Source organism: Carnobacterium sp. CP1, assembly GCF_001483965.1.
Taxonomy (GTDB): Bacteria; Bacillota; Bacilli; order Lactobacillales; family Carnobacteriaceae; genus Carnobacterium_A; species Carnobacterium_A antarcticum.
The window spans coordinates 632056-1093428 of sequence record NZ_CP010796.1 but is presented as its reverse complement, the minus strand read 5'-3'; the positions used below and the strand labels follow the sequence as shown (position 1 = coordinate 1093428).

The window sequence follows — 461373 nt, the reverse complement described above, 5'->3', positions numbered from 1 at the left end:
ATTTTAGACACTTTATCAAGTCGTATTGGTGATTCTTAGGGGGTGGAATTTCCTCCGGAACTTACGTGTTTGCTTGTGGAAAGCCATGGGAACTCTTGGAGCCTTATGGTCTTCAGGTTTTCAAGCCTCTTCATGGCTATAAGCAACTACTATTCCTCCAAAAATTTCAAGATTATAGCATACAGTCATTTTCTTTACCAACATCAAAAATGATAGAACGCTTTATTCTAACGGAAAATTTCGTCTGTCATTATTTTGCTCATCAACACTAAATATTATAGACTCGAATTTTAAAGAAGGTTGATCAAGTGAAAAAAGCGAAACTACAAAAAACCAATGCCATTCGGTTAGTGGATAAAATGAAAATCAGCTATCAACTTCATGAATATCCTTGGGATGAAGATCATTTAGGCGCCGAAGCCGTTTTCGAAACACTGACAGCACCGAAAGAATGGATTTTTAAGACCATTGTAACGACAGGTGACAAAACTGGCATAGTCGTTGCCTGCATTCCGGGAGACAGTGAAATTGATTTGAAAAAATTAGCTAAAGCCAGCGGTAATAAACGCATAGCGCTATTGCCGTTAAGCGAATTAGAGAAAACGACCGGTTATATTCGCGGCGGGTGTTCTCCGATCGGAATGAAAAAGCTGTACCCTACTTATTTTTCAAAACGTGCTGAACAAATGGAACGTATCATTGTTTCAGCAGGCAAGCGGGGTTTACAAATCGAATTGGATCCACTCGATTTACAAAAAGTTACTTCAGCTACATTTGCAGAAATCGAAAGTCCACACAACTGAAAAAATCCGTTGTTCCTAAAAAAGGAACAGCGGATTTTTGGTTATTCGTGATTTTCCAAAGCTTGAGCAGCAGCGTGCATGCCGGCGATACGACCGGTAATGAATGCCCCAGTGATGTTGTAACCACCAGTGTATCCATTGTAATCCAAAATTTCACCGGAAAAATATAAACCGCTGGTAAATTTGCTTTCCATCGTTTTGGGATTGACTTCCTTTGTATTGATGCCGCCTCCGGTGACGAACGCTTTTTCGATCGGAAGCGTACCATTGGCTGTAAACCGGAAATCTTTCAAAAACTCGATGAATTTCTCAAGTTGATCGGGTGTCATTTGTTTCAAAGGCGCATTTTCATCGACACCTAATCGTTCCAAAGCAAACAATAAATACCGTTCAGGCACTAAGCCTTTTAAAGCATTTTTTGTACTTTTTTCTCCTTCATTTTTCATTAAACCTTGCAGCTGTTGAGTAACTGCGCCTTTTGATAATTCAGGCAATGCATCTAATGAAAATGTGACGAAATCTGTTTTATCGCGTTGCATGGTTTGGTGAACAAACATGGAACAACGCAAAACTGCTGGGCCTGAAATACCAAAGTGGGTGAAAATCATATCCATTTGATGGGTAATGACTTTTTTTCCTTTTTTATTTAAGACACTAAGAGCCACATCCCGTAAAGAAAGACCTTGAAGGGTTTTATCTTGAATAAAAGCTTCATCAGACAAAACGGGTACTTCTGTCGGGTAAAGAGGTTTTAAACTATGACCGGCTTTTTTAGCCCATTTGTAACCGTCACCGGTTGAACCCGTTCTTGGCATGGCTCGTCCGCCAGTTGACAGAACGATGCTTTTGGCCGACAACTCTCGTTCATCTTGCAATCGCAAGCCTGCAACTTTATTGTCTTCAAACAGTAATGTATCAACCGGAGCATCGGTATAAACGGTAATGGCTAATCGCTCCATGATCTCGATCAAAGCTTCTAAAACAGTCCGAGCCTTATCCGTTATCGGAAACATCCGACCATGGTCTTCTTCTTTTAAAGCGACTCCGTTCGAACGGAAAAAGGCCATAATATCATAATTATCGTATTGATGGAAAGCACTGTATAAAAAACGTCCATTTCCTGGGATATGGGCGATGATTTCTTCTTTATCGCGGTTGTTGGTTACGTTGCAACGTCCGCCGCCGGTCACCAGTAATTTACGGCCGAGCGTTTTGTTTTTTTCGACAACGGCAACTTTTGCACCATGTTCAGCAGCAGAGATAGCAGCCATCATACCGCTAGTTCCACCGCCAACTACGATGACATCGTAATCTGTCATGCGGATTCCTCATTTCTGTTGGTCAAATTGTTAAAATTTCTTCACTTACCTTAGCACATTCCAGTCATTAGTTCCATCTCCTCGTGAAAGAATTTATATTGGAACCAGTTACATGTTGTAGTTCAACTCTTATCCTTGTTATGATGTGAGTATTAATAAATTGAATCATTAAGGAAGAGGTTGAATATGGAAATTTTAATTGCATTGTTGCCAGCTATTGCTTGGGGAAGTATTGGGTTAGTTAGTGGAAAATTAGGCGGAAATGCTTATCAGCAAACGGTCGGAATGACCGTGGGAGCGTTTATCTTTTCAATAGGAGTGTATGTTGTTTATCAACCTGCCATTGATATGAAAATTATTTTAGCAGGTTTGGTATCTGGGATATTTTGGTCTTTAGGGCAAATGAAACAGTTTCAAAGTATGCAGCTGATCGGTGTTTCTAATACGCTGCCCATTTCAACAGGTCTGCAACTGATCGTCAATACGTTGGCAGGCGTGCTGTTGTTTAGAGAATGGACCAGTACAAGAGACATAGTATTAGGAATTATAGCGATTGTTATTTTGATTATCGGTGTGCGTTTGACGACTGTAACCGATAAGTCTGAACAAACAACGGATACTAAATCTGCTTCAGCCAAAAAGAATGGTGCGATGGCCTTGCTGCTCTCAACAGCTGGTTATGGTTTATACACGATCACGATCAACGCTACCGGAGTGGATGCTTTAGCCGTTATTTTGCCGCAAGCGGTTGGGATGATGATTGGTGCTTTCTTGTTTTCTTTCCGACAAGAGATAAAAAGCAAGTACACGATGCGCAACATCGGGACTGGTTTGTTGTGGGCAACAGGGAATATATTTATGCTGATTTCCATGAAGAATGTTGGTTTAGCTATTAGTTTCTCACTGTCTCAAACAGGAATCATCATTTCAACTTTAGGCGGCATCTGGTTTCTTGGAGAAACAAAATCGAAAAGAGAGTTCCGCTACGTTTTGCTGGGCTGTCTTGGAGTGATCGCCGGCGGCATTTTGATCGGCTACATCAAAGCTTAAAAAACCGGAACTAAGAAAGGTTAGGATGGATCAGAATGAATTATTTTAGAAAAAAACCGATGCCGCTAATAGGAGAAAAAACATCGGAATTGAAAAAAGACCTAAAAACAATGGATTTGATTTTACTTGGATTAGGAGCCATTGTTGGAACAGGCATCTTTGTGATCACAGGAACAGCAGCAGCAAATACAGCAGGACCGGCTTTGATCGTATCGTTTGTGATCGCTGCTTTTTCTTGCGTGTTATCTGCCCTTTGCTACGCTGAATTTGCTTCACGCGTTCCAGTTGCCGGAGGAGCCTACTCTTACGTTTACACCATTTTTGGAGAATTGGCGGGCTGGTTAGTCGGTTGGCTGATGATTTGCCAATATCTATTGGCTAATGCATCCGTTGCTTCTGGCTGGTCGGGCTATGTAAATGGCTTTTTAGATGGGATCGGACTAGGATTGCCGATGGCTTTACGCGCTTCCTATAATGCAGCAACCGGTTCTTATATCGATTTGATCGCGGTTTTAGTTACCTTAGGAGTATCGTATTTAGTGGTTCAAGGGGCTAAAAAAGCGCTCAGGTTAAACAACTTAATGGTCATTGTGAAGTTTTCATTGATTGCTTTGTTTGTGATCGTCGGCGTCTTTTATGTCAAACCTGAAAATTGGACGCCTTTTGCGCCTTTTGGAATGAAAGGGGTCGTTTCGGGTGCAGCATTTGTCTTTTTTGCTTTTCTGGGTTTTGATTCCGTCAGTACAGCTGCGGAAGAAACCAAGAACCCGCAACGCGATGTGCCTCGAGGCATTATCGGTTCTTTAGGGATCGCCACCTTATTGTACATAGGGGTGACTCTAGTGCTTACGGGGTTGGTTCCTTTTGCACAATTAAATGTAAAAGACCCAGTAGCTTTTGCTATGCGCTTTATCGGTCAAGATGTGATCGCCGGTATGATTTCGGTAGGCGCCATTTTGACATTGTTGACAGTATTGATTTCGATGACTTACGGATTAGCTCGTTTGATTTACGCCATTAGTCGTGATGGCCTGCTGCCGGAAAAACTAAGCGAAGTAGATGAGAAATCGCATAGTCCTAAAAATGCTACCGCTACGGCGGGAGTCATTTCGGCCGTTTTAGCAGGATTTGTTCCTCTCGAACGATTAGCCGAATTAACCAATATTGTCACGTTGATGGTTTTTATCATCATTGCGGCCGGTATTATTCAATTGCGTAAAGAGTTTGGTCAACCCGATGAAAAAGAATTTAAAGTTCCGTTAGTGCCATTCTTGCCGGTATTGTCTATTGCCGTCTGTCTGTACCTCATGATTCAGTTGTCTTTATCTGTCTGGTTGGCTTTTGGAGCCTGGTTGATCGTTGGCTTTGTTTTCTATGTGGCTTATGGGCACAACCACAGCAAATTAAATCTTTAAAAAGCTTCAGAAGTCTTTTTACTTCTAATTGTTGATGGATCTATCCTATAATAGCCATATAAACGAAGAGGGGAAACGGAAAATACAAAACCGCTGACCGCTCGTTTGTAAGTGAATTCAAATTCTATATAGAAGGAGAAGGATAATATGAAAACAGGTATGAGCAAAAAAGCTTTGATTGGTGCAACAACTTTAGCAACTTCTTTAGTTTTAGCAGCATGCAGCAGCGGAAATCAAGAGGACACGACAACTACGCCAAGCGAAGCTTCTTCAGAGATGATGATGTCAAGCGATCAAATTGACAGTTCCAGCATGATGTCATCGGACTCCAGTTCTTCAATGAGCTCTAGTTCCAGCACTGCAGATTCTAGTTCTTCTAGCTCTAGTAATACGGATACCTCATCTAAAGGCATCGAAAACAAAACGTTTGATGTCAGTATGGAAGATGCTGTGAATAAATTTAAAGATGAATACTCAGATGCGGAAATCACATCTGTCAGCATAGATGAGGATTCAAACAATTATGTTTATAAAGTTGAAGGTTATAATGCAACGAACGAGGTAGAATTAGAAGTTGACGCTACCACCGGAGAAGTGATGAATAAAGACACAGACGATAAAGATAATGTCGATGATGATGAAGTCTTAGACTTAGCCGGACTGGTTTCACCGCAAGAAGCGATGAAAGCGGCATTGGATAAAGTCGGCAGCGGATACGCCAAAGAATGGGGTATCGATAGCAAGAATGGAACAATCTATTATGAAATAGACGTCGAAGGCAGCGACAGTGCGAATGATGATGTTCATATCGATGCTAAAACAGGAGAGTTTCTTGAATTTGACTAGAAAATAACTAGGTTAGCCGTGGGGCAGCCTTAACGATTAAATAAGTCGTAAGAAGCAGCTTTTACTGCTTCTTACGACTTATTTTGTGTTATACTGTTTTACATTGTTTTAAATTAAAAACTAAAAAAGAAAATGTAGAAATGTAGGGATACTGATGGCTTTCGTAGAAATAATAAATGAATACAAACGCTATCAAATGGGGGAAACTACTATTTCCGCCAATGATGGCATATCTTTCGAGATTGAAAAAGGTGAATTTGCTGTGATCGTTGGACCGAGTGGTGCCGGAAAATCGACTGTTTTGAATATTTTGGGCGGAATGGATGTTGCGGACGAAGGGCAAATCATTGTCGATGGAAAAGACATTGCTGATTACTCCAAAAAACAATTGACCGGCTATCGTCGCGATGATGTGGGCTTTGTTTTTCAATTTTATAATTTAGTACCAAATTTGACAGCCAAAGAGAACGTAGAATTAGCTGGGGAGATTTCGCCACATGCGTTAGACGCTGAAAAGGTATTACAAGATGTCGGTTTGGGCCACCGATTGAATAATTTTCCTGCTCAATTATCGGGAGGAGAACAACAAAGGGTGGCCATTGCCAGAGCGTTGGCCAAACAACCAAAATTATTGTTGTGCGACGAACCAACTGGAGCACTAGATTATGAAACCGGAAAACAAGTCTTAAAATTGTTGCAAGATACTTGTAAAAATACAGGTACGACCGTGATCGTTATTACACATAACCAAGCAATTGCTCCTATGGCGGATCGGATGATTGAAATCAACAATGCTAAAGTTCGTGAAGTTACATTAAACCCCAACCCGACATCCGTTGCGGATATTGAGTGGTGAGGGGGTATAAAATGAAAAAGAAAGCGTTATGGAAAGATATCTTTAAAGAAATGTGGAAATCAAAAGCTCGATTCTTATCGATTTTTGCCATTATTACATTAGGCGTTGCTTTTTTTGCCGGGATCAAAGCAACCGGCCCAGATATGATTGATACAGCTGACCATTATTATCAAGATAAAAATTTAATGGATTTGAAAGTCGTATCTACTTACGGGCTGGAGCAAGAGGACTTGGAGTTGCTGGAAACCGTTAAAGGTGCTACTGTTCGAGGCACTTATAGCCAAGACGTGATTCTGCAGGATAGCAGATTAGTCACAAAAATCATGGGGTATCCAAAAGATGCAGGACAAGCATCCAATCAATATGCCGTTGAATCCGGACGGATGCCTGAAAAATCCGGTGAGATCGCTTTGGATGCTAATTTAACTTATACAGATGAGTATCAATTAGGCGATACGGTGACGTTGACAACAGATGATCAAGAAACCCCGTTGTCGGATACATTAGCTGTGGAAACGTATCAAGTCGTCGGATTTGTCCACAATCCTCAATACATTGAAAACTATGCCAGAGGCAGCAGTACCGTTGGAAAAGGAACATTGGACGGCTTTGCTGTGGTTTTAGATACCGACTTCGATAGCGATTATTTTACAGAGGCTTATCTGACCTTTTCTGATACAGCTTCGCTTGAAGCCTATTCAAAAGAATACGAAGACAAAGTTGAAGTGCACACGAAAGAAATCGAAGAACTTGTAAAAGAACAACCGCAAGAACGTTTAGACACCATCCAAAGCGAAGCACAAAAAGAAATCGACGAAGGCCAAGCTGAAATCGATGAAGCTAAAGAAAAATTAGCAGATGGCCAAAAGCAACTGGATGATGCCAAACAAACAATAGCGGCAGGTTGGGAAGATTACCAAGCGGGTCAGGAAAAGCTAACGACAGAAACAACCAAAGCCCAGGCGGAAATAGATGCCAATATCCAAAAATTAGCAGACGGCAAAGCCGAACTAGCTACGAAACGAGCTGAACTTGAAGCTGGACAAACGGAGTTAAATCAAGCTAAAGAAACGTTTGAGAATAAAAAAGCAGCAGCACAAGCTCAATTGAGTGCTGGGGCAAATGAACTGGATGCCAACCAGCAAAAAATCGATGAAGGATTGCAGGCGATCCAAGCAGCCGAAGCTGAATTGGAAGACGGCAAAGCAGCCATCGCTAGCGGCCTAGCTGAACTAGACACCAAAGCTCAAGAAATCCAAACGGGCGAAGCCGCACTTGCAAATCAAAAAGCTGAATTGCAAGCCGGACAAAAAGAGCTGGATGCGGCTAAGCGAACTTTTGAGACGCAAAAAAATCAAGTTCAAGACTTCTCAGCTACGGTCCGTCAACTAATAAATACTCCCATTGCCTCCGTTCCGGCTGAAACGCAGGCAACACTGATTGCAGCAGCTGGAGACGTCGATTCTTCCATGGGAGAGCTGCTAAGAGGTTATTTCAGCGGACAGCTGCCAGCCTCCGATGTTACTGCAGCTCTTGATTCCGTTCAGAATTCGTTGACAGCCGGCGAAGCAGAATTAGTTGCGAAACAGCAAGAAATCGACCAAGGCCAGCAAGCGATCCAAGCCGCTGAAACCGAACTAGCTGAAGGAAAAGCTGCAGTGAAAGCAGGTCAAGCTGAATTAACAACCAATCAGCAAAAAATACAAAGCGGCGAGCCTGAGTTAGCAGCTAAACGAGCTGAACTTGAAGCCGCCCAAACTCAATTAAACGAAGCCAAAGAAACATTTGAAGCCCAAAAAGCAGACGGAAAAGCTCAATTGGCCGCTGGTGAAGCTGAAATTGCTGCTAATCAGCAGCAAATCGATGCCGGTTTTCAGGCGATCCAAGCAGCCGAAACCGAATTAGCAGATGGCGAAGCTCAGCTGACTGAGGGGCAAGCAAAATTAGCTCAAGAAAAAGCAAATGGGGAAGCCGAATTGGCAGCGGCTAAACAACAGCTTGAAGCAGGACAAGCTGATTATGATACTGCTTTAGCAGAATTTGAAACAAAGAAAAAAGAAGCAGATAAAGAGATTTCCGAAGGTGAAGCCGAACTAGCGGACGCTAAAAAAGAGTTGGCAGCATTGACAGTCCCTGAATATTTTGTCTTTGATCGCAGTGTCAATCCGGGCTATGCTGAATTCAGTGATAATGCAGAACGAATTTCAGCCATCGCACAAGTTTTCCCGGTTTTCTTTTTCTTGATTGCCGCATTGGTGTGTTTAACAACTATGACCCGAATGGTGGACGAACAACGGTTGCAAATCGGAACGCTCAAAGCATTAGGCTATTCCAACTGGGATATTTCTAAAAAGTTTTTAGTTTATGCTTCGCTTGCCAGTATAGTAGGAACGGTCATTGGTTTAGTCATCGGTTACGAAGTTTTCCCGGCCGTTATTTTCAATGCCTATGGTTCTCTCTATAACTTGCCGAGTGTGCGAATCACTTATTACCTCAGTTATGCGTTGATTTCATTTGCTATTGCGATTCTTTGTACGGTTGCTTCTGCCTATGTAGCTACGCGTGTTGAATTAAACAGCAATGCTGCTGAGTTGATGCGTCCGAAAGCACCGAAAATCGGCAAGCGCATTATGTTGGAACGTATCCCATTCATTTGGAACCGAATGGGCTTCATTCAGAAAGTAACCGCTCGTAACTTATTCCGCTACAAACAGCGCATGCTGATGACGGTCTTAGGTGTTGCCGGATGTACGGCCTTGATTTTAACCGGTTTTGGTTTATCCGATTCGATTGCGGATATGGCTGATTTGCAATACGGGAAAGTGATGAAATACGATGCATTAGTTGCTTATAACACAGACACAACTGAAGAAGAAGATAAAGAGTACCAAGATTTTATTGGGTCACAAACGGATATTACAGGCCGCTTGGACGTGCTTCAAGAAACATACAGTGTTTCTGAAAAAGGCGTCAATACACAAGATGTAACAATTTTTGTACCTGAAGAAACGACTCAGCTAGCGGATTATGTGCTGCTAAACGATCGAAGTTCAGGAGAGAACTATTCGTTGTCCGATGATGGAGCGATCATTACTGAGAAATTAGCCAAGCTCTTTGATGTGAAAATTGGCGATTCTTTAACGCTGACCGATACAGATAACGATCAGGTGAACGTAACCGTAAATCAAATTGTTGAAAATTATACTGGTCATTACGTTTTTGTGACAAAAGACTATTATGAAGCAGCTGTTGATCAACAACCTGATTACAATACTCAGTTGTTGAACTACGATAAAACAAAAAGTTGGGAAGACAAGCTGGGAAGCGAGTTAACGAATCAACCAAAAGTTGCTGCGGTCAATTTCGTTAGACAAATCAGCGGCGCTTTTGGCGACACAATGGCTAGTTTAGCGATCGTGACACTCGTCTTGATTGTTTCAGCAGGACTACTGGCATTTGTTGTGTTGTATAACTTGACGAACATCAATGTATCGGAACGGATCAGAGAACTTTCAACTATTAAAGTGCTAGGATTTTACGATAAAGAAGTCACCATGTATATTTATCGTGAAAACATTATTTTAACCTTGATGGGAGTGGTAGCGGGGTCCTTCCTCGGTATGCTATTGCATCGGTTTGTATTGTCTACTGCTGAAGTTGATATGATGATGTTCAGTCCCGATATTCAACCTTTGAGTTTCTTGTATTCAGGGTTGCTGACTATTTTGTTCTCGGGAATCGTAATGATTGCCATGCACATTAAATTAAAAGACATTGATATGATTGAAGCACTTAAATCAGTCGATTAAATATAAAAGCATTCAAAAAAAGCTGATTTTATCTATATAAGATAAAATCAGCTTTTTTGATGAACAATTAACTGAGAGGGGTTTCAGTGGTGCGAAAATTAAAATATTGTTATATTTTTTAGTAGAGTTGAATTACATCTAACGATTGGGACGAGGAGAGGTTAGTAAAAAGATTATTGAGCTGTTATGCGAGTGATTTTGAAAAAATGACGCCGCAAGAATTGAAGCAATCTATTTTGGCGAGTGAAGGCAGAACGGTACTTTCTGAAAATATGGTCACAGCAGGTCCAACTGCAGGGGATGTGACCAATAGCGAATTGGCAAGAGCTTTTGGAGCTGATTTAATCCTATTGAATGTTTTAGATGCTTTTAATCCAGAAACCAATGGATTGCCTGCTTCAGATGAACCCATTAAATTGCTTAAAAAAATGTTGGGACGCCCGGTTGGAGTCAAACTAGAACCTGTAGACCCAAATGCAGATATGCAAGAAGAGGGACTGAAGATCACTAAAGTCCGTCAAAGCAATCAAGCAACATTAGAAAAAGCTAATGAACTTGGTTTTGATTTTATCTGTTTAATGGGAAACCCTGGAACAGGTGTAACCAATAAAGAAATTGGTGCAGCAGTTAAATTAGCGAAAGAGACCTTTCATGGGTTGATCATAGCTGGTAAGATGCATGGAGCCGGTGTAAATGAACCGGTAGCTAACTTAACCGCTATTGATGAGTTTATTGACAACGGAGCTGATATTATTTTAGTTCCAGTTGTTGGGACCGTACCTGGCTTTACACAAGCCGAATTGATTCAAGCGGTGAAAAAAATTAAAGCCAAAGGAGCATTGGCAATGTCTGCGATCGGTACCAGTCAAGAAAGTTCCCCTCCTAGCACGATTCGCGACATTGCGCTGATGAATAGAATTGCAGGAGTAGACATTCAACACACCGGCGATGCCGGTTACGGCGGTATTGTTCCTTATGAAAATATATTAGAAATATCATATGAACGCTAGACGAAAAACTCTTTCATGTACTGTGAAAGAGTTTTTTGTTCCTTAAGAACGCTCTTTAAAAAAGCGGTGAATAAAATACGACGAAAAAATAATGTTCACTAAAATAGCGATAGCACTGCCAATGACGGTATCGAAGACGCGGTTAAGCGCATAAAGATGTGTTGCTCCAGCAGGAATCGTAAAATAAGTAATCATATAAGTTGCCGTCCCGCCAATGATACCTTCATGATAATTTAAACGATCGCAGATAATGATCACGAGCATTTGACCAATGGCTACGCCGAATAGTTCCACAATAAAAGAATAGCCTGTAAATTGTTGGATCAAAACAAGAAGAGTCGCAATCAAGGCACCAACAGCATTTCCGAAAATCCGTGTCTTTCCGAAATCAAAGCTGGTTCTCCAGTTTTCTCTTAAAGAAAAAACAGCTGCTAATGCGGCCAAAGCAGGAGTTCCACGATTCGTATAATGGAAAAGCAGCATACAAAGAGCTACTGCAATACCCGTTTTGATCGTACGCATACCAATTTTATAATTTTTAAACACTTGCTTCACTCTTTCTTCCGTTGAGTTGCTTCGCTAATGGCTTAGAATCAACTCTGATACTTTCTATCATACACGAAAAACTGTCTCGTGTGCATAAGTGGGCTATTTTTTAGCAGATTTTTTAGGAAAAGCCGGAACGAGCCGGTTGACACCGATGGCGATAAACGTTCCAATAAATGTATCAAAGAGCCGTTGTACGGCATAAAGGACAGCATTATCTAGAGGAATCGTATAGTAAATAATGAGAAAAGCAGCAGTAGCACCGATGATACCAGGGTTGTTCCCGATACGATCACATAAAACAATAATAAAGATGACCGCAAGCGGCACACCGATCAGCTCAAACCAAAATGTCTCTCCTAAAAAATGCTGTATCAGTACAAAGGCCGTAGCGGTCAAAGCTCCGATCGAATTGCCCAAAATGCGTGTTTTTCCAAAGGCATAGCTGGTTTTCCAGTTTTCTCTTAAAGCATAGATAGCAGATAAGCAGGCAATCATAGGCGCTCCGCGATCAAAAAAATGAAATACTAAAATACAAATAGCAACAGCCAGAGCTGTTTTGATCGTTCGTATCCCTAGACGGTAATTTCCAATAGTTGACATCGTTTCATCTCTTTCTGTCTTTTGTTGAATCAAATGAGTTCTTTCGTTTATAGTAATACAAAAACCGATTGAACAAAACTAATATCCAAGAACGCCTGTCTTTTCATAGAGTTTTTCCTGGAAATGAGCTATTCTTGAAGAAGCGGAAGGAGACTATGCAATCATGACGATTAGTTTAAGAACCATAAAAATTACGCTGGCCACTGTGCTTGCGATTCTTTTAGCAGAAATGTTGCAGTTAGATTATACGGTATCTGCAGGAATCATTGCTATTTTAAGTGTGTTAGATACCAAAATATCTTCTTTAAAGACAGCTGGGCAAAGAATTGTTTCCACTATTGTAGCACTAACCATCGCAGCGGTTTTATTTCAATTAGTTGGTTTTACTACGTTTGTTTTTGGGCTGTATCTTCTGATTTATGTACCCATTGCTTATAAATTAAATGTACAAGCGGGGATCGCGCCTTGTTCCGTTTTGGTAAGCCACCTTTTATTAGAGCAAAGTACTTCTTTTAGCTGGCTTATGAATGAATTTCTTTTAATGGTGATAGGCGCAAGTTTAGCCGTTTTATTCAACCTATATATGCCCTCAAAAGAGACTCAAATTCAAGAGATGCAGCATACCGTTGATGAGAAAATTAAAGGAATATTGCTTTATTTTGATCAAACATTGCGAGAAGGATTTTCAGGAAATGACGATTACCAGCTGATTCAAGAACTAGAAACGACTTTAGATGACGCTATTCGGATTGCGTATACAGAATTTGATAATCAATTAATGAAACCTCAATTCTATGAGATCCATTATTTTGAAATGCGAAAAGTACAGGCATCGATCCTAAAACAGATGGCTACTAATTTACGATTTTGTCATTTGCCAACGAAGCAAAATAAAATATTGGCTGGCTTGTTTTATTTAACCGCCCAGCAATTACATGAAAGCAATCCTGGTACTTTTTTAATGCAGGATATTCAAGAATTATTAAATTACTTTCGAACGAGTCCGCTGCCGCAATCTCGTGAAGAATTTGAAAATCGAGCAGTCTTATTTCAATTATTAAATGAGTTCACCCGTTTTATTGAAACAAAACAACTTTTTTATGAAAAGTATGCTCCAGAAACCAAATAGACAATTTTGCGGACGGTCAATAAAATCCAAAGGAGCGGCTCTTTATATCAAGTAGTGTTGGCGACTCTCTGGAATTTACGTGTTTGCTTGTAGAAAGCCATGAGCCCTTGGGTCTCCAGGTTTTCAAGGCTACAAACAGCCCCTATTCCTCCAAAAATTTCAAGATTGTAGCATATAGCCATTTCACTTACAAAAACCCAAAATAATAGAACCAAAAAAGCTTTTTTAAATGATGAAAAATTTTTCCACATTGAATGTGGTGCATAATAAGATTGTTTAATAAAAAAAGGTGGAATTTATACAATGATTAAATTGATTATTACAGATATGGATGGGACTTTTTTAAACAGCAAAGGCGATTTTGATCGGCTGCTATTTAAGCAAACAAATGATGTAATGAAAGAACAAGGCGTTTTCTTCGCACCTTGTACAGGGAAGCAATGTGAACGTGTAGAAGAATTGTTTGAAGAAGATGCAGCAGATTTGTGGATTCTGGGAGATAGTGCAACTCGAATCAAACACAATGGACAGTTTATTTATGAGTCGTTGATTCCTAATGCATTAGGACTGCAAGCTATTGAAGCCTTAGAAGAAATTAGTCTAGAACATACCATCATTGCTTGTACTCAAAACGGAGCAGTGGTCAAAAAAGATATACCTGAAACTGAACTTCATTATGTTAAAGGCTCTTATGCAGAAGTGGTCGAAGTAGAAGATTTCCATGATATCTCAGATGATTTTTTAAAGATCACACTCCATGATCCTTTAGGACAATGTGTGGCTACAAAAGAGAAAATGAGTAACTTTGAAGACCGTTTGTACATAGTGGCTTCTGAAGATACTTGGATCGATATTGCAGATTTTGATGTTCATAAAGGGACAACCATTAAAAAACTTCAATCTATTTTAAATGTTAGCCCAGCAGAAACAATGGTATTTGGAGATGGCCGTAATGATGTTGAACTAATGGCTAGTGGTGAATATAGTTTCGCAGTACGCAATGCTTGTCAAGAGATTTTGGATGCAGCCAATTTTGTGACCAAATCAAATGAAGAGAGTGGCGTTTTGTATGCCATCAACCAACTGTTAAACTTGCAACAGCCTTATGTACTAAGTGATTTATAAGGTAAAGGGCACATTCCATATTCGAATGAAGGGATTTAACGGCTAAGAGCCTATTTTGAGTTTCCTCAAAATAGGCTCTTTCAAGTTGTACTGCCAACTCTGTTCTTTGAGATGATTGCCGATGGGTTTTCTTATCTCCATGTCCCATTAATGATTTCCGGGACTTAACGCAACCCATGTGCTGGGATTTTGACACCTAGAACACAAAAAGCACCGCGTATATAGGTTTCAAAGAATTTTATCTCATACTCGGTTAGTGAAAATACCGTTTTAAAGTCTTTATGGCACTCAAAAATGGGATTTGCGTGCCTTAAGTACAGAGGTTTGAACTCCTTGCGGTACTCAAAAGGGATTTGCGTGCCTTAAGTACAGAGATTAAAACTCTTTGCGGTGCTTAAAAGGGATTTGCGTACCTTAAGTACAGAGATTTGAGTTCCTTACGGTACTCAAAAGGAATTGGTACCTGTTTATAAAAATCGATTTGGAGGAATAGAAGATGAAAAAGACGTTTCTTATTTTAGGATTAGCTGCACTGTTTTCTTTTGGGGCTCAGGAAGTACAAGCAGAAGCAGAACAAACAGTTGGGGACCAGGGAAAAATAGTCTATGATTTAGAACAAGGAGGCACACAGTCATTTGTTGTTGTCACACCTGCAGGAGAAAATATGTTTATTGAAGTTGAAGAACGCCCAAATTTTTTAAGAACCGTAAAAAATGGGAATTATAAAATTTCAGCTGCTACACCCGGTCAATGGAAAGCAGAATACCAAATCACGATCAGCGGCAATAAAATCACAAAAGCGTATTCGCCGTCCATGGTGGCTTACACAGGAAGTTTTACGAGCGCTAAACTAAGCGTCGACAACACCAAACAAGCGACTTACTATCTGAAAAGAAAGGTCTCGCTGATCACGACATCAATAAATTTACGGGCAAAGCTGTTAACGAATAGTATTTCGATTAGTTATTGATTAGCCGAGGTACTCGACAGTAGTCGTTCCCCATCCAAAAATATCGCTTAGAACGCCGTAACCAATAAATAAATTGAAAAGAATACAGCAAACACACGAGAGATAAAGCAATTTATAGAGTGTGTTTGTTTTTTTGTTCCTTTTTATAACGATTGGCGCCACAATAAGTCCAAAAGGAGCAATCAAAAAACTAACAAAAGAGAGAATCAGCAAGATAAGTCCTTCATCTTTATCTGAAGAGCCTCTGATGAAATCCAACTTTCGATAAGAGTCCTCGATTTTAATTTCGTTCTCTTCAATTCTTTTTTTTAGGTCTTGATTTTCTTTTAATAGTTCATCGATTGATATTTCATAATAGTTGCTTAACTTTACAAGATTATCTAAATCAGGGTAACTGTTTCCGTTTTCCCATTTAGAAATAGACTGACGAGAAATTTGTAAATGATCCGCGACGTCTCCTTGTGTAAATCCTTTATTGATTCTGCTCTCTTTTAATCGTTCTGCTAAAGCCAACCCGTTTCCTCCTTTGTATTTTGTCATTTTCTATCATACCGAAAGCAGATGGGTTTGACCATCCGTTAATCGAAATTTTTTCTTGTTTAGTGGTTCGCACATCTAAAAACTGCTTTAAACCAACGATGTAAACCATTGGTTGCTAAGATGTAAACTGTTGCGTGCTTTCTATTTGGGACGAGCTGCTGGATAATTAAGGCATTGAAAGAAGAAAAAAAGATATCAAGCCAGACAGGAGCAACTGCTTTTCTATAACCATTTTTAGTCAGCAGGACAAATCAAAGGCGCGTCATTTTTTGGAGGGAAGCAGATGAAAAAGAAAAAAGGGTATTTGGTTTTTCAACTATTATCAGGTATTGTTTTTGGTTTAGCAATTATCGGATTATTCAATCAACAGATTGGAATCGGATACGGTTTATTAGCTTTAGGGTATATCTTGCTTAGAAGAGCAGACAAAATTGAATGATTTTATTCGTTCACAAGGAGATTAGAACATGTATGAAAAAATAAAAAAAATGATCCTCTTTAGCGTTTTTTTCTTATTATGTCTTTTTTTTGGATTTGCTTCGATTGGAATAGTAACATGGATTTTAAATTAAAAAGGATTGTAGAGTACGAAGATTAGGGCAAGCCGTTTTTTGAGATGATAATTTCACAATATTAGAAAACGCTTTCTGTTGATGGTATAATAAACTATATAGAATAGAAAGCGGGGGGATACAATATGAAAAAGTTCGGTTTCCTTTTTAGTTTATTCTTTTTAGCTCTTATCCTATCTTCTTGCCGTTTTTTTAATCAGGGTGAGCCAGACAGCGATTCTTCCATCAGTCAGTCAAGTTCTGAAGAAAGCAGGGTGAGTTCCAGTTCTGCAGAAAGCTCAGCAACGAGTTCGAGCCAAGAAGCTGCTTCTAGTTCTAGTTCAACAGCTGAAGAGCCGGAAAGTCTGACATTAGCTGCTTATTTTCCAGATACAGCCAATAAGCATTACATCTACGAAGGCGAAGGCAATGAATTTGCCAGTTACGATGTTTACACCGATTATGCTAAAGACAATCGGAAACAAATCAGAAAAAATAATGGCGGAACAGAAGAAGTAATGGTTATTGAATTAGAAAAAGACCAAATAAAGACTCGCTTGTCCCGCGGCGAAGCTTATTCGCGAGAAAATTGGCTTGACCAAGAACCGGGAGAAGAAGAGGGAACTGAAGTCCTGCTTAAAGCACCTTTAAAAGAAGGAACGACTTGGCCAGCAATAGGGGAACGGACACGGACGATCACGGGAATCAATGTTTCCGTTGAGACACCGATGGGGACTTATGAAACGGTAGAAGTGACCACTGAAGGAAGCGAAGACAAAGTAGTCGATTACTATGCACCGGATATAGGGCTGGTAAAAACCGTGTTTACGTCAGACGATTACAATGTGACATCCACATTGAGTCAGATTGAAACCGATGTGCCATTGATTCAAACGGTACGTTTCTATTATCCTAATGCTGATGGAGAGATGCTATCTTATGTGGATAAAGAATTAGCTTTCAAAACCAACGATGTTACTAAAAAAGCTATTGAATTGGCTTATAAAGAATCGCCGAATGAATCTGTTGGAAAAGTTCTATCAGACAATACCACCATTTTGAGTTTGTATTTGAATACCGACGGAAGAGTGTATGTCGACTTCTCTAAAGAATTGATTTCAGAAATGAATGCAGGATCTGCTTATGAAACGTTGATTTTGCAAAGCATCGTCAATACTATTGGCGGGTATTATTATATGAATGAAGTGTATCTAACGGTTGAAGGACAACCTTACAGCACAGGACATATTCAAAAAGAAGAAGGCGAATCCTTTACAGTAAATACCGAAAACAGCAGTGAATTGCAGTAAACGCAAACGAGAAGATGCAGCAGGGGAATTTACCTCATTTGCTGCATCTTTTTTTGCTGAAAAACAAATGAAATAAAGAAAACAGCTGCTATAAAAAAAAGATTCGGATTTCTATTGCTTAAATTGTCAGAATATTCTATACTATGAAGCACTAAGCTAATTCTTATCTTATTCTAATAAATGTATCATCCGTTATTAAGGATTGGAAAAGCGAAAAATAGGGGGAAATAAAAATGAAAAAATTAGTTGTTGGGCTAGCAGCGCTAGCAGTATTTGCCACAGCATGTGGTGCTCAAGGAAGTGCGGATGATTCAGATACCATTAAAATCGGCGGTAATTTTGAATTGACCGGTCCGGTTTCTGCTTATGGAACTGCAGAATCGAATGGAGCTAAGTTGGCGATCAAAGAAATCAATGAAGCCGGCGGTGTTTTGGATAAGCAATTAGACTATATTGAACTAGATAATAAATCAGATACAACAGAGTCGGCTAGTATCGCAACAAAATTAGCTACACAAGAAAAAGTCTCTGTTATCGTTGGACCGGCCACAAGTGGTACGACCAAAGCAGCAACACCAGCAGTAACCAGAGCGAAAGTGGCGATGATCACGCCTTCTGGTACAGATGATGGTTTGACATTAGACGATAATGGAAACGTTCAGCCTTATGTTTTCCGGACAGGTTTCCAAGACTCATTCCAAGGAGTAGCGTTAGCAGAATTTGCTACGACTCACTTAGATTCTAAAAAAGCTGTGATTATCGGAGACAGCTCAAGCGACTATGCAATCGGATTAACCAAATCGTTTAAAAATTCTTATACAGGCGAGATTGTGGCTGATGAAAATTTCACAGCTGATGATACAGACTTTAACGCGATTTTAACTCGAATCAAGGACAAAGATTTTGATGTTATCTATATGCCAGCCTATTATGAACAAGCCGGTTTGATCATTAAACAAGCCCGTGAAATGGGAATTGAACAGCCGATTTTAGGAGCAGATGGTTTTAGCAACCAAGCGCTGCTTGACTTAGCAGGCGAAGAGAATGTGTCAAACGTCTACTATTCAGCTCATTTCTCTTTGAATAACGAAGAAAAAAATATTCAAGACTTTATTAAAGCTTACACAGACGAATACAAAACAGCTCCAGATGCTTTTTCGGCGCTAGCTTATGATTCGGTCTACCTAGCGAAACAAGGAATTGAAGAAGCAGACAGCAGCGACCCAGAAGAAGTGGTCAAAGCTCTTGAAGCTATTACCGATTTCCAAGGGGTTACAGGTAATTTTGCCATTGATGAAAACCACAATCCGGTAAAATCAGTTTTCGTTATTGAATTACAAGATGGAAAAGAAGTTGGCGGAACGGAAGTAGCGCCTAAATAATAAATGAGTGTAAGAGAGGTGTGAAGCTGATCGTAGCGTTGCACCTCTTGAATTTGTCAGAAAAGGGGAGCCTTATGGAAAATTTTATTCAACAACTCATTAACGGCCTTTCATTAGGCAGCATTTATGCGTTGATCGCACTGGGGTATACGATGGTTTATGGCATCATCAAGCTGATCAACTTCGCCCATGGAGAAATTTATATGGTAGGGGCCTTTGTCGGTTATGCAACGATCAATATTCTCCACTTAGGATTGATTCCTTCGTTGATTATTTCGATGGTTGTTTGTGCAATATTAGGAGCCATCATTGAAAGGGTCGCTTACAAACCTTTACGGAAGGCAACGCGAGTAGCGGCCTTGATCACTGCTATCGGTGTTTCGTTTTTAGTGCAAAACAGCATGATTTACCTAGTAGGTCCGCAAGTCAGAGCCTTTCCGCAAGTAATCACTAAAAAAGTTTACAATTTAGGTTCGATTCAAGTCAATCAAACACAAATCACTATTTTTGCGACGACGATCGTTTTGATGCTGGCCCTTCAGTTTATTGTTAAACAAACGAAGATGGGAAAAGCGATGCGAGCAGTTAGTACAGACGCTGACGCTGCTCGCTTGATGGGGATAAATGTAGACAATGTCATTTCATTTACGTTTATTCTTGGATCAGCACTGGCTGGCGCAGCGGGCGTATTAGTCGGAATGTATTACAATTCGATCGATCCTATGATGGGCGTTGTTCCTGGACTGAAAGCTTTTATCGCAGCTGTTTTAGGCGGTATCGGCATTATTCCAGGTGCACTGCTTGGTGGATTTACGATCGGGATCATCGAAACGTTGATCAGCGGCTATGGCAGCTCGCTAGTTAAAGATGCTGTTGTGTATTTGATTTTGATTATTATTTTGATTGTAAAACCAACTGGATTATTAGGTAAGAATACGAAAGAGAAAGTGTAGGTGATAAAAATGAAGCAATTTAATAAAACAAATCTTGGCTGGCTCATTTTTATTGCAGTCGCCTTCCTTTTGATTCAATTTGGCGTTTCATTTGGCTTGATCGATGCTTTTTATGAGATCACCTTAATGACGATTTTGATCAATATCATTTTGGCAGCCGGATTAAACTTGATTATTGGATTCTCAGGTCAATTTTCGTTAGGGCATGCTGGGTTTATGGCGATCGGCGCTTATTGTACCGGCATTATGACGATCAAATTGCCAACACTTGTTGGGTTGTTTGCTGGTCTGTTATTGGGAATCATAGTGGCAAGTCTTGTAGCCTTAGTTGTTGGGATCCCAACACTTCGCTTAAAAGGAGATTATTTAGCTATTGCAACATTAGGGGTAGCGGAGATCATCCGTATCGCGATTTTGAATATGGGCAGTTTGACAAATGGAGCTGCTGGGTTAAGCGGGATTCCGTATTTGACCACTTGGCAACTGGCTTTCATTTTTGTGGTCGTGACGTTGGTCATCATCGTAAACTACATTAAAAGCAGTGCCGGACGTGCAACAGTTGCCATTCGCGAAGATGAGATTGCCGCGGAATCGATGGGGATCAACACAACAAAATTCAAAACCATTGCTTTTGTGATCGGTGCAGCAACAGCAGCTGTCGGTGGTGGACTGCACGCTTCTTATTTTAGTGTGATCCGTCCTGCCGACTTTACCTTTATGAAATCCATCGATATTTTGATCATCGTTGTATTTGGCGGATTGGGCAGTGTGACAGGGAGTGTCGTTGCCGCAATCGTTCTGGGAATCATTAATGTCTTTTTACAACCTTTTGGACAATTGCGTATGATTCTTTACTCGGTTGCCTTGATTGCGATCATGATTTTTAAGCCATCTGGTTTATTTGGAACAAAAGAATTTACCATTTCTGGCTTATTGAACCGCAAAAAGAAAGCATCTCCTAAGCAAAAGGAGGAACCAAAATGAGTTTATTGGAAGTAAAAAAATTAACTAAAAATTTTGGCGGATTAGCAGCAGTTTCAATGGTCTCTATGGAACTAGGGGACAATGAGTTAGTTGGCTTGATTGGACCAAATGGAGCAGGCAAGACGACCTTATTTAATTTATTGACGGGGGTCTATGAGCCGACTGAAGGCAGTATTGATTTAGCCATTAACGACAAACAAGAATCGTTGGTGGGCAAAAAAACGTATACCATTACCGATATGGGATTGGGAAGAACGTTTCAAAATATTCGGTTGTTTAAGGATTTGACCGTGTTGGACAATGTCTTGATCGCGATGCACGCTAAAAACAAAGTTGGAACAGTCGCTGCTTTATTTCGAACACCTGCTTTTTATGCTTCAGAACAAACCCTGAAAGCAGAAGCGATCAAGTTGTTGAAGATTTTCAACTTAGATACAAAAGTAAGCGAGTTGGCAAAAAACTTGCCTTACGGGGAACAAAGACGATTGGAGATCGTCAGAGCGTTGGCCACGAAACCGAAAATCTTGTTTTTAGATGAACCGGCTGCCGGAATGAACCCGCAAGAAACAGCTGACTTAACAGCTTTGATTCGTCAAATACAAAAAGATTTTAAGATCACCATTTTGTTGATTGAACACGATATGTCTTTAGTGATGAATGTGTGTGAACGAATTTACGTTTTGGAATATGGGCGGATGATCGCTCATGGAACTCCCAAAGAAATCAAAAATAATAAAGCGGTTATCAAAGCTTATTTAGGTGGTGATTAGGCATGTTGCAAGTAAAAAAACTGACAGTTCATTATGGAGTCATCCAAGCCACTAAAGAAGTGAGTTTTGAAGTCAACGAAGGGGAGATCGTTTCGTTGATCGGAGCTAATGGAGCTGGCAAATCAACGATTCTTAAAGCCCTTTCTGGATTGCATCGCCCAACTTCAGGAGAAATTCTTTATAAAGGACAACCGATCCAAAAAGAAACCACTAAAAAAATCGTTGAATTGGGTATTTCCCAAGTTCCCGAAGGCCGGCATGTTTTTGGCGGAATGAGTGTCTTAGAAAATTTGGAGATGGGCGCGTATTTGCGTAAAGATAAAAGCGAGATCCAGAAAGATTTGAAAATGGTGTTTGACCGTTTCCCGGTTTTAGGAGAACGCAAAAAGCAGGATACAGCTACTTTGTCAGGCGGCGAACAGCAAATGGTAGCGATGGGGCGTGCATTGATGTCGCGTCCGAAATTATTGCTGCTGGATGAGCCTTCAATGGGTTTGGCGCCGATTTTCATCAAAGAAATTTTTAACATCATTAAAATGATCAATGAACAAGGAACAACGATTTTGCTAATTGAACAAAATGCTAAAGTAGCCTTGGAAATAGCCCATAAAGGCTATGTTTTAGAAACTGGAAAAGTCGTTCAATCGGGTACTGGACAAGAGTTGTTAGCCAGTGATGAGGTTCAAAAAGCGTACTTAGGAGGGTAAAAAGGATGGATGTACAAAATTATATGACTTCGGAAGTGGTAACAGTTCCTGAAGATATGAAAGTTCTTGAAGCACTCGATATTATGAAAGAGCACAATTTTCATCGCTTGCCGGTTGTCAGAGATGGCCGGATGGTTGGATTGGTGACGGAAGAGATCGTTCAAGAAAACTCTCCATCAACAGCGACCAGCTTAAGCATTCATGAGATGAACTATCTGCTGACAAAAACGACTGTTGGCGACATCATGCAGACCAAAGTAACCACGATCGGAGCGGCTGATTTGCTTGAAGAAGCCGCAGAGAAGATGTTGGAAGAAGAAGTCGGAGTTTTGCCAGTTGTGGAAGACAAAGATAAGATCATCGGAATCATCACCGACAAGGACCTTTTTAGAGCCTTTATCGACGTCATGGGGTACAACAATAAAGGCAGCCGGATCGTCATTGATATTCCGGAAGACCACCCTGGTATCCTGGAAGACATTACCAATATTTTGGCCGAAGCAAAAGTCAGCATCAATCAAATCGCTGTTTACCGCAACGAGGATGTTACGCAAATCGTCTTGCAGATGGACAGCTCTAATACATCAGAGATCAAAGAAGTTTTAACGCGAGAAGGCTATACGGTCAGTTCAGCAACTTCTAAAGAACGAAAAGAATAGCAGGCAGATAGCCGGATACTTTCATTTTAATTAAGCATGAAATGAATGTATTCGGTTATTTTGTTAATACCTCTTATCATATCAGCCAAAGTCTGCTATGATGAATCTACATAGCACTTATTTAAAACGTATTTATCTGGGCAGCTTAAGAAGTAGAGGGCTTTTCAGTCTTTGTCGTTTTGCACATACCCAATTGGGCTAGTATTTATCAGAAATCAATGAACCACTCATTGGTTTTTGATACATGCTATAGCATAATAATTTACTACATAATGGAGGTATTCAAATGTTAGAAACGATTTATACAGAAAATGCACCAAAACCTATTGGTCCATACGCACAAGCCATTAAAGTCGGAGAGTTTGTTTATCCTGCAGGCCAAATCGGTGCAGATCCAGCAACAGGTCAACTAGTGGAAGGCAGTATTAAAGAGCAAGCAAAACAAGCTTTGTTAAACTTGTCTGCGGTATTAGAAGAAGCGGGTTCATCGTTAGATCAAGTGGTCAAGACAACTTGTTATTTGTCTACAATGGAAAATTTCCAAGAATTTAACGAAGCTTTCGGCGAACAATTTGCTGGCCACGAACCAGCTCGAACTTGTTTTGCGGTCCAAGAACTTCCTTTAAAAGCTCTTTGCGAAATCGAAGTTGTTGCTGTTGTAAAAAAATAACGGAGTGTGTAAAAAAGCGTTTAGACCCGAATCTTCTACCTCGCATACCGTATCCCTAAGCAGCTAAAGCTGCAAGGGCTAAGGCAACTGGAACGAATAAGCGCAGTATGGTCGTAGACCATCGAGCATTATATAGGAGCACTGTAGGCTAGCGCCTAAGTGTATCATGTCTGTACGTAGCTAAAGCTACAACAGCCATGACAAAGTGGACGTCGTGTCTGCTTTTTGAAGCACGTTCAAAAGTAAAAAAAGATTTTCTCTTAAAGAGAAAATCTTTTTTTGTTTAGTTGGCGATTAGTTGTTCCATTTTTCTCTCAGCGTATCCATGATTTCCATCACGTCATGTGTTAATTCAATAGAACTGTTATCTGTTTTTGTGCGAATCATTTCATTCATATGAGCAATCTCATAATTCAATGCTTGCAGCGTATCGCCCGCTTGAATTTTTTCGACAGTGCCGTCTGGATGAGTCAAAGTAGCTTCATCTGCTCTTGGGAAGTCAAGAACTGTTAGATAGCCATTTTCAAAAGCGACGATGCCTTGTTTTGGCATTTTAGCCCGGAAAGTAAAGGCTACAGTCGCTAATTCATCGTCAGCATTTTTCATGATAACATTCGCTTGTTCATCTACGCCTGTTTCAAAAAAATTCATTGTGGTTAAAATTTCTTTCGGCTGGCTTGATAAGAAGAAACGTGCGAAAGATAAAGCGTACGTTCCGATATCCAATAAAGCACCACCCGCTATTTCTTTATTGAAGAAACGATTTGTTGGATCAGCTTCTTTTAAACTGCCGAATGACACTTGGATCATTTTTAATTTGCCAAGTGAACCGGAAGCCATGATGTTTTTAAGTTTTTTGTACAACGGCATATGATAAATGGTCATCGCCTCTGCTAAAATCAATCCTTTTTCTTTGGCCAAAGCCATACCCGCTTCTAATTCGTGGTTATCTACCGTAATGGCTTTCTCACAAAGAACGTGCTTGCCGTGTTCCAAACTTTTTAGAATAAGATCTGCGTGATGGCTGTGAGGGGTTGCGATGTACACTACATCTACCTCTGGATCAGCAATCAATTCATCATAGCTGCCATAAGCTTTTTCAATACCGTGTTTTTCAGCAAATTCAGCGGCTTTCTCGATAGATCTTGAACCAGCTGCATAAAGTTTGGCATCTTCTGATGCGAACGTTGTCGCAAAACTAGAAGCGATATTTCCTAGACCTAAAATACCCCAGTTTAATGGTTTCATAATTTTCCTCCTCAATAAATTGCGTTTGTTTGGTAACTAAACCTTTCCTACTCCACTATTGTAGCAATGCCTTACTGTGAACACAATGGAAACCCTCGCAAGGTACCAAAACCGTTAAGGCTTTCTGGGAATTTGTAGTGCTAGGTTATAATTGGATGGGAAAAACGAAAGGGATTGCGTATATTATTTAGTACATAAGAAAGCAATAAAATTGCCTCTTATATAAAGTTACCGAGAGTAGTTAGTCATAAAATGTTAAGGCTTACAGTTGGCGTTTACACGTAAAGAGTGTAAAATAGAAGTAGCACTTATTCTTTTTATTATTCAATAGCAGAAAGGAGTTTTTATGATGCATGATGCACTTGTCCAAATCGTTTTGTATGCCATCAAAGAACAATATGTCAGTGAAAAAGCCTTTTATTCAACCCAATTGGAAATCACGCCGCAGAGTTGGGACCGTTGGAAAAAAGACGAGCAAGGTTTGAAACCTAAGAATATGCAAATCATTGCTAATCTATTTACCGATTATGAGTGGATGTTGGTTCAAAAAGTGATGAGAAACGCAACGTTTTTCCCAGAAGTTGAAGCCAATCCCGTTGCGGAGTATTTGAATATCAAATTTCATGTGGCTAAAAAATGGGTGAATAGTGGGTCAGCTGAATTAGCTTTCCAGAATGAAAATGCTGAAGAACGGGAAGATTACCACCGGAAATCGACGAGCACAGTGTTGCGTATTGAGATGAATTATGATTTCTGGAGTTACAAAGACCGGATCGAACTTCGTTTGCCAGGTATTATCCAGCAGCAAATAAAAACCGAAAAACAAGATCTGCTCGAATGGTTCAAAGAAAATATCGAAGAAACGTATAAAGTAGAATAAATCAAAAACGCTATCTAGAAGGAATTCTTAGATAGCGTTTTTTAAGTTAAAGGATTATTTTTAAATCACCGGGTTTTAAGACGCCCAGCTGAATCAATAAAGGTTTGCACAACAGGCTCAATAAAGCGGGAACAAGCAACACGACCAACAGATACAATAGGGTAGCGGTGAATCCTTGTGAAGCCGCAATAGCAAACGGTGCAACCAAAGCACATAAACCCATGCCGGCTATCTCTGCGGAAGCGGTCAAGCCAAAAACCAACACGCCGATTGGTGCTAAAATAGTGCCCATTAGTAAAGGAAACAGGGCGACTTTAGGGTTTCGGATCACATTAGCGGTTTGTAATTTCGGTGTGATGATGAGTTGGCCTAAGAAATTGCCCGCATCATTTTCTTTCAAACTTAAAAAAGCAAAAACCGTAAATTGGACGCTGCACCCGATCAACGCGGCTGCACCTGCTGCGCCGTCTAATTGTAAGGCTAAAGCAATGGCTGCTGAAGAAGCTGGCGATAAAATCAAAATTCCGAAAATTAAGCCCAATACCATAGAAGACAATAGAGGGAAACCATCTACCGAAGAAGTAATCAGCAGGGAAACTTGGGTCAACAAGTAACTGATCGGCTGCGCCAATAGGTACCCAATCAATCCTCCAATCAAGACACTGCAAAATGGGATAAGGACCATATTAAATGGTGTCTTATTAAATAAAAATTTGCCCACTAGCAAAGCAGCGCCGATCGCGACCAAAGCCCCTACAGGTTCGCCGCTTTTTAATGAAACAGCTCCGTCGACGATCGTATAAGCTCGTCCGCCAATGACACCTGCTGCAACAGCACTTAGCATAGACAAGATATCCACTTTCAAATAATACGCAATTCCGATACCCAATCCAGGTATCATCAATGTTTTCGTGACAGCCCCGATCGTTACAAGAGCGATTGATCCTGTTAGTTCTCCAATGGTTTGAAGCAGCAGCCCAATACCTAAAGTCACGACGATGGCGGCGGCAATTCCTTGAGAAACTTTGTACAAGTTCTCCGTAATATTCTTTCTTTTCACTTTTTGTCCCTCCAAATGAAACAATTTTTTGTGACCATGATAGTTATTAATGGTATTATAGGTTATGGAAAATAAAAGTGCACACTTTTCTAAAAAGCCAAGGCTCTTTTTTCGCAAACTTTGAACAGATTGGGGCTTTACAACATGTATAAAAAACTTTCAGTGTTTCTTGTATCTTTAGGTTTATTAGGAGGATGCAGTGTAGCCAATGGCATTGTAACAGACACCACTCAAAAAATCACCACTACCCTATCGGCTTCCAGATCATCTTCTGAAAAGACACTAACACCTGAAGAAGAGCAGCAACTAAAAGAAGAAAAAGAACATCAGGCGATGCTGGATGAGCTGCCAGAAGTTTCAACAACTGACTGGAATTTAGATTTAGTGAATAACTGGACGCCAATCGACCAAGATATCACTATTCCACTAACCACATTGCCAAACGGATATATGATCGATGAACGAATGAAAGACGCTTATGACGATTGGATGTCGGCCGCTTCTGAAGCCGGTTCTGAAATCGTGTTGGTTTCCAGCTTTCGCTCAGTAGACTTGCAGCAAACGAATTACGACAGCAGCATTCAACGGTATATTGACCAAGGTCATTCTGCAGAAGAAGCTAAAAAAATGACTGAAGATTATATTGCCATTCCTGGAGGCAGCGAACACCATACAGGTCTAGCAATCGATATTGTAGACGCTGATTGGTTGAGTACGGGTAAAGGTTTGATTCCTGAATACGATACTCAAGAGTCGCAACACTGGTTAGTCGATACAATGGCTGATTATGGTTTTGTTTTGCGGTTTCCACAAGGAAAAGAAGATGAAACCGGTATTGAATACGAATCTTGGCATTTTCGCTATGTAGGCGTTGATAATGCCCGCTATATGGAAAAATATCAATTGACACTCGAAGAATACATTCATTTATTAGAAGAAGCAGGCAAATAACTTTAGTTAAATAAGGAATGAAAGCAAGAGGACTAGAAAGGCGGAGTAATGTGGCATCAAAAAAACAAAAAAAGCAGTACCCGAAGAAATATCCGATGAAGAAAAATGTTAAAAAACCGTTTCAATTGTCGCCTAGTTATATTCTGTTCAGCCTATTCTTGATTGTGTTCATTTTTTTCGGCACGCTGGTTTTTTTAAGCGCCCGTAACTCATCTTCTTCCACTAATGGTTCTTCTGATTCCGGTAGCGAGAAACAACAGTTCATTGTACAAACAGCAGAATACGCTCAAACATTAAAAGAAGAATATGGGGTTTTGCCAAGCATCAGTGTAGCACAAGCGATTCTGGAATCGGATTGGGGCAGAAGCGAGTTGTCTGTAAAAAACAATAATTTTTATGGCATCAAGGGCAGCAACCCAGACCAGACAGTGATGATGAATACCAAAGAATTTGTAGACGGCAAGTGGATCGAGATCGAAGCTCCATTTAGAAAATACGCTAGCTGGCAAGAATCCATGGACGATCACGCTAAATTATTTGCTAATGGAACAACTTGGAATCCAGATCAATACGCTAGTGTTTTAGCTGCTGCTGATTATAAAGAAGCTGCTTACGCTTTAGAAACAAGCGGATATGCAACCGATCCGGATTATCCTGTAAAGCTGATTCGGCTAATTGAAGAGTTTGATTTACATCAGTATGATTGACCAATCATACTGATTTATTTTTGTTCAAAGCCTAGCTAAGCTTACGAAAATTCGGTAAACTATCACTAGAGGAATTCAAATCACAAGGGGGCAAGAAAATGAGCGAATCAACCAAAAAAAATATACCTAAAATCACAACGGATTTAAGAAGAGATTATGTGGCTGTACCAGAAGTGATCCGAAAAGCGAGTGGAATCGTCATTAATGGAAAGCGGTTTAGATCTCTGATATTTACAACAGATATCGCGATTATTATGAACAATGATGCAGATGCAGTTATTGCGGTATACCCGTTTACACCACATCCAGCAATCATCAACGGCATTACGACTGTTGCCAGCATGCCCGTTTTAGCAGGTGTGGGCGGAGGGTTGACGCATGGTCACCGTTCTTCCAATATCGCGTTATTCGCAGAAGCTCATGGGTGTATTGGGGTTGTATTGAATGCTCCTACGCCGGTTGATACCATTAGAGAAGTCAATGAAACGGTCGATGTTCCTATCATTTGGACAGTGGTTTCAGAGTTCACAGATATTCAAGAAAAATTAGACGCAGGGGTCGATATCATAAATATCAGCGGAGCAGCCAATACCGCTCATATTGTCCGAGAAATTCGAAAACATTACCCCGAGCTGCCCATTATTGCGACTGGCGGACCAACGGAAGAGAGCATTCTTGAAACGATTGAAGCAGGTGCAAATGCGATTACATATACACCACCAAGCAACGGTCAATTATTTAGTAAAAAAATGAAAAAATACCGCCATCAAGAAGAAGATGCTTACGACGAAGAACACAAAGGCAAGTAGCAGACCAATTGTTTAAGCATCTTGATTCATATCACCGTAACCAACATAAGTCAGCAGCTGAAAAAAACGGTTTACCGTCTATTCAGCTGCTGAGTAAATTTGTTTCATTAAAAGGAGGACTAACATGAACACGAACACCGCAAAACGCAATCAGAAGAATACTCGATTTTGGGTAATCATCATCGCTGTCGTACTTGTTGCAGCCGTAATTGGCGGAGGGACTGGTTATTATTTCTGGGCTAAAAACCGTGATGAAAAAGCTGCACAAGCGACAGTCGCTGCTTACGTTGCTGCTGTAGAAAAGCAAGACTATTCGGCAGTGAGTCAAATGGTTTCAGAATCTTCTCTAAAAGACATCAATTACACTAAAGAAGCTATGGTAGAACGTTACGAAACGGTCTATGGAGGAGTCGGAGCAGCGAATTTGACGGTAAAAGACTTGAAAGTAGCTTTAAATGATGCCAAAGACCAGTATGCTATTTCTTATACGGTTCAAATGGAAACGTCATTGGGACAATTAGACGATCAGGATTTTGCCACGACTATGAGCAAAGTAGAGGGAGACTATCAATTAGATTGGACCACGCAATTGATTTTTCCAGATTTGGAACCCAATGACAAAATACGCTTAACAACTTCAGCTGGCGAACGAGGCGATATTTTAGCCGCAGATGGTACACCGCTTGCCACAGAAGGACAAGTATGGGAAGCCGGCATGCATCCTGTAGCTTTAGGAGAAGGCGAAGAAAAAACAGCTCAGTTGAAAAAAATCAGTGAAACATTCGATGTGCCAGTCGAACAGCTGGAAACCAGTTTGGCTGCAGAATGGGTGACCACAGATAGTTTTGTGCCGTTCAAAGTAATCAGCGACAATGACACGCCTGAACTTGCAGGAGTTCTTTACCAAGAAAAATCGATGCGGAATTACCCGCTAAATGAAGCAACAGCACACTTGATCGGCTATGTTGGCGCGGTTTCGGCAGAAGATATTGAAAAAGATCAGACCCTTCAAGAAGGCGATACGGTCGGAAAATCAGGATTGGAAGCTACTTTCGATAAACGATTGCGTGGCCAAAAAGGCGGACGAATCGTGATCAATGATGAAAGCGATACGCTGAAAAAAGTTATGCAGGAATCCGAAGTAGAGAATGGGGAAGACATCACGTTAACGCTGAATGCAGACCTCCAACAAGCGGCGTTTGATCAATTAGAGGGAGAAAGCGGCTCAGCTGTTTTTCTCGACCCAATAGATGGCAGTCTATTAGCGCTCGTGAGCACTCCTTCTTATGATGCTAACTTGATGACGGCTGGTATCAGTTCTGAAGAATACCAAGCCTATGCTGACGATCCGGCTAGTCCTTTCTTAGCCCGTTATGCAGCTGGATATGCACCTGGCTCTACCTTTAAAGTCATCACCGGCGCCATTGGTTTAGATGCTGGCATCACTATGCCAGAAAAAACACATGAAATCGATGGGCTGCAATGGCAAAAAGATTCGTCTTGGGGCGATCATTTCGTAACGCGCGTTAGTGCTACACCAGTAGTGAACTTAGAAGATGCGCTGGTTTATTCCGACAATATTTATTTTGCCCAAGAAGCATTGGAAATGGGACAGAAAACGTATGAAGCCGGCTTAGCGAAATTTATTTTTGGCGAAGAGCTGAACTTGCCGATCGCTATGAATGAAGCGCAAATATCTAATGACGGCAAATTGGCATCAGATGTTTTATTAGCAGACACTGCTTATGGACAAGGACAATTGTTAATGAATCCGATCCAACAAGCCGTTTCGTATACGCCTTTTGCAAATGAAGGAAAACTGGTTTACCCTAAATTAACGGCTGATCAATCAACGGCCGAACCTAAAGAAGCGATAACCGCTGAAGCTGCTCAAATCATTAAAGACGATTTGATCCAAGTAGTGGAAAATGCGAATGGAACAGCCCACAGTTTAGCTTCTATCAACCAGAGCATTGCAGCTAAAACAGGTACTGCCGAAACAATAGAAGGCCAAACAGCAGAAGATGAAGCAGAGACCAATGGCTTCTTATTGACTTTTGATGCAGAAAACAGCAGCTATTTAATGGTCGCGATGATCGAAGGAAAATCCAGCGGAGACGTTACTAAAGCAATGAAACCAGTTTTAGAACAAATGGACACATTGCTTCCTTAAATATCCCTATTACAAGACGACAAGATGGGCAGATTGCTATCGGATTCAAATTATGGTATCTTTTATTAATTGAAAAACACACTATTTAGAAGGAGACAACGCTTTATGAATTCAGACCCCGACAGTCAGTCGATGTTAGGACAGATTTTACTCATAGTTGCTTTAACAGCAATCAACGCATTTTTCGCATCTGCAGAAATGGCTTTTGTATCTTTAAACCAAGGGAAAGTAAGAGAAAAAGCCGCACAAGGCGACAAAAAATCCATTAATATTTTGAATCTGCTATCTGATTCGGATAATTTTTTAGCAACGATTCAAGTAGCCATCACGTTAGCTGGATTTATTTCAAGTGCCTCGGCCGCTACTAGTTTTGCTACTCGTTTAGAACCTTATTTAACAGCCGTACCAGGGGGAAAACAGTTAGCTGTGGTAGTCGTAACTATCATTTTGTCTTACATTACTTTGGTATTTGGCGAGTTGTATCCTAAACAAATCGCTTTGCAAAAAGCGGAAGAAGTAGCAGGCTTTACTGCTGGTACGATTCGAGTCGTTCAAGTAATTGCGACCCCTTTTGTAAAGCTGCTTTCATTATCGACTAATTTATTGAAAAAAATAACACCGATCGATTTCTCGAAAAAAGAAGAAAAAATGACTCGTGACGAATTCCGTTCGTATTTGGAAAACAGTCAAAAAGAAGGAGCCATTGATATTGAACAATTTTCGATGTTAAAAGGTGTTTTGTCGATGGATACAAAAATGGCTAGAGAGATCATGGTGCCTCGAACAGATACGTATATGATCGACTATGAGGATGGGAATGAACGAAACATCCCTTTACTATTGGATTGCACATATTCGCGTGTGCCCGTTTATAAATCAGATAAAGACAATATCATTGGAATCATCCATGTAAAGAACCTATTGAAAGCTTCCAGACATACAGCATTAGCTGAGATCGACCTCAAAGAGTTGTTGAATCCTCCGCTCTATGTGCCGGAAACGATTTTTATGGATGATCTGCTGTATGAATTAAAACGGACGCGCAATCAAATGGCGATTTTGAATGATGAGTATGGCGGTGTAGTCGGAGTGGCTACGCTTGAAGACTTATTGGAAGAAATCGTTGGCGATATTGATGATGAATACGATGAAACCTATAATATGATTGAACAGCTCACCGAAGATCGTTACTTGGTGGACGGTTCTACACCTCTTTCAAAATTCAACGAGTTTTTTGAAACAGAAATCGAATCCAATGACGTAGACTCGATTGCCGGCTTTTTCATTATGGAATACGGCAGTATCCCTAACGTAGCAGAAAAAGCAGTGGTTAATTATGCAGATTATATTTTTACTTCAAATCAAATTGAAGGTTCCAGATTGGTGAACCTTTTCGTTGAACGGATCAATAAAGACGAAACCATCGAAGCTTAAATTTAAAATGATCTGGCAAAAAAAACTGATACAGTTCTTTTTTGCCAGATTTTTTAGATTCTATCATTTTTTAGTACTTTTCAGAAGAAATAAAGAATTAGAACGTTCCGATTCTATTATAGGGTTTTGCGTACCTTAAGTCGAGTCTTACCGTGCAGTTAAGGCCCGCATTCTGGTTTTGCGTACCTTAAGCTCAGTCTCATTGTACAGTTAAGGTCCGTATCCTAGTTTTGCGTACCTTAAGACTGCTTTTCCATCCTTCATATGGCACACAACCGTGTTTAGTACTAACCTGATCGGACCTTTTCGGCCGCAGCCGAAAAGACCCTTTTTAAAAGATGCTCATCTATAGATAGGATCAGTTTATTCGTTTTTAACGCAATCCTAGTAAATAAAATGAATATATTCTATGATCTTGAATTTTTTTGCTAAAAGCGAACATTGCATCATTTAATAATATTAAAGTTCATGTTACTTAAGAATTAGATTAGAATTCGATGAAGATGATTGACGATTTCAAAGGAAAAGCGTATATTCTTAATTACAACAACTTATATAATGCCAAAATATGGTTGGCAAGTTTCTACCCAGTACCGTAAATGCTGGACTATAAGTAGGGAAAACAAACAATTTGAATGTCTTTTATTCAATGGTCTTTTTTTCTTTGCTTAGGAACGGATAAGCGAAGAAAAAAGACCATTTTTCTTTTGCTGTGAAGTTCCGAGAAAATATAAAGAATGCTGAAAAAGGAAGGTTGGATAAAATGAAATTATTGGAAGAACGTATTTTAAAAGATGGAACTGTCTTAGGAAAAGATGTATTAAAAGTAGACAACTTTTTAAACCACCAAATCGATCCGGTATTGATGCAAGAACTGGGCAATGCTTTTGCTGATTATTTTGCAGATCGAAACATCACCAAAATTTTAACGGTGGAAACATCTGGAATTGCTCCAGCCGTTTTTGCTGGTCTGGCTTTAGGAGTGCCGGTCGTTTTTGCGCGTAAGCACAAAAGTTTGACACTGACAGACAATTTATATTGTGCCAGCGTTTATTCTTTTACTAAAAACACAACAAATGAAATTGCGATTTCAAAAAACTTTTTATCTTCTGAAGACCACGTTCTTTTGATCGATGATTTCTTAGCTAATGGGCAAGCAGCTACAGGCTTGATCGATATTTGCCAACAAGCCGAAGCTTCGATCGCCGGTATCGGCATCGTGATTGAAAAATCTTTCCAAAGAGGGCGTCAAGAACTCGAAGCTCAAGGATTTGATATTCTTTCTTTAGCACGAATACGTGCTTTTGAAAATGGAATTGTTCAATTTGTCGAAGAAGAGGGGAGCCGTTAAGATGTTAACAAATGGGAAAGCCGCAGCTTTAGGCTTACAGCATGTATTGGCAATGTATGCAGGTGCCGTTTTAGTGCCGCTGTTGATTGGTGGAGCTCTAGGATTCAACTCTGAACAAATGACGTATTTGGTTTCAATTGATATCTTTATGTGTGGTGTGGCTACGTTGCTGCAATTATTTGTTAACCGTTACTTTGGCATTGGCTTACCCGTTGTTTTAGGGTGTGCTATGCAAGCTGTATCGCCATTGATTTTGATAGGTTCCACTGATGGCATTGGCGCGATGTACGGCTCCATCATTGCTTCAGGAATCTTCATTCTTTTATTCGCAGGTGTCTTTTCTAAAATCAAACGCTTCTTTCCGCCAGTTGTGACAGGTACTGTCATCACGGTGATCGGGTTGACTTTGATCCCAGTTGGAATTGAAAAAATGGGCGGAGGCTCCAGATTAGCCGCTGACTTTGGGTCGATGCGTTATTTATTTTTAGCTTTTCTGACGATCGCTATCATTCTGGGAGTGCAATTGTTTGCTAAAGGCTTTATTCGCTCTTTAGCGATCATTGTCGGCTTGATCAGCGGAACAGCTGTTGCTGCTATCATGGGAATGGTCAGCCTTTCTCCTGTTGCTGCCGCTTCTTGGTTTCATGTACCGCAACCCTTTTATTTTGGAGCACCTGTTTTTGAATGGTCTTCTATTTTAACAATGATTTTGATTGCCCTAGTCAGCATGGTTGAGTCGACCGGTGTTTATTTTGCGCTAGGAGAGGTAACCGATAAAAAAATCGAAGAAGACGATTTAAAGCGCGGGTATCGTGCAGAAGGATTGGCGATCATTTTAGGCGGTATATTCAATACTTTCCCTTACACTGCTTTTTCACAGAACGTCGGCTTAGTGCAAATGTCAGGAATCCGGACACGTAAACCGATTTACTATGCGGCTGGTTTTTTGATGGTACTCGGGTTGGTACCTAAAATCGGCGCTTTCGCTACCATTATTCCTGAGCCTGTGTTAGGAGGCGCCATGATGGTTCTTTTCGGAATGGTAGCCACTCAAGGAATGAAAATGTTAGGCCGTGTTGATTTAAACCAAGATGGAAACTTGATGATCGTAGCTGTCTCGCTTGGTCTAGGATTAGGCGTTACGGTTATACCAGAATTGTTTTCCGCTCTGCCGGCAGCAGTTCAAACCTTTACTGGAAACGGAGTGGTGGTTGCCAGTCTCACAGCCATTATCTTAAATATTGTTGTTCACCGCGGACATGAAGAAACTGTCGCTGAACTTCAAAAAGCTCCAACGAAAACGAATGTGCAAGAAGCTCTCTAAACGAGTTTAAGCGGAAGAAGCCAGGACCGGTTCATGAAATGGTCCTGGCTTTTTTTGTTTAATCAACAGTCAGAATATTGAGCAAGGTTTTTCTTGCTATTTGCATAAAGTTTGTTAGGCTTATAGGGAAATAAATTATTCACTACACTCAACACTGAAGGGGTCTTTTTATAAATGGAAACGAATATAGGGTTTTTAGCGTTAATTTTTGTCATCAATTTAGCTTATGTTGCACTGAACACGATTCGTTTTATGTTGACTATGAAGGGGTATCGACTGGTGGCTCCGCTTGTTTCGATGGTTGAGATCACGATTTATGTGGTGGGTCTAGGCTTAGTGCTTGATCGTTTGGACAACTTTTGGAATATTGCTGCTTACGCTATAGGATATGGCGTAGGAATCGCGGTCGGAATTCGAATCGAAGAATACTTAGCACTCGGCTACATTATGGTGACGGCAATTGTACCGGATATCAAAAGCGATATTCCTGAAAAATTGCGTCATCTTGGATATGGAGTCACCACAAGTTTTGCTTTTGGCCGAGAAGGCGACCGGTTAGTCTTAGAGATTTTGACCACTCGGAAATCAGAACGCAAATTATACAAACAAATCAATGAAATCGAACCAAAGACATTTGTTATTTCGTATGAACCGAAGTACATCAATGGCGGATTTTGGACCAAAAAAGTAAAAAAACGAAAAATTGCTTTAAAAAAATGGAGCGAAGCACAAAACACAGCAGAAAGCGAAAAAGAATAGGAAGGCTGGACCATGACAGATACCGCATTTACTGCTAAACTAGAATGAAGAAGAGAAAAAATAAATCGTATTAGAAAGTAGTGATGATCTTGCCTCATTTAATCGTTCCTGGAAAAACTATCGGTATTATTGGCGGCGGACAATTAGGCCGCATGATGACTCTGGCAGCCAAGCAGCTGGGGTATCGCGTCGGTGTGCTAGATCCTGAAGCGGATTGTCCGACAGCACAAGTAGCGGATTGGCAAATTGTCGCCAAGTACGATGATCAAGAAGCACTGATGGATTTAGCCATGAAGTGTGATGTCTTAACTTATGAGTTTGAAAACGTAGATGCAGATATGATCGATAATATAGAAAAAACAGTCTCAGTCCCTCAAGGCAGCGAACTGTTATCGATCACTCAAGATCGTTTATTAGAAAAAGCTTACTTAGAAATGAACAACATTAATTTAGCTCCTTATGCTACGATCATCAGTTTGCAAGATATCGAAGAAGCCGTTGCTTCGATCGGTTTTCCATGCGTCTTGAAATCGATCCGCGGCAGTTCTGAAGGAAAAGGCCAGTACGTTCTTTATAGCGAAGACAATATAGCAGAATGCGAAGAGCTATTGAGATTTGGAACCTGTGTCTTAGAGGCTTGGATTCCTTTTGAACGAGAATTGTCGGTCATGATCATCCGAAACGAAGCGGGAGAAGTAGCTACATTTCCAGTAACTGAAAACATTTACCGCCGAAATATCTTGCATCAAAGTATCGTACCGGCCCGCATTCAAGATGAAGTAGCGGAAGAAGCCGTTCGGATCGCTGCAACGATTGCTGAGAGCCTGAATTTAGTGGGTTCATTAGGAGTGGAATTGTTTTTGACTTCGTCAGGAGCACTATACGTCAATGAGCTAGTGCCTAGACCGAACAATGCAGGACTCTACAGCATTGAAGCTTGTTCTATATCGCAATTCGAAGCTCATATCCGAACCATTTGCGGATGGCCTTTGCCAGAAATTGAATTGCATTCTAAAGCAGTGATAACCAATATTTTAGGTGAACACTTAGAAGGTGCAAAATTGCAGATTCAACTAAAACCTGATTGGCATTTTCATTATTATGGTAAAAAAGGAACCGTTAAGGGCCAAAAAATGGGACATATCACAGTTTTGACGGATGATATTGAAAAAACTTTAGCCACTATCAATGATACCGGCGTATGGGGATAGAAAGAGGGAAAAGAGCATGATCGAACGGTATACGAGACCTGAAATGGGAAAACTATGGACAGATGAAAATCGTTACAACACCTGGTTAGAAGTCGAGATTTTAGCTGCCGAAGCGTGGGCTGAGTTAGGCGAGATCCCAAAAGAAGAAGCAAAGAAAATTCGTGACCATGCAAGCTTTGATACCAAACGTATTTTAGAAATCGAAGCAGAAACGAGACACGATGTCGTAGCGTTTACGCGGGCTGTCTCTGAATCTCTGGGCGAAGAACGCAAATGGGTCCACTATGGATTGACCAGTACCGATGTTGTTGATACGGCATATGGGTATCAATTAAAACAAGTCAATGAAGTGCTGCGGCGGGATTTAACGAACTTTTTGGATATTCTGGGGGAAAAAGCTAAAGCTTACAAGTACACGGTAATGATGGGAAGAACGCATGGTGTACATGCTGAGCCGACCACATTTGGGCTCAAACTAGCTCTTTGGTATTCAGAAATGAAACGCAACATCGAACGTTTTGAACATGCGGCTGAAGGAATTGAAGCCGGGAAAATCAGTGGAGCGGTTGGAACGTTCGCCAACATACCGCCTTTTGTCGAAAAATACGTTTGTGAACAATTAGGAATTCGACCGCAGGAGATCTCAACCCAAATCTTGCCGCGCGATTTACATGCTGAATACGTCGCGACTCTGGCTTTGATTGCCACAAGCATTGAAAAATTTGCGACTGAGATCCGCAGCCTGCAAAAATCAGAAACTCGGGAAGTCGAAGAGTATTTTGCAAAAGGTCAAAAAGGCTCTTCAGCTATGCCGCACAAACGCAATCCCATTGGCTCGGAAAATGTGACCGGACTAGCACGGGTGATTCGCGGGCACATGCTGACAGCGTATGACAATGTCGTCTTATGGCACGAACGCGATATTTCGCATTCTTCAGCTGAACGAATCATTTTGCCGGACACAACGATTTTATTGGATTACATCTTGAATCGTTTTGGTCAGTTGATTCAGAATCTAACGGTGTTTCCTGAAAATATGAGACGCAATATGGATGCGACTTACGGCTTGATCTACAGCCAACGTGTGCTGTTGAAACTGATCGATAAAGGATTGAGCCGTGAACAAGCGTATGACTTGGTGCAGCCTAAAACCGCTGTTTCATGGGAAAGCCATATCCCGTTTCGTGATTTGTTAGAAGGCGACAGCGAAATCATGTCTAAATTAACGTTGGAAGATTTAGACGATGCATTCGATTACCGCTACCATTTAAAAAACGTGGATGAATTATTTGAACGAGTAGGACTTTAAAAAAATGCAACCGATGGCGTAGGGACCCACCCATAAGGGAACCTATGCCATTTTCTTCTATCAAAAATCAAGGGGGCTTTAAGGATGGGGAAAGCAAAATTAAAAGTGATAGCAGCCATGCTGATATTTGGAACAATCAGTTTATTCGTTAAAAATATCGCATTGGCATCGAGTGAAATAGCCTTGTATCGGGGGATACTGGGAAGTTTATTTTTATTGATGGTTTTGCTGATCAAGCGAGACAAAGTACCTTGGCCGCGTTTAAAGGAAAACAGAGTTCCGTTGCTGCTTTCTGGAGCAGCTATTGGTTTTAATTGGATATTGTTGTTTGAAGCGTATAAATACACTACCGTTTCCAACGCTACTTTAAGCTATTATTTCGCGCCGGTATTCGTTATGCTGGCTTCGCCTTTTATCTTCAAAGAAAAACTGACCGCAGTAAGAGTCGGCTGTATCCTGCTGGCTATGGTTGGGATGTATTTGATCGTCGGCAGAGGCACGGTAGGCGGAGAAGGGTTCAAGCATCCGCTTGGTATTTTGTATGGCATCGGAGCAGCGGCTTTTTATGCCTGTGTAGTGATTCTGAACAAGTTTTTGAAAGGTCTATCCGGCTTGGAAAGTACGATGTTCCAATTAATGATCGCTTCTTTAGTTTTAGCACCGTACATATTTATAACCGAAGGCTTTGATGTACTGGCTATTCCAAAAGTTTCTTTGCCCTATCTTTTGGTTTTAGGAGTCGTCCATACTGGTGTAGCTTATGTATTGTATTTTTCAGCCATGCAAGAACTGAAAAGCCAGACGATTGCAACGTTAAGCTATATTGATCCAATTTCAGCTGTCTTGGTTTCAGCATTATTCTTAAATGAAAACCTAACTCCTATTCAGCTGATTGGCGGGATCTTTATTTTAGGGTCTACTTTTATCAGTGAAAGCGGTCTGTTAGAACGAGACGGCATTAAAGTAAACCGTAAAGTAAAAAGCGAATGAGTCTAATAAGCATCCATTGAAAAATGGATTTCTTTTTTTTATTTTCAATCGATTGTTAGAAAACATAGTTTGGTAATAAAGACAAAAAAATTGAATTAGGCGTTTAAAACAAAAGTAAATATCGGTTAAAACGAACTATTGTTAGTTAGTAAAGTAAATATGTTCGTTTTTAGGGTTGACAGAAAGACAACTACTTGATAGAATAAGAGCGTATTGATAGGGGAGTAAACGGAACAAAGTCCGTAATTTCAACTTCAGCGACGTTTTGGATTTTGGGAAGTTCGAGGCGGGGTTAAGCAGGTTCAAACTTGAAGAAGGCTTGCAAAGAATCTATAATCAAATAGAGCCAAAAAAGTTCAAAAATGTGAACAAAAGGTCTTAATGAAAAAAAGTGGGTGAAAAAATGCCGAAACCAAAAAATTTAGAGGAAACAGCGTATCGTTACATAAAAAACCAAATCCATGCAAGACAATGGCTGCCGCAAACACATATTACCGAACAAAAATTATCCAAAGAATTAGCCATCAGCCGTACGCCTGTCCGGTATGCTTTTCAACGCTTGCAAGCAGAGGGGTATTTAGAGATCGAGCCGCATAAAGGCGCACGGATCAAAGAACAACCAATCGATTCACGGGGCATCCAAGAACGGTTAGAATTTATTGAATTGTTTTTAGTAAATTATTTTCATTATTTACAAATCAAAGAACTAAGTATCCAAAATAACGGAATCGAAGAAATCTTAGCTGAGTTGTTGGCTGTTGCAGATGGGACGGAAAAAGAGTACATAAAACAAGAAACCCGCTTTATCCATCAATTGCTGACGTTGAGCAAAAATCGATTCTCTGCATCGCTTGTGATGGACACCATCCGAGAATTGCAGCTGCAAGAAGACCATGATTACCGGGATTTAATGTACAAAAACCGAGAAGTTAAAAATAGACTATACCAAAAGATCGTGCTTTATTTAACAGCAGGAGAGTACGCATTAGCTAGAAAAGAAACACGGATCCTAATCAATCAATTAACGTTAAGTGTTATTCACGGCATGCAATAAACCAAGCGACTATCAGATGAAAAGAGGCTATTAAACAATGAAGAAAAAAGTTTATTTAAATCATGACGGCGGAGTAGACGATTTGGTATCGCTCTTCTTGCTTTTGCAAATGAAAGAGGTTGAGTTGATCGGTGTAGGCGTTATACCGGCAGATTGCTATTTAGAACCGGCTGTCTCAGCTAGCCGAAAAATCATCGACCGCTTTGGACACGGCGTCGCTATCGAAGTGGCGTCATCCAATTCACGCGGGAAAAATCCTTTTCCAAAAGAGTGGCGGATGCACGCATTTACCGTAGACGCTTTGCCGCTTTTAAACGAATTTGGTCCAGCAAAAACCAAAGAAGCGTCGCTTCCAGCACATGAACACCTGATTGAAACATTGCGTTCAAGTGAGGAACTTGTGACCTTAGTGTTTATTGGCCCATTAACCGATTTAGCACGAGCATTGGAATTGGCGCCAGATATCGAAGGGAAAATCGAAAAACTAGCTTGGATGGGCGGCACATTCTTAGACAAAGGCAACGTTGAGGAACCTGAGCACGATGGAACAGCGGAATGGAACGCTTTTTGGGATCCCGAAGCTGCTAAGACGGTTTGGGACAGCAACATTGAAATCGATTTGGTAGCTTTAGAAAGCACAAATATGGTGCCGTTGACAATTGACACGCGGGAAACGTGGGCGCGTCAAAGAACCAATATTGGAGTCGATTTTTTAGGACAAAGCTATGCCATTGTGCCGCCGTTAGTCCATGTTCATACCAATTCAACTTATTTCTTGTGGGACGTATTGACCACTGCTACTGTTGGAAAAGCGGATTTGGTCAAGCACAAAGTTGTCAAATCAATCGTTCATTCATCTGGTGTCAGCCAAGGAAAAACAGAAGAATCTGAACACGGACGTCCGGTCAATCTGGTTTATGAAGTCGATCGTAATGCCTTTTTCGATTACATCACCGATTTAGCTAAACAGCACTAAATGAGTATTATTAAAAGAATGAGTTTAAGAGTGATAGTGATAGCGTAAAAGGTACGCAAAGTTACATTTAAAACATTCATGTATCTTTTATAAGAATAGAGGAAAATAAAAAATGCAGTATAAAAAAAGCATAATTGTGCTCTTATTAGTGAGTGTTTTTGTCTTGACAGCTTGTCAGTCAACAGCGGTAAATAAAGGACAAATTAAAGAAAAAGAAACAGTAACGGAAACTAAAGAAGTAAAAAAGACATCTGAAATTAAAAAAGAAGAAGTAAAAAAAGATGAAGCGAAAGAGACAGGAGAAAAATTAGAGGAACGTATTTCTAATATGTCAATTGAAGAAAAAGTAGGACAACTATTTTTAGTACGTGTTCCTGATGTGCAAGAAATTGAAGATGTTTCAAAATATAAACTAGGTGGGTATATATTATTTGGTAAAGACTTTACTGGACAAAACCAAGAGAGTGTTACAAAAACGCTTAAGGGTTATCAAGAAGTTGCAAAAATCCCATTACTAATTGGAGTAGATCAGGAAGGCGGAACGGTTTCTCGTTTAAGTACAGAAGGATTTATAGATAGAAAATTCCCTTCTCCGCAAGAAGCTTTTAACTTGGGTGGAATATCAGCAGTTATCAAGGAAACAAATGAAGTGTCGCAATTATTGCTGTCTATGGGAATCAATTTGAATTTTGCGCCTGTGGCAGATGTTGCAACGAGTGAGACCAGTTTTATTGCTGATCGTACGCTTGGACAAGACTCAAAGGTGACGGCAGATTATATTAAGCAAGTAACAGAAACAATGAACAAAAATAACATTGGATCTGTATTGAAACACTTTCCGGGTTATGGGGATGTAGAAGATACACATGTGGGAATTGCATATGACAATCGCCCATCTGAAACATTCGAAAAAAATGATTTTATTCCATTTGAAGCGGGAATAAGAGCAGGAGCTTCAATGGTGTTGGTGTCTCATAATATTGTTAAGAGCATTGATCCGGAACATCCAGCTTCACTATCACCAAAGGTTATTGCAATTTTAAGAGAACAATTGGACTATAAAGGAATTATTATTACAGATGACCTAGATATGGGCGGTATACAAGATTTTATTGATTCTGATGCAGCTGCAGTAAAAGCAATTGTTGCTGGAAATGACATCGTTGTTACTTCCCAATATCAAACACAAATACCAGCCGTTGTAAATGCTGTCTCCAATGGAACTATATCTGTGGAAAGATTGGATGAGTCGTTGATGCGTGTGCTGGAATTAAAACAAAAGCTATCTTTGTTGGACTAACCATTTCAATTTTAATAATGAAAAAAGCAGGACCTAGTCAATCGTGGCTCGTCAGGAAAGTAGCTAATGGTTGTAGGATGTTCCATCCATACAGAAGGTTAAATAGAGTAGCGCCAGTAAACCTTGTGCAAATTTAGCAGAAAAGCATTGTGAGTGAAGCTCAAGAGTGGACATGAGTGTGTTTTTCCCTTTCTTACACAAAAAAATAAACCCGCAGATCTGCATTTTTATGCAAGTCTACGGGTTTTTAATTTTAAAGTGGAGGCTTATTTCCTAGTTCGTTTGTACCCCATGATTCTTAAATGAATGATTTAGATTAATAATCTTCTACGGACACATTATCTGCTCCACCATCATTGACAAGTTTTAAATCTCCGTCTTCATCTTGAAATAGAGTAACTTTTGAATAATGGAGGGTTTGGTAGACTGTATCTTTTTCGTAATCGCTATAATTAGTTGTATAGTCAACAGAGTAAGAAATTTCGTACGTGTTTTCCGCTGTCATTACAAGGCTATCGATAGTGTCAAAGCTAACCGTTTGATATAAAGAATCTTTTGCTTTGTAAGTTTTAACATAGTCGGCAAAATCTTGATACATTGCGCTACTGGTTCCGTCTTTAAAGAATTCTGAAAAACTGACCTTATCAAAAGACTGAGTTTCTTCACTATAGCGCATTTCATAGCTCATTGAAAGATAAAAATCATTCATAAAAGATTCGGCTTCATCAGAAGTTAAAATATCAAAGTCAAGGTTGCGAATGTTTATTGAATCATCGCTATAGTCAAAGTAATGAGCTAGCAAGACTTCTTCAGTAGTGAGTACTTCGTCGCCGACTGGATATTTTATTTGTAACCTCATCCCGTCATTATAAGCTAACTCATCAATATTAAATTCACTAGCTTTATCAATATCGCCAATTTTTTCACCATCAATATAAACTTCTCCTGAATTTACATTTGTGGACAAGTGTAAACCTACTACCTGGATATCAAGTGAAACTAAGTTATCTAAGTCTTCATTATATAAAGAAAGGTCTTTTGTCTGTTTGATAGAAACTGGCTTTTTATTGATTGTAGCAGCACCTTCGAATTCATATTCCCCAGGTACTAAAGGTCCGATTTCCATGTTAGTGTCTGCTTCAGCTTTTTCGATGATGACTTCTGAATTCATTTTAATAACTGCATCATCTTGATTGGTAGTTATGTCAACATAAAGAGGCACCAAGTTAAATTCATATTTATCAAAAAACAAGAAATATGAACCTTTTTTTTCTACTATGATATCCGCAGATTGATTTGAAGTTTTCAACTCATTTGCGACAGTAGATATGTATTTTTTGTGAGATTTTAGATACTCGACATATGGCACTATATTATCTTCTGTTATTTTGAAGTTTGGTTCAGCACTTGAAACGGCATTCTGGATAGGTTTTACTTTTTCAGTTGAGAGAGCGGCAATAAAGCGATCTATTTGGTTCTCTTTACTATAATAATTCTTCCCGAATGAAAATGTTGCCGCAAAAAGAATAACAAGAAGGCATCCAGTAAGTATAAGGATTTTATTCTTTTTTGTTAAGGGTTTTGAGTAATGAGGTTCATTTGTATTGAAAGTATTTTCTGTAGATGTATTAGTATCAGAAGGTTCTTCTTGGTTTAATGGCTGCACTTCAGGATTTAAAGGAGTTCCGCATTCCTCACAAAAAGAGGCGTTTTCTTCATTAATATGTTGGCAATTCATACATTTATTCATTTTATAGCTCCTATTTTTTTATTTTTTACAATATGTTATTTAATTATACTATATAACTTGTGTTTTTCATATGTTTATCAAAAAAGCTTAAATATAAATCAGCTTCTAATCGCTTTGCAACTCTACAGGCCGTTACTGTTAGAAAGCAATTAGCAGTAATATAACAGAAAAGCAGTAGTGAATTTCTTAATAAATATAGACTTCTTATTTTTATGTGCTAAAATTACAGTAGATATTTTTATATCAAAAAAATAATTGGAGGAAATAAAATGAAAATTTGTTCGAATTGCGGCTCTGAAATTAAAGAAGATGCGAAATTTTGTACAGAGTGCGGCAGTTTAGCCGAGAAGCAAGAAAAAAAGGATGTACATACTCAGCAACAACAAGCACCACAGCAAGCATCACAGCACTATACCGCACAAGGACAAAATGAAGCTCCTGAACCTCAGGCAGTACAAATGAACATTAATCAAGAAAAGGTAAACAAATTAACGCAAAATTATTTTAGTTATTTTAAAAGAACGGTAAAAAATCCATCATTAAGTTTTACAGAAGTAAATCCTGTTAATGGATATATTCAATTTGGTTTATTATCTCTTCTTTTTTCTATTATGATGATTTTCTTAGCCAATTGGTATAGCTATAGTTCAGTTGGTTTTATTGATTTTATCCGTTCGTTTGCAATTCAATGTGCAGTGTATTTGATTATGGTTGGAGTGACTTATTTCTTGAAAAAAGTCGTATATAAAACCAATGAATCATTTGGAGTGGTTACCACTCAACTAGGAGGATTATTTTCAGCAGCTGTTCTTTTGCAATTGATCATGTTAATTTTTAGTGTTTTGTCTCCAGGCGGTTCAGTAACGCTGATAGCAACCTTATCTTTATTAACCTTACTTATCTCATTTATCGCATTTAATATTTATTTATTTCAAAGTACCTCAAATTCAAAACTAGACAAATTTTATATTGCTTTGATTGGTAATCTATTAATAGTATTTATTTATATAGCTATCATTCGTTTCGGAGTTACTACATTTATGGAAAATTATGAATACATTTTTAATAGTGTTCTTTAAAAGTCTTCTTTTTATAGAAAAGATTGAATGATAAAGGCAGGTGCGTAATGGAGGAGAAAAAAACTTTTTGTACACGTTGTGGCAAACAAGTTGAAGCAGCAGAAAAATTTTGTTCCGATTGTGGAAATGTGGTCAATAAAAAAAGAACAAGTGGAGTGCCTTTAAACGAAGAAACGGTGACTAAGGGAGATACAAGCACTAATCAATATTCAGGTTATAAAAAAAGAAAACCTAATAATCTCATCCTTTTAGTTGGCGCAGCAGTCATAGCCATTGCGTTATACCTAGTATTTTTTAATACGGAATTTAGAGAGATATCTGGAAATTGGATTCCTTCAGATTTCGATAATGAAGAAAGCGTAAATATAGCAATTGAAAAAAATGGTAAAGCTAAGATAACCGTATCTTATATAGACGGGGATAGTCCTTTAAATAATGGGGAAATATCTATAGATATTCAGTTAGAAAAGTTATCAAAAGAGGCTTCAATATATAGAGTAAACGATATCCAAAGTGTCCAGTTTGCAATGGATAATACTCTATATGAATTATTTGAAAGCGAAGTATTGAAAGCTTTTGATGATGAAGGAGTCAGTGACATAGAAACTAAGAAAAGCGGTAAAAAAATGATCGTAACTTTTAATTCTCCAAGAGAATGGTTGAATTACACTGGTGAAGATTTTGATTTTGTAATAAATGCCATTAATGAAAATACGCTGGTCATAGATGACGAATACTTTTATAGACAATAGATTCGCTAGATAATAGAAGTTAGAGTGTATTATTAAGCATCATTCAAATGAAATAAAACTCATTAAAAACATGAACAGAAATGTTCATGTTTTTTTGTCTTGAATGGCTCTAAATTTTTTACTGAACAATCTTTCAGTAAGGTTCTCGATTTCGCTAAATCTATGGTAAAATGGCAAATGAAAACTTATACAAAAGTTTAAACCTATTTGATAGAATAGGAAGAGTAAAAAGCAGAAGGAATAGTTATTAACTGGTTTGATATAAAGAGAGGATGTACACATTTTGGTATTACGAAAAAATTTATTAGATGGCATGAATCCGGGACAAAAAGAAGCCGTGGCTCATACAGAAGGTCCTCTTTTAATTATGGCAGGAGCCGGCAGTGGGAAGACGCGTGTGTTAACGCATCGCATTGCTTATTTGATTGAAGAAAAAGGCGTGAATCCTTGGAATATTTTAGCAATTACATTTACTAATAAAGCAGCAAAAGAAATGAAAGAACGGGTGGGGCGTCTATTAGAAGGCGGAAACGATGTCTGGGTTTCAACTTTCCACTCGATGTGTGTTCGGATGCTGCGTCGAGATGTCGACCGAATCGGGTACAATCGAGCTTTTACGATCAGTGACCCTGGCGACCAGCAAACACTGATGAAGCGTATTTTAAAAGAACGCGATATCGATCCGAAAAAATACAATCCACGGGCGATCTTATCTGAAATCAGCAATGCTAAAAATGAACTGATGACGGCTGAAGATTACCGTAAAATAGCGAACAGTTTTTTTGAAAAAATGGTGGCTGATTGCTACGACGATTACCAAAAAGAATTGCGTCGTAATCAATCGGTCGATTTTGATGATTTGATCATGCTGACGATTCGCTTATTTGAAGAAAGTCCTGAGACATTGGATTATTATCAAAATAAATTCCACTACATTCATGTGGATGAGTACCAAGATACCAATACAGCTCAATACACGTTGGTCAATATGATGGCGAAACGCTTCAAAAACCTTTGTGTCGTTGGAGATGCAGACCAAAGTATTTACGGTTGGCGCGGTGCCAATATGAACAATATTTTAGATTTTGAAAAAGACTATCCAGATACTAAATTGGTGATGTTGGAACAAAATTATCGTTCCACGAAGTTTATTTTGAAAGCAGCCAATGACGTGATTGCCAATAACACTAAACGCAAAGTAAAAAAATTATGGACCGATAACGATGATGGCGAAAAGCTGACGTATTACCGGGGGCAATCAGAAGGCGATGAATCCCGCTACGTTGTTGCTAAAATGCTGGAAGAAATGAAAGAAAATAATTACAATTACGGGGATTTTGCCGTATTGTACCGAACCAATGCCCAATCACGGGTAATTGAAGAAAGTCTATTGAAATCCAATATTCCGTATAAAATGGTCGGCGGACATAAGTTCTACGACCGTAAAGAGATTCGTGATGTCTTAGCTTACTTGCGGTTGATCGCCAATCCTGAAGACAACATGAGTTTTGAACGGACCGTCAATACACCTAAACGAGGCATTGGTCCAGGAACGATTGAGAAGTTGAGAACTTTTGCGAACCAATACGAATGGTCTTTACTGGAAACGGCGTTGAATGTTTCGATCACTTCGATCACAGGTAAAGCGGCTAAAGAACTAGAGGGTTTTGCTTTCATGCTGCGCGACTTGCGTAAGATGCAAGAATACCTGCCCGTTACGAAATTAGTCGAAGAAGTCCTAGAACGCAGCGGCTATTTGAAATCGCTGGAAATGGAACGTACCTTAGAATCTGAAACTCGAGTAGAGAACATCAAGGAATTCTTGACGGTTACTCAACAATTTGAAAAAGACAGCAGTGAAGATAAAAGCTTGCTGACTTTCTTGACCGACTTAGCATTGATTTCTGATTTGGATAACATTGAAGAAGAGCCGCAAAGCGAAGTCACTTTGATGACTTTGCACGCTGCTAAAGGATTGGAATTCCCAGTGGTTTTCCTGATTGGCTTGGAAGAAGGTATTTTCCCGTTGTCGCGTTCGATGATGGAAGAAGACGATTTGGAAGAAGAACGGCGCTTAGCTTATGTGGGGATCACACGTGCAGAGCAAAAATTGTACATCACCAATGCTTATTCACGAGTATTGTATGGTCGTGTCCAAAGCAACCAAGCTTCACGCTTTATTAGAGAAATCACGGATGAAGTGATGGAGTCCGGCAATATACAATCAGCAGGTACAGGTTCATTTAACCGTCCAGCAACGGCTAATACTCCGTTTCGCAGCAATCAAGCGGCACGTGCAAACAGCACGCCTTATCAAGCGCCTGTCAATAACAAGACCGAAAGCGGCGCGGATAAATTAGGCTGGTCTGTCGGCGATAAAGCCGTGCATAAAAAATGGGGAGTTGGAACGGTAGTGAAAGTTACCGGAGATGCCAATAACCTTCAATTGGATATTGCTTTTAAAGAACAAGGCATCAAGCGGTTGTTAGCCGCCTTTGCACCGATCGAGAAAGCAACACCTTAAGTAGAAAGGGGCTTGTCAGATGACAACACAACATACTTTTGAAGAAGCTAAAATTCGCGTCAGCGAACTAAGAGACCTATTAGATAAATACAGTTACCAGTATTATGTCCAGGACAACCCAACCATCAGTGATGCAGATTACGACAAACTGTATCATGAACTGGTTGAATGGGAAGAGGAATTTCCCGACATCATTACAAACGATTCGCCTACTCAACGAGTAGGCGGTACGATTTTACCGGGATTTGAAAAAGTGATCCATGAGATTCCGATGCTGAGTTTAGGCAATGCGTTCAATGAAACCGATCTGCTTGAATTTGATAAACGCATCAGGAAATTGACGGACAAAAAAATCCATTACATCTGTGAATTGAAAATTGACGGGTTGGCTATCTCTTTAAAATACGAACAAGGAAAACTTGTTTTGGCAGCCACCCGCGGCAATGGAACGGTGGGGGAAAACGTTACGCAAAACATTCGTACCATCAAATCTGTGCCGCTGCGTTTAAAAAAACCGTATTCGATTGAAGTCCGCGGCGAATGTTACATGCCAAAAGCTTCTTTTGTGGCCTTAAATGAAGCCCGTGAAGAAAATGGCGAAGCTGTCTTTGCCAATCCGCGCAATGCAGCTGCAGGCGGTTTACGCAATTTAGATGCTAAAGAAACCGCTAAACGCAATCTAAACACGTTTCTGTATACTGTTGCTGATTTTGGCGAAATGTCGGCTACGAGCCAAGAAGAAGCCCTCAACCAATTGGATGAGTTAGGTATTCGGACCAATCATGAACGGCAAGTTTTCGATACGATTGAAGAAGTTTGGGAATATGTGCAGCTTTTCGATGATAAACGAGCAGCTTTACCGTATGAGATCGACGGAATCGTGATCAAAGTCAACGAATTTGACACACAAGCAGATATCGGCTTTACCGTCAAAGCACCGCGTTGGGCGATCGCTTATAAATTTCCGGCAGAAGAAGGGCATACGGTCGTGCGCAATATTGAATGGACTGTAGGACGGACAGGCGTGGTCACGCCAACGGCTATCATGGATCCTGTTCAGTTAGCCGGAACGACAGTGCAGCGCGCGAGTCTGCACAACGTTGATTTGATTCAGGAACGGGATATTCGCTTGCAGGATACCGTCGTGGTACATAAAGCTGGCGATATCATCCCAGAAGTGACCCGTGTTTTATTGGACGAAAGACCGGCTGACAGCCAGCCTTATCAGATTCCCAAACATTGCCCAGCTTGCGAGAGCGAACTGGTCCATTTAGAAGAAGAAGTGGCTTTGCGCTGCATCAATCCTAAATGCCCTGCACAAATCACAGAAGGTTTGGCTCATTTTGCTTCGCGGAATGCGATGAATATTGACGGAATGGGTCCAAAAGTGATCATTCAGCTGTTTGAAAAAAATCTGGTTCATGATGTAGCGGATTTGTACAAGTTAACGTATGACCAATTCGTGTCCTTAGATAAAATCAAAGACAAAGCCGCGACCAATTTATTAGGAGCTATTGACGCCAGTCGAGCCAATTCGCTTGAACGCTTGATTTTTGGTCTAGGCATCCGACATGTCGGGGCAAAAGCAGCTAAATTGATCGCCGAACAGTTTGAAACTATTGAAGGCATCCAGCAAGCCAAAGCAGAAGACATTATCGCGATCGAAGGCATTGGAGAAATCATTGCGGAAAGCGTTGAAACGTATTTTGCTTTGCCGGAAGTAGCTGAACTGATTGCTGAATTGCGCGAGTGCCAAGTCAATTTAACCTATCTTGGCAAGAAAAAAACAGAGGTTGCAACGATCGATTCTTATTTCAACGGGAAAACCATTGTGTTAACGGGGAAATTAACTCACTTTACGCGTGAAGAAGCCAAGGAACGCATTGAAAATCTAGGCGGAAAAGTGACCGGCAGTGTTTCCAAGAAAACGGATTTAGTCGTGGCTGGCGAAGAAGCTGGCAGTAAATTGGATAAAGCCCAAAAACTTGATGTGACCGTCTGGGATGAAGATCAGTTGTTAGCAACATTAGAAGGAGAAGAAGCATGAACAAAAAAATCATTGCATTAACAGCATCTCTTGTCTTTTTGCTCAGCGCATGCGGCAATCCGACAGGGGAAGATGGCGCTAGTACACCTGCCGAAACTCCAGGCAAGTCTGGCAAAACGACCGCTACGAGCCATCAGCTATCGACCGAATATTACAAAGCTGTTGTGACAGACGGCGGTTACCAAACGAGCCAATCACGGGGGATCACTTTAGGGTTGAATTCAAATTTCAACCTAAAAGCTTTTGAAGTGGGGTTGATGAGTTTATCGCAAGATCATTATGCGACGGATACCCATTACTTCCAAGAAGGACAGTACCTTGATTCTGCATCAGTTGCCAAATGGCTGGGCCGTGTCAGCGAAGAAAATCCGGATGGCTTAAATCCAGAAGACAATGGCAGCAAAGAACCAAACGAGCGGAATCCCTACTTTTTGGCTTCCATTTTAGAACAAGACTACATGGTCGAGACCAAAGACGGATTTGCAGTAGACGGCATCAGCATCGGGTTAGCGATGAATACCGTTGACTACTACCAAAAAGTTCAATTTGGTTCAGAATTTGAAACGAAAATCAGCCGCGAAGAGCTCCTGAAACAAGGAAAAGCAATGGCCGATAAAATTGTTCAACGTCTACGTGAAATCGAAGGCGTGGGAGATATCCCTATCGTAGTAGGTATTTTTGAACAAACAACGAAAGATGATTTATCTGGCGGATCGTATATTGCTCAAGCAACGAGTGAAAACGGCAATACCAAAGTTGGATCTTGGAGCGCTATCAATGAAACGAAAGTTATTTTCCCATTAGCTGGCGAGACCAGCAATGAGCTGACGAGTTTTGAAAACTTTAAAGCGGAAGTTGAAAACTTTTTCCCTAACTTAAGCGGTGTAACTGCTGAAGCGTATTATACCGAAAATCAACTAGTCAAAATGAAAGTGACCGTCACCACTCAATTTTATGGGGAAAGCGAAATGATTAGTTTTACTCAGCATGTAGCCGATAAAGCTGCCAGCTTCTTGCCACCCAATATTCCAATCGAAGTCACCATTGATTCCATTAACGGAACAGAAGCCTTCTTGGCTCGTAAAGCGGGAGAAACCTCTTTTTACAGTCATGTGTTCGATTAATAATAAGAGCCCTATCTTTTTTGATAGTGGTAAGTAAGATGTCTGTAAGCTATAATCTTGGAATTTTTGGAGGAACAGTGGCTGCTTGTAGCCAGGAAGAGGATCGAAAATCTGGAGACCACAAGGGCTCTAGGAAGTCCCATGGATTTTTACAAGCGAACACGTAAGTTCCGGAGGGAATTTCAACCTCTAAAAATCTCTAACGCGATTTAATAAAGAGCTGCAATAAGCAAACTCCCTTTCGTTTAACCATAGAGCCGAAGGGGAGTTTGTGGTAGAATAGGAAAAGAAGTTTGAAACAAGAATGATGGATAGAAAGAGAGTGAAGCAGAGATGATGATCAACGAAGAAAATGTTAAACACGTTGCGTTATTAGCAAAGTTAGAATTTCAAGACGAAGAAATTACCCGCTTTACCCAACAAATAGACGACATTATTAACATGGTGGAACAATTGGAAGAGTTGGACACGACAGATGTGCCTGTAACCACTCACGGCTTACAAACGTACAGCGTGATGCGGAAAGACGTTGCAGTTCCAGGAACAGATCGCGAAAAATTATTCGAGAACGTTAAATCAGCAAAAGATGGTTTAATCAAAGTTCCTGCAATGATAGACAATGGGGAGGCAGGGGCATAAGATGACACTATTAGATCATACGTTAGAAGAATTGCACCAATTATTGGTTGCTAAAGAAACAACAGCCGAAGCAATCATGAAAGCCGTTTACGCGAGAATTGCTGAAACGGAAGACAAAGTCGGCGCATTCATTACCTTGACAGAAGAAGAAGCGTTAGAACAAGCTCGTCAAATGGATGCTGAAGGCATCGACCCGGCTAATATCTTGTCTGGTTTGCCGATCGGCATCAAAGACAACATCGTTACTGAAGGAACGCTGACGACTGCTGCAAGTAAAATGCTGGAAGACTTCGTACCGATTTACGATGCAACAGTAATGGAAAAAGTGAAAAAAGCCGGCATGATCTCAGTCGGAAAATTGAACATGGACGAATTTGCTATGGGAGGAAGTACGGAAAGATCGTATTTCAAAGTAACCCATAACCCTTGGAATCTTGCTAAAGTTCCAGGCGGATCTTCAGGCGGATCAGCTGCTGCTGTAGCTGCCGGACAAGTTCCGATGACACTAGGCACCGATACAGGCGGATCGATTCGTCAACCGGCAGCTTTCAATGGAGTCGTTGGAATGAAACCGACTTACGGACGTGTGTCTCGTTTTGGTTTGATTGCCTTTGCTTCAAGTTTAGACCAAATCGGACCGCTTACTCGAAACGTTAAAGACAATGCGTTGGTCTTAAATGCGATCAGCGGCTATGATGAAAAAGACTCGATGAGCTACACGAAAGAAGTGCCTGACTTTACTGCTGGAATTGAAGATGGCGTAAAAGGCATGAAAATCGGTGTGCCAAAAGAATACTTACAAGAAGGCTTGGAAGCCGGCGTAAAAGAAGCTGTCCTTAAAGCGATTGAAACCTTTAAAGAATTAGGCGCTATTGTAGAAGAAGTAAGCTTGCCGCATTCAAAATACGGTGTACCAGCTTACTATATCATTGCTTCTTCAGAAGCTTCTTCCAATTTACAACGGTTTGACGGCATCCGTTACGGGTACCGTTCGCCAGAAGCGAAAACTCTGGAAGAAGTGTATGTGAAATCTCGTTCTGAAGGATTTGGCATGGAAGTGAAACGCCGTATGATGTTAGGGACTTTCTCTTTAAGTTCTGGCTTCTATGACGCTCACTTTAAAAAAGCCGGACAAACACGGACATTGATCCGTCAAGACTTTGAAAATGTTTTTGCAGAATACGATTTGATCTTAGGACCTACGACCACAACAACGGCTTTTGATATCGGCGGCCAAGTACATGACCCTGTAGCGATGTACCTAAGCGACATCTTAACGGTTCCAGTGAACCTGGCAGGCGTACCAGCGATTTCAATTCCTTGTGGTTTCTCTGAAGGATTGCCAGTCGGCTTGCAATTGATTGCCAACCACTTCGATGAACAAACTATTTATCAAGCGGCTTATGCTTTTGAGCAAGCAACTGAATTCCATAAAGAAAAACCAAACTTGTAGGAGGCGGGAATAAAAATGAATTTTGAAACAGTGATCGGACTTGAAGTCCACGTAGAATTAAAAACAGAATCAAAAATGTTCTCACCAGCTCCAGCACATTTTGGTGCAGAACCGAATACCAATACCAATGTGATCGACTGGGGTTACCCAGGCGTTTTACCGGTCATCAATGAACAAGCGGTGGAATTTGCGATGAAAGCAGCAATGGCTTTGAATTGTGAGATTTCAACCGATACCAAATTTGACCGTAAAAATTACTTTTACCCAGACAACCCAAAAGCGTACCAAATTTCTCAATTTGACCAACCGATTGGGCACGATGGCTGGATCGACATTGAAGTCGAAGGCAAAACCAAAAGAATCCGCATCGAACGGGTCCATTTAGAAGAAGACGCTGGGAAAAACAATCACGGCACAGACGGCTATTCTTATGTCGACTTAAACCGTCAAGGAACACCGTTGATCGAAATCGTTTCGGAAGCTGATATGCGTTCTCCAGAAGAGGCTTATGCGTATCTTGAAGCGGTCAAACAAGTGATTCAATATACCGGCGTCAGCGATGTGAAAATGGAAGAAGGTTCAATGCGTTGCGACGCGAACGTTTCATTGCGTCCAATTGGTCAAACTGCTTTTGGAACGAAAGCAGAATTGAAAAACTTGAACTCATTCAACTTTGTCCGCCGTGGTTTGGCGTTTGAAGAAACCCGTCAAGAAAAAGTATTGCTCTCAGGAGGCGTTATCGGACAAGAAACTCGTCGTTACGATGAAGCGACCGGTGAGACGATTTTGATGCGTGTTAAAGAAGGGGCTGATGACTACCGTTACTTCCCAGAGCCTGATTTGCCGAATTTGGTCATTGACGATGCTTGGATCGAACGCGTTAAAGCCAGCATTCCTGAAATGCCGCATATGCGTCGCGAGCGTTACATTACTGAACTTGGGTTATCGGATTACGATGCTATGGTAATGACAGCTACCAAAGAAATGTCTGATTTCTTTGAAGCAGCTTTAGCGAATGGAGCAGATGCAAAACAAGCTTCCAACTGGTTGATGGGCGAAGTTTCGGCTTATCTAAACAGTGAAAAGATAGAACTTCACGATACTCAGCTAACGCCGAAAAATTTAACGGGCATGATCAACTTGATTGCTGATGGAACCATCAGTTCAAAAATGGCCAAAAAAGTCTTCCAAGAATTGATCACTAAAGGCGGCGATGCACAAGAAGTCGTTGAGAAAAATGGATGGGTTCAATTAAGCGATCCAGCAAAATTGATTCCAATGGTCAATGAAGTACTTGATAATAATGCTCAGTCGATCGAAGATTTCAAAAATGGGAAAGATCGGGCTATCGGGTTCTTGGTTGGACAAATCATGAAAGCTACCAAAGGACAGGCGAATCCTGGGATCGTAAACAAACTATTGAACGAAGAGTTAGCTAAACGCTAATTCTTTGAACAGTAGTAAAGGAGTGTTTCTATGCGTGCGAGAATTATTTATAATCCTACTTCCGGGCGCGAGCTGATCAAACGGAATTTAGTTGAGATTCTTCAAATTTACGAAGAAGCTGGTTATGAAACTAGCGCTTTTGCAACAACAGCGAATCCCCATTCTGCTCATGATGAAGCAAAACGGGTTGCTGAAGCTGGCTTTGATCTGATCATAGCTGCTGGCGGGGATGGAACGATCAATGAAGTCGTGAACGGCATTGCGGGATTAAGCAATCGGCCTAAAATGGCCATCATTCCGGCTGGAACGACGAATGACTACGCACGTGCGTTGCATATTCCACGAAATAATTTGCTGGAAGCTGCTAAATTGGTCCAAAACCAGCAAACGATCAAGATGGATATTGGGAAAGCGACAATGAATGATGAAGAAACATACTTCATCAATATCGGCGGCGGCGGTCTGATGACTGAATTGACCTATGATGTTCCCTCTAGTTTGAAATCGATTTTTGGCTACTTAGCTTATTTCGCCAAAGGAGCAGAAATGCTGCCGCGGATCAAGCCGATCCCGATGCACATTGAATACGATGATGGTGTTTATGAAGGAACAGCTTCAATGTTTTTTGTGGCGGTGACGAATTCAGTCGGCGGTTTTGAACAAATCGCTCCTGATGCTCTGTTAGATGATGGAAAATTCACATTGATCATCGTGAAAACAGCTAATCAAATTGAAATCTTGCATTTGATTGCTTTGCTGTTAAACGGCGGCAAACACATTGATCATCCAAACATTCTTTATGCGAAAACCAGCAAGATCCATGCGCGACCTGCAAATGATTCGCGGATGATGATCAATTTGGACGGAGAATATGGGGGAGATGCCCCGGTAACCTTTACTAATTTGCACCAGCATATTGAAATGTTTGCAAATGTCGATGAAATTACCGGAGCCGTTACTAACCCAATCGACCATACAGAAGATGTAGAAGAAGCGTTCATCAAAGAAGTTGAAGGATTGACCAACGAGGACATCAATGAAGACGGCATTATTTCTTCAGGCAAAGAATCGGAAGAAAAACAAAAATGAAGAATAAAAAAATAATAAAGTAAACTTTGAGTTTGCTGCTCTTTTGTGTCATAATGAAGAGTAGCAAACTTTTTTAGGATACAAAGCGGACAAAGGATAAGCCGCTGCCACTCCTAAAACTCATGGCATTAGATAGATAGGATTATTTTATCCCTCATCCAGTAAACCGGTCGAGTCAGGAACACTCCCTGTTCAATATGGATGAAAGAAGTAAAGGATATCTGAAAGTATCACGCTGGCATAAGATAAGACATACAACTCAAATCCATAGACATCAACCAAAATACGCGTTAACGAATGAAGGGAGCTTTTTATTCAATGAAAGCAGATAAAACAGTACCAGTACAAAAAAATGAAAAACACACCGTAAAAATCGAGGACCTAACTCATGAAGGTATGGGCGTCGCAAAAATCAAAGGGTATCCATTGTTTATTGAAGATGCTTTACCAGGTGAAGAAATGGAAGTCAAAATTCATAAAACCGGAAAATCTTTCGGTTATGCAAAATCGATGAATCGTTTAACTTCTAGTCAAAACCGAGTGGAAATCAAAGACGCTAACTTTACTCGCGCCGGTATCACTCCATTGCAACACATGCATTACCCAGCTCAATTAGCATTTAAAAAAGAACAAGTAAAAAAAGTAATCAAACGTATCGCTAAACTGCCCGATGTTAAAATATTTGATACGATCGGAATGGCTGAGCCTTGGGGCTACCGCAACAAAGCTCAAGTTCCAGTACGTAAAGTCGGCGAAAAATTAATGACTGGTTTCTTCCGCAGAAACAGCCATGACTTGATCCCAATGGAAGACTTTTACATTCAAGATCCTAAAATCGACGAAGCGATCCTTAAAGTGCGTGATATCATGCGGACTTATAACGTCAAACCGTACAACGAAAAAGAAAATACTGGGAACTTGCGTCATATCATCGTTCGCCGTGGGTATTACACAGGTGAAATGATGATCGTTCTAGTCACTAGAACCGCTAAATTATTCCCGGTCAGCAAAATTATTCCGGATATTTTAGAAGCTTTGCCAGAAGTTGTCAGCATTGTTCAAAATGTCAATCCGACACGGACCAACACGATTTTAGGCGAAGACGCAATTGTATTGCACGGCGAAGACAAATACACGGACACATTGCTTGGGAAAACATATGAAATTTCTCACCGTTCATTCTACCAAGTGAACCCGACACAAACTGAGAAATTGTACAATGTTGTGTTAGACTATGCAGCATTGACAGGGGAAGAAACCGTGATTGATGCGTATAGCGGAATCGGAACAATCACATTATCGTTAGCTGATAAAGCGAAACACGTTTATGGCATTGAATCCGTTGAACCAGCTGTTGAAAATGCTAAAGCAAATGCTGCATTGAACCATGTAGACAATGTTACTTTTGAAGCTGGTTTAGCTGAAGAAGTTATGGTGGAATGGAGCAAAGAAGGCCGTAAAGCAGATTTACTGGTCGTTGACCCGCCACGTAAAGGATTAGAAGGACAATTCATTGATGCTGTTTTAGAAATGAAACCGACTAAAATGATTTATGTGAGCTGCAACCCAGCAACATTAGCACGCGACTTAGCGTTGCTTGCTGAAGGTGGCTACACTGTAGAAAAGATCCAACCAGTGGATCTTTTCCCACAAACCAATCACGTAGAATCAGTAACATTATTAACCTTAAAAGACTAATTAAATTGCTGTATTAAAGCAAAGAGGCTGTCTCGAAAGGTTCAGTCAGATAGAAAAAACGTAGCAAGCTGCCAAATAATTTTGGTGCTTGCTACGTTTTTTTTCCTGTTTACGGGCTACTTTTGATCGGCCTTGTCTTGTTTTGGACAAGGCTCTCAGATGAATCAGTGGGTTATCTATTTTTGTGAGGAAGTACGGATGGAGTTTCTCCGAGACGGCTCGAGTTTGTCCAACATTGATTAAAAAGAGCACTGAGAACCCACATGATCCGTGCATTCTAAGCTGCCTTTTATTTTTTAAAAGAAAGACATCAAAGCATTGAATCGCTGCTTAAGGTGATATAATAAAGGTGAAAGAAGAGGCAAAAATAAATGATTAAAGAATCAAGAACATAGCGGAAAAACGCATTTTAAGCCCTACTTAAAAAAAAAAAGGGGTGAGTACCATGCGTTTCAAATTCGGTAAACTTAGTCTCGTGCTTTCAGTATTGCTCTTATTCAGTTTATCTTTCGCCTTAGCGATACCGGCCTCCGCTGCTAATTCTCAGTATATTACTAAGGGAAACACGTCTGCTAAAATGGTTGCTTTAACATTTGATGACGGTTCAGATGGCAAAAATGTTGCTAAAATCTTGCAGATCTTAAATACCAACAAGATTAAAGCCACTTTTTTCATTACCGGTAAAGCCGCTGAAAATCATCCGCAAGGCATCAAAAATATCGTTGCCCAAGGCCACGATATCGGCAACCACTCTTATTCTCATCCTGATTTCACCGGCATGTCTGCAGCTCAGATCAAAACAGAATTGGACAAAACAGAAGCAGCTATCAAAAAAGCTGCCGGTAAATCGACGAAGCCTTATTTCCGGGCACCTCTTGGTTCGGTAAATGCGGCCACACTGCAAGCAGTGGGAAACCAAGGCTATACAAAAACGATTGGCTGGACTATTGATACAGTCGATTGGAAAGGCGTATCTTCTAGTGAGATCACCAATAAAGTTTTAAACAATGCCACTCCGGGAATGATCGTTTTGATGCATGCGGGAGAAGGAGCAACAGGAACTCCAGGAGCACTCCAAAACATGATCACTCAATTGAAAGCAAAAGGGTATACGTTTGTTACGATCAGTCAATTGCTGTCGACGACTAGTACACCGATCCCAACGGCTAGCAGTGGCCAGCACATCGTCAAGGCTGGGGACACCTTAACTAAAATCGCGGCTCTGTATGGCGTGAGTGTTCAACAGTTGGTCACAGCCAACAAATTAACAAATGCCAATGTGATCCGTGTGGGTCAGCTGCTCACGATTCCGACCACCAATTATACGGTTAAAGCCGGCGACACGTTAATTAAAATTGCTAAAGCCCACAATGTAACAGTCCAACAACTGACGGCTGTCAATCACTTGGCCAATCCAAATATCTTGAAAATCGGGCAAGTGATAAAAATCCCTGCTAAAACAACAACGCTAACGACCCCAAAACCCACACCAGTCGCACTAACGTATACGATTAAAGCGGGAGATACCCTTTACAGCATTGCTAAAAAATACGGTGTCACCGTTCAAGACATCGTTACAGCCAACAAACTGGCAAATGCTAATATGATAAAGGTCGGACAAGTCATAAAAATACCCGGCAAAACGTCTGCTGCTCCTACGCAGCCCACGACAGTGAAGTATACCGTTAAAGCAGGCGACACCGTGTACAGCATTGCTAAGAAGTATGGTACGACCGTTCAAAAAATAGCCTCTGCTAATAAATTGAACGCAGCTTATCTCATTAAAGTAGGGCAAGTGCTCACGATTCCAAAATAAGTTGCTAAAACCAAGAACACCCCGAATTGAAACGAAATCAAAAGCCGTGCAGCTATTTAACCTGTGCGGCTTTTGGCGTGTGAAAACTAGTAGGTGACACCGATATGTAATAATAGCAAAATTAACTTGTTTGCTTGCCCTAACAAGAATGCAGCAGCAGACTTAAGTCACGATAAACTTCTTTACGTGCCCTAACGAGTGAAACTCTTTGTTCTTCAGTCACGATAACTCCTTTTGCGTGCCCTAATGATCGGAATTACCTGTCTTTAAGTCACGATAACTCCATTATGGAGAGAGTTTTTAAAATAATGTGCTTTTCGGTGATAACCGAAAAGGTCTGATCGGAAGCATTAAAAGAAGCTACGACAATTTATTTACAAAAAGAAGGTTGAGCTGACTAGTTTAATGCAACACAAACACCAATGCCAAAAGATGCAAAATACGTTGCTGTCCCGATCCACTATACATAAGCACTAAAACTTGTTTGAAAAGAAGTCGGTAGAGTACACTGAATATATAAGAAATTGCATCATCCTTAGCCAATAGACTAAAATTTGTTTAAGAGGTGGGTCTCCGATGTTTGATAAATTAACGAATCCAATTTTATTTCAAGGTAATTTGAAAAAGAAGCCGTATTTTGAAGGCTGGTATTTCAAGCAAGTTTCGGCAGATGAACGGCAAATTGTTAGTTTGATTCCTGGTATTAGTTTGAATAAAGCTGAATCGCATAGTTTTGTCCAATACATTGTGGTACTCGTAGACGAGAATCAGCAAAAAATTACGAGAACGGGCTATGTCGAGTATCCAATAGAAGCCTTTACTTATCAAAACGACCCCTTTCAAATCACCATAGGGTCAAACATCTTTACAGAGTCAGGGGTATCGGTGCATTTAAAAGATGAGCAGATCACGATAGTAGGTTCGTTGGATTTTGGTCCGTTATATCCGATTGAAAAATCTTTTTTCACTCCGAACATCATGGGGGCTTTTGCCTATGTTCCGAAAATGGAATGTTCGCATGGCGTTATCAGTATGAACCATGCTGTGAGGGGTTCTTTGTTGGTCAATGGAAAACAAATGGAGCTCACGCATGGCAAAGGTTACATTGAAAAAGATTGGGGAAGCGCATTTCCGAGAGAATACGTCTGGATTCAGTCCAATCATTTTCAGAATCCGAGCACAAGCGTGTTTTTTTCAGAAGCCTATATTCCTTTTCTTGGTTCTTCATTTGAAGGGTTTATTTGCAATTTAGTGATGGACAATAAAGAGTACCGCTTTGCTACGTATCGTCGAGACAAATGCAAACTTGAAAAGATCAATGCAGATACGGTCAAAGTGAAGTTAGAAAATAAAGAAGCCTGTTTAACTCTAGAAGCTTCCATTATGCAGCAAGGCGAATTAAAAGCACCGACAAACGATGGGATGCACAAAACCATCAAAGAAGGACTGTCCGGAAAACTTCGGCTTCAATTGGAACTAAAAAAAGAAAAGCGAACGTATACAGATGTGAGTGTATCAGCAGGGATCGAAATCGTTGAGCACAATGATTCTTTTATGTCTGCAAAAAAAGAAACCAACTAAGCGAAAACTTAGTTGATTTCTTTTTAATCAAGTGAAATGTCTATTTTAGGGGGCAAAACTTTATTAACGGTATCGGCAGGCGGTTTTTTCAAAGGCGGCATTTTTCGGTCATTGCGAATGGTGGCAAACATATCGAAAATAGGAGCCAATAGAGCCGCAATAAAGCCGCCAGAAAATCCATTGTTGTATAAGTTCATGCCAGCATGCAAGTAACTGATGTTTAAAACCATGGCCATATGGAAAGCTCCGGCAATAAAACCAGCAAGCGATCCATAGTAGCCGCTGATAGGCGCCAAGGTCGTTCCGAACAAAGCAGCTAAAAGAGCAGAAGTTGAATGGATTTCAGAGGCGTTGAAGAGTCCCACAACAAAGACACCGAGGAAAATCGGAGCGACATTTTTGATGTGTTTCCCAGCAGCTCCGAAGCCGACGACTGTAAAAATACCGCCAATGATCGGACCATTTAATTCTCCTCCAACTAATAAAACATAAGAAGTGGATAAAATACCCAACAAAGCCATATTGATCAAAATCAGCCCAAAAGGGAAAAGCGCTGAAAAGTCTGGCATAGAGCGGCCGGATTGCTGCAACAAGCGCCGGTAACCGTTTAAGTTCCAGCGATTATAAGCCAAACCGATTAAGAACATGACCAGAAACAACCCATATAGAATAAGGGAAAAGACTTGGTTGTGTCCGCTTGAGACGATTTCGACAGTATCGATTTTAATACCAAAGCTGCGCAGCATCGAAATGAAAAAGGTACCGATGATACCGGCTGTAAAACCAATGTTGTAAAGGCTGAAACCTTGATGAAAATGAGCAAAATGCTTTGCTAAAGGGGGAAGCAAAAAACCAATTAAAACCCCCGCTAAAGTCCCTAAAATAAATCCAAGTGTAAGGGGCAAATCTAAGTTAAAAGTGATTTCACTGACAATTGGGCCTAGTGCCGTTCCAAAAAGTGCCGGCAGCACGTAGCGGGAAAACGGTGCTTTTGTGACTTTCGCATAGGCATAAACTCCTAAAATAATGGGAATGGAGTTGTAGAAATTCTTGCCGAATAGAGAGAATCCGGCAACTGTAAAAATAGCGGCCATAACGGGGCCTGTAAACTTAACCCGGTTTACGCGGATAATAGCTAAGGTTTTGAACATCATCAACGAAGCATTTAAAAGAGCGGCGCCAACATTTGCCAATTCAAAATAATCGGTAACGAGTTTGGCCGGCGAACTAAGAATGACTAGGCTGCCTTCCCATAATTCACGTGGGCTGTTGAAGACAAAAGCTAGTAAAAGCAAGCTGGCAGCAATAGCTGAGAAAATAAGGTATTTAGACCGTTCTGTAACAAAATCAACTGGTTCAATCGCAATGTGTTCCGTAGTTGCAGGTGTTTTAGTGCTCATTGATCATCTGCCTCCTCTGACACAATTTTTTAATAAATGAGATAAAAAAATAAAAAAAGGGCAGTAAAGAAGGGGTTTGGCGTCGACTATCTGAACTATTCTCTTGTATGAGAAATTCAAATGCAGCTCGGTGTCAAACTCTTTTCTACTGTCCCGTAAAGTTCAAGTTAAATTGAGTTCTGTGAATGCATTACGTCTGCTGAAACAACAGCTTTAACGTAATATTTTTTTAAGAATAACATGAAAAAAAGCAAAAAACAATCAAAAAATCCCGATTATGGTATTTTTTTAATGTCAGTGTTCTGGCTGTGGATGGGTTTGCTGATTCTATTCGTGTAAAAATCACCTGGAATTGGTTTAAATTAAAAGTGAAAACCAGTATACTAATGAAACTTAACCAGCAACTTTTGAAGAAAAATAAAAGAGGAAGACAAAGAAGAGGGGATAACCATGGTTTTACTAGGGTATGAGATCACATTTTTGATTTATGATTCGTATTCATTGAAAGACAAGCGCAGTGTGGTAAAAAGCATTACGAAACGCATGCACAATAAATACAATATCAGTATTTCAGAAGTCGGGGCGCAAGATACGCTCAACCAAGCCATCATTGGTATTGGCATCGTTGGCAATGACCGGGTTTTTTGCCACAGTGTTTTTGATCAAGTGATGAAAGAAATGGAAGAAAACTACGAAATTGAAATTCACGATATTCAAAAAATAGAAGCCTGATGGTTAAGCAAAAAATAAAAAAGCTTGAAGAGCTGTCGGGGGACAACGGCTCTTCAAGCTTTTGGTTTAACACACTAATCTCTTTGACCCGATTCCAGTTCTCCTTCAATCGGGAATGGGGTCTGGTTGCGAATCTTTAAATACGCATCCCGATAAGGGTGGTCGGATTCTTTATGCCATGGTTTAATATGGCCGCTGAAATGAACTAAAGCTGGTGCATTTCGAGCTTCAGCGTATTCAACTTCTCCAATTTTAGTTGGATGTTCTTGTTCATTGGTCAGAATATAAGCTTGCGCATTCCATTTGGGATGTAGAACCAGCCAGCGATCATGTAAAATAGCATTTAATGCATCTTGATCGTGAAATCTTAACTCATCTTGGTTCTCTAAAGCAAATTTAAAGACTTGTTCTGAAATTTTTTCTTTCCGCCATTTGTCGATGTCGATGATCATCATACCTGAGTTAAAATACGTATTCGATTCAGCATCGATTTCCATCGCATCTAACCGTTGATGGAAGCCAGCGTCTTCTACAGCAGCCAACAAATTGTCGCCTAAATCAACCGACCAAATTTGTTCGATGTCTTCCAAAGCAATGATATCGCAATCTAAATAAATAGCGCGTTTAACATCTGTGCTCTTTAAAAAGTTCGGAATTGCGATCCGGAAATAAGCGGTTGTAGGAATACGGTCGCTTTCAACCATATCATCAAATTCCAATGTATCAATTTGTAAGTAGCTGATGCTCGCATCGTATTCATTTACCATGCGGTTCAATTGCTCTTTTGATTGCAATGAAATATGGTCATCAATGACATAAAAATTGATAATGGTATTTTCCTGCTTGGTCTGCAGCAAAGATAAAAATAATGTTGCCAAATGTGGCATAAAATCTTCATTCGTAGAAGATACAATCGTAATTTCAGATGATTCAACCATGATTTAAAATCTCCTTCTCAATCGTTTATAAAACTTGATTTGTTTACTAACATTGAGCTAATCATATCTATAAATGATGAATTTAGCAAAGAGAACGATTGTTTTTAAAACTAGATTATATGAATAACAAGCAAACGGCACGGAAAACAATCGTAATGATGCGGGGGGTTACACCTGGAATACAAAAAATGTCTCAACGTACCTCAAAGACAGGGAATTAACGTATTTGCGGTCCTCAAACGAGATTTATGTACTTCAAGTACAAAGGTTTGAACTTCTTGCTGTACTCAAGAGGGGTTTGCGTACCCTATGACTGCCATACTATCTTTATATGGCATCAAACGGGTATCATCCACTTCGAGCGAGCCATTTCGGCTCCAGCCGAAATGCACAACAGCATTCATTTGATTTACGTACCATACGGATAGAGATTTTTATTTCATATGGTCCTCAAAAGGGTTTTTCCTACCATATCGTTATTTTTATTTAATGCATATAGTCTGCAAAACCTTGTTGCGTGACATATGCCTTGTTTTATTTATCTCGTATGGTACGCAAAGATGGTTTACCTGCCATATAACTATCACTCCATGCTTGATAGGGTCTTTATACGCTCAAATCAGACCTTATCGGCCGCTGTCGAAAAGCACAACATTGTTAAGTACTACTATGAACAGAAAATTTACATTCAGATGCTCCCAAAATGAGATTTGCGTACCTTATAGACAGAGATTTAACCTCTAGACCGTATGACTGACAAGCGGGATGCATGAAAAACAACCGTAATGATTCAATAAATTTGACATAAGCGGTATACTAAAATAAAAAGAGATAGGAAGTTGCTAAAAACCAACAAATGTAAGCGTATACCAAAGTTAGACAAAGGAGAGAAGCGGAATGAAATTTTACGATAGAATGGATGCCGGCCAGCAACTAGCCAAAGAATTAACCTTTGAAACCGATGAAGACGTGCTCGTATTAGCTTTGCCACGCGGAGGCGTACCAGTCGGAGTTGAGATTGCTAAGTTTTTAGATGTTCCTTTAGACATGGTGATCACTCAAAAAATTGGTGCACCAACAAATCCTGAATATGCGATCGGAGCGATTGCTGAAAATGCAAAACCCCTTTTGAACAAAGTAGAAACCGCTAAAGTAGACGCAGGCTGGTTAGCAAAAGAAATTGCTGCAAAAGAGCAAGAAATTCAACGGCGTCGAGAATTGTATTTCGAAAACCATGCCCGTCAATCGATCAAGGGGAAAACTATTGTTCTAGTGGATGATGGCATTGCAACAGGATATACCATACTCGCAGCGATTGAAGAAGTCCAACGGCAGTCGCCTAAAAAATTAATTCTTGCCGTTCCGGTCATCCCAAAAGAAATGGATTTGCAACTGCGCATGAAAGTAGATGAAATCGTTGCATTGGATGTACCTGAGTATTTTCTAGGAGCGATCGGAGCTTACTACGAAGAATTCCATCAATTATCCGATATGGAAGTTCGGCATTTGTTGAATGAAACCAGAAAATAAAGCAGTTTTATTTTGTTAAAAAAGTTACGTGCTCATGACTAAAAAAAATAAAGGAGTGAAAAAGATGACTCAACCAATAAAAGGAATCTTCGTGAACTTGCCCGTTAAAGATTTAGAGAGAAGCAGGGATTTTTTTACTCAGTTGGATTTTAACTTTGATCCGCTGTTTACGGATGAAACTGGCAGCTGCATGATTATTGGAGAGAATATTTACGTCATGCTGCTAATAGAAGACTATTTTAAAGGATTTACTCATCAAGCGATTGCCGATACGTCCTCTCAAAATGAAGTCATTGTAACTCTTCTGGCCACGAGTAAAGCTCAAGTTATCGAGTTGTGTGAAAAAGCAGCGGCAGCAGGGGCTGAAGACCAACCTGTTGAAAACACAGAAAAATTCATGTACTACCGCCGCTTTAAAGATTTGGACGGCCACCTCTGGGAGATTATGTGTTTCAATATGAAGGAAATGAAATGAAAATAAGCCGCACAAGAAGGAGGCATCTTAGGATAGTCTCTTTTTTGATGCGTAAAGAAAAGTGGTGCCCCCAATAATGAACAAAAAATGAGGTTTTTCTTGAGCGATTTTACTCGAATTGCGAAATACGGTATGATAGAGATGACGCATGGGAAAAGAGCAGGAGGAAGGAAAAATGGATCAAACAATAGAAATGCCTATCATTAAAGGAATGCCCAAAGAAAACTTGGTTGATTGCTTACTATCTTATAAAAAAGAGACAATGCTGACCATTGCTGAACAACACGCTATACCGGTAAAAAAAAGCCATACTAAAATTAAATTGGCAGAAACATTAGCTGCCCAACTTCCGGAACAGTTTGTAAAGCATTACCAATCATTGGAAACAGCGGAACGTGATGTGTTATCGGCTTATGCAAACGGCAAGCCTGTCAATGAAACCGCCATTGATTCGGCAGATCAAAAGAAACTAGTGGAATCCGGGTATCTTTTTTTGTTTTTAGATCAAGGACAGTTTCACCCGACAGTGCCTCAAGAATTAGCTGTGAAACTCACAGAAAACGTTTCTGAAATTCCGTTCAGTGACGAAAACCAGGCTAATTGGTTCGCGGCGACGAAAAGAGCTGTTGAAACGATTTATGGACACTGCAGTCCAGACCATTTGCTGACAGCTTGGAACACGCATGCCACTCAGACCATGACTATTAAAACTATCAAAGAATAAGTCAATACCATTCAATAAGAACTACGTGAAAACAGATTTAGCGAGGAGAAATGAAATGAGCGAATCAACTGCACAAGCAATTCAATCAACTGAAACCAGTTTAGTGGAATTGCTGCTATCAAATAAAAAAGATACAATGTTAGAAATTGCTGAAAAAAATGGAGCAGAGGTCAAAAAAAGCCATACAAAAGCGAAGATTGCTGTAGACTTAGCTGAGCAAATGCAACAACATTTTGCTGATTTTTTGGTTTATACAAGCCGAAAAGGAGTAGCTGTACTTAAAAAAGTCGTGGAACAATCAGAAGGCACGCCATTAAGCATCACGACTGATGAAGCTAAAGAATTGGCTGTAGTGGCTGATTACGGGTACTTATATGTCAACAAAACGGAAAAAGAAGGTTTTTATCCTGTTTTGCCAAATGAGATAGCAGCATTATTTAATCAACTAGCTGCTGATAAAAGCTACCAAGATAAACTGGAACACAACCAAAAATTATTCGATATTGTTTTAGCATTAGTCCATTTATATGGGGTTTACGATGTCGATCAGCTGATTGCGGTCTGGAATAGGCACCAATCGGATGTGTTGACCAAGGAAGCGGCGATCGACTATCTTGAAAAAGTTGGAATCCGCCAACCTTATTTTTACTTTAACGGATCTCTAGTGATCGATGGTTATTTTGCAGATGAAAAAGAAGCGTTGACTTTTTACGATAAATTAAATGCTCACAACATCCCTTATTTTGCACCGACAGAAATGGATCTGCAATTGTATGCTGAAAACAAAATTAATCCAGCCTCTCCAAACTATTTAAATATGCGGAACTACATTCACACAAAAGGTTACGATAGTGCGACAGAAGAACGTATTTTAGATGAAATTTCAAAAGGGGCGGTTTTAGGCACACAACCGGACAAATTATACCAAACGCTAGCAGCAGTCGGCCTCAAGTTTATGGTGGAAGATGATGTCATTACATTTGTACAACTATTTAAAGAATTATCAGAACAAACCCGTAAATGGGGTTACCGCGGCTTGTCGCCAGCTGAAGTAGCAGCAATGAAAGAAAAAAACAATACGCGGGAACCTGTTACAGTTAAAAAAATTGGACGTAATGAACCTTGTCCATGTGGCAGCGGGAAAAAATACAAAAAATGTCACGGCAGATAATGGATTGAACAGAAGGGAAGGCCGATCATTATGGTTGAAAACAAGACGAAAGAGAACACGGATAGTGTAACGGAGTTTCTGGAAATGATTGAGGACCCGAAAAAACGCCAAGACGCGTATGCACTAGTAAAACTCTTCTATGAAACAACCGGCTATGAACCGAAAATGTGGGGTACAGCGATTATTGGTTTTGGAAGCTATCACTATAAATATGCTAGCGGACATGAAGGCGATTCTTGCAGAGTAGGTTTGTCTCCGAGGAAATCAGCCATCAGTATTTACCTTTCCCAACCCGATGATGAACACCGAGCTGAATTGTTGGCTCGGCTAGGAAAACATACAATGGGCAAAGGCTGCCTGTACATTAAAAAGCTAAAAGACATTGATTTGCAGGTATTAAAAGAATTGGTGCAAGAAAGCGTTCAGTACACTAAAAAACGTTATGCTAACTAAAAATAGTCTGTGTTCCTCTATATAAGAGAAGCACAGACTATTTTTTATGAATTAAAAATGTGTTTTTCGATAGCGGCAGCTACACCGTTCTGATTGTTTGAAGCGGTTGAGTCACCTGCAATTTTCTTGACTGCTGGAACAGCATTATCCATGGCAACACTAGTTCCTGCATAGGCCAGCATAGAAAGATCGTTCTCTTCATCGCCAATAGCTAAAACATGGCTGGAATCAATTCCTATCCGTTCGCACAAACCATGCAAGGCATTGCCTTTGCTTGCTGTGCTGTTCAATATTTCAAAGAAATTGGGACCGCTTTTGAGAGCATGAAACCGGTGGAAAAACTCTTTAGGCAGCTTTTTGATGCCATTTTCCAATTTAGTTTTTTCAGCACTAAAAATAGCTTTTGCTGGAATAAATTTTTCTGGCATATCGTAGATGTTTCGATACTGCAATGGTGCGTCATTGTAATAAGCTTCCTGAACCGTATATTTTCCTATGTGCTGGTTAGGTGTATAAATCGAATGCTCATCATCGAAATGAACAGAACAAGCAATGTGTTCACCCATTTGATAAAGATAAACTAAATCGTCTTTTGTTAAATTGACACGTGATAACGTGGCGTGTGTCTTGGTATCTTTTACCAGTGCGCCATTGAAACAAATCGCGTAATCGACGTTTCCAACTCCTAAATCATGGATGACCTTTATCAGAGCATCGTAAGAGCGTTCCGTGCACAAAGCAATTTTCAGACCTGCTTTTTTGGCTCGTTTTACCGCATCCTTTACTTCTGGTGAAATTTCTTTTCGATCATTTAATAATGTCCCGTTAACGTCAAGGGCAATCAACTTATACATATTTTTCCCCACCCTCATATATTTTAAAAATAATAACTTTTTACTAACGTACTACCATTCACTAACGTACTAATAATAGTACAGAAAACTAAATTATTCAAATGAACCTTACACATAAAATAGAAGCAGACGAACAGTTTTTAAATCAAAATTTTTGATTTCGGAAATCTTTTTCGAATAAAGAAGAAAGAAACCAAAAAGGCGAGTAAATCTGCAAGCGGAACAGCAGCGTAAATGCCATATAAACCAAAAATAGAAGAAAGAATCAAAATGAGCGGAACTAAGAAAACCAATTGACGAGCTAAGTTTAAAAAGCTGGCCAGTCGAACTTCTCCAATCGCTTGGAAATAGTTGGACCAGACGATCTGCAACCCTACTAATGGGAAAGCTATTGTCCAAATCCGGATAGCTTTTATACCTAGAGCCACAACTTCAGGTTCTTGGTTGAATAGCCTGACAACAAATTCAGGAAAGAGCTGAATCACCAAAAATCCAGTGGTAGTAATGATAAATCCTGCAATACTTGCTAGTTTAAGAGCTTGCTTCACGCGATCGATGCGGTCAGCACCTGTATTGTAACTGACGATCGGCTGCAAACCTTGCGTTAATCCTGAAATCGACATGATGATCAAGGTGACGGCACTTGTTACGATACCAGCAACGGAAATCGCTACATCACCGCCATAAACGACTAGACTAGCATTAATGATGAAGTTTAAAGCACTATTCGCAATTTGCAGCAGAAATGCTGGAATTCCAGTAGTTAAAATTTCACGGACATAGGTAAGCTTCAATTTCATGTTGCCCAGTACGAGACGGACGTTGCTGCGGTTTCCGGTAAAGTAAGCCAACTGCCAGATGACCGATAAAAATTGTCCGCCGATAGTTGCGTAAGCGGCACCTTTCATACCCCAGCCTAGACGGACGATCAGAATGTAGTCAAAAACAATATTAAAGCCAGCTCCAATCAACATACTGATCATCGAAATACGCGGATTTCCATCTGCTCTAGAAAAATTGTTCATGCACATGGCTAAACATTGGAAAACAGCACCATAGAGAATAATGCTCAGGTAATCTGTTGCATAAGGCAACACAGCTTCGCTGGCACCAATATTTCTTAAAATCGGTTCGATAAAAATATTACCTAAAATAGTAAACGACAAGCCCATAATAATAGCTAAAGCGACCCCGTTGCCTAAATAATGCTGCGCTTTTTCAGTTTCTTTTCTTCCTAAACTGATGGAAAAACGTGTAGAGCCTCCGACACCGACCATTAAACCAAAAGCGATCATGACCAAAGTTATCGGATAAGTGATCGAAGCTGCAGCGAGCCCTAGCGAACCTAGGCCAGGCGTGTTCCCAATAAAGATACGGTCCACGATATTGTAAACCGCGTTCACAAACATCCCAATCATCGCTGGTACTGAAAATTCAATTAACAACGTAGAAATTTTTTCTGTTTCAAGCTTATTCTTTCCAACCATACGTATCCTACTTTCTATCCTATATTTGCGCCCAGTTGAAATGAGCCTATTATCTATTACATTAGCCATCTTTCTGCAGCAAGTCAACGATAGGAACCTACTGAAGACGTATTTAGAAGCTCTTTTTTTAAAATAAAAGAATCGATGAGGTTAGTCGTTGAATTTCTGTTGATAACGCAAACTCCTTTTAAGTACCGGAAGAAGTTCAAACTTTTGTCCATGAGGTCCACAAACCTCTTTTAATTACCGGAAAGAGGTTAAAACTCTATACTTAAGGTCCGCAAACCCTTTGAGTACTGTAAGGATTCTTTGAACCACTGAGCTTTTGAGGTGTTTTGTATTCTAAGTGACAAACTACCATTTTATTTCCAAATAAAAACTATTTGCTAAATAAAAGGCTTATCATTTTAAGAAAATATTAAGATAGGCTATACTAGCAAGTGTAAAGAGTTCAAAAAATAAATATATAAGGGGATGTTATTCATGAACGATTTTTCAAATTCAGTCAGTACAGGATTCAATTCATTCATGGGATTCTTACCGACATTGCTAGGCGCCATTGCACTGTTAGTCGTAGCCTGGATCGTAGCTATTTTAGTCCGTAAAGCAGCGCAAAAAGGACTAAAAGCAGTAGGATTTGGCCGTTTGTTAACGAAATGGGGATTAACCAATTCCGATGAACAAGCAGACAGTACGATCGATTCGATCGGGAAAGTACTCTACTATCTAGTATGGTTGATTTTCTTACCGGGAATCTTAGGAATGTTAGGCTTAAATGCAATCGCAACGCCAATCACTAACATGCTTAATTCAGTCTTAGCATTCATTCCAAAACTCTTTGCAGCAGCAGTTATCTTAGCTATTGGGGTTTTTGTTGGACGCTTTGTTAAAAACTTAGTGTACAATTTACTGGTTACCGTCAATATTGACAAATGGATTTCTAAAATGACTAGTTCTAGTTCAGAAGCTGAAGAAGCAGCACCAACACAAAGTGAAAAAATGACGATTGCTAAAGTTTTAGCAAATGTTGTCTATGTTATTATTTTAGTTCCTATCATTACTGTAGCACTTGAAACGCTACAAGTCCGCAGCATTTCTGAACCGATCATTATGGTTTTGAACCAAGTTTTAGCGGCTATCCCTAATATTATTGTTGCAGTTATCTTAGTAGCTGTAGGAGTTGTTTTAGCTAAATTCGTTGGCGACCTGATCACTGGTTTATTGCAAGGAACAGGCATCAACAAATTAAACAAATACCTTAAGAGCGATGGAAAAATGACTATTGATTTAGCTAAGATTCTTGGCCAAATCGTTGAAGTCGTCTTAATTGTTTTCTTCGTAGTCGAAGCATTGAATGTGTTGAACTTAGAAGTTCTCAATACGATTGGTAAAGCAGTTATTGCTTACTTGCCATTAGTGCTTAGCGCACTGATCATTCTAGGTATTGGTTTAATTGGAGGATCTTTACTAGGCAACTTCATTACAAAATCAACTGGCAGCCGGATGTCCGGTGAAATCGTGAAATACATCTTGATTGTGATGGCTGTCTTTATGGGCTTGAACCAATTGCAATTTGCAACAAGCATTGTAAACGTTGCTTTCTTGCTTATCCTTGGTGGTTTATCTGTTGCATTTGCCATTTCCTTTGGTATTGGCGGCCGCGAATTTGCGAAACACCAATTAGCACGTTTAGAAGCTAAAATGGAAAAAGAAGACAAGAAGAAATAAAAAATACATCTGCTCAGTTAGATAGATGTGAACGAATTTGAAAATAGCTGACCTTCATTACTGAGGGTCGGCTATTTTTCTCATGATTTAGCTCCTTTCAGTTAAGAAAAAAAGCACTATAGATTTGTATACCTGTAATATTACACGTTTTTTATTTGTTTGTTCTGTGTTAAACTTGTTTATATATTATAAAAAAAGTAGTAACGCAGCTATGAAATTTTGAAGAATGAAAGAAACTGTATCAGTCAAAAACGTTAGACTCATAAAAGGCTTGGTTTTAATTGTTGTTTATTTTTTCATCAGATGTGATCAAAAAATAGAAAGGGCGTGCCATTTATTTGAACGTGTTGACAGAAAAGTTTAAAGAAGTTTTACTCTCTGTTTTGCCCATTGTTGCAATTGTGTTCGTTTTGCATTTCACCATTGCCCCTATGGAAACCAGTTTATTGCTGAGATTCGTACTGGGAGCTTTATTTATTGTCGTGGGATTGTCTGTTTTTTTATTGGGAACGGACATCGGTATCACGCCGATCGGGTCTCAATTGGGAAAAGGAGTCGCTAAAAGCAATAAAGTTTGGATCGTCATTCTTGCTGGATTAACGCTTGGTTTTTTTATTTCCATAGCAGAACCAGATCTGCATATTCTAGCTAACCAGATTGCTGGTGTGACCGGCGGCATCATCTCAAATACCAGTATTTTGATTTACGTTTCTATTGGGATAGCTGTAATGATGACCATTGGATTATTGAGAATCGTCTACAATATTCCTTTGTACAAGCTTTTGACAGGAATCTATTTCGTTATTTTTATTTTATCGCTTTTTACATCAAATGAATTTTTATCGATGGCTTTTGATGCTTCCGGTGCTACAACCGGCGCATTAACCGTACCCTTTATGCTGGCTTTGGCTTTAGGAGTTGCCTCTTTAAGAAAAGGCGGGAAAGCTTCTGAGAAAGATAGTTTCGGCTTAGTGGCCATTGCTTCATCTGGAGCTATCATCGCAGTGATGTTGATGAATATCTTAGGCAGTCAAGGGGAAATGACCGGAAGTCTGGAAGTTGATTTGGAAGGGTCTACATCGGTTATCCAACCTTTTCTCGCTCATCTTCCAGTCATTTCGCAAGAAATATTTATTGCTTTACTTCCGATCTTGCTTGTTTTTCTAGCGTATAACTTCTTCTTTTTAAAGCTCAGTAAAAAAAGATTAAATAAAGTTTTAAAAGGCGTTTTATATGTCTTTATCGGTTTGGTTCTATTTTTAGTCGGAGTCAATGCCGGTTTTATGGAAGTGGGAAGTGTCGTAGGGTATACGGTCGCTTCATTGGATAATAATTTCTATGTACTCCTCGTTGCATTCGTGTTAGGATTAGTGACGATCTTAGCAGAACCAGCTGTCTATGTTCTGACCCATCAAATTGAAAACGTTACAAATGGATATGTGAAACGAAAAGTCGTTTTAACAGCTTTGTCTATCGGAGTTGGTTTGGCAGTTTTATTATCCATGATACGGATTCTTGTACCGGGTTTACTGTTGTGGCACATGATTTTACCGGGGTATATCCTTGCTATCGGTTTGATGTATGTGGTACCCAAAATGTTTGTCGGGATGGCTTTTGATGCTGGCGGAGTCGCTTCAGGTCCAATGACCGCAACCTTTATCTTAGCTTTTGTCCAAGGGGCAGCTGAAGCCATTGAAGGAGCTGACGTATTGCTGGATGGATTTGGAATGATTGCAATGGTGGCCATGATGCCGATTATTACTTTGCAGCTGTTAGGCTTGATTTTCAAATTAAAATCTGGAAAGGGTGGATTCCAACCAAATGAAGAATAATATTATTGAAGGAATGAATTACGATATCCTTTGTCTTATCGTAAACGATGGCGTAGGGAGCAAGGTATTAAAGATTGCTAAGCAAGACGGCATTTCAGGCGGTACAGTCTTTTATGGTTTTGGGACCATCAACAATAATGCTTTGAAATTGCTAGGATTGGATGATATTCGAAAAGAAATCATCATTTTAGCGGCAAAAAAAGAAGACGCTGAAAAAACATTAGAAGATTTATCCCAAAAATTAAAATTAGAAAAACGGAATCATGGTATTGCCTTTTCGATTCCTATTGCCAATTTATTAGGAAATCGAAACTGTGTTTACAAACAAAATGCGAGCAGCAGAAAGGTTGAAGACATTATGCATCAAGCTATCTTTACGATTGTCGACCATGGTCAAGCAGAGGAAGTTATTGACGCGGCTGTTGCAGCGGGGTCTCAAGGAGGAACCGTTATTACTGGACGCGGTTCTGGCAGTCATGAAACAAGTAAATTGTTTTCAATGGACATTGAGCCGGAAAAAGAAATCGTTTTAATCTTATCAGAAACGCAAACAACCGATGCGATTGTAGCATCGATCAGTAACGCTATGGAAATTGAAAAACCCGGAAACGGTGTATTGTTTACTTTAGATGTCAACAATACAAAAGGATTGTTTTAATCAGAAAGTAAAAGAAACTGGCTCGCCGCATTTTTTGTAGGAGAGTCAGTTTTTTTGTTTATTTTCGCTTTCTGGAAGTGTTAAAATAGTATTAAACTTAGATTGACAGTTTTCTAAGGGAGTTCTATACTGTGCTTAATGATTAAAGACAAATGTTTTTAAAGCAGTTGTTTAGTTAGAAAAACCCGCTGCTTTAGTGAAAGGTCTGAAAAAAATGAATTTAAATGAGAAAGAATCTCTGATTTTAAAACGAATCCTTAAAAATCCTTTTGTAACCCAGCAAGAGTTAGCAGATGAAATAAAGTTATCCCGTTCAGCGACTGCTAATCTTATTTCAGGATTAGTTAGAAAAGAGTATCTGTTAGGAAAAGCGTATATTTTAAATGAAAGCAAGCCCGTTATTTGCATCGGGGCGGCCAATATCGACCGCCGTTATTTGATGGAAGCACCACTGATCGAAGGAACGACAAATGATGTTAAAACACAGTCTACAAATGGAGGCGTTGCCCGCAGCATTGCAGAGAACTTAGGCCGCCTTGAAGTTGAAGCAGCGTTGCTCTCAGTTGTCGGCAATGACCCAGAATGGCAGAAAATCAAAGCAGCTTCAGAACATTTTATGGATGTGTCAGCCGTTGATACATTAGAAGGTGAAGCTACGGGGACATTTTTGGAAGTCGTTAATCCAAATGGAGATATTCTTTTGGGGTTATCTGATATGGAAATTTACCATTGTATGACCCCGGAATGGTTAACAAAGCATCTTACTCTTTTAAAACGAGCTAAGTATTTAGTTGCTGATTTGAATCTGCCAAAAGAAACGCTTGAACTACTGATTGCTCTAAAAATGAAACACCAGATCCCGCTTGTCCTTATTACTGTTTCAGTGCCCAAAATGGTCAATATGCCCGCGTCTTTAGAGGGAGTTGATTTATTAATCGTCAAACACGATGAAACGGAAGCTTTCCTTAACTTAGCTGTTAAAAGCGAAGAAGATGCAGAACAAGCTGCTATTAAGTGGCTTAGCTACGGAGCACATTCGGTTATAGTGACGAAGAATGATGATACGCTGGTGTATGTAGCTGATAATGGGGAAACCATTCGGTATAAAAATCCGCATGATATTACTAATCGCTATAAATGGGGAGCCAATGAAGCTATTTGTGCTGGTCTTATTTACGCTCGCCAACAAGGAAAATCAATTTCTCAAAGCTTAATGGCAGGATTCGCGAACGGTTATCACACAACACAGTCACTTTCTTTGGTACGCTCTAATTTATCCACGTTACAACTGGAAAAAGATATTGAAGAGCTGGCAAAAGTAGAAAAAGAATACCGTGTTTAAATGAATAGAAAAAAAGTCTGCTATATATAACTAGCAGACTTTTTTGTTTTATCTATTAAATATAGATAAATTTAGAACTTTCATATTTTTGTATGTAAACTGGACAAACCAGCATTAAATAGAGGTAAGTTTGCCCCAAAACTGTAAAATCGGAATAAAGCAGCACTAAAACAGGATTAGTTTGTCCAAAAGAATAAAAATATTAGAATGGTTCTGTATAATAACGGAAAATCAACATTGATAATGTGGTGAAATACTTTTAAGAAAGAAGAATAATAATCATCAATGGGTTCTCAATTGCTTTATCTGGACAGCCTATACTATAATGAGGGTTATCTCATATTAAACTACTGAAAGAAGGGGTTCGAAAAAATGAAAAAGTTAAGACTGGCGTTTATGGTATGTAATGTCTTTTTTGTGTTGGCTGCTTGTGGAGGAAAAGCGGCAACATCAGAAAAGGATGAAAAAGCAGGGAAAACTGATGTGGCTTCAATCGTCATCAGTAAAGGAGAATATATTATTCCTGATGATAAAGAAGTAAGCGAAGATGAAGGATACTTAGCGTTAGAAGTTACCATTAAGAACGAGAGTAAAAAATCATTGAACGTCAGCAGTGGAGACATTAGTTTATACGATGAAAACGACAGCAAAGTAGAACCGGCTTCTGTTTATTCTGAGGATGAATCTTTCAAATTGTTGGGGCATGATAATTTGTCAGCTGATAAAAGCAAAACCGGTTACCTCGTATTTAAAGTAGACCAAGACAGCCAATATGAACTGCATTTTGAACCGCAGTATTATGATGTTGAAAACATGGATAAAGAAATTAAAGATGTTGTATTGAAAATCGATACAGCAGAATACAAAGATACAACTGAAGAACCATCTGCTGCATTAACGGCGTTTATAGATGAAGTATTCCTTGCTAAAGAAAATGAAAAATACGATACAGTAGTCGCAAACAATAAAGAAGCAACAGCTGAATCTTTTGATGAAGAATTTACAAAAGCGTTAAGCAACTTTTTTTCAGACTATGAACCGACAAACGAAGAGTTGCATCAGCTTGTAGAATCTTTTAAAACGAGCAATGGAAAAGTAGCAGAAGTAGATCAAAAATTGCTTTCTGTCTATCCGAATTCAGCAACCATTCAAGTCAAACCGAAAGCTTTGTCATTTGACAATATGGATGATGAAGTAGAAAGTTTGATGGACAAATACATAGAGGAGAATAAAGACAAAGAATATTCTGATTACCAAGCTGTGTATGTGGATGCAGAAAAATATTTGCTTGAAAACTTGCCAGAAGTTTTTAGCGTAGCCAGTCCTACCGAGTTAGATACCTACGGAGATGGATATCGCATCCAATTAAAGAAAATAGATGACAAATGGGAAATCGATACCGTTAAGTCATCAAGCAATAATTACTATGAATACCTTGAAGAAGCTTTTAGAGGCGGTTTATACAAATAATCATTATTCAGCAAAAAAACTTGTTTTCTTAATTGAAGATAGGTTTTTTTACTGAAGTGAAGAGGTGCATGATGAAAAAAAGAATAGTCGTATTAAGCACAGCTAGTCTCTTGCTGTTGGTCTTTTTTATGACAATACATAATTATTATAGCAAGGAAAGTACCATTGATCGTTTTTTTGAAGCGATTGAAAATGAAGATAGTAAAACGCTGCATGGATTGATTCAATCTGATACAGATAAACTAAAAGTAACTGAAGATAGTGTTGAACCTTTTTTACGGTATTTTCACAAACACAATGATCAACGAAATAAATTAAAAGAGCAATTATTAGCGGATAGCAAAGAAAACAGGAAAACAAAAGATGATTTGATCGTGATGGAACCTAGCAATAAAAAATGGGTCTTCTTTACAACTTATCAATTTGAAGTGAAATCACATTATATTACATTAGAAACAGACGGAAAACTTCAAGATGCCGTGATTACAGCAGGCAAAAAAAAACTGGCAGCTAACGAAAACGGTGAGTATGGTCCTTTAGTAATCGGAGAGCATCCATTAACAATTGCGTTCGAAGATCCATTTGGCAATACCATTGAAGTAGAAAAAATGCTTGATCTGATTAAGGGTACTGAAACTGTTGCTATTGATCAGCTGGAAGAAACTTTAAAAAATAAAACGTTTCAAGATAAAGTAGCAGCAGGAGCGGCGCACTATTATCAAACGTATGGCGAAGCTTTGACCAATAATTTAGATGTAGAAAAGATTCAAAACAGTACGAGCGAACACAAAAAAGAATTAGCCTATTTATTTGAATATGTAAAAACAATTACGAAGAATTACGATTATACTTTTTATGGGCTAGTGCTGAACGCAGCTTCATTGAATCTGACCAATACCAATGAAGGCTGGAAAATCATCGTTGACGGTGTCGTTGATCAAGAGAGTTCGATTCAATTATCGGATGCAGATTATTTTGCGTTGCAGCCGGCTGAGAAAAGTTCTGATTCAGTTATATTGACATTAATGTATGATGATCAGAAGAAAAGCTGGTTAGTAGAAAAAGAAAATTATGAAACATATGAAAAAGATGCCGCTAAATGGACAAATAAAATTGAAAAAGTGATTGAAACTCCAACGACTTACAAGTGGAGAAAAGGCGATATTGATTCTGTGGGTATACCCATTTAGTGGAATGTATCCATAATCAGTCTTTATCTCTAACAAGAGAGCAAGACGAGTTCAGTACTGAATAAAAAAATATACAAGACGCCTCCCGATAAACGACAAAAAATAAATCAGCTCTCATTTATCAATTGAATGGAGGTGGTTTATTTTTTGTTTAGGAATAAGTATACGGCGACAAAAAAGTTAAATCTTTGACCGCATTTTAGAAAAGAATTATAGTGACAGTGAACTAAGAAAACTTGAAAGGGGAAGATAAAATGATGCCTGCAAGAGTTTCGCTCGTCACGATCGTCACACAGGACTTGCCTAAATTAAGACTGTTTTACCAAGGTTTGGGATGGGAAGAATCAAAAATAAGTTCAGATACGTATGCTGTCTTTAAAACAGCTGGTGTTATCCTGACACTTTTTCCAGTAGCAAAAATGGCTGCAGAAATGCAAGTTGAATTGGTTTCAGATGACCATTACTCTGCTGGAGTTACATTGGCGGTGAATGTTTACCAGAAAGAAGAGGTAGATAAAGCGATTAAAATTGTCCGTAATGCTGGCGGAACTATTTTAAGAGAACCAAGTGATGCTTTTTGGGGCGGCAGAACAGCTTATTTTGCTGATCCGGAAAAGAACTTATGGGAAGTGGCTTGGAATCCTGCAGCCGTTTTTGACGAACGAGGTGCGATGTTGGAATTTTAATTAAACTTAAGAGTTGAGAGGAGTTTTAAGATGGAAACCGGTATGCATTATGGAAAAGATTACAAAACGATTCCGGCAACATCCGTGAAAAGCGGAGAGGGCGTAGAGGTGGTTCCAGATGTCTACTGTTATACCGTTCAAATCGTGAATCTTTGTTTTATTGGCGATTCAGCAACGAATGAATTTGTTATAGTGGATACTGGGACACCCAACCGATCTAAAGAAATTATTGCAGCCGCAGAGGAACGGTTTGGTCCGGATTGTCGTCCAAAAGCGATTATTTTGACTCATGGTCACTTTGATCATGTTGGGTCAGTCATTGAGCTGATCAATCACTGGCACATTCCCGCATATGCTCATCCTCTGGAAATGCCTTATTTGACCGGTCAAAAAAATTACCCGGAGCCGGATTACACAGTTGAAGGCGGCTTGGTCGCTAAGATGTCTCCTATCTTTCCAATAGATGCCATCGACTTAGACGGGCATGTTAAGCTGTTACCGGAAGATGGAAGCGTTCCGTACCTTTCTGCATTCAAATGGATCCATGTACCCGGACACGCTCCTGGCCAAGTGGCGTTGTTTAGAGAAGAAGACCGGCTGTTGTTGGCCGCAGATGCTTTTGTAACCGTCAAACAGGAAGATTTGTACAAAGTAATCACTCAGAAACAAGAAATCAGCGGTCCGCCAAGGTACTTGACGACCGATTGGAAAGCTGCCAAAAACTCTGTTATCAAGCTGGCAGAGCTGAAACCCAACATCGCTATTACAGGCCACGGGAAACCAATGACGGGGGACCAATTATCTGAAAGTTTAGACCGGCTTGTCCGAGATTTTGATGAGATCGCTGTACCAAAACATGGAAGATACGTATCTGAAAGAAATGAAACGTAAAAGAAAAGAGTGTTTTGTTAAAAAGCAGCAGGCTGTATAAAAAGAACCTTCACACAAAAAAAGTGCGAAGGTTCTTTGGATTGGTATAGAAAAGCATTCCTTTTTCTTGAAGCCTATTCTTCTTCAGTGGTCTCTTCTTTTTTTAGTTTTTTTAATTTTTCAGGGTCTTTAAATGGCTTGAAATCTTCCGGATGAGCATCTTCTTTTGGTTCTTTATCCAACTGTTCTTCTGGTAATTCATCTAGCTTTTCGTCTTCTTTAAAGGCTTTTAATGCTGCTGCTTCGATTAAACTCTTTTCTTTGCCGCTTCCTGCTCCTTGGTTATCCATAGTATAAGCACCTCACTTTTTCTTTTAGTATAACATGATTTGAATTAAAACGCTTTCTTGAAGAAACTATGGTAAAATAAAAGAAAGCTATTCATCAAAATTCAAGGAACAACGAATGAATGAGTATTTGGAGGAATTTTTATGTCAGGATGGAGTATTTTGGGAACAATCATTGGGTTGCTCCTTGCACTAGTTATTTATCTTATAGTTCAAAACAAATGGATGCAAGTGAAACATTTTCGGATCAAATTGCCGTATTCAGGGAAAAGTTTGACCGGCAAAAAAATTGTGCACTTATCTGATTTGCATATACCGAGACACGGAGTATCATTGACTCGGTTAGTGAAAAAAGTAGCGGCAGAAAAACCGGACTTAATTGTGCTGACCGGTGATTTGATAGATGTACGGTATGGTTTGCCTAAAGTTGAGTTGCGCTCTCTTGCGCAATCATTAGTAGCGATCGCTCCCGTTTATGCGGTTACTGGAAACCACGATTTTGGAAGCGGCCGGTTACAAGAATGGGAAGATATTCTGACGTCATCTGGCGTTCGGGTATTGATCGACGAAGCCGAATGGATCGAATTCGATCATGATGGCTTCGTTTTGATGGGATTATCTGAAAAAGAAAATTTTGAGACAGCTCCCAAACCGATTCTTAGAGGAGTCACGCTGACGGAAGGAATGCAAATGAAACCAAAAATTTTATTAGCGCATCATCCTGAATTTTTTGAAGAGTATTTAATGGATTTAACGCGTGCTCCAGATTTGATTTTGAGCGGCCATGCCCATGGCGGACAATTTCGCTTGCCGTTTATTGGCGGACTTTTTTCGCCCGGACAAGGAAAATTTCCTGTGTATACGGATGGCGTTTACTTTGATCCCGAATTGCCAAGCAAACGAATGATCGTCAGTCGCGGCATCGGCAATTCCACGTTTCCTTTCCGTTTCAATAATCGACCGGAAATCGTAGTGGTTACATTGATCTAACAGTTTCATTTAGTTAAAAAAATCTTAGCAGAAGCACATCAGACCTCATAAGGGTTTGATGTTTTTTTTGTTATAAAACGATTATGTGTAAGTGTTTTCTTTTGAGTTTTGCAAAGGTCTTCGTTAAACTAAAGTTAACACAACTAGGAGCGTGATAACTATGGTAGAAAGTTTATTAGACAGAATGCCGTTAAACAATGGATACACCATACCAGGTCTTGGTTTAGGAACGAGTGGAATGACCGGACGAGAAGCCGAAGATGCGGTTTTTTCAGCCATTATGAAAGGGTATCGCTTAATTGACACCGCTTCTCATTACGACAACGAAGAAGATGTCGGAAGAGGAATCAACCGTGCAGTCAGTTCTGGTATCCCGCGAGACGAAATATTTGTTATCACCAAGGTTTGGAAAACGGACATGGGTCTGGAGCAAGCAACAGCCTCTTTCGAAGCGAGCTTAGAACGTTTAAATCTTGCTTATGTAGACTTGTTCTTGATTCACTGGCCTGATAAAGACGATGAAGTAAACTTAGCTACATGGCGTGCTTTAGAAGAAATTTATGAGTCCGGACGTGCACAAGCGATCGGTGTTTCCAACTTTAAACGCGGCGACTTGATTCCGCTGTTAAAAGAAGCTAAGGTCAGACCAGCAGTAAACCAATACGAAATTTACCCTGGCCATAGTGAACAAGATACCAATGACTATTGTGATAGTGAAAATATTGTATCAATAGGGTACAGTCCCATTAAAAGAGGGAAAATCAGTAAAGAAAATAAACTGATGACTTTAGCTAAAAAACACAATAAAACGCCTGAACAAATTGCTTTGCGATGGAGTATTCAACGCGCGGTCATTCCGATTCCTAAATCAAGCGACAAAGAACACATCGCACAAAATGCTGATGTTTTTGATTTTTTCTTATCGGATGAAGACATGAATTTATTGAACAATTTGGATGCAAACCCGAAAGAAAAAAATCGTTTAAGAGACAACATGCCAGGAACGATCGAACATAGAAATAAAGGCCACCGAAAATCTTAATGAACTGTTTGACCAACTGACATTTTTCAGTTGGTCTTTTTTTGGGGTAAAAGCGAGAAGGCAGAGATAAAAGTACGTATATTATTTAAATTTCAACATTTGGCTATCCATATGCAATTGTTGAAATGAAAAATTGATGAGAAAGTGGTATTCTCTTATTAATAACAAGCGAGGAGTGATGCCATGCAAAACATGCAACAAAGTTTATACTTGAACCACTGCTTATTTTTGGGTGCTCGGTACTATTTGTCGTCATTAAGCAATTTCTTGGCTTCTGATAAGCAGCTTGTAGCAAGGTATCGCTAATAGGAACAGGGGATAAAAAAGGTTTTCGAATAAACTTTAGAACTTAAATCAAAATGTAAGGCGTACATGTAAGGACAGCGAACTCTCCGTAACAATCAGATTCGCAGAACACCGCTTAGTTTGGCAAGTTTCTATTTCTGCTGCTGATTGCTAGTTGTCTTTCGGTACTTAAATAAACTATAAGGAAACAAAAACCACGTTGTACCTTCCTTCTCATCTAGGTTATTGATCGCCAAACTAACAATAGATGAATAAGCTATTCCTCGCATCAAAAAAAACTCAATACTATAGGCCCTCTACAAGCCGACTGGACACTCCCATGCCAGCGGCTTTTTTGTGAGGTATAAAAAAAGATGTGTAAGCGTTTTATATAACGTAGCGTTTTTTATCAGTAATGGTATACTAAGAGAAAGGTAGTTGATTGAACGAAGAGCAGGAGAGGGAGAGAACTCATGATAAATAACTTATTGGATACTTCCAGTGCTAGAAGGCTGCAGTTATTAGAAGTATTAGTGGCTGAGGATGAATGGTGGACGATCGAAGAGCTTTCTTATAAACTGAGGTGTTCTGTCGGAACGATCAGAGCTGATATTCAATACTACAACAGTCTATTAAGTGGCGATGCATTTATCGAAACGTCTAAACAACATGGAATCAAACTTACCACGGTAGATTCGTTTCAAATGGAAAGTGTTTACCGCAAAGTAATGGAAGGATGTCTAAATTTTCAAATCATCGATAAGCTATTTGAACTGGACATTCCCAGTATAGAAGATCTTGCGGAATTGCTGTATACAAGTGCTTCTTCGATCATTAGAAGTTTAAAACAAATCAACGTTTTTTTAGGAGCATATGATCTCGCAATTCAGTCTAAACCTGTGAAAATCATAGGGACTGAAAAACAAATTCGATATTTTTTTAGTATTTTTCTTTGGGATTATTATTCTGCTTCTTTTGATGAATTTCATCACCACTTGTTAGATACCGCCCAAACTTACATCGAGTTACTGCCCAAAAATGTCAATACTCCTAATTTCTCCGAAATTGCTCAAGGTAAAGTCGCTTTATGGCTCGTTATCTGTTTAGAAAGAATTGAGCAAGGTTACTTTATAGACCATGAATACGAGATATTTCCTTTTAAAGTATCAAAAAAAGAACCGTTATTTGATTTGTTGCAAAAAGACCTTTCTTTTACTATTCCTTTGGAAGACCAAAACTTTATGACCTATCTTTATCAGAATAAAGATGGTCCGCTAGACAAAACTTATCTAGCTGAAAATTCAAGAGTAGTTGGTCTATTCCAGGAAATCTTAGCTTTTATTGAAGCACTCAAAAAACAAACAGGTTATACTTTAGAAAATCAGTCTTGTTTTATTACCAATTTGATCCGCCATTATTTTTATAGAAGTTTATTTAAAGGACCAGGACATATTTTAATTGATCGAGTTGAAAGAAACGGTAAAGCCTTAGAAAGAAATTTTGATAAATTTACAAAAGCAGTCCGAGAAACTTTAGCAGCTAGCCCATCTAACAACTGGGTGGAAAAAATGCGTGAAAATGAAAACGACTTAATCTTTACGCTGATCACTTTTTGGACAGGATTGACGCAGCAAGTTGCACAAGAAAAAGAAAAAGTCCAAGTCGTTGTGGTTTCTCAATACGGTTTGCAGCACGAATTGTTTTTGGCCGATATGCTGAGAATCCGCTTTTCTTTAGAATTAAAGTGCTATACCCTTTCAGAACAAAAACATTTAGGCGAAAATATTCAACTTATGCTGACAGATTGTCAAATTGAATTGATGAAACAATGGGTGGATCCTGCGGTAAAAGTTTTAAGCATCGAATCTATTCCTAGTAACCGAAATTGGAAAAAAATTCGACAAGTGATCAACGAAATCCAACTAAATGGGTTTCAAATCGCTCAATCACCAAATTTATCCTTAAAGAACAACTAATTTTTCAAAATAAAGACACTTTCTTTTCAGGCTTGCAAAAGTTTGTTATGATAGAGATGAAAAAAGCGGTTTCTATCTTTTGTAAACAGAGGATAAGAGCGGCAGTTTTTAAAAACCTATAGATGATGAATCTAGGCGGAGGGATTAGTATGGTATTACGTTTAGGAATTATTGGAACAAACTGGATTACCAATCAATTTGTGGATGCAGCAGTTGAAACAGGTGAGTATGAAATGGTAGGAGTCTATTCACGAACAGTGGATAAAGCTAAGTCATTTGGAGAACCATATGGCGCGACTGTTTTTGAAACAGATTTGGAAACCTACGCTCAACATCCTGAATTAGATGTGATCTACGTAGCTTCACCGAATAGCCTACACTTTGAACAAGCATTGACCTTAATGAAAGCCGGCAAACACGTCATTGTTGAAAAGCCAATGTTTTCGAATCCGAAAGAATGGGAAACAGCAGTGAAAATCGCTAAAGACAACAATGTGTTTTTATTTGAAGCTGCCCGTCATATTCATGAAGAAAACTTTAATATTGTAAAAGAAGAAATAAAAAATATTGAAAACTTACAAGGCGCTAACTTTACGTATATGAAATATTCTTCGCGTTACAGCCAAGTATTAGCAGGCCACGAGCCGAACATCTTCTCTTTGAAGTTTTCTGGCGGAGCATTATCAGATTTAGGCGTTTACCCTATTTACGCCGCGCTTTCATGGTTTGGCGTACCAAAATCAAGCCACTACTTCTGCACGAAAATTGCTACCGGAGTGGACGGCAAAGGAACGGTTATCTTGCGTTACGATACCTTCGATGTGACGATCAATACAGGGAAAATCGCTAATTCGTATTTGCCTTCTGAAATCTATGGGTTAAACAAAACCCTTTCCATGGACAGCGTCAGCGGAATAACGACCGTTGAAATCATTGACCGCAAAACAGATCTAAAAGAAAACATTGCTCAAACCAGTGTTGCTAATCCAATGATCGAAGAAGTTCTAGCTTTTGCTCATGTATTGAATCATCCAACAGATGAAGAGGCATTAAAAAATTATCAAGAATGGCAAGAACTAAGCGGACAAGTGAACCAAATTTTAATGGATTTACGTAAAGATGCCGATATTGTATTTGAAGCCGACAATCGTTAAAGATTCGCTAAAAAAAAAGTAAGGCAAAAATGACGAAATCATTTTTGCCTTACTTTTTTGTTTGGAACAGCTTTTTTGGGTCGATAGTGGACGGGTTACAGTGTTAGTGTTAAATAGAGCCTACCTATCTAACAACTAAGCCGAGAAACACTTACTGATTAGCCATTAAAATGAATTTGCGTGACCAAGTTAGTTGTTGGTTGTTCGGAAAATTTTCGAAACCGAAAATTTCACTGCCTATAGTTGAATAGAAAAAATGAGAGGAACTGGATATAGTATTTAGTAGGATAGGAAAAATAACCCTTACTATAAGGATTAGGAATAAAAAGGAATCCTCTCTTCTTATTCCCTTTACTGAAAATAGTTTAACGCTAACAACTTTTTCAAGAACCTTTTGATTTAAGTCTTTTTTTGGTATGATAGTCAATGACGAGATGATTATTAGAGGCACGAAGAAACGAGGAACGCATAAATGAATGACAAAATAGCACCTGCATTACAACAGTATTGGAAAGAATTGGACTATACGACACCATCTGCCATTCAAAATAAAGTATATGAACCTATGAAAGCTGGAAAAGACGTCGTTGGGATTTCACCAACTGGAACAGGGAAAACAGTAGCCTATACGCTGCCAGCTTTAGAACAAGTGGAGCCAAAAGGCGGCGTACAAGTTCTCATTTTAGCTCCTTCACAAGAATTAGCTGTGCAAGTTGCAGCCGTTGTTCAAGAATGGAGCAAACAACTGGGTCTATCTGTCCAAACATTGATTGGCGGAGCGAATAAAGTTCGCCAAATTGAAAAGTTAAAAGAAAAACCGGAAGTAATCGTTGGTACACCTGGTCGGATTCTTGAAATTGCAGAAACAAAAAAATTGAAACTGCATCAAGTCAAGACGGTTATTCTAGATGAAGCGGATCAATTGCTGCAACAAGATCAATTGAGTACTGTCCGCAATGTAATTGGGAAATTGCCGGGTGATCGCCAAATGGCTTTCTTTTCAGCAACCAGCAATGAGTTGATGGAAGACTTGCCTAAATGGTTCAATGTTGACCCAGAGTGGATCGATGCTACTGAAGAAGACGAATCTAAAGGCGAAGTGCTGCATGCATATATTGAAACACCGACCCGTAAACGGGTAGAGATTTTACGCCGCTTAACACATATGGAAGGATTCAGTGGGCTGGTATTCGTAAACAACGTAGCTAATTTAACCTTGGCTTTTGAAAAATTACAATACGAAGGAATCTCGGTCACTGTTTTGCATTCTGAAAAATACAAAACAGAACGTCAGCATGCGCTGCAGCAGTTTCGTGACGGCAAAGTTAAATTATTGTTGACGACAGATGTCGCTTCACGTGGTTTAGACATTCGCGGGTTGCCTTACGTTATTCAATACGATTTGCCGTTAAATAAAGAAAGTTACATTCACCGTTCTGGACGTACTGCGCGTATGGGACAGTCTGGAACTGTTTTGACCTTAGTGAATGGCCGTGAATTGCGAGAATTCAAAAAAATCATTTCGCCGTTGGAACTGCCGTTAACGCCATTGTATCTTTATGGTGGAGAACTGGTTTTGGAACGTCCGGAAAGCGAAGAAACAGAAGGTACTAGCCCTGATAGTAAAGCAAAAACAAAAACGAAACCGAAAACAAAGGAAAAGTCAAAAACAGAGCCGCTGAAAAAACCAGCAGCCGAATCAGCTGAACCTATTAAGAAAAAGAAAAAAGGGCGTAAAAAAATAGATAAAAATAAAGGCGCTCGTAAAAAGAACAAGCTATAAACAATAAAACTTACAGATGCTTCATAACTAAACAGCAATAAAAATGGCGGATTTTTTCCGCTATTTTTGAATAAATGAAAGTATCCGTTTTCAACAAGGAGGAGTAGGATGCTGTCTCGTAAAAAAGATATTTTAACGTATATAGAAAACCATTCAGAAAAACTATCGGCTCAAGATATAGCAGATGCACTAGAATTGGATCGTGCAAATGTCAGCCGCTATTTAAACGAATTGTATAAAGAAGACCAAATTGAAAAAATAAAAGGACGTCCGGTGTTGTATCGAAGCAAAGCACACAAACATCCTTTACCGCTTGAAGGAAAAAACGGCAAAGCTTTTGGACAGTTGATTGGACACGATGCCTCTTTAAAAGTCATGATCCAACAAGCCAAAGCTGCCGTATTATACCCGCCGCGAGGGCTGCACACCATTATTTTTGGAAAAACTGGGACTGGGAAATCCTTATTTGCTGAGTGCATGTATCAATTTGCCTTGGAATCGCAAGCTTTATCAGCTGATGCGCCTTTTGTATCGTTTAACTGTGCAGATTATGCTCAAAACCCGCAATTGTTATTTGGTCATATTTTTGGAGTCAAAAAAGGATCATATACAGGAGCAACGGAAGATCGGGCTGGATTGATTCATCAAGCAGACGGAGGAATATTGTTTCTTGATGAAATCCATCGTCTGCCGCCGGAAGGGCAAGAAATGTTGTTTACGTTTATCGATAAAGGCGTTTACCGGCCTTTAGGCGAAAGCAATGAAACCCATACCGCTAGTGTTCAAATCATAGGAGCGACGACTGAAAGTTCTGAAGTTTTATTGGCAACGTTTAACCGTCGGATTCCGATGACCATCACTTTGCCGCCTTTATCCGAGCGAACGATTGAAGAACGCTACGAGTTGGTGGAAACGTTCTTGCACCAAGAGGCGCAACGCTTGAATCAAAAAATCGTAGCCGAACGCGAAGTGCTGCTAGCTTTCATGCTGTATCCGGCAGAAGCCAATATTGGGCAAGTCCAACGTGATTTGAAACTGGTTTGCGCGAAAGCTTTTTTACATTACCGCACACATGAAACCGATCATTTAAGCATTACTCAACAAGATTTGCCGCTAGTCGTTCAAAAAGGGCTGTTGTTAGTCAAGGAAGCACCCGAACGTTTGGAACGATTAGTTGATCGGCATAAAAGCCATTTTACTTATGTCCCAACCAGCCAAAAAACGTCAATTAATCAAGATCCGGTCTCAGATATGAGTGTTTACAATGCGATTGAAGAACGAGTGGACGAAGCCTTAGAAAAAGGAATGTTGGAAGACGTTGACTTAGAAGGCTTTATCCAAAACAATATGACACAATACTTCAGTGAATACGTGGAGCAATTATCATTATCGGATATTCACCAAGAGTTGATTCCAGCTGACATCCGCACTTTGACCGATATTTTATACGATTTTGCAGCAGAGCGGTTGGAGCGAACCTACCATACCAAATCACGATTCGCCTTTGCATTGCATTTGCAAAGTACGTTTGAACGCATCAAAGAAGGACGTCCGATCGTTCATCCAGATTTAAATGGGGTTCGTAAAAACTATTCTAAAGAATTTCAAGTTGCTATTGATTTATCCGCTATTATTGAAGAACGCCTGGCAATTGAGATTCCTTTTGACGAAATCGGCTTTATTACCATGTTTTTGACATTGGATGTCGAAGAACCGACGCAGCCCCTTACTCAACAAGTTGGTGTGATGGTCTTGATGCATGGCAGATCAACAGCCAGCAGTATGTTGGAAACGGTGCAAGAGTTGCTGGATACAACAGTGGGCGTAGCTTTGAACATGCCGTTAACCATGAAAGTCAATGAGATGTATGAAAGAGTACGCCAAACCATTGCGGTTGATCAAGAAAGCTATGAACAAGGACTGCTGGTTTTGACCGATATGGGGTCTTTGAACGCCTTTGGAGATATGCTTGCTGAAGAACTAGGTCTAACCGTTCGGACGCTCTCAATGGTCAGTACGCCGGTTGTGTTGGAAGCCGTTCGAATGGCCAGCGTCGGAAGATCGCTAGAAGACATTTATCAAAGCTGCCAAATGACGATTGGAAACAGCGCTCCTAAAAGTTCGCCTATAGTTCCCGATAAACCTCAAGCGATCGTAGTCGCTTGTTTTACCGGAGAAGGGGTCGCCAAAAAATTAGAAAAACGATTAGCTTCTGTTATCGATTCAGAGACCGCAGAAATTATTCCGCTGCAATTTTTACAGGCCGAAGATTTTAAAAAGCGCATCGATCAATTGAGCAAACAGTACAGCATTAAAGCCATTATCGGAACGGTGCCCATAGAGCATCAAAACATTCCTTACTTTTCAGCTTATGATGCCTTTGATGATGAGAAAATGGATTTGATCAAAAAACATTTAGAAGAAGAAATCCCTATTGAACAAATAAGCCAATCGTTAACAGGTACGTTAAAACAAGTGGGTTCGGTGAAAGACTTGATTTTGCGTCTGCAAAAGATACTCCAACAATTGGAAATTGAATTGAGCGTGGGAATACCTGCTGGTGTGAAAACCGGAATGGTGTTGCATCTGGCTTTTTTATGCGAAAGCTTAAAAACAAATGCGTATTCGCGTTCGTTTCCTAATTCAGAAGCTTATGAAAAACAACACCGGTTGGAATTGAATGCCGTTGAAACCGTGCTGATGCCGTTAGAAAAGCACTATAACATAAGCATTCCTAAAGACGAACTGGCTTATATTGTCCAAATGATCGTAGAAAATCAGCTAAAACTAAAATCTTGAATTTAAAAGCAGCTGCCCTTAAAAGCAGTTGCTTTTTTAGTTGTTTTACACAGATAAACGTAGTGTGTAACTTTTTAAGTTAGTGTGTAAATCATTTGGACAGATAGAAAGCGTTAACAGACAACGTTTTCATTAAATTGAAAGTTGGCACGGAACTTGCATTATATAAAGTGTAGCAACAAATAAACTAGATGGAGTGATTATAATGGCAGACAAAACAATTATGTTAGTATGTTCAGCAGGTATGAGTACAAGTTTATTGGTAACCAAAATGATGAAAGCAGCAGAAGCAAGAGGCTTAGACGCAGACATCTTCGCCGTTTCAGCAGCGGAAGCCGATCATAACTTAGGTTCAAAAGAGATTGATGTCTTATTATTAGGACCGCAAGTTCGTTTCATGAAATCTCAATTCGAGAAAAAATTAGCCGGTAAAGATATTCCATTAGAAGTCATCAATATGCAAGACTACGGTATGATGAACGGTGAAAACGTGTTAAACCAAGCTTTAACACTCATTAAATAATCAAACAATTGTTAGAAAGGAAGTTTTAAAGTGGGAGAGCAAGACAACTTACAAGCCATCATGGGTTTGATCATCAATGGTGGAAATGCTAAAAGCGATGCTATGGAAGCGATCCAAGCTGCCAAAACAGGCGACTTTGCTTTAGCAGAACAAAAACTAGAAGAATCAGATAAAGCTTTGGTTGAAGCACACCATTCACAAACATCTATGCTGACACAAGAAGCTTCAGGAGAAGATATGAAAGTGACGCTGTTATTAGTTCATAGCCAAGATCACTTGATGAATGCTATCACATTCCGTGATATGGCTTCTGAAGTGGTTGATGTCTACAAAAAAATGGCTGGTGTAACAGTCGATTAATGGACAGCGAAAAATCTTAAAAAGAGGTCCGTCTCTTTTTAAGATTTTTTTGCGTTTAAAGCCTTTAAAAAGTTGAATTCGTTGACACAGAAAGCGGTTTCCTTAACAATTAATAAGAGAAGATATTAAAAGAAGCGAGGGTGAGAGCAGTGCTGAAAAACGGTTTATTCATCATGACGGGAGGGTTTATCGCCCTTATTCTAGGATTGACCAGTTCAGATGGCCATCAATTTTTCACGCTCTTAATAGGTATATTTCTTATTGCAATAGGATTTGCCGTTTACAATCGGGCAGAACAAAAAGAAGAATAAAAAATGGTACTTGCCCGCTCAAAGATTTCCAACTTGAAAAAGAAGGGAGTCTTTTTTTGAGTAAACTTATCATTTCCTTTACTTTTTGATAACAAAAAAATCGTATTTCTTTAGTAGACTGTTCCTTAGACCAAATGCTGATTACTGAAGGAGCGAACACTGATGCCATTACTATTTTATTATTTGTATTTCTTTAAATTGCAGCCGATCATCGAAATCGATGAAGACGATGAAATAACTGTGGTCTGGGAAAAAGTTGAAAAGTAATCGTCTTTTGATAGAGATTTTGCTAAGATAAAGAAGCTTAAGAATAAGGAGAAATGGGGTTTGGCTATGCTAGCTGAAATTAAACAACAAAATAACAAAACGGTTGTGGAATTGAACCGAGATTTTCCTTATCCGATTGAAACGGTTTGGCAGATGTTAACGGATAATGCTTATTTGGCTAAATGGTTTAACGAGTTGAGGATCGAATCATTGAGCGAAGGCGGAAAAATCGTCTTTGACTTGGGAAACGGTCATTTTGAAGAAATGACGATCACTCAAGTTAAAGTTCCAACTATTTTGACATTCACTTGGGATAAAGAGTTAGTCAGTTTTCAGTTGAATGAGACTGCAGAGAGTTCAACACACTTAGTTTTTAAAGAATTTGTCGATACGGTTACTGAACATACACCGCGGGACATTGCCGGTTGGCATGTCTGCTTAGACGTTATTCGAGCTCTTTTAGAGGGGAAAACAGATGTAACCCATGAGAAGAAACAGTGGGAGTCCCTTTATCCAAAATATAAAGAACTATTTCAAATACAGTAACTAAAAAAAGAGAAAGTTTGCCGGCAAGACTCATTCCGAGACAAACAATCGTTAAAACAAGACGAGTTCGTCCCAAAAGAGAGAATCCGAGACAAATGACTGCTAAAACAGGTCGAGTTTGTCTCAAAAGAATAAAATCTGAATAAATGAACACCAAAAGCGAAAAGAAAAATCAGTTAAAAGGTTTAAATCGACAAAAAACGATTTAAACCTTTTTTTGTTTGGAAAAGAAAAATAAACAACTGATTCAAGCAGGTTTTTTCAAGCCGTTTATAAGCTGTAAAAAATAAAAAAATCGGTCTATAAAATTTCACAAAACTGTCACACACTATTGCTCCATTAAAGTGTAAACTGTTAGAGCAGACAGTGAGTTATTGCTCTTAGAAAAACAAAAGATTCTCTCTGTTAAATTGGGAAAAGCCCGTAACAGGAAGAGAAACGAATTCATTCATAAAGGAGTAATTTTAATGGAAAAGACCTTTCAAACAAACGAACTTACGACACCTGTCATCGAAGCTGGAAATATAGAATTGCGTGTAGGTGAAAGTTATGACCTGCTGGTAGGTGTGACTGCTGTTGATTCTTCTGGAAAAGACATCTCAAGAGAGTTAGAAGTAGAGAATGGGATCGATGTCCATAAAGAAGGGATCTATTCTGTTCATTACAGTATACGAGATTCGTCTGGATGTAAGGTGACTAAAACGGTTCGTGCAAAAGTAAGTTGAATCGTTAATAACAAACAATAGATGAAAAAGCGAAAAAGCCAACAGAATTCTCTGACGGCTTTTTCGCTTTTTCCTTAAGCAGTATAAGTATGGTCCTAGGGAGATTCGAACTCCCGGCCTAACGTTTAGGAAACGTTTGCTCTATCCGGCTGAGCTATAGAACCTGAATGATCTGCTTCTTATTTTCTCACGACTGGATAAAATTGTCTAGTAGAGTTTTTAATAACCTAAACAGAAATCGTTTTAAAACCAAAGGGAATACAACCAAGAATTCTGTTAAAACGAGTAAAGTTAAAAAGAGCACAACATAAGACTAGTTAAACTGGTCATATGTTGTGCTCTCTTTTTTATTGCTTTTTTTGTTCAAACGATGATTTCTATTGTACTAGATCCATGGTCTTCAATTGAAAAATCTAAATCTGTATGGCCAAAGATAAGAATAGAAGTGATCTGCTGTGCCATATAAAGAGTCGGTTCTTGGTAATCGTTGTTGTCCCAATTTACCAATACGCCGTAAAGGCCATGTGCAATATACGTGCAAAATAACGACTTAGAGATATGAGAAGGCGCAGCATGCAAGAAGAATTGATTTGTCAGAACATCTTCAATGCATTTTGTGAAATCCATTTGGAGATTTGAAAAACCAATGGATTGAAAAGCTAAATGGAAAAAGTCTTTGTTTTCTAAAATAAATTTAAAAATAGAATCATTTAGAGGAGTATCTTTTAAACTAGAGAAACGTACACCCTGGTAATTCTCTGTTAACATTAAAGAAAACTCACTCAGAATATCAGCTTGTGTCTCTTTTAAGATATCTTCTTTAAAGTAAAAATGTTTATAAAAAGTCCCGCGATTGACATCGGCTTTGCGGACAATGTCAGTGATCGTGATTTTTTTAAACCCTTCATCTTTTTCTGTTTCTTTTAATAAAGCAATAAAAGCATCTGAGATAGCTTTTTTACTTTTTAAAATCCGCTTGTCGGTACTTCTTTCTAATTCCATTCGTTATTTCCTGTCATCAGCTGAATTTTTTTGTTCTTTATACCCTTTAGTAAGAATAGAGAGAGCCGTTTCAGCCGCTTTTTTATATCCAATTACTCTATGTGAAGAGTGACTTGTGACAGTTTCCTCCTTTATATTTATTCGCCTTATTATACTAATCGGCTAATTTTCTCTTATTGTAAGTCCTAGCTGGTTTAAAAGATAGCTGATGATTGTTTAAGAAAGAAACTAAAGTTGATTGAAAGGTAAATGGAGAAGGATCCGTTAGACAATTATCTCGAACTAAAAGTGGTTTTTTAAGTAGACAGAGCCGTTGACAGCAGTAAAATCTGGCGTGCGATTCGTTTAAGCGAAGAAAAGTATTGCATGGTATCGGATTCGCTAAACGCTGAAATCACTTATGATGTAGTGCTAAACGGCGAAAAGACAGTCAGAAAACTGTAAACTCAAATCTTTATCTAGACAACAAAAAAAAGCGGCTAGGAATAATTACATTCCTAGCCGCTTTTTCTATTCATTAAATTTTCTATTCATTAAAACGGAATCTATTACGCCCAATCTCCATTACGGAAAACCGGTACTTTGCTGCCGTCTTTACGGATACCGTCGATATCCATGTCTTTTGAACCAATCATAAAGTCAACGTGTACCGTACTGCGGTTCAAACCGGCTGCTTTCAATTCTTCTTCAGACATTTCTGTTCCGCCAATTAAGCTGAAAGCATAAGCAGAACCTAAAGCTAAGTGATTTGAAGCATTTTCGTCAAATAACGTATTGTAAAAAGTGATGCCCGATTGAGAGATAGGAGATGGGTCAGGTACTAAAGCAACTTCACCTAAATGAGCTGCGCCTTCATCGGTTTCAATCAACCGTTTTAAAACATCTTCGCCTTCTGCAGCAGTAACATTAACGACTTTGCCATCTTTAAAGGTGAATTCCATATCCAAAATCGTCGTTCCAGCATAGCTTAATGGTTTCGTGCTTTTAACGACCCCATCAACGCGGTTTGCATCAGGAGCGGTAAAGACTTCTTCGGTTGGCATATTGGCCATAAAGCGTTCGCCGCGAACGTTATCGCTGCCTGCGCCTTCCCAACGGTGGTTAACGGGCAAGCCAACAGTCAAGTCTGTGCCAGGTGCTGTATAATGCAAGGCCACAAATTGCTCTTTGTTCAATTCGTCTGCTTTTTCGTTTAACGTCACATCTTTTTGCTCCCATGTAGCAATCGGGTCAGCATCGTACATGTGGACAGCTTTGAAGATTGCATCCCATAAAGCATCTACTTGTTCTTCTTCAGTTGCTAAATCAGGGAAGACTTTAGCTGCCCATTTTGAACCAGCAGCAGCGGCAACGACCCAGCTGACTTTGTTGGCTTGTGTCGCTTTGCGCTGTTCGCTTAAAGCTTTTCCAACAGCTGATTGGTAAGCAGCAACTTTTTCGCCGTCTACACCAGCTAAAGCATCTGGATCAGAAGAACGTAAGCTGATACGGCTTGCGCCTTTAGCAACCATGTCTAATGATTCATCTATTTTGTATTGCGGAATATCGGTCAAAATGTCTTGCGGAGTACCGATGAATTGTTCACGGTTCACGATATCATCAGACCATTTCACAATAACTTCTTTAGCCCCTAGTTCATAGGCTTTTTTTGTAATCAAACGAGCAAGCGGCGCTTGATCAACGTCTGTTTGAAGAATCACTGTATGTCCTTTTTGCACATTGATTCCTGTTTTAACAATCGCATATGCATACTTGTTTAAAAGCTCATTAAAATTTGGTAATACCATATTATCATTTCCTCCCGACAATCTATTTGATTCATAAAACCATAAGTTCACCAAATAATCATAGCACAACGAGAGAACGGAAACAATTTGTTGAAACGAGTTATCCTAAAATGTTTTGGTAAAGATAGGAAAATCGAGAGCTCTTTTTATTCTTAACAGTTATCCGGTAACTACCAATTTTATCCGATTCGATCGGACCTTTTCGGCTGTAGCTGAAAAGTTTTTCAAAAAAAGATACTTATCTATAGAAGCAGTCTGTTTATAATTAAAGCACCATTAGTGTTAAAACTAAAAAAAGTTTAGTGTTGAATAAAATAGCAACTGAAAATCGGCTAAAATAAAAATTAGGTTGAAGTTTTTACACAAATATGTCAATCGAAAATTTCAATCAAAAAATGTATTTAAGAAACAAAAAAAGAATAAAATATTCAACGAAAAGCTATTAAACATTGAGGAAAATAGCCGAAGAGTAAATTCCTTTTTTTTTATGACATTAGTGATAGAATAGCCATAGGATTTCAAGGAGAGGAAATCCGGTGTTTTAACATACAATGTTGTTTTTGTTCCTTACTGAAAGAACTACCAGCGTTTGCCAAGACATTAAAGCAATCAAACTCTCGTTTTTGATAATCCCATTTGCTCAGACGCTTGCAAGGATTCTTTTAAGAATGCCAGCACCTTCTTTAACGAGGATGTATAAGCAAAAGGTAATGAGGTTAGGGTCAATGATAAGAAGATAGAAATGATAAAAGAGGTGAATCAAAATGGCAAGAAAAAAAACGATTATGAAATCACAAATTCTTGATACAGCCTACGCTGTTGTAAAAGCGGAAGGATTCGAAGGATTTACGGCACGAAATATAGCTAAGACAATGGACTGTTCCACTCAACCGATTTATTTAGAATTCAAAAACATGGATGATCTTAAAAATGAACTATTTATAAAAGTCAAAGACTATCTTGCTGAAACGATTTATCCGAAAAAACGGACAGAGGATGCTATTTTAGATACGTGTCTCAATTTTGTTTATTTTGCAAAAGAAGAAACGGTGTTTTTCAAAGCGTTGTTTTTAGAAGACCATTTGGGCTCTGAACGCTTGCATAAGATTTCTTTTGAAGCTATGCTCAAAGCATTTGAACAAAACAATGAAACGAAAAATCTTACAAAGGCAGAAAAAAGAGAACGTTTCGAAGAAATTTGGATCGTCGTTTACGGAACTGCCGCTTTGATTGCACAGGGACTTTTGAAGTTTGATGAAAAAACTGTTACTGAAAACTTGAAAAACACCATAGCTAATACAATTTAAAGCAACAAAAAAGTCGGTTCCTTTTATTGGAATCGACTTTTTTTTATAAATCAGCTGCTTTTTCAACGAGTTTTTTTGCGAAGCTATTCAAATTTTCGATATCTTCTTCACCTGGATCTAAATCTACTTTCACGCTTTCAGCACCTTCGATAGCTCCGATTTCTTTGAACCGTTCCGTAAAATCATCAACCGATTGGCAAAATTTGTCATAAAAAGTATCGCCAGAACCATATGTCCCAAATACTTTACCGGTTAAATCAATTTCAGCTAATTCTTCATAGAAATCCACGATCTCATCTGGCAAGTTCGCATCATTCCCGTACGTATAGGTACCGACGAGGCAAATATCCACATCTAGAAAGTCTTCCGGTTCAGCTTGCATGCAGTCCACCGTTTCAACATCTACGCCTAAATTTTCTAAAGCTTCTTCTATAATCGTTGTGCATTCTTCTGTGTTGCCTGTTAAACTTGCATATACAATCATTGCAGTTGTCACTGACATTCATCCTCTCACTCATCATCGAGTTTCTTCGTACAAAGTATACCAAAAAATCAGCCCTTTCCGCAATGCAAATTAACCGCCAAAGCCTGGCAAAAAAAGCCGACAAACACAAAAAAATAAAAGTAAAACCAAGAGAGGTTCACATTTTCGAGAAATAAGTTATAATAGAATAGCAAAGCTCGCTAGTTAGCAAAGTGAACGAATTAAAAGAAAAGAGGAATACAGTTGATTACATTAAAATCTGAACGTGAAATTGACGCAATGGCTGAATCAGGTGCGTTATTAGCTGATGTTCACGTAGCTTTACGTGACTTCATTAAACCCGGCATCACCAGCTGGGATATTAACCAATTTGTACACAAATATATTGAAGACCACGGGGCTATCGCCGAACAAATCGGGTTTGAAGGATATGAATACGCAACTTGTGTCAGCATCAACGATGAAATTTGTCACGGATTTCCAAGAAAAGAAGTACTAAAAGACAACGACTTGATCAAAGTCGATATGGTTGTAAACTTAAAAGGTGCCATGTCTGATTCTTGCTGGAGCTATATTGTCGGTGAAAGCACCGAAGAAACAGAAAAATTGCTGGAAGTTACTAAAAAAGCTCTTTATCTAGGAATTGAGCAAGCACAAGTTGGAAATCGTATTGGCGATATTGGCCATGCTATCCAAACTTATGTTGAAGGGGAAGGTTATTCTGTGGTTCGTGAATTCGTAGGACACGGTATTGGACCAACCATGCATGAAGCACCATCTGTTCCTCATTATGGAGAAGCAGGCAAAGGTCTTCGCTTAAAAGAGGGCATGGTAATTACGATCGAACCAATGGTAAACACTGGAACATGGAAATCAAAAATGGACAACAATGGCTGGACAGCTCGTACAAAAGACGGCGGATTGAGCTGCCAATTTGAACACACCTTGGCCATTACTAAAGAAGGTCCAAGAATTCTAACAATGCAAAAAGATTAGAACGCTTATCTAACTCACTTCAATCCATTTATTCGAAAATAACTGAGAAAGGTCAGTTATTTTCGGATTTTTTTGTATTTTGGTATACTAAATGGAACGAGACAAAGAAGGGGCTGTATAGATGAAAGAAAGAATTCTTTATGCCGATATACTTCGTGTAATCGCTGTCTTTTTAGTGATCGTGATCCATATTTCTTCACGCGATTTTGGCTTGTCGGCTGTTGACAGCGTTCAATGGCAAACATTAAACGGGTATAACGGTTTAGCTCGAGTGAGCGTACCATTATTTTTCATGCTCAGCGGCATGTTCTTTTTGAATCCGGATAAAGAAGTGCCCATTAAAAAGCTGTACCGGAAAAATATTTTTCGTGTGGTTTTGGCCTTTCTTTTTTGGTCGGCTTTGTATGCAGTGATTTTTACCTTAAACGAATACCGAACGCTTAATATAGAAGTTATGAAGAGCATGTATACGGCTTTTATTGAAGGACACTTTCATTTGTGGTTTTTATTTCGGATCGTTGAAATTTATGTGATGGTGCCTTTTTTGCGAAAAATAGCTGAAGATAAGAAAACGATCGAGTACTTATTGCTTTTTTGTTTTGTGATTGGTTTTATTATCCCAACCTACAATAGTTTCCCAGTCAGTTCAACGACTACTATCATGGATAATCCAGAGCGCGGGTTAGATTTAGATATCACTTTTGGTTATGTCGGGTATTTTTTTGCCGGCTATTATTTAAACCGTTTTACATTATCTGAAAAAGTCAAAAAAACCATTTATGCATTTGGGGTGTTAGGAGTGCTGACTACCATTATTGAAACCAGTATCCGTTCGTTGCAAGCGGGAGAACCTTATAAGTTGCTATACGAGTACTTAACACCAAATGTGTTGTTTGCTAGTTTAGCAGTCTTTTTGCTGGTTAAAGAAATGTGTCAGCACCGTTCTTTTTCCGAAAGGACTCAAAAATGGATCTTAGAATTCTCCACTTATTCGTTCGGCATTTATTTGATCCATGTGTTGATTTTATTTCTCTTATGGAAATGGGGTTTGAATACGTTAGTGGTTATTCCAATCGTCTCCGTTCCGCTGATTGCACTCGTTGTTTTTTTCATCAGTTATGGTTGTATCAAATTAATGGGGAAAATACCGTTCTTAAAACGATTTATTCTATAAGACTCATTGAACCATTATTAGCAAAAAAGCAGCATTAACTAAACTGAATAAGTTTTCTGGTCATTTGAACTGAAAATCAGTACAATAGGTAAGAACTTATGTTACTTTTCAAAGGAGCCGCCGAAATGTCCGTCATGTCTAGAGTTAAAAGGAAAGTTCCTAAGAAATCTTTGAGAAGATTTCTGGAGATTTTTCGACTAAAATATAAAGAAGCAGAAGTAAGCAATTCAGGAGCTATTATTGCTTACTATTTTTTGCTGTCGCTGTTTCCTTTATTGATCGTTATTGGCAACTTATTGCCCTTATTTAATTTAGAAGCAGAAGCGCTTTACCCTTATTTTGAAAATGCTATTCCACTGTACTTAATAGATACGTTTAAACCAACTGTCGAACAAATCTTTACTTCAAGCAGCAGCGGATTATTGTCGATCGCGGCGATTGCGACATTGTGGTCGGCCAGTCGGGGCATGAATGCCATGCAAGTCAGCATGAATAAAGCCTATGGAATCAAGCCAAGGAAAAACATTATTTTTATTCGCTTGGCGTCGATTACGTTCACGTTAATTTTATTGGTGGGCTTGATTACACTAGTGGTAGCGTTTAGTTTCGGGCAATCGATTTTGGAATACATCACACCTTTGCTTCAATTGCCAGAAAGCCTCATGTCCACTTTTCAAAGCGTTCGTTGGCCAGTAACGATGTTTACCTTGTTTTTTGCGTTTTCGCTGCTGTATTTTTTTGTGCCGAATGCCACGCTAAAATTAAAGCAAGTTCTGCCAGGAGCAGCTTTTTCCACTATCGGCTGGCTCTTGATCACCCAAGCGTTCACTATCTACGTTAGCTATTTTGCTAAAACCACGTTAAGTTATGGCATGATCGGTACGTTAATCGTCTTTATGTTGTGGTTAAATGTATTAGGTGCCTTGTTAACTTCAGGAGCAGTAGTAAATGCCACGGTCACAGTATACTTAGAAGGTGAAATCAAACAAGCAGAAAGCCGCATCAGCAGATACGTTGATCGGAAGATGAAGAGAAAGTAAAAGTAGGAAAATAATGAAACATTCACTTTGATCAGTGAGCGGTTCATTATTTTTTTGCCGTTAAAAAGTAATGAACGAACAAAGTTTGTAATTGTTAAGGTTAGAGAAGGGCTACTGTTAACCCGATTCATCTATGTTATAATATTTTTTGGACAGCTTGTGACGTGAGAATTAAAGGAGTTAATGCAAATGGTTGATGTGTCTATCATTATGCCGATATACAATGTAGAAAAATACTTAGAAAAAGCGATAAAAAGTGTCTTAAATCAAACGTATAAAAACATAGAACTGATTTTGATCAATGATGGTTCACCAGATAATTCCGATAAAATATGCCAGTTTTACGAAAAGATAGATAAACGAGTCAGTGTAATCAATCAAAAAAATGCTGGAGCAGGATATGCACGCAATGCCGGATTGGATAAGGCATGTGGGGAGTACATTTATTTTGCAGATCCGGATGACTATTTGGAGTTAAACTTAATTGAAGAAAATATCAATCTGGCGCAATCAAGCGGAGCAGATTTAGTTGTCTTTGGTTTTTATGAGGAATTTTTGAACAACAATGGTGACTTTACTAACACAGTAAAAAGTCCTGTACTAAAAGAGACAACTTCCGCAACACAGTTTAGAAACGGATTTAGAGAGTTTTATCGCTTTACGCCATATGCGTTATGGAATAAGTTATACAGACGAGATTATGTAAAAAATAGTGAAATCCGATTCTCAAATCAGAAAATTGGTGAAGATGCCTTGTTTAATCAAGCTGTTTATCGTAATCTGGATAAAGTTGTCTTTAATGAAAAGGCTTATTACCATTATGTCTACCGAGAAGGATCGGCTGTAAACCATTATACGAAGAATCGTTTTGAGCAAGAATACAAAGTAGCGCAACAGTTCGATGCTTTAATGGATATGTGGGGTAAAGAGAGCGAATATATTGATTTAATCAGCAGAGAATATTGGAACTCCATTTATTTAGAGCTAAAAAACCTAACTTCTATAGAATGTCCGTTAAATCAAAATGAAAAAGTAGAATACTTAAAAGAAATAATGGAAAACTCTGGGTTAAAACAAGCAGTGAAAACTTTAAGTATAGAAAACGAGCAAAACAAGTTTGTGGAAGCTCTCATTAGGCTTGTAAGAAAAGAAAATTATTCACTGGCCCTTCGTTTGATGAACTTTAGAATAACCATCGGAGAAAAAAATCGCTCCATCGTATTGTTCTTAAAAAAGCTGTTTCATAAAAAAGAACCAAAGGAGTTGAATTAGGATGAACCTAATCGATGAATTTAAAAAAGGAGTATTTTATAGTGCAATTGGAAAATATTCCAATGTCATCGTTCAGCTTCTTGTACAAGCCATCCTTTCAAGGCTATTAACACCTAAAGAATACGGGGTCGTTGCTGTAGTCAATGTATTCTTAGTCTTTTTCCAAATGCTGGCCGATTTTGGAATTGGCCCAGCAATCATTCAAAATAAAAAGTTAACTAAAAAAGACATCAATAGCATTTTCATTTTTTCTTTTTACCTAGCTATCTTATTGGGCATTCTTTTTATGTTTTTAGGTTACCCGATCAGTTTGTTTTACAATGATGCTATATATGTTCCAATCAGTATCGTATTAGGAGTATGTGTCTTTTTTTATGGGATATTAGTGGTTCCTCAAAATATGTTGTTGAGAGAAAAAAACTTTATGACCGTGAACATGGTCACGGTTATTGCAAATGTTCTTTCAGGAGTCATTTCCATTACATTAGCCCTATTAGGCTTTAGTTACTATTCGCTGATCATCAGCAATACGATCAAAGCTGCCTTTTTGTTTTTTGTTTTCTATTTTAAAACAAACTTAAAAGTGCAATTTAAATTGGATGTGGCGCCGATAAAAAAAATATTTTCTTTTTCTAAAAATCAATTCATATTTAACTTTATCAATTATTTTTCAGGCAACTTAGACAAAATTTTGATTGGTCGATTTTTTTCAGCCAGTGCATTAGCGTACTATGATAAATCGTATCAATTATCGTTATATCCAAATCAAATTTTAACCAATGTCATCTATCCGGTTATTCAGCCGATCATGTCGGATTATGAAACCAAAATCGATAAGATAAAAAATGTTTATTTAATGTTGACGCGGTTTTTGGGGACCATCGGATTATCTCTTTCAGTCTTTTTAATGTTTACTTCTCAAGAGATCATTCTTTTTTTATTTGGCGACCAATGGGGAGGCAGTGTCCAAACGTTCCAAGTTTTAGCATTCTCGGTTTGGATCCAACTGATATTGACGATCACAGGAGCAATTTTCCAATCTGCTAATCGAACGGATTTATTATTAGTATCTGGAGTTTTAACAGCCATTACAAATATAACCGCGATGATTATAGGAATTTATACAGGGAAAATAGAACTGGTAGCTTTATTGCTCGTCGTAGCGTTCACTCTTAATTTCTTGCAAACCAATTACCTCTTGATGTACCGTATGTTCAATTCCAATTACCAAGAATTCTTTAAAATATTAGTAAAACCAGCCATGATGGCTGCCTCCCAAGTTATTGTATTCATATTGCTGCCCGAGTTGCCTTTTGCCAATTTTATTAATTTGGTGTTAAAAGGGCTTATCTTTGTACTGGTATTCGGTATTGGGCTGATAGCAACGGGAGAGATGAAGTTGATCAAAAACATTATCCTAAAGAAAAAATAAAGAACCAGCTAAATAAAGGAGAACTAAATGAAAAATAATCCAATTGTTTCAGTCATTGTTCCAGTTTATAATGTTGAAACGTATATTGAAGAATGCTTAGATTCAATTGTGAAGCAAACTTACCCTTACCTTGAAATTATTGTAGTGGATGATGGAAGCACAGACAGCAGTAACCAACTTGTAAGAAAATATTTAGAAGATGAACGGATTTTATTTATTGAACAAGAAAATAAAGGATTGTCAGGGGCAAGAAATAGCGGGTTAAAGAAAGCTACAGGGAAATATCTTTTATTCGTTGATTCGGATGACTATATTGATTTAACCATGTTGGAAAACTTGGTTCCATTGATGGAAGAGAGCCAAGCTGACTTGGTTCGTTTTAATGGTGCAGCTTTTGTAGATGGAATGGAAAAAACAGCTGATCAAGATTATTATGATTTTAGCCATCGTTTAAAAGAAAAAAAAATCTATCAAGAAGATAGTTTTCGAGCCAATAGCAGAACGTTCGTTTCACCAGTCTACCTCTATCTAATGAAGCGGAGCATCTTAACAGAATATGATTTGTGGTTTAGAGAAGACATCATTCATGAGGACGAACTGTTTACTCCACAAGTATTTCTTTCTATTCAATCGATGGTTTACATTAATGCATTTTATTATTACCGCAGATACCGTGAAAATTCGATTATGACTATTCAAAGTCCGGCACAGCAGCTACGTTCGTTTACTTCTTATTTAAAGGTATTCAAAGAATTAGAACTGTTGTACCAAAGCGATACTTATAATAAAGAACAAAAAAAGTTGATCAAGCGCCAAATGCTATCAATTTATAATGGTCTAAAAGAAAATCAATCTGAAGCAGTTAGTAAAAATAACGAAATGACGCAAATAAAATCTATTACATTAAAAGATAAAAGCTATTTGATGCTGCAAAAATTATGGAATAGGATTTAAAAAAATTATAAGCGAATAATCTTATAAAAACCTTATAAGTAAACATAAGCGAACATGATACAATGACTTTAAATGTAGTTTTCAATAAGGAGAGTATAAATTAAATGACGAAAATTAAAGTAATGACGATTTTCGGTACACGACCTGAAGCCATCAAAATGGCTCCATTAGTCAAAGAGTTGGAAAATCAGTCAGATCAATTCGAATCAATCGTTACAGTAACCGCTCAACACCGTAAAATGTTAGATCAAGTGCTAACTACTTTTGAGATAAAGCCAGATTATGATTTAAATGTGATGAAAAGCAATCAAACCCTTTCTGAAATTACCGCTAATGTATTGATTGGGTTGGACCAAGTGATGAAAGAGGCTAAGCCAGACATCGTTTTGGTACATGGCGATACGACAACAACATTTTCAGCAAGTTTGTCGGCTTATTACAATCAAATTAAAGTCGGCCATGTTGAAGCTGGTCTGCGCACATGGGATAAGTATTCTCCATTTCCGGAAGAACTTAATAGACAATTAACAGATGTTATAGCGGATGTTTATTTTGCCCCAACGAAAGAAAGCAAAAATAATTTGTTAAAAGAAAATCGGGATGAAAGCACCATTTTTATTACTGGAAATACGGCTATTGATGCTTTACAAGCAACGATTCATGAGGGATACCATCATAAAGTGCTTGAGAACATTGATTCGGAACAACGCATTGTTTTATTGACGATGCACCGTCGTGAGAATCAAGGTGAGCCGATGAAACGCGTGTTCCAGGCTGTTCGTCAAGTAGTTGATCAATACGAAGACGTAGATGTTATTTTTCCAGTACATTTAAACCCTGTGATTCAAAAAGCTGCCAAACAGTTTTTAGGAGAGCACAAACGAATTCATTTGATTGATCCATTAGATGTTGTAGATTTTCATAATCTTGCGAATCGCAGCTATATGATTATGACGGATTCTGGAGGGGTGCAAGAGGAAGCTCCATCATTGGGGGTACCAGTGTTAGTACTAAGAGATCGGACAGAAAGACCTGAAGGCATCGAAGCAGGCACGTTAAAATTGATTGGTACAGATAGCCAAACGGTAGTTGAAGAAATGATGAACCTGTTGGAAAATGCTGAAAACCATGCGTTAATGGCGACTGCAAAAAATCCTTATGGAGATGGACTAGCCAGCCAACGAATCGTAGCAGCAATAGGTTTTCTATTTAACCAGCAATCTAAAAGACCCGGCTCGTTCGACAGGGCATAGAATAAAAAACAAACATATGTGAAAGTAGGGTGCCAGGTGGAAAAAACTACCTTAATAAATAAATGGATGCTCTTCAATGAAAAGCACAGCTCCATTTGGACTCAAATCGTGTTGATTACTTTAGGTATTTCAGCTACAGTAACGGACTGGATGGTTGGAATATTTTCGTTGAGTGATTTTCTATTCGGATTTATCGCAGCCTGTTTAATCATAAGCGGAAATTATTGGATAAAAAAGAAACAATTTGGTTGGATTTTGCTTTTATTAGGAGTCATAGCAGTTAACATCCTGATGAATTACTTTAATAATGACCTCTTTGTCTTAAAAACAGGGATTGCAGCTTTTATAAAAGTCGCTTATTATGCCTTTTTTGTTGCAGGAGTTTACAATTTCATTAAAAAAAATGCTTTAGAAGCACTTCTTTTAAAAACACTCAATATTGTTGCGATTGTCATTTGTATGATCGGCATTTACATAACAATTGCACTTTACTTGGACGGAAAGCTTCCTTATGAGTTCTTTTGGAAATTGACACGAACAGATGAAACAAGTTATTTATATGATGGCATAGAAAATATTTTCAGGACAAGAAGCATTTTTTCAGAACCTTCTTATTTAGGTTATTATTTAAATATTATGCTGGGTCTAAATTATTTTAATAAAAAGAACGTAATAATCAATAAATACATCAACTTATTGATCACATTAACGATTATTCTGACTTTTTCTTATAGCGCCATAGCAGTTATGTTGGGAATACAAGCTATGCATTTTATTCGTTTAAAAACAATAAAAAAAATAAAAGTAAACGGGTTTCTTATTATCTGCTTATTGGCAGTGGTTATTCTGACTGTCCTAGCGTGGGATATTATCCAAGTAACCATTATTGACCGGACAGCAGCCATTTTATCAGGTGCGGATAATTCAACAAGAGGCAGATTATGGGAAAGCTGGCAATATGTAAATCGCAAACACCTATTTATGGGAAATGGGATTGGGCATACTCCATCCATTTGGAATATTTATGCTTATATTTTGTCGGATGTAGGATTAGGCGCTTTTCTATTATTTTGTTTATTTTCGGTTTATGTTTTAATGACGAACTTTAAAATGGGTATTTTGTTTATCCTATTAAATTTTCAAAAAGGCGGTTATTTATCACCGGAATTTTGGATATTTATTTTATTATTGCTCATTTATATGGGGAATAATGTAGGCTTATTTAATAAAAATAAGATAAATTTTCAAAGTCGTAAGATTTGCCTAAAACAGTTCGAAGAATAATTGTATGTTCTCCTTTGTTTAACAGGAAAGATTGTGATAATATGAATGAGTTGTAAGACATCAGTATATTAAGAGTATTTTTATTGGAGGAAACATTTATGGTACAAGAAGAAAGGTTCAGCAAAACAAAAAAAGTCGTCATAGGTGTAATGGATATTTTACTATTGCATTTTTCCATGCTTCTTTCTTTTTATTTGAAATTCGGCAATGCCGTTCCAGATAGAAATTACGAGACTTATACGAATTCATTTGTTTTTATCGTTTTAACGTTTATTTTTCTGAATATTTTATTTGGAGTCTATATTTTATACAACAAATCAATGACCGATTTTTTGTACATTACGATTATCATCCAAGTCATCTTAACGTTAGCAATCATGGCGGTTACTTTTGCAGGTAGATGGTTTGCTTTTCCCAGATCAGTGCTGATCATCAACTTAGTAGTGAGCACATTAGTTTTATTTATTTGGCGAGTGGTCGTTTATAAAATATATGAGAAGTTTAGCGGCAGTAAAAAAGTTATGGTGGTTGGTTTTGAAGAAGATGTTAAGTCAGCTGTCTTTAACTTTGAAAATTCAAAAAGCAAACGCCATAAAGTAACGTTGGCAGTCCTATCCAATTATTCTGAAAATGTTGCAGCTCATTTAGAAGAAGTCGATATTGTTTATTTAGCTAGCAAAATCAAGGATCAAGAAAAAACAAAAGTCTATGAATTATTGATGCAAAGCGATAAAAAGTTGTTTTTGAATACGAGCTTTGAAAACTTGATTATGGTGAATCCAAATATTATGAATATTGAAGACGAGAGCATTATTGAAGTTTCACAATTCAAAATACCGTCTGAAGACGATGCCATCAAACGAATCGTGGATATTTTATTCTCACTTGTTCTCATCATTATTACCTCACCTATTATGCTGATCACGGCTCTTTTAGTGAAAGCAACTTCTAAAGGACCTGCTCTTTATAAGCAAGTCCGAATTACACAAGAAGGTTCTGAGTTTAACATCTTAAAGTTCAGAACGATGAGCGCTACGGCAGAAAAAGAATCCGGTCCAGTCCTAGCTACATCTAATGATGCCAGAGTTACTTCAATAGGGAAATATTTAAGAGCATTGAGAATTGATGAGTTGCCCCAACTAATTAATGTTCTATTAGGGGAAATGTCGATGGTAGGACCGCGTCCGGAACGTCCATTCTTTGTTGATCAATTTAAAGAGCAAAACCCTTATTACTATTTAAGACATAATGTTAGAGCGGGCATCACAGGTTATGCTCAAGTATATGGTAAGTATGCAACAGATTTTAATAGTAAATTAAATTTTGATTTATTATATATCAAAAAATATTCACTTTTATTAGACATTAAAATCATGCTGCAAACCATTAAAATTTTGTTTGATAAAGTATCCTCTAAGGGATTAGATGAAGAAGCTGAATTAGGCGGAAATCATAGTATTTCAAGCAACATAAAAATACTAAATTAATAAAAGAGCGATTGTAAAACTAATAAAAGGCCTCAGCCTCCAGTTTAACTGGAGATTGAGGCCTTTTATTGAAAGCATAAACAATTACAATTCGGATTATATTTGGTTATCTAACCACATATAATGTGAAATATGCTATAATTGACTGGATTCATTTTTCTTGTGAGTAAAAGCAAATCATACCATTAGATAAATTAAAGGAGAGAGATAAATGACAGTATTAGTAACTGGAGCTGACGGTTTTATCGGAAGCCACTTAGTAGAAGAATTAGTAAAAAGAGGAGAAAAGGTAAGAGCCTTTGCTTATTACAATTCGTTTAATACATGGGGCTGGTTAGATAGTTTGCCGAAAGACGTATTAAGTCAAATCGATGTCTTTACAGGGGATATTCGTGACCCGAACGGAGTAAGAGAAGCAATGAAAGGAATCGATACAGTTTATCACTTAGCTGCATTGATTGCTATTCCATTCAGCTATCATTCACCCGATTCATACGTTGATACAAACATTAAAGGAACGTTGAACATCTTACAAGCTGCTAAAGACTTTGGAACAAAACGTGTGTTAGTTACTTCAACTTCTGAAGTTTACGGAACAGCGCAATACGTTCCAATTGATGAAGATCATCCTTTCCAAGGACAATCGCCTTACTCGGCTACGAAAATTGGCTCAGACCGTATTGCTGAATCGTTCTATAGAAGTTTTGAGATGCCGATCACAATTGTGCGTCCATTCAATACTTATGGTCCAAGACAATCTGCTCGTGCAGTAATACCGACGATTATTACACAATTATTAGCAGGAAAAGAAGAAATCAAATTAGGTTCGATCACGCCGACAAGAGATTTTAACTATGTTAAAGATACGGCAAATGGCTTTATTACATTAGCGCACGCTGAAAATACTATCGGTGAAGAAATCAATATAGCCACACAACAAGAAATTTCAATCGGCGACTTAGCAAATGAAATGATTCGCCAAATCAATCCAAAGGCAAAAATCATTACGGATGATATTCGGTTACGACCAGAAAAAAGTGAAGTAAATCGTTTGTTAGGATCAAATGAAAAAATCATGCGCTTAACGGACTGGAAACCTCAGTACACCTTAGAACAAGGTTTAGCTGAAACGATTGAATTTTTGAAAGACAATATGGATAGCTACAAAACTGATATTTATAACATCTAATAGAGGAGGCTGCCAAGATGGAAAGAAAATTTATCCCTTTATCCGTACCAAATATCAAAGGCAATGAATTAGAATACGTTACGCAAGCTGTCAAAGATGAGTGGGTTTCAACTGGTGGAAGTTATATCGAAACATTCGAAAAAAACATTTCTGATTATTTAGGAGTTGAACAAGCTGCAGCCGTACAAAGTGGTACAGCAGGACTTCACTTATCATTGATTCAAAGTGGAGTTGGTGTAGGCGATGAAGTTTTTGCGGCAACATTGACCTTCATTGCTGCAGTCAATCCTATCCGTTATGTCGGAGCAGAACCTATCTTTATGGATTGTGATGATTCATTGTGTATTGATCCAGATAAAATTCTGCAATTTATTAAAGAAGAATGTACGTTTACAGATGGCATTCTAACGAATAATCAAACAAAACGCCAAATCAAAGCCATTCTCGGTGTGCATGTGTTTGGTAATTTAATGGATATGGAAAAATTGGTGGAAATTGCTGACCAATACAATCTTAAACTGATTGAAGATGCGACAGAAGCATTAGGTTCTTACTATACTGAAGGCAAGTATAAAGGCCAATATGCCGGCACTATCGGCGACTTTGGTGTTTATTCATTTAATGGAAATAAAATCATCACTACTGGCGGCGGTGGAATGGTCGTAGCTAAGAAAAAAGAAGATTTAGATTATCTTAAATATCTTTCTACTCAAGCTAAAGATGACACGACTAGTTTTATCCATCACGCTGTAGGCTACAATTACCGCATGACCAATTTGCAAGCTGCGTTAGGTGTGGGACAATTAGAACAATTAGAAAGTTTTATTGAAACCAAAAAAGCTAACTATGACTTGTATAAAGAATTGTTTGACCAAAACGAAAAAGTTGAGGTAATCGATTTTGATGCGACTATTCGTCCAAATTATTGGTTTTATGCACTGCGGATCAAAAATGACCCGGATATTCAAGGAATCATTCAGGCGTTGCATGAAAAAGGGATTCAAACAAGACCAATTTGGGGATTGATCCATGAACAAAAACCTTATTTAAAAGCACAATCTTATAAGATTGAGAAAGCAACCTATTATGTGAAACACATTCTGAATATTCCTTGCAGTTCAAACTTGGAACAAGATGATGTTCGTTACGTTGCCGAATGTTTGAACGAAATTCTATAGCTAAGGGAGAAGATATTGTGGAGCTCAACGATTTTGTTGTAAAGGATACACTTACCATTAAAGATGCGATGACAAAAATGGATAAAAACGCACGTAAAATCATCTATGTCACATCAGAAAATAAACTAGTAGGAGCGCTTTCTGATGGAGACATCAGAAGGTGGATTTTAAAAGACCAATCCATTCATGAAATGGTAAAAGAAGCGATGAATGCTGATCCTATTTTTATTTTTAAAAAGGACACCGATAAAGCTATCGACCAAATGAAACAACAAAAAGTAGATTCCATACCCGTTTTAAATGAAGATCACACGATCCGCAATATCATGTTCAAGTCTCATGAGCTGGTTCGCGGCAAAAAAATCCAAACACCGGTCGTTATTATGGCTGGAGGAAAAGGCACAAGGCTCTATCCTTATACAAAAATTTTGCCGAAACCATTGATTCCAATTGGAGATACACCGATTATGGAACGTATTATTGATAAATTCCATGAATTCGGTTGTTCAGATTTTATCATCAGTGTGAATTATAAAAAAAATATGATCAAAGGGTACTTTAATGAAATTGAACGTGACTATAATATGTCCTATGTAGATGAAGATAAACCCCTGGGAACCGGCGGAAGCTTGTCTTTGATGCGGGAACAATTAAAAGAAACGTTTTTTGTTTCAAATTGTGATATTTTAGTTGATGCTGATTACACAGATATTGTGGATTTTCATAAAAAGAATAAACACGATATCACGTTTGTCGCATCTCTTAAAATCACACAAATTCCCTATGGCGTATTGCAATTAGATAAAGACGGATTATTAGAAAATACCGTCGAAAAACCTGAATACAGCCATCTTATTAATACGGGTATGTACGTTATGGAGCCTTCAGTTCTTGGCTTTGTACCGGACGATGAATTCGCAGACTTACCCGATGTTATTATGGCAGCTAAAAATGCCGGACTCAAAGTCGGTGTTTTCCCCGTGAGTGAAAACTCTTGGTTGGATATGGGACAGATCAAAGAGATGGAGAACATGATTGAAAGTTTAGGTGTAAACGGATGAAGCAGCTTCTTTTAATCGGCGGCGGGGGCCACTGTAAAAGTATCATTGATTCTCTTAGTCAAAATACTGCTTTTGAAGTCGTCGGTATACTAGACACTTCAGAAAAAGTTGGAACATTTATTAATGGCATTGAGATCATCGGTGTTGATGATGATATGGAAAAGTGGTTTGTTAAAGGGGTGCACTTGGCTTTTATTACTTTAGGCAGCGTAGGAAATACTGCATTGCGCCAAAACTTATATGAGAAAGCTAAAACAATTGGTTTTCAATTTCCTATCATTCAAGATCCAACAGCGATTGTTTCAAGAGAAACAACGATAGGAGAAGGAACATTTATAGGAAAAGGCACAATTATTAACGCATCTGTTCAAATAGGAAAAAATGCTATCATTAATTCTGGTGCTATCGTTGAACACGATAGCACCATTGGTGATTATTGCCATTTGGCACCAGGGTCAACTTTTAGCGGAAATGTAACGATTGGAGCTCATACTCATGTGGGTACCAACGCTACAGTGATCCAAGAAATTGAGATTGGTGAGCATACGGTCATTGGCGGGGGCAGCGTGGTTATTCGAAACATACGCAGCTTTGCAGTGGCGTATGGCAATCCATGTAAGGAGGCAGAACATGAATAAAACATTTATTATTGCTGAAGCTGGCGTTAATCATAACGGCAGTATTGAATTAGCAAAAGAATTGATTGCTAAAGGTGCTGAAGCAGGCGTTGACGCGGTAAAGTTCCAGAGTTTTAAAGCGGACAAGCTGGTTACTGTAAATGCTGAAAAAGCTGAATACCAAGTAGCAAACACAGGCAACAATGAAGAAAATCAGTACCAAATGATAAAAAAATTAGAACTGGATTACGATAAACATCAAGAGCTGATGGATTATGCTACGAGCCTTGGAGTTATGTTTTTGTCTTCAGCTTTTGATTTAGAAAGCATCGATTTGTTAAAAGATTTAGGGTTAGATATATTTAAAATTCCGTCAGGTGAAATTACGAATCTGCCTTATTTACGAAAAACAGCTAAAACAGGTAAAAAAATTATTTTGTCTACAGGAATGTCTACTTTAGGCGAGATAGAAGAAGCTCTAGAGGTCTTAAAAAACAATGGAGCGAAAGACATTACGGTGCTGCATTGCAATACAGAATATCCAACGCCTATGAGCGATGTTAATTTAACAGCGATGAATACCATGAAAGAAGCTTTTAAAGTCCCGGTCGGCTATTCAGATCATACATTAGGAATTGAAGTGCCTATCGCAGCAGTAGCTTTAGGAGCTGCCATTATTGAAAAGCACTTTACATTGGATAAAACGATGGAAGGGCCTGATCATAAAGCGAGTTTAGAACCAGACGAATTGAAGCAAATGGTCACCAGCATTCGTAATATTGAACAAGCACTTGGTAATGGTGTGAAGACACCGACCCAATCTGAACGTAAAAATAAAGCAATTGCTCGCAAAAGCCTAGTTTCGAAAACCGCTATTGCAAGCGGAGAGGTTTTTACTGAAGAAAACTTGGAAATCAAACGTCCAGGAACAGGGATCTCACCGATGTTATGGGATGAGATCATTGGGACAAAAGCAACTAAAAACTATCAAGCAGATGAGCTGATCAAACGATGAAGAAATTATGTGTCGTCACAGGTACACGAGCTGAGTATGGTCTATTGATGCCTTTGCTTGAGCAAATAAAACAAGCTGAAGATTTAGAATTACAATTGTTGGTGACAGGTATGCATTTATCACCAGAATTTGGTTTAACTTATAAACTGATTGAAGCAGACGGTTACGTCATTAACGAAAAAGTGGATATCTTGTTAAGTTCGGATACACCTGTCGGTATTTCAAAATCGATGGGTCTTGGAATGATTGGCTTTTCTGAAAGTTTTGAACGCTTGCAGCCAGATATGGTGATATTATTGGGAGACCGTTACGAAACGTTCGCAGCAGCAGCAGCAGCTTCTGCCGCACGTATCCCCATTTCTCATCTGCATGGTGGAGAAACCACGGAAGGCGCTTTTGACGAAGCATTTAGGCATGCAATCACTAAAATGAGCTGGTTGCATTTTACGAGTGCTGAAGAGTATCGTAAACGAGTGATCCAACTTGGGGAACAACCTGAGCGTGTCTTTAATGTCGGAGCTATAGGTATTGAAAACATTGTTAAAATGCCTTTAATGACGAAAGCAGAATTGGAAGCGAGTCTTGGCATAACATTCAATAAGCGGTTATTATTAGTCACCTTTCATCCGGTCACGCTTGAAAATAAAACATCAGCTGCTCAGTTTAAAGAGTTGTTAGAAGCGTTAGATATAGTAGAAGATGCAACAATCATTTTTACTAAAGCTAATTCAGATACAGATGGAAGAATCATCAATCAGCTGATTGATGACTATACTAAACTTCATTCTGCTAAATCTCTAGCGTTTACTTCAATGGGACAATTGCGTTATTTGAGTGCAATGAAGTTGGCATCTGCTGTGATCGGCAATTCATCAAGCGGTATTATTGAAGCTCCTTCATTCAAAATACCGACTGTTAATATTGGCGATCGCCAAAAAGGCAGGATGCAGGCAGAGTCCGTTATTGATTGTGAACCTAAAAAAGAAGCTATCGATAAAGCTATTCACTTAGCGTTATCAGTCGGTTTTCATGCACAATTAAAAAAAATGGAGAATCCTTATGGTGATGGAAAGGTTAGCGAAAAAATAATAAAATCCATCCGTGACTCTCTTTCCAAAGATATATCACTGAAAAAATCCTTTCATACTATTTAATAGCTGCTTAAATAAATATGCTTGCATAAGAGGAAGTTATGTATCGCAACTTCCTCTTCTTGCTGTTAGAATTTATATATCTTTATAGAGAACATTATAGAAAGGTGAAATGAAATCAAATTATGATGCAACAAAGTATAAAAAGAAATATTAATAAAATCGGAATGCTCTTTTTTGGACTTTCTGTAATCTCAATTTTAATTATAGGCCAACTTTTTTTTGAGTTATCTATTATTAATTTTATATTATTTTTAGCGTACAACGTTTTTTACATTTACCTTCCTGGAAAAATAAGCGTTAAGCTACTGAAAATAAATAACTTTACTAATATGATAGAAGAAATACTAGCCTTTTTCTTAGGAATGTTCATGTTAATCATTCAGTACTATATCTTTTCTTTCTTTAATAGTTTATATTTAATTAAGTTTTTTACCCCACTATTACTAATAGTAGGAGTAATTTACTTGGTATCAAAAAAGAAATTGATTTTTTCTGTTAAAAAAAATAAAATTTTAGATGCAGGTACTTATTTATTCATGGGAACAAATACACTCGTTTCTGCTATATATACGATGTTTGCTTTTCCAAAACCAACAGTTGTTTCAAATGCTGTTACATACCAAGATATGGCATGGCATATGGGGAATGTTAATATTCTTTCTAGCGGCAGCAACACGGATACAAGAGTATACGGTATCAAATTTCTTTATCATTACTTTTCTGATTTATTTTATGCTATTGCAAAATACATTTTCGGATTCAGTGCGTATGAATTAATTATTCAATTCCAGTTTATAATAGTAGGAACAATATTAACTATTTCAGTAATTGCTTTCTTTAAAGTAATGTTTAAAAACTCAAGATATCTGCCTTATTTCGCTGCTTTTGCTCTTTTTTATGTACCGTCTGCAGCTAATGGCTATTACAACAATATTTTTTACCACTTATTTACAAATGTTAATGCAATGGCGCTTACGTTGCCAGTAGTATTATTAGTATTACTAGTAATAAAAAATAGTTTAGAGTTTAAAGAAAATAAAAAAAATATCCTATTGATTTTTATTTTTATGTTTCTGCTAGCAGGTTTAAAAGGCCCCATTGCGCTAATGATTTTAGTTGCATTATTTGTTTTAACTTTTGCAATGCTGATTCAGAAAAAAAGAAACTTGTTTTGGCTGAAATTCCTAATGATCGCCACTCTTTCTTATGCCATTATTCACTTCACCCTTTTAAGTCAAGGGAGTGATCTAGTAGAGATAGGTATGGATACTGCTTTTGATGTTATCACTTCCACGTCCTTGTTTCCAGGTGGATTGAATAATCCGGATAGCAACTTTTTTATAAGATTTACTTATGTCATACCGCACTTTTTGCTCGCAGTATTTTTCTTTTCGATTCCTTATCTATGGAGTGTGATTGAGAATATCTATAAGTTCTTCAATAGACAATATATTTCGTTATTTGATCAATTTAGTTTGATTTTCTCGGTCTTATCGATTGGGGCTTATTATATTATTCGTCACTCAGGCTATTCACAAATGTATTTTCTTTTCGGAGCTCTTCCAGTGATCTATTATTTAGGAGGAAAAGAAGTAGAGAGGCTTTTAAAGGAAAACGCTGGAATAAAATTTAAAATAGTATTTTTTGTTATTATGGCTTTAGTCTTTATGAGACCAGTTCTTGAAACAACCAGTATGATTAAAGGAAGTTTAAAACAAAGCTATTCAAATTTTGTAAATGAACAGACTGACTTCTTTAATAGCAGCATCAGTTCTTTAGAGTATGAAGGAATGATGTGGATAAAAAATAACACTGCCCCTAACGATTTATTAGCGACGAATAGACATAACGATGATCATCGATTTTTCTTATATAGCGCTTATTCTGACCGAGGATTTTATATAGAGGGACCTGAATATGCTAAAAACAGCGGATTACAGCCTGAAAAAGCACAAGAAATGTTAGAGCGAAATGATTCATTGTTTTCTCCAGATTATCAAAATAAATATAATCTAGCGATGGAATTGAATGTAAAATATCTTGTGCAATATAAGAAACAACAACCAAATGATTTGTTTACTACAGAAAGTGGCTTCCAGCGGTGTTTTGAAAATGACGATATAAGTATTTATAAAGTACTGAAATAAACAAAAATATAACAATGGATACATGAATAAGCTGTAAGGAGCGGGAGAAATGAAAAACACCTTATATATGGTGATACCTTGTTACAATGAAAAAGAGGTACTAAATGAAACAGCAACCAGATTAAAAAAAATATATTCAAAGTTAATAAAAAGTAATAAAATTCATAAAAAAAGTAAGATTGTTTTTGTAAACGATGGCTCAAAAGATACGACTTGGGAAATCATCAAAGAGCTGCATGAAAATGACGATGTCTTTAGCGGCATAAATTTAAGTAGAAATAAAGGGCATCAAAATGCTCTTTTAGCAGGATTATTAACTGTGAAAGATTATTCTGATATGGTTATTTCTATGGATGCTGATCTGCAAGATGATATCAATGCTATTGAAAAGATGGTAGATAAGTACTTAGAGGGGTATGATATTGTTTATGGGGTTCGCAGCAAACGGGAAACAGATACCTTTTTTAAACGTTTTACAGCTGAGAGCTATTATAAAATATTGAATTTCATTGGTGGAGAAGTAATTTATAACCATGCTGACTACAGATTAATGAGCAAGCAAACAATTGAAGAATTAGCTAAATACAAAGAAGTTAATCTTTTTCTAAGAGGAGTTGTCCCGATGCTGGGCTTTTCTTCTACGACTGTTTCTTATGAACGTAATGAACGATTAGCAGGAGAAAGTAAATATCCTTTAAAGAAGATGTTATCTTTTGCTTTAGAGGGAATAACTTCTTTAAGCATAAAACCAATTAGAATAATTTCAGGTTTAGGCGTTTTAATATTTGCAGTGAGTATTTTGATGCTGATTTACATTATTGTGCGTCATCAGATGGGGGACACTGTTACAGGTTGGGCAAGCGTGGCCGTATCCGTTTGGGCTATTGGAGGGCTTATGCTCTTGTCAATAGGTATTGTAGGTGAATACATCGGAAAAATCTATTTAGAGACAAAACAACGGCCAAAATTCAGTATTAAAGAGTTTATAAATAAAACTAATTGAAAAAAATCCTGAAGTTAGTGATTTGCTGTCGTTAAATTAACTAGTCCATTTATTTATTTTCAAAAAAAAAGACATTGATTATTTCAATGTCTTTTTTTGAGTTGTAATTAAATAAGGGAACAAGATCGGGATAAAGGACATTATCGTCATAGAATATCGAGGTGAAGCTTCCCATAACAATAGAAACAAGAACATGCCTACTAAAAACAAACAAGTTAGCAGAGAATATAAATCACCAGTGCGTTTGATTAACATTTTAATAAAGACAAGTAGTAATATAAAATAATAAATCATTTGAATGGTTTGCATATAGAGATTGAAGCCTTTGGAAGTAGCTAGTGTGCTGCTGACTTCATTATGTTCTGCAGCCAGTTTGATACTAAAAGTAGATTTTAAATCACCGGAAGACCAAGTCGTAGCATTTTTGGCATTAAGAAACGCCAGTGCTTCAGTAAGAGATAAAGAAGACCAACGTTCTTTGATCAATTCCAAATGTATTTTTGAAATTATGGATTTGGACATGCGCTGATCCCAAAACAAATCCTTAGAAAAAGCTAAATCGTTATCGTTATATCCTCCTGCAGAACGATAGTGTTCTCGCCCATCATCTTTAAAATAATATTCTGCATTTGCTCCCATAAAAAGGTAATGGGTATTAGGCATTCCTCTTTCATCTATTTCATATAAATGTAGCGCATCAATTCCTTTATTCCACCCCACATTTAGCAATAGGAAAGTTACAATAGGAATTAAGACTAGCCATTTTTCTTTACCACTCAAACCTACTATCAATGCAATGACAACAGCGATAAATAAAATTAAAAACAAACCTTTTGCGAAGAAGGAAATGCTTAAAAAGATACTGGATAGTGTCAAATAAACAATTTTTTTGTTGAAATTTTTTGTTTGTATAAAGTAAACGAAAAAGATTACCATAATTAAAGAAGTGAAAATAGACAAAGTATCTGTATAAATGTTTGCTACATGTAAAGAGATTTGGATAGTAAACATAAACAAATTCATAGCGATTAAAGAAGCCATGGGTTTATTTGTTAACTTTTTAGCGCTAAAATAAATTAACAGAGCAGATACAGCATGCATAATAGAAAAAATTATATATATTGTATGATGATCAAAGCTACCAAAAACTTTATCAATAAAGATATATACAAATAAAATAAATAAGTTTTGTGGATTGGCAGCTAAGTACCAACCGGATATTTTACCTGTTTCTACAACTTCTTTGGCGATATTTAAAACAAAAGAACCGTCATCAATAGGAGTTTGGATGCCTAGATAGCGAAATAACCATAAAAGAAAAATAAAAAATAAAATTGATTCAATAACAGCTATTATGTTACTTGCTTTAAAACTAATTTTTACTTTTGATATATAAAACCCACAACCGATTAGAAAGATGGCAATTATTGAAGCAGTTAAATTTTGAATGACTATTTCGTTTAAAGTAGACTCAGAACGAAATTCTGAAAGAATATTACCCAGGTTTGGGGAGAAAATAGCTATTCCAATTATCCATATCATCGCTCCAATTCCAGATAGAATAATGATTGTTTTAGATAACTGTTCTAGTTTCTTAACCATTCAGATCACCTCTTGAATTCTCATCCTCTTTAATGATATAGATAGGGCGTTTCTTTGTTTCTAAAAACATTTTACCTAAATATTTTCCGAGAATACCTAAACAAAATAACTGCATTCCACCAATTGCTAAAATAATACAAACGAGTGACGGCCATCCGGAAGTCGGATCATCGAATATGATCGTGCGGAGAATAATAAGAATGGCCAAAAGAATAGCTACAAAAAATGATAATATACCGACAAAGCTTGCTATAGCTAATGGTGCATCAGAAAATGCAACGATACCATCAATTGAATATTTAAATAAATCCCAGAAAGACCAGGATGTTTCGCCAGCAGCGCGTTCTTTATTTTTATATTCAAGATAATGAGTGTTAAAACCTACCCAGCTAAATATACCTTTTGAAAAACGGTTATATTCCGTAATTGAAAGAATTGCATCCACCATTTGGCGTGTCATCATACGGAAATCTCTTGCACCATCTACAATTTCTGTATCAGAAATACGGTTGATCAACTTATAAAACTGTTGAGCAAAGAAAGAACGTATGGGTGGCTCTCCTTCACGTGTTACCCTTCGCGTTCCAACACAATCAATTTCACCGTTGCTTTTTCGTAGAATTTGGAGCATTTCATCTAAAAATTCAGGAGGATCCTGTAAATCAGCATCCATAACTACGGTATAGTCTCCTTTAGCGTACTGCAAACCAGCATATAATCCTGCTTCTTTTCCAAAATTACGAGAAAAAGAAACATATCGAACGGTGTTTGGATATGTTTTTGCTAAGTCTCTAAGTATGTTGAGTGTCTTATCTTTTGATCCATCGTTGACGAAAATAAATTCTACATCAATATTTTTTAATTTATTGCATTCTTTTTGAACGGTATTAAAAAAAATAGGTAAAACTTCTTCTTCATTATAACAAGGAACGACAATGGATAATAATTCGGTTGTATTCAATAAATTCACTCTTTCTTTTTAATGCGTTTAATATTCTTATTAATTACACGGTGAATATGCGATAACTGAGAGAGCAGTCAAATTTAATACATAAAATTGCATAAGTAGCTTTTTCTATATATTGTTTTGGTGAGTGACTAGCCCAACTGCTACTTTAACTTAGAAACCAAACATTTTCAATAGAAAAATCGGTATGGTATAGGTAGAGATACCTCTATTGACACTTTTTAGATACAAACTTTGAAAAAAGGATAAAGAAAGGCTAGATAGGGTTGACAGTTATAAAGAAGTATATAATAGTAGTTTAAGATAAAGACTAATTATTGGATTAGTATAGAAAGCAGGGAACTTTTTTGAAGAAAAATTACAACAACTATTTTGAAATAGATACTAAAACGCTTACCTTTAATTTGTTAAGCTATTTATTACGCATCTTGTTAATGTCAGTAGGGATAGCTTTGCTAGGAAATTATATTGTACAGATTTTTTTTGAAAATTATAACATAGAAACTGTAAACGCCTTCGTTGAAATTAGGACAAGGTTGTTTTTATTTAATGCTGTTATTATTTTTATTATTCAAATCTGGTTTACAAGCTTGCTAGGAAATATTTTGGTTAGTTCATTAATGACATTACTTCTTTCGGTACTTTTTGGTTTTACTAATGGGCAAAAAGCACTATTTAGATCGGAGCCTTTATTTCCTTCCGATCTATTAATGGTTAAAGATCTTCCTTTTATGATTAATTCTCTTGAAGAGTCTTCTGCAAAATTATTGTTTTCTTTATTAATTAGTATTTTAGTGCTGCTGATTGTAGTGATCGTTGGTATTAAGAAATGGAGAAAAAGTCATCCTATTAAATTTAAACAATCTAAAAGAGCAGTAAGGTTGCTTTTATTTGTATTTTCAAGCATTGGTTTAATACAACTACTAAGTTTTCATAATCCTGGTAATCCCTTTAAAGAAGGTTTTGTAGAAGTAGGGTATGCAGAGTGGCAACCCCATAGTCAAATATATAATGCCCAAAGAAATGGCCCAATTGCGGCCTTCCTATACACAATGAGTGGCGATGTCGTTGCAAAACCAGAAGATTATTCGCAAGAATATATAAAACGAATTGTAGATAAATATAATGGAAGAGCAGATGAAACTAATTTAACTCGTCCAGAAAGTATGGAAGATATAAATATTATTTACGTGATGAGTGAAAGTTTTTCAGATCCGATGAAAATAAAAGAACTTGAAGTAGAAAATGATCCTATACCGTTCACGCGGAGCATGATGGAAGATTATTCTGGAGGATCTATTTTATCTCAAGGATACGGAGGTGGAACAGCTAATATTGAATTTGAAGCATTGACTGGTTTATCTCTGGAAACAATGTTGCCGGGTATGACAACGCCCTATACCCAGTTAGCTTCCAAAATGAACAAAATACCCACGATGTTGTCCTTTTTACCAGAGGATTACTATTATAAAACAGCTATTCATCCTCATCATACACAAATGTATCGAAGAACTGAAGTTTATGAAAATATGGGATTTGATGAATTCTTATATAATGAAACGATGGCTCATACTGACAAAATAGAAAATAATCCCTTTATATCTGACGGTGCTGCTTACCAAGAGGTTATTGAACAGATGGAAAAAACAGACAAAACAGATTTTATTCATTTGGTAACTATGCAAAATCATGGTCCTTATAGTGGCTTTTATTCAGAAATAAAAAATAGTGTTTCTGGTGATACAGACTTAGCAGAGGTTTCTGGGTATATCCAAGGGCTTACTTATAGTGATCAAGCCATGGAAGAATGGATAGCAAAATTAGAACAATTTCCAGAGAAAATTGTTGTTCTTTTCTGGGGAGATCATCTACCAAGTTCTTATGGAGACACTATCATAAACAAAAATTCTCTCGTTACAAAATATGAAACTCCATTATTTATTTATTCAAATTATACTGAGGTACAAAAAGATTTGGGGATCATTAGTCCTGTCTTTTTTATGAATGAAATATTTGAGGCTACAAATTCAAAAATTAGTGGTTATCATTCCTTATTAGGTGCATTACAAGAACAGCTCCCTGCTTTTGAAAAAGGGATTTATGTTGATGGACAGAAAAATGAAGTCGTTCAAACAAGAGCAGAGCTTCCAACAGAAACGCAAGAAATTTTATACGAATATGAAGCGATTATGTACGACATAACATCAGGTATGAACTACAGTAAACAGCTGGGCTTTTACTAATTTCAGCCTCAATCTCAATTTGAACTATTGTGTACAACTAATGACTTTTTTATTTTATTGTACATTTGCTTCAGTTTTTGTACTATAATTGAAAAAGTAACGGTATAAGCGGTAACAACTTTGGGTTGTTACCGCTTATATACGGGTTTTGATAAGTTAGATTAGGAGGAAAAGGAAAAAATGAAAAAAAGGTACAAAGCTACTCTGGTTTTAGGTATAGCAAGTTTTGGTGTCATCGGATTAATGCAACCATCTGCTTCAGTAGAAGCAGCAGTAAGTGTACAAAGCAATCAATACCCAAAAGTTAATACATATATCAAACAGCAAAATTTGCGAACAGCAAAAATAACACAAAGTTATAAACAGTTTTTACAGTTTGATTATCGAAATGGTAATGGCGCAGCGGAAGGAATCGTTATCCATGAAACCGCTAACCCAAATTCAACCATTACTAGTGAAATAAACTATATGACTATAAATTGGCAAAATGCTTTCGTGCATGCTTTTGTTGATAAAGATAACATTATTCAGATTCATCCCGCAGATTTTGCTGTATGGGGAGCAGGTAAACAAGCGAACCCTCGTTTCTATCAAATTGAATTGGTAGAACATGATACCTTTCACCAATTTGCTCAATCTGTAAATAATGATGCTTATTTAGCTGCTTACATGTTATATTATTTTGATCTTGAACCATCTCGTGCAACAAAAGGCGGTAGCGGTACTATTTGGACACATGATGAAGTTTCCCGTTACCTTGGTGGAACAGATCACACTGATCCAGTAGGCTATTTTGCAAAATGGGGATATACAGTAAGTGATTTTTATAACTTAGTAGTAGAAAAATACAACGCCATGCCTAATCAAATTTTTAAAGAAGACAATTTAAACAGACAATATGCAGTTCCAGTAGATCCGAAGAATTATGGAATTTGGAACGGGCCATATCCTGGTAATGGATCGGCTAAAGTCGGAGAATTACACTCTTATGCCAATCAACCGATAGTAGTTTATAAAGAAGTTAGAACTAAAAATGGAGATTGGGTTCAATTTGGCCAAAATGGAAAAGTTATTGGCTGGGTAGGGAAAACAGGTATTCAAATCACGCCTGCAGTTAGTACTCCTGTTACAAATGCTTATGACTATGGTGTTTGGGACAGTTATCAAAGAGGGATGAAACGAGTTACCGGTCTGTCAGATTTTGCTGGTAAAGAAATAAAAGTTACCAAAGAAGCAACAGCCAATAATGGCGTAGAATGGGTAGAATTCAGTTCTAATAATAAAGTTATTGGTTGGGTTGCTAAAAAAGGAATTGCAATAGGTTTGACACCAAGTCAAGTTCCTCAAAATATTTCTAAAAAAGGTACACCGGTACCAAATGCTTATGACTTTGGCGTTTGGAATGATTATGAAAAGGGAAATACACGGGTCGCAGGCCTGTCAGAGTATGCTGGAAAATCAGTCCAAGTTGTTAAAGAAGTTATATCATCAACAGGCGTTAAGTGGGTTCAATTCTCAGTAGATGGTAAGATTATTGGTTGGGTAGCTGAATCAGGTATCCGTTATGTTTCTGTTCCAAAAGAAGTTTCTAAAGCAGGTACACCAGTACCAAATGCTTATGACTTTGGCGTTTGGAATGATTATGAACCAGGAAATAAACGAGTCGCAGGTTTATCAGAATATGCTGGAAAATCAATAAAAGTAATCAAAGAAGTTTTGTCATCAACAGGCGTAAAGTGGGTTCAATTCTCAGCGGATGGCAAAGTCATCGGTTGGGTAGCTGAAACAGGTATACGTTACGGAGAAGCTCCAAAAGAAGTTTCTAAACTAGGTACACCAGTACCAAACGCTTATGATTTTGGCATTTGGAATGATTACGAAGCTGGCAATACTAGAGTGGCTGGTTTATCCGAATATGCTGGAAAACCAGTAAAAGTAATCAAAGAAATCGTGTCATCAGCAGGCGTTAAATGGGTTCAATTCTCAGTAGATGGCACAGTGATTGGCTGGGTAGCCGAAACCGGTATCCGCTATGGTGCTGTACCACAAGAGGTTTCGAAAATAGGCACACCGGTACCAAACGCCTATAATTATGGCGTTTGGAATGATTATGAACCTGGTAATACTAGAGTTGCAGGATTATCTGCTTTTGCCGGTAAACAAGTAGGTGTTGTCGCAGAAGTTACTTCTTCAATCGGTGTTAAATGGGTCCAATTCTCAGTAGATGGCGAAGTGGTTGGCTGGGTAGCTGAAACGGGTATCCGCTATGGAGAAGTTCCGCAATCTGTATCCAAAACAGGTACTCCGGTATCCAATGCTTATGACTTTGGCGTTTGGAATGACTATGAAGCAGGCAATACGCGAGTAACAGGTTTATCAGCCTTCTCTGGCAAACAACTAGAAGTAATCAAAGAGGTCATTTCATCAAGCGGCGTTAAATGGGTACAGTTCTCTGCAGATGGCGAAGTCATTGGTTGGGTAGCCGAAACGGGCATTCAATACGGAGAAATCCCGCAAACTGTTTCTAAATTAGGTACACCAGTCGCTAATGTTTATGATTTTGGTGTCTGGAACGATTACGAAGCAGGCAATACACGAGTAACTGAACTATCAGCCTTCTCTGGCAAACAACTAGAAGTAATCAAAGAGGTTGTTTCGTTGAATGGCGTTAAATGGGTACAGTTCTCTGCAGATGGAGAAGTAATTGGTTGGGTAGCTGAAACGAGCATCCAGTACGGAGAAATCCCACAAACAATTTCTAAACTAGGTACACCTGTTCAAAATGCTTATGATTTCGGAGTTTGGAATGACTATGAACAAAATCGCGAAAAAGTAGCAGGTTTATCAGAATTCTCTGGTCAACAGTTAGAAATAACGAAAGAAGTAGAGTCTTCATCTGGTGAAGCACTAGTTCAATTCTCGCTAGATGGAGAAGAAGTTGGCTGGGTAGCTGAAACAGGTATCCAATATGGAGAAATCCCGCAAACAATTTCTAAACTAGGTACACCCGTAACAAATGCTTATGATTTCGGAGTTTGGAATGACTATGAACAAAATCGTGAAAGAGTAGCAGGTTTATCAGAATTCTTTGGTCAACAGTTAGAAATAACGAAAGAAGTAGAATCGACGACGGGTGAAAAATTAGTTCAATTCTCGTTAGATGGAGAAGAAATCGGTTGGGTAGCTGAAACAGGTATCCAATATGGAGAAATTCCGAAAATTGTTTCTAAACAAGGTACACCAGTACCAAATGCTGCTGATTTTGGAGTCTGGAATAACTATGAAGCAGGCAATACCAAGATAACGGGCTTATCAGACTTTTCAGGTAAAGAAGTTGAAATTACTAAAGAGGCCTTTTCATCTGACGGTGTTAAATGGGTACAAATTTCAATCGAGGGAACAGAAATCGGTTGGGTAGTTGAATCAGCTATTCAATAATAATATAAGAGCACTTTTAATGTTGGAGAACTTCTCCTTCGTTAAAAGTGCTTTTTATTTGGATTTGAAATGGTAAGATAGTTAAATTTTTCTTTAACAAGTGTCAAAGACTAAAGATATGATATAATACTTTGTTGAAAGTACATTTTAAAAAATTCGACTACTTACGATAGAAATTATGTTAAAATGGTTTTTGTGAGAGAAATAGTGCAAAACATTATTTATTATAAGAACGTTAATATTTTCAAAAAAAAGAAAAGTGTGAGGGATATATAATAAATGAAAGATATAGAAGAATCTGACTTGAAATTTAGTGTTTTAATGTCTGTTTATAAAAAAGAACAACCAGTCTATTTAAAAGAATGTTTAGACAGTTTGGTCAACCAAACTATTCAACCCAATGAATTGGTTTTGATAGAAGATGGTCCTCTAACGAATGATTTATATACTGTTCTTGATGAATTTGAAAATCAGCATCCGGGATTATTAAATAGAAACCCTCTTGAAGAGAATGTTGGCTTAGGGAAAGCATTAGCTATAGGCGTTGAATATTGCCGATACTCTTTAATTGCTCGAATGGATACGGATGATATTGCAGTGAATACTCGCTTCGAAAAACAGTTAAGAGAATTTGTGAAGAATCCGAAACTAGGGATAGTAGGATCTGATATCAATGAATTTGAAACGGACATCTCTAATATTGTTGCAAAAAGAATTGTTCCACATAGTTATGAGGATATTTTGAAAACTGCAAAAAGAAGAAATCCTTTTAATCATATGACTGTTCTATATAGAAAGGAAGAAGTTTTGAGAGCGGGTAATTATATGGTCTTAAATGGGTTTGAAGATTATTATTTATGGGTTAGAATGTTAAAAAATGATACGCTAGCGAAAAATGTGCCTGAAGTCTTAGTCCATGCTCGGGCTGGAAGAGACATGTTTATGCGTCGTGGCGGATATAAGTATTTGAAAGACAGTAAATTAGCAAGAAAAAAAATACATGAAGTTGGTTTAAATTCCTATATGGATTATTTTTTAAGCACTGCTGGGCAAATTATAGTTAGCATTATGCCTAATCAATTAAGGGCATATATTTATACCAAACTGCTTCGGAAAGAGAGTAAATAATTATGACTGTACTTAGTTTCATTATGCCCGCTTATAATGTAGAACATACGGTTGAAAAATCTGTCCAAAGCGTTCTTAGCCAAAATATAAGTGATTTTGAATTGATTATTATTAATGATGGGTCAACTGACAATACAGCCAATATTTGTGACCGGTTAGCAGAAAAAGATACTAGGGTTCGAGTTATTCATCAAGAAAATGCTGGTCCTTCTGCTGCACGTAATGCTGGTTTAAATCAAGTGCATGGAGAATATATAGCTTTTATGGATAGTGATGACTATACTGAGAAAGATATGTATCAACGACTTATTGGATATCTTGAGGAAAACCAAGCAGATATTGCAGTCTGTAATGTGACACGTGTTAACCCAGATGGAACGTTAAATACTTTAAATAGTTTAAATAGAATCACTACTTCTAAGGAAGAAATGCTGGAATTATATTTTAAATATAATGGTATTGAATTTTACGTCTGGAATAAAGTTTATCGTGCGTCTGTTTTCCAAACAGTCAGATTTCCAGAAGGAGTCTTGTATGAAGATGTGATGTTAAGTTATGATGCTCTAAAACAAGCTCATAAATTAGTAGTAACGGATGAAGTTGGTTATTTTTATCTAGCAAATTCCGAAAGTATTGTAAACAGCAGCTTTAATCCACAACAATACGATAACGTGTTACAAAGAAAGATATTATTAGAAAAAATTAAAATAGAGTACCCCACAGTAAGTGACTTTGCTGTAGACAACCTGTTAGATGGTTATCTTTCAACAGGTTATAAAATTGCTAGTTCTACACATGACGAACGTACAAAAGAATATGCGAAGTTATTAAGAAACGATATCGCTGAAAATCAAAAAATGATTTTTCAAAATAAAGTTTCTAGCAAAGCTAAGTTAGCTGCTTTATGTTTATTGAAGGTTAATTTACCGCTGTATCGTTATCTTTATAAAAAAGTATTAAAAAAATAATGGTAATTCATGAATCATCTGATTTGTGTTTTCTTGAAGGAGTAGAAAAATGCAGAATGATTTTAAAATTAAGGATTGGATATTAAATTGGGATAATTTCAGAAAAATTTACCTCTTTCTTTGTTTGATTTATTTTATGCCTAGTAGTTTTGATATAGAACAATACCCTCTATGGATTTGTTTCTTTTGGGGAAGTTTGATTATAGCAGTTGATTTTTTCACTAAAAGGGAAATGTTTAAATCTAAGTACTGGTATATATTAATACTAATGTCACTAGTATACTTGCTCTCGACAGTAGTAAATTACGAACATCAGCTTATCAGGGGTGCGTATAACTGGGTTTACTTAGTAACTACTTTTTTTGTGATCTATCCCATTAATTCTAAGCAAAGCAATGAAGATGTTAAAAAAAATATGACACAATTTAACAACATCTTGATTTATACCGTTTTTGTTGCTGGTTTAATCTCGGTCTTAATGTTTATATTTAATATCGGCTTTATCATCCCCAGCGGTGCTACCACTGCCAGACAAGGTTTTGTCGCTTCTCGTTTATTCGGAATTTATACGAGTCCCAATATTGGAGCAATTTTCGGCTTTTTATCAATTGTACTTTCAATGTTGAATAACTTAATAAAAAGAGGCGTATGGTATAAGTTCACCAAACTTTATATAGCCAATATAATCATTCAAGTTCTCTTCTTCATACTAGCTTCGTCAAGAGGTACAGAACTAACCATTATGGTGTTTTCACTATTATCCATAGTGTTTATTGTGATTCCCTATTTTATCCAAACATATAAAAGCAAGACAAAAGTTATCTTCCGAACGATACTAGTATTTTTAGCTTTCTTTGCAGTAAGCTTAGGTTTTACAGGTATACTAAAAGAAGGATTAAGTTATGTTCCAGGATTGGTTCAACAAGGTTTTGACAAAGCTGGAGTAAATGAACCGCAAATATCAGATGATGAAAAGCCGTCTAAAAAAGAACCGATAGATAGAGTGACTATTCAGCACTCACCAGACGATGCTGAAGTTTCATCTGGACGATTCACTATTTGGACAGCTGCTCTTAATGTGGTTAAACAGTTTCCGGTTTTAGGTGCCACAGATCCTTATTTTTATAGGAATGATATAGAACACAATACACAAATTGATGAAAGTAAGTTATCTACATTAGATAAAAATGAATTAAAACGGGCACATGGCAACATGCATAATGTCTATATTCAAACACTGATCATGTCTGGAATTTTAGGTTTTGTCGTAATTGCCGTATTTATTATTTTACATTTAAGAGATAACATTACTCATTTGTTGAAATACAAAAAAGTTACTGTGGACTATCAAATTGTAGCCATTATGATCTTCCTAATTGTAGCGTTGTTTGCAGAAGATCTTGTTGAAAGCCATATTATTTTTAAAGTAAAAGATGTTGTAGCTATTGTCTTCTGGTATTATCTAGGCTTGTTGCAGCATTTTAGAAAAGAAAAAATGTTTACTGATGGAGTGATTGAAAAGTGATCGCTTTTATAGCATGGACGCCTCTGCATGTCATTAATATTCTTAATACCAAATTAACCTATTATGCTGATACCGAAGCTGATTTATACGTTTATGATGAATTTAATGGTGCACAGCAAGTCTATCAAAACATATTAAAAGAAGGAAATTTTCAAAACGTTTATTTAGTGGATCATAAAAAAATAGGAAATAAAGTTATCAGCAAATTGAATGTGCTGTTAAACATTAATCACATGCTAACATTAGACAAAGAAATTGATTATGATATTATTTTCACTCAAGGCGGCAATTATTTTTTAAAGATTTTGTATGGTCAAGCTAAAAAAAATAATCCCAATGTTGAATTGAAATACATTGAAGATGGTTTAGCAACATATTTAAATGTTACGTTGCTAAATACATCAGCAATTAGAAGGAAAATCATGAATCTCATTAATCCGCATAGCATGTTTTTAGCAGAAATAACGGATTATTATTTATACGAACCTAAACTTACTAATATTGATCAGTCTTTTCAGTTGAATCGATTACCAGTCATAAAAAAAGATGGAGTTTTATACGAACAATTAAAAAGAATCTTTGGTTTGCCTGAAAAAGAAGAAAAAATGGTCAATACATTATTATTTTTAGATCAACCTCTTGAAAAAGATAATTATCAAATAAATGAAAATAATATTTTGAAACTTATCAAAGAGTATGGAGTAAATAAAAACTTCTCAGTCAAATTACATCCACGTACTGATACTGAAAGGTATGGAAAGGATGCTCAAATATTCAAAACGGATTTACCATTGGAGTTATGTTTTTTAGCGTATGATTTACGGAATACAGTTATTGTCAGTTGTATTTCGACAGCATCCTTTACACCTCGTATGATATTTGGCTTAGAAAATGAAGTTATACTTCTTGCAGAAATGGTCAGAAATGACAGAGAATTTTCTACTGAAGATGAACGAACTCAAAAGGTATTGACAGGTGTATCTGAATTTTATGAAAGATATCAGTCGATAGGCTATCGAAATGTGCTTATGCCAAAAAATAAAAAAGAACTTAAATCAATATTAAAAGGAGAGTAACCATGGCATTAATAGAAAAATTGAAATCATCTAGCTTGGTGAAATCAAGTTTTTGGTACACTATAGGCAATTTCTTTATAAAAGGAATTACGTTTATTACTATACCGCTGTTTACCAACATCATGACGGTTGAAGAATATGGATTAGTAAACAACTATACTGCAATTGCGTCTATATTTTCTCTTTTTGTAGGATTAAGTTTAAACGGTGCAATAAATAATGCGAATTTTGAATTCAAAGAAGACATAAAAGGATTTATGTCTTCTACATTATTTTTGTCTACATTAAGTTTTGCAGCATTTCTTATCATAGGAAATGGATACTTTTTTTTCAAAAATAGTTTCTTTGAACTATCGCAGATAATTTTCAATTTAATGATTTTTCAAAGTTATGGAAATTTTTTAATTAACTTTTTATCCGCTTATTTTACAATAAATGTACAATACTTTAAATTCTTACTATTATCAATTTTGAGTACTGTTTTAAACATAGGTTTGTCTCTAGTGATGATCTTTACATTGTTTGAAAAGGATCGTTACATAGGCAGAGTTGTCGGGAGTTCTGGAGCATTCGTTTTAATAGGTTTGCTCATTTACTTCGCAATAATGTTCAAAGGAAAAAAACTGATTAATATGGAGTACTGGAAATTTTCGTTGAAAATTGCTTTACCGCTTATACCGCATTCTCTATCCAATGTCCTTCTAAGTCAGTTCGACCGTATTATGGTTAACACTTACTCTGGGTCGTTTGATGCAGGGATTTATTCCTATATTTATAACTTAGGTGTAGTCTTGAGTGTTGTTTGGGCGTCAACCAACAATGCTTGGGTCCCATGGTTTTATGGCGAGATGGAGAAAAAAGATTACGCAAAAATCAAAAAAACATCGAATTATTATATGATATTATTTGGAGCAGTTACGTTAGTTAGTATGTTGTTATTGATCGATATAGCTAAAATAATGGCTCCTGCTGAATATCTAGTCGGTATTCCACTGATTATTCCGGTTCTTTTAGGGTATTATTTTCAGTTCTTGTATAGCCTACCTGTAAACGTTGAGTTTTTTGAGAAAAAGACAACTTACATTGCTATGGGGACAATCGCCAGTGCTGTAATAAATATTGTGCTAAACATTATTTTTATTCCAATCTATGGTTATATTGCTGCTGGTTATACAACAGTCGTTGCGTATTTTTTCCTGTTTATTTTTCATTATTTCTTAGCGAAAAAATTAATAGGAAAACAACTATTTGATACTAAAATGATTGTTACTGTAACAACCGTTGTAGTAGCATTATCGTTCGTAATGTTTTTCTTAACAGACTATATAATATTGCGTTATCTGATGGTAGCCTTTTTGCTGGCTGTATTGTACTTTATCGTACAAAAAATTAGAAAAAGAAAATAAATTATTTTAAGAAGAGGAGGCTGCAGTATGAAAATAGGTGTCATTGGTTTAGGTTCAATGGGTAAACGACGACTTCGTTTGCTGACGGAATTTTTTCCTGAAATAACCTTAGTCGGAGTAGATTCTCGCAAAGACCGGCAAGAAGAAGTGAGCGGCCTTTTTAAGATTCAAACTTATGAAAGTTTACAAGAAGCAGTTAGAGAAGTACAAATAGAAGCTGTTTGTATCTGTACTTCTCCAATCAGTCATGAAAGCATTATTTTAGAGGCCTTAAACAAGAACTTGCATGTTTTTACGGAAATTAATCTGTTAAATCATTATTATGAAGAAGCGATGCAATTAGCGGAAGAAAAGAATTTGCATTTGTACCTTTCGTCTACTTTTCTACATCGCCGTGAAATAAAATTATTTGAAAAAGCAGTCAAGCAAGATCCAAAAGTAACGTATCGTTATCATGTAGGACAATACTTGCCTGATTGGCATCCTTGGGAGTCTTATAAAGACTTTTTTGTAGCCAATAAACAAACAAATGGCTGCCGTGAGATTTTTGCCATTGAGCTTCCATGGATCTCAAAAGTTTTTGGGGAGATTGAATCCTTTGAGCTTCAAAAACAAAAAATCAGTTCCTTGGAAATAGATTATCCAGATAATTATGCCTTAGTAGTCAAACACACTTCAGGCATAGTTGGCACATTAAATGTGAATATTTTGTCTCGTGTTGCAAAACGGGATTTAGATATCATTGGAGAACAAACACAAATTTCGTGGGACGGTTCGCCAGATGGTTTGTATCAATGGGATGAAGCAGCTAAAGAGATGGTTAAAAAAGATTTGTATACTGGTTATATGGACAATCAAAGTTATTCCAAAACCATTATTGAAGATGCTTATCTGGAAGAAATAAAAGAATATGTTGCACTTTTAAAAGGTGAAATCACGACAACCATGTATTCGTTTAAGAAAGATCAAGCTATCATTGAACTGATCAATCAGTTTGAGGGGGATTTATCATGAAAGTGATTTTCTTTGGGCTGGGTTCTATCGGACAAAAGCATTACCGAAACTTGCAATCAATCTGTAAAGAAAAAGGCATTCCATTAGAGGTATCTGCTTATCGATCAAGAAAAGCAGAACATGAGACACCCACAGATATTCAGATGATTTATGAAACAAGTGCGATTGCTGATGATTACGATGTTGCCTTTATCACGAATCCAACGGCTCTTCATTTAGAGACTCTTCATATGATTAAAGACAAGGCAAAGCATTTCTTTGTGGAGAAACCTATTTTCGAAAAAGCTTATGATATTAATGCTTTTATTGAAAACAAAGAAGCTTATTACATTGCTGCGCCTTTGCGGTATAAAGGAATTATGTTAGAGTTGAAAAAGCTGCTGGTTAACGAAACGGTATACAATGGTCGCGTTATTTGTTCGACTTATCTCCCGGATTGGCGTCAAGATGATTATACAAAAAGCTATTCTGCTGACCCGAATTTGGGTGGAGGGATCGAATTGGATTGTATTCATGAACTAGATTACGTTGTTGATTTATTTGATTTCCCAATTGAATCGAAAGCTATGTATGGAAAAAAATCGCAATTAGACATCCAGTCAAACGATACGGCGCTTTATTTATTGGAGTATGCCGATAAATTCATTGAAGTACATTTGGATTACTATGGACAAGTTCCGCAGCGAAAAATTGAAATCATTACAGAAAATGATCTAATTACGTGCGACTTTTTGAAAAACACATTAACGTCTAACAAATTAGGCATAATCAAAGAAATTTCAGAAGAGCCGAATCAAATGTATTTAGCAGAATTAACTTATTTCATTGATCAAGTACTAACGAATAAAGGAAATAATAACAATATTGACCATGCAAATAGAGTATTAAAAATTGCCAAGGAGACAAAATAAATGACTATCTTATTTACCATCTGTGGAAGGGCCGGATCAAAAGGCTTAGCAGCTAAAAACTTGAAGACTTTTCATGGCTTTCCTTTAATTGCTTACACCTTAGCAGCTATGGATTTGTTCAAAGAACAATCTAGCCACCAAATAGATGTTGCTTTGAATACTGACAGCAAAGAGCTACAAAAAACAATTGAAGATTACCCAGATGTTTTATTAATCGATCGTAAAAAAGAACACGCAACAGACACTGCTAGTAAAATGGCGGTAATTCGAGACACCTATTTACAAGCAAAGAAAATTCGTCAAAAAGAATATGATTATGTGATTGATTTAGATTTAACGTCGCCTCTTAGAACCGTTCAAGACATCTTTAAATTGATTGAAAAGAAAAAAGAGCACCCAGAATTAGACGTTGTTTTTTCAGTGGTAGAATCGAGACGCAATCCTTTCTTCAATATGGTGAAAGAAGAGGGGAACTCTGTTTCACTGGTCAATGCTTCAACGTTTACATCACGACAACAAGCACCGGCCATTTATGATATGAACGCTTCTATGTATCTATATGATCCAAAATTCCTGCAAGAAAATGAATATATTTTTAATGGAAATTGCGGCGTTATCCAAATGCAAGATTATATGGTCTTGGATATAGATTCGGAAGAAGATTTTAAATGGATGGAATACATTTATGTGAAACTTTTAGAAGAAGAGGGTATACAAGATATTTATAGCCACATACCTAAAATGACGATTTTTTCTGCAGAATAGTTTTTAAAACCGCAACTACTTGAGATAAAAAAAATAAGCCTTTTAAAAAGGGTGTATCATAATGACAAATAACCCCTACTTATTATAGCAGGGGTTATTTGTCATTATGATGTACTAAGTTATTTTGTTCTGGAATTTTATTTACCAAAAGGAAAAACAACTTAAAAGTTCATACTATGTTCATATAACGCAAATGTTATTCATGAAAAAAACGTAAACGGCTAGATTTGGCGAGAAATAAAAGGTATATTTATATAGCATGTTAATATTAAAGGAGGGATTTTTTGGAAGTGTTGAAAAAGTCAATGCATAAGGTTATTACTTTAGCAATGATTGTTACTGTGTTGAGTCCTATAGTGTTATCTACTGGAGTATCAGCAGTAGAAAGCAATAGTGTGATAACTGAGGATGTAGAAAGTAATGAGTTAAGTGAAGTTGAGTTACAGGAAGATTCTGAACTGTCAAATAAAGAACAAGTAGAAAGTACAGAAGATCTAGATACAGAAACTGTAGTTGAAGAAGATTACATAGAAGAAAACAGCAATAATGTTGAAGAAACAAAAAATGATGATAATATAGTTGAAGAAAATGAATCTAATGATGACTCTTCTTTAGAGAGTGAAGAGGATTTAAATGATGAAGCGGATGAAGAATATTTTTCAATAGAAGAAACTAGAGAAAAAGCTATTGAAATGATGGAACAAGAAAAAAATTCAACCAGCACTTTTAGTATGAAATCTAGAGCTATTCCTAAAACGGATGCTTTTATTAATGCTATTTCTTCACAAGCAGTATCAGTAGCAAATGAATATGATCTGTATGCTTCCGTGATGATTGCTCAAGCCGCCTTAGAAAGTGCTTGGGGAACAAGTATCCTTGCTTATGCACCGAATTATAATTTATTTGGAATAAAAGCGGGCTCAGGAGATTCTTATTTTGCAAAATATTCTAAAGAATATAGTACAGAAAAAGGTTGGACAATTGAAAAATCGAATTTTAAAACATATCCTTCTTATAAGGATACTTTTATAGACTATGCTAAGAAATTGCGTAAAGGCCCAGATTGGAATAGTAGTAAAGGTTCTTGGGATCCCAAATACTATTCAGGTGCATGGAAAGAAAATGCTAGTTCTTTTAAAAATGCTACTAGTGCACTTACAGGTAAATATGCTACAGATCCAACTTATGGAACAAAGTTAAATAATATTATAGAAACATACAATTTAACCCAATTCGATAACAAAAGTACTGATAATAAAGATGAGTCAAACTTACCAGACGATATAAAAGATATTTCATATGATGAAATTACATCAACGACTGATGTAAAAGACTACACCGCCTATATAACTGGCGATACTGATGGGATTTATTCTAAGCCTAAAGGTACGTCAGATTCTAAGGTAAATGCAGACGCTTCAGGATACTTCAATAGAAAAGTAACCGTAACTGAAGAAGCAATGACCAAAAGTGGTACAACTTGGGTAAAAATTACTTTAGATGGTAAGGTAATGGGGTGGATAGACAAAAATGGAATAACTACTTTTGAAATGATTTTGTCTGAAAAAGCAATTAATTATTCAGCTAAAATAAGCCGCAAAACGGACACCATCAATACAAAACCTTATGGTACAAAAGGCTATCAAACAAAAGCTCAATCTTCAAAATATTATGGCAAAGAAGTCAAAGTAACGAAAGAAGCAGTCACTACTCGATCAACGTATGTATTGATCAGCTTAAATGGAACCGAACTGGGCTGGATCGATAAAGGTGGATTGGACATTGAAAAGGTAACTTCTACTAAAAACGTGTCGTACACTAAAACCATTAGCAGTAAAACAGATACGATCAACACAAAACCATATGGAACCGAAGGGTATGTAACGAATGCTTATTCTTCAAAATATTATGGACAAAAAGTAAAGGTCATTAAAGAGGCTACTTCACGACGTTCAAATTGGGCACTGATTACTACGTTAGATGGAAAAGAATTAGGTTGGATAGACACAAATGGATTGTCAGATGATGAAATGATTTTGTCTGAAAAAGCAATTAATTATTCAGCTAAAATAAGCCGCAAAACGGACACCATTAATACAAAACCTTATGGTACAAAAGGCTATCAAACAAAAGCTCAATCTTCAAAATATTATGGCAAAGAAGTCAAAGTAACGAAAGAAGCAGTCACTACTCGATCAACGTATGTTTTGATCAGCTTAAATGGAACCGAACTAGGCTGGATCGATAAAGGTGGATTGGATATTGAAAAGGTAACTTCTACTAAAAATGTATCGTATACTAAAACCATTAGCAGTAAAACAGATACGATCAATACCAAACCGTATGGAACCGAAGGGTACGTAACGAATGCGTATTCTTCAAAATATTATGGACAAAAAGTAAAGGTCATTAAAGAGGCTGCTTCACGACGTTCAAATTGGGCACTAATAACTACGTTAGATGGAAAAGAATTAGGTTGGATAGACGCAAATGGATTGTCAGATGATGAAATAATTATGTCTGAAAAAGCAATTAATTATTCCGCTAAAATAAGCCGTAAAACGGACACCATCAACACAAAACCTTATGGTACATTAGGTTATCAAACGAAAGCTCAATCTTCGCAATATTATGGCAAAGAAGTCAAAGTAACGAAAGAAACAGTCACTACTCGATCAACGTATGTCTTGATCAGCTTAAATGGAACCGAACTAGGCTGGATCGATAAAGGTGGATTGGATATTGAAAAGGTAACTTCTACTAAAAATGTATCGTACACTAAAACCATTAGCAGTAAAACAGATACGATCAATACAAAACCATATGGAACCGAAGGGTATGTAACGAATGCGTATTCTTCAAAATATTATGGACAAAAAGTAAAAATCATTAAAGAAGCTGCTTCACGACGTTCAAATTGGGCACTAATAACTACGTTAGATGGAAAAGAATTAGGTTGGATAGACACAAATGGATTGTCAGATGATGAAGCGATTTTGTCTGAAAAAACAATTAATTATTCGGCTAAAATAAGCCGCAAAACAGATACTATCAACACAAAACCTTATGGTACACTAGGCTATCAAACGAAAGCTCAATCTTCACAATATTATGGCAAAGAAGTCAAAGTAACGAAAGAAGCAGTCACTACTCGATCAACGTATGTATTGATCAGCTTAAATGGAACAGAATTAGGCTGGATCGATAAAAATGGATTGGATATTGAAAAAGTTCTTTCTACTACTAATGTAGCAGATTATAAAGCTACGATTGTTCGTTCTACTGATACAATTAATTCAAAACCCTATGGAACAGAGGGATATGTAACTAAGGGTTCTTCATCAAAATATCTTGGGATGGAAGTATTAGTAAAAGAAGAAGCGAAAACTCGACGTTCAACATATGTCTTGATCAGCTTAAATGGAATAGAACTAGGCTGGATCGATAAAGCTGGACTAAAAGAAATTAATCCCTTCAAAAAAACTGTTTATGTTGATGCTGGTCATGGAGGAAAAGATCCAGGAGCTCAGTCGGGCGGAGCAAAGGAAAAAGATTTAAATTTAAAAGTTGCTTTAAAAGTAAGAGATAAACTTGAGCAAAAAGGGTATAACGTTGTAATGTCGAGAACAACAGATGTCTTTTTAGAGTTGTCAGAAATTGCTAGGAAAGCAAATAATTCTAAAGCTGATATCTTTGTAAGTATTCATCATAATTCGTTTAATCAAAATGCATATGGAATTGAATCTTATTCATATAACTCTTTAGGAAATTCAACAAATCCTATGTCAAAAAATATTAGTCGTTTAACAAGTAGTGAGAAGCTGGCAAAAAGTTCTCAGCAACAAATGATTAGTTATTCAGGGGCGTATAACAGAGGAGCTAAGAAAGCAGACTTCCATGTGATTAGAGAAACTAATATGCCTGCTGTTTTGTTAGAGCTGGGTTTTATAGATAACGCTTCTGAAAGATCTAAATTAGTTACAAATAATTACCAAGAAAAATTAGCAAATGGAATAGTACAGGGAATAGTGGACTATTTTAAATAAACAAAAAATCATTAGCAGAACGTGCCGACTCCCAAAAGTTAGACCTAAAAAATGGCTCTTTGACAAGTAGTGTTGGTGGGCCAAATAAGTCAGAGCGACTACGTCGCTTTGGCTTTTTATTTTATGCTGCTATTTCATCTTCAAAATACAAAGCTCTAGGTTGATAATTAGAAGTGGTCAATCGGTAAGAAATCAACAGTCGGGCCCGCAGGTTATAGAAATTTCGGTAGCCATACCCTAATCGTTTGATGTTCTTGATTTTATTATTCATTCCTTCAATGGGGCCATTGGAAAGAGTGTACACAAACGCATTTTTAATGGGCTCCAGGTATTTTTTCAAACGTTTGAAGAACAGTTCTCGCTTTTCTTGGTAAAGCATATTTTTTTGATTCTTCTAAATATCTTTTGAATCGCTTGAAATCACGGTGTTCCAGTGCCCACTTCAATTGATTGAAAAGCGCATAGACACGTTCAAGTCTGGAATCAAGTTGCACAAGGTAATCCGCCATCATTTTTTCAGTAACAGCCCCTTCATATAACCGGTGGGTAAAATAACGGGAAAAATCTAAATCGTCTTCATTTTTAAGCACCAACTTCCATTGTTTTTTTAATTTTCGATAATCCCTTGGCCTCGTGTAACGCAGTTCATTCATGACCTTGATTCGTTCGCTGTTCAAAGCCCGATTCATATGTTGAACGATGTGGAATCGGTCAATGATGATTTTAGCGTAGGGGAAACAATCTCTCACAAGCTGTGTATAGGGTGAATACATATCCATCGTGACCGTTTTGACTTTGTTTCTTGCTTCTACTGGATACCGCATAAAATAATCCAGCAGGTAAGGCAGTTGTCTATTCTCGACAACATCCGTCAACCGGTGGGTTGACGCATTAATAAACAGGAAGCTCATCGCTCCGGATACATCCTTGACCGACTTGAATTCATCGATGGAAAGATGTTGGGGCAGTTCCTGATTGTTTGGTTCAAGCGTCTCCCCCACTTGGCGCATTACCCGAATCACAGTAGGAGGAGAAACGGACAGGTGCTGGGCGATAAGTGTCATGGATTGTGTCTCTTTCAATTCCATGGCAATAGTTGTCTTGATCGAATTAGAGATGAAGCAATGGCGATCGACCAGGGAGGTTTCCGCTATGAAAGTCGAATCACAGTGCTTACAAAGAAATCGCTGCTTTTTCAATCGGAACAGTACAGGCTGGAAATTGACATGAGTCAGTGTGAGTGTAGAACATTTTGTGCCGTGTTTGATGAGATCCTGGTGAGAGTTGTTTTTGACACCACACACTTTACAGCAGGTAGGCCGATAGGTCAATTTCCCATGCACTACCAGACATTCTTGATCCTTTTTCTTTTCCTTCATAACAGGAACTTCAGATAAATAAATATTTGGGTCTTTAATATTGAGCAGTTTTTTTATAGAATGAGTGTAGGCCATGTGAATTCTCCTATTCTTTTGTGTGGTAACTTAATTATAGGAGTTCACTGGTCTTTTTTCATTTAAAAATAAAAAATAGTGCCAGTGAACCGATTGGTTCACCAACACTAAATATTATAGAGCCTAAAAAATCTGGTTTTTGGGGGTTTTTTCTATGGTTAAATATAGTTTTGAATTTAAATAGTATTGCTTAAATCTATTTTTTTAATGTAAATGAACGGTATTTCCATTACAATAGAAGTGTTACTAATAATTAAAAAATAGGTGTTTATATAATGACAAATAAGAAAATAGATGTTTTGAATGTAAAGTTTGATAATTTAACAAAAAAAGAAATGTTAGCTGCATTAATAGATCGAGTAAACAAAAAAGAAAAAACGTTTGTGGTGACAGCCAACCCAGAAATCGTCATGCATGCGAATGCTGATAAACACTATATGGCTATTTTGAAACAAGCGGATTATATTACAGCAGATGGCATTGGAATCGTTAAAGGAGCCAGGATACTTGGCACGCCCATTGTTGAACGTGTAGCTGGATATGATTTGATGCTGGACCTTTTAAAAGAAGCTGATTTAAACCAGAAAAGTGTTTACTTGTTAGGTGCTAAGCAGACAACCATTGAAAAGGCAGTCAAAAAATTAAAGAAAGATTATCCGCAAATCAATTTAGTAGGTTACCACAACGGCTATTTTGATTTAGCTGATGAAAGTATCTTAAGTGAAGTGTTAGCAGCGGAACCGGATCTCTTGTTCGTAGGGTTAGGTTTTTCAAGACAAGAGAAATGGATCCTGCGGTATTTGGAGCAAGCAGATAAAGGGTTAGCCATGGGTGTAGGAGGCGCTTTTGATGCCTATACAGGAACCGTTAAGAGAGCACCGGCTATCTTTATCAAAATGAACCTTGAATGGTTCTACCGATTGATAAAGCAACCTTCTCGATTTAAACGGATGCTGGTTTTGCCGAAATTTTTGGTTGCTGTTAAAAAAGAAAAGAAAAATGTTAGTTAAAATGAGGGACCAACGGATGAAAGTTTTACATGTAAATGCAGGATTAGAAGAAGGCGGAGCAAAGACGCATATTTTATCTCTTTTATCGCAGTTTAATGCTCATACAGCAGAGCTGCTTGTATTGGAAGAGGGAATAGTAGCACGGGAAGCGAGAGCTTTAGGGATCACTGTGCAATCTATCAGCCAAACTTCCCGCTATGATTTGTCTATTCTAAAAAAAATGGTCACGCTTATCAATGAAGGGCAATACGATATTGTACATACTCATGGAGCAAGAGCGAATTTAATCTTAAGTCTTATTAAAAAACGCCTAAACGCAACATGGTTAACCACCATTCACAGTAACCCTCAGCTCGACTTTGTGGGAAAAGGACCAAAAGGGAAAGCTTTCTCTTTTTTGAATGTAAGAAGCTTAAAAAAAGCCGATGGTTTGATCACTGTAACGGAGGAGTTTAAAAAAGTTCTCATCGATATGGGCATTCCAGAAACAAAGATTTCTGTTGTTTACAACGGTTTGCTTTTTGACGGCCAAAAACCCTCTGTAAAAGTCCATTCAGTATTTACAATCAGTTACATTGCCCGATTGACCCCTATCAAGGGTCATGAATTGTTATTTGAAAGCCTGCAAGCTAGTGCCTTAAACGATTTTCATTTAAATGTTATAGGAGATGGAGAGTTAAGAGAAACACTGGAACAAAAAGCACAAGAGTTGAAGTTGGCAAACAACATTCAGTTTCATGGCTTTTTAGATAAACTTGCCATTGAACAAATTTTGCAGCAAACAGATCTTTCTGTTCTAGCTTCTTACAGTGAAGGGTTTCCTTTAGCGTTGTTAGAATCCGCTAATCAGCGCGTTCCTTTTATCAGTACCGATGTGGGGGAAGTAGCTTTATTAGTTCCGGATAAGACTTATGGTTGGTTAGTACCTGTGGGCGATAAAGCAGCTTTTTCGCAAGCATTAAAAGAAGCTTATGCTGATTGGCAAACGAATACATTGAAAGAAAAAGGGGAAAACTTGTTTGAGTTAGCTTCAAATCAATTTTCTCAAGAACAATTTTATCAAGAAACTGTAGCGGTTTACGAAAAATATAATTCAAAAACAAGACATGTGGACAAAATGTAACAAGAAATTGAAAAGGGTTTAGTTTCTTTTACAATTTAAGTAAAATTTAAATTGTAAAAACAAAAACTACTGATACAATAAAAGGGCAATGTAAAAAAACACTAGATATACATAGAAGAGTTGAAAGAGGGTAAAGAAATGGCTAAATCACGTTCAGAAATGCGAAACGGTTCCCATAAACAACCTAAAAAAAGAAAAAGAGGACCCAAAATCGTCTTATTGATTTTGGTAGTTTTAATTGCTGTATTCGGACTGTTTATTTGGAAAGTTTACAGTGATGTAACGGGTACGACCGAAAAAATTTATAAAGGCGTTGAAACAGAAAAAGTCAGAGAAAAGCCAGTTGATGTTGATAAAAGCCAAGCATTTTCGATCTTAATGCTAGGCGTTGATACAGGCGATTTAGGCCGAACGGAACAAGGCCGCTCAGATACGATTATGGTTATGACGGTCAACCCTAAAACGAACGAATCAAAAATCGTCAGCATCCCACGCGACACGTATACCGAAATCGCCGGCAAAGGTACAATGGATAAAATCAATCATGCATACGCATTTGGCGGAACCAGCATGTCGATGAACACCGTTCAAAAATTATTGGATATTCCAATTGACTATTATGTAGAAGTAAACATGCAAGGGATTCAAGATATCGTAGATGCAGTCGGCGGCATTCAAGTGACCAGCCCATTATCATTTACAACTGAAGGTTACACGTTCACAGAAGGACAGACTGAAACACTTGACGGCGCAGCAGCACTAGCTTACTCAAGAATGCGCCACGAAGACCCAAATGGGGACTATGGACGTCAAGGAAGACAGCGCCAAGTTCTTGAAGCTATCGTCAAAAAAGTAGCAACCTTCTCAACCATTACTAACTATCAAAGTGTGCTTGGAACAATGGAAAACAATATGAAAACCAACTTAGCATTTGCGGATATGATGGATATCTTCAGTAAATACCGTTCAGCAGCTGGTAATATTGAACAAATCCAATTAGAAGGAACCGGAGTTATGATGAATGGAGTTTCTTACCAGCAAGTCGACCCTGCAGAATTAGCTAGAGTTTCTACGCTTTTAAAACAACAACTTGAACTAGAATAACAAATACGAAATACTGTAAAGATTTTTTACGGTGTTTCGCTTTTTTTTATTAAAAAGGTACTATTTAAATTGCAAAATAGAAAAGTACTGGTACAATAGATTTACAATATAGAAAAACAACGGATATACTTTTACCCACTTCATTACAATAATTTCATCTATAATTTGACCTCCTTTTAAACAACACCTTCTTCAAGTTCGATTCAATCCATTTATGATCAATCAGCAACACCTCCTCATCACTATGTTCTAAACCACCTTATTTCGTGTTTTCCTTTTTTGAATAACAACCCATTTTTTTAGTATGCTTAGTATTTTAAGAAGAAACGAGGGATTAGAATGACAACAAAAGGTACAGAAGAGTTAGTCAATCATGGTTTAAAGGAACAAAAAAAGAAGCAGTTATTGAAAAAAATCAGAATGACAGTACTGTTAGGCATGATAACCGGAATGATAAGTGTTGGATTGTTGCAATTCTATCAGGCTCACTTCGATTCAATGGTGATGCAAACTTATTTTGCTGAAGTTTCGTTCGCCCTAGTTTTATTGCAAGTCAGTATTGTTTTTGTTTTGTATAGTTGGGTAACCGCTTTAATTGGAAATAAATGGATTGGTTCAATGCTGGTGTTGATCCTATCTTGGGTTGCAGGCATTGCTAATCAACAGAAAGACCTCTTTCGTGGTGAGCCATTGTATCCCAATGATTTACTGATGATCAAAGAATTGCCGTTTTTAGTGAAAATAATCGATAAAAAAATCTTGATCAGTGTGTTGGTGTTAATCGTGCTATTGTTAGGGACTGGCTTGTTGTTTGGTTATTCACGGTTTAAAAAACTAAAAACACAAAACACATCTTCTGAACTGAAAAAGAGTAAGAAATCCCTTTACTTAACACGAGCATTAGTATTCATAGCAAGCTCTTTATTGATTGGCTACATTGCCAACTTTAATCAACCAAAAAATGTTGTCCAAGCAGCTTTTAATCGTAGTGCCGTCTGGGTAGGATGGAGCCAGCAACAAAACTACCTCGATAACGGCTTTGTTGCCGGATTCCTCTTTAATCTAGACTCTCCAGGGATGGAACAGCCTTCCAATTATTCAAAAGAATCCATTAATGAAATTGTGGCAAAATACAAAAAAAGAGCGGCCGAAACAAATCTAACACGAGACCAAACATTAGAAGATATCAATATCATATATGTGATGAACGAAACCTTTACCGACCCATCAAAAATCAACGGGATGACTCAATCACGAGATCCGATACCAAAAACGCATGAGCTATTAAAACAAAACAGAAGCGGCGAAGTCTTGTCTCAAGGCTATGGCGGAGGAACTGCGAATATTGAATTCGAAGCGCTGACCGGCTTTTCAATGGAACCCATGTTGCCTAGTATTACCACCCCATATACTCAACTCACCAAACAAATTCACCAAATGCCTTCTTTGGTTTCTTACTTAAAAGATTCAGGACACCAAACGACAGCAATTCATCCCTATGATACCTATATGTACAAAAGAACGGATGTGTACCGAGAAATGGGCTTTAAAACGTTTCTGTACGATGCCACAATGAACCACACCGCAACAAAAGATCAAAACACCTTTATTTCAGACGACTCCGCTTATCAAGAAGTTATGGACCGCTTAAACCATACGAAAGAGAAAGACTTTATCCATCTGGTGACTATGCAAAACCATGCACCTTATCCTGGCAAATACCCAGAAACTGATTTTGTGGCTGGCGGGACCGATTACAGCGTCGAAGCGATTGAAAACTATTATCAAGATTTAGCGTATAGCGACGACGCTTTAGAAATGCTGATCGATCAGTTAGCGGAATATCCTGAGAAGACGATTGTTTTCTTTTGGGGGGACCACTTGCCTGGATTTTACAGCGATGAAATTTATCAACAAAATAATGATTTGACCATGCACCAAACGCCGTTATTGATTTATACGAATTTTTCAGAGGAAGACACAGATTTAGGTGTCATCAGCCCGATTTACTTTGCAAACCATCTTTTAGAAATGACAAATGTCCCACTTTCGCCTTATTATGCTTTGTTAAGTGAACTCGAAGCCGTTTTGCCGGCATTTGAAAAAAGTATGTATGTCGAAACTTCTGATAGTGAAATGAAAATGAACCGTGAAGAGTTGGCGCCAGAGACACTAGAACTGTTGAATGACTACGATGCGGTCATGTACGATGTTCTGACAGGGGAAAATTATAGTTCCGCTTTAGAATTTTTCAACCCTTTATAGTGACGGTTAAGATTGTTATTTTAGACATTCTATATTATGATTGGGAAGTACGTTAGTCCAATGATAGTTAAATGGAAAATAAAGGAGCGTTTACATGGCTATTTTAGTTACTGGTGGTGCTGGATATATCGGCAGCCACACAACTGTTGAATTACTAAATGCAGGATATGAAGTGGTGATTGTTGATGACTATTCAAACAGCAAACCAGAAGTATTGAATCGGATCAAAGAAATCACGGGAAAAGAATTCAGCTTTCATGAAGTAAACATTTTAGATAAAGCAGCATTAGAAGAAGTTTTTCAAGCTCATGACTTAGATGCAGTGATCCATTTTGCAGGTTATAAAGCCGTTGGCGAATCAGTTGCTGAGCCGTTAAAATATTACCACAATAATTTAACCGGCACATTTGTTTTAGCAGAATTGATGGAGAAATACAATGTGAAAAAAATGGTGTTCAGTTCTTCGGCAACCGTTTATGGTATGAACAATGTTTCTCCATTAACAGAAGACTTGCCATTGAGTACTACAAATCCATATGGTACAACGAAGATGATGATTGAACAAATCTTGCAAGACGTTTACAAAGCAGATTCTACTTGGAGCATTGCGCTATTGCGGTACTTTAATCCAATCGGAGCTCACGAAAGCGGCCGAATTGGTGAAGATCCGAATGGTATTCCAAATAACTTGATGCCGTATATCACACAAGTAGCCGTAGGGAAACGCGAACAGCTAAGTGTCTTTGGCAGCGATTATGACACGTCTGACGGAACCGGAGTACGGGATTACATCCATGTCGTTGATTTAGCAAAAGGCCATTTGAAAGCGGTCGAAAAAGTTCTAGCTACTGAGCAAATCGAAGCCTATAATTTAGGGACAGGTCAAGGCTACAGTGTTTTGGATGTTGTGACCAATTTCGAAAAAGCGACGGGACAAAACGTTCCTTATGCTTTAGTAGATAGAAGACCTGGAGACATTGGAACTTGCTATTCAGATGCCACAAAAGCAGCTGTTGAATTAGGCTGGAAAGCTGCATTTAATCTAGAAGAAATGTGCCGTGATTCTTGGAGATGGCAAGAAAATAATCCAAATGGATACGAATAAGATAAAGCACAATGAAGAGAGAGGCTGCCTTTAATTTGGTACGTCTTTCTTACATAGCGTAAATGTAATGGAGGAAAAGAGAATGCAAAAAGTAAGAAAAGCAGTTATTCCCGCAGCGGGATTAGGAACACGGTTTTTACCAGCTACTAAAGCGATGGCCAAAGAAATGCTGCCCATCGTGGATAAACCAACGATTCAATTTATCGTAGAAGAAGCAATCGAATCTGGCATCGAAGAAATCTTGGTCGTGACTGGCAGAAGCAAACGGTCGATTGAAGATCATTTTGATTCAAATTTTGAATTGGAACAAAACTTGGAAGAAAAAGAAAAATGGGCATTGTTAAAATTAGTAGAGAGTACAACTAAAATAAAACTGCATTTTATTCGCCAGTCTTACCCGAAAGGATTAGGCGATGCTGTCTTGCATGCAAAAAGTTTTGTTGGAAACGAGCCGTTTATTGTATTACTTGGCGATGACATGATGAAAGATGACGTGCCGTTGACGAAACAATTGATAAACCGTTATGAAAAAAGAGGGTTATCAACGCTTGCTACAATGCGTGTGCCGCATGAAGATACATCAAAGTACGGTATTGTTGATCCAGCTAAAAAACTGGAAGAGGGATTGTATGAAGTCAGCCGTTTTGTTGAAAAACCAAATTCTGAAGACGCTCCAAGCGACTTAGCAATCATCGGCCGCTATTTATTGACACCAGAAATATTTGACATGTTAGAAAAACAAGAACCTGGTGCGGGTAATGAAGTTCAACTGACTGATGCTATCGAAGCATTAAACAAAACACAAAAAGTATTGGCACATGAATTTACAGGAACGCGTTATGACGTGGGAGACAAATTCGGCTATATGATGACTAGTATTGAATACGGCTTAGAACATCCAGAAGTTAAAGATAATTTGAAAGAGTATATTATTCAATTGAGCAGAGAATTAAGAGAAAAATAGTATTTTAAAAAAGCATAGTCAAAACTAGACTATGTTTTTTTGTCTGTCATTAGTTATTTATTTATATAAGAAAAAGAAGTTTTTAATCCCTATATGTGTTGGAAACTAATAATTTTAATTTAATTCGATATGTATTCAAATTAAATGTTAATAAAAAGTACTCGAATATCACTGGTATTATGTTATACTGTAAAAGTGTTAATTTTTTTTGTTTATACTAAAATTATTAAAGTAAGCGTAGGAGGAAATTATGGAAGAAGAGATTAGTTTATCGGAGTTATTTGGTATTCTGAAGAAAAGAATGACAATGATTATCAGTCTAGGATTAGTAGCTTTAATTTTAGCAGCGGTATTTACTTTTTTTATTGCTACACCTAAATACAATTCAACTACCCAAATATTAGTCAACCGGACAACGGAATCGGCTGAAGGTATGCAATTAAACGATATCAATACGAATGTCCAAATGATCAATACATACAAAGATATTATTAAAGGTCCGGTCATTTTAAATGAAGTGAGCGGTAAGTTAAAAGGCAATCTAACTACTGCACAGTTGTCAGAAAAAATAGAAATTGCAACACAAGACAATTCACAAGTATTTTCTTTAACTGTAACAGACGAAGATCCATTTTTAGCTGCTGAAATAGCTAATGAAGTAGCAACGACTTTTCAAAATGAAATTGGAAACATCATGAATGTTGATAATGTCACGATTATTTCTGAAGCTATTCCAAACAACAATCAAATTTCGCCAAATAACCCTCTTAACTTAGTTATTGGACTATTAGTTGGTTTAATGCTGGGTGTAGGTGCAGCTTTCTTACTTGAATTTATGGATACAACTGTTCGGGATGAGCAATTTATTATCAATGATTTAGGCTGGACCAGTTTAGGTAGTGTTTCTGAAATGTCTTCTGCTGAATTAACATCAAAAGTTGAAACTACCAAGCAAGTAAATTCTAGAAGGGCTCAAAGTAGAGTATAAAGAGGTGAAAGAGATGTTTAAAAAGAAAACAAAAGAAACTAATGGCGAACGCCCTAGTTTAATTACGTTAACCAGACCAAGTTCGGTTATTGCAGAACAATTCAGAACCATTCGTACTAATATTCAATTTTCGATGATAGACCAAGATTTGAAAACGGTTGTGGTTACTTCTGCTGGACCGGGTGCTGGTAAGTCCACTATTTCTGCCAACTTAGCGGTAACATTTGCTTCCCAAGGGAAAAAAGTGTTATTGGTCGATGCGGATATGCGCAAACCAACTGTTCATAAAACGTTCCGTTTGCCTAATCATGATGGCTTAACAACCTTATTAACAGAAAAAGACGTAAACATAAGCGACATTGCACATCGAGCTCCAACTGAAGGGTTATTTATTATCACGAGCGGTGTTATTCCGCCAAATCCTTCTGAGCTATTAGCTTCCAAACGAATGGATAAATTAATGAATGAACTAGACCAAATTTTTGATTTGATTATCTTTGATATGCCACCTGTAGTAGCAGTAACAGATGCTCAAGTGATGGCTAGTAAAGTAGACGGTACTATTTTTGTGATTCCTAAAGGGTTGACCAATAAAGATATGGTATTAAAATCAAAAGACTTATTAGATAAAGTACATGCCAACGTGATTGGTGCGATTTTTAATCGTGTAGAAATGTCTGGCGATAACTATTATTATTACTATGGAGAGAAGGAGTAAATCAGATGATTGATTTGCATTGTCATATTTTACCCGGCATCGACGATGGTGCAAAAACAATGGATGATTCTTTAGCAATGGCTCATGCAGCTGTTGCTGAGGGAATTACTCACATTCTAGCAACGCCACACTATAAAAATGGGCGTTGGGATAATGAAAAAATCGATATACTAAGAGATGTAGAAAACCTTCAAAATGAATTAAACAATCGTGATATTCCGCTAACTGTTTTTCCCGGACAAGAAGTTCGCATTATAGGAGAGTTAATTGAAGATATTCAAAGAAATAAAATTCAGTTTATTGATGAAACTAACCAATACTTATTGATTGAGTTCCCGACAGCGACAATCCCCGCCTTTACGGACTCTTTATTTTTTAGTTTGCAAACAAAAGGCATTACTCCAATCATTGTCCATCCAGAACGCAACCACGCCATTTTAAATGATTCAAATAAATTATTAACTCTTATTGAAAAAGGAGCATTAGCTCAATTAACTGCTGGAAGTTATGTTGGAACTTTTGGGAAAAAAACCCAAAAACTTAGTAAGCAGTTGATTGAAGCCGGTTTAGTGCATTTTATTGCTTCTGACGCTCATAATGTCCAATCAAGAACTTTCCATTTGAAAGAAGCTTATGAAAAGCTTGAGAAAGAATTTGATAAGAAAAAAGTTCAACAATTTAAACAAACCACAAAAGATTTAATCAATGGAGAAATCATTGTCACAAATCCGCCTAAAGAGGTCAAGACCTCTAAATTCTTAGGATTATTTTAAAAGGAGGAGTGAAACTTAAAATGAGTAGAAAATTCAAAAAAATTATATTAATTGGGTACGATAGTTTTGCCATTATTGTTTCAAGCATTTTCGCGTACATCTTTTTAGATCCCTATATTGGGTTACCAGTAAGCTCATTTCTCTTGACTGTTGGAATGAGTTTAGTTCTTTATTTGATTTTAGCAGCGTATTTCAAGTTGTTTTCAAAAATCAATCGATATACCAGTATTCGTGAAGCGGTGGCGATTGTCGCTTGTATTACTGTAGCATTTTTTCTTGCTGCATTGTTTTCGGTAGCGTTGATGCAGGTAGTGAGTTTTCGATTTGTTTTATTAACGTACATATTCTCACTCGCTGGGATTGCAGGAAGCCGAGTCTTGTGGCGGATTTATAATGAACACCATTACCGCAAAATACATGGGCGTTCAATTGAAAAACAAAAACGCACGTTGATTGTCGGAGCCGGGAATGGTGGAAGTGTATTTATTCGTAGTTTAAAACGCAATATTAGTGATGTGAAAGTAATCGGTATTGTTGACGATGATGGGTCAAAACAAAAAATGTTACTGTATGATATTCCTGTTTTGGGGCAAATTGAAGATATCCCCGAATTAGTTAAAAAACAGCAAATCGAACAAATTACGATTGCTATTCCTTCACTAGCACCCAGTGAGTATGAGCGTATTTTAGATTTATGCAATGAAGCAGACGTTGAAGTTAATCAGATGCCATCGATTGAAGATGTATTGGAAGGAAAACTATCAGTTAGTCAATTTAGAGAAATTGATGTGGTAGATTTATTGGGACGTGACGAAGTACAGTTGGATATGCAACAGATTTCGACCAAACTAACTGGTAAAACCATATTAGTCAGTGGAGCAGGCGGCTCGATCGGTTCAGAAATTTGCCGTCAAATCGCCAAATTTTCACCAGCTAAATTAATATTATTAGGGCATGGAGAAAATTCTATTTATCTGATTGATAAAGAACTAAGCAATCTTTATAGAAATAAAATTGAAATCACTCCAGTAATTGCAGATATTCAAGACCGCGAACGCATTTTCCAAGTGATGGAAGAGCATAAACCAGATCGTGTTTATCATGCAGCAGCACATAAACATGTGCCGATGATGGAATATAATCCACGAGAAGCGGTTAAAAACAACATTTATGGTACGAAAAATATGGCTGAAGCAGCTAAAGCCGCTAATGTTGGTAGTTTTGTGATGATTTCAACCGATAAGGCGGTTAATCCTCCCAATGTCATGGGAGCTACTAAACGAGTAGCTGAAATGATCGTTACTGGTTTAAACGAACCAGGAAAAACAAAGTTTGCCGCAGTTCGTTTTGGAAATGTTTTAGGTAGTCGTGGAAGCGTCGTACCGTTATTTAAAGAACAAATTAGAAACGGTGGTCCAGTCACGGTCACGGATTTTCGCATGACTCGTTACTTTATGACGATACCAGAGGCTAGTCGACTGGTGATTCAAGCAGGAGCACTGGCGCAAGGTGGAGAAATATTTATTTTGGATATGGGAGAACCTGTTAAAATCTACGATTTAGCTAAGAAAGTTGTTAAGCTAAGTGGTTTTACTGAAATTGAAATTCAAATTAGTGAGACTGGCATTCGCCCAGGTGAGAAGTTATATGAAGAATTGCTTGTAGACAGTGAACAAACCGACCAGCAAGTCTATGAAAAAATATTTGTTGGAAAAGTAACCGATATTTCCTTAGCTAACGTTATGGAATTCGTTCATACATTAGAAGAATGCAGTAGTAAAGAACTGAAAGAGCGCTTGATTGGATTTGCAAACAAAGAAGCAAAAAATGCTGTTGTTCCTACTATCCAAGAAGAAGAGAAAGGAGTTTATGCTGATGTACCAGAAAGTGTTCAAACGAGTTATTGATGTCGTATTGGCACTACTCGGTCTAATCATTTTATCTCCTGTATTTTTACTCATTATTATAGCGATTAAAGTAGATTCAAAAGGATTAATTCTCTTTAAACAGAAAAGAGTTGGAAAGGATAAAAAGCTGTTTGATATCTATAAATTCAGAACAATGAAAGTAGACACACCTGATGATGCGCCAACTCATTTATTGAAGAATCCTGATTTTTTTATTACGAGAGTTGGAAAATATTTAAGGAAGACCAGCTTAGATGAGTTGCCGCAATTGATCAATATTCTAAAAGGTGAGATGAGTATTATTGGCCCAAGACCGGCTCTGTGGAATCAGTATGATTTAATAGAAGAAAGAGATATCTATTACGCTAATAACATTTATCCTGGATTAACAGGCTGGGCTCAAATTAATGGTCGGGATGAACTGCCTATCCAAAAGAAAGCGGCATTAGATGGAGAATACATAAAAAATATGAGTTTTCTATTTGACGTAAAATGTTTTATTGGCACGATTATAAGTGTCGTAAATTATGATGGAGTTGTTGAAGGTGGAACAGGGTCACTGAAGAATCGCGAGGCAATGAAAAATGACTAAAAAAATATTAATAACAGGTGAAAATAGTTATGTTGGAAATCAATTAGCAAATTGGTTAAATAAAGAACCTGAAAAATATGAAGTTGTGAAAAAATCTGTACGAGATACCAAATGGAAAAAAATAGACTTTTCGATCTTTGATGTGGTTGTTCATGTTGCTGGAATTGCCCATCAAGACACAAAAGCAGATCAAGAAGATTTATATTACAAAATCAATACAAACTTAACGATTGAATTGGCAACTAAGGCTAAAGCTGAAGGTGCCAAACAATTTATTTTCATGAGTAGTATGATTGTTTATGGTGCAAGCAGTAGAATTGGCGAATCAAAAGTAATCACAAGAGAAACGATACCTGAACCGATTAATTTTTACGGCAACAGCAAACTGCTAGCAGAAAAAGGAATACTCCCTTTACAATCCGAAAATTTTAATGTGGTTGCCTTACGACCGCCGATGATTTATGGAAAAGGATCAAAAGGGAACTATCCTTTATTAGCTAAATTTTCAAAAGTTTCACCTGTTTTTCCAGACATTGAGAATCAACGGAGCATGTTACATATTGATAATTTAACAGAATTTATTCGACTAATGATTGATAATGAAGAAAAAGGGACATACTTTCCTCAAAACGAAGAATATGTAAAAACAGCAGAAATGGTTCGGTTAATTGCAGAAGGAAATGGAAAAAGAATGAAACTTATTAGATTATTTAATTCAGTTTTATATAGTTTAGGTAAAAAATCGAATTTAATTAATAAGGTTTTTGGAAATTTTATATATGATTTGGAAATATCAGAGTATAAAGAAAAGTATAGAATCAGAAGCCTGAATGAATCAATAAGAGTTACGGAAAAATAGGGGGAATTTGGATGAAAAAACATATTTTAGTTATTTCTCAATACTTTTTTCCTGAACAATTTCGTATTAATGATATGTGCGAAGACTGGATATCACGTGGGTATAAGGTTACTGTAGTAACGGGAATACCTAATTATCCAAGCGGTAAATTTTTTAATGGTTATGGATTATTCACTAAAAATAGAGAAAACTATAAAGGAATAGAAATTGTTCGTTTGCCTATTGTACCTAGAGGAAATAACTCTATTATGTTAGTTTTAAATTATTTTTCTTTTGTAATTTCTGGCTTTTTTTGGCAATTATTCACGAAAGTTGAAGCAGACCAAGTATTTATATTCGAAGTCTCTCCTATGACGCAGGCTTTACCTGGCGTATGGTATGCTAAAAAACATCGACTACCTTGTTTCTTATATGTACAAGACTTATGGCCGGAAAATGTTGAAATTATTACTGGTATAAAAAACCAAACGATTATTAGCTCTATTGGTAAAATGGTTGATTATATTTACAAAAATTGTACAAAGATATTTACTACATCACAAAGTTTTAAAAAATCAATAAACGAACGTCAAGTTCCTATTGAAAAAATTGAATATTGGCCTCAATATGCAGAAGAATTTTATCAACCCTTGAAGGCTAAAGAAACGACTAAAAATTCAAAAAAAGAAAGATTTAATATTATATTTGCGGGAAATATAGGACATGCTCAAGGCTTAGATATCTTACCGAAGACTGCTAAAATCTTGAAGCAAGAAGTCAGTGAAAATAAAATTCATTTTAACATTATTGGAAGCGGAAGGTATAAAGAGACGCTTATTAAAACTGTGGATAATTATGGTGTAAGGGATATGTTTAATTTTATAGATAAACAACCTGCAGAGAAAATACCAGAGTTTATGGCAGATAATGATGCAGCATTTATTTGTTTAACAAGCAGTCCATTATTTAAAATGACCATACCTGCAAAATTACAGTCTTATATGGCCTGTGGAATTGCCATTATTGCTTCTGCTGGAGGAGAGACTAGTGAAATTATAGAAGAAGCGCATGCAGGTTTAACGGCTCCTCCAGGCGATGAAGAAAAACTTGCTGAAATTATTTTAACTATGGCAAACAAAACTGAGAATGAAGTCTTAGGATTAGGCAAAAACGCTAAAAAATATTCTGATTTCCATTTTAATAAAACCATCTTAATGAATCAAATGGAAAAAAAATTTGATAATTGTGAAGAATCGGAGGAATCATATAATGTTTAAAGACAAGACTTTGTTAATCACCGGCGGTACTGGATCGTTTGGCAACGCGGTATTAAAAAGATTTCTTGATAGTGAGATTAAGGAAATTCGTATTTTTTCAAGAGATGAAAAAAAACAAGATGATATGCGTAAAAAATACAATAATCCAAAAATTAAATTTTTTATTGGGGACGTACGAGATACTAATAGTGTTCGAAATGCTATGTACAACGTGGATTATGTATTTCATTCTGCAGCATTGAAGCAAGTCCCTTCATGCGAATTTTTCCCAATGGAAGCTGTTAAAACTAATGTTATTGGCACAGATAATGTTCTAAATGCTGCTATTGAAGCAAAGGTAAAAAAAGTGATTTGTTTGTCTACAGATAAAGCGGCGTATCCTATTAATGCGATGGGAACATCAAAAGCAATGATGGAAAAAGTTTTTGTAGCTAAGTCTCGTAATGTTGACCCAGAGCAAACTTTAATATGTGGTACAAGATATGGAAATGTTATGGCTTCACGTGGTAGCGTTATTCCCTTATTCATTGAACAATTAAAAACGGGAAAACCATTGACAGTGACTGAAGGCAGCATGACTCGTTTTATGATGAGTTTAGAAGAAGCTGTTGATTTAGTTATCTTTGCTTTTCAAAATGCAGTACAAGGGGACATTATGGTCCAAAAAGCACCAGCAAGTACAATTGATACTCTAGTAGCAGCATTACAAAACATATTTAATACTAATGTGCCTGTTGAAGTCATTGGAATTAGACATGGTGAAAAGATGTATGAGTCTTTGCTAACAAAAGAAGAAGCTGCACATGCCATTGACATGGGAGGATTTTATCGCGTTCCATCTGACAAAAGAGACTTAAATTATAGCAAATTTTTTGAAGAAGGAAATACAGAAGCTGTACATATTAAGGAATACAATTCTGATAATACCCAGCAACTTACAGTAGATGAACTGGTCGAAAAATTGGTGAAATTAGATTATATCCAAGATGAATTAGTTAAATGGGGGATCTATAGTGAAAATACTAGTAACCGGAGCTAAAGGTTTCATTGGGAAAAATTTAGTAGCTGAATTAAACAATTTAGGGTATGAAGATATATTTCAGTTTAATAGAGATACGGACTGGGACTTGCTAGATAAATATACTAATGAATGTGATTTTGTATTTCATCTTGCTGGAGTAAATAGACCAAGAAAAGAAGAAGAGTTTATGGAAGGAAATGCTAATTTTACATCTCAACTACTTGAGCTTTTGAAAAAAAATAATAATAAAGCTCCTATTTTAATTACTTCCTCTATCCAAGCTGAACAGGATAATCATTATGGAAAAAGCAAACGAGTTGGTGAAGAATTAGTGTCTAATCATGAGCAACAAACAGGAGCTAAAGTATATGTGTATCGATTACCAAACGTTTTTGGTAAATGGAGTAAGCCAAATTACAACACAGTAGTAGCAACATATTGTTACAATATTGCGAGGAATATGGACATACAAGTCAATGATCCAAATGCACAATTAATACTTTGCTATATTGATGATGTAATAAAAGAGTTTACCTCTGTTTTAAGCAAACAAGTAGTTCGTGAAAATAAGTTTCATAGAATATCTAAAGAATACTATATTACGTTAGGAAACCTTGCCGAAACAATTAAAAGCTTTAAAGAAAGTCGCAACGACTTAATGGTTCCTGATATGGAAAATGAGTTGATTAAAAAATTATACAGTACTTATTTAAGCTTTTTGCCAGAAAATGAATTCTCTTATAATTTAAAAATGAATATAGATCAACGAGGTTCCTTTACAGAGTTTATAAAGACACCAAATAGAGGGCAAGTTTCAATTAATGTTTCAAAACCCAATATTACTAAAGGAAACCACTGGCACCATACTAAAAACGAAAAATTCTTAGTGGTTAGTGGTAAGGGACAAATTCGTTTTAGAAATATTGATTCAGATGAAATCATTGAATATAACGTTACAGGAGAAAAATTAGAAGTAGTTGATATACCTACTGGTTATACACATTCGATTGTTAATATTGGTGAAACTGATTTAGTGACTGTAATGTGGGCAAATGAATTGTTTGATAAAGATAATCCTGATACTTATTATGTGGAGGTTTAAGATGAAAAAATTAAAAGTAATGACTGTAGTGGGAACAAGACCTGAAATTATTCGTTTATCTGCAGTTATCAATAAACTAGAAGAATCAGAAGCGATTGAGCATGTTTTAGTGCATACAGGTCAGAATTATGATTATGAACTAAATGAGGTGTTTTTTGAAGATTTTCATTTGAGAAAACCCGATTATTTTTTAAATGCTGCAACAGGAACAGCAGTGGAAACGATTGGGAATATTTTAATTAAAGTAGACCCAGTTATGGAAGAAATACAACCAGATGCCATTTTAGTTTTAGGCGATACAAACAGTTGTTTATGTGCTATTGCGGCAAAAAGAAGGCAGATACCTATCTTTCACATGGAAGCTGGAAACAGATGTTTTGATCAAAGAGTTCCAGAAGAAACTAACAGAAAAATTGTGGACCATACAGCAGATATTAACTTAACATACAGTGATATTGCACGAGAGTATTTGTTAGCAGAAGGATTACCTGCTGATCGTATAATTAAAACAGGTAGTCCAATGTATGAAGTGCTAAATTCTAGAAAAGAAAGTATTGAAAATTCTAATATCTTAGAAAAATTAAATTTAAAAGAAAATGAATATTTTGTTGTTTCAGCTCATCGGGAAGAAAATATTAGCTCTGAAGAAAATTTTATGGATTTAGTTGATACCTTAAATGTAATAGCAGAAAAATACAATTATCCTGTTATTGTTAGCACACATCCGAGAACTAAAAAAATGATTGAAGCAAAGAATGTAAGTTTTAATGATAATATTCGTTTAATAAAACCACTTGGTTTTAATGATTATAATAAACTTCAACTAGCTGCTAAAGCTGTTTTAAGTGATAGTGGAACAATTAGCGAAGAATCTTCTATACTTGGGTTTAAGGCAATAAATATACGTCAAGCGCATGAAAGACCGGAAGCCATGGAAGAAGCATCTGTTATGATGGTTGGTTTAAAGAAAGAAAGGATTTTGCAAGCTTTAAATATATTAGAAAATCAACAAATAAATACATTAAGAAAAGTAACGGATTATAGTATGCCTAATGTTTCAGAAAAAATATTAAGAATTATATTAAGTTATACAGACTACATAAACAGAGTCGTTTGGAGGAAATAACTGATGAAAGTTCTTCAAATTAATAGTGTATGCGGTTATGGAAGTACTGGTAGAATTGCTACTGATTTGTATAATATACTTGAAAAGAATGGGCATGAATGTTGTATTGCATATGGAAGAGGAAGCGCACCAAAAGGATATAATACAATAAAAATAGGAAATAAATTTGATTTTTATTCACATGTATTGAAAACAAGATTATTTGATCTGCATGGTTTCGGATCAAAAAGAGCAACAAGAAAACTTATTGAACAAATAAAAGAATATAAACCGGATATAATTCATCTACATAATCTTCATGGGTACTATCTAAATATCGAAGTTTTATTTAACTATCTAGCAACTATAGATATACCTATAATCTGGTTATTGCATGATGCTTGGTCAATGTCTGGGCATAGTGCACATTTTGACTTAGATTCTGATGATAATATACCTAAAAATAATACAAAGAAATTCCAAAAATTTGAATATCCTAAATCTTATGTATTTGATAATTCAAAAAAAAACTTTTTAAAGAAAAAAAAGTTATTCACGCAAGTAAAGGATCTGACAATTATAGTTCCATCTAATTGGTTAGCTGAGATTGTAAAAAAATCTTTTTTATCATTATACGATGTGAAAGTAATCCATAATGGAATAGATTTATCAAAGTTTAAAATTACTCCTAGTAACTTTAAAAAGGATAACGGTTTAGCTAATGAAAAAATAATATTAGGGGTAGCTAGTGTATGGAATGATAAGAAAGGGTTGAATTATTTTAACAAACTTGCACAAAACTTGGATGATAAGTTTAAAATTGTATTAGTTGGAATCAACAAAAAACAAATGAAAAAATTAGATAAAAACATTCTCGCAATTTCTAGAACAGAAAATATCAAAAAATTAGCTGAAATATACACATCTGCTGACGTATTTGTTAATCCTACAATAGAAGACAACTTTCCTACTACTATTCTAGAATCACTAGCCTGTGGAACTCCAGTAATAACTTTTGATACTGGTGGGAGTGCAGAGTCTTTGGATGAAAACGTAGGTACTATAATAGAAAAAGAAAATTTTAATAAATTAATTAAAGCTATAGAAAATTTTGACTATGAATATGATTATTTGAATTCGTGTTTAAAAAGAGCTCAAGTATTTGACAGAGACAAAGTATACGATAAGTATAACTCTTACTATAATCAATTAATTCTAAAAAGTAAATTTATAAGTTAGAAGGGGAAAATCTATGTATTACTTGATATACCTATATGGTCTTTTAGGGTCATTAAAAAGTAAAAAAAACAAGTTTTTTTTTATTACTTTTTTACTTATTTTAATTATTCTTTCTTTTGTTAGATATGGGATTGGCCCCGATTACTTTAGCTACAATTTTTTATATGAAAGATTAAGCATAAGTCCAATTCAAGAATTTAAATATGGAATTGATAATCAAGAGATTTTATTCAGAGTACTCGGCAGTACTTTGAAAAATATAGGATTATCATATCAACAGTATTTGGGAACATTAGCAATCATAAGTTTGTATTTTATTACAAAAACTTGTTGGAAATTTAGTCATAAACCATATATGTCTTTGTTTTTATACTATTCTTTTTTTTATTTCGTTTGGACATTCAGTGGATTAAGACAGGGATTAACAATATCTATAGGCATGTATTACTTTCTGAAGTTTAAAAGTGAAAATAAAAATATTAAATTCTTCATAATGATTATAATATTATCTCAAATACATTATTCAATTATAGTTTTAATTCCTTTGTACTATCTTAGCAATATCAACTGGAGCAAAAAGGGGTTAACAAACCTGAGTGCTGTTAGTATATTTATTTCATTATTACCAATTGGAAAAGTAATTCCCTTAATTTCAGGTATACCAGTTATAAATAGAATCGTACCCTATGTTAATGTGAATTATTCTATATTAAATGTCTTTGATTTTCAAAGTTTTGCAAGAATATTTTTTTTAATTATGGGCATTTGGTATTATGATCAATTTACTAAAATTAATTATAAATCCAAAATAATAATGAATACATATATATTAAGTATTGATATATATTTTATATTGAAATTTTCAGAAACTACAGCATCAAGACTTTCTATTTATGGTTTTTATTTATTAATCTTAATATTGCCGAATATATATAGTTTATATAATAAGAAAAAAAATAAGATTATTTTTCAACTTTTAATCATTCTTTTAACATCTACTTACTTCTTAAAAGAAATTATTACTATGGGATCAAATGCAGGAATTTATAGTGAAAATTTTTATGTTCCGTATACTAATATATATAATAAAGATGATTACGTTTTTAAAAGTAGATATTTAGACTTAGAATAATATCCAAAGTATTCTATATGTAAACAAAAAATATAATTTATATTATTTATCATTGATTTCACTTTTTTATTTTTTCTTGTTTAATAATAAATTCTTTTGAATTTTATTTAATAGTAACCTAAAATTAGTATCTAGTTGTTAATGAAAAATAAGTTATTTAATAAAAGGGGTAATATAATAATGAAAAAAGCAGTTTTATACAGTCCAGGAATTTCATCGATGAATATAGGAGATGAAATAATTGCAGAGTCTGCAAAAGAAAATCTTTCTTTTGTTCTTAAAAATACATTTCCAATTGAAATATCTACCCATTTACCATTATCATATTATTATATGAGACATTTTAAAAATGCCGAGTATAAATTTGTGCTTGGAAGCAATTTACTCAAATCTACAATTTTTGGATTTAAGAAACAATGGGACATCAATTTACGTATGGCTAAAATCACCGGTCCAGTTGTTTTAGTAGGAGTAGGTTGGTGGCAATACAATAATGAGCCAAACTTATATACTAAGCTTTTGTTAAAAACTATTTTATCAAAACAGTATATTCATAGCGTTAGAGATGAATATACACTTAATATGCTTAAAAGTATTGGTATTACTAATGTAGTAAATACGGCTTGTTCAACTATGTGGAAGTTAGATAAAGATCATTGCATGTCAATAAAGTCTCAAAAATCATCAAAAGTAGTTTTTACTTTAACTGATTATAACAAAAATATTGAAAAAGACACTATACTTGTAAAAAAATTATGTGAGATATACTCGGAAGTTTTTTATTGGCCACAGGGAATGGAAGATTTAGAGTATATAAATGCTCTAGATGTTGATCTTAAAGGAATAACAATATTACAACCTACCTTAAATTCTTTTAATGATATATTAGATTCTAACGATATAGATTACGTAGGAACAAGACTTCATGGTGGAATAAGAGCTCTTCAAAAAAAAGTTAGAACTCTAATTATCGCTATAGATAATAGGGCAATAGAAAAACATAAAACTTTTAATTTGCCAATTTTAAATAGAGATGAGATTGACAAGCTAAACGACATTCTTAATGAAGATATCTATACAGATATTCGAATTCCTGAAGAAAATATTAAGCTTTGGAAAAGTCAATTTGAGTGATGTTCCTCTTTGGTCGTCGGTCTAATTTTTGAAAATTATAGAGTTCAAAATTAACTTAACTAATCGTTTAAATAATGAATAAATAATTTCCTGTTTAATATTATAAAGATTACATTAAAGTATTTATAAGTTAAAAATTTCTTATCAATTTAAAGGACTGTTATTTTTAAATAATATAAAGTTTAGAAATGAAATGGGAAATAACAAACATTAGGAGAGCTGTTATTTTAAATAAACTTAATCATCAGAAAGAGTGATGAGCAATGATATAGTTTGTGTTGTTGTTGATAGAAAATTATCTTCTTAAATATTCTATAATGTTATAAAATATGGAATGTTTAAGAAGTTTTATATAAAATGTTTTATAGATTAAATTAATTATTTGAAATAAACTTAAAATGTATTTTATCAATGACTTTTGAATTGGGAGTGTAAATTGTGAAGATTCTGTTTACAAAAAGTGGTTCATCACCATATAGAGTAGATTTTTATAATGAATTAGGCAAGCATATAGAGTTAGATGTTTTGTATGAATATAGAATTGCGTTTGATAGAGATAAATCTTGGAGTTTAAAAAAAGCACATAATTTTAAAGAATATTTTCTTAAAAGTTTTCATTTATTTGGGAGCAAAGTAATTTCGTTTGGATTTACTAAATATTTAAAAAAAGATTATGATGTAATAATTGTGGGAGAATATAATACGTTAACAGGTAGATTAATAACGTTGTTTCTAAGTATTAAGAAAATTCCATTCGCTTTGAATATTGATGGCGGATATATAAAAAATGATAATTGGTTAAAAAAGAAAATTAAAACTTTTTTCATTTCAAAAGCTACATGGTGGTTAAGCCCAAGTGTAGAATCAGATAGCTACTTGAAATATTATGGTGCAAATGAAAATAACATTCATAGATATCCTTTTACATCTGTTTTCGAGAGAGAAATCTTAAAAGATATACTTAGTGTAAAAGAAAAAGATGATATCAAGAGTCGTTTAGGTATTGCAGAACAAAAAGTTATTATAACTGTTGGACGGTTTATAAAAAGTAAAGGTTTTGATATACTATTAAAAGCTTTTTCTCAAGTAGATTCTGAAACTGGTCTTTATATTGTTGGAGGAGAGCCAACAGAGGAATACCTTGAATTAATTAAAGAGTATAATTTAAAGAATGTACATTTTATAGAATTCTTAAATAAAGATGAACTAGCAAACTACTATAAAGCAGCTGACTTATTTGTATTGCCAACAAGAAAAGATGTCTGGGGTTTAGTCATAAATGAAGCAATGGCTTTCGGACTTCCAATAATTACTACCGATAAATGTGTTGCTGGAATGGAATTAGTAGAAAATAAAGGAAATGGTTTTATTATACCAATAGAAGACCAAAATGAATTATCAAAAAAAATGAATGTCATATTATCTGATAATAAACTTAGAAATAAAATGGCTTTAAATAGTCTGAAAAAAATAAAACAATTTACTATAGAAGAAATGGCAAAAGCACATCTAACATTTTTTAATAAAATAGTTAAGAACAAATAGTTTTTTTTAGAAATGATATATAATTTCTTTTGTCAAACTAATTTAGACAGTTTCCACTCATTAATATAATCCAAAAATAATTCAAGCGATGTTTGATACTGAGAAAAAACTCTGGGGGTTTTTTTCTTATCGAAGTTACTCCAGAAACAAAGGATTGATCCACTTGGTTAAAATCCGTTTTTTTGGCAAACTGTCTTTTCGAATTAGTCCATTGGAATGCTCATTTAAAGCTCGTTGAGGTGGCGTTCCTGGATCAGCAAAGTAGATAGCCAAATTACTTTGATACTGGCGGTTTTCCAGAATCAAAAGTGATTGATTTGAAGAGTTTTTTTGAAATAAAGCGGAGCCAGTTGTTTATAGCTGCTTCAATATCTTGTGCTTTTCGTCCGTTGGACTTCAAGGCAATAATGGCTTTTGTCAGACGTTCAAAGAGTGTGAGCACTGCATGTTTATGATGAATTCTAACGATTGAGTCACCCTCTAGGTGATCAAACTTTTTTTGAAAAGAGGATAATCATTTAGTCTTTCGGATATATTCCGTTTGAAAGCCTATTTCCCACGTTTTCCTTTCATTGGAAGAGTTGCTTGATTGAAAATCCCTTTCCCGAACTGTCGATATAATATACGTACGGAACAAGAAATTGGTCTTTCAGCACGACCCAATGATCACATCTGGGGCTATCCTTGAGAAACTTTCATTTAAATGTATTCTAATTAGTTATGTGGTAAAGAAATAGAGTGCCTACCACAACGTTTCTTGTTTTGTCTCCGTTTTATTGAGTATTACATATCTATTGAGCTTATATTTTCTTTTCCTTAACTTTTTTTGAAGCTCCGATAGAAAAACTAGTACAAGTTCATCGTGAAATATTTATAATGGCGATTTCATATGTATAGTAAAACCAGAAAATATCAGCCAAAAACGTTATTTTTTAACATTATATTAAATATAATGTTAAATGCAGGTATCTCTTGAAAAGCAATCATTTTAACCAATTGACGAGAATATAAAAATGCGCTTACAATATTTTCAACATATGCTTTGTGTTAAAAAAATAAGTTGTACTATTAAAAATCCAAAAAAATTTTCTTGATAAGAAATTAAGTGCTAATACTTACTATGTCATTGAAATAAATATTACTTGTAAGGGGAATAATATGGGAGATAATTTTGGAGGGCTCAATAAAAAAAAGCTGAAAAACAATATAATTTACAGTGGATTATATCAAGTTTTAATAATGATTGTACCAGTAATTACTACACCTTATATAACTCGTATATTTAGCATAAGTCAAATGGGACAATATGGTCTTGCGGCTAGTATTTCTGGTTTTTTTGTGATAGTTGCAAATTTTGGTTTGTCGGTATATGGCAGTCGAGAAATTGCAAAAACTAAAAATATAGAAGAAAGAACAAAATTGTTTTCTGAATTATGGATAATGCAATTTATATGTTCAATTGTATCTTTTATAACATATATAATTATATTTGTCTTTTTTATAGAACTTGGGAATAAAAAACTATTTTACATCCATTCATTTTTAATCTTAGTAAACATACTAGATATTTCTTGGTTTTATATCGGTATTGAAGAAATAAAAAAGACTATATTGAGAAATTTCTTTATGAAATTTTTTACAACTTTCTGCATTTTTATTTTTATAAATAAGAATACTGAACTAGTTTTATATTCTTTTATTAATATTTTTGGTATTTTTCTTGGAAATATATCTTTACTTTTTCCTTTAAAAAACTTTATAAATATAAAATATCTAGGTTTAAAAATAAAAAAAGAATCTTTTAAAGAATCTTTTAAACTTTTACTTCCAACTTTGTTGAAATCATCATATAGTTCCATAGATAGGTCGTTACTTAGATCTCTTTCTGGTGTAAGTTCAAGTGTTGGTATATATGACCAAGGAATAAAAATTATAAATTTAGTGTTTTCTGTTATTAATTCTTCACTGAATGCTCTAATGCCAAGAATGTCATCTCATGTTTCAAGAAAAGAATTCAAAGAAATCGATTTTTATATTGAAAAAGCAATTAAGGTATGTAACGTTTTTTCAATAGTAATTATTACAGGGATTTTTTCTGTTTCAGATTATTTTGTGTTATTTTTTTATGGAAATGGTTATGAAAGTGTAAGCACTGTTATAAAAATTACAAGCATATCTTTTATTGTAATGCCGATGAGTATTTTTTTTGCAAATGGGTTATTGATTCCTTTAAAGAAAGATAATCATTACTCTTTTTCAATTATATTTATGATAATTATTGGGATATTCTTTAATATTTTATTAGATTCTAGTTTTTCTTTTATCGGCGCCTCTATTGCTTACGTTGCCTCAGAAGTAATTGGTTTTATATATAGACTATATTCAATAAGAAGATATGTTTCAATAACAAAAATTATTAAATATCTTACATATACTGTCAGTGTTATATGTATTTCTTTACTTTTTGTATTATATTTTAAAAAAGTTATATTAATTAATAGTTCAATTTTATCATTTATTTCATTTGGATTTATTGGTCTGATTGCTAATGTATTCATATTACTTTTAACTGTATTTACAATTAAATTATCGGCAAAGTGTCGTGTCTAACAAAAAATTGTTAAGTTATATACTAGGTAGTATAAAGTTATAAATTATAGTATTAACTTTTGTTAAACAAAAGTATTAGTTATTGCCAGTAGAGTAAATTGATTCTCTTTAAAGTTAGAATGATTCTCCTTGGGGCAAACTAAAATTTCCATTCTTCTAGTCATAAATCAGAAATAAATTTCTTTTTTATAATGCTGTCTGCCTCGATCAACGATTAGTTGATTAGACAAGACTATTGTTAATTGCTCAAAATTTTCTATAATTGGTGAATTTCGGAAAAGTTTTATCGAATATTAGAGTACTATCAAGAAAGTAAACAAAAATGGTTTGAAAAATAAACCCAAAAACCAAGATCGAAATACCATTGGCAAGGAATCTAAAAATATAAGGTGCCTATTTGACCGAGTTATCAAGAAGCAAGACTGGTGCTTTTACGAGCAATGGATTATTTTACACTGGCTATGGAGTAATTCATATTTGTTTGGTGAAAAGTAATCTAGGTTTGAGTGCCGGTTTCTTTCATTACAGAAGGCAGAGATATATCCATTAACAGCTTCAAACTATTTAAATGTGTTAGGGAATGAAAAAGGCATCAACTTTTCTTTGACGCTTACCGAAGCTTTAAAAGAAAAATTTGGATAGGCAACACTTTGTTAGACAGATTTTATAAGGTGCTTCATTTTATACTCTTCAGGCGTCAAATAATTTAAGGTTCCATGTATTCGAATCGTATTGTACCAATGGACGTAGTCCATTAACCCCGTTTGTAAACTGACTAAGTTCTCAAAGTGCTGATTTCTAACAAACTCTGTCTTAAAAACTTTAAACATGGCTTCTGCAACAGCGTTATCATAAGGCGTTCCTTTATTACTTAACGATCGTTGAATAGAAAACGCAGTTAAAACATCATCAATTAAACGATTATCGAACTCATTTCCGCGGTCTGTATGAAATACCTTGATATTGGTCAAATCTGTCTTGATCGTCGCTAAAGCTTGGTAAACGAGCTGTGCATCCTTTCGGTTGCCTGCACTATAACCAATGATTTCACGGTTAAATAAATCAACAAACAGGCAAACGTAATTCCATTGGCCACCCACTCTAACATAAGTTAAATCACTAACGACAACTCTTAATGGTTCCTTTTGGTTAAATTCACGGTTCAAATGATTCATGATTTTCGCTTCATTTGTTGGTGTTTTCTGTGGCTTAAACTGAGCAATAGTGTAAGAAGATACTAAACCATTTTCTTTCATAATTCTTCCAATTCTACGTCTAGATAATAGGATTTTCTTCTTTAAAAGTTCGACTTTAATTTTTCTGGTTCCATAGTTCTCACGACTATCTCGAAAAATTTTTATAACAACTTCTGTATAGAGGTCTTGTTTCTTTTCTCGGTTCTGTTTTAAAAGGTAATAATAGGTACTCCTTGGAACAGATAAAACCTGGCACATCGCTGATACGGCATACTTATGGGCATTATTCTTTATGACTAGGACTTTCGTCCAAATATCAGCGCTGCTTGCTTTAAAATATCATTTTCCATTTCCAATTGAGCATTTCGTTTCCTTAACTTTTCTAACTCAAGCTCTTCAGGTGTCTTATTGTCTTTTTCTCTAAATGATCCTGATTCGGAATTCTGTTTAACCCATTTGTCAAAGGCCGAAGGCGTTAGATCATATTCTGCTAAAATTTCTTTTCTGGATTTGCCTGTATTGTGGAGTAAAACAATTTGTTTTTTAAATTCTTCTGAATAGGCCCTTCTTGGTCTTCTAGTCATTATAAAAATCTCCTTTTTAGTTTCTATTGATTCTAATTCTAGAGACCTTATAATAATTGTCCAGTTAAGTGTAACCTATCCAATTAGGCGTTTGAATTCGTTAGAGGACGTAAGTAATAAGTAACCACACGTCCTCTTTTCTTCTATGCGCACTAACAAAGCGTTTATCTTAATAATGAAAGGTAACGGATCGGTTCGTATTCTAACAAAGATCAAATTGTGTTAGAATAGAGTCTATTGAAAAAGCAAGGCTGGTGAGATAGTTGGAGCAAAAGAGCGGAAAAGGTTGGTTAAAAAAAGCACTCATTCTTTTGAGTTCTATACTTGGGGCGATTGCTTTATTTTCCGTACTGTTTTTTTACCTTGGCACTATTCCGCTAGCTGTCCAAGTTTGGGAGCCGCTTGTTAAAGAAGAATTGAAAAAATATGATTTGGAAGAGTATACTCCGGTTGTGCTTGCTATTCTTGCACAAGAATCAGGCGGAAGAAACTTGGATGTGATGCAATCGAGTGAATCGATCGAGCTGCCGCCCAATACAATTAAAAGCCCAGTCCGCAGCATCAAAACGGGTGTCGATTATTTTCAGCAGAGCATTGAGCGGATGGAACAAACCGATGTTGACTTGGATACGGCCATTCAAAGCTATAACTATGGCTTAGGATACATTGATTACATCAAAGAAAACGGTGGAAAGCACACTTCAGAACTAGCAGAACAGTTCTCCAAAGATTGGGCAGAAAAAATGGACTGGTCTAGTTATGGTGATATTGAATATGTTTACAGGGTTAATCAGTATAGAAAGAATATAACTAAATAGATGATGGAGGAACCTTTACTATAATAAGATAAAGGTTCCTTTTTTGTTTTAAGTGAAAGATGGCAGTATTTAACTAATCATCTTTATCGTATTTTTTGTTAGTGTACTGATGCTATTAAATAAAACAATAATTTATTAAAAATTTGGGCAGTTGAGTTTTCAGGGGTTACAGGTGTAGTGTTGTTTGTCGTTATTATCATAGTATTTGGTTTATTAAAGAATCAAAAGGAGGAGTTTTATAATGAGTGTACAAACAGAAAACTTTATCAACAAAGTAAAAGGAGGGGCTGCAGCATTGTGGCCCGTCTATAAAGTTCTACCATCAGTGGCCATTGCTCAAGCTGCTCTAGAATCAGCGTGGGGTACGTCTGGTCTTGCTGCTAATCACAATAATTTGTTTGGCATCAAAGGCAGCTATGGCGGGAATGCGGCGAACATGGCTACTTGGGAGGTGTATGGCGGTATAACCTATAATATTACCGCTAATTTTAGATCCTATCCTGACTGGGCAACTTCGGTTAAAGACTACGGCGTGTTTCTAAATGTAAACAGCCACTATAAAAAAGCTTTAGGTTTAACGGATTACAAAAAGCAGATTAAAGCCATTCACGAAGCCGGCTATGCTACAGATCCGCATTATCAAACTAAAATTATTTCTATTATTGAAGCAAACGATTTGGCAAAATTTGATAAACAAGTATTAAGTGGTGCAGCCGTTGCTCCTAGCAAACCGTCATCAGTACCGTCCAAACCAGCAAACAATAAAATCACTGGTGACAGCTACAGTGTTAAGTTGGGAGACACATTGTCAGCGATTTCTAACCGAAGCGGCGTGAGCATAGATAATTTAGTTAAGTGGAACGGCATTAAAAATAAAAACATCATCAATGTTGGCCAAGTATTGAAGCTTAAAGCACCTGCTGTAAAACCGGCTACTTCAACGAATAAAACATATACCGTTAAATCAGGCGATACTCTAAGTGGAATTGCATTGAAATTGGGATCAACCGTTAAGAAGCTGCAAGACAAAAATGGCATTAAAGATGCTAATAAAATTTACATCGGACAAAAAATAAACTACTAGCATAACTAGCCCTATCTCATTAAGAGATAGGGTTAATTTTTTGCAAATTTTTTTATTATGTTCTAATTGAACTATTTTAATCATGAAAAACTTGTTAAGGTAGATAAAAGTAGATTGCATACCTTATCTCATAAGCAAAGCAATGGTGAAAGTCCGCAAACACCTTTTAAATACCGGAACAATGAAACTTTATTCTACTTAAGGTGCTTAAATCAACTATTGAGAGATTTTAATCGTTTTGTGCATTTTGGCTGCGCCGAAATGGTCTGACTTAAGGTTATTAAAACTGTTGCGTGCCTTAACAAGGATGCAGCAACAGAGTTAGGTCACGGTAAACTTCTTTCCGTGACCTAATAGGTTACGATTCCTCTTCTTGGGTCACGCAAAACCTATTTAAGTGCCTTAAAGATTAGAATTCTCTATCTTTAGGTCGCACAAATCAAATTTTCGAGAGATTTTCAATGAGGTTCATTTCGGCGGAGCCCGAAATGGCCCGATTTCTTCCAAACCAGTAACTTTCGCCTATGCGAAAGTTTTCTTCACTATGTTATACTAATTGTAAACGCATTGATAAGGAGTAATAACATGAAAGTAGTCATTATAGGAGCTTCTTTTGCTGGGGTAGCAGCAGCTTTAGAAGTTCGGAAAAAACAGTCCGATGCAGAAATTATGTTGCTGGATAAGCAGTCTACGTTAGGGTATATTCCGAATGGATTGCATTTGTACTGGGAGAATAAGATTGACGACTTAGAATCAGCTTACTTCATTACTAAAGAGCAATTGGGAAAGCAAGGCATTCGCTATTGCTTAGAAGCCTCTGTTGAAAAAATTCACACGGTTCACAAAACAGTCGATTATCTCCGTCATGGACAAGAAGTAAAGATCGCTTATGATAAATTGATTATCGCAACGGGTTCGAGCCAGTTGTCGCAAAAAATCAGCGGCAGCAGTGGCGAAAGCGTCTTGAAGTACAAACGGCACCATGAAGCCCAAGCTGCTCTCGCCAAAATGGAAGCCAGCCAAAGTGTAACCATTATTGGAGCTGGACAAGTCGGAGTAGAAGCAGCCGATTTGCTGAGCCAACAGAAAAAGAAAGTCACGTTGATCGAAAGTATGGACTATGTGTTATTCAAATACTTTGATAGAGACATGATCCAGCCTTTGCAGCAAAAAATGGTTGAACAGGGAATCAAGTTGCGCTTGAACCAAACGGTTTCTTCTATTACAACTGATGCGGATAAACAGGTAACGGTTCGATTTGGAAATGAAGCGATTACGAGTGATACAGCTATCTTAGGGGTGAATGTGAGACCGGATTTGCACTTTTTAGATGAACACATTCAACTCCATATGGACCAAACGATTGCCGTCGATCGCTATATGCGCACGTCGGTGGAAGATGTTTTTGCCGTGGGGGATTGCATTCAATTGACGTTTGGCGAAGACGACGATACGGTGTACATTCCGCTCGTGAACAATGCCGTCCGGACAGGGATCGTAGCGGCAGCTAACCTTATCCAACCAGAAAGGACCTTCAAAGGCTCTTTACGCACGATTGGGACATCTATATTAGGCTACTACATTGCCAGCACCGGCGTAACAGAAGCCGAAAGTTTGTTCACGGGTCAAACGGTTAAAGCCTACCGTCAAGAAGTGCGCTTAACCAGTCTACCGGATGCCGATACCGTAACGATCAAATGGCTCTATGACGCAGCCAGTCACGTCTTGCTTGGAGCACAAATGATTTCGACTTCAAATATTTTAGAAAAAATCAATACAGTGGCGTTGGCCATTCAAACGAAACAAACCTTGGAGGATTTGCAGCAGAAAGATTATTTCTTCCATCCATCATTTACCCAAATGATTTCGGCCACCAATGTTGTTTCTTGGCTAGAAGCGAGGGATGACGGAAATGAAAATTGAACACTTTCTTGAAAAAAATGAAATCAGAGAAGTTACCATTTTTAAACAACTCGTGTTGAATGGCGGTGAACTCTCTTATGCGGACATGCTGGACTATTTGAGTGTCGCTAAAGCTTCGCTAGATAGAGATTTGGAATCCATTTCTTTTCGGATTCAACCGCTTGCTGATCAGGTGCACATCAACTATGACGGTCAATCCATTTCCTTAACCATGAGCGATGAATTTTCTTTGCAGCAAATTTATCAGCTTTATTTGAATCAGTCGGTCAAAGTAAAGCTGATCAGTTTTTTATTTAAGCACCAAGAATTTTCGATTACACAGCTGACACAAAAACTGGCAATCAGCGATTCTTCATTATTCCGTAAAATCAAAGAATTGAACAGCTATTTGAAAGAGTTTGGTATCAAAATCCGTAATGGACAGCTGCACGGCGAAGAGTTGCACATTCGGTATTTCTACTTCCAATTTTATAGTTATGTTGAAGACAAAGATGCGCTCAGCCCTTCGTATACAGATAAGCACGTGACTCAAATGGCACAAGCCGTAGAAAGTTTTCTGGAAGTCACGATTGAATCAGAAAACAAACAACGCCTAAACGTTTGGATGCTCATTAGTAAAAACCGCGTCAATTGCAAAGAGAAGAAATACGTACATTTGCACAAGCAAATGCAGCCTTACTTAGAAGATCCGTTGTACCAAAAAATCCGCATTATGGTTTTGCGCTACTTCAGCCGTTATTCGATTGAAGTCGATGAAGAAGAAGCCATGCTGCACTTTGCTTTTCTACTAGCTTTTCCGATCCTGACTGAATATGACTTTCACGAATATAGGCTGGAACGTGACCGCCGTGCACCTATTGCGGATCTGGATACGTACATTGTGGAGACCATTATTATTCATTACAAGTTCCGCCGATTGCCGTACATGTTGGAACGTGATATGTATTATCACCTGTCTCATATCCACACAAAACTGTATTTCTTCCAAGGCGATATTGAAATCTATGACTATGAAGAAATGCTGGCCAAAGAGAAGCAGTTTACCGGCAGGGACTTGGTTTCATTTGCGCATACATTACTGTCCATCAGTACAAACAAATTCGGGATCAAAGAAGCAGAAGAAAACAGTCTATTGAAAATGGAGTTGCTGAAATACAGCAGTTTACTGGCCATTATTTCGTTTAAGATGACAGCCATCGTGCAAATCGGGATCGATTTAAAAATGGAAAACATTTATACGGAAACGCTGAATCAGCTGCTTATCCTGAAGATGCGCCATATCAACGGCATCCGCGTAGAAGCCTGCCAGCCGGGTAAAACGTACGACCTCATTCTAACCAATGAGCAACCCACCCAAAAGGACCACTACGGGGAAGCCAAAGTGTACGTCCTCTCTGAGATCTTGTCACCTTTCGACATGAAGAACATTCAAAGGATCGTGCAGCAGTTGAATGCCTAGCGATAGGTGTTAAATCATATATGGCCGATGAATTATGTTTGGAAAAATTGTTTGCCTGCCTTAACGAGGTTTGTTCTACATGCTTAGGGCAGGGAAAACTGGTTCTTGTGCCTTAACTAGCATGAGTTCATCAAGTTAGGGAAGGGAAATCCATTTTGCGTGACCTAATGTTGCTCTATATAAAGGGTTAGGTTACGCAACGTCCTAAATAAAAAATAACCATCTAAAAGCGATAACCGCTTGGGATGGTTATTTTTTGGTTATACATAATACGAAGCTCTTCCTGTATCAATTAGCACGTATTCCTTTTGCAAGGCAGAACGAATTCTCTTCTCAGAACACAATCCGCCACACCAATCGTAAATAGTTGGTACAGTCAGTTTTCTATCTGGAAACAAGCATTTGAATTCCAATACGTGCCTTAAAATGATCGTTGAAACACGTTCTTTATGACCACATATTTTACATCTATAAAATTTATTTTTGTGTTTAATCCCTGGGATGAATCGCTCGCATTCTGAGCAGATGATGCCTTTTTTACATTCCTCATAAGTATATTCCGGCACGCCATTTAAATAGGGCTTTGTTTGAGCAGATAGTTCGCATAATGTTTTAGCGAGGAGAAAGTGTTTTGCAGAAAGAGGTTCTAACTGTGCAGTTAATTTTCTGAAATGCTTTGGAAAAGTTGCGCGCACCAAAACTTTTTGCATGTTTTCTACGTCGTATAACATAAACTCAGGATGCACAAATGCAACAAAGGGCCTAATGGGCATTGTTATTTGAAGGGTTTCCAGTAAGCTTTGCAGTAAAGAAGTATTCCGGTTAATTCTTTCTGTAGGGCTATGGAAGGAATTTCCAGATGAGATAGATACAAGAAATCCATCTTTATAGATATATTCCCCTCCATAATTTTTTACCTCATACAGTATGATTTCTTGCGCAGTGATGATCAATGCATCAATTTGAAATTGAGTGCTGCCGATTGCTAGTGGTAAATCATTCAAAACGAGGCAATCGTCGGTTAATTCAACTGTCAGTGTATCTAAGTGACACTCACCTGGATAACCTTTTACTTGGTTCTGGTACTCATTCCAGTTTTCTTGAGAAAACTTAATTCGATTTTTCAAATACTCCAGCATAAGTAATTTGTCAGACTTTTTACGTTTTTTATATATCATTTTATCCACTCCTCTTATCTAAATGTCCGCAAAAACTTCTTTTTTCTTCCTATAAATGTAACTCTGTTTAACAAATGAACTTTATCGGTATCAAGTCAGATCATTTCGGTCACGCCCGAAATATACCGCATGGAAATGCTTTAAAAATTTGATTTGCGTGACCTAAAGAGAGGACCTATTACTCGTTAAGGCACTTAAATAGGTTTTGCGTGACCTAAGAAGAGGAATCATAACCAGTTAAGTCACGGAAAGAAGTTTACCGTGCCCTAAGTCCATTGCTGCATCTTAGTTAGGGCACGTAACGAACTTTATCGGTATCAAGTCAGATCATTTCGGTCACGCCCGAAATATACCGCATTGAAATGCTTTAAAAATTTGATTTGCGTGACCTAAAGAGAGAATCTATTACTTGTTAAGGCACTTAAATAGGTTTTGCGTGACATAAGAAGAGGAATCATAACCAGTTAAGTCACGGAAAGAATTTTACCGTGCCCTAAGTCCGTTGCTGCATCTTAGTTAGGGCACGTAATGGACTTTATCGGTATCAAGTCAGATCATTTCGGCTGCACAGCCGAAATGCACCGCATTGAAAATCTCTCGAAAATTTGATTTACGTGACCTAAAGAGAGGACCTATTACTTGTTAAGGCACTTAAATAGGTTTTGCGTGACATAAAAAGAGGAATCATAACCAGTTAAGTCACGGAAAGAAGTTTACCCTGCCCTAAGTCTGTTGCTGCATTCTAGTTAGGGCACGCAACGAACTTTATCACCCTAAGTCAGATCATTTCGGTCACGCCCGAAATGTACCGCATTGAAATGCTTTAAAAATTTGATTTGCGTGACCTAAAGAGAGGACCTATTACTCGTTAAGGCACTTAAATAGGTTTTGCGTGACATAAAAAGAGGAATCATAACCAGTTAAGTCACGGAAAGAAGTTTACCCTGCCCTAAGTCTGTTGCTGCATCTTAGTTAGGGCACGTAACGAACTTTATCGGCTCAAGTCAGATCATTTCGGTCACACCCGAAATGTACCGCATTGAAATGCTTTAAAAATTTGATTTGCGTAACCTAAAGAGAGGATCTATTACTTGTTAAGGCACTTAAATAGGTTTTGCGTGACATAGGAAGAGGAATCATAACCAGTTAAGTCACGGAAAGAAGTTTACCGTGCCCTAAGTCCATTGCTGCATCTTAGTTAGGGCACGCAACAGACTTTCCCCATCAAGTCGGACCTTTTCGGCTACCGCCGAAAAGCACAAAATGTAAAAACCTTTCAAAAAATTTCGAAAGTCTAAAAAAGATGACATTTTATCATCGGGAAAAACGGTTACAATAAATGTATTAAGAAATCGTTTTCAAACATAAGGAGGAAAATAACATGACAGAGAAAAAATACATTATGGCAATTGACCAAGGAACGACCAGCTCGAGAGCAATTATTTACGATAAAAAAACAAACACCATTGGGAGCTCACAAAAAGAGTTTACTCAAATTTTCCCGCAAAGCGGATGGGTAGAACACAATCCGAATGAAATTTGGAATTCGGTACAATCTGTAATTGCTGGGGCCTTTATTGAATCCGGTGTCAAACCAGAAGAAATCGCTGCAATTGGTATCACGAACCAACGTGAAACAACCATCATTTGGGATAAAAAAACAGGACGCCCGATTTACAACGCGGTCGTATGGCAATCACGCCAATCTGCACCAATTGCAATGGAATTACAAGAAGCTGGACACTCGGAAATGATCCACGAAAAAACCGGTTTGGTCATTGACTCGTATTTCTCAGCTACTAAAATCCGCTGGATCCTTGACCACGTAGAAGGCGCTCAAGAACGCGCTGAAAAAGGTGAATTGCTATTTGGAACAGTCGACACATGGTTAGTCTGGAAATTAACGGGCGGCGAATCATTCGTTACCGACTATTCAAATGCCAGCCGGACAATGTTGTACAACATTCATGATTTAGAATGGGATCAAGATATATTAGATTTATTGAATATTCCGCGCGCGATGATGCCGGAAGTAAAATCCAACTCAGAAGTTTACGGAAATACAACGAACTACCATTTCTACGGTGCTAACACGCCTATCTCAGGGATGGCTGGAGACCAACAAGCCGCTTTATTTGGCCAAATGGCTTTCGAACCAGGAATGGTGAAAAACACTTACGGAACGGGTTCATTTATCGTGATGAACACAGGCGAAACACCGCAATTATCAGAAAACAACTTGTTAACAACGATTGGCTACGGCATTAACGGCAAAATTTACTATGCTTTAGAAGGAAGTATTTTTGTAGCTGGATCCGCTATTCAATGGTTGCGTGACGGATTAAAAATGATTGAAAACTCACCTGAATCAGAAGCTCTAGCTAAAGCTTCTACAAGTGAAAATGAAGTTTTCGTTGTGCCGGCTTTTACTGGACTTGGTGCACCTTACTGGGATTCAGATGCACGAGGATCTGTTTTTGGATTAACTCGCGGTACAACGAAAGAAGACTTTGTTAAAGCTACTTTACAATCCATTGCTTACCAATCACGTGACGTTGTAGATACCATGAACAAAGATGCTGGCATCGACATTCCATTATTGAAAGTAGATGGCGGAGCCGCAAATAACGATTGGTTATTGCAATTCCAAGCAGACATTTTAGGTACTAAAGTCCAACGTGCACACAACTTAGAAACCACTGCTTTAGGAGCAGCTTACTTAGCTGGTTTAGCTGTTGGATTCTGGGAAAGTATGGATGAAATTCAAGACATGTACGAGCAAGGGGCTATCTTTGAACCGCAAATGCCAGAAGCAGAACGCGAAAAATTATACAAAAACTGGAAATTAGCAGTCAAAGCTACACAAGTCTTTAAGCCGGAAGCGTAAAAGGAGGCACGAAAAATCATGGTTTTTTCCATTAAACGAAGAAAGCAGGATATCAAAGCATTAAAAGAAGAAACATTGGATGTCTTAATTATCGGTGGAGGGATCACAGGCGCTGGAACGGCTTTACAAGCCAGCGCTTCTGGTCTTAAAACAGGACTTGTCGAGATGCAGGACTTTGCAGAAGGAACTTCTTCTCGCTCGACCAAATTGGTTCATGGCGGATTACGCTACTTGAAAAACTTCGATGTTGAAGTTGTAGCGGATACGGTTCAAGAGCGGGCTGTCGTACAAGGAATTGCACCGCACATTCCAAAAGCCGATCCGATGATTTTGCCGATCTATGACGAACCCGGTTCAACGTTCTCAATGTTTTCTTTGAAAATAGCAATGGATCTCTATGATCGATTAGCAAGTGTTACGGGAACTAAATATGCCAATTATACATTGACAAAAGAAGAAGTCTTAAAACGCGAACCGCAGCTGAAAAGCGAAGGCTTATTAGGTGCTGGAGTCTACCTGGACTACCGCAATAACGACAGCCGCTTGGTGATTGAAAACATCAAACGCGCTGCTGCAGACGGCGGACACATGGTGAGCCGTGTCAAAGTCGTTGGTATTTTACACGATGAAAATGACAAAGTTTCTGGAGCAGAAGTGGAAGACTTATTGACCGGCGAAACATTTGCGATCAAAGCACGTGTTGTCTTAAATACAACGGGTCCATGGTCTGACACGATTCGCCAAATGGATGCTAAACTAGACGCTGTTCCACAAATGCGCCCCACAAAAGGGGTTCATTTGGTAGTCGACAACAAAAAATTATATGTGCCGCAACCAACTTACTTTGATACAGGTAAAAATGATGGCCGGATGGTTTTTGTGATTCCGCGTGAAGAAAAAACGTATTTTGGAACAACCGACACAGATTACAAAGGCGATTTTGCACATCCAACGGTTGACCAAGAGGATGTCGATTACCTTTTAGATATCGTTAACACTCGCTACCCTTCAGCAAACATAACGATTGACGATATCGAATCTAGTTGGGCAGGATTACGCCCATTGATCTCTTCAAATGGCGGTTCTGACTACAACGGTGGAAACAGCCAACCAATCTCAGACGAAAGCTTTGAAAAGGTGATTTCTACGATCGAACAATACCAAAAAGGCAACGTTGATCGTTATACAGTAGAAGACGCATTGAAAAATATCGAAACCAGCAACTCTGAATCAGAAGCCAATCCCTCAGCGATTTCGCGTGGAAGTGCGTTAGATATTGATGAAGACGGCTTGATCACCGTAGCTGGCGGCAAATTGACCGACTACCGCAAAATGGCGATTGGCGCGATGAAAGCCGTCATCGAAATACTGCAAAGCGACTTCAACTTATCTTACGAGTTGATTGATTCTGCTAAATACCCAGTATCCGGTGGAGAACTCAACCCGCAAGAAGTCGAAGAAGAAACAGAAACATTAGCGCAAATGGGTGTTGAAAAAGGCCTCAGCGATTCAGCAGGGCTTTACCTTGCTCATCTATACGGTTCAAATGCTCCTAAAGTATTTGCGTTGATAGATGAAGTCGAACAAGTAGAAGGACTGACTTTAGCAGATACGCTAAGCTTATATTACGCTATGGATGAAGAGATGGCGTTAACACCAAGCGACTTCTTGATTCGACGTACAAATCATATGTTGTTTATGCGCGACACTTTGAATGCTATAATTGAACCAGTGATTGCTGAAATGGCCCGTTACTATGACTGGACAGAAGAAACAAGAGCTCGCTACAGAAAAGAATTAGAGATTGCTATTGGAGAGTCTGATTTAAAAAACTTAAAAGGAGATGGAAATAGATGACTGGAGATACATTAACGATTTTTAGTGAGTTTTTAGGAACAATGATTTTAGTTTTATTGGGTGACGGTGTATGTGCTGCCGTTAACATGAAAAAAAGTAAAGCAGAAGGAGCAGGGTGGGTTGCCATTGCTCTTGGATGGGGAGCAGCTGTAACGATTGCAGTATATGTTTCAGGTTCTATGGGACCAGCTCACTTAAACCCCGCTGTAACTCTTGGAATGGCTATTATTGGTAATTTTGAGTGGGCTTTGGTTGTGCCGTTTATTATTGCTCAAGTACTTGGAGGTATTTTAGGAGCCGTTCTAGTTTGGTTGACGTACTTACCACATTTCAAAGAAACAAAAGACCAAGGTGCTATCTTAGGAACATTTGCAACAGGTCCTGCTATCCGTAACACTGTCAGCAACGTGATGTCTGAAGTAATTGGTACTTTCGTATTAGTATTCGCACTTATGATGTTCGGAAAAAATACATTCACTGATGGGCTAAACCCTCTAGTAGTAGGTGTATTGATTCTTTCAATTGGTCTTTCTCTAGGAGGATCAACAGGCTACGCAATCAACCCTGCACGTGACTTAGGTCCGCGTATCGCACATCAATTTCTGCCGATCGCAAACAAAGGCACTTCAGATTGGGGTTACTCATGGATTCCAGTAGTAGCACCGATGATAGGTGGAGCTATCGCCGCATTGCTTTATATAGTAATTGTTTAATCTATAATAAGTAAATAACTTCGTGTGTATACAGAAAGAACCTCAAGAACCTAGCTTCTTGAGGTTCTTTCTGTTTTAGACACTTTACTTATTCCTATTGCTGAAAATGGTTTTGACGCTCATGATGAAATTGAAGATAACTCTATTCATGATGTATATCGGATTAATTATTACTATAGAACAAATGAAAGAGGCAATTCGTGATGGTGTTGAAATGATTGGTTACACTATGTGGGGAATCATTGATATCGTTTCTTGCGGTCCGATTGAAATGCAAAAACGCTATGGTGTTATTCATGTTGACTTAGATGATGATGGTAATGGAAGTAGAAAAAGAAGAAAAAAAGATTCATTTGAATGGTACAAAAAATGCATAAATTCAAATGGAGAAAATTTATAAGAAATCTAACTATGGTTTATTTTCTATAAAAATTAAACTAGTAAAATCAATAGAGTTCTTTTCAAATTTAAATATAATATAAAGTAAAAAAATATACAAATACACTCTGAAAGTTAAAGAAAATCTAACTCTCGGGGTGTATTTGTATAAACAAACAGAGCGAATCAGCTAAATAGAGGCTCGTGGAGGAGTATCAACGTGGGAAATTAGGTTATCTACTTCTAGCTAAGAAGTTTGACATGAAGGTTATGCACAGATTAGCAGTCATATACCCGATTGAATATCATATCCACATCATATTGAAAATCTTTCACTACCTACATAAACTCTTCGGGAAAATAATGATCAAAGTTAGAAAAATAACGGTTAATTAATTCATCTGGAGGTAAAGCAATTTTTTTAGCAAAGCTTAGCATAAGTGGGATTTTTTCAGAAGTAGATTCACATATCAAAACATATCCAGTAGCAAATTCTTTCTTAGGAACAACGATTGCTGTTGCATTGGCCATGTTTACCACTCGAATTAATCCTTTTCTAGCTGATACTTGTTGTTCGTATGTTTGTTCTCCCATATGTCCGATGACTGTATCTCCAAAACCTTGATAATCTATAGGACCTTCTTCAGAAATGAGGAAGTCGCAGTTGATTAGATGCGTTTTCAGAAAAGCAATTAACGGTTCTCTAGGGCCATAAATATCAGGATGAGAAAGAGAAATAACTTTATCATATTTGTTTGTTTGGATTAAAACAGAAGGAATTTTTTGTTCGGCTAATGTAGAAATTACCAATTGTTTAGTTTTTTCTACCGTTAGTTGTAACTCAGGGAAAGTAGCGTTTAATGCGCGCTGCATTTCTTGGAAAGTACGGGTGATATATCCAAGAGAGACAGTAAAGGAAATATCATCTGTTGAATGGTTTACAAATTGTTTTACATGTTCTTCTTCGATTAGATTACTAATAAAACCAAAAAGATTTACTGACATTGCCGGTGCTAATACCGATCCGCCGCCATCTGTTCCGATGCCTAAATCATTGATACCAACCAAAACATTGATTGCAGTGCCACTTGAAGAGCCAGTCATAAGTTTTCCACTGATAGGGTTTTGTAAAGAAATGTCAATAGCTCTTCCACCTAAACTGTACACATCCAATGTATGTAAGAGATAGTTTCCGTTTTTTGCTAACTTTTCTAAAAGGGAACGAGGGATATGCTTTTTATTTTTAACGCCGATATAGTGGTAGGTTGTATTTTCTTTTTCAAAATGATTCAAGGTTCCAGGAAAAACTTTTGCTACAGATTGATAAGGATTTTTTAAAGCGATAAAGCTTTTTTTTGCTGCCTCTATAACTGGATTCTTATTCATAGGTAAACTCCTTTTCTGTCTTTAAATTTATGATACCTCTAAAAATCAAATAAGCAAATAAAAAAAATATGAATTAATACTTGTATCTCTTTAACATATTAGCTATACTCTTTCTAAAGAGAACGTTTTCTTTACCAATATACAAAAAAATGTATATTGAAATTTGAAAGGGGAGAGAACAATGAAAAAAATTGTTATCGGAGGACAAATTGATAAAAAAGAAGTAGCGGCACTAGTAGAAAAATATGGGGAGGGACAGTTTGAAATAGAAACTAAGAGTGACCTAGAGGCAGCAATGGCGTTAAAAAATGGTTTAGCTGATTATTATTTTGGGGCTTGTAACACAGGCGGTGGAGGAGCACTTGCAATGGCGATTGCTTTAGTTGGAAGAGATGCTACGGTTACTGTATCTATGCCAGGTAATCTTATGACTGATGAAAAAATCAGGGAGAATGTTAATAATGGCAAAAAAGCTTTTGGATTTACAGCTCAGCATAAAGAAACTGTTATTCCAATTATTATGGACGAGCTAAAAAAAATAAATTGAAAGTTTAGAAGGAGAGAGCAAAGTGGATATCATTCAATTAGTAGTTGTAGGAGCTTTGGGTGCTTTAGCAGCCATGATGGCCAATAAAGGTATTGCTGTTTTTAACGATGGATTACGTCCAGTTATGCCAGAGTATTTAGAGGGTGTAATTGGGAAAAAAGAATTAGCGGCAACAAGTTTTGCTGTTAGTTTTGGATTGGTTATTGGATTTGGAATCCCAGTTTCACTTGGGGCAAGTGTTATTTTAGTTCATAGTATTCTTTTAATGACAGATATTATTGGAACTTGGACACCTGAAGGGAAAAAAGGAACGATCATTGCAGGAATCATCGGAGCTTTGTGGGGCATCGGAATTACGATTGGTTTACAAGTTGTAGTCGATCTATTTGCTTTGATGCCGGTAAACTTTTTAGATGCTTTAGGAGCAGTTGGAACACCAATTGTGGTAGGATTTGCTGTTTTCCCGGCTCTAGCTATTGCCTATCAGCATGGGTTTAAAAAAGGAGCACTTACTTTAGGACTTAGCACGTTGGCCTTGGTATTAGTTAAGAAATTTGGAACGATTACATTAGAAAGTGGAACTACTTTTACATTAAGTGCCGAAGGGATGGCATTATTAGTTGGAATGATTTTGATGGTGTTCTTTGCTGTCCGCGTAAAAGGCGAAGGAACAGATAATCAAAACCTTGTCAGCATCTTCGTAGAACGTGTAACAAGAATTAAAAAAAATGCACTTTTATTATCACTTACTGGGGGATTAGTCGCTGCTGCAACAAGTTTAGTTATTATTGCCGGAGATCCCATTTCATTGAATTTGATGAGTGAAGGTAAATTTGGAGAAGCAGCATTAGCTGCATTTGCACGTGGAATTGGATTTATCCCCTTAGTCTTTTCTACCGCTATTGTAACGGGGGTATATAGCCCATCTGGAACTACTTTTGTTTTTGTTATTGGTATTTTATTACAAGGCCATCCTGTATTTGCTTTCATTGCTGGAGCAATTGTTATGTTTATTGAAATTATGTTATTGAATGGAGCTGCTAAAGGATTAGACCGTTTCCCGGGAGTTAGAGAAATGGGGGAGCACATTCGAACTTCGATGAATCGTGTGTTAGAAATCGCGTTACTTATCGGTGGTGCGTTGGCAAGTGAACAAATTGCACCAGGAATTGGTTATTTCTGGCTGATAGGAGTTTATTTATTAAATCAAACAGCTAAAAAACCATTGGTTAATATGGCTGTAGGCCCCGTAGCTGCTATTGCATTAGGGATAATTGTAAATATTCTATATGTTTTAGGTCTATGGGCACCAATTGTAGTAGGTTAAACAATAAAAAGGCAGGGTATTAAATTATTTTTACTAATTTAATGCCCTTCGCCTTTAATCTGAAAAACGGAGTGGTAAAATGCCTCTAATAGAAGGAATAACGTACGCTCATGAGCATACGACAATTGACCTATCTTCTTTAAAAAAATCTGATGATACAAATTTGAATTGCTTTGACGAAACAGTTGAGGAATATAAGGAGCTGTATAAAAAAGGCGTTCGAAATATCATCGATGTGACTGTAATAGGAATGAACCGTAATCCAGATTACGTGAAAAAAGTCGGCGAATTATCTGGCATAAACATCATTCAGTCAACTGGATGGTATCAAGATAAATTTCTTCCGGCTTTTGTAGACGAACATACAATAGAAGAAATGGCAGAAGTCATGATCCAAGACATTACTGTTGGAATAGACAGAACAGATAATAAAGCTGAACTGATAGGCGAAATTGCTACAAGTAAAAATCAAATGACTGAACGAGAACAAAAAGTTTTTAAAGCAGCTGTCATTGCTCACAAACAAACAGGAGTTCCTATTACGACGCATACAACTTTAGGAACATACGGAAAAGAACAAGTTCAATTTTTCAAAGAGAACAAAGTTGATTTAAACAAAGTCGTAATTGGTCATGTTGATTTAACAGGTGATACTGATTATGTATTGTCTTTACTGAAAGAAGGAGTTTACGTTGAATTTGATACCGTGGGAAAAGATAATTATATGCCGGATGAGAAGCGGTTGGAAATGTTATTAGCTATAGAAGCGGCTGGATTCACGGATAAAGTTTTCTTATCAATGGACATAACGAGAAAATCCAATCTAAAGTATAAAAATGGAATTGGTTATACTTATTTATTGGATACATTTGTGCCCATGATTTTAAAAGGCGGTATCTCAGAAGTATTTGTTGAAAAAATGTTGGTAAAAAATCCTCAGCAATTTTATTTATAAAGCAATAACAAAAAGGCGGGAAAAAATGAAGACATATCCTCTTACTAGTTTAAATATAGAAGATGCTACAAAAAAACAATTTTCTTTAATTGATGAAATTACTAAGGTCTTTAGAGGAAGCGAAATTTTAACACGTGGCGATCTTGGGGTAGTTCCTGGCTTGAATCAGCCTAAAACAACAAACAAAGTCGAAAAGGTTCTAGAAAATTACTTTGATGCTGAAGCAGCGATGTTGGTTCGCGGAGCGGGGACTATGGCAATTCGAATGGCTCTACATGCAACAATGAAAATTGGTGATACTTTGTTAGTACATGATGCTCCCGTTTATCCAACCACAAAAGTATCTATTGATACCATGGGATTAAAAACAATTGAAGCGAACTTTAATGATTTGAAGAATTTACAAGAAGCGCTGCAAAGCCAAGATATTGATGGGGTATTGATTCAAATCACACGACAAAAACCGGATGATTCTTATGATGCCAAAGAAGTGATAGAATGTATCCAAAATTACTTGCCGAATACACCTATTATAACAGATGATAATTATGCAGTATTAAAAACGCCAAAAATCGGATCACAAATGGGAGCTACTTTAGCTTGTTTCTCGACATTTAAATTATTAGGTCCTGAAGGAATCGGATGTATTGTTGGAAATCGAAGAGCTATTGAAAAGTTGAAAGCAGAAAATTATTCTGGTGGATTACAAGTACAAGGGCATGAAGCAATTGATGTTTTGAGAGGGATGATTTATGCGCCAGTTTCGCTAGCACTCTCAGCTGGAGTGCTTGAAGAAGTAAAAAAACGCTTGAATGCTGGAGAAATCCAAGGCGTAAAACAAGCCTATATAGCTAATGCTCAATCGAAAGTTATTTTAGTGGAGTTAAATGAGCCTATAGCAAATGCCATTCTAGAAGAAGCTGAAAAGCTGGGGGCAGCACCTAATCCGGTAGGTGCAGAATCACAATACGAATTTGTACCGATGTTTTATCGTTTATCTGGCACTTTTAGAGCAGCCAATCCAGATGCAGAAAGAACAACGATTAGAATCAATCCAATGCGTGCAGGCAGTGAAACTATCATAAGAATTTTGCGTGAAGCGATTATAGCGGGATCTTAAAAAAATAGCTAATAGTTTGAATTTGAAGGGATTATAGCATTATGAAAGAAACGTTTTATCAAAAAAAAGGGTTAGCTATTGAAAAAATAGCCGCAGAATTATTTTTGTTATCCAAAGATGACAGAATGCCTATTATTAGTGAGTTACAAGAAAAATATGAGTTGTCACGAGGAACAGTTCAAAATGCTCTTTCATTTTTAAAAGAAGTAGGGGCAATTGAAACTGAAAGTAAAGGACATTTAGGAACGTATATTAAAGAAATAAATTATCAAATTCTTCAATCATATGTGGTCAAAGACCAATTAACGGCAACGATGCCTTTACCCTATTCAAAACTCTACGAAGGGTTTGCTACTGGACTATACTTAGCTTTTAAAAAAGGAGACATTAAGTTAAATATGGTTTATATTCGTGGTTCAGAAGATCGGATAGAGGCTGTCGAGAAGGGTTTATATGATATGGCAGTAGTTTCCAGATTTGCTGCTGAACATGAAATTCAAGCAAATGGAAATATTGATATAGCCTTAAAGTTTGGACCGAAGTCGTATCTTTCAGAACACGTATTATTATTAGCTTCAAAGAAGCATAAAACTATTATGGACGGTATGCGAGTCGGTATTGACCGTGATTCATTAGATCATCTCATGCTGACAAATGAACATGTTCAAGGAAAAAATATTGAATTAATAGAAGTTCCAGCGAATCAGTTGATTTATGCCTTACGAGAAAACCAAATTGATGCTGGTATATGGAATTATGACGAAATTATAGATAAAAACTATGAGGATTTAAACGTCCAATTTATACCGTTAAAGGAACAACATAAAGCCATGAATGAAGCTGTTATCATTTGTCAAAAAGATAATTTAGTCATTGAATCGATTTGTAAAAAAAATATAGCGATAGAGAAAATGTTGGAAACTCAAAATAAAATAAAAAATGGGACAATGACACCTCGTTACTAAAAGGAGAGAATATTAAAATGATTCAAGAAAAATTAACCATTTTAAAAGAAAACAATGTCATCAATGATTTAGTATATGATTACGCACAAGAAGTATTGGAATTTATGAAAGTTCAAAATATTATCAGTAATGAAGATGAAGCAGATACGTTCATTACTCATTTAGCAATGGCTACTGCACGACAATATACAGAAGAAGCAGTTGATTCAGTCGATAAAATGATAAGTGAACAAATAACAGCTGACGAAAAGTATGACGAAGCCTTAAAATATTGGAAGAAAATTGCTGCATTAGCTCCGATTTCTTTTCGGGAAAATGAGGCAGAATATTTCCATTTACATTTGGTAACACTATTGAATAATTAATAGAAGTTTAGGAGGAAGAACCATGTTTATGGATATTGTAAAAAAAAGAAATCCTAAACTTATCCAAGAAGCTATAACACTGCATCAATCAGAGGAAATTCTTCCAGATACGTATGTACTCGATTTAGATATTATCCGTGAAAATGCAAAAAAACTAATAGAGACAGCTAAGCAAAATAATATTGAATTATTTTTCATGCTTAAACAGATTGGAAGAAATCCTGCTATAGCAAAGATGTTGGTTGAATTAGGAATTAGAAATGCTGTAGTAGTAGATTTTCGAGAAGCACGAATAATGATGGAAAACGATATTCCATTAGGAAATGTAGGACATCTTGTACAGATTCCACAGATGTTACTAAAAGAGATTATGACATATGGTTCAAAATATTTAACGGTTTATTCACTAGAAAAACTACAAGCTATTGATGCACTTGCAAAAGAAATAGGAATAAAGCAAAAAGTTTTATTAAGAGTAGTAAGTGAAGATGATGAGCTTTATCCGGGGCAATACGGAGGGTTTATGCTTGAAGAGTTGCCTTCATTAATCAGCTTATTCAATGAATTAAAGTATATCGAAATTTCAGGGTTAACCTCTTTTCCATGTTTTTTATATGATGCTGAAAAAGAAACCTTAGAACCGACGCATAATGTAAAAACAGTAAAAGCGGCTAAAAAGTTATTTGAAAAAGCAGGCCTCTGTATTCAAGAACTAAATATGCCTTCAGCAACTTCTGTTTATACACTCCCTTTCATAAAAAAAATCGGAGGTACACAGGGGGAACCAGGTCATGCATTAACCGGGACAACACCAATGCATGCTGAAAAAGAATTAGCTGAAAAGCCAGCAATGGTCTATATAAGTGAAGTTTCTCATAACTTTAAAGGAAAAGGTTATCTTTATGGTGGTGGATTTTACAGAAGAGGGCATCTGAACAATGTCTTAATTGATAACTATGGAAAACAAACAGAAGCTCATATAAATGTTCTTTCAGATGAAAATATCGATTATTATTTAGAAGTTGACGAAAAAGAGCCAGTTGGCGCTACAGCTATCATGGCTTTTCGTACACAAATTTTTGTGACAAGAAGTGAAGTTGCTTTAGTGAGTGGCATACAAGATGGAAAACCAAAGATAGAAGGTATCTATGATAGTCAAGGCAACTATTTGAGAGGGTGAAGAAATGGGGAAATTTATCGTCATCGTACTAGATAGCTTTGGAGTAGGATATATGAATGATGTATCTAAAGTTCGTCCAGAAGATGTAGGAAGTAATACAGCCTATCATATTATTGAAAGAAAGCCAGATATACAAATAAAAAATTTAGTTAAGCTAGGTCTAATGAATGCGATCGGTAAAGAAACAGAAAAACTAAAAAAATCAAAAAAAGCTAATTGGGGAACTTCTAATTTAGCTCATCAAGGTGCGGATTCTTTTCTTGGGCATCAAGAAATTATGGGAACAACTCCTCCAATTCCTTTTAATATGCCTTTTAATGAAGTCATTGATGAAGTAGAAGAACATTTGGTGAAAAAAGGCTATTCTGTTCGACGTCAAGGAAAAGAAACCGAACCAAAAATCTTAGTAGTCAACGAGTGTGCAACAGTTGGAGACAATTTAGAAACAGATTTAGGCCAAGTGTACAATGTGTCAGCTTGCCTTGATATTATGCCCTTTGAAGAAGTCAAACAATTAGGTATAGTTGTTCGTAACGTAGTAAAAGTATCGCGTGTCATTGCGTTTGGTGGAGAGAGCATTGTACTGAATGATTTATTGAAAGCAAGAAAAGTGAAAAAAAATAAATTTTCTGGTGTGGATGCTCCTGAATCTGGCGTATATGATCAAGGATATCAAGTTGTTCATTTGGGATATGGAATAAATCCAGAGGTTCAAATTCCGACGATTTTAGATTACCAAAAAATTCCAGTTGTATTAATTGGTAAGGCAGCGGATATTATTCAAACGTCAAGTACTCATCTCTATCCTGGTGTTGATACTCAGCAATTGTTCAATTACTTATTGCAAGAGACTGGGGAAATAGATAATGGATTTATCTGTTTAAACGTCCAAGAAACCGATTTGGCAGGACACGGAGAAGATGTCGAGCGTTATGCTGATCGATTGGAATTGAGTGATAAAAACATTGGTGAGATAATGAAACAATTAGATGAAGAAGATATTTTAATAGTTATGGCTGATCACGGAAATGATCCAACTATCGGTCATAGTCAACATACTAGAGAACGAGTTCCATTGTTGGTTTTTCGTAAAGGTCTTGAAGGAAGAGAAGTAGGAGAAAGAGAGACTATGTCAGATGTTGCGGCAACAGCAGCAGAGTATTTTGGAGTTAAGAAGCCGCAACACGGGGAATCTTTTCTAAAAAAACTAAAGTAAACAAATGAGAAACCATGTAGCCTGATTTTAATAGAGGTTACATGGTTTTTATTTTTTAACAAACAGTTTAAAAAACGATTGTTCTTAAGTGTGTTGCGTTGTTTGATGTTATTTATTATTTTAAGGCTCAGATGAGCACTGTGGTATTAGAAAACGAGTCTATAAACTTGGGCCCAATAATGCTTTGGAAAGTAAGCGTTTTACCATAAGATAGTAAATGAAAGGAGAAGAATATGTTAAATAATGAATCAGTTCTTTTTATTCGTTCTTTAGTGGAAAATGATAGACGATCTGTATCAGAAATTTCAGGTATTCTTCATATCACTAAAAAAAAATTTTGGCAGGAACTTAATAAGATTAATTCTGAATTTAGAATGATGAAAATCCCAGAAATAGTTTTAGAAGATGAAAAAGTCATTTTTTCTGAAGAATCGAAAAAAATATGGGCGGCTGAAAAGAGTAATTTTCGAAAGAAAGATTTAGTGTTACAAGATGAAAGGGTTTACCTGATTATATTATATACATTTATAAAAGCAGATATTATTTCAAATAATCACTATCAAGAATTGCTTCAATTAAGTAAAAATTCAATATTATTAGATTTAAAAAAAGTGAAAGAAATTTGTAAAAAATATAATATTAATTTGATTTATACGAGAAGTGATGGCTATGAACTGATTGGAGAAGAATACGATATAAGAAGTTTAGCATCTTATTCAATAGGAAAGATATTGTCTTTAACCATTGGAGAATGGTTAATTAACTATATCTTTGAATCTTGGAATTATACTTCTAACAAAGAAACAATAAATAAAGTGATAATACAGCTTTCGAAAGAATATAACGTGACATTTACTTACGATAGAATAAAAGAAGTTATTTACTTTTTTGACTTTTTACAAAAAAGAAAAAATTCACTTAAGCTTAATTTTGATGATGAAGATGCAATGTATTTAAAAAAACATCCTTTATACAAAATGGGTTGTTTTATTGTAAAAGATATTTTTTATAAAGATTGTGAAAAAGAAAAATTATATATAACGATAAGGCTCTTGAGCGCTCTTCAGGGAAATATAAAGTTCTATAAGGAAGAATCTTTTAAAGAAGTTACAAAAAATATTATTGCAAGAGTTCAAGCTATCACGGGTATCGTATTTGAAAATCCAAAAGAACTAGCTGATAATCTTTTTGAACATTTAGTACCAGCATATTTTAGAATAAAATTTGATATCGTTTCTAAAAATCCATATACAACCCAAATAAAAGGCGAATATAACGAGCTATACTATTTAGTTGAGAAGGGGTTAACACCGTTAGCAGAACTTACTGGTAAAACAATACCAGAAGATGAGGTAGCTTACTTTACAGTGCATTTTGGCGGTTTTTTGTCACTAGAGAAAGAAGAAAAAAGAACCTATAAAGGATTATCTATTTGTCCAAACGGAATAAGTTCTTCTTTAATTATGAGAACACAATTGAAAGAGTTGTTTCCTTCGATAGAATTTAGTAGTGTGCATAGTTTAGAGGAAGCAAAATCATTATGTATAGAAGAATACGATATGGTTTTTTCTACAACATATTTTCAAACAGAGAAGCAACTTTTTTTAACGAAACCGATTTTAAATAAAGTAGAACAAGAGATATTAAAAACTGAAGTAAGTCAAAATTTTGATATCGACATTGGAACCCAAAATCTTGATATACAAAAACTGATAAAAGCGATTGAGCAACACGCAATAATTGAGAATAGAAAAGAACTTTATGAAAGTATTTCTAATATTCTCTATGAAACGGATAGAAATTATGAAGGAGGTAAAAACTTGACAGAATTATTACAGGAGGACTTAATAAAATTCAGCAATAAAAAAATGGATTGGCAAGAGGCAATCTCAGTAGCTGCTACACCTCTTTTAAAAGAAGGATATATTAATGAAAACTATATTGAAGCAATGATCAGGATGGTAAAGAAAATGGGAGCATATATCGTTTTAGCTCCTAAAGTGGCTATTCCTCATGCTAGACCTGAAGAAGGCGTAGAGAAGCTTGGGATAAGTTTACTGCATCTTGAGCAACCAGTAGATTTCAATATGAGCGATGAATACGATGAAGACAAAGAAGTTAAACTAATATTCATACTTGCTGCTGTCGACAGCACAGGACATTTAAAAGCTTTAAAACAATTATCTAAAATTTTAGAAGATGAAGAAAATATTACTGAATTAATCGATACAACAAATGCTAGAGATTTATTTAATAAAATAAACGAAATTATAGAAAGATAAAGAGGAGGAATTTTTATGTTAAAAGTTGTTACTGTGTGCGGAAATGGTATTGGAAGTAGCTTAATGTTGAAAATGAAAGTTGAGGAATTAGCGAAAGATAATGGTATAGAAATTGAAGCAGAGTCAATCGATTCAAATGCTGCGGTAGGTAAAGGTGCAGATTTATTTGTTACAGTTAAAGAGTTTGCTGACATTTTTACTGAAGATCAGAAAGTAGTTTTTACTAGAAGTTATATGAATAAGAAAAAAATTAAAGAAGATGTGCTCCCAACTTTATTGGAAATGTCAAAAAATAAAAAATAGAATAGGGGAATAGACAATGGCAGTATTAGACTTTTTTAGAGATATACTAAGGGAACCCGCTTTTTTAATGGGATTAATTGCAATGATTGGTTTACTGGCATTAAAATCTCCTGGGCATAAGGTATTGACGGGAACATTAGGTCCAATATTAGGTTATCTTATGCTTTCAGCGGGTGCTGACGTTATCTCAGGAAATTTGACCCCTTTATCACAAATGATTGAAAAGGGATTTAATATTAGAGGTGTGGTTCCTAATAATGAAGCCATAACTTCTGTTGCTCAAGAGTTATTAGGTGTAGAAACTATGTCAATTCTTATTTTAGGATTAGTTTTTAATGTACTCATCGCTCGTTTCACTCGTTATAAATATGTTTTTTTAACAGGCCACCATAGCTTCTTTATGGCTTGCTTATTGTCTGCAGTATTAGGCGCTATTGGATTTGAAGGATGGCGACTTGTCTTAATTGGAGGTTTCTTCTTAGGATCTTGGAGTGCAATATCTCCAGCTATTGGACAGAAATATACTCTTCAAGCAACAGATGGTGATGAGGTAGCCATGGGACATTTTGGTAGTATTGGGTATTATATATCCGCAGCAATTGGAAGCCTTGTTGGAAAAAATAGTAAAAGTACTGAAGATATTAAAGTACCAGAAAAATGGAGCTTTTTGAGGAATACAACAATTTCGACTGCTCTAACTATGGTTATTTTTTATCTCATTGCTGCATTCGCAGCAGGTTCTGACTATGTTTCGACAATTGCTGATGGAACCTCTCCTTATATATTTGCTTTACTTTCAGGATTGAAATTTGCAGTAGGGGTAACCGTGGTCTATGCTGGTGTTCGTATGATACTAGCTGATTTAATTCCTGCTTTTCAAGGAATTGCTACTAAAATTATTCCGAATGCAGTACCAGCAGTTGATGCTGCAGTATTTTTCCCATATGCACCAACAGCAGTAATCATTGGGTTTTTAAGTAGTTTCGTAGGTGGACTTATTGGAATGTTTATTTTAGGTTATGCTGGTAGCATTTTAATTATCCCTGGTTTAGTGCCTCATTTTTTCTGCGGGGCAACAGCAGGTGTATATGGTAATGCTACAGGCGGGAGAAGAGGTGCAGTTGTAGGCTCATTTATTAATGGTTTAGGACTAGCATTCATACCAGCTCTTTTGTTACCAGTACTTGGCGACTTAGGTTTCAATAACACAACTTTTGGAGACGTAGATTTTGGAATCATTGGAATACTTTTAGGTAAGACAGGTGATTGGATGGGATCAGCGGGAATTTATGTCATTATAGTTGTGGTGCTAATAGCATTGATTTTACCAAGTATACTGAGACCATCTAAAGTAGCAATAAACAATATTGAAATAGACGAAGATTAATAGGAGGATGTTAATAATGGAAAATTTAACTGTAAAAATTTATTCAGATGGTGCGGATATAGAAAAAATGAAACAATCATATAAAAGTGGCAAGATTACTGGGTTTACTACTAATCCATCTTTAATGAAGAAAGCAGGAATTAAGAGTTATACAGCCTTCGCTAAGGCTGTTGTAGAAGAGTTTCCGGATGTTTCGATATCTTTTGAAGTTTTTGCTGATGATTTTGAGACTATGAAAAAAGAAGCGTTAAAGATATCAGAATATGGAAAAAATGTATTCGTAAAAATCCCGATTACAAATACGAAAGGTGAATCTGCTATTCCTTTAATTAAAGAACTGTCAAAAGAAGGGCTATCGCTAAATGTCACAGCTATCTTAACATTAGATCAAGTAAAAGAAACAGTAGATGCATTTGAAGAAGGAACTAATAATATTGTGTCTGTATTTGCTGGACGCATTGCAGATACGGGAATTGATCCTATTGAAGTTATGAAAAAATCATCAGAAATTTGTCATGAAAAAATTGGAACAGATTTATTATGGGCTAGTTCAAGAGAAGTTCTTAACATTTTCCAAGCAAATGACGTAGGGGCAGATATTATTACTTGTGCTCCAGAAATAATTGGGAAATTAAATAATATTGGCAAAGATTTAAAAGAATTATCATTAGATACAGTTAAGATGTTTAACGAAGATATAAAATCATTAGGTTACAGTATCTTATAAAAATAGAAATAGCTCTTGTAATTATATACCACCATATTCAATGAGAGATAGAATGCTTTCTCCTATAAGAAAGCATTCTATCTCTCATTTTTTTGGGAATTATTATAAATATATATTGCCCTACCATTAAGAATTTAAACAATATACTAATATTATTTTATTGCTATCATATTCGAAGTATCAAAGCAGGTGTTGATTTGGACATGGGTATTCAAAGTTATAATTATGTCTCAGGATACAAATATTACATCAAAGAAAATGGCGGAAAACACACTTCAGAACTAGCAGAGCAGTTTTCAAAAGACTAGGCAGAAAAAATGGACAGACTTAGTTACAGTAATACGGAATATATTTACAGAGTTAATCAGTACAGAAAGAGTATATCTGAATAAATGATGGAAGAAGCTTTATTTTAATGATTATGATAAAGCTTGTTTTGCTTTTCACAAAAATTGAGGAATGGCTTAATGAAAGATGATAGACTGCTGATTGAACAAAAGAGTAAGCAGCTTAGATTCAAAATTACTTCGATAAAACAAACAATAAAAAGAGGAATGCACTCGAAAATTTCGTCTTTCAAATAGTCGGAATTTCGACTTATTTTACTACTTAAAAACGTGGTATACTGCTTGGAATAACAGTTGGAGGTTCTTTAAAATGAAACTAAATAGGAGTTCAAAGCGAAGGGGTTTAAAGGTTGGAATAGTTGTTGTGTTAGTCTCCGGTTTTATCTTTTTTTTCAGTATTTCTCAAGAGAATAAAACCCTGGCACAAATGACTAAAAATTATCAATTATCGGATACATATAAACAAGAGAGTTTGCTAGACCGTGCAAGGTTTGTAACGGAAAGAGATGGAGCAGTCGATATCGTTGTTTTAGGCAGCAGTGTAACATTTGGAAAAGGCGCTACGGAAGAACAGCCGGTGTGGGGCAATTTAATGGAAGCCAACTTAAATGAGACAGATGGAATCAAAGCTAGGGTAGTTAACCACGGGTACAATGGCTACAGTACAGCAGATTTAATTTCAAAGAATAAGGTAGAGGCAGTGATTAAGGACAAACCGGATATTATTCTTTTTGAATTGTGTTTGATCAACAATAACCGCCATCCGCAAAATGATATTAACCAAACAAAAGCGGATATCCAATGGATCATGGACACTTTCAGTGAACAATTGCCGGAGACATTGGTCATTTTGCAAACCGCAAATCCTACGATTTATAATAATGTGTTTTTAGAACAAGGGAAAGTAACATATGAGCAATACAATGTCGAGATTGCTGAATACGTTAAAGAACAGCAGTGGCCGTTTATTGATACATATCGTTTACTGTTAGCTAAAATGTACGATCAAAATATATTTCCTGCAGATGTATTGTCTGATCATGTTCATCCAAATGGCGAAGGCTATCAGATGTGGTTTGAACTGTTAAAAGACCGATTGGATATGCCGGTTAAGATGTTGCATTAAAAACCTGAAAATAAGACGATAAGGTAGCCATTTTTACGACTGATTTTTTTCTGTAATTAGAAATATTTATTTTGTGGTAGTATAATTTAAAACTAAAGAAAAATTGATGAGGCTAGTAGAATCTATACTGATGAGTAAAGCAGCAAAAGTTTTTTGTTGAATTAATTTTTATTTATGATAATATGTATGAGTAAACGATTACTCAACGAAAGCGAGGGAACTATGAAAAAGCAGCTTTCTATAAAAGATATTGCAAAATTAAGCAATGTATCTACTGCAACAGTTTCAAGAGTCCTGAATGACAATGGAAGATTCTCAAAAGAAACGAGAGAGAAAGTATTAGCTGTTGTAAAAGAATTTGGATACTCTACAAATTCTGTCGCAAAAACATTGCGTGAGCAGAAGTCGAATACCATTGGCATGATTGTTCCGGATATTAGCAACGAATTTTTCTCTTCTTTAATCACACAAATTGAAAGTTACTTTTTTGATAAAGGAATTTCTACTATCATCTGTAATACGAACAAAGATGCAGAAAAAGAAAAAGCTTACCTAAAATCGTTAGATGCTAAATTAATTGATGGACTTATTTGTATTTCTGGACAAGAAGAAATTGATGAAACGCAACTTTCGAGAGATATCCCGATTGTGTGTATTGACCGCAAACCTAAAGTATCCAGCAACATAGCAATCGTTGGATCTGATCATTCCGAAGGGGGATATACAGCAACAAAGTTTCTTATCGATAAAGGTTGTAAAAGGATTTTGCTGTTAACAAAAGACAATAATACAACTTCCAGTAATGATAGGATCGCTGGATATGAAAAGGCTCTCAAAGATTCCCATTTGCAGGTTGATTCAGATTTAATTGTACGAGCATCTTCTAAAAAGATGTCGAAATTCGAAACAGCTCAAAAGTCTATTGAAGAAGTATTATCTAAAGGCTTGAAGTTTGATGGTATATTTGCTACAAACGATTGGTTAGCTTATGGGGCGGTACAGACATTGGAAAAGAATAAAATATCCGTTCCTGATGAAGTTAAAGTTGTTGGATTCGATGATGATAGTATTTCAAAATATACTTCACCTAGTATTACTACTATCCATCAAGATGTTACCGGTATTGCTGAAAAGTCGGCTGATATATTATACCAACTCATGTCTAAACCAGATATGCAAATAAACAAGCGTTACATTAATGTAGCTACTAAACTAATTGAAAGAGAAACGACATAAAAGTCGTTTTTTACCATTTGGGTAATCGATTACCCAGTTAGTTTTAATATAATGTATTCAAACATTTACCATTTAAACTAATATTTCTATTTCATTTTAGGGGAATCAGTAACAGTTGTAACAATCTTTTTACCAATTGAGTAATCGTTTACCCAAGGAATAATTTAAAAAAGAGAGGAAGAAAAATAGTGGAAAAATTAATATGTCCTTCTATGATGTGTGCGGATTTTGGTTCTTTAAAAACAGAGGTTGCTGCACTAGATGAAGCAGGAGCTGATGTTTTCCATATTGATATAATGGATGGTGTTTTTGTTCCCAACTATGGAATGGGATTACAAGACTTTGAATTTATTCGCAAAGCGACTAAAAAAATGATCGATGTGCATTTGATGGTTAAAAATCCAGCAGATTATGTCGAAAAATTCATAGATATGGGAGCAGATATTGTCTATTTTCATCCTGAAACAGATCAGCACCCAGCAAGAACTTTAGATAAAATAAAAGCGAGAGGAAAGAAAGCAGGTATTGCAATCAATCCAGGAACTTCTATAGAAACCATTCAAGAATTGCTTTATTTAGCTGATTATGTATTAGTGATGACTGTGAATCCTGGTTTTGCTGGACAAAAATATTTGCCTTATGTTGATAACAAGATAAAAAAACTTATTGCGATGAAAAACGAATATGATTTTGAACTAGTAGTAGACGGTGCAATTTCAAATGAACGAGTAGAGACATTAAGCAAACTAGGCGTAAAGGGGTTTGTTTTAGGAACTTCTGCTTTGTTTGGGAAAAATGAAAGTTACAAAGAAATTATTAGAAACTTAAAAGGGGAGAATAACTAATGAAATTAGCTATTGGCGGAGATCATGTAGGGCAATTATTGAAACCTGAGATTATTAACTATCTTGAAGACTTGGGACATGAGGTAAAAGATTACGGTCCTTATACGACTGAAAGAACAGATTATCCAAAATATGCTGAAAAAGTAGGAACAGAAGTTGCAAACGGTAATTTTGATGGCGGGATTTTAATTTGTGGAACTGGTGTAGGGATTTCTATCGCTGCCAACAAAGTAAAAGGAATTCGCGCAGTTGTTTGTAGTGAGCCCTATTCTGCGAAGTTGTCAAAAGAACATAATAATACAAATATTTTAGCGTTTGGCTCTCGTGTAGTCGGATTAGATTTAGCAAAAATGATTGTGAAAGAATGGTTGGATGCAGAGTTTGAAGGCGGCCGTCATGGAAATAGAGTCAATATGATAGAAGATATTGAATGCCGTTATATAGGAGATTAAACGAGACGTTTTTTGTTCACGTAGCTCATTAGTTCTACAGTTATCTAAATAATGTTGTGACTGCCATCCTCGGGTCAGTCACAATTGACTGTACGATTTTTAGAAAACGGTAACACGGAAAATCAATTATTTGCCGTTTACTAATTGATTTCATGAGTACTTTTGGAATTAAATGAAAATAAATGAATATATTTGATAAGAAATGATTGATTTTGGAATTTATTGATGCTACACTGAGCTCATCAATGAATTGGAGGAATTAGACAATGAAATTAGCTACACGAATAAACTCATTCTTACCGGTATACGAAAATGACTTGACGCAAGTTTTCTCAAAGTTTAAAGACTTAGGTCTTACTCATGTGGATTTAAACTATCCAGAACATGCAAAAGGATTTTCTAGTACAGAAATGAAAACGTTGTTAAATGAAAATAACTTAAAGGCTAACGGAGTGGCATTACGTTTCAGAAAAGAATTTATTAATGGCGAACTAGGAAATGCAGATGAGGCGATTGCTCAACAAGCATTAACACTGTGTAAAGAAGCGGTAGATTACTGTAGGGAAGTAGGAGGCGAAGTTGTCACCATTTGGTTAGGTTTTGATGGTTTCGATTATAGTTTCCAAATCAATTATCAAAAAGTATGGGCACAACTAGTTGCCGCATTTAAAGAGATTGCTAACTACGCACCAGATATGAAAATCAGCATTGAATACAAACCATTCCAACCTAGAGCATATGCCTTTATCGACAGCATGGGCATCGCTGGCATGATGTTAAACGATATCGACTGCGATAATGTAGGGGTCACACTTGATTATTGCCATATGTTGATGAAACATGAAAATCCAGCTTTTGGTGCAGAGATTTTTGGGAGCCGTAATAAATTGTTTGGTGTTCATATCAATGACGGTTACGGCCTTAACGATGATGGTTTAATGATTGCTACAGCAACACCGTTCAAGACATTGGAATTCCTTTACTATGTTAAGAAGCATAACTATGATGCGCCATTTTACTTTGATACGTTCCCTGTTATTGAACATGCAGTAAAAGAATGTGAACAAAACATAAAAATGATTAAATTATTGAACGGTTTAATTGATAATGTCGGCTTAGAGTATATCCAAGATATCATCGATCGTAATGATGCAATCGCAGCAAGCGAATTGATGATGAAGTTTTTAACAAATAAATAATATTATTATTAAAAAAATTAGGGGTGAAGAACCATGGCGATGGATTATAAAATTGGGGCAAAAGAGATTTTAGAGCATATTGGTGGAAAAGAAAATATCTCTGGCATGACCCACTGTGCGACCAGATTAAGATTTAACTTAAGAGATACTACTAAAGCAGATACAGCAGCAGTTGAACAAGTTGATGGCGTTGTAAACGTTATCAACAAAGCTGGACAATATCAAATTTTGATAGGTACGAATGTGCCTAAATTATATGCTGAAATGGAAGATTTAGTTGGTGCTGATAAGGCAGCATCAACTGAATCAACAAAGGCTGACAGGTCTGCACAAGGCATTATTGGATCAATTTTTTCAGCTATTTCAAGTATTTTTGCACCATTACTACCAGCACTGGCAGGTTCTGGTATTTTGAGAGGATTGCTCCTGCTGTTTGTCCAATTAGGATGGTTAAGCGAAGCAAGTGGGACTTACCAAATTTTGTCAGCGGCTTCAATGACTGTGTTTTATTTCTTACCGGTATTGCTTGCCATTACATCAGCCAGAAGATTTGGCGCCGATATGTTTATTTCAGCATTGATTGGTGCAGCGTTATTGCACCCTGATTTTATTGCCTTACTGGGAGATATCGGAAATGGGGCAACAACTACATTCTTAGGAATTCCAACAATTTTGATGAACTATAACTCAACAGTCGTTCCTATTATTTTAGCTATCTGGGTTTTCTCATACCTATATAAGTGGCTTGACCGAGTAATACCAGAAACACTTAAACTTGTTGTATTACCCTTAGTGTCTGTAGTGGTAATGGTTCCGTTGACAATTATCGTAATTGGTCCTTTAGGCGTTTACGGTGGGGAAGTCATTGCAAGTGCAGTAAACTGGTTGATCGCAAGAAGCAGTATTCTAGCTGGTATTGTCGTTGGTGGCGGTTGGTCTGTCCTAGTAAGTTTAGGCATTCACTGGGCAGTTAACCCAATTATGATAAATAACGTCGCAACTTACGGACTTGACTACATTGTGCCATTTACTTTTGCATGTAACTTTGCAACAATTGGTACCGCTTTAGGGGTATTGCTTAAAGCAAAAGACCGTGATATCAGAAGCTTCTCAATAACCGGAATGGTAACAATCGCTTTGTCAGCTATAATTGAACCAACCGTATTTGGGCTATTGCTTAAAAACAAAAAATTATTTATGGCACAAATTATCGGTGGGGCAGTAGGTGGTGCTTACTTAGGTCTGACTAATGTATATGCAAATGCTTTTGTATTTGGAAGCGTGACCACATTCCCAGCATTTGTAGGCGAAAATTCATCAAACTTCATTAATGCGATGATTGGTCTTGCTATCTCATTAATCGTAGCAGCTGTAATCGCATATTTTGTTACAAGAATTGATGAAAAACTTATAAAAAATTAAAACATTTCCTTATAATAGCCATAAAAGCTTGTCACCTAACCATTTTTGTGGAATGATTAGGTGACAAATTCTTTTATTGAGGTGTGTGTTCATTATGATTCCGTATGAAAGAAAAAAAATGATTTTAAACGAACTAAACAAGCAAGATATCGTTATACTTGATGAATTAAAAACATTGCTTTCTGGTGTATCTGTTTCTACTATTCGACGTGACTTAAAAGACCTTGAAAAAGCAGGCCAAGTGACATTATTGCCTGGCGGCGCAGCAAAATTATTTTCTCGGTCTACAGATGTTCCAATAACGAAAAGAACAACTTTAAACCGCAATGAGAAAAAGGAAATCGCCCTATTATCGGCCAAAGAGGTTAAATTGGGAGAAACAATCTATATAGACTCAGGATCGACTGGCGAAGAATTATTAATAGAATTAGTAAAGAAAAAAGTAACAATTATTACTTCGGTTACGAATTTCAAAATCCCTCTACAAGATGTAGAAGCGCAAGTATATTCTCTTGGCGGTTTTGTTAACTTTACGAATAATTCACTTAAAGGCGATTTAACAGTACAGAATATTGAGCATTTTAATTTTGACCGTGCTTTTATTGGAGCAAATGGTGTGGATAGCAAATCTGGTTACACAACTCCTGACTTAAGTGAGGCCATTAAGAAAAGAAAAGTTATTGAAAAATCACAAGAAGTTTACTTTGTTTGTGATTCTAGTAAATTCCATAAGGTTTATATGTCATCAATTGCACCTTTATCAGAATCAGTTTTGATTTCCAATGAGGAAGATAAGATAATTGAAGAGAGTGTTATGGAATTAATCTATTAAGAATTTTGTCATTTGATGTCTGATTGACTAAATTAAAAGAGAAATTTCAAAACAGATAAAAAATAAAGGTTTAAAAGCAGCATGATGAAGAGCATCAAGTTCTGTAATAAAGTCTGGTAAATAGTCTCGTTGTTTGATCGTAAGTTTAGTAATTTTATAGAATTAGTTAATGAATACCTGAAGAGCAATCCTTAGGTATTCTTTTTTAGCTTAAATTGTTTATTTTTTTATTCTATACAATTTAGGTTATGATGTATAAGCTAGAAATAACTATATAGAACTATGGAGGATGCAAGTTTAATGGTAGGATTTATGGTAATGTTATTGATTATATATGGTATGGTATTTGGAATGGTGATTTTAAAAAATTATATAGATTTCAACAATTCTAATTACCAACGTGCAAGTAATCATACTTTTTGGGAAACATTTTTTAATAAAGGCAATATGGGAGAGTACAACATATACCGCAAGCTTGAAAAAATAAAAGGAACAAAATTATTATTGACGAATCTTTATATTCCTAAAGAAGATGGGAGTACAACAGAAATCGATTTGTTAATGATTACGAAACTTGGTTTTTTCGTTATAGAATCAAAAAATTATAGTGGATGGATATTTGGAAATGAAAAAAATCGTAATTGGACACAAACCTTTTCAAATAAAAAAAAGTTCAAGTTTTTTAACCCTATCTGGCAAAATAAAGGACATATCAAAGCTTTACAAGAAATATTAGGTATTGCTGATGATTTATTGATACACTCATTAATTGTATTTAGCAATAATTGTGAATTAAAAAAAATTACGGTTACGAGTTCTAATGTTCATGTGATTAAGCAAAATCAAATAAAACGCACTTTAAGAAGAGAATTGACTAATGTTATGCCTAAGTTAACCTCAGAGGATATAAAAATATATTTTCAAGTACTTAAACCCTTCATGCATGCTGATGAGAAAATAAAGCAATTACATATAAAAACAATACAAGAAAAACTGAGCCAGTCTAACAACTGAGCTTTCTACTCGTCTAGTTTTCAAAGTCATAATATGCTTTATTAAAAGAGAGAACTTTTATAGATAAGTTAAAATAAGGCTGCCTATTTCATTTTAGGACAGCCTTTTTGTTTACATAAAAAATTATTGTTATCTAGCGTTTGTAACCGTTTCTCATTTTGAGAAACGGTTTTTTTGATAGTAAAAACTTTACAAATGAGAGAACCTTTTACAAACGTTTAACAAGAAGTTGATTTAAAATCCACATGAACTTGGTAAGCTTTGGGTGTTGAAAGGAATACAGCCTCTAGAGAAAAAGCGACGAACTCTTTTTAACACTATGCGAAAGCATCAAACAGTAAACACTACTAAGGAGGAATAAAACGTGAATCATTTAAAAAAAGGATTAGTGTCAACTTTATTAGCAGGAGCATTGCTGGCCGGTTGTGGAGCAGAAAGTGAAGCAACTGAAACGGCAGCCGTTGATTTAAATACGTTAACGACTGAAGAAATCGAGACAAAAGCCAAAGAAGAAGGAAAATTCCAATCTGTTGGAATGCCGGATACATGGGCGAATTGGGGCGAAACATGGACTGCAATCGAAGAAAGCTATGGCATCACTCAAGCCGATACGGATATGAGCTCTGCAGAAGAAATTGCCTTATTTGAAGCTGAAAAAGATAATCCAACCAAAGATATCGGAGATGTCGGACAATCGTTTGGCCCGATTGCGGAAGACAAGGGAGTGACAACTCCTTATAAAACGTCTTACTGGGATGAAATTCCAGAATGGGCGAAAGACGATGACGGCGACTGGGTAGTCGGGTATACCGGAACGATTTCTTTTATCACCAACACAAATGCTGTAGCAGAAGCCCCAACCTCATTTGCAGATATTTTAGAAGGTGACTACAAAGTGAGTATAGGTGATGTAAATGCAGCTACTCAGGCTCAAAATGCTGTCTTAGCAGCAGCAATTGCGAATGGCGGAGATGAAACCAACCTTGAACCAGGAATCGCCTTTTTCGCAGAACTAGCGAGTCAAGGCCGATTGGACATGGGCGATACTGATTTAGCTCGTTTAGAAGCTGGCGAAATTGAAGTGGGCATTTATTGGGACTTTAATGCTTTGAATTACGCCGACTCTATTGAAGCTGGCAACCCGGATGCAGCCTTTGCTGTCACGATTCCTCAAGATGGTACCGTTCAAAGCGGCTATGCAACCATTATCAATGCCTATGCGCCAAATCCTCATGCAGCAGCATTAGCAAGAGAATACATTTTATCGGACGAAGGGCAAATCAACTTAGCAAAAGGTTATGCACGTCCGATTCGTGAATCGGTCGAACTGCCGGCAGATGTGCAAGAAAAATTGATCGCTGCTGATCAATACGAAGCGGCCCAACCAATTGAAGACACAGCGGCTTGGGATAAAGCAGCAGCTGGATTAGGCCAAACATGGCAAGAAGAAGTTTTAACGAAAATCAACTAATCAATCGGTTTGGGAGTGTAAAGAAATGAACAAAGTGATTTTAATCGTATTAGATGGATTAAATGCCAGAACAGCTCATACGAACATGGGTTTTCTGGAACATTTAATTGAAAACAAGCAGTGTGCCGCGTATACGGTAAAAGCAGAATTACCGGCACAATCTAGACCGCTGTATGAAGTTATTCAAACGGGAGTGCCGACATATCTGAATGGCATTGTGTCGAATGGAACGGTAAAACGTTCGAAAGAAGCCAGTGTGTTTCAATTGGCAAAAGCAGCAGGGTTGAAGACAGGAGCTGCCAGCTACCATTGGGTAAGCGAACTGTACAATAAAGCTCCGTTTGATCCACTGACTGACCGCATTCAACTGGATACGGAACACGCCATTCAAAACGGGTTGTTTTATTTTGAAGACCATTACCCGGACAATCATTTGATGGCGGATGGTGCGTATTTGATCCGCGAGAAGCAAACCGATTATACACTGATCCATTCGATGAATATTGATGATATCGGGCACAAGTTCGGTTCGCAAAGCAAAGAGTATGTCCAGGCAGCTGTCACGATAGACGCCATCTTGTCCAATTATCTGATGGATTGGCTCGAAAAAGGGTATCAAGTCGTTGTGACGGCGGATCATGGCATGAATGAATACTGTACTCACAATGGCGTAACGGATGACGAGAGAAAGGTTCCGTTGTATCTCTTTTCTGAACAAGTCGCTGCTGGCGATTACCGAGAAACGGTTGTGCCGCAATTGCAAATGGCTCCGCTGCTGTGTCACTTATTGGGCATTGGGAAAAGCGCCGCGATGCAGGAGTTGACATTTATTTAAGGGGGAAGAATGTTGTGACCGTCAAAAAAACAAATTTAACCTATCTATTGTTTTTACTGCCGTTTATGGTACTGATCGTGTTGTTTGAACTTTTGCCATTGCTGAGCATTGTGATCAACAGCGTTTCGCCCATTGGAACCAGCGGCTTTACGCTGGATCACTTTACGAGTATTTTCGCCAGCGACTATTACATGATGTCCATTCGCAACAGTTTAATGATCGCGGTCTTTTCTTCGCTGATCGGTTTAGTGGTTGCTGTTCTGGGGGCTTACGCTATCCATCATGCGACACCAAAAGTGAAACGGTTTTTTATCAACCTCATCAATATGACGTCAAATTTTCAAGGCATCCAATTGGCTTTTGCGTTTATTATATTGCTGGGAAATGCTGGAGTATTGGTATTGATCGGACAGCAAATGGGCGTTGATTTTTTAGCAAACTTCGATGTGTATTCCAGCACAGGTATTCTGCTGACGTTTGTTTATTTTCAAATTCCGTTGGCAACGTTGTTGATGTATCCGTCATTTGATGCGATCCACCAAGAATACAAAGAAGCCGCTATGCTGCTGAATGCTTCTCAATTCAGCTTTTGGATGCGTGTGGGCATTCCGATTGTTTTACCGAGCATATTTGGAACCTTTTCCGTACTCTTTTCAAATGCATTAGCCGCTTACGCTACGCCGTATGCTTTGATGGGCAATAACTACGCTCTATTGCCGATTCGAATTTCGGCTATGTTTACGGGAGACGTTGTTCAGCAAGTTGAACTGGGCAGTGCGCTGTCAGTGATCTTATTGCTTTTAATGAGCGTGATGACGGTCATCAGCACCAATTTATTGAAAAAAATGCGAAAGGAAGGCTAGTATGCAGAAAAAACATCCATGGGTCAGCAATGCGATTCTGTTTATCCTCTCATTTGTTCTAGTCTTGCCGCTGATTGGAACTCTTTTAAACTCCCTCTTCAGAGACTTCACGAGCATCGTTCCAAAAGGATTCACGTTATCATTTTACGCTGAATTGTTTACGGGCGACAATCAGCTGCTGCCGGTATTGCTGCGGACAGTAGTGATTGCGGTGGTGCCGACGGTGATTTTACTAGTGCTATTGCTTTTAGCGATGTACGCCGTGCAAGTTTACTTTCCTAAGTTGGATAAGTACTTAGATATTTTATCGAAAATACCTTATGGAATCCAAGGTGTGATATTAGCGGTCAGTATTCTTTCGCTGTATACCGGTGGAGGAGGGATTTTATCCAACCGGATTTTGCTGCTCATTTGCGCGTATTGCATCATTATCTTGCCGTACATGTATCAAGGCATCAAGAACGCCTTGTTAACGATTGAAGTGCTGCCAATTTTGGAAGCTGCGGAAATTCTAGGAGCCAACAAAGTCTATGCTTATTTTAGAATTGTGGTTCCCAGCATGATGAAAGGATTATTCGCAACTATGTTGTTGTCCATAGGAATTTTATTCGGAGACTTTGTATTGGTCAATATTTTAGCAGGAAGCTACTACAAAACAATGGGGATCTACTTGAATGAAATCCGAGGATCATCCGGACATGCAGCCAGCGCGGTTTCAGTGATCATGTTCCTCGTGATGCTTGGGTTGTCTTTTGGCGTGAATCAATTGAATAAAGACACAAAAACCAAACGGAAATCAGCTAAACAAAAACAAGCCGTTAAAGCGGTGAAAATTGGCAGTTCAGCAGAAAAGGAGAGAGCAAAGCATGAGTTATATCGAGTTTAAAAATATTCAAAAATCGTATGATGGAGAAAATTTAGTCTTAAAAGACTTATCTTTATCGGTTGAAGAAGGCCATTTGGTTACCTTGCTAGGGCCTTCTGGTTGCGGAAAGTCTACGCTGCTTCGTTCATTAGCCGGTTTTGAAAGCTTGGACAGCGGCACGATCACCATCAATGGCAAAGACATCACCAATTTGCCGCCTGGTAAGCGTGAGATTGGCATGGTTTTTCAACAATATTCGCTTTTTCCCAATATGACGATCGAAGAAAATATTGCTTTTGGCTTAAAAATGCAAAAACAAGCGAAAGCGAGCATTAAAGAAAAAGTAGCGCGGATGATCGATATCGTAGATTTGAAAGGGAAAGAGAAAAAATACCCGAAAGAATTGTCTGGCGGACAAAAACAACGCGTGGCTTTGGCGCGTGCGATCGTTAATGAACCGAAAGTTTTGCTGCTGGACGAACCGTTATCGGCTATTGATGCCCAATTGCGCAAAAGTTTGCAAAAACAGATCCGCCGCATTCAAAAAGAACTGAACATTACAACGATTTTTGTCACGCATGATCAAGACGAAGCCATGATCCTATCTGATGTGGTTCATGTTATGAACCAAGGTAAAGTGGAACAGTCTGGCAAGCCGACCGATATTTATACGCACCCCAAAACCCATTTTGTCGCTTCTTTTATGGGCAACTATAATGTTTTGGCACCTGAACAGTTCAAACAGTTTTCCGGAAGAACAAATGGGGCCAGCATAGCCATTCGACCAGAAGTGATCGATTCCTCTAAAATGCCTTTTGAGCCGGATGAGGAACGCTATGCTTTATACGGGAAAATAGTGGACCAATCGACCAGCGGCAATATATTAAGTTACTATGTCGATTGTTCGGGAATAAATTTGCGGGTAGATGAATTGTATCGCTCGTTTAACTTATTTAAAGTTGGAGAAGACGTTCATTTGAGTTTTGAAAAGCGCAATTGCCTTGAAGTTTAATCAAAATACCAGTAAGGTCATTAATAAGGGCAGATAGTTACTTGTCTGCTTTTTAATTTGAAGTGGAGGAGAGTAAATCATGGCTATATACGATCAGCATATGCACACTTATTTCTCACCGGACGCGTCTGAAGTGTTTGAGGAATATTTAAAACAGACATCTGGTCCTATTGTGACGACGGAGCATTTGGACTTCAATGATCCTTTCAGCGGAAAAGACACCATACTGGATTATGAAAAATACAGCAAAACCATCGATGAACTAAATGCACAGTACAATAATCGGATTCGCAAAGGCATTGAAATAGGGTACACCAAAGATTCTCACCAGCAAATTCAAGACTACTTAATTGGAAAAGACTTTGATGTGCAGCTGTTGAGTGTGCACCAAAATGGAGAATACGATTTTCTGCAGCCTATCGTCAAAGAAAAAGAAGTTCAAGACGTGATGAACGAATACTTCCCTTTGTTGTTAAAAGCAGTGGAGAATTTTCCAACAGCTAATGTACTGAGCCACTTTGATTACGGCATTCGTTTATTTGAAGTTTCAGTAGAAGAGTTGCAAGAGCATCAATCGATATTGAAAAAAGTTTTGCAAACAGTTATCGATAAAAATATGGCTTTTGAATTGAATACGCGCAGCATGTACCAATACGGCAATGTGGATCTCTATGAACAAATGATCAGCTGGTATCTGGAATTGGGTGGAAACTCTTTTTCTCTAGGATCAGATGCTCACTCTATTGCGTATTACGGTTTTCATTTTGATGACGCCATTGCGTTATTAGAGAAACATGGCGTTTCAACTGTGACGGTTTTTGAACAGCAAAAACCTGCTGAACTGTCTTCGAGTCAGTTTAAAGACGTTAAATAATTCTCTAGTAATAGATAAATTAAAGAAAAAGGCTCTTATCTATAATAGAGTCTTTTTCTCTTTTTATTTGTCGTATATATTTTTCAATGCCCAACTTGATAAGTTACTTCTATAAATTATTGGATTGGAGATAGGGACGTTTTTTTACTGCACAAAAGTTAAAATAATAATTTTTAGGCATAATAGATTATTTTATAAAAATAACAGTATTTTTATAAAAAGTGTTATATAATTAATATGCAATAAGTATAATTGTTGTAAATTCTAATAACAGATGAAAGCATAGTATTGATGTGAATTTAAAAAAATTGAACTACATGCGTAAGGAGATGAATTAACTAAAAACGAGAAAATTAATAATCAGTTTTTAAATCACTCAAATAATGTTGGCGATCATCATCTGATAATAAATAAAAAAAATAATCAAAATACATATCTCTTCTTGTAGAAGACACATATTTAGGATCAGGGGTATCTTTAAGAATTTTGCGTAAAAAGAAATTCCTTCTGTTAAAAATAAATGTTATTTTGCCAACCTAGATTCTAAAGTGTCTGTGATTGAGTTAAATTTTTTATAGTATTTGTTTAGAAACCACAAGTTATATTTATTGAAAAACAATTTCTAAGAATTTAAAGTACAACAAATGGGTGCTTTTGTTATTAGAAAGATAAGAACTTGATATAAGTATCAGTTCTTTTATTAAATTATAAGGGAGTGTTTCATTTGGGTAAAAAGATAGAATATTCATTGTCATTATTATTTTTTTGGGTAAAAGGGTTTATCTCTGTTGATTCAAGGTTTGTTAAAGTTCGTGGAGCAAATACTATTTTAGGGTTTATTCCAGCTGGTAAAGACGACCAGTCTATTCCATTGAAGAATATAAGTTCAACTAGAATGTCTACAAGTTATAAAATCAAACCCATTATTATTGGAATTATCTTAATATTTATTTCTCTTTCTATGCTAGGAGATAGCTTTTTAGCTGGTTTAATTCTCTTGCTTATTGGTGTTGGTGTATTAGGGAGTGGTATGTTAACTGTATTAATTATTCAAAGAGCTGGTAATGATTTTTATGTTTCAGTTCCATTTTTTGACAAAGCTAAAATGTTACAAATTCAAGACATGATTGAAGAAGCTTTAGCTCATGATGCTGATAAAACAGATATGAATTTATTTTTTGATAAAAAAGAAATTTAAGGTTTAATCTAGTTCGTTTGTCAAGAAGTAATGATTGAGAAAAAATTACTATCTCATGAGGTTGGTTAAAAATTTTAGTCCATATCTCATTTTAGAAATTAGACACGTGCCATGGCCGGTATTAATCCACCATGACATGTGCTTTTTTGGTTCAGGCTAAAAAGTGGAATAACTTAGCTCTATGTTGCTGCGTATTACGGTTTTCATTTTGATGACGCCATTGCGTTATTAGAGAAACACGATGTTTCAACGGTTACAGTTTTTGAACAGCAAAAACCTACTGAAATGCCTTTAAGTCAGTTTGAGAACGCTGATTAAATCTTTAATGGTAGATAAATTAATCGAAAGGCCTTCAATCTTATGAAGGTCTTTTTCAATGCTTTCTACAAATTTAAGGTTAAGTATTGCTTAGGTCATATAGTTGAACGGAAAAAAAGCATTTGGTATAGTAGCATTAATAGAAAACGTTACCCGTTTCAGTTGTGACAAAGCCCTTTACGAAGATTCTCCGTCCTTACTTCCCTAAAAGAGAAAGGAGTGCATAGGGTTATACATTGAAATAGCTCTATGAAAAAGATGAAGAAATGGCTATTGCTAGTTCCTTTAGTGTTGGTGGCTTGTTCCCGTGTGGATGAAATGCAAGAGAGTTCTCAAACCGAAGCCTCTGTTTCTCAATCGGAAGTGTCTAGTTCAGAAAATGCGGAGTCCAAAACAACGACAGAAAAAGAATTTGAGCCAGCAAGTGTCGAAGTGGTAGAGGCTTATCCGAATTTGATGTTTGAAGAGCCGTTGTATTACACAACAACCAATGATCAAGACAATACAGCTTTTGTAGTGGAACGAACGGGGAAGATCCGGTATTTTGAAAACAAAATGGATACTAAAGAAACAATTACCTTTATTGATTTAAGCAGTAAAATCAATATGGAAGGAAATGAGATGGGTCTTTTAGGACTGGCGTTTCATCCCGATTTCGACCAAAACGGTTATTTTTTTGTGAATTATACTTCCAATGACGGTACAGTGATTGCTAGATTTGAAGCAGATCCAGAAACGCTTGAAGTAAAGATGGAAACGGAATCGACTGTGTTGACCTTTCCGCAACCTTACGCCAATCATAACGGCGGACATCTAGCATTTGGTCCAGATGGTTATTTGTATATTGGCGTTGGCGACGGTGGAGGAAGCGGAGACCCAGAAGGAAACGCGCAAGACTTAAACGAACTCTATGGCAAATTGCTGCGCATCGATGTTGATCAATCCAATAATGGGCAAGCTTACGGGATACCGGCAGATAATCCCTTTACAGCCAATACAGACGACTACCGCGAAGAAATCTATGCTTATGGCTTACGGAATCCATGGCGTTTTAGTTTCGATACGGAAAAGGATCGGCTTTGGTTAGCAGATGTCGGGGAGAATACCATTGAAGAAATCGATTGGATTGAAAATGGACTGAACTATGGATGGAATTTGAAAGAAGGAACCAATGAATTTAACCCAGCTGGAACTGTAAATCCAACTGAATTAAGAGATCCTATTTTTGAGTACGACCATGCAGAAGGACAGTCCATCACTGGTGGGTATGTTTATCCTGGCAAAGAAAATCCAAGTTTAACCGGCAGCTATATCTATGGCGATTTTGTTTCTGGTAAGGTTTGGGCGTTATGGAAGCCCGATGAAGCAACTGAAGGTAAAAACGTAGAATTGGCGGATACGGATTTGATGATTTCGTCATTTGGCGTAACTCAAGATGGAGAATTAGTAATCGTTGATTTTAACGGGAAACTGTATACGGTGGAAGAGAAAGATTGAACCTTTTAAAAAGAGAAAAAACCTTGGCTCTGGGGAAAATGCATAGTTAATAAAATGGTTTTTTCTGTTTTTATGCTTTCGGGACTAACTCATTGCTTTTTAGCGGTAGTTTGTCCCGATCTTGTTGTTTTGAGGCAAGCACACTACTTTTTAGCAGTAGTTTGTCTCGATTCCGAACTTCCTAGACCAACTGTTCTCTTTACTCCTGCTTTTGCTTCAAAATTATTTTACCCACGAAAAAATACCAAAAATAGTTTGATAGGTTTGTTTATTTCATGGTAAAATGATACAATAATAATAGAAAAGAGGACATGCTGGATACATGCCCTCAAAAGTAGAACCGTTTAAGACGGTAGCAAATTTACAGCGTTAAAAATAACCGTTAACTCGCTAAAGTTTATAGACGGTTATTTTTTTGTCGTTATTTTGCGTTATCAGAACAACTACTAGACTAATTAAGAAAATTAAAAGACTTCCAAAACCAATCATGAATTGTAAAGATTCTGTCACTGACAAAAGGCTTCTCCTTTCTGAGATTTCAGCACTTATTTCCATAAGCACCACCACCTTTCAAAGATAGCCACCGTCTTAACTTTCTACTCCTTTATTATATCAAGATAATACATTTAAAACGGTCGTCGACTTATCTCAGATTAACCTTTTTTAATAAACGAACATAATCCCTAGTGTATTTAGGAAATAAGCGGTATCATAAAAGCGGATAGATTTTTAGAGCTTTTTATTGATGATGTAACCGCTTTAAAATAAGAGCCTTATGAAATTTATTCACATACATCTAAAAAATAGAAAACAGGGAGGAATAGAATGGAAAATCAAGATGTTTTTTCAGGTTATTTCAGTGGGTATGTAGAAGGAAAAGAAGTAGTGCTGCATTATGCAGAAAGTCAGGAATTGGCACATACTTATGTGTTTGATACAGAACAAGAAGCAGAAAGTTTCTACCAAACGTGTTTGAAAATGGGCGAATTAACTTCAGAGGTAGCGGAAAGCAAGCAACCTCTTGCTCATCAAGTACTAATTAAAGAAAGTCTAAAAGGGAAACAGTATCAAACTAAGGTTTATTAGACAAACAGCAGATCTTTAAAACAGTAAAAGCAACGAAAGGCGGAGACATTCCCTCTTTTGTTGCTTTATTTTTTTGCATCTCAAAGAGATGAGAGGTTCAGTTTAGTGCCTTATCCAAGTCAAAATTTGAAGGGAAAAGGCGGCAGTTTAAAGGAATCCATGATTTCTTCGATATAGGGATCTCCATCGCCTAATATTAAAACTAACTGTTCATGAGTTTTAAAATAATTTAAGTAATCAAAATAGTCTTGAAAGGTAAAGCAATCTGGGAAATTCGTCGCATAAAGCTGCAGTCTTTGCTGAACCACGTTTCGTTCTTTTTCAGGAGTAGAATAGACAGTCAAATCAAAAGAATGCATCATTCTATTGATAAAAAGCTGTTGAATGTAAGCAAGATTGGCTGCTCGATTCAGCTGCTTTTGATAGCTGCGCTTTCCTATAGGCAGCACTAAGCGATGGTGGTTGCGGCACACCAAATAAGTCAAACCGTCTTTGGTATTTTTCTCACTGCGTAAAACGTGGTGCAATCCATACCAACTCGTATTCATGTCAGAAGAGAGGGCACCTTTTTCAGGTACAAAGATTTCTTCGCCTAATACATAAGGACAACACTTTTTGATACCGATGCTGTTCCCAAGGAGACGGATATAATCATAGGGAATTCCTTTGTATTCAAAGTAACGATCCATAACAGTGTGGGAATACTCGGTTGTCTTTAGTGGTGCTTGGTTTAGCTGGAATACTACTGTATTGAATGGCGATGCGGAAAAGCGACTAATATCCATTACATAAAAGGTTTCATGGTCTGGCAAGATACAATGGTGTTCAAAACTAATATCGAGCAGGATTTGAATATTCTGCTCTGCGATCATTAAAGGTTCGATTAGTCTTTGCTGGGCAGAGAAATCATAGGAAGACGATTCTTCATAGAAGCGACACTTTTTTTCAGGATGTGTACCCAGGCTATTTGATTGGTTGTGTTTTATCTTTTCATAGACGTTTTTTCCCTTTCCAAAGTATTTCAATGCCTGTTGTTTCTGAAAATCTACTATCATACTCGTTCCTCATTTCTAATCATTTTTTTTGTTAAAAAGTTAACATGCTTAGATTGTAACCGATTTCAATTTAAAAATCAGCTGTTTTTTAATTATCATTAAATTATTACCGTTTTTTAATCGTTTGCTCTTTTTAGAGAGAAGTATTCGTTGCTATGAGCTGTTTTTTTATGAAAATGAAAGAGTTTGATGCAAACTGGAACGATTTGCCAGCATACTGGTTCTGTTTTTCCTTTTTGCTGTCTTTTCAGCTGTGTTTAGGCTTTTGTCGAAACCGGTATCTTTCGGCTATTCTATACGTGTACAAGGCCTTGTAACACTCTTTTAAGGAATGATCGATATGCTGAGGAAATTGGCAGTAGAAAAGGAAGCCGCATTTTTTGAACGGCATTCCGGGATCGTATTTGGTGCGTTAAAAAAAGAAGGCGTGCTTCGTTCGTATCCCGATTATGATGATTATGTGCAGCAAGGCCTGTTAAAATTAGTTGAAGCCTATGAGACGTTTCCGCAAGACCCAGAAGATCCGGACCATATGTATCCATTTGGCGGTTTTGCGTTTAGAAAAATCCAATGGCACATTCGGGATATCCGGAAAAAACAAAAACGGGTTACTCAGAACGAATCGGCTTGGCCAGAGTTTATGGAAGAGAATTATCCTGATACTCCAACACAGTTTGAAGCGGATTGGCTGGAAATGGAACTGTTCAAAGACATGCTGCCGTTGTTGACGGCCAAAGAGCAAGGGTATTTGATCGATGCGGTCGTCCATCAATTATCCGTCACGGAGATTGCCCAGAAAAACCAAGTCAGCCGCAAGACCATTTACCAATGGAAAAAGAACATTCATAAAAAACTTGAGCATTTTTTAGTCTTTTTAAAAGAATGAGGTAACACACCAAAGGGCGCATTCGTTATTACTGGTGTAAGCAGTCATGACAAACCTTACAAACTATTAAAACAGGAGGGATTCATCATGGAAAAAGAATGGAATAAAGGCGCGGTTGCTATTTACTTCGAGGATGCTGCTAATGAAAAGTTCATTAAACGCAATTACTCAGATACAATTCAAGGGGTAACACCAGAACAAGTAGAAGGCTTTACCAGTGCTGTGGAAGCATTAACCATCATGCCGGCTTCTTATACAGTAGTCGTCGAAGAATACCGTTACAACCGTTAACAAAGTGCACGAGCTGTTTAACATCAAAGACCAAATACAGGATTCAATGGATAAGTTTTTTATCACATCAAACTAACTCAAAGGAGGAGAATTACAATGGCAAAAACACTAGAATTAAGATTCAATACCAGTTTAGGCAAAGCAAAAACAATGAGCGTGCAGGATCCGATTTTAGATTTAACATCTATCGATGCACAAAAAGCGATGGACGACATCATTGCTTTGGATTTATTTGAAAATGAAGGCGTCAACTTATATGCATCCGTAGTCGGAGCGCGTTACGTTGAACGAGTCGTTGAAGACATTTTTGAAGTAGAGTAAACGATAAAAAATAAAAGGGTTGCTGGTTTAGATAAACTAAACCGGCAACCCTTTTTATGTCTAAGAAAAAAACAATGTATACTTTTTATAGATTGATAATGAAATTAAAAGTAATTATCTAAATAAAAGCGAAATAAAGAATCGATTACTATGTTCAAAGTGATGAAAAAATTGTATTCTTTATCAGGATCATTATCAATTTTTAACTGAGTAAATTGATAATAGAGCTTATAGGTGGCTTGTGAGGATAAGTAATTTTGGCGTAACGGAGTAACGGAACAAAAAGGGACACCGTGTAATTTTAGTTTAGTAATATTGTCTTCTAATTCTAAATTTTCCCCACTAAATGAAATGAAAATAACAAGATCATTTTTAGTAAAAGAATCAATATTCCAATTTAGTTCAGTAACAGAAGGAATAGGAATAATAAAAACGTTACAAGACATGAAATTACGTGTGAAATCATCTGCAGCTTTTTTTTCTCCCCAACCAGTACCATAAATAAAAACTCTATTTGCCAAAGAAATTGCTTCACAGAAAGGATGCATATTCGTTTGAGTGATTAAAGACATCGTTTCTTTGATATCGCTTTCAAGCAAGGACAAATTATTTTTTTCTGGAAGTATTTCTTTCTTTTTTTCATTTTTTAGATAGTATTTAAATTCTGAAAAACCAGAAAAACCAAGTTTTTGGGTTAGTCGGACGATTGTAGATTTTGATGTGTGAGATTGCAGAGATAAGTCATGAATTCCTATATGAACGACACTTTCTTTATTGGCTAAAATATAGCCTAAAATATCTAAATCGTTTTCGCTTAGCTTGGATCGATTGGCATTGATAATTTTTTCTAAGCTCACTCTTACACCTCCAAAAGTAATGAATATAACTATAATAGCATAATTTTAAAGTGGTAGTGGAATAGGCTGGAAAAAATTCCATGTTTTGGAAAAAATTAGTTTTTTAGAACTAATGCCCTATTAGTAATATTGGTATCGCTTTCCGGATAGGTAGGACATATAATATGTGTATATCAATTACAGAGAGGTTGGATAAAAATGAAAAAAGATAATTTGAAGATTACCATTGCAGGAGGAGGCAGTACTTACACACCAGGAATTATACAGGCTATTTTAAATAACATTGATAGACTGCCGATTAAAGAAATTAGATTATACGATATAGACGAAGCAAGGAATAATGATATGTTTTTAATTATAGATTACATGCTAAAACGAGAAAATTTAACTTATATTACATTAAAAGCAATTTTAGATCCAGAAGAAGCTTTTACAGACAGCGACTTTATCTTTTCACAAATCCGGGTAGGCGGAATGAAGATGCGAGAAACGGATGAAAAAATTCCATTGAAATATGGATTGGTGGGACAAGAAACTTGTGGGCTGGGTGGATTTGCTTATGGTTTGCGTTCTATTTCTGGACTTTTAGAAGTAGTAGGACATGTTCAAACTTATGCACCACATGCATGGATTTTAAATTATACAAATCCTGAAACGATTATTTCAGAAGCCGTTCGAAGAGTATACCCCAAAGCTAAAATGTTGAACGCTTGTGATATGACGATTTCTATTGAGGAAACAATTGCATTCAACTATGGATATGATCGGAAAAATTGGATTTCTGAATATTATGGATTAAATCATTTTGGCTGGTATACCAAAATTTACGATAAATCCCTTGAACGAGATGTTATGCCTGAAATTATTGAGAAGTTAAATACAGAAAATATGAAAGTAGCAGATTTTAATGCAGGCGATAAGAGTTGGCAAGAAGCATTCAATATGATGTCAGTTATTACTAAGAATTTTCCAACAAATATTCCTAATAATTATTTAGAATATTATTTATATCCAGACATGGTCGTAGAAGAAACGGATAAAGAATATACAAGAGCAAATATGGTTATGGAAGGTAGAGAAAAAAATACAAGAGAAATGGCTGAAAAGATTCGTCAAGGAAAAACGGAAGATGTATTGAATTTTAATTTTGGAGAGCATGGACAATATATTGTAGATATGGCTTCTTCCATTATGAATGATGAACACCAACGTTTTATGTTGATTGTTCCGAACAATGGTGCAATTCCTAATTTACGATCTGATGCAGTAGTTGAAGTTCCTGCTTATGTTGGTGCAACAGGTGCAGAACCGATTTCTCTTAGGGAAAATATCGGTGATTTCCATAAAGGTCTGATGGAAGCTCAAGTTGCAGCTGAAAAATTATTAGTAGATGCGTACTTTGAAAATTCTTATCAGAAAGCATTGCAAGCTTTTACTTTAAATCAAACAGTTCCTTCTGCTCGACTTGCTAAATTAGTATTAGATGAAATGATTGAAGCAAATAAAGAATATTGGCCTAAATTAAAATAAAATATATTAAAGGAGATAAAACTGATGATGGCAAAAATACAGCGTTTTGGTGGCGCAATGTTTGGTCCAGTTATATTTTTTATTTTTTCTGGGATAGTAGTAGCTTTAGCCTCAGTATTTACAAATCCCGATATCATTGGCAGTATTGCCAATGAAGGAACGTTATGGACAAACCTCTGGAAGATTATTGAAGCAGGGGGTTGGACTGTATTTAATAATATGGAAGTATTATTTGTAATAGGGCTTCCGATTGGCCTTGCAAAAAATGCACATGCCCGTGCTGCTATGGAATCATTTGTTCTTTATATGACATTCAATAGCTTTATAGCCGCTATTTTAGAAACATTTGGTACTTCTTTTGGAATTGATTACAGCGCTGAAGCTGGTGGACAAAGCGGATTAAAATTAATTGCTGGTGTTAAAACATTAGACACTGGTGTTTTAGGAGCCATTGCAATTGCATCTTTAGCTATTTATCTGCACAATCGGTTCTTTGAGAAAAAATTACCGGATTTCCTAGGTATTTTCCAAGGATCGGCTCTTGTCGGAGTTATTGGTTTCTTTGTTATGTTGGTAGTAGCATTTTTGACTTCATGGATTTGGCCAAATGTACAACAAGGCATTTTATCTTTACAAAATGTTATGGTCAATTCAGGTAATCTCGGTGTTTTCCTGTATATCTTTTTGGAAAAAGCATTACTTCCAACTGGATTGCATCACTTTATCTATACACCGTTCCAGTATGGTCCGGCAGTAGTTGAAGGAGGAACCGCACTTTATTGGATAGAACATCTGCGTGAATTTGCAAACTCGACAGTTTCATTAAAACAACTATTTCCTGAAGGCGGCTTTGCATTGCAAGGGATCTCTAACTGGTTTGGAATCCCCGGAATTGCTTTAGCGTTTTATTCTACAGCTAAACCAGAAAATCGTAAAAAAGTACTTGCCTTATTAATTCCTGGAGTATTAACAGCAGTTTTTGCTGGTATTACCGAACCATTTGATTATACGTTCTTATTCATTGCGCCTATTTTATTTTTAGTCCATGCATTATTAGCAGCGACTATGGCAACAACAATGTATATGTTCGGAGTTGTCGGAGATATGCAAGGAGGCGTAATTGAGCTGATTGCAAAGAATATAATACCTATGGGTGCTAATCATTGGCAAACGTATACCATTCTAATAATACTTGGAATTATTTTTGCTGCAATTTACTTCTTTATATTTAGGTTTTTAATCCTTAAGTTTGACTTTAAAACACCTGGAAGAAGTGAAACTGAAGAAGAAGTGGAATTATATACAAAAAAAGATTACAAAAATAAGAAAGATAAAACATCCTCAGAAGGAAATGCTTATCGAGATCAAGCAATCGTTTATTTGGAAGCGCTTGGAGGATCAGAAAATATTGTAGATATAAGTAATTGCGCTACTCGTTTGCGGATTACGGTAGCAGATGAGTCTAAAGTGAGAAGTGATGAAGCCTTTACTAAAGGCAAAGCACATGGAGTAGTAAGAAATGGTAAAGCTTTTCAAGTAATAGTGGGATTGTCCGTTCCTCAAGTTAGAGAAGAATTTGAAACACTTGTTAATGATCAAGCTAAAATAATGACTAATGAACAAACTGTATGAATATAAAGTATTTTTTATAAGTAATTCAATACAAAACCTAACGAATAAAATCGTTAGGTTTTGTATTGTTTCATACTAGAATGCAAGGAAAAATAAGAATCATTTTTAGGAGGACTCTATGCTCACTTACATCACTGCGTCTTTACCTATTTTAGGATGGGGATTTATGCCAATAATTGCTAATTTAAGAAAAAGTTCCCCGGTCGAACAACTTTTAGGTACAGCTATTTTTGCGTTTATCTTCTCGATAATTACTTCGCTCATTATGAAACCTGAAATTACACTTTTTTCCTTTACAGTTAGTTTTATATCGGGCATTTTTTGGAGTATTGGGCAATTATTTCAATTTAAAGCTATTCAGCTTTCATCTGTATCTAAAATTATGCCTTTATCTAATGGTTCTCAATTGATCTTTATTTCTTTTACGTCAGTACTATTATTCCGTGAATGGACCAACAGTAAAATGTATATTATTGGGACTTTGTCTATTATAATGATCGTTATCGGAATTCTATGCACAAATTATCAGCAAACAAAGTCAGATGAAAGTAAAAAATATAATTCATATGGCTGGACCTTGCTCTCTTCGTTATTTCTTATGCTGTATGTACTAACAAACCAACTGTTTTCTATTGAAGGGTATCAAATAATCTTACCGCAATCTGTTGGTATGCTTATCGCTTCTAGTATTATTTATCTACATTATTTTGAAGGAAGTTTTTCTTTTTCAAATCTAAACTATAATTTAATAACTGGGTTTTCTTGGTCCATTGCAAATCTAGGAATGTTTCTGACTACTATCCAGTTAGGTGTAGCAACAAGTTTTAGTATTTCTCAAAGTTGTGTAATTGTTGCAACTTTAGGAGGCGTATTTTTTTTCAAAGAAAAGAAAACACGTAAAGAATGGCTTTTTATTTTATTAGGAATTGTTTTAATTATGGGTGGAGTTTTTTCCTTAGGAACTTTAAAATAAATTATGCGAAATTAATATTAATGTTTACAATAATGTTTTCACAGCGTAAATTTAACAATTGCGCAATGCACTTACTGGTGAATTAATTGTTTTCTGTCGATTCAGTGCGGTTTTTCTCCGCTAGCATTAACAAAAAAAGCAATGATCCAGCTGCCTTTTTTGAAAAAACTGTTTTTATAAGAAGCGAACGTACATGTGTATTTATTGTTGATTATTCGTATCATAGTTGTAAAGTTAATGTAAAAGCGTTAACAGGGTATTGATAATTCATAAAATAACATTTATACTGATAAAGGACTTAAGAGTGGGTTTGCTGCTTTTGGGTTACATATTAGCTCTTTTAGGGAGGAAAATCAGTAAAATGAAAAACATGAAAAAGTTTGTTTTATTCGGTTTAAGTTTGGCAGTGACGGCTACGTTAGCAGCATGTGGCGGAGGTTCGGACAGCAGTGAGGGTACCCAGACAGATGAAGGGTATGTGCCTAAAACATTGAAAGTTCAGTTTGTTCCTTCTCAAGCAGCAGAAACGCTTGAAGCTAAAGCAAAACCGTTAGAAGATTTACTGGAAGCGGAATTAGACATTCCGGTTGAAGTAAGTGTTTCTACTGATTACAATACCATTATTGAAGCGATGTCTTCAGAACAAATCGATATTGGATTCTTACCTCCAAATGCTTATGTATTAGCCAATGAACAAAGCGATGCAAAAGTATTGTTACAAGCACAACGCTATGGTGTTGAACAACCAGGCGGAAAACCAACGGACGAGTTAGTTGATTCTTACAGCTCAATGATCGTGGTAAAAACAGGCAGCGATATTAAAAATTTAGAAGACTTAAAAGGCAAAACCATTGCAACACAAGACGTAACGTCTTCAGCAGGTTATGTTTGGCCAGCAGCTGAAATGAAAAAAGCCGGCGTGGATATTGAAAACAGCGACATTACAACTGTACAAGTAAAAGGACATGACCAAGCCATTCTATCCGTATTGAACGGCGATGTCGATGCAGCGTTTGTCTTTGAAGATGCCCGCAACAACGTAGTGAAAGACGTTCCGGATATTTTTGAAAAAGTTGAACCGATGTACATTACTGAACCGATTCCAAATGACACGATCACAGCTCGTGCAGATATGAGTCCGGAATGGAATAAAAAAATCCAAGATGCTTTTATTGCTATCGGAGCATCTGAAGAAGGCAGACAAATTATTTCTGATATCTATTCTCATGAAGGATATGTCGTATCAGATGACAGCAATTTTGATATTGTAAGAGAATACGCTAAAGAAGTTGGACAATAGAAGCACCATATTTTTACAATGAGATGTTCTCTGCCTTTAGTAAATGGATTGAAAAAGGTTATCTTTGGTTAAATCCGAGGATAACCTTTTTTCATTCTGTTACTGCCCAATAGTTCTAGTAAAAAAAGCGGGGATACTTTACACTATAGAAGACAAATTATTTGTATGATATTAAAGAAATTGGAGGAGAAGAAAAATGGGACCCATTGTCGATAAAAAAGCATCGATTATTTCTTTTCAAAATGTAAGCAAAATCTATCCGAACGGAGTCCAAGGACTAAAGGACTTAAACATTGATATCAAACAAGGAGAATTCGTGATAGTCGTCGGCTTGTCTGGTGCGGGAAAAAGTACGATGCTGCGGGCCATCAACCGTCTGCACGAAATTACTTCCGGAGATATTCAAATCGATGGAAAATCGATCACAAAGGCAAAAGGCAAAGAATTGCGCTTGATTCGCCGAGATATCGGCATGATTTTTCAAAGCTTCAACTTGGTCAAACGGTCAACGGTGTTGCGAAACGTTTTATCCGGTCGTGTAGCTTATCATTCGACGCTTAAAACGATGTTTGGGTTATTTCCAAAAGAAGACAAACAGCTTGCTTATGAAGCTTTGCAGCGCGTCAATTTGGCAGAAAAAGTCTATACACGTGCTGATGAATTGTCTGGCGGACAGCAACAACGGGTCTCGATTGCTCGCGCGTTGACGCAAGAACCCAAAATTATTTTAGCTGATGAACCGGTAGCCTCATTAGACCCGGTCACAACAGAAAAAGTGATGGACGATTTATTGCGGATCAATCACGAATTGGGCATAACGATCGTCGTGAACTTGCACTCAGTTGATTTAGCCCGTCAATACGGCACAAGAATTATTGGGTTACGTGATGGAGAAGTTGTCTTTGATGGTCCAGTAGCAAAAGCCACAGATGAAACGTTACGCGGCATCTATGGTGAAAAAATTCTGGAAGAGCCTAAACCTGAGGGGGTTACTGTATGAAGTCCCATTCTTCAGCCTTGCCCAAAGGAAAAAGCAAAGTAAAAAATCTGATTTGGGCTATTTTATTTGTACTTATTTTTCTTTACAGTGCGGATCTTTCTGGAGTGCAAATGGGGCGTTTATTTGGCAATATGAAGCAAATGACCGTTATTTTGAAACAAATGGCTTCACCAGATTGGAGTTACATAAGCATTGTCATTCAGCCTTTATTAGAAACTATTCAAATGGCGATTATTGGAACAACTTTTGGAGCGTTGGTTGCTTTACCGTTTTCTTTAGTAGCTGCTCGAAATATCGTTAAAAATCCAGTGATCAATGGTGTTCTACGGTTCGTTTTGAATATCGTACGGACAGTTCCCGACTTAATGTTGGCTGCCGTATTCGTAGCGATCGTAGGAATCGGACCGGTTGCCGGTGTTATTACCTTATCCGTCTTTTCTTTCGGAATGATCTCAAAATTATTTTATGAAGCGATCGAAACGATCGATGAAGGACCGGTCGAAGCGTTAACGGCTTCCGGTGCAAATAAAATGCAGATCATTCGGTACGCTATTTTTCCGCAAGTCAGCAGTCACTTTTTCAGTTATTTCTTGTACTGTTTTGAGATCAATGTCCGGGCATCCACCGTTTTAGGGTATATTGGAGCCGGCGGGATCGGTATTTTCTTGCAACGGTCACTGAGCCAATTCAGATACGATAGAACAGCTGTCATTGTTATTGTGATTTTCTTGGTGGTGCTGGTCATTGATGCCATCAGTAACAAACTAAGGGAGAGATTACTATAATGCTACCAACTCAACCAAAGAAAAACAGGTACAAAACGATTCTGATCGTCCTTATTTTGGTCGCAATCTATGTTTGGGCTTTTGCAGGGATTCCATTTGGCGGCATTAAAGATACTGCCGGCAGTGTATCCAAAGCTATTTTTAGCGGCTTGATCCATCCTGACTGGAGTTACGTGTATATGGGCGACGGCGAAGATTTGGTCAGTTTATTGATTGAAACGATTGCGATCGCGTTTTTAGGAACCTTTATATCAGCTGTTTTAAGTTTGCCATTTGCTTTCTGGGCAGCGCGCAATAAGAAAAACAAACGGTTTGTTTCAACGACAGGTAAATTTGTTCTAACCGCTATTCGGACTTTTCCGGAAATCGTTCTGGCTATTATGTTTATCAAAACCGTTGGACCGGGGTCGTTTGCGGGTGTCTTGGCCGTTAGTATCCATTCCATCGGGATGTTAGCTAAATTATATAGTGAAGCCATTGAAAATATGGATCAAGGACCATCGGAATCGATCATCAGTGCGGGCGGAAACAAAATCGATGTGTTGTTTTTTGCAACATTGCCGCAATTGGTTCCTGAATTTATTTCTTATACGCTTTACCGTTTCGAATTAGCGGTTCGTTCAGCATCTATTTTAGGGATCGTAGGAGCCGGCGGAATCGGAACTCCAATGATCTTTGCGATCGATGCCCGTTCATGGGACCGTGTCGGTATCATTCTGATTGGAATCATTGTCATGGTTACACTGATCGATTTCCTCTCTGGAGCTTTAAGAAAAAAATTAGTCTAATTGCGATGATGTTTTAGCTGGACTGCTAGACATCTGAAGTTAATTTAAGCAACTATTTAAAAACCGGGACGAACTACTGACAAAATGCAGTGTGTTTGTCTCAAACAAAAGGCCAGACAAGAAGCACGCTTTCTTGTTTGGCCTTCTTTAAAATAAAGAGGATGTTATGAAAGGAACTACTAAAATGAAACTAACGATTTTAGCGACTAGTGATATGCACGGTTATATTAAACCAAGTAACTTCGGTGCTAAAGAACAAGATATGCCTTTTGGTTCAGCAAAAGCTGCAACCATTATCAAAGAAAAAAAAGCTGCAGCAGCAGGGCCAGTGCTGACGATTGAAAACGGTGATTTTATCCAAGGCTCACCGTTAAGTTATTATATTGCCAGACGCAAAACGCCGAATGATCCTTCTGATTTAGTAAATGTTTTGAATTTGATCGATTACGATGCTGCTGTATTAGGCAATCATGAATTCAACTATGGAAAAGACTATCTGCAGCAAGCTATTGCCGCTGCTAAACACCCGATTTTGGCAGCTAACATCGTCAATGAACAAGGGGAGCCGGCTTTTGGCAAAGCATATGAAATTTTTGAAAAAGGTGGAGTTAAAATCGCCGTTTTAGGCATGACAACTCAGTATATTCCAAACTGGGAACACCCCACCCATATCCATGGGTTAACCTTTAAGAGTATTGTAGACACCGCAAAAGAGTACGTTCCTAAATTAAGAGAATTAGCGGATGTGGTCGTGGTGAGTTACCACGGCGGATTTGAAAAAGAGCTGAAGACTGGAGAGCCGACCGAAGCTTTGACTGGTGAAAATGAAGGTTATGAGCTAGTGACGCAAGTGGCAGGAATCGATGCGTTGATCACAGGACACCAACACCGTGTGATTGCGACTAAATTAAACGGTGTTCCAATCATTCAACCTGGCTTCCGCGGAGAATACGTCGGAGAGATCACCTTAACTCTTGAACAAAATACTCAAGGGACTTATGTGGTAACCGACAGCGAAGCGCAATTACTAGAAACCGGCAACGCAATCCCGGATGCAGCCGTATTATCTTCTTTAGCAGAATTGTCTGAAGAAGTAGAAGAGTGGCTGGATCAACCGTTAGGCAAAGTAGAAGGCGATATGACCATTCAAGATGCCGACAAAGCTCGTTTGACGGAACACCCTTATGTGGAATTTATCCAGAAAGTTCAAATGGATGCGACTGGAACCGATATTTCCGGAACGGCGTTATTCAATAATGAAGGAAAAGGATTTGGCTCGATCATTACGATGCGCGATGTCGTGACCAATTATATTTATCCGAACACACTAGCAGTCTTGCGCATCTCAGGAGAGGATCTAAAAGCAGCCTTGGAGCAATCAGCTGCCTTTTTCCAAGCAGAAACAGATGGAACGATTGGGATCAATCCGCAGTTTATCGAACCTAAACCACAGTATTACAATTATGATATGTATGAAGGCATTGAATACACGATCAATGTGAAACGACCGATTGGAGAACGGATCACAACCTTATTGTACAAGGGACAACCAATTCACGCAGCAGATTGGTTTGACGTAACAGCCAATCAATACCGGGCTGTCGGCGGTGGAAACTATGGCATGTATAGCGCAGATAAAATTATAAAAGAAGTTCAAAAAGACATGACCGAATTGATTGCAGATTACTTGGTAGAACATCCGGTTATTTTTGCTGAAACCAATGATAATTTTAAAGTAGTAATGGAATAAAAAATAAAACGATAAGGAGACCTAAGACTTATATCTTAGCTCCTTATCGTTTTTTCATATAGAGAAATCTCTTAGATCATGTTGCATTACGTTTATTTGAACAAACTGCTTTTATACGTTTTAAATAAATAGTAAAGTGCAATAACAGCCAAAATAAGTGTCATTAGCCAGCTGCCAAGCGGAATAAAGGAGCGGGTAAAGAAGTTGATCAATCCTAATAGACCAGCAAAAAGAAACAAAAGGATGATCATCACGAACTCATTGGTACTGTCTGCAGCAGTAAATTTTTGTGAAAAAGGATAAGTTTTCATCGTCGTTTTTAGGTATGCGAAAAAAATAACTGTTGTGGCTAAGAAGCCATTGAGGATAACAGAAAGGTCATCCCAACCGAATAAGAACAATAATAAACCTCCCAATACTGCGTAAAAAGGTACGATCAGCCTCATCCAGACAGCTTTTCCAGCAGCTCTTACAAACAAGCCGTCATCGCTTTTCGGACTCATTCGGAAAATCCAAGCTCCTTTATAAGAAGATGAATAATTCAACGAAGAAGCTAATTGCGGAATCATGAAGAGCGTGATGTAAACAGAGTACGGAAAACTATTTTCCCGAATATCACTGAGTGTCATACCGCTGCTGAAACTGTTAAAGATAAAAATAAACGGGATGATAAAAGAAGCGGCTAATGACGGATAGACTCTGGTTTTAAATTCGCGTTCGTTTTGAATGATTTTCCATGTAAATTGATAATAAGGTCGTTCTGTTTTAGTGAGACAAAGTACATTCTTGGTTCGATTCATCCACCAGTTGTGTTCTTTAATGGATTCATTTTGATAGGTCAGTTTTTGAATGTTTTGTTCCAATTGGGCACTATTCTTTTTGTAATAGAAAAAGAATAGGATAGTTGCGACTACAAATAACAAAGTGTACAAGACGTAATACGTATTGGCGCCTTCTTGGAGCAAACCCAGCGGAGCGGCGAACCACAATGGAAATAATGGAATATGCCAAAATTTTGGCTGGTACACAATGGAGACATCTACGATATCAAATATCCGCCCAATCAATTGATAGCCCAAAATAGTAAAGATAGATAAGCCGATTTGACTGTAAGCGATGATGTTTCTTAATTTTTCTCCATTGAACCGTTTCAGGATGGCAGCATAGATAACTAGTGTAAACAGCAGCGTCCAAAAACTAAAGATAATGGTCAACAAGGTGACGAGCAAACCAGCGATCAGTCCATGAACAAAATAAGATGCGATGGTCACTGGACCGCCCAACGCTACAGTTAAAGAGAACAAGTAGACAAAAATATGAGTAGCTTTAGCTGCACTGAGCGTTTGGCCAGTCACCGGCTTTGTGCCAATCAGAATCTGATTTTTCGTATCCAATAGTATAGAAGAAAAACTAGCAATCATCGTAGACAGCAGCATAACAAACAGGTAACTAAAATAGAATGTATACTGTAAAATCAAACTGTCGCCGAAAAATAAGATAACGATCATAAAAGCACTAATAATAAAGTATAAAATCAAAGAAGAGAAAAAAGAATTTTTATCTTCTTTATTTTTTCCGTTCTGCACGATGGGGTTAGGCTCACGGCCGTCCATCATGATTTTTGTTTTCACAATCAACCGCAGCTGATCATAATCCACTCCATTTTTTTCATAAAGAGAAGAGAAGGCATCCAATATTTTTAAATAAAGCGGCTCTTTTGAAGGAAGCGGCTTAAGCATCACTATCTTCCCCCTTCATGGCTTGTACAAAGTCTTGAGCAAGTTGTTGCTGTTCATCGAATCCAGTCAATTCGTTAAATAAGTCTTCTAAAGTTCCTTCCGCTTCATGCCGGATTTCATTAAAAGGACCGTCCGCAACGATTTGTCCATTATTAAGAATTAAAATACGATCACTAAGTTTTTCAACTGTATCCATAATATGTGAAGAATAAAAAATCGTTTTTCCTTCCATTTTTAATTGAGCTAATAGTTCTTTGATGACCAGCACACTATTGGCATCTAGCCCATTTAGTGGTTCATCCCAAAAAAGAATGTCAGGGTTATGTAATAAACTGGATATGATCAGTACTTTTTGGCGCATTCCTTTGGAAAACGTTGAGAGTCTGTTGCGAAAAGCAGATTCGATTTTCATAGCGGCCATCATGGCAAAACTTTTTTGCTGGATATCCGATTCATTTAAACCATACAGCTGCCCGACAAACAAAAAATATTCTTCTGCTGTCAGAGTCTCATATAAATCAGCATTTTCCGGTACATATCCAATGCGGTTTTTATAAACCGTTTCGTTTTGAATTAGTGGTTTTCCGAAAATAGTGATTTCTCCGCTATCAGGTTTCAGCAACCCCAAAATCATTTTGACAGTAGTGCTTTTTCCAGCACCATTAGTGCCGATGTATCCAATGATTTCACCGGGATAAACCGCAAAATCAACGCCTTTTAATACTTCGTTTGAACCAAACGATTTCTTAAGGTTCTTTATTTCTAAAATAGGTAACATCATTAGCCTCCTTTGTTTTAAATTGATTTTAACATAGATAGAAAGAAAAAATACCATTATCAAAAATAGGTTGCTATTGTTAAAATAAAACTAGCTGTGATTCTTCGGCCCAATGAAATTTTAAATCACAAAATTTTTTAGCGTTCGAAGATGAGTACCATTTTTTTAGTCTAGTTTAAACATTCTTTCATTTTTTTGAGTACCTCAAACAGTTCAAATCTTTACTCACAAGGTACGCAAATCCTGTTTAAGTACCTTAAAGAGTTTGAATTTCTAGCAATAAGGTATGCAAACCTCTTTTGAGTACCGCAACGAGTTTATTTCTCTATCCTTAAGGCACATAACCTCCTTTTGAATGCCACAAAGAGTTTAAATCGGCATTTTTCATTAACATTGTATGAGATAATTTTTTTTGAAATAGATATGTAATTAGATAAAGATAACCCCATAGCATTTCAGAACGGCAGGCGTGCATCTTAGCCTGCTTTTTTGTCATTTCGTATGGAAACGCCTCCATGATGTTTATTTACGAGTACACTATACTTATCAAAAGAAATCATTCTTTAAGTTGGTTTAGTGTATTTATCATAAACAAGGAGGTAAAAAAATGATTACTTTATTAGGCGGGATTGCGTTACTGATTGTAGGGTATATTTTTTATGGTCGTTATATCGAAAAGAATTTTACCATTGATCCTGAGCGAATAACTCCTGCAGAAGCTTTAAAAGACGGGTATGATTTTGTACCGATGTCTAAATCAAAAAATGCTATTATTCAGTTATTAAACATTGCAGGGACAGGTCCAATTTTTGGACCGATAATGGGAGCGCTTTATGGTCCCGTAGCTTATCTTTGGATCGTGATCGGTTGTATTTTTGGAGGAGCCGTTCATGACTATATGCTGGGGATGATTTCATTAAGAAACGATGGAGCACATCTACCAGAATTGGCCAGCAAATATTTAGGAAAACCGGTCAAACATGTCGTCAACCTATTTTCTATCTTGCTTTTGATGTTAGTGGGAACCGTTTTTGTTACGTCACCAGCCAACCTGATCAAAAGCATCACACCTGACTGGTTAACGTTAGGGGTCATCACCATATTGATTTTTGTCTATTACATTATTTCAACAATTTTGCCGATCGATAAAGCTTTAGGAAAAGTGTATCCATGGTTTGGAGCAATCTTGATCATCAGTACAATCGCGATTGGAGGGAGTTTGATTTTTGGCGGCCACAATATACCGAATCTGAACTTGGCGACGATGAAGAACTTTAATCCAAAAGGTACACCGATTTTTCCAGCTTTGTTCTTTACCATTTCTTGTGGAGCGTTATCTGGTTTCCATGCGACACAAGCACCGATGGTTTCAAGAACGTCTACAAATGAAAAAGAAGGGCGCTTTACTTTCTACGGCATGATGATTGCTGAAGGTGTGATCGCGATGATTTGGACAGCAGCTTCAATGTCGTTATTTGACGGAAAAACGCTTAGCCAAATGATCGATGCAGGGACACCATCAGCTGTAGTGAACCAAGTTTCGGTTCTATTGCTGGGCAATGTACTAGGAACGATTGCTATCATTGGCGTTATCGTCTTGCCAATCTCTTCTGGGCTCTCTGCTTTTAGAAGTTTACGGACGATACTAGCAGATTACTTAAACATTAAACAAGATACATTGAAGAAAATCTTGATGGTCACCATACCGCTTTACGCTATTTCGTTTCTTTTGACTAAAGCGGACTTTAATATTTTGTGGAGATATTTCAACTGGGCTAATCAAGTTACGGCTGTCATTGCACTATTGGTTTCGACGCGTTACCTTTACTTAAAAGGAAAGAATTATATTGTAACGCTTGTTCCCGGTATCTTTATGTTATTTGCCTGTGTGGTTTATATTTTTAGCGAACCCATAGGATTCCGAATGGGACTAACGCCCTTAACATATATCGTCAGCGTCCTTGCAACACTCGCTATTCTGGCAGTCTATTGGAAAACAGGGAAGAAGCAAAAAGAAAACTTGGATCCAACAGATGAATTGCTGAACGATCACTTGCCGATCGGTACGTTTGCTTCTAATGGTGAACGGACGAATCAACCCCTACCAGTTGCTGAACCAAAGAGCTGATAGTAAAAAAAGACAAAAAAGAAGCTTATACCGAATTTTTATCGGTATAAGCTTCTTTTGATTTTAGTTGTCGGCTGTCCCTAAAAACTCTAAGGCAAATTCAACATGCCATGCGGCACCTAGTTTTAAAATATCTTCGTCCAGTTCATAGTGGTCATCATGAGGGGCATGAGTGGTGCCTTTTTTCTCATTGTAGATTCCGATAATGCCATAAACACCAGGAGCTTCTTGCAGATAGTAAGAAAAGTCTTCGGAATTCATTGCTCTTGGAAATTCGGAAATTTTATCTGAACCGAATATTTTCATGCCGGCACTAGTCGCTATTTTTGCTAGAGCTGCATCATTTTTAGTTGGAGGAGTACTTGGCTCAATGGTTACATCGACAGTGATTTCATACATGTCCGCAAAAGCTTGAGCGTGACGTTTGATGGCTTCATGCCCAATATCGCGGCTATCTTCATCAAAGTAGCGCATAGAAATATCCATCGTCGATTCTTTCGGAACGATATTGGCTTTTGTTCCACTTGCAAAACGTCCAATATTTAAAACAACCGGATCGCGGGAATCAATATTTTTAGCAATGATTTGCTGCAAATCAAGTGCAAATTGAGCAGCCGGAGTGAAAGAGTCTTTCCCTAGTTGAGGAGTTCCGCCGTGGCCGGATTTTCCAGTAAACGTTACGTAAAGCGTATCGCAACCAGAAAACAAATCGCCGGCTCCAGAATAAAAAGATCCTGTCGGAATAGTATTGTAATTGTGCATGCCGAATACCGCATCCACGCCATCCATTCCTCCATCAGCGACAATTTTTTTCGCTCCTTCAAATGTTTCTTCCGCTTCTTGAAAGAAAATACGGACTTCTCCGTCGAAGCTTTCTTTTGATTCATTTAATATTTTTGCAGCGCCCATGGCCATCGTTGTATGAGCGTCATGTCCACAAGCGTGCATAACGCCAGGATTTTTAGATTGAAAATCTAAGCCTAGGTCCTCGTTGATCGGCAAAGCATCGATATCTGCACGTAAAGCGACGGTTTTTCCAGGACTTTTGCCTTTGATTGTTGCAATCGTCGATGTTTTTCCGACTTTTTTATACGGAATACCAAATTCTTCCAACTTAGCGATAATTTTTTCTTGCGTTTTAAATTCGTTCTCGCTTAATTCTGGTTCTGAATGCAATAATCTGCGAAACTCAATCAGTTGCTGTTCTATTTTTGTGGTTTGTTCTAGTGGTGTCTCGGTCATATTATGTGCCCTCTTTCTGTGTATTACTCCTATTTATTTAATTGTAGTCTTTTTCAGGTATTTCTTCAAAAAAAAGGCATTGGTAGAGAAAGAGGATAGGATTTCCAGCTTAGTAAAATTTGAAAAGATATTTTGTCTGTTTGATAGTATACTAGAGCAACGAGGTGTGTTGTTTCTCGAGCGAATACCTTGTTGCAATCAGAAAACAGCCATCTTTTAAAAGATGGAACAGAGTTCTTTATAAAAGTTGTGCAGGCAATAGCACTATTCAATCAACTAAGTGCAAACCCATTGATGCATTTTTAAGAACACTATTAATGGAGGGATAAAAATGGATACAAAATTAAAAGGAATTTTATTAGCTGCTTTTGGCGGGAGTATGTGGGGATTGTCAGGCGTCGTTGCGCAAGTGCTCTTTAATCGTTACTCTGCATCAACTGAGTGGCTGGTAAGCACACGATTATTGTCAGCGGGGATTTTGATTTTGCTTTATAGTAGTATGGTTAAAAAGGACAACATCTTTGCCATTATTCGCAACAGTAAAGACTTAATACAGTTAGCGTTATTTTCCATTTTTGGTATGGTAGGCGTTCAATATTTGTTCTTTAAAACTATTGAAGTAAGCAGTGCCTCAGTAGCTACTATCTTACAATTTACAGCTCCTCTTTTTGTTTATTTTTATATGCTGCTGAGAGGCGAGAAACACTTGAAAGTACAGGAATTATTCTTAGTTTTTACGACTTTTTTTGGTGTACTGCTCATTGTAACAAGTGGGAATTTTACACAAATGTCTGTGTCACCGCTTGGATTTCTTTTAGGTATCGGATCAGCAATAGCAGTAGTATTCTATACCTTGCAGCCTCGCAATCTGCTAACAAAATACGGTCCGCCGATGATTGTTGGGTGGGGAATGTTGATTGGCGGGATCCTCTTCCAATTTATTCATCCATTCTGGCAGCCAGGATTTAAAATGACAGGACAAAGTTACTTGTTATTAGCTGTGATTGTTCTATTTGGTACGGCTTTTTCTTTTATTTCATATTTAGCAAGTCTGAATTACATTGAAGCCTCGTTAGCCAGCATCATGACTGCTTTAGAGCCGCTGCTAGCAGCTGTCTTTTCGGTCTTTGTGTTCAAACAAATATTTGGTCTATACGAAATCATGGGGATCATCATCGTTCTCGTTTCAGTATTGATTCTATCCAATTTAGGGAATCACAAGAATTTGAAACAAGTAGCCGTTAAGGAAATAGAAAGAGATAGCATAAGGTAAGCATAAGCAGCATAGAATGGAGAAAACAGTTAGGAGGGATACGATGTTTAAAATCATGATCGTCGAGGATGACTTGACGATTGCTCATGTGCTGCGCGATGAACTGCAACGGTGGCAATATGAAGCAGTAGTAGTGACCGATTTTAATACGATCATTGAAGAGTTCATAGCAGAAGCACCTCAATTGGTGTTGATGGACATTCAGCTGCCGTATTTCAATGGGTATTATTGGTGTCAGGAAATACGCAAGTTTTCACAAGTTCCGATTATTTTCATTTCTTCGCGCAACGAGAATATGGATATTGTGATGGCCATCCAAATGGGAGCAGATGACTTTATCAGCAAGCCTTTTGATTTGACGGTCGCTGTTGCAAAAGTGCAGGCGCTTTTGCGAAGAACTTACGATTTTAATGATGCGGAAAATTTTTTAACGCATCATCAGGCGATTCTAAAATTAGGGGAATCAAAGCTCCAATACCAAGAACAAGAAATAGAACTGACCCGTAATGAACTGAAGATCATGGAATTGTTATTTTTATCTAAAGGCGAGTATGTATCAAGAGAAGACATCATGGTCAAGTTATGGGAAGATGAATCTTTCATCGACGACAATACATTGGCTGTTAATATCGCTCGGTTACGCAAAAAGCTGACCGCCATCGGATTAAAAGAGTTCATTTTGACCAAAAAAGGGTGGGGCTACGGCTTGAATAAAGGAGAGGATTCTCATTAAATCGATAAATAAGCAGCTCATCACCTCTTTTTTAAAAGCCATGCGCCCCCAATTTATTCTGTATAGCGGCATGCTGTTCTTTTTTAGTGCCGTTTACTGGTTAGGCCAGCTGCCATTAGATTTATTATTTTATACGATTGAACTGACAGCCTTTTTATTTCTTCTTTATTTGTTGGCGCAATTCTACCGCTATGCAAAAAGATACGAAGGATTGCACAATATCCAAAAAGACAATATCGATTTGGAGAATCATTTGCCTAATAACATGGATCCGGCAGATGAATTGTATCAAGAAAAAATCCTTTCATTGGTGGCGCAGTTACGCGAAACAGAGCAGCGGTTCAGCGAAAAAAACAGCGAACAGCTGGAGTATTTCACCCTTTGGCTGCATCAGATCAAGACACCGATCGCAGCGATCAGCCTATTGATGCAAAGCCAGCCCAAACAACCGCTGACGAAACAAGTGAAGCAAGAATTGCTGCGGTTGGAAGATTACACGCATATGGCCTTGAATTATTTGAAAATTGAAGAGAGTGGAACAGATATGGATTTCATCGAAATTGATTTGGATGACATTATTAAGAAAACAATCAAAAAATACTCGATTATCTTCATTTATAACCATATCTCATTAGAATACGAAGATACTCGAGCTTCTGTTTTGACTGATGGCAAATGGCTTCAAATTTTACTGGAACAGATTTTATCAAACAGCCTGAAGTATACGACCGGAGGCACTATCAAAATTTACTTAGATCCTGAGAAGCCAGAAACATTGGTCATTGAAGATAATGGCATGGGCATTCGCGCCGAAGATTTGCCGAGGATTTTTGAAAAAGGCTATTCTGGACTGAATGGACGACTCCATGAAAAATCAACAGGCCTAGGTCTTTTTCTAAGCCAGAAAATTGTTCAGCGTTTAGGACATCAGCTGACAATCGAATCCGTGATGGGAGAAGGAACAAAAGTATTTATCAACTTGGCTAGAAAAGAATTAGAGCTATTTGATTAAATGTGATAAAAAATGAGCAGCCTTACAAAACTGTAAGGTTGTTTTTCTGTTTTGTAAGACTAGGTAAATGCAAGGTATCCTTATTTATCATAAGATGTAAGAGTAGAAGAGGAGGAGGTAGCATATGCCTTTATTAGAAGTTAAGAATGTAAAAAAAGTTTATACCGCTCGTTTTTCGAGTCAACAAACAGAAGCACTGACAAACGTTAATTTTTCAGTTGAAAATGGGGAGTTCGTTTCTATCATGGGGGAATCAGGATCGGGGAAAACAACGTTACTGAATATCCTCTCAACATTGGATACCGCCAGCAGCGGAGAAGTTTATTTAGACGGCAAGCCGTTGTCTAAAATCAAAGACCGTGAAATCTCTGCTTTTCGCCGGAATACATTGGGATTTGTGTTTCAAGATTTTAATTTATTGGATAACTTTACAATTCGCGACAATATCTTATTGCCGCTGGTTTTATCCAATACACCGGTCGCTGAAATGGAAAGCCGCATCCAACCAATCGTTAAGAATTTAGGAATAGAAGCTTATTTGGATAATTATCCGTATGAAGTTTCAGGCGGACAAAAACAACGGGTAGCTGTTTCCAGAGCCTTGATCACCAACCCTAAAATCATTTTGGCAGATGAACCGACTGGAGCATTGGATTCACGAGCTTCACAAAATTTGTTGGAAACATTTGAACGGATCAACGAATCAGGACAAACGATCATGATGGTCACGCATAGTGCGCGGGCAGCCAGCTACTCGAACCGAGTCTTGTTTATCCGAGATGGAGCTGTTTACCATGAAATTTACCGAGGCGATCAAACTGCGGAAGAATTTATGGATCATATTGCCCAATCCATGAGAGTCTTATCTAGCCGAGGTGAGCAGTATGAACACTAAATTTTTCGCCAAATTAGCCGTGCGGAATATTCGATCTAACATGCAAACGTATTTGCCATACGTGCTTTCTTCTACGATGACAGTGGCTATGTTCTTTTTGATGGTCTCACTATTGACTAATGAATTTGTCCAAGGCCGTTCAAGTACATTGCCTATGTTGTTTGGCTTTGGGGCTGTTGTGGTCGGAATGTTTTCGTTTATCTTTATTCTATATACCAACAGCTTTCTGATCAAACGCCGAAAAAAAGAAATCGGCCTTTACGGTATATTGGGCTTAGGGAAGAAACACGTGGCGAAAGTTCTGATGCTGGAAATGGTATTGACAAGTTTCTTTAGTATCACAGCTGGGTTGATCACCGGGCAAGTATTCGGGAAATTGTTTTTCATGTTCTTGAATTACATGTTGAATTTACCTGAACCGATGGAATATACGGGTTCTTTAGACAAAGTCTTGCTGACGGCCGCTTTATTTATCGGCATTTTCTTGATCGGGCTGCTTTACAATATCAGCCAAGTAACATTTTCTAATCCGATCAAATTATTAAAAGGCCGTAAAGAAGGGGAAAAAGAACCAAAAGGATCGATTGTTTTGTTCATCCTTTCAGTCGGTTTGCTGGCAGGCGGTTATTGGATCTCCTTGTCGATCGATAATCCGATCGATGCACTTCAGTATTTCTTTATAGCGGTTTTACTAGTGATCGTCGGTACCTATCTGTTCTTTATTTCCGGATCGATTTTTATTCTTAAAGCTTTAAAGAAAAACAAGAAATTCTATTACCGTCCTGGTCCGTTTATTTCCATCTCAGGAATGCTGTACCGCATGAAACAAAATGCGGTGGGTTTAGCCAATATTTGTATTCTGGCTACCATGGTTATTGTGGCTTTATCGACAACTGTTGCGATGTTTGTCGGTACAGAAGAGACTTTGGATAACCGTTTCCCATTTGAGAATGCGGTAACGATCTATGGCGGAGAACAAGAAGAATCGGCAGGAAATAGTCAGCTGCCTGAGATGGAACAGATCAAAACAACCATTGATGAGCAGACTGCAGCCGCTGATTTAAAAATTGATCAGCTGGAAAGCTACAGATACCAAACACTCCTTGGAATGCTTGAAAAGAATAAATTTGTGATACCAGAGAGTACCTCACTCACTGACTTTACTTCTATAGTATCTGTCATTATCCTTCCATTGGAAGATTACAATCAATGGACGGATGAAACGATGGAACTAGGAGAGAATGAAGCGTTGTATTATCATTCAAAAGATACTTTGAAGGGACAAACACTTTCGTTAGGAGAACAAACGTATCAGCTGCAGAAAATGGCAGTTGTTCCAGGAGATATCGAAAGTCAAGGTGAGTTGTTAGAGATTTTGGTACTGGTCTTGCCAAGTATTTCAGAAATTGAAAAGGTGACTCAAAATTATATGCAGCAAAACCCCGATACTTTTATAGCGGGTCTTTCTGGAACGATCAATTGGGACACGACAGGCAGTCCGGCAGAGAAAGCGGCTTATGCTGCTGATTTAAAAGCAGTATTTAACGACACACCTTCAATGAGTTATGAATCCAAAGAAATGAATCGGGATGAATGGTATGGTATGAACGGCGGATTCCTATTCCTTGGGGTCTTCTTGGGGCTGTTGTTTACCATTGGGACTGTTTTGATCACGTATTTCAAACAGGTTTCCGAAGGGTATGACGACCGTGAAAAATTCCAAATCATGCAAAAAGTTGGGTTAGATCAAAAGATGATCAAAGATTCCACTCGTCTGCAAATTGTTTGGATGTTTTTCTTGCCAATCATCATTGCGGTTATCCATATCGCTTTTGCTTACCCAATCATTCAAAAAATGCTGGTTGTCTTTGGAATCACCAATCAAAAGCTTTTGATCTTGTCGATCATTGGTGTGATAGCAGCATTTAGTTTGATCTATTGGTTGATTTACCGTATCACTTCAAAAATTTACTACAATATTGTTAAATAAAAAGCTCAATGTTGCTTACTAGGCAGTCATTTAGCGATATAACCTACTCTGAACCCCGTAAGCCGAATGTATCTTTTAAATTTGGCTTACGGGGTTTTTAGGTTTAAGAATTTGCAGGTGAGTTCTTTCTTTTTGTTCGTTTGTTTGTATTAAAAGTTATTTTGTTTTTTTGAGTACCTTAAGGAGATTAAACCTTTGTCCTTAGGGCACGCAAATTCCTTTTGAGTGCCTTAAAGAGATTAAATTTCTGTTCTTAAGTCACGCAAACACCTTTTACGTACCTTAAAGAGTTTAAATTTATGTTGATAAGGTATGCAAAAACCTTTTGAGCACTCTTGATGCTGCTCAAGTACCTTTATACCAAGGAGCATCGAATTATTTGATCAATCCTGAATTAAAAGGCATCGAATATCACCTGTATGGCGATTACTTCAACTTTAGAACGGCATATTTGGCAGAAGAATAAAATGAAATGAAATAAGTTCTTTTACGTTAAACGGTAAAAGAGCTTATTTTTGTGTTTAAAACCATTAGTTTTTGGCATGTTTTGATGTAAACTAGAGGTATCAGTAATGGAGGTTACAGACATGTTGAATTTGTTTATCTTAATGCTTGAACGAGTGGGTTTGATCATTCTGGTGGCGTACATTTTAATGAACGTCCAACATTTTAAAACGATTTTAACCAAGCGACAATTGTTCTCAACGAAAGTTCAATTGATTATTGTATTCAGTATTTTTGCTATTATTTCGAATTTTACCGGTGTTGCGATCAGTCGTGATCAAGTTGTGTCAGATCAATTGCTCATTACGCTATCTGCAGATGCATCTTTGGCAAATACGCGTGCTTTGACAATTGGAGTATCTGGCTTTATCGGAGGGCCGGTCGTTGGACTCAGTGTCGGAGTTATCTCTGGAATCGTTCGTTATTTTCAAGGAGGCGAAGCGGCGTTTATTTATGTGATCTCATCCATTTTGATCGGCTTGTTTTCTGGAATTTATGGGGCCAGATCCATGCGCAAAAACAGCTACCCGAAAGTAAAAGAGGGCATGATCGTTGGTGCAGTGATGGAAAGCATTCAAATGCTGTGTATCTTGATTTTTGGCGGGCATTTCTTGGCGTCGCTAACATTAGTCGGATTTATTGCCTTTCCGATGATTTTGATCAATAGTTTGGGAACCGCTATCTTTTTGTCGATCATTGATTCGACTTTGCGGCATGAAGAACAAACAAAAGCAGTGCAGACTCATGATGTTTTGCAGCTGGCCAATGAAACACTGCCTTATTTTCGAGCAGGAATGCATGAACGATCGTGTACAGAAGCAGCAAAAATTATCATGCGGTTCATTAAAGTATCTGCTGTCAGCATAACCAATCAAGAAAGAATTTTGGCGCATGTCGGTGCAGCCAGCGATCACCATATACCTTCTAATGGAATTTTGACCAATTTATCAAAAGAAGTATTGAAGAGCGGAAAAATCAAAGAAGCTCATTCGCACGATGAAATCGGCTGCGACTTCCCAGGCTGCCCACTTGAAGCAGCAATCGTTATTCCATTGAGATCGAAAGGTGCGACGGTCGGCATCTTGAAGATGTATTTTACAGATGCGACGAAATTAACTTTTGTCGAACGCCAATTAGCAGAAGGCTTGGGCAATATCTTCTCCAGCCAAATTGAATTAGGCGAAATGGAGTTGCAAGGAAAACTATTGCAAGACGCTGAAATCAAGTCCCTGCAAGCTCAAGTGAATCCGCATTTCTTTTTCAATGCGATCAATACTGTTTCAGCTTTGATTCGAGTCGATAGTGAAAAAGCCCGCAGTCTATTGATTCAGTTAAGCCACTTTTTTCGGTCTAATTTACAAGGAGCGAGAACCAACTTGATTCCATTGTCAAAAGAACTAGAGCAAGTAAAAGCTTATTTATCTTTAGAACAAGCCCGATTTCCAGACCGCTATCAGGTAAACATAGAAGTGGAAGACGGGTTGTCAGAAGTTTTAGTGCCGCCTTTTTTGGTTCAAATATTGGTAGAAAATGCGTTTAAACATGCTTTTGGAAGCCGCAAAATCGACAACCAAATTTGGGTCGATGTTACTAAGCACGAACAAGGCATACAAGTCAGCGTGAAAGATAATGGATTAGGAATAGAAACTGAACGGTTAATAAAACTAGGCAAAGAAGTTGTTTTGTCTGAAAAAGGAACAGGATCAGCGCTTGAAAATTTAAATAAGCGATTGATCAGTTTATTTGGAGAGAGCGGAAAGCTGCAGTTTGAAACATCAACTCAAGGAACCGCGGTTTCGTGCACTGTACCGTATCGTGAAAGGGAGGAATGAAAAGATGCATACATTGATCGTTGATGATGAGCCTTTGGCTAGAAATGAATTGAATTACTTATTAGAACAGTGTGAAGAGGTAACTTCGGTAACTGAAGCAGACTCGATCGAAGAAGCGTTAGAACAAATGCTGAAAAAAACAGTGGATTTGATTTTTCTTGATATTCATTTAACCAATGAGAGCGGGCTAACGCTAGCTGAAAAAATCAAACAAGTGAAAAACCCGCCATTGATCGTCTTTGCCACAGCCTACGATGACTATGCGATCAAAGCTTTTGAATTGAATGCGAAAGACTATGTGCTAAAGCCTTTCGAACAAAAACGGATTCAGCAAGCCGTTACCAAAGCTTATAAAACACATCAAAATGAGAAACAACAAGTCCATGAGCTTCCAGAAGAACCACTAAAAGCTATTCCTGTTCAATTAGATGACCGGATCTTCTTGGTAAAGATTGAAGAGATAATAGCAGTGGGTGTTGAAAATGGGGAAACAACGATTTATACAAAAAAACGCGAATACCCGATCAATGAACCATTAAGTGCGATTGAGAAAAAAATCTGTCATCATGCTTTTTTACGCGTACACCGCTCATATTTAATCAACGTGAATGCAATTGATGAGATCCAACCTTGGTTTAACCATACCTATCAAGTTACACTGGAAAACCAGTTGAAGATTCCTGTCAGCCGTTCTTATATGAAAGACTTTAGAGAGCAAGTGGGGTTGTGAGAAGAGCAAACATGTTTGTCCAATTCTATTTTTGAACACGTTCAAAAACAATCCTTTCAGATATAGCAAAGGGGGAGGAGAAACTTGTCTCACTCCCTTTTTTTGCAATTTTAAACTCAGGCATTTTCGAGAACTAATGATTAACCTGAAAAGTCATCCTAAAGGGTTATTTAATCTATTTTTTGATACAACAGTTTCGTTACCGCAATGACGATAAAGCACAACATACCAAAGAAATGAAGCAGGGAAATACATTTCTAATGCTTAATAAAAAAAGATATTTTTTTCACAATACTCTTGACAATTTATTGTTATAGGTTTATATTAGTCACTGAAGGTAGCTACTACGACATGTGATTAAATTCACTTGAAGGAGGATGAAATGGAACATATAATAACCATTATGAAAGATTACCAATTTTCGGAATATGAAACACTTGTGTATATGGCGTTGTTAAAAAAAAGCAACCAAACTGGTTACGAAACTAGTAAAAATTCAAGTGTTCCTCGTTCAAAAGTGTATAATATTTTAGAAATTTTATTAAAAAAAGGTGTTATTATTTGCAGTAATACAGATCCTGTTCGCTACAAAGCAAAATCGGTTGAAGAATTAATCGATCGGTTAAATAAAAAAGTACAATCTGATTTTAATGAAATTAAAAAGAGTTTGGGCAGTATAGAAAAAGAAGAAGAAACAGACATTTTATGGAGCTTGTCAGAATACAATCAAGTGATTGAAAAATCTATTCAATTGATAAGACATTCTCAAAAAGACCTTTATCTGCAAATTTGGGAAGAAGATTTAACCGAAATGATGGTTACCTTATTAACAGAGGCGGAAAAGCGGCTTGATAAATTTATTGTTATATTATTTAGCAAGAAACGTCATTATGAATTACCTTTTAATCGATTTTACAAACATGGTTTTGAAGAAGATAAATTAAAGGATTATGGAAGCCGGTGGATTACTGTTGTGGCAGATTCAAAGGAAGTTGTTTATGGGACCTTTCCAAAAGGACAACCAGATGTCATTTGGACACGGAACCATTCCATGGTCAAGCTGTCGAAAGAATATGTTATCCATGATGCTTATAATTTAAGGATGATTAATCAGCTGGAAGATCCTGCTAAACAAGTATTTGGAAAAGATTTAATGGATGTCAGAAATATTTATGGGAAATAAAAAATTTGGAGGAAACTAAAATGACTACAGTGTTATTATCTTTAATCGTGATCGTCAACTTGTTTTTTGTAATTTCTTTTGTGAAAGATATAACAAAGCATAAAAATGAAATTAAAAAGGAACCAGCCAATACTATTGCGTTGCCTTTTGTCGCATTTTTCACCTTTTTGCTTTCCACTTTTGGTATTTCAGATTTTGCTATTGGAACAGTATTGTACCAAAAGTTAAAATGGGTACCGCTAAAAAAATTGCCAGGTACACTAAACGCCCAATGTGTGATTCCGGTTGCTGCTATGGCTCTTTCGTATATTACTTCTATTGATGTAGGAATCAAGACACTAGCTGTTTGTATCATCAGTCAAGTAATCGGTGCATATGTGGGCCCACGTTTTGTTGTGAAGTTACCCGAAAAAACGATTAAAAAATTTGTGTCGATTGGTTTGACAATAGCTGCTCTTTTGATACTGGCTGGAAAATTCAATTTGATTCCTTCTAATGGAACAGCGACTGAATTGTATGGTATAAAATTAGTAACAGCTGGAATTTTATTATTTGCATACGGGGCATTAAATAATATTGGAATAGGCTCGTATGCTTTAACTATGGCGACTGTTTATGCTTTAGGAATGAATCCTGCAGCTGCATTCCCAATAATGATGGGAGCTTGTACTTTCTCAGTTCCGATCGGAAGTATGCAATTTGTGAAATTTGGAGAGTACAGCCGTAAAATAACTTTATTCGCTTCTACATTCGGAGTACTTGGAGTATTGACAGCAGTTTACTTCGTAAAATCATTAAATACGGGTATGCTACAATGGTTAGTCATTGTTGTTTTACTATATACAGCAGTCAGCATGGTATTAGAATTAATTAAATCAAAACAAAATATTGCAAATGAAGCAATCTAAAAAGGAGAGCGAAAGAATGATTATTTTAACTAAGGAAGATATGCAAAAGGTATTTTCGATGGAAGAAGCGATTGAAGCAGACAAAGAAGCACTGCGTCTCTTTTCTGAAGGAAAAAGCACAGTTCCGCTGCGAACAAATATCGATGTACCGGAATATGAAGGACAAAGTCTTTACATGCCGGCTTATGTTTCAGGAAGTCAGTCAGCGTTAGGAGTAAAAATTGTCTCAGTTTACCCCAATAATATCGACAAAAATCTACCTAGTGTACCGGCAACTATGGTAGTTCTTAATTCAAAAACCGGCATTGTGGAGGCCGTAATGGATGGGACCTATTTAACACAACTTCGCACAGGAGCTGTACAAGGAGCGGCTACAGATGTTTTAGCTAGAAAAGATGCCAAGGTTGCTGCTTTATTTGGAACCGGAGGCCAAGCTATTACGCAGTTGGAAGCGATGTTGACAGTTCGTCAGTTAGAAGAGGTCCGAATCTTCGATATAGACAAAGGACGCTGTCAAAAATTTGTTGAGGAAATGTCAGAAGAATTCGCAGCTTTCGGTACGAAGATGATAGCTGCAACATCTGCTGAAGAGGCTGTTGCAGGAGCGGATATTATTACTTCTGCGACTACTTCTAAACGTGCAACGTTTGATGGGAAATTTGTTGAAGAGGGAACTCATATTAACGGAGTTGGAGCTTATACTCCTGAAATGCATGAAATACCTGCTGATATTATCGTAAAAGCAGATAAGGTCATTTTTGATACAACTGAAGGCGTGTTAGCAGAAGCAGGAGATATCATAACGCCATTAGAAGAAGGTCTGGTTGAAAGAAGTCATTACCAAGGAGATTTAGGAGAAGTGATGCTGGGTAAAATAGCGGGAAGAGCAACAGATGCTGAAATCACAGTTTTTAAAACGGTTGGAACAGCGGTGTTGGATGTTGTTACAGCTGAAAAAATACTTCAAAAAGCTAAAAAGTTTGGTGTTGGAACAACAATCAATATGTAAAAACAGCTAAAAACTTAATAAGAGAGAATATAAAAAAGTGCATTCACTCAAGAATGCACTTTTTTGTCCTGTTTAACGTTTGAAAAGACCGTTTAATTTATCAAATAGTTTGCTGCTTGCTTTTAAATGGAGTTTGTAACTCTTTTGAAAAAGGAGTACCATAGTAAGTATCATTTTCTAGGAGGGATTTATATGACGATCAATAATGAATTATTAGCTAATTTTAAAAACCGCTTTGAAGGCAATCAAGAAAATCAGGCTATCAAAGGGGCAATTGCCAAAGTCGGTATCAATGACGCATCTTTGGATAATAATGTCTTGCGCAGGCATTCGTTTGTCTTTTCAGACGAAACCAAACGCGGTAAAATCACTAACCAAGAAGCCAGTGGTCGATGCTGGATGTTTGCGGCCTTAAATACGGCACGCGTGGGCACAATGGAGAAATTAAATGTCGAAAGTTTTGAGTTTTCACAAAACTATACATTATTTTGGGATAAATTAGAAAAAGCTAATTATTTCTTAGACAGCATTTTAGACACCGTCAATGAAGCTCAAGATTCTAGATTGATTGCTCATTTGTTGACCGATCCGGTTCAAGACGGCGGACAATGGGATATGTTTTCCGGCATCTTAGAAAAATACGGAGCTGTACCGAAAGCAGTGATGCCAGAAACATTTCATTCTGCTCATACATCAGTATTAAACACTATTTTGACTTCTAAGTTGCGTGAATTTGCTAGTGTCTTACGTGAAGGCCATCAAGCGGGGCAAACGACTGAGGAATTGGCAGCAAAAAAAGAAGACATGCTGTATTTTGTTTACAATGTTTTGGTAAAAGCTTTAGGAGAGGTGCCTGAGACCTTTACGTATGATTACCGCGACAAGGATGATCAGTACCACAGAATTTCAGATGTTACACCTCAAGAGTTTTTCTCATCTTATGTAGGCTGGGACTTGCCTAATCTTGTTAGCTTATTGAATGCACCAACGGCTGACAAACCTTATGGCAGAGCTTATACGGTGAAGTACTTAGGCACGGTTAAAGAAGCGCAACCGGTTCGCTACATTAATGTACCAATCGATGTTTTGAAAGAAGCAGCCGTTGCTTCCATTAAAAATGGCGAACCTGTTTGGTTTGGCTGTGATGTAGGCAAGTTGTTGGTTAAAGATGCGGGCATCATGGACGACAAAAGTTACGACTATGATCTGACCTTAGGAGAAGGGCTAAATCTGTCGAAAGCCCAACGATTAGATTATGGCGATAGTCTGCTGACTCATGCGATGGTATTTGTCGGAGTGAATTTGGATGACGAAGGTAAGCCGTTGACTTGGAAAGTGGAAAACAGCTGGGGTGAGAAAGCCGGTAAAAAAGGCATTTACTCGATGAGTGATCAATGGTTTGAGGAATACACTTACCAAATCGCTGTTGATAAAAAATACATTCCTGAAAAATGGCTGAAGGCTTTAGACGAGCCGCTGATTGAATTAGAACCATGGGATCCAATGGGCGCTTTGGCTATGGTGAAATAAAGCATTTGTATATCAACGTTTTAAAGAGAGAGGATTACATATTCTCTCTCTTTTTGTTCAAAAGGGGCACAAAAGGGACAGTTGGAATTCAAATAAATTTTAGTGTTTCAGACAAAACGACATTTGGTTTACGGGTTACGTAAGTATTTATCTTTTTTTAAAATTGCTCTGTCCTTGACTGACAGAATCCATAATAACTCTAAAGGGAACACACCATTTCGGAAATGATCAGAAGTTAGAGCAATGATTTTCTCTTTGTTTTATTGGTATAAGAAACTGTATACCATTCGATGTATTTAAATTTTATGCTATAATACTTCCTTTCAAATAGATAAAAACTCTTTTTTTTATAGTATAAAGTCCTATAAAAAAATAGTTTTTTTATCGCACTCAAACTTTGGTCGAGGAGAGTGCATTTTTTTTATTGTGCAGAATTCATGTATGCATCTGTTATTTGTCCAGATTCTTCCATATAGATATCCATCAATTTACTTGCCCATTCTTCATAATCTTCGTATTTCCCTGAACCTTTAGTAAAGTGAACTTCCGCCATCGCGCTGATGCCATCGTTTGAAATTTCAGCTAAATCTGAAATCTTATCATTAGATAATTCTGCTAAACCTTCTAATCCACCTTGATTGTTTGGATATTCCGCGTTGTATTCTTCAACTAATTTCGGAGCAGCTTCTTTTATTTTTTGAGTATATTCATCTAAAATAGCTTGATATTGTTCTTCTGCACTTGTTTCAATCGGTTCTTCTTTCACTACTGGTTCTGCCTTTATTTCCTCTGTAGGTTCTGAATCTGAAGTCACTACTGGTTCAGCTGATTCTTCACTTTTTGATGGCTCCACGGCAATGCTATCAGTTGGTTCTGCAGTTTCTTCTTCACTATTCAATGAGTAACCTACAACAACTATTACTAACAACCAAAACCAAATCTTCTTATAGAAAGGCTTTTTCAATCTACCTTTAACCACATTACCATTTTCATCGTACAACTTTTTCTTTGCCATTTTCCATTCCTCCAATTACCTTTTTCACATTAAATTCGATGCGTGATTTAATTATACCTCGCTATTTGTAATTAGATAGAATTATTTCAAAAGAATAGAACCTTAAACCCAAAGAGTGTCAAAAATATGACGAATAAAGAAATTGAAACAGAAAACTTTCATCGTTCTCTTTTGTATGTACTTTGTGCAAGGCAACGGTGGAAGTTTTTTTATCTTGAATGTGGTACATTAAAAGAAAGCTGAAGAATAAAGGAGTAGACATTATTGATTAAATTGATTGCTATTGATATGGATGGAACATTGCTAAATGAATCTCATCTGATAACCAATAAAGTGAAAAAAGCCTTACATGAGGCTATTGAAGCTGGAATAAAGATTGTTTTGTGTACCGGACGGCCATTGAAAGCTATTTATCCTTATCTTGAAGAATTGGAGATGGCTCAAGAAGAAGATTACGTCATTTCATTAAATGGGGCATTGATCCAAAAGACGAATACACAAGAAATCGTGTACAAACAAACGTTATCCCACGAAGATTTAGTGAAAATAGAAAAATTGCGGAAGGACGTTGCTGAAATAAATTTTTCTTTTTTTGATGAGACGCATTACTTTTATACTGGAGAACCAACCGAAGTATTGAAATATGATGCTCATTTGCTGGGAATGGAGTTGAACTCTATGCCCGTTCAAGAACTTCCAGAAGATCGGACCATTTATAAGTCAATGTTCGTTGGGGAAGAAGCTGTGTTGGATCATTTTGTGGAACATATTCCAGACTTTATTTCTGAAGAGTATTATCCGATCAGAAGCCTTTCCTATGTCTTTGAAGTTTTGCCTAAACACGCTAACAAAGGAACGGCTTTGCTTGGATTAGCTGAAAAGCTGGGTTTTGACCACGAAGAAATCATGGCTATTGGAGATGGAGAAAACGATATCGACATGATCGAAGCTGCAGGCCACAGTGTCGCGATGGGAAATGCTACAGCAACCATCAAAAAAGCGGCTAAGTACGAAACAAAGTCAAATGAAGAAGATGGAGTTGCCCATGCTATTTACAAATGGGCATTAAACCAAAACGCATAAAGTCGAATAAACTTGAAGGAACCTCCTCTTATCGGTATAATAAGCAAACTAAATGAACGCTTTGTTCAAAAAACGTTAGCGAACAAAAAGGTTGTGAAAAAAATGGAATCAAAAGAACGCTATTGGGGAAACAGTCGATTTTTTTCGTGGGCTTTTGTAGTTATATGGATGGGACTGATTTTTTATTTGTCTCACCAAGTTGCGGATCAATCGCGAACATTGAGCGATGAAACCTTGTATATTATGATACCAACGATAAAAATCTTTCAAGGTTTATTTTTCTTAGTTTTAGCAGTTTGGGGAGGAAGCAAACTAAAAAAACAAGGCATAACAATTGGCATGAAAGAAATAATCGCCATCGGGGCAGTAATTTGCCTGCTTTACATTTTGTCCGTTGAAATGCGTGATGCAGTTGTGCCGCCCGATTTGCCAAATGCGATTAGAAAGCACGCTCATTTTTTTATTTACTTGGTTTTAGGCATTTTAGTGAAAAATGCATTGAACAACAGCGGGATAGCAGGCATCAAGGGAATTGGACTCAGCTTACTGATTTGTGCACTTTATGCGGTTTCCGATGAGTTCCATCAGGTGTTTGTTCCAGGCAGAGGCGGTCGATTAAGCGATGTCTTCATCGATAGCAGTGGCGCTGGAATAGGGCTGATCGCTTCTGTACTGTTTAACAAAATAAGAAGGAAGCGAACCGCGAGCCTTGTCAGTAACGATTCTAGAAATAGGAAAGATTAAATGAGAGCTAAGGAAAAGTTGGGGAAACCCGTTCCTTAGCTTATTTTTGCTTTAACTTTATTAAGATACAGATGAAATTTTAATTAGCTTTCGGTTAGGGATGTTCTTGAAAACGTTGATAAAATAAGAGGTCGGCGCTTCCTGATCTTCACAATAGAATTAAAAGAACAAAAATTTGCTTGACATTTAATCGCTTTTAATAGATAATAAAAGCAAGTTAGTGAATGTGTGCACAATGATTCGCGACGAATAATTATTAGAAAAGGATTTGGTTGCCAATCTTATATAGTCAGTAAATAAGTTTTCATATAGTTTACACAGGTTTAATGTTATTATATCTTATTTTTTTACTTTGTCTTGTGAATTATATAACTAGGGGGAGACATCATGTCAGAACAAGAAACAAAATTATCAGCTAAAATATTTTTTAACCGCGTTTTAGCAGGAACAGCAACAGGTATCGTAGTTGGACTGATTCCAAATGCAATTTTGGGAGAACTATTTAAATATTTCGGTACAAAAATGGATGTCTTTATTTCTTTATTGCATGTAGTTCAAGGTTTTCAATATTCCGTTCCTATTATTGTAGGGGTATTGATTGCTATGCAATTCAAGTTAAACCCGATGCAAACGATCATTGTTGGAGCTGCAGCACTTGTTGGATCAGGTGCGTATGTGATTACTGATGGAGCATTCATGCTGGTCGGAATCGGCGACTTGATCAACACAATGATAACCGCTTCGTTAGCAGTTATCCTTGTTAGAGCTATTGGAAATAAACTAGGTTCGATGACCATCTTGCTGCTTCCGATCATTGCCGGAGCTGGCGCAGGGGCAGTAGGTTCATTTACATTGCCTTATGTAAAAATGATCACGTCTACTATAGGAACTTTGATCAATAGTTTCACTGAGTTGCAACCGATTTTAATGAGCGTCTTAATTGCAGTCTCATTCTCTATTCTTATTATCTCTCCGATATCAACCGTTGCGATTGCTACAGCTATTGGCTTGTCTGGATTAGCTTCTGGTGCAGCGAATATCGGGATTTGTGCAGCAGCTGCGACTTTAGTCATTGGTTCGATGAAAGTCAATAGCCTAGGGGTTACTTCTTCAGTCGGTTTAGGTGCAATGAAGATGATGATGCCAAACTTGATCAAACACCCAATCATTTGTTTGCCGATTGCATTTAGTGCTGTCATTAGTGCGGTGTTTGCTGCTCTATTCAATATACAAGGTACTCCTTTCTCAGCAGGTTTCGGCTTCTCAGGATTAGTCGGACCTATCAACGCAGTTAAGTTTATGGAGGGCAGTGTAGGTACCAATATCAGTATAGCTGTCTTGGTGTTTTTCGTTATCCCATTTGCCAGTGCTTTTATCGGTGATTTAGTTTTTGGCAAAGTATTGAAAATATACGATAAAGATATCTTTAAGTTTTTCACTGCACAATAAACAGCTAAGTATATACACTAAAAAAAACAGTTATTAAAAATTAGTTGATGGAGGTAATATAAATGAATTTAATTATGTTTGGAACACGTGAAGATGAGAAAGATGCAGCGATGGTATGGAGTAAAAAAACAGGTATCAACGTTGAAACAACAACGGAGATTCTTACGATGGATACACTGGGTAAAGTAAAAGGCAACGACGGCGTTTTGATCCAGCAAACAGGAAAATTAGATGAAGCTTTATATCCTGCCTTAGCTGAGATGGGTATCAAACAGTTGGCTACTCGTTCTGCTGGTTACGATATGTTTGATTTGAAAGCGGCAAAGGAAAACGGATTAGCAATCACAAACGTACCTGCTTATTCGCCTAATGCTATTGCAGAGTTTGCCGTTACAGCTTCATTAAACATGATTCGTCATATGGACTTAATCAAAAAAAATGTAGAAAACCACAACTTCAGTTGGAACAAAGGCATCTTAAGCAGAGAAGTGCGTTCAATGAAAATAGGGATCGTAGGAACAGGTCGTATTGGGCGCATTACAGGCGAGTTATTTGCTGGTTTCGGTGCTGAAATCATCGGCTTTGATTTGTACCCAAATGATGAAGCGCGTAAGTTTCTTACCTATAAAGATACACTTGAAGAATTAGTAAAAGAAGCGGACTTGGTTTCAATTCATATGCCTGCAACTGAAGACAACTACCACTTATTTAACAAAGAGTTATTGGCTCAAATGAAAGACGGTGCTTATTTGGTCAATACAGCAAGAGGAACGATCGTGGATACAGAAGACTTGCTTGAAGCACTAGAAAACAGAAAACTAGCGGGCGCAGTTTTAGATACCTATGAATATGAGCACCCATTTGTCAACAAAGATTTGAAAGGCGCCGCAATTGACGATGATATTTTCAATGCATTGATGGCGAGAGATGATATTTTCTACACTCCTCATATTGCGTTCTATACAGAAACAGCAGTTGAGAACCTAGTAGAAGGATCGTTGGATGCGACTCGTGATATCATAACTAGCGGCAAGAGCGATTTTGAAGTAAAATAATTCGCTGAAATCAATTAAAAGCAGCAGGCTGAACAGTTATTGATGAACTGTTCAGCCTGCTGCTTTTGCTGTGCCCTCAAAATTCAACTCAGCTGTTTTTATGTAAAAATCTATGGAAAAGCTAAAATGATCTCTTTTCCAAAAAATAACAATGGATAATTTTTAAAAAATACGATAAGATATTGTCAGAATCAGAAAAAGCAAGCGATTTTTCTCAGGATGCTTAGATGGAATGGATAAAAAATGGGAAGGCGGATGAGGTACAGTACAATAATATAAAGACCTAATAAATACGGAGACTCTTGTTAATAATTGAACTAACAATAAGTGAGGAGCAAAAAGATGAAAAAGAAAATTTGGATTGGGTTAGGTATTGTAGTCGTTTTACTACTAGGAGGCTTTGGAGCGAGAGCACTGTTTTTTTCACCTGAAGAAGTCGCGGAAGAAGGACTTGAAGATCCTTACGGGATTGAGTATTTTACAGTTCCCAGTATGGAACAGATATTTGTTAATGGGACAGTAAATCCTGAGCAGTCGCAAGAGTTTCGTAAAGAAGAAGGCCTTGGAACGATAGGAGAACTGAAAGTTGAAAATGGTGCTGCTATCGAAGAAGGAACGCTTTTATATACATATGAAAATACAGAAGTAGCCACACAAATCAATGATTTAGAGAATCAAGTGGCACGAATGGAAACACAACGTTCTAATGCTGTGTACAAACGTGATTTAGCGATTCAAAATTGGAATAAAATGCCGGAAGAAGAACGCACACAAACATTAGAAGAAGTGAAAATCGATACGAGTACATCAGATTTAGATGCAGAGATCACAGAATTGTACAACAATATTGAATCCTTAAAAGAACAACGGTACAAAGATATCGTGGCGCCTTTTAGCGGGAAAGTGTACATTCCTGAAGACAAAAATGCAGAAACACCTATTTTAAAACTGATTTCAGATCGTTTCTATGTAGTTGGGACCGTTAATGAAAAAGATGTTGGGAAATTAGCTCCTGATCAAATCGCAGATATCAAAGTGATTTCAAATAACCATGCAGTGACTGGAAAAGTTACATTTATTGACCACAACCCCACGGAAGATACAGGAGATGGTATGGGAAGCTACGGAGGACAAGAAACAACAATGTCCAATTATCCTGTAAAACTGTCTTTGGATTCATTAGAAGGCATCCGTAATGGATACCATGTCCAAGCTATCGTAAGCAGCGGCGAAAGTACCGTCAATGTTCCGACCATTGCTATCCATCAAGAAGACGATCAAGCGTATGTCTTAGTTAATGACTTCGGCACAGTGGTCAGACGAGTGGTTCAACTAGGCGAAGCAGAAGGCGAGAATACCATTGTTACCAGCGGTTTAGAAGCCGAAGATCAAATTATTGTTTCTTCTAAAGTGGATATTGAAGAAGGTCAATTGCTATCTGAATCATCAGAACAAGAATTTGTTGATCCAATCGATAGCGAAGAATAGGAGGTGGAATAAATGAACCCAATAGAGAAACCTCAACCATTGATTGTATTAAAAGGAATCCATAAAACCTTTAAACGTGGCAAGCAAGAATCCCATATTTTAAAAGGATTGGATTTAACCATCAATGAAGGCGACTTCGTGATGATCATGGGGAAATCCGGCAGCGGGAAAACAACTTTGATGAACATTATCGGTTTTTTAGACCGTATCACCGATGGAACGTATTTGTTCCGCGGAGAAGATGTAGCCTTATTGAATGAAAATAAAAAATCTGAATACCGCAATGCTTTTTTTGGATTCGTTTTTCAACAGTTTTTTTTAATCGAGTCATTGAATGTCCAACAAAATGTGGAACTGCCAATGGTTTATAAAGGTGTAAACAGCGCAAAAGAGAAAAAAGGAAAAGCGAAACAATTTCTAGAATTAGTAGGAATTGGCGAAAAACTGAAAGTGAAAACAACTGAATTGTCTGGCGGACAGCAGCAACGAGTGGCAATTGCGCGGGCGCTGATCAATGATCCTTTGTTGATCATGGCCGATGAGCCGACGGGTGCACTAGACAGTGAAACGGGACAAAGCATCATGGAAACGTTAAGCCAGTTGAACCAAGAAGGCAAGACAATTGTGATGGTTACGCATGATGAAGATTTGACGACTTATGCTTCGCGTGTTATTCGCATGAAAGACGGTTCTTTTGAAGAAGAGGTGATCAACGTATGATACACAATCTATTGATCAGTACTTTTTTAAGTTTGAAAGCTCATAAATTCCGTGTCTTTCTAACGATGCTGGGAATCATCATTGGAATCTCTTCGGTCGTTACGATTGCAGCTTTAGGCGAAGGCATCCGGCAACAGACATTGGAACTAGCTGATTCAGCTAATGCCAATGAAATTCGGATGCAGTATACACTGCCGATGACTGAAGAAACGATGTACCATGAAGAGTCTAATTTTGTGTTTTCTCGAATCGACATGAAACGCATTCAAAAAATCGATGGAGTCGCTTCTGTTTTACCTGATTATGGAGAAGGAATGGGTATGGGCAGTACAGAAATGATCAGCGGCGAGTTCGATTACTTTGGTCAAACGGCTTCAGTCCAATTGACGCCATACAGTAAGCAGCAGCCTCTTTTATACGGCCGAGATATCACACCAGCGGATGCCAATCATGATGTGATTGTTTTGTCTCATGATATCTTCGACTATGGAATCATGATCGATGATCCAGAAGAGATGATCGATCAAGCCATCGCTATTAATGGCTATATGTATAAAGTCATTGGTATCAAACAGCCATATGACTATGGTAGTATGTCACTGAGCGGCGGTGAAGAAGATTATATGTCTGCCATGACTTCCGTTGTGTCTCGGGCCTCTTATAATGAATTGACCAGGTTTAAACCGATCAGTGCATTAAAAATAAAAGTAGAGGAAACGGCGGATCGTTATGCTGTGACCGAAGCTGTTACCCAATCATTAATCGAAAGTTACCCCGATGAAGAAGGAATTTTTGAAGAAGATCGTTCAAATGAAGAAATGCAGCAAGAAATGGAAAGTTACATGTCGGGTATCGTTAATTTTCTGATGGCCATTACCGCCATTTCCTTATTGGTAGGAGGCATTGGCGTGATGAACATCATGTACGTTTCGGTGACTGAGCGCAAAAGAGAAATCGGGATTCGCCGTGCGATCGGAGCAAAACCGCGCAATATTCTTTTCCAATTTATTTTAGAAGCGGCTTTTATTACGTTTATCGGCGGAATAGTCGGTTTGGCATTTGGTTATGGAATCGCCTTATTAGTCGGCAATTTTATGGAACTCCAACCTGTGTTGACGATGCAGACGATTCTGTTGTCGACCTCTGTTTCTGTTTTGACCGGATTATTTTTCGGAATCATGCCAGCGATCAACGCAGCTAAAATGGATCCAATCAAAGCGATTTATCAATAAAATCAATAAAAAATTGGAAAAGTCATACGCAGATAACGAAAAGAATTCAAAACGTTTAGAAACGCAACTCAAAAATAATGTCATAAAAAGATGAGATGAAGGACATGAAATTTTAATAGAGAGGTGGATATAGATGAATTTTTGGTTTTTTTGGTTTATTCTAATCGGGCTCTTATTAGTATGGAGTGCCATTAATGAAATGAAGAAAGAAAACAAGGAATTAAAAAAGAGGTTAGATGACTTGGCAAAGGCTACAGGTTATGAAGAGTTATCCAGCAATTATGTTGAGGAGCCTTTGAAATCAGAGTTAGCAATGTTGAAAAACAAAGGAGAAGATATTCAAGCAGTTAAGTTGTTGAGAGAAAAGACAGGCATGGGCTTAGTACATGCGAAACAATTTATTGATGAGTTAGAGTAATAAGCAAAGCAAACGATAAAATAGAGATTCAACCAAAAGAGGCATTGTCCATTTTGTTTGAATCTCTTGTTTTATTCTCTAAGAGGTTTTGGTTTTAGCTTGTGATAAGGTTAAAAATTTTCCAACAGTTAACTTAATAGGGTAAACTAAAGTTATTCATAACAAGGAATCTGAAGGAGGAGAGCCAAATGTTAGCAGGATTAGAAAAATATGTATTGCCGGTCTTTTTAAAAATTGGAGAAAACAAAGTACTGGTTGCCATCCGTAATGGATTGACTTTGACGATTCCTTTTACGATTGTCGGAAGCTTTTTTTTGATTTTAGGAAACTTGCCGATCAAAGCCTGGACGGATTTCATAGAACCTGTTTCCGGAATGTTGAATGCTCCTGTTTCAGTGACTTTTGGCGTTTTGGGTTTAATTGTGGCGATTGGAATAGGGTATAACCTCGCTATAGGGTTTGGTGTAGATCCCATTTCCAATACAGTGATCACAACTGTCGCTTTTCTATTAGCGACATTAACGGAAGACTTCACAATCGATCCTGCTTTATTGGATGCCACCGGCATGTTTACCGCTATTTTGGTAGCAATTTTTACTACATTTGTTTACCGTTTTTTCGTCGTTAAGAACATCACCATAAAAATGCCTGAAGGCGTTCCGCCTTCAGTATCTCGGTCATTTGCCAGTATGATGCCAGCTGCTACAGTGATCGGCAGTATTTGGATCATTCATGTTTTATTGAAAATCAATTTAAATGAGATCTTGCAATGGATTTTTCAGCCGCTGGTTTTTGGGTTGAGCACATTGCCAGGTTTGATGGTCTATACATTATTGGCCTGTTTTTTGTGGAGCTGCGGTATTCATGGACCAAATGTTTTAGCTGGGATCGCAACTCCGATTTTCTTGAGCTACTTAGCTGCTAATACAGCGGCATTTCAAAATGGCCAGCCGATTCCTTATGAAGTAGCCGACGGGTTCTGGATTTTATTTATGAGCATTGGCGGATCCGGTGGCACGATGGGGTTGGTATTGGCGATGCTGCGTTCAAAAAGCAAACTATACCGTTCTCTTGGGAAACTGTCTTTTCCATCAGCTATCTTTTGTATCAATGAGCCGGTGATTTTTGGTTTTCCTATTGTGATGAATCCGCTAATGATGATTCCATTTATTGCGACACCGATGGTTCTAGGAGCAAGCAGTTATGTATTGATGAAAGTCGGTATTATCGGGAAAATTGTTTTTCTCGTTCCTTGGACAATTCCGCCAATCATTGGACCTTACTTAGCAACGAATGGCAATATCCCAGCCGCTATTTGGTCAGTTTGTACTATTGTGATTTCTTATTTGATTTATTTGCCATTCTTTAAGATTGCGGAAAAAAAACAGTTGCTGATCGAATTAGGGGACAATAAAAAAATAACTGAAGAAACGGTGGTTGCTGATCATTAATTTGGAACAGGATGACATCTAAAAAAGGATTAAGAAGAACATTGCGCAAAAATAAAGCGTCGTTCTTCTTTTTTTATTTATTCATTCATTAAGAAAAGTTTAATTTTTTAACAAATGGTATAGATCCAAGGGGAAGAAATGTAAAAACTAAAAATGATGTGGCATAATGTAAAGGGATACATCATAAGGAGGTGCGGTTGTGCATAAAAAGAATCGAATGATTAAAGGCATAGCGCTTTTTTTGCCTTATTGGTCAATCCAGTGAAACACAAACTGGTATCTTGGATGAATCAACACTACTTAAAACAAGAATTAACACTCGCAACTGTAGAGCGTAACCAACAAGTTGCAAGTACATTTGATTATGACAGCATTGAGAACCTTGATTTGAAAACCATAGTGAAAGCTAGTCAAAAAATTCAAGATATGCCAATCGTTGGAAAACTTGTGATTCCCACAGCTAAAATTGACATGCCAATCATCAAAGGCGTTTCCAATGAAGGATTGGCAGTAGGGGCAGTTACATTAGCACCTGATCAAACAATGGGCGAAGGCAACTACACATTAGCTGGAAATTATTTAGATAACTCTAACTTATTGTTCGGTCCATTGCATCAGCTGAAAAAGGGCCAAAAAATATATATGACTGATTTGGAAATGGTCTATATCTATGTCATGACTAGCAGTCTAACCGTAGATTCAAAAGAAATACCGCTATGGGATGAACAGATAGATGAAAAGATGCTGACATTGATTACTTGCAACCTGACAGAACAACAACGGTATGTTCTGCGTGCTAAATTTATTGAAAAAGTACCAAGAGAAGGTTTTTTGCTTTGATGGAATTTACATAAAATAAGAAAAATGATCTAATATTCAGGGATGAATAAAGGTCATTTTTTTAATTTAAATTTCTTCATATTTTAATATAACTGCTTCATTAAAGTAAATTTATATTCTTTGTGCTATATTATACTTACAAGTAAGTAACCGCTTTCATTTATTTTCGAAATATGTGAGGAGAGAGTAAAATGCCAACTAAACAGATGAAGCTTAACCAATTGTATGAATTACGCTACAAACCTGTTTTTTCAAATTTTACCGATAGAGAGTTTAACTGCCTTAAAAACGAGTTTTTTTTTAGAACCTATAAAAAAGGCCAAGTCTTATTTGATGAAGGAGATAAGCGCGAAAAAATATATTATCTAGCCAAAGGATTAGTTCGAATCGAAAGCTATGATGAAAGCGATACTTTCTCATATATCGACTATACTAAACCAGACACCTTATTCCCGTATGGGGGGATGTTTTCTGATGAAGAGTATTATTTTTCTGCTTATGCTGTTACTGATATTGAAGTATACTATATTCCCACTAAAATATTTGAAGAACAGGTAACATCTAATGCAGAACAACTTCTGTACCTTTACAAAAATATCGCTGTGCTTTTAAAACAGCAAGAGAAGCGCATTCAATATTTAGCCATTTCCAGTGCAACCAGTCGTATTGTTAAAACATTGTCTTACTTGATGGAAGAATTGGGTATCTATACAACACCTGCTCTAATTGAAATTCCTTTTCCAATTACAATCAACGAGATTGCTGACATCAGCGGCTGCTCCAGAGAAACAGTTGGGAGTGTAGTGAAACAGTTAAAAGAAGCAAGGAAAATCGAATATGAACGTAAACATTTTGCGTTTAAAGACATCACTTATTTTAAATCTTTTTCTGACTAAAGAAGGTTAGGATATAATTTAAAAGAGAATTTTTTATGAATTGTCATGCGCTTTAATTCACATGTTTTTAGAGGTTTTTGTGTATAATAGATAAACTAAAAAAACCGCGAACGTTAAAACAGGTTGTTTTTGCTTTAGATAATGATTAATGCACATTTAAACTGCTCATGTTTTTGTGAGATTGTCTAAATGAAATATCTCAAATCGTAATTAAAGAAGAGTATCGAGAATCTATTTAACCCAGCTGTTCCATTTTTAGTACACAAACTTTAAAGTAGCTCAGAATTCAATTTGCAATTTGGAACAAGAGTTTATTCAAATTTTTTTAGAATTATTAAATTTATAAAAGATGTATAAACACATTAAATATACAGCATAATAAAGCGATTGATAACAGTTATACTTTATAAAGAATATATATGAAAAACCATTGTGAAAATGTGAGTAATTCGACATTTTGTTTGATGATTAATGCGTTTCTTTTTATTTTGTTACCGCTATTATAAGGATGTAAGAATAAACCAGAGGAGGAAACTAAAATGAATAAACCGATTCATGTTATGTCAGAGATTGGACCGTTAAAAACTGTTTTATTGAAAAGGCCAGGAAAAGAAGTTGAAAATTTAACACCCGCTATTATGGAACGTTTATTGTTTGATGATATCCCTCATTTGCCAGTTATTCAAAAAGAACACGATGCTTTTGCTAAAACATTAGAAGATAATGGTGTGGAAGTATTGTATTTAGAAAAATTATCGGCGGAAGCTATTGATGCGGGAAATATCAAGGAAGAGTTTATTGACCGTATGTTAGCTGAATCAAATATTGAATCAGAAGCGGTTATGAGTGCATTAAAAGATCATCTAATGAAATTTGAAACACAGGAAATGGTAGATACTATAATGGCAGGCGTTCGTAAAAAAGATATCGCTATTCCGTCAAATGATTTAACGACAGCTTCCAATGGAGAAGACTATCCTTTTTATATGGATCCAATGCCAAACCTTTATTTCACTAGAGATCCGGCTGCTTCATTAGGTAATGGAGTGACGGTTAACCATATGACTTATGAAGCCCGTAATCGCGAGTCGATGTTTATTGAAACGATAATGAAGCACCATCCACGTTTTGCTGACCAAGGAGTCGAAATTTGGCGAGATCGGAATCACACTTCTCATATTGAAGGCGGAGATGAACTGGTACTGAATGATAAAGTATTGGCTTTAGGTATCTCGCAACGAACTTCAGCTAAAGCAATTGAAAAGCTAGCTCATGAATTGTTTGATCGCCATTCAAATTTCGAAAGAATATTGGCTATTAAGATTCCTAACGTGCGGGCTATGATGCATTTGGATACCGTCTTCACGATGGTAGATTATGATAAATTTACAATACATCCTGGTATTCAAAAAAATGGCGGAGAAGTAGATACGTATATCCTTGAACAAGGTGAGGAATCCGGCAAGCTTAAAATTACTCACCGCAAAGATTTGCAAGAGGTTTTACGCGAAGCGCTTGGTGTAGAAAAATTAGATTTGATTCCTTGTGGCGGAGGCGATGCCATTGCAGCCCCTCGTGAGCAATGGAATGATGGCTCGAATACATTGGCTATCGCTCCAGGAGTAGTAGTTACCTATGACCGAAATTATGTATCGAATGAACTATTACGGCAACATGGAATTAAAGTAATTGAAATTGCCTCGAGTGAACTTTCTAGAGGTCGTGGCGGTCCTCGCTGTATGAGCATGCCGTTAGTTCGTGAAGACATAAAACGCTAAAAAGAGAGATAGGATAAAAAAACTAGGAGGAATAAAGATGAGTAAACAAGTATTTCAAGGGCGCAGCTTCTTAGCTGAAAAGGACTTTACTAAAGAAGAGTTAGTGTATTTAATCGAGTTCTCAGAACATTTAAAATTATTGAAGAAAAAAGGTATTCCTCATCATTATTTAGAGGGGAAAAATATAGCTTTATTATTTGAAAAGGCTTCTACTCGAACACGAGCTGCTTTCACAACAGCTGCCATTGATTTAGGTGCCCACCCTGAATATTTAGGCAAAGACGATATCCAACTGGGCAAAAAAGAATCGGTTGAAGATACGGCTCGTGTATTAGGCAGTATGTTTGATGGAATAGAGTTTAGAGGATTCAGTCAACGCTCTGTAGAACAATTAGCTGAATTTTCAGGTGTGCCGGTTTGGAACGGTTTAACCGATGAATGGCATCCAACTCAAATGATTGCTGATTTTTTAACTGTTAAAGAAAACTTTGGCCGTTTAGAAGGGATCACTTTAGCGTATGTCGGAGATGGACGTAATAATGTCGCCAATAGTTTATTGGTCACAGCAGCGATTCTAGGTGTAAACATACGGATTGTTTCTCCTAAATCTCTATTCCCTGAACAACATTTAATTGACATGGCACAAGAGTATGCCGAAGAAGCCGGTAGCGAAGTGATGATTACCGATGAAGTCGCTAAAGGAGTTAAGAACGCGGATGTATTGTATACCGACGTATGGGTTTCAATGGGCGAAGAAGACAAATTTGCAGAACGTATCGAATTATTGACGCCTTATCAAATCAATATGGAAATGGTACGCGCCACGGGTAAAGAAGATGTAATTATTTTACACTGTTTACCGGCTTTCCATGATGTCGAAACCGATTATGGAAAACAAGTGGAAAAAGATCATCACATCACAGCGATGGAAATCACGGATGAAGCTTTCAGAAGCCCGCATGCGCGTCAATTCGTCCAAGCAGAGAATAGAATGCACTCGATCAAAGCGATCATGGCTGCTACTCTAGGCAACTTATTCATTCCTAAAGTCTAGCTTTGACCCAATAGGTTACGAGCATGAGGAGTTTTGGTTCCCTGATGCTCTGATGCTGTCTTAACAAATACAGTATGGGAATGGGGCAAATAAAATGAATGAAAAAAAATTAGGATTGATCCCATTGATGAGTTTAGTCGTGGGATCAATTATTGGTGGCGGAATTTTTAATTTAATGTCCGATATGGCACTAACAGCATCCCCCGGGCCGGTAATCATTGGCTGGTTAGTTACAGGTGTAGGAATGGGGTTATTGGCGTTCAGCTTTCAAAACTTATCTGCCAAACGGCCAGATCTAGAAGCCGGCATTTACAGTTATGCACGAGCAGGTTTTGGCGATTATATGGGCTTTAACTCTGCCTGGGGGTATTGGCTGTCTGCATTTTTAGGAAATGTAGCTTACGGAACGTTGATGTTCAGTTCGATAGGATATTTCTTCCCTTTGTTTGGGAATGGTCAGAACCTGGCTTCGGTTATCGGAGCGTCTATTATGCTTTGGCTTGTGCATGGATTGATTTTAAAAGGAATTCAGACAGCTTCGTTTATCAATACGATCGTTACATTTGCTAAATTGATTCCATTAGCTATATTCCTTGTAACGATGTTTATTGCATTTAGGCTAGATGTTTTTACCGCTGATTTTTGGGGAACACAAAATGGCAGTTTTAGTTTTGGAGAAGTGATGGACCAAGTCAGAGGGACTATGCTGGTAACAGTATGGGTATTTATCGGGATCGAAGGAGCCGTAGTTTTTTCTGGGCGTGCTGCGAAAAAATCAGACGTTGGAAAAGCTACTATTTTAGGGTTAGCTACTGTGATCAGTATTTATTTATTGACAACTATTTTATCAATGGGTGTCCTTTCTCGTCCTGAACTGGCTGAGCTAAATCAACCCGCAATGGCTTCTCTTTTAGAAAGTGTTGTTGGACACTGGGGTGCTATTTTGATTAATATAGGAGTGATCATTTCCGTCGCTGGTGCTTGGCTGGCTTGGACCATGTTAACGGCTGAACTGCCTTATCAAGCTGCCAGAGAAGGATCGTTTCCGAAGTTTTTTACTAAGAAAAATAAAAATGATGCGCCGGTCAATTCGCTTATTTTTACCAATATTATTGTTCAATTGTTTTTATTTACATTTCTAATCAGTGAACGAGCTTATAATTTTGCTTTTTCTTTAGCTTCATCGGCTATTTTAATTCCTTATGCCTTTACAGCATTTTATCAGCTAAAATTATCATTATCGGAATCTAAAACTACTCCTAACCGTACTAGAAATATAATGATCGGATTTTTTGGAAGTATTTTTTCTTTATGGTTGATTTATGCCGGAGGAATTAATTATCTATTGATCACTATGCTGCTTTACGCTCCAGGAATTTTTATCTTTGCTTGGGCTCAAAAAGAGAATAATCGGAAAATTTTTACGAAAAACGAACTAATTGCTGCAGCGGCGATAATTGTTTTATTTGGAGTAGCTTTAATTCAAATTTTTAATGGTTCAATTGATATTGGCAATATGTAAATGAGGGGACAGGACAACCATGACAAAACAAAAAATTGTAATAGCTTTAGGCGGTAATGCGATATTATCTGACGACGCTAGTGCCGCAGCTCAACAAGCAGCATTAGCCCGTACAGCAGAATATTTAGTCAAATTTATTGAAAATGGCGATGATTTGATTATCTCACATGGGAATGGTCCGCAAGTCGGCAATTTAGTGCTGCAACAAGCTGCGGCCGATAGTGAAAAAACCCCAGCAATGCCATTGGATACCTGTGTAGCAATGACTCAAGGGAGCATTGGCTTTTGGATGCAGAATGCATTGGGAAACGCTTTGGAAAAAAGAAATCTGTCTAAATCGGTTGTTTCTATTGTAACGCAAGTAGTGGTTGATGAAGCCGATTCAGCTTTTGAAAAACCGACAAAACCCATTGGCCCTTTTTTGAATGAGACAGATGCTCAGCAAGCAATGACAGCTACTGGCTCTTTATTTAAAGAAGATGCAGGCCGCGGCTGGCGAAAAGTCGTTCCTTCGCCGAAACCTGTTAGCATCAAAGAATATCGTGCTGTCAATCAATTAGTCGAAAATGGTGTAGTGACTATTTCTGTTGGCGGCGGAGGAATACCGGTGATTGAAAAAGATGGACAGTTAATCGGTGTTGAAGCCGTAATAGATAAAGATTTTGCTTCACAAAAACTAGCTGAATTGGTTAAAGCGGATCTGCTGATTATTTTAACTGGGGTCGACAATGTTTACGTGAACTACAACGAGCCTGATCAAAAGAAACTAGAAAAAGTTACAGTGTCAGAAATGAAGCAGTACATTAAGGATAACCAATTTGCGCCTGGCAGTATGTTGCCAAAAGTTGAAGCCGCGATTGCTTTTGTTGAAAACCACCCTGAAGGCAAAGCGATGATCACGTCACTAGAAAATATTGAACAAGTTTTAACTGGACAAGGCGGTACAATTATAACCAAATAATTGAGATAAAATAGGTGGAAGGAAATATCCAATCTACTTACTAAGCGAACACGATTATCTTTTGCTTTAAAAGTTTAAAAAAGAAAATAAAAAAACGAATTCCCTTTTATAAGAGAATTCGTTTTTTTATTTTTATTGAATTAAGCCTTCATGTATCTTAGTTAAATTCCATTCCATCATGCCGTAATAGCTGTCGCCATCTTCGCCTTCTTTTGCGATGGAGTCAGTAAAGATCGTAGAATAGATAGGGACACCGGTTTCTTTCGAAACGCTGTTCATACTTCTTTTGTCTACACTGGTTTCAACAAACAAAGCGGGAACATTGCTGTCTCTAACTTGATCGATAATCGCGCTCATTTGATCAGGGGTTCCTTGGCTTTCGGTATTGATTTCCCAAATATAAGCTCCCGTTACTCCGTAAGCTGCAGAGAAATATTTAAAAGCTCCTTCACTGGTTACGAGTAATTTTTGATCGTCGGGAATGTCTTTGAATTTTTCTTTTGCTTCAGCATCTAATTGAGCCAGTTTTTCTGTGTATTCTTTTGCATTGGCTTCATAGGTTTCTTTGTTAGCTGGATCTTTATCTGACAAGACTTTAGTAATATTTTCAATGTATTGAATACCATTGCTGATATCCAGCCAAGCATGAGGATCTTGCTCTGTTTCTTGTCCTTTTGATGACAAGTACATTGGTTCGACGCCTTCGCTGGCAGCGAAGTAATCTTTTCCGTCTTCTTTTCCAGCGGTTTCCATTAATTTGGTAAACCAGCCATTTCCGCCAGTTTCAAGATTCAATCCGTTATAAAAAACGACATCCGCTTCAGTGCCTTTTTCAATATCAGCTGGAAGAGGTTCGTATTCATGCGGATCTGTTCCGACGGGTACGATACTATGCAAGTCGACATTGTCGCCCGCAACATTTTTGATCATATCCGCTAAAATGGAGTTCGTTGCAACAACTTGTAATTTATCGTTTTCATTAGCAGGAGCTGACGAGTCAGATGAGTTATTGTCGCAAGCTGCCCCAATAACGGTGACCGCTATTAAAGCCAGGAGTAAATTGATTTTTTTCATTTTTTATCCTTCCTTCTCTTTATTAGTAGGTTTTGTTTTGGTGAAAATAAGAATGCAACTAAGAAAAATACCGTAGTTGTCAATACGATCGCAGCACCAGACGCTAAGTTATATGAATAACTTAAGAACAATCCGACCACGGAACTGATGATACCGATCGTAGAAGCTATCAGAATCATAGTAGATAATTTATTTGATAGTAGGTAAGCGGTCGCTGCAGGAGTGATTAGCATGGCCACAACTAGTATCGTTCCAACAGTTTGTAAAGCTGCAACAGCTACTAATGTAAGCAGCAACATCAACACATAATGGATGAGTTGTACTTTTAAACCGTAAGCTTGCGACATAACGGGGTCAAAAGAACTGACGAGCAATTCTTTATAAAAAAGAACAACAAATAAAATAACTAAAATAGCAACCACAACAGTGATGATCATATCGGTTTGTGTAACAGCCAATACATTCCCAAATAAAATATGGTATAAATCAGTCGAGCTTTTTGCAAAAGAAATAGCAATAATTCCGGCAGCAAAAAACGAACTAAACACAATGCCGATGGCTGTGTCGCTTTTCAGCTTACTGTGTTGCGTTACTAAGCCAATAAGTAGCGCCGCAAATACACCAAAAACAGTTGCTCCAATAAAGTAGTTTACTCCTACAATATAAGACACGGCTACACCTGGAAGAACAGCATGGGAAATAGCATCTCCCATTAAAGACATTCCTCTTAGAATGATGAAACAACCGATAACTCCTGATACGATTCCGATAACGATTGAAGTAAATAATGCATTTTGTAAAAACTGGTATTTAGTTAAACCATCTATAAAGTGTGCAATCATTAGTCTTTGACCCCCTTAATCATCAAATCACCCATTGAATCGCCATAAGCTGCTTTTATATTACTGGTTGTAAATGATTCAGCAATTGGTCCATAGCTGATGAGAGATTGGTTTAAGATAACTAAGTCATCAAAATAAGTCGTTACTTTGCTTAAATCATGATGCACGACTAAAATGGTTTTTCCTTCATCTCGAAGCTGTTTGAGTAAATCGATGATCACTTTTTCACTGTTCATGTCAATACCTACAAAAGGTTCGTCTAAAAAGATGATATCGGCTTCTTGAGCTAGCGCACGAGCAATAAAGACACGTTGCAGTTGTCCTCCGGAAAGTTCTCCGATTTGCCGATTTCTAAATTCTTCCATTTTAACTTTTTTTAAACTTTCCGTAACTTTTTGTCTTTCTCGTTCTTTTGGACGATGGAAAAGACCTAATTTAGGAAAAGTTCCTAACAAAACTGTTTCTTCTACTTTGATTGGAAAGGTTAAATCAACCGTATTGCGTTGTTCAACATAAGCGATTTCTTTCCTTACGCTGTTTAAAGGCTGATTGTCAACTGTAGTAACTCCTGATTCTGTTTTTACCAAACCCATCATTCCTTTTAACAAAGTCGATTTTCCAGCTCCGTTCGGTCCAATAACTCCAGTAATAGCTTGTTCTCTAATAGTAAGAGATACATCTGAAAGAGCTGGTTCGTCTTGGTAAGTAACAGTAAGATTTTTCACGTCAATCATGTACAACTTCCTTTCTTTCATTTAATCATTTAATTATAAGTACGAAAATATTTAAGGGATACCTAAACCTTAGTTAAAGTATAGCTAAACTGGTGCTCTTTAGCAACCTTTTTTGTTCATTTTAAGTTAATTTTGCTTTAGATGAAACTTTTTAGTCTTTTGACAGATAGAAGCAAAGAAAAGCGAACAATTTCTTAGGTAAGATTTGCTAGGAGTGGAAGGGTGAGATAGTAATAGACTAAAAAGAACCATTTCTATAACTTACGTGCAGGGCGCACATGAGATAGGAATCGTTCTTTTTTTGAAAATACAAATTATATTCAGATTAAAATACGAAGAGGAGTAGTTAATCTTTATTTTAATACTTAAGCCTTGTATAATAAAAGAGCTACGGAATAATTAATCATTTTTCTCATATCTATTTAGTAGATCTTTTTAAATGCTGCTTATTATTTTATTAATACTCAATTGTTAGCTTTTTTAATAAAACAATATAGTAAATAAGAGGAGTGGATAAAAATGGTTCCTATTAATTTGCTCTCCTGGTCGTTGTGTATCGTACCTATTTTGTTAATGTTGATATTTATGATCATATTTCAATGGGGTGTTTCAAAAGCTGCTCCGATTACGTTGGTTATTACAGCACTAATAAGTATATTTTTTTTCAAAGCAAGTGGAAAACTACTAATCGATGAATTTTTAAGAGCAGGGTGGAATTCGATTGGAATTATACTGGTGATTTTAACAGCTATTTTATCTTATGAAATCAGTTATGAAGCAAGGGCATTTGATACGTTAAATCAGTTATTTAAAAAAATAGCACCGAATGAATTAATTAGAATCATACTTATTGGAGTAGTTTTTGCTAGTTTTTTACAAGGCATTACCGGCTTTGGAGTACCGGTTTTGATAACAGCTCCACTATTATTAGAGATAGGCGTAGCTCCGCTATGGGCCGTTATTATTCCATTATTGGGTCATAGCTGGGCTGGCACATTCGGTACATTGGGTTTAGGGTGGAATTCATTACTTATTCAAACAGGAATTCAGGATCATGCCTTAATTTTTCATTCTGCTTTATATGCTTCATTCTTTTTATTGCTGTTAACCATTTATTCTAGTTATACTATTGCTTATTTTTATGGAGGGTGGAAAGCTGTAAAAAAAGGTTTTATTGCAATTGCAATTATTTCATCAATTCAAGGTATTGGACAAATTATCTTTTCCACCATTAATCCTCAATTAGCTGCTTTTATCCCTAGTGCTATTTCTTTAGGCGCGCTTATCTTGTTATCAAAAACATCGTTATATCGAGACGAATGGCGAATGGAAAATAGCAAGATCATGTTACAGATAAAAACCGAAAAAATAAAAAAAGAGAGGGGATTAACTACTCATCAAGCATTGATGCCTTATTATATTGTTACTATTATCTCTTTAACGATCTTGCTGATTCCTTTTATCGCTACTTATTTAGGAAGTTTTAGTTACGGCCCGCGTTTTACAGAAACAAGTACTGGGTATGGCTTCATAAATAAATCGATTGAACACTATGCACCAATCACACCATTTACGCACCCAAGTATGTTTTTACTGGTCACTTCAGTGTTGACTTATTGTTATTATCGGAAAAAAAAGATCATTCAAATGAAAAAATTTAAACCTATTCTATTACGTGCAATAACCAAATCATTATCTCCTAGCATTGCTATTTTTGCTTTATTATCGATTTCAAGGTTGATGGCTGGAACTGGCCAGACCGAGGTATTGGCTCAGGGGATTGCAAACGTATTAAAAGATTATTATGTCTTAGTTGCTCCTTTTGTTGGATTGTTAGGTTCTTTTATTACCGGTAGTAATATGTCTTCTAATATCCTTTTTGGTGACTTTCAATTACATGTTTCTGAATTTATTGGGTTAAAAACTTCAGCTATACTAGGTGGACAAACAGCAGGTGGAGGAGTTGGAACTTCTATTGCTCCTGGAAATATTATCTTGGGCACAACTACAGCTGGAATTCTTGGGTCAGAAGGTAGAGTATTGATTAAAATTATCCCTTTAACACTTATAATAGTTAGTTTATTCGGCCTATTGCTATACTTAGATTACTTTTTCTTTTTTTAAACGAATATTGATTTGTTGAAATTAGATAATAAAATGGCTACGTAGTAGTATAAAAAGAACAAGTTATTCTCTAATCAATGATTAAGATAATAACTTGTTCTTCTTTAGTTAGTTATTTAGCCAGTCAATAGCTTCTGTATAAGCCTGTTGCGCGATTGGATTCGTTGGATCTTTATCAAAGTCATGCGTTAGTTTTTCAACTGTAAACAACTTACTATAAGGGATTGTGTTTGCTAAGTGTACGCCGAGGGCATAGGGAACATCCTGGTCCTGTTTGCTTTGTGCGATAAAAGCAGGAGGAAGTTGTTTCAGCTCAGTATCTAAAAGAGAAAATTGTGAACGGTCTCTTTTCTGCGGCATAACTACATCTAGCCATTTTCCTGTTTGGCGACAATAAATATAAATAGCATAACGATTTTCCAAGCTGCCTGACACTAATGGTTTAGATTGAACTAACTGATTTTTTAATTTCTCTGGAATTGTTGGATACTGCTGATAGTGCTTACTTGGGGAAAGATAAAATGATTCCTCCACTGAATGATAACCATAGAAACTTAAGATTTTTTTAGGTTTAGGTAATGCTGGATCATGAGCTAACAATAATGCTAAGTAGGCTCCTGCAGAACGGCCGAATAGAAAATAGTCATCTGTTTTAAGTGATAAAACAGATATGAATTGATCTGAGAACCAATTTATTGCTTTGGCCGCAGCTGCATATATTTCTGGAAGAGCTGTTTCAGGTGCTAAGGGATAGTCAATCGCTAAAAAATGGTAACCAGCTTTTAGAAATTGGGAGATATATTCTAAGGGTAAGTCTTTTCGATCACCCCAAATGAGTCCACCGCCGTGTAGGTAGATAATTGTTTGATCTTTTGAACTAGTTGTTGAACGATAAAAAGATGCGTTCAATGTTAAAGAACTGTCTTCAAAAAAAGTAAACGTTTCAGGTAACATAAATAAACTCCTCTCAAAATTTTATTGTCTCGTAACAAGTTAAATTATAGTGAAAATAGAATAGAAGAGCTATAGTAAGACTTACCAATAGCTAAATGGTCACTTGTCTAAATAGAACAAAATATCTTATTAGTTTTTAGCGTATTTGTACAATGCAATCAAATTGAACAGCGCTTACAATAAGAGATGTAAACGGTCACTTTAAATAAAAGTTAGACTTTAAAAGAGAAAGGGATGGCAATGATGAATTTTGATCAAGAAGTAGCGAATAATGTGAAATGGCTTTCAAGTATTGGGGCAGATCCAACAGGAGGAACGACTAGGTTATTGTATTCTGATTCTTGGGTAGAAGCTCAAAATAGCGTCAAAAATAAATTTGAAGAAATTGGAATGAAAACGCATTTTGATGCCATAGGGAACTTATTTGGACGTTTGGAAGGGTCGAAATATCCAAATGAAACGATTCTAACAGGCTCACATATAGATACAGTTGTTAATGGCGGTAAATTAGACGGACAATATGGCGTGTTAGCTTCATATATGGCTGCAAAGATGTTGCAAGAAAAGTATGGACAGCCATTACGTAACTTAGAAGTTATTTCCATGGCCGAAGAAGAAGGTAGCCGTTTTCCTTATGCATTCTGGGGCAGTAAAAACTTAGTATTAGAAGCTAAGAAAGAAGATCTAGAAGATATTGCTGATTTCGATGGTGTTAAATTTGTAGATGCAATGCGCAAAGCTGGTTTTGACTTCAGAAAAGAAGATGAGAAAATTCGTGAAGATTTAAAAGCTTTTGTAGAGATTCATATTGAACAAGGAAACGTCCTTGAAACAGAAAAGAAATCAGTTGGTGTCGTAACCAGTATTGTAGGTCAAAAACGATATACGATCGTATTAAAAGGTCAAGCTAACCATGCAGGAACAACACCAATGAAATTAAGAAAAGATGCTGTGTATGCCTTTAGTAAAATTGTGACACAATCTATTGGAAAAGCTGAAAAGATAGGCGAACCGCTTGTTTTGACGTTTGGAAAAGTAGAACCTAAACCAAATACGGTAAACGTTGTTCCAGGAGAAGTTTTGTTTACAATGGATTGCCGCCATACAGATCAAGAGGAATTAAATCAATTTACACATGAAATCGAAGAAGATATGAAAAAAATTGCTGCAGATATGGGGATGGAAATTTCTATTGACTTATGGATGAATGAGCCGCCAGTACCTATGGATGAAAAAATAGTAACTGCTTTGAAAGAAGCATCTGAAAAAAATAATATTAATTATCGCATGATGCACAGTGGTGCTGGACACGATTCACAAATCATTGCACCTTATATCCCAACAGCTATGTTATTCGTTCCGAGTATTAATGGAATCAGTCACAATCCTGCTGAAGATACTAAGAATGAAGATTTAGTAGAAGGCATCAAAACTTTAGCAGCAGCTCTATATGAATTAGCATACGTTGAATAGGAGGAGATTTTAATGAATAATAATGAAACAGTGAAAAGTAAAGGTTTACCATTTTGGCAGCAAATTATTATTATGCTCTCATTAGGTTGGGTTGTAATTTGGATTTATCGTTCAGCATTATCTCCAATCTTTCCAGAATTAAATGCCTCTCTTGGTGGAGGAATTAGTGATACTGCACTAGGTGCTATTTCTAGTTTCTACTTTTTCGGATATACAGCGATGCAGATTCCAGCAGGAATTTTAGTCGACAAAATCGGACAGAAAAAGGTTCTTATACCCGGTTTTACTTTATTTGCTCTAGGGGCTTTATTGATTGCCTTATCAACAGGTATCGGTATGATTTATGCTGGTAGTTTGTTAGCGGGTATTGGTTGTGGATCTTATTATGGTTCAGCATATTCGTTAACTTCACAACATATTCCTGGAGACCGTCGCGGTCTTTCTACGGCAATTGTTAATAGTGGCTCAGCAGTAGGTATGGGGATTGGGTTAATTCTTTCAAGTCTATTGGTGAAATCTTGGAACCTTCCTTGGCAAACGATGATGTATATTGTTATTGTATTGATTGCTTTATTGATGGTTAGTTTCGTTTTTGTTTTACGTTCTAGTAAAGAACAAACACCTATTGCAGCAGGAAAAAAAGCTAAGACAATAGAAAAAGAAGAACACGAAAAACCAACAATGAAAAGTTTGTTTGCTCCAAAAATGGTTTCAAGTTATATTCTATATTTTGCTACTTGTTATGGATATTATATGGTAGTAACATGGTTGCCAACATTCCTATCACAAGAACGTGGGTTTCAAGGAATTGCAATTGGGTTCTCTTCAGCATTAGTTGCATTTGCTTCTATTCCAGGAGCGTTACTATTCAGTCGTTTATCAGATAAATTCAATAGTAAAAAAATTCAATTTATTATTGTTTTAGAAATAGCAGCAGCAGCGATGTTAGCATTGACTGTACTCGCTCCTTCATCAGCTATTTTGCTAGTCGGTTTAATTCTGTATGGATTGTTAGGTAAGTTAGCTGTTGAACCTATCATTATTTCTTATATGGGAGATGCTGCACCAAAAACCGGATACGGAACAACGTTTGGTGTATTCAACTTCTTTGGAATGAGTTCATCTGTTTTAGCACCCATAGTAACTGGGTATATTTCTGATTTAACCGGTTCTAAAGTTGGAGGATTCTATTTATCTGGTTTTATTATGATAGCTGGAACAATTTTCTTCTTAATTGCAAACAGAGACAGTTTAAAAAAGAAACACGCATAAAAAATAAAGGAGAACGTTGTTAATGTTCTCCTTTATAATAATGTATAAAAAAATAAAGTGAGGTTTTTAATAATGGGTTACAAAAACAAAAGAACAGGCTACAGTGATGAACTATTAGCATCACGTTCAATTATCAGACGAGATAATTTTGCACTGATTCCACAAGATGGATTAGTGAACAACAGAATTCCAGGATTTGAAAATTGTGAATTATCTGTTCTTGGTTCACCAAAATTAGGCGCTAGTTTCGTAGATTACGTTGTGACGATGCTGCCTGAAGGAAAAAACACTAGAGGATTTGGCGAAGAAGGCGTTCAAACATTTGTTTATGTTATTGAAGGCAAAGTCAAAGTGAACGATGGCGAAACCGACTATACATTAGAAACAGGCGGCTATGTGTATTTGCCAGCTGGGAAAAAGATGTATTTAGAAAACATCAACGACGGTCAGAATAGCGAACTGTTCTTATACAAAAAACGCTATGAAGCCATTGAAGGTTATGAAGCACACAACGTTGTTGGAAATGTAAATGACCTTGAAAAAATAGACTATGAAGGCATGACCGATGTAGCGTTATCTGATTTATTGCCGACTGATTTAGGATTCGATATGAATATTCATATCTTATCATTCAAACCAGGCGCAAGTCATGGGTACATTGAAACCCACGTTCAAGAACACGGCGCGTTGCTGCTTTCTGGAAAAGGCGTTTATGTTTTAGATAACGAATGGATCCCAGTCGAAAAAGGCGATTACATCTTTATGGGAGCTTATGTTCCGCAAGCAACTTATGCTGTTGGACGCGATGAGCCGTTAAGCTATATCTACTCAAAAGATTGCAATCGTGATCCGAAAATTTAAGACAGAAAGCAGGTTTAAGAATGACTGAGTTAGAAATGGTCAAAGTAACAGAAGAAGAATTGCATCAATTGATTCAAGCTAAACTTGAAAAAGCAGGTCTTTCTAAAGAGCATGCTTCAGGAGTTGCAGATACGTTAGTCTTTGCAGACGCTCATGGGATTCATTCCCATGGAGCAGTCCGCGTAGATTATTATGCTGAACGAATTTCAAAAGGTGGCAGCAATACCAACCCGAATTTCAAATTCAATCAAACGGGTCCAAGTACTGGTGTGTTTGAAGCAGATAATGGTGTAGGTCATGTGGCTGCAAATGAAGCTTTAAAAGAAGGCATGAAATTAGCTAAAGAAACTGGAATCGGAGTGGTTGGTGTTCACCAAATGGGCCACAGCGGCGCATTGGCGTATTTTGTAGAACAAGCAGCTGCACAAGATTTGATAGCGTTATCTGTTTGTCAATCAGATCCAATGGTTGTGCCGTTTGGCGGATCAGAACCTTATTATGGAACAAATCCTATTGCATTTGCTGCTCCAAGAGCAGGACATAGCCCAGTGGTTTTTGATATGGCAACAACGGTTCAAGCTTGGGGCAAAATCTTAGACGCTCGGTCACGTAACGTCGATATCCCAGCTAATTGGGCAGTAGATGAAAATGGAGAGCCAACAACAGATCCGCATAACGTTAAAGCATTGTTGCCGATTGCCGGGCCAAAAGGTTATGGCTTGATGATGATGGTTGATATTTTATCCGGCATGTTGTTAGGATTGCCATTTGGGAAACACGTTTCCTCTATGTATACGGATATCACTGCTGGTCGTAATTTAGGACAATTGCATATTCTGATCAATCCTAGTTACTTCACTGATTTAACGGAATTCAAAGAAAACATCAATAAGATGGTGGACGAGCTGCATGCAGTTAAACCGGCTAAAGGTTTTGACCAAGTTCTTTATCCAGGAGAATTGTCGAATATCGTTGCTAAAAAATATGAAGAAGACGGCATTCCAATCGTAAAAGAAATTTACGATTACCTTCAAAGCGATACGATCCATTTTGACAATTACGATAAAGCCGATGCATTTGGCGAAAAATAGTATTGTCAAAAAATATAGTTTTAGCAAATAGTGTAGAATACATCAGCTGTTTTATCTCTCTAAGAGCTGATCAATAAAAAGAAATACCTTTAATTAAGAGCACTAAATGAGTTTTATAAACTTAGGAATAAAAAAAATCAAAGAGATTGCGGGGAATTTTAATGTTACACACAATAATTAAAGAAAATGCGTATCAAGACTCAGTTGTCTTAATGCTTTTGACCAACAAACTCAACACGATCGAAGGAGTTAACCGGGTTTCCATCATGATGGGAACGCCAGCTAACAAAGACCTTTTCGAAGGCAGCGGACTACGAACACCTGAACTTGAAAAAGCTTCAGCAAACGATATGGCTCTAGTAGTAGATACAGATAACGATGAAGTTATCGACACTATTTTAGCTGAAATCGATGAATTTCTAGCTTCACAAGGAGCAGCAGATGAAGGCGATACAGAAGAAACAGCTCGTACGTGGGACACTGCTTTAAAACTAGGCAAAGATGCTAACGTAGCGTTGATTTCTGTACCAGGAACGTATGCTGCTTTAGAAGCAGAGAAGGCACTAGACGAGGGGCTACATCCCTTTATCTTTAGTGATAACGTAGCAATCGAAGACGAAGTTCGCTTAAAGAAAAAAGCACATGAAAAAGGCTTGTTAGTTATGGGACCAGACTGTGGGACAGGTATTATCAATGGTGTACCGATGGCCTTTACGAATATCGTTCGTCCAGGAAGAATCAGCATCATTGGAGCTTCAGGCACAGGTATCCAAGAAGTTTCAACAATTATTGATAAATTAGGAGCAGGTGTAACTAATGCAATTGGTACCGGAGGACGTGATTTGTCTGAAGAAGTCGGCGGTATCACTATGTTGGATAGTATCGTTGCCTTAGAGAAAGACCCAGATACGGATGTGATCGTGGTTATTTCTAAACCACCTGCAAAATCTGTCAGAGACAAAGTCCTTGGTTTATTGAGAACGATTTCTAAACCGGCAGTAACGATTTTCTTAGGTGAAAAACCAACATTCAACGAGAAAGATCTGTATCATGCATATACTTTGGAAGAAGCAGCTAAAATCGCCGTAGCACTTTTAAATGGCGAAGAAGTCAAGGCATTAAATGAGACTGTTGAAAAACCAGCGGTATCATTGAAACCAGAACAAACATTGATCAAAGGGTATTACTCAGGCGGAACATTAGCAAATGAAGCAGGTATGCTGATTGCTGATGGCTTAAATTTAGCTGAAGGTTTAACACACGAAGAAGGGTTTATTTTAAACTCTGCGGGACATGAAATCATCGACTTAGGCGATGATATGTACACTCAAGGTAAACCACACCCAATGATCGATCCTGAAAAACGGATTGAAATGATCAAAAAAGCTGGCGATAACCCAGAAACAGCGATTATTTTATTAGATGTTGTTTTAGGTTACGGTGCGCATGACGATATGGCAACTGAATTAGCTCCAGCTATCAAAGAAGCGAAAGCAGCAGCTCAAAAAGACGGTCGCGAATTGGTCGTTTTAGGAACGGTTGTTGGAACATCAGCAGACCCGCAAAACTTTGCACGACAAAAACAAATTCTTGAAGAAGCCGGCGTAATCGTGTGCGAAAGCAATAATAAAGCCGTTCGGACAGCTTTAGCTATTTTGGGTCACACCATCAAAGATGAACCAAAAGAAGTCAAAGAAATTGCTAACGAGGCAGCTGTCGAAGTTTCTGCGCCATCAGAAGCAACATTAGCTTTATTAAGCCAAAAACCATTTGTTATCAACGTTGGTTTGAAGAGTTTTGCTGAAGCGATTGAAGAAAACAACGGCAAATCTGTTCAATTCGATTGGAGACCAAGCGCAGGCGGAGACGTAACGTTACAAAAAGTTTTATACTTCTTAAATAGTTACGTTGCAAAATAAAAACGAACAAACAAATGAGTTTCAGAAAATACAGGAGGGTTTATTGACTATGACTTATAAAACAATTGACGAAGCAAACCGTGCAGTAATCGATAAAATCGTTGCCGGAGCACCATTTTTATTGGATGTTGTACCCGCAAAATCGGTAATCGAAGAATTGAATGAAAAGGTCTTGCTGCATGCAGGACCTCCTATCAAATGGGAAAACATGACGGATCCGATGCAAGGCTCATGTGTAGGAGCTGTTCTTTTTGAAGAGTGGGCTGCAACAGAAGAAGATGCAAGAACGTTGTTAGCAAGCGGTGAAGTAAAATTCATCCCTTGTCACTCTGTTAATGCAGTTGGACCAATGGGCGGAATCACATCTGGAAATATGCCGGTTTTAGTAGTAGAAAACCGTACGGATGGAAACATTGCTTATTGTCAAATGAATGAAGGTATTGGAGCCGTTTTACGTTTTGGAGCTTATGGCGAAGACGTTGTGAACCGTTTACGCTGGATGCGCGATGTTTTAGGCCCAGTCTTAAGCAAAGTGTTGAAAACGATGGAAGAAGGCATGAACTTAAACGTTATTATTGCTAAATCAATTGCGATGGGAGACGAGTTCCACCAACGAAATATCGCTGCCTCATTAAACTTCTTAAAAGAAGTAGCTCCAATTGTTACTCAATTGGATATCGACGAAAAAGAACGTCAAGAAGTTATCACGTTCTTAGCTGACACGGACCAATTCTTCTTAAACCCAATGATGGCTGCAGCAAAAGCAGTTATGGATGGAGCACGTATGATTGAATCTGGAACAGTTGTTACAGCTATGGCTCGTAACGGAGAAAATTTCGGTATTAAGATCAGCGGAATGGGCGACGAATGGTTTACTGGTCCTGTTAATACACCACAAGGGTTGTACTTCTCTGGTTATACAGCTGATGATGCTAACCCGGACCTTGGAGACAGTGCGATTACTGAAACCTTTGGTGTAGGCGGTATGGCGATGATCGCAGCACCTGCTGTTACCCGTTTCGTAGGTACTGGCGGATTCAACGACGCTTTAAAAACGAGTAATGAAATGACTGAGATCACTATTGATCACAACCCGAACTTCCCAGTTCCAACATGGGATTTCCAAGGAATCGTTTTAGGAATCGATGCGCGAAAAGTTGTTGAAACAGGTATTTTACCGGTTATCAATACAGGGATCGCTCATAAAGTAGCTGGACTTGGACAAATTGGAGCAGGAACGGTTACACCTCCAATCGAATGTTTCGAAAAAGCCATTACAGCTTATGCTAAAAAATTAGGTATGGATATTTAAAGCTATTCTTCCAAAACCAGCGGGTCAATTGGTTAAACATTGACCCGCTTATTTTTAAAAACGACTTCATGGAGCTGATATAAAGTGATTTATGTGCAAAAAATTTCAGAACAGTTAGAAATGAAATTAATGGAACATCATCGCTGGAAAGTCCATAGTATTTTTAAAAATGGTTTGAATCTCATTAGTGGAAAAGAATTATTGTTTATTGGAACAGACAAAAATGGTGAATTGCCGTTTGCAGTGCATCTTTCGTTTAAAGACACGAAAGAGGTACTAAAAAAAGTTAACATTGGGGATCCATTCACGTATGATTCGCATTCCAAACGATTGCAAAACAACCAGTTTATTCTATCTTTTGATTATGCAAGTCACTATAACTCACATTTACTGCAACAAAAACCAGTGAATTGGAAACAGATAACAAAAGTACTGAATGAGGCCAAGATGGTTCAAGACCGCAATGGCTTCGGCGAAAAACTGCCTTTCTCCCTTGCTTATTTAGAACAAATGGACACTTCATTTTCCCAAGCTGTTAAGGGTCTTATTTCAGAAAAAGAAGAGAACATCCGTGAAGCGCTGCTGTTTTTTATTGGACGCGGCAAAGGGTTAACGCCTTCAGGTGATGATCTTCTGGTAGGGTTGCTAAGTGTTGATTCGGCTTACGGATTATTAGATCAGAATGTTCGTCTGCTATTAGTAGAATTACTTGAAACAACAACGCGTACAACGGCTGTTGCAGAAACCTATCTTCGGTATGCAGTTAACCATTTGTATAGCACAACGATTCTATCTTTTTTGAAAGAAACCAGCGAAGAATACCAAGGAAACCGCATAAAAACCGATTTCCATCAACTATTAACAAATGGCAGTACATCTGGATTAGATACAATGACCGGTATCCTATTAGGGTTACTGGTGTTAGAAAAGGAGAGAAACACACTTATGGGAAAAAGAGTCGTTATTGCTCTTGGAGGAAATGCAATTTTACGTCCTAACCAAGAAGCAACTTTTGAAAATCAATTAAAAAACGTAGAAATCAGTACAGATTCAATTTCTAATGTGAAAAAAGCTGGACACCAAGTTATCATTACACACGGGAACGGTCCGCAAGTCGGGAATATTCTCCGTCAAAACGAAGAAGCCAAAGACGTTGTTCCTCAATTGCCATTAGATGCATTAAGCGCACAATCTCAAGGGTTTATTGGTTATATGATGGAACAATCACTTAAAAATGCTTTAACTGAAAAAGAAATTTCAGGGAATGTCATCACTCTTTTAACTGAGACAGAAGTAGATGCAAACGATACAGCATTTAACAATCCGACAAAACCGATCGGGGTTTTCTACACAGAAGAAGAAGCTAAACAATTGGAACAAGAAAAAGGCTGGAATATGGCTGAAGATGCAGGACGCGGTTACCGTCGTGTTGTAGCTTCACCACAACCACAAAAAATCCATGGCGTTAGTTCAATCAAAGCGTTGTTAGAAAACGACACCGTTGTCATTTCGACTGGTGGAGGCGGAATTCCGGTTGTAGCAGATGAAAAAGGTCTGTTAAAAGGAATTGAAGCAGTGATCGATAAAGATTTGTCTGGATTACGCTTAGCTGAGCAAGTAGATGCAGATGTCTTTATGATTTTAACTGACGTCAGCAACGTTTACTTGAATTATGGTAAACCAGATCAAAAGAAACTAGAAACAGTTACTTTAGATGAAGCGAACCAATACGTTACGGAAGGTCATTTTGCAGCCGGAAGTATGGGACCTAAAATGGAAGCAGCGATTGCCTTTGCCGCTCAAGGAAAAGAAGCAATCATCTGTTCATTAGAGAACGCTGTTGATGCTCTTGCAGGAACTTCAGGAACTAGAATCGTAGCAAAATAAATCAAAAATAAAAAGGTTGGAACAAAAATGACAAAGTCACTTTTATTCCAACCTTTTATTTTTAACTTCGATTTGTTTTATTTTCTTCGGAAAGTTCGAGGGCTAATCTAAGTTTTAAAGATAAGTCAGGGTCATTGACAGGCATTTCAAAAAGTTCTTCGCATTTAGCGATCCGATACTTAACCGTATTGCGGTGAATAAATAACAACTTGGAAGTGAGTGTGATATCACATTGAGATTCCAAATAAACTTTCAATGTTTTTCTTAATTCTTTATCCATTTCATTGATTGGAAAAGCTAATTTTTTTAAAGTAGTGATACAGAAATGTTCTACTTGGCCTAATGGAGTATTCTCAATCAATTTACTGAACCCTTGGGTTTGGTAATAATGAATAATTTCAAGAGGCTCATTTTGTGAAACAATTTTATAAGTTTCTTTTGCTTCGTCATAAGAAAAATGGATAGACGTTATTTCGCTTACTTCATTACCAATTGAAAAATGAAGCGAGATTGGCAACCTTTCCTTTAGCTGATGATGAATGAGATAAAGCTTGTCTTTCAAAGCTTGTTCAGATTTTTGCAAAAGGATACCATAGCAGATAGTGTCTTTAATTGGAAACAATAGAGCATTTTCAAAATGGTTAGACAGTTGTCTTTCTAACCATTCATATGTTAAATGATAACGGTCTGTTTCGAGTTCTTTATCAATTAGATTCGATTCATGATTTTCAAAATTAACTATAATGATAGTATAGGTAGAAGAATCAACTAATCCATAATCTTTCCCATAATCTAACCAATTAATATCTAATTTTTTTATTTGATTTGTTTCTTGTGTTAACTGATAGAAAAAAGTTTCTCTTAGTTGCAAATTGCTTTCGGTTATTTTTAGGTTCTTGTAAAGGGTATGTGAAAGAACGGTGTTTGCTTGTTCAATAGCGAACTGAGAAAAAGGATAAGGAATCTGATCGGCTTTAAAAATCACTAATAAATAAGGGAAATAAGCGTTGATTTTAATTGGAAATACAGAAACAAGTAGTTTATTGTCATTGTCTATTTCAAAAAGAAACGATGATTCTTTATCCATTTTTTGAACCTTTTTCAAAAAAGGAATCAATTGTTGGTGTTGATAATTCGCAAAAATGAGGTCTTGCTGAAAATGTCTTGATTCTGCAACAATTTCTGTAAACGGGTTTACCAACATAACAGGACGTTTTAAAATAGTTCCCAAATGACTGATCAGTGCCTGTAAGTCAGCGTCTTTAATCATCATATTAGAAAATTTCTTTTGAATATCTAATGCATAATATAATTTATCCGTTTGCTGGTTCCAAATATAAGAAAGCAATTGATGAGAAACAGTTCCTAAGGTGACTGTGCTTGGTATTTGTAATAAAGGAAAGTTTAGGCTGTCCGCAAAGGCGATGACTTCTTCGTCTAACTCACTAATGAATCGGCCTAACTTAATGCCTAACCCTGCAGCCGGTAATTCATAAAGCGATTGAATGAAGGCGCATAACTTTTTAGGATCGTCTTTGAAAGCCATAGCAGTTGTTAATAAGAAAGTATTTTTAGGTAAATATAAAGCAACATCCGGAGTTTCAGTGATTTCGATCGTATCTACTTCTTTAGATAAATCAGCGTGCGTATTTAAAACTCGAATGTTGGAAAAACGTGGTATTTCTAATAGTTCTTTAAGAGTAGTCATTTAATCGCTCCCATATTCGTAAACAGTTAATTTAATCAGGTAAAATAGTAAGCCGTAGTTGTTTATTTTTTAGCCGGTTTGTACTAAAATCATTATAGGCTTTGGTTGATTTAAATAATGATAGTCACACTTATTTTACTATACACTAATAATTAAAGAATTCAAATAATAAAAAAATGGAAGAAGGAGTTTTTTATCATGAAAGAAGTTTCAATTCCAAATAGAATTATTATGACCCCGGGCCCTGTTGAAGTAGATCCTCGAGTTCTGCGAGCTATGAGTATGCCTATTTTAGGACAGTACGATCCTGTATTCAGAGGCCTAATGGGAGAAGTATCGGAATTATTGAAAATTCCATTTGAAACCAAAAACACCCATACTTTTGCGATTGATGGTACATCACGTTCAGGGTTAGAAGCTGCTATGCTGGGTTTGATTGAAGAAAGAGACCGCGTATTGATTCCCGCGTTTGGACGATTTGCTTATTTATGGGCAGAGCTCGCTGAACGTGCTGGAGCCGATATTAAAATGATTGAAAAAGAATGGGGCGGAACGTTTGAACCCTCAGAAGTTATTGCTGCTATTAAAGAATATCAACCTAAAGTTTTAGCAATGGTGCATGGCGAAACATCAACTGGTCAGATGCAGGAATTAAAAGAAATTGGACGCTATTGCCAAGAAAACGATGTTTTGTTTATTGTCGATGCGGTCGCAACATTTGCCAGTACTCCTGTTAAAGTCGATGAATGGGGCATTGATATTGCTGTCGGCGGTACGCAAAAAGGGTTAAGCGTTCCATCAGGCATGTCAACGATCACTTACAACGAGCGTGTTGAAAAGATCTTGACTTCTCGTTACCAAAAAGAACTAGGTTTAGATCCAAAAGTACGCAATAAACGTTTTATCAAAAGCAATTACTTGGATTTAAGCCAAATCCAACGCTATTGGAGCGCAGAAGGAATCAATCACCATACAGAAGCTACTTCTATGATTTATGCTATTCATGAAGGTTTACGCCTTGTACAAGCAGAAGGGCTAACGGACCGTTATGCGCGTCATAAATTAAACGAACAAGCGATGGTTACTGGATTGAAAGCGATGGGATTGTCTATTTTTGGAGATCCCGCAACGAAATTGCCAACAGTCACTTGTATAGAAGTACCTGAAGGAGTCGACGAAGCTGCGCTGCGTTCTACTTTATTATCTAACTTTGGGGTTGAGATAGCAGGTTCCTTTGGTTCCTTAGCAGGTAAAGCATGGCGCATTGGGAATATGGGCTACAGCAGCCGCAAAGAGAATGTTTTATTGACCTTAGCTGCGTTAGAAGCTTCGCTGCTTGTCAATGGTGCGCAAATCAATAAAGGCGAAGGTGTCCTAGCTGCCATGAAAGTGTACCAAGAAAACTAAATGAGTTTTTAAGCCTAAAAAAGGAGCGGCATTTTTAAGCCGCTCCTTTTTTTGGTGCGCCCGGCATGGGTGATAACTTGGTGGTGAAAGTCCACTACAGGCTTGGCAGTAGGAACTGTTAGCGAATAGCAAGGGTGTCTTTCGCGAGAAAGAATCCGAAGGAAGCTGGACGCAAACACTCGCCCTGACGAACAGAAATCTCATACAAGGCTGGATGGAGATGGACGAGCTTGCCAAACAAAGCGAAGTCCGATACTGCACGAGTCTCCTACAGTAAATGAGGCAGTGACATGAGTGGAAGGTTATAACTCTTACCCGGGGAGGTCTCACTAGCGGTAAATACCGTAGTAACAACGAATAGTGAGAAGTCAGCAGACGCCATAGTAGGAGAACACAGTTCTCTGAAGGGCAGAACAATAATAATCTTGGAATAAACAAGGAGGTGGATGTAGCTCACGACTACAGAAAACATCGTGGTATAGACCGAAAGATGGCTACTCTTGGAGGGATAAGTTGGAAACGAAAGAGTACAAGAGAGTGTAGAGAGCTACAGTAACGATATGATGAAACAAGATAGTATCTCATTAATCAATCAAATCGCTAATTCAGATAATTTAAAGTTAGCCAGCAAGAAAGTGTATCAAAATAAAGGAGCTGCCGGTATCGATGGAGTGACCGTTCATGAATTGGACGCTCACTTAATAAAATATGGTCAGCAAATGATAGAGAAGATGAGAGCAGGAACTTACCAACCACAACCTGTTAAGCTGGTTTCTATCCCTAAGGATAACGGTGGTATAAGAAACTTGGGAATTCCTGTGGTGCGAGATCGAGTGGTGCAACAAGCTATTCTACAAGTGATTGAACCCATCATTGACCCTTCCTTTTCGACATACAGTTATGGTTTTAGGAAAGGCAGGAACGCTCATCAAGCGATTAAACAGGCAGAACAATATGTATCCGAAGGATACAAAACGATTGTCGACTGTGATTTGCGTAACTATTTTGATACAGTTCATCATCAGAAGTTGATGAATTACCTCAACTACTATATCCAAGATAAAATAGTGTTGCGGTTAATATGGAATTTTCTTAAAGCTGGAATTATGGACGGCAATGTCTTTATTGAGAATTATAAAGGAACCCCTCAAGGTGGAGTTATCTCTCCACTACTCGCTAATGTCTATTTAAATCAACTAGATAGAGAATTAGAGAAGCGAGGACACCGGTTTGTACGTTATGCGGACGACTTTTGTATCTATGTGAAAACACCTAGAGCAGGAGAACGAGTTTTAAAAAGCGTGACGACCTTTATAGAGGGAAACCTCCGGTTGGAGATTAATACGGAAAAAAGTAAAGTGACTACTCCAGCTAAAGCTAAGTTTCTAGGTTTCACTATCTGGAAAACACAGGGAAAGTCAGAAGCCGCCCATCTAAGGCGGCTAAACTCAAGTTCCGTAACCGACTGAGAAAACTAACGAGCCGAAAACGTCCTGGTACATTCAAACAAATTATAAAAGAAATTAACCTCTATACACAAGGCTGGATTAATTATTATGGAATTGGAGATATGAAAAGCTTTATCAAGAGCGTAGCTCATTGGCTAAATCATCGATTGAGACAACTATGTTGGAAACGATGGAACAAAGTATCGACTAAATTTCGTATGTTAAGAAAGTATGGAATAGAGAAAGAAGAAGCATGGAAGGTGGCTAATACGAGAAAAGGGTATTGGCGTATGACCCGTACCCACACACTTCACCGAGCGATTACGAAGAAAAAGCTAGTAAATTGGGGTCTAAAAGACCTAAACCAACTTTTCCAGCAGAGATACTTAAGTTATTGAACCGCCGTATACCGAACGGTACGTACGGTGGTGTGAGAGGTCGGAGCCGTAAGGCTCCTCCTACTCGATTCGTTGTTAGTTTAAAATAAATTGACCTTTTGGTGTTTCGGTTACGCCAGTTTTTTGATCGTAAATGGTTTGTCCGCGTAAAATTGTTTTTACAACTTGAGCTCCGATTTCACGACCGATATAAGGACTAAGTTTGTTTTTGTATTCTAAGTCTTCAGCTTTTAAGACATAAGGTGCATCTGGTTTGATAAAGACGAAGTCAGCGTCTTTTCCAATGCTGATTCTGCCTTTAGCATTTAAGTTGTAACGATCAGCAGCATTAGATGAAATAATGCGTCCAAATTGTTCTAAAGACATTCCGCGTTTTTGAACGGCTTCGTCAAACATAACGTCAACGTTATTTTGTAATCCAGCAACTCCGCCCCAAGCTGAGAAAGCATCGCCTTCTTTTAAATCAGGAGTACAAGGAGAGTGGTCAGAAACAGCAAAAGAGATTTCTTCTTTGAATAATTTTTCCCATAAGCCGTCTTGATTTTTTTTGTCGCGGATTGGAGGAGAACATTTAGCAACATTTCCAATTGCGTCTAATTCATCTGTTACAAAGTAGAAGTTGTGAGTACATGTTTCACAGGTTACATCGACACCTTCAGCACGTGCTTTAGTAACTTCTTCAACACCTTCAGGACACGCAACGTGACAAATATGAATACGGCAACCTGTTTCTTTAGCGAAAAGGATCGCGCGACGAATCGGTTCAACTTCAGTAAAGACTGGACGAGATTCTACATAAGCTTTCAATGTTCTAGGACCAGTTTCAGCAGCAATTTGACCTAAGCGATCGGTGATAGCTGCATTTTCAGCATGAATAGCTAAGATTTTACCTGTTTTAGCAATCCGTCTCATTCCTTCGTACAATGAATAGTCATCAACATTTTCAAAGTCTTCAGGTTTGCTGCGGTCGCCGCAAGTTGCCATGAAACATTTATAAGCGGTTACGCCGTCTTCATCTAAGTCGCTGATGTCATCTAAGTTTCTTGGAGTCAATCCGCCAAAGACAGCAACATCTGTTGTCATTTTTCCTTTAGCAACGTCAAATTTGATTTGCAGCGATTCTCTATCCACAGTAGCAGGTAATTGGTTCAAAGGCATTTCAATAAATGAAGTTACGCCGCCTTTAGCTGCTGCTTTTGTTCCGGTTACATAACCTTCCCATTCTGTTCTGCCAGGTTCAGAAATATGCACGTGCGGGTCAATCATTCCAGGAGAAACAATTAAGCCGCGAGCATCAACCACTTCACTGGCATCTGACAAATCAGAACCGATGGCTGCGATTTTTCCATCTTTTACCGCAACATCCGTTACGATTGCTTCGCTTTCTAAAATTACAGTTCCATTTTTTATTAGTAAATCATAGTTCATTTCTTTTCCTCCTAAAATATAATGGTTTTTAAAGTTTGTACATAAGGTTAAATAGCATCTGTGTCCGCATTCATTTCATCAAACTTAGGATTTGCTTTACGGTAGAACGACATTCCAATGATATAAAGAATGAAAGCCGCAATGACACCGACAATCCAAGTCAGGTTTGCAAGAGCAGAAAGAGCGGGGATAAACTTGCCTGAGAAAGCTAGGAAACTGGCAATGATGGTTACAACAAAAGCAAAAATATTGAAGCCGCCTTTATAATAACTGTAATCGCCTTTTTCAGGATACAGCTGAGCTAAGTTGATATCTTGTTTCATAATAACAAAGTAATGAGCTAACATAATACCAATAACAGGTCCCAAAATGCCTCCAATAATATCAAGGAAAGCATAAATACTGGTTTGGTTTTCCATTAGCTTCCAAGGCATTAGTAAGAAACTGACAATACTCGCAATAACGACCCCTTGTTTGTAATTGATTTTAGAAGGGAATAGTGCCGCTATTTGGAAACCAGCAGGAACAATATTTCCAGCTGCGTTTGTAGAAATGGTCGTCATCAATAAAACAATTGTTGCAAGAGCGATAGCTGGCAAACTATCCCAGCTGTTAACGATATCTAAAACATTCCATGTATCATTGCCGTAATAAACACTAGCCCCTGCTAGGATAATAACACTAGTAAAAGCGAATACAATATAAGAAACCAGCAATCCGCTAAATTGACCAACAGCTTGGCTCTTGAATGATTTAGCGTTTTGTGTGAAATCCGAAGCGCTTACAGCTGGGGCAGCCCAAACGGCAACAACAGCGTTAATAATGACTAGGAAAGCCAATAAAGAAGTTCCAGAGTTGTTAAAGCCTTCCGGACGGTATTTCAAGACATTTGCAAGACCGCCGCCGACGTTCAATGCCCAAATGGTCATTCCGCCAAAAACGATATAAATCAAAGGATTTAAAACAGCAGTAAATTTTTTCAAGACGTCTCCGCCGCCTAATCCGATGTATAGATTGACAACCCAGAAAAGAGCGAAGGCGATCAAGCCCGGTAAAGAAATACCAAAGAACTTAACATTTGCACCTATATCCAAAAAACCAGGCCAGATTTTAGCAATCAAAATCAGTAAAGCTTGCGAACCGGTATACGTTTGAAGCCCATACCACATAATAGCTGCAACACAACCTCGTAAGAATCCTGGAAACAATGCTCCACGAATACCGTAAGATGCTTTTAAAATCATTGAAAAAGGAATACCGTATTTGCTGCCGGCTGCTCCATTCAAAATCATAATTCCTGCTACAACTAATGCACTAACAACAATAGCTAGCATAACATTAATGGGAGATAAACCTAAAGCTAGAAAACCTCCAACAGCTACATAGTTGGGAACGTTATGAACCGAACCCATCCAAATCGTAAAGTAGTTAAAGGTCGACCATGTTCGTTTTTCTTTAGTTTTAGGGAGCAAATCTTCTTTATATCCACGCTCTTGATAAGCAGTTAGTTCTTTTTTTCTTATGTTTTCCATTTTTTCCCCTTCCAATCAAAAATAGTTGAATGTTCTTACAATCACTAGAAAGCGTTATCATTCATAAGGTTAAATATACTATGATGAATAACGAGTTTCATTGGCTTAATTGGCTATTTTTTTTAGTTTGGATTGTTTAAAACGAACCATGATTTGTTGCTTTATTTCGGATGATCAGTTGAAAATAACGATAGAGTTAAAACGTGCCATTAAATTGTCATATTGTTATTTATTATAATTTAGAATAAACAGGAATCAGCTAGTTAGAAGTATAAAATCATTATAGGTGTTTTGGTTGTATTAACTAAAGAGAGCGAACTTATTATAGCTGATTTAGACAATGATTTAATCATTGGAAGCGATTACTATTGTATATGAACTAAAAACTTCGTGCAAAGAAGGAGGATAGATATAAGGATACAGAAAATTATAAAGTTTTTATTTGATTTAGTTAAACTATAAGTATTAAAAGTCGCTTTATTATTTACGAGTTATTATAATTAAATTAACATTTAATTAGTAGATAATAAATAGAAAGGGAGATGGATGGAACAATTACACTCAATACGTTCTTGTTATATCAAGTACAAAGAAAATGAAATAGTATAAAGGAGGGGTATTTATGAAATTTTTGAAAAACATCAGTATGACAAACCAGATCATGATCGGAATGGTTCTAGGAATTTTAGCGGGTTTATTGATAGGGCCAGCAATTGCACCCATCAAGATTTTTGGAGATATCTTTTTAAGATTGATACAAATGTCAGTAGTCGTTTTAGTGATGGGAGCTGTGATTGAAGCGGTAGGCAGTTTAGATTCGCGGGAAATTGGTAAATTGGGTATTAAAATAACTGCTTGGTTTATGGGGTCTACGCTAGTGGCAGCGGCACTGGGTATTGTACTTGGCTATTTGATTAAACCAGGAACTGGAATCAATGTGCAATTAGAGTCTTCTGCTATTGAAAGCAATACGGATAGTTTATATGATATTATTTTAAATTTCTTTCCAGCCAATGTAATGGAATCGATGTCTAGCGCGAATATGATTCAAGTCATTATTTTTTCTCTATTATTTGGTTTTTCAATTAGTGTGTTGTCAACGAAAACCGATTTATCGGCTTTAATGGGCGGTATTAAACAATTTAACGTGGTGATTTTGAATATTGTTAAAGTTGTCATGAAGATGGCTCCTTTAGGTATTTTTTCTTTAATTGCTTGGGTTACCGGAACCATAGGACTTGCCGTTATTCTGCCGTTAGCTAAATTTTTACTGGCGATGGCAATCGGAACGGTTATCTTTATGTTCTTGTGGATCATGCTGACTGCAACATATGTCAAAGTAAATCCTTTAATGTTGACAAAGAAACTTTGGAGAATGACGGTAGTGGCATTCACTACGACATCTTCTGCGATTACACTTCCGGTAAAGATGGAAGATTCTGAAAAGAAATTGGGCATCAGTCCAAGAATCTCACGTTTAGTTGGTCCATTGGGCATGGCATTGAACAGTAATGGTTTGGCGTTGTATCTTTCTTTGGCAGCAATAACACTGGCTCAGTTCTATAGTATTGAATTTACGGTACTTGACACCATACAAATGGTCGTTTTATCGACATTGGCTTGTTTAGGTACAGTGGTTGTTCCGGGCGGCGGTTTAGTAGCCTTGGCCATCGTTATTCCATCGTTAGGCTTACCGTTGGAGAGTATTGCTTTATTGGCGGGCATCGATTGGTTTTCTGGAATGTTTAGAACCGTTTTGAATGTAGACGCAGATGCACTGATTGCCATGATTCTGGCACATGATGAAAAAGAAATAGATTACGCTATTTTTAATTCAACAACTGAAGTTTCATCCGAAAGCAAATAAACAAAGCCATTCATTATTTTTTGGAGATAGAATCAAAAAAAACTGTAGCTAAAAGGGGAAGAGTATGATGAAACGATTAAAAAATATTGGTTTATTATTGGTTGTTTTTTTGATAACGTTCGCCACACCTCTAATTGTTTTTGCACAGGGAATTGAAGTCACAAAAACGCCTACTGGCTTCATGGCTATCATTACTATCGTCCCGCTGATCGTTGTCTTAACATTATTATTTTTAAAAGTAGACATGATCATTGCCGGTCTGGCAGGCGGTGTACTGGCCATGATCATCGGAGGTATCGGATTAGGGGAAGTCAACAAACAGTTCCTTGAAGCCATTCCGACGATGCTGACGATCACTGTCCCGATCGTCAATTCAGCTATTGCGATGGCGGTATTCAAGTCTGGCGGGTATACAGCTGCCTTAATGTTAGCCAAAAGAGGAACGAAAGGGAAAGTAGAATATGTTTCAGCTTTTATTGTGATTTTGCTAGCTGCCGCAACGTATATGTCGGGTATCGGCGGGGGAAGTGCCATGGTTATTGCTCCCTTAGCTTTTGCTGCAGTAGGGGTCGTTCCGGAATTGATTGCAGCTATGTCATTAGCGGCTGCCGCTTCTTTTACCACTTCGCCCGCTTCTCTTGAGTCAAGTATCGTTTCAAAATTAGGCGGCTTTCCTATCAGCGAATATGTTTCAACGATGCGTCCTTATTGGTTGCTCTTTGTAGTCGTTGCTATTTTACTAGCTTTTTTTGGAACCAAACGTCGGCACATGGGATTTAAAGAAGAAGCCTCGGATGAATATGCACAACTGAGCAACGCTCAATTAGTCAAGATTACTTTACCGGCTATCTTTTTATTGTTTGCAGTCATTCTTGGACCAGTCGTAAACAATTTAGTTGGCATCGAAATTTTTACGCCATTGGTTTATATGGTGGTAACATTGGCGTTGATTTTCTTCTGTACCAAATTTAATTTAAACGAATCGGTCGAAGCCATGATCGATGGATCAACGTATATCTTAACGCGTCTCTTTCAAGTAGGAATCTTCTTAGGTTTTATTAATGTGATTGCTCAAACGGGTACCTTTGCTGTAATCGCCAGTGTTGCGGAATTGGCCCCCGCCGCTGTGGTTGTTCCGGTTGCGGTCTTAACAGGTATTTTGATCGGGATTCCTGCTGGTGCATATGTCGGTTCTATTTTAACACTGGTACTGCCGGTAGCCATTTCGTTAGGATTCTCGCCGCTTGCCTTAGGGTTTGTGACGATTGGGGTCGGAATGGGCAGTCAAATGAGTTTTGTTAATATCACCATGCAAGCCTTATCCTCTGGTTTTGACCTTCCTATTTTGGATATTGTTAAAGGGAATGTGAAATGGATCAGTTTAGCTTCTGTCTTGCTGTTAGTTTTATCCTTAGTCTTTGCATAAAACAAAAAAGGAGAGAATATAAATGGATATTTTATTGAAACAAGTTCGACTAAACGATGGGGAAAGTTTAAAAGATGTGGGGATTCAAGAAGGCAAAATCAGTGCTATTGAAGAGCACATTTCTGAAACAGCTAATCAAGTGATCGATGCAGCAGGTCGAGTCCTCGTGCCTGGTTTTGTAGAAAGCCACATTCACCTGGATAAAGCTTTGATTGCTGATCGCAAGCCTAACAAATCAGGAACTTTGCAAGAAGCTATCAAAGTAACCGCTGAACTGAAACCAACGTTCACGAAAGAAGACATTTACGAGCGTGCCAAAAAGACGTTAGAAATGATTATTCCTTACGGTGTGACCGCAATCAGAACTCATTCTGAATTTGATCCTGCACAAGGGTTTACTGGATTTGAAACCATCTTAAAATTAAAAGAAGAATACAAAAATTTGGTCGATATCCAAGTCGTAGCTTTTCCGCAAGAAGGGATTTTTAAATCTCCGGGCACAGATAAAATGATGCATGAAGCGATGGAAATGGGCGCAGATGTTGTCGGAGGCATTCCTTACAATGATGCACCGGCTAACGAACACATTGATTTGGTATTTGAAATTGCTAAGAAATATGACAAACCCATTGATCTGCACCAAGACTTCAGTGACGAAGCGAATGATATGTCGATTGAGTATTTGTGCCGAAAAACTATTTCTGAAGGGTATCAAGGAAGAGTAGCAGTTGGACATCTGACAGCACTCCATGCATTGCCTAAAGCGCAGTTGGATCCTCTTATCGAATTGATTGCTGAAGCAGGAATCAGCGTGATGTCTTTACCAGCCACTGATTTACACTTAGGGGCACGAAACGATGAATACAATGTAAGAAGAGCCGTTACCCCGATACGCAAATTAAGAGATGGCGGGGTCAACGTATCGATTGCAACAAATAATATTCGAAACGCCTTTACTCCATATGGAAATGGCGACATCCTTCAAACAGCCATGCTGGCGATTCCAGTAGCGCATTTAGGAGGAGCCGATGATTTGCCGACGGTATTGCCGATGATTACTGATCATCCCGCACAAGCAATCGGATTAAAAAATTATGGTATTGCGGTGGGAAATAAAGCCGATGTAGTTTTATTGGATACATTTGTCAAAACGAATGCGATCATCGATATACCTGAGAGACTGTATGTGATTAAGGACGGGAAAGTAACCGTCGAAAACAAAAAGGAAACCATTATTCATCGTTAAAATGGAAACAACAAAACAAAGCCTCGTAAACCAAACGGATTAAATCTATTTGGTTTACGAGTGTTTTTAGTTTTTTTGTCAAATCGTATTGGTGACTTCTTAGGGATTGAAATTTCCACCGGAACTTATGTGTTTGCTTGTAGAAAGCCATGGGATCGTTTGGATCCTTAGTGGTCTCCAGGCTTTCAAGCAGCTACTATTCCTCCAAAAATTTAAAAATTGTAGAATACATTCGTTTCACTTACCAACATAAAAAATGTTAGAATCTGTCTTTGTAGTGTATCAATAAAAGTAAATTTGAAAGGAAGGGAACCATGAACCGAGTATATAAAGAAGAAAAAAGCAATTATCTGAGGACGTTTTTTAAAGAAAATCATGTAGGAGTAGTGCATAGCAAATTTGACCACAGCTTAAATATCAAATTAGGGAAACAATTGGTTCATGTGAGCGATACGCTTGAACCTTTGTCAGCTTTCGGAATAAAAGCAAACGATGAAAAAATCCACTCTCTATTAAAGGCAGTTGAAATCGGTGATTTTGTTAGTTGTCAAAATCAAGTATTGACTTTTTATAACAGTCTAAATAAAATCGCATTGGTCATTGAGCTGGAAACTCTTGCCGAAACCGATTTAAAATTAGTACCGTTTGATGCCCACCCGCAACTTATTGAAGAAACGGTTTTTTTTAAAGAACTTATGGACATCCCGGTACAAATGCAAACCGGTTTGCCAATGAGCGCAAAAACCACTAAATATCTTGAAAATTTAAGGCACTACCCAACGTATGCTTTGACGGCGAATGAGCAAAGTGTGATCATCAATCATTTTTTAGGCAGAGGCATTGGACTTACGCCAAGCGGCGATGATTTTCTTATTGGGTACACAAGCCTATTGATTTTATTTAATCAACAGCATGAGTGGCTTAGACGGTTGCAGCAACTTGTCAGAAGCGGCAAGACGACGGACATCAGTTTAGCTTATTTGAATTGTCTTTTAGAAGGGGGAGTGAATGAAAACATTAAGGAACTCCTAGATTTATTTTATTCAGAAGATCAACAGATTCTCAAAAAAAAAAATAGAACGTATGCGTTTATTTGGACATACTTCTGGAACAGACACTTTATTAGGCATCGTCACTGGAACCGAAGCAATGAACCATACAGAAAAGAACAGCAGGGGGATTTAATCAACGATAGATAAGTGTAATTCAGCCTATTGACTATGCCGATTCTATCTATTAATCTATGGGAGCAAGCGCAACTATCACAGCAACTAATGTCAGGAGTAAAGGTACATGAATCAAGGATCTATCGAAGATTTAACCAATGAAGAAATAAAAGAGCTCCAAGAATGTTCTGATTTGATCTTTGTAGAAACCGTAGTGGATGGTTTCTTTGAAGTTAAAGTCAAATCGCCAACTGAAATGTTTCCAACAGATATTTTCTATACGAGAGAATACATTGGCGAATTTTTAATGTCAAAATACAAATTGCACATTTTGATCGAATCTAATAATGGGATGTTTTTGTATCAACCAAATCGTTTAGGGGAAAAATGAAAGAAGAAGCTAGTAATTTAATGCTAGCTTCTTTAGTTTATAGAGAGAAAAGCTTCCTAATTTCAACTATAAAATTAGGGTTGAGAAGAAGAATTCTTAACTCATAAAAAAACAATCTTATTCCATTCTCAAAGTGGAAAAAGATTGTTTTTTGTTGTAACTTACTTTAGCGATTTTTTCGAAAAAAAGTCTATAGTTTGGAGTTTTATACCTATGATTTGTTTCTTACGTCCTTATTTTATTTTAGCTAAGCTAAACATAACAATTGAAAACGATTACTTTTGGAAGGAGATACTTGAATAGGGAAGATATGGATTCACACTATTGGCTTTATTTTTAATAGGTTTAATTATTATTTTTGAATAAGGATTTCAATTAATAAGTCATAAACATTCATTTAAGGAGGAAAACATTGTGAAACTTTATTTTTCTGGAGATACACAAGAGGTAATAGAAGGATTGGAACTGTTAAGTGGTAAATTAGCCATTCAATTAACTAGAGAAGGTTATCCTATAAAAGTCACACAAAGAATGGGCAATCTTAAAGTAACAAATTCCAATGGCCAAGGCGAAATTTTTTATCAAGAAAAAAGCCACTTTTTTAGAGGTGTAGGGTTATTCTTAGAAGCTATTGAAAGCCAGGAGGAATTCGCCATTGAGGAGGTTTTGCAATTTGATACAGGTGGTGCAATGCTGGATTCTTCTAGAAATGCTGTTTTAGCTGTTAAAGGGATCAAAGAGTTGCTTCGTGATATGTCAGTTATGGGTTTAAACTTATTGATGATGTACACTGAAGACACTTACGAAGTCGATGAATATCCTTATTTTGGGTATATGCGCGGACGATACACTAAAAATGAAATTCGAGAGCTTGATCAATATGCTTTGAAGTTAGGAATTGAAATGGTTCCCTGCATCCAAACGTTAGGTCATTTGCGAGAAGCTTTAAAATGGGAATATGCTAACGAATTAAGAGATACAGAAGATATTTTATTAATTGATGAGCCTAAAACTTATGAATTTCTAAGAAATTTAATCAAATCTGCAACGGAGCCTTATGTATCTAATCGCATTCATATTGGAATGGATGAGGCACATGACTTAGGGTTAGGCAGATATTTAGAATTGAATGAATATAAAAACCGTTTTGAGTTAATGAATTCTCATTTGCAACAAGTAGTTAAAATTACTGAGTCATTTGGATTACAAGCGATGCTGTGGAGTGATATGTATTTTAAATTAGGTTCTAAAACGAATGAATATACGGATATAAACGCAGAATTTCCTGAAGAAATCATTGCAGGCATCCCAAATGTTCAAATGGTTTATTGGGATTATTACCATACTGAAGAAGCTACCTATGCTGGAATGATGAAAAAACATTCTGAGTTGGGAGAAAATCAAATTTTTGCTGGAGGCATTTGGACGTGGAACGGACTTGCCCCCAATTATGGGAAAACGTGGGCGACAACCAAAGCAGGGTTAACAGCAGCTAAAAAGAGTGGCGTTAAAGAAGTCTTTGCAACTATGTGGGGCGATAATGGCGCTGAAACGCCGGTATTAACAGCCTTGCCTGGATTGCAGTTGTATGCGGAACACATGTACCATAAAGATGTTGAAGAAGCTGAAGTGGCTAGACGGTTCAATTTTTGTACTGGATCCAATATAGACGATTTTTTGATTTTGCAGAATTTAGATGAGACTACGGGTGTGAGTCCATATAATATCATGACTTCTCAAACATCAAAAATTTTATTGTGGCAAGATAGCTTGATAGGATTGTTTGATGAGAATATCAATGGATTAGACTTAAATCAACATTATGCTGATTTAGTTCCACGATTGGAACAAGCAAAGAAAAACAATCCATCGTTGAATTTATTGTTTGATTTTTATGAAAATCTTGCACGGGTGTTAAGCATAAAAGCAGAGTTAGGTATTCAGTTAAAAGCGGCTTATGATGCAGCTGATCGATTTAAAATGCAAGAGTTAGTGGATGTTGCGCTCGTACTTTCCCGAAAAATAGACGTTTTAAGAAAAAGTCATCGTGAGTTGTGGTTTTCCATAAATAAACCCTTTGGTTGGGAAATATTGGATATTCGTTATGGAGGTGTGCTTTTACGTAATGAAACGACAATTTACCGGCTAACTCAATGGATAAATCATGAAATTGTGTTAATTGAAGAATTAGAAGAAAAACGCCTACCGTTTAAAGGTCCTTATGGGAATCCGGAAGGCAGTCTCGGCAATAGTATGTATCATCGTATCGTTACATCAAGTGCTTTCTCAAGCTAATAAAAAAAAGCCACGCTAATAGAAGCAGCAGATTACTAGAGATTATAGAGCCTTCTAGGCTGCTTCTATTCGTCTGTTTATATGGAGGGCAAAAAAATGAGATTAACCGATATTCAAAACCCAGGTAAGCTGCATCGAAACCGTGAACAAAGCCGAGCTTATTTTATTCCTTTTGCTGATGAATACACGGCAATAGTAGGTGAAACTAAAAAATCTACGCGTCTTCAATCATTAAATGGACTGTGGAAATTTCATTATGCTGAAAACCCAGTAGAAGCTCCACAAGAGTTTTTTCAAGAAAGTTATGACGTCGATAAATGGGGTGACATTGAAGTGCCGTCACATTGGCAGTTAAAAGGGTATGGCCGGCCGCAGTATACAAATGTCACTTATCCCTTTCAAGTAGATCCACCACATATACCAAGTGAGAACCCTACCGGTAGTTATCGACGTCATTTTTATCTCCCGTCGGAATGGAGAAACCACCAAGTTTTCTTGCGCTTTGAAGGAGTTGATAACAGCTTTCATATCTGGATCAATGGTCAACAAGTAGGATTCAGCAAAGGCAGTCGATTGCCAGCAGAATTTAACATAACAGCTTATTTAAAAAATGGGGAAAATACGATAGCCGTTCGCGTATATCAATGGTCTGATTCCTCTTATCTGGAAGACCAAGACATGTGGTGGCTAAGCGGGATTTTTAGAGACGTTTATTTGCTAGCACGTCCAGCAACATATATTCGAGATTTTTTTGTTCGTCCTTCTTTAGATAAAAATTATGCAGATGCTAATCTTACTGTTGATCTAGATTTTCATCAGTCTGATTTAATGACTTTACAAAATTTGAAATTAACGTATACCTTATTGGACAAACACCAAAAAGAGGTACAAAATGGTTCGGGGAAAATGATTGATTTAGAATCAAAACAGAGCCTCAACCTGTTCGTTAAGCAGCCCCAAAAATGGTCTGCAGAAACGCCATACTTGTATCAATTGGTGTTGACTTTGATAGATGAAGAAGAGACGGTTATCGAAGTTCTGTCCCAAAAGATAGGTTTTCGTTCAGTTGAATTAAAGAATGGGTTGATTCTAATCAATGGCGTACCCATTACATTTAAAGGGGTTAATCGTCATGACACTCATCCTGATTTTGGCCGATCTGTAACGACAAAAGATATGGAAAAAGATATTCAACTGATGAAGCAAGGGAACTTTAATGCAGTCCGTTCTGCCCATTATCCTAATGCTCCTCAATTCTATAACTTGTGTGATGAGTATGGATTATATGTTATGAATGAAGCGGATTTGGAAACCCATGGATTCGAAACCATAGGTGATGTGAATCGTTTAAGCAATGATCCAACATGGGAAAAAGCCTACGTCGATCGGATGGAAAGAATGGTGGAACGCGATAAAAATCATCCTTCGATCGTATTTTGGTCTTTAGGAAATGAGTCTGGTAATGGTTGCAATCATCAAGCCATGGCAGATTGGACGATAAAAAAAGAATCAGCATTTCTTATCCATCATGAAGGTGCCACAAAAGAGCTCTTTGATACTCAGCAATACCATAAAGATTCGATTATTTCAGCAGTGAATTCAACGATGTACACTTCGATTGATCTTTTAGAAAAACTCGGACGAGATACAACTCATCTTAAACCCCATATTTTATGTGAATACGGACACGCAATGGGAAATGGTCCGGGATCGATGAAAGAATATTGGGAAGTGTTTGAAAAATATCCGAGAATGCAAGGAGGGTTTGTTTGGGAATGGGCTGACCATGGTTTACGACAACAAAATTCAGCTGGTGAAGAATTTTATGCTTATGGCGGTGATTTTGGAGACCAACCCAATGACTATAATTTTGTCATTGACGGTTTGGTGCAACCTGATCGAACACCTTCACCAGCTTATTACGAATTAAAAAAAGTTATGGAACCGGTAAAAATAGAGGCAGCTAACCTTGAAAAAGGGTTCTTCTTAATAACCAATCAGTATGATTTTCAAACGTTAGACAATTTAAATCTCTCGTGGTCACTTAAAGCAAACCATAAAATAATTCAAAAAGGACAGATTTCCATTATGGGAATAGAGCCAAAACAAACGCGAGAAGCGTTCGTGCCGCTTGAACCATTAAAAGCATCTTATTTTGCAGCGGAAAGCTTATGGTTGGAAGTACAATTTACCCTAAAGAGTTCAACGAACTGGGGAGCTATTGGACATGAGGTAGCTTGGAAACAATTCAATTTGCTCCCACAGCCAGCTGAAATAAGTTGGAAACGAACTGTTGGACAAAACGATACGCCGTTAACGATTGAAGAAACACAGAGTTCTCTTTTTATTTCCGGATCAAACTTTGAATTCATTTTTCATAAAGTCAAAGGTCATCTCGTCTCATGGATACACGAAGGACAATTATTAGTTGAAAAAGGACCTGAAATGAATTTTTGGAGAGCTATGACCAATAATGATCATCGATCGGAAAAATTGTGGGAAAACGCAGGTCTTCATTGGCTGCAGCAAAGAACAGATAGCTTTACATGGACTCTTGTAGAGGATAAAAAGACTGTCAAAATTATTATTCAACAACGAATCGGTCCTCCGATGTTGGCTTGGGGGATCAATGCAACACTAAGTTATGAAATTAATAGTGTTGGGGAAGTGCTTATTCAAGCACAAGGCCAACCTGAAAATGACTTTCCACGTACCATTCCGCGAATGGGATTTGAACTGATCTTACCCGAGGAGTTTAATCAGGTTGAGTGGCATGGACGTGGCCCCGGGGAATCCTATAGCGATACAAAAGAAGCAAGCCGTTTTGGAATGTATGAAAGCAGCATAGAAGGACTGAGCTTCGATTATATTTTTCCTCAAGAAAATGGCAATCGAACGGATGTAACTTGGTTGACGCTGACTAATGAACAAGGGAGTGGTTTGCTAGTTACTGGCACAAGGACTTTTGATTTTAGCGCTCGTCATTATACTCAACAAAACTTAGATAAAGCACAGCACATTTATGAATTGAGGAAAACAAAAGAGGTTTACCTCTATCTTGATAAACAACAACATGGAATTGGATCCGCTAGTTGTGGTCCAGATGTTTTAGCTGAGTATGAACTGTTAGTTGAACCATTTGCCTTTAGTTTTTTATTAAAGCCAGTTTATCCTTAAAGCATACCTCGTTATTAGTCAAATTATTGGTATAGGCTGTTATTTATTTTTGATGAGGATAAACAACAGCTCTAAGCTTACTATTAGTAGCAAATAAAGGTTGTTTTTGCTCACTTTCTATAGTTTGTGTAGGATAAACCATAATTTATTCCTTTCTTCATTCGGTATAGTTAGTTAAAATAAACATATAAAGAAAGCGGTTACTAATTAAGGGAGGAGAACGAAATGAAAAAGAAAAAAAGAGGATTTTTGTATCATTTAAATAGAAACAAAGCGATGTTATTTATGGCACTGCCTGGAGCAATCTGGTTGATTTTCTTTTTCTATATACCTGTAGCAGGGAATGTGGTAGCTTTTAAAGATTTCAGGTTTATCGAAAACGGCGGTTTTTGGGGAAGTATCAGTCAAAGTAAATGGGTAGGATTTGATAACTTCAAGTTTTTATTTTCTTCTTCCAATGCCTATATCATTACTAGAAATACACTTCTTTACAACATAACATTCATTTTAGCGGGATTGATTTTGGCAGTCAGCATTGCTGTAATTGTTAGTCAATTGCGGTCCAAAAAAATGATTAAAGTCTATCAAACTTCTATGTTGCTTCCTTATTTTCTATCATGGGTTATTATTAGTTATTTTGTATACGCTTTCCTTAGTCCTGATAAAGGCTTGATCAACTCAATCATTGTTGGACAAGGAGGAACGCCCATTAGTTGGTATTCTGACCCGACTTACTGGCCTTATATCTTAGTGTTTTTAGGTATCTGGAAAGGTGTCGGTTACAGCAGCGTTATTTATTTCGCAGCCATTATGGGAATTGAACCAGCTTTTTATGAAGCGGCCGAAATTGATGGTGCTAGTAAATGGCAACAAATTCGACATGTTACATTGCCACATTTAGTTCCTCTGATTACCATTTTAACTATTATGGGAGTAGGCGGGATTTTCAAAGCTGACTTCGGTTTATTCTATCAAATCCCAAGAAATGCAGGTGCGCTTTATAACGTGACCTCAGTATTAGATACTTATATTTATAATGGTTTAGCTTCAAGTGGAGACATCGGAATGACAACAGCAGCTGGCTTGTACCAATCGGTTGTCGGTTTTATCTTAGTTGTGGTCACCAACTTGATTGTCCGTCGTTTTGATGAAGAATCAGCATTATTCTAACAAGAAAGGAGATGTAAAAATGCAAACTGAAGAAAGCTATGCAGCAGTAGAAGTAAAAAGTAAAAATAAGGATACAGATAAGAAAAAGAAAAAGCACATCCATTCAGTCAATTACAAAGGATTTGGAAAGAAAACGAATATCTTTTTTAATATATTAATTGGATTATTTGCTTTTTCCTGTGTGTTTCCTTTTATTTTTATCATTATTTTATCTTTTAGTGATGAAACAGCCATGGTTGTTAACGGATATCAGTTGATTCCAGAAACTTGGAGTCTTGATGGTTATCGCTATTTGGCTCAAATGGGCGATCAAATTATTCAAGCTCTTTTCGTTACTGTCTTTGTCACGGTTGTCGGAACGCTGATCAATACTACGTTAACTTCTTCATATGCTTACGCTATTTCGCGTAAAGATTTTAAATTCCGCAAGTTTTTTACAATGTTTGCATTAGTAACGATGTTGTTTAGTGCCGGATTAGTGCCAGGTTACATCGTGATGACGAGTTTGCTGGGACTAAAAGATACCATTTGGGCTTTAATTTTACCGATGGCTATGAGTCCTTTCAATATTATTGTTATGCGAACCTTCTTTATTCGCTCCGTACCAAATTCTATTATCGAATCAGCTAGAATCGATGGTGCAGGAGAACTTAGAACGTTTTGGAAAATTGTCTTGCCATTGGCTGTACCGGGAATTGCTACGATCAGTTTATTTGCTGCTATCGGGTTTTGGAATGATTGGTTCAATGCGCTACTATATATTCAAAGTGATAATCTAATGCCGCTTCAATATGTATTGATGCAGATTCAAAGCAATATTGAGTTCATGATAGAAAATGCAGGTATGAGCTCGATGATCGGTGCTGCTGGTATTCCGAAAGAAGCTACTCGAATGGCAATGGTCGTTATTTCAACGCTGCCGATAGCATTAAGCTATCCGTTCTTCCAAAAATATTTTATCAGTGGTTTAACGATCGGTGGAGTGAAAGAGTAACCATTCGATAAAGATAGTTTATGGTTGTTTTATATCTTTTAACTAAAGGGTATGAGCTTTTAAAAAAATAGTAATGGAGGAAAAAAAATGAAGATCAATTTTAAGAAAACGTTGGTTAAAGGAGCGGTAGCACTCTTATGCGGTGCAGCTCTAGTGGGTTGTGGCAGATTAGCAGCTGGTGACAGCAAAGAAAGCGAAAATAAAAATAGTGGTGGGGATAAAGATACGGTTTTAATGTATCAAGTCGGAGTGGCGCCAGAAAATTTAGATGAATTGATGGAGATCGCCAATAAACGGATCGAAGATGAAGTAGGTGTCCGTTTGAAAATTCAATATATCGGCTGGGGTGATTATGAGAAAAAAATGAATGTTATTACTTCTTCTGGAGAAAATTATGATATTGCTTTTGCACAAGACTACTTAAACAACGCTCAGAAAGGAGCATATGCTGACTTAACAGAATTAGCTCAAAAGTATGCACCTGAAACAATGGAACAAATAGATGAAGCTTACATTACTGGAAATACCATTGATGGAAAATTATATGCCATTCCTGTAAATGCCAATGTTTATGCACAACAAATGTTCACATTCAATCCCACATTCCTAGATAAATACGATATGAATATTTCAAAAGTTGAGACGTTGGAAGATTTGGAACCATTTTTACAAACGGTTAAAGATAATGAATCTGGTGTTGTTCCCTTAACGGCTGGTTCAGGTTGGAGAATCGAAAAAGACTTGGATTACTTAATCGGAAATAATGTTCCTTTAGGCATTGATTTAAATGGCGATCCTAAAAAACTGATCAATCCTTATGAAGAAGGCGATAGCTTATTGCCATTACTTGATACAATGCATGATTACTATACAAAAGGATTTGTTCCCGCTGATGCAGCTACTAGCCAAACGGCATACAATACAGATGAAGACACTTGGTTTGTAAGACAAGAAACTCAAGGACCTTATGATTACGGCGATTACTTGCTGCAACGAATTACTGGAAAAGAAATAACTTCAAGACCATTCAGTAAAGCAGCTAAAACGGTAGCACAAGCACGTATGGCTAACTTTGTTATTTCAAACAATTCTAAGAAAAAAGAAGAATCTATGAAAGTCTTAAATTTGTTGAACTCAGACCCTGAATTATTAAACGGTTTAGTATATGGAGTCGAAGGCAGAAACTGGGAAAAAACCGATGAAGAAGGGCGTATTCGTTTATTAGATGGTTATTCTGATCCTAAGAGCGGCTATATGTCAGCTTGGAATTTAGCAAACAATGCGATTCTTTACATTGACGAAAAAGTAACCGATGAACAAATTGAACACAGAGACAAATCCATTGAAGAAGCGGAAGAATCTCCATTACTTGGATTTAATTTTGTGACTGACAATGTTAAAACTGAAATCACCAACGTGAACAATGTAGCAGCTCAATATACTGCTGGATTACAAACAGGTAGTGTTGATCCTAAAAAAGTTGTTCCAGAATATTTAGAAAAATTAAAAGAAGCCGGATTAGATAAAATTCAAGAAGAAGCTCAAAAACAATTTGATGAATTCAATGCAAACAAATAATTAGTTCACCCCTGATTTTATGAAAAGAACGCCTGCTTTTTAGGTGTTCTTTTTCTTTAAAGATCAGATTATATGAGTTTGAAAATAACCGAATTAGGAGAATGACTATTATGTTAGAATTGATCGACACAAGACAAGGAACGAACAATGACCGTAATTTTTCTAATGGCAACACACTGCCTTATACGGGTGTGCCATTCGGCATGAATCATTATGCTGTTCAAACAAATAATGAAGATAGCTGGTTTTTTAATCCGTATCACCGAGTATTTCAAGGTATTCGTTTGTCCCATCAACCTAGTCCTTGGATGGGAGATTTTTGCCCGTTGTTGATGACACCTATCGCAGGAAGCGAGCTTTCAAATGATATTCCTTCTTATCAAAGTTCTTATCGCCCTGAAGAAGCAGTATTCAGTCCGCATTATTTAAAGATCAAACAACTGCGCTATAATATTGTGACGGAGCTGACTCCGAGCGAACGAGGGTGCCGTCTAGATCTTACTTATCGGACTGAAAAACAAGCAGGAATTGTTTTTCATATGCCTGGGGAAAAAAGCTGGTTTAAGTTAGAACCGGAAACAAAAACAGTCAGTGGATTTGTCAACTATGCTGCCGGCAGTCATGATCCTGATTTTGGCATGTATTTCAGGGTTCGATTTGATTATGCATTCGATGTGAAAACTTCTGGTCTTGTTGAGTCAGATAAGGGCAAACAACTGATTCTATATTTTGAAGACGCTGCTCACCAAACAGTCCATGCGAGTTTAACTACATCTTTTATCAGCCTGAAACAAGCTAATTTGAATTATGAACGAGAGATAGCCGATTCATTTGAAGAACAAAAGCGATCTGCTGAAAAAAGTTGGGAACATTATTTGGAGCGGATCAGCGTTTCTCATGAAAATCAAGAATATGTTAAAACATTTTATACGTGTCTGTACCGAATGTTTTTATTTCCACAAAAGTTTTATGAACTAAACGAAGCAGGACTGCCGGTGCATTACGATACAACGGCAAAAGAAGTGAAATCAGGGTATTTGTATACGAATAATGGTTTTTGGGATACGTATAAAACGGTTTATCCGTTGTACTCTATCATAGCACCGGAAGAGTACAAAGAAATATTAGCCGGAATTTTAACGGCTTATAACGAAAGCGGCTTCTTGCCTAAATGGCTTTCTCCTGACGAACGCGGGATGATGCCAGGTACTTTAGTAGATGCAGTCATTGCAGATGCAGCTGTTAAAGGGTTATTATCAGAAGCTGAAACAGCAGAGTTTTTAGAAGCCATGATCAAAACAGCTACCGTTAAGAGTGGGAATTCTGTATACGGTAGATTAGGAATTGAAGAATACGATCGGCTAGGGTATGTTTCAACAGATGTATCAGAAAGTGTTAATCAAACATTGGATTATGCGTACAGCGATTTTTGTATCAGTCAGACTGCTGCAGTGCTCAACGACCAGCAACCGGTAGTAGAACAGTTTAAAAAAACATCCTTAAATTATCGGAACTTATTTGACCAGGAAACTGGATTTATGCGGGGGAAGGATGCTGAAGGGAAATTCAGAAAAGGTTTTTCTGCTGACCGCTGGGGTTTTGATTATACAGAAGGGAGCGCTTGGCAAAATAGTTTTGGTGTGTATCATAATATTCAAGATCTGATTGATGGTTATGAAAGTGAAACAGCTTTTTTAAATCGGTTGACTGAGCTGTGCAACACGCAGCCTTCATTCGAAGTAGGTAGTTATGGTTTTGAAATCCATGAAATGAGTGAAGTTTCAGCCATCGACTACGGACAATTAGCACTTTCTAATCAGCCGAGTTTTCATATCCCGTATTTGTTTAATTATGTTGGAAAACCAGCATCAACTCAAGTAGTTGTTAAACAATTAATGACTCGTTTATTCAACAGCGGTTTTGAAGGATTCCCTGGGGATGAAGATAACGGCAGTATGTCAGGCTGGTTTGTATTTAGCTCCATGGGCTTCTATCCGGTAACCCCAGGCAGTGGAGAGTATGTTTTAGGAATCCCACTTTTTGATGAAGTGACCATTCATCTGCCTGATGGTAAAACATGGGAAATTGAAACTAGAAACAATACAGCACAGGCTAATTTTGTGACTGAAGTTTATAAAAACCAGGTGCCATATAATAAGTTGTACTTAACTCATGCAGATTTGCTTAGCGGCGGACGTTTTACCGTGCATTTGGGGTTAGCCCCTGTGTATAAAAAGATAACCAAAGAAGAACGGCCTTTTTCATTAAAGAATCGACTTATCTAGCGACTAAGTAGCAGAATAGATAGGATAGAGTAAGCTGACAAAATTGCTCAGCTTTTCTATTTGGTTCAAGTAGTGTAAAATGAAAGCGATTGTTTTAACAGAGATTGGCAAAATGATTTGGAGGAATGATTTGTGATTTCAAAAGGAATTGAAACAACGTTTAACAAAGTGTATTACCTAATTAAATTAAGTTTATATTTTTGGGGGTTAAGTTTTATCGGATTAGTGATTTTTGGTGTTACACCAGCAATGATGACTATTGTGGAAGAACATGATGAAGCAAACTGGGATTTTAATCAAATCAAATGGAAAAATCTTTTTGAAAAGTTCAAACAAAACTTCAAACAAGGCAATCAATTGCTTTTATTTTATCTGATGGTCGTTCTGATTATTGGATATAATTTATTTATTGCTCTTCAAACAAAAGGTTTGCTCTTTTTAGTGCTCGATTTTGTGTTGATTTTTGTACTATTTATATTAATATTGTCATTCATTATCAATTTGGCTGTTTTGACATTTTTTGAGGTTACTTTGATCGATTCATTGAAATTATCGGTCATCCAATTCTTTACAAAGACAAAAGAATGTTTTTTGCTAATATTCGGTTTGATAATAGTTAGTGTAATAACTTATAAATTCCCTGGTTTGATTTTGTTTATTTCAACTGGGTTATTAGCTGGAGTTATCAGTACCAGTACCAAAAGAATGTTTCAAAATATCTTAGTTGATTAACTTGCAGAAGACCTGATTTTAGGAGCAGTGACAATGAAAACAAAAATGAAAAGCAACCAAATTTACTCTTTGTTAAAAACGTATTCGATTATATTGATTTTGTTTTTTACCATTTTCAGCATAGCAGTAGGACAATTGCTACATGAAAATAATAAAAAAATAGCATTGCAAAGTATTCAAAATGCTTCAGGACGGATTGAATTTCTAGTTAATAAAAATCAAGAGAAAGTTGAAGAAGTTGCGGTCAGCCTCACCTCAACACCAGAGCAGATTACTAACATTCACCAATACTTTGAATTGTCTTATGCTGACTATTTATCAGAAGTGCTGGATACGAATTACCGGACAGATAGTTATTATTATTTGCCTAAAGCAATTGAAAGTCTTTATTATAATGAGAGCTCGCTTTTAGCCGCTAGCATCAGCTTAACAAATTATCCGGATATCTATTATTCGCAAACTGGCAACTTAATGGGTGAGAAAGTAAAGCAATTACCAATAACAGATGCTATTCGTTTCTCAACAATTCTTATGAACCGCAATACATTGCAGCCAATCGGTTCTTTACATATGGATTTTGAAAAAGAAAATTTCAATCAAATTTTGACGAACCAAAATACAAACTACACGGTTCAAACGTTTATTTTTTCCAATACGAATCAATTGATTTATGAAGGAAGCAATAATAAAAATAATACAACATTATCAACTAAATTAGTTGATCAAATGGCGGTGGATTCGAAAATTGATTTGAAAGATTTGGAGAAAGAGTATTATATCACTGAATCACTGACTAAAAATGCTCATCAAATTTATACATTGATACCGCGCAGGGAGATAGTCATTAGCACGTTGAAAAGTACTTTTGGTCTATTTTTATTCAGTTTACTATTCGATATTATCTTATTGCTGATTCTTTTTAATTTATTTAAGAAATATGTGGTTCAAGTAGAAGATATTTTGGTTTCAATCAATCAAGTTGCTGGTGGCGATAGCGGCAATCGAATCAATACCCAAGATAAAAAAGCAGAAACAAAACAAATAGCAGAAGGCATAAATGATATGCTGGACAGTATGCAGCGTTATATCAAAGACATATATGAACTAGAACTCAAACAAAAAGATGCTGATATGCGAGCTCTGCAGTCTCAAATCAATCCTCACTTTTTATATAATACTTTAGAGTATATCCGAATGAGTGCTATTAGTGAAGGTGCTGATGAGCTGGCAGATGTGGTTTTCCATTTTGGCACTTTATTGAGAAATAATATTTCTCACGAGAAAATAGTGACAGTAGAAAATGAATTAAAGTTTTGTGAAAAATACATTTACCTTTACCAAATGCGATATCCTGACCAATTTGCTTATTTATTTAAGGTTTGTGATGATGTCAAAGAAGTGATGATTCCTAAATTTGCTATTCAACCGCTGGTAGAAAATTATTTTGCACATGGAATTGACTTTGCGAAAATAGAAAATGCTATCAGCGTCAAAGCGTATCAGGAAAATGGGAAAACAAAATTAGTTATTATTGATAACGGCGTAGGTATTCCGAAACGTCAAATGGAACAAATTAATCGTTCTTTCAAAGAAACGGAATTGTTTAAACCTGGTTCAGTTGGAATTATGAATGTGTATACCCGAATGAAACTTTACTTTGGTGAGAGTTTCAAAATGGAAATAAAAGAAACTGCCGGTGGAGGTACAACGATTATAATGGAATTCTGATAAATCAATAAAAAAGGATGAGGCAATGTGTATAAGGTATTATTAGTAGATGATGAATACATGATTTTAGCTGGTTTAAAAAAACTAATTGATTGGGAAAGCCTTGGTATGGAGATAGTAGAAACGGCTAGAAATGGGAAAAAAGCACTAGATTATATTATGGAACACCCAATCGATATTATCTTGACCGATGTTACAATGCCCGTTTTATCAGGAATTGATTTTATTCAAGAAGCTCAAAAAACAGCTCAACCATTTAAGTTTATTATTCTTTCAGGCTATCAGGAATTTGAATACGTTAAAAACGGGATGCGTCTAGGAGCTTCTAACTATTTGTTGAAGCCAATCGATAAAGAAGAACTGTATCATTCACTTGAAAATATATTGAAAGAATTTGAACAGGAAAAACTTTACAATCAAGCAGATCAAGTTATTTTTGAAGGTTTGCTAGGCAGATGGATAAGAAACGAACTGAGGGAAGATCAGTTTGACCAATTAGTTGAAAATTATTTGTTTAAGGTGCCTGAAGACCCATCATTTACTGTTGTGATTGTTCGAAGTAGACAAAAAGGAAATTGGGAAACTAGTTTTAAAGAAACTTGCCGTGAGCTAAATATATCTCTCTATTTTTCTTTAAACGAAACAGAAAAAGTCATCATTTTAGCAGGGCAAGATAGCAAAATGATGGAGCTGGAATTAAATCAGTTAAGTGAAACGTTGAAAAACAATTGTTTATTCTTTATTGGGACATGTATTAAACAACCAGGAAAAGTTTATAAAAGTTACAAATATGCCTTGAAAGCAAAAGACCATGCTGATTTTTATGGAAAGCAACTTGTTTTTAATAAGTATAAAGAAAATAATATGACCGATTTGACTTTATCAGGGTTGGTGACCGATCTAAATGAGGGGATTTTTTCTAAAAACATCCAACGTATCTCTAAAGAAGTTAGTTTGTTTGTCAATCAACTAATAGATGGCCAAATGAATGCAGAAAATATTAAACGTTTGATGTATTTAGTTTTAGTTAATATTTATTTGCAGTTTGATGCTATTGAAAGTGACAAGTTTTTAAAGAAAACAAAAGCTATCTTTGATTCAGAAACATTTAATGAATTAGCAATGGTAATGGAAACTGATTTACTGCCTTTGGATGAATTAAAAAAACAATTACTTTACAGTGACTTGACCAAACAAACGATTGAAATTGTGCAAACGGAGTATATGGAGGATTTAAATTTAAAAGGTATTGCAAAAATCCTTCATGTAAATGTTATGTATTTAGGACAGGTCTTTAAAAAAGAAACGGGCAAGAGCTTTTCCAAGTATTTAAATCACTATCGAATCAATTTAGCAAAAGAGTTATTGCTGCGTTCAAAAGAACCGGTTAATGATATAGCAAGCCGAATTGGCTATCAAAATCAAGGCTATTTTTACAAAAACTTTAAAAACTTAGTAGGACAATCACCAAGAGAATTCAGGGATCAAATTCAATAGGATAGAAATAAAAAAGGGGCTGACGCTTAAGTTCAGTCCCTTTTCGCTTCGTATTTAGTCTGGACAGATTCTCGAACCCTTAATTTGGCAGAAACTTCAATTGAGCGGAGAGTATCTTTTTTAGCAGAATCGGCGATCATTGACAATAAAACCTCTGTTGCAGTATATCCGATTTGATAAAAGTCTTGTTTTACAGTAGTTAGCTTAGGAGTGATCATGCGAGCCAGAGAAATATCATCGAATCCGATAAAAGACATATCGGTTGGAATATCCCAGCCCATATTAGCAGCGGTCGAAATCAGTTCCATCGCTAAGACATCATGTTCAACAAAGATGCAGGTATAGCCTTGTTTTTTTGTTGTTTCCAGAAAAGATTGAATCAATTGATTTTGATCCATTGTAAGCGGACGATCGTTCAGGTATGGACCTATATCTAATTTGAAATTGTACTCATGAAGTGCTTTTAGATAGCCTAAATAACGATTTTTAACAGCCGTATTTTCGAGAAGCGAAGCTAATGAAAAAAATAATATCTTTTTGTGGCCTTGTCGAATAGCATATACTGTTGCTTCATAACCACCTTGAAAATTTGCTGAAGAAATAACGGGAACCGGCAAACCAACCAATTCTTTATCTAACAAAACAATGGGGAGATCATCTAAGTACAGGTTATAAACAAGATCAACTAAAGTTGAAGGGAAATCAGGATAAAGAATCAAACCATCGCAAGTTTCTTTAGATAAAGAGTGAATTAGTTGGCGTTGTTTAAGAGGATCTTCTTGTGTGTAATGAATCGTTAATTGAAATGGAGTAGACTTCAAACAATCTGAAATGCCTTGTACATATTGCTCTAATCCAGCATTTTTAAAAAAGGGCAGCAATAAAGTGATATTAAATGTTTTTGCAAGAGGCTGTTTCTCAAGAATGACAAAACTTCCTTTGCCTGAAATACGTTTGATATAACCTTCTTCAGCTAGATCATTTAAAGCTCGTTTGCTGGTAATGCGACTTACCTTGTACTGGTCAGATAATTCTTTTTCTGTCGGCAGCTGGCTGTTAAAAGGAAACGTACCATTTAAAATTTTCGTTTTTAAAGAGTCGTAAATGACTTTATAAAGGGGTTCTTTTTTCAAACTATTTAGCCTCCAAATGGTATAACTATTTATACAAAATATACCATTTCATTTTGGGAATACAACAAATTTTAGTATTTTCTATATAAAATAGAGAGAAACCTATGTTTTGTAGTTATTTAAAAAATCATATTCTATAATACAAGTAATAAAAGATAATACAAATTCAAGAATGGAGAGACGAAATGGCTTATAAAGAGATACCTCAATCAATTCAAATATTAATGAATAAAGTTACTGAAAAATCAAAAGAAAATCCAAGATGGGCTGAAAATTTTAATGCTTCATTCTCTAATACCTTATTGACAACCGTTAAAAAACAAGCAGATGGAACAACGTTTTTACTGACAGGCGACATTCCGGCAATGTGGTTAAGAGACTCAACAGCACAAGTTCGCCCTTACTTGCTGGTAGCAAAAGAAGATAAAGACATTTCTGATATGATTGCAGGAGTAGTTGAAAAGCAATTGCAGTATGTTAACTTGGACCCTTATGCAAACGCTTTTAATGAAGAAGCCAATAGTGCTGGACACCAAGATGATCATACTGAAATGAATCCATGGATTTGGGAACGCAAATACGAGATCGACTCATTGTGTTATCCGGTTCAATTAAGCTACTTGCTGTACAAAGAAACCGGCAGAACTGACCAATTTAACGAAACATTTAAAGAAGCAGTAAAGAAAATTTTAGCACTTTGGAAAGTAGAACAAAATCACGAAAACTCTCCATACAACTTTGAACGCGATACTTGGAGAGAAGAAGATACATTAGTAAACGACGGTAAAGGCTCGCCGATCGGAGTAACAGGAATGACATGGTCAGGTTTTAGACCAAGTGATGACCGCTGTATCTACAATTATTTAGTGCCTTCAAATATGTTTGCAGTCGTTGTGTTAGATTATTTAAAAGAAATTTATACCGAGATAGTCAAAGAACCATCTATAGTTGATGAAGTTACAGAATTGCGTGAAGAGATCCAATCCGGTATTGAGAAATTTGCTAAAGTAAAAAACGCAGCAGGCGAAACAGTTTACGCATATGAAGTCGATGGGTTAGGGAATTACTCTATTATGGATGATTCAAACGTTCCCAGCTTGTTGGCAGCCCCTTACCTAGGCTACTGTGCAGAAGACGACGACGTTTACTTGGCAACACGCGAAACAATTTTAAGCAAAGAAAATCCTTATTTTTATGAAGGGAAATATGCTAAAGGTATCGGAAGTTCGCATACGCCTGAAAATTATGTTTGGCCGATTGCTCTAGCGATGGAAGGTTTGACCACTTCTGATAAAAGTGAGAAGAAACGCATCTTAGACTTGTTGGTTGAAAATGACGCAGGAACAAATTTGATGCACGAAGGCTTCGATGTTGATAACCCGAATAATTATACGAGAGAATGGTTCTCTTGGGCAAATATGATGTTTTGCGAATTGGTATTAGATTATTATGACTTACGGATTAAAAAGTAAGAAAGGCGGCAAACAACGTGAAAAAATTTCCAGACGGTTTTTTATGGGGAGCAGCAGCATCTGCTCCGCAAACAGAAGGGGCAGCATTGATTGACGGAAAAGCTCCGACAACATGGGATAAATGGTTTGAAATGAATCCTGAAAAATTCTATAAGGGTGTTGGGCCGAAAGACACGTCAAACGTTTACCAGCAGTACGCTGAAGACGTCCAATTGATGGAAGATATGAGTTTAAATTCTTATCGGACTTCGATTTCATGGGCTCGCTTATTGCCAGATGGAAAAACTCTCAATCAACAAGCGGTAGATTTTTATCGTAATTACTTTGTCAGCTTGATTGAAAAAGGTGTTGAACCGATCATCAACTTGTTTCACTTCGATATGCCATGGTGGCTGATGGAAAAAGGCGGTTGGGAAAGTCGGGAATCGGTGGAAGATTTCGGATATTATGCTAAGGTTGCCTTTGAACAATTCGGCGATTTGGTGCATCGTTGGACAACGTTTAACGAGCCTATTGTCCATGTTGAATGCGGCTACTTGTTTGAATTTCATTATCCAGCAGTCGTTGACTTTAAACGTGCTGTTCAAGTAGGTTACCATACCTTGATGGCACATACTCAAGCTGTTGAAGAATTTAGAAGAGGTAAACATACCGGAGAAATCGGCATTATTTTAAACTTAACACCGGTCTACAGTAAAAGTGATGCACCTGAAGATATTAAAGCCAAAGATATGGCTGATGCGTTAAACGTGAAGAGTTTTCTCGATCCTGTTGTTTTAGGACATTTTCCAACTGAATTGGTTCAATTATTAAAAGAAAATAACTTGCTGCCAGCTACTGAAACAGGCGACAAAGAAAAGCTGGCTCAAACAACCATTGATTTCTTAGGTGTCAATTATTATCAGCCTAAACGCGTACAAGCAGTGAATCAGCCTGCTGTTCCTGCAAAGATGCCAAGCGATTTATATGCAGAGTATGACTGGCCGGAGAAAAAAATAAATCCTTACCGCGGCTGGGAAATCTATCCTGAAGCACTTTACGACATTGCTATGCGGATAAAAAATGATTACAAGAATATCCCGTGGTACGTATCTGAAAACGGTATGGGCGTAGCAGAAGAAGAGCGCTTCGTGGATGAAGATGGCGTTATTCAAGATGACTACAGAATTGAGTTTGTTCAAGATCACTTAGCTGAACTGCACAAAGCAGTCGAACAAGGCAGCCATTGTTTCGGTTACCATATGTGGACCTTTGTGGACTGCTGGTCTTGGCTGAACGGCTACCGCAATCGTTATGGTTTTTACCGCGTCGACATTGAGAACGACTTTAAACGAACACCTAAAAAAAGCAGTTTTTGGATGAAAACGGTTATTGAAAACAATGCAATAGACTAATGAAACAAAAGGAGCTAATTATGAAAAAGAAAGTTTATATTTTATCTCACAGCCATTGGGACCGTGAATGGTATTTACCATACGAACAGCACCATATGCGTTTAGTAGAATTGATGGATGATGTTCTGGAGCTGTTTGAAACGGATCCAGAGTTTAAAAGTTTCCATTTAGACGGGCAAACGATCATGATCGATGATTACTTGCAAGTTCGGCCACATAAAAAAGAACTGATTCAAAAACATATTAAAAATGGGAAACTAAAAATTGGACCGTTTTATATTTTACAAGATGCTTTCTTAACAAGCAGTGAATCAAATGTCCGCAATATTATTGTCGGAATGGACGAAAGCAAACAATGGGGAGCACCCGTTAAATTAGGTTACTTTCCTGATACATTCGGCAACGCAGGCCAAACACCGCAAATGATGGAACAAGCTGGTTTCGATGTGGCTGCTTTCGGACGCGGTGTCAAGCCGACGGGATTCAATAATGTGGTGGTCAATGATGACAAATACGCTTCGCAATTTTCAGAAATGTGGTGGAAAGGGCCAGATGAATCGAAAATTTTAGGCCTGTTGTTTGCCAATTGGTACAGTAACGGAAATGAAATTCCGACAGACAAAGCGGAAGCTCAAGCATTTTGGGAAACCAAATTAGCTGATGCAGGATTGTATACTTCGACTGATCATGTATTGATGATGAACGGATGTGATCATCAGCCGGTTCAAAAAGATTTATCGACTGCTATTAAAGTTGCTAATGAACTGTACCCGGATATCGAATTCATACATGCAAGTTTTGAAGAATATTTAACCGCTTTAAAACAAGATTTGCCGGAAAATTTAAATACGGTTTCAGGAGAATTGACTTCTCAAGAAACTGACGGCTGGTACACATTAGCCAACACAGCATCAACTCGCGTTTATTTGAAACAATGGAATACTCGTGTTTCTCGTTTGCTTGAAAGCATTGCAGAACCTTTGGCGACGATGGCGTATGAGACAGCGGAAGAATACCCGCATGATATGCTGCGGTATGCTTGGAAAACATTGATGCAAAACCACCCGCATGACAGTATCTGCGGCTGCAGTGTCGATGAAGTCCACCGCGAAATGGTCACACGTTTCGAGAAAGCCAATGAAGTGGGCCGTTATGTAGCGGATGAAGCTGCATTACACTTAGTGCGCTCCATTGATACCGCAAGCTTTAAAAACATGGATGGTTTCCCGTTTGTTGTTTTCAATACGAGCGGTTCAGAAAAAACCGGCGTAGCTGAAGTACGGATCGAAATTGAACGTTTGCCGTTTTCAGCCGGTGTACCTGACCAATTGTACAAAGTACTCAAAGAAAAAGAATACCCATCCTTTGTAGTGAAAACCGTAGATGGCGAAACAATTTCTGCAATCGTGACAGAAGGTGGAACAGAATTCGGGTATGACTTGCCAAAAGACAAGTTCCGTCAGCCATTTATGGCTCGTTATGTGGAGGTTAGACTGCCGATTGAGTCGATGAAAGGATTGTCTTGGAACAGCTTTATATTAGTGGAAGCTGATGAACAAGACGTGGTGGTCACGGCAACGGAGGCGAGCCTGGTTTCAAACAACGGCGCAACGTTGGAAAACAGCTATTTGAAAATCGATGTCCAAAAAGACGGAACATTGGCTGTTTTGAATAAATCAACTAATCGAACATATGCAGAGTTGTTGAACTTTGAAGATGTAGGCGATATAGGAAATGAATATATTTTCAGACAGCCTTTGAATGACCAAGCTATCTACTCAAAAGGAACAGCTGCAGAAATCAATATTATTGAAGATACTGTCGGTTTTGGCGAAATTGAGATCACGCATCATCTAGAAGTGCCGATCTCAGCGGATGAACAATTGGAAGAAGAACAAAAAGCCGTTATTGAGATGCGAAATCGTCAAGCAGGGCGCTCTAAAACTTGTAAAACATTAACATTAAAAACAAAAGTACGTTTAGAACGCCATAGCCAGCAAGTCAAGTTCGAAACAACTTTTGATAACCAGCATAAAGACCACCGTTTGCGTGTGTTATTCCCGACAGGCATTCAATCTGATGTTCATTATGCAGACAGCATCTTTGAAGTTGTTGAACGGCCAAATACCGTTGATCCGGCATGGATCAATCCTTCCAACCCACAGCATACCCATGCTTTTGTGAATGTCCAAGACGCTGAACACGGTGTAACAGCAGCTGGGATCGGGTTGAACGAATATGAAATCATTGAAGAACAAAATCAACAAACCATTGCTGTCACATTGTTGAGAGCTGTTGGAGAGTTAGGAGATTGGGGATATTTTGCTACACCAGAAGCGCAATGCTTGGGAGAACAATCTATGCTGTACGCATTATCTTTTCATGGAAAAGAAGAGGCGACCAGAACGTTCCATGAAGCATTCAACTATCAAATTCCTTTTAGTACTTACCAAACGACGGTTCATGATGGAAAGTGGTCGCCTAATCATCAATATGCTGAATTGAAAGGACAAAATATGGCACTGACTGCTTTCAAACGCAAAGAACATAGCGATGAAATCATTACACGGATGTACAACTTAACCAATAAAGAAACAGACGCTGTCTTGACAATAGAAAATTATGCTTCAAAAAAATGCAACTTACTGGAAGAAGTCATTGAAGGCACGGTAGAAGAGACAGCTAAACCCTATGAAATTGTTAACACTTTATGGATACAAGAATGACAGACAAGAAGACTTCTGAACAAAAAATCAAGCATATTACCTAAAAAGATCCTCCTAAAGCTGGCAGATGCCAGACTTAGGAGGATCTTTTTTAACTTATATTATTAAGAATCGTAATCTAAACATTCACCGTAAGCTGAACATTTCCTACACCTTCAAATTCGCCAGTATATTGTCCAACTTCTAGCGGTTTCGGCAGGACGAATGTACCAGAAGAAACAAACATACCTGGTTCAAGGGTCAAGTCATGTTGTCCTAATTTTTCTAATAACCACTTTATCGCTTTAACGGGATGGTCCATAACAATAGATGAAGAACCTTGATCAAGGACTTCACCATTCAAAATCAATTTTCCATTGATAGCGTCTAAATCTGCATAAGTATAATCTTTTGCTGCTCCAAAAACAACTTTCCCGCCAACAGCTCCGTCAGCGCAAACTTGTTCTTTGGGCATTTTAGGAAACCAATCTTCAAAACGAGAATCAGGTACTTCCAAACCAGGAGCCACCTGAGTTTTTGCAATAATTTCTTCTTCAGTGGATTTAGCTGTCAATGGTTCTTTAACAACAAAGACCAATTCCAATTCAACTAAAGGGTTCATCATTTGCTCACTAAGCGAAACGGTACCAGAAATTTGTTTATCCGTCATTTGTCCATACAATGGTTCTTTAGCACCGAATAAAGCTTGTGTTTCAAGACTGGTCATACTGATTTTATAACCTTTCAATGTTTCGTTATTTTCTTTTTTTGCTTTAGTGAAGGCGTGTTGAATTCGATATGCCTCCTCCAAATCAATATCTGCTGGAAAAACGGATTTTTCCAGTACTGCAACGTTCTTGTAAGCTCCATATAGTGTTTCTAAAAAAGCTGCTTGCGACATATCAAAACCACCTTTATCATTTTATTTTAATCCCTGAACTATTATTCTAATATAGTTTTAATATAATGCAAGGGCAAAAGTGTTTTTTGTGCAGAAAAAATTAATAACTATAAAAATAGTTGGTTAAAAGCAATTACTTATTTTGTGTTTAAGTTATGTTATAAGGAAGATCCAGTCTGAAAACGAGAGAATTAGCTATAGATCATTAGAATATAGCAATTATTTTTATTTTATTGATGATAACGGTTGCAAATTATTGGGTGAGGTGATATTATAAATGTGTAATCGGTTACACATACTAAACAGCAGTGAGGTGAACAGGATGAAAACCATTAAAGATGTTGCAAGCTTAGCGGGTGTGTCCGTCGCGACGGTTTCAAGAGCTTTGAATAAAAGCGGTTATGTCAGTGAAAAAAGCCGATTGAAAGTTGAAACGGCTATTAAAGAATTAGATTTTTATCCTAATGAAGTAGCCCGCTCGCTTTATCAAAAAAAATCTAAATTAATCGGTTTTCTTTTGCCAGATATCTCCAACCCGTTCTTTCCATTAGTGGCTAAAGGAATAGAGGATAAAATGAATCAAATGGGGTATAACTTAATTTTAGGCAATGTTCAAGAAAGCTCAGATAAAGAAAATGAATACATACGGACTTTTTCTCAAAACAATGTAGCCGGTGTCTTATCCGCGGTAGAAGGCGGCTTTCGTAATATGAAAGGTATGCCTTTTGTTATGCTGGATAGAGTTGCTTCAAACAAAGAATATTCTGTTTATTCAGATGATTATCAGGGAGGAAGTTTGGCTGCACAAGCTGTTGTTGAAAGAAATCCGGGTGAAGTGATCGTGATGGTTGGTCCACGAGACATTTCAAAGTCCTTAGTCCGCTCAGCAGGCAGCATCAAAGTTCTAGAAGAAAACAATATAAACTACCACTTATTTGAAACAGAATCGTTTCAATTTGAGTCAGCAGAAAAAGCTGCCGTTCATTTATTGGAAAAATTCCCAAAAGCGAACAGCATTATCGCTTCGAATGATATCCATGCGTTAGCCGTTATGCGGGAAGCGATCAGAAAGGGGATCAAAATCCCTGAGGAACTGCAAATAGTAGGATACGATGACAATCCTTACAGTAAACTGATGTATCCTAGTTTATCGACCATCGCTCAACCAGCTTATCAAATTGGTTACAAAGGCGCTGAGATACTCTGTGCTCGCATAGAAGGAAAACCGATTAAAGAAAAAAACGTTCAGTTACCTGTAACGCTTGAAATTAGAGAATCGTTGAGAAAGAAGGATAAAGATGAGTAAAATTACAGTAGTAGGAAGTTTATCAACTGATTTTGTCGTAAGTGCTGATAAAAGACCTGAAATCGGTGAAACGATCACCGGCAAGGATTTCAAAACAACCTTTGGCGGAAAAGGGGCGAATCAAGCCGTAGCGGCGGCTCGTTTGGGAAGCCGAGTCAGTATGATAGGAACAGTTGGGACAGATTTATTTGGACAAGAGATCATTGCAAATTTAAAAAATAATCAAATAAACACGGATAATGTGGAATCGGTTACAGGTTTGCCTTCTGGTTCAGCGCATATCACTGTAGTCGACGGTGACAATAGCATCGTTTATATTCCTGGGGCAAATGATGCGATTACACATGAACAAGTAATAAGCGCATCAAGAACGATTGAAGAAAGTGATGTTGTGATTCTTCAAAATGAAACGCCGTTAGAAATAATTGAAAGTCTAATTGATATTTGTTTTCAAAAAGGCATCCAAACCATTTATAATCCTGCACCAGCTAAGCAAATCAAGCAAGAAACGATTGAAAAGGTAACTTTTTTAACTCCTAATGAATCAGAATACAACGTTTTGTTTCCGCAGTTAAGCATTTCTGAAGGATTGAAAAAACACCCTAATAAATTGATCGTCACGATGGGATCAAAAGGGGTGTACTTTAATGATGGATCAAAAGAAGTACAGATTCCTTCTTATCTTGTTCAACCTGTTGATACAACAGGAGCAGGCGATACCTTTAATGGAGCTTTCGGAGTAGCGTTGACATCTGGACTTGATATGGAATCTAGTATCCGTTTTGGAAATTTGGCAGCAGCTTTGTCGATCCAAACGTTTGGTGCACAAGGCGGCATGCCAACTTTAGAAGAAATGAAAGGAAGTGCTTTTTATGAAAAAGAATGGAATCTTAAATAGTGAGATAGATAAGGTTTTAGCTGATTTAGGTCATACGGATCAAATTATTATTGCTGATGCTGGTTTACCGATTCCGGATGGAGTAAAAAAGATTGATTTGGCTTTAGCTTTAAATGATCCTGCTTTTCAGAAAGTACTGGATTTGCTAGTGGAAGAAATGGTCATCGAAGAAGTAATGCTAGCCGATGAAATAAAAGCAGGCAATCCAAAACAATTAGAACAAATCCAACAAAAACTTCCGACACAAACATTCAACTATGTCAGCCATGAAGAATTTAAAAATTTATCAAAAAATGCTAAAGCTATTATTAGAACTGGAGAAGCTACTCCATATTCCAATATTATTCTACAATCAGGAGTGCTATTTTAGGAGGTCAGATCAATGGAAGTTAAAATGAAAGCCGTTACAAAAAGCTTTGGAACAAATTCTGTTCTTAGAGGGGTAGACATTGACCTTAATGGCGGAGAAATACACGCATTGATGGGAGAAAACGGGGCTGGTAAATCAACATTAATGAATATTTTAACCGGATTACATGCATACGATTCTGGTGAAATCATCATTGATGGAACCGAGACAGTCTATCAAAACCCCAAAGAAGCCGAAGAACACGGAGTCAGTTTTATCCATCAAGAAATGAACATTTGGCCTCAGATGACGGTAGTTGAAAATTTGTTTATCGGCAAAGAAATCAAAAACAAACTGGGCTGGTTAAACACCAAAGAAATGGAAAAAAAGGCAAAAGCTGTTTTCGAGGACTTAGGTATCCAATTGGATTTGCACTTAGAAGTTCAAACCTTGTCAGTCGGCCAACAGCAAATGATTGAAATCGCTAAAGCCTTAATGACAAACGCTCAAGTATTGATCATGGATGAGCCGACAGCGGCATTGACTGAAAGAGAAATTGAAACGTTGTTCAAGATCATTATGAATCTAAAACAAAAAGGTGTTGCGATCATTTACATCTCTCATAGAATGGAAGAAATATTTAAAATCAGTGACCGCATCACGGTCATGCGAGATGGGGTATCCATCGATACGACTATGACAAAAGATACAACGGTTGATGAAGTTGTTAGGAAAATGGTTGGAAGAGACCTTGAAGATTATTATCCTGAAAAAACGTCAAAAATTGGCGAAGTTATTTTTGAAACTCAACACTTATCGAAAAAAGGTATCTTCGAAAACATTTCTTTCACTGTTCGTGCGGGCGAGATTGTTGGCTTTTCAGGGTTGATGGGCTCAGGCCGGACAGAAATTATGCGCGCTATTTTCGGTATCGATACTTTGGACAGCGGCGATATCGTTTTTGAGAATGAAACCATTAAAATCAAAAATCCTAATAATGCCATTGAAAAAGGTATTGGGTTTTTAACTGAAAATCGAAAAGATGAAGGGTTGATTTTAGATTATTCTATTAAAGAGAATATTTCATTGCCTTCCATTGATGGATTTAAAAAAAGAGGATTGATCGATACAACGGCAGAAAAAGACTTTGTTCAGTTGTTAATGAAACGCTTAAATGTTAAAGCACAAAGCGCCGAGTTAGCTGTCTCCAATTTATCAGGAGGAAACCAGCAAAAAGTCGTTTTAGCAAAATGGATCGGAATCGGTTCAAAAGTGCTTATCTTAGATGAACCAACCCGAGGAGTGGACGTTGGAGCTAAACGCGAAATCTATCAATTGATGAATGAGTTAGCTGATCGAGGTGTAGCGATTATCATGGTTTCCAGTGACTTACCCGAAGTTTTAGGCGTCAGTGACCGAATCATTGTCGTTCATGAAGGAACCATTGCGGGCGAGCTTGGAAAATCAGAAGCAACAGAAGAAAAAATTATGAGTCTTGCAACAGGAGGGTATTAATATGAGTTCAGATTTAAAGAAGGTTCAATTAGAAGAACAAAAAATGCAGAAAAAAGACATCATTGGAAAACTAGGACCACTATTAGCCTTAATCGTTTTGATCTTTTTTGTAACGATTCTCAACCCTGGTTTTGTGTCTCCGAACAACTTGCTTAACCTATTAAGACAAGTTTCAACAAATGCCTTGATCGCTTTCGGGATGACGTTTGTCATCTTAACAGGCGGAATCGATTTGTCCGTTGGATCAACACTAGCTTTAAGCAGTGCTTTGATGGCAGGCAGTATCGTTGCTGGCTTAGATCCATTTTTGGCCATGGTATTAGCGGTTGTCGTTGGCGGCTTGTTAGGCGGGTTTAATGGATTGCTGATCACGAAAGGGAAAATGGCTCCATTTATTGCAACATTAGCAACAATGACGATTTTCCGAGGGGCGACCTTAGTTTTCACAGATGGAAACCCAATCACAGGGATTGGCGATAGTTTCATCTTTAAATTTGTCGGACGCGGTTATTTATTCGGTATTCCATTTCCGGTCATTTTAATGGCCATCTGTTTCATCATTTTGTATATTCTATTACACAAAATGACCTTTGGTAGAAAAACATTTGCGATAGGAGGGAATGAAAAAGCAGCATTTATCGCTGGAATAAAAAGCGATCGAATCAAAATAGCTATTTATGCTATCTCAGGTATGATGGCGTCGATTGCTGGAATCATCATCACATCTAGATTAAATTCAGCACAGCCAACTGCAGGACAATCGTATGAAATGGATGCGATCGCTTCGGTTGTCTTAGGCGGAACCAGTCTTTCTGGCGGTCGTGGAAGAATAGTTGGGACGTTGATCGGGGCCTTGATCATGGGAACCTTGAACAATGGATTGAATTTATTAGGTGTATCTAGTTTTTATCAACAAATCGTCAAAGGTATCGTCATCATCATCGCAGTTTTATTAGACAGAAAAAAATAAACCAATAGGAGGAAACACAAATGAAGAAATTAATTGGATTGACAGCAGCAGCTTTATTATTTTTAGGAGGATGTGGCAGCGCAACGTTAGAAGGAGAAAACACGGATTCTGGTGCAGTGGAAGAAAAAGAATCATCAGATTTAGTCGTAGGTGTATCGCTATCGACACTGAATAACCCATTCTTTATTTCAGTTAAAGAAGGAATTACTGATTTGGCTGGTGATGAAGGTTCTGAAGTAAAAGTATTGGACGCACAAGATGACACGTCAAAACAAAGCAATGACGTAGATGATTTGATTCAACAAGGGGTCGATATTTTATTGATCAATCCTGTTGACTCATCTGCAATCACTCCAGCTGTTGAAGCTGCAAACAGTGCCGGTATTCCGGTAATTGCCATTGACCGTTCAAGTGATGGCGGTCAAGTAGTAACGTTAGTGGCTTCGGATAACGTAGAAGGCGGAAAAATGGCTGCCCAATATATTGAAGAAATTTCAGGTTCAAAAGCAAAAGTTGCTGAATTAGAAGGAATACCTGGCGCTTCTGCAACAAGAGAACGTGGAAAAGGTTTCAATGATTATGCAAAAGATAATTTAGACTTAGTGGATCAACAAACAGCCAACTTTGACCGCGCAGAAGGCTTGACGGTTATGGAAAATATGCTTCAATCAAATCCAGAAATCGAAGCTATTTTTGCTCAAAATGATGAAATGGCACTAGGTGCGATTGAAGCCATTGAAGCTGCAGGAAAAACTGGAGACATTCAAGTAGTGGGCTTTGATGGAACAGAAGACGGATTAGCTGCAATTGAAGCAGGTACGCTAAGCGCAACAGTTGCTCAACAACCAACAGAAATGGGCAAACTTGCAATGCAAGCAGCATTTGATCATTTCTCTGGTAAAAAAGTTGAAGCGAAAATTGCTTCTCCATTGGAACTCATTAAAAGCGATAACTAATAGTAGATTAGATTAAATAAAAACCTGCTAAAGAGTGTGCAAGAATGTCATGCACCGTTTAGCAGGTTTTGTTTTGGTATGAAACTATTAGGATTTTAATTTATTGTTTTTCTTTCCAAGTATCCTATAATTTTAAAATTAGGCTATAGACACGAAGGAACCTTAAGTAAAAAATAAAACAAGCAAGAACCCTAGGATAGAGTTATATTTCAAGGTTCTTACTTGTTTTTTATTACCAATTTTTTGCTAATGCAAAAAACTTAGCGTGTTTGTAATTATGAATAACTCTGGAATGATTAAAAAGTGTTCCATTCGTAAGATAAACGGTTTCTTCAATAACTAAAGAAGGATCTGCTTCTTTTAATTGAAGATGGCTGCTGTCCATTTTAGATAATTTTTCAACAGAAATGTATTTGTCAGCAAAGCCGATAGATAAGTTTAAATCATTCTCAATATAGCTATAGATGGAGTTATTAGCAATTTCTCTTCCTAGATAAGGGATAATGGTTTTATTGAAATAACTGTATTCAATTGAAAAAGGTTCGTTTTCAATATAGCGCATCCGGTGAACAAAATAAACTGGGGTGCCTATTTCGCACTGAAGTTTTTGACTTATCTCTTTATCTGCTGGTAATTGTTCCAGCTCGATGACCTCAGAATGTGTTTCTTTGTTTTTAAATTCTTCTTTAAAACCTCTGATGGAATTAATGGTAATCGTATCAGGATAGACTGGTTTGCGAATATAAATCCCGCTCCCTTGCACACGATAAAGAATACTTTTATCAACCAATACGTCAATAGCACTTCGCAGTGTATTTCGGCTGACATTGTGTTCAGCCATTAATTTATCTTCAGTTGGCAAACGATCTTCATCTTTATACTTTCCTTGAGCTATTTCGTCTAAAAGCTGATCAGCTACTACTCTGTATTTCCTCATTAATTGTCCTCATTTCGATAATTAGTGTATTTATTGCTTTATTATCTGTATTTTATTCAGTATAACGAAAGGAAAAGGATTAAACCAGATCGGCTTAATCCTTCCAAATTATTTATACGTTGCTTTCATTTGCAAAGTCTAATGGAGAATCAGCGGTTTCTTCAGTTGCTTCTATTTCAGCTTCTTCCAATAGAAATTGTTTATCTTGTTTTATTAAGAAAGGATAATAGATTCCAGCAGAGGCAAAAATAATAACCAATTGAACGACCAATCCTTGCCAGCCGCTTAATAGAAAACCAGATATTAGCGGAGGTGTGGTCCAAGGAACCTGTACTGCCGTAAAGGGTTGAATAAAACCAATGATAATAGCTCCGTAAGTAATTAAAACAGCGGTTATCGGAACAAGAATAAAGGGAATCAACATAATTGGATTAAAGACTATTGGCAATCCATAAATAACCGGCTCGTTAATGTTAAAAAGACTAGGAACGATAGAAATTTTAGAAATTTCTTTTAAACGTTTTGACTTGGCAAACATTAAGGCGGCAAACAGTAAACCAATCGTAATGCCTTGTCCGCCAAATTTAGCAAACACATCAATCAACTGAACCGTCATGATCTTAGTGTTTTCGCCGACTATCAGTTGTTGACCAGAATCAATGACTGCTTGGTTATCTAGTGCATTAGCAGTTAAAATAGGTCCCATGATTCCCATTACAATATTAGGTCCATGAATACCAGCCCAGAAAAGAATAGACATCAAGAAAGTGATAAACAGTCCGCCAGGTAAGGTATCGGAAACATTTTGAATAGGTGTTTGTAAAAGTTTGAAAATAAGTTCGGTTAAAGAGACGCCGGCAAACTTGCTGGTTAAGGTATAAACAACCATCGAGCCAAACATCACTACAGCGCCTGGTATCATAGCAGAAAACGCATTGGCTACGCCTGGAGGGACTGTATCCGGCATCTTGATTCGGATATCGCGTTTAATAAAGAACGCAAATACTTTAGCGACTATAACAGCGACTATAATAGCAGTAATGATTCCATTTCCACCTGTCCAGCTCTTAGGAATGACTCCAGCGATCGTTTCACCACTTTCAGTGACTGCAAAAGAATCGGTTAAAATCAGGAAAGAGACTAACGATAAGAGAGCAGTACTGATGGGGTCGACTTTTTCGTTTTTAGCATATGTGTAAGAAATGCCCAAAACAGCAACTACGGCTAGAATATCGAACGTTGAACCAGCTACTTGGTTCAGCGGAGCAGACCAGTCAGTGCCGAATATATTTGACATCCAACTATCCCATTTAGGAATAGGAAAGTTGGCAATCAAAAGAAAGAGAGAACCGACAAGGGTGATGGGCATCGTTAATAAGAATCCATCTTTAATGGCCATCATGGTTTTCGTGTTAACAAACTTTAAGAACGGATCCAGCATTTTATTGAAAAATTCATTAAATTTGTTCATGATTTTTCCTCCAAATTCAATTTATGCAGCCTTAAATATTTTCTCCACGTGTCGCAATAACATTTTGATACCAATAAAAAGAATCTTTTTTCTTACGATTTAAGTGGTCAGCATGATCCACATAAATAAAACCATATTGCTTTTTATACCCATTTAACCAACTCAATAAGTCAATAACAGACCAAGCAAAGTATCCTTGGATATCGAGACCTTCTGAAACACCTTTTTTCACAAACTTCAGGTGTTCTTCAATGTATTCGATACGAGCTGTATCTTTGATCTCACCATCAATGATCGGATCTTCATCTCCTAAACCATTCTCAGTAATATAAATAGGTATATTTCCATACTGTTCTTTTAATAAATGGAGTCCATCTAATAAAGCCTCAGGTGAAATTTCCCAACCCCATTTAGTATATGACAGAGTAGGTACTTTGACAGTTTGGTAAACACCGTCGTAAGAAACAGCTCCTGCACCGCCAGTGCTGGCTTCTCTGGATAATTCTCTAGCGGCACTTGAGTCATTCGCAATAACGCGCATAGGCTGATAATAATTGATTCCGATAAAATCGTTTAATGGAGCCGCTTTTAATAGAATTTCTTGATCCTCATGAGACAACTCAAAATCATAGCCTTTTTGTTTCAGGTGAGTTAATACATATTCTGGATAAGTGCCTTTTAAAATAGGATCATAATATAAGAACGTATCAAACATGTTAGCATGGTCAGCTGCTTTTTTACTAGACTGTTTATCATCGGCAGGAAAGGCTGGGCTAAAAACATGTGTAATCCCGATATCTCCTTTGTATCCTGAGTTCTTAAAATTCAGTACAACTTTAGCATGAGTTAAGAAAACATTGTGCAAAACTTGATAGTAGTTTTTGAAATCATTTATTAGACCTGGGGGATGCGCTCCAAAAATATAGCCATGACGGACGAACACAACCGTTTCATTGAATGTGATCCAGTGTTTGACACGGTCACCAAAAGCTGCGAAACACGTATCCGCGTATTGTTCAAAAGCTTTTAAAGTACGTTGAGAAGTCCATCCGCCGTTTTTTTCCAATTCTTGCGGTAAATCCCAATGGTAAAGTGTCACAAAAGGGATGATGTCGTGTTTGATGCATTCGTCAATTAAATTATTATAGAATTCTATTCCTTTTGGGTTGACTTCTCCGTCACCATTGGGATAGATTCTAGGCCATGATATGGAAAAGCGATAAGAATCTAGCCCCATTTCAGCCATTAAAGCAATATCTTCTTTATAACGATGGTAGTGATCGACAGCAACATCTCCGTTGGTGCCTTGATACGTTTTTCCTTCTATTTTTGAAAAGACATCCCAGTTTGAAACACCTTTTCCATCTTCATCCCAAGCACCTTCAACCTGATAAGAAGCTGATGCTGCTCCAAATAAAAAACTCTCTGGAAACTTCATGTGATTCCTCCTATTATTTGTAGTTCCTATCATAAAAATTCATACCAATGAATTAACAATTTGATTGTAACCGATATTAAATAAAATGTAAACCTTTTCTTTTAACTGTTTCAACCATTTATTTTAGAATCATTTTATTCGTAAGTTGTGTTTAACTGTTTTATACTAAAAAAAGTAAAGAGTTTAAATTAAGGAGGTGAAACCTAATGGAAGAAAAGTTTATAAGACTGGCTGAAAAAACATTTGAATGCCAAAAGGTTTGTAATGAATGTTTCGATGCTTGCCTTGAAGAAGACGATGTGAAAATGATGGTAGACTGCATTCGTTTGGACCGCGAATGTGCCGATATTTGCTCTTTTGTTACCACTATTATAAGTCGTCAAAGCGCCATGGCTGCAGATTTGATCGCTTTATGTGCAACGATCTGTCAAGCCTGTGGCAAAGAATGCGAAAAACACGATATGGATCATTGTCAAAAATGCGCCAAAGTTTGTTTAGAATGTGCTGAATTGTGTCGACAAGCAGCTTAAAACTAACTTCGAGTAAACTTTGATTAAGGTGTGAATAGATTCAAAACAATTGTAATGTAAGTAATATATGGAGAATGTACAATTCTTGAATCCATTAGAATGAAGGATTCTAACAGAGTTGTACATTTTTCTGTCACACTTAAGTTACAAAACGGTAACAGAGGTTGTAAAGAGCTACCGCTTTCATGATAACAAGTGGTATACTTTGGCTACAAAAAAGAAATACAACTATTCAGATAATTCCACCCTTCTTAGTTGGACTTCTTTTTTCCTCAGCAAGTCATCTTTGGTTCATTCACCATGTAACCTCAATTTTTTACCATTCTCGTTTAAACCAGTAGTCTGTTTTTCATATGGGCCGTTAGAACTAATAGTTAAAAGACCCATCTTAAGTTTTTTTGCTTTATCCACTTATTAACCCCTTTGAGAATATTCTCTAGAGTATTTTCCCGCATTATTTTCACCACCACTAGATTTACTCATCGTTACATTTTTTCACATAGCACTACCGCATGTGAACCTCTGAAAAGCAAAGCAGTCCTCTAGAGAATATCTCTTAAAAAAAAATACCCTCTTTAATTTAATACCAACCCTCTTTAATAAAAGCAACAATAGCATTAATAAAAACACGTTTTTCTCCATATAAATCTGTCTAAGACTAAAAGCTCCACAGAAATTCCTCAGTAAGACTCTTCAGCAGTACCTCCAGATAGCACCTTTTACGCAACTAAACCCACCGTTAATTTTAGCAGTATTCCATTGATTTATTTCAGTACCTCACGGCCTATTTAGCGCAAGCATTTTTAAGTATATTGTTTATTTTAGTAAGAAGAATTTAAATTGTTTAGAAGGTCTACCACAATAGTGATGTTTAGCTTCACAGGTCAACCTTTTAGAAAAATAAAGGACTATTGCGTGCTAGGTTGCGCTACTTGATTCCTTGCATGACCTCATGTAAAAACTTCGTTGTTTTTCTTCCATAATTGTATGATCTGTTCAGCTTTTCTCATTTAATTGAATGAAAAGGATGGGATTAGAATGATGGAAAAAATCTTATTATCATCGCCGCATATGTCAGGAAATGAATTAAAGTACATTAATGAAGCTTTTAGCACAAATTGGATAGCACCGCTAGGACCTAACGTCGATCAATTTGAGAAAAGTCTTGCTGCGTATGCAGGTGTTAAAGGTGCTTCAGTGACGAGTTCAGGAACAGCGGCCATACATTTAGCTCTCGATATTTTAAATGTAACCAAAGGAGATCTGGTTTTTTGTTCAACTTTTACATTTGTTGCTAGTGCAGAACCCATAGATTATTTAGGAGCTGATGTAACGTTTATTGATTCAGAACCTGATACATGGAATATGTCGCCCAAAGCGCTTGAAAGGGCGTTAGTAGATGCTAAAAAAGAAAATAGACTGCCAAAAGCCATTATTGTAGTCAATTTATATGGGCAAAGTGCAAAGATGGATGAATTATTGGCTGTTTCAAATGAATACGGTGTACCGATCGTAGAAGACGCTGCAGAATCTCTCGGTTCAGAATTCAAAGGGAGAAAGAGCGGTACGTTAGGAAAAATCGGCATTTATTCTTTCAACGGCAATAAAATTATTACTACCTCAGGCGGAGGCGCATTGGTATGTGATGATGAAGCTATTTTAGAAAGATCCCGCTTTTTAGCTACTCAAGCAAGAGATCATGCAAAACACTACCAACATTCAGTTATTGGCTACAATTATCGAATGAGCAATATTTTAGCAGGAATCGGAAGAGCTCAACTAGAAGTCTTAGATGATCGTGTCAGTAAAAGAAGAGAAATTTTTGAGCGGTACGTTAATGAACTGTCTGCTTTAGAAGGGTTGACGTTCATGCCGGAATTAGAAGGAACATTATCCAATAGATGGCTGACCACTTTAACGATGGATTTTAAAAAATTCAATATGACACCTCTTGAATTGATCAATAAAATGGAAGAAGCAAATATCGAGACACGGCATTTATGGAAACCTCTTCATCTCCAACCAGTATACAAAAACGTTCGGTTTTACAAGCACAACGAGGCAACTGAGGCTGTTTGTGACCAATTGTTTGCTACAGGTATTTGTTTACCGTCTGGTTCTAATATGACTTGGCAAGAACAAGAAAGAGTGATCGACACATTGAAGAAAGCTTTTTCAGAAAAAAAAGCGAATGTATCTGTTCCAGTTTTATGATTCATTTGTTCACATCATTTTAGAATGATATTGAAGGGGAAATGAAAAATGAAGATACTGTATGTCACCACAATAGCGAGTACCATCAATGGGTTTATGGTTCCTCATATCCTTTATTTATTAGATAAAGGTCACCAAGTGGATATTGCTTGTAATGTAGATAATGAAATAGACCCTCGGTTAACGATTCGAAAGTGTAAGGTGCACCACATCGATTTTCAGCGGTCTCCTTTAAGCAGACAAAATTATGCAGCGTATCAAAAAATAAAAAAATGTATTTCATCTGAACGTTATGATGTCGTGCATACTCATACACCAGTAGCTTCAGCAGTTGTCAGAATTGCCTGTAGAAAAATGACGGCCGTTAAGGTTCTGTATACAACTCATGGGTTTCATTTTTACAAGGGAGCCCCTTTAAAAAATTGGCTGTTGTACTACACTATTGAAAAATACTTGGCTAAGTATACCGATGTTCTGATCACGATCAACGAAGAAGATTACCAACGGGCTAAGGAAAATTTGAAAGCCAAAAAAACGGAATATATTCCTGGTATTGGTTTCGATTATCATAAGTTTTGCGGCTTAACGATTGATAAACTAAGCGAAAGAAAAAAACTGGCTATTCCTTCGGATGCTTTCTTAATTGTTTCGGCTGGTGAAATAAATCGAAATAAAAATCATGAAGTCATTATTAGGGCGATCGCTCAATTAAACAATCCAGCTATTTATTTTATTATTTGCGGAGAAGGGCCTTTGACAAACTATCTGATGGAGCTGTCCAAAAAGTTACAGCTAGAAAAAAATGTTAAATTGCTTGGTTTTCGCGAAGACATTGGTGAAATTTGTAAGGCCGCGGACGTTTTTGCTTTCCCTTCAAAACGGGAAGGACTAGGTTTGGCGGCACTTGAAGCAATGTCAACAGGATTGCCGATCATCACTTCTAATGTACATGGCATTGTCGATTATTCAGTAAATGGTGTTACAGGCTTTAACAACAAGCCAACAGATGTGGCGGGCTTTGCAGGGGCGATTCAAACGTTGCTGAACGATATACCACTAAAAAAACAGATGGGGATCAATAATGTGTCAGCTGCCAAACGATTCGATATTCGTCGTTCACTGACGAAAATGGAAAAAATCTATGATCAGCTGCAATAGAAATAGTCTTTAAATGATTTAAATCTATCCGTATAACTTAGTATAACGAAGCAGTAAACGTCAAAAAGAGAAGAGGGAGATAAATGGATTTTTATTCAGCGGTTGATAGTGATACTAAATATGAATCTTCTAAACAAGAAAAAGATATCTATTTCCAAGAAAGATATGGAGAATTGTACGAAGAACATGAAGAAGGCGAAGTACAAACGTTTGAATACCATAGTGATTATGGAACAGTAAAAAACTTGTTTATTAAACGAAAAATCCCGGTCAATCTATCAGAAAAAGATTATTACGATATTACGACACCTTATGGTTTTGGAGGTCCGGTTACATTTGATGTGAAAAATTTAGAGAAACTTCTTTCAGGATATTTTAACAGTTTCAGTGAATATTGCAGAGAAAACAATATCGTTAGTGAATTTATCCGATTTCATTTGTTAGAAAACAACGATGTTATGCAGTATTACTACGGAGAGACAATGTTAGTAGGTATGAACATTGCGCGAAACCTAAAAAAACCTCTGTGGCAAGATTGCCATAAGAGCATAAAGCGGGACTTTAAAAAAAGTGAAAAAAATAACTTGGAAGTCCTTTTTGATACAGAAGGCGCTTATTTAGAAGAATTTCTGACGGTGTATTATGCAACCATGAACCGTAATGACGCAACAGATTATTATTATTTTGATAAAGCATTTTTTGAAAAGATGAACGAAAATTTAAAAGGAAACTACGTCTATGCATATGTTTTATTAGATGGAAAAGTTATTTCTGCAAGTTTAAATTTATATGGAAAAAAATACGCTTATGGTTTTCTTGGAGGGACCTTAAGCGAGTATTACTCTTTAACTCCTGCAGCTTACTTGGAAATTCAATCGATAAAATGGCTTCAAGAACAAGGATTAGAGTATTATATTTTAGGCGGTGGATATGAAGAAGACGACGGCATTTATAAGTTCAAAAAGAAATTTGCTAAGACCGGAATATACCCTTTTCATATTGGTAAAAAAATCCACAATAAAGAAATTTATGACCAATTAGTGGAAGCCCATCATTTAAAAGAACAATGCAAAGAAACCTCTTTTTTCCCGGCTTATCGATTATCAGACTCATAAGTTAGTAAGAATTGCCTCTTTTATTTCATTAAGCGGAACCCTCGGAAACAGCCTCGTAAATCCCCACAAAAAAACCTCTCAAAAGCAGTTCTAGCATCTAGTTAACAGTCACTTTCAGCAGTATGGTGAGGAGGAGAAGATAGATGAACCATTATCTCACAGTCAAAATGGGGGTTGATAAGTTAGCTGCTTTGTTGCTGCTGCTCTTAATTTGGCCCCTGATCCTGGTATGCGGAATACTCATAAAAATAGAAGATTCTACTGGCCCGATTTTTTTCCTGCAAGAAAGGGTCGGCAGAAAAAATAAAACATTTAAGATTTATAAACTTCGAAGCATGCGCGCAGAAAAGGATAGCAATGGAAACCCCTTAACAGAAAGAGAACGTCTATTAACGATTGGACTGATTATTCGGAAATTAAGTTTAGACGAAATGCCTCAACTCATCAATATTTTAAGAGGCGAAATGAGTTTTATCGGGCCGCGGCCATTATTAGTAAACTATTTGCCTTGTTATACAAAAAAAGAGATCCAGCGGCATAACGTTAATCCTGGCATAAGCGGATGGGCACAAGTAAATGGAAGAAACAGTTTAAATTGGGAAGAACGTTTCGCATTAGATATAGAGTATATTGAAAAAGTTTCTTTTTCATTTGATTTTAAAATATTATTTCTGACGATCGTTAAGGTGATCAAACGTTCTGATATTTCAGAGAATGAAGAAGAAAATCTAGAAGACTTCGATAATTATCGGGTCAATCAGTGGCAAGTAGAAGAACTGCCTAAAGCGATGGTTAATATTTATGGAAACAGTGTGATCATCCATGCTTTAAACCAGCTAAAACAAGAAAGAGCAAATGAGTGAACTGAAAAAGGCAGTTTTAAGACGATCTTTTATTTTAAAGGAGTGGGATTTACATGATGATACTAAAAGAAATTACTGATAAAAAAAATTGGAATACGATTGTAAATACGTTTGATTTAACCGACATTTACTTTACTTACGATTATTTCACTCCTTTTAAAAATAACGGAGATGGCGAACCGATTCTTTATTATTATCAATCTGATGATGGAAAAGTGGCTTACCCTTTTATGTATCGGGATGTCGCCAAAGATAAAAAGCTAGCAGGAAAAGTCAAAGAGAATCTCTATTTTGATATTAGCAGTGTCTATGGTTATGGAGGTCCACTGTTTCAGGTTAATGAACCTGATGGCAATTTAGAACAATTAAAAACCGATTTTTTTGAAGATTTTACAGAATACTGCCATCAAAAAAACATCATCAGCCAATTTGACCGTTTTCATCCTTTAATGGACAATCACTTATTCTTTGATCAGCATTGTGACCTATCAGCTGTTAGAAAAACCATTTATATGGATCTATCAGATCCTGAAGAAATGAAGCGCAATTTAGAGCACAACTGCCGTAATAAAATCAAGCAAGCCGAAAAAAATGGCGTTTCCGTGATCGTAGGAGATGATTTCAATACACTGAAAGACTTTAAAGAGTTATATAAAACAACGATGCAACACAATAGTGCCGTTGACTATTATTATTTCAATGAAGCTTTCTTTGACGATACGCTAAATTCGATGAAAGACCACATTCTTTTAGTTAATGCTTATTTTGAAGAAGTCATTATCGCTTCAGCATTGATTTTATTTTACGGGAATCATGTTCATAATCTTTTCTCTGGTTCAAATAGAGAATGCAATCGATTGAAACCCAATAATCTCTTGTTTTATGAAATTGCAAAATGGGGGAGTGCGAATGGTTATAAAAAATACCATTTAGGCGGGGGATACGAATCAGATGTAGACTCGCTTTACAAATTCAAGAAATCATTTTCAAAATTAGATCCAACGAATTTTTATATTGGAAAAAAAATTTACGATCCTGAAATTTATCATCATTTACTTGAATTAGAAAATAACGATGAAAGCATCGATAATCATTATTTTCCTCAGTATCGGTAAAGTGAAGCATGGTTTAAAAAGATAAAAAAAGAGCAGTGAAAGAAAGGAGCAGCCAATATGCCTAAAGTATCCGCGATCATGGGCGTTTATAATGGATCAAAAGGATTAAGAAGAGCCGTTGAATCTATTCTCAACCAGACATTCTCAGATTTTGAGCTGATTATTTGTGATGATAAATCAACAGACAACAGTAAGACCATTCTGCAAGAGCTGGCATTGCAAGATGAACGCATCATTTTACTGGAAAACGAACAAAATTTAAGGTTATCTAAAACATTAAATAACTGTTTAGCTGTTGCTAGCGGAGAATATATTGCCCGCATGGATGATGATGATATTGCTTACCCAGAACGTTTTGAAAAACAGGTCGCTTTTTTAGACGGTCAACCAGATTACGCCATTGTTGGAACTGGTCGTACCTTTTATGATGAAAGTGGAGTCTGGGGAAAAGATGTCGAGGAAAAAGGCGAAAGAACTAAGACCGACATTTTCTTAGGACATACATTTGTTCATCCTTCCGTTATGATGCGTAAATCGGCTTTGTTAGCTGTCGAGGGGTATTCTACAGAAGCGATTATCGGACGAGCAGAAGATTATGATTTGTGGTGTAAATTATATTTCAAAGGCTATAAAGGTTACAATCTTGGGGAGATACTAATGGATTATTATGAAGCACAACATTCGTTTAGCAAACGCCAATACAAATATAGAATCAATGAGTATAAATTAGCTCGTATGTGGCATAAAAAAATGGAGTTGCCCTTTAAATATTCATTGCATTCGTTTAGACCGCTGATTGTAGGATTATTTCCAAAAGTGCTTTTAAAAAAATACCATGAACGTGTCTTTAAACTTTAGTTTAGAAAGCATAAAAATCTTGAGGTGTTCCTTTTGGAAAAAGCAGCACATGATGGAGGGTTTTAAAATGAATGCATTATTATTGAAGCTTCTTAAAAAACGGCTTATTTTATTTAACTGTTTGGTTGGTGAAGCCTTATGAAGTCACTGACGGTTCCAACTGCAACAGACCACTTCAGCCTAAGCATAAACAAAGATATCTTTGTTTTTATCGGACTCGCAGCTGCCTTTTTAACTATTGACCCACAAGCTGTCCCAGGTTATCAGTGGCAATTTCTATTGCCTTTGTTCTTTTCAATTTTTTATAAACTATTTGCTCCGCCTATTAAAGCTTTCAGCATGGGGTATCTCGTTTTAAACGGTATCTGGCTGATAAGGTACTGTATCACACCGGTTTTGATCAAAATTTCTCATTATCAGATCAGATATGAGACAACTGTATCGGTACGGCATTTAAATATGGCATTGATCTTGATGGTAGTAGAACTGGTCGTCAGCATCTTAGCCAGCAGCTACTTTTACAGCAAAATCAAAAAGACAAGTACAACGATGGAGCTGCCGGTTGAACAAGGCAAATTGCTTAAAATAAATGGATTGAATACCAAGAGTATGAACCCATCATTGGTGCTTGGGATGGCAGGATTGTCTCTTTTGGTGATTGTCTTAGACCCCAATGCCTTAAACGGATTTAATTTTATTTTTGACACGGTCTTTCTTTCAAAGGATGATTCAACATTCGGCATGTCTGTATTGATTATCGCTTGGACTAAAATCATTGTGACAGTCTACTTGATCGAGCTGTTTGGCGACAGAGAGAAGCAGAGCGAAGATAAAAAAAATCTTTGGTTTTCGATGTTGGTCGTATTAGTATCCCTATCCTTTTTTAATGGCACATCACGAAATATGATATTCATTGAAGCTTTTGCTTATATTTATTTACTCATTAGAGTTTTTCCAAAACACAAAAAAAGTATTTTGACTATTTGTTTAAGCTCTTTAGTATTTATTTTAGTATTGGTTTCTATTGTCCGGTTTAACAATACACGTAATATCTCAGAAGGATTAAGCAGTTACGATACGGCTCATATTGCACAAGAATTCAGTGTTTATTTTGAAGGACAGCAGAATATCGCTCTTGGGATCAAATCATTAGACTTTTATGGTGACAAATACACAGTGTTAACGCTTTTTAAAGACCTATTAGAGAATACGATCTACTTTAACCGGTTTGTGGCTTCTATTCCCAGCACAGTGCAAATGTTTAATACGACTCTTTACGGTCATTCCTTATGGGCGGATCAAATCCCGCCGACGATTACACAAGCCATTGGGCTGCTAGGAGCGTTAGGAGTTTTGGTTCCGGCATTGTTTGTTTCTTTGGTGCTGAAACTAGATCGATTAGCTACACAAAAAACAAACGTTTTCGGTATCTTTTTAGCCATTTTCGTTGCAGTTAACATTGCTTTTTTCTCCCCTGGAAGCATCACCATCATTTCCACTGCGGTCACGAATCGATTTATACCCCTCTACGTATTATACAAAGCATCCTTAACGAAATTTTGAAAATAAGAAACAGGCGGTGTCTTTTATGAAAAGTGTTGTATTTGTCATAAGGACATTAACAAATGGAGGAGTCGAACATTCCTTTATTCGGTTAATAAATGAACTGAAAGATTATGAAATCACAGTAGTTTTTGCTGAAGATGATAAAACGTTATTGCCATTGATCAAAAACAAAGCTGCTTACGTTTACCTCACAGATAAAGGCATGGGAATCAGAGACAAAGTTTACCTAACCCAGAGTTTTAAAAACAAAAAACCGTATCTTTTTTTAAAAGCTTCCTTTTTAACGGCCCATGCTCGGATCACAAAAAACACTGATCTGTTGACAAAGTTCTTACTGCGACCGTATAAAATAGAAGAAAAAGAGTTTGATTTAGCAATTGCTTATGATGGCGGTACAAAAAGTACCACTCCTTTTGTAGTCGAAAAAATCAAAGCGGCTAAAAAAGTGATGTGGGTCCATGAAGACTACACAAAGTTATCGCCTAGCGAAAAAAAAGAGGGACACAAATTATTTCTTCATTTTGACCAAATATTTTGTGTGTCGCAAGGTGCCAAAGAAAGATTCGATGAAGTCTATCCTGAATTAAAAGCAAAAACAGACGTGTTTTATTCTATCTTTAATAGCCAAGAATTTATTCAAAAAGCTCAACAAAGTGTCAGTGACTTTCAATATGAAGGCACAAAAATTTTAACGGTAGGCCGGTTATCAGAAGAAAAAGGCCAAGAGTTTTTGCCAGAAGCAGCTGCTAAGCTCAAAAAATCCGGTTATAGCTTCAAATGGTTTTTAATCGGGGAAGGCCGAATAAAAGGAAAACTGGAAAAACAAATCAAAAAACATGGCGTTGAAGATTCACTCATTTTGCTGGGAGCAAAAGAAAATCCTTATCCTTATTATAAAGAATGCGACATCTATGTTCAGCCTTCAAAACATGAAGGGTATTGTCTCACAATGGCAGAAGCTATCAGCTTTGGGAAACCCGTGGTAGCGACTAATTTTTTAACAGCTAAAGAGTTTATCACTCATGGCAAAGATGGTTTAATTACTGAAATGAATGCAACGGCAATTTACGAAACAATAAAGCAAGTGTTGGACAATCCTGATTTGAAACTGCAGCTCACCAGAAATTGTGAAAAAAAATCTTTTAATACCGTTACTGAAATGCAGAAATTTTATGCACTTTAAAGGTTTTAGCAGTTAAATGAATGATGAGCTGCTGATTCCGTTAGCCTCAGTTAGCCACATTCATGGAAAGGAGCAAGGCATGCGAACAGAGAACTCTATTAAAAATGCTGTCTTTGTGATCTTAGGACAACTATTAGGGATATTATTGTCGTTTATTTCTAGAACATTTTTTATCCGATTGTTAAACGCCGAATATTTAGGGGTCCATGGGTTGTTTACAGATGTGCTATCGATTCTTTCCTTAGCAGAGCTTGGATTCGGGTCAGCAGTTATCTACGGACTCTATAAACCTTTAGCGATCAAAGACGAAAAAAAGATCAAAGCGTTAATGAACTTTTATGCTTTGATTTACAAACTAGTGGGCTTGGCAGTTTTGATTTTAGGGCTGATCCTCCTTCCTTTTTTAACATTTGTCATCAAAGATACTCCGAATATTCCTCATTTGAACCTCATTTACCTCCTCTTTTTATTCGATTCTGTTTTTACTTACCTTTTTGCCTATAAACGATCCTTAATTATTGCCGATCAAAAAAATTACATTGTTACTTACTATAGCCGTTCTTTTTTCGCACTTGTCAATATACTCCAAATACTGGTTCTTTATCTAACGAAAAATTTTATCTTATATCTTTTAGTTCAAATCGTTTTTACAGTCATCGAAAATATCCTGCTTTCAAAAAAAGCGGATAGTATGTATCCTTTTTTAAAAACAAAAAATAAAGAAAAACTGAATGAAGCAGACAAAAAAGAGCTCTACAAAAATGTCAAAGCAATGGCTCTTCACCGAATTGGAGGCGTTGCAGTAGAAGGAACGGATAATATTTTAGTTTCAGCCTTCGTTGGAATCATCTGGGTCGGATTGTATTCCAACTATCTGCTCGTTCTCAATGCTATCAATTCTATTTTGAATCCATTGTTTGATTCGGTTACAGCCAGTGTCGGAAACTTGAATGCAGTAGAGAGCAAGGAACATTCCTTTACGATCTATAAAAATATGTTATTCATCAATTTTTGGTTAGTCGGTTTTTGTGCCATTTCCCTCTGGATCCTATTGACGCCTTTTATTGTTTTATGGATCGGTCCCAATTATGTAATGAATGAGATGTTAGTAACGTTAACCGTACTTAATTTTTATATCAAAGGAATGAGAAAGACCACACTATTGTTTAAAGATGCTTTCGGATTATTTTGGAACGATCGTTACAAACCTGTAGTTGAATTATGTGTGAACCTGATTGTTTCGATCACACTGGCGACTTACTTTGGGTTTGTCGGCATTCTTTTAGGCACCTTGATCAGTACGTTGACAACAGTCTTTTGGATCGAACCTTACGTATTGTATAAAAATGGTTTTAAAACGACCGTCAAAGATTACTTCTTACGTTTTTCCGGATATTCCGGAGTATTATTGGCCGCTGCATTACCTGCTCGATTAGCTAGTTTAGCTTTCTCAGATGCAAGTTTAGTGCATTTTATAGTGAGACTCTTCATCTGCTTTATCATCCCTAACTTGGTTTTTATCCTCTTCTTTTATAAAACCGCTGAGTTTAATTACTTGTTTGGAGTATTGATGAATATTATCAAAAAAATAAAAGTAAAAAAAGTTAACGTCTGATGGCGTAAAGTTCATTAACGACTCGACCAACTAAATCATACAAAATAGAAGGTGATAAAAATGAAGAAACATGCTTATCTGATCATCGCTCACAATCAATTCGCGACATTAGAAAAACTCATTGAGCTGTTAGATGATGAAAGAAATGATATTTATATCCACATTGATAAAAAAGTTTCTCATTTTGATTTTAAAACAGTTGAAAGAATAGCAAAAAAATCAACTGTTTATTTTGTTCCAAGAATTAAAGTGAGCTGGGGAGGCTATAGTCAAATTGAATGTGAGTTGATTTTACTGGAAATGGCTGCCAAATCCCAATACGCATACTATCATTTACTATCAGGGGTAGATTTGCCATTGAAAACACAAGATGAGATCCACCGCTTTTTCGCACATTACGATGGACTGGAATTTATTCATTATGCTGATGATGAAATCACTGATCTGTTGCCGAGAATTTCCAGTTATCATTTTCTGCAAGAACATTTAAATAAGGCGAAAGCTAAACCCATCAAGTATGGGTTAAACGGCGTCAACAAATTGTTGCTGATGAGTCAAAAGATGATTGGGATCAATCGATTAAAACAAAATCAATATAAAATAAAATACGGCGCCCAATGGTTTAGCATCACACATGGGCTAGCTGAAGAAGTCTTGAATAGAAGGGAATGGATCAAAAAAACATTTTCTCATTCTTCTTGTTCCGATGAAATGTTTTTACAAACCTTAGTTTACAATTCGCCTTACAGTCATAAATTGTCTATTCATAAATACGGATTAGACACATTGAACTGCATGCGAAAAATCGATTGGGAAAGAGGCAATCCGTATGTATGGAAAAAGGACGATTTTAACGAATTGATCACTTCTCATTACCTGTTTGCCCGGAAGTTCGACAACGAACAAGATGAAGCCATCATTGAGCGGCTTTATCAATTTATTAAAAAACAACAAATCAAACCCTCCTCTTAAAACCTCTGCGGTTCATTTCTTCTATTTCTTTCATATATTTCATTCTTATTCCGTTCAGCAACTTACAAGCAGCTTTAACAAGGTCAAGTACTGTTAGCAAAATTGATCATCTCTAATTGCAGTCTATTCGAACAAATAAGTTTTCTATGAATCGAATGACATCATTGAAATTAAATTTAATGAAGGGACGAGGTGGGGTTATGTTTATCAAACGACAAATCAAAAAAGCACGGTTCATTACATTAGATTTACTCTTAATAATGTGTTCAGGCGGCATTACTTTTATCTTCCTAAAACCTTATTTATTTTTACCAACGGAGTCTTATGCTGCGATCTTGCTCACATATACTCTTGGTTACGTTTTGTTGGCTAGTTACTTCAAGGTTTGTGAGACTCTTTATCGGTATACCAGTATTAAAGAGATGCTCATTTTATTTACAACCATCACGATTTCTTTTGGAATAACGTTCTTATTGACAACAGTATTTTTAGAAAAAACAAGTTTCCGTTATATCTTACTTGTTTATCTGCTGTCCTTATTGCTAGTCAGTGGCGGACGTGTCTTAGCTCGGGTTGTGAATGAATACCGGCATTACCTAGAACGAGATAAAGGAACTCTCAAAAAAGTGAGAACACTGGTTGTCGGAGCGGGTGATGGGGGAAATATCTTTATAAAGAACATTCAAAAAAAAGCACGAGACATAAACGTGATCGGCATCGTGGATGATGATCAGCGGAAACACGGGTTAAGATTATATGGTATTCCCATTTTGGGCAATGTAGCAGACATTCCTCTTCTGGTGAAAAAACACAACATCAGCCAAATTACGGTAGCCATTCCTTCTTTAGAACCGGAAAAACTGGAACAAATCATTAACATCTGCAATCAAAGCAAAGTGACGGTCAATTTAATGCCGTCAATAGAAGACATCATCAATGGGAAATTAACCGTTAGCCGCTTACGGGAAATAGACGTGGTAGACCTTTTGGGACGAGAAGAAATCACATTAGATACGAAACAAATCTCAGAAGACATCAGCGGAAAAGTTATTTTAGTCAGCGGGGCAGGCGGTTCAATCGGTTCAGAAATTTGCCGCGTCGTTTCTAAATTCAAACCCAGAAAAATTATTTTGCTAGGACATGGTGAAAATTCTATTTATCAAATCCATCGTGAGCTAAACAAACTCTATGCCGGACAAATTGAAATCACCCCAGTCATTGCGGACATTCAAAATAGAACAAGAATGTTTGAAGTGATGGAAATGTTTAAACCGGATATCGTTTACCATGCTGCAGCTCATAAACACGTGCCTATGATGGAATATAATGTGTTTGAAGCTGTTAAAAATAATATTTATGGTTCAAAGAACATGTCTGAAGCAGCCAAAGCAGCAAATGTTGGTACGTTTGTCATGATTTCTACCGACAAAGCGGTCAATCCTCCAAATGTTATGGGCGCGACTAAGCGGATTGCCGAAATGATCGTTACCAATTTAAATGAACCGGGAAAGACGAAATTTACAGCTGTACGGTTTGGGAATGTGCTGGGAAGCAGAGGAAGTGTGGTCCCATTATTCGAAGAACAAATTATGGCTGGCGGCCCCGTTACTGTTACCGACTTTCGCATGACCCGTTACTTTATGACGATACCAGAAGCTAGTCGTTTAGTTATCCAAGCGGGAACGTTAGCTCAAGGTGGAGAAATATTTGTACTAGACATGGGGAAACCCGTTAAAATCGTTGATCTAGCTAAGAAAGTCATCAAATTGAGCGGATTTACAGAGGATGAGATCCCAATAGTTGAAACTGGGATTCGTCCAGGAGAGAAACTTTACGAAATTTTATTGGTCGATAGTGAAAACACCGGTGAAAAAGTTTACGATAAGATATTTGTTGGAAAAGCGGTCAACCGGCCATTAGATGACGTGATGACGTTTGTAAAATCGTTAAATCAAGACAATAGCGCTAAGATAAAAAGCAAACTCATTGAGTTCGCCAAAATCGATTAGCACTCAAGCAGCCAACCATTCATTTACTTATTGAAACTATTGGAAAAAAAATAAAGCTGGGAGATGGCAAAAATGATTGATGAATCAATAAATTTAAAAGCAACTGTAGCGGTTCTTAAAAAAAGATTTAGTATGATCCTTGTTTTAGGATTCTTAGGTTTGGTTGCTTCTGGCGGCATAACATATTACTTGCTTACTCCTCAATACCATTCTTCAACGCAATTGCTGGTGAAACATACTGTTGGAGCAAGCGAATTCGGACAAGCATACGATGTTCAAACGAATATTCAATTGATCAATACCTATAAAGATGTGATTAAAGGACCGGTCATCTTGGAAGAAGTTCGCAACAATTTAAAAACACCTCTGTCTATCGAAGAATTAGCTGGAAAAATAACAGTCGAAAGCAGCGACCAATCACAAGTTTTCTCCATTATTGTTGAAGATGCGAACCCCTATCTTGCGGCAGAAATTGCCAATGAAACAGCGAACATTTTTAAAAGTGAAATAGGAACGTTAATGGACGTTCGAAATGTAGCGATTTTTTCAACTGCGAAACCGAACTTGGCTCCGATTTCACCAAATTTGGGAATCAATTTAATTTTAGGTTTGGTCATGGGATTAGGTGGAGGCGTCTTGCTATCCTTGATACTCGAAAAATATGATCGCACCATTCAAGATGAACAGTTCATCCGAGAAGTATTAGAGTGGGTACCCTTAGGAAATATCTCAGAATCTAAAAATGCAGAAACTAAAATGATGAAAGAAAATACCATTGACGTACCATTGGACACAATTCCTGTAAAAAATAAAAATCGTATTTAGGAAGGTGAGATATTATGTTAGCATTCTTAAAAGGAAAACATACACGAACTGTAAAACAAGGTAACCCTTCAGAGTTAGAAATGGTTACTCATCCTGCTTCTCGTATTTCTGAACAATATCGCACACTTAGAGCTAACATTCAATTTTCTTCTGTTGACAACGTATTAAAAACTTTCGTTGTTACCTCTGCTGAATCAGGAGCCGGGAAATCAACAATAGCGTCAAACCTAGCGCTCTCATTTGTTTCGCAGGGCATGAAAGTCCTACTAATAGATGCGGACATGCGCAAACCGGTTATTCATAACTTATTTAAATTGACCAACCGGGATGGGTTAACAACACTGCTGTCTACCAAAGGTTTAGATGAGGACCGCGTTATTCACAAAATCGGTTCTAGCAACTTATCTGTGTTAACGTGCGGACCCGTTCCACCTAATCCTTCTGAGTTAATGGCTTCTAAACGGATGCAGCAACTGATGAATGATTTGAAAAAACGATTTGATTTGATCATTGTGGATGTTCCCCCTATCATTGCTGTAGCAGATGCTCAGATTATGGCGAATATGGCAGACGGTACTATTTTTGTTATTCGTAAAGGAATATCGACCAAAGACTCGGTTATGAAAGCTAAAGAATTATTGGAGATGTCCAAAGCTACGATTATTGGTTCTGTTTTCAATGGAACAGTGGAAAATGAAGATATGAATAGCAGTTATTATGGAGTAGAAAAGAAAGGCCACCACGATTCATTTTATTGAACTCAATTTAAAGTGTTTTTTCTAGTCATTTGCCATCTGATGAGCACGACCGGTTGAATGACTAGAATACTTTTAGGACTATTACTATTTCTTTAGGTGTTCCTTCATTTTGAGGAGGGGGAGTTTTGAAGAAGACTATCTGTGTTTCTATTATTGTTCCAGTTTCCAGTACACAAGCGGAAGTTCAGCGGTGTATGAGCAGTCTTTTTGGACAAACGTTGGAAGAAATTGAAATTATTTTAATCGATCACAAAACAATGAACCAAAACACCACACTTTATGAAGAATATTGTCGATATGATCCACGAGTTCAAGTGCTTTATTCTGAAAAAGATGGACTGCATGAACTTCTGAACAAAGGGTTGAAGGCTGCTACAGGAGAAACGGTTCTTTTTATTCACTCAAAAGATTGGATCGAAAAAGAGATGGCTGAAGAAATGTATTACAATACTGAATTGAACCGGGTCGATTTGGCAGTATGCGAGGTTACAACGGATGACAGTAATCTTCAGACAAAAACCAGCAGGTCTTCTAATTGGAATTCGACTTTTTTGGGGAGAAAAAACATTGTCAATGCTATTTTAAAGTTTGATAAGGAAAAACAGTTACACCACATTTGGAATAAAATGTACCGCAGAACCCTGATAGAAGACAATCAACTCCTTTTGTTGAATGAAGAAATAACAGGATACTATCTTTTTTTCAATATAGCGTATTTAAGAAAAGTTACCGGAATAACATTTACCCCGAATAAATATTACCATTACCATGAGCAAAATGAACTGGATAGTGAACCGCGTTATTGTGAACGGTTGTACCAACAAATGCAGTACTATAATATTGCCAGAAAACAACTTTATTATTATTACCACATGAATACTGAAGAGCAGCTGCGTGTTTATGCCAGCACGTATATGCGGTATATTTTCAATTGTTTAGCTCTTTTATATAAAAAGGACCAGGCTATCCCCAAAAAAGACAAATTAAATTTTTTTCGAAGGGTTTTAGATAATCAAGAAATCAAAAGGCAAGCAGAAGCCATAGCTATCTCGTCTTTTGAAGCACGGTTTCTAGTAGGGTTGTATCGTTGGGATAACACGGAACTGATGTACTGGCTTTATCTGTTGTTTTTTAAATTAAAACGTTATTTATATTCGCAAAAAGTAAAAGAAAAAAACAACGACTTATGGTAAAACGTTTATTGGCAGCTAGTCATTTGTTAAGCTGCAGTCTTATCAAATGGCTAGTGTTTTATCAGAGCAAGATTACATAAAATAAACTGAAGGAGGCAGACGAATGATATCCATTATTGTTCCAGTTTATAATGCGGAAAACTATCTTGTAAAATGTTTGAATGATTTAAGATACCAAACCTATCATAAACTGGAAATCATTTTAGTGGATGATGGATCGACGGACGCCAGTGGGCAAATCTGCGAACGTTTTGCCAGGGCAGATTCTCGTTTCAAAGTCATTCACAAAAAAAGAAATGGACTTTCGTCTGCTTATAATGCAGGACTATTGATCGCTAAAGGAAAGTATGTAAGCTTTGTGAGTTCAATGGATCGTGTAGATGAGGTGATGTTTGAAAATTTGATTTCACTGATGCTGAAAACTCAAGCAGAGATTATTATTTGCGGCTACATTGAAGAAGACTTTGGCAGCAATAGCAAGTATATTGGACCGCACCAAGTTATTGAATGGCAGAGGGAAGAAGCGCTTCAAAAAGAACTAAACCGAAAGAAGCAATATGGGTTTATGAACAACAAACTCTTTTTGATGGATTTGTTCAAACAGCCTCCTAGTCTGCGGTTCGATCCAACCATTTATCTTTTCGAAGATTTGTTGATGTGTATCCAATGTTTTTTAAAAAGCGAGAAAATCATCTATACTCCTACGCCTTATTACCATTATGTGAAGAGCCCATATCTGTTTACCTTTTCTTCTTTCATCACAGATAAAGAAAATCTATCAGGACTAACTGCATTGTCGCGAGTGATAGAGTTGTGTGAAGATTTGGCAGAAATCAATGTGATCAAATTAAAAGAACAATACATGACTTTTAATTTAGAGTTATTAATGTATGCTTATGAGCAAAAGATAAGCCACGGTTGGATGGTAAATGATCTCAAAAAAAACTTATATCATTATAAATTAAGTGAGTTAAACGATAAAAAATTACAAATGAATTATCTCGTAGCGCGCAGTAGTTTAAAATTAAGTTATCTTATTTGGAAACTGAAGCGAAAAGACCAACCCAGCTATGATAACGATAATTGAAAACAAACGATTGCTAGTTGCCTAATGTAGTGACTGTGTTGGAGATAGGAGCTGAACTATGAACTGCTTGATAACCGGGGCAAGCAAAAGAATTGTTTTTTTTGTTGTAAAAAACGATATAATAAATAATAAGTGTTGAATTCGCTTTCGGTTAAACGATAGTAAGAACGGAAAGGATGAAAACAATAATGGAAAAGAAAGAAACGGTGATCATCGGATCTGGCCCTGGAGGTTATGTCGCAGCTATTCGAGCAGCCCAATTAGGACAAAAAATCACTATTATTGAAAAAGAATATATCGGCGGGGTTTGCTTAAATGTCGGATGTATCCCATCAAAAGCATTAGTTTCAGCAGGCAATCGCTATTATGAAGCCATTCACTCAGAAGTTTTTGGAGTACGATCGACCAATGTTAAAATCGATTTTCAAAAAATGCAGGAATGGAAAGACAATAAAGTTATTAAACCGTTGACGAAAGGCGTAGAAGGCTTATTAAAAAAAAATAACGTCGAGATTATTCGAGGAACGGCTTCTTTTAAAAACCAAAAAAATTTAATCGTCACAACGACAGAAGGCGAACAAGAAATCGAATTTGAAAATGCTGTGATCGCTACGGGCAGCAAACCGGTCGAACTTTTAAACGAACCATATGTCATTCCGTTTGGAAAACGGGTCGTTGATACGACAGGCGGATTAAATATTCAAGAAATCCCAAAACACCTGATTATTTTGGGAGGCGGGTATGTCGGAACTCAATTAGCTGGAGCGTTTAGTAATTTTGGGTCAAAAGTTACGATTTTAGAAAAAGACCCAAAAATCATTTCTTTTTTTGATGATGATTTAGTTGAGCTGGTTAAAAAAAACTTTGTTGAAGAAGGTGTAACCGTTATTACAAATGTAACTGCAGCGCATTCGGAAGAGACTGACACAGGAGTCATAATTCGTTACGAAGCTAGTGGTGTTCCAAGCACCGTGGAAGGAGATTATGTCTTGGTGACCGTTGGCCGAAAACCGAATACCGATCAGTTGAATTTAGAAAAAGCGGGTGTTGAACTAACCGCAAGCGGTAAATTAACGGTAACCGATCAGTTAAAGACTACAGTACCTGGAATTTACGGTATTGGAGATGTGGTTCCCGGAAGAGCTTTCGCGCATAAAGCTAGTTACGAAGGGAAGTTAGTTGCAGAGATCATTTCTGGCGGAGATGCTAAAGTTCAAGCGAAAGCGATGCCGGTAGCCGTTTATACAGAACCTGAATTAGCTACTGTAGGCATGACGTTGAAAGAAGCAGAAGTAAGTGAAATCAAGCACACGATTAGTAAATTTCCTATGAAAGCAAATGGACGTGCGTTATCGCTGAACCAGCCGGCGGGTTTTATTCGGCTGATTCTACACCCAGATGATGAAAAGATAGTCGGTGCACAAGTAGCGGGCGCTGGGGCAGCGGATTTAATCGCAGAATTGGCATTGGCTATTGATATGGAAATGGTCGCGGAAGACTTAGCCCGTACGGTACATGCGCATCCAACTCTTTCTGAAACAGTGACAGATGCTGCAGAATTGGCTATGGGATTTTCAATTCATTTTTAAAGTGAGTTAACATTAGCGCTGGCAAAGAATGGCTTTCTTTCGTCAGTGTTTTTTTGAGTTGAGTTGAACTGAAAATATAAAATGCGTTTATTTATTTCATGTTAAACTTGAATAAAGTGTAAGCGGAAAGGAACCATCAGAATGAAAGAAAAACACACACAGCACCCTCAAAAGTGGACAGGTTTAAAACCCACTCGCTTTAACAAATACCGTTCGTGGATCAATAATCAAAAACCGGGCATATGCGGAACGTATGTCAGTGCAGTACTGCTGCATGATGTTTACTTACATACTTATGGGCTTAATGTATCTAAAACGTCTTTATTGACCGGATTAAAAACAGTCATTGATGAAACTTTTGCTTATCGCGGTACATTTCCTTGGGACCTTTGGCATGGATTGAATGTCGTATTGAAATACAATCCAGATTATCATGCGAGAATGAGTTTTATCCCTGATAAAAAAGTAGTCGAATTGTTGGATCGTCCTGATCCTTTGCCCGTTGCAGTTGGAACAGCACGTTTATTAGGCAGTTCATATAAAAACCATTGGGTAGTGGTATATGCTTATGGTTATGATCCAAATGGAAAACTTTATTTTAAAGCTTACGATAATCATGGTCGAAGTGCTGCTATCTTGCCTGCTTCGCAAACGTTTGGTTGCGTTTGGCTGCAAAATAAGAAGACAAAAAAAGACAAGAGATGAATGTTCATCTTTTGTCTTTTTAAAGTTATTCAGCCACCATAGCTTCTGAGCGTACTTCATTTAACCGGGCTTTCACACGTCCAATGATCTCCACAGCATCGTCAGGATTTTCTAAGTCTAATGTATCGATATCAACCACCATCGTTGCGCTTTTATCGTATGCTTTAAACCAGTCATCGTATTGATCATGAAGATGGGTGTAGTAAGTTAACAACCCTTCGTTTCCTTCAATCTGCTCGAAAACACGACCGCGTTTTTCAATGCGGCTTAAAACAGTATCCAAGGACCCGCGTAAATAAATCAATAAATCGGGCGATTTCTTTGGCATGCCATCTAATTCTTCCATCATATTATCTAACAAATCCAAATAAGTATCCATTTCTGCATCACTCATATTGCCTTCTGCATGGTTTATTTTCGTAAACAAAGCATCTTCGTAAATGGAACGATCCAAGACATTATTTTCATGTAGAAAAGCAGATTTGATACTCCGGAAACGACTATTTAAAAAATGGATCTGCAGGGAAAAAGCCCAGCGTTTTGGATCCTCGTAAAATTTTTCTAAAATCCGGTTATCGTCGACACTTTCATAGAAAGCCTCGCTTCCTAAAGCTTCAGATATTAATTTTGTATAAGTACTTTTTCCAGCACCAATCATTCCAGCTAACACAATCACAGCTTTATGTTCCCCTTTCACTTGACGGTCACACTCCTATCAAAGACCGGTCTCGTCTTCGTTAATTTGCACCTATTAGTATAGCATATTTAGGGGAAAAAGTTCGGTTTAAAACGGTGATAAAATAGATTTATTTTTTCTGAAATCCTGAAATTTGGCGAATGAAAAAAGAGAAAAGCGGCATAAATGTCTTAACCGCTTTTCTCTTATAAGTAAAGAAGAAGTGGAACACAGACTAGGCGAATAAAGCTGATAGTGTATTCTTTCCTGTCAGCGGTAGGAGAAATGAAAAACAGTGAAAACTGTTGATTGAAGTGTTCTTCTTTGATTGCCTTTTTGATTTTTGCTATTATGAATAGTAAGGATAGTAAATAGTTACAAAAGTATCAGACAACATTTCCACAGTTATTCTGTTTGGTTAAATGAAATACGATAAAATTGGAAAATGGAGTGTGAAGATAATGGAAAGACGAGTAGAAGGAACCTATACATCCATAGACGAAGCAGTAAAAGCGGTAGAACGTTTATTGAATGAAGGATATGTAGCGGATGAAATTCTGATCATTACGGATGATAAACACGAAGATGAATTAGAAGATTTAACTTTAGTAGAAGTAGAAGCAGTAGAAACAGATGAAGATGTTTCGTTATGGGATAAAATCAAAGAAACGTTTAGTTTTGGCAACTACAATGCCGAAAATGGAGCGAATCCTTTAATTGAATACGGAGTAGACGAAGATGCTGCCGAACATTTTAGCGAAGCGTTAGAGAACCGCGAAACGATTATTTTATTAGATAGTACTGCTCCAGCCAATAATGATCAACTGTCAACCGTTAATGAAGAAGTCTTAAATGGAAATGAGAACGGCAGCGCTGCCGAAAAGCAGGCTTCTACTGAAGAAAAAGATTATCGATCAACTGAAGCTTTATCTGATCCTGGACTTGGCGGGAAAAACCACCATGAAACAGCTATGACAGGAACAGAAGAAACAGATAAAGAAAAACCCAGCAAGATGCCAACAAAAGAACCAATGAAACCCGTATCTGGGGAAGAAGAACAATACGATCCGACAAAAGCACAATCGGCTAGAGAAGATGTACAAGGAACGTCTGTTGCTTCTTCGCCGGATAAAAATCCTACACCGCCAGCAGAAAAGGAAACAACTCAAGACGGTGAGTCACTAGACACTCTTCCGCAATTAACAGGAGATGAGGATTCGGTTCAAGTAGAAGAAGGAAATCATGTTTACCCAGATAACATCAGTACTGGAGTGGTTGGAGAAGATACTGAACCAACGACTTCGCCCTTGAATGCGGAACCGAAGCAAGAACAGCATCCGGATGCTCATAAAAACATTCCGGAAAGCGATGCTTATTACAGTAATAAATATGAAGACGCCGGTGGAAAAACAATTAAAGATGATGAAAGCAAATAATAAAAAGCTGAGGCCGATTAAAAAATCGTGCCTCATTTTTTTAAATTAGGCTTACCAAAGAGCAGTCTGCAGTTGAAAAGAAGCGAATACAGAAAAAACAAAACTTTAACAAGCGTTCTTTTTTGTATCCGTTTTATTTATCTGTTACGATGATTCTATAGAGAGAAAATAAAGGTAAAGAAAGTTGGGATTAAACATGAGTGAAGAAGAAAAAGTAAAGACACAACAGCCTAAAGCAGATTATTTGATGGATGATGAAAGTGAAAATGTTAATCCAACACCACAAACAGAAAGCTCAGATTATTTAGCCGCAGGAAAATTAAAAGGAAAAAAAACCTTGATTACCGGAGGCGATAGTGGAATCGGACAAGCTGCAGCATTGGCTTTTGCTAAAGAAGGAGCAGATGTAGCGATCGTTTATTTTGAGTCAGATGAAGATGCACAATTCACTAAAAATAGAATTCAAGAAATCGGTCAAAAAGCGTTAGTTTATAAAGGCGATGTCGGCGACGAAGCTTTTGCTCAAGAAGTCATCGACAAACTTATCGCTGAGTGGGGCACGTTAGATGTATTGGTAAACAATGCCGGTGAGCAGCATTATCAGGAAAAAATCGGAGATATCACCGCAGAGCAATTGGACCGAACTTTCCGAACCAATATTTTTGGCATGTTTTACCTGACAAAAGCAGCGATGCCTCATTTGCCTAAAGGAGCCTCGATCATTAACACGTCTTCGATCACGGCTTACCGCGGCAGCTCGACCTTGCTGGATTATTCGGCAACGAAAGGAGCGATTGTTTCCTTTACGCGCTCTTTCTCACAAAATAAAGAAGTTACCGACAAAAAAATCAGAGTCAACAGTGTTGCTCCAGGTCCAATTTGGACGCCTTTGATTCCAGCTACTTTTCCAGAAAAAAAACTGGAAAGCTGGGGGAAAGACGGCGCATTAGAACGTCCGGGACAGCCTTATGAACTAGCACCGGCATATGTCTACTTGGCTAGCTCTGACTCTAGTTATGTTACTGGTCAAACGATTCATGTAAATGGCGGTGTGGTAGTCAACGGTTAAGGCAATAAATAAATAAAAAAAATGATGGGAGCGATCAAAGGATGACTAAAGTAGTAGAATCTTCATATCAGACAGTTGATGAAACTATCGGTGCAGTAGAACGGTTACTAAGTGAAGGACGTTTAGTGAGCGACATAGTGATTGTCACAAGTCGTGAAAATCAATCAAATATTCGTAATCGTACGCTTGTTGAAGTCGATCGTGTTCCCGCTGATGGAAATAAAACAGCTTGGGAAAAATTTAAAGAAATGTTTACCGATGTTGACGAAACAGCAGCCTTGGAACATTACGGTATCGATAAACAAACGGCATTGCGTTACAACGATGCCATCAAAATGGGGAATTACGTTATTTTAGTAGAAGAAAAAAAAGACATTCCTACCCGGCACAATCTAGACGATCGGCCAGTTGATTTGTCTGAAGCTTTTGCCAAGGTAGAACAAGAAAAACCAATTGGACAAGCAGGAAGTGGAAAAAAAACAGTGGTAAATACGACTTCACCGAGGGGTGAGAGCGCTTATTACAATGATCAAGATAGTCGTTTAGGCGAACAAATGTCCACCGCAGATGAAGCGAAAACGTTTTCCAGAAAAAATAATCAACCCTCAGACTCCAGCGGCGGGTTTAGCCGAGCGAGACAAGGAACACCGATTGGTCAAGGAGGAAGCGGAACAAGAATAGTCAAGAATTCTTCTTACCCTGCTGGTGAGAGTGCTCATTACAATGATAGTGACACACAACTCAGCAAACGCACTAAAGAGGATGATGACAAGTTGTTTTCACTAGAAGAAGATGAGATTTCGGCTGAAAAACCAACTACGGTTGTAGAAGAACCAGTATCTAGTACAACGGAGACGACGATGCCGGTCACCAATTTAGCAGCTGATCCTTCTTATAGAGAAGGGGTCGTCGATACAGTAGTTCCTGAAATAACCAAAGAAAACAAACAAATCGATGAAACGGCTCAAGAAAATAAAAAAACAGGTTCAAAGACTAAGCCTCACGAACAGGATGAAACAATTAAAGCTAATAACAAAACTCTTAAGCAAGAGTACGACCCAGCAGACAACCCTTTACAAGGCAGACCGAAAGACTCAACGGATTTTGAAACAGAAAATGCTCGCGAAACAGCCGTTGAAGATTCTGAATCTTTGCCTCGTTTTGATAGTGGTACAATCACTGGGCAACCTTTCGTTGATCCATTACGGGATGATTTTAAAAAATAAATAATTTTCAGTAAAAATGATGACGAAGAGAACCTCGTCATCATTTTTACGTTTTCTCAAACCAAACTTCTGTTCTGTTTAGAGGATGTTTTTATGCTATAATGGCATAGATAAGAATAGAGGAGGAAGATCAATATGAAAGACGATTTATTAAAAGAAATCCTTTCCTCAAATAAATCAGAAGCGGGTTCTTCTGTTCCTAAAATAACTAAAATAGGAACACAAAAAAGAAAAGGGCGCTACAATATTTATTTAGATGAAGAATATGCTTTTCCAGTGGATGAAGCTATTTTAATTAAGTTTTCATTACACAAAGGGATGGAAGTCTCTGAGGCGTTTCGTGAAGAATTAGAGTCAGAAGACGGAACAAGAAAAGCATATGTACGTTCTTTGAACTATTTGAATTATGGACTGCGCTCAGAAAAAGAAGTGCGGGATGATTTAGCAAAACATGACTTTTCAGATGCTGCCGATGAAGTTGTTGAGCAATTAAAAGAACAAGGCTATCTAGATGATTTGATGTACGCAGAAAGTTATACGCGTACTGGTGCAAATGTCGGAGGAAAAGGTCCTCGTGTTATTAAACAAGAATTAAAAAAACGCGGGATCAGCGAAGAATATATTGAAAAAGCTGCCGAACAATACCCATTTGATCAAATGGTTGAGAACGGAGTCCAGTTAGCAGAAAAAGTTATTCGACGTTCTGGGCAATATTCTAGTCGCGAAACCAATAATAAATTGCGTCAAAATTTAATGCAAAAAGGATTTGATGCAGATATCATTACACAAGTGCTAGAAGAAGTAACCGTTGAAAAAGAAGAAGATGAAGAATATGCAGCAATCAAAAGACAGGGAGATAAAATTTGGCGTAAACAAGCTAAATTGAAAGGGTATAAAAAAGCACAAAAAGTCAAAAGCAGCCTGTTTCAAAAAGGATTTGCTGGTGACTTGATCAATCAATTTATTGAAGAAAAAGAAATGGAAGATCAAGCAGAATGAAAAATGAAAATGTATTAAGTAAAGCGCAAGCAGAAACGATTAAAGAAGTTTACGGCATTGAAATGTGGCCGCAAGAAAAAATAGAACGATTTCGTGCAACTCTTTTAAGTTGGTATGATTTAGAGAAACGAACGCTGCCTTGGCGCATCAACAACGATCCTTACCGAATCTGGGTATCGGAAATCATGCTGCAGCAAACGCGTGTCGATACTGTCGTTCCATATTATTTGAATTTCATGAAAAAGTTTCCCAGTATTCAAGCTTTAGCTGAAGCTGAAGAAGATACGTTATTGAAGGCCTGGGAAGGTTTAGGTTACTACTCGCGGGTTCGAAATCTGCAAAAAGCAGCTATCCAAATCTCAGAAGAATATAACGGTGAGATGCCTCGCGATCCAAAAGAAATCATTAAATTAAAAGGCATTGGACCTTATACGGCAGGGGCTATTTCGAGCATGGCATTCGGGTTACCAGAACCAGCTGTTGATGGCAATGTTATGCGCGTATTAAGTCGTTTATTTGAAATTGATGCAGATATTGCAAAACCTGGCAACCGAAAAATTTTTGAAGCGGTTATGCGGGAGTTAATCGACCCATACAAACCCGGCGATTTTAATCAGGCTTTTATGGATCTGGGTTCAAGCATTTGTACGCCTAAAAATTATCATCCAGAACTAAGCCCAATTGCTGAATTCAATGCTTCTTATTTAAACGGGACGTGGGAAAGATATCCGGTGAAGAGCAAAAAGAAAAAAGCTGAGCCGGTTTATTATGTTGGAGCGCTGATCAAAAATGAAAAGAATGAATTCCTGTTGGAAAAGCGCCCTGCAAATGGGTTGTTGGCAAATATGTGGATTTTTCCTTTAATAAAAGAGAGTTCGGTTTTACAAGAAATAAATATTAAACCAGGAAAACTGCATTTAGTGAAATCTGAAGTGAAGCAAGACCAAGTACTGTCAAATTTATTGACTGAATTGAATTCTCATTATCGCGTTGAACCGACACTGATGAAGCAGCCATTTGATGAAATAGTGCATATTTTTAGTCACTTAAAGTGGTTCATCGCTGTTTATTACGGGCAAATGTCAAAAGAAAACATAAAAATACCTGAAAATTGCCGGTGGGTGCACCCCGATGATTTTAATGATTATACATTTCCAGGCCCACAAATGAAGATGTGGCAAAGTTATCTGGAAAAGATGGAAAACAAATAATCAACAAACAAATTAAACCCCTTAAGTAGAAAAAGCGTCTTTTTACTTAATGGGGCTTATTTTGCTGTCGTATTAACACTTGTTTGGAAATAAGCCTTTTTATTACCCTTTAAATAACGATTTCTCATCTTTCTTTCATTTAATAATAGCTTTTTTGATTTAAATGAATGAATTTGTGATATAATATCAATGAGTTCGAGTGAACTGATTCACTCTCTGGAGTTATTTATTAATTTCTCGCTACGCGTTTATGAGAAAAGGAAAGTTGGGTTAGGGATGCATGTTCCAAAAGAAGGAGAATACATCACAATCCAAAGCTATAAACACGATGGAAGTTTACATCGCACATGGCGAGATACTATGGTTCTTAAAACAAGCGATCAATCTCTAATTGGGTGCAATGACCATACATTGGTGACCGAGTCAGATGGGCGACGCTGGTTAACAAGAGAACCGGCAATTGTTTATTTTCATAAACATTATTGGTTCAATATTATCGCAATGATCCGCGACAACGGCATTTCGTATTATTGCAACCTTGCTTCGCCTTACGCCTTAGACGACGAAGGAGTGAAGTATATTGATTATGATTTGGATATTAAGGTATTTCCCGATGGCGAAAAACGTTTATTGGATGTAGATGAGTACGAAGACCATAGCAAATTGTGGGGCTATCCTGATGATATCGACCATATTTTAAAAGAAAACGTTAAAACTTTAGTTGAATGGATCAATGAAGAAAAAGGTCCGTTTTCTAAGGAATATGTTGACTTATGGTACAAACGTTATCGCCAATTGGCAAACAAATAAACGGTCTTCTGCTGGATGAGATGGTTATTCTCAAACGATGATTTTTTTTGAAAAAGGCACCTCTATTACTGCAGGTGCCTTTTTTCTGTTTTAAGGAGTTCTATCATTTTTGAAGTTAGTAAGCGAAATAACTGTATGTTACAAACTTGAAATTTTCGGAGGGATAATGGCTGCTTGTAGCCATGAAGAGGCTTGATAAACTGGAGACAGGGCTCCAGAAGGTCCTTTGGCTTTCTATAAGCAAACACGTAAATTCCTGAGAAAATTATAACCTCTAAGAACTACTAACACGGTTTGGCAAAGAACCGTTTTAAGGAGTAAGTGAATATAGAAAAGTGTCTTTCTTTACACAATTAAGCTGTGGTATAATAACGGGTGAAATAGTAAAAATGAAGGAGTGAATCATGCGTGACGAAGAAAAAAGGCTTTGCCCTTATATTATTATTTAGTTTAACTGTTGCTGTCATATGGTTTGGGATGGACTACCAAAAAAACCAAAAAGCTCAGTTATTAGATCCAACCGGTAATGAAGCGAGTGCTAACAGTTCGACAAAAAAAGAATCTTCAGCAGATACAGGTGGGCAATTAGAAGATTTTGAGAAAAAAAGAGAGAAGTTATCCGTTTTAGATTACTTGACTTATCTTACATTAAAAAAACAAGCAGCAACCGTCAGTTTTTACGGAGATATTTCAGAAAATGAAACATGGCCTACTGCTGTTGAGAACTACATAATGGAACAAACCAATCAAAATGTCTCGGTTCATCGTGTTCCTTTTCCAGATTTTGACTCTTACCGTTTATTGGAAGAAAATGCTGCAGCAACTTTATCAGAAGAACCTTCAGATATCGTTTTTTTTCAGCTTCCTGTTTATGGAGATCAAGTAAGAGACATTAGTTTGGCTGATTCTGGCAGCTATTTAAGCGAGGCTTATGAAGCTATTAAAAAAGCTTTGCCGGAGGCGCTGGTCATTTTTGTAACGCCAAATCCAAGCAGTATTCGCCAAGGAGACTTCAATTCAAGAACCTTAGATTATACGAGCTATTTAGATCAAGCAATTACAATTGCAGCAGAAAATGCTATTCCTCTTTTTGATCTGCATGCGGAATATGAAGCTGAGTTGGAAACGAATAACTTAGATTTGTCTGATACATTAGCTGATGATGCAAAGCAATTGAATGCTCAAGGAGCGGAGATTTATTCGAAACTATTTATTGAACAATTAAATGCGCCTATTGACACCACAAGCGGTCTGTAATCATTTTTACATCAAAAAAGGCTCAACTTCTGTTTTTTAGCAGAAGTTGAGCCTTTTTGGTTCTATCATTTTTTCTACTGTTCAATGTGTTCAATGTTGTCAATTTGAGTTTCGGGGTTCCAATCATTTCCCTTAAAGCTAGTGACCAAAGTATTTAAATGCAGTAAATATTCTTCGTACTTTAAAATACTTGACATAATATGAATAACAGCATTGCTTTGTGTATAGTCTTTATTTATTTCTACTTCCATACTGGCTTCATCAAAAAAAGATTGCATTAATTTAGTCCTTAATGATTCTTTATAAGCAATGAAGTTTACTTCATCTGGGGAAACACGCCCGTTGAATTTTAATAGAATTTGTTCATGAGCACTCATCAAGGTCTCTAAACGTTCCCGAATCTGGATACGCAATTCTTCAGGGAAATGATTAAAAGAATTTTCGTGGAGATGCAGTATCTTAGCTAAGTTGTAAGCTACTTTAGTTGTCGAAATGATTTGACGGTAAACAACAACTTTTCTTAAATTTTGGATTCGTTTCTTTTGATTAACATACGTACTTTCATCTTTCAATAAAGAAAAGTAAACATCTAGGCGATCCAGTTCTGACTTTACCCATTTTAAATCTTTTTTTAAGATAGAATACTCAATGTTTTTCCGAACGCTAGCCCGTATCCATTTCATGATTTCAGAAGTTGTGTAATCAATTAAATGATACAATTTTTCTTCATATTTTGGAGGAAACAATAAAGTGTTAACCAAAAAGGCGATAACAACACCAATAAATGTCGCTAAGATTCGAATGGAAGCAGACAAGATAAAATTGTCACCCGGCGACATCATAATAACGATCAAAGTCACAGTTGCAAGGCCAATCACCGGACCAAGGTTAAATTGATTTAAGATAGCAATCAATAAAACCGCAGCTAATCCTACAAACATAAAGTGATTGCCTAATGTTAGGTTCATAATAATGGCAACAACCCCGCCAATAAGGTTGGCAAATACTCTGTCTTTCAAGGTTTTTACAGATCGCTTTAATGATGGCTGTAAAGCAAAAATCGCCGAAATAGCTGCTAAAACGCTAGCCCCCTGCATGTTTAGAAAATACGGTATCGCTAAAGCAAGAGTAATGGCAATGCCTGTTTTCAGAGTCCTTGCTCCAATTCTCATAAAAAATATCCTCTCCTAATTAAAATCATTCCTGATCTTTCTTTCTCTTATTTTATGCTAGTTCTCCTATTATAGCAATGATTTGCTTTATTGAAAAGCGAACTGGCAGATCTCGCAGTTATTATGAAAGAAAGCCAATAAAAGTTCTTTTTGCTTCAAACCATAGAGTTGTATTCTTAAGTGATAAACGTTATCATTAAGAAAGACAGAAAAACTTTAAGAAATTAAAGGGAATGTTACAGAAAATAAAAAAAGGAGGGAAAACTCTCTTGGCTATTAATCAAATGGTCGTTCGATCGATTGAAAAGTTAAAAGCTTCAAACATACGCATCACTCCACAGCGTTATGCTGTACTAGAGTATTTAATTGAAGCGCATAGTCACCCAACGGCTGATGAAATTTACCGTTCACTCGTAGAGCGTTTTCCAAATATTAGTGTAGCGACAGTTTACAATAACCTGCGCCTTTTTACTAAAATTGGATTTGTGGAAGAAATGACCTATGGTGACGGATCAAGCCGTTTTGATTTTGCTTCAACGCAACATTATCATGCTATCTGTGAAAATTGTGGAAAAATTGAAGATATTTATTATCCAGGTTTGGATGATGTTGCAGAAGTTACACATAACTTGACCGGTTTTACAGTGACTCGTCACCGCATGGAAGTTTATGGGATTTGTCCAGAATGTCAGGAAAAATTGGATGTTGTAAAAAATTAAAGCGTGTTCTGACAGCAGTTGATTCTTTTGACTGCTGTCGGATCACATTTTTTATTAAAGCCGTTTACACTATAGCTTGTTTTTTCTTTTCACACAGGCGATAATAAAGCAGAAGAGACCGCTTGAAAAAACAAAAAAAGATTAATCAGTAATAGGAGCTTCGTAAAAAAGGAGAATCTGCATGACAACGTTAAACGATGTTGCGAAAAAAGCGAATGTATCTAAAATGACCGTTTCACGAGTCATCAATCATCCAGAACAAGTGACCGATGAACTGAAAGTACTTGTTTTTAATGCGATGGAAGAATTGAACTACCGGCCTAATGTGGCAGCTAAAGCATTGGCTAATAATCGTACCCAGATCATTAAACTATTTATTTTAGAAGAGATGGATACTACTGAACCTTATTATATGAATTTACTGACAGGTATCGCTCAGGAACTAGATACTCGCCATTATTCATTGCAATTAGTAACTAAAAATAATTTTGATATTGGTTCATGTGACGGTTACATCATGTGCGGTGTTCGAGAAAAAGATTATGAATGGATTGGACGTGCAACTAAGCCAGTCGTCTTATTTGGTGAAAATCGCCACGGCTATGATTTTGTCGATTCTGATAATCAAAGTGGAGCAGCTATGTCCACACAATATGCCATTAATTTGGGTTACGAAAACATTATTTTTATTGGGATCGATATTAAGGAACTTTTTGAACAGTCCAGAGAAAAAGGGTACACTGAAACGATGAAAAAAAATCAGCTGTCATCTAAAATTTATCGTTTTGAAAATCGTTCTCGTTATGCTGCTCAATTTATCCAAGAAAATTGGGAGATGTTCTCACCAAACACTATTTTTGTTTGCAGTTCAGATCGGTTAGCTATCGGCATCGAACGAGGAATTGTAGAGATGGGCGGAAACATACCTGAAGACTTTGGCATCATTGGATACGATGGTGTTTTCTTGGATCAAATTGCTTTTCCCCAATTAACGACAATCAAACAAGCTGTTATCGAAATGGGAGTGGCATGCGCCAAGATGCTCCTAAATAAAATTGAACAGGCAGGGGCTCCACAAGGAGAAGTTTTATTTCAACCCGATTTGATTAGCAGAGGAACCACAAGAAAATGAAAAGCTAAGGATAAAAAAAGACCAATTGAAAAGGCGGATGTTCAAAATGGCAAAAGCGATGATTGTGGTCAATCCTTCATCAGGTAGTGAAGAAGCAAAAAAATACGTTGATCAATTAAAAAATGAATTAGAAAATCAATTTGATGAAATGACGGTAAAGGTAACTACAAAAGCAGGAGATGCTATGCAGTTTGCCGATGAAGCTGCTGCTCAACAGTATGATGCGCTGTTTTTAATGGGTGGAGATGGGACAATCAATGAAGGAATCAACGGAATAGCCAAGCACGGCTATCGTCCATGTGTGGGAGTGATCCCTTTAGGGACTGTAAATAATTTCGCACGGGCATTAGACATTGCTATGCAGCCGGAAGAAGCGATTGCTGAAATGAAAACCGCTATCCGAAAGGAAATCGATATTGGGAAAGTGAATGAAACTTATTTTGTCAGCACTGTTTCAGTTGGCCCTATTCCTGAGTCGGTTCAAGAAGTAGATGTCGATTCTAAAACCAAGTTCGGACCGTTGGCCTATGTATTTCAAGGTTTAAAAGCGCTGAATGATGAGCGCACAACTCTTTTTGAACTAACGGTAGACGGAGAAACTTGGGAAGAGCGTTTTAGTATGGTTTTAGTCGCTTTAAGCAATTCAGTTACCGGAATTGGAACAGTTTTTTCTTCTGCTGAAATTGACGACGGTTATTTACAACTGTTGGGGCTGCGGGAAACAACCGCTGTTGAGAAACTTGCCCTTATTCCAGAGCTGTTTCGTGATAGCGAAGACTATTCGAATAAGCTGTTTTTGAAAAAATTTAAAAAAGCTACTCTTAGTACAAAAGGTACAGAATCGTTTGTCTGTACCGTTGATGGAGATTCGGGACCGACTTTTCCAATTGAGGTAGAAGTTTTCCATAATTATATTTCTATCTTTGCTCCTCATCGCTAATCCAAGTGCTGATCGATGGTTAGCATTTGAACTTTCAGTTGGAACACTTTTTTGTTGTAAGGTAGGAGTATGAAAAAGAACCAAGCTATTCCGAGAAAGAAAATGGAATAGTTTGGTTCTTTTATTGGGTTAAAAACGCACTGATCAATTTGATGCAAGCATTGATTGTTGTAATCCTATTTTCTGAACAAGCCTGATCAAAAATTAATGCAAGTTTACCGTTTGACGTCCTTTTTCATAAAAACGATCCATATCCTCTTTAGGAACCATACTGCCACCAGTTGCCCAGGCGATATGAGTGGCATTAGCCATTTTAGCAGTTAAGTGATTAGCAGCTAAATACTCTTTTCCAGCATCTGTTTGGAACAAACGAATGGCACCCGGCAAACCAGCTAAAGCAGCGGGCTCAAGAAAAATTTGTTCTTGGTCGATCAAAGCACTTAACAACTGATCGGTCATATGGTCGTCGATCGTATAAGCTCCACTGAAAAAATCTTCTAATACTTTGGCTACAAAACCTGATGTCCTTGGGACTGCTAAACCATCTGCAACTGTCAAACCGTCCAAGCCGAAATCTTTAACTGAAACTTTATCGTATTCTCCAGTGATCAACCCGATCAACATGGAAGGAACATGGGTAGGTTCAGCGAAGAAACAATGAACGTGATCTCCGTAAACTTGTTTCAATCCAAAAGTAATCCCGCCGGGAGACCCTCCAATACCACAGGGCAAGTAAACAAACAAAGGATGATCGGCATCGACAAGAATGTTTTTCTCGCTTAGTTGGTCTTTGAGCCGATTGGCTGCTACGGTGTATCCTAAAAATAAATCAAGCGAATGCTCATCGTCCACAAAGTAACTGGTTGGATCGATTTTTGATTGTTGACGTCCCTTAGTGACTGCTTGGGTAAAATCGGATTCATGCTCAATAACCGTTACACCTCGGCTGCGTAAGAAGTCCTTTTTCCATTGTTTGGCTTCTACCGACATATGAACAGTAACATCAAAGCCTAACTTTGCTCCAACCGTTCCGACGCTGATGCCAAGGTTACCAGTCGTTCCGACCGCGATTTTATAATTGGCAAAGAAGTTTTTGAACCGGTCGCTTGCAAAAACGGCATAATCTTCATCGATAGAAGACAACATGCCGTGTTTCAAAGCCAGTTCTTCAGCGTGTTTCAATACTTCATAAATGGCGCCTCGTGCTTTGATGGTCCCCGCAATTGGCAGTAAGTCATCGCGTTTTAACCATAGGTTACCCTCGATAGAAGTCTTAAATGTTTGTTCAAGATAGTTTTTCATAGATGAGATTTCAGTGATCGGCGATTCGATAATGCCATTAGTTGGTGCAGTGTCTGGAAAGTCAATTTTCAGATAGGCTGCAAAACGTGCGAGGCGAGCATCTGCGTCATCTACATCGGCTTTTGATAAAGGTGATTTTGCTGCAGCTTTTTTAAAATCTTCTTTATTAGGGTTCACCCAGAAGACTTCATCGGCTGAAGTGATCGTTTTTAGCAATGGAAATCGGCTTTCCCAATCCGCTATTGATTTTCTGGAAATAGAACTTGTTTTCATGAGTAAATCTCCTTATTGGTTATCATTATGTGGAAAAAACGTTCTTTTAACTTCATAAGGATAACACAAGAAAAAAACAAAATCTATAGATTGAAAACACTGCGTCCGATTAGATATCAAACCTTTAATGGCTTGTTTGAAGGCTTTAACGTCCTTGTTTTTTGGTTCATCTAGTTCGATGAATGTCGAAAGAGATAATTTTGGCTATCTCATTCTAAATTGATTAAACTAAGATAAATAGAGGAATACAATCAAAATCTTGGCGGAGGTGTAAAAAATGGTTGATCAGCAATTAAAGTGGTGGAAAGAAGCAATTGTTTATCAAGTATATCCTAGAAGCTTTCAAGATACAGATGGGAATGGAGTAGGAGATCTAGCAGGCGTTATTCAGCATTTAGATTATATCCAGCGGTTAGGCGCAAATGCGATTTGGTTGAACCCCATATTTCAATCTCCTCAAGTCGATAACGGGTACGATGTTTCAGATTATTATGCTATTGATCCTATTTTTGGGAAAATGGAAGACGCTGAAAAATTAATCGAAGAGGCTCACAAACGCGGGTTAAAAATTATTTTTGATTTAGTTTTAAATCACACATCGATAGAACACCCTTGGTTCCAAGAAGCTTTGAAAGGACCAGATAACCCTCATCGTGACTTTTACATTTGGCATGATGCTCAACCCAATGGTGATTTGCCCAACAATTGGGCTTCGATTTTCGGCGGTTCCGTTTGGGAAAAAGAACCGGTGGGAAACCAATACTATTTTCATTTATTTAAAAAAGAAATGCCAGATTTAAATTGGGACAATCCTAATGTCGCTAAAGCAATGGTCGATATCGGAAAATTCTGGTTAGATAAAGGTGTGGACGGGTTCCGGCTAGATGCTTTTATTCATCTAGATAAATTAGATGATTTTCCTAGTGAACCGGCACTGAGGGATGGAGAATTAGTCTCTGCACAACTCATCAATGAAAACCTGCCAAATATCAAAAATTATATTCAGGATTTAACCAGTGCTTTACGCACAGTTAAACCAGATGTTTTTATATTAGGCGAAGCTGCTTCTGTTAATGCGGACCTAGCCGTCACTTACTCAGACCCCCAAAACGATATGTGTGATGTCGTTATTTCCTTTATGTTGTTTCCAGAAGATCATTCGGTAAAAGATCCGCGTTTGCCGTTTAATATGCAGCATGCTATTTTGGACAAAAAAGCCTTTAAAAAAACCATGGTAGAATGGCAAAAGAAATTAGATCCTTTTGGGGGACCAGCGCTCTATTGGAACAACCATGATATGGCGCGAGCAGTCTCACGTTTTGGGGAAGTTGAAAATTACCGAGAAAACAGCAGTAAAATGCTGGCGACTTTGATGTATCTTCAAAAAGGCATCCCTTTCATTTTATATGGAGAAGAACTGGGTATGCAAAACATGCACCATACAAATCCGCAAGATTTTGAAACACCTGGTGCGACAGCTTTTTATGCTAAATCTAAAGCTCTTGGCTACACTGAAGAGCATATCTTAATGGAGTTAAACAGTACGGCGCGGGATGTAAGCCGAGGAGCAATGCAGTGGGACGATTCGGAGTATGCTGGATTTTCTAGCATGGCCCCATGGAGCGGAGTGAACCGTGAAGTAAAATTCAATGTAGCAGCAGAAGAAAAAAATCCTGACAGCATCTTAGAGTATTACCGTAAAATATTAGAGTATAAAAAAATGCCTGTCTTTACAGAGGGAACATTTCATCTTTTTGAAACCAAAGAAAGCCTTTATTCTTATGAAAGAGTTTTAGGCGATGAACGTGCGATTGTCATTTGTAATTTTTCCGATACAGAAGAAAGGTTGCAAGAAGATGGTATTGTTGAAAAAGAATGGCGCGTTTTGATCCAAAATAACGGCAATGATGTTGAAAACAATTGTGTCATATTAGCTCCTTATGGCGCCGTTGTTCTTTTAAAAGAAACCGATTCGCCTAAAAAATAACAAGTTTTTTAGGCGACAGAAGATTATTTTTGTTACCGCTAACAACCGTTTTGCTATTGTAAGTGCTTACGTCTTTCGTTACTCTTAAACCAGAGAAAGCATAAAACAGTTAGGAGGTTAGAAATGTCTACGAAATGGTGGAAAGAAGCAATTGTTTACCAAGTGTATCCGCGAAGTTTTAAGGATAGCAATGCTGATGGAATAGGCGATATTCCTGGGTTGATCAGTCAATTAGATTACATTCAGGCATTAGGCGTAACCATGATTTGGTTAAACCCAATTTTTATTTCGCCGCAAGTTGATAACGGTTACGATGTCGCCGATTATTGTGCGATCGATCCGATTTTTGGCACAATGCAAGATGTAGAAGAACTAATTGAAAAAGCTCATCAAAAAGGTCTTAAAGTTATTTTTGATTTTGTATTGAATCATACCTCAGATCAGCATCCTTGGTTCCAAGAAGCACTAAAGGGACCGGACAATCTATACCGTGATTACTATCTTTGGGCTGATGGCAAAACAAATGGTCAGCTGCCGAATAATTGGGCTTCTTTTTTTGGAGGCTCAGTTTGGGAAAAAGAACCTGCCGGTGATCAATATTATTTTCATTTATTTGCCAAGGAAATGCCTGATTTGAATTGGGATAACCCTGAAGTTCAATTAGCTATGTTAGATAATGCCAATTTTTGGTTGGATAAAGGCATAGACGGCTTTCGTTTAGATGCATTTATTCATATGGATAAAGCTGATGGTTACCCCGATGTGCCGAATGTCATTGATGGGGAATTGGTTTTAGCTGAAGAGTATTATGCGAATCAGCCGAAAGTGAATCATTATATGAAAACCTTCGCCCAAGCTTTACGCGAACGCCACCCAGATGTTTTTCTAGTAGGCGAAGCTGCTTCAGCCAATATTGATTTGGCGGTCAATTACTCTGATCCCGCTAATGAAGCTTGTGATGCCGTGATTACGTTTCGTTATTTCCCAGAAGAAGATGCTAGAAAAGATAGTCGTCTGCCGCTAACGATGCAGTCGGGTAAACTAGATATCAAGGCTTTTAAGGAAACGATGGTGGAGTGGCAATCAAAACTAGCGGATTTTGGCGGGCCTACATTGTATTGGAACAATCACGATATGGCTCGTGCCGTTTCGCGTTTTGGCGATAGCGTCAACTACCGTGACAACAGCAGTAAAATGTTAGCCACGTTGATGTATCTGCAAAAAGGGATGCCCTTTATTTTAAACGGCGAAGAAATTGGAATGAAAAATTTAGAAATCCCAACGATCCATGAATTTGCCGCCCCGGAAGCTAAAGGATTTTATGAAAGAGCTTTAGCTTTAGGCTATTCTCATGAACATATTTTACGTGAATTAAATGCCACGAGTAAAGACGCGAGCAGAGGAGTCATGCAATGGGACGATACTTCGTTTGCCGGCTTTTCAGAAGTGCCTCCATGGAGCGGTGTTAACCAAGAAGCGGGTTATCATGTAGCTGCACAAGAAGCAGATGAAAATAGTATTTTGCATTATTATCGTAAGCTATTGAAATACAAACAAACCCCTTTATTCACTAAAGGAATCTTTAAGTTAATAAAAACAAGTGATCATCTGTATTGTTATGAACGCACTTTGGGGAATCAAACAGCCCTAGTATGCTGCAACCTTACAGATCAGCCGCTATTTTTCGATGATGACCGGTTTACCAAAGAAGATTTTACAGTTTTGCTGGCAAATGAACACAATTCGTTAGAAGGTCATCGTGGTCAACTAGCTCCTTATGGGGCGGTAGTCTTAGTCTTTGAGCCTTCAGAAGCGGATGAATTAACTGAAGAGCAACGAATCAATACTTTTTAGCAAAGCTGCACTGAAAATAAAAGAAACAGCTAATAGGTTGTTAAGGATGGAGATTAGAATCAATGGAAACTTCAGCAATTTTACACCGGCCCGATAGTGAGTATGCTTATCTTTATAAAGAAGATGAAATGCACATTCGTTTACGAACTAAAAAAGGCGATGTTGCCAAAGTCGGAATTATTAGCGGGGACCCTTATTTACATGGGGTTAAGAAATGGTATTTAGATGATGCACCCATGGAGCTGCTTGCCAGTACGGATATACACGATTATTGGATGATTGCAACAGGTGCAGAGTTCAAACGGTTGTCTTATGGTTTTCATATCGTAGGTACTGACGGAATTGAAGTTTTTTATGGCGACCGTGGAGTCTTTCCTTATGAAGAAAAATATTTAGAACCGGCTAATTCATTTTTCAGAATGCCGTATTTTCAAGAAATCGACCGGTTCAAATCTCCAGATTGGGTCAAAGAAACTGTATGGTATCAAATTTTTCCTGAACGTTTTGCCAACGGGGATACAAGCAATGATCCGGAAGGCACATTGCCATGGGACAGTAAAGAACATCCGACCCGTGATGATTTTTACGGCGGAGATTTACAAGGTGTAATCGATAACCTAGATTACTTAGTTGATTTAGGTATCAACGGTATTTATTTCTGTCCAGTTTTTAAGGCGACTTCCAACCATAAATATGACACAACGGATTATTTCGAAATCGATCCTGATTTTGGAGATAAAAAAACGTTTAAAAAATTAGTTGATGAAGCTCACAAACGGGGCATTAGGATCATGTTAGATGCAGTTTTTAATCATATGGGCATGCTTTCTTATCAGTGGGAAGATGTCGTCAAGAATGAAGCAGATTCCAAATACGCTGATTGGTTCCATATCCACCAATTCCCAGTGAAATTAGACGAAAGTTTAACGACGGAAGAATTGGAGAATGTTGGCAATGTACCTTACGATACCTTTGCTTTTACGGGTCATATGCCAAAGTTAAATACAGCTAATCCAGAAGTACAAGATTATTTATTAGAGATTGCGGCCTATTGGATTCGTGAATTCGATATTGATGCTTGGCGCTTAGATGTTGCCAATGAAGTTGATCACCATTTCTGGAAACGATTCTACCAAGTTACGACTGATTTGAAAGAAGATTTTTATATCTTAGGCGAGATTTGGCATTCTTCACAAAGCTGGCTGCAAGGTGATGAGTTTCATGCGGTAATGAACTATGCTTTTACGGAAACCATTGAAGATTTCTTTATGAAAAAACGGATCACAGCCCACAAAATGGTTGCAGGTTTAAATGAGCAGTTGATGTTGTACCGCCAGCAAACCAATGAAGTGATGTTCAATATGCTGGATTCTCATGATACGGCACGTATTTTAACCATTAGTGCCGGCAATAAAGACACCGTTAAATCAGCATTAGCGTTCACATTTGCTCAAAATGGATCGCCTTGTATTTATTACGGAACGGAAATTGGAATGGACGGATTCGATGATCCGGATTGCCGTAAATGTATGGTTTGGGATGAAGCCAAGCAAGATTTGAAGATGCTGGCATTTACTAAAGAGTTGATTGCCTTTAGAAAAGAACACCAAAAACTATTCAGTTACGGACAACTAGATTGGTTTGATATCCGTGACGAAGAACGAGTTGTTGGATTCAAGCGCATTTTAGGAGAAGAAACGTTGATCGCTTACTTTAATCAAGGAGAAGAAGACTTAGAATTAACGTTAGCTGAAAAACCAGAAGGACTGTTGGGACATTTAGCATTTGTCGACAATCAATTGTTGTCCATCAAGCAAAACGGGTTTGCTATTTTTAAAGATCGTTAATCGATTATTTGTTTAAGGACGGTTGTTTTCCAAACAATCGTCCTTTTTTTACGGAAAAGGTCCAGCTGAATTTCGGAAGCTTAACAAGTCATGAGTGTAAACGGTTGCTGAAAAAAGTTCTTTATTGGATAATAGAGGTATAGTTCGATATTTCATTTTATTATACTTTAAAAGGAGGATTTTCATTATGGCTTATAAAGGATGGAAAAGGTTGGCTTTGAGGGTTGTCTCTGCAAGTGCTTTGCTGTTGTTGGCTGCTTGTAACGGAGGCGGAGGAGATGGAGAAACATCTACTAGCGGTGGAGATGCTGGAGGTTCTACCACTTTGAAAGTAGATGTAGATCCAAGATACACAGATTATGTTAATGAAATTATTCCGGCATTTGAAAAAGAACATAATGTTACCATCAAAATAACCGAAAAAGATATGTTTGATTCTATTGAAGCTTTGCCGCTTGATGGCCCTGCTGGAATCGGGACCGATGTTTTGGTTGCTCCTTATGACCGTATTGGGATTTTAGGGCAGCAAGGACACTTGGCAGAAGCGTCATTACCCGATGATGGGCGATACGATGAAATGGATAAAAAACAAGTACTTTCTTCGGATAAAGTCTATGGCGCACCATTCGTCATTGAGACATTAGTGCTATTTTATAATAAAGATCTCTTAGATACAGCACCAGCGACTTTTAAAGACTTGGAAGAGTTATCTAAAGATGAACGGTTTGATTTTAAAAATGAAACAGGTAAAAATACAGCCTTTTTAGCTAACTGGGTAACTCCGTATCATTATTTAGGCTTGATCACTGGATATGGAGGATACGTTTTTGGCGCAGAGGGTACGGATACATCAGATATTGGATTAAATACTCCTGAAGCAGTCGAAGCGATTACTTATGCTTCTAATTGGTATCAAAATATTTGGCCGCAAGGAGCACTAGATGTTACGAGTGCTGAAAACTTTATGAATGATCAATTTACTGGCGAACATACCGCAGCCGTTATTAATGGTCCATGGGGCGCAGCAAGCTATAAAGATGCAAATGTAAATTATGGAGTGTCCACGATTCCCACTTTGCCAAATGGTGAAAATTATCAACCTTTTGCCGGAGGATCAGGCTGGACCATCAGTAGTTATTCTAAAAATAAAGAACTTGCTCAAGAATGGTTAGACTATGTTAATAATGATGAAAATTCTCAAAAATTGTATGAAATGTCAGCTGAGATACCAGCAAATCAAGAGACAAGAACCGCTATCAGTAAAGGCGATGATGAATTAACGAACGCTGTAATTGAACAATACGCTTCATCAGTGCCAATGCCAAATATCCCTGAAATGGAAGAAGTTTGGACAGGAACAGAATCCATGATCTTCGATGCAGCTTCTGGTAATAAAACACCTAAAGAAGCAGCGGATGATGCTGTTCAATTGATTAAAGACAATATCGAGCAAAAATACAGTACTCAATAAAAAACGATTTTGGCAGAGATGTATTTGGTCTCTGCCAAAAATATAGAGAATTAAAAACCAAACGTTTCTAAATTCAACGTAATGAAATAGTAAAGGCATCTTGTTACCGCTAACAGAAAGAAAACGGTTGCAGGAAAGCGGTTAATCAATGATAATAAGATTGTAAGCTAAAGCAGCACATACATCAAAGGGGGATTTAGCAATGAAGAAGAATAATTGGAAGAAATATGCCTTAGGTTTAGTTTCGGCAAGTGCCTTGGTTTTGGCAGCTTGTAGTGGAAGCGGAACGGAATCATCAGATTCAGGATCAACAAACGGCGGCGGTTCTGCTGATGGAGAATTACATATATCCGTTGATGCAGGATATGTAGATTACGTTAACGATATCAAAGCAGATTTTGAAAAAGAACACGATGTAACCATTAAAGTGACTGAACGGGATATGTTTGAACAATTAGAAGCACTTTCATTGGATGGACCAGCTGGCAGCGCACCCGATGTTATGATGTCAGCTTATGACCGAATTGGACCTTTAGGACAACAAGGCCACATTGCTGAAGTGACGTTAGGCAATGAAGAACAATACGATGATACCGATAAAGCACAAGTAACCATTGACGGTAAAATTTTTGGCGAGCCGGCCGTTATTGAAACGTTAGTTCTTTACTACAACAAAGATTTAATCGATCAAGCTCCTGAAACGTTTAAAGATGTTGAAGCGTTGGCAAAAGACGAAAAATATGACTTTGCCGGAGAAGCTGGTAAAAATACTGGATTCTTAGCAAAATGGACTGACTTTTATTTCTCTTATGGTTTAGTCGCCGGGTATGGCGGATATGTCTTCGGAGATAATGGAACAGACCCTACAGATATTGGTTTAAACAATGATGGTGCAGTTGAAGCTATCACATATGCAACGGACTGGTTCCAAAATGTTTGGCCTCAAGGGATGAAAGATATCACTAGTTCAGATGCCTTTATTACAGATCAATTCTTAGCTGGTAAAGTTGCTGCATTTATTGGCGGACCTTGGCAAGCTGCTGATTTGAAAGAAGCAGGTGTCAACTACGGCGTAGCTACTATTCCAACTTTAGACAATGGAGAAGAATATCAAGCATTTGGCGGAGGAAAAGGTTGGGTTGTCAGCAACTACTCTAAAAACAAAGAGGTTGCGCAAGAATGGTTAGACTATGTTACTACTGCAGAAAATCAAAATAAATTTTATGATGAAACAAATGAAATTCCAGCAAACCAAGAATCTCGTATGTATGCTACCGATCAAAAAGATGAATTGACTACGGCAGTGATCGAGCAATACCAAGAAGCCCAACCAATGCCGAATATTCCAGAAATGGCTGAAGTTTGGACAGGTGCTGAAAACTTAATGTTTGATGCTGCTTCAGGAAATAAAACACCTAAAGAATCAGCCGATGATGCAGTGAAATTGATTTCCGAATCAATCGAACAAAAATACACGAATTAATCTAGGATTCCAATAGAACGTACCTTATCGGCAGAGGATGATTTATTCTCTGCCGATAAGTGTTAATTTGAAAAAGAGGAGGAGAAGCTGATGTCTAAACAGACACAACCTCAACAGGTAAAAAACGAAAAAAAAGCCATGTTGTATTCCATTATTCCTGGCATGGGTCAATTTTATAATGGACAAAGGTTTAAAGGAATCGTATTCTTAAGTATTTTTCTTCTGTCTATTTATGAAATGATTATTTTTGGTGCCAATGCTATCAAAGGGTTGATTACATTGGGAAGCACTCCTATTGAAGATCACTCTTTGTTTATTATGATTGGCGGGACCCTGCAACTGATTCTGATAGTTATCTTTTTAGCTTTTTATGCTTTAAATATTTACGATGCAAAAAGAGTAGCACACCGTTGGAATAAGGACTTAAAAGTCAACACTTCTGCCAAAACGGTTTTATACAATGTTTACGATAATGGTTTTCCATATCTATTGATCGTACCCGCTTATCTAATGATGGCTTTTACGATCATCTTCCCCGTTTTAGTGACCTTATTTATGGCTTTTACCAACTACGATTTCTATCATATCCCGCCAGCAAATTTAATTGACTGGGTCGGCATCAAAAACTTTACCAACATCTTATTTTTGAGTTCTTATCGTGATGCCTTCACTTCAGTTTTCAGTTGGACGGTCATTTGGACACTTTGTGCGACAACACTGCAAATCACATTAGGGATTTTTACCGCAGTTATCAGCAACCAAGCATTTATTAAAGGCAAACGCTTCTTTGGGGTCATTTTCTTATTGCCATGGGCAGTACCGGCATTTATCACTATTTTGTCATTTTCGAATATGTTTAATGACAGTATCGGTGCTATTAATACTCAAGTGTTGCCACTGATTAACCAGCTGCCTTTTGTTGAAATCGGACAAATTGCTTGGAAAACCAGTGCTTTATGGTCAAAAGTAGCCATTATTATGATTCAAGGTTGGTTAGGATTCCCGTATGTCTATGTTATGACCACTAGTATTTTGCAATCTATTCCAGAAGATTTGTATGAAGCTGCTAAAATTGACGGAGCTAGTGCCATTCAACGGTTTAAAGAAATTACCTTGCCGATGATCTTCATGGTGGCAGCTCCAACGTTTATCACACAATACACCGGAAACTTCAATAACTTTTCAATGATTTACCTCTTTAATGATGGAGGACCAGGAAGTGTTGGAGGAGGAGCAGGGGCAACTGATATTTTGATTTCGTGGATTTATAAATTGACGACCGGCACATCGCCGCAATATTCAATGGCTGCCGCAATCACGTTGATCATCTCTACACTTGTTATCGCAGTTTCGTTGCTTGTGTTCCGTAAAACAAAAGCTTTCAATATGGAGGATGCTTAAGATGAAAACAAAAATGAAATCTCAAAAAACTTCCAGAATCTTAAATCAATTTTTTACTTACTTCTTTATGATCGCATTGTCGATCATCATTATTTATCCTTTACTAATTACAGCCAGTTCAGCTTTCAAATCAGGCAATATCACGGCTTTTGCACTTGACTTTAACGCTGAATGGACATTGAATAACTTCAGACGTTTATTTACAGAAACGCTTTATGGCACGTGGTATAAAAATACGTTGATCGTCGCTGTTTCAACAATGATCGTTCAAGTTGCTTTAATTACTTTAGCGGGTTATGCCTATAGCCGCTACAATTTTATGGGCCGTAAAAAAAGCTTGATGTTTTTCTTGGTGATTCAAATGGTTCCAACAATGGCTGCTTTGACTGCTTTTTATGTTATGGCCTTGCTGTTGGGCGCACTAGACCAGTTCTGGTTCTTATCTATGCTGTACATCGGCGGCGGTATTCCAATGAATACATGGCTGATGAAAGGGTACTTTGATACGGTTCCGAAAGAATTGGATGAATCTGCTAAGTTGGATGGAGCGGGACATTTCCGAATTTTCTGGCAAATCGTTTTACCATTGGTTCGTCCCATGATAGCCGTTCAAGCACTATGGGCTTTCATGACACCATTTGGCGATTATATGCTAGCTCGTTTTTTACTCAGAAGTCCAGAAAAAATCACTGTAGCAGTAGGATTGCAGACATTTATCAGCAACCCGCAAAACCAAAAAGTTTCTTTATTTGCGGCAGGTGCGATTTTGATTGCGGTTCCGATATCCGTTTTATTCTTCATGTTGCAAAAAAACTTTGTAACGGGCTTAACCTCTGGAGGAACAAAAGGATAACCGTTGCGTGAGCTCCATTGATCAAAGTAACAAAATCAAACAGTCGATTCGATATCGATTAACAATTGAAATTCATAAAGAAAAGAAGTGACGAAATGAAAACAGATCAGTTCCCATTAAACTATTTTAAAAGCATTTGGACACCTAAAGGTTCATTCAAAGGGCGCCATCAATTGAATTGGTTTCAACTCATTGTTGTTTTGTTCTTTGTGAACGGCTTATTGATGATTCCAGTCGCGTTAAATTATGTGAAAATGGATCATTACCCAATTGAAGGGAGCTATCCTCATGCTTTTGGTTTGATAGATGAATCAGTTGTTTCTGAATTAAACCAAGCCGCTGTTACAGCTGGAACGCTGCAAATTGACAATGAAGTTGAGTGGATAACGGATAATGGAATAGTTAGTGTGAACGTGTCTGATTCAGCAGTTCAACAATCCTTGAAAGCGGAAAATGCTCTTGTTTTTTCCGAAAATGGATTCTATCTAAAAGACGGTGATCTGCCAGTTTCGAAAATCCAATACACCAAGGATTTTGATTTGAGCAATGCAACTTCCGTTCAAAAATTAAAAGCAGCCCTTTCACGGCAGTGGTTTGTTCAGAATCGCCTGTATGTCGTGGGTTCTTTGATGCTGTTGGTGTTCAGTATTTTACTTATCAGTACCATTTTTATTGTCTTTGGTTCGGCTGTGTTCTTGTATCTAACGAAAAAAAGTTCTTTCTCATCCATTAAGACGTATAAAGAATCGGTGAATATAATTGAAAATGCGATAGGCTTGCCGACTTTAGTGGCTTTAATATCTGCAGTTGTCCAGTTTGATGTGGTGGTTATGCTCACGATTCAATCGCTTGGACTCGTTTTAATGATTTTAATGATTTTTTACCAGACCCGTTTTAATGATAAGACAATACCAAATAAAGGATTTGGCAACTTGGGAGGAAAAATGAATGATTAAGCGTTTATTTGAGGTTGATCCTTGGAAAATTAAAACTACTTCATTAACAAAAGAAGACAAACGGCTTCAAGAAAGTTTAACCTCTATCGGAAATGGCTATATGGGTATGCGCGGCAATTTCGAGGAAGGGTATTCCGGCGACAGCCATCTAGGAACATATATCGCTGGTGTCTGGTTTCCTGACAAAACTCGTGTGGGCTGGTGGAAAAATGGGTATCCGGACTATTTCGGAAAAGTGATCAATGCGACCAATTTTATTCCCGTTGAAGTGTACATCAATGATCACAAAGTTGATTTAGCTAAAGATAGCATAAAAGACTATGAAATCGAATTAGATATGAAAAAAGGTATTTTGTCTCGCGGTTATACATGGATCAAAGACGAACTTGAAATCCGACTTCACTTTAAACGGTACGTCAGTCTAACGATCAAAGAACTAGCAGTGATCGAAGTTGAAGCTGAAGTTTTGCAAGGATCAGCCACCGTTACATTTAAAGCATTAATGGATGGCAATGTGACCAATGAAGACAGCAATTATGAAGAAAATTTTTGGTTGGAAATAGAACGCGTAGCAGGAGAAAAAAGCTATTTGACGACCAAAACCATTCCCAATCTCTTCAACATCGAACAATTTACAGTGACAACGATGATGCAGACACTAGCTGAGAATCCAGAAAGCCGACAAACAGCTGATGGATTTATGCTGGTCAGTGAGGAACTGGTTTATGCATTAGAAAAAGGCGAACAAGCGAAAGTTACCAAATTAGTTAGTGTAGTGACCAGCCGCGATGTAGAACCGGAAAATCAAAAAAATGCAGCCGCGGAACTGCTTGATAAGGCGATTGCTAAAGGTTCTGCTGTTTTAGAGGCAGAACATAGCGCAGCGTGGGAAGAACGCTGGCACAAAGCTGACGTGAGGATCGAAGGCGATGATGAAAGCCAACAAGGCATTCGATTCAATATTTTTCAGCTGTTTTCAACTTATTACGGAGAAGATTCTCGTTTGAACGTTGGACCTAAGGGCTTTACCGGAGAAAAATACGGAGGAGCTACTTATTGGGATACAGAAGCTTATATTGTGCCAATGTACTTATCTGTAGCAGACGAATCGGTCACCGAACAATTATTGAAATACCGGCATGAGCAATTGCCGGGTGCTTTTCACAATGCTGAACAGCAAGGACTAAAAGGGGCTTTGTACCCCATGGTTACCTTTAATGGGGTTGAATGCCATAATGAATGGGAAATTACATTTGAAGAAATCCATCGGAATGGTTCGATTGCATATGCTATTTACAACTATACGAATTATACCGGTAAAGAAGACTATCTGTTGACCGCTGGTATCGATATCTTAGTAAATATTTCCCGTTTTTGGGCCGATCGAGTGCATTATTCTAAACGAGCCGGTCAATACATGCTCCATGGGGTAACCGGGCCCAATGAATACGAGAACAACGTTAACAACAACTGGTATACCAACCGAATGGCCACTTGGACCTTGCGCTATACATTAGACAATTTAAAAAAAGTTTCGGCAGTAAAATTAAAGGAACTGGATGTAACGCAAGAAGAAAAGCTTCATTGGCAAGAAATTATTGAAAATATGTACGAACCTTATGATGAAGAATTAGGCATCTTCGTACAACACGATACTTTTTTAGATAAAGATTTGCGTTCCGTTTTATCTCTAGATGCCGCTGAACAGCCTATTAACCAGCACTGGTCTTGGGATAAAATATTGCGTTCTTGTTTTATTAAACAAGCCGACGTGTTGCAAGGAATCTATTACTTAAATGATGAATTTACAATGGAAGAAAAACAGAGAAATTTTGATTTCTATGAACCAATGACCGTGCATGAAAGCTCCCTATCTCCTGCAATCCACGCTGTTTTAGCAGCTGAACTGGGAAAAAAAGAAAAGGCTGTTGAATTATACGCCAGAACAGCACGGTTAGACTTGGACAACTACAATAACGATACGGAAGATGGTTTGCATATCACTTCGATGAGTGGTGGCTGGTTAGCTATCATTCAAGGTTTCGCGGGCATGCGTACGGTCGATCAGCAATTGTCCTTTAAACCATTTTGCCCAGAAAATTGGCAAGGGTATAACTTTATGATCAAATACCGCGAACGTTTACTGCAGATCACAGTTGCTAAAGAAACCGTCACCGTTGCTTTAATTGAAGGAGAACCACTGAAAATCAAGTTATATGAAGAAATTGTCGAATTAGTTAATGAAGTTTCAGTAGCTATTCAGTAAAGTGCTTGAACCCACAAATAGAACAGTATATTTGTGGGTTTTATTAGTTTACAAAGTGAGGGGCAAAGTAAATGATTAAAGGATTTGTTTTTGATTTAGACGGAGTGTTGACCGATACAGCTGAATACCATTATTTAGCTTGGCAAGAACTAGGTGGAAAAATGGGTATTGCTTTTGACCGAGTTTTTAATGAACAGCTGAAAGGCATCAGCCGGATGGATTCATTGGAGCGCATTTTGAAGTATGGCAACAAAAGTAGGGCTTATACCGAAGATGAAAAAATAGCTTTAGCGAATGAGAAAAACGAAGATTATAAAAAATTGATCACAAATATTTCGCCAGCTGATTTACTGCCAGGTATCTCAGAGTTGCTAAAAGAATTAAAAGCAGCTGATATCCAACTAGCACTGGCATCAGCCAGCAAAAATGGCCCGATTATACTGAAGCGTCTGGGCATTGAAAATCTATTTGATACGATTGTAGACCCGGCATGTTTGACACATGGCAAGCCCGATCCGGAGATCTTTATTAAAGGGGCTGAACAATTGGGCTTACGACCAGATGAATGTGTTGGAGTTGAAGATGCAGAAGCAGGTATTGAAGCAATCAATGCAGCTGGGATGTTTTCAGTCGGAGTAGGCAGTAAAGAATCTATGAAAGCAGCAGATTTGTTCGTAACGGATACAAGCGAATTAAATGTGCGAGATATTTTGACTGCTGCCGCTAACTGGTCTCATAAAGAACAGAAAGGAAGTTTTTAAATCAATGGAAAAAAAATGGTGGCATCGTTCAGTTGTTTATCAAGTCTATCCCAGAAGTTTTCAAGATAGTGATGGCGACGGATTAGGCGATTTACAAGGCATTATTCAACGGTTGGATTATTTAGCTGAATTGGGCATTGATGTGATTTGGTTAAGTCCGGTCTATCAATCACCCAATGATGATAATGGATACGACATCAGCGATTATCAAGCTATTTCACCCGAATTCGGTACAATGGCCGATATGGAAGAATTGATTGCACAAGCAAAACAACGAGGGATCCAGCTTGTGATGGATTTAGTGGTCAATCATACTTCTGATGAACACCCATGGTTTGTTGAAGCTTTAAAAGGACGGGATAATCCGTTCCGTGATTTCTATATTTGGCGGGATCCAGCTGAAGACGGCGGATTGCCGAATGAATTATTATCGGTTTTCAGCGGTCCGGCTTGGGAATTTGATGAAAATTCCGGTCAATATTATTTGCATCTCTACAGTAAAAAGCAACCCGATTTAAATTGGGAAAATCCTGAAGTCCGGGAATACATTTGGAGTATGATGAATTTTTGGCTGAAGAAAGGCATCGGTGGTTTCCGGATGGATGTAATTGACACCATTGGAAAAGTACCCGACGAGCTCATTACCACTAATGGACCTAAACTGCACGAGTACTTGCAAGAAATGTATCAACAGACATTCGGCAATTACGATGTATTAACAGTAGGTGAGACTTGGGGAGCAACGCCAGAAATCGCGAAGTTGTATTCGGATCCGTTGCGTAAAGAATTGTCCATGGTCTTTCAGTTTGAGCACATCGGTTTAGATCAATATCCAGACAAACCAAAATGGGATACTAAACCGTTGGATTTTATTGAGCTAAAAGCAGTGTTTACCAAATGGCAAACGGAATTGGGAGACAGCGGCTGGAATAGCCTCTTTTGGAACAACCATGATATTCCCCGCATCGTTTCCAATTGGGGCAACGATTCAGATGAATACCGAGTCGTTTCGGCAAAAATGTTTGCAACATTTTTACACTTGCTGAAAGGAACGCCTTATATTTACCAAGGAGAAGAAATCGGGATGACGAACACAGCGGTTTCTTCTATAGAAGAGATTGATGATATTGAAAGCAAAAACATGTACCATGAACGTATAGCAGAAGGATATGATCCCGAGAATATTTTAGCTTCCATCAACAAAAAAGGTCGCGATAACTCTAGGCGTCCAATGCAATGGGATGATTCCGTGAATGCAGGTTTTACAACGGGGACACCATGGTTAGCGTTAAACCCCAATTACCAAACCTTAAATGTAGCAGCTGATCGGCACCAAACAAGTTCGATTTTTGAACATTACCAAAAATTGATTCAGCTGCGTAAAGAGCATGAACTCGTTATTTGGGGAGATTATCAAGAATTGTTGCCTGAAGATCCACAACTTTACGTTTATGAACGTAGTTATGAGAGCGAGACATGGCTGATTGTAATTAATTTCTATGAGTCAATAGTTACTTATCAAGATAAAACACGTAAAGCTGCTTCCGTTATTAGCAGTAATTATTCAGATAGCTCAGTGGACTTGACTGATTTAGTACTACGTCCATATGAAGCTATTGTTTATAAACTGAAGTAAAGAAAAGAGTTTTAAAGAAAAGATTTTTCTTTAAAACTCTTTTCTTATTAGGATTGAATTTGGTAATACGAACGATAAGGAGATAGGTTCTGAGGAAAGTTCCTTTATTCATTTTTGTTTGTATATATATACGCTAATTAAAGCTGTGTTTTATTTTAACGTTCGTTTTTAAAAACAATTGCTAAAATAACGATATTATTGTTGACCAAATCTTAAAATGTTGGTATAGTAATTGTTGTCGTTAGGTTAACGATGCAAGTGGTTACAGAAAAATAAATTTAAAAGATAATAAAAAGCTTTGACAGAAGGTAAACAGTTATGCTAAACTATTGGAAGTCACAAGTTTAACTGGCTGAAACAACTCTTTTGGATATTTATCCATTAAAAAAACTTTTTATACAAAAGCTGTTGACAAGCAAGTCAGCTTCTGGTAATATTTAGAAGTTGTCAAAACGACAACGCAACCAAATTAGACCTTTGAAAACTGAACAAAGCAAAACGAACCAAATGTGTAAGGTGGTTTAACCAAGGGTTAAACCAACAGAAACAAAGTGAAAGAAATTTCGCTAGCAAGTCAATTAATGAGCTTCAAGCATCATTAAAAGGGTGAAGTCCTAACGGACAAAGCCAACTTTTATGAGAGTTTGATCCTGGCTCAGGACGAACGCTGGCGGCATGCCTAATACATGCAAGTCGAACGCTTCTTTTCTACCGGGTGCTTGCACCCACCAGAGAAGAAGAGTGGCGGACGGGTGAGTAACACGTGGGTAACCTGCCCATAAGTGGGGGATAACAGCCGGAAACGGCTGCTAATACCGCATAATTCCAGTGATCTCCTGATCGTTGGATGAAAGGTGGCTTCAGCTACCGCTTATGGATGGACCCGCGGCGTATTAGCTAGTTGGTGAGGTAATGGCTCACCAAGGCAATGATACGTAGCCGACCTGAGAGGGTGATCGGCCACACTGGGACTGAGACACGGCCCAGACTCCTACGGGAGGCAGCAGTAGGGAATCTTCCGCAATGGACGAAAGTCTGACGGAGCAATGCCGCGTGAGTGAAGAAGGTTTTCGGATCGTAAAACTCTGTTGTTAGAGAAGAACAAGGATGAGAGTAACTGCTCATCCCCTGACGGTATCTAACCAGAAAGCCACGGCTAACTACGTGCCAGCAGCCGCGGTAATACGTAGGTGGCAAGCGTTGTCCGGATTTATTGGGCGTAAAGCGAGCGCAGGCGGTTCTTTAAGTCTGATGTGAAAGCCCCCAGCTCAACTGGGGAAGGTCATTGGAAACTGGGGAACTTGAGTGCAGAAGAGGAGAGTGGAATTCCACGTGTAGCGGTGAAATGCGTAGATATGTGGAGGAACACCAGTGGCGAAGGCGACTCTCTGGTCTGTAACTGACGCTGAGGCTCGAAAGCGTGGGGAGCAAACAGGATTAGATACCCTGGTAGTCCACGCCGTAAACGATGAGTGCTAAGTGTTGGGGGGTTTCCGCCCCTCAGTGCTGCAGCTAACGCATTAAGCACTCCGCCTGGGGAGTACGGCCGCAAGGCTGAAACTCAAAGGAATTGACGGGGACCCGCACAAGCGGTGGAGCATGTGGTTTAATTCGAAGCAACGCGAAGAACCTTACCAGGTCTTGACATCCTTTGACCACTCTAGAGATAGAGCTTTCCCTTCGGGGACAAAGTGACAGGTGGTGCATGGTTGTCGTCAGCTCGTGTCGTGAGATGTTGGGTTAAGTCCCGCAACGAGCGCAACCCTTATTACTAGTTGCCAGCATTCAGTTGGGCACTCTAGTGAGACTGCCGGTGATAAACCGGAGGAAGGTGGGGATGACGTCAAATCATCATGCCCCTTATGACCTGGGCTACACACGTGCTACAATGGATGGTACAACGAGTCGCAAGACCGCGAGGTCAAGCTAATCTCTTAAAGCCATTCTCAGTTCGGATTGCAGGCTGCAACTCGCCTGCATGAAGCCGGAATCGCTAGTAATCGCGGATCAGAACGCCGCGGTGAATACGTTCCCGGGTCTTGTACACACCGCCCGTCACACCACGAGAGTTTGTAACACCCGAAGTCGGTGAGGTAACCTGCAAAGGAGCCAGCCGCCTAAGGTGGGATAGATAATTGGGGTGAAGTCGTAACAAGGTAGCCGTATCGGAAGGTGCGGCTGGATCACCTCCTTTCTAAGGAATATTACGGAACCTCACACATACGTTTTGGCTTTGTTCAGTTTTGAGAGGTCTAATCTTCTCAATGCATCAAAAATGTTGTTCTTTGAAAACTGGATAGTGTTTAACAATTGTAACAAAGTAAGAAACCAAGTAAAAACCGCGTTTTATTTTTTTACGATTCGCATCAGTTGATGTTGGATCGCTATTAACAACGACCATAGGTTAAGTTAATAAGGGCGCACGGTGGATGCCTTGGCACTAGGAGCCGATGAAGGACGGGACTAACGCCGATATGCTTTGGGGAGCTGTAAGTAAGCTGTGATCCAGAGATTTCCGAATGGGGAAACCCAGCACCTTTGATAGGGTGTTACTGCTGACTGAATACATAGGTCAGTAGAGGTAGACGCAGAGAACTGAAACATCTAAGTACCTGCAGGAAGAGAAAGAAAATTCGATTCCCTGAGTAGCGGCGAGCGAAACGGGAAAAGCCCAAACCAGAAAGCTTGCTTTCTGGGGTTGTAGGACTGAACACATAGAGTCATAAATGAACGGTGTAAGAGAAGCGACCTGGAAAGGTCCGTCAAAGAGGGTAAAAGCCCCGTAACTGAAACTCCGTTCACTCTGATCAGTATCCTGAGTACGGCGGAACACGAGAAATTCCGTCGGAATCCGGGAGGACCATCTCCCAAGGCTAAATACTCCCTAGTGACCGATAGTGAACCAGTACCGTGAGGGAAAGGTGAAAAGAACCCCGGAAGGGGAGTGAAACAGCACCTGAAACCGTGTGCTTACAAGTAGTTAGAGCCCGTTAATGGGTGATAGCGTGCCTTTTGTAGAATGAACCGGCGAGTTACGATCCCATGCGAGGTTAAGTCGATGAGACGGAGCCGTAGCGAAAGCGAGTCTGAATAGGGCGAATGAGTATGTGGTCGTAGACCCGAAACCAAGTGATCTACCCATGTCCAGGTTGAAGGTGCGGTAATACGCACTGGAGGACCGAACCCACGTATGTTGAAAAATGCGGGGATGAGGTGTGGGTAGCGGAGAAATTCCAATCGAACTTGGAGATAGCTGGTTCTCTCCGAAATAGCTTTAGGGCTAGCCTCGGAATAAGAATCATGGAGGTAGAGCAACTGTTTGGACTAGGGGCCCTTCTCGGGTTACCGAATTCAGATAAACTCCGAATGCCATTGATTTATATCCGGGAGTCAGACTACGAGTGATAAGATCCGTAGTCGAGAGGGAAACAGCCCAGACCACCAGCTAAGGTCCCAAAGTTTATGTTAAGTGGAAAAGGATGTGGGGTTGCTTAGACAACTAGGATGTTGGCTCAGAAGCAGCCATCATTTAAAGAGTGCGTAATAGCTCACTAGTCGAGTGACCCTGCGCCGAAAATTTACCGGGGCTAAACATAACACCGAAGCTGTGGATAGAACTTAGGTTCTATGGTAGGAGAGCGTTCTAAGGGCGTCGAAGCTAGACCGTGAGGACTGGTGGAGCGCTTAGAAGTGAGAATGCCGGTATGAGTAGCGAAAGACGGGTGAGAATCCCGTCCACCGAATGACTAAGGTTTCCTGGGGAAGGCTCGTCCTCCCAGGGTTAGTCGGGACCTAAGTCGAGGCCGATAGGCGTAGACGATGGATAACAGGTTGAGATTCCTGTACCCGTTTGTTTTGTTTGAGCAATGGAGGGACACAGTAGGCTAAGGAATACGCACTGTTGGATATGTGCGTCCAAGCAACAAGTCTTGAAGCGAGTCAAATGCTTGCTTCTCTAAGGACAAGTTGTGATGGGGAGGGAAATTAAGTACCGAAGTTCCTGATGTCACACTGTCAAGAAAAGCTTCTAGTGAGAAACAAACGGCCCGTACCGCAAACCGACACAGGTAGTCGAGGAGAGAATCCTAAGGTGTGCGAGTGAACTCTCGTTAAGGAACTCGGCAAAATGACCCCGTAACTTCGGGAGAAGGGGTGCTGACCATTTGGTCAGCCGCAGTGAATAGGCCCAAGCAACTGTTTATCAAAAACACAGGTCTCTGCTAAATCGAAAGATGACGTATAGGGGCTGACGCCTGCCCGGTGCTGGAAGGTTAAGAGGATGGGTTAGCTCTCGAGCGAAGCTCAGAATTGAAGCCCCAGTAAACGGCGGCCGTAACTATAACGGTCCTAAGGTAGCGAAATTCCTTGTCGGGTAAGTTCCGACCCGCACGAAAGGCGTAATGATTTGGGCACTGTCTCAACGAGAGACTCGGTGAAATTATAGTACCTGTGAAGATGCAGGTTACCCGCGACAGGACGGAAAGACCCCATGGAGCTTTACTGCAGTTTGATATTGAGTGTTTGTACAGCTTGTACAGGATAGGTAGGAGCCGATGAAACCAGGACGCTAGTCTTGGTGGAGGCGTTGGTGGGATACTACCCTTGCTGTATGACCACTCTAACCCACAGCCATGATCTGGCTGGGAGACAGTGTCTGACGGGCAGTTTGACTGGGGCGGTCGCCTCCTAAAGAGTAACGGAGGCGCCCAAAGGTTCCCTCAGAATGGTTGGAAATCATTCGTAGAGTGTAAAGGCAGAAGGGAGCTTGACTGCGAGACCTACAAGTCGAGCAGGGACGAAAGTCGGGCTTAGTGATCCGGTGGTTCCGCATGGAAGGGCCATCGCTCAACGGATAAAAGCTACCCTGGGGATAACAGGCTTATCTCCCCCAAGAGTCCACATCGACGGGGAGGTTTGGCACCTCGATGTCGGCTCATCGCATCCTGGGGCTGTAGTCGGTCCCAAGGGTTGGGCTGTTCGCCCATTAAAGCGGTACGCGAGCTGGGTTCAGAACGTCGTGAGACAGTTCGGTCCCTATCCGTCGCGGGCGCAGGAAATTTGAGAGGAGCTGTCCTTAGTACGAGAGGACCGGGATGGACACACCGCTGGTGTACCAGTTGTTCTGCCAAGAGCATCGCTGGGTAGCTATGTGTGGACGGGATAAACGCTGAAAGCATCTAAGCGTGAAGCCCCCCTCAAGATGAGATTTCCCATCACGCAAGTGAGTAAGACCCCTGAGAGATGATCAGGTAGATAGGTTGGAAGTGGAAGTACAGCGATGTATGGAGCGGACCAATACTAATCGGTCGAGGACTTAACCAATTTTTTAAACGGTGTCTTGGTTTCGACACGATGTTGCAAGAGAAAAACACTATCCAGTTTTGAGAGAACACCGTTCTCTTGATGAACCAATGTGCGGTGGTGACGGCAAGAAGGTCACACCTGTTCCCATGCCGAACACAGCAGTTAAGCTTCTTAGCGCCGATGGTAGTGAAGGGTTTCCCTTTGTGAGAGTAGGACGCTGCCGCGCATTGATCATTATTCCGCAATAGCTCAGCTGGTAGAGCGCATGACTGTTAATCATGATGTCGCAGGTTCGAATCCTGCTTGCGGAGTCCATAGATTTCTATGAAAAAGAAACACAAAAGAGAGTGTCGAAGAACCAACTTGGAGAGTTGTCCGAGCGGCCGAAGGAGCATGATTGGAAATCATGTAGGCGGTGCACACTGTCTCAAGGGTTCGAATCCCTTACTCTCCGTTTCAAAATTGCGTTTCGGCCCGTTGGTCAAGTGGTTAAGACACCGCCCTTTCACGGCGGTATCACGGGTTCGAATCCCGTACGGGTCATGAGTCATTTAGGAGGTTTAGCTCAGCTGGGAGAGCATCTGCCTTACAAGCAGAGGGTCAGCGGTTCGATCCCGTTAACCTCCATTGAACAATTTTATAACGGTCTCGTGGTGTAGGGGTTAACATGTCTGCCTGTCACGCAGAAGATCGCGGGTTCGATTCCCGTCGAGACCGCCATTTTTTTAATACAAGCATTACGGAACCGAAAGGTTCGATTATGGCCTGGTAGCTCAGTTGGTAGAGCACTTGATTGAAGCTCAAGGTGTCGGCAGTTCGATTCTGTCCCAGGCCACCATTTTTTTCAACTGGAGGGGTAGCGAAGTGGCTAAACGCGGCGGACTGTAAATCCGCTCCTTCGGGTTCGGCAGTTCGAATCTGCCCCCCTCCACCATTTTTTTTTAAAACCCATCTAAACTGATAGGGATATAGTTTAAAGGTAGAACAATGGTCTCCAAAACCATTAGTGTGGGTTCAATTCCTACTATCCCTGCCATTTTTATATTTAACCTTTTACATTACGGCGATTGTGGCGAAGTGGTTAACGCACCGGATTGTGGTTCCGGCATACGTGGGTTCGATCCCCATCAGTCGCCTTTTTCATTTATGGGCTATAGCCAAGCGGTAAGGCAAGGGACTTTGACTCCCTTATGCGTTGGTTCGAATCCAGCTAGCCCAGTTTTTTAGAATAACCCAACACTCAATTTTAAAGATGGCGGTATAGCCAAGTGGTAAGGCAGAGGTCTGCAAAACCTTCATCACCGGTTCAAATCCGGTTACCGCCTTATCTAATGAATTGCCTGTTGTCAGCATCCTGCCGGCGTGGCGGAATTGGTAGACGCGCTGGACTCAAAATCCTGTGCCCGCGAGGGCGTGCCGGTTCGATTCCGGCCGCCGGTATCCTAAAAGCTCCAACAGTCTTCGGACTGTCGGGGCTTTTTTATTTGTTCTATAAAGTACTGTTACACGTACGTATGAATGATAATGACAATTAGGTGCAGAACCAAATATTTTTATTCAGCTGAACAAAAATATATCCGCTAAAGCACCTATAGTATTAAACAAATAGTTTTCCTTCTTAAGTCCTTACTTAATGGCTAACTATATCATAGAATGATATAGTTGAGATGTTAAATACCTATTTGAAGGACTCTATATAGCAATCAAACATAGGAGGAAAATGTATGGAAATTCGTGTCTTGCGCTATTTTTTAGCTGTTGCACAAGAGGAGAGTATTTCAGCAGCAGCTCAGTTGTTGCATCTTTCCCAACCGACACTTTCCAGACAGCTTAAGGAACTGGAAGAAGAGTTAGGCATTATTTTATTTATTCGCGGCAACAGAAAAATAAGTTTGACAGAAGAAGGAGTATATTTAGTTAATCGAGCAAAAGAGATTTTGTCCTTGGTAGATAAAACAACTTTAAACCTTAAAGAAGCAGAAGTTGTTAGCGGCGATATTTATATCGGTGGCGGTGAAAGTAAGGCAATGAGGCTGATCGCCAAAATAAGCAAAGAGATAATGGATGAGTATCCTGAAGTTCGTATTCATCTATATAGCGGCAATGCGGACGAATTGGCGGAAAAATTAGATAATGGGTTATTAGATTTCGGGATTGTGATCGATCCTTCAGATAAACAAAAATATGATGCTATCCGCTTGCCTGATAGAGATATATGGGGACTTTTGATGCAAGACAGCAGTTCTTTAGCAAAGAAAGATGTTATCGTTTCAAGTGATTTGAAGGGATTACCGTTGATCGTGTCTCGTCAAACACATGTAGCCAATGAATTATCAAACTGGCTAGGCAATAATTTGGAGCAGTATAACATAGTCGCAACATACAACTTACTTTATAATGCGTCTTTGTTGGTAAGCGAAGGAGTTGGTTATGCGTTGTGTTTGTATGGTCTGATAAATACCACTGGAGAGAGTGATCTTTGTTTTCGTCCTTTAGAACCAAGTCTAGAAGCAAAATTGACGATCGTTTGGAAGAAGAATCAGATTCATTCAAATGCTGCAAAGAAATTTTTGGAGAGCGTTAGAAGTAATTTAAAGATAGAGTGAAGGACCAGCCGACTTTTTGTTTTCTTTTTAATTAACTCGATCAATCCTCAATTCCTAATGTCCACTGCCTTCAATGCACATTTTTGGTTTTTAATAATGCTTATAATTCTAGTCGCTTGAAGTTTCTAAATCAGTTAGTTTTAAATAAGGTTTGCTTCTTGATTTGAGGAAAACGCTGAGACGCCTCATCAAAAATTGGGAAACGTTATGTTTTGTGTTCGTATTATTTTACTTTACAATGGAACATGAAGAGAATTGAGCGATTGGAACCCATTAGAAAGCAATATGATTTAGGAGGAGAAAATGAAATGAAAACGTTTGATGAAGAATATTTAGCAGCTGTAGTGAATGGTGAAGTGTACACCGAGACGAATAAAAAGTATGAAAATTTAAGAATGGTAAAAAATACTGTTTTCGATCCGCATCCGCTGGCAATTGTGAAGTGCCTTAACGAAGCAGATGTAGTTCAAACGATTCGTTATTGCCGAGAGCAGGAATTGGCATTTACTGTGAAATGTACTGGACATAGCGCAGCGGGATTCAGTGCGGGAGATGAAGAAATAGTAATCGACATTTCTAGTTTGGATCAAGTAGAAGTTGATGGATCGACTAATTTGGTAACCGTGGGCGGTGGTGCAAACTGGTTTAAAGTGGGCGAAGCTCTGGTGCCTTATGATTTAGCCATCACTTCTGGAGACATGGGCGGCGTAGGGGTTGGCGGCAATGCCCAAGGAAGCGGAATGGGATTTTTTATTAGAAAATATGGGGTGACAACAGGGCGTATACGGAAAGTTCGGGTCGTGGATGCAACAGGGAAAATTCTGGTAGCTTCTGAAACGGAACACTCGGATTTATTCTGGGCCATTCGAGGCGGAGCAGGAAATTTTGGCGTGGTAACTGAATTTGTATTTGAAGCACATCCAGGAGGGACTGTCTTAGCCGGCAATTTATTTTACCAGTATGATCCGCAACTGATCCAACAATTGACTGACTATATTTTGCATGCTCCTGATGAGTTAAATGGAACGTTATCCTTTACGACTGCCCCATTCACTAGCCAAATGCCGGAACAATACAAAGGTCAATTGGTGATTGCATTAATGGTATGTATTAAAGGAAGCCCTGCTGCTGGCAACCAAATGATTAAAGAATTAAAAAAATATTCCGGTTTCCTTTTTGACGAAGTTGATTTTGTTCCTTATATTAAATTATTTCCACCTATTGATCCAAGCGGCAATACGTTAATGCTTAACTTTTATACAAATGAATTACCTGATGAACTAATAAGTGAATTAAATCAAGAATTGGTAACCACAGGCGACCCTCAGCTGGTTACTCAAGTAAAAGTATTAGGCGGTTACTTTGGAAGAGTATCAAATGAAGCCATGGCGTACTCGCAACGAGAAAACAACTATTTGGTGATCATGCGAAAAGCGTTTGGTTCGGCAGAAGAAGCTCTTCTAGCTAATGAGGACTGGAAAGATAAGTGGGAACAGTTAAGAAAATACGCTAATGGAATAGATATCAACTTTTTAGGTATAGGCCAGTTAAATGAGCTAGAAATGATGTACAAACCAGCTAATCTGAAAAAATTAAAAGAACTGAAAAAGCAGTATGATCCTGCTAATTGTTTTATTGGAGTTTTGTCTATTCAGTAAAAATGCTATATTCAATAAAAGCGACTGCTAAAAGTAAAATTTTAGCAGTCGTTTTTTATTCTCTTTTTTATATTTGTATATACAAATATAAGTTTTGTCTTTACAACTAAAATGTAAAGGTTTACAATGTAGATGTAAACGAATAAATAGGAAGGAGCACAGCTAAACAATTAAGAGAACCAGCTTTAGAACGGGCTACATTATTAAAATACCATCAGTACAAAGGAGAGTAACTTAAGTGGACAAAAATAAATGGATTGAGAAACTAGGAAATTTTGCCAATAAAATTAACAGCTATAAATACATTATCGCCATCAAAAATGCCTTTACGGCTTTGATACCAGTCATTATTACTGGAGCCTTTGCAACCCTGTTTTCTAATATGGTATTTGATTCAACGATGGGATTAGCCAAATTTGATGCTTTATCCTTTTTAGCAGAATTAAAACCAATTGCTCAATCCATCAATTATGCAACGATGAATATGCTGACCATTAGTGCTGTTTTTTTAATTGGACTTGAAGTCGGAAAATTGAATAAGGTCAAGGGTTTCTTTCCTGGGCTATTAGCCGTGATCAGTTACATTTCCGTTAATCCAACTACAGTAGAATTAATGGTCAATGAAAAATTACAAGTCGTTCCAGATGTTTTAGCTAGACAATATACAGATACAAAAGGGTTGTTTCTGGGAATGTTTATTGCCATTTTATCCGTCGAACTGTTTACATGGCTAGGAAAACAAGAAAAGCTGACGATTAAAATGCCGGATACGGTCCCGCCAAATGTCTCCCGCAGCTTTTCAGCATTGATCCCGACTATCCTTACATTTACATTGATCGCGACAGTAGGGTTTGCAGTTTATCGACTTACTGGGATGTACTTATACGATATCATCTATACGATCATTCAACGACCGTTAGAAAATGTTATGCAAGGTCTACCAGGTATTTTGTTGCTGATGTTTGTTTCGCAAGTATTTTGGGTTATCGGAATCCATGGCAATCAAATGATCAAACCAATCCGAGAACCGCTTTTACTTGCTTCTATTGCTGTAAATACAGATGCGTTTAATGCCGGAAAAGAAATTCCTAATATTATCACTATGCCATTTTGGGATATGTATATGAGCATTGGCGGATCTGGTGTAACGATTGGTTTATTAGTCGCTATCTTCTTAGTTGGAAAACGCGATGATATGAAAGAAATCGCCAAATTATCTTTTGGTCCCGGGCTTTTTAATATCAACGAACCAGTCATTTTTGGGATGCCGATCATGTTGAATCCAATTTTAGCCATTCCCTTTATTATTACTCCGTTGATTACAGGCATGATTGGTTATTTTGCAACAGCCATTGGCTTTGCCGGCAAAGCAGTCGTTATGATTCCTTGGACTACTCCGCCAATCATTAGTGCATATCTCGCTACAGCTGGCAGTATCGGAGCGGTTGTAACGCAACTGATTTGTATTGTTGTATCGATAGTGATTTACTTGCCCTTTGTAAAAATTGCAAATAACCGTCAAGCAGCTTAGTTTTAAAAATTTCGTTTTGTTCGGTTTTAAAAAATAGAGTAACTAAATGAATAAAAAAGAAAGAGAGTGATTTTTGTGATTAAAACTATCCCGCAAGATTTTATTATAGGAGCAGCTTCATCCGCTTGGCAAACGGAAGGCTGGAAAGGCAAAAAAGAGGGACAAGATTCCTACTTAGATACGTGGTACAAAAATGAACGCCATGTTTGGCATGAAGGATATGGGCCCGGCGTAGCTACTAACTTTTATGAACGCTATCAAGAAGACATCGATTTAATGAAAGAAGTCGGATTAACCCATTTTCGGACATCCATTAATTGGGCACGCTTTTTTACAGACTATGAAACACTTGAAGTCGATGAAGACTATGCCGGTTATGTCGATCGTGTGATAGATGCATTGATTGCGGCAGGCGTAGAACCTATGTTGTGCTTAGAACATTATGAATTGCCAGCTTTTTTACAAGATAAATACGATGGTTGGAGTTCTAAGAAAGTAGTCGATCTATTCACACAATATGCTGAGATCGTATTTGATCGTTATGCCGATCGTGTGAATTACTGGTTTACCTTTAACGAACCGATCGTCATCCAAACCCGTGTTTATTTAGATGCGATTCGCTACCCGCATGAACAAGACACAAAAAAATGGATGCAATGGAACTACCACAAAGTTTTGGCAACAGCGAAAGTGGTGGAACTTTACCACCGAAAACAATACAAAGGACAAATTGGGATCGTTTTAAACCCAGAAGTTACGTACCCGCGTTCTTCATCAGAAGCGGATCAAAAAGCAGGCGAAATGTATGATTTGTTTTATAATCGTATATTTTTAGATCCTTTGGTCAAAGGTACTTATCCAGCGGAACTTTTCCCGCTGTTAGAACAACACAATATTGCGTTTGATTCTACTGAAGCGGAAATGCGCATCATTAAAGAAAATACGGTTGATTATTTGGGGATCAATTTATATTATCCGCATCGTGTAAAGGCACCGAGTTACCAATGGAACGAAGCGACTCCTTTTCATCCGGCTTATTATTTTGAACCGTTTGAATTGCCAGGCCGTAAAATGAATAAGTCCAGAGGGTGGGAGATTTTTCCGGAATTGGTCTATGATATGGGAATGCGGATTAAAAATGAGTACGGCAATATTCCTTGGCTGATTACTGAAAACGGAATGGGCATTGAAAATGAAGAACGATTCAAAGATGAAAAAGGTGTGATACAAGATACCTATCGGATTGAATTTATTAGAGATCACTTAGCTGCTTTATTGGAAGTAACTGCTGCGGGATCGAATTGTAAGGGCTATATGCTATGGGCTTTTACGGATTGTGTTTCACCGATGAATGCGTTTAAAAACCGTTATGGATTGGTCAGCATTGATTTGGAAAATAACCGCGATCGTTCTTTAAAACAATCAGGATTTTGGTATAAAGAAATAATCAAAAACCGTTCCATAGACATGGAAGAGGAACCAGATTACAAATAGAAAACAAGTTTTATAAAAAAAACGAGCAGAAACTATGATATACTAGCATCTATAAATGAGCGTATTAAAAAAGCTCGATAGACTCGTTAAGCAGGCGGTGAAAGAGATGCTGGCAAAATATAAAAAGGTAGCAAATGAATTACGTAAAAGGATCCAACAAGGTTATTACTCAGCAAAAGAAGTTCTGCCAGACCAAAAAACATTGGCATTGGAGTTTGAAACTAGTCGTGTAACAATAAAAAAAGCTTTAGATGTCTTGTACGTTGAAGGGTTTATTTATACGATTCAAGGGTCGGGAACGTATATAAAGAAAAATGCATTCCAATTATCAGAATCTGGAGTTAAAATTGGACAAAATATGGGGCTTACTCACCAAATTGATGAAAGCGTAGAATTAACCAATGAAATTTTAGCTTTTGGCGTACGTTTTCCAAATGAAGAGGAAAGCGGGCAGCTTTTTTTAAAACCTGAAAATCCAGTTTATGAAATTAAGCGGTTAAGAATATTAAATGCTAAGCCTTATTCAATTGAGTATACGATTATTCCTGTTGAAATTGTCTCTGGTTTGACAACCGATATTCTCAACCATTCTGTTTATGATTATATCCAAAATGAGCTTGGGTTAGTCTTTGGAGGAAACCGACAAACGATCAAGGCAGCACAACCTAATGAATACGATAAAAAATATTTGAATTGTGCTGTTGACGAACCGGTTTTGGAAGTGACCAAAGTAATGTTTTTGGAAAGCGGCACGCCTTTTGAATTTTCGAAAGTACGGCATCGTTTTGACATGGTCGAATTTTCTTTTGTTAATCCAAGCAGTCAGATTTAATGAAATCAAAACCAAATGGTTCGATGCTAAATTCTAACTATATAGAAGAGAACCAAATAGAAACCCTTCACTTTTTTTAAGTGAAGGGTTTCTATTTGTATATAAATATTACTAGAGTTACAGTTAAATTAGGGTTTGTTCGTCAAATTTTTATGGGTAAAGGATTTGACCAAGGAGATAATACTATTTCAACTAATTTAAAAGCAGTCGTTTCTGACAAAGTAAAGAAAGACGCATCTTTACGCTTATCAGAAATCATTACGAGAGGAGTATTAAAAAATGAACAAATATACTACAGATGTAGCTATTATTGGTTTCGGAAAAGCAGGGAAAACATTAGCAGGTGCTTTAGCTAAAAAAGGGCAATCCGTCATTATAATTGAAGAATCAACTGAAATGTATGGCGGAACCTGCATTAACGTTGGTTGCTTACCGACTAAATCGTTGACCCACAGCGCAAAAATCATTGAACAATTATCAGCGTTTGGGATTGAACGAACCGCTGAAACCAACAAGCGATTCTTCAAACAAGCGATGGATTACAAAACTGAATTAGTGACTAAATTGAACAAAAAAAATTACCATAAAGTTGCTGATTTAGACAATGCAACCGTATTGGACGGATTTGCTCACTTTAAAGATGATCATACACTATTAGTAGATACAGAAACTGAAACCTTACAAGTGACTGCTGCTAAGATCGTCATTGGTACTGGTTCGACTGCTTTTATTCCAGAAATCGAAAATAGTCAAAGCAGTCAGCATATTTACACAAGCGAAGAAATTTTAGAATTAACTGATTTGCCACAAAAATTAGGTATTATTGGAGCTGGTCCAATTGGGTTAGAGTTTGCTTCTTATTTTGCTGAATTCGGTTCTGAAGTAACGGTCTATCAATTTGATGATTCATTTTTGTCGCGTGAAGACACTGATGATGCAAAAGCTGTTTTGGATAGGTTAGAGGAATTAGGTGTAACCTTTGAATTTAATGCCCAAGCTAAAAGTGTTGAAGATACGAATACTGGCGTACGTCTAACAGTTGAACAAAATGGTGGAGTGAAAATGGCTGAATTAAACGAAATCCTAGTTGCTACTGGTCGTATTCCTAATACAAGTAAATTAGATGTTGAAAAGGCTAGTGTAGTACTTGGCGAACGTGGCGAAATTAAAGTCAACAAGAACCTACAATCTTCTGTTGAACACATTTGGGCAGTTGGCGACGTTAAAGGTGGTCCTCAATTCACTTATATTTCATTGGATGACTACCGCATTGTTTTACCTCAATTACTAGGCCAAGAATCTAACTACAATTTAGAAACGCGTCGTGTTTATCCGACAGCAACCTTTGTGGATCCGACATTTGCACGCGTAGGTTTAAATGAAAAAGAAGCAACTGAAGCTGGAAAAAATTATAAAGCGGCTAAAATGTCTGTTTCCTCTGTGCCAAAAGCTCAAGTATTGCGTGAAACAAGTGGCTTTTTAAAGGTCTTAGTTGAGGTAGAGACTGATTTTATCTTAGGTGCACGTTTCTTCAGTCATGAAGCCCATGAAATGATCAACTTGATTGCTTTAGCAATCAATGAAAATATATCCTATAAGAACTTACGTGATGGAATTTATACCCATCCTACTATGAGCGAGGCATTGAATGATTTGCTTGAAATGATTTAAGTAGTATAAAACGTTGGACTGCAAATTGATCAACGTTTTATTAGTTGTGCATCTAGCAAATCCTGAAAGGGGATAGATGAAAGAGGTCTTTCTGAATGAACGTAAGAAGGCACTTATAGCTTGCTAAGGTCAGGTATAGCTAAGACAGTTAAAGTTAATTTTTGCTAGGATCAACTTGTTCTTATAAGTATGAAACAAATGATTCTAAAAATAAGTAAAAAAGCAATTGACAAGTTAATCGTTCCAGTGTAAAGTATTATAAGTCGTCAGCAAACAATGCGGATGCGAAAACAGTGAATAAATATTCATTATATATATTTATTTTAAAAAAGTGTTGACATAAACACCTAACCAATGGTATTGTATATAGGTAGCGAGTTCCAATAATGTTTTTAGTTGATTGAATAAATATTCAAAAAATTAAAAAATAGTCAAATTAGTAGTTGACAAATAAAAAAGAACTTGTTATGATATAGAAGTTGCCAAAACAACGGCAGCGAACACAAATTAGACCTTTGAAAACTGAACAAAGCAAAACGAACCAAATGTGTAAGGTGGTTTAACCAAGGGTTAAATCAACAGAAACAAAGTGAAAGAAATTTCGCTAGCAAGTCAATTAATGAGCTTCAAGCATCATTAAAAGGGTGAAGTCCTAACGGACAAAGCCAACTTTTATGAGAGTTTGATCCTGGCTCAGGACGAACGCTGGCGGCATGCCTAATACATGCAAGTCGAACGCTTCTTTTCTACCGGGTGCTTGCACCCACCAGAGAAGAAGAGTGGCGGACGGGTGAGTAACACGTGGGTAACCTGCCCATAAGTGGGGGATAACAGCCGGAAACGGCTGCTAATACCGCATAATTCCAGTGATCTCCTGATCGTTGGATGAAAGGTGGCTTCGGCTACCGCTTATGGATGGACCCGCGGCGTATTAGCTAGTTGGTGAGGTAATGGCTCACCAAGGCAATGATACGTAGCCGACCTGAGAGGGTGATCGGCCACACTGGGACTGAGACACGGCCCAGACTCCTACGGGAGGCAGCAGTAGGGAATCTTCCGCAATGGACGAAAGTCTGACGGAGCAATGCCGCGTGAGTGAAGAAGGTTTTCGGATCGTAAAACTCTGTTGTTAGAGAAGAACAAGGATGAGAGTAACTGCTCATCCCCTGACGGTATCTAACCAGAAAGCCACGGCTAACTACGTGCCAGCAGCCGCGGTAATACGTAGGTGGCAAGCGTTGTCCGGATTTATTGGGCGTAAAGCGAGCGCAGGCGGTTCTTTAAGTCTGATGTGAAAGCCCCCAGCTCAACTGGGGAAGGTCATTGGAAACTGGGGAACTTGAGTGCAGAAGAGGAGAGTGGAATTCCACGTGTAGCGGTGAAATGCGTAGATATGTGGAGGAACACCAGTGGCGAAGGCGACTCTCTGGTCTGTAACTGACGCTGAGGCTCGAAAGCGTGGGGAGCAAACAGGATTAGATACCCTGGTAGTCCACGCCGTAAACGATGAGTGCTAAGTGTTGGGGGGTTTCCGCCCCTCAGTGCTGCAGCTAACGCATTAAGCACTCCGCCTGGGGAGTACGGCCGCAAGGCTGAAACTCAAAGGAATTGACGGGGACCCGCACAAGCGGTGGAGCATGTGGTTTAATTCGAAGCAACGCGAAGAACCTTACCAGGTCTTGACATCCTTTGACCACTCTAGAGATAGAGCTTTCCCTTCGGGGACAAAGTGACAGGTGGTGCATGGTTGTCGTCAGCTCGTGTCGTGAGATGTTGGGTTAAGTCCCGCAACGAGCGCAACCCTTATTACTAGTTGCCAGCATTCAGTTGGGCACTCTAGTGAGACTGCCGGTGATAAACCGGAGGAAGGTGGGGATGACGTCAAATCATCATGCCCCTTATGACCTGGGCTACACACGTGCTACAATGGATGGTACAACGAGTCGCAAGACCGCGAGGTCAAGCTAATCTCTTAAAGCCATTCTCAGTTCGGATTGCAGGCTGCAACTCGCCTGCATGAAGCCGGAATCGCTAGTAATCGCGGATCAGAACGCCGCGGTGAATACGTTCCCGGGTCTTGTACACACCGCCCGTCACACCACGAGAGTTTGTAACACCCGAAGTCGGTGAGGTAACCTGCAAAGGAGCCAGCCGCCTAAGGTGGGATAGATAATTGGGGTGAAGTCGTAACAAGGTAGCCGTATCGGAAGGTGCGGCTGGATCACCTCCTTTCTAAGGAATATTACGGAACCTCACACATACGTTTTGGCTTTGTTCAGTTTTGAGAGGTCTAATCTTCTCAATGCATCAAAAATGTTGTTCTTTGAAAACTGGATAGTGTTTAACAATTGTAACAAAGTAAGAAACCAAGTAAAAACCGCGTTTTATTTTTTTACGATTCGCATCAGTTGATGTTGGATCGCTATTAACAACGACCATAGGTTAAGTTAATAAGGGCGCACGGTGGATGCCTTGGCACTAGGAGCCGATGAAGGACGGGACTAACGCCGATATGCTTTGGGGAGCTGTAAGTAAGCTGTGATCCAGAGATTTCCGAATGGGGAAACCCAGCACCTTTGATAGGGTGTTACTGCTGACTGAATACATAGGTCAGTAGAGGTAGACGCAGAGAACTGAAACATCTAAGTACCTGCAGGAAGAGAAAGAAAATTCGATTCCCTGAGTAGCGGCGAGCGAAACGGGAAAAGCCCAAACCAGAAAGCTTGCTTTCTGGGGTTGTAGGACTGAACACATAGAGTCATAAATGAACGGTGTAAGAGAAGCGACCTGGAAAGGTCCGCCAAAGAGGGTAAAAGCCCCGTAACTGAAACTCCGTTCACTCTGATCAGTATCCTGAGTACGGCGGAACACGAGAAATTCCGTCGGAATCCGGGAGGACCATCTCCCAAGGCTAAATACTCCCTAGTGACCGATAGTGAACCAGTACCGTGAGGGAAAGGTGAAAAGAACCCCGGAAGGGGAGTGAAACAGCACCTGAAACCGTGTGCTTACAAGTAGTTAGAGCCCGTTAATGGGTGATAGCGTGCCTTTTGTAGAATGAACCGGCGAGTTACGATCCCATGCGAGGTTAAGTCGATGAGACGGAGCCGTAGCGAAAGCGAGTCTGAATAGGGCGAATGAGTATGTGGTCGTAGACCCGAAACCAAGTGATCTACCCATGTCCAGGTTGAAGGTGCGGTAATACGCACTGGAGGACCGAACCCACGTATGTTGAAAAATGCGGGGATGAGGTGTGGGTAGCGGAGAAATTCCAATCGAACTTGGAGATAGCTGGTTCTCTCCGAAATAGCTTTAGGGCTAGCCTCGGAATAAGAATCATGGAGGTAGAGCAACTGTTTGGACTAGGGGCCCTTCTCGGGTTACCGAATTCAGATAAACTCCGAATGCCATTGATTTATATCCGGGAGTCAGACTACGAGTGATAAGATCCGTAGTCGAGAGGGAAACAGCCCAGACCACCAGCTAAGGTCCCAAAGTTTATGTTAAGTGGAAAAGGATGTGGGGTTGCTTAGACAACTAGGATGTTGGCTCAGAAGCAGCCATCATTTAAAGAGTGCGTAATAGCTCACTAGTCGAGTGACCCTGCGCCGAAAATTTACCGGGGCTAAACATAACACCGAAGCTGTGGATAGAACTTAGGTTCTATGGTAGGAGAGCGTTCTAAGGGCGTCGAAGCTAGACCGTGAGGACTGGTGGAGCGCTTAGAAGTGAGAATGCCGGTATGAGTAGCGAAAGACGGGTGAGAATCCCGTCCACCGAATGACTAAGGTTTCCTGGGGAAGGCTCGTCCTCCCAGGGTTAGTCGGGACCTAAGTCGAGGCCGATAGGCGTAGACGATGGATAACAGGTTGAGATTCCTGTACCCGTTTGTTTTGTTTGAGCAATGGAGGGACACAGTAGGCTAAGGAATACGCACTGTTGGATATGTGCGTCCAAGCAACAAGTCTTGAAGCGAGTCAAATGCTTGCTTCTCTAAGGACAAGTTGTGATGGGGAGGGAAATTAAGTACCGAAGTTCCTGATGTCACACTGTCAAGAAAAGCTTCTAGTGAGAAACAAACGGCCCGTACCGCAAACCGACACAGGTAGTCGAGGAGAGAATCCTAAGGTGTGCGAGTGAACTCTCGTTAAGGAACTCGGCAAAATGACCCCGTAACTTCGGGAGAAGGGGTGCTGACCATTTGGTCAGCCGCAGTGAATAGGCCCAAGCAACTGTTTATCAAAAACACAGGTCTCTGCTAAATCGAAAGATGACGTATAGGGGCTGACGCCTGCCCGGTGCTGGAAGGTTAAGAGGATGGGTTAGCTCTCGAGCGAAGCTCAGAATTGAAGCCCCAGTAAACGGCGGCCGTAACTATAACGGTCCTAAGGTAGCGAAATTCCTTGTCGGGTAAGTTCCGACCCGCACGAAAGGCGTAATGATTTGGGCACTGTCTCAACGAGAGACTCGGTGAAATTATAGTACCTGTGAAGATGCAGGTTACCCGCGACAGGACGGAAAGACCCCATGGAGCTTTACTGCAGTTTGATATTGAGTGTTTGTACAGCTTGTACAGGATAGGTAGGAGCCGATGAAACCAGGACGCTAGTCTTGGTGGAGGCGTTGGTGGGATACTACCCTTGCTGTATGACCACTCTAACCCACAGCCATGATCTGGCTGGGAGACAGTGTCTGACGGGCAGTTTGACTGGGGCGGTCGCCTCCTAAAGAGTAACGGAGGCGCCCAAAGGTTCCCTCAGAATGGTTGGAAATCATTCGTAGAGTGTAAAGGCAGAAGGGAGCTTGACTGCGAGACCTACAAGTCGAGCAGGGACGAAAGTCGGGCTTAGTGATCCGGTGGTTCCGCATGGAAGGGCCATCGCTCAACGGATAAAAGCTACCCTGGGGATAACAGGCTTATCTCCCCCAAGAGTCCACATCGACGGGGAGGTTTGGCACCTCGATGTCGGCTCATCGCATCCTGGGGCTGTAGTCGGTCCCAAGGGTTGGGCTGTTCGCCCATTAAAGCGGTACGCGAGCTGGGTTCAGAACGTCGTGAGACAGTTCGGTCCCTATCCGTCGCGGGCGCAGGAAATTTGAGAGGAGCTGTCCTTAGTACGAGAGGACCGGGATGGACACACCGCTGGTGTACCAGTTGTTCTGCCAAGAGCATCGCTGGGTAGCTATGTGTGGACGGGATAAACGCTGAAAGCATCTAAGCGTGAAGCCCCCCTCAAGATGAGATTTCCCATCACGCAAGTGAGTAAGACCCCTGAGAGATGATCAGGTAGATAGGTTGGAAGTGGAAGTACAGCGATGTATGGAGCGGACCAATACTAATCGGTCGAGGACTTAACCAATTTTTTAAACGGTGTCTTGGTTTCGACACGATGTTGCAAGAGAAAAACACTATCCAGTTTTGAGAGAACACCGTTCTCTTGATGAACCAATGTGCGGTGGTGACGGCAAGAAGGTCACACCTGTTCCCATGCCGAACACAGCAGTTAAGCTTCTTAGCGCCGATGGTAGTGAAGGGTTTCCCTTTGTGAGAGTAGGACGCTGCCGCGCATTGATCATTATTCCGCAATAGCTCAGCTGGTAGAGCGCATGACTGTTAATCATGATGTCGCAGGTTCGAATCCTGCTTGCGGAGTCCATAGATTTCTATGAAAAAGAAACACAAAAGAGAGTGTCGAAGAACCAACTTGGAGAGTTGTCCGAGCGGCCGAAGGAGCATGATTGGAAATCATGTAGGCGGTGCACACTGTCTCAAGGGTTCGAATCCCTTACTCTCCGTTTCAAAATTGCGTTTCGGCCCGTTGGTCAAGTGGTTAAGACACCGCCCTTTCACGGCGGTATCACGGGTTCGAATCCCGTACGGGTCATGAGTCATTTAGGAGGTTTAGCTCAGCTGGGAGAGCATCTGCCTTACAAGCAGAGGGTCAGCGGTTCGATCCCGTTAACCTCCATTGAACAATTTTATAACGGTCTCGTGGTGTAGGGGTTAACATGTCTGCCTGTCACGCAGAAGATCGCGGGTTCGATTCCCGTCGAGACCGCCATTTTTTTAATACAAGCATTACGGAACCGAAAGGTTCGATTATGGCCTGGTAGCTCAGTTGGTAGAGCACTTGATTGAAGCTCAAGGTGTCGGCAGTTCGATTCTGTCCCAGGCCACCATTTTTTTCAACTGGAGGGGTAGCGAAGTGGCTAAACGCGGCGGACTGTAAATCCGCTCCTTCGGGTTCGGCAGTTCGAATCTGCCCCCCTCCACCATTTTTTTTTAAAACCCATCTAAACTGATAGGGATATAGTTTAAAGGTAGAACAATGGTCTCCAAAACCATTAGTGTGGGTTCAATTCCTACTATCCCTGCCATTTTTATATTTAACCTTTTACATTACGGCGATTGTGGCGAAGTGGTTAACGCACCGGATTGTGGTTCCGGCATACGTGGGTTCGATCCCCATCAGTCGCCTTTTTCATTTATGGGCTATAGCCAAGCGGTAAGGCAAGGGACTTTGACTCCCTTATGCGTTGGTTCGAATCCAGCTAGCCCAGTTTTTTAGAATAACCCAACACTCAATTTTAAAGATGGCGGTATAGCCAAGTGGTAAGGCAGAGGTCTGCAAAACCTTCATCACCGGTTCAAATCCGGTTACCGCCTTATCTAATGAATTGCCTGTTGTCAGCATCCTGCCGGCGTGGCGGAATTGGTAGACGCGCTGGACTCAAAATCCTGTGCCCGCGAGGGCGTGCCGGTTCGATTCCGGCCGCCGGTATCCTAAAGTCTCCAGCAGTCTTCGGACTGTTGGAGACTTTTTTTGGTGCGCCCGGCATGGGTGATAACTTGGTGGTGAAAGTCCACTACAGGCTTGGCAGTAGGAACTGTTAGCGAATAGGGTTCTACGTCAACTGACGTTGGTAAAGAATTTTAGTCCCTTATTTAATTAAAAAAACTTGAACACTTTTCATGGTAGGCGTTATGCTGCTATGAAAAGTGTTTTTTCGTTCTGTTTAATAGCCGCTGGTTTCATATTAAAATGCAGAAGAATACGGTTTTTATAGTTCACGAAGTTTCGGTAGCCGTAGGCCACACGGTTAAGAACTTTGATCTTATTGTTGATTCCTTCAATTTTTCCGTTTGAATACTTATAGGTAACGGTATTTTTTATGTGCTTCATATGTTTTTTCAATGTTTTGAGGCTCGTCTTCATTGGTTTTGAAATAAGTGGATAATCTTTTTCTAAAATCTTTACTAGCTCATCATAGTCATTCTCTTCAAGAGCCTTTAGAATCGTTTGATACACCTCATAAGTCTCTTTCAGAACGGTGTTGTAGCCCAACAGTTCGTCGACGATCGCTGATTCTAAGCGTAGACCAAATAAAGCATAATAAGTATAGGTTGTATAAGACAGTTCAGATTCTTTCTTTAAGATTTTTTTCCAAAACCGTTTTAATCGACGGTACTTTTTCATATCTTCTCCATTTGAGGTATGAAATTGATTCATAACCGTTATCCTTGTACGATTCAGTGAACGATTAATCAGCTGGACAATATGAAAACGATCAATAATGATCTTGGCGTTTGGAAAAAGAATGGGAATAAAATTGACGTAACCAGCGTTCATATCGACTGTAATGGTTTCTACTTTTTTTCTAGCCTTTAGGCTATACCGTGAAAGGAAATGGTCTTTTATCGTTCGACTGTCTCGAGAAGGCAAGATATCAATGATCGTTCCTTTTTCGGCATCAATGTATTCAAAAGCCATTGTGCTATTGGCATACTTAAACTCGTCAAACGAAAGATGTTTAGGAAGCCAGAAGTAATGCGGTTTGTAATTCTTAGCTTGCTCGTTAATAACGCGCTGCGTCGTTGCTGAAGAAACTCCCGTTTGACTAGAGATATCTTTTATAGATTGAGCCATAGACGATTTATCTAAAATTTGTGCTTTTACATGATTTGAAATAAAACAATTTTCTTTCAATAGAGGCGTTTTCGCAGTAAATGTAGCCTCGCATTCTTTGCACATGAATCGCTGCTTTTTAAGCAGTAAATAGGTGGGATGAATACCACTCATGGGTAAAGTAATGCGCGAGGTCTGTGTTCCGTTACAGTAGATGGTATACTGCTCGTTTGGTGTATGGCACTTCATACATTCCTGCGGAATGTAGGTCAATCGTCCTTTAATAAATTTACATTTTTTCCCTTTGAATTGACCGTATTCTACGCAATCCTCTTCAAAAACAATGTTTTTGTCTTGTATATCTAGTACTTTTCGCATATCATTTGATGTAGGCAAGTGAGTTCTCTCCTTTGAATGAGTTGTGGTGACTTTAATTCTACAGGAGAACTCACTTGTTTTCTATTTTCACGAAAAAAGACGTTAGTAAGTTTTCACTCACCAACGTCAAATATTGTACAACCGCGAATAGCAAGGGTGTCTTTCGCGAGAAAGAATCCGAAGGAAGCTGGACGCAAACACTCGCACTGACGAACAGAAATCTCATACAAGGCTGGATGGAGATGGACGAGCTTGCCAAACAAAGCGAAGTCCGATACTGCACGAGTCTCCTACAGTAAATGAGGCAGTGACATGAGTGGAAGGTTATCACTCTTACCCGGGGAGGTCTCACTAGCGGTAAATACCGTAGTAACAACGAATAGTGAGAAGTCAGCAGACGCCATAGTAGGAGAACACAGTTCTCTGAAGGGCAGAACAATAATAATCTTGGAATAAACAAGGAGGTGGATGTAGCTCACGACTACAGAAAACATCGTGGTATAGACCGAAAGATGGCTACTCTTGGAGGGATAAGTTGGAAACGAAAGAGTACAAGAGAGTGTAGAGAGCTACAGTAACGATATGATGAAACAAGATGGTATCTCATTAATCAATCAAATCGCTAATTCAGATAATTTAAAGTCAGCCAGCAAGAAAGTGTATCAAAATAAAGGAGCTGCCGGTATCGATGGAGTGACCGTTCATGAATTGGACGCTCACTTAATAAAATATGGTCAGCAAATGATAGAGAAGATGAGAGCAGGAACTTACCAACCACAACCTGTTAAGCGGGTTTCTATCCCTAAGGATAATGGTGGCATAAGAAACTTGGGAATTCCTGTGGTGCGAGATCGAGTGGTGCAACAAGCTATTCTACAAGTGATTGAACCCATCATTGACCCTTCCTTTTCGACATACAGTTATGGTTTTAGGAAAGGCAGGAACGCTCATCAAGCGATTAAACAGGCAGAACAATATGTATCCGAAGGATACAAAACGATTGTCGACTTTGATTTGCGTAACTATTTTGATACAGTTCATCATCAAAAGTTGATGAATTACCTCAACTACTATATCCAAGATAAAATAGTGTTGCGGTTAATATGGAATTTTCTTAAAGCTGGAATTATGGACGGCAATGTCTTTATTGAGAATTATAAAGGAACCCCTCAAGGTGGAGTTATCTCTCCACTACTCGCTAATGTCTATTTAAATCAACTAGATAGAGAATTAGAGAAGCGAGGACACCGGTTTGTACGTTATGCGGACGACTTTTGTATCTATGTGAAAACACCTAGAGCAGGAGAACGAGTTTTAAAAAGCGTGACGACCTTTATAGAGGGAAACCTCCGGTTGGAGATTAATACGGAAAAAAGTAAAGTGACTACTCCAGCTAAAGCTAAGTTTCTAGGTTTCACTATCTGGAAAACACAGGGAAAGTCAGAAGCCGCCCATCTAAGGCGGCTAAACTCAAGTTCCGTAACCGACTGAGAAAACTAACGAGCCGAAAACGTCCTGGTACATTCAAACAAATTATAAAAGAAATTAACCTCTATACACAAGGCTGGATTAATTATTATGGAATTGGAGATATGAAAAGCTTTATCAAGAGCGTTGCTCATTGGCTAAATCATCGATTGAGACAACTATGTTGGAAACGATGGAACAAAGTATCGACTAAATTTCGTATGTTAAGAAAGTATGGAATAGAGAAAGAAGAAGCATGGAAGGTGGCTAATACGAGAAAAGGGTATTGGCGTATGACCCGTACCCACACACTTCACCGAGCGATTACGAAGAAAAAGCTGGTAAATTGGGGTCTAAAAGACCTAAACCAACTTTTCCAGCAGAGATACTTAAGTTATTGAACCGCCGTATACCGAACGGTACGTACGGTGGTGTGAGAGGTCGGAGCCGTAAGGCTCCTCCTACTCGATTCGTTTTGATCCGGTTATTATTGTAGAGCAAACACAAGCGCTATCGAAAGACCGTAGGGCGTTGAGAAGAAAGACTTTAAAAGATATAAAAAAGGATTCGTTGTTTTAATGTACTTTTTTATTGCAATTTTTTGATGTTGTTTGCTATGATAAGAACGAGTAATGAAAGCGCTTCAACCGATACCGCTCTAATTGTTGAATCTAAAGAAAGGAGGAAATCGGCTTTTTCTTATTACCAGTTAGCTTTATTGCTGTTGCGGCTTTTTTTGAAGAGACAACTACTAATGAAATAAGGAGAGGATCGCATGTCAACCAGAGAAACGTTTCAAAAGTCAGAAATTAGAAAAGATAATCCCTTTTTTTCCCCTTTACGAGCAGTAATCGAGACCTCTATGTACGGCAACAATGTGAAAAATGTAACGAGTCTAGATGAAGCATACGAATTAGCGCTTGATGCGCCAGGTACCATCGTAACGGACTTATCAGTAAAATATACGGAAAAATTGGATTTGCCTAAAGATGCAAAAGTTTTAGTCGAAAACGGAGGAGCAGTGGTTGGGAGAACGGCAGCTGCCCGAAGAATCGTAGGGAATAATAAAGATGAAGACGCTAAGTTAGCTGTAATCGTAAGAGAGGCTGTTTACCAGGGGTCTTTGAAAAAACGTTATAAAACAGCTGCTTATGTAGGGTTAGATTCAGAATTCATGGTGAAGGCCCATCTTTCAGTGCCAGAAGGTCAAGAAAACAATTTATATTCTTGGCTGTTAAACTTTCAAGTAACAAACGATTTATACAATAAAATGTATGCCGCTTCTCGTGAAATTGAAGCTGGGGACATTTTTATTTATTCTGATCCTAACTGGCAGCATCCTGATTATCCTCTCGGTTTAGCCTATTTTGATACGGACCACAATGCAGCTATTATTCTGGGCATGAATTATTTCGGCGAACTGAAAAAAGCTACATTGACTTTAGCATGGGGCACAGCTCATCGGATGGGATATGCTTCTTGTCATGGAGGCCAAAAGAAATTCACATTAGCGGATGGAACAAATTATGTTTCGGCTTTCTTTGGATTATCTGGCTCTGGAAAATCTACATTGACACATGCTAAACACAACCATAAATACCAAATTGAAGTCTTACATGATGATGCTTTCATTATTTCTTTAACCGATGGGTCTTCCATTGCTCTGGAACCGGCTTACTTTGACAAAACACAAGATTACCCTTCAGATCATGAAGAAGTCGACTATTTTGTTACAGTCCAAAATGTGGCCGTCACGTTAGATGAAAATGGAGAAAAAGTTCTGCTGACGGAGGATTTACGTAATGGAAATGGGCGTACAGTTAAATCGCGTTATTCTACTCCTAACCGTGTTGACCGGATTGATGAGCCCATTGACGCTATTTATTGGATTATGAAAGATGAAAGTTTGCCGCCCGTTATTAAAGTAGAAGATCCTATTTTAGCAGCGAGCTTTGGAGCGACATTGGCTACTAAACGTTCATCAGCTGAGCGGTTAAAAGAAGGAGTAGACATGGATAAATTAGTAATTGTCCCTTATGCAAATCCTTTCCGTGTTTATCCATTGGCAGAAGACTATCAACAATTTAAACAGCTTTTTGAAGAGCGAGAAATAGAGTGTTATATTTTGAATACCGGCTTTTTCTTAGATAAAAAAATTACTCCTGCTGTGACACTGAAAAGCATTGAGTCGATTGTTGATGGAACTGCAGAATTTGAGTCTTTTGGCGGAAATGAGCAGATGAGTTATTTAAAAGTAGCAGGTTATGAGCCGGATTTCATGGATGAAGCCTATAAACAATTGGTTTTTGATCGCATGCAAATGCGCGTAGAACACATACAAGAAAAAAACGCAGCAGATGGAATGGATGTTTTACCTGATGAAGCATTGAAAACGTTGGAAAAAATTATTAATCGCTGATCAGACTGTTTCAATTGCTCAGAAGTTATCAAGTATGACATGAAAACGAAATAAATTGTGCGCTTTCTAACTTCTTTTTTACTCTGAACAGGAGTGATTTTAAAATGACAGAAAAATACTTGGAAATTACAGAAACGGTTTTACGAGATGCTCATCAAAGCTTGATGGCCACTCGTATGACGACGGATGAAATGCTGCCCATTATTGAAAAGATGGACCGCGTCGGCTATTATTCACTCGAATGTTGGGGTGGTGCTACTTTTGATGCAGCTATTCGTTTCTTAGATGAAGATCCCTGGGAAAGGCTGCGTGAGATCAAAAAAAGAGCTCCGCAAACAAAACTGCAAATGTTATTGAGAGGCCAAAACCTATTGGGGTATCGTCATTATGCAGATGATATTGTAGACAAATTTGTTGAAAAAGCTAGTAAAAACGGAATCGATGTATTTCGTATTTTCGATGCTTTAAATGATACGCGTAACCTGGAGGCTTCTTTGAAAGCGGTCAAGAGACATGGCGGCCACGCGGAGTTGACGATTTGCTATACGATCAGTGAGGTCCATACGATTGATTACTATGCCGCACTAGCGGATCAATTGCAGCAAATGGGGGCAGATTCCATTTGCCTTAAAGATATGGCTGGCATCCTAACTCCTTATACAGCTGAAAAGCTGGTTAAAAGATTAAAAGAAGTGCTGACTATTCCGCTGAGTCTTCACACTCATGCGACCAGCGGAATTTCACAAATGACTTATTTAAAAGCGGTGGAAGCTGGAGTGGATAGAATCGATACAGCCATTTCGCCTTTTTCAGAAGGAACAAGCCAGCCTCCAACTGAATCAATGGTGCTTTCTTTAAATGAAGGAAACGTAAAAACAAGAGTAGACGTTGCATTGCTGGAAGAGATTGCTGACTATTTTAAACCGATACGAGACCATTATTTGGCTTCCGGCATATTGAACCCTAAGATGATGGGTGTTGACCCTAAAGCTTTATTATACCAAGTGCCAGGTGGAATGTTGTCTAATTTGTACGGCCAGTTAGAACAAGCAAAAGCCACTGATAAATACGATCAAGTATTAAAAGAAGTACCAAAAGTCAGAGAAGATCTAGGGTACCCGCCTTTAGTCACCCCGATGAGCCAAATGGTGGGAACACAAGCAGTTTTTAATGTATTGGCAGGGGAAAGATACCAAATGGTGCCAAATGAAATCAAAGAATACTTGCGAGGTTCTTATGGGCAAAGCCCGGTACCTGTTAAAGAAGCTTTTCGGAAAAAGATCATCAAAAATGAAGAAGTCATAACGGATCGGCCAGCTAATCATCTTTCACCGGAATTTGACCGCTTAAAAGCTGAATTAGGAGATTTGGCAAAAAAAGATGAAGATGTCCTAACGTATGCTATGTTTCCTCAAGTCGGGAAAGCTTTCCTTGAAAAGAAATACTCCCAAGTAAAGGGCAGCTCAATGGCAAGTAAAAAGGAACAACAAGAAAAAAAGGCAATCAAAATAATTGCGGTGATGTAAGATGTAAAGGAGGAAACATCATGCGTTTTACTTTAATAGATGGAGTCGTGGTCACTATAACCAGCCTCGTCATGGTTTTTTTAGCCTTGATCATTCTGCTGTTCACTATTGAACTAATCCATTACATGGTTAAACGTACGGGGAAAAAAGAACCGCCAGTAACAACACTTGCGGGAAATCAGATTTTAGCAAAAGATGAAGAAACAGAGTTAGTAGCTGCTTTAATGGCGCTAGTTTTGGCTAATGAAGATCAACAAAATAAAAGCTATCAAATAACTGAGATCAAAAGAATTCGTTAGGGGTGTTGGGAATGAAACAATATGAAATTCAAGTAAATGGCAAAGTTTACCACGTTTCAGTTAAAGAACTTTCTGAATCATCAGATGTAACACCAACCACATCTCAAGAAACAATCAAAGAAGCAGAGTCTGCTGTTGCAAGTCCCGAGACGGTCGCTAAACCAGCTTCAAATAGGGAAGTAGCTGCTCCTATACCGGGAACGATTTTATCTCTAGCGGTAAAAAAAGGACAGTCTGTAAAAGCTGGCGAAGTTTTGTGTGTTTTGGAAGCGATGAAAATGGAAAACGAAATAGTGGCGCCTCAAAGCGGAATCATTTCAAGTATTCCTATCCAAGTAAATCAAGCTGTGGAAGCCGGGGATGTTTTGGTGGTGCTCTAAAGTATTGGAGGAATTCATATGTTGGATGCTCTGAACGAAATGCTCAGAACTTCAGGTTTTGCAAATTTGTCTTACAAAGAACTGATCATGCTGGTGTTAGCTTGTTTTTTCCTGTATTTGGCAATACAAAAAGGGTACGAACCCTACTTGCTGATCCCGATTGCTTTTGGCATGCTTTTAGTCAATTTGCCTTTAGCAGGTTTAATGTCGGCTCCCTTGAATGGAGAAAACGGCGGTTTATTGTATTACATTTACCAAGGAATTGATTTAGGAATCTTCCCGCCTTTGATTTTCCTTTGTTTAGGTGCTGCTACAGACTTTGGACCGCTGATCGCTAATCCCAAAACGCTACTATTAGGCGGAGCTGCTCAAATTGGGATCTTTGTTGCATTTTTTGGTGCATTGATTTTCGGAATGACGCCTCAAGAAGCTGCGTCGATTGGAATTATCGGTGGTGCAGATGGTCCGACCGCTATTTATTTAACGACCCGATTGGCCCCTCATTTATTATCTACGATTGCTATTGCTGCTTACTCTTATATGGCTTTGATTCCGATTATTCAGCCTCCGATCATCCGGCTGTTAACGACCAAAAAAGAACGCGAAATAAAAATGGAACAGTTGCGCGAAGTATCTAAAAAAGAAAAAATCATTTTCCCAATAGTGACGACATTAGTTGTCAGTTTGGTGGTGCCTTCAGCTACACCTTTGATCGGAATGTTGATGTTGGGAAACCTGGTGAAAGAAAGCGGTCAAGTACCGAAAATAACCGAAGCCCTGCAAAATGCCTTTATGTATACCGTAACGATTTTATTAGGATTGTCCGTTGGTGCAAAAGCGAGCGGGGATGTCTTTTTAACGATTGAAACATTGCAAATCATTATTTTAGGTCTAGTGGCGTTTTCAATCGGAACAGCAGGTGGAGTTTTAATGGGGAAAGTCATGAACAAATGGTCAGGAGGAAAAATCAATCCAATGATCGGTGCTGCCGGAGTATCTGCTGTCCCTATGGCCGCACGTGTTGTACAAAAAGAAGGAGTTAAAGCAAACCCTGCTAATTTTCTATTGATGCACGCCATGGGACCCAATGTAGCCGGGGTGATTGGCTCTGCCATAGCGGCTGGAGTGTTATTATCGTTTTTGAATTAGCGCCTTATAACATGACGAGCAGAAATTATTTTTGATATCTCCTGGAAACTCCGCTATACTTTTCTAAAGTAGTTAAATAAAAGCAAAGGTGTTGAAAAGATGGATTTATCAAGAGAAGCAGCAACCAACCGTATTGCTGAATTAGAAAAAGAATACCAGCACTATCTTAAGAGCCCTATGAACTTAACGATTACGCGAGGTGTTCCTGGTAAAGAACAATTAGCTTTGTCTGAACCGATGTTAGGTTTATTAAACAAACCGGAAGATTTTATCAGTCAGGAAACCATCGATATTCGTAATTACGGAGAATTAACCGGGATCTATGAAGCCAAAAAATTGTTTTCTGAACTTTTAGGTGCAGGAATAGAAGAAACCGTCATCGGCGGGAACTCTAGTTTAAGTCTGATGTATTTGGTATTAACAACGAAATTTTTTATGGGGGAACACCCTTGGCAAGCAGAAGAAAAAGTGAAATTTCTTTGCCCCAGTCCTGGATACGATCGTCACTTTTCAATGACTGAACATTTAGGAATTGAAATGATACCGGTAGAGATGGACGAAAACGGGCCTAAGATGGATGAAGTGGAACGTTTAGTGAGCAATGATGCTGCAATAAAAGGAATTTGGTGCGTTCCGACTTATAGCAATCCAACGGGTGTAACGTATTCGGATGAGGTGGTTGATCGGTTAGCAACAATGACAACCAAAGCTCCAGATTTTACTATTCTGTGGGACAACGCTTATCTAGTCCATCATTTAACCGATGTGCATGAAACAGCAAAAAACATATTGACTACTTGTAAGACAGTTGGAAATGCAGATCGAGTCTGGATGTTTTGCTCAACTTCTAAAATAACGTTCCCGGGAGCTGGAGTTGCAGCATTAGCTGCTTCAAAAGCAAACGTTGCATTGATTGCTGATGAACTATCGTATCAAACGATTGGTTATGATAAATTAAACCAAATGCGGCATGTAAAGTTCTTACAAAATCCTGAACAAGTAGCGGCTCATATGGCCAAACACGCTGCAATTTTAAAACCAAAATTTGATTTGATCAAAGAAAAATTGCATGAACGGTTTGACGGAAAACCATTAGTCGAATGGACGGAACCTGCTGGAGGCTATTTTGTTCACCTTACGACATTAGACGGCTGTGCGACCAAAATAGTGGCTGCTTTAGACAAAATCGGAGTGAAAGTAACAAATGCAGGGGCTACGTATCCATATGGAAAAAATCCGCGGGACAACAGCATTCGCCTTGCGCCGACACCAGTAGCATTAGCTGACTTGGATCAAGCAATGAATGCGATTGGTTTGTGTATCGAATTAGTCAGTTTAGAAAAAATGTACTCATAAAACCAAAATGAATAAGAAGATAAAAAGAGACGCAGCTTTTTCATAATTAAGGTTGCATCTCTTTTTAATTGTGCGTATAATCGGAAACAGATTAAAAAAAGATAAGAAAAGAAGGAGAAGTTTATGGAAATCATTAAATTAATTGGGATTTTGATCATTGTAGTAGGTTTCATTTTAAAATTTGATACCATTGCGGTCGTATTGATTGCAGCATTGGCTACTGCTTTAGTTTCAGGGATCTCATTGACAGATTTTTTAGTTTTGTTAGGAGATGCATTTGTTTCTAACCGACTAGTAACGTTATTTTTACTTACTTTACCGATGATTGGATTAACCGAACGGTTTGGGTTGCGTCAACAGGCAGTTAAGTTGATAGAAAAGATGAAGGGACTGACACCAGGCCGCTTTTTATCTTTATACATGGTTATTCGTGAATTAGCCGGATTTTTTTCTGTCCGTGTTCAAGGCCACACACAATTTATCCGTCCATTAGTTGAGCCGATGACTCAAGCAGCTGCTGAAACAAAATACGGCGAAATCAGTGATGAAGATATCGAGCGAATCAAAGCACGTTCGGCTGCAACTGAAAATTACGGAAACTTTTTTGCACAAAATACTTTTATTGCAGCAGCCGGTGTTTTATTGATTGCAGGTACTTTGGAATCTCTAGGATATAAAGTATCAGCTGTAGCGATTGCTCAAGCTTCTATTCCAATTGCGTTGATTATGTTGGTGATGGTAGCTGGATCAAATATTTTATTTGACCGAAAACTGCAACGAAAATACGGCAAAAAAACCAGCTTGCCAACGCAAAAGGAGGAAAAATAACCCATGGATGCCATTGTAACGAATATACTAGAATTTTTCTTTATCGTGATTGGTTTATTGCTGATTTATACAGCTAGTAAAGTTTTTAGAGATGTAAACCATCCAACACGTTTTGGTACAGCATTGTTCTGGCTTTTATTAGGAATCGTATTTGCTTTTGGAAACTTCATACCAGCCATGATAGATGGCGTATTGATTATGGTGATGGGTGTACTGACATTGTTTAAACAAGTTCGTCTAGGAGAAGTCAAGACTGTGGATGAAGACAAAGCCTTAGAAGCTAGTGACCGTTTAGGCAATAAAATTTTCATTCCGGTTATTGCTTTAGCAGTGGTGGCCGTTCCAATTGCACAATTTACACCACTTGGCGGACAAGTCGGAATCGGAATAGGGGCAGTTGTTTCCTTACTGATTGCTATTTTCTTAACCAAATCAAAACCCAAAATGGTTTTGGATGAAGGCGATCGGATGATCCAGCAAGTCGGTACGACGGGTATTTTGCCTCAATTATTGGCAGCATTAGGCGTTATTTTTACAGCAGCAGGTGTTGGGGATGTTATCGCAAGTGGAATTTCTACCTTTATACCGGAAGGCAATCGGCTATTAGGTGTTATCGCTTATGTGTTAGGAATGGTTATTTTTACAATGATCATGGGAAATGGATTTGCCGCTTTTACCGTTATTACAGCTGGAATCGGGCTGCCTTTTGTTATTGCACAAGGGGGCGATCCAGTTATCGCAGGGGCTTTGGCTTTGACTGCTGGTTTTTGTGGAACGTTGCTAACACCGATGGCTGCTAACTTTAATGCTTTACCAGCTGCTTTATTAGAAATGAAAAACCCGAATGGGGTTATTAAAGAACAAGCACCCTTTGCCATTATTATGATCGTGGTTCATATTGTATTGATGTACTTCTGGGCATTTTAAAAAAAGTATAATAATAAAACCATTCATTAAATAAAACCTGTTAACTTTGCTAATTAAAAGTAAATATGGTAAATTTCATAAAGTAGGGAACAATTGAAAGGAGTACGACATTACATGAAACTATTAGTAACCGGTTTTGATCCATTTGGCGGCGAAGAAATCAATCCAGCTCTTGAAGCGGTCAAAGGTTTAGAGGATACCATTAAAGGTGCAGAAATCAAAAAAATAGAAATTCCGACAGTATTTGGCAAAGCAGCTGAAGTTGTTAAAGCAGCTATTGATGAATTTAACCCAGACGTTGTTTTAAACGTCGGACAAGCAGGAGGACGATTTGCACTTACTCCTGAACGGGTAGCTATCAATATTGATGATGCCCGTATCCCAGACAATGAAGGCAATCAGCCGATTGATGAAGCGATCCAAGAAGAAGGAAATGCAGCATATTTCACTCAATTGCCTGTTAAAGCAATGGTAACAGCCATTAAAGCAGCCGGTTTACCTGGAGCCGTTTCTAACACCGCTGGAACATTTGTCTGCAATCATATCATGTATCAAGTTCAGTATTTAATTGATACAAAATATCCGGAAATCAAAGGCGGATTCATTCATGTGCCTTTTATCCCTGAACAAGTAGTAGACAAAGCGGATCAACCATTTATGAATTTGACTGATATGACAAAAGGATTGACAGCTGCAATAGAAGCAATCGTCGCATTTGACGGCAAAGAAGATTTAAAAGAAGTAGGAGGAGCGATTCACTAAGATGCAAGCAGAAGTTATCCGTCCAGTTTTTGTCTATGGCAGTTTAAAAGCTGGCGAATTTAATTATAAACGTTATTTAGATGGCAAAGTGCTCACCGCTGAACCAAAGTGTGCCCGCATAAAAGGCTCACTTTATGATATGCCGTATAAAGGGTATCCAGCTCTTCTGGTTGAAGAGTTCAGTACGGATTGGGTATATGGCGAAATCTTTGAACTGCTGGATTATGAAGCAACCTTGTCTCAATTAGACGGTTTAGAAGGTTACCATGGAGCAAATCATCCAGCTAATGAATACGAACGCAGTGTTGTGACAGTCGAAGTCTGGCAGGAACAGGCTAAGGAGTTTGTAGCTCAGGAAGTTTTTGTTTATCTTTACCGAATAGAAAATGACGCTCTATTTACTCAACAAGCCGAAGTAATGAAAGACGGCATTTGGCGGCCAAGCGTGACGAACGAAGCTGTTCAGTAGCCGAAAATTTCCCTGTAGAATAGAAAATAGCACCAGAAGAGCAACTTTCTTCTAGTGCTATTTTTTATGCAGCAAATTTAGGGAGCCTGTTTCTTCAGCTACTACTTCATGAAGCAGACAGCCGCTAGTTCATGCAGTTAAAACAAAAAAAGCACTTCCTAGGTGCGTGTCAGCAACGCTGATCAAGGAAGTACTTTTCTGCTTTGAAAACTTATTTTTCTTTGGTTCCATCTTTTTTATAAATGATTACTTTTGTGTCTTTATTTGCAGCAATTTCTTTGGCACGCGAAACAGCTTTTATTTTCTGATCATAAGTGTCGCTGGGGCGTTTAGCGTCTTTGGTTTTGACAGCCCAATGGTCTTCATCATAAAAAACCTCAACAGGATTATCCAATAAATCCGGATTGGCGCTAGAAGTGTCATGAGAATCATTCTTTTTAGGATTTGACTCTTTCTTTAGCTCCTTCTTTTCTTTATCACTGGCATTTTCCATCCATTCTTTAGCTTGAGAAATAGCGATAGGGATAGCTCGATCGTCTTTGTAGCCATTTGCCAGTAGTGCATTAGCAATATCAATGGTTTTTTTGCGGAGCAAAGGGTCGAAATTTTTTAATGAAGCAGGGTAATCATTCATGTCCCATGGCATAGTTATCATCCTTTCAAATGCTTTCATATTTTGTGCTTAATTTAGTTATAACACTCTAAACAGAGTGGGGCAAACAATAAAGCTTTTAAAGCTGTTAGAGATTCGTCAGTGAAGCAGATGCTATTTTTCACCGGATTAAGCCGTGATTCCGTTTCTTAATAATGGTATAGTAAGACAGAAGATAAAGAGAAAGGAGCGAAACCATGAAAAAGATACTCGTTTTTGGCGGAACACGATTTTTTGGCAAAAAGGCTGTTGAATTGCTGCTTGAAAAAAATTATGAAGTAACCATTGCTACGCGCGGAATCCACTCAGATGACTTTGGAGATCAGGTCAATCGGATCATTATTGATCGGGCAGACGGAAATCATAAAGGATGGTCGGCGCTTCAACAAGAAACGTGGGATGTGGTCTTAGATAATATCTGCTTTACAAAAGAAGATGCCGATTTGATTCTTGAAAAATTGAATGGGAAAATCCGACATTATTTTTTAACTTCTACTTTAGCTGTTTATGAAGGAGAAAAATCAGGTTATAGCGAAACTGATTTTGATCCCTGGAATTATCAGATAGATCCAAAGAAAGAAGTTACCTATGGAGAAGGCAAACGACAAGCTGAAGCAGTTTTGTTTCAACAAGCCCGCTTCCCAGTAGTTGCATTAAGAATTCCGATCGTGTTAGATACAGACGATTATACAGAACGTTTGCATTTTTATATCCGCAAAGTACTGCAAGAAAAGCCGATTTACTTTTATCAAAAAGATGCTAAAACAAGCTTTATTAAAGGAAGCGAAGCAGCTAAAGCAATCGTATGGTTGATCGAAAATAAAAAAAGCGGAATCTACAATGCGAGCGCTGACCAGGCTATCTCTATTGCTGCTTTTGTTGATTGGTTAGAAGAAAGCCTAGCCCAAAAAGCATATGTGTCCTATACAAATGATCAAGAGAATCAATCGCCGTTTAGTGTATCTCATGATTATTACCTAAAGGTCGCTAAAATTGAAGCAGAAGGTTTCCCAACAAGCAACTTAATAGATTGGTTAAAACCCTTGATGATCCAATTGAAAAAAACAATCGAGTCAGAAGAATAGAAAGAGGCTATAATGTGAAAAAAATTGATTCAGCAGCACAATTCTTGACCGAACAAATGGATTTATTTCAGTGTCCAGTTTGCCGCCAAGCTTTCCAACAAGTAGAAAACAGAAGCTTACGGTGTGAATCCGGTCATTTATTTGATTTGTCAAAAAAAGGAACTCTTTATTTTTTATTGAAAGGTTCAAAAAACGAATACGATAAAGAAATGTTAACTGCGCGGTTCCAGATAGCTCAAGCAGGCTTGTTTGATCCTTTACTGGACTCTGTGTATCAGCACATACAAAATAAAGAAACCGGCCATCTTTTGGATGTTGGCTGCGGAGAAGGTTCGCAACTCGACTATTTAACAAAATTAGGTTTAAAAGGTCAAAAAATCGGTTTCGATATTTCTAAAGATGCAATTCAGTTAGCTGCCAGTCATTTTACCAGCGCTTTTTGGTGTGTGGCTGATTTAGCCCAGTCGCCTTTTGCAACGAGTCAATACGATACCATTTTGAATATTTTCTCCCCTTCCAATTACCAAGAATTTGAGCGCTTATTGAAGCCGGGAGGTCAAGTCCTAAAAGTCGTGCCGGAAAAAGATTACTTAATGGAGTTGCGCGCTCTTTTTTATCGTGATCAAAAAGAGCGACAAGATTACTCTAATGAATTAGTGATCAAAAAATTTAAAGAACACTTTTCGTCAATCGAAACCAAACGGGTTCGGTATCAATTTCCTTTAACGGATGATGCTTTTAAAGACTTGATGAAAATGACTCCATTAAGTTGGGGAGCTAGCGAGGCTGCTAAGCAATATGCGATGGAACACCCATTGTCGTACATCACCGTAGACGTTTGTTTATTGATTGGGTCTGACTAGGTAATAGACAAATGTGTCTGAAATGTGAAGGTTGTTTTTTGGGGCTAGCGCTTACAATCCTTTAAGTGTAAGCCAGAGGGTTGCAACCTATCTCTAGGGATGTTATATTACGTATAAGCTATTTTGTTCATTCGTTTTTATCAGGAATCCATCAGATTTTGATAAAAGTTAGTGAGACTAAAAAAGGCTTCATTAACGTATCGTTTCGCAGTGCTGGACACCGAAGCGATGCGTTTTTTTATGCTTTTTTACTAATGACTGTTTTTTTATTAAAACAAACCATTTAATTTACCTATAGAAGATAATTTTTGTTCGTTTTTAAAACAATTATGCTAAAATAAATAGAACACCTTTGTTAAGGAAGGAGTGAGTTTTTTGGCGGCGATGCAAACAGCACTTAAAGAAAAGATTATTGAAGAAAGCAAGCGAATCGGTATCAATAAAATTGGCTTTACAACTGCTGAACCATTTTCTGATTTAGAAAGCAAATTAGAAGCTCAACAAGCCAAAGGGCATCACTCCGGTTTTGAACACAAAGTCATCAAAGAACGGATTTATCCAGAATTGATTTTTGAAAGTCCGCGTTCTATCATTTCGATTGCGTTAGCTTATCCGACTAAAATTGAAAACCCGCCGCCTCGTGTAAAAGGGGAAAGACGGGGAGAATTTGCTCGTGCTTCATGGGGTATGGACTACCATGACATTTTGCGCGAAAAAATGAATCAGTTAATCGATTATATCCGTCAAGAAGCTGGAGATACAGTTACTTATAAACCAATGGTCGACACTGGAGAATTGGTTGATGTAGCTGTTGCTCAGCGAGCAGGATTGGGGTTTATTGGGCGAAACGGCTTGTTGATCACAGAGGAATTTGGTTCTTATGTTTATTTAGGAGAAATTATTACCAATCTAGACTTTCCCAGTGATGAAACGGTTCCTTTTGGTTGTGGTGACTGCACGCGTTGTATAGACGCTTGCCCAACAGGAGCATTGCTGGGGGATGGGCGGATGAATGCCAAGCAATGTCTGTCTTATCAAACTCAAACTAAAGGCATGATGCCGGAAGAATTTAGGCGCAGTATGGGACATGTCATTTACGGCTGTGATATTTGCCAGATTGTTTGCCCTTATAATAAGGGTAAGCATGCGAATGTCCATCCCGAGATGGAACCAGAGCCGGAAAGCGTGATGCCAAAGCTGAAACCAATGCTCAGTATCAGCAATCGTGAATTTAAAGAACAATTTGGGCATATGGCAGGTTCGTGGCGCGGGAAAAAACCGCTGCAGCGCAATTCAATCATAGCCTTAGGGAATTACCGCGATAAATCGGCTTTACCGGATTTGCTGCGGTGCGTGGAAAGAGATCCGCGTCCAGTTATTCGCGGGACAGCTGCGTGGTCGATTGCTAAAATAGTTTCGTATCAAGACGACATGGTTATCGAATTTTTAGAAGAAGCACTTGAAAAAGAAACCGATAAAGAAGCATTTTTTGAAATAAAACAAGCAGTCGTCGCGATCAAAGACAAAAGAACTAAAAGAAATTAATATTCAGGAGGAAAACCGAACATGGCTAATCATATCGTTTTATTTGAACCACAAATTCCTGCAAATACAGGAAACATTGCTAGAACTTGCGCAGGTACCAATACACATCTTCACTTAATTGAACCTTTAGGTTTTTTAACAGATGACAAGCATTTAAAAAGAGCTGGCTTAGATTACTGGAATGACGTCAATATCACCTATCATGCTGATTTAGATGCATTTTTAGATCACGCGAAAAACGGTCAACTGCATCTAATCACAAAATTCGGACATCGTATTTATAGCGAGGTCGACTATACTGATACAGAAGAAGATCATTATTTTATTTTTGGCAAAGAGACTACAGGTTTACCTGAAGAGTTTATGCGTGCCCATGAAGAAGACTGTTTGAGAATCCCAATGGACGATACCCATATCCGTTCTTTGAATCTATCAAATACAGCTGCCATTTTGATTTATGAAGCTTTGCGTCAACAAAACTTTGTAAATATGGAATTGACGCATCACTATCAAAACGACAAACTTGATTAATTTAAAGTGAGACCATTAAAAGAAGAAGCATTCTTTTAATGGTCTTTTTTTGTAGCAAAAAAGGAGTATTCTTCTTGTGAACGTTTTCTATAAAGGCTACAATAAAGAAAAATTCGTGAACAACAGGAAGAGGTTTTTTTATGTTTGATTTATTTAAAAAATTAATGCCTTTTTTCTTGGAGCATAAACAGCGTTATGGGTGGGCTATTTTTATGATGATGATTGGTAACGGACTTGTTTTGATTCCGCCATTTATTATTGGAAAGGTAATCGATGGAATTTATTTAAATCGTTTGACTAGCGGAGCGTTAGGCAAGTTAACTGTAGGATTTATTTTTTCTGTGGTCGTTTCTTACGGAATCGAGATTTTTTGGGGCTACCAGTTGTTTGGAGGAAGAAATGTTTTAACGAGACAATTGCGAAAGCAGTTAATGAAGCATTTTCTGAATATGCGGGCAGTATTTTATGAAAAATTTCGAACAGGTGATTTGATGGCACGAGCGACCAATGATTTGGATGCTATTTCTGAAATGGCCGGTTACGGCATTATGATCACAATGGATTCTACTGCTTTTCTTAGTTTTATTTTAGCGACGATGTTTTTTTCTGTTTCTTGGAAGTTAACGCTTGCTTGCATATTGCCTTTGCCGTTATTAGGTTATTTGCTGAAAAGACTGGGCGATAAGGTACATGTGCGCTATAAAGCTTCCCAAGATGCTTTTGCTGAAATCAATGATGAGGTGTTAGAAGCAGTAGAAGGTGTGCGTGTGGTGCGAGCCTACGTACAAGAAGAGTCGATGATGAATGAATTTAATCGAAAAACAGAAGAAGTTTTACAAAAAAATATAGCCGTAGCTAAAATAAACTCCATGTTTCAGCCTCTCATCAAAATCCTTTTAGGAATCAGTTATGTGCTGGCTTTTGGCTTCGGAGCCCGTTTAGTTTCTCAAGGCGAGATTACTTTAGGACGTTTGGTTTCTTTTCAAGTTTATCTTAGTATGTTGGTGTGGCCGATTCAGTCCATTGGCGAATTGATCAACTTGCTGCAGCAAGGAAATGCATCAATGGACCGAGTTTCAGAAGTTTTGAGAGCTGGGGATAATATGGGGAAAGCAGGGACTCGTGAAATGACCGCTAATGAGTCGGTGCATTTTGATGATCTTGTTTTTCGTTACCCAGCGTCTAAATCCATTAATTTGAATCACGTGGATATCACTATACCGGAAGGAACGACATTGGGAATCGTTGGAAAAACTGGAAGCGGAAAGACGACCTTTATTCGACAGTTGTTGCTGGAGTATCCATCGGGTTCTGGCAACGTGACTATTGGCAGTTTTCCGATAGAAGAATTGGAGCAGAACCAACTGTATTCTAAAATTGGATACGTTCCCCAAGACCATATCTTATTTTCCCGTTCGATTCGTGAAAACATTGCCTTTGGAAAGCTAGCAGCTTCAGAAAACGAAGTCATGGAAGCCGTTCGTCTGGCGAGTTTTGAAGAGGATTTAAGCCGCATGCCAGAAGGATTAGACACACTAATCGGAGAACGGGGAGTAGCTCTTTCAGGAGGACAAAAACAACGGATTTCCATCGCACGAGCATTGTTAAAAAAACCTGCTATTTTAATTTTAGATGATCCGCTTTCAGCAGTAGATGCCCGAACAGAGCAACAAATCATTCGCAATATCCAAACCGCTAGAAAGGATAAGACGACTATTATCACAACTCATCGCTTATCTTCTGTTTATCATGCTCAACAAATCATTGTGTTAGAAAATGGCCGAATCATTGAAAAAGGCACACATCACGAGCTGATTGAAAAAGACGGTTGGTATAAAGAGCAATTTCTTCGCCAACGCTTAAAAGAAGAGGGTGAAAAAAATGAAGACGATTAAAATGTTGTGGTCTTATTCAATGATCAAAAAATGGCATTTTTTAATAGGAATGGTTTTATTGGTCTTAGCGGTAGCCACTGACTTAGCAGGACCTCTGATTATCCGTCGTGTGATTGATGATATCATCGCGCCTTCTTTGAAAGGGACGCTTGACGTAAATTTGCTGATTCAATTTTTAGGATTGTTTCTAGGGCTGGCGGTGCTTACGGCAATTTTCCGCTACCTTAGTTTTTTAGCGTTGACCATCGGAGCAAATACCGTGATTCGATCAATGCGAGACGAATTATATGACCATGTTCAACATTTGCCGATTCATTTTTTTGATAATCTAGCTGCTGGGAAAGTAGTTTCGCGTATCACGAATGATACGGAACAGCTCCGAATTTTTTATGTCATTGCGGTTGGTCAGATGTTGACCAATTTCTGTTATTTAATCGGTATCTATGTGGCTTTAGGCCGTTTAAATCCTGTTTATGGTTTAGCTGCATTAGCGTTGGTACCTGTCTTTATTTTTTGGGCAGTTATTTACCAAAAATATGCGGCGCCTTACAATAAAAAAATCCGTCACTTGATTGGCGAAGTTAATGGCAAGTTAAACGAATCGATTCAGGGAATGTCTATTATCCAAGCGTTTCAACAAGAAACGACAATTGAAAAAGAGTTTGACGAAACCAACGAAGAATGGTTTGATTACAGTCAAAAGTTTACTATGCTGGATTCGATCGCTTCTTACAGTTTTGTGGAAGTAATCAAGAATTTTTCTTTATTGCTGCTAGTTTTATACTTTGGCAGAGGCTATCTTGCTGGTTCATTGGTTGTTAGTGTAGGGCTATTATATGTTTTTGTCGATTATACCACTCGCTTATTTCAACCGATACAAGGAATTGTTTCTCAGTGGGCTTACCTGCAAACGGCTTTAGTTTCTGCTGAAAGAATCTTTGAGCTGCGTGAAACGCCAATGGAAGTTGAAGAAAAGAAAGAATTGATTCTTACAAAAGGGGAAGTGACTTTTGATCACGTTTCTTTCGCATATGAGGAAGAAAAGTACGTTTTAAACGACATTAGTTTTACAACAAAACAAGGAGAAACCGTTGCTTTGGTTGGACATACTGGCTCAGGAAAAAGTTCGATCATGAACTTACTTTTCCGTTTTTACGACCCTGCAAAAGGCGCTATTTATTTAGATAGTGTAGCAACAACTTCTGTTTCAAGAAAAAGCGTTCGAAAACAAATGGGAATCGTTCTGCAAGATCCTTATTTATTTAAAGGAACGATTGCATCGAATGTTTCTTTAGGAAATAAAGAAATTACACGAGAAAGAGTCAGACAAGCTATTGAAGCCGTAGGAGGGGATATTTTATTACAGAATATGCCGCAAGGAATAGATGAACCGGTAGTGGATAAAGGTGCTACTTTATCTTCTGGACAACGACAATTGATTTCATTCGCACGTGCTTTGGCATTTGACCCGGCTATTTTGATTTTGGATGAAGCAACTTCAAATATTGATACTGAAACAGAAGAGATGATTCAGCATGCGATGTCGGTGGTTAAAGAAGGCAGAACGACATTCATTATTGCCCACCGTTTATCGACCATTCAATATGCGGACCAAATATTGGTGATGGATAAAGGAATGATTGCTGAAAGAGGCACACATGAATCACTTTTAAAATTAAATGGCCAGTATGCTCAGATGTACCGGACACAAGCCAAACAGAAAAAAGCCTAGCAAGAGCTTCCTCTTCATCGAACTGTAAGGAATGGAGAGGGTTCTTTTTTTTGAGCTTTACATTATATACCTATGGGGGTATAATGATTTTAAGAAGGCGAGGAAGAGATATGAAAAAAGTACTGATTACAGGCATCAAAGGGTATCAAAAAGGGATTTCTCCATTATTTCCGCCGACCTGCCGGTATTATCCTACTTGTTCTAGTTACGCCATAGAAGCAATTGAACGCCATGGGGCATTAAAAGGAACAGTGATGGGGACAGCGAGAATTTTGAGGTGCCATCCATTTGTTAAAGGTGGATTTGATCCAGTTCCTGATAAGTTTACCTTAAAACGGAATCAGACAAAATAAAAATCGAGTGCTGTATAAATAGGCACTTTTCAGGAGGAAAAAAATGTTTTTTAAACGTACACCATCAATCACGATAAATGAATTAAGCAGCAAGTTAGCTGAAAAACCGCAAATCCTAGATGTCCGCGAACCAAATGAGTTTAGTGCCGGGCATATTCCTGGAGCGAGAAATATTCCCCTTGGAAAAGTAAGCAGTTATACGCCAAAAGGAAAGACGTACATTATTTGCCAGTCAGGCATGCGGAGTAAGAGAGCGGCTAAACTGCTATTGTCAAAAGGATATGATGTCGTGAATGTCCGTGGCGGCATGTCGTCTTGGACAGGCCAAACAAGAGGAGGAAAATTATAATGCGTATTGTTATTATTGGCGGAGTAGCTGGGGGAATGTCTGCAGCTACTCGCTTAAGACGGTTAAACGAAAAAGCAGAAATTATTGTACTAGAAAAAGGTCCTTATGTTTCTTTTGCTAATTGTGGCTTACCTTATTATGTAGCAGGCGAAATTGAAAATCGGTCTGACTTGTTGGTGCAGACACCTCAACAATTACAAGCTCGTTTTGAATTGGATGTTCGTCCCTTTAGTGAAGCAACAGCTGTTGATCCTGAACGAAAAAGCGTGTCCGTACAGTCAGATAAAGGAAACTACGAATTAACTTATGATAAATTGATTTTATCTACCGGAGCGAAGCCTTTTATTCCGCCTGCGCCTGGTTTAACTGAAGCTAAAAATCTTTTCACTTTACGCTCTGTTCCAGATGTCGATGACATCACTAACTACATTGACACACACCAGCCGACAGAAGCAGTTGTTGTCGGTGCTGGTTTTATCGGTTTAGAAATGACCGAAAGCTTAGCAGCTCGCGGAATCAAAGTAACTCTTATTGAGAAAGCACCACATGTTTTGCCGCCCTTAGATGAAGAAATGGCAGCTTATATTGCTAAGGAATTAGCCGAGAATGGCGTACGCGTGTTAACCGGAAACTCTGTAACGGCATTTAAAAATGAAGGACAAGTTGTCGTTTTAGAAAGCGGCGAAAAAATTAAAAGTGAATTGACTCTCATGTCTGTTGGGGTTCAGCCGGAGTCAAGCTTAGCTGAAACAGCTGGTATCAAGACAGGCTTGCGCAATGGTATTGTGGTAGATGAGGAATACCAAACAAGTCAAAAAGACATTTATGCTGTTGGAGATGCCATTATTGTCAAACAACAAATAACAGGTAATGACGCATTGATTGCATTAGCCTCTCCCGCTAATCGCCAAGGGCGGCAAGTTGCAGATATCATTAGCGGATTGCCAAGGAAAAATAAGGGCAGTATCGGCACAGCAATCGTTCGTGTCTTTAATCAAGTTGCTGCTTCAACAGGACTTTCTGAACGCCAATTACAGCAAGCTGGAGAAAATTATGACAGCGTTCATGTGCAAGGAAAGAGCCATGCTGGTTATTTTCCAAACGCACAGAATTTATTGTTAAAATTGCTGTTCCACCCAGTAACGGGTAAAATCTACGGTGCTCAAGCAATCGGACCAGATGGTGCTGATAAACGAATAGATATTTTGGCGACCGCTATCAAAGCTGGGCTAACGGTAGAGGATTTACCGGAGTTGGAATTTACTTATGCCCCGCCTTTTGGTTCAGCTAAAGATCCAGTAAATATGGCCGGTTATGCTGCATTAAACATTCTTGAAGGATTGTCGGAATCTATTCAATGGTATGAACTAGAACAAAAGCAAGCTGAAGGCTATTTGCTGTTAGATGTTCGTAACCCAAATGAAGTCGCTCAAGGGCGTTTAGAAGGCTCAATCAATATTCCGCTAGATTCTTTGCGGAGTCGTTTAGATGAATTATCAAAAGAACAGCCGTTGATCGTCAGTTGTCAAAGTGGCTTACGCAGCTATATTGCAGAACGAATTTTAAAGCAAAATGGTTTCCAAGCAATAAATTTAGATGGAGCCTTCAGTCTGTATTCAGTTGTTAGGCCCGGAAAGGTGGAGAAATAATGTATAAATCAATTTCAATACCAGAATTCGAACAAAAATGGAATAAAGCATCCCTGCCATTGATCGATGTGAGGGAAGATCATGAATTTTCTGCAGGACATTTAAAAGGAGCCATTCATATCCCGCTGAATGATTTGCCAGAGAACTTGGACAGCTTAGATAAAAACAAAGAATATTATATCATGTGCCATTCAGGTGGCCGCTCTGCAACAGCCTCTCATTATTTAGCTGATGCAGGCTATCAAGTTGTGAATGTTATGGGAGGAATTTCTGCCTGGAAAGGAGAAAAAATCTAATGAAACACAATCAAAAAGTCATCAATCGTATTAAACGTTCTGAAGGGCAAATGCGCGGAGTTTTGAAAATGATGGAAGAAGGCCAAGAATGTAAAGATATCGTTACCCAATTATCAGCTATCCGTACCAGTATAGACCGGGCAATGGGCATTATTGTTGCTGAAAATTTAGTAGAGTGCGTATCGGATAGTATGAACGAAGGCATTAGCCGTGAAGAAAGCATTCAAGAAGCAATTGATTTGTTGGTTAAAAGCAGGTAACAAAAAAATACCGTTAACGACAGCTTGTTTAGTCGTTAACGGTATTTTTTGTCTGTAGCAATCTATTTACGCTAAGAAAAACAATTGAATAAAGAACAAGACGGCAAAGATGTAAACAAACGGGTGGACCGTTTTTGCTTGTCCTTTGACAGCTTTTGTAATGGGATAAGTGATGAACCCTAAAGCCAGACCCGTTGCAATGCTTCCGGTCAGCGGCATAGATAAAATAACAATAAACGCTGGAAAAGCTTCAGAAAAATCAGACCACTTGATTTCAGCTGTACTGGCCATCATAAATGTACCCACAATGACTAAAGCAGGAGAAGTGATGGCTGAAACACTCGAAATAACACTAAACAGCGGGTAAAAAAAGCTGGATAAAGCAAAGAGAACAGCAATGGTCAAAGCGGTTAAACCTGTACGGCCGCCGGCAGCAACACCTGTTCCAGATTCTGCAAAAGCAGTTGTTGGACTCGTTCCGAAAATAGAACCAACAGTCGTGCCGATTGCATCAGAAAGCAAGGCTTGCTTAGCATTTTCCAGTTTTCCGTCTTTCATTAAGCCAGCTCTTTTGGTCACGCCGATCATAGTGCCAGTCGTATCAAAAATAGTGATCAATAAGAAAGAAATGACCGCGCCATACAAACCATTAGAAGCAATATCGATAAAAGGTGTGATAGGATTTGTAATCATCAAATCAGAACCAAAATCAGGCATAGCTACTAAACCATCGAATTGAATCAGTCCCATAAAATAGCTGATGAGAGTAATAACAACCATTCCAATGAAAAGAGCCCCTTTGACATTTAAAATCGTTAAAACAACGCTTAGCATAATACCGAACAATGTCAAAAGAACAGCTGGATTATGTAAATCTCCTAAGGCAACGATATTCTCTGGATCACCGACGACCACACCTGATAAACGCAAGCCAACAAAGGCGATAAACAGACCGATACCAGCTGTAATAGCAGATTTCAAGGTTTCTGGAATGGCACCAATCAGTTTTTCTCTAAATGTTGTGAACGACAGCAATAAGAAGATGACACCGGCTACGAAGACGGAAGAAAAAGCTGTTTTGTAATCAACTCCACCAGCAACCACTGTTACAAAATAAGCATTTAAACCTAAACCAGGCGCTACACCAATGGGATAGTTAGCAGCTAAAGCCATCCATGTGGTTCCAACAACCGCTGATACAATGGTTGCCATAAAAATTTGATTAAAGGGGATACCGGCTGCAGATAAAATCACGGGATTGACTACAATGATATAAGCCATTGTCAAAAACGTTGTCAAACCTGCTAGGATTTCTGTTTGGACCGTTGTGTTATGTTTTTCTAACTGAAAGAATTTATTCAAAATACTTTCCTCCTAATAAAATATGAAAATGCACCATTTATCATCATAATTCTTTTTCCAGTTGAATGCAATAAAGAGTTGGTTTTTTATATAAGAGAACTGAAAAACTGTTCGCTTTAACCTATAAAAGGATAAGAACAAAATTTTTTCGATTAGTCTTGGGTGGAACACAATTGGCTCTGAAAGTAAAACGTTCCTCAAAATAAGCCGAAATTATTTTAAAAGAAGAGTTAGTTGGCTTTTTCACCTTTAAACACGAACATTAAATCAACTATTTTATTTATATATCGTTTTTTTAGCTTTACAACGGCTTAGGTGAAATGGTAGGATAAAGAAGTAAACAAGAGGAAAATAAAATTGCTGGAGGGTATATAAAGTGAAAAAGCAACGTTCATTAAGTTTAATCGTAGTTGGTCTAAGTGTAAGTTTGGTATTAGGGGCATGCGGAGCAAACGATTCTGCCAATGCGAGTGGTTCATCTGATGCTTCAGAAGTAAAAACTGTTGGCTTAGTTTCTGATTTTAGCGGAATTGATGACAAATCGTTTAACCAAGCTGCTTGGGAAGGTCTTCAAGCTTGGGGTAAGGAACATGGGATGGAAAAAGGCATCAAAGGTTATGATTACATTCAAGCAGAATCAGCATCCGATTATACGATGAACTTGCAGACGTTGTCTAATAATGGTTTTGATACAGTTGTGGCGATGGGATTCAAGTTAACGGAAGCTCTAACAGACGTAGCACCAGAATACCCAGAAACGAACTTTGCGATCATCGATGTTGAGATGCCGTCAATGGATAACGTTGCTTCACTAGTTTTTAAAGATAATGAATCAGCATTCTTAGCGGGTGTTGCAGCTGGCGAAACGACGATTTCTAACCAAGTCGGGTTTATTGGCGGACAAGAATCTGAGGCAGTTGATCGTTTCGAAGCCGGGTTCATCCAAGGTGTGAAGATGTCTAACCCAGAAGCTGAAGTACGGGTTGAGTATGTAGGTTCTTTCGCTGATTCTGCAAAAGGCAAAGCCATTGCAGCAGCTATGTATACCAATGGAGCAGATGTAATCTACCAAGCAGCTGGAGATTCTGGCAATGGAGTTTTTTCTGAAGCGAAAGACCGGATGAATGCGAAACCGAATGAAAAACTATGGGTCATCGGAGCAGATCGTGATCAAACTGAAGAAGGACAATACAATGATGGAAGTGTGACACTAACTTCGACATTGAAACAAACAGGTAACGCTATTCAAGATATTGCCAATCGTTCAGCTGATGGAGAATTTCCTGGCGGAGAAGTACTGAACTATGGCTTGGCTGAAGATGGAGTTGGCCTGACAGAGGGACAATTATCTGAAGAAGCATTGAAAAAAATTACTGAATTCAAACAACAAATTATAGATGAAACTATCAGCATTGCTGAAAAACCAGAAAACTAATCTGATGGAACAAAAGAACCCTTAAACCTAAAAATAGGTTTAAGGGTTCTTCTTTGTTGCGATGAAAAGAACGAACAGATTACATTTGGTCTGGAGCTTTAACTCCTAGCAATCTTAAGTCTTCTTTCAAGATAATGGCAACCGTTTGGACTAAAGCCAAGCGGGCCGGTCTGCCAGCATCTTCAACTAAAACTTTGCTATTTGCATAGTAACGGTTGAAAGCTTGCGCTAAGTGCAGTGCATGTTTAGCGATCACAGAAGGTTCGCGTTTTTCATAGGCTCTTTGAATAGTTTCAGGGTATTCTTGCAGCAATTTAACGATTTCCCAACTATAAGCGTCGTTCAGCATATAATCAGCAGCAGGCTCTACTTTAAAATCGCCAGCTTTACGCAAAATGCTCATTGCACGAGCACGTGTGTATTGAACGTAAGGGCCCGTTTCGCCTTCAAAACGTACAACCTCTTCAATAACAAAGTCAAAGTTATTCAACCGATCATTTTTCAAATCATGGAAAACAACTGCGCCAATACCTACTTGGTCAGCAACTTCATTTTTATTTGGCAAGTCAGGATTTTTTGCTTCAATTTGTTGATGAGCTAGGTCTATGGCCTCGTTTAAAACTTCTTCTAGTAAGACGATTTTACCTTGACGAGTAGACAGTTTTTTGCCGCCTTGGGTAATTAAACCGAATGGGATGTGGTGCATGTCTTCAGACCAAGCGTATCCCATTTCATTTAAAACAGCTTTTAATTGTTTGAAATGATTGCTTTGTTCATTGCCGACAACGTATAAACTTTGAGCAAAATCATATGTCCGTTTCCGATAAAGTGCAGCAGCTAAATCACGTGTAATGTACAATGTAGCTCCATCTGATTTTTTGATAAGAGCAGGGTTCAAGTTGTACTTTTCTAAATCAACAATACTAGCTCCATTATCAACCGTTAATAGGTGTTTTTCTTCTAACAGATCAACAATTTCTTGCATCTTATCATTGTAGAAAGCTTCGCCGTTAAAGGAATCAAAAGTAATGTCTAACATATCATAAATATGGTTAAACTCTTTTAACGATTCTTCACGGAACCATTTCCAGAGTGAAACAGCTTCTTCATCAGCGTCTTCTAATTTTTTGAACCATTCACGTGCGTCATCATTTAATTCTGGTTGTTCTTCAGCGACAGCATGGAACTTCACGTAAAGACGCAGCAACTCAGCAATAGGTTCAGCATCGATTGCTTCAGCGTTGCCCCAAAGTTTGTAGGCAACGATCAACTTACCGAATTGAGTGCCCCAATCGCCTAAGTGATTGATTTTAATCGGTTTATAGCCCACTTTAGCATAAATATTAGCTAAAGCATTTCCGATAACAGTTGAACGCAAGTGGCCCATTGAAATAGGTTTAGCAATATTGGGCGAAGACATATCGATAGGAACTTGGCTGCCTGCTCCAATCGCTAAATCTCCGTATTGTTCGCCTTGTGTTAAAACATCCTTCAAAACAGCTGCACTTACAATTGATTTATCCAAGAAAAAGTTTAAATATGGACCGACCACATCAATTTTTGCAACCATTGGAGAAGTTACTTTCACTCCTAGATCGGCAGCAATTTGTTGTGGAGCTTTGCGAAAAACTTTAGCTAGTGAAAATGTAGGGAACGCAACATCTCCATGTTCGGCTGACTTTGGTTTTTCAAGTAAATTGAAAATAGCTTCAACGGATAATGTGTCTCCAATTTGTTCTTGCAGTGCTTCAGCAACGATTAATTTATAATTCATTACATTTTTCCTCCTATTAAATATGACTAGATGAGGTTCATCTATCATTCGTTTTAGACATAAAAAAAACGCCCTGATTTGATTCTATGACTAGATCAAAAAAGAGACGAGGTTGAGCCCGCGGTACCACTCTTGTTGCTTCATCAAAAATGAAGCCACTTGTTTTTAGATAACGGCAAACAAAACCGAATAATTCTACTGCAGTTCGAATTATTTTCTCTGAAGTGCGTTTCCTGATTTTTTGCTGCTGGCTCTCACCGTCCCAACTCGCTTAAAACAATCGAAAATCAGTACTCTCTTCATCAACGAAAGTGTGTTTTTTACTTATAGCCAATTATAGCAAACCCATTGAACAATTCCAATAGTTAAAAAAAAGAATTTTTATTCATCTTTTTTTAAATAAATCGTTAAATCTAAGCGTATTCATGTTTTATTTGGTATAATAATAAAGAATCGTTTAATTATAAGGAGGTCTGAACAGTATGAAAAAATCAAATCGACAATTAGCTATCAAACAAATCATTAACAATTATGATATCGCCACTCAAGAAGAGTTATTGCATTACTTGAAAAAAGAAGGTGTAGAAGCGACGCAAGCAACGATTTCGCGTGATATCAAAGAGATGCATCTAGTTAAAACGACCACTTCAAATGGAAATGTCAAATACACGCTTTTCCAAAACAATAAAATGTCTAATGAAGAAAAATTGCAATCGACATTAGGGGAAGTGGTCATCAAGTTAACAAGAGTTCAATTTATGACGATTTTGATGACGATTCCTGGAAATGCACATGTCATCGGAGCACTGATGGATGCCATTGATTTCCCGGAAAAAGTTGGCACGATTGCTGGAAACGATACCTGTTTAATTATTTCGAAAAATGAAGAAGAGGCCATTAAGATGTATGATTATTTACATAAATGGGTCAATGAGTAACCATCAAAAAAATAATACTTGGAGGTCATTAGATGTCACAAACGCCCCTTTCTGGTTTGGCTAGTTTACAAAATGGATCGGATATCCGCGGAATTGCCATACAAACGGATCAGTATGAAGTTACATTGACGGACGAGCGAATTGAAGCTATTGCTTACGGTTTAGCTGTTTGGCTGAAAGAAGCCAAACAATTAAAAGTGACCAATGAAAAGAAACCTTTAAAAGTAGCGATCGGCTACGACAGTCGGTTATCAGCTAAACGCATCCAGACGGTTTTAATCAAAGGATTGACGAATACAGGAATCGATATTGTTGAAGTGGGGTTGGCTACAACTCCCGCGATGTTTATGTCGACCCAGTATGAAGAATACAATTGTGATGCTGCTATTATGATTACAGCTAGTCATCTGCCATATGAATACAATGGGTTAAAGTTTTTTACAAAAGATGGCGGAGCAGAACATGAGGACATTCAGTTTATTTTAGAAAAAGCAGACTGGGAAAATATCACATGGGAAACGGATCAAGGTTTGGTTACCTCTCAGCCTTTATTGACGGCTTATGCAGCTGATTTAGTCGCTAAAATACAAAAAGGCATCAATGATCCCATTAACTATGAAAGACCGTTAACAGGGCGTCATATCATCGTAGATGCAGGAAATGGTGCAGGTGGTTTTTTTGCAACGGAAGTTTTGAAAAAATTGGGCGCCGATATCACAGGCAGTCAGTTTTTAGATCCAGACGGGCATTTTCCAAATCATATTCCTAATCCAGATAACAAAGAAGCGATGAAAAGTATTCAAACAGCTGTTTTAGCTCATCAAGCAGATTTAGGTGTTATTTTTGATACGGATGTAGACCGATCAGCTTTAGTCGATAACCATGGAGTTACTTTAAACCGCAACAATTTAATCGCTGTTATTTCAGCTATTTTAATAAAAGAACAACCTGGCACAACGATTGTTACCAATTCTACAACTTCAGAACATTTGAAGGTCTTTATTGAGTCGTTAGGCGGCAAACAAAGTCGTTATTTGACTGGTTACCGAAACGTTATCAACCAAGCACTGAAATTAAACCAAGAAGGAATCCCGACCAGCTTAGCTATTGAAACAAGTGGTCATGCAGCGCTGAAAGAAAATTACTTTTTAGATGACGGAGCTTATTTGGTCGCTAAAATTTTAATGACAGACGCTATTTTACAAAAAGAAGGCAAAACCATTGTGAGTTTGATTGAAGAATTGAAGCAGCCTGTAGAAACCGATGAAGTTCGTTTCGCTATTTTAGGAGAAGACGTGCAGCAAATAGGTAAAGAAACCATTGCAGCATTTGAAACATTTATTCGTCAGACCTCCGATTTAGCAGTTGATCCGGATAATTTAGAAGGCGTCCGTGTCAATACGAGCGGGAAATATGGAGCCGGATGGTTATTGCTGCGCATGAGTTTACATGAACCATTATTAGTTTTGAATCTAGAAAGCGATCAAAAGGGTGCAATCAAACAATTGCGGCAAGATTTAAAAGCCTTTTTTACTGCACAAGATAACTTGGATTCTTCTCGCTTGTAATTTTGAGCAGAATTGTCCTATGATAAGAGAGTAAATACGAAAGAGGAGCTGTTTGTTATGGGGAAAGCATTACTTGAGAGTTATGAACTGTATAATGGGGTGAAGATCCCAAAATTAGGACTTGGTGTTTTCCTAATGAAAGATGAGGAAGAATTAGTTGAAGCAGTCAAATCGGCTGTGGAGATTGGTTATCGTCATTTCGATACAGCTAAAATTTATGGAAACGAAGAATACTTAGCACGCGGCTTGAAAGAGTCGGGGATACCACGTGAAGAACTTTTCTTGACTTCAAAAGTATGGAATTATGACCAAGGTTTCGAGCAAACGAAAAAAGCATTTCAAGAGAGTTTAGATAAATTGGGAACCGATTATTTGGATTTGTACTTAATTCACTGGGCTGCACCAAAATTTGTTGAAACTTGGAAAGCAATGATCGAATTGTATGAGGCTGGAAAAATTCGTGCCATTGGGGTTTCAAACTTCCAAATTCATCATTTAGAAGAATTGAAAAACCAAGGATTGATGCAACCGATGATCAATCAAATCGAGACACATCCAGAATTTCCGCAGCATGAACTTCATGAGTATATGAAAGCCAACGGCATTATTCATGAAGCTTGGGGACCATTAGGTCAAGGAAAATCAGGTTTGTTGTCAAATCCTGTCTTAGTAGATATCGGCCAAAAATACTTTAAAACGCCTGCTCAAGTTATTTTGCGTTGGCATTTAGAACGAGGAGAAGTCGTTATTCCTAAATCTGTTCACGCAGACCGTATTAAAGAAAATAGCGAATTGTTTGATTTTTCTCTGACGGATGAAGACATGGCTCAAATCGCTACATTAAATACAGAAACTCGTTATGGGGGAGACCCAGACGACCAAGAACGTATGAAAGCAACGTCTATTAGACCAGAAGCTTAATAAAAACCCCTTTGTCTATAAAATCTAGGCAAAGGGGTTTATTTTTTTTATTCTTTAGTCGGACACCAGTGCCACTGGAAACCGTCTTTTGTTAACAAAAGATCGCTTTCGATTGGCCCCATTGAACCGCTTGGATAGTTCGGGAAGTCGATGGTCTCGTTGTCCCATGCTTGGCGGATAATATCGACAAACTTCCATGAGCTCGCAACTTCATCCCAGTGAGTAAAGTTTGTTGAATCACCATTTAAACAATCTAAAATAAGTTTTTCGTACGCTTCGGGACTATTAGCAGTCGTTTCAGCAGAATGCTTCTGTTCCAGTTTCAAGGTCTCCGTTTCCAGCCCAAGTCCTACTTTTTTAGTGTTCAGTTCTAAAGAGAAACCTTCTGTTGGCTGGATATAAATCGTTAATACATTTGGAGGCAACGGTTCATCGCTATTATCGTTAAATAAATTCAAAGGGACATTTTTAAATTCAATATCGATTTGTGTTCCTTTTTCGGCTAGACGTTTACCAGTTCGGAAATAGAAAGGTACACCTGACCATCTGAAATTATCGATCATGATTTTTCCGGCAACAAAAGTTTCCGTTTGCGAATCGGGAGCAACATTCAACTCCTCGCGATACCCTTCGAAGTGTTCGCCATTGACCGTACTGCGGCCATATTGACCCCGTACCAAGTAATGCGGAACATCTTCAGGTTTGAATAAGCGGACAGCTTGAAGTGCTTTAATTTTTTCAGCACGAATTTCTTTATCATGCAAGCGTGTAGGAGGTTCCATAGCAAGTAAAGAAACCATTTGGAGAATATGGTTTTGCAGCATATCTCTTAACGCGCCGCTAGTATCGTAATACCCGCCGCGTTCTTCAACCCCCAGAGATTCGCTTAATGTGATTTGGATATTGTCGATGTAGCGATTATTCCACATAGATTCAAACATATTATTAGCAAAACGAACCGCTGAAATATTCTGCACCATTTCTTTGCCAAGATAGTGATCGATTCGATAAATTTGATCTTCTGCAAAGGATGCGCGAATTTGTTCGTTTAATTCTAAGGCACTACTGTAATTGTGACCAAAAGGTTTTTCAATGATCAAACGGTTAAAGCCAGAATCTGTCAACAATAAGCCGTCTTTTAAGTTCTGTGAAATAATGCCAAAAAAGTTAGGAGACATAGCTAAGTAGAATAAGCGGTTGCCTTCTAATTGATACTTTTCATCTAACGTTTCAGTCAGCTTTTTCAATGTACTGTAATGTTCAATATCCGTCACGTTATGCGATTGGTAATAGAAGTGGCTAGCAAATTCAGCTGCATGTTCATAAGACTCTGCCAATCCATTGATTGAATCCATTACGATGTCACGGTAGTACTCGTCTGTCCATTCTCTTCTTGCTGTTCCAATGACTGCGAACTTTTCGGCCAGAAAGCCTTTTTTGTATAAGCGATAAAGAGAAGGGTATAACTTTCTCTTTGCTAGGTCTCCAGTCCCACCAAAAATGGTGAATAGAGCGATTTTTTCTTTACTCATTTGTCTTTACCTCTCCTTCAATCTAACCCCTATATTTACTTATAAATGTTTAGCGCGCGGTTATCTTATACATTGTACTGTTTTTTTGAGTTTGAATCAATTACTCTTTCTCTCATTTTTCTGTTCTTTTCTTAGCACTGAAGAAAAATCTAGCGAGAATTGATCTTGAAAAACAATGGCAAAATCTTAATAAAGCTAGCATTTTAGTAACGAAATAGGACAGTTTGTGTTACAATACGAAGGATGCAAAAGAGTATCGAGAGAAAAGAGGCGTAACAATGAACCATACATTTGAAAAATTTGATTTACAACCATTCTTAATACAAGCTATTAACGAAATAGGCTTTACTGAACCGACAGAAGTTCAAGATAAACTTATTCCAGCAATAAAAAAAGGAAAAAGCGTCATTGGACAATCGCAAACCGGATCAGGAAAAACGCACACCTTCTTGCTGCCGTTGATCAATGCGATCAACCCAGGGAAAGAAGAAGTTCAAGTTGTCATTACGACTCCAAGTCGTGAGTTGGCGGAACAGATTTACCAAGCAGCTCTTCAATTGGTAGAAAAAGCGCCTGAGAAAATTATCGTGCAAACTTATGTAGGGGGCACAGACAAAAAACGGCAAATGGCTAAATTGGCGGGCACACAACCGCATGTTGTTATTGGAACACCAGGACGTATCTTAGATTTAGTAACGGAAAACGCGTTATTGATCCATACAGCACCTGTATTGGTGATTGATGAGGCTGATATGACGTTGGACATGGGCTTTTTAACAGATGTCGATCAAATCGCCAGCAAATTGCCAGCTAATTTACAAATGTTGATTTTCTCAGCAACGATTCCCAATAAATTAAAACCGTTTTTGAAAAAGTACATGGAAAATCCTTTGTATGAACACATCCAACCAAAAGAAGTTATTTCTTCGACCATTGAAAACTGGTTGATCTCTACTAAAGGCAGAGATCGGGTTGATGTTATTTATGAATTGCTGATGATCGGCCAACCTTACCTAGTGATGATTTTTGCTAATACCAAAGCAAAAGTTGATGAAATTGCGGGAGGTCTTAAGGCGAGAGGAGTAAAAGTAGCCACTATTCATGGAGATATTCCACCACGTGAGCGTAAACGTGTCATGAAACAAGTGCAGAATTTGGACTATCAATTTGTTGTAGCTACTGACTTGGCTGCTCGCGGAATTGACATCGAGGGCGTTTCTCATGTTATCAATGCAGAAATACCACGTGATTTAGATTTCTTTATTCACCGAGTAGGCCGGACAGGACGTAACAACCTAAAAGGAACGGCAATTACTTTATATGGACCAAGCGATGAAAACTTGATTGCTGATATTGAAAAATTAGGGATCACATTTGAACCGAAAACCGTTAAAAATGGTGAAATCACGGATACATTTGACCGTAAACGTCGTGCGCAACGTGAGAAGAAAACAACCGATCCGATTGACCCAGAAATAAGAGGGATGATGAAGAAAGCGAAGAAAAACATCAAACCTGGTTACAAGAAAAAAATGGGACGTGCTATTAAAGCAAGCAGTTTGAAAAAACGTCGTGTTGAACGCCGTACACAAGCGAATGCAATCAAAAAAGCCAATAAAAAGGCCAACAAATAAAAAAAACTCTGAAAAATCGAGACTTCGATTTTTCAGAGTTTTTTTTATTTACCCGGTAAAGTTTCTTTGGGTATTTTTTTATAGCTAAATAATAAATATAAAGCGTTACTACTAGTTTTGTCTCTAATTGAAAATAGGGAGTTAAATCAAAACTATTTAAAAGAGCAAAGAAAAGAGTCGGCAAAGTTGAAGCAAACACTACAAGTCTCCAATTCGCTGCAAACCGTAGTGGGCGTCGACTAAAAGTAGCGACTAAGTTAGCAAAAACGGTATACAATAAATTGTAAACCAGCATAATGATTAAACTCATCAACCAAATAATGCCAAAAGAGAGGATCAAAACAAAACTATTCATTGTCTGCATGCCAAGGACAAGATCAGTAAAGAATTGATCTGTAACACCGTTCATTTTGGTATAAGACAATTCAACTGGATAACCAGGTGCGCTGATATAAAAACGATCTTTGAGCAGCGCAATGCCGATAGTCGTACCGATTCTATTTTTGTCAACATCCTCAACACTTTGCTCACCAGCAGGATCGAAAGTGAAAATGATGGAATCCGTTTGATAAATAAAACTTTCTTCAGGTTTATCAGTAACTAATTGATCATTTTCAATCTTGAAAGCAGGAAGGTGTTCAGAAATGGTTTGCCCATCTTTATTGAAGTCATTTAAGATACGATTTCCTTGAATCCAAGTAGGGATCGCTGTAATGAATGCAAGAAATAAAAGATAAAGAAAAATTTTTCCTTTTTTTAATTTACGTGCTTCAAGTAATTCTTCCGGATGACTAACGGAAGCCATGAATAATTTGACTAATTGAATATAAATCCCTCCTAACATTATTTTAGACAAAAGCTGTTCTTTATTATTGTAATCTTTTGAGGCTTGAAACTCAATATCTCCGAAGAAGATCTCATGATTCTGACAGAATGGCCGTTTCCGATAAAAAAAGAGCAAAGGCTTTGAAATTTGGGATGAAAGGTGTTACATTTAAAGAGTAGCAAAGCAATGACAAAATATATATTATACGGAGGAATTTAATTATGGCTTATGAATTACCAGAATTACCTTATGCATATGATGCATTAGCACCATCTATTGATGAAGAAACGATGCATTTGCATCATGACAAACATCACAACACTTATGTAACAAACTTGAATAAAGCAATTGAAAAACATCCTGAATTAGGAGAAAAATCAATTGAAGAGTTGGTTGCTGATTTGTCTGCAGTTCCTGAAGACATTCGTACAGCAGTTCGAAACAACGGTGGCGGACATGCTAATCATAGCTTTTTCTGGAAAATTCTTTCTCCAACAGGCGGCGGCGAGCCAACTGGCGAATTAAAAGAAGCAATCGAATCTACTTTTGGCAGCTTAGACAAATTTAAAGAAGAATTTGCAGCGGCAGCAACTAGTCGTTTTGGCTCAGGCTGGGCTTGGCTAGTAGTAGATGGCGGGAAATTAGCGATCACTTCAACACCAAACCAAGATTCTCCATTATCTGAAGGCAAAACTCCAGTAGTAGGGTTAGACGTATGGGAACATGCTTATTACCTAAACTACAAAAATGTACGTCCAGACTACATTAAAGCATTCTGGAATGTAGTAAACTGGGAAGAAGCAGCAAAAAATTACGCAGCAGCAAAATAAAGTAATGCTAATAAAAAAAACAGACAGGCGTTCATTCGTCTGTCTGTTTTTGTGTCTGTTAAAAAAGAACCTGCTTGAGAATAGTACTTTTCTCAAACAAGTTCTTTTTGTTTTGCCTATTAGTTGATCTGAATGCCTAATGCTCCAGCAATAACCAGTGCTTGTCCCGCATTTAAGATGCTTCCTCTAAGCAAGTCAGTGGAAACGGCAATTTGTTCAAAAGTAGATGAACTTAAATCCAGTCCTTTTAGATCTGTTTGCATTAAATTAGCTCCATTTAAATCACAAGCTTTAAAAAGCAGCTGCTGCCATTTGATTTCGAAAAAATCACTTTCAATTAAAGCTGTTTCTTCAAAACATACCCGTTTTAAAGAAGCGTAGCTGAAAGAACTATAGTTGCCGAAACAATGCTTAAAATAGGTATCCATGATAGAAGCTTCAGCAAAATTTGTTCCTAGAAATTTAGTGTTTGAAAAGTGAACACGGTGAACGATTGCTTCAATCAATTCGGTATTGCTGATGTTGCATTTTTCAAAGCTCACATCTAGCAATTCTAATTGGCGAAAGCGGCAGTTTTCAAAACTGACGTTAATAAAAGAAACGCTCTTAAAACAGACTTTTTCAAAATCAGCATCGCTTAACGTGCAGTCTTGAAAAACGACATTGGTATAATAAGCCTCATCTTCTAACTCATCAAAAGTAGCTGGGGTCAGAGTGGCAGGTATTTTAGGTGGTGCGATTTTAATTAATTTACTCATAGAGATCTCCTTTTAAAGTTGTAGTAGATTTTCGTGAAATTAAGTGAGTCAGTAATAAGAAAAGGGCAGAAATAACAGATACGATGACACCTTCTTTAAACAGTGGTGTTCGGTAATCAAGGGTGACAGTATGTTTCCCAGGCGTAATTGGAACAGCCAGTAAACTATCGAGTGCTTTTTCGGTTTTCACAGGAATGCCGTCAATCTGAGCATTCCAGCCTTTGCTATAAGGAATAGAAGTGAACAATACTTGTTGATCATCCTGAATGGTAACTTCGCCTTTAAAATGAGTACTGCTATGTTCCGAAACAGTCATGCCGCCTTGTTGCAAGTGATCTATGGCATCGGAAAAGACTGTTTGATCCAGTCGATACAATTGAAAGTGATCGAGTTTAAGAGACGATTTTTTTAAATTGAATTTAATAGTGATCGTATCTTCTTTGTTCAAGTTTGCCAAATTTAAAACCAATAAATCTCGATAAGTTGGGTATTGAGTAAATGGAACGCCATTCAAATAAATTGAAGCATCTTCGTCTTTCACATTTGGACTCAGAGTTAGGTAATAAGCATCATTGGTCTCAGGAGTAAACTGAAACGACACTGCTGCGTCTTGATTAGCAATTTGTTTCGTATACGTGTTATTGTGTGTAGAACTAACACCAGTTACATTTTGATAAACCGTGCTCGTAAAATCTGTTGGAACAAACAAGTGATTTGTTTCAGGCAAACCAACTAAAGCGTTCAATATGTTCTCCTGTAATTGAATTGGCTGACCCGCGATCAGCGGAACATCTAAAATCGCTTGATTGCTGCCGAACATAATCGGCAGGGCATTAGGGTTTTGATACAAAACAGTACGGTTCGTCTCAGCAATAGGCTGATAAGAACGTAAGTCAGGCTTGGTTTGCATCAAGGATAATTGAAATTCCGTATTGGCAGGATGAGCAGGTTCTTTAGCGTCTATCGTTTTAAGCAAAGAAACATCTTTTAACAACTCATCTTCTTGTTCAGGCAATCGGTAAAGGGCATTTTGTTCACTGATGTAATATTTGATTCCAAAGAGCGCATCGGTGAAAACTGTTCCGTTTGCATAAACGATAAACCCATCTCCAACCGGGAATCCCAGATCGCCGAATAATTGCGGAATTTCTTTTTCAAAAGTTGAACTGAAATGCGATATGCTCGGGTAATCTGCTTGAAAGCTGTCATTTTTTGAACGTAAAAACGTCTTCTCAATTCGATAAAAATCATTGTCTTCTTTTTGAATGGCGGAAATATCGGTGTCTAGTATGTTTTGGTACATCGAAAATGAGTCTTGTTTGACATAGCTCAAGCGCGATAAATCAATTTGGGCGTTTATTCCCATTTCCACTGTTGTGATCAGAAACAGAACGAGCGGCAACCAACGATAACGTTGCGGTTTAATGATCAGCATAAAAATAATCAGTAAAGCAAACAAAATGGTCAACACAAGTTGTTCCGGATAAACAAAATCGAAGTTGCCTTGATAAACAGAAAGACAAACAACAGCGGTTAAGCTGACACTAAAGAATGTCTCTAGTGGTTTTAAGCCTTTCATATTCATGAAACTTCTAAATCCATTTAAAATCATGAAGAAACAAACGACAAAAGAAAAACGATAAGGATACCAAATAGGGTACTGCATGGCATGCCAAACCATATTAAAAGCTTTTAAGTTCATGGAAACCACATATAAACTCATTAAAGCGACAGCAGTAATCCGTTCTCGCAAAGGAAAAGCGCGATTGGAAAAGTAACAACCAAAAGAAACGATTGCTAGACTTCCAATAAAAAGATTCGGGTAGCCGCTAGGCATTTGGTCAAAGTTAAAAGCACCAATGACCAGTTTTGAAAGCATTTCATGGAATGGATATGCTAATTCCCAGTCAAAAGCCAATTTAGTGTAGCTGGCTTTGCTGCCCAGCAAAGAATAAAAAGTTGGCAGCAATAAACCAGCAGCTAAGCCGGCCCCTAATAAGGAATGCCAAGCAAATAAAAATAAAGAATGAAGATTTGCTTTGATTTTGTCTTTTAAAGTTAAGGTGGAGGGATACGTCATTCCGATCAACCGGAATAAAAAGTACCCAACTAGAAATAAACAAATCATATACCCAATATAATAATTCGCAAACAATGTCAAAGCTAAGAAAATCGAATAGGTCAATCCTTTGTGTTGATTTAACAACCGCTCAATTCCTAAAGCTATAAGAGGTAAAAAGATCAACCCATCAAGCCACATAATGTTTAATTGATTAACGATGGTATACCCCATCAAAGCATAACTGATCGAAAAAGCAGCTAAGCTAAATCCGTCTCCATTGAACCCTTTTTTTAACAACCACCCAAAACTTAATCCCGTTAAACTAATTTTCAGTACCGTTAAAAAGGTAATAGCAAACGGCAGTTGGTGATGTGGAAAAAATAAAAAAACTACATTGAAAGGACTGGTTAAATAATAAGCCCACAAGCCAACCATATCTCCGCCGATAGCTTTAGAAAAAGAGTAAAAGAAACTCGATGGGTCTTCAAAAAAAGTTTGCCGGTAATAGGCATAAAAGTCGACGTATTGTTGGCCTAAATCAACTGTCATCAGCGAACTGTTCCCAAAAGGATAAACTCCTTGAATGATGTAAATGAGCGACATCGTTAGGAATGGGACAAAAAAGGCTAGTAAAAGCGGCCAGTAGTTATAAAAAAAAGCTTTAATTGTTTTTTGCATACGATTCACCTCAATAAATAATAGAATAAAAAGCAGAAGAGTGGCTTCAGACCGCTGCACGAATGGAAACGTCAAAACCAATTTAAAATAGATGGTTTATCTTGTTGGTTAATAAGCTTTATTGATTGTTTTTCGGAAACCAAACGGCACTCACAAACTAGAATAGCATAGATTACTAAGGAATAATTAAAATTTTCCTCATTCAATGGTTAAATTCAATCAAATTTGTTACAATGAGGAAAGTTTAATGGAATAGGAAGGTGTAGTGTTGAAATCGAACAAAAAGAAAAATGATAAGAAAAGATCCCATATTCCTTTTCGTTTAAACCTCTTGTTCTTCGTGGTTTTTTTGCTTTTTGCAACGCTTATTTTGCGTTTAGGTTATCTGCAGATTGTGAAAGGTGAAGAATTTGAAACACAAGTGCAACGAACCGAGACTACATTAGCAACTGGGACAGTACCTCGTGGCGAAATTTACGATAGCCAGCACCGTAAGCTTGTCGGAAATAATCCTCTTCAAGCCATTACATATACGAGAGGAAAAGGCGTATCCGGTGAAGATATGGCTAAAATTGCTTTGAATTTGGCAAGTTATATAAAAATGCCGCATGTCACTCAAGTGGAAACAGAGAAAGACTTTGATTTATCGATTAGAGACTTGAAAGATTTTTGGGCAGTTTCAAATGAAAAAGAACTAAACAAACGGTTAACTGAAACAGAAAAAAAGCTGACTGGATCAGAGCTTTATCAATTGCAAATTGATCGTGTGACCGATGAAGACATCCAATTTTCAGAAGAAGAATTAGAAGCAGCAGCTATTTTTAAACGAATGAATGGCGCCTATGCGCTGTCAACGATTAACATCAAAAGCGAAGATGTGACCGATGAAGAAATCGCAAGAGTCAGCGAAAATCTTTTGGCTTTGCCTGGGGTTGACACCGGCACAGACTGGGTTCGGACATATCCAGAAGGAGAAATGCTGAGAAGTATCTTAGGAGATGTTACGACCGAAGCAGAAGGGCTGCCAGACAATAAAGCAGCTACTTATTTAGCTAAAGGCTATGCTCGCAATGACCGGGTTGGGAAAAGTTACTTAGAACAGCAGTACGAACAAGTTCTAAGCGGTTCTAAATCAAAATCTGCGACAGAGACCAATCAAAATGGCGATATTGTGAATACCATTCAAAATTATGTTGGCGAAAAAGGCGATAATTTAGTATTGACTATTGATATGAATTTCCAAAAAATCGTTGAAGAAATTGCTTACAATTCCCTCGCACAACATCGTCAAGGGTTGAATGACCGCGTATACGTTATTGCCTCTGATCCAAATACAGGTGAAATAATGGCAATGACTGGCCAAAAAGTAAACCCGAAAACGGGTAAAATTGAAGACGATGCATTAGGCGCGATTAGTAGTGCTTATTCGATGGGATCTTCTGTTAAGCCAGCAACGGTATTGGCTGGATATATGGATGGAGTAATCACGTTAAATGACAATACAATAGTGGATGAACCATTAAAGTTCGGAAGAAATGCGGGGAATTCTATCAGTTCGGTGTTTAACCGAAGCGGAAGTGTAGCAGTGAACGATATTACTGCGTTGGAACGTTCATCCAACGTTTACATGTCTAAAATTGCAATGCGTATGGGAGGACAATACACGTATAGTTCAGGAATAAATTTGAGTATTGATGGAAACGAAGTTATTAACAAATTAAGAGGGTATTACGCGCAATTCGGATTAGGCTTGAAAACCGGAATCGATTTGCCGAATGAAGGTTCTGGTTTTGTGGGTTCGGATATCACCGGCGTCCAACCGCTCTTCTTTTCTTTTGGGCAATACGATACGTATACGCCGATTCAAATGCTCCAATATGCATCTACTATTGCTAATGGAGGAAAACGAATCGCACCAAGAATCGTCGACGAAATCCGTGGAACAGATGAAGATGGGAATCTAGGAGTTTTAGAAACTCAATTAGGTTCCGAAGTATTGAATACCGTTAACGTTGGCGAAACAGAGTTTTCTCGTGTACAGCAAGGAATGTATCAAGTAATTCATGGGGCAAATGGTTCGGCTAGAAGTGCTTTTATCGGAGCACCATATGATGCCGCTGGGAAAACAGGGACAGCTGAAGCTATCTACGATGGACCAGTGGAAAATGCAAAAGGCTCCTCAGTGATCAATCGGACGTTTATCGGCTATGCACCGTTCGATAATCCTGAAATTGCTGTCACGGTGGTAGTTCCTTATTTACCGATAACAAATACCAACAGTGAAAATACAACTATTGGCCGACAAGTGTTAGATGCATACTTTCGAGTAGGGAAATATGCTCAGCTAGACGATGAACTGGAGAAAGAAACGACAACCGAAGAATAATAACACAGAAAAACCCTTCTAATCACTATGATTAGAAGGGTTTTTCTGCTGTTTAGCGACCCATCAAGGCCTCTGCAATTTGTTGAGAATCCATTTCGCTGGTAACTTCATAAGAACCAGGACGCAGAAGAGAAACATAATTATTCTCATCAAGAAACTTTTCGAAATCAGAAGAATTTTCGATGATTCCTTGGTCAGCTAGTTGTTGAACAGCTACACTGCTAGGATCTCCATTATTAATGATAATGGTTGTTTTAGTGACAGCTGGTTCGCTTGAATCTTTTTCAGAAGAATCTGTTTCTTTTGGTTCTTCTGAACTGGCTGATTCAGCAGTGTCTGAACTTTCTTTAGATAAATTGGCAACTTCTGTTTCTGCCAACAATTGTTCATACTTTTCTTTATAGGATAACTCTTCTTCGCTTAATTCAACGGTTTCGTTTGAAGCCGGTTGTTTGGCAGCAGCAGCTGGCTCATAAAGGAAAAGACGGTATCCGGCAAGAACGATGGCAGAGACTAAAAATCCTACTGCCAAGTAACGTAATGTGGGTCTACTCATTCAAAAAGCTCCTTTAATTTGTTTTTAGTTGTTTTCGAGATATTCATCGACAACCACTTTGATGGTCGCTTCAGATAATCTTGTTTGATTAGCGATATCTTCAATTGCTACTCCTTGGGTATACAAGGTGATGACATGTTTTTTCAAGACATCGTGTATTTTGGCTGAAGTTGCAATTTCTTCTGTATGAATGTTTAATTCTTTTTCTAAAACAGAAACACGCTTCTTTAATTGAAAAATATCTTGTAACAGTTGAAGAGACAATTCTTCAAATTCTTCTTTGATTTTTTCACCGTTATCTTTTTTATAGAAAGACCATCCAATCAATCCGATGGCGATGGCTAATAAAACAATTACTATTACCCATAAGTCCATTATTTTCACCTCTTTTATTTAAACTCAAAATCAATTTTACCACATTCTAGTTTAGAAATGTAAAAAGTGAAAAAAAACTTAATGAAAATATAAAAATACATCAGCTCATTACAATCGTATTGTTTTTAGAAGAATAACGAACATTTATTGCGAAAGCCTGCATACCACTATTTGTTTACGATATCAATAAGACAACAGCTGTGTGGTTAAAAGTTTAGAAAAGAGCCTGATTCATTTCAATACGCTTAAGTCTTTCTTTAGTCAGGTATTTTCTTGCAGTATTTGTTGTTCGTCCTTAACTACTGCAAGAAGCAAGCATGAAGATATACACGTAAAGTAAAAAAACTTTACAACCTTTAAAAAAATACTAGCATGTTTTTGAAAAAAGTGATATGATATTCAAGTCAGAAGATTACGGAATGTAACTTCAAATATTGTTTAGTGCTTGGAGGGAAAATCATGCGTGTAAACATCACATTGGAATGTACTGAATGTAAAGAACGTAATTACATCTCAAAGAAAAACAAACGTAACAATCCGGACCGTGTAGAATTCAAAAAATACTGCCCGCGCGAACGCGTTGTTACTCTACATCGTGAAACAAAATAACAACAGATCTCTGTTGTTTTTTTGTGGCATAAATCATATACGAAGTAAAAAATGCTGAGAGATTCTTTCTCAGCATTTTTTATTTAGGAGGAATTACCCGATGACCAAACAAGAAATCCGCAAACAAACCATTGAACGATTAAAAGAATTAACCGGCAAGCAAAAAAAAGAACAAGAAGCAGCTATTTTGGCACGCCTTTTCCAAACGGTGGAATGGAAAGAAGCTAAAATCATTGCTACTACAATGGCACAAGAAATGGAATTAAACACCCGACCCATTATTGAGAAAGCATGGGAAGAAGGGAAACAGGTAGTGCTTCCTAGAGCGAAAAAAAACCGGATCATGGATTTCGTTAGGTATACTTCAGAAACACCGATGGAAACTTCAACATTTGGTTTATCAGAACCAGCGGCTGCCTTGCCCGCTATCCCGAAAGCAGACATTGATATGGTAATTGTTCCTGGATTAGCTTTTTCTGAAAAAGGATACCGTGTTGGTTTTGGTGGCGGCTATTATGATCGTTTCTTAGCTGACTATACTGGGAACACCGTTTCACTAGTTTTTAACGAGCAAAAGATACCTTCTTTTGAAATAGAATCTTTTGATATTCCGATCGGCCTTTTAATTACAGTCAATGAAACGAAGCAGACTATTTGATTTTTAGAATTCATTCTGTTTGGTGTCTAAACGTTCCTTTGGTATACTCCTAGTAATAAGAGAAAGGGCGGTTTTGTAAATGGATGATGTATGTGAAGTGTTTTTTAGCAATGGACAGTCTCTAAGAATCAACATGTCTCAAAGAGCCTTTATTGAGCAAGTGAGCACAGAAGAGGGTGTACTGGATAACCGTTTAATTTTGATAAAAAATAAACAAGGTGAAGCTGTTTACGTGAATCCTTTACAAGTTGTTTCTATCTCGACACCGTTCGCACTATCAAAAGATGAACTGTTTACTTTATCGGAACAACAGGAAGATAAAGAACGAGCAGAGCATAATTTGGAAGCGATTCAAGATTTAAGTGAAAATATTGATAATATGGAATAAGGTAAAGAGTCAGCTTTGCAGCTGGCTTTTTTTGTTTGCTGAAAACGGAAGATACATTGAGCATCGACTGCAGCCCTTTTCTTTTTGTTACCGTGAACAGGCTTGTTTTATGCTATAATTAAAAAATAGCGCTACGCTTTTATTTTTTAGTTAAAAGATACAATAAGACGAGAATGGAGTTGATCAATTGGATTACCAAACGGAAATGAAAATAAAACGTTTTTTTAAGCAGCCGCTTTTGACATATGCCTTTTTAGGCCTTCAAATTTTACTGTTTATCTTAATGACCTTTAACGGGGGCAGTACGAATACCCATACGTTGATTGAATACGGTGCAAAATTTAATCCTTTTATTGTTTTAGGAGATTGGTGGCGTTTATTTACGCCGATGTTTCTGCATATTGGTTGGATGCACCTTTTACTCAATTCAATTATTTTATACTATCTAGGAATTCAACTGGAAAGTATTTTTGGTCATTGGCGTTTTGGATTGATTTATCTATTAAGCGGATTTGCTGGAAATGCAGCTAGTTTTGCTTTTAATAATGCTATTTCTGCAGGAGCCAGCACCGCTATATTTGGACTGTTCGGAGCCGCTCTAATGTTAGGGAAAACCTACCCTAATAATCCAGCTATTCAGCAGATGTCAAAAAACTTTATGTTGTTGGTTTTAATTAATTTAGTCTTTGGTGTTTTTGATTCTTCTATTGATTTGGCAGGGCATATTGGCGGACTTGCAGGAGGTTATTTGTTAGCAACGGCTATCAGTACGATAGATCCATTACCGCGTTGGAAAAAACGTCGTTTGCAATTTGGCGGACTTTTTCTTGTCATGGTGATTTTACTCCTAGTCATAGGTTACGTGAGAACTCGATTTCTTTTTTGATCAATAGGTGGTGAGTGCGTGAAAACAATGTATGATGTGCAACAGCTGTTAAAACGTTACGGTATTTTTATTTATGTAGGAAAACGGTTATGGGATATTGAGTTGATGTTGATTGAATTGAAAAAAATTCATGAGCAAGGCTTAATTGAAAATGATGAATATATGACAGCCCTTTTGATTCTTAAACAAGAACATCGAGTTGAAGAATCAAAAGAAAATCAGACGAAAAAATAAGCAGTGTTGGAGGAAGAAGTACATGTCAAAGAAATTAATTGGGATTGATTTAGGCGGAACAACAGTAAAATTTGCGGTATTGACAGAAACCGGTGAAATTCAACAAAAATGGAGCATCATAACCGATATTTCCGATGAAGGTGCAAAAATAGTGCCAGCGATCGTCGCATCTATCAATGAACACATTGAACGATTTGGAATGTCGGCAGCCGATTTTATCGGTATTGGCATGGGGTCGCCAGGAACGGTCGATCGCGAAAAAGGTACGGTTATTGGGGCTTACAATTTAAACTGGAAAACGTTGCAACCGGTAAAACAACTGATTGAAAGTGGCACAGGAATTCCTTTTGCCATAGATAATGATGCCAATGTTGCCGCTCTTGGAGAACGCTGGAAAGGCGCTGGAGAAAATGAAGATGATATGGCGTTTCTAACCTTAGGCACTGGTGTGGGGGGCGGAATCGTAGCAGAGGGACACTTGCTGCATGGAGCTGCAGGCGCCGCTGGAGAAGTTGGACACATAACGGTCGAACCAAATGGATATGACTGTACCTGTGGTAAAAAAGGATGTCTTGAAACAGTGGCTAGCGCAACAGGAGTTGTCCGCTTAGCGAGAGATTATGCTGAGGAGTACGCTGGCGAATCAAACTTGAAAGTTATGGTCGATGATGGACAGCTGGTAACCGCAAAAGATGTGTTTGAATTTGCTAAACAAAAGGATGCTTTAGCAGTTCATGTGATCGATAAAGTAGCTTTTTATCTAGGTTTGGCTTGTGGCAATATCGCGAATATTCTTAATCCTTCTACGATTGTTATTGGCGGAGGCGTATCCAATGCCGGAGAATTTTTAACAGATCAAGTACAAGATTACTTCAACACCTTTACTTTCCCGACGGTTCGCGACAGTTGTAAAATACGTTTGGCACAATTGGGTAATGATGCAGGCGTAATAGGCGCTAGCTCGTTAATTAAAGGAATCGTGGCTAAACAAGTTGAAGCAGCCGACTAAATTAAGATAAGAAATGGAGAGAAACCCTAAAACCATTAGGGTTTCTCTTTTTTACTTTGTATTTGCTGGTTCTAGTTAGAAACAGGAAAAGTTATCTTTAAGCGGCTCATTTATTTACTATAGAGAAAAAGCACTCTTTTACTGGATAAAAAATAAGATAATACTGATTAGAGCTGTTTTGAGAATAGCTAAAAAATGCTAAAGAAAAATTCCTATGGTATAATTAGCTACAGTAATAAGATTAGAAAAGGGGTAGACAGTATCAACTCAACTGATAACAACCGAAAATATAAGGTGATGAAATGAGAAAAAAAGTACCAAAAACCATTGGAATTGGAATATTCGTGCTGCTTTTTGCTGCCGTTTTATTTTTGGGGAGCTGTAGCAAAGAGCACCCTAAAGAGACTGGCAAAGCAGAAGAAGAACATGTTTATCATGAACTTCCAATATCTTATGAAAGTTTCAGAAAAGTCATCGGTTGGCTTTCTGATGAAGAAATACTGGTGCATGCTGGAGAAATGAATGCTGATACATTGTATCGATTTAATCTTTTTTCCGGTAAATTGACCCCGATATACGAAGCTGGTAGTATTATTTTGACCGCAGCCATCTCTGAGAATAAACAGCAAATTTTTATTCAAGTTGCTGGTGAAGCTGGCGGAGAATTGCGTATTATTAATTTAGCTGGAGAAGAGCAGCAAAAATTAGCAATTGAAACGAATGGGTATTTAAATGTTCAATGGAACCCAGTAGAACAAAATCAATTATTTATATCTTATTATCAATGGGAAGAAGAAATGGTTGTTCAAAAATGGGACATTGAGACAAATCAATTAAAAGACATCAAATCGAATTCATTAACGCCGATTTGGTATTCTGAGAACCTTTATTTATATGTGGATAATACTGGAGACTTTTTATTGAAAACAGGGGAATTGTATATGGGCGATATTCGTAACGATGAGGTGACGCGGATTCGGAATCAAGTTTCTGGCTTCTTCTTAAGCAATGACACGTTCGTCACATTTTCACCATCTGATTTCAGCAAAAACGAGTTGCTTTTAACTCGTCAGTATCCATTTATGGTCGATAAAGGATTCATTACCGTACCAAAGGTTTCAATGAATGAACGTTTAGTTTTTCCTTATTTGACACAATCAGGCAGAAAAGAAGCTATTTATGGAGTATTTGCCAAAGAGCCAACTCAATTAGAGTTAGAAACAGGTGAATTTGAATTTGGTAAACTAAATTTTGATACGCGAAAAATTGAACCAATCGTCGATGTGCCGGATAATGCACCCATCAGCATTGCTGGAAATGGTCGATACAGTTTGTATGGTTGGCGTTTTGAGTATATTATTGATTTAGAACAAAAGAAAGTCTATCCTTTGATTCCAATGGAGACCCCTTAAGGATCTTAGAAAACAAGCTTTATAAAAAAATGCTAGTAAAATGCTTTCTTCTTGTGTACAATTATTCATGTGAGTACGAGAAGAGAGGGGCATTTTGAATTGAATGGAAATGTACTATTAAATACAATTTTATTGATCATTATTATAGGATGGGGCGGTTACGAACTGTATCAATACTTTAACCGCAAACGTGCTGCAGTTGAATTAACAGAAGAAGAATTCAAAAAAAATATGCGGAAAGTTCAATTGATTGATGTTCGTGAGAAAGCTGATTTTGATGCTGGCCATATTCTAGGTGCTCGAAATATTCCTTTTTCTTTGTTTAAAACGAGAATGGTTGAGATCAGAAAAGATCAACCTGTTTATCTTTATGACCACAATAAAGCTTTAAGTGGGCGTGCTGCAGTTAAATTGCGTAAAGCAGGCTATGAAGAGTTGTATCGTTTGAAAGGCGGTTACCGTGATTGGACCGGCAAAGTTAAGAAAAAATAACAGCATAAAAAATTCGCCTGCTAAGTGAAGAGGCGAATTTTTTTATGCATTTTTCGAAAAAATTCTATTACTAAAAATCAGGTCAGTCTTCATCTTTAATGTCGCTGTCTTCGGGTAAGGTTTCATTTAAATAATCCTGCAACTCAGCTTTATATTTTTCTAAAGCTTTAAAGTAAAGATTAAATTGTTCTTTATTGACCAATAGATTTTCACCATCGGATACGGTACGGATTTGTTTTTCACGAACAAGGCGATAGACCTCTGAAATCGTGAGATCCAGATATTCTGCAGTTTCTTCAAGCGTTAGATACATCTGACACACCTCCGTTCCTTTGATATAGTTTATTTTACGCTATTTCACTTAAAAATACGAGGAAAATACGTTTGCCTTAACAGTCGACAATAACGGTTCATTCTATGAATATGTTATAATAAAAACGTTATCGTTGGTAAGTGGAGGTGTTTTAATGAGAAGAACAGAAGTTATCGCTCATAGAGGCAGTAAAGGAACACATCCTGAAAATACACTTCCTGCTTTTGAAGAAGCTTTAAAAGCAGGAAGTGACGGAATTGAATTAGATGTCCAACTGAGTGGAGATCAAGAACTTGTGGTGATCCATGATGAAACAGTAGACCGGACGAGTGATGGCCATGGTTTGGTAGGTGAGTTTACTTTACAAGAATTAAAAACTTTGGATGCGGGCAGTTGGTTTGCTTCGGAATACGCATTTAGCCGTATTCCTAGTTTGCAAGAAGTTTTTGATTTATTGAACAGCTATCAGTATACTGGTGTATTAAATATTGAGTTCAAAACAAATAAATACCCTTATCCAGGTATCGAAGAAAAAGTGATGGAACTGGTTTGCCGACAAAATTGGCCGTTCGCTATTGAATATTCAAGTTTTAATTATCAAACTCTTAGACGTGTGAAAAAATTGGACCAATCCAATAAAATAGCTTTACTGTTTGAACAAAGTGAAGGGGCGATAGAAATATTGGATAATCGGTTTCTCGTCACTATGTGGCACCCAAAATTAACATGGCTTCGAGAAATCAGCGAGTCCAATGTACCAAAAATCCCTACTCGTCCTTGGACCGTCAATCATAGCCATGACTTGGACTACTGTTTCAGTAAAAGAACATATGGTGTTATCACTGATTACCCAGCAAAAGCTCTCGCAATTCGAGAAAAATGGCAATCATAGAAACAAAGGAGAATATTGTGACTAAACCGAAAATTATCGTTATTGTAGGACCAACAGCTGTTGGCAAAACAAGTTTAAGCATTGCATTAGCCAAACGGTTTGATGGCGAAATCATCAGTGGCGATTCAATGCAAATTTATAAACAGTTAGATATCGGAACAGCAAAAGCAACTTTAACAGAACGGTCTGGAATTCCTCACTACTTGATCGATGAAGTTTCAGCTGCAGAAAATTACACTGTTTCCGACTTTCAAAAAAGAGCTAGATGCTTGATCCAAGAAATCAGTGCTAAAGGCAAGGTCCCGATTATTGTTGGCGGAACGGGCTTATACATGGAATCTTTATTGTATGATGTGAGTTTTGGCGGAAAAGGAGAAAATGATGGAATGTTTCGGGCTGAAAAAGAAGCAGAAGCTGCAGAACATGGCTCGCTTTATGTGTGGGAAGAACTAAAAAAAGCAGATCCCATCGCAGCCGAGAATATTCATGTTAATAATGTCAGACGAGTCATTCGTGCTCTGGAAGTCCTTCATGTTACTGGTCGTCCTTTTTCTGCTTCGCAAAACGAACGTGAAACAAAAGAACCTTTATATGACGCAAAAATTATCGGATTGACCACCGATCGAGCGCTTCTCTATAAACGCATCAATAAGCGGGTGGAAGAGATGATCGATCAAGGATTGGAAACAGAAGCACGTTGGTTAGTTGAACAAGGATTGCAAGAAGCTCAAGCAATGCGCGGCATAGGCTATAAAGAATGGCTGCCTTATTTTAATGGAGAAGGAACAGTTTCGTCAGTTGTAGAATCCATCCAACAGAATTCCAGGCGGTATGCTAAGCGTCAATTCACTTGGTTCAGAAACCGAATGAAAGATGTTGAATGGTGGAATTTAGTGGAACGTCCCGAATCTGAAAAAGATCTCATTGAGGAAGTCCAGCAATTTTTAAATCAAACTACACTAGAGAGGTAGGATGTAACGATGGAAACTAAAAAAGAACAAGAAAAAGTAGTGCTTGTCGGTGTTCAAACAAACGAAACAGATCAAGATTTTGCCTATTCACTAAATGAGCTCGCTCAGTTGACAGAGACAGCTTTAGGAAAAGTTGTCGGCGAGTTGACTCAAAAAAGAGAGCGTTTTGATCCTAGAACATTTTTAGGTAAAGGCAAACTGGAAGAGTTAGGACATTTAGTTGAAGAGTCTGCAGCAGATGTCGTCATTTTTAACCATGCATTAACACCGGGACAAACCCGAAACATTCAAGAAGTCATTGATGTGAAAATTATTGATCGAATCCAACTAATTTTAGATATTTTCGCTATGCGTGCTCAAAGCAAAGAAGGCAAACTGCAAGTTGAACTGGCTCAATTGCAATATATGCTGCCTCGTTTAGCTGGACAAGGAATCAATTTGTCGCGTTTAGGTGGAGGAATCGGAACTAGAGGTCCTGGTGAAACCAAATTAGAAACAGATCGTCGTCATATTCGTGATCAAATCAGCGATATCAAACGTACGTTAAAAGAAACAGAAAAACACCGTGACCGTAATCGTATACAGCGGAAAGAAAGCGGGACCTTCCAGATAGGGTTGATGGGGTATACAAATGCTGGAAAATCAACGTTGTTAAACAAATTGACACAAGCCGAAACGTATGAAGAAAATCAGTTGTTTGCTACATTGGATCCTTTGACTCGCAAACTAGTCTTACCGTCAGGGATGAATGTTACATTAACAGATACGGTTGGATTTATTCAAGATTTGCCAACAGAATTGATTGAAGCTTTTCAGTCAACATTGGAAGAAACTCGCAATGTAGATTTGTTGCTGCATGTAGTAGATTCTTCTGCAGAAAATATGGCTGGGCATGAAAAAACAGTTATGCAACTATTGAAAGAGTTAAAAATGGATCATATTCCTATGTTGACAGTTTACAATAAAAAGGATTTGGTTGACGGTATGTTTTTCCCAAGCCTATACCCCAATGTATGGATATCAGCTAAAGAACCTGCGGATATTGCTGTTTTACTGGAAGAAATCACGAATCATATGAGAGAGATCATGGTTCCTTATCAAATTGAAGTAAACGCAGCAGAAGGCCATAAATTGGTTCGTTTAAAACAAGAGACGTTGCTGCTGTCAGAAACCTATGACGAAGAAAAAAACGTTTATATTGTAAGAGGCTATGCAAATAAAGAGTCAAAATGGATTGGAGAGAGTCACTAAATGAGTTGGAACAGTCACTATGCACCCGAATTAATCGAGAAAATAAAAATGGTTGAGGAAAAAATCAAACCTGTTCATGAGCAGATTCATGAAGTTGCTTTGGCCAATCAAAATAAAGTATTAAGCAGTTTTAGAAATAAAAAAGTTTCAGAACAAAACTTTACGCCTTCGACCGGTTATGGTTATGACGATTACGGCCGTGATGTGTTGGAAGAAGTGTATGCTGATGTTTTTAAAGCAGAAGCGGGTCTAGTAAGACCGCAGATCATTTCAGGAACCCATGCTATCGCAACAGCCTTATTTGGAGTGATGCGTCCTGGAGACGACCTGTTGTACATTACGGGATCGCCTTATGATACGTTATTGGAAATCGTTGGAGTAACCGGTAATGGCATTGGGTCTTTTAAAGAATATCAAATGGGGTATGACCACGTTGATTTATTAGAAGACGGTAGTGTCGACTTTGAAACAGTCAAAGAAAAAATCACAAAAAAACCAAAAGTGGTTGCCATACAACGTTCACGCGGTTACGCTGATCGTCCTTCTTTCACGATTGAAAAAATCAAGGAGATGATCGACGTTGTTAAAACCGTTCATCCAACAGCGATTATTTTTGTAGACAATTGCTACGGTGAATTTGTTGAACAAAAAGAGCCTATCGAAGTCGGAGCTGATTTAATGGCGGGTTCGTTGATTAAAAACCCAGGTGGCGGTTTAGCTAAAACAGGCGGCTATATTGTAGGACGTTTAGATTTAATAGAAGCTTGCGGATACCGTTTGACTTCTCCAGGAATCGGACGTGAAGCAGGGGCTTCTTTATACAGCCTGCAAGAAATGTACCAAGGGTTTTTCATGGCACCCCATGCAGTTGGAGAGGCTTTAAAAGGCGCGGTGTACACTGCAGCTTTATTGGAAACCTGCGGAGTAGACAGTTCGCCGAAATGGAACGATCCGCGAACAGATTTGATTCAAATGATTTCATTAAACGACAAAGACAAAATGATCCAATTTGCCCAAACGATTCAAAAGTATTCACCTATTAACGCTCATGTGACTCCGGTTGGAGCTTATATGCCTGGTTATGAAGATGATGTCATCATGGCTGCTGGAACATTTATCCAAGGCTCAAGTATTGAACTAACAGCCGATGGTCCGATTAGACCACCTTATACATTGTATGTCCAAGGCGGGTTGACATATGAACATGTCAAATTGGCAGTAAGCTCTGCTGTATCGGAATTGTATTATCCTCAATAGAAAAAAACCTCCCATTAGATTTTTTGTTAATGGGAGGTTTTTTGAGGTAGACCAATATAAGCAAAACTCACACAATCATGTCAGGAAAGTTTTGACAAATCAAATAAGCCTTGTTAAAGTGGAAAGAAATAAAAGATTTATTCATGTGAAATGCGTTGAAAGTTGGACAGTTTTGTTCGTTCAGTTAGAGAAAAAATAAAAAAAGAGCCACATCATGAAAGGGAGAATTTTTAAGACAATGAAAAAATTCACAGCAGAAGAAATCAGAGATAGTGCAACAGAACAAAATGTTCGTTTTTTACGTTTGATGTTTACCGATATTGATGGAACGATCAAAAATGTTGAAGTTCCGATCAGTCAATTGAATAAAGTGTTAGACAATCAAATGATGTTTGATGGATCTTCAATTGATGGTTTTGTCCGAATCGAAGAAAGCGATATGTATTTATGTCCTGATTTGGCTACATGGTTAGTTTTTCCGTGGGAAATTGGCACTGGGAAAGACAAAGTAGCCCGCTTGATCTGTGATATTTATAATCCCGATGGCACACCTTTTGCAGGCGATCCTCGTACCAATTTGAAACGCGTCTTGAAAGAAATGGAAGAGCTAGGCTTTACTGAATTTAATTTAGGGCCAGAACCAGAATTCTTCTTGTTTAAACTTGATGAGAACGGCAAGCCAACTCTCGAATTAAACGACGATGGCGGATACTTTGACCTTGCTCCGATGGATTTAGGTGAAAATTGTCGTCGTGAAATCGTCCTGCAATTAGAAGATATGGGCTTTGAGATTGAAGCAAGTCACCATGAAACAGCTCCGGGCCAACATGAGATCGATTGGAAATACGCTGATGCTGTAGAAGCTTGTGATAATATTCAAACCTTTAAGCTTATTGTTAAGACTGTTGCGCGTCAATATGGCCTCCATGCAACATTTATGCCTAAACCGTTGCAAGGTGTCAGCGGGTCAGGGATGCATTTCAATATGTCTTTATTCAATCAAGAAGGCAATGCTTTTTGTGATGAAACAGATGACTTGGGATTAAGCAAAACGGCTTATCAATTTTTAGCAGGAACGATGAAGCATGCATTAGCGTTTACAGCTATTTGTAATCCTACCGTTAATTCTTATAAACGATTGATTCCAGGCTACGAAGCTCCAGTTTATGTGGCGTGGAGCGCTCGTAACCGTTCGCCGCTGGTTCGTGTACCGAGTTCACGCGGAATGTCTACACGGGTCGAATTACGAAGCGTAGACCCAAGTGCTAATCCTTACTTGGCTTTAGCAGTTCTATTAAAATCAGGTTTGGATGGAATAAAAAACGAAATGGAAGTAGCAGAACCAATTGACCGCAATATTTACCGTATGACTTCTGAAGAACGTCATGAACGAGGCATCATCGATCTTCCGTCTACACTGCATAATGCATTGAAATACCTGCGTGAAGACGAAGTTGTCAAAGAAGCGTTGGGTTCCCATATCTATAATAGTTTTATTACAGCTAAGCGTGTGGAATGGGCAGCTTATCGTGAACAAGTTTCTGAATGGGAGCAAGAGAAATACATGACTCTTTATTGAGCTCGATTAAAATAACGATCTATACAACCAGAAAGAGCCAAGACTTAATATTGTCTTAGCTCTTTCTTTTTTTAGGCCGCTAAATAGATGTCAGGAAATGTAACATCTTCGTTTCTTTTTATTGACAGTAAAAAAAAACACTGCTATTCTGTAAAAGTAATCGAAAGGAGGGCAAAAATGAGAGAGAAAGAGTTGAGACGCTCCAGGTCAGTTTTTCCCATTGGCACAGTTATGACATTAACAGATTTATCAGCACGTCAAATTCGGTACTACGAAGAACAAGACTTGATTCACCCTGAACGCAATGAAGGGAACAGAAGAATGTTTTCTCTAAATGACATTGATGTGCTTCTTGAGATCAAAGATTATTTAGCTGATGGAATCAATATGGCGGGCATTAAGCAAATTTATACTTTAAAAAAAGAAGAATCAGAAACTAAAAAACAAAAAGAACATCAAATGATAACAGATGAAGATGTTAGACGCATTTTACACACTGAGTTTTTATCGGTTAGCGGATTGATGTCTAAAGAACCGACACAATATATTGATTCAAAAGATTTGTTTTAAAGAAAGTGCATAAAACAAAAAAGGTCCATAAAAGTTTTTCGTTAAACTCTTATAGGCCTTTTTAATTAGCGGAGTGTTTCTCGATGTATCATCTATAGCGATAAAGTATTAGTTAAACTCTAAATCAATCATCATGTCGTCTAAATTTTCTAAAGCTTCAGTTTTTTCTATATAATCGATCCAAGCTTGATAAGGATCAGAAGATTGAGTACGAATAGTCATTTTAAATTTGTCGTAAACATTTTTCATTAACTCCACCCATAATTTATCGACCGCTCTATCTAATTTCGTCTCATTCCATCTCTTAGCTGGTGCGCGTCTAGCATTTCTGGCCAATTGATCCTCCAATGCTTTTTCATAAAATGTATCTTTACTCGTTAAGTTTTTATCCATGTATGCTATAAATTCTTTAAAAGTCATTTCTTTTACCTCCTAAATGATATGCCTAAAATTATTTTAGAACTTTCTAAAAAACAATATGTATCAGTAAGGGCATCAAATATAAAAATGTTTACTGATCTCAATAAAACATTAAACAAAAAAACTTTTATTACTGTCTTTTAACCACTCGTTTCCTTGTCCTGAAGTAACTATTGAAGTATAACTTAAAGTGTTGAAAACACAACGGAAAGTTATATAAAGTTATTTTATCGTATATTCTGATAGAAGGAGTTTGCATATGAGCAACAAGAGAGATGAGTACCAGGTAAACTAAATTACAATCCTACTAGTTAAAGCATAGACAGAAAACTTCCTGTTAAAATTGTTTGTAAAAGATTTGTGCATAAAAATTGGTGAAACATACATAAATATGTAAATATATTATTCTGGTTAACAACATAAAAAGCATCCACATTGAAGTGAATGCTTTTTTTGCTTTCCGAGATATTCCGAAATAAATCCGAAATGGTTTTAACTTGTATGTTTCTCAATTTGATGAAACGCTGTGAAATCAACGTTTTTGGTCATCGGTTTTACCTCGTTTTAGGTTAAATACGTCTCAGGAGAGATTCGAACTCCCGACCGTTCGCTTAGAAGGCGAATGCTCTATCCGGCTGAGCTACTGAGACATTTCTTAGCAACAGAATTTATTATATGGGATAATGAATAAAAAGTCAATGCTATTTTTGAATTTAATTCAAGAGAATATAAAATAGTTTTTTTAAAATAAATTGCTTTACTTCCCTGGACCGTTTAACGTAATATTTTGTTGTAGCTCATTACCTCAATTTTATTTAATAAATTAAAGTTTAATTTTTCACAAAGCTATTTTAAAAAAAAGAATTAAAAAACGACTACTTTTTCAGATTTTAGAAAGGACCTAATAAAACACCTGCTGCTCAATATATTTTCAAAATAAAAAAATCATACAAAGAAAATAAATGATTGTGAAAGACGTAGGGAACAATTAAAAAAACTGAGATAAAATAAGCGTTTAAGAAGTTTTTGGCATTTCACAAGAGATACCATATATAGTGGCAGGGGCCCTTGTGAATATAAAATTAAACTATATATGGTGTCTTTATGATTGTAAAAAAGCAATATATTGTGTAGTATATTAGAAGCAAAGCAATTCGGTGTTTAACCCAAAGAGAACAGGTTTCACCAAAAAAATAGTTAATTTAAAGGGAGTAATAAAAATGGCTCAAAAAGTAATCGTTGTTTATTCAAAACCTAATTGTATGCAATGCAACTTTACCAAAAAGTATTTAGATGATAAAGGTATTGAATACATTGCTAAAGATATCTTTGAATCAGAAACTGCATTAGAAGAAGTAAAAGAATTAGGGTTCAGTTCAGTCCCAGTTATTACAGTTGAAGGGCAAGAAGCATTCAATGGATTCCGACCAGACTTGCTTGACCAATTAGTATGAAAGTTGTTTATATGTCTTTAACAGGGCAGACACGAAAATTTGTGGAAAAGCTAGATATGGATTTATTGGAGATTACGCCAACGAATCCATATCTTTCAATTCATGAACCTTTTATCGTTGTTGTTCCCACTTATGAAGTAGAAGCAACTGAAATCATAAATGACTTCATAGAGACAGATAATAATCGTACTTATTTTAAAGGGATTGCTGGCAGCGGAAATCTGAACTTCGGAAACTTATTTGTTTTTACAGCAAAAAATCTGGCACAAGAATATAAAGTGCCTTTGTTACATACTTTTGAATTTCAAGGAAACGACGAAGATGTACAACTATTGAAGAAAGCGGTGAAAGAACTTGGATAAACCAGTATTAGCAACCAAGCCAAAAGATGTAACTTATTTTAAATTGAATAATGAATTGAATCGACCTGTAAATGGTTCTATTCCTTTGAATAAAGACCGTGAAGCTGTACGTGCTTACTTTTTGGAGTACGTCAATCCAAACACAGTTTTCTTTTATACACTAGATGAAAAATTAAATTATTTGCTGGCAGAAGATTATATTGAAGAAGAATTTTTAAACCAATACGATCGTGGATTCGTAAAAGAGTTATTTGAAGATATTTACAGCCGTAAATTTCGGTTCCGTTCCTTTATGTCGGCATTTAAATTCTACACACAATATGCTCTGAGAACCAATGACGGGGAACGTTTCTTGGAACGTTACGAGGACCGTATTGTATTCAATGCGTTGTATTTAGCAAATGGAGACAAAGAACTGGCTCGTACGATTGCAGATGAGATCGTCAATCAGCGTTATCAACCTGCGACACCAACATTCCTAAATGCAGGACGCAAACGTCGTGGCGAATTGGTTTCTTGTTTCTTAGTTCAAGCAACCGATGATATGAACAGCATTGGACGCGTAGTCAATAGTGCGCTTCAATTGTCGCGTATCGGTGGAGGAGTTGGAGTCAACTTATCAAACCTGCGAGCTGCTGGCGATCCAATCAAGCAAATAGAAAATGCCTCAAGTGGCGTTATTCCAGTTATGAAATTATTGGAAGACAGTTTCAGCTATTCTAATCAATTGGGACAACGTAATGGTGCCGGAGCTGTTTACTTGAACGTTTTCCATCCAGACATCGTTTCTTTTTTATCTACAAAAAAAGAAAATGCTGATGAAAAGATTCGGGTTAAAACATTATCTCTAGGTTTAGTTGTACCAGACAAGTTTTATGAACTAGCAGCTCATGATGAGCAAATGTACTTATTCAGCCCTTATGATGTTGAACGTATTTACGGCAGACCGTTTGCTTATGTAGACATCACTGAAGAGTATGACAACATGGTTAATAACGAAGAAATCCGCAAATCAAAAATTAGCGCTCGTGAATTGGAAAATGAGATTTCCAAACTTCAGCAAGAATCAGGTTATCCTTACATTATCAATATTGATACAGCAAACCGTGAAAACCCTGTTTATGGAACAATCACGATGAGCAACTTATGCAGTGAAATTTTGCAAATCCAAGAACCTTCGCTGATCAATGATGATCAAACGTATGAAGCTTTAGGTACCGATATTAGTTGTAACTTAGGTTCAACAAATATTGTGAATTTGATGAAGTCCCCTGATTTTGGCAAATCCGTTGATGCTATGGTACGTGCTTTGACAATGGTGACAGATCAATCCAGTATCGAAGCTGTTCCTTCAGTTAAAAACGGAAATGATAAATACCATACAATCGGTCTTGGGGCCATGGGCTTGCATACCTTTTTAGCATTGAACCAAATCGAATACGGCTC

At 37.7% G+C, this 461373-nt stretch carries 378 protein-coding genes, 26 tRNA genes, 6 rRNA genes, 4 pseudogenes, 1 riboswitch and 1 other annotated feature (1 of these 416 only partly in view); of the genes and pseudogenes, 355 read left to right on the top strand and 59 right to left on the bottom strand.

Annotated features, from left to right (window positions below; all coding sequences use genetic code 11):
- The first annotated feature begins 308 nt into the window (after positions 1 to 308).
- Positions 309 to 803 carry a Cys-tRNA(Pro) deacylase gene (gene ybaK, locus NY10_RS05210; protein ID WP_058918970.1) on the top strand — a complete coding sequence of 165 codons (495 nt, stop codon included), beginning with the start codon at positions 309 to 311 and terminating at the stop codon, positions 801 to 803.
- Between the two features lie 41 nt (positions 804 to 844).
- Here ybaK and NY10_RS05205 read toward each other — a convergent pair whose 3' ends face one another.
- Positions 845 to 2122, bottom strand: coding sequence for a BaiN/RdsA family NAD(P)/FAD-dependent oxidoreductase (locus tag NY10_RS05205; protein WP_058918969.1), 1278 nt, complete (start codon positions 2120 to 2122; stop codon positions 845 to 847).
- Positions 2123 to 2308: 186 nt separating this feature from the next.
- Between NY10_RS05205 and NY10_RS05200 the strand changes: the two genes are divergently transcribed.
- The 6 genes from NY10_RS05200 (at position 2309) to NY10_RS05175 (ending at position 11108) form a co-directional block, all read left to right on the top strand.
- Complete coding sequence (locus NY10_RS05200; protein WP_058918968.1) at positions 2309 to 3172, top strand: GRP family sugar transporter; 864 nt, start codon at positions 2309 to 2311, stop codon at positions 3170 to 3172.
- Between the two features lie 35 nt (positions 3173 to 3207).
- Complete coding sequence (locus NY10_RS05195; protein ID WP_058918967.1) at positions 3208 to 4587, top strand: amino acid permease; 1380 nt, start codon at positions 3208 to 3210, stop codon at positions 4585 to 4587.
- Between the two features lie 147 nt (positions 4588 to 4734).
- On the top strand, positions 4735 to 5433 hold the full coding sequence (locus NY10_RS05190; protein ID WP_058918966.1) for a PepSY domain-containing protein: 699 nt from the start codon (positions 4735 to 4737) through the stop codon (positions 5431 to 5433).
- A 154-nt stretch (positions 5434 to 5587) separates the two neighbouring features.
- A complete protein-coding gene (locus NY10_RS05185; RefSeq protein ID WP_058918965.1) occupies positions 5588 to 6289 on the top strand; it encodes an ABC transporter ATP-binding protein in 702 nt (233 codons plus the stop codon).
- Between the two features lie 11 nt (positions 6290 to 6300).
- On the top strand, positions 6301 to 10098 hold the full coding sequence (locus tag NY10_RS05180) for an FtsX-like permease family protein (RefSeq protein WP_058918964.1): 3798 nt from the start codon (positions 6301 to 6303) through the stop codon (positions 10096 to 10098).
- A gap of 206 nt (positions 10099 to 10304) precedes the next feature.
- Entirely contained in the window at positions 10305 to 11108 is an 804-nt protein-coding gene (locus NY10_RS05175; RefSeq protein ID WP_058920248.1) for a DUF7916 family protein, read from the top strand.
- Between the two features lie 42 nt (positions 11109 to 11150).
- Here NY10_RS05175 and NY10_RS05170 read toward each other — a convergent pair whose 3' ends face one another.
- Positions 11151 to 11654, bottom strand: a complete 504-nt coding sequence (locus NY10_RS05170) for an FUSC family protein (protein ID WP_231726772.1) — start codon at positions 11652 to 11654, stop codon at positions 11151 to 11153.
- A gap of 102 nt (positions 11655 to 11756) precedes the next feature.
- On the bottom strand, positions 11757 to 12257 hold the full coding sequence (locus tag NY10_RS05165; RefSeq protein ID WP_058918963.1) for an FUSC family protein: 501 nt from the start codon (positions 12255 to 12257) through the stop codon (positions 11757 to 11759).
- 163 nt (positions 12258 to 12420) lie between these two features.
- On the opposite strand from NY10_RS05165, the gene NY10_RS05160 reads away from it, so the two are divergent.
- The 3 genes from NY10_RS05160 (at position 12421) to NY10_RS05150 (ending at position 15481) form a co-directional block, all read left to right on the top strand.
- Complete coding sequence (locus NY10_RS05160; RefSeq protein ID WP_058918962.1) at positions 12421 to 13386, top strand: aromatic acid exporter family protein; 966 nt, start codon at positions 12421 to 12423, stop codon at positions 13384 to 13386.
- Positions 13387 to 13689: 303 nt separating this feature from the next.
- Complete coding sequence (locus tag NY10_RS05155; protein WP_058918961.1) at positions 13690 to 14511, top strand: HAD family hydrolase; 822 nt, start codon at positions 13690 to 13692, stop codon at positions 14509 to 14511.
- 496 nt (positions 14512 to 15007) lie between these two features.
- A complete protein-coding gene (locus NY10_RS05150) occupies positions 15008 to 15481 on the top strand; it encodes a DUF5626 family protein (protein ID WP_058918960.1) in 474 nt (157 codons plus the stop codon).
- Here NY10_RS05150 and NY10_RS05145 read toward each other — a convergent pair whose 3' ends face one another.
- Positions 15482 to 15994: a helix-turn-helix domain-containing protein gene (locus NY10_RS05145; RefSeq protein ID WP_058918959.1), complete on the bottom strand. Its 513-nt coding sequence runs from the start codon at positions 15992 to 15994 to the stop codon at positions 15482 to 15484.
- Positions 15995 to 16304: 310 nt separating this feature from the next.
- On the opposite strand from NY10_RS05145, the gene NY10_RS12585 reads away from it, so the two are divergent.
- The 9 genes from NY10_RS12585 to NY10_RS05105 all read left to right on the top strand — a co-directional run bounded on the left by NY10_RS12585 (position 16305) and on the right by NY10_RS05105 (position 24007).
- Positions 16305 to 16460 (top strand): hypothetical protein, encoded by a 156-nt coding sequence (locus NY10_RS12585; RefSeq protein ID WP_156413271.1) that lies wholly within the window; start codon positions 16305 to 16307, stop codon positions 16458 to 16460.
- A 258-nt stretch (positions 16461 to 16718) separates the two neighbouring features.
- Positions 16719 to 17882, top strand: coding sequence for a GerMN domain-containing protein (locus tag NY10_RS05140; RefSeq protein WP_058918958.1), 1164 nt, complete (start codon positions 16719 to 16721; stop codon positions 17880 to 17882).
- 233 nt (positions 17883 to 18115) lie between these two features.
- The gene (locus tag NY10_RS05135; protein WP_058918957.1) at positions 18116 to 19264 is read left to right on the top strand and encodes an ABC transporter substrate-binding protein; all 1149 of its coding nucleotides are present in this window, start codon (positions 18116 to 18118) and stop codon (positions 19262 to 19264) included.
- Between the two features lie 74 nt (positions 19265 to 19338).
- Positions 19339 to 20217: a branched-chain amino acid ABC transporter permease gene (locus tag NY10_RS05130; RefSeq protein WP_058918956.1), complete on the top strand. Its 879-nt coding sequence runs from the start codon at positions 19339 to 19341 to the stop codon at positions 20215 to 20217.
- A 9-nt stretch (positions 20218 to 20226) separates the two neighbouring features.
- Positions 20227 to 21201, top strand: a complete 975-nt coding sequence (locus tag NY10_RS05125) for a branched-chain amino acid ABC transporter permease (RefSeq protein WP_058920246.1) — start codon at positions 20227 to 20229, stop codon at positions 21199 to 21201.
- The gene (locus NY10_RS05120) at positions 21198 to 21971 is read left to right on the top strand and encodes an ABC transporter ATP-binding protein (RefSeq protein ID WP_058918955.1); all 774 of its coding nucleotides are present in this window, start codon (positions 21198 to 21200) and stop codon (positions 21969 to 21971) included. The genes NY10_RS05125 and NY10_RS05120 overlap by 4 nt, the downstream gene beginning before the upstream one ends.
- A gap of 2 nt (positions 21972 to 21973) precedes the next feature.
- Positions 21974 to 22678 carry an ABC transporter ATP-binding protein gene (locus NY10_RS05115; protein WP_058918954.1) on the top strand — a complete coding sequence of 235 codons (705 nt, stop codon included), beginning with the start codon at positions 21974 to 21976 and terminating at the stop codon, positions 22676 to 22678.
- 5 nt (positions 22679 to 22683) lie between these two features.
- Positions 22684 to 23337 (top strand): CBS and ACT domain-containing protein, encoded by a 654-nt coding sequence (locus NY10_RS05110; RefSeq protein WP_058918953.1) that lies wholly within the window; start codon positions 22684 to 22686, stop codon positions 23335 to 23337.
- Between the two features lie 286 nt (positions 23338 to 23623).
- Positions 23624 to 24007, top strand: a complete 384-nt coding sequence (locus NY10_RS05105; protein WP_058918952.1) for a Rid family detoxifying hydrolase — start codon at positions 23624 to 23626, stop codon at positions 24005 to 24007.
- Between the two features lie 294 nt (positions 24008 to 24301).
- On the opposite strand, the gene NY10_RS05100 is transcribed toward NY10_RS05105, so the two are convergent.
- Positions 24302 to 25255 (bottom strand): Gfo/Idh/MocA family protein, encoded by a 954-nt coding sequence (locus tag NY10_RS05100; protein ID WP_058918951.1) that lies wholly within the window; start codon positions 25253 to 25255, stop codon positions 24302 to 24304.
- A 349-nt stretch (positions 25256 to 25604) separates the two neighbouring features.
- Here NY10_RS05100 and NY10_RS05095 point away from each other — a divergent pair, with 349 nt between their 5' ends.
- A complete protein-coding gene (locus tag NY10_RS05095) occupies positions 25605 to 26135 on the top strand; it encodes a hypothetical protein (RefSeq protein WP_058918950.1) in 531 nt (176 codons plus the stop codon).
- Positions 26136 to 26181: 46 nt separating this feature from the next.
- On the opposite strand, the gene NY10_RS05090 is transcribed toward NY10_RS05095, so the two are convergent.
- A complete protein-coding gene (locus NY10_RS05090) occupies positions 26182 to 27195 on the bottom strand; it encodes a PTS sugar transporter subunit IIC (RefSeq protein WP_082664190.1) in 1014 nt (337 codons plus the stop codon).
- Between the two features lie 144 nt (positions 27196 to 27339).
- Here NY10_RS05090 and NY10_RS05085 point away from each other — a divergent pair, with 144 nt between their 5' ends.
- From NY10_RS05085 to NY10_RS05020, 14 genes are all read left to right on the top strand, one after another.
- The gene (locus NY10_RS05085) at positions 27340 to 28146 is read left to right on the top strand and encodes a M15 family metallopeptidase (RefSeq protein WP_058918949.1); all 807 of its coding nucleotides are present in this window, start codon (positions 27340 to 27342) and stop codon (positions 28144 to 28146) included.
- A gap of 50 nt (positions 28147 to 28196) precedes the next feature.
- Positions 28197 to 28853, top strand: a complete 657-nt coding sequence (locus tag NY10_RS05080) for a glycoside hydrolase family 73 protein (protein WP_231726771.1) — start codon at positions 28197 to 28199, stop codon at positions 28851 to 28853.
- A 98-nt stretch (positions 28854 to 28951) separates the two neighbouring features.
- Positions 28952 to 29662, top strand: a complete 711-nt coding sequence (locus NY10_RS05075) for a beta/alpha barrel domain-containing protein (protein WP_058918948.1) — start codon at positions 28952 to 28954, stop codon at positions 29660 to 29662.
- 124 nt (positions 29663 to 29786) lie between these two features.
- Positions 29787 to 31835 (top strand): penicillin-binding protein PBP4(5), encoded by a 2049-nt coding sequence (gene pbp4 / locus NY10_RS05070; RefSeq protein WP_058918947.1) that lies wholly within the window; start codon positions 29787 to 29789, stop codon positions 31833 to 31835.
- A gap of 105 nt (positions 31836 to 31940) precedes the next feature.
- On the top strand, positions 31941 to 33269 hold the full coding sequence (locus NY10_RS05065) for a hemolysin family protein (protein ID WP_058918946.1): 1329 nt from the start codon (positions 31941 to 31943) through the stop codon (positions 33267 to 33269).
- A 531-nt stretch (positions 33270 to 33800) separates the two neighbouring features.
- Positions 33801 to 33899: riboswitch (purine riboswitch) on the top strand.
- A 133-nt stretch (positions 33900 to 34032) separates the two neighbouring features.
- Positions 34033 to 34620 (top strand): xanthine phosphoribosyltransferase, encoded by a 588-nt coding sequence (locus NY10_RS05060; protein ID WP_058918945.1) that lies wholly within the window; start codon positions 34033 to 34035, stop codon positions 34618 to 34620.
- A gap of 1 nt (position 34621) precedes the next feature.
- Positions 34622 to 35944: a nucleobase:cation symporter-2 family protein gene (locus tag NY10_RS05055; protein ID WP_058918944.1), complete on the top strand. Its 1323-nt coding sequence runs from the start codon at positions 34622 to 34624 to the stop codon at positions 35942 to 35944.
- A 174-nt stretch (positions 35945 to 36118) separates the two neighbouring features.
- Complete coding sequence (locus NY10_RS05050; RefSeq protein ID WP_058918943.1) at positions 36119 to 36703, top strand: DUF2179 domain-containing protein; 585 nt, start codon at positions 36119 to 36121, stop codon at positions 36701 to 36703.
- Positions 36704 to 36786: 83 nt separating this feature from the next.
- The gene (gene purK / locus NY10_RS05045; RefSeq protein WP_058918942.1) at positions 36787 to 37914 is read left to right on the top strand and encodes a 5-(carboxyamino)imidazole ribonucleotide synthase; all 1128 of its coding nucleotides are present in this window, start codon (positions 36787 to 36789) and stop codon (positions 37912 to 37914) included.
- A 16-nt stretch (positions 37915 to 37930) separates the two neighbouring features.
- Positions 37931 to 39223, top strand: coding sequence for an adenylosuccinate lyase (gene purB, locus NY10_RS05040; RefSeq protein ID WP_058918941.1), 1293 nt, complete (start codon positions 37931 to 37933; stop codon positions 39221 to 39223).
- Positions 39224 to 39307: 84 nt separating this feature from the next.
- Entirely contained in the window at positions 39308 to 40213 is a 906-nt protein-coding gene (locus tag NY10_RS05035) for a DMT family transporter (protein ID WP_058918940.1), read from the top strand.
- Between the two features lie 403 nt (positions 40214 to 40616).
- Entirely contained in the window at positions 40617 to 41267 is a 651-nt protein-coding gene (locus NY10_RS05030; RefSeq protein WP_058918939.1) for a GntR family transcriptional regulator, read from the top strand.
- Between the two features lie 37 nt (positions 41268 to 41304).
- A complete protein-coding gene (locus tag NY10_RS05025) occupies positions 41305 to 42243 on the top strand; it encodes a nucleoside hydrolase (RefSeq protein WP_058918938.1) in 939 nt (312 codons plus the stop codon).
- A gap of 112 nt (positions 42244 to 42355) precedes the next feature.
- Positions 42356 to 43543 (top strand): glycoside hydrolase family 3 protein, encoded by a 1188-nt coding sequence (locus tag NY10_RS05020; RefSeq protein ID WP_058918937.1) that lies wholly within the window; start codon positions 42356 to 42358, stop codon positions 43541 to 43543.
- Positions 43544 to 43859: 316 nt separating this feature from the next.
- Here the strand turns inward: NY10_RS05020 and NY10_RS05015 are convergent, their stop codons facing one another.
- Positions 43860 to 45293 (bottom strand): zinc ribbon domain-containing protein, encoded by a 1434-nt coding sequence (locus tag NY10_RS05015; RefSeq protein ID WP_058918936.1) that lies wholly within the window; start codon positions 45291 to 45293, stop codon positions 43860 to 43862.
- A 269-nt stretch (positions 45294 to 45562) separates the two neighbouring features.
- Here NY10_RS05015 and NY10_RS05010 point away from each other — a divergent pair, with 269 nt between their 5' ends.
- The 12 genes from NY10_RS05010 to NY10_RS04955 all read left to right on the top strand — a co-directional run bounded on the left by NY10_RS05010 (position 45563) and on the right by NY10_RS04955 (position 62541).
- Complete coding sequence (locus NY10_RS05010) at positions 45563 to 46372, top strand: zinc ribbon domain-containing protein (protein ID WP_058918935.1); 810 nt, start codon at positions 45563 to 45565, stop codon at positions 46370 to 46372.
- A gap of 47 nt (positions 46373 to 46419) precedes the next feature.
- Positions 46420 to 47124 carry a zinc ribbon domain-containing protein gene (locus NY10_RS05005; RefSeq protein ID WP_058918934.1) on the top strand — a complete coding sequence of 235 codons (705 nt, stop codon included), beginning with the start codon at positions 46420 to 46422 and terminating at the stop codon, positions 47122 to 47124.
- 313 nt (positions 47125 to 47437) lie between these two features.
- The gene (pcrA, locus tag NY10_RS05000) at positions 47438 to 49648 is read left to right on the top strand and encodes a DNA helicase PcrA (RefSeq protein WP_058920243.1); all 2211 of its coding nucleotides are present in this window, start codon (positions 47438 to 47440) and stop codon (positions 49646 to 49648) included.
- A gap of 19 nt (positions 49649 to 49667) precedes the next feature.
- On the top strand, positions 49668 to 51695 hold the full coding sequence (ligA, locus tag NY10_RS04995) for an NAD-dependent DNA ligase LigA (RefSeq protein WP_058918933.1): 2028 nt from the start codon (positions 49668 to 49670) through the stop codon (positions 51693 to 51695).
- Positions 51692 to 52819: a CamS family sex pheromone protein gene (locus tag NY10_RS04990; RefSeq protein WP_058918932.1), complete on the top strand. Its 1128-nt coding sequence runs from the start codon at positions 51692 to 51694 to the stop codon at positions 52817 to 52819. The genes ligA and NY10_RS04990 overlap by 4 nt, the downstream gene beginning before the upstream one ends.
- 333 nt (positions 52820 to 53152) lie before the next feature.
- Positions 53153 to 53458 carry an Asp-tRNA(Asn)/Glu-tRNA(Gln) amidotransferase subunit GatC gene (gene gatC, locus NY10_RS04985; RefSeq protein ID WP_058918931.1) on the top strand — a complete coding sequence of 102 codons (306 nt, stop codon included), beginning with the start codon at positions 53153 to 53155 and terminating at the stop codon, positions 53456 to 53458.
- A 1-nt stretch (position 53459) separates the two neighbouring features.
- The gene (gene gatA / locus NY10_RS04980; RefSeq protein WP_058918930.1) at positions 53460 to 54911 is read left to right on the top strand and encodes an Asp-tRNA(Asn)/Glu-tRNA(Gln) amidotransferase subunit GatA; all 1452 of its coding nucleotides are present in this window, start codon (positions 53460 to 53462) and stop codon (positions 54909 to 54911) included.
- A gap of 15 nt (positions 54912 to 54926) precedes the next feature.
- Positions 54927 to 56357 (top strand): Asp-tRNA(Asn)/Glu-tRNA(Gln) amidotransferase subunit GatB, encoded by a 1431-nt coding sequence (gene gatB / locus NY10_RS04975; protein ID WP_058918929.1) that lies wholly within the window; start codon positions 54927 to 54929, stop codon positions 56355 to 56357.
- Positions 56358 to 56387: 30 nt separating this feature from the next.
- Complete coding sequence (locus tag NY10_RS04970) at positions 56388 to 57446, top strand: diacylglycerol kinase (protein WP_058918928.1); 1059 nt, start codon at positions 56388 to 56390, stop codon at positions 57444 to 57446.
- A 318-nt stretch (positions 57447 to 57764) separates the two neighbouring features.
- On the top strand, positions 57765 to 59144 hold the full coding sequence (rlmD, locus tag NY10_RS04965; RefSeq protein WP_058918927.1) for a 23S rRNA (uracil(1939)-C(5))-methyltransferase RlmD: 1380 nt from the start codon (positions 57765 to 57767) through the stop codon (positions 59142 to 59144).
- Positions 59145 to 59589: 445 nt separating this feature from the next.
- Positions 59590 to 60960 (top strand): LysM peptidoglycan-binding domain-containing protein, encoded by a 1371-nt coding sequence (locus NY10_RS04960; protein WP_082664188.1) that lies wholly within the window; start codon positions 59590 to 59592, stop codon positions 60958 to 60960.
- Positions 60961 to 61536: 576 nt separating this feature from the next.
- A complete protein-coding gene (locus NY10_RS04955; RefSeq protein WP_058918926.1) occupies positions 61537 to 62541 on the top strand; it encodes a tocopherol cyclase family protein in 1005 nt (334 codons plus the stop codon).
- 23 nt (positions 62542 to 62564) lie between these two features.
- Here the strand turns inward: NY10_RS04955 and NY10_RS04950 are convergent, their stop codons facing one another.
- The gene (locus tag NY10_RS04950) at positions 62565 to 63941 is read right to left on the bottom strand and encodes a DUF1576 domain-containing protein (RefSeq protein WP_058918925.1); all 1377 of its coding nucleotides are present in this window, start codon (positions 63939 to 63941) and stop codon (positions 62565 to 62567) included.
- A 450-nt stretch (positions 63942 to 64391) separates the two neighbouring features.
- Here NY10_RS04950 and NY10_RS04945 point away from each other — a divergent pair, with 450 nt between their 5' ends.
- Positions 64392 to 64673, top strand: coding sequence for a DUF503 domain-containing protein (locus NY10_RS04945; RefSeq protein ID WP_058918924.1), 282 nt, complete (start codon positions 64392 to 64394; stop codon positions 64671 to 64673).
- A gap of 74 nt (positions 64674 to 64747) precedes the next feature.
- Here the strand turns inward: NY10_RS04945 and NY10_RS04940 are convergent, their stop codons facing one another.
- Positions 64748 to 65611 carry a glycosyltransferase family 8 protein gene (locus NY10_RS04940; RefSeq protein WP_058918923.1) on the bottom strand — a complete coding sequence of 288 codons (864 nt, stop codon included), beginning with the start codon at positions 65609 to 65611 and terminating at the stop codon, positions 64748 to 64750.
- An 897-nt stretch (positions 65612 to 66508) separates the two neighbouring features.
- On the opposite strand from NY10_RS04940, the gene NY10_RS04935 reads away from it, so the two are divergent.
- From NY10_RS04935 to NY10_RS04915, 5 genes and pseudogenes are all read left to right on the top strand, one after another.
- Positions 66509 to 67141: a phosphoribosyltransferase gene (locus NY10_RS04935; RefSeq protein ID WP_058918922.1), complete on the top strand. Its 633-nt coding sequence runs from the start codon at positions 66509 to 66511 to the stop codon at positions 67139 to 67141.
- 64 nt (positions 67142 to 67205) lie between these two features.
- Positions 67206 to 67616, top strand: coding sequence for a VOC family protein (locus tag NY10_RS04930; protein WP_058918921.1), 411 nt, complete (start codon positions 67206 to 67208; stop codon positions 67614 to 67616).
- Between the two features lie 175 nt (positions 67617 to 67791).
- Entirely contained in the window at positions 67792 to 68340 is a 549-nt protein-coding gene (locus NY10_RS04925) for a hypothetical protein (protein ID WP_058918920.1), read from the top strand.
- A 1039-nt stretch (positions 68341 to 69379) separates the two neighbouring features.
- Positions 69380 to 69511 (top strand): annotated as a pseudogene (locus NY10_RS12975) (SEC-C metal-binding domain-containing protein); the annotation flags it as partial.
- A gap of 30 nt (positions 69512 to 69541) precedes the next feature.
- The gene (locus NY10_RS04915) at positions 69542 to 69964 is read left to right on the top strand and encodes a DUF1801 domain-containing protein (RefSeq protein ID WP_058918918.1); all 423 of its coding nucleotides are present in this window, start codon (positions 69542 to 69544) and stop codon (positions 69962 to 69964) included.
- A gap of 44 nt (positions 69965 to 70008) precedes the next feature.
- Here the strand turns inward: NY10_RS04915 and NY10_RS04910 are convergent, their stop codons facing one another.
- Both NY10_RS04910 and NY10_RS04905 read right to left on the bottom strand, forming a co-directional pair.
- Positions 70009 to 70818: a Cof-type HAD-IIB family hydrolase gene (locus NY10_RS04910; protein ID WP_058918917.1), complete on the bottom strand. Its 810-nt coding sequence runs from the start codon at positions 70816 to 70818 to the stop codon at positions 70009 to 70011.
- 140 nt (positions 70819 to 70958) lie between these two features.
- Complete coding sequence (locus NY10_RS04905; RefSeq protein ID WP_058918916.1) at positions 70959 to 72305, bottom strand: MATE family efflux transporter; 1347 nt, start codon at positions 72303 to 72305, stop codon at positions 70959 to 70961.
- A 483-nt stretch (positions 72306 to 72788) separates the two neighbouring features.
- Between NY10_RS04905 and NY10_RS04900 the strand changes: the two genes are divergently transcribed.
- From NY10_RS04900 to NY10_RS04865, 8 genes are all read left to right on the top strand, one after another.
- Positions 72789 to 74033: a mechanosensitive ion channel gene (locus NY10_RS04900; protein WP_058918915.1), complete on the top strand. Its 1245-nt coding sequence runs from the start codon at positions 72789 to 72791 to the stop codon at positions 74031 to 74033.
- A gap of 344 nt (positions 74034 to 74377) precedes the next feature.
- The gene (locus NY10_RS04895) at positions 74378 to 75865 is read left to right on the top strand and encodes a DUF1538 domain-containing protein (RefSeq protein ID WP_335338712.1); all 1488 of its coding nucleotides are present in this window, start codon (positions 74378 to 74380) and stop codon (positions 75863 to 75865) included.
- The gene (locus tag NY10_RS04890; RefSeq protein ID WP_058918913.1) at positions 75855 to 76523 is read left to right on the top strand and encodes a P-II family nitrogen regulator; all 669 of its coding nucleotides are present in this window, start codon (positions 75855 to 75857) and stop codon (positions 76521 to 76523) included. Before NY10_RS04895 ends, NY10_RS04890 begins: the two co-directional genes overlap by 11 nt.
- A 214-nt stretch (positions 76524 to 76737) precedes the next feature.
- Positions 76738 to 77865 (top strand): PfkB family carbohydrate kinase, encoded by a 1128-nt coding sequence (locus tag NY10_RS04885; RefSeq protein WP_058918912.1) that lies wholly within the window; start codon positions 76738 to 76740, stop codon positions 77863 to 77865.
- 372 nt (positions 77866 to 78237) lie between these two features.
- Complete coding sequence (locus NY10_RS04880; protein ID WP_058918911.1) at positions 78238 to 79335, top strand: DUF5105 domain-containing protein; 1098 nt, start codon at positions 78238 to 78240, stop codon at positions 79333 to 79335.
- A gap of 68 nt (positions 79336 to 79403) precedes the next feature.
- Positions 79404 to 80525 (top strand): YvbJ-related protein, encoded by a 1122-nt coding sequence (locus NY10_RS04875; protein WP_197408979.1) that lies wholly within the window; start codon positions 79404 to 79406, stop codon positions 80523 to 80525.
- A 254-nt stretch (positions 80526 to 80779) separates the two neighbouring features.
- On the top strand, positions 80780 to 81211 hold the full coding sequence (locus NY10_RS04870) for a VOC family protein (protein ID WP_058918909.1): 432 nt from the start codon (positions 80780 to 80782) through the stop codon (positions 81209 to 81211).
- Positions 81212 to 81241: 30 nt separating this feature from the next.
- Positions 81242 to 82102: an MBL fold metallo-hydrolase gene (locus tag NY10_RS04865; protein WP_058918908.1), complete on the top strand. Its 861-nt coding sequence runs from the start codon at positions 81242 to 81244 to the stop codon at positions 82100 to 82102.
- A 113-nt stretch (positions 82103 to 82215) separates the two neighbouring features.
- Here the strand turns inward: NY10_RS04865 and NY10_RS04860 are convergent, their stop codons facing one another.
- A complete protein-coding gene (locus NY10_RS04860; RefSeq protein ID WP_058918907.1) occupies positions 82216 to 82431 on the bottom strand; it encodes a hypothetical protein in 216 nt (71 codons plus the stop codon).
- Between the two features lie 141 nt (positions 82432 to 82572).
- Between NY10_RS04860 and NY10_RS04855 the strand changes: the two genes are divergently transcribed.
- The 11 genes from NY10_RS04855 to NY10_RS04810 all read left to right on the top strand — a co-directional run bounded on the left by NY10_RS04855 (position 82573) and on the right by NY10_RS04810 (position 95189).
- Positions 82573 to 83418: a metallophosphoesterase gene (locus NY10_RS04855; RefSeq protein WP_058918906.1), complete on the top strand. Its 846-nt coding sequence runs from the start codon at positions 82573 to 82575 to the stop codon at positions 83416 to 83418.
- A gap of 160 nt (positions 83419 to 83578) precedes the next feature.
- Positions 83579 to 84460, top strand: a complete 882-nt coding sequence (locus NY10_RS04850) for an aldo/keto reductase (RefSeq protein WP_058918905.1) — start codon at positions 83579 to 83581, stop codon at positions 84458 to 84460.
- Positions 84461 to 85218: 758 nt separating this feature from the next.
- Entirely contained in the window at positions 85219 to 86721 is a 1503-nt protein-coding gene (locus tag NY10_RS04845) for an AcpB/EbpR/MafR family transcriptional regulator (protein WP_058918904.1), read from the top strand.
- A 149-nt stretch (positions 86722 to 86870) separates the two neighbouring features.
- Positions 86871 to 87875 (top strand): Gfo/Idh/MocA family protein, encoded by a 1005-nt coding sequence (locus NY10_RS04840; RefSeq protein ID WP_058918903.1) that lies wholly within the window; start codon positions 86871 to 86873, stop codon positions 87873 to 87875.
- Between the two features lie 472 nt (positions 87876 to 88347).
- Positions 88348 to 89658, top strand: a complete 1311-nt coding sequence (locus NY10_RS04835; RefSeq protein ID WP_058918902.1) for a DEAD/DEAH box helicase — start codon at positions 88348 to 88350, stop codon at positions 89656 to 89658.
- A gap of 108 nt (positions 89659 to 89766) precedes the next feature.
- Positions 89767 to 92457: a sigma-54-dependent transcriptional regulator gene (locus tag NY10_RS04830; RefSeq protein ID WP_058918901.1), complete on the top strand. Its 2691-nt coding sequence runs from the start codon at positions 89767 to 89769 to the stop codon at positions 92455 to 92457.
- Positions 92458 to 92662: 205 nt separating this feature from the next.
- Positions 92663 to 92980 (top strand): PTS sugar transporter subunit IIB, encoded by a 318-nt coding sequence (locus NY10_RS04825; protein WP_058918900.1) that lies wholly within the window; start codon positions 92663 to 92665, stop codon positions 92978 to 92980.
- Positions 92981 to 93040: 60 nt separating this feature from the next.
- A complete protein-coding gene (locus tag NY10_RS04820) occupies positions 93041 to 93340 on the top strand; it encodes a PTS lactose/cellobiose transporter subunit IIA (protein WP_197408993.1) in 300 nt (99 codons plus the stop codon).
- 149 nt (positions 93341 to 93489) lie between these two features.
- A complete protein-coding gene (locus NY10_RS12660) occupies positions 93490 to 93651 on the top strand; it encodes a hypothetical protein (protein ID WP_197408978.1) in 162 nt (53 codons plus the stop codon).
- Between the two features lie 333 nt (positions 93652 to 93984).
- Positions 93985 to 94464 (top strand): SRPBCC family protein, encoded by a 480-nt coding sequence (locus NY10_RS04815; protein ID WP_058920242.1) that lies wholly within the window; start codon positions 93985 to 93987, stop codon positions 94462 to 94464.
- A 467-nt stretch (positions 94465 to 94931) separates the two neighbouring features.
- Positions 94932 to 95189 carry an immunoglobulin-like domain-containing protein gene (locus NY10_RS04810; protein ID WP_058918898.1) on the top strand — a complete coding sequence of 86 codons (258 nt, stop codon included), beginning with the start codon at positions 94932 to 94934 and terminating at the stop codon, positions 95187 to 95189.
- Between the two features lie 90 nt (positions 95190 to 95279).
- Here the strand turns inward: NY10_RS04810 and NY10_RS04805 are convergent.
- The 3 genes from NY10_RS04805 to NY10_RS04795 all read right to left on the bottom strand — a co-directional run bounded on the left by NY10_RS04805 (position 95280) and on the right by NY10_RS04795 (position 97978).
- Positions 95280 to 95353: transfer RNA gene (locus tag NY10_RS04805), tRNA-Arg, on the bottom strand.
- Positions 95354 to 95552: 199 nt separating this feature from the next.
- A complete protein-coding gene (locus NY10_RS04800) occupies positions 95553 to 96191 on the bottom strand; it encodes a TetR/AcrR family transcriptional regulator (protein ID WP_058918897.1) in 639 nt (212 codons plus the stop codon).
- Between the two features lie 548 nt (positions 96192 to 96739).
- Positions 96740 to 97978 (bottom strand): aminopeptidase, encoded by a 1239-nt coding sequence (locus NY10_RS04795; protein ID WP_058918896.1) that lies wholly within the window; start codon positions 97976 to 97978, stop codon positions 96740 to 96742.
- A gap of 764 nt (positions 97979 to 98742) precedes the next feature.
- Between NY10_RS04795 and NY10_RS04790 the strand changes: the two genes are divergently transcribed.
- Positions 98743 to 99285, top strand: a complete 543-nt coding sequence (locus tag NY10_RS04790) for a TetR/AcrR family transcriptional regulator (RefSeq protein WP_058918895.1) — start codon at positions 98743 to 98745, stop codon at positions 99283 to 99285.
- A 43-nt stretch (positions 99286 to 99328) separates the two neighbouring features.
- Here the strand turns inward: NY10_RS04790 and NY10_RS04785 are convergent, their stop codons facing one another.
- Positions 99329 to 99781, bottom strand: coding sequence for a flavodoxin (locus NY10_RS04785; RefSeq protein ID WP_058918894.1), 453 nt, complete (start codon positions 99779 to 99781; stop codon positions 99329 to 99331).
- A gap of 231 nt (positions 99782 to 100012) precedes the next feature.
- Here NY10_RS04785 and map point away from each other — a divergent pair, with 231 nt between their 5' ends.
- From map to NY10_RS04700, 17 genes are all read left to right on the top strand, one after another.
- Positions 100013 to 100765 carry a type I methionyl aminopeptidase gene (gene map / locus NY10_RS04780; RefSeq protein ID WP_058918893.1) on the top strand — a complete coding sequence of 251 codons (753 nt, stop codon included), beginning with the start codon at positions 100013 to 100015 and terminating at the stop codon, positions 100763 to 100765.
- Between the two features lie 121 nt (positions 100766 to 100886).
- Positions 100887 to 101939, top strand: a complete 1053-nt coding sequence (locus NY10_RS04775; protein ID WP_058918892.1) for an acyltransferase — start codon at positions 100887 to 100889, stop codon at positions 101937 to 101939.
- 125 nt (positions 101940 to 102064) lie between these two features.
- Entirely contained in the window at positions 102065 to 102979 is a 915-nt protein-coding gene (locus tag NY10_RS04770) for a YihY/virulence factor BrkB family protein (RefSeq protein ID WP_058918891.1), read from the top strand.
- 183 nt (positions 102980 to 103162) lie between these two features.
- Positions 103163 to 104251, top strand: coding sequence for a glycosyltransferase family 2 protein (locus NY10_RS04765; protein WP_231726770.1), 1089 nt, complete (start codon positions 103163 to 103165; stop codon positions 104249 to 104251).
- A gap of 1 nt (position 104252) precedes the next feature.
- Positions 104253 to 105683, top strand: coding sequence for a lipopolysaccharide biosynthesis protein (locus NY10_RS04760; protein ID WP_058918889.1), 1431 nt, complete (start codon positions 104253 to 104255; stop codon positions 105681 to 105683).
- A 27-nt stretch (positions 105684 to 105710) separates the two neighbouring features.
- Complete coding sequence (locus NY10_RS04755) at positions 105711 to 106637, top strand: glycosyltransferase family 2 protein (protein ID WP_058918888.1); 927 nt, start codon at positions 105711 to 105713, stop codon at positions 106635 to 106637.
- 104 nt (positions 106638 to 106741) lie between these two features.
- Positions 106742 to 107890 (top strand): non-hydrolyzing UDP-N-acetylglucosamine 2-epimerase, encoded by a 1149-nt coding sequence (wecB, locus tag NY10_RS04750; protein WP_058918887.1) that lies wholly within the window; start codon positions 106742 to 106744, stop codon positions 107888 to 107890.
- A 36-nt stretch (positions 107891 to 107926) separates the two neighbouring features.
- On the top strand, positions 107927 to 109174 hold the full coding sequence (locus NY10_RS04745; protein WP_197408977.1) for a hypothetical protein: 1248 nt from the start codon (positions 107927 to 107929) through the stop codon (positions 109172 to 109174).
- A gap of 98 nt (positions 109175 to 109272) precedes the next feature.
- Positions 109273 to 110661, top strand: coding sequence for a sugar transferase (locus NY10_RS04740; protein ID WP_058918886.1), 1389 nt, complete (start codon positions 109273 to 109275; stop codon positions 110659 to 110661).
- A 211-nt stretch (positions 110662 to 110872) separates the two neighbouring features.
- Positions 110873 to 111850, top strand: a complete 978-nt coding sequence (locus tag NY10_RS04735; RefSeq protein ID WP_058918885.1) for an NAD-dependent 4,6-dehydratase LegB — start codon at positions 110873 to 110875, stop codon at positions 111848 to 111850.
- Positions 111851 to 111867: 17 nt separating this feature from the next.
- Positions 111868 to 113028, top strand: coding sequence for a LegC family aminotransferase (locus tag NY10_RS04730; protein WP_058918884.1), 1161 nt, complete (start codon positions 111868 to 111870; stop codon positions 113026 to 113028).
- 17 nt (positions 113029 to 113045) lie between these two features.
- The gene (locus NY10_RS04725; protein WP_058920241.1) at positions 113046 to 114089 is read left to right on the top strand and encodes a nucleotidyltransferase family protein; all 1044 of its coding nucleotides are present in this window, start codon (positions 113046 to 113048) and stop codon (positions 114087 to 114089) included.
- On the top strand, positions 114086 to 114727 hold the full coding sequence (locus NY10_RS04720; protein ID WP_058918883.1) for an acetyltransferase: 642 nt from the start codon (positions 114086 to 114088) through the stop codon (positions 114725 to 114727). The genes NY10_RS04725 and NY10_RS04720 overlap by 4 nt, the downstream gene beginning before the upstream one ends.
- A complete protein-coding gene (gene neuB, locus NY10_RS04715) occupies positions 114720 to 115721 on the top strand; it encodes an N-acetylneuraminate synthase (RefSeq protein WP_058918882.1) in 1002 nt (333 codons plus the stop codon). Before NY10_RS04720 ends, neuB begins: the two co-directional genes overlap by 8 nt.
- Positions 115718 to 116875, top strand: coding sequence for a UDP-N-acetylglucosamine 2-epimerase (gene neuC, locus NY10_RS04710; RefSeq protein WP_058918881.1), 1158 nt, complete (start codon positions 115718 to 115720; stop codon positions 116873 to 116875). Before neuB ends, neuC begins: the two co-directional genes overlap by 4 nt.
- Before the next feature lie 122 nt (positions 116876 to 116997).
- A complete protein-coding gene (locus NY10_RS04705) occupies positions 116998 to 119022 on the top strand; it encodes a hypothetical protein (RefSeq protein WP_058918880.1) in 2025 nt (674 codons plus the stop codon).
- Positions 119023 to 119071: 49 nt separating this feature from the next.
- A complete protein-coding gene (locus NY10_RS04700; protein ID WP_058918879.1) occupies positions 119072 to 120025 on the top strand; it encodes a glycosyltransferase family 2 protein in 954 nt (317 codons plus the stop codon).
- Positions 120026 to 120103: 78 nt separating this feature from the next.
- On the opposite strand, the gene NY10_RS04695 is transcribed toward NY10_RS04700, so the two are convergent.
- Both NY10_RS04695 and NY10_RS04690 read right to left on the bottom strand, forming a co-directional pair.
- Positions 120104 to 121627 carry an ArnT family glycosyltransferase gene (locus NY10_RS04695; RefSeq protein ID WP_058918878.1) on the bottom strand — a complete coding sequence of 508 codons (1524 nt, stop codon included), beginning with the start codon at positions 121625 to 121627 and terminating at the stop codon, positions 120104 to 120106.
- Positions 121620 to 122588 (bottom strand): glycosyltransferase family 2 protein, encoded by a 969-nt coding sequence (locus tag NY10_RS04690; protein WP_058918877.1) that lies wholly within the window; start codon positions 122586 to 122588, stop codon positions 121620 to 121622. Before NY10_RS04690 ends, NY10_RS04695 begins: the two co-directional genes overlap by 8 nt.
- Before the next feature lie 353 nt (positions 122589 to 122941).
- Here NY10_RS04690 and NY10_RS04685 point away from each other — a divergent pair, with 353 nt between their 5' ends.
- The 11 genes from NY10_RS04685 (at position 122942) to NY10_RS04635 (ending at position 141114) form a co-directional block, all read left to right on the top strand.
- On the top strand, positions 122942 to 124837 hold the full coding sequence (locus tag NY10_RS04685; protein ID WP_058918876.1) for an LTA synthase family protein: 1896 nt from the start codon (positions 122942 to 122944) through the stop codon (positions 124835 to 124837).
- Positions 124838 to 125017: 180 nt separating this feature from the next.
- A complete protein-coding gene (locus NY10_RS04680; protein ID WP_058918875.1) occupies positions 125018 to 128275 on the top strand; it encodes a GW domain-containing glycosaminoglycan-binding protein in 3258 nt (1085 codons plus the stop codon).
- A gap of 279 nt (positions 128276 to 128554) precedes the next feature.
- Positions 128555 to 129403, top strand: coding sequence for a glycosyltransferase (locus NY10_RS04675; protein ID WP_058918874.1), 849 nt, complete (start codon positions 128555 to 128557; stop codon positions 129401 to 129403).
- Positions 129404 to 129405: 2 nt separating this feature from the next.
- Positions 129406 to 130371, top strand: a complete 966-nt coding sequence (locus tag NY10_RS04670; protein WP_058918873.1) for a glycosyltransferase family 2 protein — start codon at positions 129406 to 129408, stop codon at positions 130369 to 130371.
- A 415-nt stretch (positions 130372 to 130786) separates the two neighbouring features.
- Complete coding sequence (locus NY10_RS04665) at positions 130787 to 131896, top strand: O-antigen ligase family protein (protein ID WP_197408976.1); 1110 nt, start codon at positions 130787 to 130789, stop codon at positions 131894 to 131896.
- Positions 131893 to 132972 (top strand): polysialyltransferase family glycosyltransferase, encoded by a 1080-nt coding sequence (locus tag NY10_RS04660; RefSeq protein WP_058918871.1) that lies wholly within the window; start codon positions 131893 to 131895, stop codon positions 132970 to 132972. Before NY10_RS04665 ends, NY10_RS04660 begins: the two co-directional genes overlap by 4 nt.
- A 2-nt stretch (positions 132973 to 132974) precedes the next feature.
- Positions 132975 to 134378 carry an oligosaccharide flippase family protein gene (locus NY10_RS04655; protein ID WP_058918870.1) on the top strand — a complete coding sequence of 468 codons (1404 nt, stop codon included), beginning with the start codon at positions 132975 to 132977 and terminating at the stop codon, positions 134376 to 134378.
- 27 nt (positions 134379 to 134405) lie between these two features.
- The gene (locus tag NY10_RS04650) at positions 134406 to 135392 is read left to right on the top strand and encodes a Gfo/Idh/MocA family protein (protein WP_058918869.1); all 987 of its coding nucleotides are present in this window, start codon (positions 134406 to 134408) and stop codon (positions 135390 to 135392) included.
- Complete coding sequence (locus NY10_RS04645; RefSeq protein WP_231726769.1) at positions 135389 to 136303, top strand: Gfo/Idh/MocA family oxidoreductase; 915 nt, start codon at positions 135389 to 135391, stop codon at positions 136301 to 136303. Before NY10_RS04650 ends, NY10_RS04645 begins: the two co-directional genes overlap by 4 nt.
- Complete coding sequence (locus NY10_RS04640; RefSeq protein WP_058918868.1) at positions 136304 to 137068, top strand: acylneuraminate cytidylyltransferase family protein; 765 nt, start codon at positions 136304 to 136306, stop codon at positions 137066 to 137068.
- A 290-nt stretch (positions 137069 to 137358) separates the two neighbouring features.
- Positions 137359 to 141114 (top strand): GW dipeptide domain-containing protein, encoded by a 3756-nt coding sequence (locus NY10_RS04635; protein WP_231726789.1) that lies wholly within the window; start codon positions 137359 to 137361, stop codon positions 141112 to 141114.
- Positions 141115 to 141235: 121 nt separating this feature from the next.
- Here the strand turns inward: NY10_RS04635 and NY10_RS12875 are convergent, their stop codons facing one another.
- The gene (locus tag NY10_RS12875; RefSeq protein ID WP_250636672.1) at positions 141236 to 141493 is read right to left on the bottom strand and encodes a transposase; all 258 of its coding nucleotides are present in this window, start codon (positions 141491 to 141493) and stop codon (positions 141236 to 141238) included.
- Complete coding sequence (locus NY10_RS04630; protein WP_058918866.1) at positions 141429 to 142568, bottom strand: ISL3 family transposase; 1140 nt, start codon at positions 142566 to 142568, stop codon at positions 141429 to 141431. The genes NY10_RS12875 and NY10_RS04630 overlap by 65 nt, the downstream gene beginning before the upstream one ends.
- Before the next feature lie 275 nt (positions 142569 to 142843).
- Between NY10_RS04630 and NY10_RS04625 the strand changes: the two genes are divergently transcribed.
- The 20 genes from NY10_RS04625 to NY10_RS04530 all read left to right on the top strand — a co-directional run bounded on the left by NY10_RS04625 (position 142844) and on the right by NY10_RS04530 (position 165510).
- Positions 142844 to 143578 (top strand): WecB/TagA/CpsF family glycosyltransferase, encoded by a 735-nt coding sequence (locus tag NY10_RS04625; RefSeq protein ID WP_058918865.1) that lies wholly within the window; start codon positions 142844 to 142846, stop codon positions 143576 to 143578.
- Between the two features lie 16 nt (positions 143579 to 143594).
- On the top strand, positions 143595 to 144701 hold the full coding sequence (locus NY10_RS04620) for a glycosyltransferase family 4 protein (RefSeq protein WP_058918864.1): 1107 nt from the start codon (positions 143595 to 143597) through the stop codon (positions 144699 to 144701).
- Positions 144702 to 144839: 138 nt separating this feature from the next.
- A complete protein-coding gene (locus tag NY10_RS04615; RefSeq protein WP_082664184.1) occupies positions 144840 to 145805 on the top strand; it encodes an LCP family glycopolymer transferase in 966 nt (321 codons plus the stop codon).
- 339 nt (positions 145806 to 146144) lie between these two features.
- Entirely contained in the window at positions 146145 to 148070 is a 1926-nt protein-coding gene (locus tag NY10_RS04610; RefSeq protein WP_058918863.1) for an LTA synthase family protein, read from the top strand.
- A gap of 94 nt (positions 148071 to 148164) precedes the next feature.
- On the top strand, positions 148165 to 149175 hold the full coding sequence (gene galE / locus NY10_RS04605) for a UDP-glucose 4-epimerase GalE (protein WP_058918862.1): 1011 nt from the start codon (positions 148165 to 148167) through the stop codon (positions 149173 to 149175).
- A gap of 82 nt (positions 149176 to 149257) precedes the next feature.
- On the top strand, positions 149258 to 150139 hold the full coding sequence (galU, locus tag NY10_RS04600; protein WP_058918861.1) for a UTP--glucose-1-phosphate uridylyltransferase GalU: 882 nt from the start codon (positions 149258 to 149260) through the stop codon (positions 150137 to 150139).
- A 250-nt stretch (positions 150140 to 150389) separates the two neighbouring features.
- The gene (locus NY10_RS04595) at positions 150390 to 151127 is read left to right on the top strand and encodes a YveK family protein (protein WP_058918860.1); all 738 of its coding nucleotides are present in this window, start codon (positions 150390 to 150392) and stop codon (positions 151125 to 151127) included.
- A 13-nt stretch (positions 151128 to 151140) separates the two neighbouring features.
- Positions 151141 to 151845 (top strand): CpsD/CapB family tyrosine-protein kinase, encoded by a 705-nt coding sequence (locus NY10_RS04590; protein ID WP_058918859.1) that lies wholly within the window; start codon positions 151141 to 151143, stop codon positions 151843 to 151845.
- A gap of 5 nt (positions 151846 to 151850) precedes the next feature.
- On the top strand, positions 151851 to 152618 hold the full coding sequence (locus NY10_RS04585) for a tyrosine-protein phosphatase (protein WP_058918858.1): 768 nt from the start codon (positions 151851 to 151853) through the stop codon (positions 152616 to 152618).
- Between the two features lie 20 nt (positions 152619 to 152638).
- Positions 152639 to 154525 carry a polysaccharide biosynthesis protein gene (locus tag NY10_RS04580; RefSeq protein ID WP_058918857.1) on the top strand — a complete coding sequence of 629 codons (1887 nt, stop codon included), beginning with the start codon at positions 152639 to 152641 and terminating at the stop codon, positions 154523 to 154525.
- The gene (locus tag NY10_RS04575; protein WP_058918856.1) at positions 154494 to 155117 is read left to right on the top strand and encodes a sugar transferase; all 624 of its coding nucleotides are present in this window, start codon (positions 154494 to 154496) and stop codon (positions 155115 to 155117) included. The genes NY10_RS04580 and NY10_RS04575 overlap by 32 nt, the downstream gene beginning before the upstream one ends.
- Positions 155110 to 155976: an NAD-dependent epimerase/dehydratase family protein gene (locus NY10_RS04570; RefSeq protein WP_058918855.1), complete on the top strand. Its 867-nt coding sequence runs from the start codon at positions 155110 to 155112 to the stop codon at positions 155974 to 155976. Before NY10_RS04575 ends, NY10_RS04570 begins: the two co-directional genes overlap by 8 nt.
- 11 nt (positions 155977 to 155987) lie before the next feature.
- Positions 155988 to 157232, top strand: a complete 1245-nt coding sequence (locus NY10_RS04565) for a glycosyltransferase family 4 protein (RefSeq protein WP_058918854.1) — start codon at positions 155988 to 155990, stop codon at positions 157230 to 157232.
- Complete coding sequence (locus NY10_RS04560; protein ID WP_058918853.1) at positions 157225 to 158271, top strand: polysaccharide biosynthesis protein; 1047 nt, start codon at positions 157225 to 157227, stop codon at positions 158269 to 158271. Before NY10_RS04565 ends, NY10_RS04560 begins: the two co-directional genes overlap by 8 nt.
- On the top strand, positions 158246 to 159355 hold the full coding sequence (locus NY10_RS04555) for a polysaccharide biosynthesis C-terminal domain-containing protein (protein WP_058918852.1): 1110 nt from the start codon (positions 158246 to 158248) through the stop codon (positions 159353 to 159355). The genes NY10_RS04560 and NY10_RS04555 overlap by 26 nt, the downstream gene beginning before the upstream one ends.
- A gap of 1 nt (position 159356) precedes the next feature.
- A complete protein-coding gene (gene wecB, locus NY10_RS04550) occupies positions 159357 to 160481 on the top strand; it encodes a non-hydrolyzing UDP-N-acetylglucosamine 2-epimerase (RefSeq protein WP_058918851.1) in 1125 nt (374 codons plus the stop codon).
- Between the two features lie 3 nt (positions 160482 to 160484).
- Entirely contained in the window at positions 160485 to 161699 is a 1215-nt protein-coding gene (locus tag NY10_RS04545) for a glycosyltransferase (RefSeq protein WP_058918850.1), read from the top strand.
- A 13-nt stretch (positions 161700 to 161712) separates the two neighbouring features.
- Entirely contained in the window at positions 161713 to 162831 is a 1119-nt protein-coding gene (locus NY10_RS04540) for an EpsG family protein (RefSeq protein ID WP_058918849.1), read from the top strand.
- A gap of 180 nt (positions 162832 to 163011) precedes the next feature.
- Positions 163012 to 163965: a polysaccharide pyruvyl transferase family protein gene (locus tag NY10_RS04535; RefSeq protein WP_058918848.1), complete on the top strand. Its 954-nt coding sequence runs from the start codon at positions 163012 to 163014 to the stop codon at positions 163963 to 163965.
- A gap of 438 nt (positions 163966 to 164403) precedes the next feature.
- A complete protein-coding gene (locus NY10_RS04530; protein WP_058918847.1) occupies positions 164404 to 165510 on the top strand; it encodes a glycosyltransferase family 4 protein in 1107 nt (368 codons plus the stop codon).
- A gap of 32 nt (positions 165511 to 165542) precedes the next feature.
- On the opposite strand, the pseudogene NY10_RS12780 reads toward NY10_RS04530, so the two are convergent.
- A pseudogene (locus NY10_RS12780) lies at positions 165543 to 166293 on the bottom strand (IS30 family transposase); the annotation flags it as partial.
- Between the two features lie 375 nt (positions 166294 to 166668).
- Here NY10_RS12780 and NY10_RS04525 point away from each other — a divergent pair.
- Positions 166669 to 168120 carry an oligosaccharide flippase family protein gene (locus NY10_RS04525; protein ID WP_058918846.1) on the top strand — a complete coding sequence of 484 codons (1452 nt, stop codon included), beginning with the start codon at positions 166669 to 166671 and terminating at the stop codon, positions 168118 to 168120.
- Between the two features lie 653 nt (positions 168121 to 168773).
- Here the strand turns inward: NY10_RS04525 and NY10_RS04520 are convergent.
- Positions 168774 to 169900 (bottom strand): IS3 family transposase gene (locus tag NY10_RS04520; RefSeq protein WP_156413270.1). Its coding sequence is split into 2 segments (ribosomal slippage): positions 168774 to 169651 and positions 169651 to 169900, totalling 1128 coding nucleotides; the frame shifts between segments, so codons are not numbered across the junction.
- 263 nt (positions 169901 to 170163) lie between these two features.
- Between NY10_RS04520 and NY10_RS04510 the strand changes: the two genes are divergently transcribed.
- The 4 genes from NY10_RS04510 (at position 170164) to NY10_RS04495 (ending at position 175184) form a co-directional block, all read left to right on the top strand.
- Entirely contained in the window at positions 170164 to 170718 is a 555-nt protein-coding gene (locus tag NY10_RS04510) for a lysozyme family protein (RefSeq protein ID WP_058918844.1), read from the top strand.
- Positions 170719 to 170959: 241 nt separating this feature from the next.
- The gene (locus tag NY10_RS04505) at positions 170960 to 171802 is read left to right on the top strand and encodes a glucosaminidase domain-containing protein (protein ID WP_058918843.1); all 843 of its coding nucleotides are present in this window, start codon (positions 170960 to 170962) and stop codon (positions 171800 to 171802) included.
- A gap of 585 nt (positions 171803 to 172387) precedes the next feature.
- The gene (locus tag NY10_RS04500) at positions 172388 to 173725 is read left to right on the top strand and encodes an FAD-dependent oxidoreductase (RefSeq protein WP_058918842.1); all 1338 of its coding nucleotides are present in this window, start codon (positions 172388 to 172390) and stop codon (positions 173723 to 173725) included.
- Positions 173715 to 175184 carry an AcpB/EbpR/MafR family transcriptional regulator gene (locus NY10_RS04495; protein WP_058918841.1) on the top strand — a complete coding sequence of 490 codons (1470 nt, stop codon included), beginning with the start codon at positions 173715 to 173717 and terminating at the stop codon, positions 175182 to 175184. Before NY10_RS04500 ends, NY10_RS04495 begins: the two co-directional genes overlap by 11 nt.
- A 260-nt stretch (positions 175185 to 175444) precedes the next feature.
- Here NY10_RS04495 and NY10_RS04490 read toward each other — a convergent pair whose 3' ends face one another.
- On the bottom strand, positions 175445 to 176362 hold the full coding sequence (locus NY10_RS04490) for a nuclease-related domain-containing protein (RefSeq protein WP_058918840.1): 918 nt from the start codon (positions 176360 to 176362) through the stop codon (positions 175445 to 175447).
- Positions 176363 to 177743: 1381 nt separating this feature from the next.
- Here NY10_RS04490 and glpK point away from each other — a divergent pair.
- The 4 genes and pseudogenes from glpK to NY10_RS04470 all read left to right on the top strand — a co-directional run.
- Positions 177744 to 179249 (top strand): glycerol kinase GlpK, encoded by a 1506-nt coding sequence (gene glpK, locus NY10_RS04485; protein WP_058918839.1) that lies wholly within the window; start codon positions 177744 to 177746, stop codon positions 179247 to 179249.
- Between the two features lie 18 nt (positions 179250 to 179267).
- Entirely contained in the window at positions 179268 to 181106 is a 1839-nt protein-coding gene (glpO, locus tag NY10_RS04480; RefSeq protein ID WP_058918838.1) for a type 1 glycerol-3-phosphate oxidase, read from the top strand.
- Positions 181103 to 181819, top strand: a complete 717-nt coding sequence (locus NY10_RS04475) for an MIP/aquaporin family protein (protein ID WP_058918837.1) — start codon at positions 181103 to 181105, stop codon at positions 181817 to 181819. The genes glpO and NY10_RS04475 overlap by 4 nt, the downstream gene beginning before the upstream one ends.
- Positions 181820 to 181915: 96 nt before the next feature.
- Positions 181916 to 182219, top strand: a pseudogene (locus NY10_RS04470) (family 1 glycosylhydrolase); the annotation flags it as partial.
- Positions 182220 to 182536: 317 nt separating this feature from the next.
- Here the strand turns inward: NY10_RS04470 and NY10_RS04465 are convergent.
- Positions 182537 to 183583: an amidase family protein gene (locus NY10_RS04465; RefSeq protein ID WP_058918835.1), complete on the bottom strand. Its 1047-nt coding sequence runs from the start codon at positions 183581 to 183583 to the stop codon at positions 182537 to 182539.
- A gap of 181 nt (positions 183584 to 183764) precedes the next feature.
- Here NY10_RS04465 and NY10_RS04460 point away from each other — a divergent pair, with 181 nt between their 5' ends.
- The 29 genes from NY10_RS04460 to NY10_RS04325 all read left to right on the top strand — a co-directional run bounded on the left by NY10_RS04460 (position 183765) and on the right by NY10_RS04325 (position 213363).
- Complete coding sequence (locus tag NY10_RS04460) at positions 183765 to 184130, top strand: DUF2620 domain-containing protein (RefSeq protein ID WP_058918834.1); 366 nt, start codon at positions 183765 to 183767, stop codon at positions 184128 to 184130.
- A 22-nt stretch (positions 184131 to 184152) separates the two neighbouring features.
- A complete protein-coding gene (locus tag NY10_RS04455; RefSeq protein WP_058918833.1) occupies positions 184153 to 185457 on the top strand; it encodes a YhfT family protein in 1305 nt (434 codons plus the stop codon).
- Between the two features lie 79 nt (positions 185458 to 185536).
- Entirely contained in the window at positions 185537 to 186412 is an 876-nt protein-coding gene (locus NY10_RS04450) for a phosphotriesterase family protein (RefSeq protein ID WP_058918832.1), read from the top strand.
- Between the two features lie 25 nt (positions 186413 to 186437).
- Positions 186438 to 187532 carry an aminotransferase class V-fold PLP-dependent enzyme gene (locus tag NY10_RS04445; protein ID WP_058918831.1) on the top strand — a complete coding sequence of 365 codons (1095 nt, stop codon included), beginning with the start codon at positions 186438 to 186440 and terminating at the stop codon, positions 187530 to 187532.
- Between the two features lie 41 nt (positions 187533 to 187573).
- A complete protein-coding gene (yhfZ, locus tag NY10_RS04440; protein WP_058918830.1) occupies positions 187574 to 188497 on the top strand; it encodes a GntR family transcriptional regulator YhfZ in 924 nt (307 codons plus the stop codon).
- Between the two features lie 17 nt (positions 188498 to 188514).
- Entirely contained in the window at positions 188515 to 188862 is a 348-nt protein-coding gene (locus tag NY10_RS04435) for a hypothetical protein (RefSeq protein ID WP_058918829.1), read from the top strand.
- Between the two features lie 22 nt (positions 188863 to 188884).
- Entirely contained in the window at positions 188885 to 190042 is a 1158-nt protein-coding gene (locus NY10_RS04430) for a YhfX family PLP-dependent enzyme (protein ID WP_058918828.1), read from the top strand.
- A gap of 4 nt (positions 190043 to 190046) precedes the next feature.
- On the top strand, positions 190047 to 191258 hold the full coding sequence (locus NY10_RS04425) for a phosphopentomutase (protein ID WP_058918827.1): 1212 nt from the start codon (positions 190047 to 190049) through the stop codon (positions 191256 to 191258).
- Positions 191259 to 191491: 233 nt separating this feature from the next.
- Positions 191492 to 193540, top strand: coding sequence for a BglG family transcription antiterminator (locus NY10_RS04420; protein WP_058918826.1), 2049 nt, complete (start codon positions 191492 to 191494; stop codon positions 193538 to 193540).
- 15 nt (positions 193541 to 193555) lie between these two features.
- Positions 193556 to 193843, top strand: a complete 288-nt coding sequence (locus NY10_RS04415; protein ID WP_058918825.1) for a PTS sugar transporter subunit IIB — start codon at positions 193556 to 193558, stop codon at positions 193841 to 193843.
- Positions 193844 to 193859: 16 nt separating this feature from the next.
- Positions 193860 to 195230 carry a PTS ascorbate transporter subunit IIC gene (gene ulaA, locus NY10_RS04410; protein WP_058918824.1) on the top strand — a complete coding sequence of 457 codons (1371 nt, stop codon included), beginning with the start codon at positions 193860 to 193862 and terminating at the stop codon, positions 195228 to 195230.
- A gap of 16 nt (positions 195231 to 195246) precedes the next feature.
- Complete coding sequence (locus tag NY10_RS04405) at positions 195247 to 195957, top strand: transaldolase (protein ID WP_058918823.1); 711 nt, start codon at positions 195247 to 195249, stop codon at positions 195955 to 195957.
- Positions 195958 to 196160: 203 nt separating this feature from the next.
- Entirely contained in the window at positions 196161 to 196265 is a 105-nt protein-coding gene (locus tag NY10_RS12405; protein ID WP_082664181.1) for a lysozyme family protein, read from the top strand.
- 349 nt (positions 196266 to 196614) lie between these two features.
- Positions 196615 to 197430, top strand: coding sequence for an SGNH/GDSL hydrolase family protein (locus NY10_RS04400; RefSeq protein WP_058918822.1), 816 nt, complete (start codon positions 196615 to 196617; stop codon positions 197428 to 197430).
- A 186-nt stretch (positions 197431 to 197616) separates the two neighbouring features.
- Complete coding sequence (locus tag NY10_RS04395) at positions 197617 to 198666, top strand: LacI family DNA-binding transcriptional regulator (RefSeq protein WP_231726768.1); 1050 nt, start codon at positions 197617 to 197619, stop codon at positions 198664 to 198666.
- Positions 198667 to 198851: 185 nt separating this feature from the next.
- Positions 198852 to 199511: a ribulose-phosphate 3-epimerase gene (gene rpe / locus NY10_RS04390; protein WP_058918820.1), complete on the top strand. Its 660-nt coding sequence runs from the start codon at positions 198852 to 198854 to the stop codon at positions 199509 to 199511.
- Complete coding sequence (rpiB, locus tag NY10_RS04385; RefSeq protein ID WP_058918819.1) at positions 199511 to 199963, top strand: ribose 5-phosphate isomerase B; 453 nt, start codon at positions 199511 to 199513, stop codon at positions 199961 to 199963. The genes rpe and rpiB overlap by 1 nt, the downstream gene beginning before the upstream one ends.
- A gap of 266 nt (positions 199964 to 200229) precedes the next feature.
- Positions 200230 to 201162 carry a sugar phosphate isomerase/epimerase family protein gene (locus NY10_RS04380; protein WP_058918818.1) on the top strand — a complete coding sequence of 311 codons (933 nt, stop codon included), beginning with the start codon at positions 200230 to 200232 and terminating at the stop codon, positions 201160 to 201162.
- Between the two features lie 39 nt (positions 201163 to 201201).
- Positions 201202 to 202584, top strand: a complete 1383-nt coding sequence (locus NY10_RS04375) for a PTS transporter subunit EIIC (protein WP_058920238.1) — start codon at positions 201202 to 201204, stop codon at positions 202582 to 202584.
- A gap of 94 nt (positions 202585 to 202678) precedes the next feature.
- Positions 202679 to 203416: a DeoR/GlpR family DNA-binding transcription regulator gene (locus tag NY10_RS04370; protein ID WP_058918817.1), complete on the top strand. Its 738-nt coding sequence runs from the start codon at positions 202679 to 202681 to the stop codon at positions 203414 to 203416.
- A 300-nt stretch (positions 203417 to 203716) separates the two neighbouring features.
- Positions 203717 to 204430, top strand: a complete 714-nt coding sequence (locus NY10_RS04365) for a nuclease-related domain-containing protein (protein WP_231726767.1) — start codon at positions 203717 to 203719, stop codon at positions 204428 to 204430.
- 364 nt (positions 204431 to 204794) lie between these two features.
- Positions 204795 to 205901 carry an ABC transporter substrate-binding protein gene (locus NY10_RS04360; RefSeq protein WP_058918816.1) on the top strand — a complete coding sequence of 369 codons (1107 nt, stop codon included), beginning with the start codon at positions 204795 to 204797 and terminating at the stop codon, positions 205899 to 205901.
- Positions 205902 to 205926: 25 nt separating this feature from the next.
- On the top strand, positions 205927 to 206736 hold the full coding sequence (locus NY10_RS04355) for an alkaline phosphatase family protein (protein WP_058918815.1): 810 nt from the start codon (positions 205927 to 205929) through the stop codon (positions 206734 to 206736).
- Between the two features lie 14 nt (positions 206737 to 206750).
- Positions 206751 to 207599: an ABC transporter permease gene (locus NY10_RS04350; protein ID WP_197408975.1), complete on the top strand. Its 849-nt coding sequence runs from the start codon at positions 206751 to 206753 to the stop codon at positions 207597 to 207599.
- A gap of 1 nt (position 207600) precedes the next feature.
- Positions 207601 to 208485: an ABC transporter permease gene (locus NY10_RS04345; protein WP_058918814.1), complete on the top strand. Its 885-nt coding sequence runs from the start codon at positions 207601 to 207603 to the stop codon at positions 208483 to 208485.
- A complete protein-coding gene (locus NY10_RS04340; protein ID WP_058918813.1) occupies positions 208466 to 209476 on the top strand; it encodes an ABC transporter ATP-binding protein in 1011 nt (336 codons plus the stop codon). The genes NY10_RS04345 and NY10_RS04340 overlap by 20 nt, the downstream gene beginning before the upstream one ends.
- A 79-nt stretch (positions 209477 to 209555) precedes the next feature.
- Positions 209556 to 210350, top strand: a complete 795-nt coding sequence (locus tag NY10_RS04335; protein WP_058918812.1) for a histidinol-phosphatase HisJ family protein — start codon at positions 209556 to 209558, stop codon at positions 210348 to 210350.
- A 724-nt stretch (positions 210351 to 211074) separates the two neighbouring features.
- On the top strand, positions 211075 to 211548 hold the full coding sequence (locus tag NY10_RS04330; RefSeq protein WP_058918811.1) for a hypothetical protein: 474 nt from the start codon (positions 211075 to 211077) through the stop codon (positions 211546 to 211548).
- A 567-nt stretch (positions 211549 to 212115) separates the two neighbouring features.
- Positions 212116 to 213363 carry a PQQ-dependent sugar dehydrogenase gene (locus tag NY10_RS04325; protein WP_231726766.1) on the top strand — a complete coding sequence of 416 codons (1248 nt, stop codon included), beginning with the start codon at positions 212116 to 212118 and terminating at the stop codon, positions 213361 to 213363.
- Positions 213364 to 213753: 390 nt separating this feature from the next.
- Here the strand turns inward: NY10_RS04325 and NY10_RS12970 are convergent, their stop codons facing one another.
- The gene (locus tag NY10_RS12970) at positions 213754 to 213918 is read right to left on the bottom strand and encodes a putative holin-like toxin (protein WP_082664180.1); all 165 of its coding nucleotides are present in this window, start codon (positions 213916 to 213918) and stop codon (positions 213754 to 213756) included.
- Between the two features lie 270 nt (positions 213919 to 214188).
- Here NY10_RS12970 and NY10_RS04320 point away from each other — a divergent pair, with 270 nt between their 5' ends.
- Positions 214189 to 214449 (top strand): hypothetical protein, encoded by a 261-nt coding sequence (locus tag NY10_RS04320; protein WP_058918810.1) that lies wholly within the window; start codon positions 214189 to 214191, stop codon positions 214447 to 214449.
- 119 nt (positions 214450 to 214568) lie between these two features.
- Here NY10_RS04320 and NY10_RS04315 read toward each other — a convergent pair whose 3' ends face one another.
- Positions 214569 to 215504, bottom strand: a complete 936-nt coding sequence (locus tag NY10_RS04315; protein WP_058918809.1) for a competence protein ComK — start codon at positions 215502 to 215504, stop codon at positions 214569 to 214571.
- Positions 215505 to 215844: 340 nt separating this feature from the next.
- On the opposite strand from NY10_RS04315, the gene NY10_RS04310 reads away from it, so the two are divergent.
- The 3 genes from NY10_RS04310 (at position 215845) to NY10_RS04300 (ending at position 217002) form a co-directional block, all read left to right on the top strand.
- Positions 215845 to 216390: a sigma-70 family RNA polymerase sigma factor gene (locus NY10_RS04310; RefSeq protein WP_058918808.1), complete on the top strand. Its 546-nt coding sequence runs from the start codon at positions 215845 to 215847 to the stop codon at positions 216388 to 216390.
- An 87-nt stretch (positions 216391 to 216477) separates the two neighbouring features.
- Entirely contained in the window at positions 216478 to 216681 is a 204-nt protein-coding gene (locus NY10_RS04305) for a hypothetical protein (RefSeq protein WP_058918807.1), read from the top strand.
- Positions 216682 to 216777: 96 nt separating this feature from the next.
- Positions 216778 to 217002, top strand: a complete 225-nt coding sequence (locus NY10_RS04300) for a DUF2922 domain-containing protein (RefSeq protein ID WP_058918806.1) — start codon at positions 216778 to 216780, stop codon at positions 217000 to 217002.
- Positions 217003 to 217106: 104 nt separating this feature from the next.
- Here the strand turns inward: NY10_RS04300 and NY10_RS04295 are convergent, their stop codons facing one another.
- Complete coding sequence (locus tag NY10_RS04295) at positions 217107 to 217859, bottom strand: MurR/RpiR family transcriptional regulator (protein WP_058918805.1); 753 nt, start codon at positions 217857 to 217859, stop codon at positions 217107 to 217109.
- Between the two features lie 198 nt (positions 217860 to 218057).
- Here NY10_RS04295 and NY10_RS04290 point away from each other — a divergent pair, with 198 nt between their 5' ends.
- The 8 genes from NY10_RS04290 (at position 218058) to NY10_RS04255 (ending at position 227617) form a co-directional block, all read left to right on the top strand.
- The gene (locus NY10_RS04290; protein ID WP_058918804.1) at positions 218058 to 219389 is read left to right on the top strand and encodes a family 4 glycosyl hydrolase; all 1332 of its coding nucleotides are present in this window, start codon (positions 218058 to 218060) and stop codon (positions 219387 to 219389) included.
- Positions 219390 to 219413: 24 nt separating this feature from the next.
- Complete coding sequence (locus NY10_RS04285) at positions 219414 to 221021, top strand: alpha-glucoside-specific PTS transporter subunit IIBC (protein WP_058918803.1); 1608 nt, start codon at positions 219414 to 219416, stop codon at positions 221019 to 221021.
- 118 nt (positions 221022 to 221139) lie between these two features.
- Positions 221140 to 221994: a GRP family sugar transporter gene (locus tag NY10_RS04280; RefSeq protein WP_058918802.1), complete on the top strand. Its 855-nt coding sequence runs from the start codon at positions 221140 to 221142 to the stop codon at positions 221992 to 221994.
- A gap of 361 nt (positions 221995 to 222355) precedes the next feature.
- Positions 222356 to 223294, top strand: coding sequence for a phosphate/phosphite/phosphonate ABC transporter substrate-binding protein (locus NY10_RS04275; RefSeq protein ID WP_058918801.1), 939 nt, complete (start codon positions 222356 to 222358; stop codon positions 223292 to 223294).
- 196 nt (positions 223295 to 223490) lie between these two features.
- A complete protein-coding gene (gene phnC, locus NY10_RS04270; RefSeq protein WP_058918800.1) occupies positions 223491 to 224294 on the top strand; it encodes a phosphonate ABC transporter ATP-binding protein in 804 nt (267 codons plus the stop codon).
- Positions 224291 to 225079 carry a phosphonate ABC transporter, permease protein PhnE gene (gene phnE / locus NY10_RS04265; RefSeq protein ID WP_058918799.1) on the top strand — a complete coding sequence of 263 codons (789 nt, stop codon included), beginning with the start codon at positions 224291 to 224293 and terminating at the stop codon, positions 225077 to 225079. The genes phnC and phnE (NY10_RS04265) overlap by 4 nt, the downstream gene beginning before the upstream one ends.
- A complete protein-coding gene (gene phnE / locus NY10_RS04260; RefSeq protein WP_197408992.1) occupies positions 225076 to 225867 on the top strand; it encodes a phosphonate ABC transporter, permease protein PhnE in 792 nt (263 codons plus the stop codon). The genes phnE (NY10_RS04265) and phnE (NY10_RS04260) overlap by 4 nt, the downstream gene beginning before the upstream one ends.
- Before the next feature lie 184 nt (positions 225868 to 226051).
- Positions 226052 to 227617, top strand: coding sequence for a bifunctional metallophosphatase/5'-nucleotidase (locus tag NY10_RS04255; RefSeq protein ID WP_058920234.1), 1566 nt, complete (start codon positions 226052 to 226054; stop codon positions 227615 to 227617).
- A 92-nt stretch (positions 227618 to 227709) separates the two neighbouring features.
- Here NY10_RS04255 and NY10_RS04250 read toward each other — a convergent pair whose 3' ends face one another.
- Complete coding sequence (locus NY10_RS04250; protein WP_156413268.1) at positions 227710 to 229359, bottom strand: hypothetical protein; 1650 nt, start codon at positions 229357 to 229359, stop codon at positions 227710 to 227712.
- Positions 229349 to 230137, bottom strand: coding sequence for an ABC transporter ATP-binding protein (locus NY10_RS04245; RefSeq protein WP_058918796.1), 789 nt, complete (start codon positions 230135 to 230137; stop codon positions 229349 to 229351). The genes NY10_RS04250 and NY10_RS04245 overlap by 11 nt, the downstream gene beginning before the upstream one ends.
- A 604-nt stretch (positions 230138 to 230741) precedes the next feature.
- Between NY10_RS04245 and NY10_RS04240 the strand changes: the two genes are divergently transcribed.
- A complete protein-coding gene (locus NY10_RS04240) occupies positions 230742 to 232262 on the top strand; it encodes a carbon starvation CstA family protein (protein WP_058918795.1) in 1521 nt (506 codons plus the stop codon).
- A gap of 63 nt (positions 232263 to 232325) precedes the next feature.
- Here NY10_RS04240 and NY10_RS04235 read toward each other — a convergent pair whose 3' ends face one another.
- Positions 232326 to 233504: a M20 family metallopeptidase gene (locus NY10_RS04235; protein WP_058918794.1), complete on the bottom strand. Its 1179-nt coding sequence runs from the start codon at positions 233502 to 233504 to the stop codon at positions 232326 to 232328.
- A 331-nt stretch (positions 233505 to 233835) separates the two neighbouring features.
- On the opposite strand from NY10_RS04235, the gene NY10_RS04230 reads away from it, so the two are divergent.
- The 12 genes from NY10_RS04230 (at position 233836) to NY10_RS04180 (ending at position 247103) form a co-directional block, all read left to right on the top strand.
- Positions 233836 to 234777 carry a DMT family transporter gene (locus NY10_RS04230; protein WP_058918793.1) on the top strand — a complete coding sequence of 314 codons (942 nt, stop codon included), beginning with the start codon at positions 233836 to 233838 and terminating at the stop codon, positions 234775 to 234777.
- A gap of 43 nt (positions 234778 to 234820) precedes the next feature.
- The gene (locus tag NY10_RS04225) at positions 234821 to 235510 is read left to right on the top strand and encodes a response regulator transcription factor (RefSeq protein ID WP_058918792.1); all 690 of its coding nucleotides are present in this window, start codon (positions 234821 to 234823) and stop codon (positions 235508 to 235510) included.
- 40 nt (positions 235511 to 235550) lie between these two features.
- Positions 235551 to 236522 carry a sensor histidine kinase gene (locus tag NY10_RS04220; protein WP_231726765.1) on the top strand — a complete coding sequence of 324 codons (972 nt, stop codon included), beginning with the start codon at positions 235551 to 235553 and terminating at the stop codon, positions 236520 to 236522.
- A gap of 124 nt (positions 236523 to 236646) precedes the next feature.
- A complete protein-coding gene (locus NY10_RS04215) occupies positions 236647 to 237417 on the top strand; it encodes an ABC transporter ATP-binding protein (protein ID WP_058918790.1) in 771 nt (256 codons plus the stop codon).
- Complete coding sequence (locus NY10_RS04210; protein WP_082664179.1) at positions 237407 to 239407, top strand: FtsX-like permease family protein; 2001 nt, start codon at positions 237407 to 237409, stop codon at positions 239405 to 239407. The genes NY10_RS04215 and NY10_RS04210 overlap by 11 nt, the downstream gene beginning before the upstream one ends.
- Positions 239408 to 239732: 325 nt before the next feature.
- On the top strand, positions 239733 to 239873 hold the full coding sequence (locus tag NY10_RS12580; RefSeq protein ID WP_156413267.1) for a hypothetical protein: 141 nt from the start codon (positions 239733 to 239735) through the stop codon (positions 239871 to 239873).
- A 121-nt stretch (positions 239874 to 239994) separates the two neighbouring features.
- Entirely contained in the window at positions 239995 to 241743 is a 1749-nt protein-coding gene (locus NY10_RS04205) for a sensor histidine kinase (protein WP_058918789.1), read from the top strand.
- A gap of 4 nt (positions 241744 to 241747) precedes the next feature.
- Positions 241748 to 242473, top strand: coding sequence for a LytTR family transcriptional regulator DNA-binding domain-containing protein (locus tag NY10_RS04200; RefSeq protein WP_058918788.1), 726 nt, complete (start codon positions 241748 to 241750; stop codon positions 242471 to 242473).
- Positions 242474 to 242855: 382 nt separating this feature from the next.
- Positions 242856 to 243656 carry a TrmB family transcriptional regulator gene (locus NY10_RS04195; RefSeq protein ID WP_058918787.1) on the top strand — a complete coding sequence of 267 codons (801 nt, stop codon included), beginning with the start codon at positions 242856 to 242858 and terminating at the stop codon, positions 243654 to 243656.
- A gap of 20 nt (positions 243657 to 243676) precedes the next feature.
- Positions 243677 to 244564: a sulfite exporter TauE/SafE family protein gene (locus NY10_RS04190; RefSeq protein WP_058918786.1), complete on the top strand. Its 888-nt coding sequence runs from the start codon at positions 243677 to 243679 to the stop codon at positions 244562 to 244564.
- A 16-nt stretch (positions 244565 to 244580) separates the two neighbouring features.
- The gene (locus tag NY10_RS04185) at positions 244581 to 245573 is read left to right on the top strand and encodes an ornithine cyclodeaminase family protein (protein WP_058918785.1); all 993 of its coding nucleotides are present in this window, start codon (positions 244581 to 244583) and stop codon (positions 245571 to 245573) included.
- Between the two features lie 192 nt (positions 245574 to 245765).
- Entirely contained in the window at positions 245766 to 247103 is a 1338-nt protein-coding gene (locus NY10_RS04180) for a C1 family peptidase (protein ID WP_058918784.1), read from the top strand.
- Between the two features lie 421 nt (positions 247104 to 247524).
- On the opposite strand, the gene NY10_RS04175 is transcribed toward NY10_RS04180, so the two are convergent.
- Positions 247525 to 248118: a hypothetical protein gene (locus tag NY10_RS04175; RefSeq protein ID WP_058918783.1), complete on the bottom strand. Its 594-nt coding sequence runs from the start codon at positions 248116 to 248118 to the stop codon at positions 247525 to 247527.
- Between the two features lie 264 nt (positions 248119 to 248382).
- Between NY10_RS04175 and NY10_RS04170 the strand changes: the two genes are divergently transcribed.
- The 15 genes from NY10_RS04170 to arcC (NY10_RS04100) all read left to right on the top strand — a co-directional run bounded on the left by NY10_RS04170 (position 248383) and on the right by arcC (NY10_RS04100) (position 264809).
- Entirely contained in the window at positions 248383 to 249201 is an 819-nt protein-coding gene (locus tag NY10_RS04170) for a Cof-type HAD-IIB family hydrolase (protein WP_058918782.1), read from the top strand.
- 102 nt (positions 249202 to 249303) lie between these two features.
- A complete protein-coding gene (locus NY10_RS04165; RefSeq protein WP_058918781.1) occupies positions 249304 to 249945 on the top strand; it encodes a VanZ family protein in 642 nt (213 codons plus the stop codon).
- A 387-nt stretch (positions 249946 to 250332) separates the two neighbouring features.
- Positions 250333 to 251394 (top strand): PTS sugar transporter subunit IIC, encoded by a 1062-nt coding sequence (locus NY10_RS04160; protein ID WP_058918780.1) that lies wholly within the window; start codon positions 250333 to 250335, stop codon positions 251392 to 251394.
- A gap of 62 nt (positions 251395 to 251456) precedes the next feature.
- On the top strand, positions 251457 to 252449 hold the full coding sequence (locus NY10_RS04155; protein ID WP_058918779.1) for a D-2-hydroxyacid dehydrogenase: 993 nt from the start codon (positions 251457 to 251459) through the stop codon (positions 252447 to 252449).
- 342 nt (positions 252450 to 252791) lie between these two features.
- Entirely contained in the window at positions 252792 to 253937 is a 1146-nt protein-coding gene (locus NY10_RS04150; RefSeq protein ID WP_058918778.1) for an efflux RND transporter periplasmic adaptor subunit, read from the top strand.
- Between the two features lie 21 nt (positions 253938 to 253958).
- Positions 253959 to 254657 (top strand): ABC transporter ATP-binding protein, encoded by a 699-nt coding sequence (locus NY10_RS04145; RefSeq protein WP_197408991.1) that lies wholly within the window; start codon positions 253959 to 253961, stop codon positions 254655 to 254657.
- Positions 254654 to 255889 (top strand): ABC transporter permease, encoded by a 1236-nt coding sequence (locus NY10_RS04140; protein ID WP_058918776.1) that lies wholly within the window; start codon positions 254654 to 254656, stop codon positions 255887 to 255889. Before NY10_RS04145 ends, NY10_RS04140 begins: the two co-directional genes overlap by 4 nt.
- 133 nt (positions 255890 to 256022) lie before the next feature.
- Complete coding sequence (locus NY10_RS04135) at positions 256023 to 256307, top strand: hypothetical protein (RefSeq protein WP_058918775.1); 285 nt, start codon at positions 256023 to 256025, stop codon at positions 256305 to 256307.
- Positions 256308 to 256495: 188 nt separating this feature from the next.
- A complete protein-coding gene (locus tag NY10_RS04130) occupies positions 256496 to 257758 on the top strand; it encodes a PTS sugar transporter subunit IIC (protein WP_058918774.1) in 1263 nt (420 codons plus the stop codon).
- Between the two features lie 261 nt (positions 257759 to 258019).
- Positions 258020 to 258598 (top strand): class A sortase, encoded by a 579-nt coding sequence (locus tag NY10_RS04125; RefSeq protein WP_156413266.1) that lies wholly within the window; start codon positions 258020 to 258022, stop codon positions 258596 to 258598.
- Between the two features lie 191 nt (positions 258599 to 258789).
- Complete coding sequence (locus NY10_RS04120; RefSeq protein WP_058918772.1) at positions 258790 to 259494, top strand: Crp/Fnr family transcriptional regulator; 705 nt, start codon at positions 258790 to 258792, stop codon at positions 259492 to 259494.
- A gap of 539 nt (positions 259495 to 260033) precedes the next feature.
- A complete protein-coding gene (gene arcA / locus NY10_RS04115) occupies positions 260034 to 261272 on the top strand; it encodes an arginine deiminase (protein WP_058918771.1) in 1239 nt (412 codons plus the stop codon).
- Positions 261273 to 261309: 37 nt separating this feature from the next.
- A complete protein-coding gene (argF, locus tag NY10_RS04110; RefSeq protein WP_058918770.1) occupies positions 261310 to 262326 on the top strand; it encodes an ornithine carbamoyltransferase in 1017 nt (338 codons plus the stop codon).
- Positions 262327 to 262420: 94 nt separating this feature from the next.
- On the top strand, positions 262421 to 263848 hold the full coding sequence (gene arcD / locus NY10_RS04105) for an arginine-ornithine antiporter (RefSeq protein ID WP_058918769.1): 1428 nt from the start codon (positions 262421 to 262423) through the stop codon (positions 263846 to 263848).
- Between the two features lie 19 nt (positions 263849 to 263867).
- Positions 263868 to 264809 (top strand): carbamate kinase, encoded by a 942-nt coding sequence (gene arcC / locus NY10_RS04100; protein ID WP_058918768.1) that lies wholly within the window; start codon positions 263868 to 263870, stop codon positions 264807 to 264809.
- Positions 264810 to 264941: 132 nt separating this feature from the next.
- Here arcC (NY10_RS04100) and efaA read toward each other — a convergent pair whose 3' ends face one another.
- Genes efaA through NY10_RS04085 form a run of 3 tightly spaced genes read right to left on the bottom strand, consistent with a single transcriptional unit; the run spans position 264942 to position 267459 of the window.
- Entirely contained in the window at positions 264942 to 265883 is a 942-nt protein-coding gene (gene efaA, locus NY10_RS04095; protein ID WP_058918767.1) for an Mn/Fe ABC transporter substrate-binding lipoprotein EfaA, read from the bottom strand.
- Entirely contained in the window at positions 265880 to 266725 is an 846-nt protein-coding gene (locus tag NY10_RS04090) for a metal ABC transporter permease (RefSeq protein WP_058918766.1), read from the bottom strand. Before NY10_RS04090 ends, efaA begins: the two co-directional genes overlap by 4 nt.
- Entirely contained in the window at positions 266725 to 267459 is a 735-nt protein-coding gene (locus NY10_RS04085; RefSeq protein WP_082664178.1) for a metal ABC transporter ATP-binding protein, read from the bottom strand. The genes NY10_RS04090 and NY10_RS04085 overlap by 1 nt, the downstream gene beginning before the upstream one ends.
- A 519-nt stretch (positions 267460 to 267978) precedes the next feature.
- Here NY10_RS04085 and NY10_RS04080 point away from each other — a divergent pair.
- Positions 267979 to 269583 (top strand): L-lactate permease, encoded by a 1605-nt coding sequence (locus tag NY10_RS04080; RefSeq protein ID WP_058918764.1) that lies wholly within the window; start codon positions 267979 to 267981, stop codon positions 269581 to 269583.
- A 108-nt stretch (positions 269584 to 269691) separates the two neighbouring features.
- Here NY10_RS04080 and NY10_RS04075 read toward each other — a convergent pair whose 3' ends face one another.
- Positions 269692 to 270537, bottom strand: coding sequence for an alpha/beta hydrolase (locus NY10_RS04075; protein ID WP_058918763.1), 846 nt, complete (start codon positions 270535 to 270537; stop codon positions 269692 to 269694).
- Between the two features lie 243 nt (positions 270538 to 270780).
- On the opposite strand from NY10_RS04075, the gene allC reads away from it, so the two are divergent.
- From allC to arcC (NY10_RS12765), 8 genes and pseudogenes are all read left to right on the top strand, one after another.
- Entirely contained in the window at positions 270781 to 272010 is a 1230-nt protein-coding gene (allC, locus tag NY10_RS04070) for an allantoate deiminase (RefSeq protein WP_058920232.1), read from the top strand.
- Positions 272011 to 272022: 12 nt separating this feature from the next.
- Entirely contained in the window at positions 272023 to 273282 is a 1260-nt protein-coding gene (locus NY10_RS04065) for an MFS transporter (RefSeq protein WP_058918762.1), read from the top strand.
- A gap of 72 nt (positions 273283 to 273354) precedes the next feature.
- Positions 273355 to 274143 (top strand): (S)-ureidoglycine aminohydrolase, encoded by a 789-nt coding sequence (gene allE, locus NY10_RS04060; protein WP_058918761.1) that lies wholly within the window; start codon positions 273355 to 273357, stop codon positions 274141 to 274143.
- Positions 274144 to 274163: 20 nt separating this feature from the next.
- Complete coding sequence (gene allD / locus NY10_RS04055; protein ID WP_058918760.1) at positions 274164 to 275234, top strand: ureidoglycolate dehydrogenase; 1071 nt, start codon at positions 274164 to 274166, stop codon at positions 275232 to 275234.
- A gap of 161 nt (positions 275235 to 275395) precedes the next feature.
- A complete protein-coding gene (fdrA, locus tag NY10_RS04050) occupies positions 275396 to 277153 on the top strand; it encodes an acyl-CoA synthetase FdrA (protein WP_058918759.1) in 1758 nt (585 codons plus the stop codon).
- 49 nt (positions 277154 to 277202) lie between these two features.
- On the top strand, positions 277203 to 278465 hold the full coding sequence (locus tag NY10_RS04045; RefSeq protein WP_058918758.1) for a YlbE family protein: 1263 nt from the start codon (positions 277203 to 277205) through the stop codon (positions 278463 to 278465).
- Between the two features lie 120 nt (positions 278466 to 278585).
- Positions 278586 to 279320, top strand: a pseudogene (locus tag NY10_RS12940) (oxamate carbamoyltransferase subunit AllH family protein); the annotation flags it as partial.
- Between the two features lie 90 nt (positions 279321 to 279410).
- On the top strand, positions 279411 to 280352 hold the full coding sequence (arcC, locus tag NY10_RS12765; protein WP_058920231.1) for a carbamate kinase: 942 nt from the start codon (positions 279411 to 279413) through the stop codon (positions 280350 to 280352).
- A gap of 61 nt (positions 280353 to 280413) precedes the next feature.
- Here arcC (NY10_RS12765) and NY10_RS04035 read toward each other — a convergent pair whose 3' ends face one another.
- Positions 280414 to 282060, bottom strand: a complete 1647-nt coding sequence (locus NY10_RS04035) for a PucR family transcriptional regulator (protein WP_058918757.1) — start codon at positions 282058 to 282060, stop codon at positions 280414 to 280416.
- A gap of 195 nt (positions 282061 to 282255) precedes the next feature.
- Here NY10_RS04035 and NY10_RS04030 point away from each other — a divergent pair, with 195 nt between their 5' ends.
- The 3 genes from NY10_RS04030 (at position 282256) to NY10_RS12760 (ending at position 285313) form a co-directional block, all read left to right on the top strand.
- Entirely contained in the window at positions 282256 to 283467 is a 1212-nt protein-coding gene (locus NY10_RS04030; RefSeq protein ID WP_156413265.1) for a pyridoxal-phosphate-dependent aminotransferase family protein, read from the top strand.
- Positions 283468 to 284027: 560 nt separating this feature from the next.
- Positions 284028 to 284936 (top strand): group II intron reverse transcriptase/maturase, encoded by a 909-nt coding sequence (ltrA, locus tag NY10_RS04025; RefSeq protein WP_231726764.1) that lies wholly within the window; start codon positions 284028 to 284030, stop codon positions 284934 to 284936.
- A complete protein-coding gene (locus tag NY10_RS12760) occupies positions 284867 to 285313 on the top strand; it encodes a group II intron maturase-specific domain-containing protein (RefSeq protein ID WP_335338711.1) in 447 nt (148 codons plus the stop codon). The genes ltrA (NY10_RS04025) and NY10_RS12760 overlap by 70 nt, the downstream gene beginning before the upstream one ends.
- 75 nt (positions 285314 to 285388) lie before the next feature.
- On the opposite strand, the gene allB is transcribed toward NY10_RS12760, so the two are convergent.
- Together allB and allW are read right to left on the bottom strand one after the other, a co-directional pair.
- Positions 285389 to 286741, bottom strand: coding sequence for an allantoinase AllB (gene allB, locus NY10_RS04020; RefSeq protein WP_058918755.1), 1353 nt, complete (start codon positions 286739 to 286741; stop codon positions 285389 to 285391).
- 47 nt (positions 286742 to 286788) lie between these two features.
- Positions 286789 to 288273 (bottom strand): allantoin permease, encoded by a 1485-nt coding sequence (gene allW / locus NY10_RS04015; RefSeq protein ID WP_082664175.1) that lies wholly within the window; start codon positions 288271 to 288273, stop codon positions 286789 to 286791.
- 622 nt (positions 288274 to 288895) lie between these two features.
- Between allW and NY10_RS04010 the strand changes: the two genes are divergently transcribed.
- The 14 genes from NY10_RS04010 (at position 288896) to NY10_RS03945 (ending at position 309825) form a co-directional block, all read left to right on the top strand.
- Entirely contained in the window at positions 288896 to 290140 is a 1245-nt protein-coding gene (locus NY10_RS04010) for a dicarboxylate/amino acid:cation symporter (RefSeq protein WP_082664174.1), read from the top strand.
- A 181-nt stretch (positions 290141 to 290321) separates the two neighbouring features.
- Positions 290322 to 291566, top strand: coding sequence for a citrate transporter (locus NY10_RS04005; protein ID WP_376821375.1), 1245 nt, complete (start codon positions 290322 to 290324; stop codon positions 291564 to 291566).
- Between the two features lie 22 nt (positions 291567 to 291588).
- A complete protein-coding gene (locus tag NY10_RS04000; RefSeq protein WP_058918753.1) occupies positions 291589 to 292812 on the top strand; it encodes an amidohydrolase family protein in 1224 nt (407 codons plus the stop codon).
- A gap of 314 nt (positions 292813 to 293126) precedes the next feature.
- Positions 293127 to 294011, top strand: a complete 885-nt coding sequence (locus NY10_RS03995) for an oxamate carbamoyltransferase subunit AllH family protein (RefSeq protein ID WP_058918752.1) — start codon at positions 293127 to 293129, stop codon at positions 294009 to 294011.
- 94 nt (positions 294012 to 294105) lie between these two features.
- Positions 294106 to 294369, top strand: a complete 264-nt coding sequence (locus NY10_RS03990; protein ID WP_058918751.1) for a hypothetical protein — start codon at positions 294106 to 294108, stop codon at positions 294367 to 294369.
- Positions 294370 to 294783: 414 nt separating this feature from the next.
- Positions 294784 to 296664, top strand: a complete 1881-nt coding sequence (locus tag NY10_RS03985) for a beta-N-acetylhexosaminidase (RefSeq protein WP_058918750.1) — start codon at positions 294784 to 294786, stop codon at positions 296662 to 296664.
- Between the two features lie 96 nt (positions 296665 to 296760).
- Positions 296761 to 299841, top strand: a complete 3081-nt coding sequence (gene lacZ, locus NY10_RS03980; RefSeq protein WP_058918749.1) for a beta-galactosidase, LacZ type — start codon at positions 296761 to 296763, stop codon at positions 299839 to 299841.
- Between the two features lie 225 nt (positions 299842 to 300066).
- Positions 300067 to 301011 (top strand): ABC transporter permease, encoded by a 945-nt coding sequence (locus NY10_RS03975; RefSeq protein ID WP_058918748.1) that lies wholly within the window; start codon positions 300067 to 300069, stop codon positions 301009 to 301011.
- A 19-nt stretch (positions 301012 to 301030) separates the two neighbouring features.
- Positions 301031 to 302005 (top strand): carbohydrate ABC transporter permease, encoded by a 975-nt coding sequence (locus NY10_RS03970; protein WP_082664172.1) that lies wholly within the window; start codon positions 301031 to 301033, stop codon positions 302003 to 302005.
- 87 nt (positions 302006 to 302092) lie between these two features.
- Positions 302093 to 303583 (top strand): ABC transporter substrate-binding protein, encoded by a 1491-nt coding sequence (locus NY10_RS03965; RefSeq protein ID WP_058918747.1) that lies wholly within the window; start codon positions 302093 to 302095, stop codon positions 303581 to 303583.
- 107 nt (positions 303584 to 303690) lie between these two features.
- Positions 303691 to 305868 (top strand): GH92 family glycosyl hydrolase, encoded by a 2178-nt coding sequence (locus NY10_RS03960; protein ID WP_197408990.1) that lies wholly within the window; start codon positions 303691 to 303693, stop codon positions 305866 to 305868.
- Between the two features lie 132 nt (positions 305869 to 306000).
- The gene (locus tag NY10_RS03955) at positions 306001 to 306600 is read left to right on the top strand and encodes a DUF624 domain-containing protein (RefSeq protein ID WP_058918745.1); all 600 of its coding nucleotides are present in this window, start codon (positions 306001 to 306003) and stop codon (positions 306598 to 306600) included.
- 33 nt (positions 306601 to 306633) lie between these two features.
- Positions 306634 to 308328 carry a sensor histidine kinase gene (locus tag NY10_RS03950; RefSeq protein WP_058918744.1) on the top strand — a complete coding sequence of 565 codons (1695 nt, stop codon included), beginning with the start codon at positions 306634 to 306636 and terminating at the stop codon, positions 308326 to 308328.
- Between the two features lie 27 nt (positions 308329 to 308355).
- On the top strand, positions 308356 to 309825 hold the full coding sequence (locus NY10_RS03945) for a response regulator transcription factor (protein ID WP_058918743.1): 1470 nt from the start codon (positions 308356 to 308358) through the stop codon (positions 309823 to 309825).
- Between the two features lie 32 nt (positions 309826 to 309857).
- On the opposite strand, the gene NY10_RS03940 is transcribed toward NY10_RS03945, so the two are convergent.
- Positions 309858 to 310958, bottom strand: coding sequence for a GntR family transcriptional regulator (locus NY10_RS03940; protein ID WP_058918742.1), 1101 nt, complete (start codon positions 310956 to 310958; stop codon positions 309858 to 309860).
- 185 nt (positions 310959 to 311143) lie between these two features.
- On the opposite strand from NY10_RS03940, the gene NY10_RS03935 reads away from it, so the two are divergent.
- The 3 genes from NY10_RS03935 to NY10_RS03925 are packed head-to-tail and all read left to right on the top strand — an operon-like array spanning position 311144 to position 316550.
- Positions 311144 to 312430, top strand: coding sequence for a glycoside hydrolase family 125 protein (locus NY10_RS03935; protein WP_058918741.1), 1287 nt, complete (start codon positions 311144 to 311146; stop codon positions 312428 to 312430).
- A gap of 17 nt (positions 312431 to 312447) precedes the next feature.
- The gene (locus tag NY10_RS03930; RefSeq protein WP_058918740.1) at positions 312448 to 313824 is read left to right on the top strand and encodes a glycoside hydrolase family 1 protein; all 1377 of its coding nucleotides are present in this window, start codon (positions 312448 to 312450) and stop codon (positions 313822 to 313824) included.
- 20 nt (positions 313825 to 313844) lie between these two features.
- Positions 313845 to 316550, top strand: a complete 2706-nt coding sequence (locus NY10_RS03925) for an alpha-mannosidase (RefSeq protein WP_058918739.1) — start codon at positions 313845 to 313847, stop codon at positions 316548 to 316550.
- A 118-nt stretch (positions 316551 to 316668) separates the two neighbouring features.
- On the opposite strand, the gene NY10_RS03920 is transcribed toward NY10_RS03925, so the two are convergent.
- Positions 316669 to 317430 (bottom strand): 2-keto-4-pentenoate hydratase, encoded by a 762-nt coding sequence (locus tag NY10_RS03920; protein WP_058918738.1) that lies wholly within the window; start codon positions 317428 to 317430, stop codon positions 316669 to 316671.
- Between the two features lie 322 nt (positions 317431 to 317752).
- Here NY10_RS03920 and NY10_RS03915 point away from each other — a divergent pair, with 322 nt between their 5' ends.
- From NY10_RS03915 to NY10_RS03890, 6 genes are read left to right on the top strand one after another with little or no spacing between them, the layout of a single operon-like run.
- Positions 317753 to 318736, top strand: a complete 984-nt coding sequence (locus NY10_RS03915; protein WP_058918737.1) for a LacI family DNA-binding transcriptional regulator — start codon at positions 317753 to 317755, stop codon at positions 318734 to 318736.
- Positions 318729 to 319634, top strand: coding sequence for a ribokinase (rbsK, locus tag NY10_RS03910; RefSeq protein ID WP_058918736.1), 906 nt, complete (start codon positions 318729 to 318731; stop codon positions 319632 to 319634). Before NY10_RS03915 ends, rbsK begins: the two co-directional genes overlap by 8 nt.
- Complete coding sequence (rbsD, locus tag NY10_RS03905; protein WP_058918735.1) at positions 319609 to 320004, top strand: D-ribose pyranase; 396 nt, start codon at positions 319609 to 319611, stop codon at positions 320002 to 320004. The genes rbsK and rbsD overlap by 26 nt, the downstream gene beginning before the upstream one ends.
- A 12-nt stretch (positions 320005 to 320016) precedes the next feature.
- A complete protein-coding gene (locus NY10_RS03900; protein ID WP_058918734.1) occupies positions 320017 to 321498 on the top strand; it encodes a sugar ABC transporter ATP-binding protein in 1482 nt (493 codons plus the stop codon).
- A 1-nt stretch (position 321499) separates the two neighbouring features.
- The gene (locus NY10_RS03895; RefSeq protein ID WP_082664171.1) at positions 321500 to 322468 is read left to right on the top strand and encodes an ABC transporter permease; all 969 of its coding nucleotides are present in this window, start codon (positions 321500 to 321502) and stop codon (positions 322466 to 322468) included.
- Between the two features lie 20 nt (positions 322469 to 322488).
- Positions 322489 to 323424, top strand: a complete 936-nt coding sequence (locus NY10_RS03890; RefSeq protein WP_058918733.1) for a D-ribose ABC transporter substrate-binding protein — start codon at positions 322489 to 322491, stop codon at positions 323422 to 323424.
- Between the two features lie 232 nt (positions 323425 to 323656).
- Here the strand turns inward: NY10_RS03890 and NY10_RS03885 are convergent, their stop codons facing one another.
- The 3 genes from NY10_RS03885 to NY10_RS03875 form a co-directional block, all read right to left on the bottom strand.
- Complete coding sequence (locus NY10_RS03885) at positions 323657 to 324361, bottom strand: GntR family transcriptional regulator (protein ID WP_058918732.1); 705 nt, start codon at positions 324359 to 324361, stop codon at positions 323657 to 323659.
- A 112-nt stretch (positions 324362 to 324473) separates the two neighbouring features.
- Complete coding sequence (locus tag NY10_RS03880) at positions 324474 to 325832, bottom strand: PTS sugar transporter subunit IIC (RefSeq protein ID WP_058918731.1); 1359 nt, start codon at positions 325830 to 325832, stop codon at positions 324474 to 324476.
- Positions 325833 to 325863: 31 nt separating this feature from the next.
- Positions 325864 to 327270 (bottom strand): glycoside hydrolase family 1 protein, encoded by a 1407-nt coding sequence (locus tag NY10_RS03875; protein ID WP_058918730.1) that lies wholly within the window; start codon positions 327268 to 327270, stop codon positions 325864 to 325866.
- Between the two features lie 206 nt (positions 327271 to 327476).
- Between NY10_RS03875 and NY10_RS03870 the strand changes: the two genes are divergently transcribed.
- From NY10_RS03870 to NY10_RS03785, 18 genes are all read left to right on the top strand, one after another.
- Positions 327477 to 327800: a four-helix bundle copper-binding protein gene (locus tag NY10_RS03870; RefSeq protein ID WP_058918729.1), complete on the top strand. Its 324-nt coding sequence runs from the start codon at positions 327477 to 327479 to the stop codon at positions 327798 to 327800.
- Positions 327801 to 328838: 1038 nt separating this feature from the next.
- On the top strand, positions 328839 to 330014 hold the full coding sequence (locus NY10_RS03865) for a DegT/DnrJ/EryC1/StrS family aminotransferase (RefSeq protein ID WP_058918728.1): 1176 nt from the start codon (positions 328839 to 328841) through the stop codon (positions 330012 to 330014).
- Positions 330015 to 330062: 48 nt separating this feature from the next.
- Positions 330063 to 331172, top strand: coding sequence for a glycosyltransferase family 4 protein (locus tag NY10_RS03860; RefSeq protein ID WP_058918727.1), 1110 nt, complete (start codon positions 330063 to 330065; stop codon positions 331170 to 331172).
- Positions 331173 to 331255: 83 nt separating this feature from the next.
- A complete protein-coding gene (locus tag NY10_RS03855; RefSeq protein ID WP_058918726.1) occupies positions 331256 to 332287 on the top strand; it encodes a GNAT family N-acetyltransferase in 1032 nt (343 codons plus the stop codon).
- 143 nt (positions 332288 to 332430) lie between these two features.
- Positions 332431 to 333150: a sugar transferase gene (locus NY10_RS03850; protein ID WP_058918725.1), complete on the top strand. Its 720-nt coding sequence runs from the start codon at positions 332431 to 332433 to the stop codon at positions 333148 to 333150.
- A 53-nt stretch (positions 333151 to 333203) separates the two neighbouring features.
- Positions 333204 to 334265: a lipid II:glycine glycyltransferase FemX gene (locus NY10_RS03845; RefSeq protein ID WP_058918724.1), complete on the top strand. Its 1062-nt coding sequence runs from the start codon at positions 333204 to 333206 to the stop codon at positions 334263 to 334265.
- 57 nt (positions 334266 to 334322) lie between these two features.
- Complete coding sequence (locus tag NY10_RS03840; RefSeq protein ID WP_058918723.1) at positions 334323 to 335123, top strand: glycosyltransferase family 2 protein; 801 nt, start codon at positions 334323 to 334325, stop codon at positions 335121 to 335123.
- 138 nt (positions 335124 to 335261) lie between these two features.
- Entirely contained in the window at positions 335262 to 336686 is a 1425-nt protein-coding gene (locus NY10_RS03835) for a hypothetical protein (protein WP_058918722.1), read from the top strand.
- Between the two features lie 25 nt (positions 336687 to 336711).
- Positions 336712 to 337872: a glycosyltransferase gene (locus NY10_RS03830; RefSeq protein WP_058918721.1), complete on the top strand. Its 1161-nt coding sequence runs from the start codon at positions 336712 to 336714 to the stop codon at positions 337870 to 337872.
- A gap of 79 nt (positions 337873 to 337951) precedes the next feature.
- The gene (locus NY10_RS03825; RefSeq protein ID WP_058918720.1) at positions 337952 to 339487 is read left to right on the top strand and encodes a lipopolysaccharide biosynthesis protein; all 1536 of its coding nucleotides are present in this window, start codon (positions 337952 to 337954) and stop codon (positions 339485 to 339487) included.
- 60 nt (positions 339488 to 339547) lie between these two features.
- Positions 339548 to 340459, top strand: coding sequence for a beta-1,6-N-acetylglucosaminyltransferase (locus tag NY10_RS03820; RefSeq protein ID WP_058918719.1), 912 nt, complete (start codon positions 339548 to 339550; stop codon positions 340457 to 340459).
- Positions 340460 to 340665: 206 nt separating this feature from the next.
- Complete coding sequence (locus NY10_RS03815) at positions 340666 to 342468, top strand: polysaccharide biosynthesis protein (RefSeq protein WP_058920227.1); 1803 nt, start codon at positions 340666 to 340668, stop codon at positions 342466 to 342468.
- Between the two features lie 72 nt (positions 342469 to 342540).
- The gene (locus NY10_RS03810; protein WP_058918718.1) at positions 342541 to 343293 is read left to right on the top strand and encodes a YveK family protein; all 753 of its coding nucleotides are present in this window, start codon (positions 342541 to 342543) and stop codon (positions 343291 to 343293) included.
- 14 nt (positions 343294 to 343307) lie between these two features.
- Positions 343308 to 344051, top strand: coding sequence for a CpsD/CapB family tyrosine-protein kinase (locus NY10_RS03805; RefSeq protein ID WP_082664169.1), 744 nt, complete (start codon positions 343308 to 343310; stop codon positions 344049 to 344051).
- A gap of 125 nt (positions 344052 to 344176) precedes the next feature.
- On the top strand, positions 344177 to 345244 hold the full coding sequence (locus NY10_RS03800; protein WP_058918717.1) for a glycosyltransferase family 2 protein: 1068 nt from the start codon (positions 344177 to 344179) through the stop codon (positions 345242 to 345244).
- 103 nt (positions 345245 to 345347) lie between these two features.
- Complete coding sequence (locus NY10_RS03795; protein ID WP_058918716.1) at positions 345348 to 346331, top strand: glycosyltransferase family 2 protein; 984 nt, start codon at positions 345348 to 345350, stop codon at positions 346329 to 346331.
- A 176-nt stretch (positions 346332 to 346507) separates the two neighbouring features.
- On the top strand, positions 346508 to 347920 hold the full coding sequence (gene lpdA, locus NY10_RS03790) for a dihydrolipoyl dehydrogenase (protein WP_058918715.1): 1413 nt from the start codon (positions 346508 to 346510) through the stop codon (positions 347918 to 347920).
- Between the two features lie 141 nt (positions 347921 to 348061).
- Positions 348062 to 348625, top strand: coding sequence for a hypothetical protein (locus NY10_RS03785; RefSeq protein ID WP_058918714.1), 564 nt, complete (start codon positions 348062 to 348064; stop codon positions 348623 to 348625).
- 25 nt (positions 348626 to 348650) lie between these two features.
- On the opposite strand, the gene NY10_RS03780 is transcribed toward NY10_RS03785, so the two are convergent.
- Positions 348651 to 349322 carry a deoxynucleoside kinase gene (locus NY10_RS03780; protein WP_058918713.1) on the bottom strand — a complete coding sequence of 224 codons (672 nt, stop codon included), beginning with the start codon at positions 349320 to 349322 and terminating at the stop codon, positions 348651 to 348653.
- A 440-nt stretch (positions 349323 to 349762) separates the two neighbouring features.
- On the opposite strand from NY10_RS03780, the gene NY10_RS03775 reads away from it, so the two are divergent.
- The 7 genes from NY10_RS03775 (at position 349763) to NY10_RS03745 (ending at position 357309) form a co-directional block, all read left to right on the top strand.
- The gene (locus NY10_RS03775; RefSeq protein ID WP_058918712.1) at positions 349763 to 350737 is read left to right on the top strand and encodes a YflT domain-containing protein; all 975 of its coding nucleotides are present in this window, start codon (positions 349763 to 349765) and stop codon (positions 350735 to 350737) included.
- A gap of 196 nt (positions 350738 to 350933) precedes the next feature.
- Complete coding sequence (locus NY10_RS03770) at positions 350934 to 351806, top strand: SDR family oxidoreductase (protein ID WP_058918711.1); 873 nt, start codon at positions 350934 to 350936, stop codon at positions 351804 to 351806.
- A 41-nt stretch (positions 351807 to 351847) separates the two neighbouring features.
- Complete coding sequence (locus NY10_RS03765) at positions 351848 to 353032, top strand: general stress protein (RefSeq protein ID WP_058918710.1); 1185 nt, start codon at positions 351848 to 351850, stop codon at positions 353030 to 353032.
- Between the two features lie 135 nt (positions 353033 to 353167).
- Positions 353168 to 354031: a recombination regulator RecX gene (recX, locus tag NY10_RS03760; RefSeq protein ID WP_058918709.1), complete on the top strand. Its 864-nt coding sequence runs from the start codon at positions 353168 to 353170 to the stop codon at positions 354029 to 354031.
- A complete protein-coding gene (gene mutY, locus NY10_RS03755) occupies positions 354028 to 355242 on the top strand; it encodes an A/G-specific adenine glycosylase (protein ID WP_058918708.1) in 1215 nt (404 codons plus the stop codon). The genes recX and mutY overlap by 4 nt, the downstream gene beginning before the upstream one ends.
- Positions 355243 to 355518: 276 nt before the next feature.
- A complete protein-coding gene (ntdP, locus tag NY10_RS03750; RefSeq protein ID WP_058918707.1) occupies positions 355519 to 356052 on the top strand; it encodes a nucleoside tri-diphosphate phosphatase in 534 nt (177 codons plus the stop codon).
- A 408-nt stretch (positions 356053 to 356460) separates the two neighbouring features.
- Positions 356461 to 357309, top strand: a complete 849-nt coding sequence (locus NY10_RS03745; protein WP_058918706.1) for an SGNH/GDSL hydrolase family protein — start codon at positions 356461 to 356463, stop codon at positions 357307 to 357309.
- Positions 357310 to 357383: 74 nt separating this feature from the next.
- Here NY10_RS03745 and NY10_RS03740 read toward each other — a convergent pair whose 3' ends face one another.
- Positions 357384 to 358481: an FUSC family protein gene (locus tag NY10_RS03740; protein ID WP_058918705.1), complete on the bottom strand. Its 1098-nt coding sequence runs from the start codon at positions 358479 to 358481 to the stop codon at positions 357384 to 357386.
- A gap of 284 nt (positions 358482 to 358765) precedes the next feature.
- On the opposite strand from NY10_RS03740, the gene NY10_RS03735 reads away from it, so the two are divergent.
- The 3 genes from NY10_RS03735 (at position 358766) to NY10_RS03725 (ending at position 361272) form a co-directional block, all read left to right on the top strand.
- Positions 358766 to 359200 carry a Fur family transcriptional regulator gene (locus NY10_RS03735; protein ID WP_156413315.1) on the top strand — a complete coding sequence of 145 codons (435 nt, stop codon included), beginning with the start codon at positions 358766 to 358768 and terminating at the stop codon, positions 359198 to 359200.
- A 181-nt stretch (positions 359201 to 359381) separates the two neighbouring features.
- A complete protein-coding gene (locus NY10_RS03730) occupies positions 359382 to 360332 on the top strand; it encodes a LacI family DNA-binding transcriptional regulator (RefSeq protein WP_058918703.1) in 951 nt (316 codons plus the stop codon).
- Between the two features lie 46 nt (positions 360333 to 360378).
- Positions 360379 to 361272, top strand: coding sequence for a diacylglycerol/lipid kinase family protein (locus NY10_RS03725; protein WP_058918702.1), 894 nt, complete (start codon positions 360379 to 360381; stop codon positions 361270 to 361272).
- Positions 361273 to 361476: 204 nt separating this feature from the next.
- Here NY10_RS03725 and dsdA read toward each other — a convergent pair whose 3' ends face one another.
- Positions 361477 to 362847, bottom strand: coding sequence for a D-serine ammonia-lyase (gene dsdA, locus NY10_RS03720; protein WP_058918701.1), 1371 nt, complete (start codon positions 362845 to 362847; stop codon positions 361477 to 361479).
- 277 nt (positions 362848 to 363124) lie between these two features.
- Here dsdA and NY10_RS03715 point away from each other — a divergent pair, with 277 nt between their 5' ends.
- The 47 genes from NY10_RS03715 to NY10_RS03485 all read left to right on the top strand — a co-directional run bounded on the left by NY10_RS03715 (position 363125) and on the right by NY10_RS03485 (position 401240).
- Positions 363125 to 364834 (top strand): glycoside hydrolase family 13 protein, encoded by a 1710-nt coding sequence (locus NY10_RS03715; protein WP_058918700.1) that lies wholly within the window; start codon positions 363125 to 363127, stop codon positions 364832 to 364834.
- A gap of 123 nt (positions 364835 to 364957) precedes the next feature.
- On the top strand, positions 364958 to 366688 hold the full coding sequence (locus tag NY10_RS03710) for a glycoside hydrolase family 13 protein (protein WP_058918699.1): 1731 nt from the start codon (positions 364958 to 364960) through the stop codon (positions 366686 to 366688).
- A 62-nt stretch (positions 366689 to 366750) separates the two neighbouring features.
- Positions 366751 to 368535, top strand: coding sequence for a glycoside hydrolase family 13 protein (locus NY10_RS03705; protein WP_058918698.1), 1785 nt, complete (start codon positions 366751 to 366753; stop codon positions 368533 to 368535).
- Positions 368536 to 368722: 187 nt separating this feature from the next.
- Entirely contained in the window at positions 368723 to 370006 is a 1284-nt protein-coding gene (locus NY10_RS03700) for an extracellular solute-binding protein (protein WP_058918697.1), read from the top strand.
- A gap of 202 nt (positions 370007 to 370208) precedes the next feature.
- On the top strand, positions 370209 to 371489 hold the full coding sequence (locus tag NY10_RS03695; protein ID WP_058918696.1) for an extracellular solute-binding protein: 1281 nt from the start codon (positions 370209 to 370211) through the stop codon (positions 371487 to 371489).
- 90 nt (positions 371490 to 371579) lie between these two features.
- Complete coding sequence (locus NY10_RS03690) at positions 371580 to 372890, top strand: sugar ABC transporter permease (protein ID WP_058918695.1); 1311 nt, start codon at positions 371580 to 371582, stop codon at positions 372888 to 372890.
- A gap of 13 nt (positions 372891 to 372903) precedes the next feature.
- Positions 372904 to 373743: a sugar ABC transporter permease gene (locus NY10_RS03685; RefSeq protein ID WP_231726786.1), complete on the top strand. Its 840-nt coding sequence runs from the start codon at positions 372904 to 372906 to the stop codon at positions 373741 to 373743.
- Between the two features lie 95 nt (positions 373744 to 373838).
- Positions 373839 to 374699: a DUF1189 family protein gene (locus tag NY10_RS03680; protein WP_058918693.1), complete on the top strand. Its 861-nt coding sequence runs from the start codon at positions 373839 to 373841 to the stop codon at positions 374697 to 374699.
- Positions 374692 to 376965 carry a maltose phosphorylase MdxK gene (gene mdxK, locus NY10_RS03675; protein WP_058918692.1) on the top strand — a complete coding sequence of 758 codons (2274 nt, stop codon included), beginning with the start codon at positions 374692 to 374694 and terminating at the stop codon, positions 376963 to 376965. The genes NY10_RS03680 and mdxK overlap by 8 nt, the downstream gene beginning before the upstream one ends.
- Positions 376966 to 377036: 71 nt before the next feature.
- Positions 377037 to 377726 (top strand): beta-phosphoglucomutase, encoded by a 690-nt coding sequence (pgmB, locus tag NY10_RS03670; RefSeq protein ID WP_058918691.1) that lies wholly within the window; start codon positions 377037 to 377039, stop codon positions 377724 to 377726.
- 4 nt (positions 377727 to 377730) lie between these two features.
- Positions 377731 to 379362 carry a glycoside hydrolase family 13 protein gene (locus tag NY10_RS03665; RefSeq protein ID WP_058918690.1) on the top strand — a complete coding sequence of 544 codons (1632 nt, stop codon included), beginning with the start codon at positions 377731 to 377733 and terminating at the stop codon, positions 379360 to 379362.
- Positions 379363 to 379994: 632 nt separating this feature from the next.
- Positions 379995 to 381556, top strand: a 16S ribosomal RNA gene (locus tag NY10_RS03660).
- Positions 381557 to 381764: 208 nt separating this feature from the next.
- Positions 381765 to 384684, top strand: a 23S ribosomal RNA gene (locus tag NY10_RS03655).
- A gap of 92 nt (positions 384685 to 384776) precedes the next feature.
- Positions 384777 to 384892, top strand: a 5S ribosomal RNA gene (gene rrf, locus NY10_RS03650).
- Together the 16S, 23S and 5S rRNA genes with 12 tRNA genes alongside form the textbook arrangement of a ribosomal RNA operon.
- Before the next feature lie 12 nt (positions 384893 to 384904).
- A tRNA-Asn gene (locus NY10_RS03645) sits at positions 384905 to 384977 on the top strand.
- Positions 384978 to 385031: 54 nt separating this feature from the next.
- Positions 385032 to 385120: transfer RNA gene (locus NY10_RS03640), tRNA-Ser, on the top strand.
- 17 nt (positions 385121 to 385137) lie between these two features.
- A tRNA-Glu gene (locus tag NY10_RS03635) sits at positions 385138 to 385209 on the top strand.
- Positions 385210 to 385220: 11 nt separating this feature from the next.
- Positions 385221 to 385293: transfer RNA gene (locus NY10_RS03630), tRNA-Val, on the top strand.
- A gap of 17 nt (positions 385294 to 385310) precedes the next feature.
- Positions 385311 to 385386: transfer RNA gene (locus tag NY10_RS03625), tRNA-Asp, on the top strand.
- A gap of 42 nt (positions 385387 to 385428) precedes the next feature.
- A tRNA-Phe gene (locus NY10_RS03620) sits at positions 385429 to 385504 on the top strand.
- Between the two features lie 12 nt (positions 385505 to 385516).
- Positions 385517 to 385600, top strand: a tRNA-Tyr gene (locus NY10_RS03615).
- Positions 385601 to 385628: 28 nt separating this feature from the next.
- Positions 385629 to 385702, top strand: a tRNA-Trp gene (locus NY10_RS03610).
- Positions 385703 to 385729: 27 nt separating this feature from the next.
- Positions 385730 to 385802, top strand: a tRNA-His gene (locus NY10_RS03605).
- Positions 385803 to 385813: 11 nt separating this feature from the next.
- Positions 385814 to 385885: transfer RNA gene (locus tag NY10_RS03600), tRNA-Gln, on the top strand.
- Between the two features lie 35 nt (positions 385886 to 385920).
- Positions 385921 to 385991 (top strand) — tRNA-Cys (locus NY10_RS03595).
- Positions 385992 to 386022: 31 nt separating this feature from the next.
- A tRNA-Leu gene (locus NY10_RS03590) sits at positions 386023 to 386106 on the top strand.
- A 284-nt stretch (positions 386107 to 386390) separates the two neighbouring features.
- Positions 386391 to 387272, top strand: a complete 882-nt coding sequence (locus tag NY10_RS03585; RefSeq protein WP_058918689.1) for a LysR family transcriptional regulator — start codon at positions 386391 to 386393, stop codon at positions 387270 to 387272.
- A gap of 308 nt (positions 387273 to 387580) precedes the next feature.
- A complete protein-coding gene (locus tag NY10_RS03580) occupies positions 387581 to 388930 on the top strand; it encodes an FAD-binding oxidoreductase (protein ID WP_058918688.1) in 1350 nt (449 codons plus the stop codon).
- Between the two features lie 238 nt (positions 388931 to 389168).
- The gene (locus tag NY10_RS03575; RefSeq protein WP_058918687.1) at positions 389169 to 390461 is read left to right on the top strand and encodes a PTS sugar transporter subunit IIC; all 1293 of its coding nucleotides are present in this window, start codon (positions 389169 to 389171) and stop codon (positions 390459 to 390461) included.
- A gap of 78 nt (positions 390462 to 390539) precedes the next feature.
- A complete protein-coding gene (locus NY10_RS03570; protein WP_376821384.1) occupies positions 390540 to 391955 on the top strand; it encodes a glycoside hydrolase family 1 protein in 1416 nt (471 codons plus the stop codon).
- A gap of 106 nt (positions 391956 to 392061) precedes the next feature.
- Entirely contained in the window at positions 392062 to 392787 is a 726-nt protein-coding gene (locus NY10_RS03565) for a GntR family transcriptional regulator (protein ID WP_231726763.1), read from the top strand.
- 279 nt (positions 392788 to 393066) lie between these two features.
- A complete protein-coding gene (locus NY10_RS03560; RefSeq protein ID WP_058918685.1) occupies positions 393067 to 394458 on the top strand; it encodes a dihydrolipoyl dehydrogenase family protein in 1392 nt (463 codons plus the stop codon).
- 670 nt (positions 394459 to 395128) lie between these two features.
- Positions 395129 to 396690: ribosomal RNA gene (locus NY10_RS03555) — 16S ribosomal RNA — on the top strand.
- 208 nt (positions 396691 to 396898) lie between these two features.
- Positions 396899 to 399818 (top strand): 23S ribosomal RNA (locus NY10_RS03550).
- A 92-nt stretch (positions 399819 to 399910) separates the two neighbouring features.
- Positions 399911 to 400026: ribosomal RNA gene (gene rrf, locus NY10_RS03545) — 5S ribosomal RNA — on the top strand.
- A gap of 12 nt (positions 400027 to 400038) precedes the next feature.
- Positions 400039 to 400111: transfer RNA gene (locus NY10_RS03540), tRNA-Asn, on the top strand.
- 54 nt (positions 400112 to 400165) lie between these two features.
- Positions 400166 to 400254 (top strand) — tRNA-Ser (locus NY10_RS03535).
- 17 nt (positions 400255 to 400271) lie between these two features.
- A tRNA-Glu gene (locus NY10_RS03530) sits at positions 400272 to 400343 on the top strand.
- 11 nt (positions 400344 to 400354) lie between these two features.
- Positions 400355 to 400427, top strand: a tRNA-Val gene (locus NY10_RS03525).
- A 17-nt stretch (positions 400428 to 400444) separates the two neighbouring features.
- Positions 400445 to 400520, top strand: a tRNA-Asp gene (locus tag NY10_RS03520).
- A 42-nt stretch (positions 400521 to 400562) separates the two neighbouring features.
- Positions 400563 to 400638, top strand: a tRNA-Phe gene (locus tag NY10_RS03515).
- A 12-nt stretch (positions 400639 to 400650) separates the two neighbouring features.
- Positions 400651 to 400734: transfer RNA gene (locus tag NY10_RS03510), tRNA-Tyr, on the top strand.
- Between the two features lie 28 nt (positions 400735 to 400762).
- A tRNA-Trp gene (locus NY10_RS03505) sits at positions 400763 to 400836 on the top strand.
- A 27-nt stretch (positions 400837 to 400863) separates the two neighbouring features.
- A tRNA-His gene (locus NY10_RS03500) sits at positions 400864 to 400936 on the top strand.
- Positions 400937 to 400947: 11 nt separating this feature from the next.
- Positions 400948 to 401019 (top strand) — tRNA-Gln (locus tag NY10_RS03495).
- A gap of 35 nt (positions 401020 to 401054) precedes the next feature.
- Positions 401055 to 401125: transfer RNA gene (locus tag NY10_RS03490), tRNA-Cys, on the top strand.
- A 31-nt stretch (positions 401126 to 401156) separates the two neighbouring features.
- Positions 401157 to 401240: transfer RNA gene (locus NY10_RS03485), tRNA-Leu, on the top strand.
- Between the two features lie 201 nt (positions 401241 to 401441).
- Here NY10_RS03485 and NY10_RS03480 read toward each other — a convergent pair.
- Positions 401442 to 402761 carry an ISL3 family transposase gene (locus NY10_RS03480; RefSeq protein WP_156413258.1) on the bottom strand — a complete coding sequence of 440 codons (1320 nt, stop codon included), beginning with the start codon at positions 402759 to 402761 and terminating at the stop codon, positions 401442 to 401444.
- A gap of 564 nt (positions 402762 to 403325) precedes the next feature.
- On the opposite strand from NY10_RS03480, the gene ltrA (NY10_RS03470) reads away from it, so the two are divergent.
- The 12 genes from ltrA (NY10_RS03470) (at position 403326) to NY10_RS03420 (ending at position 414325) form a co-directional block, all read left to right on the top strand.
- Entirely contained in the window at positions 403326 to 404234 is a 909-nt protein-coding gene (gene ltrA, locus NY10_RS03470; protein ID WP_231726762.1) for a group II intron reverse transcriptase/maturase, read from the top strand.
- The gene (locus tag NY10_RS12755; protein WP_335338711.1) at positions 404165 to 404611 is read left to right on the top strand and encodes a group II intron maturase-specific domain-containing protein; all 447 of its coding nucleotides are present in this window, start codon (positions 404165 to 404167) and stop codon (positions 404609 to 404611) included. The genes ltrA (NY10_RS03470) and NY10_RS12755 overlap by 70 nt, the downstream gene beginning before the upstream one ends.
- Positions 404612 to 404985: 374 nt before the next feature.
- Entirely contained in the window at positions 404986 to 406629 is a 1644-nt protein-coding gene (locus NY10_RS03465; RefSeq protein ID WP_058918683.1) for a phosphoenolpyruvate carboxykinase (ATP), read from the top strand.
- A 104-nt stretch (positions 406630 to 406733) separates the two neighbouring features.
- Positions 406734 to 408155 (top strand): oxaloacetate decarboxylase subunit alpha, encoded by a 1422-nt coding sequence (locus NY10_RS03460; RefSeq protein ID WP_058918682.1) that lies wholly within the window; start codon positions 406734 to 406736, stop codon positions 408153 to 408155.
- Positions 408156 to 408175: 20 nt separating this feature from the next.
- Positions 408176 to 408454 carry an OadG family protein gene (locus tag NY10_RS03455; RefSeq protein WP_058918681.1) on the top strand — a complete coding sequence of 93 codons (279 nt, stop codon included), beginning with the start codon at positions 408176 to 408178 and terminating at the stop codon, positions 408452 to 408454.
- A gap of 11 nt (positions 408455 to 408465) precedes the next feature.
- Positions 408466 to 408834 carry a biotin/lipoyl-containing protein gene (locus NY10_RS03450; RefSeq protein WP_058918680.1) on the top strand — a complete coding sequence of 123 codons (369 nt, stop codon included), beginning with the start codon at positions 408466 to 408468 and terminating at the stop codon, positions 408832 to 408834.
- Positions 408835 to 408852: 18 nt separating this feature from the next.
- Positions 408853 to 409983: a sodium ion-translocating decarboxylase subunit beta gene (locus NY10_RS03445; RefSeq protein WP_058918679.1), complete on the top strand. Its 1131-nt coding sequence runs from the start codon at positions 408853 to 408855 to the stop codon at positions 409981 to 409983.
- Positions 409984 to 410082: 99 nt separating this feature from the next.
- On the top strand, positions 410083 to 411339 hold the full coding sequence (locus tag NY10_RS03440) for an aspartate aminotransferase type Ic (protein ID WP_058918678.1): 1257 nt from the start codon (positions 410083 to 410085) through the stop codon (positions 411337 to 411339).
- Between the two features lie 123 nt (positions 411340 to 411462).
- A complete protein-coding gene (locus NY10_RS03435; RefSeq protein WP_058918677.1) occupies positions 411463 to 412167 on the top strand; it encodes a DUF969 domain-containing protein in 705 nt (234 codons plus the stop codon).
- Between the two features lie 3 nt (positions 412168 to 412170).
- Positions 412171 to 413094: a DUF979 domain-containing protein gene (locus NY10_RS03430; RefSeq protein WP_058918676.1), complete on the top strand. Its 924-nt coding sequence runs from the start codon at positions 412171 to 412173 to the stop codon at positions 413092 to 413094.
- 114 nt (positions 413095 to 413208) lie between these two features.
- Entirely contained in the window at positions 413209 to 413856 is a 648-nt protein-coding gene (pcp, locus tag NY10_RS03425) for a pyroglutamyl-peptidase I (protein WP_058918675.1), read from the top strand.
- 1 nt (position 413857) lies between these two features.
- Positions 413858 to 414325, top strand: coding sequence for a gamma-glutamylcyclotransferase family protein (locus tag NY10_RS03420; protein ID WP_058918674.1), 468 nt, complete (start codon positions 413858 to 413860; stop codon positions 414323 to 414325).
- Positions 414326 to 414536: 211 nt separating this feature from the next.
- Here NY10_RS03420 and NY10_RS03415 read toward each other — a convergent pair whose 3' ends face one another.
- Positions 414537 to 414971, bottom strand: coding sequence for a DUF2188 domain-containing protein (locus NY10_RS03415; protein WP_058918673.1), 435 nt, complete (start codon positions 414969 to 414971; stop codon positions 414537 to 414539).
- A 203-nt stretch (positions 414972 to 415174) separates the two neighbouring features.
- Here NY10_RS03415 and NY10_RS03410 point away from each other — a divergent pair, with 203 nt between their 5' ends.
- The 11 genes from NY10_RS03410 (at position 415175) to NY10_RS03360 (ending at position 425535) form a co-directional block, all read left to right on the top strand.
- A complete protein-coding gene (locus NY10_RS03410) occupies positions 415175 to 416062 on the top strand; it encodes an NAD-dependent epimerase/dehydratase family protein (protein ID WP_058918672.1) in 888 nt (295 codons plus the stop codon).
- A 14-nt stretch (positions 416063 to 416076) separates the two neighbouring features.
- Positions 416077 to 416925, top strand: coding sequence for a methyltransferase domain-containing protein (locus NY10_RS03405; protein WP_058918671.1), 849 nt, complete (start codon positions 416077 to 416079; stop codon positions 416923 to 416925).
- A 384-nt stretch (positions 416926 to 417309) separates the two neighbouring features.
- The gene (gene queG / locus NY10_RS03400) at positions 417310 to 418470 is read left to right on the top strand and encodes a tRNA epoxyqueuosine(34) reductase QueG (RefSeq protein WP_058920224.1); all 1161 of its coding nucleotides are present in this window, start codon (positions 417310 to 417312) and stop codon (positions 418468 to 418470) included.
- A gap of 21 nt (positions 418471 to 418491) precedes the next feature.
- Positions 418492 to 419001, top strand: a complete 510-nt coding sequence (trmL, locus tag NY10_RS03395; RefSeq protein WP_058918670.1) for a tRNA (uridine(34)/cytosine(34)/5-carboxymethylaminomethyluridine(34)-2'-O)-methyltransferase TrmL — start codon at positions 418492 to 418494, stop codon at positions 418999 to 419001.
- Between the two features lie 140 nt (positions 419002 to 419141).
- Complete coding sequence (locus NY10_RS03390; RefSeq protein WP_058918669.1) at positions 419142 to 420896, top strand: ABC transporter ATP-binding protein; 1755 nt, start codon at positions 419142 to 419144, stop codon at positions 420894 to 420896.
- Positions 420883 to 422628: an ABC transporter ATP-binding protein gene (locus NY10_RS03385; RefSeq protein WP_058918668.1), complete on the top strand. Its 1746-nt coding sequence runs from the start codon at positions 420883 to 420885 to the stop codon at positions 422626 to 422628. The genes NY10_RS03390 and NY10_RS03385 overlap by 14 nt, the downstream gene beginning before the upstream one ends.
- 110 nt (positions 422629 to 422738) lie before the next feature.
- Positions 422739 to 422981 carry a membrane protein insertion efficiency factor YidD gene (gene yidD / locus NY10_RS03380; protein ID WP_058918667.1) on the top strand — a complete coding sequence of 81 codons (243 nt, stop codon included), beginning with the start codon at positions 422739 to 422741 and terminating at the stop codon, positions 422979 to 422981.
- 43 nt (positions 422982 to 423024) lie between these two features.
- A complete protein-coding gene (locus tag NY10_RS03375; RefSeq protein ID WP_058918666.1) occupies positions 423025 to 423330 on the top strand; it encodes a rhodanese-like domain-containing protein in 306 nt (101 codons plus the stop codon).
- Positions 423330 to 424979: an FAD-dependent oxidoreductase gene (locus NY10_RS03370; RefSeq protein WP_058918665.1), complete on the top strand. Its 1650-nt coding sequence runs from the start codon at positions 423330 to 423332 to the stop codon at positions 424977 to 424979. The genes NY10_RS03375 and NY10_RS03370 overlap by 1 nt, the downstream gene beginning before the upstream one ends.
- Positions 424979 to 425275 carry a rhodanese-like domain-containing protein gene (locus NY10_RS03365; protein WP_058918664.1) on the top strand — a complete coding sequence of 99 codons (297 nt, stop codon included), beginning with the start codon at positions 424979 to 424981 and terminating at the stop codon, positions 425273 to 425275. Before NY10_RS03370 ends, NY10_RS03365 begins: the two co-directional genes overlap by 1 nt.
- Positions 425275 to 425535, top strand: a complete 261-nt coding sequence (locus tag NY10_RS03360) for a metal-sensitive transcriptional regulator (RefSeq protein ID WP_058918663.1) — start codon at positions 425275 to 425277, stop codon at positions 425533 to 425535. The genes NY10_RS03365 and NY10_RS03360 overlap by 1 nt, the downstream gene beginning before the upstream one ends.
- Positions 425536 to 425601: 66 nt before the next feature.
- Here the strand turns inward: NY10_RS03360 and NY10_RS03355 are convergent, their stop codons facing one another.
- Positions 425602 to 426897, bottom strand: coding sequence for an NCS2 family permease (locus tag NY10_RS03355; protein ID WP_058918662.1), 1296 nt, complete (start codon positions 426895 to 426897; stop codon positions 425602 to 425604).
- 376 nt (positions 426898 to 427273) lie between these two features.
- Here NY10_RS03355 and NY10_RS03350 point away from each other — a divergent pair, with 376 nt between their 5' ends.
- The gene (locus NY10_RS03350; protein ID WP_058918661.1) at positions 427274 to 428332 is read left to right on the top strand and encodes a BMP family lipoprotein; all 1059 of its coding nucleotides are present in this window, start codon (positions 427274 to 427276) and stop codon (positions 428330 to 428332) included.
- Between the two features lie 79 nt (positions 428333 to 428411).
- On the opposite strand, the gene argS is transcribed toward NY10_RS03350, so the two are convergent.
- Positions 428412 to 430106, bottom strand: coding sequence for an arginine--tRNA ligase (argS, locus tag NY10_RS03345; protein WP_058918660.1), 1695 nt, complete (start codon positions 430104 to 430106; stop codon positions 428412 to 428414).
- A 99-nt stretch (positions 430107 to 430205) separates the two neighbouring features.
- Positions 430206 to 430421 (bottom strand) — a binding site (T-box leader).
- A gap of 167 nt (positions 430422 to 430588) precedes the next feature.
- On the opposite strand from argS, the gene argR reads away from it, so the two are divergent.
- The 3 genes from argR to NY10_RS03330 are packed head-to-tail and all read left to right on the top strand — an operon-like array spanning position 430589 to position 433533.
- Positions 430589 to 431044, top strand: coding sequence for an arginine repressor (gene argR / locus NY10_RS03340; protein ID WP_058918659.1), 456 nt, complete (start codon positions 430589 to 430591; stop codon positions 431042 to 431044).
- A gap of 32 nt (positions 431045 to 431076) precedes the next feature.
- The gene (locus NY10_RS03335) at positions 431077 to 432612 is read left to right on the top strand and encodes a phosphohexomutase domain-containing protein (protein WP_058918658.1); all 1536 of its coding nucleotides are present in this window, start codon (positions 431077 to 431079) and stop codon (positions 432610 to 432612) included.
- Positions 432613 to 432669: 57 nt separating this feature from the next.
- Positions 432670 to 433533, top strand: coding sequence for an aldo/keto reductase (locus NY10_RS03330; protein ID WP_058918657.1), 864 nt, complete (start codon positions 432670 to 432672; stop codon positions 433531 to 433533).
- Positions 433534 to 433580: 47 nt separating this feature from the next.
- Here the strand turns inward: NY10_RS03330 and zwf are convergent, their stop codons facing one another.
- Positions 433581 to 435065, bottom strand: a complete 1485-nt coding sequence (gene zwf / locus NY10_RS03325) for a glucose-6-phosphate dehydrogenase (RefSeq protein WP_058918656.1) — start codon at positions 435063 to 435065, stop codon at positions 433581 to 433583.
- Positions 435066 to 435343: 278 nt separating this feature from the next.
- On the opposite strand from zwf, the gene NY10_RS03320 reads away from it, so the two are divergent.
- On the top strand, positions 435344 to 436699 hold the full coding sequence (locus NY10_RS03320) for a DEAD/DEAH box helicase (RefSeq protein ID WP_058918655.1): 1356 nt from the start codon (positions 435344 to 435346) through the stop codon (positions 436697 to 436699).
- On the opposite strand, the gene NY10_RS03315 is transcribed toward NY10_RS03320, so the two are convergent.
- Positions 436668 to 437555, bottom strand: a complete 888-nt coding sequence (locus NY10_RS03315; RefSeq protein ID WP_156413262.1) for a DUF1189 domain-containing protein — start codon at positions 437553 to 437555, stop codon at positions 436668 to 436670. The two genes, NY10_RS03320 and NY10_RS03315, sit on opposite strands and share 32 nt — an antisense overlap.
- 191 nt (positions 437556 to 437746) lie before the next feature.
- Here NY10_RS03315 and NY10_RS03310 point away from each other — a divergent pair, with 191 nt between their 5' ends.
- The gene (locus NY10_RS03310) at positions 437747 to 438355 is read left to right on the top strand and encodes a superoxide dismutase (protein ID WP_058918653.1); all 609 of its coding nucleotides are present in this window, start codon (positions 437747 to 437749) and stop codon (positions 438353 to 438355) included.
- Between the two features lie 119 nt (positions 438356 to 438474).
- On the opposite strand, the gene NY10_RS03305 is transcribed toward NY10_RS03310, so the two are convergent.
- Together NY10_RS03305 and NY10_RS03300 are read right to left on the bottom strand one after the other, a co-directional pair.
- Complete coding sequence (locus NY10_RS03305; protein WP_058918652.1) at positions 438475 to 439113, bottom strand: pentapeptide repeat-containing protein; 639 nt, start codon at positions 439111 to 439113, stop codon at positions 438475 to 438477.
- Positions 439106 to 441853 (bottom strand): YfhO family protein, encoded by a 2748-nt coding sequence (locus NY10_RS03300; protein ID WP_058918651.1) that lies wholly within the window; start codon positions 441851 to 441853, stop codon positions 439106 to 439108. Before NY10_RS03300 ends, NY10_RS03305 begins: the two co-directional genes overlap by 8 nt.
- 265 nt (positions 441854 to 442118) lie before the next feature.
- Between NY10_RS03300 and NY10_RS03295 the strand changes: the two genes are divergently transcribed.
- The gene (locus NY10_RS03295) at positions 442119 to 444239 is read left to right on the top strand and encodes a peptidoglycan D,D-transpeptidase FtsI family protein (RefSeq protein ID WP_082664164.1); all 2121 of its coding nucleotides are present in this window, start codon (positions 442119 to 442121) and stop codon (positions 444237 to 444239) included.
- 52 nt (positions 444240 to 444291) lie between these two features.
- Here the strand turns inward: NY10_RS03295 and NY10_RS03290 are convergent, their stop codons facing one another.
- Together NY10_RS03290 and NY10_RS03285 are read right to left on the bottom strand one after the other, a co-directional pair.
- Positions 444292 to 444795 carry a hypothetical protein gene (locus NY10_RS03290; RefSeq protein WP_058918649.1) on the bottom strand — a complete coding sequence of 168 codons (504 nt, stop codon included), beginning with the start codon at positions 444793 to 444795 and terminating at the stop codon, positions 444292 to 444294.
- 24 nt (positions 444796 to 444819) lie between these two features.
- The gene (locus NY10_RS03285; protein ID WP_058918648.1) at positions 444820 to 445170 is read right to left on the bottom strand and encodes a hypothetical protein; all 351 of its coding nucleotides are present in this window, start codon (positions 445168 to 445170) and stop codon (positions 444820 to 444822) included.
- Between the two features lie 459 nt (positions 445171 to 445629).
- On the opposite strand from NY10_RS03285, the gene rpmG reads away from it, so the two are divergent.
- The 8 genes from rpmG (at position 445630) to NY10_RS03245 (ending at position 450858) form a co-directional block, all read left to right on the top strand.
- Entirely contained in the window at positions 445630 to 445779 is a 150-nt protein-coding gene (rpmG, locus tag NY10_RS03280) for a 50S ribosomal protein L33 (RefSeq protein ID WP_034536796.1), read from the top strand.
- Between the two features lie 100 nt (positions 445780 to 445879).
- Positions 445880 to 446437 (top strand): 5-formyltetrahydrofolate cyclo-ligase, encoded by a 558-nt coding sequence (locus tag NY10_RS03275; RefSeq protein ID WP_058918647.1) that lies wholly within the window; start codon positions 445880 to 445882, stop codon positions 446435 to 446437.
- 79 nt (positions 446438 to 446516) lie between these two features.
- Positions 446517 to 446825 carry a hypothetical protein gene (locus NY10_RS03270; RefSeq protein WP_058918646.1) on the top strand — a complete coding sequence of 103 codons (309 nt, stop codon included), beginning with the start codon at positions 446517 to 446519 and terminating at the stop codon, positions 446823 to 446825.
- Between the two features lie 187 nt (positions 446826 to 447012).
- Positions 447013 to 447711 carry a rhomboid family intramembrane serine protease gene (locus tag NY10_RS03265; RefSeq protein ID WP_058918645.1) on the top strand — a complete coding sequence of 233 codons (699 nt, stop codon included), beginning with the start codon at positions 447013 to 447015 and terminating at the stop codon, positions 447709 to 447711.
- Between the two features lie 18 nt (positions 447712 to 447729).
- Positions 447730 to 447945, top strand: coding sequence for a YqgQ family protein (locus NY10_RS03260; RefSeq protein ID WP_058918644.1), 216 nt, complete (start codon positions 447730 to 447732; stop codon positions 447943 to 447945).
- A 22-nt stretch (positions 447946 to 447967) separates the two neighbouring features.
- Entirely contained in the window at positions 447968 to 448954 is a 987-nt protein-coding gene (locus NY10_RS03255; protein ID WP_058918643.1) for an ROK family glucokinase, read from the top strand.
- 302 nt (positions 448955 to 449256) lie between these two features.
- Positions 449257 to 450366 carry a YqgU-like beta propeller domain-containing protein gene (locus tag NY10_RS03250; protein ID WP_058918642.1) on the top strand — a complete coding sequence of 370 codons (1110 nt, stop codon included), beginning with the start codon at positions 449257 to 449259 and terminating at the stop codon, positions 450364 to 450366.
- A 99-nt stretch (positions 450367 to 450465) separates the two neighbouring features.
- Entirely contained in the window at positions 450466 to 450858 is a 393-nt protein-coding gene (locus tag NY10_RS03245) for a rhodanese-like domain-containing protein (protein WP_058918641.1), read from the top strand.
- A gap of 82 nt (positions 450859 to 450940) precedes the next feature.
- Here the strand turns inward: NY10_RS03245 and NY10_RS03240 are convergent, their stop codons facing one another.
- Entirely contained in the window at positions 450941 to 451171 is a 231-nt protein-coding gene (locus tag NY10_RS03240) for a helix-turn-helix domain-containing protein (RefSeq protein WP_058918640.1), read from the bottom strand.
- 154 nt (positions 451172 to 451325) lie between these two features.
- Between NY10_RS03240 and NY10_RS03235 the strand changes: the two genes are divergently transcribed.
- The 6 genes from NY10_RS03235 to NY10_RS03210 all read left to right on the top strand — a co-directional run bounded on the left by NY10_RS03235 (position 451326) and on the right by NY10_RS03210 (position 457691).
- Positions 451326 to 452063 (top strand): glycerophosphodiester phosphodiesterase, encoded by a 738-nt coding sequence (locus NY10_RS03235; RefSeq protein ID WP_058918639.1) that lies wholly within the window; start codon positions 451326 to 451328, stop codon positions 452061 to 452063.
- 14 nt (positions 452064 to 452077) lie between these two features.
- Positions 452078 to 453034 (top strand): tRNA (adenosine(37)-N6)-dimethylallyltransferase MiaA, encoded by a 957-nt coding sequence (gene miaA / locus NY10_RS03230; RefSeq protein WP_156413314.1) that lies wholly within the window; start codon positions 452078 to 452080, stop codon positions 453032 to 453034.
- 9 nt (positions 453035 to 453043) lie between these two features.
- Positions 453044 to 454285: a GTPase HflX gene (gene hflX / locus NY10_RS03225; RefSeq protein WP_058918637.1), complete on the top strand. Its 1242-nt coding sequence runs from the start codon at positions 453044 to 453046 to the stop codon at positions 454283 to 454285.
- Positions 454286 to 455542, top strand: a complete 1257-nt coding sequence (locus NY10_RS03220; RefSeq protein ID WP_058918636.1) for a methionine gamma-lyase family protein — start codon at positions 454286 to 454288, stop codon at positions 455540 to 455542.
- 238 nt (positions 455543 to 455780) lie between these two features.
- Entirely contained in the window at positions 455781 to 457121 is a 1341-nt protein-coding gene (gene glnA / locus NY10_RS03215) for a type I glutamate--ammonia ligase (RefSeq protein WP_058920223.1), read from the top strand.
- Positions 457122 to 457298: 177 nt separating this feature from the next.
- Positions 457299 to 457691: a MerR family transcriptional regulator gene (locus NY10_RS03210; RefSeq protein WP_058918635.1), complete on the top strand. Its 393-nt coding sequence runs from the start codon at positions 457299 to 457301 to the stop codon at positions 457689 to 457691.
- Positions 457692 to 457799: 108 nt separating this feature from the next.
- On the opposite strand, the gene NY10_RS03205 is transcribed toward NY10_RS03210, so the two are convergent.
- On the bottom strand, positions 457800 to 458111 hold the full coding sequence (locus tag NY10_RS03205; RefSeq protein WP_058918634.1) for a hypothetical protein: 312 nt from the start codon (positions 458109 to 458111) through the stop codon (positions 457800 to 457802).
- A 576-nt stretch (positions 458112 to 458687) separates the two neighbouring features.
- A tRNA-Arg gene (locus NY10_RS03200) sits at positions 458688 to 458761 on the bottom strand.
- Between the two features lie 570 nt (positions 458762 to 459331).
- Between NY10_RS03200 and nrdH the strand changes: the two genes are divergently transcribed.
- The 3 genes in view from nrdH to nrdE are tightly spaced (each overlapping or abutting the next) and all read left to right on the top strand, a layout consistent with a single transcriptional unit that may run on beyond the window.
- Positions 459332 to 459565: a glutaredoxin-like protein NrdH gene (gene nrdH / locus NY10_RS03195; protein ID WP_058918633.1), complete on the top strand. Its 234-nt coding sequence runs from the start codon at positions 459332 to 459334 to the stop codon at positions 459563 to 459565.
- Positions 459562 to 459927, top strand: a complete 366-nt coding sequence (nrdI, locus tag NY10_RS03190; RefSeq protein WP_058918632.1) for a class Ib ribonucleoside-diphosphate reductase assembly flavoprotein NrdI — start codon at positions 459562 to 459564, stop codon at positions 459925 to 459927. Before nrdH ends, nrdI begins: the two co-directional genes overlap by 4 nt.
- Positions 459920 to 461373, top strand: partial view of a class 1b ribonucleoside-diphosphate reductase subunit alpha gene (gene nrdE, locus NY10_RS03185; RefSeq protein WP_058918631.1) — the 5' portion only. It continues 724 nt past the right edge of the window; only the first 1454 of its 2178 coding nucleotides appear in the window; it begins with the start codon at positions 459920 to 459922; the stop codon falls past the right edge of the window. Before nrdI ends, nrdE begins: the two co-directional genes overlap by 8 nt.

Coding starts and splice junctions, on each gene's coding strand:
- NY10_RS05205 (WP_058918969.1), bottom strand. CDS start 2,122: ATGACAGATTACGATGTCATCGTAGTTGGCGGTGGAACTAGCGGTATG.
- NY10_RS05200 (WP_058918968.1), top strand. CDS start 2,309: ATGGAAATTTTAATTGCATTGTTGCCAGCTATTGCTTGGGGAAGTATT.
- NY10_RS05195 (WP_058918967.1), top strand. CDS start 3,208: ATGAATTATTTTAGAAAAAAACCGATGCCGCTAATAGGAGAAAAAACA.
- NY10_RS05190 (WP_058918966.1), top strand. CDS start 4,735: ATGAAAACAGGTATGAGCAAAAAAGCTTTGATTGGTGCAACAACTTTA.
- NY10_RS05185 (WP_058918965.1), top strand. CDS start 5,588: ATGGCTTTCGTAGAAATAATAAATGAATACAAACGCTATCAAATGGGG.
- NY10_RS05180 (WP_058918964.1), top strand. CDS start 6,301: ATGAAAAAGAAAGCGTTATGGAAAGATATCTTTAAAGAAATGTGGAAA.
- NY10_RS05175 (WP_058920248.1), top strand. CDS start 10,305: ATGACGCCGCAAGAATTGAAGCAATCTATTTTGGCGAGTGAAGGCAGA.
- NY10_RS05165 (WP_058918963.1), bottom strand. CDS start 12,257: ATGTCAACTATTGGAAATTACCGTCTAGGGATACGAACGATCAAAACA.
- NY10_RS05160 (WP_058918962.1), top strand. CDS start 12,421: ATGACGATTAGTTTAAGAACCATAAAAATTACGCTGGCCACTGTGCTT.
- NY10_RS05155 (WP_058918961.1), top strand. CDS start 13,690: ATGATTAAATTGATTATTACAGATATGGATGGGACTTTTTTAAACAGC.
- NY10_RS05150 (WP_058918960.1), top strand. CDS start 15,008: ATGAAAAAGACGTTTCTTATTTTAGGATTAGCTGCACTGTTTTCTTTT.
- NY10_RS12585 (WP_156413271.1), top strand. CDS start 16,305: ATGAAAAAGAAAAAAGGGTATTTGGTTTTTCAACTATTATCAGGTATT.
- NY10_RS05140 (WP_058918958.1), top strand. CDS start 16,719: ATGAAAAAGTTCGGTTTCCTTTTTAGTTTATTCTTTTTAGCTCTTATC.
- NY10_RS05135 (WP_058918957.1), top strand. CDS start 18,116: ATGAAAAAATTAGTTGTTGGGCTAGCAGCGCTAGCAGTATTTGCCACA.
- NY10_RS05130 (WP_058918956.1), top strand. CDS start 19,339: ATGGAAAATTTTATTCAACAACTCATTAACGGCCTTTCATTAGGCAGC.
- NY10_RS05125 (WP_058920246.1), top strand. CDS start 20,227: ATGAAGCAATTTAATAAAACAAATCTTGGCTGGCTCATTTTTATTGCA.
- NY10_RS05120 (WP_058918955.1), top strand. CDS start 21,198: ATGAGTTTATTGGAAGTAAAAAAATTAACTAAAAATTTTGGCGGATTA.
- NY10_RS05115 (WP_058918954.1), top strand. CDS start 21,974: ATGTTGCAAGTAAAAAAACTGACAGTTCATTATGGAGTCATCCAAGCC.
- NY10_RS05110 (WP_058918953.1), top strand. CDS start 22,684: ATGGATGTACAAAATTATATGACTTCGGAAGTGGTAACAGTTCCTGAA.
- NY10_RS05105 (WP_058918952.1), top strand. CDS start 23,624: ATGTTAGAAACGATTTATACAGAAAATGCACCAAAACCTATTGGTCCA.
- NY10_RS05100 (WP_058918951.1), bottom strand. CDS start 25,255: ATGAAACCATTAAACTGGGGTATTTTAGGTCTAGGAAATATCGCTTCT.
- NY10_RS05095 (WP_058918950.1), top strand. CDS start 25,605: ATGCATGATGCACTTGTCCAAATCGTTTTGTATGCCATCAAAGAACAA.
- NY10_RS05085 (WP_058918949.1), top strand. CDS start 27,340: ATGTATAAAAAACTTTCAGTGTTTCTTGTATCTTTAGGTTTATTAGGA.
- NY10_RS05075 (WP_058918948.1), top strand. CDS start 28,952: ATGAGCGAATCAACCAAAAAAAATATACCTAAAATCACAACGGATTTA.
- pbp4 (WP_058918947.1), top strand. CDS start 29,787: ATGAACACGAACACCGCAAAACGCAATCAGAAGAATACTCGATTTTGG.
- NY10_RS05065 (WP_058918946.1), top strand. CDS start 31,941: ATGAATTCAGACCCCGACAGTCAGTCGATGTTAGGACAGATTTTACTC.
- NY10_RS05060 (WP_058918945.1), top strand. CDS start 34,033: ATGAAATTATTGGAAGAACGTATTTTAAAAGATGGAACTGTCTTAGGA.
- NY10_RS05055 (WP_058918944.1), top strand. CDS start 34,622: ATGTTAACAAATGGGAAAGCCGCAGCTTTAGGCTTACAGCATGTATTG.
- NY10_RS05050 (WP_058918943.1), top strand. CDS start 36,119: ATGGAAACGAATATAGGGTTTTTAGCGTTAATTTTTGTCATCAATTTA.
- purK (WP_058918942.1), top strand. CDS start 36,787: ATGATCTTGCCTCATTTAATCGTTCCTGGAAAAACTATCGGTATTATT.
- purB (WP_058918941.1), top strand. CDS start 37,931: ATGATCGAACGGTATACGAGACCTGAAATGGGAAAACTATGGACAGAT.
- NY10_RS05035 (WP_058918940.1), top strand. CDS start 39,308: ATGGGGAAAGCAAAATTAAAAGTGATAGCAGCCATGCTGATATTTGGA.
- NY10_RS05030 (WP_058918939.1), top strand. CDS start 40,617: ATGCCGAAACCAAAAAATTTAGAGGAAACAGCGTATCGTTACATAAAA.
- NY10_RS05025 (WP_058918938.1), top strand. CDS start 41,305: ATGAAGAAAAAAGTTTATTTAAATCATGACGGCGGAGTAGACGATTTG.
- NY10_RS05020 (WP_058918937.1), top strand. CDS start 42,356: ATGCAGTATAAAAAAAGCATAATTGTGCTCTTATTAGTGAGTGTTTTT.
- NY10_RS05015 (WP_058918936.1), bottom strand. CDS start 45,293: ATGAATAAATGTATGAATTGCCAACATATTAATGAAGAAAACGCCTCT.
- NY10_RS05010 (WP_058918935.1), top strand. CDS start 45,563: ATGAAAATTTGTTCGAATTGCGGCTCTGAAATTAAAGAAGATGCGAAA.
- NY10_RS05005 (WP_058918934.1), top strand. CDS start 46,420: ATGGAGGAGAAAAAAACTTTTTGTACACGTTGTGGCAAACAAGTTGAA.
- pcrA (WP_058920243.1), top strand. CDS start 47,438: ATGAATCCGGGACAAAAAGAAGCCGTGGCTCATACAGAAGGTCCTCTT.
- ligA (WP_058918933.1), top strand. CDS start 49,668: ATGACAACACAACATACTTTTGAAGAAGCTAAAATTCGCGTCAGCGAA.
- NY10_RS04990 (WP_058918932.1), top strand. CDS start 51,692: ATGAACAAAAAAATCATTGCATTAACAGCATCTCTTGTCTTTTTGCTC.
- gatC (WP_058918931.1), top strand. CDS start 53,153: ATGATGATCAACGAAGAAAATGTTAAACACGTTGCGTTATTAGCAAAG.
- gatA (WP_058918930.1), top strand. CDS start 53,460: ATGACACTATTAGATCATACGTTAGAAGAATTGCACCAATTATTGGTT.
- gatB (WP_058918929.1), top strand. CDS start 54,927: ATGAATTTTGAAACAGTGATCGGACTTGAAGTCCACGTAGAATTAAAA.
- NY10_RS04970 (WP_058918928.1), top strand. CDS start 56,388: ATGCGTGCGAGAATTATTTATAATCCTACTTCCGGGCGCGAGCTGATC.
- rlmD (WP_058918927.1), top strand. CDS start 57,765: ATGAAAGCAGATAAAACAGTACCAGTACAAAAAAATGAAAAACACACC.
- NY10_RS04960 (WP_082664188.1), top strand. CDS start 59,590: ATGCGTTTCAAATTCGGTAAACTTAGTCTCGTGCTTTCAGTATTGCTC.
- NY10_RS04955 (WP_058918926.1), top strand. CDS start 61,537: ATGTTTGATAAATTAACGAATCCAATTTTATTTCAAGGTAATTTGAAA.
- NY10_RS04950 (WP_058918925.1), bottom strand. CDS start 63,941: ATGAGCACTAAAACACCTGCAACTACGGAACACATTGCGATTGAACCA.
- NY10_RS04945 (WP_058918924.1), top strand. CDS start 64,392: ATGGTTTTACTAGGGTATGAGATCACATTTTTGATTTATGATTCGTAT.
- NY10_RS04940 (WP_058918923.1), bottom strand. CDS start 65,611: ATGGTTGAATCATCTGAAATTACGATTGTATCTTCTACGAATGAAGAT.
- NY10_RS04935 (WP_058918922.1), top strand. CDS start 66,509: ATGAAATTTTACGATAGAATGGATGCCGGCCAGCAACTAGCCAAAGAA.
- NY10_RS04930 (WP_058918921.1), top strand. CDS start 67,206: ATGACTCAACCAATAAAAGGAATCTTCGTGAACTTGCCCGTTAAAGAT.
- NY10_RS04925 (WP_058918920.1), top strand. CDS start 67,792: ATGGATCAAACAATAGAAATGCCTATCATTAAAGGAATGCCCAAAGAA.
- NY10_RS04915 (WP_058918918.1), top strand. CDS start 69,542: ATGGTTGAAAACAAGACGAAAGAGAACACGGATAGTGTAACGGAGTTT.
- NY10_RS04910 (WP_058918917.1), bottom strand. CDS start 70,818: ATGTATAAGTTGATTGCCCTTGACGTTAACGGGACATTATTAAATGAT.
- NY10_RS04905 (WP_058918916.1), bottom strand. CDS start 72,305: ATGGTTGGAAAGAATAAGCTTGAAACAGAAAAAATTTCTACGTTGTTA.
- NY10_RS04900 (WP_058918915.1), top strand. CDS start 72,789: ATGAACGATTTTTCAAATTCAGTCAGTACAGGATTCAATTCATTCATG.
- NY10_RS04890 (WP_058918913.1), top strand. CDS start 75,855: ATGAAGAATAATATTATTGAAGGAATGAATTACGATATCCTTTGTCTT.
- NY10_RS04885 (WP_058918912.1), top strand. CDS start 76,738: ATGAATTTAAATGAGAAAGAATCTCTGATTTTAAAACGAATCCTTAAA.
- NY10_RS04880 (WP_058918911.1), top strand. CDS start 78,238: ATGAAAAAGTTAAGACTGGCGTTTATGGTATGTAATGTCTTTTTTGTG.
- NY10_RS04875 (WP_197408979.1), top strand. CDS start 79,404: ATGATGAAAAAAAGAATAGTCGTATTAAGCACAGCTAGTCTCTTGCTG.
- NY10_RS04870 (WP_058918909.1), top strand. CDS start 80,780: ATGATGCCTGCAAGAGTTTCGCTCGTCACGATCGTCACACAGGACTTG.
- NY10_RS04865 (WP_058918908.1), top strand. CDS start 81,242: ATGGAAACCGGTATGCATTATGGAAAAGATTACAAAACGATTCCGGCA.
- NY10_RS04860 (WP_058918907.1), bottom strand. CDS start 82,431: ATGGATAACCAAGGAGCAGGAAGCGGCAAAGAAAAGAGTTTAATCGAA.
- NY10_RS04855 (WP_058918906.1), top strand. CDS start 82,573: ATGTCAGGATGGAGTATTTTGGGAACAATCATTGGGTTGCTCCTTGCA.
- NY10_RS04850 (WP_058918905.1), top strand. CDS start 83,579: ATGGTAGAAAGTTTATTAGACAGAATGCCGTTAAACAATGGATACACC.
- NY10_RS04845 (WP_058918904.1), top strand. CDS start 85,219: ATGATAAATAACTTATTGGATACTTCCAGTGCTAGAAGGCTGCAGTTA.
- NY10_RS04840 (WP_058918903.1), top strand. CDS start 86,871: ATGGTATTACGTTTAGGAATTATTGGAACAAACTGGATTACCAATCAA.
- NY10_RS04835 (WP_058918902.1), top strand. CDS start 88,348: ATGAATGACAAAATAGCACCTGCATTACAACAGTATTGGAAAGAATTG.
- NY10_RS04830 (WP_058918901.1), top strand. CDS start 89,767: ATGCTGTCTCGTAAAAAAGATATTTTAACGTATATAGAAAACCATTCA.
- NY10_RS04825 (WP_058918900.1), top strand. CDS start 92,663: ATGGCAGACAAAACAATTATGTTAGTATGTTCAGCAGGTATGAGTACA.
- NY10_RS04820 (WP_197408993.1), top strand. CDS start 93,041: ATGGGTTTGATCATCAATGGTGGAAATGCTAAAAGCGATGCTATGGAA.
- NY10_RS04815 (WP_058920242.1), top strand. CDS start 93,985: ATGCTAGCTGAAATTAAACAACAAAATAACAAAACGGTTGTGGAATTG.
- NY10_RS04810 (WP_058918898.1), top strand. CDS start 94,932: ATGGAAAAGACCTTTCAAACAAACGAACTTACGACACCTGTCATCGAA.
- NY10_RS04800 (WP_058918897.1), bottom strand. CDS start 96,191: ATGGAATTAGAAAGAAGTACCGACAAGCGGATTTTAAAAAGTAAAAAA.
- NY10_RS04795 (WP_058918896.1), bottom strand. CDS start 97,978: ATGGTATTACCAAATTTTAATGAGCTTTTAAACAAGTATGCATATGCG.
- NY10_RS04790 (WP_058918895.1), top strand. CDS start 98,743: ATGGCAAGAAAAAAAACGATTATGAAATCACAAATTCTTGATACAGCC.
- NY10_RS04775 (WP_058918892.1), top strand. CDS start 100,887: ATGAAAGAAAGAATTCTTTATGCCGATATACTTCGTGTAATCGCTGTC.
- NY10_RS04770 (WP_058918891.1), top strand. CDS start 102,065: ATGTCCGTCATGTCTAGAGTTAAAAGGAAAGTTCCTAAGAAATCTTTG.
- NY10_RS04765 (WP_231726770.1), top strand. CDS start 103,163: ATGCAAATGGTTGATGTGTCTATCATTATGCCGATATACAATGTAGAA.
- NY10_RS04760 (WP_058918889.1), top strand. CDS start 104,253: ATGAACCTAATCGATGAATTTAAAAAAGGAGTATTTTATAGTGCAATT.
- NY10_RS04755 (WP_058918888.1), top strand. CDS start 105,711: ATGAAAAATAATCCAATTGTTTCAGTCATTGTTCCAGTTTATAATGTT.
- wecB (WP_058918887.1), top strand. CDS start 106,742: ATGACGAAAATTAAAGTAATGACGATTTTCGGTACACGACCTGAAGCC.
- NY10_RS04740 (WP_058918886.1), top strand. CDS start 109,273: ATGGTACAAGAAGAAAGGTTCAGCAAAACAAAAAAAGTCGTCATAGGT.
- NY10_RS04735 (WP_058918885.1), top strand. CDS start 110,873: ATGACAGTATTAGTAACTGGAGCTGACGGTTTTATCGGAAGCCACTTA.
- NY10_RS04730 (WP_058918884.1), top strand. CDS start 111,868: ATGGAAAGAAAATTTATCCCTTTATCCGTACCAAATATCAAAGGCAAT.
- NY10_RS04720 (WP_058918883.1), top strand. CDS start 114,086: ATGAAGCAGCTTCTTTTAATCGGCGGCGGGGGCCACTGTAAAAGTATC.
- neuB (WP_058918882.1), top strand. CDS start 114,720: ATGAATAAAACATTTATTATTGCTGAAGCTGGCGTTAATCATAACGGC.
- neuC (WP_058918881.1), top strand. CDS start 115,718: ATGAAGAAATTATGTGTCGTCACAGGTACACGAGCTGAGTATGGTCTA.
- NY10_RS04705 (WP_058918880.1), top strand. CDS start 116,998: ATGATGCAACAAAGTATAAAAAGAAATATTAATAAAATCGGAATGCTC.
- NY10_RS04700 (WP_058918879.1), top strand. CDS start 119,072: ATGAAAAACACCTTATATATGGTGATACCTTGTTACAATGAAAAAGAG.
- NY10_RS04695 (WP_058918878.1), bottom strand. CDS start 121,627: ATGGTTAAGAAACTAGAACAGTTATCTAAAACAATCATTATTCTATCT.
- NY10_RS04680 (WP_058918875.1), top strand. CDS start 125,018: ATGAAAAAAAGGTACAAAGCTACTCTGGTTTTAGGTATAGCAAGTTTT.
- NY10_RS04675 (WP_058918874.1), top strand. CDS start 128,555: ATGAAAGATATAGAAGAATCTGACTTGAAATTTAGTGTTTTAATGTCT.
- NY10_RS04670 (WP_058918873.1), top strand. CDS start 129,406: ATGACTGTACTTAGTTTCATTATGCCCGCTTATAATGTAGAACATACG.
- NY10_RS04665 (WP_197408976.1), top strand. CDS start 130,787: ATGACACAATTTAACAACATCTTGATTTATACCGTTTTTGTTGCTGGT.
- NY10_RS04655 (WP_058918870.1), top strand. CDS start 132,975: ATGGCATTAATAGAAAAATTGAAATCATCTAGCTTGGTGAAATCAAGT.
- NY10_RS04650 (WP_058918869.1), top strand. CDS start 134,406: ATGAAAATAGGTGTCATTGGTTTAGGTTCAATGGGTAAACGACGACTT.
- NY10_RS04645 (WP_231726769.1), top strand. CDS start 135,389: ATGAAAGTGATTTTCTTTGGGCTGGGTTCTATCGGACAAAAGCATTAC.
- NY10_RS04640 (WP_058918868.1), top strand. CDS start 136,304: ATGACTATCTTATTTACCATCTGTGGAAGGGCCGGATCAAAAGGCTTA.
- NY10_RS12875 (WP_250636672.1), bottom strand. CDS start 141,493: ATGCTTTACCAAGAAAAGCGAGAACTGTTCTTCAAACGTTTGAAAAAA.
- NY10_RS04630 (WP_058918866.1), bottom strand. CDS start 142,568: ATGGCCTACACTCATTCTATAAAAAAACTGCTCAATATTAAAGACCCA.
- NY10_RS04625 (WP_058918865.1), top strand. CDS start 142,844: ATGACAAATAAGAAAATAGATGTTTTGAATGTAAAGTTTGATAATTTA.
- NY10_RS04620 (WP_058918864.1), top strand. CDS start 143,595: ATGAAAGTTTTACATGTAAATGCAGGATTAGAAGAAGGCGGAGCAAAG.
- NY10_RS04615 (WP_082664184.1), top strand. CDS start 144,840: ATGGCTAAATCACGTTCAGAAATGCGAAACGGTTCCCATAAACAACCT.
- NY10_RS04610 (WP_058918863.1), top strand. CDS start 146,145: ATGACAACAAAAGGTACAGAAGAGTTAGTCAATCATGGTTTAAAGGAA.
- galE (WP_058918862.1), top strand. CDS start 148,165: ATGGCTATTTTAGTTACTGGTGGTGCTGGATATATCGGCAGCCACACA.
- galU (WP_058918861.1), top strand. CDS start 149,258: ATGCAAAAAGTAAGAAAAGCAGTTATTCCCGCAGCGGGATTAGGAACA.
- NY10_RS04595 (WP_058918860.1), top strand. CDS start 150,390: ATGGAAGAAGAGATTAGTTTATCGGAGTTATTTGGTATTCTGAAGAAA.
- NY10_RS04590 (WP_058918859.1), top strand. CDS start 151,141: ATGTTTAAAAAGAAAACAAAAGAAACTAATGGCGAACGCCCTAGTTTA.
- NY10_RS04585 (WP_058918858.1), top strand. CDS start 151,851: ATGATTGATTTGCATTGTCATATTTTACCCGGCATCGACGATGGTGCA.
- NY10_RS04580 (WP_058918857.1), top strand. CDS start 152,639: ATGAGTAGAAAATTCAAAAAAATTATATTAATTGGGTACGATAGTTTT.
- NY10_RS04575 (WP_058918856.1), top strand. CDS start 154,494: ATGTACCAGAAAGTGTTCAAACGAGTTATTGATGTCGTATTGGCACTA.
- NY10_RS04570 (WP_058918855.1), top strand. CDS start 155,110: ATGACTAAAAAAATATTAATAACAGGTGAAAATAGTTATGTTGGAAAT.
- NY10_RS04565 (WP_058918854.1), top strand. CDS start 155,988: ATGAAAAAACATATTTTAGTTATTTCTCAATACTTTTTTCCTGAACAA.
- NY10_RS04560 (WP_058918853.1), top strand. CDS start 157,225: ATGTTTAAAGACAAGACTTTGTTAATCACCGGCGGTACTGGATCGTTT.
- wecB (WP_058918851.1), top strand. CDS start 159,357: ATGAAAAAATTAAAAGTAATGACTGTAGTGGGAACAAGACCTGAAATT.
- NY10_RS04545 (WP_058918850.1), top strand. CDS start 160,485: ATGAAAGTTCTTCAAATTAATAGTGTATGCGGTTATGGAAGTACTGGT.
- NY10_RS04540 (WP_058918849.1), top strand. CDS start 161,713: ATGTATTACTTGATATACCTATATGGTCTTTTAGGGTCATTAAAAAGT.
- NY10_RS04535 (WP_058918848.1), top strand. CDS start 163,012: ATGAAAAAAGCAGTTTTATACAGTCCAGGAATTTCATCGATGAATATA.
- NY10_RS04525 (WP_058918846.1), top strand. CDS start 166,669: ATGGGAGATAATTTTGGAGGGCTCAATAAAAAAAAGCTGAAAAACAAT.
- NY10_RS04505 (WP_058918843.1), top strand. CDS start 170,960: ATGAGTGTACAAACAGAAAACTTTATCAACAAAGTAAAAGGAGGGGCT.
- NY10_RS04500 (WP_058918842.1), top strand. CDS start 172,388: ATGAAAGTAGTCATTATAGGAGCTTCTTTTGCTGGGGTAGCAGCAGCT.
- NY10_RS04495 (WP_058918841.1), top strand. CDS start 173,715: ATGAAAATTGAACACTTTCTTGAAAAAAATGAAATCAGAGAAGTTACC.
- NY10_RS04490 (WP_058918840.1), bottom strand. CDS start 176,362: ATGATATATAAAAAACGTAAAAAGTCTGACAAATTACTTATGCTGGAG.
- glpK (WP_058918839.1), top strand. CDS start 177,744: ATGACAGAGAAAAAATACATTATGGCAATTGACCAAGGAACGACCAGC.
- glpO (WP_058918838.1), top strand. CDS start 179,268: ATGGTTTTTTCCATTAAACGAAGAAAGCAGGATATCAAAGCATTAAAA.
- NY10_RS04475 (WP_058918837.1), top strand. CDS start 181,103: ATGACTGGAGATACATTAACGATTTTTAGTGAGTTTTTAGGAACAATG.
- NY10_RS04465 (WP_058918835.1), bottom strand. CDS start 183,583: ATGAATAAGAATCCAGTTATAGAGGCAGCAAAAAAAAGCTTTATCGCT.
- NY10_RS04460 (WP_058918834.1), top strand. CDS start 183,765: ATGAAAAAAATTGTTATCGGAGGACAAATTGATAAAAAAGAAGTAGCG.
- NY10_RS04450 (WP_058918832.1), top strand. CDS start 185,537: ATGCCTCTAATAGAAGGAATAACGTACGCTCATGAGCATACGACAATT.
- NY10_RS04445 (WP_058918831.1), top strand. CDS start 186,438: ATGAAGACATATCCTCTTACTAGTTTAAATATAGAAGATGCTACAAAA.
- yhfZ (WP_058918830.1), top strand. CDS start 187,574: ATGAAAGAAACGTTTTATCAAAAAAAAGGGTTAGCTATTGAAAAAATA.
- NY10_RS04435 (WP_058918829.1), top strand. CDS start 188,515: ATGATTCAAGAAAAATTAACCATTTTAAAAGAAAACAATGTCATCAAT.
- NY10_RS04430 (WP_058918828.1), top strand. CDS start 188,885: ATGTTTATGGATATTGTAAAAAAAAGAAATCCTAAACTTATCCAAGAA.
- NY10_RS04425 (WP_058918827.1), top strand. CDS start 190,047: ATGGGGAAATTTATCGTCATCGTACTAGATAGCTTTGGAGTAGGATAT.
- NY10_RS04420 (WP_058918826.1), top strand. CDS start 191,492: ATGTTAAATAATGAATCAGTTCTTTTTATTCGTTCTTTAGTGGAAAAT.
- NY10_RS04415 (WP_058918825.1), top strand. CDS start 193,556: ATGTTAAAAGTTGTTACTGTGTGCGGAAATGGTATTGGAAGTAGCTTA.
- ulaA (WP_058918824.1), top strand. CDS start 193,860: ATGGCAGTATTAGACTTTTTTAGAGATATACTAAGGGAACCCGCTTTT.
- NY10_RS04405 (WP_058918823.1), top strand. CDS start 195,247: ATGGAAAATTTAACTGTAAAAATTTATTCAGATGGTGCGGATATAGAA.
- NY10_RS12405 (WP_082664181.1), top strand. CDS start 196,161: ATGGGTATTCAAAGTTATAATTATGTCTCAGGATACAAATATTACATC.
- NY10_RS04400 (WP_058918822.1), top strand. CDS start 196,615: ATGAAACTAAATAGGAGTTCAAAGCGAAGGGGTTTAAAGGTTGGAATA.
- NY10_RS04395 (WP_231726768.1), top strand. CDS start 197,617: ATGAGTAAACGATTACTCAACGAAAGCGAGGGAACTATGAAAAAGCAG.
- rpiB (WP_058918819.1), top strand. CDS start 199,511: ATGAAATTAGCTATTGGCGGAGATCATGTAGGGCAATTATTGAAACCT.
- NY10_RS04380 (WP_058918818.1), top strand. CDS start 200,230: ATGAAATTAGCTACACGAATAAACTCATTCTTACCGGTATACGAAAAT.
- NY10_RS04375 (WP_058920238.1), top strand. CDS start 201,202: ATGGATTATAAAATTGGGGCAAAAGAGATTTTAGAGCATATTGGTGGA.
- NY10_RS04370 (WP_058918817.1), top strand. CDS start 202,679: ATGATTCCGTATGAAAGAAAAAAAATGATTTTAAACGAACTAAACAAG.
- NY10_RS04365 (WP_231726767.1), top strand. CDS start 203,717: ATGGTAGGATTTATGGTAATGTTATTGATTATATATGGTATGGTATTT.
- NY10_RS04355 (WP_058918815.1), top strand. CDS start 205,927: ATGAACAAAGTGATTTTAATCGTATTAGATGGATTAAATGCCAGAACA.
- NY10_RS04345 (WP_058918814.1), top strand. CDS start 207,601: ATGCAGAAAAAACATCCATGGGTCAGCAATGCGATTCTGTTTATCCTC.
- NY10_RS04340 (WP_058918813.1), top strand. CDS start 208,466: ATGAGTTATATCGAGTTTAAAAATATTCAAAAATCGTATGATGGAGAA.
- NY10_RS04335 (WP_058918812.1), top strand. CDS start 209,556: ATGGCTATATACGATCAGCATATGCACACTTATTTCTCACCGGACGCG.
- NY10_RS04325 (WP_231726766.1), top strand. CDS start 212,116: ATGAAAAAGATGAAGAAATGGCTATTGCTAGTTCCTTTAGTGTTGGTG.
- NY10_RS12970 (WP_082664180.1), bottom strand. CDS start 213,918: ATGGAAATAAGTGCTGAAATCTCAGAAAGGAGAAGCCTTTTGTCAGTG.
- NY10_RS04320 (WP_058918810.1), top strand. CDS start 214,189: ATGGAAAATCAAGATGTTTTTTCAGGTTATTTCAGTGGGTATGTAGAA.
- NY10_RS04315 (WP_058918809.1), bottom strand. CDS start 215,504: ATGATAGTAGATTTTCAGAAACAACAGGCATTGAAATACTTTGGAAAG.
- NY10_RS04310 (WP_058918808.1), top strand. CDS start 215,845: ATGCTGAGGAAATTGGCAGTAGAAAAGGAAGCCGCATTTTTTGAACGG.
- NY10_RS04305 (WP_058918807.1), top strand. CDS start 216,478: ATGGAAAAAGAATGGAATAAAGGCGCGGTTGCTATTTACTTCGAGGAT.
- NY10_RS04300 (WP_058918806.1), top strand. CDS start 216,778: ATGGCAAAAACACTAGAATTAAGATTCAATACCAGTTTAGGCAAAGCA.
- NY10_RS04290 (WP_058918804.1), top strand. CDS start 218,058: ATGAAAAAAGATAATTTGAAGATTACCATTGCAGGAGGAGGCAGTACT.
- NY10_RS04285 (WP_058918803.1), top strand. CDS start 219,414: ATGATGGCAAAAATACAGCGTTTTGGTGGCGCAATGTTTGGTCCAGTT.
- NY10_RS04280 (WP_058918802.1), top strand. CDS start 221,140: ATGCTCACTTACATCACTGCGTCTTTACCTATTTTAGGATGGGGATTT.
- NY10_RS04275 (WP_058918801.1), top strand. CDS start 222,356: ATGAAAAACATGAAAAAGTTTGTTTTATTCGGTTTAAGTTTGGCAGTG.
- phnC (WP_058918800.1), top strand. CDS start 223,491: ATGGGACCCATTGTCGATAAAAAAGCATCGATTATTTCTTTTCAAAAT.
- phnE (WP_058918799.1), top strand. CDS start 224,291: ATGAAGTCCCATTCTTCAGCCTTGCCCAAAGGAAAAAGCAAAGTAAAA.
- NY10_RS04255 (WP_058920234.1), top strand. CDS start 226,052: ATGAAACTAACGATTTTAGCGACTAGTGATATGCACGGTTATATTAAA.
- NY10_RS04245 (WP_058918796.1), bottom strand. CDS start 230,137: ATGATGTTACCTATTTTAGAAATAAAGAACCTTAAGAAATCGTTTGGT.
- NY10_RS04240 (WP_058918795.1), top strand. CDS start 230,742: ATGATTACTTTATTAGGCGGGATTGCGTTACTGATTGTAGGGTATATT.
- NY10_RS04235 (WP_058918794.1), bottom strand. CDS start 233,504: ATGACCGAGACACCACTAGAACAAACCACAAAAATAGAACAGCAACTG.
- NY10_RS04230 (WP_058918793.1), top strand. CDS start 233,836: ATGGATACAAAATTAAAAGGAATTTTATTAGCTGCTTTTGGCGGGAGT.
- NY10_RS04225 (WP_058918792.1), top strand. CDS start 234,821: ATGTTTAAAATCATGATCGTCGAGGATGACTTGACGATTGCTCATGTG.
- NY10_RS04220 (WP_231726765.1), top strand. CDS start 235,551: ATGCGCCCCCAATTTATTCTGTATAGCGGCATGCTGTTCTTTTTTAGT.
- NY10_RS04215 (WP_058918790.1), top strand. CDS start 236,647: ATGCCTTTATTAGAAGTTAAGAATGTAAAAAAAGTTTATACCGCTCGT.
- NY10_RS04210 (WP_082664179.1), top strand. CDS start 237,407: ATGAACACTAAATTTTTCGCCAAATTAGCCGTGCGGAATATTCGATCT.
- NY10_RS04205 (WP_058918789.1), top strand. CDS start 239,995: ATGTTGAATTTGTTTATCTTAATGCTTGAACGAGTGGGTTTGATCATT.
- NY10_RS04200 (WP_058918788.1), top strand. CDS start 241,748: ATGCATACATTGATCGTTGATGATGAGCCTTTGGCTAGAAATGAATTG.
- NY10_RS04195 (WP_058918787.1), top strand. CDS start 242,856: ATGGAACATATAATAACCATTATGAAAGATTACCAATTTTCGGAATAT.
- NY10_RS04190 (WP_058918786.1), top strand. CDS start 243,677: ATGACTACAGTGTTATTATCTTTAATCGTGATCGTCAACTTGTTTTTT.
- NY10_RS04185 (WP_058918785.1), top strand. CDS start 244,581: ATGATTATTTTAACTAAGGAAGATATGCAAAAGGTATTTTCGATGGAA.
- NY10_RS04180 (WP_058918784.1), top strand. CDS start 245,766: ATGACGATCAATAATGAATTATTAGCTAATTTTAAAAACCGCTTTGAA.
- NY10_RS04175 (WP_058918783.1), bottom strand. CDS start 248,118: ATGGCAAAGAAAAAGTTGTACGATGAAAATGGTAATGTGGTTAAAGGT.
- NY10_RS04165 (WP_058918781.1), top strand. CDS start 249,304: ATGGAATCAAAAGAACGCTATTGGGGAAACAGTCGATTTTTTTCGTGG.
- NY10_RS04160 (WP_058918780.1), top strand. CDS start 250,333: ATGTCAGAACAAGAAACAAAATTATCAGCTAAAATATTTTTTAACCGC.
- NY10_RS04155 (WP_058918779.1), top strand. CDS start 251,457: ATGAATTTAATTATGTTTGGAACACGTGAAGATGAGAAAGATGCAGCG.
- NY10_RS04150 (WP_058918778.1), top strand. CDS start 252,792: ATGAAAAAGAAAATTTGGATTGGGTTAGGTATTGTAGTCGTTTTACTA.
- NY10_RS04140 (WP_058918776.1), top strand. CDS start 254,654: ATGATACACAATCTATTGATCAGTACTTTTTTAAGTTTGAAAGCTCAT.
- NY10_RS04135 (WP_058918775.1), top strand. CDS start 256,023: ATGAATTTTTGGTTTTTTTGGTTTATTCTAATCGGGCTCTTATTAGTA.
- NY10_RS04130 (WP_058918774.1), top strand. CDS start 256,496: ATGTTAGCAGGATTAGAAAAATATGTATTGCCGGTCTTTTTAAAAATT.
- NY10_RS04120 (WP_058918772.1), top strand. CDS start 258,790: ATGCCAACTAAACAGATGAAGCTTAACCAATTGTATGAATTACGCTAC.
- arcA (WP_058918771.1), top strand. CDS start 260,034: ATGAATAAACCGATTCATGTTATGTCAGAGATTGGACCGTTAAAAACT.
- argF (WP_058918770.1), top strand. CDS start 261,310: ATGAGTAAACAAGTATTTCAAGGGCGCAGCTTCTTAGCTGAAAAGGAC.
- arcD (WP_058918769.1), top strand. CDS start 262,421: ATGAATGAAAAAAAATTAGGATTGATCCCATTGATGAGTTTAGTCGTG.
- arcC (WP_058918768.1), top strand. CDS start 263,868: ATGACAAAACAAAAAATTGTAATAGCTTTAGGCGGTAATGCGATATTA.
- efaA (WP_058918767.1), bottom strand. CDS start 265,883: ATGAAAAAAATCAATTTACTCCTGGCTTTAATAGCGGTCACCGTTATT.
- NY10_RS04090 (WP_058918766.1), bottom strand. CDS start 266,725: ATGATTGCACACTTTATAGATGGTTTAACTAAATACCAGTTTTTACAA.
- NY10_RS04085 (WP_082664178.1), bottom strand. CDS start 267,459: ATGATTGACGTGAAAAATCTTACTGTTACTTACCAAGACGAACCAGCT.
- NY10_RS04080 (WP_058918764.1), top strand. CDS start 267,979: ATGGTTCCTATTAATTTGCTCTCCTGGTCGTTGTGTATCGTACCTATT.
- NY10_RS04075 (WP_058918763.1), bottom strand. CDS start 270,537: ATGTTACCTGAAACGTTTACTTTTTTTGAAGACAGTTCTTTAACATTG.
- allC (WP_058920232.1), top strand. CDS start 270,781: ATGAATTTTGATCAAGAAGTAGCGAATAATGTGAAATGGCTTTCAAGT.
- NY10_RS04065 (WP_058918762.1), top strand. CDS start 272,023: ATGAATAATAATGAAACAGTGAAAAGTAAAGGTTTACCATTTTGGCAG.
- allE (WP_058918761.1), top strand. CDS start 273,355: ATGGGTTACAAAAACAAAAGAACAGGCTACAGTGATGAACTATTAGCA.
- allD (WP_058918760.1), top strand. CDS start 274,164: ATGACTGAGTTAGAAATGGTCAAAGTAACAGAAGAAGAATTGCATCAA.
- fdrA (WP_058918759.1), top strand. CDS start 275,396: ATGTTACACACAATAATTAAAGAAAATGCGTATCAAGACTCAGTTGTC.
- NY10_RS04045 (WP_058918758.1), top strand. CDS start 277,203: ATGACTTATAAAACAATTGACGAAGCAAACCGTGCAGTAATCGATAAA.
- arcC (WP_058920231.1), top strand. CDS start 279,411: ATGGGAAAAAGAGTCGTTATTGCTCTTGGAGGAAATGCAATTTTACGT.
- NY10_RS04035 (WP_058918757.1), bottom strand. CDS start 282,060: ATGACTACTCTTAAAGAACTATTAGAAATACCACGTTTTTCCAACATT.
- ltrA (WP_231726764.1), top strand. CDS start 284,028: ATGATGAAACAAGATAGTATCTCATTAATCAATCAAATCGCTAATTCA.
- allB (WP_058918755.1), bottom strand. CDS start 286,741: ATGAACTATGATTTACTAATAAAAAATGGAACTGTAATTTTAGAAAGC.
- allW (WP_082664175.1), bottom strand. CDS start 288,273: ATGGAAAACATAAGAAAAAAAGAACTAACTGCTTATCAAGAGCGTGGA.
- NY10_RS04010 (WP_082664174.1), top strand. CDS start 288,896: ATGAAATTTTTGAAAAACATCAGTATGACAAACCAGATCATGATCGGA.
- NY10_RS04005 (WP_376821375.1), top strand. CDS start 290,322: ATGGCTATCATTACTATCGTCCCGCTGATCGTTGTCTTAACATTATTA.
- NY10_RS04000 (WP_058918753.1), top strand. CDS start 291,589: ATGGATATTTTATTGAAACAAGTTCGACTAAACGATGGGGAAAGTTTA.
- NY10_RS03995 (WP_058918752.1), top strand. CDS start 293,127: ATGAACCGAGTATATAAAGAAGAAAAAAGCAATTATCTGAGGACGTTT.
- NY10_RS03990 (WP_058918751.1), top strand. CDS start 294,106: ATGAATCAAGGATCTATCGAAGATTTAACCAATGAAGAAATAAAAGAG.
- lacZ (WP_058918749.1), top strand. CDS start 296,761: ATGAGATTAACCGATATTCAAAACCCAGGTAAGCTGCATCGAAACCGT.
- NY10_RS03975 (WP_058918748.1), top strand. CDS start 300,067: ATGAAAAAGAAAAAAAGAGGATTTTTGTATCATTTAAATAGAAACAAA.
- NY10_RS03970 (WP_082664172.1), top strand. CDS start 301,031: ATGCAAACTGAAGAAAGCTATGCAGCAGTAGAAGTAAAAAGTAAAAAT.
- NY10_RS03965 (WP_058918747.1), top strand. CDS start 302,093: ATGAAGATCAATTTTAAGAAAACGTTGGTTAAAGGAGCGGTAGCACTC.
- NY10_RS03950 (WP_058918744.1), top strand. CDS start 306,634: ATGAAAACAAAAATGAAAAGCAACCAAATTTACTCTTTGTTAAAAACG.
- NY10_RS03935 (WP_058918741.1), top strand. CDS start 311,144: ATGGCTTATAAAGAGATACCTCAATCAATTCAAATATTAATGAATAAA.
- NY10_RS03925 (WP_058918739.1), top strand. CDS start 313,845: ATGAAAAAGAAAGTTTATATTTTATCTCACAGCCATTGGGACCGTGAA.
- NY10_RS03920 (WP_058918738.1), bottom strand. CDS start 317,430: ATGTCGCAAGCAGCTTTTTTAGAAACACTATATGGAGCTTACAAGAAC.
- NY10_RS03915 (WP_058918737.1), top strand. CDS start 317,753: ATGAAAACCATTAAAGATGTTGCAAGCTTAGCGGGTGTGTCCGTCGCG.
- rbsK (WP_058918736.1), top strand. CDS start 318,729: ATGAGTAAAATTACAGTAGTAGGAAGTTTATCAACTGATTTTGTCGTA.
- rbsD (WP_058918735.1), top strand. CDS start 319,609: ATGAAAAAGAATGGAATCTTAAATAGTGAGATAGATAAGGTTTTAGCT.
- NY10_RS03900 (WP_058918734.1), top strand. CDS start 320,017: ATGGAAGTTAAAATGAAAGCCGTTACAAAAAGCTTTGGAACAAATTCT.
- NY10_RS03895 (WP_082664171.1), top strand. CDS start 321,500: ATGAGTTCAGATTTAAAGAAGGTTCAATTAGAAGAACAAAAAATGCAG.
- NY10_RS03890 (WP_058918733.1), top strand. CDS start 322,489: ATGAAGAAATTAATTGGATTGACAGCAGCAGCTTTATTATTTTTAGGA.
- NY10_RS03885 (WP_058918732.1), bottom strand. CDS start 324,361: ATGAGGAAATACAGAGTAGTAGCTGATCAGCTTTTAGACGAAATAGCT.
- NY10_RS03880 (WP_058918731.1), bottom strand. CDS start 325,832: ATGAACAAATTTAATGAATTTTTCAATAAAATGCTGGATCCGTTCTTA.
- NY10_RS03875 (WP_058918730.1), bottom strand. CDS start 327,270: ATGAAGTTTCCAGAGAGTTTTTTATTTGGAGCAGCATCAGCTTCTTAT.
- NY10_RS03870 (WP_058918729.1), top strand. CDS start 327,477: ATGGAAGAAAAGTTTATAAGACTGGCTGAAAAAACATTTGAATGCCAA.
- NY10_RS03865 (WP_058918728.1), top strand. CDS start 328,839: ATGATGGAAAAAATCTTATTATCATCGCCGCATATGTCAGGAAATGAA.
- NY10_RS03860 (WP_058918727.1), top strand. CDS start 330,063: ATGAAGATACTGTATGTCACCACAATAGCGAGTACCATCAATGGGTTT.
- NY10_RS03855 (WP_058918726.1), top strand. CDS start 331,256: ATGGATTTTTATTCAGCGGTTGATAGTGATACTAAATATGAATCTTCT.
- NY10_RS03850 (WP_058918725.1), top strand. CDS start 332,431: ATGAACCATTATCTCACAGTCAAAATGGGGGTTGATAAGTTAGCTGCT.
- NY10_RS03845 (WP_058918724.1), top strand. CDS start 333,204: ATGATGATACTAAAAGAAATTACTGATAAAAAAAATTGGAATACGATT.
- NY10_RS03840 (WP_058918723.1), top strand. CDS start 334,323: ATGCCTAAAGTATCCGCGATCATGGGCGTTTATAATGGATCAAAAGGA.
- NY10_RS03835 (WP_058918722.1), top strand. CDS start 335,262: ATGAAGTCACTGACGGTTCCAACTGCAACAGACCACTTCAGCCTAAGC.
- NY10_RS03830 (WP_058918721.1), top strand. CDS start 336,712: ATGAAAAGTGTTGTATTTGTCATAAGGACATTAACAAATGGAGGAGTC.
- NY10_RS03825 (WP_058918720.1), top strand. CDS start 337,952: ATGCGAACAGAGAACTCTATTAAAAATGCTGTCTTTGTGATCTTAGGA.
- NY10_RS03820 (WP_058918719.1), top strand. CDS start 339,548: ATGAAGAAACATGCTTATCTGATCATCGCTCACAATCAATTCGCGACA.
- NY10_RS03810 (WP_058918718.1), top strand. CDS start 342,541: ATGATTGATGAATCAATAAATTTAAAAGCAACTGTAGCGGTTCTTAAA.
- NY10_RS03805 (WP_082664169.1), top strand. CDS start 343,308: ATGTTAGCATTCTTAAAAGGAAAACATACACGAACTGTAAAACAAGGT.
- NY10_RS03795 (WP_058918716.1), top strand. CDS start 345,348: ATGATATCCATTATTGTTCCAGTTTATAATGCGGAAAACTATCTTGTA.
- lpdA (WP_058918715.1), top strand. CDS start 346,508: ATGAAAACAATAATGGAAAAGAAAGAAACGGTGATCATCGGATCTGGC.
- NY10_RS03785 (WP_058918714.1), top strand. CDS start 348,062: ATGAAAGAAAAACACACACAGCACCCTCAAAAGTGGACAGGTTTAAAA.
- NY10_RS03775 (WP_058918712.1), top strand. CDS start 349,763: ATGGAAAGACGAGTAGAAGGAACCTATACATCCATAGACGAAGCAGTA.
- NY10_RS03770 (WP_058918711.1), top strand. CDS start 350,934: ATGAGTGAAGAAGAAAAAGTAAAGACACAACAGCCTAAAGCAGATTAT.
- NY10_RS03765 (WP_058918710.1), top strand. CDS start 351,848: ATGACTAAAGTAGTAGAATCTTCATATCAGACAGTTGATGAAACTATC.
- recX (WP_058918709.1), top strand. CDS start 353,168: ATGAAAGACGATTTATTAAAAGAAATCCTTTCCTCAAATAAATCAGAA.
- mutY (WP_058918708.1), top strand. CDS start 354,028: ATGAAAAATGAAAATGTATTAAGTAAAGCGCAAGCAGAAACGATTAAA.
- ntdP (WP_058918707.1), top strand. CDS start 355,519: ATGCATGTTCCAAAAGAAGGAGAATACATCACAATCCAAAGCTATAAA.
- NY10_RS03740 (WP_058918705.1), bottom strand. CDS start 358,481: ATGAGAATTGGAGCAAGGACTCTGAAAACAGGCATTGCCATTACTCTT.
- NY10_RS03735 (WP_156413315.1), top strand. CDS start 358,766: ATGGTCGTTCGATCGATTGAAAAGTTAAAAGCTTCAAACATACGCATC.
- NY10_RS03730 (WP_058918703.1), top strand. CDS start 359,382: ATGACAACGTTAAACGATGTTGCGAAAAAAGCGAATGTATCTAAAATG.
- NY10_RS03725 (WP_058918702.1), top strand. CDS start 360,379: ATGGCAAAAGCGATGATTGTGGTCAATCCTTCATCAGGTAGTGAAGAA.
- dsdA (WP_058918701.1), bottom strand. CDS start 362,847: ATGAAAACAAGTTCTATTTCCAGAAAATCAATAGCGGATTGGGAAAGC.
- NY10_RS03715 (WP_058918700.1), top strand. CDS start 363,125: ATGGTTGATCAGCAATTAAAGTGGTGGAAAGAAGCAATTGTTTATCAA.
- NY10_RS03710 (WP_058918699.1), top strand. CDS start 364,958: ATGTCTACGAAATGGTGGAAAGAAGCAATTGTTTACCAAGTGTATCCG.
- NY10_RS03705 (WP_058918698.1), top strand. CDS start 366,751: ATGGAAACTTCAGCAATTTTACACCGGCCCGATAGTGAGTATGCTTAT.
- NY10_RS03700 (WP_058918697.1), top strand. CDS start 368,723: ATGGCTTATAAAGGATGGAAAAGGTTGGCTTTGAGGGTTGTCTCTGCA.
- NY10_RS03695 (WP_058918696.1), top strand. CDS start 370,209: ATGAAGAAGAATAATTGGAAGAAATATGCCTTAGGTTTAGTTTCGGCA.
- NY10_RS03690 (WP_058918695.1), top strand. CDS start 371,580: ATGTCTAAACAGACACAACCTCAACAGGTAAAAAACGAAAAAAAAGCC.
- NY10_RS03685 (WP_231726786.1), top strand. CDS start 372,904: ATGAAATCTCAAAAAACTTCCAGAATCTTAAATCAATTTTTTACTTAC.
- NY10_RS03680 (WP_058918693.1), top strand. CDS start 373,839: ATGAAAACAGATCAGTTCCCATTAAACTATTTTAAAAGCATTTGGACA.
- mdxK (WP_058918692.1), top strand. CDS start 374,692: ATGATTAAGCGTTTATTTGAGGTTGATCCTTGGAAAATTAAAACTACT.
- pgmB (WP_058918691.1), top strand. CDS start 377,037: ATGATTAAAGGATTTGTTTTTGATTTAGACGGAGTGTTGACCGATACA.
- NY10_RS03665 (WP_058918690.1), top strand. CDS start 377,731: ATGGAAAAAAAATGGTGGCATCGTTCAGTTGTTTATCAAGTCTATCCC.
- NY10_RS03585 (WP_058918689.1), top strand. CDS start 386,391: ATGGAAATTCGTGTCTTGCGCTATTTTTTAGCTGTTGCACAAGAGGAG.
- NY10_RS03580 (WP_058918688.1), top strand. CDS start 387,581: ATGAAAACGTTTGATGAAGAATATTTAGCAGCTGTAGTGAATGGTGAA.
- NY10_RS03565 (WP_231726763.1), top strand. CDS start 392,062: ATGCTGGCAAAATATAAAAAGGTAGCAAATGAATTACGTAAAAGGATC.
- NY10_RS03560 (WP_058918685.1), top strand. CDS start 393,067: ATGAACAAATATACTACAGATGTAGCTATTATTGGTTTCGGAAAAGCA.
- ltrA (WP_231726762.1), top strand. CDS start 403,326: ATGATGAAACAAGATGGTATCTCATTAATCAATCAAATCGCTAATTCA.
- NY10_RS03465 (WP_058918683.1), top strand. CDS start 404,986: ATGTCAACCAGAGAAACGTTTCAAAAGTCAGAAATTAGAAAAGATAAT.
- NY10_RS03460 (WP_058918682.1), top strand. CDS start 406,734: ATGACAGAAAAATACTTGGAAATTACAGAAACGGTTTTACGAGATGCT.
- NY10_RS03455 (WP_058918681.1), top strand. CDS start 408,176: ATGCGTTTTACTTTAATAGATGGAGTCGTGGTCACTATAACCAGCCTC.
- NY10_RS03450 (WP_058918680.1), top strand. CDS start 408,466: ATGAAACAATATGAAATTCAAGTAAATGGCAAAGTTTACCACGTTTCA.
- NY10_RS03445 (WP_058918679.1), top strand. CDS start 408,853: ATGTTGGATGCTCTGAACGAAATGCTCAGAACTTCAGGTTTTGCAAAT.
- NY10_RS03440 (WP_058918678.1), top strand. CDS start 410,083: ATGGATTTATCAAGAGAAGCAGCAACCAACCGTATTGCTGAATTAGAA.
- NY10_RS03435 (WP_058918677.1), top strand. CDS start 411,463: ATGGAAATCATTAAATTAATTGGGATTTTGATCATTGTAGTAGGTTTC.
- NY10_RS03430 (WP_058918676.1), top strand. CDS start 412,171: ATGGATGCCATTGTAACGAATATACTAGAATTTTTCTTTATCGTGATT.
- pcp (WP_058918675.1), top strand. CDS start 413,209: ATGAAACTATTAGTAACCGGTTTTGATCCATTTGGCGGCGAAGAAATC.
- NY10_RS03420 (WP_058918674.1), top strand. CDS start 413,858: ATGCAAGCAGAAGTTATCCGTCCAGTTTTTGTCTATGGCAGTTTAAAA.
- NY10_RS03415 (WP_058918673.1), bottom strand. CDS start 414,971: ATGCCATGGGACATGAATGATTACCCTGCTTCATTAAAAAATTTCGAC.
- NY10_RS03410 (WP_058918672.1), top strand. CDS start 415,175: ATGAAAAAGATACTCGTTTTTGGCGGAACACGATTTTTTGGCAAAAAG.
- queG (WP_058920224.1), top strand. CDS start 417,310: ATGCAAACAGCACTTAAAGAAAAGATTATTGAAGAAAGCAAGCGAATC.
- trmL (WP_058918670.1), top strand. CDS start 418,492: ATGGCTAATCATATCGTTTTATTTGAACCACAAATTCCTGCAAATACA.
- NY10_RS03390 (WP_058918669.1), top strand. CDS start 419,142: ATGTTTGATTTATTTAAAAAATTAATGCCTTTTTTCTTGGAGCATAAA.
- NY10_RS03385 (WP_058918668.1), top strand. CDS start 420,883: ATGAAGACGATTAAAATGTTGTGGTCTTATTCAATGATCAAAAAATGG.
- yidD (WP_058918667.1), top strand. CDS start 422,739: ATGAAAAAAGTACTGATTACAGGCATCAAAGGGTATCAAAAAGGGATT.
- NY10_RS03375 (WP_058918666.1), top strand. CDS start 423,025: ATGTTTTTTAAACGTACACCATCAATCACGATAAATGAATTAAGCAGC.
- NY10_RS03370 (WP_058918665.1), top strand. CDS start 423,330: ATGCGTATTGTTATTATTGGCGGAGTAGCTGGGGGAATGTCTGCAGCT.
- NY10_RS03365 (WP_058918664.1), top strand. CDS start 424,979: ATGTATAAATCAATTTCAATACCAGAATTCGAACAAAAATGGAATAAA.
- NY10_RS03360 (WP_058918663.1), top strand. CDS start 425,275: ATGAAACACAATCAAAAAGTCATCAATCGTATTAAACGTTCTGAAGGG.
- argS (WP_058918660.1), bottom strand. CDS start 430,106: ATGAATTATAAATTAATCGTTGCTGAAGCACTGCAAGAACAAATTGGA.
- argR (WP_058918659.1), top strand. CDS start 430,589: ATGAAAAAATCAAATCGACAATTAGCTATCAAACAAATCATTAACAAT.
- NY10_RS03335 (WP_058918658.1), top strand. CDS start 431,077: ATGTCACAAACGCCCCTTTCTGGTTTGGCTAGTTTACAAAATGGATCG.
- NY10_RS03330 (WP_058918657.1), top strand. CDS start 432,670: ATGGGGAAAGCATTACTTGAGAGTTATGAACTGTATAATGGGGTGAAG.
- zwf (WP_058918656.1), bottom strand. CDS start 435,065: ATGAGTAAAGAAAAAATCGCTCTATTCACCATTTTTGGTGGGACTGGA.
- NY10_RS03320 (WP_058918655.1), top strand. CDS start 435,344: ATGAACCATACATTTGAAAAATTTGATTTACAACCATTCTTAATACAA.
- NY10_RS03310 (WP_058918653.1), top strand. CDS start 437,747: ATGGCTTATGAATTACCAGAATTACCTTATGCATATGATGCATTAGCA.
- NY10_RS03305 (WP_058918652.1), bottom strand. CDS start 439,113: ATGAGTAAATTAATTAAAATCGCACCACCTAAAATACCTGCCACTCTG.
- NY10_RS03300 (WP_058918651.1), bottom strand. CDS start 441,853: ATGCAAAAAACAATTAAAGCTTTTTTTTATAACTACTGGCCGCTTTTA.
- NY10_RS03290 (WP_058918649.1), bottom strand. CDS start 444,795: ATGAGTAGACCCACATTACGTTACTTGGCAGTAGGATTTTTAGTCTCT.
- NY10_RS03285 (WP_058918648.1), bottom strand. CDS start 445,170: ATGGACTTATGGGTAATAGTAATTGTTTTATTAGCCATCGCCATCGGA.
- rpmG (WP_034536796.1), top strand. CDS start 445,630: ATGCGTGTAAACATCACATTGGAATGTACTGAATGTAAAGAACGTAAT.
- NY10_RS03275 (WP_058918647.1), top strand. CDS start 445,880: ATGACCAAACAAGAAATCCGCAAACAAACCATTGAACGATTAAAAGAA.
- NY10_RS03270 (WP_058918646.1), top strand. CDS start 446,517: ATGGATGATGTATGTGAAGTGTTTTTTAGCAATGGACAGTCTCTAAGA.
- NY10_RS03255 (WP_058918643.1), top strand. CDS start 447,968: ATGTCAAAGAAATTAATTGGGATTGATTTAGGCGGAACAACAGTAAAA.
- NY10_RS03250 (WP_058918642.1), top strand. CDS start 449,257: ATGAGAAAAAAAGTACCAAAAACCATTGGAATTGGAATATTCGTGCTG.
- NY10_RS03240 (WP_058918640.1), bottom strand. CDS start 451,171: ATGTATCTAACGCTTGAAGAAACTGCAGAATATCTGGATCTCACGATT.
- NY10_RS03235 (WP_058918639.1), top strand. CDS start 451,326: ATGAGAAGAACAGAAGTTATCGCTCATAGAGGCAGTAAAGGAACACAT.
- hflX (WP_058918637.1), top strand. CDS start 453,044: ATGGAAACTAAAAAAGAACAAGAAAAAGTAGTGCTTGTCGGTGTTCAA.
- NY10_RS03220 (WP_058918636.1), top strand. CDS start 454,286: ATGAGTTGGAACAGTCACTATGCACCCGAATTAATCGAGAAAATAAAA.
- glnA (WP_058920223.1), top strand. CDS start 455,781: ATGAAAAAATTCACAGCAGAAGAAATCAGAGATAGTGCAACAGAACAA.
- NY10_RS03210 (WP_058918635.1), top strand. CDS start 457,299: ATGAGAGAGAAAGAGTTGAGACGCTCCAGGTCAGTTTTTCCCATTGGC.
- NY10_RS03205 (WP_058918634.1), bottom strand. CDS start 458,111: ATGACTTTTAAAGAATTTATAGCATACATGGATAAAAACTTAACGAGT.
- nrdH (WP_058918633.1), top strand. CDS start 459,332: ATGGCTCAAAAAGTAATCGTTGTTTATTCAAAACCTAATTGTATGCAA.
- nrdI (WP_058918632.1), top strand. CDS start 459,562: ATGAAAGTTGTTTATATGTCTTTAACAGGGCAGACACGAAAATTTGTG.